Origin of the sequence: Candidatus Mycobacterium wuenschmannii, assembly GCF_030252325.1 — a bacterium.
Classification (GTDB): domain Bacteria; phylum Actinomycetota; class Actinomycetes; order Mycobacteriales; family Mycobacteriaceae; genus Mycobacterium; species Mycobacterium wuenschmannii.
The window spans coordinates 3987610-4448982 of the sequence record NZ_CP126981.1 but is presented as its reverse complement, the minus strand read 5'-3'; the positions used below and the strand labels follow the sequence as shown (position 1 = coordinate 4448982).

The 461373-nt window shown below is 67.3% G+C and carries 439 protein-coding genes, 1 tRNA gene, 4 pseudogenes and 2 riboswitches (1 of these 446 only partly in view); of the genes and pseudogenes, 190 read left to right on the top strand and 254 right to left on the bottom strand.

Features of this window, described 5'->3' with window-relative positions:
• Positions 1–15 precede the first annotated feature (15 nt).
• Complete coding sequence (locus PT015_RS21470) at positions 16–843, top strand: alpha/beta fold hydrolase (RefSeq protein ID WP_285187091.1); 828 nt, start codon at positions 16–18, stop codon at positions 841–843.
• Positions 844–919: 76 nt separating this feature from the next.
• Here the strand turns inward: PT015_RS21470 and PT015_RS21465 are convergent, their stop codons facing one another.
• From PT015_RS21465 to PT015_RS21450, 4 genes are read right to left on the bottom strand one after another with little or no spacing between them, the layout of a single operon-like run.
• A complete protein-coding gene (locus tag PT015_RS21465) occupies positions 920–1642 on the bottom strand; it encodes a DJ-1/PfpI family protein (protein ID WP_285187090.1) in 723 nt (240 codons plus the stop codon).
• Positions 1639–2601, bottom strand: coding sequence for a GlxA family transcriptional regulator (locus tag PT015_RS21460; RefSeq protein WP_285187089.1), 963 nt, complete (start codon positions 2599–2601; stop codon positions 1639–1641). The genes PT015_RS21465 and PT015_RS21460 overlap by 4 nt, the downstream gene beginning before the upstream one ends.
• Before the next feature lie 55 nt (positions 2602–2656).
• Positions 2657–3553 (bottom strand): o-succinylbenzoate synthase, encoded by an 897-nt coding sequence (locus PT015_RS21455; protein ID WP_285191226.1) that lies wholly within the window; start codon positions 3551–3553, stop codon positions 2657–2659.
• A gap of 44 nt (positions 3554–3597) precedes the next feature.
• Positions 3598–5202, bottom strand: coding sequence for an amidohydrolase (locus PT015_RS21450; RefSeq protein WP_285187088.1), 1605 nt, complete (start codon positions 5200–5202; stop codon positions 3598–3600).
• A 77-nt stretch (positions 5203–5279) separates the two neighbouring features.
• Between PT015_RS21450 and fadD8 the strand changes: the two genes are divergently transcribed.
• Positions 5280–6881, top strand: coding sequence for a fatty-acid--CoA ligase FadD8 (gene fadD8 / locus PT015_RS21445; protein ID WP_285187087.1), 1602 nt, complete (start codon positions 5280–5282; stop codon positions 6879–6881).
• 4 nt (positions 6882–6885) lie between these two features.
• On the opposite strand, the gene PT015_RS21440 is transcribed toward fadD8, so the two are convergent.
• Both PT015_RS21440 and PT015_RS21435 read right to left on the bottom strand, forming a co-directional pair.
• Positions 6886–7305, bottom strand: coding sequence for a PPOX class F420-dependent oxidoreductase (locus tag PT015_RS21440; protein ID WP_285187086.1), 420 nt, complete (start codon positions 7303–7305; stop codon positions 6886–6888).
• Between the two features lie 18 nt (positions 7306–7323).
• On the bottom strand, positions 7324–7866 hold the full coding sequence (locus PT015_RS21435; RefSeq protein WP_285187085.1) for a TetR/AcrR family transcriptional regulator: 543 nt from the start codon (positions 7864–7866) through the stop codon (positions 7324–7326).
• 83 nt (positions 7867–7949) lie between these two features.
• Between PT015_RS21435 and PT015_RS21430 the strand changes: the two genes are divergently transcribed.
• The 10 genes from PT015_RS21430 to PT015_RS21385 all read left to right on the top strand — a co-directional run bounded on the left by PT015_RS21430 (position 7950) and on the right by PT015_RS21385 (position 16590).
• Positions 7950–8858: an aldo/keto reductase gene (locus tag PT015_RS21430; protein ID WP_285187084.1), complete on the top strand. Its 909-nt coding sequence runs from the start codon at positions 7950–7952 to the stop codon at positions 8856–8858.
• Between the two features lie 16 nt (positions 8859–8874).
• Positions 8875–9327: a nitroreductase family deazaflavin-dependent oxidoreductase gene (locus PT015_RS21425; RefSeq protein WP_285187083.1), complete on the top strand. Its 453-nt coding sequence runs from the start codon at positions 8875–8877 to the stop codon at positions 9325–9327.
• Between the two features lie 2 nt (positions 9328–9329).
• Positions 9330–10232, top strand: coding sequence for a 1,4-dihydroxy-2-naphthoyl-CoA synthase (locus tag PT015_RS21420; RefSeq protein WP_285187082.1), 903 nt, complete (start codon positions 9330–9332; stop codon positions 10230–10232).
• A 174-nt stretch (positions 10233–10406) separates the two neighbouring features.
• Entirely contained in the window at positions 10407–11288 is an 882-nt protein-coding gene (locus PT015_RS21415; RefSeq protein ID WP_285187081.1) for an SDR family oxidoreductase, read from the top strand.
• The gene (locus PT015_RS21410) at positions 11288–11680 is read left to right on the top strand and encodes a VOC family protein (protein ID WP_285187080.1); all 393 of its coding nucleotides are present in this window, start codon (positions 11288–11290) and stop codon (positions 11678–11680) included. Before PT015_RS21415 ends, PT015_RS21410 begins: the two co-directional genes overlap by 1 nt.
• A 108-nt stretch (positions 11681–11788) precedes the next feature.
• On the top strand, positions 11789–13030 hold the full coding sequence (locus tag PT015_RS21405; protein WP_285187078.1) for an inorganic phosphate transporter: 1242 nt from the start codon (positions 11789–11791) through the stop codon (positions 13028–13030).
• Positions 13027–13320, top strand: coding sequence for a hypothetical protein (locus PT015_RS21400; RefSeq protein WP_285187076.1), 294 nt, complete (start codon positions 13027–13029; stop codon positions 13318–13320). Before PT015_RS21405 ends, PT015_RS21400 begins: the two co-directional genes overlap by 4 nt.
• A 61-nt stretch (positions 13321–13381) precedes the next feature.
• The gene (locus PT015_RS21395) at positions 13382–13684 is read left to right on the top strand and encodes a DUF3349 domain-containing protein (RefSeq protein ID WP_285187075.1); all 303 of its coding nucleotides are present in this window, start codon (positions 13382–13384) and stop codon (positions 13682–13684) included.
• A gap of 59 nt (positions 13685–13743) precedes the next feature.
• Positions 13744–14826 (top strand): o-succinylbenzoate--CoA ligase, encoded by a 1083-nt coding sequence (menE, locus tag PT015_RS21390; RefSeq protein ID WP_390888046.1) that lies wholly within the window; start codon positions 13744–13746, stop codon positions 14824–14826.
• A gap of 36 nt (positions 14827–14862) precedes the next feature.
• Positions 14863–16590, top strand: a complete 1728-nt coding sequence (locus tag PT015_RS21385) for an NAD-binding protein (RefSeq protein ID WP_285187073.1) — start codon at positions 14863–14865, stop codon at positions 16588–16590.
• A gap of 1 nt (position 16591) precedes the next feature.
• Here PT015_RS21385 and PT015_RS21380 read toward each other — a convergent pair whose 3' ends face one another.
• Positions 16592–17365: an S-methyl-5'-thioadenosine phosphorylase gene (locus PT015_RS21380; protein WP_285187071.1), complete on the bottom strand. Its 774-nt coding sequence runs from the start codon at positions 17363–17365 to the stop codon at positions 16592–16594.
• A gap of 38 nt (positions 17366–17403) precedes the next feature.
• Between PT015_RS21380 and PT015_RS21375 the strand changes: the two genes are divergently transcribed.
• On the top strand, positions 17404–18276 hold the full coding sequence (locus PT015_RS21375; protein WP_285187070.1) for a 1,4-dihydroxy-2-naphthoate polyprenyltransferase: 873 nt from the start codon (positions 17404–17406) through the stop codon (positions 18274–18276).
• Here PT015_RS21375 and PT015_RS21370 read toward each other — a convergent pair.
• Entirely contained in the window at positions 18273–18581 is a 309-nt protein-coding gene (locus tag PT015_RS21370; protein WP_285187069.1) for a DUF4229 domain-containing protein, read from the bottom strand. The genes PT015_RS21375 and PT015_RS21370 overlap by 4 nt on opposite strands.
• A 47-nt stretch (positions 18582–18628) precedes the next feature.
• Here PT015_RS21370 and PT015_RS21365 point away from each other — a divergent pair, with 47 nt between their 5' ends.
• Positions 18629–18790 (top strand): hypothetical protein, encoded by a 162-nt coding sequence (locus PT015_RS21365; protein WP_285187068.1) that lies wholly within the window; start codon positions 18629–18631, stop codon positions 18788–18790.
• A gap of 11 nt (positions 18791–18801) precedes the next feature.
• Here PT015_RS21365 and PT015_RS21360 read toward each other — a convergent pair whose 3' ends face one another.
• The 7 genes from PT015_RS21360 to hemL form a co-directional block, all read right to left on the bottom strand.
• Positions 18802–20085 (bottom strand): MinD/ParA family ATP-binding protein, encoded by a 1284-nt coding sequence (locus PT015_RS21360; protein WP_285187067.1) that lies wholly within the window; start codon positions 20083–20085, stop codon positions 18802–18804.
• 100 nt (positions 20086–20185) lie between these two features.
• Complete coding sequence (gene ccsB, locus PT015_RS21355; RefSeq protein ID WP_285187066.1) at positions 20186–21151, bottom strand: c-type cytochrome biogenesis protein CcsB; 966 nt, start codon at positions 21149–21151, stop codon at positions 20186–20188.
• Entirely contained in the window at positions 21148–22731 is a 1584-nt protein-coding gene (resB, locus tag PT015_RS21350) for a cytochrome c biogenesis protein ResB (protein ID WP_285191223.1), read from the bottom strand. The genes ccsB and resB overlap by 4 nt, the downstream gene beginning before the upstream one ends.
• Positions 22732–22739: 8 nt before the next feature.
• On the bottom strand, positions 22740–23501 hold the full coding sequence (locus tag PT015_RS21345) for a cytochrome c biogenesis CcdA family protein (protein ID WP_285187065.1): 762 nt from the start codon (positions 23499–23501) through the stop codon (positions 22740–22742).
• Positions 23498–24082, bottom strand: coding sequence for a TlpA disulfide reductase family protein (locus tag PT015_RS21340; protein ID WP_285187063.1), 585 nt, complete (start codon positions 24080–24082; stop codon positions 23498–23500). The genes PT015_RS21345 and PT015_RS21340 overlap by 4 nt, the downstream gene beginning before the upstream one ends.
• Entirely contained in the window at positions 24079–24687 is a 609-nt protein-coding gene (locus PT015_RS21335) for a histidine phosphatase family protein (RefSeq protein ID WP_285187061.1), read from the bottom strand. Before PT015_RS21335 ends, PT015_RS21340 begins: the two co-directional genes overlap by 4 nt.
• A complete protein-coding gene (hemL, locus tag PT015_RS21330; protein WP_285187059.1) occupies positions 24687–25991 on the bottom strand; it encodes a glutamate-1-semialdehyde 2,1-aminomutase in 1305 nt (434 codons plus the stop codon). The genes PT015_RS21335 and hemL overlap by 1 nt, the downstream gene beginning before the upstream one ends.
• 199 nt (positions 25992–26190) lie before the next feature.
• Between hemL and PT015_RS21325 the strand changes: the two genes are divergently transcribed.
• Positions 26191–26562 carry a hypothetical protein gene (locus tag PT015_RS21325; protein WP_285187057.1) on the top strand — a complete coding sequence of 124 codons (372 nt, stop codon included), beginning with the start codon at positions 26191–26193 and terminating at the stop codon, positions 26560–26562.
• Here the strand turns inward: PT015_RS21325 and PT015_RS21320 are convergent.
• Positions 26559–26990: a hypothetical protein gene (locus PT015_RS21320; RefSeq protein WP_285187056.1), complete on the bottom strand. Its 432-nt coding sequence runs from the start codon at positions 26988–26990 to the stop codon at positions 26559–26561. The genes PT015_RS21325 and PT015_RS21320 overlap by 4 nt on opposite strands.
• A gap of 108 nt (positions 26991–27098) precedes the next feature.
• Here PT015_RS21320 and PT015_RS21315 point away from each other — a divergent pair, with 108 nt between their 5' ends.
• Complete coding sequence (locus PT015_RS21315; protein WP_285187055.1) at positions 27099–27494, top strand: nitroreductase family deazaflavin-dependent oxidoreductase; 396 nt, start codon at positions 27099–27101, stop codon at positions 27492–27494.
• Here PT015_RS21315 and PT015_RS21310 read toward each other — a convergent pair.
• From PT015_RS21310 to PT015_RS21290, 5 genes are read right to left on the bottom strand one after another with little or no spacing between them, the layout of a single operon-like run.
• Positions 27491–28837 carry an amino acid permease gene (locus PT015_RS21310; RefSeq protein WP_285187054.1) on the bottom strand — a complete coding sequence of 449 codons (1347 nt, stop codon included), beginning with the start codon at positions 28835–28837 and terminating at the stop codon, positions 27491–27493. The genes PT015_RS21315 and PT015_RS21310 overlap by 4 nt on opposite strands.
• A 7-nt stretch (positions 28838–28844) precedes the next feature.
• The gene (locus PT015_RS21305; RefSeq protein ID WP_285187052.1) at positions 28845–30671 is read right to left on the bottom strand and encodes an amino acid permease; all 1827 of its coding nucleotides are present in this window, start codon (positions 30669–30671) and stop codon (positions 28845–28847) included.
• A 39-nt stretch (positions 30672–30710) separates the two neighbouring features.
• Positions 30711–31304, bottom strand: a complete 594-nt coding sequence (locus PT015_RS21300) for a TetR/AcrR family transcriptional regulator (protein WP_285187051.1) — start codon at positions 31302–31304, stop codon at positions 30711–30713.
• Positions 31291–32154 carry an oxygenase MpaB family protein gene (locus PT015_RS21295; protein ID WP_285187049.1) on the bottom strand — a complete coding sequence of 288 codons (864 nt, stop codon included), beginning with the start codon at positions 32152–32154 and terminating at the stop codon, positions 31291–31293. The genes PT015_RS21300 and PT015_RS21295 overlap by 14 nt, the downstream gene beginning before the upstream one ends.
• Before the next feature lie 51 nt (positions 32155–32205).
• Complete coding sequence (locus PT015_RS21290; RefSeq protein ID WP_285187048.1) at positions 32206–32352, bottom strand: hypothetical protein; 147 nt, start codon at positions 32350–32352, stop codon at positions 32206–32208.
• Positions 32353–32435: 83 nt separating this feature from the next.
• On the opposite strand from PT015_RS21290, the gene PT015_RS21285 reads away from it, so the two are divergent.
• Positions 32436–32849: a MerR family transcriptional regulator gene (locus tag PT015_RS21285; protein ID WP_285187047.1), complete on the top strand. Its 414-nt coding sequence runs from the start codon at positions 32436–32438 to the stop codon at positions 32847–32849.
• A 4-nt stretch (positions 32850–32853) separates the two neighbouring features.
• On the opposite strand, the gene PT015_RS21280 is transcribed toward PT015_RS21285, so the two are convergent.
• Complete coding sequence (locus PT015_RS21280; protein WP_285187046.1) at positions 32854–33564, bottom strand: DUF5642 family protein; 711 nt, start codon at positions 33562–33564, stop codon at positions 32854–32856.
• An 87-nt stretch (positions 33565–33651) separates the two neighbouring features.
• Between PT015_RS21280 and PT015_RS21275 the strand changes: the two genes are divergently transcribed.
• A complete protein-coding gene (locus tag PT015_RS21275; RefSeq protein ID WP_285187044.1) occupies positions 33652–34539 on the top strand; it encodes an alpha/beta hydrolase in 888 nt (295 codons plus the stop codon).
• Here PT015_RS21275 and PT015_RS21270 read toward each other — a convergent pair.
• From PT015_RS21270 to PT015_RS21215, 12 genes are all read right to left on the bottom strand, one after another.
• Positions 34500–36653 (bottom strand): heavy metal translocating P-type ATPase, encoded by a 2154-nt coding sequence (locus PT015_RS21270; RefSeq protein ID WP_285187042.1) that lies wholly within the window; start codon positions 36651–36653, stop codon positions 34500–34502. The genes PT015_RS21275 and PT015_RS21270 overlap by 40 nt on opposite strands.
• Complete coding sequence (locus tag PT015_RS21265; RefSeq protein ID WP_285191222.1) at positions 36650–36901, bottom strand: hypothetical protein; 252 nt, start codon at positions 36899–36901, stop codon at positions 36650–36652. Before PT015_RS21265 ends, PT015_RS21270 begins: the two co-directional genes overlap by 4 nt.
• Before the next feature lie 44 nt (positions 36902–36945).
• Complete coding sequence (locus PT015_RS21260) at positions 36946–37497, bottom strand: DUF3093 domain-containing protein (RefSeq protein ID WP_285191221.1); 552 nt, start codon at positions 37495–37497, stop codon at positions 36946–36948.
• A gap of 47 nt (positions 37498–37544) precedes the next feature.
• Complete coding sequence (locus PT015_RS21255; RefSeq protein ID WP_285187040.1) at positions 37545–37967, bottom strand: hypothetical protein; 423 nt, start codon at positions 37965–37967, stop codon at positions 37545–37547.
• Positions 37964–38947, bottom strand: a complete 984-nt coding sequence (hemB, locus tag PT015_RS21250; RefSeq protein WP_285187038.1) for a porphobilinogen synthase — start codon at positions 38945–38947, stop codon at positions 37964–37966. The genes PT015_RS21255 and hemB overlap by 4 nt, the downstream gene beginning before the upstream one ends.
• A gap of 94 nt (positions 38948–39041) precedes the next feature.
• Positions 39042–40700 (bottom strand): bifunctional uroporphyrinogen-III C-methyltransferase/uroporphyrinogen-III synthase, encoded by a 1659-nt coding sequence (locus PT015_RS21245; protein WP_285187034.1) that lies wholly within the window; start codon positions 40698–40700, stop codon positions 39042–39044.
• Positions 40701–40739: 39 nt separating this feature from the next.
• Positions 40740–41666: a hydroxymethylbilane synthase gene (gene hemC / locus PT015_RS21240; RefSeq protein ID WP_285191220.1), complete on the bottom strand. Its 927-nt coding sequence runs from the start codon at positions 41664–41666 to the stop codon at positions 40740–40742.
• Between the two features lie 13 nt (positions 41667–41679).
• The gene (locus tag PT015_RS21235) at positions 41680–43029 is read right to left on the bottom strand and encodes a glutamyl-tRNA reductase (RefSeq protein ID WP_285187033.1); all 1350 of its coding nucleotides are present in this window, start codon (positions 43027–43029) and stop codon (positions 41680–41682) included.
• A gap of 97 nt (positions 43030–43126) precedes the next feature.
• On the bottom strand, positions 43127–43387 hold the full coding sequence (locus PT015_RS21230; protein ID WP_285187031.1) for a glutaredoxin family protein: 261 nt from the start codon (positions 43385–43387) through the stop codon (positions 43127–43129).
• A gap of 22 nt (positions 43388–43409) precedes the next feature.
• On the bottom strand, positions 43410–43772 hold the full coding sequence (locus PT015_RS21225) for a hypothetical protein (protein WP_285187030.1): 363 nt from the start codon (positions 43770–43772) through the stop codon (positions 43410–43412).
• A gap of 270 nt (positions 43773–44042) precedes the next feature.
• On the bottom strand, positions 44043–44696 hold the full coding sequence (locus PT015_RS21220; protein ID WP_285187029.1) for a DUF5631 domain-containing protein: 654 nt from the start codon (positions 44694–44696) through the stop codon (positions 44043–44045).
• 1985 nt (positions 44697–46681) lie between these two features.
• Positions 46682–47122 carry a hypothetical protein gene (locus PT015_RS21215; protein ID WP_285187028.1) on the bottom strand — a complete coding sequence of 147 codons (441 nt, stop codon included), beginning with the start codon at positions 47120–47122 and terminating at the stop codon, positions 46682–46684.
• A 295-nt stretch (positions 47123–47417) separates the two neighbouring features.
• Between PT015_RS21215 and PT015_RS21210 the strand changes: the two genes are divergently transcribed.
• The 8 genes from PT015_RS21210 to PT015_RS21175 are packed head-to-tail and all read left to right on the top strand — an operon-like array spanning position 47418 to position 53787.
• A complete protein-coding gene (locus PT015_RS21210; protein WP_285187027.1) occupies positions 47418–48329 on the top strand; it encodes a hypothetical protein in 912 nt (303 codons plus the stop codon).
• Between the two features lie 48 nt (positions 48330–48377).
• Positions 48378–48689, top strand: a complete 312-nt coding sequence (locus PT015_RS21205) for a WXG100 family type VII secretion target (RefSeq protein WP_285187026.1) — start codon at positions 48378–48380, stop codon at positions 48687–48689.
• Entirely contained in the window at positions 48682–48972 is a 291-nt protein-coding gene (locus PT015_RS21200) for a WXG100 family type VII secretion target (protein ID WP_285187025.1), read from the top strand. Before PT015_RS21205 ends, PT015_RS21200 begins: the two co-directional genes overlap by 8 nt.
• 4 nt (positions 48973–48976) lie before the next feature.
• Complete coding sequence (locus PT015_RS21195; RefSeq protein WP_285187024.1) at positions 48977–51124, top strand: ADP-ribosyltransferase domain-containing protein; 2148 nt, start codon at positions 48977–48979, stop codon at positions 51122–51124.
• Positions 51125–51136: 12 nt separating this feature from the next.
• Positions 51137–51352: a hypothetical protein gene (locus tag PT015_RS21190; protein WP_285187022.1), complete on the top strand. Its 216-nt coding sequence runs from the start codon at positions 51137–51139 to the stop codon at positions 51350–51352.
• Between the two features lie 49 nt (positions 51353–51401).
• The gene (locus tag PT015_RS21185) at positions 51402–52325 is read left to right on the top strand and encodes an HAD family hydrolase (RefSeq protein ID WP_390887881.1); all 924 of its coding nucleotides are present in this window, start codon (positions 51402–51404) and stop codon (positions 52323–52325) included.
• Between the two features lie 42 nt (positions 52326–52367).
• Entirely contained in the window at positions 52368–52880 is a 513-nt protein-coding gene (locus tag PT015_RS21180) for an FAS1-like dehydratase domain-containing protein (RefSeq protein WP_285187021.1), read from the top strand.
• A 34-nt stretch (positions 52881–52914) separates the two neighbouring features.
• Positions 52915–53787 carry a cyclopropane mycolic acid synthase family methyltransferase gene (locus PT015_RS21175; RefSeq protein WP_285187020.1) on the top strand — a complete coding sequence of 291 codons (873 nt, stop codon included), beginning with the start codon at positions 52915–52917 and terminating at the stop codon, positions 53785–53787.
• Here PT015_RS21175 and PT015_RS21170 read toward each other — a convergent pair whose 3' ends face one another.
• The 10 genes from PT015_RS21170 to PT015_RS21125 all read right to left on the bottom strand — a co-directional run bounded on the left by PT015_RS21170 (position 53788) and on the right by PT015_RS21125 (position 62718).
• The gene (locus PT015_RS21170; protein ID WP_285187019.1) at positions 53788–54843 is read right to left on the bottom strand and encodes a lysophospholipid acyltransferase family protein; all 1056 of its coding nucleotides are present in this window, start codon (positions 54841–54843) and stop codon (positions 53788–53790) included.
• Between the two features lie 19 nt (positions 54844–54862).
• Positions 54863–55963 carry an SDR family oxidoreductase gene (locus PT015_RS21165; protein WP_285187017.1) on the bottom strand — a complete coding sequence of 367 codons (1101 nt, stop codon included), beginning with the start codon at positions 55961–55963 and terminating at the stop codon, positions 54863–54865.
• A 32-nt stretch (positions 55964–55995) separates the two neighbouring features.
• Complete coding sequence (locus PT015_RS21160; protein WP_003402602.1) at positions 55996–56097, bottom strand: 30S ribosomal protein bS22; 102 nt, start codon at positions 56095–56097, stop codon at positions 55996–55998.
• A 209-nt stretch (positions 56098–56306) separates the two neighbouring features.
• Positions 56307–56558 carry a cell division/environmental response transcriptional regulator gene (locus tag PT015_RS21155; protein WP_285187016.1) on the bottom strand — a complete coding sequence of 84 codons (252 nt, stop codon included), beginning with the start codon at positions 56556–56558 and terminating at the stop codon, positions 56307–56309.
• 139 nt (positions 56559–56697) lie between these two features.
• Complete coding sequence (gene proC / locus PT015_RS21150) at positions 56698–57573, bottom strand: pyrroline-5-carboxylate reductase (RefSeq protein ID WP_285187014.1); 876 nt, start codon at positions 57571–57573, stop codon at positions 56698–56700.
• Between the two features lie 91 nt (positions 57574–57664).
• A complete protein-coding gene (locus tag PT015_RS21145; RefSeq protein WP_285185748.1) occupies positions 57665–58924 on the bottom strand; it encodes an IS30 family transposase in 1260 nt (419 codons plus the stop codon).
• An 88-nt stretch (positions 58925–59012) separates the two neighbouring features.
• Positions 59013–59831 (bottom strand): thioesterase family protein, encoded by an 819-nt coding sequence (locus PT015_RS21140; RefSeq protein WP_285187013.1) that lies wholly within the window; start codon positions 59829–59831, stop codon positions 59013–59015.
• Positions 59832–59852: 21 nt separating this feature from the next.
• The gene (locus tag PT015_RS21135) at positions 59853–60692 is read right to left on the bottom strand and encodes a sugar phosphate isomerase/epimerase family protein (protein ID WP_285187012.1); all 840 of its coding nucleotides are present in this window, start codon (positions 60690–60692) and stop codon (positions 59853–59855) included.
• 17 nt (positions 60693–60709) lie between these two features.
• A complete protein-coding gene (locus PT015_RS21130) occupies positions 60710–61720 on the bottom strand; it encodes a hypothetical protein (protein WP_285187011.1) in 1011 nt (336 codons plus the stop codon).
• Positions 61717–62718: a Ppx/GppA phosphatase family protein gene (locus PT015_RS21125; protein WP_285187010.1), complete on the bottom strand. Its 1002-nt coding sequence runs from the start codon at positions 62716–62718 to the stop codon at positions 61717–61719. The genes PT015_RS21130 and PT015_RS21125 overlap by 4 nt, the downstream gene beginning before the upstream one ends.
• A gap of 56 nt (positions 62719–62774) precedes the next feature.
• Here PT015_RS21125 and PT015_RS21120 point away from each other — a divergent pair, with 56 nt between their 5' ends.
• On the top strand, positions 62775–63560 hold the full coding sequence (locus PT015_RS21120; RefSeq protein ID WP_285187009.1) for a hypothetical protein: 786 nt from the start codon (positions 62775–62777) through the stop codon (positions 63558–63560).
• A 4-nt stretch (positions 63561–63564) separates the two neighbouring features.
• Here PT015_RS21120 and regX read toward each other — a convergent pair whose 3' ends face one another.
• The 3 genes from regX to PT015_RS21105 all read right to left on the bottom strand — a co-directional run bounded on the left by regX (position 63565) and on the right by PT015_RS21105 (position 66394).
• On the bottom strand, positions 63565–64248 hold the full coding sequence (gene regX, locus PT015_RS21115; RefSeq protein WP_285187008.1) for a two-component sensory transduction protein RegX: 684 nt from the start codon (positions 64246–64248) through the stop codon (positions 63565–63567).
• Between the two features lie 25 nt (positions 64249–64273).
• Positions 64274–65512: a sensor histidine kinase gene (locus PT015_RS21110; RefSeq protein WP_285187007.1), complete on the bottom strand. Its 1239-nt coding sequence runs from the start codon at positions 65510–65512 to the stop codon at positions 64274–64276.
• A gap of 129 nt (positions 65513–65641) precedes the next feature.
• A complete protein-coding gene (locus PT015_RS21105) occupies positions 65642–66394 on the bottom strand; it encodes a phosphoglyceromutase (protein WP_285187005.1) in 753 nt (250 codons plus the stop codon).
• Between the two features lie 142 nt (positions 66395–66536).
• On the opposite strand from PT015_RS21105, the gene PT015_RS21100 reads away from it, so the two are divergent.
• Both PT015_RS21100 and PT015_RS21095 read left to right on the top strand, forming a co-directional pair.
• A complete protein-coding gene (locus PT015_RS21100; RefSeq protein WP_285187003.1) occupies positions 66537–67781 on the top strand; it encodes an FAD-dependent oxidoreductase in 1245 nt (414 codons plus the stop codon).
• Positions 67778–68575 carry a TetR/AcrR family transcriptional regulator gene (locus tag PT015_RS21095; protein ID WP_285187001.1) on the top strand — a complete coding sequence of 266 codons (798 nt, stop codon included), beginning with the start codon at positions 67778–67780 and terminating at the stop codon, positions 68573–68575. The genes PT015_RS21100 and PT015_RS21095 overlap by 4 nt, the downstream gene beginning before the upstream one ends.
• On the opposite strand, the gene PT015_RS21090 is transcribed toward PT015_RS21095, so the two are convergent.
• Genes PT015_RS21090 through PT015_RS21080 form a run of 3 tightly spaced genes read right to left on the bottom strand, consistent with a single transcriptional unit; the run spans position 68572 to position 71764 of the window.
• Positions 68572–69117: a type III secretion system chaperone family protein gene (locus PT015_RS21090; protein ID WP_285186999.1), complete on the bottom strand. Its 546-nt coding sequence runs from the start codon at positions 69115–69117 to the stop codon at positions 68572–68574. The two genes, PT015_RS21095 and PT015_RS21090, sit on opposite strands and share 4 nt — an antisense overlap.
• Positions 69114–70430 (bottom strand): D-inositol-3-phosphate glycosyltransferase, encoded by a 1317-nt coding sequence (gene mshA / locus PT015_RS21085; RefSeq protein WP_285186998.1) that lies wholly within the window; start codon positions 70428–70430, stop codon positions 69114–69116. The genes PT015_RS21090 and mshA overlap by 4 nt, the downstream gene beginning before the upstream one ends.
• A 35-nt stretch (positions 70431–70465) precedes the next feature.
• Positions 70466–71764 (bottom strand): ROK family protein, encoded by a 1299-nt coding sequence (locus PT015_RS21080; RefSeq protein WP_285186997.1) that lies wholly within the window; start codon positions 71762–71764, stop codon positions 70466–70468.
• A gap of 196 nt (positions 71765–71960) precedes the next feature.
• On the opposite strand from PT015_RS21080, the gene PT015_RS21075 reads away from it, so the two are divergent.
• Positions 71961–72749: an SDR family oxidoreductase gene (locus PT015_RS21075; protein WP_285186996.1), complete on the top strand. Its 789-nt coding sequence runs from the start codon at positions 71961–71963 to the stop codon at positions 72747–72749.
• On the opposite strand, the gene PT015_RS21070 is transcribed toward PT015_RS21075, so the two are convergent.
• Together PT015_RS21070 and PT015_RS21065 are read right to left on the bottom strand one after the other, a co-directional pair.
• Positions 72724–74043: a L,D-transpeptidase gene (locus PT015_RS21070; RefSeq protein ID WP_285186995.1), complete on the bottom strand. Its 1320-nt coding sequence runs from the start codon at positions 74041–74043 to the stop codon at positions 72724–72726. The genes PT015_RS21075 and PT015_RS21070 overlap by 26 nt on opposite strands.
• A 46-nt stretch (positions 74044–74089) precedes the next feature.
• On the bottom strand, positions 74090–75163 hold the full coding sequence (locus PT015_RS21065; RefSeq protein ID WP_285186993.1) for a UDP-N-acetylmuramate dehydrogenase: 1074 nt from the start codon (positions 75161–75163) through the stop codon (positions 74090–74092).
• Positions 75164–75189: 26 nt separating this feature from the next.
• Between PT015_RS21065 and PT015_RS21060 the strand changes: the two genes are divergently transcribed.
• Positions 75190–75696 carry a DUF2505 domain-containing protein gene (locus PT015_RS21060; protein WP_285186992.1) on the top strand — a complete coding sequence of 169 codons (507 nt, stop codon included), beginning with the start codon at positions 75190–75192 and terminating at the stop codon, positions 75694–75696.
• Here PT015_RS21060 and PT015_RS21055 read toward each other — a convergent pair.
• A complete protein-coding gene (locus PT015_RS21055; RefSeq protein WP_285186991.1) occupies positions 75693–76121 on the bottom strand; it encodes an SRPBCC family protein in 429 nt (142 codons plus the stop codon). The genes PT015_RS21060 and PT015_RS21055 overlap by 4 nt on opposite strands.
• 104 nt (positions 76122–76225) lie before the next feature.
• Between PT015_RS21055 and PT015_RS21050 the strand changes: the two genes are divergently transcribed.
• From PT015_RS21050 to PT015_RS21040, 3 genes are read left to right on the top strand one after another with little or no spacing between them, the layout of a single operon-like run.
• Positions 76226–77041: a carbon-nitrogen hydrolase family protein gene (locus tag PT015_RS21050; RefSeq protein WP_285186990.1), complete on the top strand. Its 816-nt coding sequence runs from the start codon at positions 76226–76228 to the stop codon at positions 77039–77041.
• Entirely contained in the window at positions 77038–77970 is a 933-nt protein-coding gene (locus tag PT015_RS21045) for an LmeA family phospholipid-binding protein (protein WP_285186987.1), read from the top strand. Before PT015_RS21050 ends, PT015_RS21045 begins: the two co-directional genes overlap by 4 nt.
• Positions 77963–79105: an LmeA family phospholipid-binding protein gene (locus PT015_RS21040; protein WP_285186986.1), complete on the top strand. Its 1143-nt coding sequence runs from the start codon at positions 77963–77965 to the stop codon at positions 79103–79105. Before PT015_RS21045 ends, PT015_RS21040 begins: the two co-directional genes overlap by 8 nt.
• Before the next feature lie 53 nt (positions 79106–79158).
• Here PT015_RS21040 and deoC read toward each other — a convergent pair whose 3' ends face one another.
• The 6 genes from deoC to PT015_RS21010 form a co-directional block, all read right to left on the bottom strand.
• The gene (gene deoC / locus PT015_RS21035; protein ID WP_285186984.1) at positions 79159–79824 is read right to left on the bottom strand and encodes a deoxyribose-phosphate aldolase; all 666 of its coding nucleotides are present in this window, start codon (positions 79822–79824) and stop codon (positions 79159–79161) included.
• Positions 79824–80249, bottom strand: a complete 426-nt coding sequence (locus PT015_RS21030) for a DUF2599 domain-containing protein (protein ID WP_285186983.1) — start codon at positions 80247–80249, stop codon at positions 79824–79826. Before PT015_RS21030 ends, deoC begins: the two co-directional genes overlap by 1 nt.
• 4 nt (positions 80250–80253) lie before the next feature.
• On the bottom strand, positions 80254–80478 hold the full coding sequence (locus PT015_RS21025) for a DUF2516 family protein (protein WP_285191218.1): 225 nt from the start codon (positions 80476–80478) through the stop codon (positions 80254–80256).
• A gap of 132 nt (positions 80479–80610) precedes the next feature.
• Positions 80611–81219, bottom strand: a complete 609-nt coding sequence (locus tag PT015_RS21020; RefSeq protein ID WP_285186982.1) for a heparin-binding hemagglutinin — start codon at positions 81217–81219, stop codon at positions 80611–80613.
• A 58-nt stretch (positions 81220–81277) separates the two neighbouring features.
• Positions 81278–81670, bottom strand: coding sequence for a helix-turn-helix domain-containing protein (locus PT015_RS21015; protein ID WP_285186981.1), 393 nt, complete (start codon positions 81668–81670; stop codon positions 81278–81280).
• 86 nt (positions 81671–81756) lie between these two features.
• Positions 81757–83124, bottom strand: a complete 1368-nt coding sequence (locus PT015_RS21010; RefSeq protein WP_390888045.1) for a DUF445 domain-containing protein — start codon at positions 83122–83124, stop codon at positions 81757–81759.
• Positions 83125–83306: 182 nt separating this feature from the next.
• Here PT015_RS21010 and PT015_RS21005 point away from each other — a divergent pair, with 182 nt between their 5' ends.
• The gene (locus PT015_RS21005; RefSeq protein ID WP_285186980.1) at positions 83307–84008 is read left to right on the top strand and encodes a TetR/AcrR family transcriptional regulator; all 702 of its coding nucleotides are present in this window, start codon (positions 83307–83309) and stop codon (positions 84006–84008) included.
• A gap of 17 nt (positions 84009–84025) precedes the next feature.
• Positions 84026–85048 carry a prenyltransferase gene (locus PT015_RS21000; RefSeq protein ID WP_285186979.1) on the top strand — a complete coding sequence of 341 codons (1023 nt, stop codon included), beginning with the start codon at positions 84026–84028 and terminating at the stop codon, positions 85046–85048.
• On the opposite strand, the gene PT015_RS20995 is transcribed toward PT015_RS21000, so the two are convergent.
• From PT015_RS20995 to PT015_RS20970, 6 genes are all read right to left on the bottom strand, one after another.
• Complete coding sequence (locus PT015_RS20995; RefSeq protein WP_285186978.1) at positions 85045–85932, bottom strand: cyclopropane mycolic acid synthase family methyltransferase; 888 nt, start codon at positions 85930–85932, stop codon at positions 85045–85047. The genes PT015_RS21000 and PT015_RS20995 overlap by 4 nt on opposite strands.
• Before the next feature lie 89 nt (positions 85933–86021).
• Complete coding sequence (locus tag PT015_RS20990; protein ID WP_285186977.1) at positions 86022–86954, bottom strand: cyclopropane mycolic acid synthase family methyltransferase; 933 nt, start codon at positions 86952–86954, stop codon at positions 86022–86024.
• Positions 86955–87080: 126 nt separating this feature from the next.
• Complete coding sequence (locus tag PT015_RS20985; RefSeq protein ID WP_285186976.1) at positions 87081–88331, bottom strand: KasA/KasB family beta-ketoacyl-ACP synthase; 1251 nt, start codon at positions 88329–88331, stop codon at positions 87081–87083.
• Between the two features lie 43 nt (positions 88332–88374).
• Positions 88375–89190, bottom strand: coding sequence for a 3-hydroxybutyryl-CoA dehydrogenase (locus tag PT015_RS20980; RefSeq protein ID WP_285191216.1), 816 nt, complete (start codon positions 89188–89190; stop codon positions 88375–88377).
• Between the two features lie 215 nt (positions 89191–89405).
• Positions 89406–90692, bottom strand: coding sequence for an isocitrate lyase (gene aceA / locus PT015_RS20975; RefSeq protein WP_285186975.1), 1287 nt, complete (start codon positions 90690–90692; stop codon positions 89406–89408).
• 270 nt (positions 90693–90962) lie between these two features.
• A complete protein-coding gene (locus PT015_RS20970) occupies positions 90963–91757 on the bottom strand; it encodes an acyl-[acyl-carrier-protein] thioesterase (RefSeq protein WP_285186974.1) in 795 nt (264 codons plus the stop codon).
• Positions 91758–91855: 98 nt separating this feature from the next.
• Between PT015_RS20970 and ramB the strand changes: the two genes are divergently transcribed.
• Complete coding sequence (gene ramB / locus PT015_RS20965) at positions 91856–93268, top strand: acetate metabolism transcriptional regulator RamB (RefSeq protein WP_285186973.1); 1413 nt, start codon at positions 91856–91858, stop codon at positions 93266–93268.
• Positions 93265–93828, top strand: a complete 564-nt coding sequence (locus PT015_RS20960; RefSeq protein ID WP_285186972.1) for a carboxymuconolactone decarboxylase family protein — start codon at positions 93265–93267, stop codon at positions 93826–93828. The genes ramB and PT015_RS20960 overlap by 4 nt, the downstream gene beginning before the upstream one ends.
• On the opposite strand, the gene PT015_RS20955 is transcribed toward PT015_RS20960, so the two are convergent.
• The 6 genes from PT015_RS20955 to exaC all read right to left on the bottom strand — a co-directional run bounded on the left by PT015_RS20955 (position 93819) and on the right by exaC (position 98581).
• Positions 93819–94109, bottom strand: coding sequence for a hypothetical protein (locus PT015_RS20955; protein ID WP_285186971.1), 291 nt, complete (start codon positions 94107–94109; stop codon positions 93819–93821). The genes PT015_RS20960 and PT015_RS20955 overlap by 10 nt on opposite strands.
• A 23-nt stretch (positions 94110–94132) precedes the next feature.
• A complete protein-coding gene (gene lpdA / locus PT015_RS20950; protein ID WP_285186970.1) occupies positions 94133–95527 on the bottom strand; it encodes a dihydrolipoyl dehydrogenase in 1395 nt (464 codons plus the stop codon).
• Between the two features lie 89 nt (positions 95528–95616).
• The gene (locus tag PT015_RS20945; RefSeq protein ID WP_285186968.1) at positions 95617–96207 is read right to left on the bottom strand and encodes a hypothetical protein; all 591 of its coding nucleotides are present in this window, start codon (positions 96205–96207) and stop codon (positions 95617–95619) included.
• A complete protein-coding gene (locus PT015_RS20940; protein WP_285186967.1) occupies positions 96200–96478 on the bottom strand; it encodes a putative holin in 279 nt (92 codons plus the stop codon). Before PT015_RS20940 ends, PT015_RS20945 begins: the two co-directional genes overlap by 8 nt.
• A 29-nt stretch (positions 96479–96507) precedes the next feature.
• On the bottom strand, positions 96508–96999 hold the full coding sequence (locus PT015_RS20935) for a DUF779 domain-containing protein (RefSeq protein WP_285186965.1): 492 nt from the start codon (positions 96997–96999) through the stop codon (positions 96508–96510).
• A gap of 58 nt (positions 97000–97057) precedes the next feature.
• Complete coding sequence (gene exaC / locus PT015_RS20930; protein WP_285186963.1) at positions 97058–98581, bottom strand: acetaldehyde dehydrogenase ExaC; 1524 nt, start codon at positions 98579–98581, stop codon at positions 97058–97060.
• Between the two features lie 59 nt (positions 98582–98640).
• On the opposite strand from exaC, the gene PT015_RS20925 reads away from it, so the two are divergent.
• Both PT015_RS20925 and PT015_RS20920 read left to right on the top strand, forming a co-directional pair.
• Complete coding sequence (locus tag PT015_RS20925) at positions 98641–100674, top strand: prolyl oligopeptidase family serine peptidase (protein WP_285186962.1); 2034 nt, start codon at positions 98641–98643, stop codon at positions 100672–100674.
• Positions 100675–100691: 17 nt separating this feature from the next.
• On the top strand, positions 100692–101336 hold the full coding sequence (locus tag PT015_RS20920) for an LpqN/LpqT family lipoprotein (protein ID WP_285186961.1): 645 nt from the start codon (positions 100692–100694) through the stop codon (positions 101334–101336).
• Positions 101337–101889: 553 nt separating this feature from the next.
• On the opposite strand, the gene PT015_RS20915 is transcribed toward PT015_RS20920, so the two are convergent.
• Positions 101890–102330, bottom strand: coding sequence for a hypothetical protein (locus PT015_RS20915; RefSeq protein WP_285186960.1), 441 nt, complete (start codon positions 102328–102330; stop codon positions 101890–101892).
• A gap of 49 nt (positions 102331–102379) precedes the next feature.
• On the bottom strand, positions 102380–103708 hold the full coding sequence (locus PT015_RS20910) for a molybdopterin-dependent oxidoreductase (protein WP_285186959.1): 1329 nt from the start codon (positions 103706–103708) through the stop codon (positions 102380–102382).
• A gap of 74 nt (positions 103709–103782) precedes the next feature.
• On the opposite strand from PT015_RS20910, the gene PT015_RS20905 reads away from it, so the two are divergent.
• On the top strand, positions 103783–104685 hold the full coding sequence (locus PT015_RS20905) for a crotonase/enoyl-CoA hydratase family protein (RefSeq protein WP_285186958.1): 903 nt from the start codon (positions 103783–103785) through the stop codon (positions 104683–104685).
• A 4-nt stretch (positions 104686–104689) separates the two neighbouring features.
• Here PT015_RS20905 and PT015_RS20900 read toward each other — a convergent pair whose 3' ends face one another.
• The 5 genes from PT015_RS20900 to PT015_RS20880 all read right to left on the bottom strand — a co-directional run bounded on the left by PT015_RS20900 (position 104690) and on the right by PT015_RS20880 (position 110293).
• Entirely contained in the window at positions 104690–105874 is a 1185-nt protein-coding gene (locus PT015_RS20900; RefSeq protein WP_285186957.1) for an MFS transporter, read from the bottom strand.
• Positions 105871–107163, bottom strand: a complete 1293-nt coding sequence (locus PT015_RS20895; RefSeq protein ID WP_390887879.1) for a class I SAM-dependent methyltransferase — start codon at positions 107161–107163, stop codon at positions 105871–105873. The genes PT015_RS20900 and PT015_RS20895 overlap by 4 nt, the downstream gene beginning before the upstream one ends.
• Complete coding sequence (locus tag PT015_RS20890) at positions 107160–107750, bottom strand: fasciclin domain-containing protein (protein ID WP_285186955.1); 591 nt, start codon at positions 107748–107750, stop codon at positions 107160–107162. The genes PT015_RS20895 and PT015_RS20890 overlap by 4 nt, the downstream gene beginning before the upstream one ends.
• A gap of 49 nt (positions 107751–107799) precedes the next feature.
• Positions 107800–109521: a cytochrome c biogenesis protein DipZ gene (locus tag PT015_RS20885; RefSeq protein WP_285186954.1), complete on the bottom strand. Its 1722-nt coding sequence runs from the start codon at positions 109519–109521 to the stop codon at positions 107800–107802.
• Positions 109522–109630: 109 nt separating this feature from the next.
• On the bottom strand, positions 109631–110293 hold the full coding sequence (locus tag PT015_RS20880) for a fasciclin domain-containing protein (RefSeq protein WP_285186953.1): 663 nt from the start codon (positions 110291–110293) through the stop codon (positions 109631–109633).
• Between the two features lie 150 nt (positions 110294–110443).
• Between PT015_RS20880 and PT015_RS20875 the strand changes: the two genes are divergently transcribed.
• The 6 genes from PT015_RS20875 to PT015_RS20845 are packed head-to-tail and all read left to right on the top strand — an operon-like array spanning position 110444 to position 117229.
• Entirely contained in the window at positions 110444–111742 is a 1299-nt protein-coding gene (locus PT015_RS20875) for an NAD(P)/FAD-dependent oxidoreductase (RefSeq protein ID WP_285186951.1), read from the top strand.
• On the top strand, positions 111739–113700 hold the full coding sequence (locus PT015_RS24770; protein WP_390887877.1) for a DUF1365 family protein: 1962 nt from the start codon (positions 111739–111741) through the stop codon (positions 113698–113700). Before PT015_RS20875 ends, PT015_RS24770 begins: the two co-directional genes overlap by 4 nt.
• Positions 113700–114485: a DUF1295 domain-containing protein gene (locus tag PT015_RS20860; protein WP_390888044.1), complete on the top strand. Its 786-nt coding sequence runs from the start codon at positions 113700–113702 to the stop codon at positions 114483–114485. The genes PT015_RS24770 and PT015_RS20860 overlap by 1 nt, the downstream gene beginning before the upstream one ends.
• Before the next feature lie 35 nt (positions 114486–114520).
• Positions 114521–115081, top strand: a complete 561-nt coding sequence (locus PT015_RS20855; RefSeq protein ID WP_285186947.1) for a sigma-70 family RNA polymerase sigma factor — start codon at positions 114521–114523, stop codon at positions 115079–115081.
• Complete coding sequence (locus tag PT015_RS20850) at positions 115078–115773, top strand: anti-sigma factor (protein ID WP_285186946.1); 696 nt, start codon at positions 115078–115080, stop codon at positions 115771–115773. Before PT015_RS20855 ends, PT015_RS20850 begins: the two co-directional genes overlap by 4 nt.
• A 28-nt stretch (positions 115774–115801) precedes the next feature.
• On the top strand, positions 115802–117229 hold the full coding sequence (locus PT015_RS20845; protein ID WP_285186945.1) for an NAD(P)-binding protein: 1428 nt from the start codon (positions 115802–115804) through the stop codon (positions 117227–117229).
• Here the strand turns inward: PT015_RS20845 and PT015_RS20840 are convergent.
• The 4 genes from PT015_RS20840 to PT015_RS20825 are packed head-to-tail and all read right to left on the bottom strand — an operon-like array spanning position 117194 to position 120508.
• Positions 117194–118036 carry a hypothetical protein gene (locus tag PT015_RS20840; protein WP_285186944.1) on the bottom strand — a complete coding sequence of 281 codons (843 nt, stop codon included), beginning with the start codon at positions 118034–118036 and terminating at the stop codon, positions 117194–117196. The two genes, PT015_RS20845 and PT015_RS20840, sit on opposite strands and share 36 nt — an antisense overlap.
• Positions 118036–119565, bottom strand: coding sequence for an aldehyde dehydrogenase family protein (locus PT015_RS20835; protein WP_285186942.1), 1530 nt, complete (start codon positions 119563–119565; stop codon positions 118036–118038). Before PT015_RS20835 ends, PT015_RS20840 begins: the two co-directional genes overlap by 1 nt.
• Before the next feature lie 48 nt (positions 119566–119613).
• A complete protein-coding gene (locus tag PT015_RS20830; RefSeq protein ID WP_285186940.1) occupies positions 119614–120132 on the bottom strand; it encodes a mycothiol transferase in 519 nt (172 codons plus the stop codon).
• Between the two features lie 10 nt (positions 120133–120142).
• Complete coding sequence (locus PT015_RS20825) at positions 120143–120508, bottom strand: VOC family protein (RefSeq protein WP_285186938.1); 366 nt, start codon at positions 120506–120508, stop codon at positions 120143–120145.
• A gap of 46 nt (positions 120509–120554) precedes the next feature.
• On the opposite strand from PT015_RS20825, the gene PT015_RS20820 reads away from it, so the two are divergent.
• On the top strand, positions 120555–122276 hold the full coding sequence (locus tag PT015_RS20820; protein ID WP_285186937.1) for an N-acyl-D-amino-acid deacylase family protein: 1722 nt from the start codon (positions 120555–120557) through the stop codon (positions 122274–122276).
• Between the two features lie 71 nt (positions 122277–122347).
• Here PT015_RS20820 and PT015_RS20815 read toward each other — a convergent pair whose 3' ends face one another.
• Together PT015_RS20815 and PT015_RS20810 are read right to left on the bottom strand one after the other, a co-directional pair.
• On the bottom strand, positions 122348–123211 hold the full coding sequence (locus PT015_RS20815) for an endonuclease domain-containing protein (RefSeq protein WP_285186936.1): 864 nt from the start codon (positions 123209–123211) through the stop codon (positions 122348–122350).
• Positions 123212–123339: 128 nt separating this feature from the next.
• The gene (locus PT015_RS20810; RefSeq protein ID WP_285186935.1) at positions 123340–123684 is read right to left on the bottom strand and encodes a heme-binding protein; all 345 of its coding nucleotides are present in this window, start codon (positions 123682–123684) and stop codon (positions 123340–123342) included.
• An 87-nt stretch (positions 123685–123771) separates the two neighbouring features.
• On the opposite strand from PT015_RS20810, the gene PT015_RS20805 reads away from it, so the two are divergent.
• Positions 123772–124335, top strand: coding sequence for a carboxymuconolactone decarboxylase family protein (locus tag PT015_RS20805; protein WP_285186934.1), 564 nt, complete (start codon positions 123772–123774; stop codon positions 124333–124335).
• On the opposite strand, the gene PT015_RS20800 is transcribed toward PT015_RS20805, so the two are convergent.
• From PT015_RS20800 to PT015_RS20790, 3 genes are all read right to left on the bottom strand, one after another.
• Positions 124324–125148 (bottom strand): SDR family NAD(P)-dependent oxidoreductase, encoded by an 825-nt coding sequence (locus tag PT015_RS20800; protein WP_285186933.1) that lies wholly within the window; start codon positions 125146–125148, stop codon positions 124324–124326. The two genes, PT015_RS20805 and PT015_RS20800, sit on opposite strands and share 12 nt — an antisense overlap.
• Before the next feature lie 128 nt (positions 125149–125276).
• Positions 125277–126902 (bottom strand): chaperonin GroEL, encoded by a 1626-nt coding sequence (gene groL, locus PT015_RS20795; protein ID WP_285186931.1) that lies wholly within the window; start codon positions 126900–126902, stop codon positions 125277–125279.
• A 241-nt stretch (positions 126903–127143) separates the two neighbouring features.
• Positions 127144–127710 carry a TetR/AcrR family transcriptional regulator gene (locus PT015_RS20790; RefSeq protein WP_285186930.1) on the bottom strand — a complete coding sequence of 189 codons (567 nt, stop codon included), beginning with the start codon at positions 127708–127710 and terminating at the stop codon, positions 127144–127146.
• A 104-nt stretch (positions 127711–127814) separates the two neighbouring features.
• On the opposite strand from PT015_RS20790, the gene PT015_RS20785 reads away from it, so the two are divergent.
• Positions 127815–128723, top strand: coding sequence for an SDR family NAD(P)-dependent oxidoreductase (locus PT015_RS20785; protein WP_285186929.1), 909 nt, complete (start codon positions 127815–127817; stop codon positions 128721–128723).
• Here the strand turns inward: PT015_RS20785 and PT015_RS20780 are convergent.
• Entirely contained in the window at positions 128720–129409 is a 690-nt protein-coding gene (locus PT015_RS20780; RefSeq protein ID WP_285186928.1) for a M24 family metallopeptidase, read from the bottom strand. The genes PT015_RS20785 and PT015_RS20780 overlap by 4 nt on opposite strands.
• A gap of 26 nt (positions 129410–129435) precedes the next feature.
• Positions 129436–130706 (bottom strand): annotated as a pseudogene (locus PT015_RS20770) (PPE family protein, SVP subgroup).
• A gap of 269 nt (positions 130707–130975) precedes the next feature.
• Here PT015_RS20770 and PT015_RS20765 point away from each other — a divergent pair.
• The gene (locus tag PT015_RS20765) at positions 130976–132667 is read left to right on the top strand and encodes a DEAD/DEAH box helicase (RefSeq protein ID WP_285186927.1); all 1692 of its coding nucleotides are present in this window, start codon (positions 130976–130978) and stop codon (positions 132665–132667) included.
• On the opposite strand, the gene PT015_RS20760 is transcribed toward PT015_RS20765, so the two are convergent.
• Together PT015_RS20760 and PT015_RS20755 are read right to left on the bottom strand one after the other, a co-directional pair.
• The gene (locus PT015_RS20760; protein WP_285186926.1) at positions 132664–134127 is read right to left on the bottom strand and encodes a PH domain-containing protein; all 1464 of its coding nucleotides are present in this window, start codon (positions 134125–134127) and stop codon (positions 132664–132666) included. The genes PT015_RS20765 and PT015_RS20760 overlap by 4 nt on opposite strands.
• A complete protein-coding gene (locus PT015_RS20755; RefSeq protein ID WP_285186925.1) occupies positions 134124–134606 on the bottom strand; it encodes a PH domain-containing protein in 483 nt (160 codons plus the stop codon). Before PT015_RS20755 ends, PT015_RS20760 begins: the two co-directional genes overlap by 4 nt.
• Positions 134607–134688: 82 nt before the next feature.
• Here PT015_RS20755 and PT015_RS20750 point away from each other — a divergent pair, with 82 nt between their 5' ends.
• The 4 genes from PT015_RS20750 (at position 134689) to PT015_RS20735 (ending at position 139368) form a co-directional block, all read left to right on the top strand.
• On the top strand, positions 134689–135606 hold the full coding sequence (locus PT015_RS20750) for an SDR family NAD(P)-dependent oxidoreductase (protein ID WP_285186924.1): 918 nt from the start codon (positions 134689–134691) through the stop codon (positions 135604–135606).
• A gap of 29 nt (positions 135607–135635) precedes the next feature.
• Positions 135636–136349, top strand: a complete 714-nt coding sequence (locus PT015_RS20745) for a phosphatidylserine decarboxylase (RefSeq protein WP_285186923.1) — start codon at positions 135636–135638, stop codon at positions 136347–136349.
• Between the two features lie 65 nt (positions 136350–136414).
• Positions 136415–137218: a CDP-alcohol phosphatidyltransferase family protein gene (locus tag PT015_RS20740; protein WP_285191213.1), complete on the top strand. Its 804-nt coding sequence runs from the start codon at positions 136415–136417 to the stop codon at positions 137216–137218.
• Positions 137215–139368 (top strand): AAA family ATPase, encoded by a 2154-nt coding sequence (locus PT015_RS20735; RefSeq protein ID WP_285186922.1) that lies wholly within the window; start codon positions 137215–137217, stop codon positions 139366–139368. Before PT015_RS20740 ends, PT015_RS20735 begins: the two co-directional genes overlap by 4 nt.
• Here PT015_RS20735 and PT015_RS20730 read toward each other — a convergent pair.
• The 3 genes from PT015_RS20730 to PT015_RS20720 are packed head-to-tail and all read right to left on the bottom strand — an operon-like array spanning position 139365 to position 141711.
• Positions 139365–140123, bottom strand: coding sequence for a class I SAM-dependent methyltransferase (locus PT015_RS20730; RefSeq protein WP_285186921.1), 759 nt, complete (start codon positions 140121–140123; stop codon positions 139365–139367). The two genes, PT015_RS20735 and PT015_RS20730, sit on opposite strands and share 4 nt — an antisense overlap.
• A complete protein-coding gene (locus PT015_RS20725) occupies positions 140120–141070 on the bottom strand; it encodes a methylenetetrahydrofolate reductase (RefSeq protein WP_285186919.1) in 951 nt (316 codons plus the stop codon). Before PT015_RS20725 ends, PT015_RS20730 begins: the two co-directional genes overlap by 4 nt.
• A 29-nt stretch (positions 141071–141099) precedes the next feature.
• The gene (locus tag PT015_RS20720; protein WP_285186918.1) at positions 141100–141711 is read right to left on the bottom strand and encodes a TetR/AcrR family transcriptional regulator; all 612 of its coding nucleotides are present in this window, start codon (positions 141709–141711) and stop codon (positions 141100–141102) included.
• 21 nt (positions 141712–141732) lie between these two features.
• On the opposite strand from PT015_RS20720, the gene PT015_RS24765 reads away from it, so the two are divergent.
• Positions 141733–142539, top strand: coding sequence for a DUF2867 domain-containing protein (locus tag PT015_RS24765; protein WP_285186916.1), 807 nt, complete (start codon positions 141733–141735; stop codon positions 142537–142539).
• Here PT015_RS24765 and PT015_RS20710 read toward each other — a convergent pair.
• Entirely contained in the window at positions 142536–143336 is an 801-nt protein-coding gene (locus PT015_RS20710) for an enoyl-CoA hydratase/isomerase family protein (RefSeq protein WP_285191211.1), read from the bottom strand. The genes PT015_RS24765 and PT015_RS20710 overlap by 4 nt on opposite strands.
• A 124-nt stretch (positions 143337–143460) precedes the next feature.
• Between PT015_RS20710 and PT015_RS20705 the strand changes: the two genes are divergently transcribed.
• Complete coding sequence (locus PT015_RS20705) at positions 143461–144354, top strand: SAM-dependent methyltransferase (protein WP_285186915.1); 894 nt, start codon at positions 143461–143463, stop codon at positions 144352–144354.
• Here PT015_RS20705 and PT015_RS20700 read toward each other — a convergent pair.
• The 3 genes from PT015_RS20700 to sodC are packed head-to-tail and all read right to left on the bottom strand — an operon-like array spanning position 144339 to position 146828.
• Complete coding sequence (locus PT015_RS20700; RefSeq protein ID WP_285186914.1) at positions 144339–144995, bottom strand: LON peptidase substrate-binding domain-containing protein; 657 nt, start codon at positions 144993–144995, stop codon at positions 144339–144341. The genes PT015_RS20705 and PT015_RS20700 overlap by 16 nt on opposite strands.
• Positions 144995–146104, bottom strand: a complete 1110-nt coding sequence (locus PT015_RS20695; RefSeq protein WP_285191209.1) for a glutamate--cysteine ligase — start codon at positions 146102–146104, stop codon at positions 144995–144997. The genes PT015_RS20700 and PT015_RS20695 overlap by 1 nt, the downstream gene beginning before the upstream one ends.
• A 25-nt stretch (positions 146105–146129) precedes the next feature.
• Entirely contained in the window at positions 146130–146828 is a 699-nt protein-coding gene (sodC, locus tag PT015_RS20690; protein WP_285186913.1) for a superoxide dismutase[Cu-Zn], read from the bottom strand.
• A gap of 79 nt (positions 146829–146907) precedes the next feature.
• Between sodC and PT015_RS20685 the strand changes: the two genes are divergently transcribed.
• Both PT015_RS20685 and PT015_RS20680 read left to right on the top strand, forming a co-directional pair.
• Entirely contained in the window at positions 146908–148395 is a 1488-nt protein-coding gene (locus PT015_RS20685; protein WP_285186912.1) for an HNH endonuclease signature motif containing protein, read from the top strand.
• Between the two features lie 44 nt (positions 148396–148439).
• On the top strand, positions 148440–149339 hold the full coding sequence (locus PT015_RS20680; RefSeq protein WP_285186910.1) for a glycosyltransferase family 2 protein: 900 nt from the start codon (positions 148440–148442) through the stop codon (positions 149337–149339).
• Here the strand turns inward: PT015_RS20680 and PT015_RS20675 are convergent.
• Positions 149329–149793, bottom strand: coding sequence for a LytR C-terminal domain-containing protein (locus tag PT015_RS20675; RefSeq protein ID WP_285186909.1), 465 nt, complete (start codon positions 149791–149793; stop codon positions 149329–149331). The two genes, PT015_RS20680 and PT015_RS20675, sit on opposite strands and share 11 nt — an antisense overlap.
• 64 nt (positions 149794–149857) lie before the next feature.
• Positions 149858–150166 (bottom strand): DUF3263 domain-containing protein, encoded by a 309-nt coding sequence (locus PT015_RS20670; RefSeq protein ID WP_240260708.1) that lies wholly within the window; start codon positions 150164–150166, stop codon positions 149858–149860.
• Positions 150167–150350: 184 nt separating this feature from the next.
• Between PT015_RS20670 and PT015_RS20665 the strand changes: the two genes are divergently transcribed.
• The 5 genes and pseudogenes from PT015_RS20665 to PT015_RS24655 all read left to right on the top strand — a co-directional run.
• Entirely contained in the window at positions 150351–150944 is a 594-nt protein-coding gene (locus PT015_RS20665) for a peptide deformylase (RefSeq protein WP_285186906.1), read from the top strand.
• A complete protein-coding gene (locus PT015_RS20660) occupies positions 150944–151675 on the top strand; it encodes a GNAT family N-acetyltransferase, cg3035/Rv0428c family (protein ID WP_285186905.1) in 732 nt (243 codons plus the stop codon). Before PT015_RS20665 ends, PT015_RS20660 begins: the two co-directional genes overlap by 1 nt.
• Before the next feature lie 25 nt (positions 151676–151700).
• Positions 151701–152507: an exodeoxyribonuclease III gene (locus PT015_RS20655; protein WP_285191207.1), complete on the top strand. Its 807-nt coding sequence runs from the start codon at positions 151701–151703 to the stop codon at positions 152505–152507.
• Between the two features lie 97 nt (positions 152508–152604).
• Positions 152605–153036 (top strand): hypothetical protein, encoded by a 432-nt coding sequence (locus PT015_RS20650; protein ID WP_285186903.1) that lies wholly within the window; start codon positions 152605–152607, stop codon positions 153034–153036.
• 650 nt (positions 153037–153686) lie between these two features.
• Positions 153687–157253: pseudogene (locus tag PT015_RS24655) on the top strand (HAD-IC family P-type ATPase); the annotation flags it as partial.
• Here the strand turns inward: PT015_RS24655 and PT015_RS24760 are convergent.
• Positions 157222–157500 (bottom strand): Rv1535 domain-containing protein, encoded by a 279-nt coding sequence (locus tag PT015_RS24760; RefSeq protein ID WP_285191206.1) that lies wholly within the window; start codon positions 157498–157500, stop codon positions 157222–157224. The pseudogene PT015_RS24655 and the gene PT015_RS24760 overlap by 32 nt on opposite strands.
• Positions 157501–157562: 62 nt before the next feature.
• Here PT015_RS24760 and PT015_RS20635 point away from each other — a divergent pair, with 62 nt between their 5' ends.
• Entirely contained in the window at positions 157563–157841 is a 279-nt protein-coding gene (locus PT015_RS20635; protein WP_285191205.1) for a hypothetical protein, read from the top strand.
• A gap of 9 nt (positions 157842–157850) precedes the next feature.
• Here PT015_RS20635 and PT015_RS20630 read toward each other — a convergent pair whose 3' ends face one another.
• From PT015_RS20630 to PT015_RS20615, 4 genes are all read right to left on the bottom strand, one after another.
• A complete protein-coding gene (locus PT015_RS20630) occupies positions 157851–158183 on the bottom strand; it encodes an STAS domain-containing protein (protein ID WP_285186902.1) in 333 nt (110 codons plus the stop codon).
• Positions 158180–162094, bottom strand: coding sequence for a SpoIIE family protein phosphatase (locus PT015_RS20625; RefSeq protein WP_285186900.1), 3915 nt, complete (start codon positions 162092–162094; stop codon positions 158180–158182). The genes PT015_RS20630 and PT015_RS20625 overlap by 4 nt, the downstream gene beginning before the upstream one ends.
• Positions 162091–162456: an STAS domain-containing protein gene (locus PT015_RS20620; RefSeq protein ID WP_285186898.1), complete on the bottom strand. Its 366-nt coding sequence runs from the start codon at positions 162454–162456 to the stop codon at positions 162091–162093. The genes PT015_RS20625 and PT015_RS20620 overlap by 4 nt, the downstream gene beginning before the upstream one ends.
• Before the next feature lie 126 nt (positions 162457–162582).
• Entirely contained in the window at positions 162583–163254 is a 672-nt protein-coding gene (locus PT015_RS20615) for a PAS and ANTAR domain-containing protein (protein WP_285191204.1), read from the bottom strand.
• A gap of 129 nt (positions 163255–163383) precedes the next feature.
• A riboswitch (TPP riboswitch) is annotated at positions 163384–163494 on the top strand.
• On the opposite strand from PT015_RS20615, the gene thiC reads away from it, so the two are divergent.
• The 3 genes from thiC (at position 163486) to PT015_RS20600 (ending at position 166586) form a co-directional block, all read left to right on the top strand.
• A complete protein-coding gene (gene thiC / locus PT015_RS20610) occupies positions 163486–165126 on the top strand; it encodes a phosphomethylpyrimidine synthase ThiC (RefSeq protein WP_285186896.1) in 1641 nt (546 codons plus the stop codon). It overlaps the preceding riboswitch by 9 nt.
• A 9-nt stretch (positions 165127–165135) precedes the next feature.
• Positions 165136–165966, top strand: coding sequence for a bifunctional hydroxymethylpyrimidine kinase/phosphomethylpyrimidine kinase (thiD, locus tag PT015_RS20605; protein ID WP_285186895.1), 831 nt, complete (start codon positions 165136–165138; stop codon positions 165964–165966).
• Positions 165963–166586: an alpha/beta hydrolase family protein gene (locus tag PT015_RS20600; protein ID WP_285186893.1), complete on the top strand. Its 624-nt coding sequence runs from the start codon at positions 165963–165965 to the stop codon at positions 166584–166586. Before thiD ends, PT015_RS20600 begins: the two co-directional genes overlap by 4 nt.
• Before the next feature lie 2 nt (positions 166587–166588).
• Here PT015_RS20600 and PT015_RS20595 read toward each other — a convergent pair whose 3' ends face one another.
• Entirely contained in the window at positions 166589–167296 is a 708-nt protein-coding gene (locus PT015_RS20595) for a GAF and ANTAR domain-containing protein (RefSeq protein WP_285186891.1), read from the bottom strand.
• 160 nt (positions 167297–167456) lie between these two features.
• Here PT015_RS20595 and PT015_RS20590 point away from each other — a divergent pair, with 160 nt between their 5' ends.
• The 3 genes from PT015_RS20590 to PT015_RS20580 are packed head-to-tail and all read left to right on the top strand — an operon-like array spanning position 167457 to position 169588.
• Entirely contained in the window at positions 167457–167765 is a 309-nt protein-coding gene (locus tag PT015_RS20590) for a MerR family transcriptional regulator (protein ID WP_285186889.1), read from the top strand.
• 48 nt (positions 167766–167813) lie between these two features.
• Entirely contained in the window at positions 167814–169304 is a 1491-nt protein-coding gene (locus tag PT015_RS20585) for a flavin-containing monooxygenase (RefSeq protein WP_285186887.1), read from the top strand.
• Positions 169305–169312: 8 nt separating this feature from the next.
• A complete protein-coding gene (locus tag PT015_RS20580) occupies positions 169313–169588 on the top strand; it encodes a hypothetical protein (RefSeq protein WP_285186885.1) in 276 nt (91 codons plus the stop codon).
• A gap of 83 nt (positions 169589–169671) precedes the next feature.
• Here the strand turns inward: PT015_RS20580 and PT015_RS20575 are convergent, their stop codons facing one another.
• From PT015_RS20575 to PT015_RS20565, 3 genes are all read right to left on the bottom strand, one after another.
• Positions 169672–170142 carry a lipoprotein LpqH gene (locus PT015_RS20575; RefSeq protein ID WP_285186883.1) on the bottom strand — a complete coding sequence of 157 codons (471 nt, stop codon included), beginning with the start codon at positions 170140–170142 and terminating at the stop codon, positions 169672–169674.
• A gap of 96 nt (positions 170143–170238) precedes the next feature.
• On the bottom strand, positions 170239–170493 hold the full coding sequence (locus tag PT015_RS20570; protein WP_285186880.1) for a hypothetical protein: 255 nt from the start codon (positions 170491–170493) through the stop codon (positions 170239–170241).
• Positions 170494–170577: 84 nt separating this feature from the next.
• Complete coding sequence (locus tag PT015_RS20565) at positions 170578–171744, bottom strand: BTAD domain-containing putative transcriptional regulator (RefSeq protein WP_285186879.1); 1167 nt, start codon at positions 171742–171744, stop codon at positions 170578–170580.
• A gap of 71 nt (positions 171745–171815) precedes the next feature.
• Between PT015_RS20565 and PT015_RS24825 the strand changes: the two are divergent.
• Together PT015_RS24825 and PT015_RS20555 are read left to right on the top strand one after the other, a co-directional pair.
• Positions 171816–172805, top strand: a pseudogene (locus PT015_RS24825) (serine/threonine-protein kinase); the annotation flags it as partial.
• A gap of 912 nt (positions 172806–173717) precedes the next feature.
• Positions 173718–174035: a hypothetical protein gene (locus PT015_RS20555; RefSeq protein WP_285186875.1), complete on the top strand. Its 318-nt coding sequence runs from the start codon at positions 173718–173720 to the stop codon at positions 174033–174035.
• Positions 174036–174041: 6 nt separating this feature from the next.
• On the opposite strand, the gene PT015_RS20550 is transcribed toward PT015_RS20555, so the two are convergent.
• From PT015_RS20550 to thiO, 6 genes are all read right to left on the bottom strand, one after another.
• Entirely contained in the window at positions 174042–175526 is a 1485-nt protein-coding gene (locus tag PT015_RS20550; RefSeq protein ID WP_313824733.1) for a M28 family metallopeptidase, read from the bottom strand.
• An 11-nt stretch (positions 175527–175537) separates the two neighbouring features.
• Positions 175538–176452, bottom strand: a complete 915-nt coding sequence (locus PT015_RS20545; protein WP_285186874.1) for a sensor histidine kinase — start codon at positions 176450–176452, stop codon at positions 175538–175540.
• Positions 176453–176579: 127 nt separating this feature from the next.
• Positions 176580–177335: an SGNH/GDSL hydrolase family protein gene (locus PT015_RS20540; protein WP_285186872.1), complete on the bottom strand. Its 756-nt coding sequence runs from the start codon at positions 177333–177335 to the stop codon at positions 176580–176582.
• Entirely contained in the window at positions 177332–178090 is a 759-nt protein-coding gene (gene thiG / locus PT015_RS20535) for a thiazole synthase (protein ID WP_285186870.1), read from the bottom strand. The genes PT015_RS20540 and thiG overlap by 4 nt, the downstream gene beginning before the upstream one ends.
• Entirely contained in the window at positions 178083–178280 is a 198-nt protein-coding gene (gene thiS / locus PT015_RS20530) for a sulfur carrier protein ThiS (protein ID WP_285186869.1), read from the bottom strand. The genes thiG and thiS overlap by 8 nt, the downstream gene beginning before the upstream one ends.
• The gene (thiO, locus tag PT015_RS20525; protein ID WP_285186867.1) at positions 178277–179290 is read right to left on the bottom strand and encodes a glycine oxidase ThiO; all 1014 of its coding nucleotides are present in this window, start codon (positions 179288–179290) and stop codon (positions 178277–178279) included. Before thiO ends, thiS begins: the two co-directional genes overlap by 4 nt.
• Positions 179278–179389: riboswitch (TPP riboswitch) on the bottom strand. Its footprint overlaps the gene before it by 13 nt.
• A 36-nt stretch (positions 179390–179425) precedes the next feature.
• On the opposite strand from thiO, the gene thiE reads away from it, so the two are divergent.
• Positions 179426–180076: a thiamine phosphate synthase gene (gene thiE, locus PT015_RS20520; RefSeq protein WP_390888043.1), complete on the top strand. Its 651-nt coding sequence runs from the start codon at positions 179426–179428 to the stop codon at positions 180074–180076.
• Here thiE and PT015_RS20515 read toward each other — a convergent pair.
• On the bottom strand, positions 180073–180636 hold the full coding sequence (locus tag PT015_RS20515) for an NUDIX hydrolase (protein WP_313824731.1): 564 nt from the start codon (positions 180634–180636) through the stop codon (positions 180073–180075). The two genes, thiE and PT015_RS20515, sit on opposite strands and share 4 nt — an antisense overlap.
• Positions 180637–180801: 165 nt before the next feature.
• Between PT015_RS20515 and glnX the strand changes: the two genes are divergently transcribed.
• The 4 genes from glnX to PT015_RS20495 all read left to right on the top strand — a co-directional run bounded on the left by glnX (position 180802) and on the right by PT015_RS20495 (position 188300).
• Positions 180802–182121 (top strand): protein kinase G-activating protein GlnX, encoded by a 1320-nt coding sequence (gene glnX, locus PT015_RS20510; protein ID WP_285186865.1) that lies wholly within the window; start codon positions 180802–180804, stop codon positions 182119–182121.
• Between the two features lie 11 nt (positions 182122–182132).
• A complete protein-coding gene (locus PT015_RS20505) occupies positions 182133–183140 on the top strand; it encodes a glutamate ABC transporter substrate-binding protein (protein ID WP_285191203.1) in 1008 nt (335 codons plus the stop codon).
• Positions 183140–185398, top strand: a complete 2259-nt coding sequence (locus tag PT015_RS20500) for a serine/threonine-protein kinase PknG (RefSeq protein WP_285186863.1) — start codon at positions 183140–183142, stop codon at positions 185396–185398. The genes PT015_RS20505 and PT015_RS20500 overlap by 1 nt, the downstream gene beginning before the upstream one ends.
• A 379-nt stretch (positions 185399–185777) precedes the next feature.
• A complete protein-coding gene (locus PT015_RS20495; RefSeq protein WP_285186861.1) occupies positions 185778–188300 on the top strand; it encodes a beta strand repeat-containing protein in 2523 nt (840 codons plus the stop codon).
• A gap of 90 nt (positions 188301–188390) precedes the next feature.
• On the opposite strand, the gene PT015_RS20490 is transcribed toward PT015_RS20495, so the two are convergent.
• The 3 genes from PT015_RS20490 to fgd are packed head-to-tail and all read right to left on the bottom strand — an operon-like array spanning position 188391 to position 192627.
• Entirely contained in the window at positions 188391–189533 is a 1143-nt protein-coding gene (locus PT015_RS20490) for an acetate kinase (RefSeq protein WP_285186859.1), read from the bottom strand.
• Positions 189530–191608 (bottom strand): phosphate acetyltransferase, encoded by a 2079-nt coding sequence (pta, locus tag PT015_RS20485; RefSeq protein ID WP_285186858.1) that lies wholly within the window; start codon positions 191606–191608, stop codon positions 189530–189532. The genes PT015_RS20490 and pta overlap by 4 nt, the downstream gene beginning before the upstream one ends.
• Before the next feature lie 8 nt (positions 191609–191616).
• Positions 191617–192627, bottom strand: coding sequence for a glucose-6-phosphate dehydrogenase (coenzyme-F420) (fgd, locus tag PT015_RS20480; RefSeq protein WP_285186856.1), 1011 nt, complete (start codon positions 192625–192627; stop codon positions 191617–191619).
• 46 nt (positions 192628–192673) lie between these two features.
• Here fgd and PT015_RS20475 point away from each other — a divergent pair, with 46 nt between their 5' ends.
• A complete protein-coding gene (locus PT015_RS20475) occupies positions 192674–193414 on the top strand; it encodes an MBL fold metallo-hydrolase (protein ID WP_285186854.1) in 741 nt (246 codons plus the stop codon).
• Here PT015_RS20475 and PT015_RS20470 read toward each other — a convergent pair.
• Genes PT015_RS20470 through PT015_RS20425 form a run of 10 tightly spaced genes read right to left on the bottom strand, consistent with a single transcriptional unit; the run spans position 193411 to position 200832 of the window.
• Positions 193411–194748, bottom strand: coding sequence for an NtaA/DmoA family FMN-dependent monooxygenase (locus PT015_RS20470; RefSeq protein ID WP_285186853.1), 1338 nt, complete (start codon positions 194746–194748; stop codon positions 193411–193413). The two genes, PT015_RS20475 and PT015_RS20470, sit on opposite strands and share 4 nt — an antisense overlap.
• Positions 194745–195866: an LLM class flavin-dependent oxidoreductase gene (locus tag PT015_RS20465; RefSeq protein ID WP_285186852.1), complete on the bottom strand. Its 1122-nt coding sequence runs from the start codon at positions 195864–195866 to the stop codon at positions 194745–194747. Before PT015_RS20465 ends, PT015_RS20470 begins: the two co-directional genes overlap by 4 nt.
• Positions 195863–196987: an LLM class flavin-dependent oxidoreductase gene (locus tag PT015_RS20460; protein ID WP_285186851.1), complete on the bottom strand. Its 1125-nt coding sequence runs from the start codon at positions 196985–196987 to the stop codon at positions 195863–195865. The genes PT015_RS20465 and PT015_RS20460 overlap by 4 nt, the downstream gene beginning before the upstream one ends.
• A complete protein-coding gene (locus tag PT015_RS20455) occupies positions 196984–197487 on the bottom strand; it encodes a GNAT family N-acetyltransferase (protein ID WP_285186850.1) in 504 nt (167 codons plus the stop codon). The genes PT015_RS20460 and PT015_RS20455 overlap by 4 nt, the downstream gene beginning before the upstream one ends.
• A gap of 44 nt (positions 197488–197531) precedes the next feature.
• Positions 197532–198437 (bottom strand): SAM-dependent methyltransferase, encoded by a 906-nt coding sequence (locus PT015_RS20450; protein ID WP_285186849.1) that lies wholly within the window; start codon positions 198435–198437, stop codon positions 197532–197534.
• 2 nt (positions 198438–198439) lie between these two features.
• Positions 198440–198799: a DUF3054 domain-containing protein gene (locus tag PT015_RS20445; protein ID WP_285186847.1), complete on the bottom strand. Its 360-nt coding sequence runs from the start codon at positions 198797–198799 to the stop codon at positions 198440–198442.
• A gap of 29 nt (positions 198800–198828) precedes the next feature.
• Positions 198829–199329: a winged helix-turn-helix transcriptional regulator gene (locus PT015_RS20440; protein ID WP_285186846.1), complete on the bottom strand. Its 501-nt coding sequence runs from the start codon at positions 199327–199329 to the stop codon at positions 198829–198831.
• Between the two features lie 44 nt (positions 199330–199373).
• Positions 199374–199592 carry a PaaI family thioesterase gene (locus PT015_RS20435; protein ID WP_285186844.1) on the bottom strand — a complete coding sequence of 73 codons (219 nt, stop codon included), beginning with the start codon at positions 199590–199592 and terminating at the stop codon, positions 199374–199376.
• Complete coding sequence (locus PT015_RS20430) at positions 199529–199906, bottom strand: PaaI family thioesterase (protein ID WP_285191270.1); 378 nt, start codon at positions 199904–199906, stop codon at positions 199529–199531. The genes PT015_RS20435 and PT015_RS20430 overlap by 64 nt, the downstream gene beginning before the upstream one ends.
• Positions 199903–200832, bottom strand: coding sequence for an NmrA family NAD(P)-binding protein (locus PT015_RS20425; RefSeq protein WP_285186842.1), 930 nt, complete (start codon positions 200830–200832; stop codon positions 199903–199905). Before PT015_RS20425 ends, PT015_RS20430 begins: the two co-directional genes overlap by 4 nt.
• A gap of 319 nt (positions 200833–201151) precedes the next feature.
• Here PT015_RS20425 and PT015_RS20420 point away from each other — a divergent pair, with 319 nt between their 5' ends.
• From PT015_RS20420 to PT015_RS20395, 6 genes are all read left to right on the top strand, one after another.
• Complete coding sequence (locus PT015_RS20420) at positions 201152–202042, top strand: NmrA family NAD(P)-binding protein (protein WP_285186840.1); 891 nt, start codon at positions 201152–201154, stop codon at positions 202040–202042.
• 119 nt (positions 202043–202161) lie between these two features.
• Positions 202162–202728, top strand: a complete 567-nt coding sequence (locus PT015_RS20415) for a winged helix-turn-helix transcriptional regulator (RefSeq protein WP_285186838.1) — start codon at positions 202162–202164, stop codon at positions 202726–202728.
• Between the two features lie 23 nt (positions 202729–202751).
• Positions 202752–203195 carry an MmpS family transport accessory protein gene (locus PT015_RS20410; RefSeq protein WP_285186836.1) on the top strand — a complete coding sequence of 148 codons (444 nt, stop codon included), beginning with the start codon at positions 202752–202754 and terminating at the stop codon, positions 203193–203195.
• A 35-nt stretch (positions 203196–203230) separates the two neighbouring features.
• Positions 203231–206032: an MMPL/RND family transporter gene (locus tag PT015_RS20405; RefSeq protein ID WP_285191202.1), complete on the top strand. Its 2802-nt coding sequence runs from the start codon at positions 203231–203233 to the stop codon at positions 206030–206032.
• Positions 205966–206454, top strand: coding sequence for a hypothetical protein (locus PT015_RS20400; RefSeq protein ID WP_285186834.1), 489 nt, complete (start codon positions 205966–205968; stop codon positions 206452–206454). The genes PT015_RS20405 and PT015_RS20400 overlap by 67 nt, the downstream gene beginning before the upstream one ends.
• The gene (locus PT015_RS20395) at positions 206454–206897 is read left to right on the top strand and encodes a MaoC family dehydratase (protein ID WP_285186832.1); all 444 of its coding nucleotides are present in this window, start codon (positions 206454–206456) and stop codon (positions 206895–206897) included. Before PT015_RS20400 ends, PT015_RS20395 begins: the two co-directional genes overlap by 1 nt.
• 295 nt (positions 206898–207192) lie before the next feature.
• Here the strand turns inward: PT015_RS20395 and PT015_RS20390 are convergent, their stop codons facing one another.
• Entirely contained in the window at positions 207193–207546 is a 354-nt protein-coding gene (locus tag PT015_RS20390) for a hypothetical protein (protein ID WP_285186830.1), read from the bottom strand.
• A 71-nt stretch (positions 207547–207617) separates the two neighbouring features.
• On the opposite strand from PT015_RS20390, the gene PT015_RS20385 reads away from it, so the two are divergent.
• Positions 207618–208802, top strand: a complete 1185-nt coding sequence (locus PT015_RS20385) for an acyl-CoA dehydrogenase family protein (protein WP_285186828.1) — start codon at positions 207618–207620, stop codon at positions 208800–208802.
• Entirely contained in the window at positions 208799–209947 is a 1149-nt protein-coding gene (locus tag PT015_RS20380) for an acyl-CoA dehydrogenase family protein (protein WP_285186827.1), read from the top strand. Before PT015_RS20385 ends, PT015_RS20380 begins: the two co-directional genes overlap by 4 nt.
• A 6-nt stretch (positions 209948–209953) precedes the next feature.
• Here the strand turns inward: PT015_RS20380 and PT015_RS20375 are convergent, their stop codons facing one another.
• Complete coding sequence (locus PT015_RS20375; RefSeq protein WP_285186825.1) at positions 209954–210178, bottom strand: hypothetical protein; 225 nt, start codon at positions 210176–210178, stop codon at positions 209954–209956.
• 59 nt (positions 210179–210237) lie between these two features.
• Positions 210238–211029 (bottom strand): hypothetical protein, encoded by a 792-nt coding sequence (locus PT015_RS20370; protein WP_285186824.1) that lies wholly within the window; start codon positions 211027–211029, stop codon positions 210238–210240.
• A 273-nt stretch (positions 211030–211302) separates the two neighbouring features.
• Here PT015_RS20370 and PT015_RS20365 point away from each other — a divergent pair, with 273 nt between their 5' ends.
• Positions 211303–212160, top strand: a complete 858-nt coding sequence (locus tag PT015_RS20365) for an SDR family oxidoreductase (protein WP_285186822.1) — start codon at positions 211303–211305, stop codon at positions 212158–212160.
• Here PT015_RS20365 and PT015_RS20360 read toward each other — a convergent pair whose 3' ends face one another.
• The 8 genes from PT015_RS20360 to PT015_RS20325 all read right to left on the bottom strand — a co-directional run bounded on the left by PT015_RS20360 (position 212161) and on the right by PT015_RS20325 (position 220362).
• The gene (locus tag PT015_RS20360; protein WP_285186821.1) at positions 212161–212496 is read right to left on the bottom strand and encodes a YnfA family protein; all 336 of its coding nucleotides are present in this window, start codon (positions 212494–212496) and stop codon (positions 212161–212163) included.
• Between the two features lie 3 nt (positions 212497–212499).
• On the bottom strand, positions 212500–213654 hold the full coding sequence (locus tag PT015_RS20355) for a cellulase family glycosylhydrolase (protein WP_285186820.1): 1155 nt from the start codon (positions 213652–213654) through the stop codon (positions 212500–212502).
• A gap of 86 nt (positions 213655–213740) precedes the next feature.
• Complete coding sequence (locus PT015_RS20350) at positions 213741–215396, bottom strand: hypothetical protein (RefSeq protein ID WP_285186819.1); 1656 nt, start codon at positions 215394–215396, stop codon at positions 213741–213743.
• A 117-nt stretch (positions 215397–215513) separates the two neighbouring features.
• Entirely contained in the window at positions 215514–216740 is a 1227-nt protein-coding gene (locus tag PT015_RS20345; RefSeq protein ID WP_285186818.1) for an O-succinylhomoserine sulfhydrylase, read from the bottom strand.
• Positions 216737–217150, bottom strand: coding sequence for a rhodanese-like domain-containing protein (locus tag PT015_RS20340; RefSeq protein WP_285186816.1), 414 nt, complete (start codon positions 217148–217150; stop codon positions 216737–216739). The genes PT015_RS20345 and PT015_RS20340 overlap by 4 nt, the downstream gene beginning before the upstream one ends.
• A 55-nt stretch (positions 217151–217205) precedes the next feature.
• Entirely contained in the window at positions 217206–218411 is a 1206-nt protein-coding gene (gene purT / locus PT015_RS20335) for a formate-dependent phosphoribosylglycinamide formyltransferase (RefSeq protein WP_285186815.1), read from the bottom strand.
• A gap of 23 nt (positions 218412–218434) precedes the next feature.
• Positions 218435–219067 carry a PaaI family thioesterase gene (locus tag PT015_RS20330; protein ID WP_285186814.1) on the bottom strand — a complete coding sequence of 211 codons (633 nt, stop codon included), beginning with the start codon at positions 219065–219067 and terminating at the stop codon, positions 218435–218437.
• Positions 219064–220362, bottom strand: coding sequence for an adenylosuccinate synthase (locus tag PT015_RS20325; protein WP_285186813.1), 1299 nt, complete (start codon positions 220360–220362; stop codon positions 219064–219066). The genes PT015_RS20330 and PT015_RS20325 overlap by 4 nt, the downstream gene beginning before the upstream one ends.
• Before the next feature lie 199 nt (positions 220363–220561).
• On the opposite strand from PT015_RS20325, the gene PT015_RS20320 reads away from it, so the two are divergent.
• From PT015_RS20320 to PT015_RS20310, 3 genes are all read left to right on the top strand, one after another.
• Positions 220562–221134 carry a peptidase M50 gene (locus PT015_RS20320; RefSeq protein WP_390888042.1) on the top strand — a complete coding sequence of 191 codons (573 nt, stop codon included), beginning with the start codon at positions 220562–220564 and terminating at the stop codon, positions 221132–221134.
• Between the two features lie 63 nt (positions 221135–221197).
• Positions 221198–221962, top strand: coding sequence for a site-2 protease family protein (locus PT015_RS20315; protein WP_285191199.1), 765 nt, complete (start codon positions 221198–221200; stop codon positions 221960–221962).
• A gap of 51 nt (positions 221963–222013) precedes the next feature.
• Positions 222014–222898, top strand: a complete 885-nt coding sequence (locus tag PT015_RS20310; protein ID WP_285186812.1) for a cation diffusion facilitator family transporter — start codon at positions 222014–222016, stop codon at positions 222896–222898.
• Here the strand turns inward: PT015_RS20310 and PT015_RS20305 are convergent.
• Entirely contained in the window at positions 222895–223311 is a 417-nt protein-coding gene (locus tag PT015_RS20305; protein WP_285186811.1) for a DUF3151 domain-containing protein, read from the bottom strand. The genes PT015_RS20310 and PT015_RS20305 overlap by 4 nt on opposite strands.
• Positions 223312–223413: 102 nt before the next feature.
• On the opposite strand from PT015_RS20305, the gene PT015_RS20300 reads away from it, so the two are divergent.
• On the top strand, positions 223414–224253 hold the full coding sequence (locus tag PT015_RS20300) for an Rv0361 family membrane protein (protein ID WP_285186810.1): 840 nt from the start codon (positions 223414–223416) through the stop codon (positions 224251–224253).
• A gap of 21 nt (positions 224254–224274) precedes the next feature.
• On the opposite strand, the gene fbaA is transcribed toward PT015_RS20300, so the two are convergent.
• Positions 224275–225306 (bottom strand): class II fructose-bisphosphate aldolase, encoded by a 1032-nt coding sequence (fbaA, locus tag PT015_RS20295; RefSeq protein WP_285186807.1) that lies wholly within the window; start codon positions 225304–225306, stop codon positions 224275–224277.
• A gap of 101 nt (positions 225307–225407) precedes the next feature.
• Here fbaA and PT015_RS20290 point away from each other — a divergent pair, with 101 nt between their 5' ends.
• Both PT015_RS20290 and bla read left to right on the top strand, forming a co-directional pair.
• On the top strand, positions 225408–226085 hold the full coding sequence (locus PT015_RS20290; RefSeq protein ID WP_285186805.1) for a DedA family protein: 678 nt from the start codon (positions 225408–225410) through the stop codon (positions 226083–226085).
• Positions 226086–226089: 4 nt separating this feature from the next.
• A complete protein-coding gene (gene bla, locus PT015_RS20285) occupies positions 226090–226926 on the top strand; it encodes a class A beta-lactamase (RefSeq protein WP_285186804.1) in 837 nt (278 codons plus the stop codon).
• A gap of 43 nt (positions 226927–226969) precedes the next feature.
• Here bla and msrB read toward each other — a convergent pair whose 3' ends face one another.
• The 10 genes from msrB to PT015_RS20235 all read right to left on the bottom strand — a co-directional run bounded on the left by msrB (position 226970) and on the right by PT015_RS20235 (position 237459).
• Positions 226970–227467, bottom strand: a complete 498-nt coding sequence (msrB, locus tag PT015_RS20280) for a peptide-methionine (R)-S-oxide reductase MsrB (protein ID WP_285186802.1) — start codon at positions 227465–227467, stop codon at positions 226970–226972.
• A gap of 103 nt (positions 227468–227570) precedes the next feature.
• Positions 227571–228920, bottom strand: coding sequence for a 3-oxoacid CoA-transferase (locus PT015_RS20275; RefSeq protein ID WP_285186801.1), 1350 nt, complete (start codon positions 228918–228920; stop codon positions 227571–227573).
• Entirely contained in the window at positions 228913–230034 is a 1122-nt protein-coding gene (locus PT015_RS20270) for a glycoside hydrolase family 76 protein (RefSeq protein ID WP_285186799.1), read from the bottom strand. Before PT015_RS20270 ends, PT015_RS20275 begins: the two co-directional genes overlap by 8 nt.
• 16 nt (positions 230035–230050) lie before the next feature.
• The gene (locus PT015_RS20265; protein ID WP_285186798.1) at positions 230051–230698 is read right to left on the bottom strand and encodes a TrmH family RNA methyltransferase; all 648 of its coding nucleotides are present in this window, start codon (positions 230696–230698) and stop codon (positions 230051–230053) included.
• Entirely contained in the window at positions 230695–231567 is an 873-nt protein-coding gene (locus PT015_RS20260) for a hypothetical protein (RefSeq protein WP_285191198.1), read from the bottom strand. The genes PT015_RS20265 and PT015_RS20260 overlap by 4 nt, the downstream gene beginning before the upstream one ends.
• A 23-nt stretch (positions 231568–231590) precedes the next feature.
• Positions 231591–232130: an orotate phosphoribosyltransferase gene (gene pyrE / locus PT015_RS20255; protein ID WP_285186797.1), complete on the bottom strand. Its 540-nt coding sequence runs from the start codon at positions 232128–232130 to the stop codon at positions 231591–231593.
• The gene (locus PT015_RS20250; protein WP_285186795.1) at positions 232117–232896 is read right to left on the bottom strand and encodes an SDR family NAD(P)-dependent oxidoreductase; all 780 of its coding nucleotides are present in this window, start codon (positions 232894–232896) and stop codon (positions 232117–232119) included. Before PT015_RS20250 ends, pyrE begins: the two co-directional genes overlap by 14 nt.
• A gap of 86 nt (positions 232897–232982) precedes the next feature.
• A complete protein-coding gene (gene ttfA, locus PT015_RS20245; protein ID WP_285186794.1) occupies positions 232983–233831 on the bottom strand; it encodes a trehalose monomycolate transport factor TtfA in 849 nt (282 codons plus the stop codon).
• 115 nt (positions 233832–233946) lie between these two features.
• Positions 233947–236493, bottom strand: a complete 2547-nt coding sequence (clpB, locus tag PT015_RS20240) for an ATP-dependent chaperone ClpB (RefSeq protein ID WP_285186792.1) — start codon at positions 236491–236493, stop codon at positions 233947–233949.
• 123 nt (positions 236494–236616) lie between these two features.
• The gene (locus PT015_RS20235) at positions 236617–237459 is read right to left on the bottom strand and encodes a DUF6159 family protein (protein WP_285186790.1); all 843 of its coding nucleotides are present in this window, start codon (positions 237457–237459) and stop codon (positions 236617–236619) included.
• A 112-nt stretch (positions 237460–237571) separates the two neighbouring features.
• On the opposite strand from PT015_RS20235, the gene PT015_RS20230 reads away from it, so the two are divergent.
• The 4 genes from PT015_RS20230 (at position 237572) to PT015_RS20215 (ending at position 240801) form a co-directional block, all read left to right on the top strand.
• Complete coding sequence (locus PT015_RS20230) at positions 237572–237877, top strand: hypothetical protein (protein ID WP_285186788.1); 306 nt, start codon at positions 237572–237574, stop codon at positions 237875–237877.
• Positions 237878–238014: 137 nt separating this feature from the next.
• On the top strand, positions 238015–238689 hold the full coding sequence (locus PT015_RS20225) for a GAP family protein (protein WP_285186787.1): 675 nt from the start codon (positions 238015–238017) through the stop codon (positions 238687–238689).
• A gap of 33 nt (positions 238690–238722) precedes the next feature.
• A complete protein-coding gene (locus tag PT015_RS20220; protein WP_285186786.1) occupies positions 238723–239886 on the top strand; it encodes an FAD-binding oxidoreductase in 1164 nt (387 codons plus the stop codon).
• A 24-nt stretch (positions 239887–239910) separates the two neighbouring features.
• On the top strand, positions 239911–240801 hold the full coding sequence (locus PT015_RS20215) for an aldose 1-epimerase (protein ID WP_285186785.1): 891 nt from the start codon (positions 239911–239913) through the stop codon (positions 240799–240801).
• Between the two features lie 73 nt (positions 240802–240874).
• Here the strand turns inward: PT015_RS20215 and PT015_RS20210 are convergent, their stop codons facing one another.
• The 4 genes from PT015_RS20210 to dnaK are packed head-to-tail and all read right to left on the bottom strand — an operon-like array spanning position 240875 to position 244948.
• Positions 240875–241249, bottom strand: coding sequence for a heat shock protein transcriptional repressor HspR (locus tag PT015_RS20210; protein WP_285186784.1), 375 nt, complete (start codon positions 241247–241249; stop codon positions 240875–240877).
• Complete coding sequence (gene dnaJ / locus PT015_RS20205) at positions 241249–242427, bottom strand: molecular chaperone DnaJ (protein ID WP_285186782.1); 1179 nt, start codon at positions 242425–242427, stop codon at positions 241249–241251. Before dnaJ ends, PT015_RS20210 begins: the two co-directional genes overlap by 1 nt.
• Positions 242428–242468: 41 nt before the next feature.
• Entirely contained in the window at positions 242469–243098 is a 630-nt protein-coding gene (grpE, locus tag PT015_RS20200) for a nucleotide exchange factor GrpE (RefSeq protein ID WP_313824715.1), read from the bottom strand.
• Positions 243095–244948 (bottom strand): molecular chaperone DnaK, encoded by a 1854-nt coding sequence (gene dnaK, locus PT015_RS20195; protein ID WP_285186780.1) that lies wholly within the window; start codon positions 244946–244948, stop codon positions 243095–243097. The genes grpE and dnaK overlap by 4 nt, the downstream gene beginning before the upstream one ends.
• 407 nt (positions 244949–245355) lie before the next feature.
• Between dnaK and PT015_RS20190 the strand changes: the two genes are divergently transcribed.
• From PT015_RS20190 to PT015_RS20150, 9 genes are all read left to right on the top strand, one after another.
• Positions 245356–246831 carry an amino acid permease gene (locus PT015_RS20190; protein WP_285186778.1) on the top strand — a complete coding sequence of 492 codons (1476 nt, stop codon included), beginning with the start codon at positions 245356–245358 and terminating at the stop codon, positions 246829–246831.
• A gap of 29 nt (positions 246832–246860) precedes the next feature.
• Entirely contained in the window at positions 246861–247478 is a 618-nt protein-coding gene (locus PT015_RS20185; RefSeq protein WP_285186777.1) for a TetR/AcrR family transcriptional regulator, read from the top strand.
• Positions 247479–247480: 2 nt separating this feature from the next.
• Positions 247481–248140: an enoyl-CoA hydratase-related protein gene (locus PT015_RS20180; protein ID WP_285186776.1), complete on the top strand. Its 660-nt coding sequence runs from the start codon at positions 247481–247483 to the stop codon at positions 248138–248140.
• Between the two features lie 106 nt (positions 248141–248246).
• Positions 248247–249707: an aldehyde dehydrogenase family protein gene (locus tag PT015_RS20175; protein WP_285186775.1), complete on the top strand. Its 1461-nt coding sequence runs from the start codon at positions 248247–248249 to the stop codon at positions 249705–249707.
• Between the two features lie 25 nt (positions 249708–249732).
• Positions 249733–250188, top strand: a complete 456-nt coding sequence (locus tag PT015_RS20170) for a PPOX class F420-dependent oxidoreductase (protein WP_285186773.1) — start codon at positions 249733–249735, stop codon at positions 250186–250188.
• A 24-nt stretch (positions 250189–250212) separates the two neighbouring features.
• Entirely contained in the window at positions 250213–251895 is a 1683-nt protein-coding gene (locus tag PT015_RS20165; protein ID WP_285186772.1) for a sulfatase-like hydrolase/transferase, read from the top strand.
• 53 nt (positions 251896–251948) lie between these two features.
• Complete coding sequence (locus PT015_RS20160) at positions 251949–252500, top strand: hypothetical protein (protein WP_285186770.1); 552 nt, start codon at positions 251949–251951, stop codon at positions 252498–252500.
• A 123-nt stretch (positions 252501–252623) separates the two neighbouring features.
• Complete coding sequence (locus PT015_RS20155; protein ID WP_285186769.1) at positions 252624–252851, top strand: peptide-methionine (S)-S-oxide reductase; 228 nt, start codon at positions 252624–252626, stop codon at positions 252849–252851.
• A 33-nt stretch (positions 252852–252884) separates the two neighbouring features.
• Positions 252885–254159, top strand: coding sequence for an MFS transporter (locus tag PT015_RS20150; protein ID WP_313825901.1), 1275 nt, complete (start codon positions 252885–252887; stop codon positions 254157–254159).
• On the opposite strand, the gene PT015_RS20145 is transcribed toward PT015_RS20150, so the two are convergent.
• Positions 254107–254763, bottom strand: a complete 657-nt coding sequence (locus PT015_RS20145; protein WP_285186765.1) for a dihydrofolate reductase family protein — start codon at positions 254761–254763, stop codon at positions 254107–254109. The genes PT015_RS20150 and PT015_RS20145 overlap by 53 nt on opposite strands.
• 58 nt (positions 254764–254821) lie before the next feature.
• On the opposite strand from PT015_RS20145, the gene PT015_RS20140 reads away from it, so the two are divergent.
• The 7 genes from PT015_RS20140 (at position 254822) to PT015_RS20110 (ending at position 261668) form a co-directional block, all read left to right on the top strand.
• The gene (locus tag PT015_RS20140) at positions 254822–255751 is read left to right on the top strand and encodes an LLM class F420-dependent oxidoreductase (RefSeq protein ID WP_285186763.1); all 930 of its coding nucleotides are present in this window, start codon (positions 254822–254824) and stop codon (positions 255749–255751) included.
• A gap of 15 nt (positions 255752–255766) precedes the next feature.
• Complete coding sequence (locus PT015_RS20135) at positions 255767–255946, top strand: hypothetical protein (protein WP_285186761.1); 180 nt, start codon at positions 255767–255769, stop codon at positions 255944–255946.
• A complete protein-coding gene (locus tag PT015_RS20130; RefSeq protein ID WP_285186760.1) occupies positions 255931–256248 on the top strand; it encodes a hypothetical protein in 318 nt (105 codons plus the stop codon). Before PT015_RS20135 ends, PT015_RS20130 begins: the two co-directional genes overlap by 16 nt.
• 49 nt (positions 256249–256297) lie before the next feature.
• Positions 256298–256693 (top strand): hypothetical protein, encoded by a 396-nt coding sequence (locus tag PT015_RS20125; RefSeq protein ID WP_285186759.1) that lies wholly within the window; start codon positions 256298–256300, stop codon positions 256691–256693.
• A 2-nt stretch (positions 256694–256695) separates the two neighbouring features.
• Complete coding sequence (locus tag PT015_RS20120; protein WP_285186757.1) at positions 256696–257100, top strand: hypothetical protein; 405 nt, start codon at positions 256696–256698, stop codon at positions 257098–257100.
• A gap of 203 nt (positions 257101–257303) precedes the next feature.
• The gene (locus PT015_RS20115) at positions 257304–260348 is read left to right on the top strand and encodes a heterodisulfide reductase-related iron-sulfur binding cluster (protein ID WP_449248152.1); all 3045 of its coding nucleotides are present in this window, start codon (positions 257304–257306) and stop codon (positions 260346–260348) included.
• 27 nt (positions 260349–260375) lie between these two features.
• A complete protein-coding gene (locus PT015_RS20110; RefSeq protein WP_285191197.1) occupies positions 260376–261668 on the top strand; it encodes a pyridoxal phosphate-dependent aminotransferase in 1293 nt (430 codons plus the stop codon).
• A gap of 9 nt (positions 261669–261677) precedes the next feature.
• Here the strand turns inward: PT015_RS20110 and PT015_RS20105 are convergent, their stop codons facing one another.
• A complete protein-coding gene (locus PT015_RS20105; RefSeq protein ID WP_285186755.1) occupies positions 261678–262100 on the bottom strand; it encodes a DUF732 domain-containing protein in 423 nt (140 codons plus the stop codon).
• 439 nt (positions 262101–262539) lie between these two features.
• On the opposite strand from PT015_RS20105, the gene PT015_RS20100 reads away from it, so the two are divergent.
• Complete coding sequence (locus tag PT015_RS20100) at positions 262540–263775, top strand: PPE family protein (protein WP_285191196.1); 1236 nt, start codon at positions 262540–262542, stop codon at positions 263773–263775.
• 3 nt (positions 263776–263778) lie between these two features.
• Here the strand turns inward: PT015_RS20100 and rfbA are convergent, their stop codons facing one another.
• The 9 genes from rfbA to dcd all read right to left on the bottom strand — a co-directional run bounded on the left by rfbA (position 263779) and on the right by dcd (position 274117).
• Positions 263779–264645 carry a glucose-1-phosphate thymidylyltransferase RfbA gene (rfbA, locus tag PT015_RS20095; RefSeq protein WP_285186754.1) on the bottom strand — a complete coding sequence of 289 codons (867 nt, stop codon included), beginning with the start codon at positions 264643–264645 and terminating at the stop codon, positions 263779–263781.
• 3 nt (positions 264646–264648) lie between these two features.
• On the bottom strand, positions 264649–265017 hold the full coding sequence (locus PT015_RS20090; RefSeq protein WP_285186753.1) for a nuclear transport factor 2 family protein: 369 nt from the start codon (positions 265015–265017) through the stop codon (positions 264649–264651).
• Positions 265018–265060: 43 nt separating this feature from the next.
• On the bottom strand, positions 265061–266386 hold the full coding sequence (locus PT015_RS20085) for a UDP-glucose dehydrogenase family protein (protein WP_285186751.1): 1326 nt from the start codon (positions 266384–266386) through the stop codon (positions 265061–265063).
• A gap of 63 nt (positions 266387–266449) precedes the next feature.
• Complete coding sequence (locus tag PT015_RS24750) at positions 266450–266701, bottom strand: hypothetical protein (RefSeq protein WP_390887871.1); 252 nt, start codon at positions 266699–266701, stop codon at positions 266450–266452.
• Positions 266674–268152, bottom strand: coding sequence for a DUF7159 family protein (locus tag PT015_RS20080; RefSeq protein ID WP_390887870.1), 1479 nt, complete (start codon positions 268150–268152; stop codon positions 266674–266676). The genes PT015_RS24750 and PT015_RS20080 overlap by 28 nt, the downstream gene beginning before the upstream one ends.
• A gap of 89 nt (positions 268153–268241) precedes the next feature.
• A complete protein-coding gene (locus PT015_RS20075) occupies positions 268242–269888 on the bottom strand; it encodes a DUF7159 family protein (RefSeq protein ID WP_449247397.1) in 1647 nt (548 codons plus the stop codon).
• A 219-nt stretch (positions 269889–270107) separates the two neighbouring features.
• Positions 270108–272051 (bottom strand): DUF7159 family protein, encoded by a 1944-nt coding sequence (locus PT015_RS20070; RefSeq protein WP_285186749.1) that lies wholly within the window; start codon positions 272049–272051, stop codon positions 270108–270110.
• 176 nt (positions 272052–272227) lie between these two features.
• The gene (locus tag PT015_RS20065) at positions 272228–273505 is read right to left on the bottom strand and encodes an ammonium transporter (RefSeq protein ID WP_285186747.1); all 1278 of its coding nucleotides are present in this window, start codon (positions 273503–273505) and stop codon (positions 272228–272230) included.
• Between the two features lie 42 nt (positions 273506–273547).
• Entirely contained in the window at positions 273548–274117 is a 570-nt protein-coding gene (dcd, locus tag PT015_RS20060; protein ID WP_285186746.1) for a dCTP deaminase, read from the bottom strand.
• Between the two features lie 56 nt (positions 274118–274173).
• Between dcd and PT015_RS20055 the strand changes: the two genes are divergently transcribed.
• Positions 274174–274247 (top strand) — tRNA-Gly (locus PT015_RS20055).
• On the opposite strand, the gene PT015_RS20050 is transcribed toward PT015_RS20055, so the two are convergent.
• The 5 genes from PT015_RS20050 to PT015_RS20030 all read right to left on the bottom strand — a co-directional run bounded on the left by PT015_RS20050 (position 274236) and on the right by PT015_RS20030 (position 278527).
• Positions 274236–274799, bottom strand: coding sequence for a uracil-DNA glycosylase family protein (locus PT015_RS20050; protein ID WP_390888041.1), 564 nt, complete (start codon positions 274797–274799; stop codon positions 274236–274238). The genes PT015_RS20055 and PT015_RS20050 overlap by 12 nt on opposite strands.
• Before the next feature lie 108 nt (positions 274800–274907).
• Positions 274908–275279, bottom strand: a complete 372-nt coding sequence (locus PT015_RS20045) for a hypothetical protein (RefSeq protein ID WP_285186745.1) — start codon at positions 275277–275279, stop codon at positions 274908–274910.
• 251 nt (positions 275280–275530) lie between these two features.
• Complete coding sequence (locus PT015_RS20040) at positions 275531–276682, bottom strand: hypothetical protein (RefSeq protein WP_285186743.1); 1152 nt, start codon at positions 276680–276682, stop codon at positions 275531–275533.
• Positions 276683–277034: 352 nt separating this feature from the next.
• On the bottom strand, positions 277035–277430 hold the full coding sequence (locus PT015_RS20035) for a hypothetical protein (RefSeq protein WP_285186742.1): 396 nt from the start codon (positions 277428–277430) through the stop codon (positions 277035–277037).
• 41 nt (positions 277431–277471) lie between these two features.
• The gene (locus PT015_RS20030) at positions 277472–278527 is read right to left on the bottom strand and encodes an alpha/beta hydrolase fold domain-containing protein (protein WP_285186741.1); all 1056 of its coding nucleotides are present in this window, start codon (positions 278525–278527) and stop codon (positions 277472–277474) included.
• Between the two features lie 159 nt (positions 278528–278686).
• Between PT015_RS20030 and PT015_RS20025 the strand changes: the two genes are divergently transcribed.
• Both PT015_RS20025 and PT015_RS20020 read left to right on the top strand, forming a co-directional pair.
• Positions 278687–282811: a hypothetical protein gene (locus tag PT015_RS20025; protein ID WP_285186740.1), complete on the top strand. Its 4125-nt coding sequence runs from the start codon at positions 278687–278689 to the stop codon at positions 282809–282811.
• Positions 282808–286428, top strand: a complete 3621-nt coding sequence (locus PT015_RS20020; protein ID WP_285186739.1) for a hypothetical protein — start codon at positions 282808–282810, stop codon at positions 286426–286428. The genes PT015_RS20025 and PT015_RS20020 overlap by 4 nt, the downstream gene beginning before the upstream one ends.
• 5 nt (positions 286429–286433) lie before the next feature.
• Here PT015_RS20020 and PT015_RS20015 read toward each other — a convergent pair whose 3' ends face one another.
• The 3 genes and pseudogenes from PT015_RS20015 to PT015_RS20005 all read right to left on the bottom strand — a co-directional run bounded on the left by PT015_RS20015 (position 286434) and on the right by PT015_RS20005 (position 290590).
• Complete coding sequence (locus PT015_RS20015; protein WP_285186738.1) at positions 286434–287639, bottom strand: peptidoglycan-binding domain-containing protein; 1206 nt, start codon at positions 287637–287639, stop codon at positions 286434–286436.
• A gap of 112 nt (positions 287640–287751) precedes the next feature.
• A pseudogene (locus tag PT015_RS20010) lies at positions 287752–290049 on the bottom strand (GH92 family glycosyl hydrolase); the annotation flags it as partial.
• Between the two features lie 85 nt (positions 290050–290134).
• Positions 290135–290590, bottom strand: coding sequence for an SRPBCC family protein (locus PT015_RS20005; RefSeq protein WP_285186737.1), 456 nt, complete (start codon positions 290588–290590; stop codon positions 290135–290137).
• 64 nt (positions 290591–290654) lie between these two features.
• Here PT015_RS20005 and PT015_RS20000 point away from each other — a divergent pair, with 64 nt between their 5' ends.
• Together PT015_RS20000 and PT015_RS19995 are read left to right on the top strand one after the other, a co-directional pair.
• Positions 290655–291458: a mycofactocin-coupled SDR family oxidoreductase gene (locus tag PT015_RS20000; RefSeq protein WP_285186735.1), complete on the top strand. Its 804-nt coding sequence runs from the start codon at positions 290655–290657 to the stop codon at positions 291456–291458.
• Positions 291459–291523: 65 nt separating this feature from the next.
• Entirely contained in the window at positions 291524–292735 is a 1212-nt protein-coding gene (locus PT015_RS19995) for a cytochrome P450 (RefSeq protein ID WP_285186734.1), read from the top strand.
• Between the two features lie 9 nt (positions 292736–292744).
• On the opposite strand, the gene PT015_RS19990 is transcribed toward PT015_RS19995, so the two are convergent.
• From PT015_RS19990 to PT015_RS19970, 5 genes are all read right to left on the bottom strand, one after another.
• The gene (locus PT015_RS19990; protein WP_285186733.1) at positions 292745–295645 is read right to left on the bottom strand and encodes an MMPL/RND family transporter; all 2901 of its coding nucleotides are present in this window, start codon (positions 295643–295645) and stop codon (positions 292745–292747) included.
• Positions 295642–296076, bottom strand: coding sequence for an MmpS family transport accessory protein (locus PT015_RS19985; protein WP_285186732.1), 435 nt, complete (start codon positions 296074–296076; stop codon positions 295642–295644). The genes PT015_RS19990 and PT015_RS19985 overlap by 4 nt, the downstream gene beginning before the upstream one ends.
• 171 nt (positions 296077–296247) lie before the next feature.
• A complete protein-coding gene (locus tag PT015_RS19980; RefSeq protein ID WP_285186730.1) occupies positions 296248–296859 on the bottom strand; it encodes a TetR family transcriptional regulator in 612 nt (203 codons plus the stop codon).
• Positions 296860–296978: 119 nt separating this feature from the next.
• Complete coding sequence (locus PT015_RS19975) at positions 296979–298193, bottom strand: thiolase family protein (RefSeq protein WP_285186729.1); 1215 nt, start codon at positions 298191–298193, stop codon at positions 296979–296981.
• A gap of 26 nt (positions 298194–298219) precedes the next feature.
• Positions 298220–298618 carry a Zn-ribbon domain-containing OB-fold protein gene (locus tag PT015_RS19970; RefSeq protein WP_285186727.1) on the bottom strand — a complete coding sequence of 133 codons (399 nt, stop codon included), beginning with the start codon at positions 298616–298618 and terminating at the stop codon, positions 298220–298222.
• Positions 298619–298788: 170 nt separating this feature from the next.
• Between PT015_RS19970 and PT015_RS19965 the strand changes: the two genes are divergently transcribed.
• The 4 genes from PT015_RS19965 to PT015_RS19950 all read left to right on the top strand — a co-directional run bounded on the left by PT015_RS19965 (position 298789) and on the right by PT015_RS19950 (position 302889).
• Positions 298789–300450, top strand: coding sequence for a PP2C family protein-serine/threonine phosphatase (locus tag PT015_RS19965; protein ID WP_285186725.1), 1662 nt, complete (start codon positions 298789–298791; stop codon positions 300448–300450).
• The gene (locus PT015_RS19960) at positions 300447–301559 is read left to right on the top strand and encodes a cobalamin B12-binding domain-containing protein (RefSeq protein WP_285186724.1); all 1113 of its coding nucleotides are present in this window, start codon (positions 300447–300449) and stop codon (positions 301557–301559) included. Before PT015_RS19965 ends, PT015_RS19960 begins: the two co-directional genes overlap by 4 nt.
• Positions 301556–301936 carry an STAS domain-containing protein gene (locus PT015_RS19955; protein WP_285186723.1) on the top strand — a complete coding sequence of 127 codons (381 nt, stop codon included), beginning with the start codon at positions 301556–301558 and terminating at the stop codon, positions 301934–301936. Before PT015_RS19960 ends, PT015_RS19955 begins: the two co-directional genes overlap by 4 nt.
• A 155-nt stretch (positions 301937–302091) precedes the next feature.
• On the top strand, positions 302092–302889 hold the full coding sequence (locus tag PT015_RS19950) for a L,D-transpeptidase (protein ID WP_285186721.1): 798 nt from the start codon (positions 302092–302094) through the stop codon (positions 302887–302889).
• A gap of 71 nt (positions 302890–302960) precedes the next feature.
• Here PT015_RS19950 and PT015_RS19945 read toward each other — a convergent pair whose 3' ends face one another.
• From PT015_RS19945 to PT015_RS19935, 3 genes are all read right to left on the bottom strand, one after another.
• Positions 302961–303470 carry a hypothetical protein gene (locus PT015_RS19945; RefSeq protein ID WP_285186719.1) on the bottom strand — a complete coding sequence of 170 codons (510 nt, stop codon included), beginning with the start codon at positions 303468–303470 and terminating at the stop codon, positions 302961–302963.
• Positions 303471–303777: 307 nt separating this feature from the next.
• Entirely contained in the window at positions 303778–304458 is a 681-nt protein-coding gene (locus PT015_RS19940; RefSeq protein WP_285186717.1) for a hypothetical protein, read from the bottom strand.
• 70 nt (positions 304459–304528) lie between these two features.
• On the bottom strand, positions 304529–305158 hold the full coding sequence (locus PT015_RS19935) for a TetR/AcrR family transcriptional regulator (protein ID WP_285186716.1): 630 nt from the start codon (positions 305156–305158) through the stop codon (positions 304529–304531).
• A gap of 77 nt (positions 305159–305235) precedes the next feature.
• Between PT015_RS19935 and PT015_RS19930 the strand changes: the two genes are divergently transcribed.
• Together PT015_RS19930 and PT015_RS19925 are read left to right on the top strand one after the other, a co-directional pair.
• Positions 305236–306444 (top strand): cytochrome P450, encoded by a 1209-nt coding sequence (locus tag PT015_RS19930; RefSeq protein WP_285186715.1) that lies wholly within the window; start codon positions 305236–305238, stop codon positions 306442–306444.
• An 8-nt stretch (positions 306445–306452) separates the two neighbouring features.
• Positions 306453–307409 (top strand): SDR family NAD(P)-dependent oxidoreductase, encoded by a 957-nt coding sequence (locus PT015_RS19925; RefSeq protein ID WP_285191194.1) that lies wholly within the window; start codon positions 306453–306455, stop codon positions 307407–307409.
• Positions 307410–307412: 3 nt separating this feature from the next.
• On the opposite strand, the gene PT015_RS19920 is transcribed toward PT015_RS19925, so the two are convergent.
• The 4 genes from PT015_RS19920 to PT015_RS19905 all read right to left on the bottom strand — a co-directional run bounded on the left by PT015_RS19920 (position 307413) and on the right by PT015_RS19905 (position 312018).
• On the bottom strand, positions 307413–308120 hold the full coding sequence (locus PT015_RS19920) for a cutinase family protein (RefSeq protein WP_285186713.1): 708 nt from the start codon (positions 308118–308120) through the stop codon (positions 307413–307415).
• Between the two features lie 45 nt (positions 308121–308165).
• Positions 308166–308549, bottom strand: coding sequence for a hypothetical protein (locus tag PT015_RS19915; protein ID WP_285186711.1), 384 nt, complete (start codon positions 308547–308549; stop codon positions 308166–308168).
• 66 nt (positions 308550–308615) lie between these two features.
• On the bottom strand, positions 308616–310568 hold the full coding sequence (locus PT015_RS19910) for an Hsp70 family protein (protein ID WP_285186709.1): 1953 nt from the start codon (positions 310566–310568) through the stop codon (positions 308616–308618).
• Between the two features lie 223 nt (positions 310569–310791).
• Positions 310792–312018: a hypothetical protein gene (locus PT015_RS19905; protein ID WP_285186707.1), complete on the bottom strand. Its 1227-nt coding sequence runs from the start codon at positions 312016–312018 to the stop codon at positions 310792–310794.
• 38 nt (positions 312019–312056) lie between these two features.
• On the opposite strand from PT015_RS19905, the gene PT015_RS19900 reads away from it, so the two are divergent.
• A complete protein-coding gene (locus PT015_RS19900; protein ID WP_285186705.1) occupies positions 312057–312668 on the top strand; it encodes a TetR/AcrR family transcriptional regulator in 612 nt (203 codons plus the stop codon).
• A 3-nt stretch (positions 312669–312671) separates the two neighbouring features.
• Here PT015_RS19900 and PT015_RS19895 read toward each other — a convergent pair whose 3' ends face one another.
• Positions 312672–314363: a serine/threonine-protein kinase PknH/PknJ gene (locus tag PT015_RS19895; protein WP_285186703.1), complete on the bottom strand. Its 1692-nt coding sequence runs from the start codon at positions 314361–314363 to the stop codon at positions 312672–312674.
• 47 nt (positions 314364–314410) lie between these two features.
• On the opposite strand from PT015_RS19895, the gene PT015_RS19890 reads away from it, so the two are divergent.
• Complete coding sequence (locus tag PT015_RS19890) at positions 314411–314914, top strand: nuclear transport factor 2 family protein (protein ID WP_285186702.1); 504 nt, start codon at positions 314411–314413, stop codon at positions 314912–314914.
• Between the two features lie 12 nt (positions 314915–314926).
• Here the strand turns inward: PT015_RS19890 and PT015_RS19885 are convergent, their stop codons facing one another.
• The gene (locus tag PT015_RS19885) at positions 314927–315583 is read right to left on the bottom strand and encodes a L,D-transpeptidase family protein (protein ID WP_285186701.1); all 657 of its coding nucleotides are present in this window, start codon (positions 315581–315583) and stop codon (positions 314927–314929) included.
• 152 nt (positions 315584–315735) lie between these two features.
• On the opposite strand from PT015_RS19885, the gene PT015_RS19880 reads away from it, so the two are divergent.
• The 4 genes from PT015_RS19880 to PT015_RS19865 are packed head-to-tail and all read left to right on the top strand — an operon-like array spanning position 315736 to position 320824.
• On the top strand, positions 315736–318174 hold the full coding sequence (locus PT015_RS19880) for an ATP-binding cassette domain-containing protein (RefSeq protein WP_285186700.1): 2439 nt from the start codon (positions 315736–315738) through the stop codon (positions 318172–318174).
• A 44-nt stretch (positions 318175–318218) separates the two neighbouring features.
• Positions 318219–318515 carry a DUF2563 family protein gene (locus PT015_RS19875; RefSeq protein ID WP_285186698.1) on the top strand — a complete coding sequence of 99 codons (297 nt, stop codon included), beginning with the start codon at positions 318219–318221 and terminating at the stop codon, positions 318513–318515.
• A 14-nt stretch (positions 318516–318529) separates the two neighbouring features.
• Entirely contained in the window at positions 318530–320398 is a 1869-nt protein-coding gene (locus PT015_RS19870) for a putative alpha/beta hydrolase (RefSeq protein WP_285186697.1), read from the top strand.
• A complete protein-coding gene (locus PT015_RS19865) occupies positions 320399–320824 on the top strand; it encodes a hypothetical protein (RefSeq protein WP_285186696.1) in 426 nt (141 codons plus the stop codon).
• A gap of 27 nt (positions 320825–320851) precedes the next feature.
• Here the strand turns inward: PT015_RS19865 and PT015_RS19860 are convergent, their stop codons facing one another.
• A complete protein-coding gene (locus PT015_RS19860; protein WP_285186695.1) occupies positions 320852–321301 on the bottom strand; it encodes a hypothetical protein in 450 nt (149 codons plus the stop codon).
• Between the two features lie 87 nt (positions 321302–321388).
• On the bottom strand, positions 321389–322627 hold the full coding sequence (locus PT015_RS19855) for an HNH endonuclease signature motif containing protein (protein ID WP_285186694.1): 1239 nt from the start codon (positions 322625–322627) through the stop codon (positions 321389–321391).
• 54 nt (positions 322628–322681) lie between these two features.
• Between PT015_RS19855 and PT015_RS19850 the strand changes: the two genes are divergently transcribed.
• Positions 322682–323164 carry a hypothetical protein gene (locus PT015_RS19850; protein WP_285186693.1) on the top strand — a complete coding sequence of 161 codons (483 nt, stop codon included), beginning with the start codon at positions 322682–322684 and terminating at the stop codon, positions 323162–323164.
• Here the strand turns inward: PT015_RS19850 and PT015_RS19845 are convergent.
• On the bottom strand, positions 323148–323477 hold the full coding sequence (locus PT015_RS19845) for a hypothetical protein (RefSeq protein ID WP_285186692.1): 330 nt from the start codon (positions 323475–323477) through the stop codon (positions 323148–323150). The genes PT015_RS19850 and PT015_RS19845 overlap by 17 nt on opposite strands.
• A 117-nt stretch (positions 323478–323594) precedes the next feature.
• Between PT015_RS19845 and bluB the strand changes: the two genes are divergently transcribed.
• Complete coding sequence (bluB, locus tag PT015_RS19840; protein WP_285191193.1) at positions 323595–324191, top strand: 5,6-dimethylbenzimidazole synthase; 597 nt, start codon at positions 323595–323597, stop codon at positions 324189–324191.
• A 3-nt stretch (positions 324192–324194) separates the two neighbouring features.
• Here bluB and PT015_RS19835 read toward each other — a convergent pair whose 3' ends face one another.
• Complete coding sequence (locus PT015_RS19835) at positions 324195–325271, bottom strand: FHA domain-containing protein (protein WP_285186690.1); 1077 nt, start codon at positions 325269–325271, stop codon at positions 324195–324197.
• A 328-nt stretch (positions 325272–325599) separates the two neighbouring features.
• Here PT015_RS19835 and PT015_RS19830 point away from each other — a divergent pair, with 328 nt between their 5' ends.
• The 5 genes from PT015_RS19830 (at position 325600) to PT015_RS19810 (ending at position 329895) form a co-directional block, all read left to right on the top strand.
• Positions 325600–325905, top strand: a complete 306-nt coding sequence (locus PT015_RS19830) for a WhiB family transcriptional regulator (RefSeq protein ID WP_285191192.1) — start codon at positions 325600–325602, stop codon at positions 325903–325905.
• 50 nt (positions 325906–325955) lie between these two features.
• Positions 325956–326648, top strand: a complete 693-nt coding sequence (locus PT015_RS19825; RefSeq protein WP_285186689.1) for a hypothetical protein — start codon at positions 325956–325958, stop codon at positions 326646–326648.
• A gap of 81 nt (positions 326649–326729) precedes the next feature.
• Positions 326730–328106 carry a sulfatase family protein gene (locus PT015_RS19820; RefSeq protein WP_285186688.1) on the top strand — a complete coding sequence of 459 codons (1377 nt, stop codon included), beginning with the start codon at positions 326730–326732 and terminating at the stop codon, positions 328104–328106.
• A gap of 34 nt (positions 328107–328140) precedes the next feature.
• Entirely contained in the window at positions 328141–328938 is a 798-nt protein-coding gene (gene stf0 / locus PT015_RS19815; RefSeq protein ID WP_285186687.1) for a trehalose 2-sulfotransferase, read from the top strand.
• Positions 328939–329007: 69 nt separating this feature from the next.
• On the top strand, positions 329008–329895 hold the full coding sequence (locus tag PT015_RS19810; protein WP_285186686.1) for an amidohydrolase family protein: 888 nt from the start codon (positions 329008–329010) through the stop codon (positions 329893–329895).
• Here PT015_RS19810 and eccE read toward each other — a convergent pair.
• The 13 genes from eccE to PT015_RS19745 all read right to left on the bottom strand — a co-directional run bounded on the left by eccE (position 329892) and on the right by PT015_RS19745 (position 346590).
• The gene (gene eccE / locus PT015_RS19805) at positions 329892–330878 is read right to left on the bottom strand and encodes a type VII secretion protein EccE (RefSeq protein ID WP_285186685.1); all 987 of its coding nucleotides are present in this window, start codon (positions 330876–330878) and stop codon (positions 329892–329894) included. The two genes, PT015_RS19810 and eccE, sit on opposite strands and share 4 nt — an antisense overlap.
• A complete protein-coding gene (gene mycP, locus PT015_RS19800; protein WP_285186684.1) occupies positions 330875–332266 on the bottom strand; it encodes a type VII secretion-associated serine protease mycosin in 1392 nt (463 codons plus the stop codon). The genes eccE and mycP overlap by 4 nt, the downstream gene beginning before the upstream one ends.
• Positions 332263–333678 (bottom strand): type VII secretion integral membrane protein EccD, encoded by a 1416-nt coding sequence (eccD, locus tag PT015_RS19795; protein WP_285186683.1) that lies wholly within the window; start codon positions 333676–333678, stop codon positions 332263–332265. The genes mycP and eccD overlap by 4 nt, the downstream gene beginning before the upstream one ends.
• 74 nt (positions 333679–333752) lie before the next feature.
• Positions 333753–334622, bottom strand: a complete 870-nt coding sequence (locus tag PT015_RS19790; RefSeq protein WP_285186682.1) for an ESX secretion-associated protein EspG — start codon at positions 334620–334622, stop codon at positions 333753–333755.
• Positions 334623–334635: 13 nt separating this feature from the next.
• Positions 334636–334926, bottom strand: a complete 291-nt coding sequence (locus PT015_RS19785; RefSeq protein WP_285186681.1) for a WXG100 family type VII secretion target — start codon at positions 334924–334926, stop codon at positions 334636–334638.
• A 31-nt stretch (positions 334927–334957) separates the two neighbouring features.
• Complete coding sequence (gene esxG / locus PT015_RS19780) at positions 334958–335251, bottom strand: type VII secretion system protein EsxG (RefSeq protein WP_285186679.1); 294 nt, start codon at positions 335249–335251, stop codon at positions 334958–334960.
• A 49-nt stretch (positions 335252–335300) separates the two neighbouring features.
• On the bottom strand, positions 335301–336728 hold the full coding sequence (locus PT015_RS19775) for a PPE family protein (RefSeq protein ID WP_285186678.1): 1428 nt from the start codon (positions 336726–336728) through the stop codon (positions 335301–335303).
• 2 nt (positions 336729–336730) lie between these two features.
• On the bottom strand, positions 336731–337033 hold the full coding sequence (locus PT015_RS19770) for a PE family protein (protein WP_285186677.1): 303 nt from the start codon (positions 337031–337033) through the stop codon (positions 336731–336733).
• Positions 337034–337058: 25 nt separating this feature from the next.
• The gene (gene eccCa / locus PT015_RS19765) at positions 337059–341009 is read right to left on the bottom strand and encodes a type VII secretion protein EccCa (protein WP_285186676.1); all 3951 of its coding nucleotides are present in this window, start codon (positions 341007–341009) and stop codon (positions 337059–337061) included.
• A complete protein-coding gene (eccB, locus tag PT015_RS19760) occupies positions 341006–342568 on the bottom strand; it encodes a type VII secretion protein EccB (protein WP_285186674.1) in 1563 nt (520 codons plus the stop codon). The genes eccCa and eccB overlap by 4 nt, the downstream gene beginning before the upstream one ends.
• A complete protein-coding gene (eccA, locus tag PT015_RS19755; protein ID WP_285186673.1) occupies positions 342565–344406 on the bottom strand; it encodes a type VII secretion AAA-ATPase EccA in 1842 nt (613 codons plus the stop codon). The genes eccB and eccA overlap by 4 nt, the downstream gene beginning before the upstream one ends.
• Positions 344407–344676: 270 nt before the next feature.
• A complete protein-coding gene (locus tag PT015_RS19750; RefSeq protein WP_285186672.1) occupies positions 344677–345582 on the bottom strand; it encodes a class I SAM-dependent methyltransferase in 906 nt (301 codons plus the stop codon).
• Positions 345583–345702: 120 nt separating this feature from the next.
• On the bottom strand, positions 345703–346590 hold the full coding sequence (locus tag PT015_RS19745; protein ID WP_285186671.1) for an oxygenase MpaB family protein: 888 nt from the start codon (positions 346588–346590) through the stop codon (positions 345703–345705).
• Between the two features lie 80 nt (positions 346591–346670).
• Between PT015_RS19745 and PT015_RS19740 the strand changes: the two genes are divergently transcribed.
• Positions 346671–347300 (top strand): TetR/AcrR family transcriptional regulator, encoded by a 630-nt coding sequence (locus tag PT015_RS19740; protein WP_285186670.1) that lies wholly within the window; start codon positions 346671–346673, stop codon positions 347298–347300.
• Here the strand turns inward: PT015_RS19740 and PT015_RS19735 are convergent.
• Entirely contained in the window at positions 347297–347869 is a 573-nt protein-coding gene (locus tag PT015_RS19735) for a VOC family protein (protein ID WP_285186669.1), read from the bottom strand. The genes PT015_RS19740 and PT015_RS19735 overlap by 4 nt on opposite strands.
• Positions 347870–348002: 133 nt before the next feature.
• Here PT015_RS19735 and PT015_RS19730 point away from each other — a divergent pair, with 133 nt between their 5' ends.
• From PT015_RS19730 to PT015_RS19720, 3 genes are read left to right on the top strand one after another with little or no spacing between them, the layout of a single operon-like run.
• A complete protein-coding gene (locus PT015_RS19730; RefSeq protein WP_285191191.1) occupies positions 348003–348626 on the top strand; it encodes a TetR/AcrR family transcriptional regulator in 624 nt (207 codons plus the stop codon).
• The gene (locus PT015_RS19725) at positions 348623–349756 is read left to right on the top strand and encodes an alpha/beta hydrolase (protein WP_285186668.1); all 1134 of its coding nucleotides are present in this window, start codon (positions 348623–348625) and stop codon (positions 349754–349756) included. The genes PT015_RS19730 and PT015_RS19725 overlap by 4 nt, the downstream gene beginning before the upstream one ends.
• A 29-nt stretch (positions 349757–349785) precedes the next feature.
• Positions 349786–350691 carry a 2-hydroxyacid dehydrogenase gene (locus PT015_RS19720; protein WP_285191190.1) on the top strand — a complete coding sequence of 302 codons (906 nt, stop codon included), beginning with the start codon at positions 349786–349788 and terminating at the stop codon, positions 350689–350691.
• Here PT015_RS19720 and PT015_RS19715 read toward each other — a convergent pair.
• Entirely contained in the window at positions 350688–351758 is a 1071-nt protein-coding gene (locus tag PT015_RS19715) for an NAD(P)-dependent alcohol dehydrogenase (RefSeq protein ID WP_285186667.1), read from the bottom strand. The two genes, PT015_RS19720 and PT015_RS19715, sit on opposite strands and share 4 nt — an antisense overlap.
• A 127-nt stretch (positions 351759–351885) precedes the next feature.
• Here PT015_RS19715 and PT015_RS19710 point away from each other — a divergent pair, with 127 nt between their 5' ends.
• A complete protein-coding gene (locus tag PT015_RS19710) occupies positions 351886–354084 on the top strand; it encodes an acyl-CoA dehydrogenase (RefSeq protein WP_285186666.1) in 2199 nt (732 codons plus the stop codon).
• Between the two features lie 125 nt (positions 354085–354209).
• Here PT015_RS19710 and PT015_RS19705 read toward each other — a convergent pair whose 3' ends face one another.
• A complete protein-coding gene (locus PT015_RS19705) occupies positions 354210–354554 on the bottom strand; it encodes a hypothetical protein (RefSeq protein WP_285186665.1) in 345 nt (114 codons plus the stop codon).
• Between the two features lie 571 nt (positions 354555–355125).
• On the opposite strand from PT015_RS19705, the gene PT015_RS19700 reads away from it, so the two are divergent.
• Both PT015_RS19700 and PT015_RS19695 read left to right on the top strand, forming a co-directional pair.
• On the top strand, positions 355126–355449 hold the full coding sequence (locus PT015_RS19700; RefSeq protein ID WP_285186663.1) for a hypothetical protein: 324 nt from the start codon (positions 355126–355128) through the stop codon (positions 355447–355449).
• A gap of 36 nt (positions 355450–355485) precedes the next feature.
• Positions 355486–356001, top strand: coding sequence for a DinB family protein (locus PT015_RS19695; RefSeq protein ID WP_285186662.1), 516 nt, complete (start codon positions 355486–355488; stop codon positions 355999–356001).
• Between the two features lie 9 nt (positions 356002–356010).
• On the opposite strand, the gene fadD2 is transcribed toward PT015_RS19695, so the two are convergent.
• Entirely contained in the window at positions 356011–357687 is a 1677-nt protein-coding gene (fadD2, locus tag PT015_RS19690) for a long-chain-fatty-acid--CoA ligase FadD2 (RefSeq protein ID WP_285186661.1), read from the bottom strand.
• A 57-nt stretch (positions 357688–357744) separates the two neighbouring features.
• Between fadD2 and PT015_RS19685 the strand changes: the two genes are divergently transcribed.
• Genes PT015_RS19685 through PT015_RS19665 form a run of 5 tightly spaced genes read left to right on the top strand, consistent with a single transcriptional unit; the run spans position 357745 to position 362040 of the window.
• Positions 357745–358983 (top strand): DNA polymerase domain-containing protein, encoded by a 1239-nt coding sequence (locus tag PT015_RS19685; RefSeq protein ID WP_285191188.1) that lies wholly within the window; start codon positions 357745–357747, stop codon positions 358981–358983.
• A gap of 10 nt (positions 358984–358993) precedes the next feature.
• Positions 358994–359974 (top strand): ABC transporter substrate-binding protein, encoded by a 981-nt coding sequence (locus PT015_RS19680; RefSeq protein WP_285186660.1) that lies wholly within the window; start codon positions 358994–358996, stop codon positions 359972–359974.
• A 2-nt stretch (positions 359975–359976) separates the two neighbouring features.
• Complete coding sequence (locus tag PT015_RS19675) at positions 359977–360588, top strand: 5-oxoprolinase subunit B family protein (RefSeq protein ID WP_285186658.1); 612 nt, start codon at positions 359977–359979, stop codon at positions 360586–360588.
• A 3-nt stretch (positions 360589–360591) separates the two neighbouring features.
• A complete protein-coding gene (locus PT015_RS19670) occupies positions 360592–361485 on the top strand; it encodes a 5-oxoprolinase/urea amidolyase family protein (RefSeq protein WP_285186657.1) in 894 nt (297 codons plus the stop codon).
• Positions 361486–361494: 9 nt separating this feature from the next.
• Entirely contained in the window at positions 361495–362040 is a 546-nt protein-coding gene (locus tag PT015_RS19665; RefSeq protein WP_285186656.1) for a GNAT family N-acetyltransferase, read from the top strand.
• Positions 362041–362077: 37 nt separating this feature from the next.
• Here the strand turns inward: PT015_RS19665 and PT015_RS19660 are convergent, their stop codons facing one another.
• Positions 362078–362593: a DUF302 domain-containing protein gene (locus PT015_RS19660; RefSeq protein ID WP_285186655.1), complete on the bottom strand. Its 516-nt coding sequence runs from the start codon at positions 362591–362593 to the stop codon at positions 362078–362080.
• An 88-nt stretch (positions 362594–362681) separates the two neighbouring features.
• On the opposite strand from PT015_RS19660, the gene PT015_RS19655 reads away from it, so the two are divergent.
• From PT015_RS19655 to PT015_RS19635, 5 genes are all read left to right on the top strand, one after another.
• Complete coding sequence (locus PT015_RS19655) at positions 362682–363194, top strand: winged helix-turn-helix transcriptional regulator (protein ID WP_285186654.1); 513 nt, start codon at positions 362682–362684, stop codon at positions 363192–363194.
• A gap of 96 nt (positions 363195–363290) precedes the next feature.
• Positions 363291–363587, top strand: coding sequence for a hypothetical protein (locus PT015_RS19650; protein ID WP_285186652.1), 297 nt, complete (start codon positions 363291–363293; stop codon positions 363585–363587).
• Between the two features lie 77 nt (positions 363588–363664).
• Positions 363665–364492: a hypothetical protein gene (locus PT015_RS19645; RefSeq protein ID WP_285186651.1), complete on the top strand. Its 828-nt coding sequence runs from the start codon at positions 363665–363667 to the stop codon at positions 364490–364492.
• Between the two features lie 41 nt (positions 364493–364533).
• Positions 364534–366447 carry a fumarate reductase/succinate dehydrogenase flavoprotein subunit gene (locus PT015_RS19640; RefSeq protein ID WP_285186650.1) on the top strand — a complete coding sequence of 638 codons (1914 nt, stop codon included), beginning with the start codon at positions 364534–364536 and terminating at the stop codon, positions 366445–366447.
• On the top strand, positions 366447–367196 hold the full coding sequence (locus PT015_RS19635; protein ID WP_285186649.1) for a succinate dehydrogenase/fumarate reductase iron-sulfur subunit: 750 nt from the start codon (positions 366447–366449) through the stop codon (positions 367194–367196). The genes PT015_RS19640 and PT015_RS19635 overlap by 1 nt, the downstream gene beginning before the upstream one ends.
• A 13-nt stretch (positions 367197–367209) precedes the next feature.
• Here PT015_RS19635 and PT015_RS19630 read toward each other — a convergent pair whose 3' ends face one another.
• Positions 367210–367698 (bottom strand): flavin reductase family protein, encoded by a 489-nt coding sequence (locus PT015_RS19630; RefSeq protein ID WP_285186648.1) that lies wholly within the window; start codon positions 367696–367698, stop codon positions 367210–367212.
• Positions 367699–367737: 39 nt separating this feature from the next.
• A complete protein-coding gene (locus PT015_RS19625; protein WP_390888039.1) occupies positions 367738–368760 on the bottom strand; it encodes an isopenicillin N synthase family dioxygenase in 1023 nt (340 codons plus the stop codon).
• Between the two features lie 181 nt (positions 368761–368941).
• Here PT015_RS19625 and PT015_RS19620 point away from each other — a divergent pair, with 181 nt between their 5' ends.
• On the top strand, positions 368942–370777 hold the full coding sequence (locus PT015_RS19620) for an acyl-CoA dehydrogenase (RefSeq protein WP_285186646.1): 1836 nt from the start codon (positions 368942–368944) through the stop codon (positions 370775–370777).
• 268 nt (positions 370778–371045) lie between these two features.
• Here the strand turns inward: PT015_RS19620 and PT015_RS19615 are convergent, their stop codons facing one another.
• Positions 371046–372392, bottom strand: a complete 1347-nt coding sequence (locus PT015_RS19615; protein WP_285186644.1) for an acetyl-CoA C-acetyltransferase — start codon at positions 372390–372392, stop codon at positions 371046–371048.
• 121 nt (positions 372393–372513) lie between these two features.
• Between PT015_RS19615 and PT015_RS19610 the strand changes: the two genes are divergently transcribed.
• The gene (locus tag PT015_RS19610) at positions 372514–373866 is read left to right on the top strand and encodes a 3-oxoacyl-ACP reductase (RefSeq protein ID WP_285186643.1); all 1353 of its coding nucleotides are present in this window, start codon (positions 372514–372516) and stop codon (positions 373864–373866) included.
• Positions 373867–373897: 31 nt separating this feature from the next.
• Positions 373898–374713, top strand: a complete 816-nt coding sequence (locus PT015_RS19605; RefSeq protein ID WP_285191187.1) for a MaoC/PaaZ C-terminal domain-containing protein — start codon at positions 373898–373900, stop codon at positions 374711–374713.
• Here the strand turns inward: PT015_RS19605 and PT015_RS19600 are convergent.
• The 3 genes from PT015_RS19600 to PT015_RS19590 form a co-directional block, all read right to left on the bottom strand.
• On the bottom strand, positions 374710–375936 hold the full coding sequence (locus tag PT015_RS19600; RefSeq protein WP_285186642.1) for a chloride channel protein: 1227 nt from the start codon (positions 375934–375936) through the stop codon (positions 374710–374712). The genes PT015_RS19605 and PT015_RS19600 overlap by 4 nt on opposite strands.
• A 2-nt stretch (positions 375937–375938) precedes the next feature.
• Positions 375939–376565: a TetR/AcrR family transcriptional regulator gene (locus tag PT015_RS19595; protein WP_285186641.1), complete on the bottom strand. Its 627-nt coding sequence runs from the start codon at positions 376563–376565 to the stop codon at positions 375939–375941.
• A 61-nt stretch (positions 376566–376626) separates the two neighbouring features.
• A complete protein-coding gene (locus tag PT015_RS19590) occupies positions 376627–377781 on the bottom strand; it encodes a glycoside hydrolase family 3 N-terminal domain-containing protein (RefSeq protein WP_285186640.1) in 1155 nt (384 codons plus the stop codon).
• Positions 377782–377833: 52 nt separating this feature from the next.
• On the opposite strand from PT015_RS19590, the gene PT015_RS19585 reads away from it, so the two are divergent.
• Together PT015_RS19585 and PT015_RS19580 are read left to right on the top strand one after the other, a co-directional pair.
• Positions 377834–378007: a DUF2613 domain-containing protein gene (locus PT015_RS19585; protein ID WP_067342410.1), complete on the top strand. Its 174-nt coding sequence runs from the start codon at positions 377834–377836 to the stop codon at positions 378005–378007.
• A 100-nt stretch (positions 378008–378107) separates the two neighbouring features.
• A complete protein-coding gene (locus PT015_RS19580) occupies positions 378108–382265 on the top strand; it encodes an alpha-(1->3)-arabinofuranosyltransferase (protein WP_285186638.1) in 4158 nt (1385 codons plus the stop codon).
• Here PT015_RS19580 and PT015_RS19575 read toward each other — a convergent pair.
• The 3 genes from PT015_RS19575 to PT015_RS19565 form a co-directional block, all read right to left on the bottom strand.
• Complete coding sequence (locus PT015_RS19575) at positions 382231–383400, bottom strand: NAD-dependent formate dehydrogenase (protein WP_285186636.1); 1170 nt, start codon at positions 383398–383400, stop codon at positions 382231–382233. The two genes, PT015_RS19580 and PT015_RS19575, sit on opposite strands and share 35 nt — an antisense overlap.
• Before the next feature lie 138 nt (positions 383401–383538).
• Entirely contained in the window at positions 383539–384447 is a 909-nt protein-coding gene (locus PT015_RS19570) for a LysR family transcriptional regulator (protein ID WP_285186634.1), read from the bottom strand.
• Positions 384448–384453: 6 nt separating this feature from the next.
• A complete protein-coding gene (locus PT015_RS19565) occupies positions 384454–386103 on the bottom strand; it encodes an acetolactate synthase large subunit (protein WP_285186633.1) in 1650 nt (549 codons plus the stop codon).
• Positions 386104–386182: 79 nt separating this feature from the next.
• On the opposite strand from PT015_RS19565, the gene PT015_RS19560 reads away from it, so the two are divergent.
• Positions 386183–387559 carry an NADP-dependent succinic semialdehyde dehydrogenase gene (locus PT015_RS19560; protein WP_285186631.1) on the top strand — a complete coding sequence of 459 codons (1377 nt, stop codon included), beginning with the start codon at positions 386183–386185 and terminating at the stop codon, positions 387557–387559.
• A gap of 17 nt (positions 387560–387576) precedes the next feature.
• On the opposite strand, the gene PT015_RS19555 is transcribed toward PT015_RS19560, so the two are convergent.
• Both PT015_RS19555 and PT015_RS19550 read right to left on the bottom strand, forming a co-directional pair.
• Positions 387577–388512, bottom strand: coding sequence for a R2-like ligand-binding oxidase (locus PT015_RS19555; protein ID WP_285186630.1), 936 nt, complete (start codon positions 388510–388512; stop codon positions 387577–387579).
• Between the two features lie 9 nt (positions 388513–388521).
• The gene (locus PT015_RS19550; protein WP_285186629.1) at positions 388522–389196 is read right to left on the bottom strand and encodes a TetR/AcrR family transcriptional regulator; all 675 of its coding nucleotides are present in this window, start codon (positions 389194–389196) and stop codon (positions 388522–388524) included.
• 139 nt (positions 389197–389335) lie between these two features.
• Between PT015_RS19550 and PT015_RS19545 the strand changes: the two genes are divergently transcribed.
• The 3 genes from PT015_RS19545 to PT015_RS19535 are packed head-to-tail and all read left to right on the top strand — an operon-like array spanning position 389336 to position 393661.
• Complete coding sequence (locus PT015_RS19545; RefSeq protein WP_285186627.1) at positions 389336–391171, top strand: acyl-CoA dehydrogenase; 1836 nt, start codon at positions 389336–389338, stop codon at positions 391169–391171.
• Between the two features lie 46 nt (positions 391172–391217).
• Positions 391218–392198, top strand: a complete 981-nt coding sequence (locus PT015_RS19540; protein WP_285186625.1) for a phosphotriesterase family protein — start codon at positions 391218–391220, stop codon at positions 392196–392198.
• A complete protein-coding gene (locus PT015_RS19535; protein ID WP_285186624.1) occupies positions 392195–393661 on the top strand; it encodes an AMP-binding protein in 1467 nt (488 codons plus the stop codon). Before PT015_RS19540 ends, PT015_RS19535 begins: the two co-directional genes overlap by 4 nt.
• Here PT015_RS19535 and PT015_RS19530 read toward each other — a convergent pair.
• Positions 393627–394730, bottom strand: a complete 1104-nt coding sequence (locus PT015_RS19530; RefSeq protein ID WP_285191186.1) for an acyltransferase family protein — start codon at positions 394728–394730, stop codon at positions 393627–393629. The genes PT015_RS19535 and PT015_RS19530 overlap by 35 nt on opposite strands.
• Before the next feature lie 342 nt (positions 394731–395072).
• Between PT015_RS19530 and PT015_RS19525 the strand changes: the two genes are divergently transcribed.
• A complete protein-coding gene (locus PT015_RS19525) occupies positions 395073–396308 on the top strand; it encodes a DUF3068 domain-containing protein (protein WP_285186623.1) in 1236 nt (411 codons plus the stop codon).
• Between the two features lie 64 nt (positions 396309–396372).
• Positions 396373–398070: a hypothetical protein gene (locus tag PT015_RS19520; RefSeq protein ID WP_285186621.1), complete on the top strand. Its 1698-nt coding sequence runs from the start codon at positions 396373–396375 to the stop codon at positions 398068–398070.
• Here PT015_RS19520 and PT015_RS19515 read toward each other — a convergent pair.
• On the bottom strand, positions 398032–399186 hold the full coding sequence (locus PT015_RS19515; protein ID WP_285186619.1) for a glycosyltransferase family 4 protein: 1155 nt from the start codon (positions 399184–399186) through the stop codon (positions 398032–398034). The genes PT015_RS19520 and PT015_RS19515 overlap by 39 nt on opposite strands.
• Before the next feature lie 132 nt (positions 399187–399318).
• Here PT015_RS19515 and PT015_RS19510 point away from each other — a divergent pair, with 132 nt between their 5' ends.
• Both PT015_RS19510 and PT015_RS19505 read left to right on the top strand, forming a co-directional pair.
• Positions 399319–400086: a class I SAM-dependent methyltransferase gene (locus PT015_RS19510; RefSeq protein WP_285186618.1), complete on the top strand. Its 768-nt coding sequence runs from the start codon at positions 399319–399321 to the stop codon at positions 400084–400086.
• Between the two features lie 45 nt (positions 400087–400131).
• Entirely contained in the window at positions 400132–401613 is a 1482-nt protein-coding gene (locus tag PT015_RS19505; RefSeq protein WP_285186615.1) for an aldehyde dehydrogenase, read from the top strand.
• 70 nt (positions 401614–401683) lie between these two features.
• Here the strand turns inward: PT015_RS19505 and PT015_RS19500 are convergent, their stop codons facing one another.
• From PT015_RS19500 to PT015_RS19480, 5 genes are all read right to left on the bottom strand, one after another.
• Positions 401684–403519 (bottom strand): acyl-CoA dehydrogenase, encoded by a 1836-nt coding sequence (locus tag PT015_RS19500; RefSeq protein WP_285186614.1) that lies wholly within the window; start codon positions 403517–403519, stop codon positions 401684–401686.
• A 65-nt stretch (positions 403520–403584) separates the two neighbouring features.
• Positions 403585–405930 carry a VIT domain-containing protein gene (locus PT015_RS19495; RefSeq protein ID WP_285186612.1) on the bottom strand — a complete coding sequence of 782 codons (2346 nt, stop codon included), beginning with the start codon at positions 405928–405930 and terminating at the stop codon, positions 403585–403587.
• Entirely contained in the window at positions 405927–406523 is a 597-nt protein-coding gene (locus PT015_RS19490) for a MerR family transcriptional regulator (protein ID WP_285186611.1), read from the bottom strand. The genes PT015_RS19495 and PT015_RS19490 overlap by 4 nt, the downstream gene beginning before the upstream one ends.
• Before the next feature lie 66 nt (positions 406524–406589).
• Entirely contained in the window at positions 406590–409343 is a 2754-nt protein-coding gene (locus PT015_RS19485) for a helix-turn-helix transcriptional regulator (protein WP_285186609.1), read from the bottom strand.
• A 102-nt stretch (positions 409344–409445) separates the two neighbouring features.
• Positions 409446–412319, bottom strand: a complete 2874-nt coding sequence (locus PT015_RS19480) for a PE family protein (protein ID WP_285186608.1) — start codon at positions 412317–412319, stop codon at positions 409446–409448.
• 357 nt (positions 412320–412676) lie between these two features.
• Between PT015_RS19480 and PT015_RS19475 the strand changes: the two genes are divergently transcribed.
• Together PT015_RS19475 and PT015_RS19470 are read left to right on the top strand one after the other, a co-directional pair.
• A complete protein-coding gene (locus PT015_RS19475; RefSeq protein WP_285186607.1) occupies positions 412677–412823 on the top strand; it encodes a hypothetical protein in 147 nt (48 codons plus the stop codon).
• A 64-nt stretch (positions 412824–412887) separates the two neighbouring features.
• Positions 412888–413457 (top strand): TetR/AcrR family transcriptional regulator, encoded by a 570-nt coding sequence (locus PT015_RS19470; RefSeq protein WP_285191185.1) that lies wholly within the window; start codon positions 412888–412890, stop codon positions 413455–413457.
• A 55-nt stretch (positions 413458–413512) separates the two neighbouring features.
• On the opposite strand, the gene PT015_RS19465 is transcribed toward PT015_RS19470, so the two are convergent.
• Entirely contained in the window at positions 413513–413809 is a 297-nt protein-coding gene (locus PT015_RS19465) for a hypothetical protein (RefSeq protein WP_285186606.1), read from the bottom strand.
• A 20-nt stretch (positions 413810–413829) separates the two neighbouring features.
• A complete protein-coding gene (locus PT015_RS19460) occupies positions 413830–415347 on the bottom strand; it encodes a class I adenylate-forming enzyme family protein (RefSeq protein ID WP_285186605.1) in 1518 nt (505 codons plus the stop codon).
• Between the two features lie 196 nt (positions 415348–415543).
• Between PT015_RS19460 and PT015_RS19455 the strand changes: the two genes are divergently transcribed.
• Complete coding sequence (locus PT015_RS19455; protein ID WP_285186604.1) at positions 415544–416530, top strand: MIP/aquaporin family protein; 987 nt, start codon at positions 415544–415546, stop codon at positions 416528–416530.
• 1 nt (position 416531) lies between these two features.
• Here the strand turns inward: PT015_RS19455 and PT015_RS19450 are convergent, their stop codons facing one another.
• The gene (locus PT015_RS19450) at positions 416532–417335 is read right to left on the bottom strand and encodes a crotonase/enoyl-CoA hydratase family protein (RefSeq protein WP_285186602.1); all 804 of its coding nucleotides are present in this window, start codon (positions 417333–417335) and stop codon (positions 416532–416534) included.
• Positions 417336–417396: 61 nt separating this feature from the next.
• Here PT015_RS19450 and PT015_RS19445 point away from each other — a divergent pair, with 61 nt between their 5' ends.
• Both PT015_RS19445 and fadD12 read left to right on the top strand, forming a co-directional pair.
• Positions 417397–418203: a 1-acyl-sn-glycerol-3-phosphate acyltransferase gene (locus PT015_RS19445; protein ID WP_285186600.1), complete on the top strand. Its 807-nt coding sequence runs from the start codon at positions 417397–417399 to the stop codon at positions 418201–418203.
• A 2-nt stretch (positions 418204–418205) separates the two neighbouring features.
• Positions 418206–419807 carry an acyl-CoA ligase FadD12 gene (fadD12, locus tag PT015_RS19440; protein ID WP_285186599.1) on the top strand — a complete coding sequence of 534 codons (1602 nt, stop codon included), beginning with the start codon at positions 418206–418208 and terminating at the stop codon, positions 419805–419807.
• A 76-nt stretch (positions 419808–419883) separates the two neighbouring features.
• Here fadD12 and PT015_RS19435 read toward each other — a convergent pair whose 3' ends face one another.
• Positions 419884–421302, bottom strand: coding sequence for a WS/DGAT/MGAT family O-acyltransferase (locus tag PT015_RS19435; RefSeq protein WP_285186598.1), 1419 nt, complete (start codon positions 421300–421302; stop codon positions 419884–419886).
• A gap of 27 nt (positions 421303–421329) precedes the next feature.
• The gene (locus tag PT015_RS19430) at positions 421330–422517 is read right to left on the bottom strand and encodes an alpha/beta hydrolase (RefSeq protein WP_285186597.1); all 1188 of its coding nucleotides are present in this window, start codon (positions 422515–422517) and stop codon (positions 421330–421332) included.
• Between the two features lie 78 nt (positions 422518–422595).
• Between PT015_RS19430 and PT015_RS19425 the strand changes: the two genes are divergently transcribed.
• Genes PT015_RS19425 through PT015_RS19410 form a run of 4 tightly spaced genes read left to right on the top strand, consistent with a single transcriptional unit; the run spans position 422596 to position 426273 of the window.
• A complete protein-coding gene (locus PT015_RS19425) occupies positions 422596–423492 on the top strand; it encodes an alpha/beta hydrolase (RefSeq protein WP_285186596.1) in 897 nt (298 codons plus the stop codon).
• Positions 423492–424604 carry an acyl-CoA dehydrogenase family protein gene (locus tag PT015_RS19420; protein ID WP_285186595.1) on the top strand — a complete coding sequence of 371 codons (1113 nt, stop codon included), beginning with the start codon at positions 423492–423494 and terminating at the stop codon, positions 424602–424604. Before PT015_RS19425 ends, PT015_RS19420 begins: the two co-directional genes overlap by 1 nt.
• A gap of 56 nt (positions 424605–424660) precedes the next feature.
• Positions 424661–425821 (top strand): acyl-CoA dehydrogenase family protein, encoded by a 1161-nt coding sequence (locus PT015_RS19415; RefSeq protein ID WP_285186594.1) that lies wholly within the window; start codon positions 424661–424663, stop codon positions 425819–425821.
• Positions 425822–425823: 2 nt separating this feature from the next.
• Complete coding sequence (locus tag PT015_RS19410; protein ID WP_285186593.1) at positions 425824–426273, top strand: TetR/AcrR family transcriptional regulator; 450 nt, start codon at positions 425824–425826, stop codon at positions 426271–426273.
• On the opposite strand, the gene PT015_RS19405 is transcribed toward PT015_RS19410, so the two are convergent.
• The 3 genes from PT015_RS19405 to PT015_RS19395 are packed head-to-tail and all read right to left on the bottom strand — an operon-like array spanning position 426274 to position 429601.
• Positions 426274–427566: an amidohydrolase family protein gene (locus PT015_RS19405; protein ID WP_285186592.1), complete on the bottom strand. Its 1293-nt coding sequence runs from the start codon at positions 427564–427566 to the stop codon at positions 426274–426276. It lies immediately after the preceding gene.
• Positions 427560–428615 (bottom strand): CoA transferase, encoded by a 1056-nt coding sequence (locus PT015_RS19400; RefSeq protein ID WP_285186591.1) that lies wholly within the window; start codon positions 428613–428615, stop codon positions 427560–427562. The genes PT015_RS19405 and PT015_RS19400 overlap by 7 nt, the downstream gene beginning before the upstream one ends.
• Positions 428615–429601, bottom strand: coding sequence for a MaoC family dehydratase (locus tag PT015_RS19395; RefSeq protein ID WP_285186590.1), 987 nt, complete (start codon positions 429599–429601; stop codon positions 428615–428617). The genes PT015_RS19400 and PT015_RS19395 overlap by 1 nt, the downstream gene beginning before the upstream one ends.
• Positions 429602–429615: 14 nt before the next feature.
• On the opposite strand from PT015_RS19395, the gene PT015_RS19390 reads away from it, so the two are divergent.
• Positions 429616–430758: an acyl-CoA dehydrogenase family protein gene (locus PT015_RS19390; protein WP_390887867.1), complete on the top strand. Its 1143-nt coding sequence runs from the start codon at positions 429616–429618 to the stop codon at positions 430756–430758.
• 70 nt (positions 430759–430828) lie between these two features.
• Here the strand turns inward: PT015_RS19390 and PT015_RS19385 are convergent, their stop codons facing one another.
• The 6 genes from PT015_RS19385 to PT015_RS19360 form a co-directional block, all read right to left on the bottom strand.
• Positions 430829–431767 (bottom strand): enoyl-CoA hydratase/isomerase family protein, encoded by a 939-nt coding sequence (locus PT015_RS19385; protein ID WP_390888038.1) that lies wholly within the window; start codon positions 431765–431767, stop codon positions 430829–430831.
• Between the two features lie 2 nt (positions 431768–431769).
• The gene (fadD4, locus tag PT015_RS19380; RefSeq protein ID WP_285186589.1) at positions 431770–433299 is read right to left on the bottom strand and encodes a fatty-acid--CoA ligase FadD4; all 1530 of its coding nucleotides are present in this window, start codon (positions 433297–433299) and stop codon (positions 431770–431772) included.
• A 60-nt stretch (positions 433300–433359) separates the two neighbouring features.
• Positions 433360–434595, bottom strand: coding sequence for a sodium:proton exchanger (locus PT015_RS19375; protein ID WP_285186588.1), 1236 nt, complete (start codon positions 434593–434595; stop codon positions 433360–433362).
• Between the two features lie 207 nt (positions 434596–434802).
• On the bottom strand, positions 434803–436632 hold the full coding sequence (locus PT015_RS19370) for a phosphoenolpyruvate carboxykinase (GTP) (RefSeq protein WP_285186586.1): 1830 nt from the start codon (positions 436630–436632) through the stop codon (positions 434803–434805).
• Positions 436633–436756: 124 nt separating this feature from the next.
• Entirely contained in the window at positions 436757–438322 is a 1566-nt protein-coding gene (locus PT015_RS19365) for an AAA family ATPase (RefSeq protein WP_285186585.1), read from the bottom strand.
• Positions 438319–439122, bottom strand: a complete 804-nt coding sequence (locus PT015_RS19360) for a hypothetical protein (protein WP_390887866.1) — start codon at positions 439120–439122, stop codon at positions 438319–438321. Before PT015_RS19360 ends, PT015_RS19365 begins: the two co-directional genes overlap by 4 nt.
• A gap of 287 nt (positions 439123–439409) precedes the next feature.
• Here PT015_RS19360 and trmB point away from each other — a divergent pair, with 287 nt between their 5' ends.
• From trmB to PT015_RS19345, 3 genes are read left to right on the top strand one after another with little or no spacing between them, the layout of a single operon-like run.
• Complete coding sequence (gene trmB / locus PT015_RS19355) at positions 439410–440192, top strand: tRNA (guanosine(46)-N7)-methyltransferase TrmB (protein ID WP_285186584.1); 783 nt, start codon at positions 439410–439412, stop codon at positions 440190–440192.
• Between the two features lies 1 nt (position 440193).
• Positions 440194–440862 (top strand): NYN domain-containing protein, encoded by a 669-nt coding sequence (locus PT015_RS19350; protein ID WP_285186583.1) that lies wholly within the window; start codon positions 440194–440196, stop codon positions 440860–440862.
• Between the two features lie 49 nt (positions 440863–440911).
• The gene (locus PT015_RS19345) at positions 440912–443839 is read left to right on the top strand and encodes an MMPL family transporter (protein WP_285186582.1); all 2928 of its coding nucleotides are present in this window, start codon (positions 440912–440914) and stop codon (positions 443837–443839) included.
• Positions 443840–443857: 18 nt separating this feature from the next.
• On the opposite strand, the gene PT015_RS19340 is transcribed toward PT015_RS19345, so the two are convergent.
• Positions 443858–445015: an AI-2E family transporter gene (locus PT015_RS19340; protein WP_285186581.1), complete on the bottom strand. Its 1158-nt coding sequence runs from the start codon at positions 445013–445015 to the stop codon at positions 443858–443860.
• A gap of 79 nt (positions 445016–445094) precedes the next feature.
• Complete coding sequence (locus tag PT015_RS19335; protein ID WP_285186580.1) at positions 445095–445613, bottom strand: hemophore; 519 nt, start codon at positions 445611–445613, stop codon at positions 445095–445097.
• 276 nt (positions 445614–445889) lie between these two features.
• On the opposite strand from PT015_RS19335, the gene PT015_RS19330 reads away from it, so the two are divergent.
• From PT015_RS19330 to PT015_RS19320, 3 genes are read left to right on the top strand one after another with little or no spacing between them, the layout of a single operon-like run.
• Positions 445890–448892, top strand: a complete 3003-nt coding sequence (locus tag PT015_RS19330; protein WP_285186579.1) for an MMPL family transporter — start codon at positions 445890–445892, stop codon at positions 448890–448892.
• Positions 448889–449416 carry a helix-turn-helix domain-containing protein gene (locus PT015_RS19325; RefSeq protein WP_285186578.1) on the top strand — a complete coding sequence of 176 codons (528 nt, stop codon included), beginning with the start codon at positions 448889–448891 and terminating at the stop codon, positions 449414–449416. The genes PT015_RS19330 and PT015_RS19325 overlap by 4 nt, the downstream gene beginning before the upstream one ends.
• The gene (locus tag PT015_RS19320; protein ID WP_285186577.1) at positions 449416–449835 is read left to right on the top strand and encodes a CoA-binding protein; all 420 of its coding nucleotides are present in this window, start codon (positions 449416–449418) and stop codon (positions 449833–449835) included. Before PT015_RS19325 ends, PT015_RS19320 begins: the two co-directional genes overlap by 1 nt.
• Here the strand turns inward: PT015_RS19320 and PT015_RS19315 are convergent, their stop codons facing one another.
• Positions 449836–450525 carry a hypothetical protein gene (locus PT015_RS19315; RefSeq protein ID WP_285186576.1) on the bottom strand — a complete coding sequence of 230 codons (690 nt, stop codon included), beginning with the start codon at positions 450523–450525 and terminating at the stop codon, positions 449836–449838. It lies immediately after the preceding gene.
• Positions 450522–451145 (bottom strand): hypothetical protein, encoded by a 624-nt coding sequence (locus tag PT015_RS19310; RefSeq protein ID WP_285186574.1) that lies wholly within the window; start codon positions 451143–451145, stop codon positions 450522–450524. The genes PT015_RS19315 and PT015_RS19310 overlap by 4 nt, the downstream gene beginning before the upstream one ends.
• Positions 451146–451185: 40 nt before the next feature.
• On the opposite strand from PT015_RS19310, the gene PT015_RS19305 reads away from it, so the two are divergent.
• Both PT015_RS19305 and PT015_RS19300 read left to right on the top strand, forming a co-directional pair.
• The gene (locus PT015_RS19305) at positions 451186–453171 is read left to right on the top strand and encodes a M13 family metallopeptidase (protein WP_285186573.1); all 1986 of its coding nucleotides are present in this window, start codon (positions 451186–451188) and stop codon (positions 453169–453171) included.
• Positions 453172–453174: 3 nt separating this feature from the next.
• The gene (locus tag PT015_RS19300) at positions 453175–453543 is read left to right on the top strand and encodes a bleomycin resistance protein (protein ID WP_285186571.1); all 369 of its coding nucleotides are present in this window, start codon (positions 453175–453177) and stop codon (positions 453541–453543) included.
• On the opposite strand, the gene PT015_RS19295 is transcribed toward PT015_RS19300, so the two are convergent.
• The 3 genes from PT015_RS19295 to PT015_RS19285 all read right to left on the bottom strand — a co-directional run bounded on the left by PT015_RS19295 (position 453544) and on the right by PT015_RS19285 (position 456270).
• Positions 453544–454581 (bottom strand): L,D-transpeptidase, encoded by a 1038-nt coding sequence (locus tag PT015_RS19295; RefSeq protein WP_285186570.1) that lies wholly within the window; start codon positions 454579–454581, stop codon positions 453544–453546.
• A 119-nt stretch (positions 454582–454700) separates the two neighbouring features.
• The gene (locus PT015_RS19290) at positions 454701–455936 is read right to left on the bottom strand and encodes an MFS transporter (protein WP_285191181.1); all 1236 of its coding nucleotides are present in this window, start codon (positions 455934–455936) and stop codon (positions 454701–454703) included.
• Between the two features lie 43 nt (positions 455937–455979).
• On the bottom strand, positions 455980–456270 hold the full coding sequence (locus PT015_RS19285; RefSeq protein ID WP_285186569.1) for a copper-sensing transcriptional repressor RicR: 291 nt from the start codon (positions 456268–456270) through the stop codon (positions 455980–455982).
• 201 nt (positions 456271–456471) lie between these two features.
• On the opposite strand from PT015_RS19285, the gene ilvD reads away from it, so the two are divergent.
• Positions 456472–458178, top strand: coding sequence for a dihydroxy-acid dehydratase (gene ilvD / locus PT015_RS19280; RefSeq protein ID WP_285186567.1), 1707 nt, complete (start codon positions 456472–456474; stop codon positions 458176–458178).
• A gap of 88 nt (positions 458179–458266) precedes the next feature.
• On the opposite strand, the gene PT015_RS19275 is transcribed toward ilvD, so the two are convergent.
• Positions 458267–458920: an O-methyltransferase gene (locus PT015_RS19275; protein ID WP_285186565.1), complete on the bottom strand. Its 654-nt coding sequence runs from the start codon at positions 458918–458920 to the stop codon at positions 458267–458269.
• Positions 458921–459036: 116 nt separating this feature from the next.
• Here PT015_RS19275 and PT015_RS19270 point away from each other — a divergent pair, with 116 nt between their 5' ends.
• Entirely contained in the window at positions 459037–459180 is a 144-nt protein-coding gene (locus PT015_RS19270) for a metallothionein (protein ID WP_390887865.1), read from the top strand.
• Here the strand turns inward: PT015_RS19270 and PT015_RS19265 are convergent.
• From PT015_RS19265 to PT015_RS19255, 3 genes are read right to left on the bottom strand one after another with little or no spacing between them, the layout of a single operon-like run.
• The gene (locus PT015_RS19265) at positions 459177–459677 is read right to left on the bottom strand and encodes a TIGR04338 family metallohydrolase (RefSeq protein ID WP_285186562.1); all 501 of its coding nucleotides are present in this window, start codon (positions 459675–459677) and stop codon (positions 459177–459179) included. The two genes, PT015_RS19270 and PT015_RS19265, sit on opposite strands and share 4 nt — an antisense overlap.
• The gene (locus PT015_RS19260; protein WP_285186561.1) at positions 459674–460423 is read right to left on the bottom strand and encodes a DUF2786 domain-containing protein; all 750 of its coding nucleotides are present in this window, start codon (positions 460421–460423) and stop codon (positions 459674–459676) included. Before PT015_RS19260 ends, PT015_RS19265 begins: the two co-directional genes overlap by 4 nt.
• A 44-nt stretch (positions 460424–460467) precedes the next feature.
• Positions 460468–461307 carry an alpha/beta hydrolase gene (locus PT015_RS19255; protein ID WP_285186559.1) on the bottom strand — a complete coding sequence of 280 codons (840 nt, stop codon included), beginning with the start codon at positions 461305–461307 and terminating at the stop codon, positions 460468–460470.
• Between PT015_RS19255 and PT015_RS19250 the strand changes: the two genes are divergently transcribed.
• Positions 461255–461373, top strand: partial view of a sigma-70 family RNA polymerase sigma factor gene (locus PT015_RS19250; protein ID WP_285186557.1) — the 5' portion only. 949 nt of this gene lie beyond the right edge of the window; only the first 119 of its 1068 coding nucleotides appear in the window; the start codon lies at positions 461255–461257; the stop codon falls past the right edge of the window. The two genes, PT015_RS19255 and PT015_RS19250, sit on opposite strands and share 53 nt — an antisense overlap.

The window sequence follows — 461373 nt, the reverse complement described above, 5'->3', positions numbered from 1 at the left end:
GTTTGAGTGGGAACCATGACTCAACTCGCACTCAAGCAGGCAACCATCGAATACGCCGAATTCGGTCCGCAGGACTCGGCCTACCCACCCGTGGTGTTCGTGCACGGCGTCCTGGTCGACGGCGAGATGTGGCGCGAGGTCGCCGAGAAGCTGGGGCGGCTCGGATACCGCTGCATCGTGCCGACGCTGCCGCTGGGGTCGCACACCATCCCGGTCACCGATGCCGGCGCGCTCTCGCTGCAGGGTGTCGCGGGGATCGTCAACGACGCGATCGAGGCGCTGGGGCTGTCGGACGTGACGCTGGTCGGCTGCGACACCGGCGGTGGCATCTGCCAGCTGGCCGTCGACGCGCGACCGGATCTGGTGGGCCGGCTGGTGCTGACGAACTGCGACGCCTTCGACCAGTGCCCGCCGTTCCCGTTCGGGGTGGTGTTCGGCCTGCTGCGTGGGCCGGTCTCGATCAAGGCGCTGTTCTCGACGATGCGACTGGCGGCGGTGCGCAACTCGATGGTCGGGTTCGGACTGCTGGTCAGTCGGCCGGATTCGCGGGTCACGGCCGGCTGGCTGGCGCCCGGGCTGAACGACAAGCGCATCCGGCGCGATCTGGCCGCGCTGCTGCGGCAGATCGCCGTCACCGACCTCACCGACGTGGCCAACCGGCTGACGCGGTTCGACAAGCCCGTCACGCTGGTGTGGGGGCAGGGCGATGTGGTGTTCAAGCCGAGCCTGGGCCGCCGGCTGGCCGCGGTGTTCAGCAACGCCAAGCTGATCGAGGTGCCGGGTTCGCGGACGTTCGTGTCGATGGACGAGCCCGACGCGGTGATCGACGCGATCGCGAGCTAGCGGCCGGCCTCACCAGCCCCACCCGTCACCGGGAGTTCGGGGGGACCGGTGTGCCCGCCTCCGAGCGAATCTGGGCCTACCGGCGCGTGGCTTTCGTACGTACCGCACCCACCGCCCGGTCCCACAACAGCTGGGTGCCGGCTTTGAGCGCGGTCGGGACGTTGACTTCGCGGGCCATGCCCGCGGTAGCGAGTGCCTTGGTCGTCGCCGACGCCTTGGACATGTGCCCGGAGTCGAACGGCGGCTGAGGGTCGTATTCGATGCTCAGTTGGATGGCCTTCGCACGTTCTTCCCCGGCGATCTGGCCGGCCAGCCACAAGCCCAGGTCGATGCCGGCCGACACCCCGGCGCAGGTGACGATGTTGCCCTCGTGCACCACCCGCTCGTCGCCAACGGCGTTGACGCCCAACGTCTTCAGCAGTGGGAGCACGCCCCAGTGCGAGGTGGCGCGCTTGCCTTCGAGCAGGCCGGCGGTGGCCAGGATGAGCGAACCCGAGCACACCGACGCCGTCCACGTCGCGGTCCGGTGCGCCTGGCGTACCCAGTCCAGCAGCGTCTCGTCGCGGGAGTGTTCGACGGTGCTCATCCCGCCGGGTACCAAAACGATGTCCGGCGAAGGGGTTTCGGCGAGGGTGTGGGTGGCGCCGATCAGGAGCACGCCGGACTCGGCGGCGATCGGACCCGTCTCGTGCCAGACGAATCGGATCTCGGCGCCCGGCACCCGCTGCAACACTTCGTAGGGGCCGATGAAATCCAAGGCGGTGAATCCCGGGTAGACGACGATGGCGATCTGGGTCATGCGAATGCCTTTCGGTATTGGTCGGGCGAGACCCCGACACGGCGAATGAAGTTGCGGCGCATGGTTTCCGCCGTCCCGAAGCCACATCGGGTGGCGATGGTGACGACGGTGTCGTCGGTTTGTTCGAGTTGGCGACGGGCCGCTTCGGTGCGGACCCGTTCGACGTAGGAGCCGGGCGCCTCGCCGACTTCGTCGGTGAACACCCGGGTGAAGTGCCGGGGACTCATCGCGGCGAGCCGGGCCAACTCGGTGATGCTGTGTGCGCCACCGGGTTCGGACTCGACGGCCTCCTGCACCGCGCGGATCGGCTCACGTTTCGCGCGGGCCACCCAGACCGGCTCGGCGAACTGGGTCTGCCCGCCCGGTCGGCGCAGGTGCAGCACCAGCCAGCGCGCGACGGTCTGCGCGACCTCGGTGCCGTGGTCCGCCTCGACCAGCGCCAGCGCGAGGTCGATCCCGGCGGTGACGCCCGCGGCCGTCCACACCTTGTCCGAGCTGCGGATGAAGATGGGATCGGGATCGACGTCCACCGCGGGGAATTCGTCGGCCAGCTTGTCGGCGAAGGCCCAGTGCGTGGTGGCGCGGCAGCCGTCGAGCAGGCCCGCCTGCGCGGCCAAGAATGCGCCGGTGCAGACGCTGACGATGCGACGGGCGTGCGGTGCCGCGGCGACGATCCAGTCGATGAGCCGCTGATCGCGCCGGTCGCCGCGAGCTCCGCTGCCGCCTGGGAGCAGCAGCGTGTCGACCGGCCGGCCCGGGTCCGGCAGCGGTGCCGCGCCGAGGCTGAGCCCGGTCTCCGAGGCCACCGACCGCCCGTCGAGGGACACAACTTCGGGCGCGTAGCCGTCTTTGCCCTGCGCGGCCAGCAGCTGCGACGCCCCCGCGAACACCTCGAACGGGCCGACGACGTCCAGTGTCTGCAGCCCCGGGAAGCCGACGAACAACACCTTCTGCGTCATGCCTCTCAGTGTTGGCGATCAGACCCTATGTCGTCTACGCCATGCACCCCACATATCAGGACACCAGCGGAAAACAGGCCTTGACCCGGTCGATCCACCATTGACGCCGGTCCGGCGACGCCTGCAATGCCGCCAGGCGTGCCGGGTCGGGCGTGATCGGAGCGACCGGCAAATAGCCGTCGTCGGCCCCGACCGGTTCGGCGACATCCTCGACGAACAACCGCCCGGTGCCCAGCCCGCAGGCGTGGTTCAGGTTCGGCAGGGCCGCGGCGGCGGACAGCCCGACGGCGATGCCGACCGCCGAGTCCAGCGCGCTGGAGACCACGACGGGGATGTCGATCTGGGCGGCAATGTCGAGCAGAGCCGAAATCCCGCCCAGCGGAGCCACTTTCAGCACCGCGACGTCGGCGGCGCCGGCGCGGACCACGGCGAGCGGGTCACCGGCCTTACGGATGCTCTCGTCGGCGGCGATCGGCACGTCGACCCGGCGGCGCACCTGCGCGAGTTCGTCGAGGGTGGCGCAGGGCTGCTCGATGTATTCCAGTGGCCCAAGCGCTTTCGCGGCGTCGACCGCCTGCGCGACGGTCCAGGCTCCGTTGGCATCGACCCGCACGGTCGGCACCTGCGCGCGGACGGCGTCCACCCGGGCGACGTCGTCGTCGAGCGTCTGGCCGGGTTCGGCGACCTTCACCTTCGCGGTGCGCGCGCCCGGGAAGCGGGCCAGGATCTCCGGCACCTGCTCGGCGGGGACGGCGGGCACGGTGGCGTTGACGTCGATGCGATCGCGAAGCGGCGGCGGGGGCTTGCGGTAGGCGGAGTCGAGCGCGGCCGCCAGCCAGTGCGCGGCCTCGGCGTCGCCGTATTCCAGAAAAGCGCAGAATTCGCCCCAGCCGGCCGGGCCGTCGATCAGGGCGAGCTCGCGAGTCATGATGCCGCGGAACCGAACTCGCATCGGCAGCGAGACGACGTGCAGGCGGTCGAGGATGTCGTCGAGCGTCACGGCGCGTAGACCCGGCGGCCCGCCAGGAACGTCGCTCGCACCTCCAGGTCGGCGATGGTCTCCGGCGGGACCGCGCGCGGATCTGCGGACAGCACAACGAGATCGGCGTACTTGCCGACCTCGAGCGAGCCGATGATGTCGTCGGCAAAAAGCTGCCAGGCCGCGTCGATGGTCTGCGCCCGGATCGCCTGCTCGACCGTCAGACACTCCTCGGGACCCAGCACCCGCCCGCTGGGCGCCGTACGGGTAACGGCCACGCTGATGTTGCGCAGCGGCTCCTCGGGGGTCACCGGCGGGTCGTTGTGCAGCGAGATCCGCATGCCGGTAGCGACCGCGGAACCCGCTGGCATCCAACGGGATCCACGCTCGTCGCCGAACAACCCGTCGACGATCACGTCGCCCCAGTAGTGGATCTGGTCGACGAAGATGCTGCAGGTGACGCCGAGGGCGTGGGCGCGCTGCAGCTGCTCGGGCCGGATCGCGCCGACGTGCTCGAGGCGCAGTCGATGGTCGTCGCGCGGGTGGCGTTTCAGCGCTTCTTCATAGACGTCGAGGATGGTGTCGACGCCGGCGTCGCCCTGGACGTGACACGCCATCGGCCAGCCCAGCGGGTAGTAGGCGCCGACGATCTCGGTCAGCTGTTCTTTGGTGTAGTTCGCGCATCCACACGAGCCGGGCGTGACGCCGATGGCCCGGGTCGCCGCGGTGTCGAGGTAGGGGAAGGACAGGTCGATGTTGCCGATCCACGGCGAGCCGTCGACCCAGATCTTGATGCCGACCTGTCGCAGCATGTCGTCGCCGTCGCCGGGGGTGGCGTCGGTCGTCATCTTCGGGTTGGACATCTCGTAGGTCCGCAGCCGGACGGTCAGCGCCTGCCGCAGGCCCTCGACGAGCGGCCGCAGCGACGGGTCGAACGCCATCTCCGAGCAGGTGGTCAGCCCGGCCTTGTTCAGTCGGGCGCATTCCGCGAGCAACATCGCCGGGTAGTCACTCGGCGAGATGGCGCCGCTGAGCAGCGGGAACACCGCGCCGGTCTCCTCGGCGCTGCCGTCGAGTTCGCCGTCGGCGTCGCGGCCGTACTTGGCCCCCTTGGGGTCGGGGGTGTCGCGGGTGAGCCCGGCCTTGCCGGCGGCCTGCGAATTGAAGTACGCCTTGTGCCCGGAGTTGTGGATGATCACCAGCGGATGCTCGGGCGCGACCTCGTCCAGCCAGGCCAGCGTCGGCTCCGGCAACCCGTTTTGCAGCAGCGGGTCCCAGCCGTTGAGGTAGGCGCCTTGCGACCCCCTGCGGGCAACCTCGGCACGGATGGCGTCGACCACCTGGCCGGCGTCGCGCATGGTCACCGGCCGAATATCGACCAGCCGATCGGACAGCGCGATGGCCTCCATCAGTGGATGGCCGTGCGCCTCGACGAAACCTGGCATGACGCAGCCGTCGCCGATCTCGATGGTCTGGGTCGATGGGCCGACGAACGCCGCCACGTCAGAGCGGCTGCCCACCGCGACGATCCGGCCGTCGGCAATCGCCAACGCCTCGGCGGTGGGCCGGGCGTCGTCAACGGTCAGGACGGTTCCGTACATGACGACATCTGCGGCAGCCATGCCCACGAATACTAGTGATCGTCAGGCTTTCCGAGGGGGTGGCTGACACGAATTGGAACACGTTCTAGTCTGAGTCGATGAGCGACGACCTGCTGCGCCATCCGACCCACAACGGACACCTCCTCGTAGGGGCACTCAAGAGGCATAAGGATCGGCCGGTGCTGTTCCTGGGCGACACCACGCTGACCGGCGGCCAGCTGGCCGAGCGAGTCAGCCAGTACACCCAGGCGTTCGAGGCGCTGGGCGCCGGCACCGGCGTCACCGTCGGCCTGCTGTCGCTGAATCGGCCCGAGGTGCTGATGATCCTCGGCGCCAGCCAGACCCAGGGCTATCGCCGTACCGCGTTGCACCCGCTCGGTTCGCTGGATGACCACGCCTATGTGCTGTCCGACTGCGGCGCCAGCTCGCTGATCGTCGACCCCAACCCGATGTTCGTCGAGCGCGCGTTGGGGCTGCTGGAAAAGGTCGACTCGCTCAAGCAGATCCTGACCATCGGCCCGGTTCCCGAGGCGCTGGCCGGCGTGGCCGTGGACCTGTCCGCCGAGGCGGCCAAGTACGAGGCCAAGCCGCTGGTGGTTGCCGAGTTGGCGCCCGACCACATCGGCGGCATGGCCTACACCGGCGGCACCACCGGCAAGCCCAAGGGCGTGATGGGAACCACCGGCAACATCGCCGCGATGACCCAGATTCAGCTCTCCGAATGGGAGTGGCCCGAGAGCCCGCGATTCCTGATGTGCACCCCGCTGTCGCATGCGGGCGCGGCGTTCTTCACGCCGACCGTGGTCAAGGGCGGCGAGATGGTGGTGCTGAGCAAGTTCGATCCCGCCGAGGTGCTGAAAACCATTGAAGAGCAGAAGATCACGGCGACGATGCTGGTGCCGTCGATGCTCTACGCACTGATGGACCACCCCGACTCGCACACCCGGGACCTGTCGTCGCTGGAGACGGTGTACTACGGCGCCTCGGCGATGAACCCGGTGCGGCTGGCCGAGGCGATCCGGCGCTTCGGGCCGATCTTCGCCCAGTACTACGGGCAATCCGAGGCACCGATGGCGATCACTTACCTGGCCAAGGGCGACCACGACGAGAAGCGGCTGACGTCGTGCGGGCGTCCGACGCTGTTCGCCCGGGTTGCGCTGCTGGGCGAGGACGGCACGCCCGTGCCACAGGGCGAGCCGGGCGAAATCTGCGTCAGCGGGCCACTTTTGGCAGGCGGCTATTGGCAGCTGCCGGAGGCCACCGCCGACACCTTCAAGGACGGCTGGCTGCACACCGGCGACATGGCCCGCGAGGACGAGGACGGCTTCTACTTCATCGTCGACCGGGTCAAGGACATGATCGTCACCGGCGGCTTCAACGTCTTCCCGCGCGAGGTCGAGGACGTCATCGCCGAACATCCGTCGATCGCGCAGGCGTGCGTGGTCGGGACGCCCGACGACAAATGGGGCGAGGCCGTGACCGCGGTGGTCGTGCTGCGCTCCGACGCTGCGACCGACGACGCCGCGATCGAAGCGATGACCGCCGAGATCCAGGCCGCGGTCAAGGAGCGCAAGGGTTCGGTGCAGTCACCCAAGCGGATCGAAATCGTCGACGCGCTGCCGTTGACCGGGCTGGGCAAGCCGGACAAGAAGGCCGTCCGGGCGCGGTTCTGGGAGGGCGCCGGCCGGGCGGTCGGCTGAGCCGTTACTGCCAGGGACCGATGCCGCCGACCTTGTCGATGCGGATGTGGGTGATCCACCCCGGCGGAGTGTCCTTGGGCGGGAACACCTTTGGGTCGAGCAGGGCCGTCGACAGCTCGGTCAACAGTTCGGGCGCCCCGCCCTCGGTGATGTGAGCGGTGCCCTGGATCGTGAGGTAGGGCCGCAGGGTCTTGCCGATGTCACCGGGCTCGACGATCGTCACCGCGACGCGGGGGTCGCGCCACACGTTGCGCATCTTCTGATGCTCCGAACGATGCGCGGTCCACAGTTCGTCGCAGTCGGGCGTCGAACGCAGCGCCACCCAGACCAGGCTGACCTGTGGGCTGCCGTCCGCGTTGATCGTGACCAGCGTCGCGTCCTTGCCGGCCCCGATGAATTCGCGCGCCGCGTCGTTGAGTTTCATGTTCAGCTCTAAGCGCGTTCAGCGCGTGGCTATTCCGGCCGCCAGCAGATCGAGCATGCGTCCGCGCTGCGCGGGCGAGCTACCGGCCACGAAGATGCCGATCAGGCTGGACACCACGTCGTCGCTATCGACGTCGGCCCGCGCGCTGCCGTCGTCGACGCCGGCCCGCAACAACAGATCGACGGCGCCGCGGATGCTGGCCCGAGTGTCGTTGGCCTGCATGGCACCCGAGGCGAACATCGCCTGCAGTGACTCGGCCATCCCCCGCTTGGCGGCGACGAAGCTCGCGTACCGATCCATCCAGCGGCGTAGCGCCGTCATGGGCGGATGCCGTTCGAGCAGCGCCGCGGCGGTCTCGGCGACCTCGGCGAGTTCGGCCCGGTAGACCGCCTCGACCAACGCTTCGCGGTTGGGGAAATGGCGGTAGAGCGTGCCGATGCCGACCCCGGCCTCGCGGGCGATCGATTCCAGCGAGACGGGATTTCCGTCGGCGGCGGCGAAGGCCGCGGTCGCCACGTCGAGCAGCCTCTCCCGATTGCGGAGCGCGTCGGAACGTGCCAAAGCGGAGGTACCTCCGGTTCTGCTACAGTCGGGCAAACGGAGGAACCTCCGTATTTGACCCAGTGTCTCACGATGGGAGCACCATGACGAGCAAGATCGGCACCCACCCCGTCGCCCGCGTCGGTTACGGCGCCATGCAACTGGCCGAGACGTCGCTCGACGACGCGGTCGCCGTGCTGCGTCGCGCAATTGAGTTGGGCGTCAACCACATTGACACCGCGTCGTTCTACGGGCCGGGCGAGGTGAACCGCCGGATCCGCGCGGCGCTGCAGCCCTACCCCGACGACCTGGTGATCGTCAGCAAGGTGGGCGCGCGCTTCACCGGCGAGAGCCCGATTCCGCTCGGCCCGGCGCAGCGGCCCGCCGACCTGCGCGCCGCAGTCGAAGACGACCTGAGCCAACTGGGCCTCGACCAGATTGCGGTGGTCAACCTGCGGCGCCTCGACCTCGGGCCCGGACTGCGGGCCGAGGGCGATCAGATCGTCGACCTCGACGACCAACTGGCCGAGATGATCGCGCTGCGCGACGAGGGCAAGATCGGCGCGATCGGCGTCAGCAGTGTGCCGCTGGAGGTCTTGCAGCGCGCCCTGCCCGCCGGCATCGCGTGCGTGCAGAACTCCTACAGCCTGCTGGATCGGTCTCAGGAGGCGATGCTCGACGTCTGCACCGCCGAGAACATTGCGTGGGTGCCGTACTTTCCGCTGGGCTCGGCGTTCCCGGGATTCCCGAAGGCCTCCGACAACCCCGTCGTCATCGAGATCGCCGGCGAACTGGGCGCGACGCCGTCGCAGGTCGGCCTGGCGTGGCTGCTGGCCCACGCACCGACGACGCTGCTGATTCCGGGAACCCGGTCGGTCGACCACCTCGAGGAGAACGTCGCCGTCGGCAACATCATGCTGAACGCGGACCAGCAGGCGCGCCTCGACGCCGTCACCGCCGCCGGGACCAGCGCGATGCCGGACGGCATGGAGGGGTTCGCCGACCACGACTGACGAGTACGGTCGGCCTATGGGCAAATCGGTGCGGCCGCCGTGGTGGCTCAAGCCGGCCAACAAGGTATTCGTCCGAATGTCGCGGCTGGGTATGAGTTTCGGCGGCGAGAGCCCGGTGGTGTTGACGGTCGCCGGCCGCAAGTCGGGGCGCGAACGGTCGACACCGGTTACGCCGATGACGGTCGGTGGCCGGGAATACGTGGTCGCCGGTTTCCCCGGCGCCGACTGGGTGGCCAACGTCCGCGCCGCCGGTGAGGTGACGGTGGCCCGCGGCCGCAGCGTGCGACGGGTCAGAATGGTCGAGTTGTCCGCTGACGAAGCCCGCCCGCTGCTGCGGGTGTTCCCCGAAGAGGTGCCCACCGGTGTCGGTTTCATGAAGCGTGCCGGCCTGGTCGTTGACGGGCGGCCGGAAGAATTCGAGGCACTGGCCGGCCGCTGCGCGGTCTTTCGACTGGATGGAATCCAATAACCTTGTCTGACAATCCTTTTCACGCCGACCAGTGGAAGCCGGTCGACGGGTTCGCCGAGCTGACCGACATCACCTACCACCGGCACGTGTCCGACGCGACGGTCCGGGTGGCCTTCGACCGGCCCGAAGTGCGCAACGCATTCCGGCCGCACACCGTCGATGAGCTGTACCGCGTGCTCGATCACGCCCGGATGTCGCCCGACGTCGGCGTGGTGCTGCTGACCGGCAACGGCCCGTCACCCAAGGACGGCGGCTGGGCGTTCTGCTCCGGCGGCGATCAGCGCATCCGCGGGCGCAGCGGCTACCAGTACGCCGAGGGCGAGACGGCCGACACCGTGGACGCCGCGCGCGCCGGCCGGCTGCACATCCTCGAGGTGCAGCGGCTGATCCGGTTCATGCCCAAGGTGGTGATCTGCCTGGTCAACGGCTGGGCCGCGGGCGGCGGACACAGCCTGCACGTGGTCTGCGACCTCACCCTGGCCAGCCGCGAGCACGCCCGCTTCAAGCAGACCGACGCCGACGTCGGCAGCTTCGACGGCGGCTACGGCAGCGCGTACCTGGCCCGCCAGGTCGGCCAGAAGTTCGCCCGCGAGATCTTCTTCCTGGGTCGGCCGTACACCGCCGAGCAGATGCATCAGATGGGCGCGGTCAACGCCGTCGTCGACCACGCCGAGCTGGAGACCGAGGCCATCCAGTGGGCTGCCGAGATCAACGCGAAATCGCCGCAGGCGCAACGGATGCTGAAGTACGCGTTCAACCTGCTCGACGACGGGCTGGTCGGCCAACAGCTGTTCGCCGGCGAGGCGACCCGGTTGGCGTACATGACCGACGAGGCGGTCGAGGGCCGCGACGCGTTCTTGGAGAAGCGGCCGCCGGACTGGACGCCGTTCCCGCGCTACTTCTAGTCACACCGGTAACCAGGCAAACCCACTAACCGAGCTGCCCGGCTTCGAGCGAAATTCCCGACAACCGCACAGAAATTCGCTCAGAGGCGGGCAGATGGGCTATCGCCTTCCTGCGGAGATAGATAGAGGCAGCTGTAAGTGAGCGCCCAGCCCCGCGGCCTAGACTTCCGCCCTGTGAGTTGGAACCCGATCCGAGCCCTGGCCGAGCAGATCACGCTGAACTCGATGCGTCCGCCGCTGGTTCCCCGCCTGCTGCCCAAGCCGGGCAAGATCGACCTGGCCGGCAAGCGCGTCGTGCTGACCGGGGCCTCGTCGGGGATCGGTGAGTGCGCCGCCGAGCAGTTCGCCCGCCGCGGCGCCACCGTGGTCGCGGTCGCCCGTCGGCAGGATCTGCTGGACGAGCTGGTCGGCCGGATCACCGCGGCCGGCGGCAACGCAATCTCGATCCCATGCGACCTGTCCGACCTGGACGCGGTCGACGCGCTGGTGGCCGACGTCGAGAAGCGCCTGGGCGGCGTGGACATCCTGATCAACAACGCCGGGCGCTCGATCCGCCGGCCGCTGGCCGAGTCGCTGGAACGCTGGCACGACGTCGACCGGACCATGCTGCTCAACTACACCTCCCCGCTGCGGCTCATTCGCGGCATCGCACCCGGCATGTTCGAGCGCGGCGACGGACACATCATCAACGTCGCGACCTGGGGTGTTTTCAGCGAACCGTCGCCGCTGTTCGCCGTCTACAACGCCTCGAAGGCCGCGCTGTCGGCGGTGAGCCGGGTGATCGAAACCGAGTGGGCGACAAAGGGTGTGCACTCGACCACGCTGTACTACCCGCTGGTGGCCACCCCCATGATCGCGCCGACCAAGGAGTACCAGGGCCTGCCGGCGCTGACCTCCGAGGAGGCCGCGGGCTGGATGATCGAGGCGGCCCGTACCCGCCCGGTCCGGATCGCGCCGCGGATGGCGATCGCCGCGCAAGCCATCGACACCGTGCTGCCGGGGATCGCCACCACGGCCATCAGGCGGCAGCGGCTCCAGCCCAACCGGGCGCGCTGATGGAGATCCTCGCCAGCCGGATGCTGTTCCGCCCGGCGGACTACCAGCGATCGCTCACCTTCTACCGGGACCAGATCGGCCTGGCGATCTTCCGCGACTACGGCGCCGGCACGGTGTTCTTCGCCGGCCAGTCACTGATCGAGTTGGCCAACCACGGCGCCGAAGAGGGCTCGGCCACGTCCTTCCCGGGCGCGCTGTGGTTGCAGGTGCGCGACGTGGCCGCCACCCAGTCGGAGCTGGAAGGCCGCGGCGTCACAATCGCCCGCGAGGCCCGTCAGGAACCGTGGGGACTGCACGAAATGCACGTGGTCGATCCCGACGGCGTGCTGCTCATTTTCGTCCAGATTCCGCCCGAGCATCCGCTGCGCCGCGACTCGCGGTTAACGTCATGAGCTGGCAGGTTAACCCGAGACGAACATCTGACGACTAACGCGATATACCTTGCGTTTACGCCGTCGTTCTTTCGACAACCGGACCCCGCTACCTACAGAATTAGGCCCGTGAATCTTCAGCTGTTCCTTCTGATCATCGTCGTGATCACCGCGCTCGCATTCGATTTCACGAACGGCTTCCACGACACCGCCAACGCCATGGCGACGTCCATCGCGAGCGGGGCACTCAAGCCGAAGACGGCGGTGACGCTGTCGGCAGTGCTGAACCTCCTGGGAGCGTTCCTGTCGACGGCCGTGGCGGGAACCATCGCGAAGAACCTCGTCGACGCTCACCTGGTGAAGCCCGACCTGATCTTCGCCGGGCTGGTCGGCGGAATCGTCTGGAACCTGCTGACGTGGCTGCTCGGCATCCCGTCGAGTTCGTCGCACGCGCTGGTCGGCGGCATTATCGGCGCGATGATCGCGGCGGTCGGCGGACACGGCGTGATCTGGACCGGCGTGGTGTCGCTGGTGCTGATCCCCGCACTGGTCTCGGTAGTGCTGGCCGGCGTCGTCGGCGCGGTCGGCACCTGGCTGGTGTACTTCTTCAACCGCCGCGTCCCCGAAGAGCGCAGCGAAGCCGCGTTCCGCCGCGGCCAGATCTTCTCGGCCTCACTGGTCTCACTGGCGCACGGCACCAACGACGCGCAGAAGACGATGGGCGTGATCTTCCTGGCGCTGATCTCCTACGGCGCGGTCAGCCGGACCGAGCACCTGCCGCCGTTCTGGGTGATCCTGGCGTGCGCCTGCGCGATGGCCCTGGGCACCTACACCGGCGGCTGGCGGATCATCCGCACGATGGGCAAGGGCATCGTCGAGATCAAGTCGCCGCAGGGCATGGCGGCCGAATCCTCTTCTGCGGTCATCATTTTGCTGTCCGCCCACTTCGGTTACGCGCTGTCGACCACGCAGGTCGTCACCGGCTCGGTGCTCGGCAGTGGGGTCGGCAAGCCCGGCGCCGAGGTCCGCTGGGGCGTCGCCGGCCGGATGGCCGCCGCCTGGCTGATCACCCTGCCGTCCGCCGGCCTGGTCGGCGCGATCACGTACTACGTGGTGCACGGGATCGGCGGCTACCCCGGCGCGATCATCGGCTTCCTGTTGCTGGTCGCTGCCGCCGGCGCGATCTACCTGCAGTCCCGCAAGACCAAGGTCGACCACACGAACGTCAACGCCGAGTGGAAGGGCGACCTGACCGCCGGCCTCGACGAGAACGGCCAGCCGGGTCTCGCCGGCGCTCCGATCGGCAACGGCAAGGTCGCCCACGCACCCGAGGCCCATGCCGCCGACGCCAAGAAAGCAGGCACGCTGTGACCCACTGGTTCAACTACGAAGCCTCACTGAAGATCCTGACGTTCGGCCTGCTGTTGGGCAGTGGACTGCCCGCGCTGTTCGCGCTCGCGGTCCGCATCGGCGCCGCCGGCGCCGGTGTCCAGGGCTCCGACGGAGCCGCCGTGGCCACCAAGAACCCGGCGCTTACCGCCGTCAGCTACGCGCTGTACGGGTTGGTCGCGGTCGCCGTCGCCGTCGGGGTGCTCTACATCGCGCGCGACGCCCTCGGCGCCTGGACCGGCCTCTACGTTCTCGGAGCCAAGCCCGCGTAGCATCGGAATCTCATTCCGTATGTAGGCGTAGCGACAGTCCGGCGGGGGAAGTGCACTGACCGTGAACCGATTCCTGAACTCGGTGGTCGCGTGGCTGCGCGCGGGCTACCCGGAGGGCATCCCACCGACCGACTACGCGCCGGTGCTGGCCCTGCTGTCGCGCCGGCTGAGCAACGACGAGGTCAAGCTGGTGGCGCGTGAACTGATCGCCCGCGGCGACTTCGATCACGTCGACATCGGTGTGCTGATCACCCAGATCACCGACGAGTTGCCGGCGCCCAACGACGTCGAACGGGTCCGCGCGCGGCTGGCCGCCAAGGGCTGGCCGCTGGAAGACGCCCGCGACGGCGAGGACACCGTATAGCCGTCCTGCGGGCGTTCGCCGTGACGCCGGGATCCCCCGCCGGCCCGCTGCTGGCCGCCCTGGACGACGTTCTGCACGGCCGCTCCCCCGCGCTGCTTCCGGTCACCGACGGCACCGACCTCGCGGCCCTGCGGGTCGGCGAACCGATCGACGACGACGTGGCGCTGGTCGCGACGACGTCGGGCACCACCGGGACACCCAAGGGCGCGCTGCTGACCGCCGCCGCGCTGACCGCCAGCGCACGGGCCACCCACGACCGCCTAGGCGGACCGGGTCGCTGGCTGCTGGCGCTGCCGTCGCAGCACATCGCCGGGCTGCAGGTGTTGGTGCGCAGCTTGGTGGGCGGCACGACGCCGGTCGAGCTGGACGTGTCGGCCGGCTTCGACGTCGGCCAATTGCCTTCTGCCGTAGACCAACTCGGCCCCGGCCGGCGCTACACCTCGCTGGTCGCCACGCAGTTGGCCAAGGCCCTGCACGACCCCGCCGCCACCGCGGCGTTGGCCGGCCTGGACGCCGTGCTGCTCGGCGGCGGCCCGGCGCCGCGGCCGGTGCTCGACGCCGCGGCCACCGCGGGCCTCAACGTGGTCCGCACCTACGGGATGAGCGAGACCGCAGGTGGCTGCGTGTACGACGGCGTCCCCCTCGACGGCGTCCGCCTCCGCCTGGACGACGGCCGGATCGTGCTCGGCGGCCCGACGCTGGCCAACGGCTACCGCAATCCGCCCACCCCCGACCCGTTCGCCGAGGCCGGCTGGTTTCGCACCGACGACCTTGGCGCCGTTGACGATTCGGGAGTGCTCAGCGTGCTCGGCCGGGTCGACGACGCGATCAGCACCGGCGGGTTGACGGTGCTGCCGCAACCGGTCGAGGCCGCGCTGCGGACTCACCCGGCGGTGGCCGACTGCGCGGTGTTCGGGCTGCCCGACGACCGGTTGGGCCAGCGCGTGGTGGCGGCGGTCGTGCTGGCCGACGGTTTCGCCGCGCCCGCGCTCGAGGAGTTGCGCGCCCACCTGGTCCAGACGTTGGACCACACGGCGGCGCCGCGCGACCTGCTGTTCGTCGACGCCCTGCCGTTGCGGGGCATCGGCAAGGTCGACCGGGCGGCGCTGATAAGGCTGGCCGAGCCGCCCCGGATGCGATAATGCCCTGGTGAAGCAGCCCGCAGGCACGGCGTGATGATGGAACGCCACATCATTGTCAGCGGTGACGATGCGCTGGCGACGACGATCGCCGACGAGCTGAAGAACGCCGGCGCGACGGTGGTCCGGCTGCTCAGCAAGGACGCCTCCGAGGCCGGGGTGGCCCGCGAGCTCACCTTGGCCGAGGTCTCGCACGCGCTGGCCGTCGTCTGCGCCGGCGACGACGACGCCGTCAACCTCGAAATCGCTCTGCTGGCAAGGAAAGCCAACCCGAACGTCCGCGTCGTGTCGCGAGTCGCCAACGATGTGCTGCGTGAGGCCGTCGCCAACGACAACGGCCCGGGCGCGATCCTCGACGTCGCGGACCTCGCCGCGCCCGCGGTGGTCGAGGCCTGCCTGTCGCAGGACACCCACGACTTCGACGCCGCCGGACTGAGCTTCGTCGTCTCCGGCACGACCGCCTCCCGCGAGGCGACGCTGCGCGAACTCTACGGCGACCTGGCGCCGGTGGCCGTCATCCACGGCGACGACTCCCCCGACCCGGGCGAGATGGAGATCTGCCCCGGTCGCGACCGCCGGGTGCATGCCGGCGACTGGACGATGATGATCGGCACCGCCGACGAATTGGCGGCCCAGGGCATCCGGGTCCCGAAGAAGTCGCGGTCGAGGGCGCGGCGGACATGGTACCGGCGGGCGGGCGACATCGTCCGCGGCGTGGTCAACGACTTCAACCCGACGTTCTATCCCGTCGTCGGCGCGACGTTGACTGTGTTGGTCGCCGCCACCTTCGTGCTCCGGTTCGGCTATCGTCCGCCGCCCAAGATGGGTTGGGTCGACGCGTTCTACTTCACCATCGAGACCATGACGACGACCGGTTACGGGGATTTCAGCTTCGTCAATCAGCCGACCTGGTTGCGTACGTTCTCGACACTGTTGATGTTCAGCGGCGTGACCACCACTGCGCTGCTGGTGTCGTTCGTCGCAGACGTATTGCTCTCGCGCCGTTTCGTTTTCGCCTCGGCGCGGCCACGGGTCGGGCATCTGCGCAACCACATGGTGGTGGTCGGGCTCAGCAACCTGGGCATGCGGGTGATCCAGGAGCTGACCAGCGCCGGCCACGACGTCGCGGTGATCGAGCAGGACGAGGAGAACCGCTACCTGTCCGCGGTCCGCGCCCTCGACGTGCCGGTGATCTTCGGTGACGCGACGCTGCGCCAGACCCTGCAGGCGGCCCGCGTCGACCGCGCCCGCGCGGTGGCGGTGCTGACCCGCGACGACATGATCAACATCGAGACCGGCATCGTGCTGACCGAGATGCTCGGCAAGAAGACCGCGACCCGCGAGCACTGGACCTCCATTCCGCTGGTGCTGCGCGTGTACGACCGGACACTGGGCTTCGCGGTCGCGCAGCGGTTCGGCTTCGAGAACGTCCGCTCCACGGTCGAACTGGCGGTGCCGTATTTCATCGGCGCCGCGATAGGCCTGCAGGTGCTGAGCACCTTCTCGGTGGGCCAGAGCTCGTTCGTGGTCGGCGGCATGCAGGTGGCCGCTGGCAGCGAGCTGGACGGACTGCGGATGTTCGAGCTGTCCACCCAGGCCCGGGTCATCGCGATCGTGACATCCAACGGGCTGCTCAAGTTGCACCCGCGCCGCGACGCCCGCCTGCACGCCGACGACACCGTTTACCTGGTCGGGCCGTACCGCGAGCTGATCGACACGCTGCGACGGGGCCGGGTGCCCGGCCAGCCCGAGGCCAAGACCGGCTGAGCTATCCGTCGAACGGCGACGGCGCCCCGGTGTGCGGCAGGCAGTCCTGACACGTGTGGTCGAGACCGACCCGGCCGATGGCATCGCGGATCAGCTTCTTGAACGGCTCGATGTTTCTGGCGAATTCCTCGACGACATTCTCCATCGTGACGCCGGCGCCCGACTCGATTCCGGCGTCCAGGTCGGTTACCAAAGCAATTGCTGCATAGCAGATTTCGAGTTCACGCGCGAGCACGGCCTCGGGGTAGCCGGTCATGTTGATCAGGGTGAAGCCGGCCGAGGCGAACCACTGGCTCTCGGCGCGGGTGGAAAACCGCGGCCCCTCGATGACGACCATGGTGCCGCCGTCGACGACGTCGGGCAGGCCGTTGGCCGCGGCGCGCAGCGTCGGGCAGTACGGGTCGGCGAAGGCCACGTGCGCGGCGCCGGAGTCGAAGTAGGTGTCGGCGCGGTGCCGGGTGCGGTCGACCAGTTGATCGGGCACCACCACGGCGCCCGGGCCGTGATCGGTGGTCAGGCTGCCGACCGCGCACGGCGCGAAGATCCGTCGGACCCCGAGCGCGCGCAGCGCCCAGAGGTTGGCCCGGTAGGGCACCTTGTGCGCCGGGAAGCGATGGTCGACGCCGTGGCGCGGCAGGAACGCCACCTCGTGGTCGCCGACCGACCCGATCGTCACCGGGCCGCTGGGCGCACCGTACGGGGTGTCCAGGCTGACGCTGCGGGCGTCAGCGTCGAAGAAGTCGTAGAACCCGCTACCACCGATCACTCCCAGCACTCAGACATTGTCGTGCACGGGCATGGAACGATCAGCGGGTGGCCAGCCTTGCCCAGTGGATCGCCGGTGCGCGACCGCGCACGCTCCCCAACGCCATCGCCCCCGTCATCGCCGGAACCGGCGGTGCCGCCTGGCTGCACGGATTCGTCTGGTGGAAGGCGCTGCTGGCTTTGGCGGTCGCGCTGGCGCTGATCGTCGGGGTCAACTTCGCCAACGATTACTCCGATGGCATCCGCGGCACCGACGACAACCGGGCCGGCCCGCTGCGCCTGGTCGGCTCGAAGCTGGCGGCGCCGCGGTCGGTCCTGGCGGTGGCGCTGGCGAGCCTGGCCTTCGGCGCGGTCGCCGGATTGGCGCTCGCGCTGACGAGCGCGCCGTGGCTGATCGCGGTCGGCGCGCTGTGCATCGCCGGGGCCTGGCTGTACACCGGCGGTTCGCGGCCCTACGGCTACGCCGGCTTCGGCGAGGTCGCGGTGTTCTTGTTCTTCGGTCTGATCGCGGTGTTGGGCACCCAGTTCGTCCAGGCGTTGCGGGTCGACTGGGTCGGCGGGGTCGTGGCGGTGGCGATGGGGTCGCTGTCGTCGGCGGTACTGGTGGCCAACAACCTGCGCGACATTCCCACCGATGCGGAGTCCGGCAAGATCACGCTGGCGGTTCGGTTGGGCGACAAGGGAACTCGCGTCTTCTATCAGGTGCTGCTGGGCGTCGCCGCAGCCTCGACGCTGGCTCTGAGCGCGGCCACGCCGTGGGCTTTGGCGGGCCTGCTCGCCACGCCGTTGGCGGTGCGGGCGGCCAAGCCGGTACGGACCGGGCAGCTCGGGCCCGCGCTGATACCGGTGTTGCGTGACACCGGCCTGACGATGCTGGTCTGGTCGATCCTGGTGGCCGCGGCCCTGGCGCGGACGAGCTAGGCGGGCGGCTCCTCGCCTCGCAGCCGGGCTTGCAGCTGCTCGCGGTCGTGGCGGCGGCGCGCGGTGGCCTCTTCGAGGCCGACGGTGGCCCGTCGGCGCAGCGGCGCGAAGAGCCACATGCCCAGCGGCATCGCGATCACCAACGCGAACAGCAACGCGACGATGATCGGGAACTCATGCACCCCGACCGCCCGCCCGATTCCGAAGATGACCGCGGTCAAAGCGGCCACCAACGCCAACCGCGCGACCACGTACAGCACAACGTTGACGACGGCGCGACCGGCCGGGCTCTGTCCGTTTGACACCGTACGAGCGTAGGTCGCCGCGTATATTCAGACCAAGGAGGTGTTGAGTGCTGTACTTGCTCCTGGTTTTCCTTCTCGGATCACTGGTGTACTTCGGCGTGCGCGCGGCCCGCGCGCAGATCAACCGACCGAAGAGTCGTGTCATCGGACCCGACGACGATCCGGATTTCTTGTGGCGATTGAGCCACGGCGACAACAACCCGCGCTGACTCCGCGCTAGCTAGATGAAGTGCTCGTTCGAACGACGCTGATCGTTCGGAAAGCCATCTGCGACAACGGCTGCCAGCTCGATGAGCGCTTCTCGGGTGTCGCGCCGCAGCATGTCGAGATCGATCTCGGCGCCCTCTTCGAGGTGCGGGTCGAACGGCACCAAACGGACTGCGCGGCAACGCCGCGAGAAGTGGTCGACCACTTTCTGCATGTCGACCTTGCCGGAGCGTGGCCGCACCGCGTTGATCACCGCGATCGAATTGCTCACCAGCTCTTCGTGGCCGTGGGCGTCCAGCCAGTCGAGCGTGGCCGAGGCGCTGCGGGCGCCGTCGATGGAGCCCGAGCTGACCACGATCAGCGCGTCGGCCTTTTCCAGCACCGCCGTCATCGCGGAGTGCAAAAGCCCTGTGCCACAGTCGGTCAGCACCAGGCCGTAGAACCGCTCGAGTATGTCCAGCGTCTTCGCGTAGTCCTCGGCGCTGAACGCCTCCGACATCGCCGGATCACTTTCTGAGGCAAGGACTTCCAGCCGGCTGCGGCCCTGCGAGGTGTAGCTGCGGACGTCGCTGTAGCGCTCAATGCCTTCGGCGTCGCGCAGCAGGTGCCGCACGGTGGCCGGGGTCTCCAGCGGCACCTTCTGGTTCAGTGTGCCGCGGTCGGGGTTGGCGTCGACGGCCACCACCCGGTCGCCGCGGATCGAGGCGAACGTGGCGCCCAGCGTCGCGGTGATGGTGGTCTTGCCGACCCCACCCTTGAGCGACAGCATCGCGATCCGGTAGCAGCCGCGCAGCGGCGCATTCACCTGGACGGTGAGGTCGTTGTAGCGGATGGTTCGCGGGCTCTCGCCGACATTGATCAGCTGACCCGACAGCTTGTACAGCCAACGACGCCAACCCTCCGACGGCGCGGGCTTGACCTGACGCAGCAGGGTGCTGGTGGACAGCTCCGGGTAACGCGACGGTGGCAGGTGAGCCTGCTGCGATCCGGCCTCGGCCGGCAAGCCTGGCGGCGGTCCCCCGTAGTTGCCGAAGACCCGGCGCGGCGCCTCGTCGGACTCGACGACGCGGGGCAGCCCCTGGTACGGCGTCTCCGCCCAAGCGCGCGGCTCGACGCGGGTCTCCGGCATCGGCGCGTTCTGGGTCTCGCCGAAGCGGCGCTCGGTGCGGAATCCGGCGAACGCCCGGGTCTGCGGCTCGGCGGCCGGCGGCGGCGGTGGCGCGTGCGGCGGCAGCTCGGTCGTCGGATGGTCTCCGCGACGTCCCGCATTCGCGTCGTGCGTCGGATGGTCAGACACGGTGAAATATCCCCTCGTTGCAACGCTCGAAGGTCTCCGGCAGTCGAGCAATCTTTCAATCGAACATAACGCAGCGGCCTTAGAAGCCGCTGAGCTGCGGTTATCCCACTCCCGCGTAGGAATGCAGGCCGACGGTCACCAGATTGACGAAGAACAGGTTGAACACCATGGCCACGAACCCAACCACGTTGATCCAGGCCGCTTTCCGGTCCCGCCAGCCCGCCGTCGACCGTGCGTGCAGGTATGCGGCGTAGACCACCCATGCGATGAACGCCACAGTTTCCTTCGGGTCCCAACCCCAGTACCTGCCCCAGGCCTCTTCGGCCCAGATGGCGCCGAAGATCACCCCGAAGCCGAAGACCGGGAACCCGAAGATCGTGGTCCGGTAGGCGATGCGGTCCAGCGTCTGCGCGTCGGGCAGGCGCTGCACCAACCGGGCGAGTGTCCCCGGGGTGTCCGGCCCGCTGAGCCGGGAGGTGCGCAGCAGGAACAGGATGCTGGCCACGCCGGCGACCATGAACACACCCGAGCCCAGGCTGACCACCGACACGTGGATCGGCAGCCAGTAGGACTGCAGCGCGGGCATCACCGGGGCGGCGTTGGTGTAGAGCCAGCGCCCGGACACCGTCAGCAGAACCAGCACCGGCAACAGCAGGAAGACCCACAGCGGGCGATATTGCGGGCGGCGCAGCACGATTGCGCCCGCGACCAGGCCGCAGAAGCAGGTCAGGTTGATGAATTCGTACATGTTGCCCCACGGCACCCGCTGGGTGGCCAGGCCGCGCAGCACGATGCAGAGAAACAGCAGCCCGATTCCGGCGTAGACCAGGAACAGCCCGGCCCGACCGACCCGCTCGTCGAGCGGGCGTCGCGGCGCCTCGGTCACCACGCCGGGGGCCGCGCTGTCGGCCCCGACGCCGACCAGTTCGCGCTCGCTCTTTCGGCTGCGGGTGTAGGCGAGTTCGACGGCCAGCAGCAGCAGCGCGACCACCATGATCACCACCGCGGACGTGAACGCCCAGTCGGAGTTGCGCGCCAGCCCGAGGTGGATGTGCGTGGTATTCACGAGGTGCTCCTTCCGGTAGCGATCGGTTCGGCCCGCGAAATGCTCAGGCCGTCTTCGAGACGCTCGACGAGCCGCTCGAATTCGTCGCCCCAACCGGCGTTGTCGGTCCGCGCCAAACCGCCTACCTGGACATTCACCGTACCTGCCGGGTCGGTCCGCAGCCGAATCCACACTCGTCGCCGGCGCACCAGCAGCGAGACGACCAGGCCCGCCATCATCGCCATCGCGGAGACGAGGACCCAGATCTGGCCGGGGTCGTGGGACACCTGGAGGTTGACGAACGGGACGGCGCCGTCGAAGCGCACGACCGTGCCCGCCGCGGGCCCCTCCTCGATGCGGACCTGCTGGCCGACGCGTAGGTTGACCCGCTTGGCACGGGTGATCCGGTGCTGGTCGATCAGCCGCGGGTCGAGGGTGTACAGCGATTGCGGCCGGCCGCTGTCCAGGCCGGTGTCGCCGGTGTAGATGTCGACGGCAACGGCGGGCGCAATCAGCGCCGGGAAGCTCGACGAGAGGAGCTTGCCCTCGAGTTGCTCGGTCGGTGCGAGCAGACCGGTGATCGCGATCTGGTGCTCGCGGCGTTCTTTCGCGTCGGGATAGGTGCCGGCGGGCGGGTCGATGCGCGCGACGCCGGACGAGAGCAGGGTCTGCGGATTGTCGGGCCGCCACTGCACGGTCGAAGTGCGGGTTCGGCCGTCCGGGAATACGACGCTGAACGTCGGTGCGTAGCCGTGGCCCTGCAGGTAGACGCGGTCGCCGGCGACGCGCAGCGGATGGTTGACCTCGAGGCGGTAGGGCCGCCAGCTGCCGGTGTTGAGGTCGCGGCCGGACTGGTAGTCGATGTCGGCGGCGAACGACGTGGCCTGCCCCGACGGTAGGTACTTCGCCTTGAAGTCGTTGACGCGCAAGCAGATTGGATGCAGTGACGTGCCGTCGACGGTGTTGCCGGCGCGGAAGGAGTCGAACGCGGCCGGCGACGCGGAACAGAAACCCGGTCCGCCGTCGGCGATGACGACGACGTTGCCCTCATAACCGAACAGCTTGCCGGCGGCCACCGCGACCAGCAGGCCGAGCAGCGAGAAGTGGAAGACCAGATTGCCGAACTCGCGCAAATAGCCTTTCTCGGCGGAGATTTCGATGTCGTCGCCACGTCGGACCTCGGTGCGCCAACCGCGGAGGCGCTCGGTCATGGTGGCGCCGATCGCGTCGGCGTCGCCGACGACGGTGGCGACGGCGTGCTTGGGGAGCCGGGTGAGGTTGCGGGGGGCGGGCACCGGGGTGGCGCGCATGCTGCGGGCGTGCTCGATCATCCGCGGCGTCAGGCAACCCAGCAGCGAGACGAACAGCAGCGTGTAGATCGCGGTGAACCAGAAGCTGCCGAACACGTTGAACGCCTGCAGTTTGTCGAGAATCGGGCCGATCTTCGGGTGGGCCGCCAGGTAGTCGGTGACCTTGCCCGCGTTGAGGCTGCGCTGCGGCAGCAACGCCCCTGGCATCGCGCCGAGCGCGAGCAGGAACAGCAGCACCAGCGCGGTGCCCATCGACGTCAGCGCCCGCCAGGTGTTGCGGGCGTAGGCCATCAGCCGGCTCAAATCGGCAACCTCACATCCGAGACGAACCCATCGCGCACCCACGACACGAAGTCGTTCCAGCCACCACTGACCAGCGCCACTCCCACCGCGATCAGCAGCACGCCGCCGAAGATCTGCAGCGCGCGGGTGTGCCGGCGCAGCCAGCCGAGGCCGGCGACGGCCGAGGCCGAGCCAAAGGCCAACAGCACGAACGGGATTCCCAGGCCCAGGCAGTAGGCGACCACCAGCACGATGCCGCGGGCCACGCTGGCCCCGTCGGTCGCCGACGCGACGGTGACCACCCCGGCGAGCGTCGGCCCCAGGCAGGGCGTCCAGCCTAGCGCGAACACCGCACCCAACAACGGAGCGCCGGCTATCGTCGACAATTGTCTTGGCGCGAAACGGAACTGGCGCTGCAGCGCCGGGACGTAGCCGACGAACACCAGGCCCATCAGGATGGTGATCACACCGCCGACCCGTTGCAGTACAACCTGATTGGTGATCAGCGAGGTGGTCATACCCAGCACGGCAACGGTACCGAGCAGGAACACCACGGTGAATCCCGCGACGAACAACGCGGCCGACCCGGCCACCCGCCACCGCGCCCTGGCCGCCGCGTGCTCTGCCTCGTCGACGCCGACCACGGCGGCTAAGTAGGAGAGGTAGCCGGGCACCAGTGGCACCACGCACGGCGACGCGAAGGACACCAGGCCGGCCAGCACCGAAACCCCGAGCGCGAGCAGAAGTGGTCCGGCGGTAGCGGTTTCGGTGAAGCTCATTTCTCTGCCGCGATCCGCTGCACGACGGGTTGCAGGTCTTCGGCGAGCAGTTCGCGCAGGAACACCGCGGCGACGCGGTGCTGACGGTCCAACACCACGGTCGACGGAATGACGGAGGTCGGATACTTGCCGCCGAACGCGAGCATCGTGCGCATCGCCGGGTCGTAGATCGACGGGTAGGTCAGCGTGCGGTCTTTCACGAAGTCCTGCGCGGCTTCACGATTGTTGTCGCGCACGTCGATACCGAGAACCTCGACGCCTTCGGCGCGGGTCGCGTCGTACACCTTCTGCAGCGCCGGTGCCTCGGCGCGGCACGGCCCGCACCACTGCCCCCAGACGTTGACGACGACGACCTTGCCCACGAAGTCGTCCACCGTCACGGTGCGGCTCGGGTCCATCAGGTCAGGTCCGGAGATTAGCCCGGGTTTGCCGCGGCGGTCGGGCGGGTTGTAGAAGATGTCGGTTTTGCCTCCGGGAGAGACGAATTCGAAGGTCCCGCCCTGGGCTACGGCGTCATCGCCAGTGGAGCAGCCGGCCAGCAGGCCCACCACCACGAGGACGACGAACGCCAGCCTGGTCAACTGAGTGTCGGCTCCAGATACTCGACGTCGACCAGTCGATCGCCGTCGTAGACCAGCGTCGTCACCGAACCGACCGCACACTCGCGGCGGCGCGGGTCGTGCCACAGGCGCTTGCCGCTGACCGCGAGTCGGCTTGTCCACACCGGAAGTTGATGGCTGACGCAGACGACCTCGTGACCTGCGGCCCGGGCGCGGGCCTTGTCGATCGCGGTCGTCATGCGCTCCGCGATCTGCTTGTAGGGCTCCCCCCACGACGGCTTGAACGGGTTGCGAAGTTGCCACCAGAACCGCGGGTCGCGCCAGGCGCCGTCGCCGGGGCTGACCCGCTTGCCCTCGAAGAAGTTGGCCGACTCGATCAGGTCCGGGTCGGTGTCGATGGTGAGATTGTGCTTGGCGGCGATCGGCGTTGCGGTCTCTTGCGCGCGCTGCAACGGCGAGGCGATCACGGCGACGATGTCGCGGCCGGACAGCGCCTCGGCCGCCGCCTGGGCTTGACGGTTTCCCTTGTCGGACAAGCGGAATCCGGGCAGCCGTCCGTACAGGATGGCGTCGGGGTTGTGCACCTCGCCGTGCCGGATCAGGTGGACGCGGGTCTGTTCGGCCATCAGGGCGTGGTCTCCTTGGCTGCGGCTGCGGCTTTGGCGGCCGCCGGGAGTGCTTCGGCGATCCGCTCGAATGCTGCGTCGTCGAGCGCCGCCGAGACGAACCACGCTTCGAACGCGCTGCAAGGCGGGTAGATGCCGCCGTCGAGCAGCGCGTGGAAGAACGGCGCGAAGCGCCAGGTCTCGCTGTTGCGCGCGGAGGCGAAGTCGGTCACCGGCTTTTCGCCGAAGAAGACGCTGAGCATATTGCCCGCGCGCGGAATCTGGTGTGGCACTCCGGCTTCGGTGAGCGATTGCGACAGCAGGCCTGCGAGCCGGTCGGCGTTGGCATCGAGCCTCGCGTATACGGCGTCGTCGGCCGCGCGCAGCGTGGCCAGGCCCGCGGCGACGGCGACGGGGTTCCCCGACAGCGTGCCCGCCTGGTACACCGGCCCGAGCGGGGCGAGTCGCTGCATCACCTCGGCGCGCCCACCGAACGCCGCGGCCGGGAGGCCGCCGCTCATCACCTTGCCGAAGGTGAACAGGTCGGCGTCGACGGGATCTGCTCCGTACCAACCACTTCGGCTGATCCGGAATCCCGTCATCACCTCGTCGACGATCAACAGTGCACCGTGCTCGTGCGCGACCTCGCGGAGCGCCGCGTTGTAGCCCTTCACGGGCGGAACGACGCCCATGTTGCCCGGGCTGGCCTCGGTGATCACGGCGGCGATCTGGTCGCCGAGCTCGTCGAAGGTGTCGCGCACAGCGTCAATGTCGTTGTACGGCAGCACAATCGTGTCGGCGGCCGTCGCGCCGGTGACGCCCGGCGAGGACGGCAGCCCCAGCGTCGCGACGCCGGATCCGGCATCGGCCAGCAACGCGTCGACGTGGCCGTGGTAGCAGCCGGAGAACTTGACGATCTTGCTGCGGCCGGTGAACCCGCGGGCCAGGCGGACCGCGCTCATGGTGGCCTCGGTTCCGGAGTTGACCAGCCGGATCAGGTCGACGGGCGCGACCCGGTCGATGATCTCGGTAGCCAGTTCGCTTTCCGCGGGCGTGGGCGCGCCGAACGACAGCCCGTTGGCGGCGGCCTTGGTGACGGCGTTCACCACCGAAGGGTGGGCGTGGCCGAGGATCATCGGCCCCCAGGAGCAGACCAGGTCGACGTAGCGATTGCCGTCGGCGTCGGTGAGCCAGTAGCCGTTGGCCTCGGTGATGAAGCGGGGTGTGCCGCCGACGGCCTGGAACGCCCGAACCGGCGAGTTCACCCCGCCCGGAATGACGGCGCTGGCGGCGTCGAACAGCTTCGACGAGACGTCCGTATGCACGCCCTCCAGTGTCCCAGTCGTCGGGAGCCTGTCGACTACAGGGTGTAGTTGTCCGGCCGGCAGTCACACGCGCCACAGCAGCCCCCGCGAGCCAGGGGGGGGACCCACTTTCGGAATCGTGACCACCGGCGATATCAATCCGCTATGAACGCGGGTACACCCCTCACGCGCGTCGGCAACGCTCACTAGCGTCCGAGCGATGCGCATGATTACCAGGAGCGTGGTTGTCGCGGCTGCGGTGGCGGTGGCGGGGCTCATCGGAACCGGCCCGGCGGCGGCCGATGCGCCGAACGGGTCTTACACGCGAACCACCGGCGACGGGAGCAGAAAGCCCTTCGAGGTGATATTCGCGCCGTGCGGGGCGGGTTGCGTCACCTATACCGTTGCGGAGTCGCCCGACAGCACATCGACGTACCACCTCGAAGGCAACCGGTGGGTTTCTGAACTCAAGGAGTTCGGAGAGGATTCGTTCGACCCGAACACGCTGGTAGGGACGTACACGATCAACCCGCCACCCGAAATATCGCTGCCGCGCGAATCGGGCACTTACACCCTGACCAAGAACGGCTAGGCGAACAGGCCGTCGTGCCGGGTCAGGCACGCCAGCCGGCGTTCCTCGGCGACGATCGCGGCGGCCTTGGCGTCGATGGCCAACTGCTCGAGTTCGCGACGGCAGAGGTCGGCGATGATCAGCCCGTTCATCCGGGTGCACCAGGCCGCGACCGATTCGTCTTCGCTCGCCTCGGCGCCGGCCAGCAACAGCGAGTGCAGGCCTTCCAATTCAGCGGCGGCCAGTTCTTTCAGCGGGAGCGGCTCGTGGGTGGTGCCGTCGACGTGCACCCCGGTGGTCACCGTTACCAGCTGGACCAGCAGGGCGTCGGATACCGCGGCGGCCCAGCGCGCCAGGCCCGCGTGTTTCGAGCGCGACAACTGACCGCAGACGCCGAGCAGCGTGGAGGTGGCTTCTTCGGGCAGATCGCCGACGCTGGGATAGGTCACTGTGATCCTCCTCGCACTTGGTGAAGAGGTATTCGGGGCCGACAACGTCTCGGTTGGGTCTCGCTTCCGGGGGTTGGCTGGAGGGCGCCGCCGGAGTTGGATGACGGTATGCAACTACCGCAGCGACTCGCCCGGTTCAACCGGCGGGTGACCAACCCGATCCAGAAGATGTGGGCCGGCTGGGCCCCGTCGTTCGGCATCCTCGAACACGTCGGCCGTAAGTCCGGCAAGGCCTACCGCACCCCGTTGACGGTGTTCAACGCCGACGTCGGCGGCAAGCCCGGCGTGGCGATCCTGCTGACCTACGGCCCAGACCGCGACTGGCTGAAGAACCTCAACGCCGCCGGCGGCGGGCGCATGCGTCGGCACGGCAAGACGTTCGGCGTCGCCAACCCGCAGACCGTCACCAAGGAAGCCGCGGCAACGCACGTCGGCGGCGCGGCGCACCGCGTCTTCGCCCGACTGCCGTTCGAGCACGCCGTGCTGCTGACCAAGACCGGCTAATCCGCCCGGGTCGCAACACGTTTCGTGACGAAGTACAGCCCGATCGTCACGGCCCATGACAGCAGGCTGAGCCAGAACTGCATGCGCGCGCCGGCGTCGAACGCCATCTGCACCAGCACCGCGGCGATCGCGGCCGCCGTCAGAATCGACAGCCCGGGGAACAGCCACATCTTCACCTGTAACTTCTCCGGCGCGGTCTTGCGGCGTAACACGATCTGCGACAACGCAATCAGCAAATAGACCAGCAGCACGATCGCGCCCGACGAGTTGAGCAGGAACTGGAACACCGTGCTGGGGGCGACGGCGGCCATGATCACGCATAGAAATCCGACCAGCGACGACCCGACGATCGCGAGATAGGGCACACCACGCCGACTCACCTCGAGCAACCGGGCCGGCGCCTCGTGCCGGCCGGCGAGTACGAATAGCACTCGCGAGGCGCTGTAGAGACCGGAGTTCAGGCAGGACAGCACCGCGGTGAGTACCACCGCGTTCATCAGGTGGTCGGCGCCAGGGATGCCCATCTGCTTCAGCGCCGCGACGAATGGCGACGCCCCGGATTGCGTGGAGTTCCACGGCAGCACGACGGTCAGCAGAAAGACCGATCCCACAAAGAAAATCGCGATGCGGGCGGCGACGGCGTTGGTCGCCCGGCGGATGGCGCGCTCGGGATCGGGGGTCTCCGCGGCGGCGATGGTCGCGATCTCCGCGCCGACCATCGAGAAGATCACCACGACGATCGCTCCGAACGCGCCGTGCAGTCCGTTGGGAAAGAAACCGCCGTGGGCATGCAGGTTGGTGAAGTCGGCGTGCCGGCGCGGCCACAGCCCGAACGCGTACGCCGAACCGAGCAGCAGGAAGAGCAGAATCGCCGCGACTTTGATTCCGGCGAACCAGAATTCGAATTCGCCGTAAGACGACACCGAGAACAGGTTCGTCGCCGTCATCACCGTCATCAGCAGCAGCGACAGTAGCCACAGTGGCGCGGGAAACCAGTAGGTGATGACCTTCGCGCCGGCGACGGCCTCGAAACCGACCACGATCACCCAGTAGTACCAATAGAGCCAGCCGACCGAGAAGCCCGCCCAGCCGCCCAGTGCTTCGCGCGCGTAGTCGGCGAACGACCCCGTCGACGGGTTGGCGGTGGCCATCTCGCCGAGCATCCGCATCACCAGGATGATCAGCACGCCGCACAGCGCGTAGGTCAGGAACGCCGCCGGGCCGGCCTTGCCGATCACGACGCCCGACCCGACGAAGAATCCGGCGCCGATGATGCCGCCGATCGCGATCATCGTCAGCTGCCGCTGCGACAACCCTTGGCGCAGTTGGGGTGTGGCGCTCATCGCCGGCTCAGGCCGAGCTCAGCGCCGACGAGCCGGGCACCACGTGCAGCACTGGGAGCGGGTATGCCGCTCGCACCCGGTCGACCATGCCGAGTCGCAGCCAGGCCGAGCGCGCCTCGGCGATCACCAGTTGGTCGGGTTGGAAGCGCCGCACCGCGGCATCGAGCGCCCGCAGCGGCCGGTAGTCGCCGAGTTCGCCGTCGGCATCGAGGCCCACTTCCCGCAGTGCCGTCAGGATCGCGTCGAGGCGTCCGTGCGCCGCGGTGACGGTGGCGTCCAAGACGAAGACCGGACCAGTGCGCTCGGCCTGCCCGGTGTCGACGGGGTTCACCGGCACGCAGATGAAATACTCCGCACGCTGCTGGGCGTCGACACGGCGCAGGACGTCGAAAAGTTCGCTCGTAGCGACGTTTTTGTTTGCCAGCACCAGCACCCGCTTCGCCTTGCCGGTCGGTGTCACGCCCGCGCCGCTCCGCGTCGGCCTCCGCCACCAGCGCGGCAGGAAGTACAGCGTCAGCACCACCGCCCAGGACAGCAGACCGAGCACGAGTTCCATCCGAGCGTTCGGGTCGAACGCCATCAGCACCAGCACGGCAACCAGGGCGACCGCCGTGGCGATCGACAGGCCCGGGAACAGCCACATCTTCACCCGCAGCCGGGCGGCGGGGGTGCGGCGGCGCAGCACGATCTGCGACAGGGCGATCAGCAGGTACACCGAAAGCACCAGCGAACCGGACGATTTCAGCAGGAACGTGAAGACCGCTTCCGGTGCGATCCACGCCATCACCACACACAAAAAACCCACGACGGACGACACCAGGATCGCGGCGTGGGGCACACCGCGCCGGCCCACCTTGACCAGCTCGATCGGCGCCTCGCCGCGAGCGGCCAGCACGAACAACATTCGCGACGCGGTGTACAGGCCGGAGTTCAGGCACGACAGCACCGCCGTCAGCACCACCGCGTTCATGATGTGCCCGGCGGCGGGAATCCCCATCTCCCCCAACGCCGCAACGTACGGCGAGAGACCCGGCCGTTCCATGTTCCACGGCACGATCACGGCGAGCAGGAAGATCGAGGCCAGGTAGAAGATGACGATCCGGACGACCACCGACTTCGTCGCTTTCGCCACGGCCCGTTCGGGATTCGCGGTCTCAGCGGCGGCGATGGTGGCCACCTCGGCACCGACCATCGCGGACACCACCACCGAAACGGCACCGAAGACCGTGCCGACGCCATTGGGGAAGAACCCGCCGTGCGCGGTCAGGTTGCTGAAGTCGAGGCTGCGCCGCGGCCACAACCCGAACACAAACAGCGAGCCGAGCGCCAGGAACACGACGATCGCCGCGACTTTGATTCCGGCGAACCAGAATTCGAACTCACCGAACGCGGCGACCGAGAACAGATTGGTCGCCGTCATCGCGACCATCAGGATCCCCGACATCAGCCACAGCGGACCGTTGATCCAGTAGGACAGCACCGCACCGCCGGCGATGGCCTCGAAGCCGACCACCACGACCCAGAAGTACCAGTACAGCCAGCCGACCGAGAAGCCCGCCCAACCGCCGAGTGCCTGACGGGCGTAGTCGGCGAACGACCCCGTCGACGGATTGGCGGTGGCCATCTCGCCGAGCATCCGCATCACCAGGACGACCAGCACGCCGCACATCGCGTAGGTGATGAATGCGCCGGGCCCGGTCTCGCCGATGATGACGCCGGATCCGACGAACAGCCCGGCGCCGATGACACCCCCGAGCGCGATCATGTTCAGCTGCCGTTGCGACAGACCTCGGCGCAGCGGTGCGGCACCGCTCGTCTCGTGGGTCTCCGGCATGCCCGGACGCTAACACCTACGCGCTTGGCCGCGCTCGTTTCACACCGGGACGGCGCGCAGCGCGATGGGCAGGCTGGGCAGGAAATGCGTGGTCGCAAACGCGCGAATGTCGTCGTCGTCGAGCATCGGCTGGCGAGCCGGCAACAGCAAAACCATTGCCGCATAACGCAGGATCGTGTCCGCGAGCTCGTCGACCGCGTCGGATCCGATTTGCTCGGCGAAGCCGTCGGGGAAGATCACCCGCAGCGCGTCCGCCATCCGCTCGACGGCCGCGTCCCAGTGCTGGTTCGCCAATTCCAGCATCAGGCCGGGCTCGTCGGCCAACATGCGGGTGAGCACGCGGTGTTGTCGGAATCGAACGATCGACAATGTGAAGGCTTCGACGTAGTAATTCGATTGCGGCCGTCGGCTTTTCAGTTCATCGGCGATGTTGGCGAACAGGATGGCGTTTTCCCGGTCGATGACGGCGGCGACCAGCTCGTCCCGGTTGGCGAAGCGGCGGTAGATAGTGGTGCGGCTGACGCGGGCGCGCCGGGCCACGTCGTCGAGAGCGACCCGGCGGAAGCCGTGCTGCTGAAACTCGACGACGGCGGCGTCGAGGATCGCGTTGGTGGCCGCATCAGCCCCGGGCATAACCGGCCTGGGCAAAACCGTTGTAACGCAGACTCATTGGCAACCGATCCCACAGCCAGTTCACCGGCCGCGATCGCCACACCGCGGCGAAGCGCTGATAGCGACGTTCCTGACGATCACTCCAGGGCAGGCCGAGCAGTTCGCGGCCGCGCGGCGGCATCCCACCGGTGGTGAGGAACGCCGCGACCGGATTGAACACCGGCGCCACCAGTCGCCACGCCAGTGGCGACACGGCCTTGGGTCGCGGGAAGCCCTTGGTCACATATCCCACACCGTATTTCGCGGTGGGGTGGGCGACCACGATGCGGTCCATCATGTGGTCCCAGTACTTCTCGAACTCCTGGTAGTTCGCGGGCATCGGTCGCTCGCTGACACCGTAGCGGCGATACCAGGTCTTGGACTCCAGGTAGATCTGCTCCTTCTCCGCGTCGGTCAGCCGTTTGACGAAGGTGTCGGCGAAGTAGAGCACCTGCTCGACGAAGGTGGCGTGCGCCCAGTAGTAGGTCTCCGGGTCCAGCGCGTGATACCGCTCGCCCGTTGGCATTTCACCTTTGATCTGGTGGTGGAAGTCACGCACCTGATGGCCCGCGTTGTCATCGTCGGCGCCGTAGACGGTCCGGAAGATCGGCGGCAGCGAGCGCTTGATCCGCGCGGAGGTGTCGTCGAAGAACACCGAATGATCGAGGACGCCCTGGCCGAGTTCGGCCAGCATGTTCTGCAGCACGGCGGGCCGCGGCCCGATGAGGTACATCCGGTTGTCGCCGAAGTAACGCCACACCAGCGACTGCGGGCCCAGCGGCAGCGCATCGTCGGTGGCTGCGGCGACGGTGGCGTCGTGCAGTTCGGTCATGTGGAACAGTGTTACACATTTCGAACTTTGTACCAACCGCCGCCGCGTGCATCAGCCTCCGGCTTTGACCATCGTGTTGCCGCAGCAGGTCAGCGCCTCGGGGCGGGGGCAGTCGGCCTGCGTCGCCCGGGTCACCGTGACCTGGCAGCCGCATCCGGCGTCCGGGCATTCGTAGGTTTCGCCTTGATTGAGGGCCATGTTCGCAATCTCCTTCGGTGCTGTGGAATTGGGATAGCGAAACGCTAGAACCTGGCCCCTGGGGCAAGGTCAATACTGGATATGTGCCGCTGACATCAGGACTTACGATCGGCCAGGCTGCCGCCGCCGCCGGGCTCACCCGTAAGGCTGTGCGCGTCTACGAGGCAAAGGGCCTGCTCCCGCCCGCCGACCGGACCGTCACCGGCTACCGCATCTACGACGAAGATGATGTGGAGTTGCTGACGTTCATCCGGCGAGCCCGGAAACTCGGCCTGCATCTGGAGGACATTCGCCGGATCATCGTCATCCGCAACGGCGGCGCCTCACCGTGTGTCGCCGTCCGCGACATGCTCGACGAGCGAATCATCGAAATCGACAGCGCCGTTGAGGAATTGCTGGGCTTGCGCGAGTCTCTGATCAACAGCCGGCGCGACGCCGACGACTGCTGCGCCGAGGACAGGTCGGCCGCGATCTGCAGCGCCATCGAGGAGAACTGACGCGCTACTTCTGGCGGATCGCCGCCACCGCTTTGACGAGCAGGTCCTCTAGCAGCTGCGGGTCCTTCTCGCCGTCGATGAGGACCGCGGTCTTGTCGCCGAGGAGCGCGAAGTAGCTGAGCCGGTCGATCGTCTTGGAGAAATCGGCGACCGCGAAATCCAGGTGCACCTTGACGGCGGCGGTCGTGACGCCGTCGATAGCCGGGCCGCCCAGACGTTCCGCGGTTCCCCGCGCACCCTCCTGCGACGAGAACGCCACGCGATCGCATCCCGCACCCAGAATTGTGTCCGGAAGAGGCTGCGCGGTTCGCACGGCCATGATCATCAGTTGTTGTGGCCCCTGCGCTTGGAGACCCTGCGATTCCGAGCCCGCTTCGACGCCGGTCGGCTTCAGCATCGTATTGCATTGCGGCGGATCGAAGGTGAACGCGAACTGCTTCTCCAGCCCGGCTGCACTGTCGGCCTGTTCCTTGGTCAGCGTGGTGCGCGGGATCTCGGTCGTGGTGAATCCCGGCGGTAATTGGTTGGCCAGGTTGGCAATTCGGCCGATGTCGTAGCCGCCCGGCGGTTCCGCGGGTTTGGTCGTGGTGGTTTTCGCCGCGCTCGGTGTGCTGGGCGGGCTACTGGGCTTCGGAGTCTTCGAGCTGCACGACGCCAGCGTCGCGACAGCCAGCATTGCCACACCAGTACGCACCGCGACAGTCGCCAGCATCATGTTCCGACCCTAACAATTCAGTTCACACGTTGATTACGGAGAAATACCGAAACGGCTCAGCTGTATCAGCGGCCCGCTCGGCTCGGCATGATGATCATCGTGCCTGACCTGTCACGCCGTGCTGCCCTGCGCCTCGGCGCCGGCGCCATCGCGGGGGCGGCAGGAATCTGGTCGTTCGGCGCCCTGGTCGATCCGGAGCGCGTGCCGGCCGACCCCGGCCCTCTCGAGCCGCCGGCCCCGCTGCCGCCCGCACCGCCGGTCGCCGCTCCCGCACCGTTGCCGACCAAGGTGGCCGGTTCGTTCGTCTCGGCGGCCCGCGGCGGCGTACTGACGAACTACATCATTGCCCGGCCGCCGGGCATCACCGGGCCGCTGCGCCCGGTGATCGCGCTGCACGGCGTGCGGGGCAGCGCCAAACAGGTGATGAGCTTTGGTGTCGAGCAGGCACTCGCGGAGCTGGCGAAGGCCGGCCGGCCGCCGATCGCCGTGGTCGCCGTCGACGGCGGCGACACCTATTGGCACCGCCGCGCCGGCGGCGAGGACGCCGGTTCGATGGTGCTCAACGAATTGATCCCGATGCTGGCGACCATGAGCCTGGACATCACCCGGATCGGCTTCATGGGCTGGTCGATGGGCGGCTACGGCGCCATGCTGCTCGGCTCGCGACTGGGTCCGGCGCGCACCGCGGGGATCTGCGCGGTCAGCCCGGCGCTGTACCAGTCCTACACCGCCAGCACACTCGGTGCCTTCGACAGCTACGACGACTGGACGCGCAACACGGTCTTCGGATTGCCTGCGCTGAACCAGATTCCGCTGCGGGTCGACTGCGGCAACGAGGACCGTTTCGCGCCGGCCGCCCATCAGTTCGTCAGCCAGCTCCGGACGCCGCCCGCGGGTGGGTTTTCACCCGGCGGACACGACGAGGTGTACTGGCGTCAGCAGCTGCCGGCCGAGCTGGCCTGGCTGGCTTCCTGAAATCGCTTGAGCCGCAGGCTGTTCGCCACCACTAGCAGTGATGAGCAGGCCATTGCGGCGCCGGAGATCATCGGGTTCAGCAGTCCCAGGGCCGCGAGTGGGATCGCCGCCGCGTTGTACGCGAACGCCCAGAACAGGTTCATCCGGATGGTCCGCAGCGTGCGCGACGAGAGCCGAAGCGCCGTCGGCACGGCAAGCACGTCGGTCCGCATCAGCGTCAGGTCGCCGGCGTCGATCGCCGCGTCGGCGCCGCTGCCCATCGACATGCCGATGTCGGCGACCGCCAGCGCCACCGAGTCATTGACGCCGTCGCCGACCATGGCAACCGTGCGGCCCTGCGCCTTCAAACGCGTGATGGCGTCGGCCTTTTCGGTCGGTAGCACCCCGGCGATCACATCGTCGGCCGCGATGCCGACCTCGTCGGCGACCTGCCGCGCCACCGCCGCGCTGTCGCCGGTGAGCAGCATCGGGGTGATGCCCATGGCGCGCAATTCCGCGATGGCCGTAGCACTGTCGGGTTTGACCCGGTCGGCCAGCGTGATCACGCCGCGGACCTGACCACCCCACGTCACCTGAACGGCGGTGTGCCGAGTGGTCGGCGGCGCCAGCAGATCGACGCCGGCCAGCGAGCCGATGCGAGACACCGAGACTTCGACGCCATCCACCACGCCGGCGACGCCGACGCCCGGGTCGTTGACGAATTCATTTGGGCCGCTGCCGATCTGAATACCGCGGTCGCGGGCCGCCGCCACGATCGCAGCGGCCAGCGGATGCTCGGACGCCGACTCGATCGCGGCCGCTTTGGCCAGCACGTCGTCGGCGTCTTCGCCGGGGCGGGCCTCGATGCCGTGCACGGCCATCGCGCCGGTGGTCAGCGTTCCGGTCTTGTCGAAGACCACGGTGTCGACGCCCTCGATGGTCTCGAGCAGCTTCGGGTCTTTGATCAGGATGCCCAGCTGCGCGCCGCGGCCGGTGCCGACCAGGATCGCGGTCGGGGTGGCCAAGCCGAGCGCGCACGGGCAGGCGATGATCAGCACCGCGACGGCGGCGGTGAACGCTTCTGAGGAGGCCTGACCGGCCAGCAGCCACCCGGCCATGGTCGCCGCGGCGATCAGCAGGACCGCGGGGACGAAGATCGCCGCGACCCGATCGGCCGTGCGCTGGATGGGTGCCTTGTTGTTCTGGGCGTCGCTGACCAGGGCGCCCATCCGGGCCAACTGTGTGTCACCACCGACCCGGGTCGCGCGGACCAGCAGCCGACCGTAGGTGTTCAGCGAACCACCGACCACGGTGTCACCGGCGGCCGCGTCGACGGGCACCGGCTCACCCGTCATCGCCGAGGTATCCAAAGCCGTTGTACCGTCGGTGATCACACCGTCGACGGCCACCCGCTCCCCCGGACGCACCACGACCACGTCGCCAACCTGCAACTGCGACACCGGAACCCGCACCTCGTCATCGTCGCGCAGCACCGTCGCGTCCTTGGCGCCCAGGCTCAACAACGAACGCAGCGCCGCCCCGGACGCGCGTTTGGCCCGCGCCTCGGCGTAGCGGCCGGCCAACTGGAACACCGTGACCGCGGCGGCGACTTCGAAGTAGACCGGTCCGGAAGCTCCCCGCAGCACCGTGGCCGTGGACCAGAGGTAGGCGGCCAGCGTGCCGAGCGACACCAACGTGTCCATCGTCGAGGTGCGGTGCCGAAGTCCTTGCAGCGCAGCACGATGGAACGGATAACCGCCCCACGCCACCACCGGCGTGGTCAGCGCCAGCGCCAGCCATTGCCACCCGGCGAACTGCCAGCCCATCACCATCGACACCGCGACCACCGGAATCGCCAGCAGCGTCGCGCCGACCAGGCGTGAACGCAGCTCGTCCTGCGGCACGTCGTCGGACTGCGCGAACGGGTCGACGACGACCGACGCCTGGTAGCCCGTCGACTCCACCGCGCGAATCAGGTCGCCGGCCGACACCTCGGACTCGTGCTGGACGTGGGCCCGTTCCAATGCGAAGTTCACCGCGGCGCGCACGCCGTCGAGCCGGTTCAGCGCACCCTCGATGCGGGCGGCGCATGACCCGCAGCTCATGCCGCGCAGGTCGAGATCGGTGGTGGTCATATCGCCGGGGTGCGGCCGGCCCGCCGCAGCCGGGCGATGCCGATGACCGCCAGTACGCCGGCGAGCGCCGCCAGTAGCAGCGTGGCCAGCAGCATCGACGGGTCGTAGACGACCGACATCGTCACCGGCTGATCCTTGAGGACGGGCGCGACGGCAATGGTGGAGCGCACCGCCGACCAACTGGCCGCGCAGCCCACCGCCGCGGCGCAGGCCAGCAGCAGTTCGACAACGGCGCGGAAGCGGACCAATCGGCCCGGCTTCTCCTCGCGACCACGCGCATCGTCACCGGACGTCACCAGCGCGCACTCTCGCCGTGCTCGTCGTCGTCCGGCGACTCGGTGGGGCCGACGCGCTCCTCGACCAGCGGGGTCAGCAGGTTGCGCAGGTGGCGGTGTTTGCGCGCCCACGCCTGCGCGGTTCGACCGCCGGTGAGCCGCAGCCCGATGCCGGTGCGGCCCTTGGGGACGCCGACGAGCTCGCCGAGCGCGCGGGCAGACTGCCAGCGCTCGAGGTCCTTCTGGCCGGCCAGCGGGCTGTCGGGCTCCGGGTACACCTTGACGATCTCCGACACCTTGATCGTCTCGGTGCCCTGGCGCAGGGTGTAGGGCGTCAGCACGACCGAGGTGTGGATGCGTGCTGCTTTCACCTGCAGTGCAATGAAACTCGAGACGATCACCAGAAAGAACGCCGGCACCGAGATCTGCCAGCCGTTGCCGTTGGACTTCTCGATCCACAGCATGATCCCGGCGGAAATCGGCCCAGCCAGCACCCAGTACCAGGTCGCGCCGACCTCGCGAAAGATCGGTGCTGCTTCGGTGTCGGTGCCGGCGGTCACGTTGTCCATCATCCCTGCTGGATCGGCGGTCGGGTTAGCTGGGTCATTGCGGGCGTTCACCTGGTGAAATACTCGTGCGAGTCGCTGCGGTGCAGCAGGTACATTCCCCCGGCGATCAGCACCGATCCGGTGATGCCGGCGGCGCCGCACGCGACGGCCCACAGCGGCGGCCAGGTCACGGTGAACAACCGGATGCCGACGTAGACGACGGTGGCGATCGCGCCGCCCGTCAACGTCGTTCGCGCCCAGCGGTATCCGGCCCGCATCAGGATCAGGAACGTCACGACGATCGCGCAGAGCACCCCGGTGAACAGTCCCGAGGCGACCAGCAATGGGGTGGCGCCGTGCCCGTTGGCGGAGCCCACGATGTCGGCGACGTAGCCGATCACCATCAGCGGTAGCGCGACCACCCAGAGCCAGAAGCCGGTGTCGACGTCGGTCGGCCTGGCCGGCGGTTCGTGTTGGACGGGACCCGTCACGACAACCAGTCGGCCACGTCGGCGGCCCAGTAGGTGAGCACGATGTCGGCGCCGGCGCGCCGGATGCTGGTCAGCGATTCGAGGGCGGCGGCGCGTTCGTCGATCCAGCCGTTGGCGGCGGCCGCGGCGATCATCGCGTACTCCCCCGACACCTGGTAGGCGGCGACGGGCACCGGTGAGATCTCGGCCGCGGCCCGCACGACGTCCAGGTAGCTCATCGCCGGCTTGACCATCACGATGTCGGCCCCCTCGTCGAGGTCGAGTTGGACCTCGCGCAGCGCCTCGCGGGCGTTGCCCGGCTCCTGCTGATAGGTGCGCCGGTCGCCGATCAGACTGGAGCTCACCGCTTCTCGGAACGGGCCATAGAACGCGGACGCAAACTTGGCGGCGTAGGCCAGGATGATGGTGTCGGTGTGACCGGCGACGTCCAGGCCGTCCCGGATGGCCGCCACCTGGCCGTCCATCATGCCGCTCGGCCCGACCACCTGGGCGCCCGAATCTGCTTGCGCGACAGCCAGTTCGACGTACCGAGTGAGCGTGGCGTCGTTGTCGACCCGGCCGCGGTCGTCGAGTACGCCGCAGTGGCCGTGGTCGGTGAATTCGTCGAGGCAGGTGTCGGCCATCAGCACGGTCGAGTCACCGAGGTCCTTGCTGAGGTCGCGCAGCGCGACGTTGAGGATGCCGTCGGGATCGGTGCCGGCCGACCCGGCCGCGTCCTTGTCCTGCTCACGGGGAACACCGAACAACATCAGCCCGCCCACACCGGCTTTGACAGCCTCGACGGCGGCCTTGCGCAGCGAGTCGCGGGTGTGCTGCACGACACCCGGCATAGAGGCGATGGGCGACGGCTCGTCGATGCCGTCGGCGACGAACATCGGCAGCACCAAATGCCTTGGCTCCAGGGAGGTTTGCGCGACCAGCCGGCGTAATGCCGGGGTCGACCGGAGCCGGCGCGGACGCTGCCGCGGATAGTTACCCACTGCGCCTCCTACCCGTGTGCGTTGACTCTGCGCTGAGGGCGGAGGTTACCCGCACTTTTGCGCCATAGACGCAGAGTCAACGCGAAATCGCCCCTTAGCGCCTGCGGCTCTTCTTACGCGGCGGCGGCAGCGCACCCTCGGCGCGCAGCCGGGCGGCGTGCTCGGCCAGCGCTTCGATCAGCGGGCCCACCGCGGCGGTCTCGGGCTGCACGTCGACGCGCAGGCCGAATTCGGCTGCCGTCTCAGCGGTCTTCGGCCCGATGCAGGCGACGATGGTGCGCGCGTGCGGCTTGCCGGCGATGCCGACCAGGTTGCGCACGGTCGAGCTCGAGGTGAAGCACACCGCGTCGAAGCCGCCGGTCTTGATCATCTCGCGGGTGGCCGCTGGCGGCGGGGCGGCGCGCACGGTCCGGTACGCGGTGACGTCCTCGATCTCCCAGCCGCGTTCGCGCAGACCCTCGGCCAGCGTCTCGGTGGCGATGTCGGCACGCGGCAGCAGCACCCGGTTGACCGGATCGAAAATGCTGTCGTAGTCCGGGAATTCGTCCAGCAGGCCCAGCGACGACTGCTCGCCGGAGGGCACCAGCTCGGGGCTGATCCCGAATGCGCGAACCCGGTCCGCGGTCGACTCGCCGACGCAAGCGATCTTCACGCCGGAGAACGCGCGGGCGTCGAGACCGAACTCGCCGAACTTCTCCCACACCGCACGCACCGCGTTGGTGGAGGTGAACACGACCCATTGGTAGCGGCCGTCGACCAATCCCTTGACGGCACGCTCCATTTGGGCGGGGCTGCGCGGCGGCTCGACGGCGATCGTCGGGACCTCGATCGGCAGCGCGCCGTGCGCGGTCAGCCGCTCGCTCATCTCGCCGGCCTGGTCCTTGGTGCGTGGCACCAGCACGGTCCAGCCGTACAGGGCGCGGCTCTCCCACCAGTTCAGCTTGGCCCGGTTGGCCACCGTCTTGCCGATGGTGACGACCACCGGCGACGGCGCGGCGCCGTCAGCGGCCAGCAGCAGGTTCGTGTCGGTCAGCCCGCCCAGCGTCGACTCCACGGAGCGCTGCTGGCAGGTGGTGCCCGACGAGGTGACCACGCAGGGGGTGGTGTCGGCCAGGCCGTACTCGATCAGCGTGCGGGCCGAGTCGGCGACATGCGCCGAGGTGGCCTGCAGGATCAGCGGACCCGGACCGGCGGCCAGGGCGCCCCAGTCGACGTCTCCGCGGACGTCGGCAACGGTGTGCGACGAGCCCAGCGGCAGACCCGCGTAGGTCGGCACCGCGTCGCTGGCGGCCAGGCCCGGCACGATCTCGAAGTGCAGGTGGCTGCGTGCCACGGAGTTGACCTCGGTGATCACCGAGTCGACCGACAGCGGGTCGCCGGCTACCAGGCGCACCACGTCGGCCCCAGTGCGGGCCTCGGCGACCAGCGTCTTGGCCACCTCGGTGGGGTCGCCCAGCGCGGGCCGGATGTCGGGTCCCACCGACACCACGGCGGCGGGTTGTTCTTTCGCGTCCGCGCCCTCTGCTGGGTTTTCCGACGCCGCTGCCGGTTCGGCCGGCGCGGGCCCGGAGACGGGCGGCAGATCCTTACCGATCAACGCCTGCACTGCCTCGGGCACGTCGGGGTCAATGAACACCAGGGGGGCATTGGCCAGCACCGCTGCGGCCCGCGTCGTCAGCAGGGCTGGGTCGCCAGGACCCGAACCCACGAACATGATGCGGCCGGGCCTCGGCTTGCGCCCTCGCGTCGTCATCGTCGCTCCTACCTACCTTGCTCGTTGGCGCGCTTGCTGTTACCGCGCGCTCGACATGACTTCCCGTGCCCCCAAGTCGAACAGCTCGGCGGCCACCGAGAGCCCCAGCTCCCGTGCCCGATCCGGACTGCCGATCCCGGACGCGCGGATCACGTCGGATCCGTCCAGCGCCGCCACACAGCTGCGCAGCGACAGCTCCTCGAAGATGTGGCCCTCCTCGTCGATGGACTCGACCACTTCCGCGATCGCCCCCACCGGCGCGGAACAACCCGCCTCCAGTTCGGCGAGCAGGGCACGCTCGGCGGTGACGGCCGCGCGGGAGTCGGCGTCGTCCAGCTCTGCCAGCAGTTCCGCGAGCCGGGAGTCCCCGCTGCGGCACTCGACGGCGAGAGCTCCTTGAGCCGGCGCCGGCAACATCTGCACCGGCTCCAGCGTCTCGGTGACGGCGTCGAGACGTCCCAGCCGGGTCAGACCCGCCCGGGCAACCACGATCGCGTCCAGATCACCACTGCTTACCCTGTTCAACCTGGTGTCTAGGTTGCCTCGTAGGGGGCGAATTTCCAAACCGAGACCCAGTGCTCTAAGCTGCGCGCCCCGGCGGGGCGACGAGGTGCCCACAATTGCACCGTTCGGCAGCTCTCCCAGCACTAACCCGTCGCGGGCCACTAGAGCGTCGCGCGGGTCTTCGCGGCGCGGGACGGCCGCGATGACGAACCGCTCGTCGTGCGCGGTCGGCAGGTCCTTGTACGAATGCACCGCCATGTCGACCTCGTCGGCGGCGATAGCTTCCCTGAGCGCGGCGGTGAAGACGCCGACGCCGATGTCTTGGATCGGCTCCTGCGACTGGTCGCCGGCAGTGCTGATGATCACCAGTTCGGCCTGGTGGCCGTTGGCTTGCAGGGCGTCGCGGATGGCGCCGGCCTGGGTGGTGGCCAGCAGGCTGCCACGGGTACCGATCCGGATCACGTCGGACAAGCGGCTACTCAGCGGAATCGGTTGGCACAGCGGGCAATTCGCCTGCCGTAGCGACGGCGTCGACGGCGGTCTGGTCGAGTTCGAACAGCTCTCTCAGCGCCTCGGCGTAGCTGTCGCCGCCGGGTGCACTGGCCAGTTGTTTGATGCGGACGGTCGGCGCGTGCAGCAGCTTGTCGACGACGCGGCGCACGGTGCGGGCCACCTCGTCCTTCTGGGCTGCCTCGAGGTTCGGCAGCCGGTTGTCGAGGCGCAGGAGTTCGGCCTCGACGACGTCCGCGGCACGCTGGCGCAGCGCGGTGACGGTCGGGGTGACCTCGGCCATCCGCTGTCCGGCCAGGTAGGTGGCCACTTCGGCGGCGACCATGTGGCGCGCGGCCTCGGCGTCCGCTTGCGCGGCTTTGGCGGACGGCTCGCGCTGGATGCGGTCCATGTCGACCACCCAGACGCCCGGCAGACCGGAAACGGCGGGGTCGACGTCGCGGGGCATGCCGAGATCGCAGATCACCAACGGTGGGTCGGTGTCCTCGTGGCGGCTGGCGGTCAGCGCGTTGTGCACGTCTGCCAGGGAGATGACTGGGCGGACGGCGCCCGTGCAGCTGACCACGACGTGGGCGTCGGCCAACGCTGTTGCGAGGTCGTCCAGGCTCAAAGCTTCAGCGGCCGTGCCGGTTTCGCGGATCTTGCGGGCCAGTCGCTGCGCGCGGGGCAACGAGCGGTTGACGACGTAGATGTTGTCGATGCCGGCGCGGGTCAGGTGGGCGGCCGACAGCGCACCCATGGCTCCGGCGCCGACGACGACGGCCGTCTTGCCCTGCAGGCCGCTGAGCTTGGCGTCGGCCATGCCGAGCGCGACCGAGACGACGGAGGCGCCGGCGGCATCGATGCCGGTTTCGGAGTGAACGCGCTTGCCGACGGCCAGGGCGCGTTGGGCGAGTTCGTGGAGCGTCCTGCCGACGGTGCGGTTGGTCTCGGCGGCGGCGTAGGCGCGACGGACCTGGCCGAGGACTTGCTGCTCTCCGACGACCGCGGAGTCGAGGCCGCTGGCCACCGCGAAGAGGTGTTCGACGGCGGCCTCGCTGTAGCGGACGTAGGCGTACTTGGTGAGGTCGGGGACCGTCATACCGGAGTGGTCGGCGAGCACCTGGCCGATCGCGGAGAGGCCGCCGTGGAAGGCTTCGACGACGGCGTAGACCTCGACGCGGTTGCAGGTCGAGAGCACCATGGCCTCGGTAACCAGCGGCGATTGCATGATCCGGTCGACGAGCTTGATCTGCTCGGCCTCGTCGGTGCTGAGTTGCTCCAGGACAGAGACCGGCGCGCTGCGGTGCGACACACCGAAAAGCAGGACGCTCACGGCTGAATCACCTGGCCCGCTCCCTTGCTAACACCGGTGAATTGACTGGTGTCCACCGTAGACGGTCACCAGTTAGGCCACCAAATTTACGGCGAAGTCACCCGCTGGCCAGATCCTTGCGCAGGCGGGGCTCGTCGAGCTCCCAGTAGCTGTGCTCGCGGCCGTCGAGTAGGACGACCGGGAGCCGGTCGCCGAATTCGACTCGCAGCTTCGGGTCGCCTTCGTTTGCCTTGGCGTCGACGTCGGTGGCGGTCAGGTCGAAGTCGAGTTCTTGCGCGAGTTGTTTGAGTTGGGCGTAGACGCCGTCGCAGATCGAGCAGCCGGCCCGGGTGAGCAGCTCGACTTGACGGCGGGGCATTTTTCCAGTGTGCCAGTTCGGTTTATTTGCAGAGGTTTTGGATCGTTAACGCAGTGTGATTCGCTTCGTTCTGTTCCGGAACGGCTGGGTCGGAGGCCAAGTTGTCGAGGGTGAGATTCTGAAATAACTTGGCAAGCTTTCGTGTCGCTGCAGCTAGATCGGGCGGAGTGGCCGGTTCGTCGGCTAAAGCGCCCAGAAGGCGAGCATTGCCTGCGACATAGATTTGTCTCTCGTTAATAGCGACCGCGAGCTGAGCCGTCGGGTCGTCGCCACCGCTCCGTCCTGAATTCGCAACACTCGCGCGGTGAATCTTCTCGTAGGCGGCGCACACTTCAGCTTTGGCCGCCGCGGCTTGTTCTGCGCTGAAGCTCGGCGCGGAAGGCACCGACGACTTCGACTCGGGCGGCGGCCGTAGCCACGCAGCCACCGCGGCGCCGACGGCTGCGAGAGTTATAAGAAGCATTATCGCCAGCGGCCATCGAGAAGGCCCGCGCAGGGTTGTGGGCGGCAGCGGCGTCTGCGGAAATTGTCCTGCGGAAAATCCTGGGTGCGGTGGCAAATTTGACATGAGCCGGATGTCAACGCCGGTCTCATATGACGGTATTCAGCTCGCACATGTCTCGTTGACGGGGTAACAACTCGCGGACCGCGCAGATCAGCGTTGCGTTAAAGCTGCGGTCGTCATGCAGGCCCGGAACCACGCCAAGTGATAGTTGGCGCCGCCCTTGTCCCCGCGAATCAAGGCTTCGATCGCGGCCAGAAGTTGCCAATTGCCAACGTATTTGGGGTTGACGTCATCGGGATATGCGTCCAGCACTCGCTCGCCCACGTCATGCATCTGCTGCTGCAGCAGTTCGACTTCGGACGGATCGACTCCCGTTCCGGACGATGCGGCCTTGGCCAGAGTGTGCGCAAGACGCGGCAACCCATCGCGCCAGTGCGTCGCGCTACTGAGCTCCCAGCCCAACTCCTCGATTTCCGGCGCAGTCCGCGGGCGCGGAGACGTCGGAATCGATTCGTCAGCTTCGGGCACGTACCGGTCCGGCGTGTGCGTAACCGCCATTTCGACTTCGCCAAGCAGAGACTCGAGATCGCCACGGCGACGGCCCGGTTCCAGGAGTGTCACCGACGACGGGATGTCGATCCCCGGCGGAATCCAGCCGTCCGCGAGATCGGTGACAAGCCTGGTCGTGTCATCGGGACAGTCGCCGACAGCCCATGCGAGTCGCGGCTCCTGTCGAGCCACCGCATCGACGATGCGCTGCAACCGATTTCGCGATGTCGCGTCAGCGGACGCCGCGCCGGCCACCGCTCCACCTGCCCCAGCCGCGACAGCCTTGCCTGCAAGGCCCATCGGAGCGGGCGACTGCGATGGAGTCGGCGCAGACTCCGGACGCGCTACAGCAGCCTGCGGGACGGCCGTGCCCCCACCGGCCGCGGGGTTCGTCGGAGCCGAGGCCGGCGCCGACGTCAGGTTGGACGAGATCGGAGGAGGGGGCGGGCTCGGTGTTCCCGAGGGCGTCGAAGCTGCCGGGGGACGTAGGTCCGAGCCGTAGGAAGGAAGCGCACCTCCGGTGTAGGAGGTCGACGGCGCAGACATGGACGGGGCGGCCGGGGCCTGCATGTATCCGGCATTCGTCGGCGCAGGCGGTGGCGCGGGCGCACTGTACGAAGGCGCGGCGGCTTGCGGCGCTGATGGTTGCGCGGGAATGGGTGAGTGCCAGTCTCCAGAGCCGGCTGTCGGTGATGTCGTCGGGGACATCGACGCGGGCGAGACCTGCGGAGCCATCGGAGCCTGCGGTGCTATCGGACCAGCGCCTTGCCCCATAAGCCCCGAGTCGATGTGGTGACCGAAATCGGTCGACATGAAGCTAGGCGGCGCGATGCCCTGAGCCGCCGCGGCGTTGATTGCGCCAGAAGAAACTCCAGGTGGGGCGATGCCGACGTTGCCGCCGGGATTGAAGACCGGCGAGGGTGGGGTGGCCGACACTGCGGGAAGGGTGTTGTGCACCCCAGTAACTGCGGGATTCTGGGGAACTGGGTTGAATCCAACGTCGTGAGTAATGGACGGTGAGCCCGGCCCTCCTGCAGGTATAACGGGACCCTTCCCATCACCGACACCGGCGGCGTGAACTATCGAAGGGGAGCCTGGCCCGCCCGCCGGACTAACTGTCCCCTTTGCATCACCAACGCCAGCAGCGTGGACTATCGACGGCGACCCCGGCACCTGCGGCTGAGCCACTCCCGGCGACAGCGGCCCCGTGCCGTTGGGACCCGCAGAAGGCAGCGATCCCGATGGCCCCATTCCCGATGCTTTAGTGGCGAATCCAACTGGCGTCGCCGAGGGAGCGGATCCGGGCGCCGATGCATTTATCCCGGTCGGCAGCCCACCGCCGTTCGCTGAGGTTGGTGCTGAGCTTCCCGACAATCCCGGCACGGCTGAGTTGACACCCGACGGTAAGCCAGCGCCGCTCGGTGTCCCCGACGGCGCTCCACCGACGACCGGGTTGACCCCTGCAGGGCCTAAATTGCTCATTGATCCGCCCGAAGCGGGAGCATTCGCGCCCGGAGGCATCCCACCGTTTCCAAGCGCTCCCGATAAGGCGCCAATCGCGGGATTCAGCCCCGCTGGACCTGATCCGCCGCCAGCCGCGCCCAATCCCGCGTCCTGGTTCTCAAGTACCTTTCGCACTGCGGGTTCAAGGCCCGACACATCGCGTGCACGGAAGAGCTGACTCATGTCAACGCCATTAGCTCCGGCGAATTGACGAAACGAATGTCCCGTGGTCTCTTGATCTAAGATACGTTGACCCGCATCACCAATATCGCCACCACAATTCGCAGCGGCGAGGTTCGCTTCTTGCTGGCCTTGGCTGATTAATTCCATAATGTGAGGAAATTTGACAGCTAATGGCTCTTTGGACTGAATAACCTGGTTTATTTGCTGGTTGTACCGATCCGCGATCCCATTGAGGCTTTCTCTAAGATTGTGAACGCTGTTTAGCGCAGCAGAATACGAATCCTTTTTGATTACGTTTTTGTGGGCGACTCCACGCGCTAATTGCTCACCCTCGTCGAAAAGCTGAACTAATGCGTCTGCAGTTTTGCCCTGTTGCACCGCGAGTGGCCCAGTCTTCGCAGCGCTTAGCAGGTCCGCAATATTGTGATGGGCATCCGCAATTTGCCCGCGGTTTTCGATCCACGCATTCAATCCGGCAATCGTCAAATCACTCGGCCATTGGTGACCGACGATAACCATCGACCACTCGCCCTGAGGCCCTCCCGCCGTCTGCATCATCTACAAAAGCCTTCGATGCTTGCTGTCGCCTGATCCGCATCAGTGCGTTCCGGTGCACTTGCGTCGGATGCCAAAAAGTTGAGCGTAATGACCTGAAATAATCTAGCGAGATTTCGGACTGCCGCGGAAAGTTCGCCGGGAGCTGCCGGCGCGTCGTCAAGCACGGTCAGAAGATAAGCACTTCCAGCGACGTAAATCTGCCTATCGTTTACTGCTACCGCAAGCTGCGAAGTTGGATCGTCTCCACCTTTCCGATTAGCGTTCGCGTCGCTGGCTCGGCGCACTTTCTGATAAGCCGCACAGACTTTCGACTTCGCATCGGCGATCTGCTGCTCCGTATACGTCGGCGCCGCTGGAGCCGCCAGCGTTTCGTGCGGAATAGGCCGTAGCCAGGCCGCGACCGCCGCGCCGACCGAGATAAGCGAGACCAGCGACATGACCAATACCGGCCACCGCGCTGGCTTAACGAGCGCCTGCGGCCCAACCGGACCCCACGGGCCCGCGGGAGGCATCGCGGGCGGGTAACCGCCAGGGCCCGGCGCCGAGGGGTGGCCTGCGGGAGGCATTTCGGACATGCAGAGATGGTATCGCCGATGGGCGTTGCCGGTATTCAGCTTTCGACCCGACGCCGCGGCTCGCTGCAATGCCGAAACAACTGAATAGCGCCAGTGCTCATCGGCGATACCATTGCCGAACGCACTGCGGGCACCCGAGCGCAGGCAGGAGGTAGTGATGGGCAACGGTGGCAGCGAACAACTCCACATCTATATCCAGGGACTCATGGAGGCGATGGCGCACAACCAGCCACCGCCACCTATCCCGGCCGACATGCCCGCGGGCGCGGTCTCGGAGATCGACGCGCTGCTAGCCAGCCTGGGAATGGCGGGCAATGCCGGCGATCCTGCCGACATGACAGCCGGCCAGGCCGGCTTCGCCAAACGTGGCGAGAAGACCGGCGACGCGATGTCGCAATTCCCCGCCGCCGATCAAAATTCAAGCCAGCAACTCCAGCAGATGCTTGGCACTTTTACGCAGATGCCTCAGCAATTCATGCAGAGCTTCACCGGGCTGTTCCAAGGCTTGCAGCAGGGCATGAATCAGGCCATGCAGCAAGGCATGCAAGTCGGCCAGCAGCTGATGAGCAGCGTGGGCAAAGCCGGCGCCGGCGCCGCGCTGCCCGCCAGCGCCCTGGGCGATGCGCTCGGCGCCGGCGCTGGCGCGTTGGGTGCCGGTGGAGGCGGCGCAGGCCTAGCAGGCGCAACCACCCCGGCCGGAAACCTTGGCCCACCACCAATTCCGTCCGCCGGTACCGCCCCCGCTTCCGCGCAGCAGGTACCCGTGACATCGCCACCCCCATCCGAAGGCGCCGGCGCGCGCGGACAAATGGGCGGCGGCATGCCGATGATGCCTCCGGGTGCCGCGGGCGGCGCCGCCGGCGGTGGCGACAACAAGACCGACACCAAGCGGGTCGTTCCCCCGTCAGTCAAGAACGGCGCCCCGGTGCAGGGCCGGATCACTACGCCGCAGGCCGCGCCGGAAGTCGTGAAACGCGTTGCCGGCAAACCGATCGCGAGCCGTCGCATCCTCGCACCCGGTGACAAACGCGAGGACGACGAGGACGAGGGCGGCCGCAACCGCTTGTAGTCGCAGGGTGAATTGTGCCGGTCGTACGACGCCTCTAGCTTTACGGCTATGGCTCACGACGAGGCGGTGCGGGTTCCACCCGAGGCCATGCACGTTGTATCGCAAGCACTGTCGAGCGCAGCGAAAGACCTGCACGCCCGACTCGTCGAACTCGATGGGCAAGTCCGCGACCTGCTAGCCGGCTGGCACGGCGGATCGGGTGGCGCGTACGGCCAGGCGTGGGACTCGTGGCATCGCGGAGCGGGCGAAGTCCAGCAAGGCTTGTCGATGCTGGCGAAGTCCGTCGGCGTGACCGGCACTCAATTCGCCGCGCAGGATCAAGCGTCGACGCAAGCTGTGGACGGTGTCTACCGTGGCTGACGCGTTCAGTGTCGATCCGCAAGCACTCATCGATGCCACGCAGCGAATGTCCGACTTTATCCAGCACACCGAGAGCGTGCTCTCTGAAATCGATTCGCTGGTAACTCATTTGCACACCACCTGGTCCGGCCACGCGGCCGAGGCACACGCTGAGGCGCACCGGCGCTGGACGCACGGCGAGGCGACGATGCGGCAGGCATTGACTCTGCTCAAGACCGTCGGCGGCACCGCGCACCACAATTACACCCAGGCCATGGCGACGAATTCGGCCATGTGGTCTTGAGCTGATGGCACCGCTCGCGGTCGATCCAGCGGTATTGGATAGCGCTGGCGCGGCGGTTATTTCGGTCGGTGAAGGACTGGGCTCGACAGTATCGACGTTGACGACCTCTCTCGCCGGCTGTCACGCGATGTCAGGCGACGATCCGGCCGGCTCATCCTTCGGCCACAGCTACGACAGTTCGGCAACCAAGCTGCTCGAGGCGATGGCAACCACACGAAACGGGTTGTGCCGACTCGGCGATGGCGTCCGAATCTCGGCGCACAACTACTCGCTGGCAGAAGCGAATTCGAACATCGCCGGACACAGCCAGGCTCTTCCGGCCCCGCAATCGACCGGACCCATCCAAGCCGGGTCGGCGCCGTCGGCGGTCGGCAGTGGTGTCAGCGCACCGGCAGGCTGGGGTTGGGTGTCTAAATACGTCGGGATGATCTGGCCGAACGGAAACTCGGCCAAGCTCCGCGGTGCCGCTGCGGCATGGATTACAGCCGGCACGAATTTCGAGGTCAGCGAGATCACCGGAGCCGCCGGGCCGATGGGAAGCATTGGTGCGCAACAGATTCCCGAAGGCACCGCGATAGCCGCCGCTTTCACGGCGACGAACCACTGCGCGGCCGGTGTGCTGCAGCAGTGCACCTCTATCGCGACTCAGCTCACGTCGTACGCGTCGAAGATCGACACAGTCCACGCCGCGATCATCGATCTGCTCTCGCGCATCTGCAATCCCTGGACGGGGATCAAAGAGGTGTGGGAATGGCTCACCGATGAGGACGAAGACGAGATCAGGAAAATCGCCAACGACATTCGCGTGATCGTCAATCACTTCACCGAGGAAGTCGATGCGCTGCGCCGACAGATCGCGAAGGCGCTCCACGAAGCGACCACCATCGTGTCGACCATGGTTCGCTACGCCGAGAAGGAGTGGGACAACTTTCTGCACACGACAGACGTCGGCCGAGCTCTGGACCACTTCGGACATGTCTGCGGTGGCGTCCTCTCCGAAGCCGAAAAGCTCATCGAGGGCGCGTGGAATGTGAGCCCCATGCGAGTCATGCTGGATCCAAAGGGCTTCTGGCACGACGCCTCTGGCTCGCTCGAGGAACTCAAGAAGCTTGCTGGCCTCGAGGGCGAGCAGAAATTCGAGGACGCCTGGAAAGAGATCGGCAAAGAGTTTGTCCACTGGGATGACTGGGCGACAGACCCCTTCAAAGCGGCCGGTGAATCGGCTTTCGATGTCGGAACGCTGTTCATCGGTGGCGGCCCTTTAAAGGAACTGCCCATGCTGGGCCGGATGTCGAAAGATGTTGCCGAGGTACCGAAGTCCCTTCCGACGCCGCCACGGGCGCCTGATGCCGCCCCCCACGCCAATGCCCCCGCGCACACCGAAGCGCCAAAGGGTGGACAGCCGGCGCCCGCACTGAAACCCGGAAATGCGTTGCCGCCGTACGGAGCAACGGAATCGAAAACCCCCGCAGCTCCGAAACCCGTTGCGGACGCTGGCACCAAATCCCCAATTGCCGCAGCACATGCGCCCGCAGCGGCGCCAGAGGCCGGCGGCACATCGGCTCTCCATGCGCCTGTCAACGGATCGGGACACCCACCCGGCGGTGGGCCGAGCGGATATCTACCGCCGTCCGCGACGCACGACCACCACGGCCCCGTCGCTCACCAAACGTCGCCTCTCGCGCCTGGGGGATCGCTGACGTCGAGAGAGCTTGCAGCCGTAGGCCATTACACTGGGTTGGGATTCGAGGATCTAAACAGTGCGTTGAGGACCAACACCGTGGATGCATCTCAACTTGCACGCGTAGAGGCCCTGAATCAGGCGTTAGACAAGATTCCGCCGCACAACGGTTCCGTCTTCCGAGGCACAGACTTGCCCTCGAAAGTGCTGGCTCAGTACCAACCAGGCTCGGTTGTATCCGATAGCGCATTCCTTAGTACCACGAAGGACATCAAAGTTGCCCAGTCTCCCGGCTTCGCAGGCAATGTCGAATTCCGGATCATGTCGAAAACGGGACGAGACATCTCGTCGCTATCCATGATTCCAGGAGAAGAGGAAGTCCTGTTCAAGACCGATACAAAGTTCTTCGTGGTAGACCGAAGATCCGATCCCCTCACCGGTCGCACCATAATTGAGATGATCGAGCAGTAAAGGTAACGCGCAATGTCAAAAAAGATCGCAGGGAAGACCTTCTCTACACCGGAAGAAGCAGGGTTCACCCCGCCGACGGAGGAAGAGTTGGCTCAGGCGCGTAAGCAATTCGCCGAGCTCCAGCAGCGGATAGATCAAGTACCTGAGGAAGACCGCTGGACCGAAGTGTCTCCAAAATTCTGGGACGACACCTCGGGTACTGAGTACGAGGGCTGGCGAGACAAGTAGCTCCCCGCCAACTCCAACCCAACGCCGCGCGGGCGGATAGTGTGACACCGTGACCGCTCCCGGCGGCCCGGGCACTGAAGAACCCGGCCCCACCGCAGAACCCGACCCCGCTGAGCAGCAATTCCAGACGCTGGCTGCCAATGCCAGCGCCGAGCGGGCGCTGGAGGACGTCGACGCAGGAGAAAAACCCGAGCAGCCGCCCGTCGACCTCACCGCGGCGGCCTTCTTCGATGTCGACAACACCCTGGTGCAGGGCTCGTCGCTGGTCCACTTCGGCCGCGGTCTGGCTTCTCGCAAGTACTTCACCTACCGCGACGTCCTCGGATTCGTCTACGCGCAGGCCAAGTTTCAGGTCCTCGGCAAGGAGAACAGCAACGACGTCGCGGCTGGGCGCCGCAAAGCGCTCGCATTCATCGAAGGCCGCCCGACCGCCGAGCTGATGCAACTCGGCGAAGAGGTCTACGACGAGATCATCGCCGAGAAGATCTGGGAGGGCACCCGTGATCTCGCCCAGATGCACCTCGACGCCGGCCAACAGGTGTGGCTCGTCACGGCCACCCCGTACGAGCTCGCGATCACCATCGCCCGTCGCCTCGGACTGACCGGCGCGCTGGGCACCGTCGCCGAATCGGAGGACGGGATCTTCACCGGCCGCCTCGTCGGCGACATCCTGCACGGCCCGGGCAAGGCGCACGCCGTTCGCTCGCTGGCCATCCGCGAGGGCCTCAACCTCAAGCGCTGCACCGCCTACTCCGACAGCTATAACGACGTGCCGCTGCTCTCCCTCGTCGGTACCGCGGTGGCCATCAACCCCGACGCCGCACTCAGGGACTACGCCCGCAAACGAGGCTGGGAAATCCGCGACTTCCGGACTGCCCGAAAAGCCGCGCGGATCGGCGTACCGTCGGCTTTGGCTCTGGGCGCGGCGGGCGGCGCACTGGCTGCGGTGGCATCGAGGCGGCAATCCCGCTGATAAGCTGCGCCGCTGAGCACCCATCAGAGTGGAGAGCAGCGCATGTCATTGCCCGCAGGCACCGAAGGCCTGATCGGCACGCACTACCGATACCCCGATTACTTCGAGGTCGGTCGCGAGAAGGTTCGCGAATTCGCTGACTCCATCAGCAACGATCACCCGCTTCACCACTCTGAAGAGGCTGCCGCCGAATACGGCTACGACGCCATCGTGGCGCCGCTCACATTCCTCGCGGTGGCCGGGCGACGCGTTCAGTTGGACGTCTTCACCAAGTTCGACATCCCCATCAATCTGGCCCGGGTGCTGCACCGCGACCAGAAATTCGTCTTTCACCGGCCGATCAAGACCGGCGACCGGCTGTATTTCGACACCTACCTGGACTCTGTCATCGAGTCGCACGGCACGGTGATCGCCGAGATCCGCAGCGAAGTCACAGACGAGGCCGGCGAACCCATCATCACGAGCATCGTCACCATGCTCGGCGAGTCGTCGAACCCCGACGCGAACGCCGAGGCGACGATCGCAGCAATTGCTTCTATCCGAGCCGGGGCCTAGTGTCAGCCGGAACCTTCAGGGGGGAACCCAACCAATGAGCGCTGATCTCGAACCACATTTCGACGACATCCAGTCGCACTACGACCTGTCCGACGACTTCTATCGGCTCTTCCTAGACCCGAGTCAAACCTACAGCTGTGCGTACTTCGAGCGCGACGACATGACGCTCGAAGAGGCGCAGCGGGCAAAGGTCGACCTGTCGCTCGGCAAACTCGGCCTGGAGCCCGGCATGACGCTGCTCGACGTGGGTTGTGGCTGGGGGGCCACGCTGCGCCGCGCAATCGAGAAGTACGACGTCAACGTGATCGGCCTGACGCTGTCGAAGAACCAGGCCGAGCACGTCCAGAAGTCCTTCGACGCGCTCGACACCGAACGCTCCCGAGAGGTGCGGCTGAACGGCTGGGAGCAGTTCCACGAGCCGGTCGACCGCATCGTCTCGATCGGCGCGTTCGAGCACTTCGGCTTCGAGCGTTACGACGACTTCTTCAAGATGGCGTGGGACGCGCTGCCGGCCGGCGGCACCATGATGTTGCACACCATCGTCGTGCCGAGCGACGAGGAATTGGCCGAACGCGGCATCAAGATCACGATGACCCGCGCGCGGTTCGCCCTGTTCATGATGCGGGAGATCTTCCCCGGGGGTCGGCTGCCGACAGTGGCCATCGTCGAGGAGCACGCGAAGAAGCAGGGCTTCGAGCTCAAGCTCGTCCAGCCGCTGCGGCTGCACTACGCGCGCACCCTGGATTTCTGGTCGGAGGCGTTGCGGGGCCGCAAGGACGAGGCCATCGAGATCCAGTCCGAAGAGGTCTACGAGCGTTACATGAAGTACCTGACGGGGTGCGCCGAGTTGTTCCGCGAGGGCGCCTGCGACGTTGCGCAGTTCACCCTGGTCAAGCCCGCGAAGTAATCAGCCGAAGAACATATTGCGGCGGCCCGCCAGCAGCTGATACAGCGTCTGCTGGATGGTCTCGCGCACCTGGTCGGTCAGCTCGAAGGTGACCATCGGGTCTTCGGCGTCGGCGCCGTCGTAGTGCGCGGTGTCGATCGGTTCGCCAAAAGCGATGTGCCACTTCGACGGCAGCGGCACCAGCCCGGCCGGACCGGCCAGCGGGAACAGCGGCGTGATCGGGAAGTACGGCAGCCCGAAGACCCGAGCCAGCATCCGCACGTCGGTCAGCATCGGGTAGATCTCTTCCGATCCGACGATCGAGCACGGGATGATCGGCGCCTTTGCGCGCAGCGCGGCCGCCACGAAACCACCGCGGCCGAACCGCTGCAGTTTGTAGCGATCTTTGAAGCGCTTACCCAGGCCCTTGTAGCCCTCGGGGAACACCGCGGTCAGCTCGCCCGCGGCCAGCAGTCGGTGCGCATCGGCCGTGCACGCCATGGTGTGGCCGGCCTTGCGCGCCGTCGCGCTCACCACCGGAAGGTCAAACACCATGTCAGCGGCCAGAAGTCGGAGATCGCGGTGGGCGGGATGCTCGTCGTGCACGGCGACCGACGCCATCAACCCGTCGAACGGCAGCACGCCGGCATGGTTGGCCACCACGAGGCCAGCGCCCGTGTCGGGCAGGTTTTCGATGCCGCTGACCTCGACCCGGAACCACGACTTGAAGAAGAACCGCAGCAGCGGGCGGACGATCGCGTCGTTGAAGTGCGGGTCGAAACCGAACTCATCGACGCGGTAGTCGCCGGCGAGCCGGTGCCGCAGGAAGTCGGCGACCGCACTGACCTTCTGCACGAGTTCGTTGCCCGACTGTTCGGCCTCGGCACCACGGCGGTGCTGGTCGATTTCGCGGACGACGGCGGCGATCTCGTCGGCCGAGGCGCGGCTGTCGGGTTCAGACAGCAGGGAGGGGTGCTGGCGGGTGGCCTGGGTGCGGCTCCCGGCACGACGCTGAGCCGCCGCACGGCTTGAATTCCCGTGCAGCGGAATAACTTTCGCTTTTGAGTCGCTCGCCATCGAATGAACCTCCCCTCGCCTAGTTGATTGTGGCCCGGCCACCAAAGCGCTGCACTGCGGCTACGGCCCGACCTTCAATGGAGCGTACCCATTCAGGGTCGATAATGGGAGTCAAACCTCGGCCGCGAACGTAATCGTCAAAAGCCTCCGCAGTCGACCACTTGGGGTGGTATTCGAGCTCCTGTTCCATCCGCGTGGTGTCCATCACTCGGCCGTAGCTCAGGTAGTCGAGTTGCTCGCGGTTGATGTCCAGATAGCGGTTCGCCTTGCGCAGCGAATCGAGCGCCGCGAGCCCAAATCCCGGTACCGGCAACGCAACTCGGCCCGCCCGTCGAATCGCTTGGGAGAGCATGATGATGCCGCTGGCGCCGATGTTGAAGGTGCCGGGCTTGCCGGCCATCACCGCCCGCTCCATCGCGCCGAGCGCATCCTGCTCGTGTAACAGTTGCAAGCGCGCGTCGCGGCCGAGCACCGTCGGCACCAGTGGCCCGGCCAGGTAGCGCGAGAGCGTGGTTTCCATCGCCGGACCAATCATGTTGGCCAGCCGCAGAATGGTGACCGAGATGTCCGGTCGGCGCCGGCCGAGCCCACGGGTGTAGCCCTCGATGTCGAGGCTGTCCTTGGGAAATCCTTCGCGGAACGGCCGACGGCTGCTGCTGTCCTCGGTGAACAGCACCGGGTCGTGCTGGCTGGACCCGTAGACCTCCGACGTCGACTTCAGCACGACGCGTCGCACCGACGGCGCCTTCTGGCAGGCGGCGAACAACTGCATCGCCCCGAGCACGTTGATTTCCTTGAGCGCCGCTCCCCCACCGGCGCGCGGCGCGAACGACGCGGCCGCCGCATGCACCACGGTGTCGACGTCGCCGTTTCGGATCACCTTGGCGACAAAGGGATTGCGGATGTCGGCGCGCACGAACTCGGCGCGACCCATCCGGCGCAACATGTCCTTGCTGGGCGCGACGGCGTCGACGGCGATCACCCGGTCGATCGACGGGTTCTGCGCGAGCCGAGCGGTCAGATACCCGCCCAGGAATCGGCATGCGCCAGTGACCAGCACGATCTTGGGAGAGTGCGCGGCATCGGTGCCGGTACCTGATTGACCGCCCGACGAATCCACTTGGCCAGCCTAGCGACGACGGCAGCGAGCGGTTACTTACCGAGTTTTCTGCGCTGCACCCGCGTGCGGCGAAGCAGCTTACGGTGCTTCTTCTTCGACATCCGCTTACGCCGCTTCTTGATTACTGAACCCATAACTCCGCTATCTGTGCTGGATTGCCCGCGGCCCGAGTCCGCCATGACCAGGCATATGCATTAACCCGGTCACTCTACCCGGCTGGGCACGTCGAACACCAAAGCCGGTGCGGCGACCGGACGGCCGCGAGACGTAACCCACTGCGACGCCGCGCGGGCATGCCTTCGCAAGCGTTGACGTGTCGCTGCCGGGACGGGGCGACCGACCCCTAGCCGGCGTCGAAGTAGGAGCTCTCCAGCATGTCGTGCACGGCCTTGGCGTGCACACGGAAGGACCGGCCGACGCGGACCGCAGGCAGTTCGCCGTTGTGCACCAGCCGGTAGACCGTCATCTTGCTGACCCGCATCAGTGCTGCCACTTCCGCAACGGTCAGGAATTGCGTCCGGGGCTGCTGGCCGTCGGCGGAACCCGTGTCTCGTCCCGCCTTACCGCCAGCCGATGGCCCGTTCATAGACGTCATCGCAACCCAATCGTCAGGCTCCTGCAGTCCCAGCGGCTTCCCCTCCGCTGGCACCAATCAGGTGCATACCAACAAGGAGAATAGCGGGACTAGTGTGATTATTGCGACGGGTGGTGGCAATTAAATAAAATTCTATAAATTACTCGGATGTAATTCTTAGCTGCTCAGAGCGTGTTTTCGCGGCTCGCACCGCCTCGTCGACGGCCGCTCGCAAACCGTGCTTTTCCAATTCCCGCAGCGCAGCGGCGGTTGTGCCGCCGGGCGAGGTGACAATGGCCCGCAGCCGGGCCGCAGTGGTGTCCAGCGACAGGTCGCGCCGCGAGTCCGCGCCCGTTCCGCGGTCCTGTTCCATCCGGTCCAGCAAAAGGGCCGCCGAACCTGCCACAGTTTGCGCGACGAGCTCCGTCGACACCGCGCGACTCAGCCCCGCTCCGACTCCGGCGTCCACCAACGCCTCGATCATCAGGAAGATATACGCTGGGCCCGAGCCCGAGACGGCCGTGACGGCGTCCATGTGCTCCTCGGAGACCGTCAGCACCGCCCCCACCGAGTCGAACAGCGCCGCGACCTCCTTGAGCTGTTCAGGGGTCGCAAAACGGCCGGCGGCCATGGCACTGATCCCCGCCCCGACCAACGCCGGCGCATTGGGCATCACCCGGACCACCGGAGTGCCGGCCAGCAGCTTGGATTCCAGGTAGGCCGTCGTGACGCCGGCCGCAACGGTGATGAACACCTGATCGGGGCTGTCGTGCGCGGCCGCCGCGGCGACCTTGCCGATGTCACCGATCACCGAACCGACGTCGGAGGGCTTGACGGCGATGATCACGAACGTCGCGTTCTCGACGGCATCGGGCAGCGACGTCACCAGCACGCCGTAGGTGTCGGCCAGGTAGCGGGCCCGGTCGGGGCTCTTCTCGGCCACCACCAGGTCCTTGACCTGCCGTCCGGCCCGCAGCAAGCCCGACAGCAGGGCCTCGCCCATGCTTCCCCCACCGACGAGCGCGATTCTGGCCATGTCGCTCAGCATGGCAGACGCGTGTGACTTTTGTTGCGAGGGCGGGCACCGCCGCGAAACAGAACCTAGGGCTGCGAATGGCGGGGCGGTTTCAAGGTTTGGTTGCAACAGTGGTTTCTGTCGGGGCTGACAGTAGTGCGTTGAGGCGGTTGGTGGGGTTGTCCCAGCCGAATCGTTTCCGTGGGCGACCGTTGAGTTCGTCGGCGACGAAGCTGAGGTGTTCAGCCGAGTGGATCGACAGGTCGGTTCCCTTTGGAAAGTATTGCCGCAACAGGCCATTGGTGTTTTCGTTACTGCCTCGCTGCCAGGGTGAATGCGGGTCGCAGAAATAGATCTCAATGTCCGCGGCGAGGCTGATCCTGGCGTGCTGGGCCATCTCGTGACCTTGGTCCCAGGTCACGGTGCGACGCAGGGTGGGCGGCAGTTCGGTGATCGCGGCGATCATGGCGTCAGCGACCATTTCAGCGCTGCGGCTGGCGGGCAGATGTAGCAGGCGCACATAGCCCGTGGAGCGTTCGACAAGGGTGCCGATCTGGGAGGCCTGGTTTTTACCGATGATCAGATCACCCTCCCAATGCCCAGGCACGGCCCGGTCGGCGGCCTCAGCGGGGCGCTCAGAGATGTTGACCATGCCCGGAATACGGCCACGACCGTCAGCGGCGCGGACTCTGTTACGGGGTTTGCGCAGCCCACGCCCGGTGCGTAGGCATTGGGTCAGCTCGCGACGCAGCTCACCGCGTCCTTGCACGTACAGCGACCTGTAAATGGTCTCGTGGGACACCTGCATCTCCGGACGGTTGGGATACATCGTGGCTAGCTCGCCGGCGATCTGTTCGGGGCTGTACTTCTTGAGCAACAACGTTTGCACCTTGTCGTGCAACCCCGGGCAGCGGGCCAGCTTGCCAGCCTTGGGGCGACGCGCCCGCTCTTCGCTGCGGCGCTGAGCGATCCGCGCCGAATAACCCGACTGAGCATCCCAGCCACCACGGTAAGCGCCGAACCGATGCAGGGCCCGATAGCGGCCTGTGCGATTGCGCGCAGCACCGTTGATAGCGATCTCACGCATGATCGTCGACGGCGCCCGCCCCAACCGACCAGCGATCGAGCGGATCGACTCGCTCTGCGAGGTACCGATCATGATCTGCTCACGCTCACTTGGTGACAGCCGCGGCCGAATTCGGCCCTGCGGCTCGTGCATTCGTGGATTCACACCACCAAATCTGCGGAACCACTTCCTGCCACACGTCGCCGACACGCCGACCGCAGCGCCGGCATCTTCCGACGACCACCCATCAGCAATCAACACCCAAAACCGACGCTGCACCGACAACACCTGAGGCTGCCCGGCCATCAACACTCCTCACCGCAAAGTGTTGCAACGACCCCCTGAGCCCAAGCGGCGAATCACAGCCCAGGCTTCTGTTTCGCGGAGAAGGCGGTCAGCGGGCCGCGGGCACCATCGCCAGCTGGCGGCTCTGCACGATGATGCGGCCGGTCGAATCGACGACGGTGTGGTCCTCGTCGAACCAGTCCTGACCGATCTGCACGCAGGTGCAGACCACCCGCAGCCACCCGTCGGCCGGCAGACCCCGCAGATACGACGTCAGCTGGACCGTGGGCGCCCAACCGGTGCGGTCGACGGCGAAGCTGACCGGCGCCGAGATGTCGCCGCACATCAGCGCGAACAGCACGTCGGGAGCCACGTCGCGGGGCCGCACCCAGTTCTGGATCACCGGCGGCTTGCCGTCGGTGGACAAGCCCAGCGTCGAGTCGAGCGTCCGGATGTCGCAGCCCTCGGCCAGGTTGACCAACCCGCGCAGCCGGTGACCGGGTTCGACGGCCGCGATCTCGGCGGGCGGTTCGGGATCCATCAGGCCGACGGCGGGGTTCGCCGACAGCAGCGGCGGCGCCATGTGCTCCGGCTCCCCCAGCGTGACGACGGCGTGTACGGCGGCGCGGTCCCCCTGGATGAGCTCGACGTCGACGACGCTGATCCGGCGACCGCGTTTGCGCATCGAGGTGAGCAGCCGCATCGGGCCGGGATCGGGTGCCGACAGGAAGCTGGCCGAAATCGCCACTGGCTCAACGGGTCCGCCGTGGGCGCTGCGAGCGGCGTTGGCGCACAACGCCACCATCACCCCGCCGTGCACCTTGGGTCCGATCGTCCAGATCTTGTTCAGCTCGCCCTCGTAGACACTCTGGACGCCGTCGGTCTCGATTTCGCGAAGCTGCATCGCCTCGGTGAATGGCGCGGTCAAGTCAGTGGGTTTCCTTGTGAATCAACGCAATAGGTTCTTACGCGCGAATTGCAGCGACTCGACCAGGATGGCCTCCCGCTCGTGCACCGAGCGCGCCGACGACGTCGACACCTCCAGCACGACGTGGCCGGCGAAGTCACTCGTCGCCAGCATCTGGCACACCTCGACCGTCGGCTGGGTGCCACGGCCCGGCGCCAGATGCTCGTCCGCGGGCAGGCCGGTGCCGTCGCACAGGTGCAGGTGCACCAGGCCGTCGCCCATCCGCTCGGCCATGTCGATGGCATCGGTGCCCGCGGTCGCGGAGTGCGACAGGTCCAGCGTGTAGTGCGCGTGGTTGCCGTCCAACGGGTCGTAGGACGGCGCGAACGCCGAGATGCCCGGCCCGGGACCGCCACCGCGACGGCGCATCCGCTCCTTGGTCTGGCCCGGGAAGAACCGGTCGGTGCGGAACGGGAACATGTTTTCCACGGCGACCAGCACGTCGCTGGAGGCCTCCAACTCCGCAACCTGCTCGGTGAAGCCCTCGACGTAGCGCCGCTGCCAGCGAAACGGCGGATGCACGACGACGGTCTGCGCGCCGAGTTGCTCGGCGGCCTGCACGCTGCGGTCCAGTTTGGCGATCGGGTTGGCGCCCCACACCCGCTGCGAAATCAGCAGGCACGGCGCGTGCACGGACAGCACCGGCATCCGGTACTTCCGCGACAGTTTGGCCACCGCGTCGATGTCCTGGCTGACGGACTCGCCCCACACCATCAACTCGACGCCGTCGTAGCCGAGGTTGGCTGCGAATTCGAAGGCGGCCTCGGTCTTCATCGGATAGACCGAGGCCGTCGACAGTCCGACCTTGATTGCGGGGCGCACGTGAATTCGGCTGTGGCCTAGCGGGATTGCAACAACGCCAGGGGCCCCAGCGTGACCAGTGCCCCCACTGCCACCGCGATCAGCGTGCTGCCGATGTCCTCGGTCTTGCGCACCACCCGCACACCGATCACCAGGCCGAGGATGACGAGCACAGAGAGCACCAGCGCGACGATGTTGTTCCACAGCCATAGCTGATCGAACGCGATGAACAACCCGGCTCCGAAGGCGACAGCCAGGAATGACTGCAGCACAACCATTCCGGTGAAGCGCATGTTGTCCGACCGCGACCAGGTGTGCTCGTCGTCGGCGTCGTCGTCCGGATAGTCGGCCTCGGCGACGTCGTCAATGTCGGAAAAGCCTGCGCTCGAACGCGATTCGGCATCGCCCTTGTCGGTCGAGGACCGCAGATAGGAGCGCACGTAGGCGGAGTCTTCGATGGCCGGCTCGGCGTCACGGACGTCGGTGTCCATCACGTCGACCGACATACCGGCGTAGTCCTCGAGTGGGTCGGGGTTCATCCCCTCGGCGCCGGACCGGTCGATCGGCTTCTCGTCGCGCGGCTCGGGCCGATCGGACTCGGCGCGGACGTTGTTGCGCACCGGGCGTGGGTAGGCGCTGCGCTGCGGGCGCGCCTCGCGCGCCTTGGCGGTCGACTCCTCGCGGGGCCGCGGCGGCGCGGACGCCGGCCAACGCGGCTCGGGCTCCGACCAGAACGCCTTCTCGGCCGGCTTCTCCTCGACGGGGGCGGGCGGCTCGACGACCTCTTCGCGGACGCGCGTGGCCCCGTTGGCGCGGTGTGCGCGCGGCTCGGGGGCCGGGCGCTCCTCGGGGGCCTGGTGCTCCTCGGCGTCGGGATCGGTGTCGTCGGTGATGATCGGGATTTCGCCGGTCAGCTCGGCGACGGTGACCGCGTCGGAGTTGCCGCGCCGGCGGCGACGGCGGGCGGGAGCGGGAGCGCCGTGGGTGCCGTTCTTGGCAAGCAGCTCGGCGACAGAGATCGGTCGGGTCGTGTCGTTGGGTCCGGTCATTTCTTGCCGCCGTTCCGATTGGCTCGCTGGCTTCCAGCATCCCGCACGGACGTCTCTACGAAGGCAGTTCCGTCAGCTTCGCTGTCGAGTTTGCGCAAAATGAGACCTTCTCTCAGCGCCCACGGACAGATGTCCACCGTTTCAATCGACAGCGCTCGCATACTTGCCTCTGCGACCAGAGCTCCCGCCACGATTTGCGGCGCTCGCTCGGCGCTCACCCCTTCCAGTTCCGCACGATCAGCGGTCGTCATCCTAGAGATGAAAGATATGAGTTGTCTGAGGCCATTCAGCGTTAGCGTGCGCTTAACCCGCGGCCCCGCCGCCGATGGCGCGGCACCAGTCAGACGGGCCAGCGAGCGGAATGTCTTCGACGTCGCGACGGCCAGATCCGGGCTGCCGGCATCGAGCATCTTGGCGGCCGCGTCGGCAAGCTCGGCGTCCAGCCAGTCGCGCAGCATGCCCACGCGGCGGCGCCCGGGTGGGTCGTCGCTCAGCCATTCACGGGTCAGCCGGCCGGCACCCAGCGGCAACGACATCGCCACCTCGGGCTCCTCGTCGACGCCGTTGGAAAGCTCCAGCGAGCCGCCACCGATGTCGAGGTTGATGATCCGGCCCGCGCTCCAGCCGTACCACCGGCGCACGGCCAGAAACGTCAGGCGCGACTCGTCCACGCCGCGCAGCACCTGCAGCTGTACCCCGGTCTCTTTGCGCACCCGGGACAGCAGGTCATCGGAGTTCTTCGCGTCACGGACCGCGGATGTGGCGAACGCCATCAACTCGGCGCAACCGGAACTGTCGGCGATCTTCTCGAACTCCTCGATCGTCTCGATCAGCTTGTCGGCGCCCTTGCGGGTGATCTTGCCGGAGTTGTCGATCGACTCGGCGAGCCGGAGCGTGGCCTTGGTCGAGCTCATCGGCGTCGGGTGCCCGCCGCGGCGTGCGTCCACCACAAGCAGGTTGACCGTGTTGCTGCCGACGTCCAGAACACCTAATCGCACGAGACACAACCTTACGTGTGGGCAGCGAGGCCAAAGATTGGTCTACCGTTAAAACTGTGGCAAGTGCGCAGCCAAACCATCCGGGCGAAGTCGAATTGGACTTTGCCCGTGAGTGGGTCGAGTTCTACGACCCGGACAACCCCGAACATCTGATCGCCGCCGACCTGACGTGGCTGCTGTCGCGGTGGACGTGCGTGTTCGGCACGCCGGCGTGTCAGGGGACGGTCGAAGATCGCCCCGACGACGGGTGCTGCTCGCACGGCGCGTTCCTGTCCGACGACGACGACCGGGCCCGCCTCGACGACGCGGTGTCCAAGCTGACCGACGACGACTGGCAGTTCCGCGAAAAGGGTTTGGGCCGAAAGGGTTATCTCGAACTCGACGAGCACGAGGGCGAGGAGCAGTTCCGCACCCGCAAATACAAGGGCGCCTGCATCTTCCTGAACCGGCCGGACTTCGCCAACGGTCAGGGCTGCGCGTTGCACTCCAAGGCCCTGAAGATCGGCGTGCAACCGCTGACAATGAAGCCGGATGTGTGCTGGCAGTTGCCGATTCGCCGTAGCCAGGAGTGGGTGACGCGGCCCGACGGCACCGAGATCCTCAAGACCACGGTCACCGAGTACGACCGCCGCGGCTGGGGTGCCGGCGGTGCGGACCTGCACTGGTACTGCACCGGCGACCCCGCCGCCCACGTCGGCGCCGACCAGGTCTGGGTGAGCATGGGACCCGAGCTCACCGAACTGCTCGGCGAGAAGGCCTACGCCGAGCTGGCCGCAATGTGCAAGCGGCGCAGCGGTTTAGGCCTCATCGCGGTGCACCCGGCGACCCGAGCCGCCGAGTAGGGCGTCAGCCTTCCAGCTTGTAGCCCAGACCGCGCACCGTCACCAGGTGGATCGGGTTGGCCGGGTCGGACTCGATCTTCGACCGCAGTCGCTTGACATGCACGTCGAGGGTCTTGGTGTCACCGACATAGTCGGCGCCCCACACCCGGTCGATCAACTGGCCACGAGTCAGCACCCGTCCGCTGTTGCGCATCAGGTATTCGAGCAGGTCGAACTCCTTGAGCGGCAACGTGATCGGCTCGCCGTTCACGGACACGACGTGCCGCTCGACGTCCATCCGCACCGGACCGGACTCGAGCACACCGTCGGTGACCTCGGAGTCGTCGTCGCCGCCGCGGCGCAGCACCGCCCGGATCCGCGCGATCAGCTCGCGGGCCGAATACGGCTTGGTGACATAGTCATCCGCGCCCAATTCGAGCCCGACGACCTTGTCGATCTCACTGTCGCGCGCGGTCACCATGATGACCGGCACGCTGGACCGCGACCGCAGCTGCTTGCACACGTCGGTACCCGACATGCCGGGCAGCATCAGGTCGAGCAGCACGATGTCGGCGCCGGCGCGGTCGAACTCGGCCAACGCGGTCTGGCCGTCGGTCACCACGGTGGCCTCGAAGCCTTCCTTGCGGAGCAGGAACGCCAGCGGGTCCGCCAGCGATTCCTCGTCCTCCACGATCAGGACACTTGTCACGGGCGCGACTCCATAATCAGACAGCTCATCGGTGTAGTTCTTCCTCTCGTTGGGGCTCCCTGGTGGGCTTCATGGGGCGCGATTCGCGCTCGGGTGGCAAGTCGGTGGGCTCGGTTTCGCCGGCGTAGGCCGGAATCGACAACGTGAAGGTCGACCCGGTCCCGAGCTGGCTCCACAGCCCGATGCTGCCGTTGTGGTTGGCGGCGACGTGCTTGACGATCGCCAGGCCCAGGCCGGTGCCGCCGGTGGCACGCGAGCGGGCCTTGTCGGCGCGGAAGAACCGCTCGAAGACCCGTTCCTGGTCTTTGCGGTCGATGCCGATGCCGCGGTCGGTGACGGCGATCTCGATGTTGTCGCCGCGACGGCGCCGGCTGATCGACACCAGTGAGCCGCGCGGGGAGTAGGCGATTGCGTTGGAGATCAGGTTGGCCAGTGCGGTGACCAGCAGCGCTTCTTCGCCGTGCATCTGCAGGCCGCTGGCGTCGTCGGTACGCACGACGATGTCCGCGTTGTCGGCGGGGACCTTGTGTCGTGAAATCGCTTCGGCGACAACGTCATCGACGTCGACGGCGCCCATGTCCGGCATCCGCTCGGCGCCCTGCAGCCGGGACAGCTCGATCAGCTCGGTGACCATGCTGCCCAACCGGGTGGCTTCGACGAGCACCTTCTCACCGAAGCGCCGGACCGTCTCGGGGTCGTCGGCCGAAGACAGCAGCGCCTCGGCGAGCACCGACATCGCGCCGACCGGTGTCTTGAGCTCGTGGCTGACATTGGCCACGAAGTCGCGGCGGGTGGCCTCCATGCGGGCGTACTCGGAGTGGTCGTAGACGAAGACCACGGCGAACCGGCGGTCCTCCTCGCTGAGCAGCCGCGCCTGCCCGTGCACCGACAGCCCCGCCCGCCCCGGCACCTGGCGCTTGCCGGGCAGCAGGTCGAACTCGACGTCGGCGCCGTCGGCCAGCGTCTTGCGGGCGGCCTTCCAGGCCTCGTCGTCGAGCTGCCGCTCGCGCACCAGCCCCAGCTCCTTGGCCCGGCCGTTGTGATAGACGACGTCGCGGTGCCGGTCGACGACGGCGGCACCCAGGGGCATCAGCGCGACGATTCGTTCCAGCATCTGAGCGACGGTGATTCCGGCGGCCTCGACGGTCACTCGTTGCCGTCGCTCCAGCGCCCGCGGCGCCCAACGGGCGCCGACGGTGGCTCCAACGGCCAGGGCCGCGAGGAACATCACCCCGGCCAGTGACAGGGCCGAGAACACGGTCACGTGAAAAGCTTACGATTACGGTGAACGCCAACCCAGCAGCACAAGGCCAAAATCGGTCATGTCACACGCCGCGAGACAGGTGTTCGGTGCCCGTTTACCCGGCGTTTGCCGAGTTGCTGTGAAACGCAGTTATTTCGCGCCTTGGCTGGCCACCGCGGCCGCGCCGGCTGCCGCGGCGTCGGGGTCGAGGTAGCTGCCGCCCGCCGTGAGTGGGCGCAAATTGGCGTCCAGGTCGTAGCGCAAAGGAATTCCGGTCGGGATGTTCAACCCGGTGACCTCGTCGTCGGACATCCTGTCGAGGTATTTCACCAGGGCGCGCAGCGAATTGCCGTGCGCGGCGATCAGCACCGTCTTACCCAACCGCAGGTCAGGGATGATGACGTCGGTGAAGTACGGCAGGAACCGGGCCACCACGTCGGCCAGGCATTCGGTCAGCGGGCCACCGTCGATGTCCACGTAGCGCGGGTCGGCGTCCTGGCTGTACTGGCTGCCCTCCTCGATCGGCGGCGGTGGGGTGTTGTAGCTGCGCCGCCACGTCATGAACTGCTCGTCGCCGTAGCGTTCCTTGATCTCGGACTTGTCCAGGCCCTGCAGCGCGCCGTAATGCCGCTCGTTGAGCCGCCAGGTGCGGTGCACCGGGATCCATAGCCGGTCGGCGGCGTCCAGGGCGATGTGCGCGGTGGTGATCGCGCGACGAAGCAGCGATGTGTAGAGCACGTCGGGCAGCAGGTTGTGCTCGGCGAGCAGTTCGCCACCGCGGACCGCTTCGCGGCGGCCCTTGTCGGTCAGGTTGACGTCCACCCATCCGGTGAACTGGTTACTGGCGTTCCATTCGCTCTCACCGTGGCGGAGCAGAACCAGCGTCGCAGCAGCGTCTCCCATGCCGGGAAGTCTCTCACCCCGCACGTCTTGGTCGCTGAGGGTGTCGACGCCCGGTGAGGCGAGTCACACCACTTCCATCGCACTTGATACTGCATTACAGTTAGTCCGTAAGTGAGTATCACAACGAGGTGAGAGGATTCCGATGAGCGAGAAGACCACGTGCATCGTCGTAGGCGGCGGCCCCGCCGGAATGGTCGCGGGCCTGTTGTTGGCACGCGGCGGCGTCGACGTCACGGTGCTGGAGAAGCACGACGATTTCCTCCGCGACTTCCGTGGCGACACCGTGCACCCGTCGACGCTGCGGCTACTGGATGAGCTCGGCCTCTTCGAGCGATTCGACGCGCTGCCGCACTCCAAGCTCACGGGCTTCAACTTCGACCTGCCCGACGGCCGGACAGTCCCCGTCGTCGACTTCACCCGCCTGCCGATGCCGCATCCCTACATCGCGATGGTCCCGCAGTGGGACCTGCTCGACCTACTGGCCGACGCCGGCCGCGACGAGCCGCACTTCACGTTGCGGATGGGCACCGGCGTCACCGGGCTTCTCCATGAGGGCGACCGGATCACCGGGGTGCGCTACGACGGTCCCGACGGTCCGGGAGAGCTGCGCGCTGACCTGACCATCGCCTGCGACGGCCGCTGGTCACTGTGCCGGCGTGAAGCCGGTCTGGTCCCCCGCGACTACCCGGTGAACGCCGACATCTGGTGGTTCCGGCTGCCCCGAGTCGACGGCATCGGCGACACGCTGCTGCCGCGATTCAAGGACGGCCTGTTCCTGGGTGTGATCCCCCGTAAGGACTACCTGCAGGCCGGCTACTTCCTGCGCAAGGGCGCCGACGCGCGGCTACGCGCCCGCGGCGTCGAAGCGCTACGTCAAGAGATCGTCACCGTACTGCCCGAATTGTCCAGCGCGGTAAGCGAACTCACCTCCATGGATGACGTGAAGCTGTTGGACATCAAGATCAACCGGCTACGCCGCTGGTACACCGACGGGCTGCTGTGCATCGGCGATGCCGCGCACGCGATGTCGCCGGCCGGTGGGGTCGGCATCAACCTCGCCGTGCAAGACGCCGTGGGCGCGGCGACCCTGCTGGCCGCACCGCTTCGCGACACCCGGCTCACCACAAAGGATCTGGCGGCGGTGCAGCGGCGGCGCATGCTGGCCGCAGCCGGAATTCAGACCCTGCAGCGAGGCATCCACAGGGTCATGGATCGCGCGATCGACCGGCGCTCGCGCGGGTCGAGCAAGCTGCTGCCGATCCTGGCCCGATTCCCACAACTGTCGGTGATACCGGCTTACGTGATGGGCGTGGGCTTGCGCCCGGAACACGCCCCGGCCTTCGCCCGCCGCTCGCCACAACCGACATCGGCAACAATGGACCGATGACGACGACGGCCAACGACGTTCCGACCGAGGTGGTCGACGCGGCTTTACGGGCCGCCGAGAACCTCGGCCGGGATGTGGCCGACGTGTCGCTGGTCGCGATCGCCCGCGAGGCCGGGATGTCGCGCAGCACGCTGCTGCGACGCCTCGACGGCTCGCGCCAGCCGCTGGACGACGCTGTGCGGGCCGCCGGTGTGGAGCCAGGTGGTCGACCGCCGGTGCGCGAACGCGCGATCGTCGCGGCCGGGGCCGTCATCAGTGACCGCGGACTGGCCGTGGTGACATTGGAAGCTGTTGCTGCACAAGCTGATTGTTCGGTACACAGCCTCTACGCCGCGTTCGGCGGACGGGACGAGTTGCTGCGCTCGGTGTTCGACCGATACGGCCCGATCGTCGATCTAGAGGAAGCGGTTGCCGACCCGAATGACGACCTCGCCACGACCGTGCACCGGATCTACCGGTTGCTCGCGGAGGTGTTCAGTCGCGAACCGCGAGTCGCTCCGGCCATGCTCGCCGAGGTGCTGGCCCGACCGACCGGTCCGATGGTGCAGACGCTCGCGGAGTACATCGTGCCGCGCATGCTGGCCGGTCCGGGCCAGTGGCTGGCCAGTGAAGTTGCGGCCGGGCGAATTCGAGATCTCCCGATTCCCTTGCTGATTCAACAGATGCTGGGGCCGATCGCGGTGCATACGATGGCGCGCCCGGTACTGGACCACGCGCCCGAAGTGGAGCTACCGGACCTCGACGAAGCCTGCACGGTGTTCGCCGACAACTTCCTGCGCGCAGTTGCGACCTAATCGTCGTCCTCGTCGTCTTCGATCAGATGCGCGAAGGCCTCGAGGTTCTTCAGCGATTCACCCCGCGACACCCGCCACTCCCATTCCTTCTGGATCGACGAGCGAAAACCCAACTCCAGCAACGTATTGAAGTCATTGTCGACCGCCTCGAGCACCTGGCCGAGGACCCGGTCGATTTCCGCGGCATCGACCGATGCCAATGCCATTCGGCCGACCAGATAGATGTCGCCGACGTTGTCGATGGTGTACGCGACGCCGTACAACCGGCGGTTGCGCTTCAGCAGGAACTTGTAGACGCCCTCGTGGTTCTCGTCGGGCTTGCGGCAGACGAACGCCTCCACCCGCACCGAATGCTCGCCGATGCTGAGGATGGTGTTGGTCTTGAGCCGACGCTCGCCGGGCAGGGCGACGACGAGACCCGGCAGCCCGCCGTGCGCGCCCTCATGGCGGCTGTACTCCAGATCGCTGGTCTCCAGGGTGTCTTCGATCAGCCGCTGGACGTGGGTGATCGGGGCGCCGCTGTCGCCGTTGCGGGCCGTCATGCCCACGCCTTGCGTCGCGACGGCCGACGGCCGGCCTGGGCGCTCCGGCGGGCCGACGGCAGCGGCCGCACGGCACGTCGGGCGTCGAAATCAGCAATGGCGCGGCGGTAGCTGGCCAGCAGCGAGTCGACGGTGCTGTCCCAGGAGAACGCCTCGGCGTGCTCGACAGCCGCCCGCGCGAAGGCGCCCGGCCCGCGCTGCAGCGTCTCGTCGATGGACTGCGCCCACCGATCGGCGTCATGGCCGGGGACCAGCGTGCCGGTCACCCCGTCGCGCACCGCCACCGGCAGGCCACCGACGTCGGCGGCGACCACCGGGGTGCCGCAGGCCTGGGCCTCCACAGCGACCAGCCCGAAGGATTCCGAGTAGCTCGGGACGGCCACCAGATCGACCGCCCGGAACACATTGGCGAGGTTTTCCCGCGACTGCGGGGGCAAGAAAGTCACCCGGTCGGAGATACCCAATTCGGCCGCGAGCCGAACCAGCCCGTCCGGAACGGCCAGCCCACTGCCCGACGGTCCACCCGCGACCACGATGTGCACCCGCGGCAGTTTGGCCGCCGCGCGCAGCAACACGTCGGGCCCCTTGAGCGGCTGGATGCGACCGACGAACGCGACCACGTCGCGATCAACGGGCAACCCGAGCGAGGCGCGCGCCGCGCGCCGGTCACCGGGCCGGAAGACGTCAAGGTCGACGCCGGGATGCGCGATGTCGATCCGGGCGGGATCGGCGTGATGCAGTGAAACAAGTTGCGCGGCTTCGTCTTTGGTGTTCGCGATCAACCGGTCGGCCTCGTCGACTACCTGCTGCTCGCCCACCACGCGCAGCGCCGGCTCGGGCGTATCACCCTCGGCCAGCGCGGCGTTCTTGACCGCGGCCAGGGTGTGCGCGGTGTGCACCAGCGGCACCGACCACCGGTCGCGGGCCAGCCAGCCGACCTGACCGGACAGCCAGTAATGCGAATGCACGATGTCGTAGTAGCCCGGCTCGTGCGCGGCCTCGGCCCGCAACACCCCGGCCGTGAATGCGCACAGCTGGGTGGGCAGGTCGTATTTGTCGAGGCCCTCGAACGGGCCAGCCACCACGTTGCGCACCAGCACGCCCGGTGCCACCCGCGCGATCGGCGCATCGGTGGACGCCGTCGCGCGGGTGAAGATCTCCACCTCGACGCCGCGGCGGGCCAGGTGCAGCGCGCTCTGCAGCACGTACACGTTCATGCCGCCGGCATCCCCGACGCCGGGCTGAGCCAGCGGCGAGGTGTGCACCGCGAGCACCGCGACGCGACGCGGATTGATCAGATCAGAGGAGCCCACCCAGCCATCTTTGCAGCACCCGGTCCAGGCCCAGGTCAGGCGGGTGTCTCGACGTCAACCTCGTAGACGGGCAGCGGCGGAGCGGCGCGGCGCATGGCGCCCAGCGGGTCGGAGTACAGCCCGGCCAGCGACACGACGCCGGCGCCGGACTCCTGCACCCGGTTCCCGAACGCGGTCACCCGAATGTCGCGCGCGGGCAACACCAGTCGGGCCTTGTAGGCCTCCTCCACCTTGGCCATGCCCTCGGGATATTCGGTGAAGGCCTGACCGCCGACCACCAGGTCGTCCGGGTTGAGCAGATCACGAAGCAGCGCAACGGATTCGCCGAGCACGCGGGCCCGCTCGTCGAGCAATTCCTGGGCCTGCTTGTTGCCGCCGCGAGCCAGCTTCAGCACCTCGGTGACGGTGCCACCCGATGCGCCGGTGTGCGCCGGCAGGATCCGCAGCCGGCGGGCCGCCGCCACCACGGCCTCGTCGCTGACCGTGGACTCGAGCAGACCCGTGCCGCCGAGCAACGCGGACTGCGCGGGCAGGTTGGTGATGGTGCCCGGGCCACTCGCCGGGCTGTGCACCCGGCCGTCGATCATCAGCGCGTAGCCGACGGTCTCGCGGGCATAGACATACAGGCTGGTCGAGGAGTTCGGACCGAAGCGGCGCATGCCGAGCAGCAGTTCGGCGGCGGCCATCGCATCGACGTGCGAGGCGACCGACACCGGCAACTCCAGCGCCTCGGCGATCGCCGGGCCGACCGGAGCGTCGCGCCAGCCCAATCGGGCGTGGTCGACGTGACCGCTGGCGGCGTCGACGGTGCCACCGATCGCGACGCCGACCCAGAGCGCCCGCCGGCGGTGCCAACGGCGCAGGTAGCGACGGGCTCCGTCGGCAAGCGCGGCCAGTGCCGGGCCCTGCGCGGTGCGCGGCGTCGGGGTTTCGACGGCGTCCAGTGTGCGGCCGAACAGGTCGGTGGCCACGATGCTGGTGGTCCGGGCGCCGATGTGGATGCCAAGGGTCAGGAACGGCTCGTGGTTGACCTCGACGGGCACCCGGGGGCGCCCGATCGCCCCGGAAACGGCCAGGTCAGCGCGTTCCCGCAGGATTCCGGCATCCAGCAGGGCGATGACCTGGCGGTTGACCGTCGCGATGGACAGCGAGGTGACCTGGGCGATGACGTCGCGGCCGATCGGCCCGCGCAGCCGCACGGCCCGGAAGACCGAGGACGCGGCGGCGTCGGAGAGTTGCAGCGAGGGGGCGATCACGCGGTGCCGGCCCGGGCCGCGGCGGCGCGCGGCCGCGAGTGGGTTGTGCTGATGCGAAGTGAAAGTTGTTGAACGCATTGGTGTGTCCTTGTCCGAGTTCCGATGGCGGTCTGGGAGCCGCACACCGTCGCGAGCGCGTTAGCGCTACAGCTCAGGCGCGGCTGATTGCGCGGCAACAACACGCGCAGCCCGCGCAACAACACGCGGGTAGACAGCCGAACAGGGTGCTGGAGTACACACCGAGGAATTTAGCACGGTTACTAGAGTCCTTCAGATGGGTTCCACTGATCCGCAATCGACGTCCTCCGCCCCCGAAACCGGCGACCGGCCCGTCGCCGTCGTTACCGGCGCCAGCGCGGGTATCGGCGAGGCGACCGCGAGAACCCTTGCCGCACAAGGCTTTCACGTCGTCGCCGCGGCGCGCCGCGAAGATCGCATCACCGCACTGGCCGCCGAGATCGGCGGGACGGCAATTGTGGCCGACGTCACTAGTGACGCCGCGGTGGACGCGTTGGCGCAGCAACTGGGCCGGGTCGACGTGCTGGTCAACAACGCCGGCGGCGCCAAGGGCCTGGCGCCGGTGGCCGACACCGACCTCGAGCACTGGCGCTGGATGTGGGAGACCAATGTGCTGGGCACGCTACGGGTCACCCGCGCGCTGCTACCCAAGCTGATCGACTCCGGCGACGGCCTGATCATCACCGTGACGTCGATCGCCGCGCTGGAGACCTACGACAACGGCTCGGCCTACGTCGCGGCCAAGCACGCGCAAGGCGCGCTGCACCGCACGCTGCGCGGCGAGCTACTCGGAAAACCGGTGCGGCTCACCGAGATTGCGCCCGGCGCTGTCGAGACGGAGTTCTCGCTGGTGCGCTTCGACGGCGACAGGGACCGCGCAGACGCGGTGTATCAGGGGATCACGCCGTTGACGGCGGGCGACGTCGCCGAGGTGATCGGGTTCGTGGCGTCTCGGCCGTCGCACGTCGACCTCGACCAGATCGTCATCCGGCCCCGTGATCAGGCGCCGGGGTCGCGGTTCAACCGCCGGGCCCCGCAGGACTAGGCGTCGTCGTCGGGGTGCCCGACAGTGACGGCGCGTCGCGCGGCGTAGCCGGGGCGCTGCGCGGGATCGACACCGGCGCCGGCTTGGCGCCGCTCGGCTTGGGCAGCGCCGACATGCCCACCCAGGTGTCCCAGTCGACGGCCCAGTCCCAGATGTCGCCGTCGGCGTAGGACAGTTCGATGCGGCTGCCGGTGACCTCGACCGGGTCGCCGTAGATCGCGCTGGCGAAGTACTGCTCGGCGTCGGCGGTGGACAGGTTGACGCAGCCGTTGGTGACGTTGCTGTTGCCCTGCGCGCCCGCGCTGCTCGGGTTGGCGTGGATGAACTCGCCGTTGTTGGAGATCCGCACCGCCCAGCGTTCGTGGACGTTGCTGTAGCCCGCCGCGGGGTTGGACATGTAGAAGTCCGCGTACTTCTCGCTGACCACGTGGATGCCGTTGCGGGTGACGTTGCGAGCCTTGTCGCCCTCGCCGTAGCTGCACGGGAAGTCCATGATCACGCCCTCGTCGCGGACCACCTGGATGCGGTGCGACGAGACCTCGGCCTTGACCACTTGACGGCGGCCGATCTCGATCTTCAGGCTCATGTCCTGCTTGCCGTAGGCGTCGTCCCCGAAGGCCAGCCCGTAGAGCTTCGCGTCGACGTTGACCTTGGTCCCGGCCGGGTAGTACTCGCGGCTGCGCCAGTGCACCCGCGCGCCGCCGACCTCGTCGGGCAGCCACGCCCAGCTGCCCTCGACGGGCGGCTCGGTGGTGATCGTCAACGCCTTCTCGACGGCGGCCTTGTCGGCGATCGGCCCGTCGAATTGGATGATGATCGGCGCCGCGACGCCGACGGTCTGACCGTCGGCCAGCTGGAACCCGCCGTCGATGACCTTGGTGGGCGCGATGGTGCTGACCTCGCCCTTGACCGCGACGGGCTTGCCGTCGTGGCCGACGGCCGAGCCGCTCCAGGTGTAGGTCGCGTCGTAGCCCAGTGGCTCGGTGACCGTGTAGAGCGTGCGGTCGCGGTTCAGGGAGCCGGCGACGACCTTGCCGTCGGCATTGGTCAGCGCGACGTGCTGGAACCAGCCGTCGCGGACCTCGACGCTGATCGGTGTCGTCGGCAGCACCTTGGTGGCCTTGTCGGCGGGCTTGAACGTCAGCGCGGCCTCGGCGGGCGGCTTGGCCTTCTCGGCCTCCTTGCTCGACCCATTACTGCAGGCCGCCAGCACGCTGGGCGCGAAGACGCCGACCGCCAGGGTCGTCAGGGCCCGGCGCCGAGTGACCGGCGAGACGCCGCGCTCCGTGTTCACGACATCACGATACCGGCGGCGGCGACCTTCCCACCGCGCGCGCGATCTACAGGGAGCAGCCGACCAGCACCGGCTCGGGCACCAGTGTGACGCCAAACACGTCGCGAACCCCGTCGCGCACGCGTCGGGCCAGCGCCAGCACGTCGTCCGAGCCGGCCGTGCCGCGGTTGGTCAGCGCCAGCGCGTGCTTGGTGGACAGCCGGCACGGGGCGTCGTCGCCCGGGTGACCCTTGCCGAAGCCGGCATGCTCGACCAGCCAGCCCGCGGCCAGCTTGACGCCGTCGGGAGCCGGGTAGTTCGGCACCGGACGATCGGACCGGTCGGCCAGCGCCTGGTAAAACTGCTGTGTGACAACGGGATTGGTGAAGAACGATCCGACACTCCAGGTGTCGTGGTCGGCCTCGTCGAGCACCATGCCCTTGCCGGCCCGCAGCCCGAGCACGGCCTCGCGGACCGCGGCCGGGTCCGCCCGCTCACCGGTTTCGGCATCGAGGGCCGTCACGAGTTCGCCGTACCGCAACGGCGCGCTGCGACCGGAGCCGTCCAGCGCGAACTCCACCTCCAGCACGGTCGCCGCGTCGGAATGCTTGAGCACACTGGTCCGATATCCGAAGCCGAGTTCGCTCGCCGGCGCCCAGCGCACCTCCCCGCTGCAGCGATCCAGCAACCGGACGCGGGTGATCGTGTCGGCCACCTCGACCCCGTAGGCGCCGACGTTCTGCACCGGGGTGGCGCCCGCGGAGCCGGGAATCCCGGACAGGCACTCCAGGCCGCCCAGCCCGGCGTCGATCGCCGCGACCACTACGTCGTCCCACACCGCACCGGCCTCGGCGCGCAGCAGGTTGCCATCCACGCGAATAGCATTGTGCGCCAACCGGACAACGGTCAGGTCGACCAGCGCATCGGAGAGCACCACATTCGAGCCGCCGGCCAGAACCAGCAGCGGCGCCGTCCCGTCGGCGTCGAGATGGCGCAGCGTCGCGACCACCTGGTCGGTGCTGGCGCAGGTGACCACGCGGGACGCGACGGGACCGACCCGCAGCGTCGTCAACGGCGCCAGCGGCACGTTCTCGTCGACGCGTGCGCCCGCGAAAACCGTTCCCAGGTCACCGGGTTTCATGACTCTTGACGGTAGCCTGACCTGCTATGCCGCGATCGTTCGACATGTCCACCGACTACGTGGAATCGGTCGAAGCGGTGCTGGGGGCGTTCGGCGACGAGCAGTACTGGCTTGCCCGGCTGGACGATTCGGGTGCCGACGATTCGACGCTGGATTCGATGGAGGTCGGTGACGGCGTCATCGATGTGGTCACTACCCAGGCGCTGCGGGCGGACCGGATGCCGGCCGTCGTCACCCAATTCCACCGCGGCGACCTCTACATCCGCCGCGAGGAGCGCTGGGATTCCGTCGTCGACGGGTCGGCGACGGCGACGGTCACCGGCTCGATCCTCGACTCGCCCGCATCGCTGACCGGGACCGCCGTGCTGGAGCCGCTCGACGACGGCGGCTCGAGGCTGACGTTCCGTGCCACCGTCGAGGTGAAGATCCCGCTGGTCGGCGGCAAGCTGGAGAACTTTATCGGCAGCCAACTGATGGAGCTGCTCATCCGCGAGCAGCGCTTCACCACCGGGTGGATCGGCGACGGGGCCTAGGACCGCTCGGCGGCCTTCACGGCACCACCGAGCAGGTCACCGATCACCTTCTTGAGCACCGGAGCCAACAGCCAACTCACGCCGGGGATCTTCGGCGTCGACCGCAGATGCCACTCGACCTCGGTGCCGGTGCCGGCCTCCCGCAGGGACACGGTGCCGACGTGGTCGCGGACCGGGGCGCCGGAGAGCATCTTGTACGCGTAGCGGGTCGGCCGCTCGTACTCGATGATCTCCTCGACGATGGCCGGTCCGACGGCCTCGATGCGGCGGACGGCGCCGACCCCGTTGGGCGCGGGGACGCCCTCGCGGTCCAGCGTGCTGCGTCGGGCCATCGAGACGTCGGCAATGGCTCGGTGGTTTGTGAGGGAGTCGAACACCTTCTCGATCGGTGCCGTCGTCGTCTGCCTCAGCGTGAACTCGATCATGGGAGGGATTCTGACACGGCCTCGCCGAACGTCGACTTGTCGGGGAACCGGACCCTCTTTTCGCCCAACAACTCGACGCTCGCACAACCTCTAGGCTGGCGGTCATGCGCATCGCGGTGGCCCAGATCCTCAGCGGCACCGACCCGGGCGACAACCTGCAGATCGTGCGGGACTACACCGGGCGGGCCGCCGAGGCGGGCGCGTCGCTGGTGGTATTCCCGGAGGCGACGATGTGCCGGTTCGGGGTCCCGCTGGCGCCGATCGCCGAGCCGGTCGACGGGCCGTGGGCCGACGGCGTGCGCCGCATCGCCGCCGACGCCGGCATCACCGTGGTGGCCGGCATGTTCACCCCGGCCGACGACGGCCGCGTCCACAACACCCTGCTCGCCACCGGTCCGGGCGTCGACGCGCACTACGACAAGATCCACCTCTACGACGCCTTCGGCTTTACCGAGTCGACCACCGTCGCGCCGGGCGACCGCCCGGTCGCGATCACCGTCGACGGCGTCCAGGTCGGCCTGACGACCTGCTATGACCTCCGCTTTCCCGAGCTGTTCACCACGCTGGCCGACCGCGGCGCCGAGCTGATCGTGGTGAGCGCGTCGTGGGCGGCCGGCCCGGGGAAACTCGAGCAGTGGACGTTGCTGGCCCGGGCCCGCGCGCTGGATTCCACCAGCTACGTCGTCGCAGCCGGGCAGGCCGATCCCGGCGAGCCGCTGGCGTCCAGCGCGCCGACCGGCGTCGGCGGCAGCCTGGTCGTCTCGCCGTTCGGCGCGGTGGTGGCCTCGGCCGACGGCGATCCGCAGCTGCTGGTCAGCGACGTCGACCTCGAGCAGGTGAGCAAGGCCCGCGAGACAATCGCCGTGCTGCGCAACTACACAGCGCTAGCTCATGGTGATAAGGCAGAATCGCGCGGATGACGAATCCGCAGGGACCCGAGGACCCGCCGTCGATGTGGTCGCGCCCCGGCGAGCAGAATTCGCCCACCCAGCCGGGACCGCAGGCCGACTACGACTACCAGCCGCCGACCCCGCCGACGTATCCGCCGCCGGTCCAGGACTATCCGACTACCGCGCAGGAGCCGGTCGAGCCTGCTAAACCCAAGCGCCGCTTGCGCTTTCGCGGCGATCCGGTGTCGATCATCCTCATTCTGGTCATCGTGGCCGCGCTCGGCATCGCCGGCCTGGTCGGCGGCGAGATGTACGCCCGCCACCGCGCGAACAGCGTCGTCGCCTCGGCGACCCAGTGCGTGATCCAGGACGGCGCGACCGCGTCGTTCGGGTCGAGTCCGTTCCTGCTGCAACACCTGCAAGGCCATTACAAGGACATCACCATCCACACCGCGGGTAACAACATCCGCAACGCCAAGGGCATGAAGGCCGACATCGAGATCGACGACGTCGACCTGCACGGCAACGCCGACTCCAAGGGCACCATCGGCAAGCTGGACGCGGCCATCACCTGGACGTCCGAAGGCATCCAACAGACCATCCAGAACTCCGTGCCGTTCATCGGTGGACTGGTCGACAGCGTCACGACCGACCCCGGCGCCGGCACCATTCAGCTCACCGGAGCGATGGGCCTCGGCGGCGTCACGGTCAAGCCGCAGGTCGCCGACGGCAAGCTGACGCTGCAGGTCTACAAGGTCAGCGCGCTCGGCGTGATGATCCCGCACGAGACAGCGCAGACGGCGCTGAACACCTTCACCGCGGCACTGCTCAAGCAGTACCCGCTGGGCATCAAGGCGGACAGCGTGTCGGTCACCAACGATGGTGTGGCAGCACACTTCTCGACCCAAAACGCCTCGATCCCCCCCGGCGGGGAAGACCCCTGCTTCGCTCATGTCTAACCCGCAGGGCCCGCCGCCCAACGAGCCACCCGACCGCGGGCGTCCGCCCCGCCCGGCCGGGCCGCCCAACCGCGGCTTCCCGCCGCGCCGCCGGCCCTTGCCGCCCTCGGAGTCGCCGACCCGCCACATCCCCCAGCCGGGCCGTCCCCCACAGCCGTCCGCCCGCGACGTGCCGCGCCCGCAGCAACCCGGGCGCCCGCCCGGCCGTCCCCCACAGCAACCGGCCCCGCCGCCGAACCGGCCGCCGGAGCAGCCCGCGCAACAGGGACCGCCGCCCAACCCGCGGGCCCAGCAGCCAGGCCCTCCGCCGCCGCCGCACGAGAACCTGACCACCCGGATCTCCATCCCGACGCCTCCCCCACCGGCCTTCGAGGCGACCGAGGACAAGACTGGACGCCGGTTCTTCGCCAACAAGACGTCGCTGCTGTTGATCCTGCTCATCGTTGGGCTGGTGGTGCTCGCGGTCCCGATCGGCGGCGAGCTGTACGCCCGCCATGCCGCGAGTACGAAGGTCGCGAACGCCGTGCAGTGCGAGGTGCAGGACAGCGCGGATGTCTCGTTCTCGCCGGCCCCGCCGGTGTTGTGGCAGTACCTCACCAAGACCTACAGCGACATCTCCGTGCAGACCGGCGGCAATCAGGTGCGCAAGGCCAAGGGCATGAAGGTCAGCTTCGACGTCCGCGACATCAAGCTGAACGACACCAGCAATTCGCGTGGCACCATCGGGTCGATCAACGGAACGGTCACCTGGTCGGCCGACGGCATCAAGCAGTCGATCCAGGACGCCGTGCCGGTGCTCGGGGCATTCGTCACCAGCGGCGTCACCACCAACACCAGCGACGGGACGATCCAGCTCAAAGGCCTGCTCAACAGCGCCACCCTCAAGCCGCAGATCGTCAACAACGGGCTGTCGCTGCAGGTGGTCAACGTGTCGGCGTTGGGCGCGAAAATCTCTTCGGAGACCGCCCAGAAGTACATCGACGACCTGATGGCCAAGGCCACCCGCAACTACCCGCTGGGACTACACGCCGACAGCATCAAGGTCACCGACAGCGGGGTGGAGGCGGCGTTCTCCAGCACCAACGCGACGATCCCGGCCGGCAACAACGACGACCCCTGCCTGGCCGATCTCTAGCCCGCCCAGCGACGATGCAGAGCGCGTAGCGCGATGAGGAGGAGCTGGGCAATTCAGCCCAGCTCGTCGAGCACCGCGCGGGTTCCGGACAGCCCAAGCCGGGTCGCGCCAGCGTCGAGCATCGCCAAAGCTGTTTCGGCCGTGCGGATTCCACCGCTGGCTTTGACCCCCAGCCGGCCACCGACAGTGTCGGCCATCAACGCGATGGCGGCCACCGAAGCGCCGCCGGCCGGATGGAAACCCGTTGAAGTCTTGACGAAGTCGGCGCCGGCATCCTCGGCGGCGCGGCACACGGTGACCAATGCGGAATCGTCGGCGAGCGTCAGCAGCGCGGCCGATTCGACGATGACCTTCAGCACGATGCCTGGGATCACGGCCCGCACCGCCGCAATGTCGGCGCGCACCGCTTCGAAGTCACCGGCGATCGCGGCGCCGACGTCGATCACCATGTCGACCTCGACCGCTCCCGCCGCGACGGCCAGCGCCGATTCGCGCGCCTTGAGCTCGGAAAGATGCTTGCCGGAAGGGAATCCGGCCACCGCGACGACCGGAACACCGGCGTGGGTGGCGTGCGCGACCATCGACGGCGAGACGCAGACGGCGTAGGCGCCGAGCGCGGCGGCCTCGGCGGCGACCGCAGCCACGTCAGCCGCGCTGGCCTCCGGCTTGAGCAAGGTGTGGTCGACCAGCGCGGCGACCTGTTCGCGGGTCCACGTCATCAGAACGGCTCACCAGCGCCGCCGGGATTGCAACCTGCGGCCACCATCGCTGCGTCGTCGACGACCGGGCGCCACGGCTCCAGATTCCAGCTGGTCTTGCCGGGTTCGGCCGTCTCGGCGAAATCCCAGTGACATTGGAACTGGGAGCGCATGCCGGGGGTGTCGGCCCGCGGCGCGAGCGCAAGCACCTCGGCCCACGCCTCATCGGCTTCGGGGCTCGGTGAGCCGAGCCGCTTGGAGGCCGCCCGACCCGATGCCGTCGGATAGACCCGAAGGCTGGAAAGCCCACTCACAGTGGACCATTGCGCCCACGCGACGTGGTCGACGAACGGCGGCGCGAACGGCATCGCGCTGGGACCGGGATCGGCGGTCGCCGGTGCGGCGGCGAGAATCGCGCCGAGCACCGCGAGGATCAGAACCCGCATCGCACTATCGCGACTTACCTTGAATCTCAAGAAGTTTCGGACGGACGTCGACCATGTAAACCCCCGCCGCACAGGCACCGATCGTCGCACCCAGCGCATCGAGCATCATGGTCAACGGCACCGCGGCACCCAGGATCAGCAGCCACACGGGCTTGGTCATCTTGTCGGCGGCGGTGTACGCATCCGGCCGCTGCATCGCCGCGTGCACGAAGGCGTAGAGCGCCGACATCGCCACGGCCACCTGAAAGATCAAAACGACATTGCTCACAAGCTCCACGCTGTAAGCGTAAGCGGGCGTCGCCAGAAACGTCGACTCCGAGTCACCCAAGCGGGCGACTCGGAGTCGAGTGGTAGAGCGGAACTACTTCTGGGTGACCTTCTTGGCCGGAGCCTTCTTGGCCGGGGCCTTCTTGGCGGGCGCCTTCTTGGCCGGAGCCTTCTTGGCGACAGCCTTCTGCGCCTTCTTGGCGGCGGCCTCGGTCTTCTTCGGCAGCTCGATGCCGACCAGCTTGGCGGCGCGCTCGCCGACCGCGCGGGTCTGCGACGCCACGGTGCCCAGCGCCTCCTGGGTCAGCTCGACAGCCTGGTCGATGCGACCCTGGGCGTTCGCCGACACCTCGTCCACACCGGACTGGCTGCGCAGGCGCTCCAGAGCGGCCTCGCCACGCTCGACCAGCTCGTTGTAGCGCGAGGTCGCGGCCTCGACGTAGCCCTCGGCGGCGCTACGCAGCTCGTCGGCGGTGAAGCGGTCGCGCAGGTCGCGCAGCTGCTCGGGCAGGTCCTCCTGCAGCTTGGTCAGGCGAGCGCGGCTCTCCTCGACCCGGCTGCGGGTGTCGGTGCGGGTCTCCTCGGCGCGGTCGCGCAGCTCGGCAAGCAGGTCGTTGACGGTGGCCAGGGCCAGGTCAGCGGCACCCAGCGCAGCAAGCAGCGGGGCCTTCAGGTCGTCGATGTTGGGGTTGTTCTCAGCCATGGTGTTTCCTCTCGTCGTTCTCGTTGTGCGTCAGGGGGATTGCGTCTGGTATCCGGGTTTATGCAGGGGGTGTCTCCTCCCGGGCAGCCTCGTTTTGCTGCACGAAGGACGTGTAGATGTCCAGCAGGACCTGCTTCTGCCCTTCGGTGATCGTCGCGTCGGCAACGATGGCGTCGCGAACCTCGCTCGTCGGGCCGGGTTCGAGCATTCCGGCCTGGACGTAAAGCACCTCGGCGGAGACCCGCAATGCTTTGGCGAGTTGATTGAGCACGCCTGCCGAAGGTTTGCGCAATCCACGCTCGATCTGACTGAGGTATGGATTGCTGACGCCGGCCTTCTCTGCCAGCTGTCGCACCGAGACCTGGGCCGCTTCACGCTGCGCTTTGATGAAGCTACCGATGTCCGACGCAGCGGTCGTCACCACAGCAGCAAGGTTTTCTTCCTGCGGCACTGTGACTCCTCGCGTCAGCTGGTCGGTGCGAACGCGGCCCACGGTAGCTAACGAGTGCTAGCTTTTGCAAGCACTGTTAGCAGGGCTCAGAACAGCAGCTGCGCGATGGCGTAGATGACGAGCCCGGCCAGCGAGCCCACCACGGTGCCGTTGATCCGGATGAACTGCAGGTCACGGCCCACATGCAGCTCGATACGACGACTGGCCTCTTCGGCGTCCCAGCGCTCGATGGTCTCGGTAATAATCGCTGTGATCTCGACCCCATACTGGGCGACCAAATGCTCGGCCCCCCGCACGATCCAGTTATCGACCTTGTCGCGCAATTCCGCGTCATCGCGTAGCGATTCGCCGATTCGCACCACCGCGTCGGCAATGCGCGTCCGCAACGCGCTGGAGGGATCGTCGACGCCCTCGATCACCAATCTCTTGAGGGTCTTCCACGCCGTCGCGGCGGCGTTGGTCACCTCCTCGCGCGACATCAGCTGTTCCTTGACGGCCTCCGCCCGGGCGATGGTCGCGTCGTCGTTCTGCAGGTCGTCGGCGAACTCGAATAGAAACCGCGTCGCCGAGCGGCGCAGTTCGTGTTCGGGGTTGCGGCGCACCTTGTCGGTGAAGTCCATCAGCTCGCGGTGGATCCGGTCGCCGACCAGATGGTCGATGAAGCGCGGCGACCAGGTCGGCGAATCCCGCTCGATCACCCGCTGGATCACCTCGCCGGCGTTCAGCGACCACTGGAACGCGCGGTCGGCGAGCAGCTGGATCAGCGCTTCCTGCCGGTTCTCCGCCAGCAGCGTCGACAGCACTCGCCCGACCGGCGGACCCCACTGCGGCTCGGCGATGCGCCGCACGATCATCCGGTCGATAACGAGTTGCACGTCGTCGTCGCGCAGCAGTTCGACCAGCACCCGCAGCACGGTCGCCGACTCGGCCGCGACGCGCTCGGCATGCTCCTGCTCGGACAGCCACTTGCCCAGCCGGCTCGGGATCTGCGCATCGCGGATCTTGGTTCCGACGACCTCTGGCGACAGGAAGTTCTCCCGCACGAACGTGCCGAGACCCTCGCCGAGCTGGTCCTTCTTGCGCTTGATGATCGCGGTGTGCGGGATCGGGATGCCCAGCGGGTGCTTGAACAGCGCGGTCACCGCGAACCAGTCCGCCAGCGCGCCGACCATGCCGGCCTCTCCGGCCGCGCCCAGGTAACCGATCCAGGCGGGCGCGCCACCGCCGGCCTGCGCCCATCGGCAGCCGAGGAAGATCGCGGTGGCGCCGACGAGGAAACTCAGCGCCACGACCTTCATCCGGCGCAGCGCGCGATGCCGCTCCGCGTCGGCTTGCGGGTCGGCACCGGCGAACGATTCGGCGAACGATGCCGACCGGGTCGGATCGCCCGACGGCAGCGGAGCCAGGTCCGCGCGCGCCCGGTGTTTGGGTCCCGACGCGGGTTTCCCGTTCAGTCCGACAGCCACCTCACCATCATCCGCTATTGACGTCGCTGTTCGGTGACGATGTGAGTCGATTTCATCGCGGTAACTGTTACCGACTCTGCACACCCGCGCCGTCGTAACAGGTCCAGACGAGAAATCGCCGGAGATAAGCCTTACTATGTAAAAGATCGAGTGGATAGGACCCGGCAACAGTGGCACAGCAGGTTGCGGCCGGAGCGGTAAAAACCGATGGCCGGAAGCGGCGATGGCACCAACACAAGGTTGAGCGCCGCAACGAATTGATCGACGGGACGATCGAGGCGATCCGTCGGCGCGGCCAGTACGTCAGCATGGACGAGATCGCCGGCGAGATCGGCGTCTCCAAGACCGTGCTCTACCGCTACTTCGTCGACAAGAACGACCTGACGACCGCGGTGATGATGCGGTTCACCCAAACCACGCTGATCCCGAACATGGCACAGGCGCTGTCGTCGAACCTGGACGGCTTCGACCTGACCCGCGAGATCATCCACGTCTACGTCGAGACGGTGGCCTCCGAGCCCGAGCCGTACCGCTTCGTGATGGCCAACAACTCGGCCGGCAAGAACAAGGTCGTCGCCGACTCCGAGCGGATCATCGCCCGGATGCTCGCGGTCATGCTGCGCCGGCGGATGCGCGCCGCGGGTATGGACATCGGCGGCGTCGAACCGTGGGCGTACCACATCGTCGGCGGCGTGCAGCTGGCCACGCACTCGTGGCTACTGGATCCGCGGATGAGCTCCGACGAGCTGATCGACTACCTGACGATGCTGAGCTGGAGCGCACTGTGCGGCATCGTCGAAGTCGCCGGCTCGTTGGACAAGTTCCGCGGCCAGCCGCATCCCTCGCCGATTGTGCCGCCGCTGCAGGAGTAGCGGACTACGTTGCGGAGATGACCAGTAACGCAACGACGCGCTCTCGGTTCAGCTCCTGGGCCTACGCCCTGCGCACCACCAATCCCCCACCGGACGGGCCGGTCGACTTCGTCACCCGCTGGCTGGTGGTCACCCGCGCCGCGGTGCTGCCGATGACGTTGTTCGCCGGGCTGGTCGCGGCCCTGCTCGCGGTGAGTCAGCCCGGATTGGATTGGCGCTGGCTGACTTTGGCGATCGTCGGAATCCTGTTGGCGCACACCGCGAACAACTTGATGAACGACCTGTACGACACCCAGACCGGGCTCGACAGCGACACCTATCCGCGCGCGCTCTACGCCCCGCACCCGGTGCTGTCGGGCTTGGTCAGCCGTCGCACCCTGCTGGTGGCGATCGGCGCGGTGAACCTGGCCGACCTGGCGATCCTGATCGTGCTGACCTGGGCGCGGGGCTGGCCGGTGGTGGCCTTCGCGCTGTCCGGGTTCGTGCTCAGCTTCGCCTACACCGCGCCACCGCTGCGTCTGAAGAAGCGCGGCCTCGGCGAACCCGACGTGTTCGTGGTGTGGGGCCCGCTGATGGTCTGCGGCACCTACTACTCGGCGGTCGGTCACGTCGGCTGGCCGGTGCTGCTGGCGTCGCTGCCCTACGGCCTGCTCTGCACGACAGTGCTGATGGGCAAGCACACCGACAAGATCCCCTACGACGAGCCGCTCGGGATCCGCACGCTGCCGGTGCTGCTCGGCGACCGGCGGGCCCGCACCCTGACGCTCGGCATGATGGTCGGGTTCTACCTGTTGGTGGTCGCGGCCGTGGCGGTCCAGGCGATGCCCTGGCCGGCACTGCTGGTGGCGCTGGCGCTGCCGCGACTGGTCCGGGTCTGGCCGTACTTCCGTCGACCCCCGCCGGACGAGCCGCCGGCCAACTTCCCGGTCTGGCCGCTGTGGTACGCGGCGCTGGCCTGGCTACACGTCCGCCAAGCCGGCGCGCTGCTGGTCGCCGGGTTGGCGATCGGAGCGTTGGTACCGGGGCTTCCGGGTCGTTAGCTCTTCACCAGAGTGAATTGACCGACCTCAGATACGTTGCGCTGGAAGAAATCTGAGCAACCGATCAGGTAGCGCATGTACCGGTCGTAGACCTCCTCGGAGGTCGCCGCGATGGCCTGCTCGCGGGACGCTTCCAGTTTGGTGGTCCAGGTGTCGAGCGTGCGCACGTAGTGCGGCGTCATCTTCTGTAGGCGCTCGACCTTGAAGCCCGCGTTGGCGGAGTAGTCGAACACGTCCTCGTCGCAGGGCACCGCGCCACCGGGGAAGATCTCCGCGGCGATGAAGCGCATGAAGCGCAGGTCGCTCATCGTGATCGGAATGCCCATCTCCGGCCAGCGCTTGAGCGGGTGCCCCATGATCGTCTGCAACACCATCCGGCCGTCGTCGGGCATGATGCGGTAGCACAGATCGAAGAACGCCTTGTAGCGCGACTTCGGGAACGCCTCGAAGGCCTCGATGCTGACGATCCGGTCGACGGGCTCGTCGAACTCTTCCCAGCCGCGCAGCAGCACCCGGCGCGATCGGTCGGAGTCCACCGCGTCGAGAATCTGCTGCCCCAGCGCGTGCTGGTTCTTGCTCAGCGTGAGCCCCACGACGTTCACGTCGTACTTCTCGACGGCTCGCTTCATCATCGCGGCCCAGCCGCAACCCACGTCCAGCAGCGTCATCCCGGGCTTCAGACCGAGCTTGCCGAGCGACAGGTCGAGCTTCGCGTACTGCGCCTCTTCGAGCGACATGTCGTCGCGCTCGTAGTAGGCGCAGCTGTAGGTCCGGGTCGGATCCTGAAACAGGCCGAAGAACTCGTTGGAGGTGTCGTAATGGGCTTGGACGTCTTCATACGCCGGCACCAAATTCGACGAGTCCTCCGACCCGTTGTCCGTCATCTGGGTTTGGCCTTTCACAATGAATCGCGTTCAGGTCGTTGGGTTCTGGGGTTTCGAACGATCTGTATAACGCACTTTTCGCAACTCTGCTACGCGGGGGTTTTTTCGCAGGTGAATTGGCAGACGTCGGTATAGCCGTCGCGGAACAAGTCGGCGCAACCGGTCAAATACTTGTAGAAGCGCTCGTAGATCTCCTCAGAGGTGATCTCAATGGCCTCGTCCTTCTTCGACTCCAGGTTGCTGGCCCAGGTGTCCAGCGTGCGAGCGTAGTGCGGGCGCAGCTTCTGCTTCAGGGTCACCGTGTAGCCGGCCTTCACCGCGGCGTCCTCGACCTGTGCGGCCAATGGCAGACGGCCACCGGGATAGATCTCGTCCATGATGAATTTGATGAAGCGCACCTTCGACATCGTCAACGGCAGCTTGCGCTCTTTGATCTCTGCGTCACTCGGAATGATGATTGTGTGCAACATCATGACGCCGTCGTCCGGCATCAGGTTCAGCGTCTTTTTGAAGTAGTCGTCGTATTTGTTGAAGCCGAAGTGCTCGAATGCACCGATTGAGACCACCCGGTCGACGGGCTCGTCGAAGTCTTCCCACGGCTGCAGACGCACTTCCATGTTGCGGCTGGTGTCGATGTTCGGGAACCGGTTCTGCTCGATGTGCTGCTTCTGGTTCTCCGACAGGGTCAGGCCGATGACGTTGACGTCGTACTTCTCCACCGCCCGCTGGATGGTCGAGCCCCACCCGCAACCGATGTCCAGCAGCGTCATACCGGGCTTGAGCCCCAGCTTGCCCAGCGACAGGTCAACCTTCGCCAATTGCGCCTGCTCGAGGTTGTAGTCGTCCTTCTCGAAGTACGCACAGCTGTAGGTCTGCGACGGGTCCTGCCACAGCTTGAAGAACTCGTTGGAGATGTCGTAGTGGAACTGGACTTCCTTCTTGTCCGATCCGCGGGTCTGCGACGCAGACTTCGACAACCACTTGGACTGGGCAGTGGACGTTGAGCTGGAGGTTTCTGACACCGTGTTTGTCCTGTAATTGGTGGATTTAGTCGCGGGGGGCCATGCCGGTGACTCGACACTGGCTTGAGGTTACGCCCCACACCCCGCGGAGCAACGTTAGCCGCTGACGCAAGTCTAATGTGCGCATCATTTGCTCCCGAAAGCCAGTGCAACGTTGTAACCGCCGAACGCGAAGGAATTGCTCACCGCATACCCGTAGTCGGCCTTCCGGGGCTCCCCCGCAACGACGTCGAGGTCGATCTGCGGATCGAGATCGCGCATATTCAGCGTCGGGGGGACGACGCCGTCGCGCAGGGCCAACACGGTCAGGATCGCTTCGACCGCGCCGACCGCGCCGAACGAATGCCCCAGCGCCGCCTTCGGCGCATAGACCGCCGGCGCGTGGTTGCCCATCACCCGCGCGATCGCCCGCGCTTCGGCGAGGTCACCGTCCGCGGTGCCGTTGGCGTGCGCGTTGATGTGGCCGATGTCGCCGGGCGTGAGTCCGGCGAGTCGTATCGCCCGGTCCATCGCGTGCGCAGCTCGCTCGCCGCTGGGATCGGCGAGCACCGGCTGGTGGCCGTCCGAGGTGATACCGACGCCCATCACCCGGCCGATGATGTTGGCGTTCCGGGCTTTTGCGTGCTCTTCGGTCTCGATGATCATCAGCGCGCCGGCCTCACCGAACACAAAGCCGTCGCGGTTCTGATCGAAGGGCCGGCAGGCGCCGGCCGGGTCGTCGTTGTTGGTCGAGAGCAGACCCTGGTTGGCGAAGGCCGCGACCGGCACCGCCTCGATCTTGGTTTCGACGCCACCGCAGATCGCCATGTCGGCCTCGCCGAGGACGATGCTGCGCCAGGCCAGTGCGATCGCTTCGGCGCCGGACGCGCATGCGGACACCGGCGTGAGAATCCCGGCCTTGGCGTTGCGCTCCAGGCCGACGGCCGCGGCGGACGCGTTGATCATCGCCTTCATCACGCCGACCGGGGAGATGGCCCGCATGCCGCGCCGCCGGAAGTCATCGCTGACGTCGATGAACTCCTGGGTCGAGCCCAGCGCGGTCCCGACCGAGACCATCAGGCGCCGGGTGTCGACCTCCGGCGATCCGGCCCGCTCCCACAGCCGCCGGGCGACCTGGGTGGCGATCTTCTGCAGGAACAGGTAGCGCCGCAGCTCGATCCGGGTCAGGTAAGGGTCGAGATCTTCGCGGAGCTGCCCGCCGATGCGGACCGGCAGGTCGAACCGATCGACGAACTCGGCGTCCAACTGGCGAATGCCGCTCTGCCCGGCCAGCAACTTCGCCCAGGTGTCGTCGGCATCGGTGGCCAGCGCAGTCGTCATCTCGACCGCGGTGACGACCACATCGGGCAAACCATTCCCCGTCGTCAAAGAACTCATCGCGCTCGCTTACCCACCCGCGGTGAAACCCGAACCCGACCAGCTAGTAGGTGTAGAAACCCTGGCCGGACTTCTTGCCCAGCTGACCGGCCTCGACCATGCGCTGCAGCAACGGCGGCGGTGCGTAGTGCGCGTCCTTGAGCTCGTCGTACATCGCGTCGGCGATCAGCTTCATGGTGTCCAGGCCGATCAGGTCGGACAGCCGCAGCGGGCCCATCGGGTGCGACAGCCCGGCGACCACCGCGGTGTCGACGTCCTCGATCGACGCGACACCCGCCTCGACCATCCGGATCGCCGACAGCAGGTAGGGCACCAGCAACGCGTTGACGACGAAGCCGGACCGGTCGCCGCAGTGCACGACCTTCTTGCCGAGCACCTCGCCGGCGAAGCGCCCGACGCGCTCGAGGGCCGCGTCGGAGGTGACCAGCGTGCTGATCAGCTCGACCAGCGGCAGGACGGGCACCGGGTTGAAGAAGTGCAGACCCAGCACGCGGCTCGGATTCTTGGTTGCCGCAGCGATTTTCATGATCGGAATGCTCGAGGTGTTGGATGCGAGCACGGCGTCGGGATCGGTGACGATCTCATCCAGCTCGGCGAACAGCTTGGCCTTGACGGCCTCGTTCTCGACGATCGCCTCGATTGTCAGCTGGCGGTCGGCCAGGTCGGACAGCGTGCTGGTGTAGCGCAGCCGGTTGGTCGTCGCGTCGCGATCCTCTGCCGACAGCTTGCCTTTGCCGACGGCGCGCTCGAGTGACGACTCGATGCGAGCCTTGCCCGCAGCGGCCAGCTCGTCGGTGGGTTCGTAGACGACCACGTCGGCGCCGGCCTTGGCCGACACCTCGGCGATGCCCGCGCCCATCTGCCCGGCGCCGATAACGCCAACGCGCTCAATCGCATTGCTCACTGCAGGTTGTCCTCTCGATATGCGTCAGGCCCCGCCCAGGGTTTCCGGGCGGGGCCTGCGCTGTCAACTTCGCGGGATCAGCCGCTTAGAAGTCCTTTGCGTCGAGCGTGCACTCAGGGCGAAATATCGGTCGAAAAGTCGCCCTGGTTGCACGTTCGGCGCCAATCGGCCTAGTGAAACTGGCCCTCTTCGGTGGAGCCGGCCAGGGCGGTCGTCGACGAGGTCGGGTCCACCGTGGTGGCGATCCGGTCGAAGTAGCCGGCGCCAACCTCGCGCTGGTGCTTGGTGGCGGTGTAGCCGCGCTCCTCGGCGGCGAACTCGCGCTCCTGCAGCTCGACGTAAGCGCTCATCTGGTTGCGGGCGTAGCCGTAGGCCAGATCGAACATCGAGTAGTTCAGGGCGTGGAAGCCGGCCAGCGTGATGAACTGGAACTTGAAGCCCATCGCGCCGAGCTCCTTCTGGAACTTCGCGATCGTCGAGTCGTCCAGGTGCTGCTTCCAGTTGAACGACGGCGAGCAGTTGTAGGCCAGCAGCTGGTCCGGGAACTCGCTCTTGACGCCCTCGGCGAACTTCGCCGCCAGCTCCAGGTCCGGCGTGCCGGTCTCCATCCAGATCAGGTCGGAGTACGGCGCGTAGGCCTTGGCGCGGGCGATGCACGGCTCGATGCCGTTCTTGACCCGGTAGAAGCCCTCGGCGGTGCGCTCACCGGTGACGAACGGCTTGTCGCGGTCATCGACGTCGGAGGTGATCAGCGTGGCGGCCTCGGCGTCGGTACGGGCGATGACGACGGTCGGCACGTCGGCGACATCGGCGGCGAGACGGGCCGAGGTCAGGGTGCGGATGTGCTGCTGGGTCGGGATCAGCACCTTGCCACCCAGGTGGCCACACTTCTTCTCCGAGGCCAGCTGGTCTTCCCAGTGCGAACCGGCGACACCGGCGGCGATCATGGCCTTCTGCAGCTCGTAGACGTTCAGTGCGCCACCGAATCCGGCCTCACCGTCGGCGACGATCGGGGCCAGCCAGTTCTCCACCGAGGTGTCGCCCTCGACGGCGGCGATCTCGTCGGCGCGCAGCAGCGCGTTGTTGATGCGGCGAACGACCTGCGGCACCGAGTTGGCCGGGTACAGGCTCTGGTCGGGGTAGGTGTGTCCGGACAGGTTCGCGTCACCGGCGACCTGCCAACCGGACAGGTAGATGGCCTTCAAGCCGGCGCGGACCTGCTGCACGGCCATGTTTCCGGTCAGTGCACCCAGCGCGTTGACGAACTCCAGGTCGTGCAGCTGGCGCCACAGCACCTCGGCGCCGCGGCGGGCCAGGGTGGCCTCTTCGACGACCGAACCCTGCAGGGCCACGACGTCGGCGGGGGTGTAGGTGCGGGTGATGCCCTTCCAGCGGGGGTTGGTGTCCCAGTCCTTCTGGATCTCTTCGGTGGTCTTCGGCTGGCCAACGCTCGACATAGCGTTCTCCTCAAGGTTGTGATCTGAGGACCCGAGATTCGCAGACTTTCCAGGCTTGCTAAGGACCCCAGCATCGTTGCTGACTTGCTAAGACGAAGATGGCACAGGTCAGCAGCCCAGGTCCACCGATTTTCGTGCCAACTTTGGCTAGGGCTTGAGCGGATTTTGCAAAGGTTGCGAAGATCCCTGACGACTGAACCGGTTCAGCCGTTACCCGCCGGTAACTTAAATCCGCAGGTCAGCACGGCGGTTTGCATAACGCTCGTACGGTTAAAGCGGGACGATCGCGGCGAGCGCTTTCACCTCGTCGCCGACGGCATATGTGAGCGTTCTAACAGTGCGATCCGAGAGGCTGTCACCGAACCGGTCGGTCGACCCGGCGGGGTGGACGTGCGAGATGATCTCCAACTTGTCCCCCAGCGCCACGGGCGCGTCGTGCTCGATGGCGACCCGCAGAGGCGCCTTCAGCAGTTCCGGGAACGAGTAGAGGTAATCCTCGATGACGCTCCAGTAGACCGAATTGTTCATGTGGTCGAAGAGGTCGATGTCGGTGACGCGAACCGGAAACTCGTGGATCTCGGCGGCGTCCTCGCGTGCGCCGGCCGTGAGATAGCCCTTCCACCGCAACCGCTCGACATCGGTAGTCGTGCGCAAGGCGTCGAGGAAGTCGTCGGAGATGCGCGACGGCATCTGGGTCTCGCGGTTGATGTTGATCCAGAACGCCTCGGATTCCATCAACCCGCCCTTGCGCCCATCTATGCGGACCCGCATCTCGCACCAGCGGTTCGAGGTGCCCGAACACCAGCGCCGCATCCGCAACATGTCACCGAACTCGACTGGGCGGATCAGGTCGACGATCGTCCTGCGCACGATCCACAGCGGGTGGGTTTCTTCAAATCCCATCTCCCGCAACTGATCCTGGCCGACGTCCTGGATGTGACGGGCCGCGGCGTCGAACCGGAGCCGGCCCTCCCGGTCGATGTCGCCGACGCGCAGGGGCCATTCCCGGTCGAACACGTCGGGGTGCGGGTCGGGCACCGGCATCATCACTTTGTCCAGGCTCACGGCTTCACGATGCCAAAATTCGTGGCCGCAGCGCTAATCCTCAGTTGCTCTGCGAATGTTGCGAAGTTGCGCCTTCGCAACCCGGGTACGCTGGCCGAATGGCCAAGACCTACGTTGGCTCACGAGTCCGCCAGCTACGCAGCGAGCGGGGATTCAGCCAGGCCGCGCTGGCGCAGATGCTCGACATCTCGCCCAGCTACCTGAACCAGATCGAGCACGACGTCCGGCCGCTGACGGTCGGGGTGCTGGTGCGCATCACCGAGGTGTTCGGCGTCGATGCCACGTTCTTCGCCTCGCAGGACGACACCCGTCTGCTGGCCGAGTTACGTGAAGTCACCCTCGACCACGACCTCGGCGTCGAGGTGGATCAGTTGGAGTTGGCCGATGTCGTCACCGCGCACCCGGCCCTGGCCCGTGCCCTGGTCAACCTGCATCGGCGTTACCGGCTCACCACCACGCAGCTCGCGGCCGCCACCGAGGAGCGGTTCTCCGACGGCAGCGGCAGCGGTTCGATCGCGATGCCGCACGAGGAAGTTCGCGACTACTTCTACGAGCGGCAGAACTACCTGCACGAGCTCGACACAGCCGCCGAAGAGCTGACCGTGCGGATGCGGATGCACCGCGCCGACCTGGCCCGCGACCTGTCCGACCGGCTGACCTCGGTACACGACGTGCGCATCAAGCGAATCGAACTGGGCGACAACGTCCTTCATCGTTTCGACCCGGAAACCCGGACACTCGAGATCGGTGGACACCTGCCGTCGGGCCAGTACGCGTTCAAGCTTGCCGCGGAGTTGGCCTACCTGGAGCACGGCGACCTGATCGACCGACTGGTCGACGAGGGCAGCTTCACCAGCGACGAATCGCGCACGTTGGCCCGCCTCGGACTGGCCAACTACTTCGCCGCCGCAACGGTGTTGCCCTACCGGCAATTTCACGAGGTTGCCGAGAATTTCCGCTACGACGTCGAGCGGCTCTCGGCGTACTACGCGGTCAGCTTCGAGACCATCGCGCACCGGCTGTCCACCCTGCAGCGGCCCTCGATGCGCGGGGTCCCGCTGTCGTTCGTCCGCGTCGACCGTGCCGGCAACATGTCAAAGCGGCAGTCCGCCACGGGTTTTCACTTCTCGTCCGCGGGCGGCACCTGTCCGCTGTGGAATGTCTACGAGACCTTCGCCAACCCGGGCAAGATCCTGGTGCAGATCGCGCAAATGCCGGACGGACGCAGTTACATGTGGGTGGCCCGCACCATCGAACGCCGTGCATCCCGGTATGGTCAGCCCGGTAAGACCTTCGCGATCGGGCTGGGCTGCGAACTCCGGCACGCCCATCGGCTCGTCTACTCGGAAGGACTCGACTTGGCCGGCGATATCGCCACACCCATAGGTGCCGGCTGCCGGGTCTGCGAACGCGACACCTGCCCGCAGCGGGCGTTCCCGGCACTGGGCCGGGCCCTCGATCTCGACGAGCACCGCAGCACGGTGTCGCCCTATCTAGTGAGGCACGCATGACACGCCAAGACGTCGGCCGTATTCCGCCCGGCCGTTTCCGGCAACTCGGCCCGATCAACTGGGTGCTCGCCAAGCTCGCCGCGCGCACCGTGAACGCGCCCGAGATGCACCTGTTCACCACGATCGGTCAGCGCCGATTCCTGTTCTGGGCGTGGGCGATATACGGCGCCCGGCTGCTGCGGGGCCGGCTGCCGCAGATCGACACCGAACTGGTGATTCTGCGCGTCGCACATCTGCGCAAGTCGGAATACGAGCTGCAACACCACCGCTGGATCGGACGTCGCCGCGGCCTCGACGAGGCGAAGCAGGAGCTGATCTTCACCTGGCCCGAATCAGCGCACGACGCGGGCCTGACCGACCGACAACGCGTACTGCTCACCGCGACTGACGAATTCGTCTTGGACCGGACACTCAGCGAAGCGGCCTGGCAGCAGCTGTCGCAGCATCTCGACCGGCGTCAAATCATCGAATTCTGCTTGCTGGCAGGGCAATACGACGCGCTGGCCGCGACGATGTCAGCCCTGGAGATCCCGCTGGACAACCCGGGAAGTCACAAGTAGCTGTCGGCCAGCACCAGTACCGACAACAGCACCGGCAGCGCCGGCAACCCATAGGCGAACGCCGCGAGATTGGTGTTGTCCTGCGCCTGCACCCGTCGCGCCCACACCGTCGCAGCCAGGGCCAGAACCGCCGATAAGGCCAGCACGATCGGACCCCACAGCCCGGCGGTCGTGAAGAAGTCCCCGATCGAGATCGCGATCAGCCACAGCACGTAACCGGCGAGAACTCCGCCCAAGGCAGCCCAAATCGATTCGGCTTGGATCGCTTTGGGTTTGGGCACTGGTGTCACTCTCGCAATCGGCGTCAGAAGTTGATCATGTGCCCGGTCAGGCCGTGGAAGCATTCCTGTAGGGCCTCCGACATGGTCGGGTGCGTGTGGACATTGCGCGCCAACTCGTTCGCGGTCAGGTCCCATTTCTGGGCGAGCGTCAACTCCGGCAGCAGTTCCGCGACGTCGTGGCCGACGAGGTGGCCGCCGAGCAGCTCGAGGTGCTTGGCGTCCGCGACGAGCTTCACGAAGCCGCTGGGGTCGCCCACGCCGTGCGCCTTGCCGTTGGCCGTGAACGGGAACTTCGAGACGACGACGTCGTAGCCCTCGTCGCGGGCCTGCTGCTCGGTGAGCCCGAAGCTCGCCACGTTCGGCTGGCAGAACGTGGCTCGTGGCTGCATGCGGATGTCGCCGAGCGCCATAGTCTCTGCACCGGCGATGGTTTCGGCCGCCACCACAGCCTGCGCCTCGGCGACGTGGGCCAGCGCCAGCAGACCGTTGACGTCGCCGATCGCGTAGACGTGGTCGACGTTGGTGCGCAGGTAGTCGGTGACGCCGATGGCCTTGCGGTCGGTCAGCGCCACGCCGACCTTGTCGAGGCCGAAGCCGTCGACATTGGGCGCAAAGCCGATAGCCTGCAACACCTTTGCGGCCTTGAGTTCCTCAGTCTTGCCGTCCTTGCTGACGGTCACGGTCACCACGGAGCCGTCGTCGTTGATCGACTCGACCTTGGTTCCGGTGAGGATCTTGACGCCGAGCTTCTTGTACTGCTTCTCGATCTCCTTGGAGACGTCGACGTCCTCGTTGGGCAGCGCGCGCGGCAGGAACTCGACGATGGTGACGTCGACGCCGTAATTCTTGAGCACGTAGGCGAATTCGATACCGATGGCCCCGGCGCCGGCGATGATGATCGACTCGGGCAGCTCGCGGGTCAGGATCAGTTCCTCGTAGGTGACGACGTTCTTCGACAGCGAGGTGCCCGGGACCAGTCGGGTGCTGCTTCCGGTCGCGATGATGACGTTGTCGAAGGTGACCGTCTCGGTGCCACCCTCGTTCAGGTCGACCGTCAGGGTGTGGGCGTCGGCGAACTTGCCGTAACCGTGGATCTCGGTGATCTTGTTCTTCTTCATCAAGAAGTGCACGCCGGCCACTCGGCCGTCGGCCACCTTGCGGCTGCGATCGAACGCGGCGCCGTAGTCGAAGGTCACCTCGCCGCTGATGCCGAAGACTTTGGCTTCCTTGTTGAAGATGTGCGCCAACTCGGCGTTGCGCAGCAGTGCCTTGGACGGGATGCAGCCGACGTTGAGGCAGACTCCGCCCCAGTACTTCGGCTCAACGATCGCGGTATTCAGCCCCAGCTGTGCGGCGCGGATGGCCGCCACGTATCCGCCGGGCCCGGCTCCGAGGACGACAACGTCATAGTGGGTCACGGCAACCACCTTAGTGTCTGCCCCCGGACAGAACTCGGGGTCGTGATTTCGGCGCGGTCGCGACCGTCACTTCCGTTTCAAGCCGCCGCTCAGTACGGCAGCACGCCCGCCACGCAGTGCCGTTGGCTGTGCTCGCAGTAGAACTTGCCGTAGACCGGCGCCGCGCCGACCACCGAGGCGAACACCGCCGAGAGCATCGCGATCGCCAGCGCCGAGACCAGCGGCCGCTCGGCCACCATCGCCAGGATCAGCCCGACGACGCTGGTCACCACGACGTAAGCCAGTACGGCGAACACCACCGTGGTCTTGTGCTTGGACGGATCGTGGCTCCACCAATAGAACAGGCCCGCGCCGACCGCGCCGGCCGGAACCCAGACCGCGAGCAGGATCAGGATGAACTTCCACCACTTGAGGTAGAGGTACGGCCCGGTCGACGCGATCGCCGGAATCGCTTCGGAGGGTGGCGCTTCGGCCTCGGTGTAGGCGGTCGGCAGCACACCGCTGGGCGGTTCGTCGGTGGGAGCCTCCGCACGGGAGTTCCACCACCTGCGGCGACGAACCGGCTCCTCGGGCTCGATGAACGCGGGTTCGGCTCTGGGCTGCATACCCGTGTCGAAGGTCGGCTTGTACGGCTCGGTCAGCGGCATCGATTCGGTTTCTACGCGCTCGTGGTCAGCCACGCGTCACCACCTCGACCAGGGCGAGTACGCCGAAGTACCCCGGGGCCACCGCGACGATGAACGCGCCCAGCGCGGTCAGCCACCGGCGCCGGGCCATCAGGATCACCAGCAGCCCGACGGCGCTGGGAAAGCCGACGACGAGCGCAATCGCCAGGTCGGGGCGCATCCGGGTGTGTTCGACGGTCAGCGCGGCGGTGCCGCCGAGCAGGCCCGCCGCGACACCGAGCAGCATCGCGCTGGTCAAGAGCCAGGGCCGCGGCAGCGGGATCACGCTTTCAAAGATACTGCCGCGACGGCCCGCTACGGCTTTACCGGCGCGGCGCGCCCCGCGGGTACCGGGCAGGCGTCGACGGCGGCCGCGACGACCGGCGCGCGGTCGGCGAATCGTTCGCCGCGCTCGTAGTCGGCGCCCGTGATCAGCGCCGCCGCGGCCAGCTCGGCGTTCTCGGCGTCGGTGAAGGCCCGTCCGCGGGACAGGAATCGCTTACCCTCGGGCGCCTCCAGGCTGAACCCGCCACCCCGTCCGGGCACCACGTCGATGACGAGCTGGGTGTGCTTCCAGGCCTGGAACTGCGGTCCGGAGATCCACACCGGCACCCCGTCGGCGCCGACGTCGAGCACGCCGAGCAGCACGTCGCGGTCGCCGACGATGAAGTCACCGTCCGGGTAACACATCGGCGACGACCCGTCGCAGCAGCCGCCGGACTGATGAAACATCAACGGACCGTGCTGTTCTCGCAACTGGTCGAGCAGCGCCGCCGCATCGGCGGTGACGACTACCCGGGGTGTCATGCGCCGCTCCTCCTCATCGCGCTTCGCGCTCTGCATCGTCGCCAGCGGGCGGTCAGCATCAGAAGAACCCTTGCGCCTTCTGGGAATACGACACCAGCAGGTTCTTGGTCTGCTGGTAGTGCCCGAGCATCATCTGGTGGTTTTCCCGGCCGAACCCGGATTGCTTGTATCCGCCGAACGCGGCGTGCGCCGGGTACATGTGATAGCAGTTCACCCACACCCGGCCGGCCTGGATGTCGCGACCGGCGCGGTAGGCGGTGTTGCCGTCGCGGCTCCAGACCCCCGCCCCCAGCCCGTAGAGGGTGTCGTTGGCGATCGCGATGGCGTCGTCGTAGTCCTTGAACGACGCAACCGAGAGCACCGGGCCGAAGATCTCCTCCTGGAAGATCCGCATCTTGTTGTTGCCCGCGAAGATGGTGGGCTGCACGTAGTAGCCGCCGGACAGGTCGCCGCCCAACTCGGCGCGCTCGCCGCCGGTGATCACCGTCGCGCCTTCGTCCTTGCCAATCTCGATGTAGGACAACACCTTTTCCAGCTGGTCGTTGGAGGCCTGCGAGCCGACCATCGTCTCGGTGTCCAGCGGATCGCCTTGGCGCACCGCCTTGGTGCGGATCGCCGCGAGTTCGAGGAACTCGTCGTAGATGTCGGCCTGCACCAGGCTGCGCGACGGGCAGGTGCACACCTCGCCCTGGTTGAGCGCGAACATGGTGAACCCCTCCAGTGCCTTGTCCTGGAAGTCGTCGTGTGCGGCCATTACGTCGTTGAAGAAGATGTTGGGGCTCTTGCCGCCGAGCTCGAGGGTGACTGGGATCAGGTTCTGGCTGGCGTACTGCATGATCAGCCGCCCGGTGGTGGTCTCACCGGTGAAGGAGACCTTGGCGATGCGGTCGCTCGACGCCAGCGGCTTGCCGGTCTCGGCTCCGAAGCCGTTGACGACGTTGACCACCCCGGCGGGCAGCAGGTCGCCGATCAGTGACATCAGGTAGAGCACCGAGGCCGGTGTCTGCTCGGCGGGTTTGAGTACCACGGTGTTGCCCGCCGCCAGCGCCGGCGCCAGCTTCCAGGTGGCCATCAGGATCGGGAAGTTCCACGGGATGATCTGGCCGACCACGCCGAGCGGCTCGTGAAAGTGATAGGCGACCGTGTCGTCGTCGATCTGCGATAGCGAGCCCTCCTGGGCGCGGATCGCGCTGGCGAAATACCGGAAATGATCGACGGCCAACGGGATGTCGGCGGCCAGCGGCTCACGGATCGGTTTGCCGTTGTCCCAACTCTCGGCGAGCGCCAGCGACTCCTTGTTCGCCTCGATCCGATCGGCGATCTTGTTCAGAATCGCCGCCCGCTCGGCGGGTGGGGTCTTGCCCCATTTCGGTGCGGCGGCGTGGGCGGCGTCGAGCGCCTTCTCGACGTCATCGGCGTCCGAGCGCGCCACCTCACAGAACGGCTGGCCGATCACCGGCGTCAGGTTCTCGAAGTACTTGCCTTTCGAGGGCTTGACCCACTCGCCGCCGATGAAGTTGTCGTACCGTGACTCGAAAGACATCAGGGCCCCGGTGGAGCCCGGTCGTGCGAAAGTCGTCATCTTCGCTGCTCCTCGTCGTTCGACGGTGTTACACAGCTCACAGTACCGTCGCGGTAAGAATGGAAGTCATGGCGAGCGCGGCGGACCCCTACTTGTGGCTCGAGGATGTTCTCGGCGAGGAGCAACTCAACTGGGTGCGGTGCCGCAACGATCCGACGGTCGCCCAGTTCGCCGGTGAGGAATTCGAGCGGATGCGCACCGAGGCGCTCGAAGTGCTCGACACCGATGCCCGCATCCCGTACGTGCGGCGTCGCGGCGACTACCTGTACAACTTCTGGCGCGACGCTGCGAACCCGCGGGGCCTGTGGCGACGCACCACCTTGGACAGCTACCGCAGCGATGCCACCGACTGGGACGTGCTGCTGGACGTGGACGCGCTGGCCCAAGCCGACGACGAGAACTGGGTCTGGTCAGGCGGCATCGTCATCGAACCCGAATTCACCCGCGCCCTGGTCAACCTGTCCCGGGGTGGCGCCGACGCCGTCGTGATACGCGAATTCGACCTGGAGACACGCAAATTCGTCGACGGCGGGTTCGAGCTGCCGGAGGCCAAGACGCAAATCGGCTGGGAGGACCCGGACACCGTGCTGGTCGGCACGGACTTCGGGCCCGACTCGCTGACCGACTCCGGCTATCCGCGCGTGGTGAAGCGCTGGCGTCGCGGCACCCCGATCGAGGACGCGGAGCTGGTCTTCGAAGGCGCCTCGACCGATGTCAGCGTCGGCGGATCCCGGGATAGGACACCGGGTTTCGAGCGCACCTTCGTCGCACGCTCGACCGACTTCTGGAACAGCGAACGCTACGAGCTGCGCGGCCCGGAGCTGATCCACATCGACATCCCATCCGACGCGAGCAGCGTCTCCATTCACCGCGAGTGGCTGTTGATCGAACCGCGCACCGACTGGACGTTCGGCACCACCACCTACCCGGCAGGTTCGCTGTTGGCGGCCAACTACGACGAATTCCTCGGCGGCGGCCGTGAATTGGCCGTCGTCTTCGAACCCGACGAGCACACCTGCCTGCACCAGTACGCCTGGACCCGCGACCGGCTGCTACTCGTCACCCTGGCCGACGTGGCCAGCCGGGTCGAGATCGTCACCCCGCTCTCGTGGGAACGGGCGCCGCTGGAGGGCATTCCGCCGGCCACCGAGAGCGTGATCGTCGCCGCCGACGACACCGGCGACGAGTTCTTCGTGGATTCCAGCGGATTCGACAGCCCGTCGCATCTGTTGCGCGGCACCGGCACCGGCCCGCTCGAACAGGTCAAGTCCGCGCCCGGGTTCTTCGACGCCGAAAACCTGTCGATCGCACAGTATTTCGCGACGTCTGAAGACGGAACAGCGATCCCGTACTTCGTCGTCCGGCCCGGCGATGCCACCGGCCCGGGCCCCACCCTGCTCTACGGCTACGGCGGATTCGAGAACTCCAACACCCCCGGCTACAGCCCGGTGATGGGTCGGCTGTGGCTGTCCCGCGGCGGCACCTACGTGCTGGCCAACATCCGCGGCGGCGGCGAGTACGGCCCGCGCTGGCATACCCAGGCGATGCGGGAGGGCCGCCACCTGGTGGCCGAGGACTTCGCCGCGGTCGCAACCGATCTGGTGGAGCGCGGCATCACCACGGTGCCCCAGCTCGGCGCGCAGGGCGGCAGCAACGGCGGCCTGTTGATGGGCATCATGCTGACGAAGCACCCCGAGCTGTTCGGCGCGCTGGTATGCCAGGTTCCGCTGCTCGATATGCGCCGCTTCCATCTGCTGCTGGCAGGTGCGTCGTGGGTGGCCGAATACGGCAACCCAGACGATCCCGACGACTGGAAGTTCATCGCCGAATACTCGCCTTACCAGAACATTTCGGTGGATGCAGACTATCCGCCGGTGCTGATGACCACGTCCACCCGCGACGACCGGGTGCATCCCGGGCATGCCCGCAAGATGACCGCCGCACTGGAGGCCGCGGGCCACCGGGTCTGGTACTACGAGAACATCGAGGGCGGCCACGCCGGGGCGGCCGACAACGCGCAGAGCGCCTTCAAGACCGCGCTGGCCTTTGCGTTTCTGTGGCGGATGCTGGGTACAGAGAGGTCGAACTCATGAAGGTGTGGTGTGGTGCAATGCGCGTGCCGTACATGCTGTGTGCAACGTTGACTGCGGCGGCGTTGTTGGCCGCGCCGGGGTGCTCGAAGGTGGTCACCGGAACGGTGGCGAAGGACACCAAGACGCCCGCGTCGAAACCGAATGGATGCGAGCAGGTTTCGGCCCCGTTGACGGACATCGACACCCGCGCGGCGGGCGAGCCCCAGCTGAAGATTCCCCAGCCAGAGGGCTGGGAGCGCGCGAAGATGCTCGACTCCGACGTCATCCGGTTCACGATGCGCAATAAGGATTTGGTCGCCAACAGCTTCATGCCGACCGCAGTGGTGACCCTCGAAACGGTGCCGGACGGTGCCTCCGACATCAAGGGAATCTTCGAGCAGGAGCGCTCCGCGCTGGTCGATAAGCTCGGCGCCAGCGACCTGCAGACGTCGGAGACGACCCGCTGCGGTCGCGAGGCCGAACTGGTCGACTACGACGCCCCCAACATGGGCAACATTCCACCGCGCCGGATCAAGACGCTGATGGTGGCCGGCGACTTCCACGGCACCACCTACGTCGTCACGGTGACGGTGCAGTCCACCGAACCGGACAACGCCACCTACGTGCGTGACACGGCGACCGTGCTGACCGGCTTCCAATTCCTTCCGCCCGCGGCGGGTTAGCGGATTCAGTCGACCTTTGTCAGTTGCGCACTGATAGTCGGCGATCCGTCACACGTGTGTGTCCAGATGAGGCTCACGGAATCCAACGAGTGCGTGCATGACACGCCGGTCGGCGCCGTGCCGGTTCCCGTCCATGTATTGCCCTGCAAGTGCAGTTCGAACTCCGCCCCTTTCGCCCCTAGCCGGGTGCAGTCCGGGCCGCAGGGCGTAAACGTCAGATTGACAGGAGAACCCGCACGCCCAATCGGCTGGGCGGTGTAATTTCCACTGAGAGGATCCGCCGCCGCCGGAATGGCAAGCGCAATGGCCGTCGCCGCAACGGCAGCACAAGCAGCGAATCCGCGAGCATGCATCAGCATTCGATTTCCTCCTCGCGCCGCCGCGAGCGTCGCGGATAGGCGATTGGACGCAGTATCCCAACGGCGGTTGAGAGTCAAGCGATTTCGCGGTTATTCAAAGAACTCTACTGACGAGCGTTAACGGGAAGCGCAGCGCGGACTTTCACAACCGGTGTCTACCAGCCGCGCAACCGATGCACCGACCGGAAGAGCGTTCACGCGTTGTGCGCCGACATCACGATCATCAGCCGGACGCCGTAGGCAACGGCGCTGAATCCGAACAGGAGCGCGGTCAGCATCAACCAGCGGCCGAGGAAGGGCTCCTGGGTCAGCCCAGTGTCTTCCCCGAACAGCGTCGCGCCCTGACGAATGATGCCGGGGAAGAAGATGAGGAACAACAGGCCCGACCCGAGTGCCGGGACACGCAGGTAGTTGAGCACGGGGACTGCTGGCCGGTGGCGCGGGCTGCGCCGAGTCGCCGAGGATCGCAGCGCTCGGTCGAGCAAGGCGTAGACCGGGAACATCACCAGATCGTGCAGCACGAAGGCGGCGACGAACCAGACGACCATCGAGTGCCACCACGCACCTTCCGGCTTCCACAACGTGGACGATCCGGCGACGACAACGACGTAGCCCAGCAGCGCAAATCCGGCCATCATGAGCAGTAGATGCAACGGGTGGGATCCATAGACCGCACGAAACTTCTCAGTTCGCTTCAAAGTCAATGGATTTCACCCACTTGGTGTTATGCACGCCGTTGATCGCTGGGACGATGATCCGCGCCGGGTAGCCGTGATCGAGGGACAGGTCTGCGCCGTTGACCCGCAGGGCAAGCAGTGCGTCGGGGTGGGTCACCTGGTGGTGTTCCAGAGTCGCATGGTTGAACTTGCCCTTCTTGCCCAACGAGTCGACGGCGGCGGACCGTGGCGACGGCACACCGGCCAGCCTGGCCAGGTCTGCCAACCGGACGCCGCTCCACGCCTGGACCGTGGACCAACCCTGGACGCAGGCGATGGGTAGCCGCGCGCTGTGTTGCGGCATCGCGGCGAGCATCTCCCGCTTCAGCACCACGGCCGCCGGCCCGCCGCGCAGCGTCAGCCGCCAACTGGGCCCGGTCGCAGCGGGATCGAGACCTACACCCTTGGCCGTCTTGTTGATGCGAAAGTCATTGGGGCCCTTACCCGTCGTATCCCCGGTGGGAAGCAGCAGCGGAAGGTGTCGCGCGACGCCGCCGATCGTCTGGCCTACGGTGACCAACGCGGTCAGCAGCACACCGCCGCCGACCAGACCGAGGGCGCCGCGCCGGCTCATGGTCGCCGGTGCCGGATCCTCGGCGACCAGTCCGTGCGGCCCTTGGGGTTCAGGTCGAGTGTCAGCGGTGTTGGTGCGCAACACTTCTCGCATCGATCGAGACCGAAGCCCCTCGACCATGCGCGGTATCTTCAGCGTGATGTGAATAACGAAACCGGCGATGAACACCCACGTGCCGTAATAGTGCGCGGGAAAGAAACTGAAGCCGTAGAGATAGTCGTATTGGATGTAGAGCAGGCCGGTGACCATCTCGAACAGGATGCCGCCGACCAGCATCGCGATCGACAACCGCTCCAACACCTGGGCGATAGATCGAGCCGGCGGCCAGGCGAAGAGCTTCGGGATCACCGACCACAGCTTGGCCAGCACGACCGGAATCAGCACCAGCCCCAGCCCGACGTGCAGGCCCTGAGTCAATCGGTACAGCCAGACCGGGTGCGTCGGCCAGTCGAAGGTCGGTAACTTCAGCCACCCCACATCGGCGGGCACCGAAGTGCCGAATTGCGGGGCGTAGACGATGTAGGACACCAACCCGGTCACGATCACGATCGGCAGCGCAACCAGCAGCACGGAACCGAAAACGGATGTCAGCCACAGGCCACGGAGCGGACTGCGGAAGCGCTGCAGGCGACCGAATCCCGGCGGACGACGGCGCTCGATCGTCCGCCACAACCGCGCGGGAAACCCGTAGTCCTCGCGGGCGGTCGGTTCATCGTCCGTCATCGCTGCTGGATACCCGGGCCGACCAGCGGCAAACGCCCCTTGACCGCTGCGTGGTGAACGAGTTCGCTCTAGCCATGCCGACAAGCGATTTCGAGACGCTGCTGTACTCCACTGCCGGGCCGGTCGCGACCATCACCCTGAACCGTCCCGACCAGCTCAACACCATCGTTCCGCCGATGCCCGACGAGATCGAGGCCGCGGTCGGCCTGGCCGAGCGGGATCCGGCGGTCAAGGTGATCGTCTTGCGCGGCGCGGGCCGGGCATTCTCCGGCGGCTACAACTTCGGCGACGGCTTCCAACAGTGGGGCGAGGCGATGAACACCGACGGCAAGTGGGATCCCGGCAAGGACTTCGCGATGGTCAGCGCCCGCGAAACCGGTCCCACGCAGAAGTTCATGGCGATCTGGCGCGCATCGAAGCCGGTGATCGCGCAGGTGCACGGCTGGTGTGTCGGTGGCGCAAGCGATTACGCGCTGTGCGCCGACATCGTGATCGCCAGCGAGGACGCCGTGATCGGCACGCCGTACAGCCGGATGTGGGGCGCGTACCTCACCGGCATGTGGCTGTATCGACTGAGCCTCGCCAAGGTCAAGTGGCACTCACTGACCGGCCGGCCCCTGTCCGGTGTGCAGGCCGCCGAGGTGGAACTGATCAACGAGGCGGTCCCCTTCGAGCGGCTGGAGGCCCGCGTCGCCGAGATCGCCGCCGAACTGGCTCGAATTCCGTTGTCGCAGTTGCAAGCTCAGAAACTGATCGTCAACCAGGCGTACGAGAACATGGGGCTGTCGTCCACCCAGACGCTGGGCGGTATTCTCGACGGACTGATGCGTAACACCCCGGAAGCGCTCGGCTTCATCCAGACGGCCGCCAACGACGGGGTGCGCGCCGCCGTCGAGCAGCGCGACGGCCCGTTCGGCGATTACAGCCAGGCCCCACCGGAACTGCGACCCGACCCGTCGCACATCATCACGCCCTAGCGCCTTACAGTCGCGCCGGTTCACACTGTGGCCGGCGGTCGACCATTGGCAGGAATGGCAGCGCGGCGAGCGGGAACAGCCCGCACACCGCGAAGACCACCGGGTAGCCGGCCGCGGTGATGAAGGCGCCGAACACCGGCGGCGCGATCGCGACCACCAACCGCTCGACGGTGTTCTGGGTGCCCAGTGCGCGTCCGCTCCAGTATCGTCCCGCTATCTCTGGGACGGTGGTGAACGGCAAACCGTTGTCGCCGGTGATGGCCAGCGCAACAACCATGGCTCCCAATGCGATTGGCGACTTGATCTGATCGGTGACCGCCAGCACGAACAGGACCAGCGCGGTCACCACGCAGATCTTGCGCAGCGGGCGCATCCGCGAACCGATTCGATCGGCCCACCGCCCCGCCGCCGTGCGGGCCAGCGCTCCCAATAGTTGCGAGAACCCCATCAATGCGCCGGCCCACGCGATCGAGAAGCCGTGATCGCGTGTCGCCCACACCAGCATGAAGGTCAGCACCACCGGCTGCGGAAGCATCAGCAACGCCGAGGCCAAGTGAATCCGCCACAGTGCGCCGGTCTCCCGGTACGGGTTGGCCAGCTCCGTGCGGTCCGCCTCGGCCCGCGGCGGGCGCGCCGGATCCCGCACGCCCACAAGGGCTCCCACCGCCGAGACCGCGCACGCCACCGCGGGGAAGATCAGTGCCGCCGAGAAGTCGTGCTTCGCGAGCGCGGGCAGCACCACCGCGCCCACTCCGATCCCCAGGGGCTGCGCGGTCTGCCGGATACCCATCGCCAGCGCTCGCTGGTGCGGGGGAAACCATCCCGTCACCAATCGGCCGCTCGCGGTGATGGTGCTCGCGGCGGCCATCCCGCCGAGGAACAGGAATACCCCCATCAGCACCATGGAGTGCGCGTGCGCCGCGGCCCAGGATGCACCCGCCGTCAGCGCCAAACCCGTTGCCAGCACAAAGCGTTCACCGATGACGTCCAGCAGATAGCCCCAGCCGATCAACGTGACCATTGTGCCGAAGTTCGGCATCGAGGCCAGTAGCCCGGCGGAGGCAAGGCCGATACCGCGCTGCGCGTTCATCGCCGGGATCAAGAACGCTATCGCATTGATGAACACATTGGCCGACAGTGTCGCGATCAGCGAAATCGCCAGCATTGACCAACGTTTGGTGGCTGTCATCGCTGGGCGCCGCCCAGCACAACGCCGGCTTTGCCCAGCAGTATCTGATCGACGCCCATGCGGCCATGCGCAAACGCAAGCCGTCCACCCGCCAGGTACAGACGCCAGACCCGGGCGCCTTCCTCCCCTATGAGCCTTAACACTGCGTCCCAATGCTTTTCGAAATTGTCGATCCACGCGTCGACGGTATGGACGTAGTGCGCACCCATTGCCTCAACCGATATCGTGGACAGGCCGGCGTCCTCGAGGAATCCGATGGTCTCGCCAAGGGGCCGCATGTGCATGTCGGGAGCGATGAACGCCTCGATGAACGGACCGCCACCCGGGTGCCTGCCACGTCGCGACATCTGCTGGATCAGCACCCGACCATCCGGCCGAACACTGTCGTGCAGGATTCCGGCGAACGTCGAATAATGCTGTTGTCCAACGTGTTCGCCCATCTCAATCGATGCGGCGGCATCAAACGGGCCGTCGGTGACAGTGCGATAGTCCTGGACACGGATCTCCACTCGATCGCCGAGCCCGCGCTCTGCAAGTGCGGCGTCGATGTAGTCCTTCTGCTCATCGGACAGAGTGATACCCAAGACCTGCGCGTCGTAATACTCGGCGGCATGCAAGCTCAGCGAGCCCCATCCGCATCCGACATCGAGCAGCCACATGTCAGGCCGCTCGTCGAGGCGGAGCTTCCGGCATATGCGATCCAATTTGTCGCGTTGAGCCTGTGCCAGAGTGGGATTCGTGTGGGAAGGCTCCCAATACCCGCATGAGTAAGCCATCGTCGGATCGAGTATCAGCCGGTAGAACTCGTTCGACAAGTCGTAGTGGTGACTGATAGCCGCCTTGTCGCGAGACGGACTGTGCAGCCGACCACGGAGCCTGGCCTGACTGGCGGGCGGTTTCAACGGCGCGCCGAAAGCTCCGAGGCGCGCCGCGACAGCCGTCAATCGCACAAGCATCGTCGCAGAGGGCCTGACCGGTCGCAGGCGCTGCTCGGCGATCTGCGTCCATACGTGGTCGAGCGCGGTCACCAGGTCGCCGTCGACGTCGAGATCGCCGCATACGTACGCTTGCGCGGCGCCGAGTTCGCCTGGGCACCAGAGGATTCGGCGGAGCGCCGCTGCGCTGTACAACCACACGACCGGTGCGGCAGGGTGCCCAGCAACGCTGCCGTCCCAGGCGATCAACCGGACCGGCAACTCGCCGCCGATCAGTGGCTCGATGGCCGCCGCCAGCACTGGCGCAACGCCGGTGGTCGCGCTCAGTGCTGCGGCGTCGCCGGCTGCTGTCACTGGCCGGGTGGCATCAACACCGTGTCGATCATGTACACCGTCGCGTTGGCGGTCGGCACGCCACCGCACACCAGTCCGGCGTTGTTGACCCTCAGGCCATTACCGTTGCCGGTCACGTTCACCGCGCCACCCTGCACGCTGTTGTGTGAGCCATCGACCTGCGCCGGGCTCAGCTGACCGGGGACCACGTGGTAGGTCAGGATGCTCTTCAGCATGTTGGAGTCGGTCTTCAGCTTGTCGATGGTGGCGGGCGGCAACTTGTTGAAGGCGTCATCGGTCGGCGCGAAGACCGTGTACTGGCCGTTGTTGAGGGTGTCGACCAGGTTCACGTCCGGGTTGAGCTTGCCGGAAACCGCCGAGGTGAGGGTGGTCAGCATGGGGTTGTTCGAGGCTGCCACGGCGACAGGGTCCTGCGACATCCCGGATACCGAGGCCGGGCCGTCGGGGTGGGCGGCGGCATAGCCCGCGCAGCCCGAGCCAATCAGGTCCGGTGCGGCCGCAGCGGGCGCACATGTCGCGAGGGCAACGCCAACCGCAGCGGCTGCTGCGAGACCGGTTGCGGAAATCGTTTTGCTGTTCTTTGTCATGGTCTGTGATTCGGAGCCGGGCGTGTCACGGACGGGGCTGCGGCGCGCATCAGCCGTAGGTGAAGGAAAATACCTGCAGGCCTTTGCTGGCATGCACCTCGACCGATCCAGGCGCCACGTCCTTGTCCGCGACGATCTGGTGCGACGTTGGCGGCCCACTGACCGGTGTCGTTGTCGTCTTACCGGCGCGCGTGACGGTGATGCTGCCGGTCCCGCCGACGACTATGTAGACGTTCTTCGCGTGGTAGTTCAGCTTGATGCTCGACGAATCGTCATTGGCCGTCGCACCCTGGTAATCCAGCGCCCACGGGCCCTGGAGCGCGAAAGAATTATTCGGCAGCGCAGGCGGATACGCGAAGGTCGCCTGGCCCTGGTCGTACACACCGATTCCGGCGTAATTGGAAACCTTGCCCACCCCGAAATAAGTTTCGCGCGTCAGATCGAGCGCCGGGGTGGTGTCGGGAGCATCGACCGGCGCCGGCAGCGCAACTCCCGGATGCGCCGCGGTGAGCAACTCACGGATCGCGTTCTCGGTGCCGTTGTAGTCACCCTCACCAAATTTCACATGGCGCACAACGCCATTGGCGTCGATCACGTATTCGGCCGGCCAGTACCGGTTTCGGTAGTTCGTCCACGTCGAAAAGCCGTTGTCCTGTGCCACCGGGTAGGTGATGCCCAAGTCGGCGGCGCCCTTTTTCACGTTGTCGGTGACCTTCTCGAAGGCGTACTCGGGAGTATGGACGCCGATGACCTCGAAACCCTTGTCGCGGTATGCCTTGTACCAGCCCTCGACGTGCGGGATCGCACGCTGGCAGTTGATGCACGAGTATGCCCAGAAGTCGATCAGCACCACCTTGCCGCGCAGCGCATGCACATCGATCGGTTGGTCGCCGGGGGTGTTGAACCATCCGGTGATGCCCTTGAGATCGGGCGCCGGACCGCAATTCTCCAGCCGCTCGGAGCCGTCGTGGCAATTCGACAAGCCCTTGTTCTGGTCGTTGACTATGCCGCCGAGATTGAGCGCCCGCTGCACCTTTTCCTGCCCGCCGAGCTTGTTCTCCAACGAGCTCGTGTAGTCGGGAATGGCACGCTGCAAAGTTGCGGGCAGGTTGAAGACCAGCGCTACCGCCAGCAGCAGCGTGACAATGCCCGCCACCACCCTGATCTGGCGCTGGCGCCGACGAAAAGCATTGACCCGTTGGGCGACTCGCTGACCCGCCAGGGCGAAGAACAGCAGCGGCACCGCGGTACCCAAGGCAAACGCCACGGTCAGGATGACAACGGGCAGACCGATGTTCGCGGTCGCCCCCGCCACCACGATCGCCGCGAGCACCGGACCCGCGCAGGGCACGTAGAGCACCCCCAACGCCAGGCCAAGACCGAATCCGCTTGCCTTGGTGGCGAATTGCTTCTGCGGAATGCGGGCGAACGGCCGCTCCAACAGTTGCTCAAAGCTCGGGAAGATCAGGCCGAGGCCGATCGCCACCAGTGCCGCCAACGCCACCCACCGAATGACGCCCTGCGGCAGATGCAGCAGCGAGAGCAATGCCGAACCGACCAGCGTGACCAGGCTGAAACTCAACACCAGTCCGCCAATCACCCGATAAGGCCGTCCGACTTCACGTTTCGTCGCGACCGCAACCGCGCCGTCGTCGACGCTCTGCGAGGCGGGCGTGCCCGAGAAGAAGATCACCGGCAGCACTGGGAGGATGCACGGCGAGATGCCGGTGATGAGACCGCCGACCAACCCAATCAACGCGAGGGACAACATAATTACCATTCGCTACCACATGCCGGTTGGATCGCTGGTCAGTCCCCCAAAAAAACGGTGAGGCAGCCCGGCGAACCGGGCTGCCTCACCTCGCGACGACCTCCGACCGCTACTGACTGGGGGGCACCAGCACAGTGTCGATCATGTACACCGTCGCGTTAGCGGTGTGCACCCCTCCGCACACCAATCCCGCGTCGTTCACCTTGAGGTCGTTGCCTTGGCCGACCACGTTCACCTCGGCACCCTGCAGCGTCTTGTGCATACCGTCGACCTTCGCCGGGCTCGCCTGGTCCTGAACCACGTGGTAGGTCAGGATGCTCTTCAGCTTGTCCGCGTTGGTCTTCAGCTCCTCCAGAGTCGCCTGCGGCAGCTTGGCGAACGCGTCGTTGGTCGGCGCGAACACCGTGTACTGGCCGTTGTTGAGCGTGTCGACCAGGTTCACCTGCGGGTTCAACTTGCCCGAGAGCGCCGATGTCAGGGTCGACAGCAGCGGGTTGTTCGAGGCTGCCGTCGCAACCGGGTCTTGCGCCATGCCGGCCACGGACGCCGGGCCGTCCGGGTGGGCCGCGGCGTAGCCGGCGCAGCCGGAACCGATCAGGTCGCTGGCCGGGGCCGCGGAAGGACCCGTCATCGCCGGAGCCGCGGAACTACTCGGCGGCTGCGCGCTGGTCGATTGAGCCGAATCCGACTTGTTGCTGGAACACGCCGAGAAACCCACCATTGCCACCGCTGCAAGCCCCGCCGCGATCGTCTTGCTCTGAACGTCCTTCATGCGCTTTGGCTCCTTTGTCAAAGTTCGCAGCGACGTTCCCGTCGCCGTCTAAAGGTTCGAACATCAGGCATTCGGAGCCACCCGTCGCATGGACGGCTGTGAGACGTCGATCACCCTCATCCGTTGGGTTATTCGCTCCGAATACCAAGCGTGCTCGAGAAAAGGGGACGGTCGGTCGCGGTCATCGGCAGCGGGGTTGCCGGTTTGACCGCCGCCTATGCGTTGTCCGCACGCGACCGCGTCACCCTCTACGAAGCCGATACCCGACTCGGCGGGCATGCACACACCCACATCGTCGACCGCGGTGACGGCTCCTCGGTCGCCATTGACTCGGCGTTCTTGGTGCACAACAACCGCACCTACCCGACGTTGTGCCGGCTGTTCAATGACCTCGGCGTGGCGACCCAGGACTCCGACATGTCGATGTCGGTGCGATCCGACAAGAACAGCCTCGAATACGCTGGGGCACTGGGGATTAGAGGACTGTTCGCTAGTCCGCGATCCGCCGATCCGCGTTACCTGTGGATGCTTGCGGAGATCGTGCGCTTTCATCGCGCCGCTCGTCGTCTGCTGCGGGAAGGTGACGACGGAAACCTGGAGTCGCTGCAGATTTTCCTTCGGCGACAGCGGTTCTCGCGATTCTTCATCGAGCATTTCATCACTCCCCTGGTGGCCGCGGTGTGGTCGTGCGCCAGCGACGACGCCTTGCACTACCCCGCGCGCTATCTGTTCGTCTTCCTCGAGCACCACGGCATGCTCTCGGTCTTTGGGTCGCCGACCTGGCGCACCGTCTCCGGAGGCTCGGCACAGTACGTGGACGCCATCGCGGCGCGGTTGCACGAGGTCCGCCTCGGGAGTCCGGTGCACGCGCTGCTCCGGCGTCCCGACGGCGTCCGGCTGATCGCCGGCGAGGACGCTGCTCGCGATTTCGACGCCGCCGTAGTGGCTGTGCACCCTGACCAAGCGCTACGACTTCTCAACGACTCATCGCCGCACGAACGATCGATACTCGGGGCAATCCAGTACTCCCACAACGATGCTCAGTTGCATACCGACGAGTCGTTGTTGCCTCGCCATCGCGGCGCCCGGGCGTCGTGGAACTACCTCATCGGGTCCGACACCGATCAGGTGCTGGTCACCTACGACGTCAGCAGGCTGATGCGGATCGATGCCGACCGTAGGTTTCTGGTCACACTCGGCGGCCGGGATCGCGTCGATCCCAGGACGGTGCTGGCGGAGATGGCCTACAGCCACCCGCTGTACACCGCGAACTCCGTTGCCGCGCAACGCTTACTGCCCACGCTTGATGATGATCGTGTGGCGTTCGCCGGCGCCCACCACGGCTGGGGATTTCATGAGGACGGCGCCGCGTCCGGGCTGCGCGCTGCTCAGCGCCTGGGCGCCGGCTGGCCCTTGCGCTCCATACCGACGGAGGTGATGGCAAGTTGACCGCGGCCATCTACCGCACCACGGTCACCCATGACCGGCAGACACCGGTGCGTCACTCTTTCGAGTACCGCGGTTACAGCTGGTACATCGACCTCGATGAGCTGCCCACGCTGCCATGGTGGCTACGCCCGTTCGCAAGATTCGACGCCCGCGACCACTTCGCCGGCGGTTCCGGGACCTCGCTGCGAGAGCGTGTGACCGCCTATCTGGCCGACCACGACATCGTGCTACCCGGCGGCCGGATCACCGCGCTGCTGCAGGCGAGGGTGCTCGGCTATGTGTTCAACCCGATCAGCGTCTTCTGGTGCCACGACAGCGACGGAGAGCTACACCGGGTGATCGTCGAGGTGCACAACACCTATGGCGAGCGGCACGCCTATCTGCTGCCGCCGGCCAGCACCCCCGTGGTGGTCGACAAGAGGCTGTACGTGTCCCCGTTCAACCCGGTTTCCGGGCATTACCAGGTGCGGGCACCACGACCCGGCCAACAAGTGGAGGTTGTTGTGTCGCTGCACGGTGACGAGCAGCCGGCCTTCGTCGCGACCCTGCGGGGTTCCCGGCGGCCGGCGACCGTGAGCCACGTGGCGCGGATGCAGATCCTGGCGCCGTTGGCGCCCCTGATGGTCGCGCTGCGCATTCGCATTCAGGGGATCGCGCTGTGGCTGCGTCGCCTGCCGGTCATTGCGCGCACACCGATTGTCGACGAAACCCGCCGTCCGACAATTGATCCGGAGCGCTGGCCGGCCGTGGCGAAGGTTCCCAGCGGGCCGGCTTCCGCGGCGACGGGGGCAATCGCCGACCGGCTGCTGCGCCGTGTTGCGGATCGCCTTCCGCTGCGTCTGTCCTACCCGGACGGGTCTGTGATCGGCGTCGGCGACGCCGCATCGCCGATGCTGAACATTCACCAGCCCGATCGACTGGCCCGTCGAGTCGGACGGCACGGCCTGATCGGCTTCGGCGAGTCCTACATGGCCGGCGAGTGGAGTTCCACCGAGCTCACCGCGGCGCTGACCGTATTGGCCGGCAACATGGACACCCTGGTTCCCCGAGGACTGCAGTGGCTGCGCCCCATCGTTACTGCGTCGCAACCACATTCGGCGCAACGGAGTCGGCGGCAGTCCCGCCAGGCAGTCGCGGCGCATTACGACCTGTCCAACGACTTGTTCGGTGAGTTTCTCGACGAGACCATGTCGTACTCGAGTGCGCAGTTCTCCAGCTTGCCGGCGGCCTGGCCGGATCTCGCCGACGCGCAGCGGCGCAAGATCGACACGCTGCTGGATGCCGCACAGGTGGGCCCCGGGACCGAGCTGCTGGAAATCGGCACCGGGTGGGGCGAGCTCTGCATCCGCGCGGCGGCTCGCGGCGCCAACGTCCGCTCTGTGACGCTCTCGCAGCGCCAGCAATGGCTTGCCCGACAACGAGTTTCCGCGGCCGGGCTGTCCGATCGTATCCAAATCGACCTACGCGACTATCGAGACGTCGGCGGAAACTACGACGCGGTGATCTCGGTCGAGATGATCGAGGCCATCGGATTTCATGCCTGGCCGAATTACTTCCGCACTCTCGAACAGCTGCTGACCCCCAACGGGCGGCTGGCAATCCAGGCCATCACCATGCCGCACAACCGGATGATGGCCAGCCGCAACACGCACACCTGGATTCAGAAGTACATCTTCCCCGGCGGCATGGTCCCGTCCGCCAAGGCGATCGCGGACATCGCCGACACCGAGACCCAGCTGCGCGCGGTCGATATGCTCTCGCTGCGCGAACACTACGCGGAAACGCTGCGGCTGTGGCGGGAGCGATTCATGGAGCGCCGGAAGACGCTGTCGCACATCGGTTTCGACGAGGTGTTCGCGCGCATGTGGGAGCTTTACCTGGCGCACGCGGAGGCGGGCTTCCGGTCGGGCTACCTGAACGTCTACCAGTGGACCTTCATCAGGGGGGCCGCGCCGTGATCGCCAACGCCGCCGTCGTCTCGGGCGCATCGCTCGCCGCGCTGCTGATCCTGCACTGCGTCACATTCAGCATCGGGCACCGTATCGGGCGCTACAACGTCGTCGACGTCGCGTGGGGACTCGGTTTCATCGTCGTCGCCCTCGTCGCGGCGGTTGCGGGCAGCGGCGATCCGCTCCGCCGGATTCTCGTGCTCACGCTGGTGACGATCTGGGCCGCGCGGCTCAGCTGGTTCATCTTTCGCAAGACCGCCGGTAAGGGCGAAGACCCGCGGTACGCCGACATGCTGCGAGATGCCTCGGTCGTCCAGGTGGTGCTCAAGGTCTTCGTCCTCCAGGCCGGCATGACCTGGTTCATCTCGCTGCCACTGCAACTGTCGGCGGTCTCCGGCCCGACACCGCGCCCCCTGCTCATCGTCACCCTGGCCGGTGTGCTGGTGTGGCTGGCGGGTCTGCTCTTCGAGGCCGTCGGCGACCACCAGTTGCACGCCTTCAAAGCCGACCCCGCGCACCGAGGGGTCGTGATGGACCGCGGCCTGTGGGCCTGGACGCGACACCCCAACTACTTCGGCGACGCGTGCGTCTGGTGGGGATTGTGGCTGATCACCGTTACCGGCTGGTGGCCGTTGGCCACGGTGCTCTCCCCAGCGCTGATGACGTACTTTCTGGTCTACGCCACCGGCGCCCGGCTCACCGAGAAGTACATGCGAGGCCGCCCCGGGTTCAGCGAATACCAGCAGCGGACATCCTTTTTCATTCCGCGCCCACCCCGATCGGCACGATCATGACGGCCGCCGTCGCAGAGCGGCTAGGCTACCGGTCGATGACCGGACCGTGGCCCAGCACCGACCTGGACTCATTGCTGCGCCAGGTGGCGCAGCACGACAGCGACGCGTTCGCGGCGCTGTACGACCGCACCCGTTCGCGCGTGTTCGGGCTGATCACCCGGGTGCTGCGCGACTCCGGCTACAGCGAGGAAACCACCCAGGAGGTCTACCTCGAGGTGTGGCGGACCGCGGACGCGTTCGACTCCGCAAAGGGTTCGGCGCTCTCATGGCTGATGACGATGGCACACCGGCGCGCCGTCGACCGGGTGCGCTCCGAGCAGTCCGCCGGCCAGCGAGAATCCCGCTACGGCGCGGCCACGGTGGAACGGCCCGGCGACCTCGTTGCCGACTCGGCGATCGCCGCCGACGAACGCCGTCGGGTGGCGGCCTGCCTGGACTCGCTGACCGACGTGCAGCGGCAGTGCATCGAGATGGCCTACTACGGCGGGTTGACGTACGCCGAGGTCTCACAGCGATTGTCGGCCAATCTTTCGACCATCAAATCGCGCATGCGCGACGCACTGCGCGGACTTCGTGGCTGCCTGGGGGTGTCATGAGCGAGCCGAACACATTCGACCTTCTGGAATTGGCGACGCCGTACGCACTGCACGCCATCTCCGACGGAGAGCGGGAGGCCATCGACCGACAACTCGCGGCGGCACCGACGCCGGTCGCCAACGCTTTCGGTGACGAGGTGCGCTCCGTTCAGGAGGCAATGGCCCTCGTGGCGTCGGCGACCGCCGCCGAGCCGCCCGAGCAACTGCGCGACGCGGTGCTGGCCGCCGTCGCGCACGAGACCTCTCGCCGGTCACGTTGGCGCACCGCGATACTGGCGGCAGCGGCCGCGATCGTGGTGGCTTTGGCGGCCTTCGGCGCGAGTATCGCGCTGCGGCCAACACACACACCCACCATGACCGAGCAGATCATGTCCGCCTCCGACGTACGGACGGTGACCGGTGATGTCGCCGGCGGACGGGCGACCGTGTCGATCTCGAAGCACATGAATGCCGCTGTGCTGGTGATGAATAACGTGCCACCACCACTGCAGGGCACCGTTTATCAAATGTGGCTGGTCGGCGATAAGGGCCCCGTCTCAGCGGGCACGATGAACGCTGCCGCCATCACGCCGACGATGACTCATACCTTCACCGATATACGCAATTCCAGCGTGCTAGCGTTCACCGTCGAACCTGGGGAGGGTTCACCGCAGCCCACCGGGACGATCTTTGCGAAGTTCCCGCTGACGTAACCACATACGCCACCGAGGGGGATTCGGCGTGACAAGCATCGAGACGGACTACCTGGTTGTCGGCGCGGGTGCAATGGGGATGGCCTTCACCGACACACTGGTGGCAGAGACCGACGCGCAGGTGGTGGTCGTCGACCGCGGTCACTCGCCGGGTGGTCACTGGAACAGCGCATACCCTTTCGTCCGCCTGCACCAGCCGTCGGCCTATTACGGCGTCAACTCCCGCGCGCTTGGCAGCGACAGCATCGACCAACTCGGTTGGAACGAGGGGCTTTACGAGTTGGCCACGGTGGGCGAGATCTGCGCCTATTTCGAGAAGGTGATGCACCAGGACCTGCTGCCGAGCGGTCGGGTGTCCTACTTCCCGATGTCGGAGTACCTGGGCGAGGGCCGGTTTCGCTCGCTGGCCGGTGGCGACCACACCGTCACCGTCCGCCGGCGGATCGTCGACGCGACCTACCTGCAGACCACGGTGCCGTCGATGCGTCCGCCGGTGTACCAGGTTGCGGACGGTGTCGACTGCGTGCCACCCAACGGCATGCCGGCCCACGCCCTCGGTCGGGATCGCTTCGTGGTCGTCGGCGCCGGCAAGACCGGTATCGACGCGTGTTTGTGGTTGCTGCGCAACGGTATTCCACCGGAGCGACTGACCTGGATCATGCCGCGTGATTCCTGGCTGATGGATCGCGCCAACATCCAGCCAGGCCCGCAATTCCTGGAACGATTCCAAGCCGGCTTCGCGCATCGACTGGTAGCCATCGAGGCCGCCACCGACGTGGCGGACCTGTTCGACCGCCTGGAGGACTGCGGCAACCTGCTGCGGCTGGATCCGTCGGTGCAGCCGACCATGTATCGCTGCGCGAACGTGACGACGACCGAACTCGAGCAGTTGCGCCGGATCGGCGACGTCGTGCGACTCGGCAGGGTGCAACGCATCGAACCGGGCAGGGTGATTCTGGACGGCGGCGAAGTCAGCGTCGACGGCTCGGCGCTGTTCGTCGACTGCAGCGCCGACGGACTGGAAAAGCGACTGCCGGTAACGGTTTTCGACGGCGATCGGATGACGTTGCAGAGCATCCGGGGTTGCCAGCAGGTGTTCAGCTCCGGGATGATCGCTCACGTCGAGGCCGCCTACGGCGACGACGAGACGCGAAACCGGCTGTGCCGGCCGGTACCGCACCCCAACACCGAGATCGACTGGCTGACCACGACATTGGCCGAGCAGCGGAACCAGGTCGACTGGTTCGAAGACGGCGCGCTGATGGGCTGGCTGTCCGAGGCGCGGCTGGACCTGATGCGGCACATGTACGCCCCGCTGATCGACCTGCCGCAGAAGAAGCGCGACAAGGTCTTCGGTTTGATCGCGACGGGCCTTCGTAAGGCCAACGACAAGCTGGAAACGCTACTGGCCGCGCATCTTTCAACCGCGCCGCAGGCTACCGAGGCCCGCCGCTAACACCCCGAGTAGCACCAGCCCACCACCGACGGCCAGCGTGATGTCCAGCCAGTCATGCAGGCTGCTCTCCGCCTGGCCGACCATGACGTCGGCGATGCCGCGGATGCCGCCGGTGGTGTTGTTCAGGGTGTCGTTGAGCGGGTAGCGCGCCAATTCGATCGCCGCCCATCCCCCGGCGCCGACCAGCAGCGCCGAGATCCCCAGAGCGGCCAGCGCCCGGCCCCGACTGCGTGCTGCGACCCACGTCAGCAACGCAAAGACGGCTGTCACCGCGACGGCGCCGATGGAGGCCCACAGCCCCCACGTGGCCAGTGGCCGCAACTCGCCCGGCCGCAACACCTTTGGCGTCGATACCGTCACCGGCACCCGGACCGTGTCGGGCACCTTGACGTTGTAGGTCGCCAGCAACTTGTCGAACGCGGTGTTCTTGAGCATGCCGGCAAGGTCCACCACCCACTGGTCACCCTCGGATTCGGTGTGGGCGCCGGTGAACATCCAGTCGTGCGCCAGTCGGTTGGCGTCGGCGAACTGCTGCGGGAAGTCCGGGCCGGCCGTATACCCCGCCGCGACGGCATGCGCCTCGGCCGAGTCGACGTGGTGCCCGCTCTGATTGATCAACACCGTTGCCTTGGTGGCGAGTTCCGCGGCGACCGCGCCCTGTAGCGCCTTGTCGCCCGCCGCAGTGCGGGCCATGGCGGTGTACCCGTTGACGTCGACGACATGCGTCTGCGTCCAAACCGTCGGCACCGCGACCGTCAGCGCCGCCGTAGCCAGCAGCCACAGCAGCGCCGTCAGCGCGAATCGCACTACTTGGCGACGCGACGCGGGCGCGACAACGCCATCTTGGTCATCATCTTGTTGACCCGCTTCAGCGCCTTGAACGAATTGTGGTAATAGTTCTGGCCCGCACCGACATTCGTGCGCGGCGTGACAACCGTCTCGACGCGGCAGAACTTGCGCAGCCCGTCGGCGCCACCGAAGCGCGCGCCGATGCCGGAGGTCTTCCAGCCACCCATCGGTGCCGTGGTGCACATCAGGTTGGTGATCACGTCGTTGATGTTGACCGCCCCGCAGTCGAGTTGCAGCGCAACCTCTTTGGCGCGGTCGAAGTCCTTGGAGAACACCGAGGCACTCAGGCCGTACTCGCTGTCGTTGGCCAACCGGATTGCCTCGGACACCGAATCGACCTTCATGATCGGCAGCGTCGGGCCGAAGGTCTCCTCGGTCATACAGGTCATCGAATGGTCGACGTCGACCAGCACGGTGGGCGGGTAGAAGCTGCCCGAGGTGGTGGTGCGCTGCCCGCCGGTCAGCGCCCGCGCTCCGGCCGCCAGTGCCTCGCGGACGTGCCGCTCGGTGACCGCCAACTGCTGCTCGTCGATCAGCGCTCCGAAGTCGTGCCCCTCGCCGGCGCCGACCTGCAGCGCCTTGACGTCGCGGACGACCGCCTCGACGAACTTGTCGTAGACCTGCTCGAGCACGTAGACCCGCTCCACCGAGACGCAGGTCTGGCCGGCGTTGAACATCGCGCCCCAGACCGCGGCGTGTGCGGCGAGGTCGACGTCGGCGTCCTCGAGCACGATCATCGGGTCTTTGCCGCCCAATTCGAGGCTGACCGGGGTGAGCCGGCGAGCGGCGCGCTCCATCACCTTGCTGCCGGTCGCGCACGACCCGGTGAACTGGATGTAGTCGGAATTGTCGATCACGGCCTCGGACACTGCGCGAGCGCCCTGCACCACCGCGAACACGTCGGGCGCGCCGGACTCCAACCAGCCGCGCCGTAGCACCTCGGCGGTCAGCGGCGTCCGCTCGGACGGCTTGAGCAGCACCGCGCAGCCCGCGGCGAGCGCCCCGATGCCGTCCATCAACGCGTTGGCCACCGGGTAGTTCCACGGCGCGATGATGCCGACGACGGGCCGCGGCCGGTAGTGGATGCTGACCTTCTTGATCGCCATGAGAGGCAGTGCGGCGGGCCGCTTTTCGGGTGCGAGCGCCTCGGCCATCGTCCTGATGTAGTACGACAGGATCATGATCAGCATCGGCACTTCCTGGGCCGCGTCGGTCGCCGACTTGCCGGTCTCCTTGATCAGCAGGTCTTCGATCTCGTCGCGGTGCTCGCCGAGCCATACCGCGTAGCGGGCCAGCACCTTCGCGCGCCCGTCGGGTCCGCGCCGCTCCCAGTCACGCTGCGTCGCGCGCAGCCCGGCGGCGATGGCCGGGATGCCGGTCGCGTCGGTCCATTGCACCTGGCCGGCGATGGCGCCGGTCGCGGGGTTGTGGATGGTGCCGGTGCCGGTGAAGTCAGACGCGGTCGCGGGAGGTGTGATCGTGGTCATAGCTGCCATCGTAGACGCCCGCCGCAATGTGTCGACAGGTGTCAAGTTCTAGCTTGGCTCGGGAGCGAGCGGCAGCAGATAGGCCGCTTGGCCGAGGTGCTGGGCGCAGTCGTCGATGATGCTGACGATCCGGGCGCTGGCCGTCACCGGCGGATCCCAGTTGCGGTCGATGACCTTCTCCAGGTCCGCTGCGGTGACTCGGGCGACGAACTGCAGCGTCGCGTCGTGCAGGGCGTGGTAGTAGCCGGCCAGCAGTTCCGCCGACGCCTGCACCTTGGCGACCTCGGCCGGCCCGTGGCCGTAGCCGCTGTCGTTGCGCGGCAGATCCAGGCCGAACCGGTCGACCCATCCGCCGGATTCCCACACCTGCTCGATGCCCGCGATCGGCGCGAGCTGGATGTCCTGCACCCGCGCGCTGTGCCAAATCAGCCAGGCGATGCTGTTGGCGCTCGGCGATGGTCGATAGTTGGCCTGCTCGTCGGTCAGGCCGTCGGTGATCTCGTCCACATGCTCGATCAGCCGGGTGAAGGAGTCGCGCAACAACTCTCGGGCAGCGTCGTCAGCCATGAGCGCGACCCTACGCGTGGCAGACGGCTTCGACATTGTTGCCGTCGGGGTCGCGGACGAAGGCGGCAAAGTAGCCCTCCCCGTATTCCGGCCAGAGCCGCGGGGCGTGCAACGACTCTGCCCCCAGCTCGACCGCTGCGGCGTGAAAAGCGTGTACCGCGTGGACGTCGGCCGCCGCGAAGGCGAAGTGAGTCTCCCGGTTCGGTCCCATCGTCGCGCCTTCGGCGATCCAGAAATCCGCCTTGCCATCCCGCCCGTAACCGATGGCCACGCCGAAATCCTGCAATCGCGAACACCCGAGCACGCTGAGTACGCGGTCGTAGAACCGCTGCGAGCTGGCGAAATCCGAGCAGTTGATTACCAGATGATCAAGCATCAGACGATCCTGGCATCTGGCACCGACACGGTCGTAGATTCGTTGGATGACCTACGACCTGATCATCCGCAACGGCACCATCGTCGACGGCCTCGGCGGTGAGCCGTTCGTCGGCGACGTCGCCGTCAGCGACGGCGTGATCGCGGCGGTCGGCTCGATCGACGACGCCGATGCCGCGCGCGAGATCGACGCATCCGGGTCGCTGGTGACGCCCGGCTTCGTCGACCTGCACACCCACTACGACGGCCAGTCGATCTGGTCGGAGCGGCTGACGCCGTCGTCGGCGCACGGCGTGACGACCGTGGTGATGGGCAACTGCGGCGTCGGCTTCGCGCCGTGCCGGCAGGAGGACCACGACGTGCTGGTCGACGTGATGGCCGGCGTGGAAGACATCCCTGGTGTCGTGATGACCGACGGGCTGCCCTGGAACTGGGAGACGTTCCCGCAGTACATGGACGCCCTCGAGGCGGGCAAGCGCGATATCGATGTAGCGGCGTATCTGCCGCATTCGCCGCTGCGCGTCTACGCGATGGGACGGCGCGGCGCCGAGCGCGAAGAGGCCACCGCGGAGGATCTGGCGCTGATGCGAAAGCTGGCCAAGGAGGCGATCGAGGTGGGGGCGCTGGGCTTCGCCACTTCGCGCTTCACCATTCACAAGACCGAAAGTGGTTCGCCCATACCGAGTTACGACGCGGCACGCGAGGAGATCGATCAGATCGCACGCGGCGTGGTCGACGGCGGCGGCGGACTGCTGCAGTTCGTGCCGGACATCCCCGCGGGCGGCTACCAGCCAGTGCTGCAGACGGTCTTCGACGTGGCCGAGGATGTCGGCCTACCGGTGACGTTCACGTTGGTGGTCGCCAACAGCGGCGAACCGACCTGGCCCGACGCCATCACGATGATCGAGAAGGCCAACGCGGCCGGCGGCGACATCACCGCGCAATTGCTGCCGCGCCCGATCGGGCTGATCATCGGACTTCAGTTGAGCGCCAACCCATTTGTGCTGTATCCCAGCTACCGCGAGATCGCGGATCTGCCGCTGGACGAGCGCGTGGCCGAGATGCGTAAGCCCGAGGTCCGCGCCCGCATCCTGGCCGACAAGCCCGGGCATGGGCACCCCATCCTGTACGTGGCGCAGATGTGGGACTGGATCTTCCCGCTGACGGATAACCCCAACTACGAGCCGGACCCGGCCGACAGCATCGGCGCCAGGGCGCGCGCCAAGGGCGTCGACCCGATGGCGGAGGCCTACGACCGGTTGCTCGACGACGAGGGCCGCGCCATGCTGTTGGTCGCGACCAGCAACTTGGAGAACCAGTCGCTGGACACCGTCGGAGAGTTGCTGCACCGCGACGACGTGGTGCTCGGCCTGGGTGATGGCGGCGCGCACTACGGAATGATCTGCGACGCAAGCTATTCCACGTATTTCCTGACGCACTGGGCGCGTGACCGCAGGACGGGGCGCTTCGAGGTGGCCGAGGCCGTGCGTCGGCTCACCTCGGTGCCGGCGCGCGTCGCCGGGCTGGCCGACCGCGGCCGGATCGCCGTCGGCTACAAGGCCGATCTCAACGTGATCGACCACGCGGCGCTGCGCATTCACAAGCCCGTGATCGTCCACGACCTGCCCGCCGGCGGGCGTCGCCTCGACCAGACCGCGGACGGCTATGTGGCGACGATCGTCTCCGGTGAGGTGATCGCCGAGAACGGCGTGCCGACCGACGCGCGCCCCGGCAAGCTGATCCGCGGCCGCCAGCCTGTGCCCGCCTGACCCGAGTGTCCACTGTGCAGGTAATGCATGGCGGTCCCTCTCGTCAGCGCGCATAAGCCGCACAGTCGGCGCTAAGTGGGACAGCCCGCTGCGCGCAGCTTGCAGCGGACGCGTTCGATGATCACATTAGGCCGGGACAGCATCTCGGCGCTGACTCTGACGACAACCCAACCGAGGTCTTCGAGCATCGCGATCCGATCGATGTCCCACGAACGCTGATATCGGTCGGACCAGTGCTGGATGCCGTCGTACTCGACAGCGACCCGCCACTCGCGCCAGCCCATGTCGACCCGTATGCGCACTACACCGAACTCGTCGGAGAATTCGATTTGCGTCTCCGGCCGCGGTAAGCCGGCATCGACGAGTAACAGACGAACGCGACTCTCCTGCGGAGATTCTGCGCCACCGTCGAGCAGTGTCAACGCGCGTCGCAGGCTTCGAATACCTCGGGCGCCGGGGCTGGCAACAGCAAGCGCGACGACGTCAGCGACCTTGAGATTCGTCGCGTTCGCAAGTGCATCCAGAATGGGGATAGTGCGGTTCGCGGACAACGACCGTCCAATATCGAACGCCGTCCGCTCCGGACATGTGACTCGAATTCCATCACGGGTGACCACTTCCCGGTCGTCCAGATCAAACGTATGAACGAGGATTCCAGCCGGCGCATGGCGGTTTCGACGGCACAACTCGGCGGGCGCGCAGGCGTCCAACCACTTGGTTCCGAGCACGGCCGCAGCGGAAATTCCCGTTAGCGTTGCGTCGCCGCCGGACCACAGCCATGCCGCGCGAGCCCGGGTGAGTGCAGTCAGCGTCGCCTGCTTCGACACGTAGACGTTGCGGTAGACGGGCCGATAATCCCGCTGCAGCGTCCAGGTCGAAAGCTCGCCTCGCCGTACGGCCTGCCGACCGAGTATCGGCCACTCATCCTCGCCCACAGGCGAGATCTTCGATCAGACGGGCCGAAGACGCTCCCGTCTATGCACAGGGCATCGAGTGTGCAGCTTCTGCTAGCTGAAACGGAGAGTTAGCGTCGAGAAGCTGCACACTCGGCGGCGCGAGGTGGCTAGTTGGCCGACAGCGCGTCGAACAGCGCGGCCAACTGGTCCGGCGAGACCGACGAGTTGCACCGGCCCTTGAGGTCCAGCAGCGGCTGCGCGATGCCCTTCAACTCCAGCGCCTCGCCGACGTGACTGAGAAAGTAACCACGCACCGACGACTTCGCCTCGGCGGGTGATTGGTTGACCGCACTGGTCAGCACGTTGTTGACGTCCGGGTGGCCGTCGAGGTAACCGCTTGCCGAGTTCAGCACACCGCTGGCAGTGGCGGCGACGCCGCTGGCCGAGCACGGGTCGGGCGCGGCGACCGCGGACGGCGCCAGGATCAGGCAGGCCGCGCAGCTGGGGATCACTCCAAAGATTGTGCGCCGTAACATTTTTCGCATAGTTCCGTTCCCTTCGTCCCCAACTGTTCGGATATTCAGCCTATCCTCAGTCGCATGAGCCGTGTCCAACCCCTTGCCCCGCCATGGAGCGAGGAAGACGCCGCAGGCATCAACAGCTGGGGTCACCCCGACCGTACCTATGAGCCGCTGCTACTGGTTCGCTGCCTGCAGCGCCACCCGACGCTGGCGGCCCGGCTGCGCAAGATGGGCGAATCCCTCTACCTCGCCGCGCTCCTACCACCGCGCACCCGGACCATCGCGATCCTGCGGACCTGCGCGCTGGTCGGCTGCCGATACGAGTGGGGTGGGCAGGCGGCGTTCTGGGGGCCCATCGCCGGCGTCGGCGACGACGAGTGCGACGCGCTGGTCACCGGAGGACCGGAAGACCCGCGATGGACGCCCGCCGACCGGACCGTGATCGAGGCGGTCGATGAACTGGAGCGCACGGGCTCGTGGACGGACGCGACCTGGACGGCCCTCGGCCGCGACCTCGACGACGAGCAGCGCATCGAATTGCTCACGGCCGTCGGCTGGTATCGCACGATCTGCACGCTGTGCAATGCGCTCGCGCTGCCGGTGGAGGGCTGGATGCGCCCCTGGCCGGCCTCAGCCCGCTGACCGGTCCCGGCGCAGGCCGGGATGCTGACTCTTCAACAACGGCATCAGCAGTCGTCGCGGCATGAACTGGAACAGCCGGGTACTGAGCCGGCTGGGCAGCCCGGCGATCACCGTGCCGCGGTCGCCGACGAGCGCGTCGACACCGATCCGTGCGACATCCCGCGACGGCATCCACAGGAACTTCGGAAAGGCGGCGGCGAACGCCCGCTCGTCCATGCCCGCGCTTTCCAGGAACCCGGTGCGCACCGGGCCCGGGTTCAAGAGCGCCACGGTGACGCCGGTGCCGGCGAGCTCGCCGCGCAGACCCTCGGTGTAGGACTTCACGAACGCCTTGGTCCCGCTGTAGCCGACCTGCCCCGGGAAGGGGTGAAAGCCCGCGGTGGATCCGACGTTGAGGATCGCGCCACGCCCGCGGGGCACCATCTGCTGGACCGCGCGGGTGGTCAGGTCGATGACGGCCTCAACGTTGACCCGCACCTGCGCGATCTCGTCGTCGACGGCGGTCTTCAGCACCGACCCGATAGTGCCGATTCCGGCATTGTTGACCAGGATGTCGACGGTCAGGCCCCGACCGGCCACCTCGTCGAGCAGCCCGGCGCGCGCCGTCGCGTCGGCGACATCGCAGACGACCGTCTCGACGCGAACCCGGCCGGAGAGTTCGTCGGCCAGCGCACGGAGTTTGTCCTCGCGGCGGGCGACCAGCGTGACGCCGTGACCACGGTCGGCCAGTTCGCGGGCGATGTCGCTGCCGATGCCCGACGAGGCACCCGTCACGACGGCGGTGCTGGTGGGCGACGGTGTCGGGAGGGCCATTTCTCGAACGTACCGGCGTTGACTCTGCGCTGAGGGCGGGGCCTCCTCGCACTTCTGCGCCGTGAGCGCAGAATCAAGAGACAAAAAGGCCCGACTCCGCTGGGGAGCCGGGCCTTTTCGTTGACTTGCTAGAAGTCCATGCCACCCATGCCACCGGTCGGGTCGCCGACGGGAGCGGCGGCCTTCTCCGGCTTGTCGGCCACGACGGCCTCGGTGGTCAGGAACAGCGCCGCGATGGACGCCGCGTTCTGCAGCGCCGAACGCGTCACCTTGACCGGGTCGGCGACACCCGCCTTGAGCAGGTCCTCGTACTCACCGGTGGCGGCGTTAAGGCCGACGCCCGGCTTCGAGTTGGTGACCTTCTCGGCGACAACGCCGGGCTCGAGCCCACCGTTGAAGGCGATCTGCTTCAGCGGAGCCGACAGCGCCACGCGCACGATGTTCGCGCCCGTCGCCTCGTCACCGGTCAGCTTCAGGTCGTCCAGCGACGGGGCCGACTGCAGCAGGGCGACGCCACCACCGGCGACGATGCCCTCTTCGACGGCAGCCTTGGCGTTACGCACGGCGTCCTCGATGCGGTGCTTGCGCTCCTTGAGCTCCACCTCGGTGGCAGCTCCGGCCTTGATCACCGCAACACCGCCGGCCAGCTTGGCCAGGCGCTCCTGCAGCTTCTCGCGGTCGTAGTCGGAGTCGCTGTTCTCGATCTCGGCGCGGATCTGCGCAACCCGTCCGGCGATGGCGTCGGAGTCACCGGCACCCTCGACGATGGTCGTCTCGTCCTTGTTGATGACCACCTTGCGAGCCGTGCCCAGCAGCGCGACATCGGCAGTCTCCAACGAGAGGCCGACCTCTTCGCTGACGACCTGGCCGCCGGTCAGGATCGCGATGTCCTGCAGCATGGCCTTGCGGCGGTCACCGAAGCCCGGCGCCTTGACGGCGACCGACTTGAAGGTGCCGCGGATCTTGTTCACGACCAGGGTCGACAGCGCTTCGCCCTCGACGTCCTCGGCGATGATCAGCAACGGCTTGCCGGACTGGATGACCTTCTCCAGCAGCGGCAGCAGGTCCTTGACCGTCGACACCTTCGACGAGACCAGCAGGATGTACGGGTCCTCGAGGACCGCTTCCTGACGCTCGGCGTCGGTGACGAAGTAACCCGAGATGTAGCCCTTGTCGAAGCGCATACCTTCGGTGAGCTCCAGCTGCAGGCCGAAGGTGTTCGACTCCTCGACGGTGATGACACCCTCGTTGCCGACCTTGTCCATAGCCTCGGCGATCAGCTCGCCGATCTGGGTGTCGCCGGCCGAGATGGCGGCGGTGGCCGAGATCTGCTCTTTGGTCTCGACCTCTTTGGCCGACTTCAGCAGGGTCTCGGTGACCTTCTCGACGGCCTTCTCGATGCCGCGCTTGAGGCCCAGCGGGTTGGCGCCGGCCGCGACGTTGCGCAGGCCTTCCTTGACGAGCGCCTGAGCGAGCACGGTCGCCGTGGTGGTGCCGTCACCGGCAACATCGTCAGTCTTCTTGGCGACCTCTTTGACCAGCTCGGCGCCGATCTTCTCGTAGGGGTCCTCCAGCTCGATCTCCTTCGCGATGGACACACCATCGTTGGTGATCGTGGGGGCGCCCCACTTCTTCTCCAGGACGACGTTGCGACCCTTGGGTCCCAGCGTCACCTTTACCGCGTCGGCGAGGCTGTTCAGGCCCCGCTCGAGGCCGCGACGGGCCTCTTCGTCGTACGCAATTGTCTTGGCCATTGCGAAGTGATTCCTCCGATAGGGGATGACACGTCTCTGGTCGGGTGCAGTGCCCGCGACGGACGGCCTGGGTGTCTTCCGCTGATGCGGCCCCGGCCTCACCGTCCCGACCTAGCACTCACCGGTCGGGAGTGCCAGTGTCATTTTTAGCACTCGCCTATATCGAGTGCAAGGTCGCCCTGCGTCGATGCGCGCCACGCAGTGGCGGGAGGAGGAGCAGGGCCAATGATGAAGCCCGGGCCTATCGCGACGGGCGTAAACCGTCGATCACGACGTCGGTCAGCCGCGCGGCGCGTGCCTCGTCGTAGCCCTGCATCGCCTGGCAGCCGACCATGAGCGCCTTGATCTCCGGCACGTCGACATCGGCGCGCACGGTTCCTGCGGCCTGCGCGGCCTTCAGCAGCTCGCCCAGCAGCGCGCGGAACGCATCCTCGGCGTCGGGTGCGCACTCGTTGACGTCGATACCCAGGCCACCGAGAGCCTCGACCAACCCCTGATCGGTGGCGCCGAAATCCAGCACCATCGACCGCAGGAAGGCGAACAGCGCCTCACCCGGACCCGGGTCGTCCAGCAGCCCCCGACCTGCGGTGATGACGTGCTGGATCCGGCTTTCGACGACGGCCGCGAACAGGTCCTCCTTGGTCGGGAAGTGCCGGTAGACGGTCCCCGCCCCGACTCCGGCGCGACGGGCGATCTCGTCAATCGGCACGGACAGGCCTTCGGCCGCGAAGGTCTCGTAGGCAGTTTCCAGCACCCGGGCGCGGTTGCGTGCGGCGTCGGCACGAAGCGGCTTCGCGGGTACAGGCATTGATGACCACCTAGCGGTTGACAAAGCGGGGCGCACGTTCCGTATAGTCGTGACCATCAACCGGGGCGCACGCCCCGTTTACTCTACAGCGCGAGGAGCTTCCCATGGCCAAATGGACCACCGCCGACATTCCCGACCAAACCGGCCGCGTTGCGGTCATCACCGGATCCAACACCGGCCTCGGCTTCGAGACGGCGGCCGCGCTCGCCGCCAAGGGAGCCCATGTGGTGCTCGCGGTGCGCAACCTCGACAAGGGCAAGGACGCCGAGCTGCTGATTCGGCGGCAACACCCCAATGCCGACGTGGCCCTGCAAGAACTCGACCTGACGTCGTTAGAGTCGACCCGCTCCGCAGCGGATCAGCTGCGAGCCGACCACGACCGCATCGACCTGCTGATCAACAACGCAGGCGTGATGTACCCGCCGAAGTCGACCACCAAGGACGGTTTCGAGCTGACGTTCGGCACCAACCACCTGGGCCACTTCGCGCTCACTGGACTGCTGCTGGACAGGCTGCTTCCGGTCGAGGGGTCCCGCGTCGTGACGGTCAGCAGCATGGGCCACCGCATTCGCGCCGACATTCACTTCGACGATCTGCAGTTCGAGCGCGGCTACAACCGGGTCAAGGCCTACGGGCAGGCGAAGCTGGCCAACCTGATGTTCACCTACGAACTCCAGCGACGCCTCGCTCCGCACAAGACGACGATCGCTACGGCAGCGCATCCGGGCGGCTCGAACACCGAGTTGATGCGCCACCTACCCGGTTGGGCCGCGTCCGCATACCCCGTGCTCGCGCCGTTGTTCCAGGACGCCGCCATGGGCGCGCTGCCGCAACTGCGGGCGGCGACCGACCCGACCGTGGTCGGCGGGCAGTACTACGGTCCGGCCGGCTTCGCGCAGACGCGCGGCTATCCCAAGGTCGTGGGCTCCACCAAGAAGTCGCATGACCCGGAGAAGCAGCGCAAGCTCTGGGCGGTGTCGGAAGAACTCACCGGGGTGACGTTCCCGGTCTAACCGATGTCGAGCAACTGCTCGTAGAACCCGCCGATCCGGCGAGCCGGGTCATTCAGGTGGATCTCCAGGATCCAATGACAGACCCGGCCCTGCGGGTCGGTGCGGCGCATCGGCTTGCTCGACCCCGGCGTCACGTACCACTGGGCGTCGTTGCCGACGACCTTCTTGTGCGGGAACTCCCCGAGCAGGTGGCCGGCGATCGGGCTGCCGAACTCGAAGCCCTCGTCGTGGGCGAGTGCCACGACGTGCTCGTACAACTCGGCGCCGCTGACGTGCTCGTGGCTGTCGAAGTAGGCGCGACCGCCGTCCCACACTCGGGGTAGTGCGTCGCGGAGCGCGAGCTTGTGCGGGTCGTCGCCGAGGACGAAGGTGCGGCCGAAGTCGGCCTCCCACTCCTCGAAGATGGGGCCGAGGTCGAGGAAAGCGATGTCACCCTCGGCGATCACCCGGTCCGGGGGATGCTCCTTGAACGGCTGCAGGGTGTTCTCGCCCGCCCGCACGATGCGCCGATGCCAGTGGGCCTTGACGCCGAGGAGTTCGGCGGCCAGGTCGCGGATCTCGTCGGACAGTTCCTTCTCGCCGACACCGGGCCGGATCAGGCCGCGCGCCTCGATCTCCTCGAACAACTGCGCCGCCTTGGCCTGGGCGTCGAGCAGCCGTTCGGCGCGGGCGCTCTCGTCGGTCACCGCATCGATGCTACGGCCAGGGCGGCTCAGCGACCGCCGAGCAGGCGCTGCTTCTGCTCGTTGAACTCCTGGTCGGTCAACGCGCCCTTGTCTTTGAGGTCGGCGAGTTTGCCGAGTACGTCGGTGATTTCGCGCATCTGCGCGGCGGGCGCGACCGGTGGCGCCTCCGTCGCGGTCTCCGCCGTTGTGGCGACCACCGCCGGCCGGGCGGGGGTCGCATTGCGGTCGGACGGTGTCGAGCCGCGGCCCGGCATCGCCATCAGCGGCGCCTGCCCCAGAAGCGGCATGTCGCTGAGCAATCCCGGCGTGTTCGCGGCGGGGCTCGCGATCGGCGCCTGCATCGCGGCGAGCCGAACCTGCGGGGCCGCCGTCGTCCACCCCTGCGGCACCGACAGGCGGCCCAGCGAGCCGGCCTCACCCATCTCCGCGGACACCGCGCTCGCCTTCGACGCACGGACCGGCGGCGGCTTGGGCGCCGCGGGCCTCTGCGGCTCGTCCGCACCGAACAGGTCGCCGGTGATCTTGTCCTCGGTCTTGGTGATGAAGCCCGCGGCGCCCGACAGCCCGATCAGCCCCACGCCGTTGCCGAGCAACCCGGACCCCAGCGATGCCAGGTTGTAGACGTTCGAAAATTCGTCGAAGCCGGTCAACCCGCTGGAGGATTCCAGCGACTGCAGGGCATTGGGCACCTCCGACATCAGCGCCTGCGCATTGCCGGCGGAAGTGCCCGCCGCCTGTCCGGCCGCGGCGGTCTGGCCCGCGACTCCGTTCTGGTCGGTCGTCTGCTGCGGCTCGGCGAACGCCGTCACCTGCGATGCCGTCCTGGCCGCTCCCGCGTAGCCGTACATCGCGGCGACGTCCTGGGCCCACATCTCGGCGTAGGCCACTTCGTTGGCGGCGATCGCCCCTGCGTTCTGACCCAACAGATTTGTTGCCTGCAACGTGAGCAACTGCGCACGATTGGTCGCGACCGTCGCGGGCGGCACGGTCATCGAGTAGGCCGACTCGTACGCGAGGCTGCCGCCTTGGCCTGCGCGCCGGCCTGTGACGCCTGGCCTGCGGTAGCGCGCAGCCACTCCATCTGCGGCGCGGCCGACGCCGCCATCTCCTCCGAGGAGACGCCTTGCCACGCCTCGCTGGTGAGCCCCGACACCACCGACCCGTAGTCGGCGGCCGTCGTGTGCAGCTCGTCGGCAAGGTCGTCCCACGCCGACGCCGCGGCGAGCAGCGGTCCCGGCCCGGGGCCGGCGTACATCCGTCCGGAATTGACTTCCGGAGGCAGCGCCGCGAAGTGCATGCTGTCTCCTCACCGATACCGCGTGCGGGTCAGCAACCCTTGCTACCACCGGATCCGGACGGTCTCGAATGCAAAGCGGCCGGTCGGTGGGGCCGGGCGAGCGGGAACCGCCCGTTGCGGTGCGACTTCAGCGATCAAGATCGCATTTTGTTGCCTTGCGCACACCACCGCCGGACCCGGCGGCCGGGGGCGACGCGCCGCTTTACTGCAGAGATGCACGGCCCGATCTCCTTGCCCTAGACTGCATCTCGATCAGATTGGAGTCTCGGGTGCGGGCAGTTGAAGCGCCCAGCACCCGGGCTTTGCGGGGCTGGCAACGTCGAGCCTTGGTGCGTTATCTGAGCGCCAAACCGCGCGACTATCTGCTGGTCGCCACCCCCGGTGCGGGCAAGACCGCGTTTGCCCTCCGGATCGCCGGGGAGTTGCTGGCCGACCGCACCATCGATGCCATCACCGTCGTCGTCCCCACCGAGCACCTCAAGGTGCAGTGGGCCGCGTCGGCGGCGATCGACGGCATCGCGTTGGATCCGAACTTCAGCAACAGCGCGGCGCACACGTCGTCGGAGTATCACGGCGTCGTCGTCACCTACGCACAGGTGGCCAGCCACCCGACGAGACACCGGGTCCGTACCGAGGGCCGTCGCACGTTGGTCATCTTCGACGAGATCCACCACGGCGGTGAGGCGAAGAGCTGGGGCGACGCGCTCCTGGAAGCCTTCGGCGACGCCACCCGCCGGCTGGCGCTGACGGGTACGCCGTTTCGCAGCGACGACTCCCCGATCCCGTTCGTGCGCTACGAACCCGACGCCGCCGGGGTGCTGCGGTCGAATGCCGACCACACCTACGGCTACACCGACGCGCTCGCCGACGGCGTGGTGCGCCCGGTGGTGTTCATGGCCTACTCCGGCGAGACCCGTTGGCGCGACAGCGCCGGCGCCGAGTACGCCGCCCGACTCGGGGAGCCGCTCAGCGCCGAGCACACCGCGCGGGCCTGGCGTACCGCGCTGGACCCGGCCGGCGAGTGGATGCCGGCGGTCGTCAAGGCGGCCGACACCCGGTTGCGGCAGCTGCGGGCAGGCGGGGTGCCGGACGCCGGGGGCATGGTGATCGCCTCCGACCAGAAGGCCGCACGCGCGTATGCCGTTCTACTGCAACGCATTACCGGCGAAGAAGCCACGGTCGTGTTGTCCGATGACCCCGGGGCGTCCAAGCGGATCGCCGAGTTCTCCCGGTCCGACACGCGCTGGCTGGTTGCGGTGCGGATGGTCTCCGAGGGTGTCGACGTGCCGCGGCTGGCGGTCGGCGTCTACGCCACCAGTGCGTCGACGCCGTTGTTCTTCGCGCAGGCCATCGGCCGGTTCGTCCGGTCGCGGCGGCCCGGTGAGACCGCGAGCGTCTTCCTGCCGTCGGTGCCGGCGCTGCTACTACTGGCCAGCGAGCTCGAAGCCCAGCGCAATCACGTTCTGGGAGAACCACATCGGCCGAACGAGATGGACGAGCTCGCCGAGGCGCAGCAGCGTAAGGACGAGCCGTCCGAGATGGACAACACGTTCGAGTCGCTGGGCGCCGACGCCGAACTGGACCAGGTCATTTTCGACGGCTCGTCGTTCGGCACCGCGACGCCGGCCGGCAGCGACGAGGAGGCCGACTACCTTGGCATCCCCGGCCTACTGGACGCCGGGCAGATGCGAGAGTTGTTGCGGCGCCAGCAAGAAGAGCAGTACGACCGTCGCACCCGCGACGGCGTGGCCACCGCCGAGCCGGTCACCAGACACGGCCAGTTGCGTGACCTCCGCCGCGAACTCAACGCGTTGGTGACGGCTGCCCACTATCGACTTGGCAAGCCGCACGGCTGGATTCACAACGAGCTACGCCGACTCTGCGGCGGGCCGCCGGTCGCGGCGGCGACCAGCGAGCAGCTGGCCGCCCGCATCATCGCGGTGCGCGGGCTGACCGCCTAGCTTCTCGCCCAGATGCTTTCGGCCACCCACGGCGATGCCTCGGCGGCGATCGACCACGCCACGTCGTCCGGGACGTCGATCAGCGGGTAGCGCTTGACGCCCGCGGCCGTCGCAGCCACCAGCGTCGCAACCTTGGCCCGGCGTTGGAACGGCGTCTGACGCACGGTCCAGCTGATGATGCCCGCGGTGGCGAGGCAGTCACGCCGTCGCTCCACGCTGCCCGAGCGCATCACCAGCCAGCCGTCGTGAACCCGGTGGCCCAGCGCGCCGATCCGGTCGACGGCCAGCAACGCGCACCACGCCGTGACGGCGATCCACGCGGGCCAAACCCACACCGGCACAGTGTTTTTCCCGCCTATCATGAGCGCCGCCGCCAGGCCCACCCCGACCAACACCGACAGGCCGAGCCCGCGCGTCCAGCGTCGGAGCGCGGCCCGTCGACCGTGGCCCCGCAGCGGACCTGTCACCACCTCGGGGTCGCCGACCAACTCGGCCAGCACCGCCTCGGCCGTCGCCGCCGGGCACGGCGGCAGCAGGACCGATGCCTCGCCGGCGCCGTGCACTCCGGTCATCACGGCGTCCAATCGCGCGCCGCCGAACATCCGCACCAGCAACGGCTGGCGCAGCGTCCCGCCACGCAACCTGCTCATGTCGTAGGCGCGCTCGCGCAGCCGCAGCAGTCCGTGCCGCAGGTGCAGGACGTCGGACTGACGCAGCAGCACTAGGTTGCCCCAGGTGAGCAGCGACCGCACGACGGCCAGCACCACCGACGCGACCAGGATCGCGCCCGCCACGATCTCGACGGTCCGGGTGGTGCCGAGGCGTTGCACCTCGTCCAGCACCGACGTGACGATGCGCGAATGTTGCAGCGGCCCAACGAATCCGTATTGGTAAACCAGGCCGGCCGCAGCGGCCAGCGTCAGCAGTCCGGACACGCTCAGCGGCGAATAGCGCAGCCAGGCCGGCTGCCAGCGGGCCAGTACGTCGGAGGGCACCGCCGCGGCGGACTCCTCGGCAGGCGCGGTCGTGTCGGCCAGCAGAATGGCTTTCAGCCGCGGCACCTGCCCAACCTCGACGGCGTTCAGTTCGAAAACCCCGGAACCGCTCTCGCCCTTGGCCTGCTGACCGGTGCTGACCCGCACCACCGCCAGCCCCATCACTCGGTGGAGCAGCCGCGCGTCACTGCTCACCGATCGAATCCTGTTCAGCGGCAACGACAAAACCTTGCGCTGCAGTAACCCGGTCCGCAGCTGCAGTTGGCTCGCGTTGATGCGATAGCTGGTGGTCACCCACCGCGCCACGCCGACCACCAGGGTGTAGCCGAGCACGCCGAACGCCCACCACTGGTTGCCGGTGGTGGTGCCAACGACGATGGCGCCGATCAGAAACGGCAACTCGCGTGCCAGCTCGTAGATCGGGTGGACCAGCAGCATCCTGGGACTCAGCCGCTGCCAAGTCATGTCGCGTCCTCGGCGCCGATCGCGGCGATGTCGGTCAACTGCGCGACGAGATGGTCGGCGACGTCGATGTCGAGCGCCACGATGTGCACCGCGCCGGCCGACGAGGCCGTCGTGACGGTGACATTGGCCAGACCGAACAGCCGGTCCACCGGGCCCCGGTAGGTGTCGACGGTCTGCACCCGCGAGATGGGCGCGATGCGCCGCTCCTGAATCAGCCATCCGGTGCGGGTGAACACCGCCTGCGGCCCGAGTTCCCAGCGGTGCACGCGATAGCGCCAGACCGGGACGACGGCCGTCGAGACGATCAGACCCAGCACGGTCACGACGCCGATCAGGATGTGCAGCCACGGCATTCGCCTGTCGAACTCGAGCCAGACGATCTGCCCCGCCGCCAGCAGCAGCCAGGGCAGGACGCCGCCGACCGCCCACCGCAGCGGCGCGCGTCGACTGGGCAGATGTGCGGGATCAACCATGTCCACGCCTACAGACAATGCCATCGCACGGAGACCGATTCGCACCGACACGGCGACACCCCAGCTCCGATGAGTATCGTTTTCTGCGATGAGCTCCGACGGCAAATGGACCACCGGCGACATACCTGACCAGAGCGGCCGCGTTGCGGTCGTCACCGGCGCGAACACCGGCCTCGGCTATCACGCCGCCGCCGCGTTGGCCCAGGCCGGCGCCCACGTCGTGCTGGCCGTGCGCAATCTGGAGAAGGGCAATCTGGCACTGGCGAAGATCAGCGCCGCCCACCCCAGCGCCGACGTCACGTTGCAGGAACTCGACCTCACCTCGCTGGCGTCGGTGCGCGCCGCCGCAACCAAGCTGCGCAAGGCTTACCCGCGCATCGATCTGTTGGTCAACAACGCCGGGGTGATGTGGACACCGAAGGAACTCACCGCCGACGGGTTCGAATTGCAGTTCGGCACAAACCATCTCGGCCACTTCGCGTTGACCGGACTGCTGTTGGACACCCTGCTCCCGGTCCGCGGGTCGCGGGTGGTGACCGTCAGCAGCATGGGCCATCGGTTTCGCGCCGCGATCCACTTCGACGACCTGCAGTGGGAGCACGGCTACGACCGGTTCGCCGCGTACGGCCAGTCCAAGTTGGCCAATCTGCTGTTCACCTACGAGTTGCAGCGCCGGCTGGCCGGCAAGAACACCGTCGCCGTCGCCGCGCACCCCGGGTCGTCCAGCACCGAACTGGGCCGCAATGCGCCGACGTTGATCAAGCCGCTGTTCGCGCTGGCGGGTCCGCTGCTGTTCCAGGGTGCGGCGATGGGCAGCCTGCCGACGCTGCGCGCCGCCACCGACCCCGGCGTCGAGGGCGGCCAGTACTACGGCCCCGACGGCCTGGGCGAGCAGCGCGGCCACCCCAAGGTGGTCTCGTCCAGCGCCCAGTCGCACGACGAGGACCTGCAGCGCAGGCTGTGGTCGGTGTCCGAGGAGTTGACCGGCGTCACGTATCCGGTCTGAGGTCGGCCCCGGCTCCGTAAGATGTCCGCGTGGCACGACGTCCTCGCTCGACCGCCGACAACCCGACGATCAGCCCGCAGCATGTGGTGTCGCTGCTCCGGCAGACCGTTCCACCCGTGCATCCCGCGGGCCTGCCGTTCATTTCCGCTGGCCTCGGCCTGGCGCTGGTCGGCCGCCGCTCGCGCTGGTTGCGCCGCGTGGGCCTGCTGGCCGCCGGCGCCTGTGCGGGCTTCTTCCGGCACCCGCCGCGGGTGCCACCCACCCGGCCGGGCGTGGTCGTCGCGCCGGCCGACGGCCAGGTCTGCCTGATCGAGTCGGCCGCGCCACCGCCCGAGCTGGAGATGGGCGAGGCGGAACTCACCCGGGTCAGCATCTTCCTGTCGGTATTCGATGCCCACGTGCAGCGCGCCCCGGTCGGCGGCGAGGTGATCGCCGTGCAGCACCGGCCCGGCCTGTTCGGCTCGGCCGATCTGCCCGACGCCAGCGAGAGCAACGAGCGCAACAGCGTCTGGATCCGCACCGAAGACGGGGTGGACGTCGTGGCCGTACAGATCGCCGGCCTGGTGGCCCGCCGCATCGTCTGCAACGCCAACGTCGGCGACAAGCTGTCGATCGGTGACACCTACGGGTTGATCCGCTTCGGTTCCCGGCTCGACACCTACCTTCCGGCCGGCGCACGGGTATCGGTCAGCCTCGGGCAGCGCGCGGTTGCCGGCGAGACGGTGCTGGCCGAGTTGCCGTGATCACTCCCAAGCCGGTGAAGCCCCGCAACCGACGGGTTGCGCCGCTGCGCATCCTGCCCAGCTCGATGAGCGTGCTGGCAATCTGCGCCGGGCTGACGTCGATCCGCTTCGCGCTCGAGGGCCAGCCGTACGTGGCGATCGCGCTGATCGCGGCGGCGGCAATCCTCGACGGACTCGACGGGCGCGTGGCCCGTGCCCTGGACGCCGAGTCGCGGATGGGCGAGGAGATCGACTCGCTTGCAGACGCGGTGAACTTCGGAGTGGCCCCCGCGGTCGTGCTCTACGTGACGATGCTGCCCTCGCAACCGGCGGGCTGGGTCGTGGTGATGCTCTACGCCGTATCAATTGTGTTGCGGCTGGCCAGATTCAATGCCCTGCTCGACGATGCCACCCAGCCCGCGTTCACCAAGGAGTTCTTCGTCGGCGTCCCGGCACCGGCGGGTGCGATCTGCGCGCTGGGACCGCTGGCGGCCAAGCTGCAATTCGGTTCGGGATGGTGGACGTCGCCGTGGTTCGTCTGCGCCTGGATCACCGCGTGTTCGATGCTGCTGGTCAGCAGGCTCCCGATGCGCAAGATGCACGCGGTCTCGGTGCCGCCGAATCTGGCCGCGCTGCTGCTGGCCGGGCTCACCATCGTCGCGGCCGCCGCGCTGCTGTTCCCCTACATCCTGATCATGGTGATCATCGCCGCTTATCTCTGCTACATCCCGTTCTCGGTGCGCAGCCACCATTGGCTGGCCGCGCATCCCGAGGCGTGGGGCGAGAAGCCCAAGCAGCGACGAGCCACCCGGCGTGCGATCCGCCGGGCCCAGCCCAACCGCCGGTCGGTGGCGCGGCTCGGGCTGCGCAGGCCGACCGGTCGGTCATGACGTCACCGGCTCGGCTGACCCTGACGGCCCGGCTGAACACCTCGGCCGTCGACTCTCGCCGTGGCGTCGTCCGCCTGCACCCCAATGCCATTGCAGCCCTCGGCATTCGAGAGTGGGACGCGGTATCGATCACCGGCGCCCGAACCACGACGGCGGTGGCCGGGATGGCCGGTCCGACGACACCGGTCGGCACCGTGCTGCTCGATGACGTGACGTTGTCCAACGCGGGCCTCAGCGAGGACACCGCGGTGATCGTCGACGCCGCCACCGTGTACGGCGCGCGATCCGTGACGCTGAGCGGCTCGACACTGACCACCCAGTCGCTGCCGTCGGCAACGCTGCGACAAGCGTTGCTGGGCAAGGTCTTGACGGTCGGCGACGCGGTCTCGTTGCTACCGCGCGACCTGGGGCCGGGCACCTCGACGTCGGCCGCCACCCGGGCATTGGCCTCCGCGGTGGGCATCAGCTGGACCTCGGAGCTGTTGACGGTGACCGGTGTAGACCCTGCCGGCCCGGTGAGCGTGCAGCCGAATTCGCTCGTCACGTGGGGCAACGGGGTAGCCGCCGAACCCGTTGCCGCGCCGGTGGTTTCGGAGTCGCCGAAAATCACCGTGCACGACCTCAAGGGTGTCGACGCACAAGCGGCCAAGCTGACCGAATGGCTCAAGCTCGCACTCGACGAACCGCACCTGCTGCAAACCCTGGGCGCCACCACCAATCTCGGCGTGTTGGTGACGGGACCCGCCGGAGTCGGTAAGACGACGCTGGTGCGCGCCGTCTGCGCTGGGCGCCGACTGGTCGAGCTGGACAGCCCTGAGGTCGGCGCGCTGGCCGCTGACGACCGCTTACAGCGCGTCACCGCGGCGGTGCAGAAAGTGGTCGACGGCGGCGGAGTACTACTGATCGCCGACATCGACGCGTTGCTGCCCGCCACCGCCGAACCGGTGGCGGCGCTGATCCTCGGGGAACTCCGCAAAGCTGTTGCCGCCCCGTCGGTCGCGGTGATCGTCACCTCGTCGGTCCCGGAGAACCTCGATCCGCGGCTGCGCTCCCCCGAGATCTGCGACCGCGAACTCGTGCTGAGCCTGCCCGATGCGCCGACCCGCACCGCGCTGCTGCAAAGCCTGTTGAAGTCGGTGCCCATCGACGATCTCGATTTCGGTGAAATATCCGACCGTACACCGGGTTTCGTCGTCGCGGACCTTGCCGCCCTGGTGCGCGAGGCCGCATTGCGCGCCGCGGCACGGGCCAGCGCCGACGGCAGCGCGCCGAAGCTGACGCAGGACGATCTGGTCGGCGCGCTGAGCGTGATCCGGCCGCTGTCCCGGTCGGCCGCGATGGAGGTCTCGGTCGGCTCGGTGACCCTCGACGACGTCGGCGACATGGTCGAGACCAAGCAGGCCCTGACCGAGGCGGTGCTGTGGCCGTTGCAGCATCCCGACACCTTCGCGCGCCTCGGCGTGCAGCCGCCACGCGGCGTGCTGCTGTACGGGCCGCCGGGCTGTGGCAAGACCTTCATCGTCCGCGCCCTGGCCAGCACCGGGCGGCTGTCGGTGCACGCCGTCAAAGGCTCTGAGCTGATGGATAAATGGGTCGGCTCGTCGGAGAAGGCCGTGCGCGAATTATTCGGCCGAGCACGGGATTCCGCGCCGTCGCTGGTATTTCTCGACGAAATCGACGCGTTGACGCCCCGCCGCGGTCAGAGCTTCGACTCGGGCGTCACCGACCGGGTGGTAGCGGCGCTGCTCACCGAACTCGACGGCATCGAGCCGATGAACGATGTCGTGGTGGTCGGTGCCACCAACCGGCCCGACCTGATCGATCCGGGCCTGCTGCGGCCCGGCCGGCTTGAGAAGCTGGTGTTCGTCGAACCACCCGATGCTCAAGCGCGCGTGGATATTCTGCGTGCGGCGGGCAAGTCCATCCCGCTGCACGACGTGGATCTCGAGGCACTGGCCGCCGACCTGGACGGCTACAGCGCCGCCGACTGCGTGGCGCTGTTGCGCGAAGCCGCGCTCACCGCGATGCGCCGTTCGGTCGACGCGGCCCAGATCACCGCCGCCGACGTGGCCGAGGCCCGTAAGAACGTGCACCCGTCGCTGGACCCCGCACAACTGGCCAACCTGCGGGCGTTCGCCGCGCAGCGTTAAGCCGCCCGTCGCAGCAGGAAAACCTGCGGATCGATCTCGGAGTCCTTGAGCAGCCGCGTGATTCGCCGAGATTGCTGCTCGGCGACCTGCCAGGCCTCCTGGTCACCGTACCGTCGCTCGAGCTCGGCCTCCACGGCGTCCACGCGTTGCCGCCAGGACTCTGGCGGCTCCCAGATGTCGCCGACGCTGCGGCACGTCTCGATACGCAGACCGGCACGCTGCACCGACTCGGCGAACAGGTCGCGGGTCGGGAAGAAACTGTCTTCGGGCTCTCCCGGTGGCGACAGTTCCCGGGCCACCAGGACCAGCAACGCGATCGGGCCCGAGGCGCGAACCACGCGGCGCAACTCACACAGCATCTCGACCTGTTCCTCGGTCGTGCAGAGCACGCCCAAAGCCCATGCCGCATCGAATGTCTCGGCCTCGAAAGGAAGCTTCGCCGCATCGGCCTGGATGGCTTCGAATCCGAACAGCTCCCGCGCGGCGCGGCATCCACCGGCCTGGGGTTCGACGAGAACCGGACGCACGTCGCGTTGTGCCGCCGCGTAGGCGGCGGGTCCACCAACGCCGGCACCGCAGTCCAACAAGGACTCCCCGGCACCGAGCTCGAGATGGTCGAGCAGCCAGTCGAGGACGGCCGGGCTCCCGCTGCCCCGGCAGCCCGCCGGGATGTGGAATTCCCGACCCAGGTCACCGGCGACTTCGGCCGTCCATTCGGCGAGGGTGTCGAATTCGGCAGCGGCCGCGTCGCTCATCCGTTGCGCTCCGCTCGGATTCGCGCCCCTACCTCGGCCTTGATCTCCGCGCCGCGCCGTGTTCCCGATGCCGATGCCAGACCGGACAAATTGACTCCCTCAATCCCGTTGATAGCGAGCAGTTCTCGCGCCTCGGCGACGGCCGCATCGATCCCGGCTTCGATGGGATCGGCAGCATTGACGACCTCATCGACCAACGCCGGCTCCAATTCGAGTCCGGGTAGGCCCTGCAGCACCGCCGCGGACACCACGTCGGTGAACACGGCGACCGCGGCCAGCACCGGCATCCGCAGGCCGGCCTGGCGGGCGTCGTCCATGAACCCGGACAACGCCGATGCCGACGTCACGTGGTTGAGCACCGCCAGGCTCGCGCCGGCGCGCTGCTTCTCGACGAGACGCGCCGCCCTGCCGTGAACGGGCGGGGCGGTAGGTGTTTCGGGAACCGCGGCAACCATGTTCAGCGAGGCAGCGAGGTGCACCAGGCGCGGTCCGTCGAGGTCGAAGGTCTGGGTGACGTCGGGGCGTACGTCATAGCCGCGGCCGTCGCCGGTCACGCAGAACACGGTCGTCGCGCCGGCGAATCTCAGGCCGCGCAACTCCTGTTCCAGGACAACGCGATTGCGGTCGCGACAGGACAAGGTGATCCACGGCGTGACGCCCTCGTCGAGGATCAGTTGGCTCATCAAGGTCGGTGGATAGTCGGGCCGGTTCTGGTGCTCGCCGACAAGCACGGCGTCACAGCTCGGCGCCAGCGTAGCGGCGGTGGCCGCGGCATCCGCGGCATCGAACGGTGTGCAGCTGAAGTCGGTCAGGATAAGCGGTGCGGTCACCGCCGACAGTGACACGGGTGCACCGGTCCACGGCACGACGTCATCGAAAGTACATGGCCCCGAGCGCATTTCGCATTGCCCGTCCGGCTGGACTCCGCCGCACGGACCGAACGTCATGCGCTTGGGGCATTCGAGGTCAATGCGGGTCAACTACCCCGATCCGGCCTCCCGGAAACACCGTCGAAGCTCGTCAGCAGTGCTCGCGCGGCCGCGGCGACGTCGGTTTCCAACCAATCCGGGATGGGCGTGGTGTTGGCGTGGCGCCGCACGACGGCGTACGGCAGGTCGACGATCGCCCGCGCGACGGCGTCGGTGCAGCGCGGATCGGTGCTGCCGTACAACTCGCGCGCGAAGCCGTTCAGCCGATCGATCAGCGGCGCATTCTGGTCCGCGAGCGTCTGCTGGAGATCGTGCTCGTCGTCGAGCAGATCGCCGGGTCGCAGCGCCACCAGCAGTCGGGCGTCATCGGGAACCGCACGCATGAATTCGATTGCGGCGACGGCGGTTGCGACCGCCGATTCGAGAGCGGTAGCGGCCGTCGCGGCGAGCGCACGATCCTGGAACCGTATGAGGGCTCGCAGCCAGGCCGCGGCCAGGATCCCGTCGCGGTTGGTGAACCGGTGGTACAGCGTGCCGGCGGGCGCCCCGCTGGCCTTGGCGATCGCGCCGACGCTGGCGGCCCGCGGCCCGTCGGTCAACACCAGCGTTCGTGCTGCGTCCAGGATCACATCGGTTTGATGCTTCCGCGGAGGTGCCATGATCTAGTACGATCCTTCTATATGGAACGATTACCCTATATCGACGAGCATGCCATATCCGTCGCTGCCGACCTGTCCGAGACATGGCCCGCGGTGCTGCGAACCATCTGCCGCGACCCACGCGATCCCGCAACCGTCCCCGTCGGCTTCGTCGTGGACGAAGCACGCCCGCCCGAACGCCTGGCACTGAAGGGCCGACACCTCTTCGCCCGATACCTCTGGGTGTTCGAGCTGGATGCCGAGGGCCCGCATCGCACCCGCGTCCGCTCCGCAACGTGGGCCCAGTTCCCCGGCCTGCACGGTAAGGCCTACCGAGCGCTGGTCATCGGCACCGGCGCACACCGCATGGTCGTGCGGGCAACGCTGAAGCGCATTGCATCCCGCGCCCGTGCCGGCCGGGCCGACATCGGCGACGACGCCGCCGACTACGTGGACGTCTTCGAGGTCCCGCTGGAGCCGACCGATTCGCGCACGGCGGAGCAGTCGTTCCGTGACGCGCTCGGGCGGAGTCCGGGCGCCCTCGGCGCCGCGGTGCTGTGGATCCACCGCCGTGTACTGGGGTTTCGGCTCGGCCCCGTCACCTCCCCCGAGCACGCGATCGGTTGGGCGATCGTGCGCTCTGACCCCGACGAGATCGTGCTGGCGGCCGACGGTCCCCTGCTGCACGGCGAACTCGACCTACGACGTCGCGGCGGCCGTGCCGTGCTGACTACCCGCCTGCACTATCGGCACCGAGTCGGCGCCCGTGCGGTATGGATCCTGGTCGGGCCGTTGCACAGGTTGATAGCACCGCAGCTGATGAGACGCGCTGCCCGCGTTGGGGTTTAGAGCGGCTTCCAGTCCGTCGACAGCCTGGCGCCGAATCGCGGCTCGCGGCGCTCCAGGAAGGCGTCGACGCCTTCGCGGGCGTCGTCGGTGCCCATCACCCGGTGGTGCAGCTTGGTCTCCAGCGATGCGACCTGCCGCGGGGTGTAGCCGTTGATCGCGGTGTCCCACAGCAGGCGCTTGGACAGCGCCGCGGACATCGGCGCGACGTTGGTCGCGATGTCCCGGGCAATGTCGATCGCGTGGTCGAGGACGTCGTCGGCGGGCAGCGTGCGGTTCGCGATGCCCCATGCGGCGGCCTCGGCACCGGAGAACGTTCGGCCGGTGAGCAGCACCTCCGCGGCCACGCCAAGGTTGGTCAGGTGGGCCAGCGTCCAATGCGCCATGCAATCGGGTAGCACGCCCCGACGCACCTGCACCACACCGTATTTCGCGTCCTCGGCGACGACCCGCATATCGGCCTGCAGCGCGATCGTCAGGCCGATGCCGATGGCGTGGCCATTGACGGCGGCGATCACCGGCTTGCGCAACTCGAACGCGGGCGGGTCGATCGGCGACGCGGTGAAGCCCTTGCCCGGGGCATCGAACGGCGACGCGCCGGCGAAGTCCGCACCCGCGCAGAAGGCCCGGCCCGCGCCGGTGAGCACGATGGCGCGCACTCCATCGTCCTCGTCGCAGTCCCGGTACGCCTGACTCAGCGATGCGCCCATCGCGGCGGTGTAGGCGTTGAGATGCTCGGGCCGATTCAGGGTCAGCACGGCTACCCCTGCGTCGATGTCCACAACCACCTCGGTGCTCATCGCGTCGAAGTACACCACGCGCCCTTCCGCTCAGCGGCGAGATGGGAATTTCACTAGCCTGGTGCTGTCCGACAATGCCGTCGCTCCCTTCAGTACTGCCGCGAAAACGAGATGGGCAATGGCCATGGCACGGACCGACAACGACAGCTGGGACATCACCGAAAGCGTCGGCGCGACGGCACTGGGCGTGGCGATGGCCCGTGCCGCTGAATCCGACTGCGGCTGTCCGCTGTTCATCGACCGGTATGCGCAGTTGTTCGTCGACGCCGCGGTCGCGCGGGGGTGGGATCCCTCGGACGTCGGCAGGCATTTGCCGTTGGTCCAGAACTACGCCGCCGCACGCACCAAGTGGTTCGACGAGTACTTCATCGCCGCCGGCGCCAACGGCATCGACCAGGCGGTGATTCTCGCCGCGGGACTGGACGCCCGCGCCTGGCGGCTGCCCTGGGTGTCGGGCACCGTCGTCTACGAGATCGACCAGCCCCAGGTGCTGGCCTTCAAAGCCGAGACACTCGGGGCGCACAAGGCGCACCCCGCGTGCGGCTATCGGGCGGTGCCGATCGACCTGCGCGCCGATTGGCCGACCGCGTTGCAAGAAGCCGGTTTCGACCCGTCGACGCCCACCGCCTGGTCGGCCGAAGGCCTACTCCCCTATCTACCGCCCGTCGCTCAGGACCTGCTGTTCGAGCGGATTCTCAAACTCAGCGCCCCCGGAAGCCGTATTGCGGCAGAAGCGTTGAGCCCGAACGCATTCGATGCCGATTACCTCGAGCGGGGCCGCCAGGCCCTGGGCGACGGCGGGCAGGACCTCACCGATTTGTTGTTCAAGGATGACCGCGCCGACATCCGGCAGTGGCTGACCGACCGCGACTGGGCCGTCACCGAGGTCGCGGCGTTGGATCTGATGCGCCGTTTCGATCGGATGCCGGCGGAGGCCCTCGCCGATGTGGCGCCGCGCAGTGTCTTCGTCGAAGGCCGACTCCACGCGGTGGCGCCGCTGCGCTACTGCGAGAGCTGAAACTCGATCACCGCGGCCACGGATTCGACCGCCTCGGTCAGCGCCGTCAACCGGGTGTGCGCCGACGGCGCCGACAGCACCGAATAGCGGTCGGCCGGCCCGATTGGGATGCGAGATGCCAACGCGTACAAGCGTTCTCCCGCATCAGAGAAATCCACGCTGGAGCCGAGCACCTCGACACGGTCCGGCAGGGGCAAGTCGCGGGCCTCGGCAATCCGCTCGAACAACCCCATCATCCGATCCTCGAGTTCTTCGATCTGACCCGCACTCACCGACTCCCCCGGCTCGTCGGGCCACTCCTCGACGACGGCCCGCGGGTAAGGGTCGTCGGGCAGCCACTCGCACACCTTGATCCGCTCGGCCGTGGCACATTTCAGCTTGAACAGGCCCGAGCCGCCGATGTCGACGCATTCGGTGATCCTGGCGACGGTCCCGACGTCGCAGCGCATGTCACCGCCGCCGACTTCGCGGCCCTGCGAAATCAGAACCGTCCCGAACCGGGGGTTGTTGTCCTGCAGGCAATCTCGCACCATCTCGGCATACCGCGGCTCGAAGATCTGCAGTGGCAGATCCTCGCCGGGCAGGAATGCCGACTGCAGCGGAAACATGGCCAGACGACCGAATTCGGCTGTGGACTCCATCAGATCTCCAACTCCTCGACCAGCGAATCGACGACCGCGATCAGATCGCCTTCGTGTTCCTCGGAGACGCGCCGCTGGCGTTGGTAGGACGCACCACGCCGCGGGATGTCGGCGACCGCCCGCAACTCGTCGGCGCAATCCAGCGATGCGGCAACGGGTTCCAGTCGGGTGAGCAGATCGTCGAGGTCCTCCGTAACGAGGCGCTCGTTGCTGTCGGCGTCGAGGATGATGATGGCGTCCAACCCGTAGCGGGCCGCGCGCCACTTGTTCTCCTGGTTGTGCCACGGCGGCATCGTCGGCAATGTCTCGCCCGCGTCGAGACGGCGTTCGAGATCCACGACGAGGCAGTGCGTCAGCGCAACCAGCGCACCGAGTTCGCGAATGTTGGACACCCCGTCGCAGACCCGTACCTCGAGCGTGCCGTTGTGCGGCGACGGCCGCACGTCCCAGCGCACCTCGTTGACGTCCTCGATGATCCCGGTTTTCTTCTGGTCGTGCACGAAACCCTCGAACTGGTCCCACTTTTCGAACTGGAACGGCAGGCCGGCGGTAGGAAGCTGCTGGAACATCATCGCGCGGTTACTGGCATAGCCGGTGTCATCACCGACCCACCACGGCGACGACGCGGACAGCGCCAGCAGATGCGGATACCAGTTGAGCAGCGCCGACATCACCGGCATTACCTTGTCCGGTGACGAAACCCCGACGTGCACATGGACTCCCCAGATCAACATCTGGCGGCCCCACCACTGGGTGCGCTTGATCAGCTCGGCATAGCGCGGCGCATCGGTGAGTTGTTGCGTCGACCAACTCGCGAACGGGTGGGTGCCCGCGCCGAACAGCTCCATGCCCTGTTGCCGCACGATCGGATGGACGGCGGCGATGGTGGTCCGAAGATCGTCCATCGCCTGGGCCGTGTTCTCGCAAATACCGGTAACGACCTCGACGGTATTGCGCAGCAATTCCTTGTGTACGCGCGGGTTTTCACCGATTTCGGCGAATACCGCGGTCGCTTCGTTGCTCAGGTCGCGGGTCTGCGCGTCGACGAGAGCGAACTCCCATTCGACGCCAAGTGTCGGGCGGGGTGAGGACGCAAAGTTCACCCTGATAGCGGTACCCCTGTCCGACGAGGAATTAACCGGAGCCGATCACACCGCAGGCGACGCGCTTGCCTGCGTCGCCAGTCGACATGGTCGTCTGGTCGGGCCCGGGCGCGCCGTTGGCCTGGCTGTACCGGTCAGCCGGAATGTTGGCGAAGTTGTCCGAGCCGGCGTGGATGACGATCGCGGTTCCCGCGCCGCTCAGCAGGTCGGCCTTGGTGAAGCCGTCGGTGCTGGTCTGCAGCAATGCGCCACCGTCCTTGCGGACCTGCAGCGAGGTCAGGTCGCCGCCACCGTGCTGCCCGTGGGGCATGAAGTGCCCGCCCGCGGACAGGAAGTCGCCAGGCTCGCCACCGGTCGGGGCCACCGAGTGCGCCTCGCACTTGCCCACCGAGTGGATGTGCACGCCGTGGAAGCCCGGGCTCAGCTGGCCTTCCCCGGTCGTCTCGATGGTGATGGTGACGTAGCCGGGATCGAACTCGAACTTCGCCGTCGCGACCTTGGTGCCGTTGGCGTCGTTGAGCTGCGTGGTCAGGCTGTCCGTGCCGCCCTGCTGCCCGGTTGGCTCCGCGCTCGACGGCGCCGGTGAGCCGGTCCAGATCGAGGGCTGCGTGCCGGGCGTGGTCGCCGGATACTGGGGTGCCTTGCAGCCGCTCATCAGCGCGGCTGTGGCGGCGAGGGGAATCAATGCGGAGGCGGCGGCAGCCGTGCGGCTGCGGGCGGGCTTGAGCATGGGGAGAGCCTATCCCGCTTGTGGTGCGACATCAGCCGACGGCTCGGGCTTGTCGGACCCGCATCGCATAATCGCAAACATGTTCGAACCGCCAGTCGGCACGGTGTCATCTCCTGAGGTGATCGCCCGGTTCGACGAGCTGTTCGAGCGGCGCCATCCCAGCTGCACCGCCGAGTCGTCGGCACTGCTGGACCGCATCGCCACCTCTTGGCGCGACCAGAACCGTGGCGCCGCCGCGGCATTGTCAGCGATCGGTGAACTGTTCGCGTATCGACTGACCCGCTGCTCCGACACCGAGGAGTGGGCGGTCGACACCGAAGCGGCGGTGAGTGCCGAGGTGGCGGCCGCACTGCGAATGAGTCAGGCGCTGGCGGGCAGCCAGCTGCGGTACGCCCGGGCGATGCGCGAGCGCCTGCCCAAGCTCGCCGAGGTCTTCAAGTGCGGTGACATCGACCAGCGGACGTTCGCGACGGTCGTCTATCGCACCGACCTGATCGACGACAGCGGTGTCCTCGCGACAGTCGACGGGCAGCTGGCGCTGAGCGCGGTGCGCTGGCCCTCGATGACGCGGGGGCAGCTTGCCGGACAGATCGACAAGATCGTCGCCAAGGCCGATGCGGACGCGGTGCGCCGGCGCAAGGAACGACGGGACGGTCGCGAGGTCTGGTTCGCCGATCACGGCGACGGCCTGTCACAGATTCACGGCAGCATGCTGACACCCGAGGCGAACGCGTTGGACAAGCGGCTCACCGCGCTGGCCGGCACGGTCTGCGCGCAGGACCCTCGCACTCGCGAGCAGCGGCGTGCCGACGCGCTGGGCGCCCTCGCGACGGGTACCGACCGGCTGAGCTGCCGCTGCGGACGCCCCGATTGTGAGGCCGAAACACGCCCTGCCGCAACGTCTGTGGTGATCCATGTGATCGCCGAAGAGTCGATGGCATCCGAGGTACGCGCCGACGGGCTCGTCGGGCCGGAGCTCATCGCGGAATTGGCCGGCCAGGCCAAACTGGTGCCACTGGTCCACCCCGCCGACGCTCCGCCCGAGCCCGGCTATGTGCCGTCGAAAGCTCTGGCCGATTTCGTGCGGTGCCGCGACCTGACGTGCCGGTGGCCCGGTTGCGACCATCCGGCGTTCAACTGCGACATCGACCACACCGTGCCCTACGGCGACGGCGGCCCGACTCATGCGTCGAACCTCAAGTGCTACTGCCGAACTCATCACCTCGCGAAGACTTTCTGGGGATGGCGCGATCGGCAATTGCCCGACGGCACAGTCATTCTCGAATCGCCCGCCGGCAAGACCTATGTCACGACCCCCGGTAGCGCATGGCTGTTCCCTGGCTTGTGCTCGCCCACCGGCGACCTGCCACCCGCACCGCGCGTCGAGCGATGCGCCGACCGAAACGCGATGATGCCCCGACGCCGTCGCACCCGTGATCAGGACCGCGGGCTGCGAGTTAGTGCCGAGCGACAGCGAAACCACAACGCTCGCATTGCTCGCCGCGCGAAGTCGATGAGTCGTCTCGGGCCGGCCCCGCCCGGTCACGACGATCCGCCACCCTTCTAACGCCGCGTCGTCAGCCGTTCACCTGCGCAACTCATCCTGTTGTCATGACGGGAAACAAGCCGATCGTCCGAGTCTGGAATCCGGACTTCAAGATCATCCACTCCGGCGAGGGAGACATCGGCGAGGTGGTCAGCCAGCTGACCGTCACCGCCGACCATCCGGACGGCTCACCGCGAACCGGCGGACGGATCGCGTCCGTGTCGCTGATCGGCATGGCCGGCGGATCCGGCTTGTCCGAGCGATACCTGTTCGTGGCGACGCCGATGTACGGCGGACTCTGTCACGGCAGCTACGCCGGGTCGATGTTCCAACTGGCGACGCTGTCCATGACCGCCGGCCTATCCCTGCAATACGCGCACCTGATGAACGAGTCGCTGATCACCCGGGCGCGCGACAGCCTGGCGCAGGACTTTCTGCAGACCGACTGCACGCACCTGATGTTCATCGACTCCGACATCGGTTTCGACGCCGGGGACGTCCTGACGTTGCTCGCCGCGGACAAGGACATCGTCTGCGGGTTGTACCCGCGCAAGGAGATCAACTGGGCGCGGGTAGCGGCCGCCGCGCGCGACGGCGTCGCGCCCGACGAGTTGTATCAGCACACCGGGTCGCTGGTGGCCAACACCTTGGCGGGCCCGAAAGTGGATGGCGGGGAAGACTTTCTAGAGGTGGCGAACGCCGGCACCGGCTTCATGCTGATCAAGCGCGCAGTCCTGGAGGGCCTGATCGACAAGGTTCCGGCCTACCGGGCCGGCGATGCGGTGCTGCACCAGTTCTTCGGCACCAGCATCGATCCCGAGAGCGGCGCCGGACTGTCCGAGGACTTTCATTTCTGCAAGCTGGCGCGGGCCAACGGCTATCGCGTATGGGTCGCACCGAATGTGGCGCTGACGCACACCGGCTCGTACCAATTCAGCGGGTTGACGCCGGGGGTCAGCCGGTGACGACGACGATCACGCCGGGCGGCTGATCGGACACGTCCGGCGTCCGCGGCGCGACCGGGGCCTTGAGCAGCTTGCCGACGGCCTCGGCGGTCTCCTTCTCGCCGTCGGCGGTGCCGAAGTACACCGTTGTGGCCGTCACCTTGGGCAACGTCAGGTTGCCGATGTCGGTGACGTTGTAGCCACCCTGCTTGATCTGGTCGGCGGCCTTGCCGGCGATGCCCGCCTGAGTGGAGATGTTGTAGACGCGCACATCGGCCTTGGCCACGGGTTTGGCCGAGGTCTTGGGGGCGGCGGAACTGGTGGACACGCTGGCCACCGCCGAGTCGTCGTCGCTGTTGCTGCCCGATCCCATGGCCTGAAAACCGACCAGCAAAAAGATGACGCCGAGGAACAGCAGCACCATCACCATGGCCCGTAGGGGAAGCCCAGTCGAGTCGGGAACGCGCTCATTCATTGGGGACACTGTATCGAGGAGTGCGGGAAATCCCGCAGCGACGCCCTGTGAGCAGGGAAAATTCTCAGGTGAGCTCGAAACCCAGCCGTCGGGCGGCCCGGGCCTTCTGCCGGCTGGCGCGCAGTCGACGGAGACGTTTCACGAGCATCGGGTCCGCAGCCAGCGCCTCGGGCCGATCGACCAACGCATTCAAGACCCGGTAGTACGCGGTGGCCGACATCCCGAACAAGTCCTTGATGGCTTCTTCCTTCGCGCCGGCGTACTTCCACCACTGGCGCTCGAAGGCCAAAATGTCGTGTTCGCGGCGAGTCAACCCATCGGCGAGTTCAGAGTCGTCTCCCGATCGATTAGCGCGCGCCATAGCGCTGTCCATATCGCTCCTGATCCTCCAAGACCCTGCGACTCGCGAATGCTCGCTGCTCCGGCGATTATTCAACCACGTCGACAACTGTTGACCTGGAAGCCAGACCCGCGAGTCGGCTGACTAGGTGAGGTTGCCCGCCGCATGCAGAGTCCGCAACTCGGCGTCGATGGACCCCCGCCTAAACTTTCCGGTCATGGCCGTCGTTCCGATCCGCATCGTGGGAGATCCCGTCCTGCACACCGCCACCACCCCGGTTGTGGTCTCGGCGGACGGTTCGCTCCCGGCCGACCTGGCCGACCTGATCACGAATCTCTACGACACCATGGACGCCGCCTACGGGGTCGGCTTGGCCGCCAACCAGATCGGCGTGAACCTGCGCGTCTTCGTCTACGACTGCCCGGACGAGCGGGGCCAGGCGGCCCGCCAGCGCGGCGTGGTGATCAACCCGGTGCTGGAAACCTCCGAGGTGCCTGAGACCATGCCCGATCCGGACGACGACGACGAGGGCTGCCTGTCAGTGCCGGGCGAATCGTTTCCCACCGGGCGGGCCAGCTACGCCAAGGTCACCGGGCTCGACGCCGACGGTAAAGCCGTAACCCTGGAGGGCACGGGGCTTTTCGCCCGGATGCTGCAGCACGAGACCGGCCACCTGGACGGCTTCACCTACCTCGATCGCCTGGTCGGCAGGCACGCCCGGTCGGCCAAGCGCGCGGTCAAGTCGCACGGCTGGGGAGTGCCCGGGTTGTCCTGGATGCCGGGCGAGGGACCGGATCCGTTCGGGCACTGATGGTTTCGTGGCCGGAACGCGGCACCCGGGTGTCGGTGCGGTACCGCCGGCCCGCCGGATCGGTGCCGCCACTGAACGACGTCATCGGTCACCTGCTCGAGACCACGCCGCTGGTTCGGGTGCAGACGAAGGAGGGCGACGTCGTCGGCCTCGACTCCGACGACGTCGTCGCGCTCCGCGTGCTCAGCGATAAACCGGTGCGCGCCTCCGAAATTCGCACACTCGAGCACGCCGACGCGCTGGCTTGTCCGGATGTCGAACACGAGTGGATCGACGGCTGGCTGCTGCGCGCCGGGGGTGACGGCTCGCACCGCGCGAATTCCGCTGTGCCGCTGACAATGTCCGCAACCCAGTCGGCGATACCTCAGATCGCCTTATGGTATCGGCGCCGCGACCTCGTTCCGCGACTGTTCGTTCCCGACCGACTCCTGCGGCTGCCCGACGAAGGACAGCACGCCAACCGGGTCATGGTGCGCGACGTGCCCGCCGCCGACTCCGGCGGCGAGGCGGCCCCGGGGCAGGCCTGGATCGCCGACGCTCCCGACGGCACCCGGTGGGTCGGCCTGTCGGCGGACCAGTCACTGACCGACGGCCCGCTTGCGTGGGGCGCGTCGCAGGGCGCCACCAGGGCGTACGTCCGGGTGCGCGAGGACAACCGCGCCGGCGCGGAGCTGGCCCGCTCGCTGGGCTTCGCTCTGCACCATCACGCTCGTTACATCGTGCTCACGTAGGGTCCCAGCCATGCCCGACGGGACGCTGCGCATCGCCACCTGGAACGTGAACTCGATTCGCACCCGGCTGCCCCGAGTCCTGGACTGGCTACAGCGGGGCGAGGTCGACGTGCTCGCGATGCAAGAAACCAAATGCTCCGACGAGCAGTTCCCCACGATGCCGTTCCTCGAACTCGGCTACGAGGTCGCCCACGTCGGCTTCAACCAGTGGAACGGGGTGGCCATCGCGTCGCGGGTCGGCCTCGACGACGTCGCAGTCGGATTCGACGGCCAGCCGACGTGGAGCGGCAAACCGGACGTAGCCGCCGCGGCCGAGGCCCGGGCGTTGGGTGCCACCTGCGCGGGGGTCCGGGTGTGGAGCCTCTACATCCCCAACGGCCGCACCCTGGATGACCCGCACTACACTTACAAGCTGAATTGGCTTGCTGCCCTGCGTAATACCGCTCTGGGATGGCTTCGCGACGACCCGTCGGCGCCGATCGCGCTGACCGGGGACTGGAACATCGCACCGACCGACGACGATGTCTGGGATGTGGATTTCTTCAACGGTGCCACGCATGTATCCGAGCCCGAGCGCGCAGCGTTCGACGCGATGATCGACGCCCAATTCACCGACGTGGTAAGGCCTTTCACACCCGGGCCCGGCGTCTATACCTACTGGGACTACACCCAGCTGCGGTTCCCGAAGAAACAGGGCATGCGCATCGACTTCATCCTCGGCTCCCCCGGATTCGCGAACCGGGTCGCCGACGCGCAGATCGTCCGCGAGGAGCGGAAAGGTAAGGCTCCCAGCGACCATGCACCCGTCTTGGTGGATCTTCACAGCATTTGACGTATGAAAATGAAGGCAATGGGTATTCATCCGCTGTTCATTTGCCTAGCAAGGTCATAGGATTACAGGCTCACGAGCCGAGAGTCAGGGAGTGATCATGGGTGTCGTCGACGGCGCCGTACGCAACGTAAGTCGGACGGTCAGCCGCGCCGCCTCAGCGACCACCGCCGCCGCGGGCGCGGTGGGAGGGGCCGCAGTCAATGGCGTAGTCGGCGCCGTGACCGGAGCGGCGTCCGGCGTCCAGAAGGGCATCGACCGCGGCAGCCACTCAACCCCCGCGGCCGCACTGACATTGGGCGCGATCGGTGTCGCCGGCCTCGTCGAGTGGCCGATCCTGTTGGCCGTCGGTGGTGGCGCGCTGTTGCTTCGACGGCTGAGCAGCGCCCGCAACGACGGCCCCGTCGCATCGGTCACCCCCGTCAAGGCGGCACCCGCGAAATCGACCAGTTCCGCCCGGCCGCGCAAGACACCGGCCAAGCGGACCCCGGCGCGACAACCGCGCAGCGCACAATCGCGCACCCGCCGCTGATCTTGGCACCACTACCCTTCCCGCTGCGCGCGGTTTCCTCGCTGGTCGATTCCCTGGGAGCGGCCGCGTCGACCGGTATCGCGCTCGCCGCGATCCCCGTTCGCGAGGGCGCCCGCGCACTCTCCGCCGGGCTGCCCGCGCCCACCCTGACCCGGCACAGCTGGCGCGGTCGTGACCGCGCGTGGGTGGAGGTGCGCGGTCTCGACGGGCCGGACGGCGCCGAATTGGGACGCTTCGTCGTCGACGCGGTCCGAGCCAGGTCCGGCGTGACCTCGGTGAGCGTGAACCGCCCGCTGTCGCGGATCGTGGTCGGCCTGTCGAGCGACCAGGTTTCGCTTCGCGACCTCTGCCGGGACGTCGACGATGCCGAGAAGCGTTGGCGGGCAAGCGGTGTCGTCGACACCGAGCGCAGTGACACCCGACCCAAGCCGCTACCGGGCGACGGCCTGCTGCTGGCCACCAACGCGCTGGGGGTGGGCGCCACCGCGATCGGCGTCAGCGCCGCCGTCGTCGGCCGCGTCCTGCGGTTGCCACACCTGTTCGACGGCGTCGAGGCGATCGTGGTCGCGGTCGACTATCAACCCCGACTGCGCAAGCTTCTCGAGGACAATCTCGGTCACTCGGCCACCGATGCGGTGCTGTCGGTGGGGATGGTGATCGCCCACGTGCTCGAACTGTCACCCGCATCGCTGACCGTCGACCTCGCGATGGAAATCCTGAAGGCCGCTGAATTCCAAGCCGAAGCGCAGGCCTGGAGCCGACACGAGCCGGCGCTGGCCCGCCACGCCGAGCACCCCGAGGTGTATCCGCCGTCGCGGCCGACGCCCCTGGCCGAGGGACCGGTCGAGCGGCACGCCCGCCGCGCCGCGCTCGTCCAACTGCTCGGCACCGCCGCCATCGGCGCCTTCACCCGCAACCTTGCGATGGCCTCGACCGCGGCCCTGGTCACCACACCGAAAGCCACCCGCACCACCCGAGAGGCGTTCGCCGCCGCGCTGGGCCAGGGGCTGGCGGGACGGCATGCGGTGCTGCCGCTGCAGCCGGAGAAGCTGCGCTGGCTGGACCGGGTCGACGTGCTGGTCATCGACCCACGGGTGTTGTGCACCAACGCCTTACGTGTGGTGCGGGTCCGCGGCGCCGACGAGGACCAACTGTCGCCCGCCTGGAACCGCGCCCAGCTGCTGCTGGAGAACACGGGGCTCACCGCCGGCTGGCACGCGGTCGACGCAAAGGTCGAGGCGCTGATCGGCCCGACGCACGATCCGCTGGCGTCGGCGGTGCTGGCCGAGGCGCGACGGTCCGGCCTGGAGCTGATCTCGGTCGAGGTCGAGGATCTCGGCGAACTGCAGCCTGCGTTCGACGAACTGCGGCCACTGGGCCGGGCATCGATCGACGCCGCGCTCGCCGCGGCCCTGGCCGACCTGCAGAACGAGGGGCACACCGTCGCGGTGCTGTCTTCCGCTGCGGCACAGGCGCTCTCGTCGGCGGACGTCGGCTTGGGTTTGATGCCCAACGTCGACTCCGAACCCCCGCCGTGGACCGCGGACCTGATCCTGAGCGACCTCGACGGAGCCTGGCGACTGCTGCACGCCATCCCGGCCGCCAAGTCGGCGAGTCAGCGCGGTATCGAAATCGCCACCGGAGCAACGGCGTTGGGTGCGCTGCTGATGGTTCCGGGCGTGCGCGGCCGGGGCCCGGGTCCGGTGACCACCGGTGCGGCGGCCGGCCTGCTCTCTGGGTACCTGATGGCCCGGCGGGTGCTGCGCGCGCCGAACCCGCTGCCCGCGCCGATCCAAGAGTGGCATTCGATGTCGGCCGAGCAGGTCCGGAAGATGTTGCCGCCGAACGAGGTCGAGCACGAGGCCGAGGCCAGGCACGGCCTGGCCGGCAGGGCGATCGGGACGGCGTACCGCGGCGCCGAGTTGACCGACCGTCCGCGCCAGGCGGTGTGGCAGTTCCTCCGCGCCGTACGCGCCGAGCTCTCCGACCCGCTGACGCCGGTGCTGGCCCTGGGCTCGGCCGCCAGCGCGGTGCTGGGCTCACCGGTCGACGCGGTGCTGGTCGGGTCGGTGCTGACCGGCAACTCGATGCTGGCGGCCAGCCAGCGGCTGCGCGCCGAGAGTCGACTGAACGAGCTTCTGGCCCAACAGATTCCACCGGCCCGCAGGGTCACCGTCGGTGCCGACGGCGAGCCCGTCTACACCGATGTCAAGGCCGCGCAACTGCGCCCCGGCGACATCATCGAGGTGCGCACCCACGAGGTGGTCCCGGCCGATGCCCGGCTGATCGACGAGGAAGACCTCGAGGTCGACGAGTCCACGCTCACCGGCGAATCGTTGCCGGTGGAGAAGCAGGTCGACCCGACACCGGGCGCCGTACTCGCCGAGCGCCGCTGCATGCTCTACGGCGGCACCACGATCGTCGCGGGCACCGCGGTGGCGCTGGTGACCGCCGTCGGCGCCGACACCCAGGCCCGTCGCGCCGCCGAACTGGTCTCCAGTGAGCTGCCGGAGATCGGCCTCGAGCACCAACTCAGCCACCTCACCAACCGGGCCTTCCCGGTCAGCGTCGGCGGCGGGCTTCTCGTCAGCGGCCTGGGCCTGTTGCGCCGCAAGGGTTTACGTCAAGCGGTGGCCAGTGGTATCGCGATCACCGTGGCGGCCGTGCCCGAGGGCATGCCGTTGGTCGCCACTCTCGCGCAGGCGGCATCGGCTCGGCGACTGACCACCTACGGCGCCGTGGTGCGCGTCCCGCGGTCGGTCGAGGCGCTGGGCCGCATCGACGTCGTCTGCTTCGACAAGACGGGAACGCTGTCGGAGAACCGGCTGCGCGTCTCGCAGGTGCACCCCGCTGACGGCTACGCCGACGACGACGTCCTGCGCTGCGCCGCCAGCGCTGCACCGGACGCCAACGGCGGGCCGCAGGTGCACGCGACCGACCGCGCCATCATCGAGGCCGCGCACGCGGTGCACGAGCCGGCGGCGAACGCCGCGGAAACCACAGCGCATCTGCCGTTCCGCTCCGGCAGGTCGTTCTCGGCGTCGGTATCCGGCGACGAGTTGACCGTCAAGGGCGCGCCCGAGGTGGTGCTGGCCGCCAGCGCCGGCATCGGACCCGAGGTCGAGGCCACCGTCCGCGGCCTCGCCGCCGAGGGCCTCCGAGTGATCGCGGTCGCGCGCCGGCGGCTGAGCGCGCAGCAGGCTCAGTTGGTCGCCGACGACGAGGACGCCATCGCTGACCTGGCCGGCGGCGAACTCTCGCTCGTCGGGTTCCTCGGTCTGTCCGACACCCCGCGGGCCGAGGCGCCCGCCCTGCTGGCCGCGCTGGCCCAGCGTGACATCGGCATCCGACTGATCACCGGCGACCACCCGATCACCGCCGCGGCGATCGCCCGGGAGATGGGCATGTCGGTGACCGCGACCGAGGTGATCAGCGGTGCCGAATGGGACGCGTTGTCGCGCAAGGACCAGGAACGGGTGGTCACCGAGCGGGTGATCTTCGCCCGGATGTCGCCGGAGAACAAGGTCCAGGTCGTGCAGACGTTGGAACGCGCGGGCAAGGTCTGCGCGATGGTCGGCGACGGCGCCAACGACGCGGCGGCGATCCGGGCTGCCACCGTCGGCATCGGCGTGGTGGCGCGCGGCAGCGACTCGTCCAGCGTCGCGGCGGACGTGGTCCTGCTCGACGCCCGCATCGAAGCGTTGCTGAACGCGATCGACGAGGGCCGCGAGCTGTGGCGTCGGGTACAGGCAGCGGTGTCGGTGCTGCTCGGCGGCAACGCCGGTGAGGTGGCGTTCGCCATCATCGGCAGCGCGATCACCGGCGACTCACCCCTGAACACCCGCCAGTTGCTGCTGGTGAACATCTTCACCGACGCATTGCCGGCCGCCGCGCTGGCGGTCAGCAAGCCCAGTGGTCCGGCACGCACCGAAGGCAGGGGGCCAGATCAGGACGCGCTGTGGCAGGCGGTCGCGATCCGTGGGGCGACCACCGCGGCGGCCGCGACGGCGGCGTGGACGATGGCCGGCTTCACCGGACGCCCCCAGCGTGCGTCGACGGTGGCGCTGGTGGCGCTGGTGTCGGCGCAGCTTGGCCAGACGCTGCTGGACTCGCGAACGCCGCTGGTCGTGCTGACCGCGGGCGGGTCGCTGGCCGTGATGGGGACGCTGATCAGCATCCCCGGCGTCAGCCAATTGCTTGGCTGTACTCCGCTCGGCCCGATCGCTTGGGCGCAGGCGCTGGGCTCAGCTGGGGCTGCGACCGCCGCGGTGGCCGTCGCGACCCGTGTGTTCGCAGATAAGAAGCCCGCGGAGCTGGAGGCCGGTCCGTCGACTCCGACCGAGTCGCCACGATCTCCACAGCGCCAAGGCGCCACAGGACCGCGTACAACTGGGTCAACGGGACGGTCAGCAGGCCAGCCACAGCTCCGCCTAGTGGGTCGGCGAGAGAATCGGTCGTCGACATAACTCGACGGTGACCGCATCACCAGTCCCAATGGCAACGCCAACGTTACTGAAAGGCAAATGATGGCCGAAAAGAATTCTCGCCGGGAAACGTCCCAGGCGGACGCGGTCGCCCATATTCGGGAGGGCGAGACGTTCGCGATCAACCTGCCGGTGCTCGGTCAGGTCGAGATCCCGCGGCCCGAGGCGCTGGCCTATTACGGCGGTATCGCCGCGCTGGCCGCCTTCGAGCTCATCGACTGGCCGGTGGCTCTGGTCATCGCGGCCGGCCACCTGCTGGCCAGCAACCACCACAACCGGCTGCTCGAGGAACTCGGCGAGGCCATCGAGGACGCCGAATAGCGCCCGACCTCAGCCTGCGCCGTTGCGCAGCGCCTTGCGCGCGGCCTTGGTGTCGTGGTGGATCGGCATGCACATCAGCTCCGCCACCCGGTACATGAAGCTGTTCGGCGCGAGCACGATGAGGATCTCGTCGTCCGCGAGCAGTCGGTCCAGGGCCGAGAATCCCGCGCTGTCGAGGTATTTGACGCTGCTCAGCTGGAGGACCACCGGCCGGTCGCCGGGCAGATCCCGCACCGATCGATTGAATTCGACGATGTTCGACGCATCGACCTCGCCCTTCACGGTCACCTCGGTGAGGCCGTCGCCGGCGGCCATCTCCAGCTGGAACTCTGCGCGGCTCACGTTGTCACGCCTTCCACCAGGCCCTCGGGCAGGACGGCACGCTCGAACGTGAGCGTGACCCGGGTGCCGGCCGAGGTGCGGATCGTCCGCACGTCGTCGGCGAGCCCGTTGATCATGGTGAGGCCACGGCCGCGCTGCAGGCTGCGCTGGCTGGCCGACGAATCGCCGGACCACTGGCCTGCGTCGCTGACCGTCGCGGTGAGGGTCTGACCGCGCACGAACGCCTCGATGGACACGGTCATATTCGCGTCGCCGCCGCTGCCGTGCTCGATGGCATTGGTCACCGCCTCACCGGTGGCCAGCAGGATGTCGGACTCCCGGGCCGGGTCCACCTCGACGCCGGAAAGCCAGTCTCGCAACCGATGTCGCGCATCGGAGATGTTGTCCAGGGACGCCGGCACCACCGTGGCGAAGCTGCGTGCCGAGCTGTGACACGGCCGCAGCGCCAGCAGCACGACGTCGTCGGTGTAGCCGTCGGGCGGGGCCATCCGCTCGAGCAGTTCGTCACAGAGGTCGCCGACGGGCAGGTCGGCCCGGTATGCCGCCGCGCCTTGAAGCCTGGTGAAGCCGTGGTCGAGTCCCTCGCCGGGCCGTTCGATCAGCCCGTCGGTGTACAGCAGGATCGCACTGCCCGGCGGCAATTCGTGGACCGCGGTGTTCTGCTTCAGCGGGCTCTCCCAGGCCGCGACCGGCGGGCGTCGGCCGTCGGAGAGAAACACCGGTGGCTGATCCGGCGTCACCAGCAACGGATACGGGTGTCCCGCACAGGAATAACGGACCCGCGCGGTACCGTCGCCGGCCTCGGGGTCCAAGCCGTCGTCGATCACCGCGTAGCTGACCGTCGCACAACGCGCGCCCGGCACGGTGGCCGCATAGCGATCCAGCGTGGACAGCACGGCGCCCGGATCCGGGTCGGTCAACGCGCTGGCCGCGACCCCGGCCCGTAGCCGGCTCATCGCGATCGCCGCCGGCAGACCGTGGCCGACGACGTCGCCGACCGAAATCGCAACCTGGCCTTGCCTTTCCAGCGGCATGACCAGATACCAGTCGCCGCCTACCCGCATCGCCTCACCGCCGGGCTGGTAGACCGCGGCGACGACCGCGGCCGTCGAGCCGTGGTCGAGATCGAGCAGGTGGTCCTGGAAGTCGACCGCGATCCGGTGTTCGCGCTGGACGTTGCGAATCCGGTCGACGGTCGACTGGGTGACCCTGGCAACCTGTGCGGCCCAATCTAATTCGGCCGGGCTGAACTCGCGGGGGGTCGACCAGAGCATGCCGAGTGATCCGATGATCTTGCCGTCGATGCCGCGCAGCGGTTGGCTGATACACGACCGAACCGCGTCCACCGTTTCGCTGACGACATGCTGGTAGCGCGAGCTGAGGTTGAGGGTGTCGGTGATGACCATGGGCTGACCGCTTTTGATCACGTCGACCGGGACGATCGGGGTGTCCATCGACGCGACGTGATAGCGATCGCGGATTTCCGGCGGAACCGGGGCGCCGTATTCGAATCGGAGGTTCTTCGCCTCAGCGTCGAGCACACCGAGGCAGACGATCGGCGGCTCGGCGGATCCCAGCGTCGCGCCCTGCAGCGCCGCGACGATCGCCCCGGCCGATTCGGCGGATTGCAGGGCCGCGTCGAGTTGCGCGAAATCCAGGGCGATCTGCGCCTGCGCGTCGCTGGATCGGCGGCTGGCCATTTCGCGCGCGGCGGCCGACAACCGCGCCGCCACCCGGTCGGTCAACTCCTGGGAGCTGAACGGCTTCGGTAGATAGTCGTCGGCGCCGGCGGCGTATCCCTCGCTGACCGCCTCCGCGCCCGCCCTCGCCGAGAGAATCAACACCGGGGTCGCCGCCAACGTGAGGTCGGAGCGGATCGCCTCGATCAGTTCGAAGCCATCCAGCCGCGGCATCATTGCATCGGTCACGATCAGATCCGGGTGCAACTCCCGGGCGGCGTCGAGAGCGTCCAGCCCGTCGGCGACGCACACCGTGCGCCAGCGCGCCGACAGCACCCGCTCGACATGCGCTCGCATGTCGGCGTTGTCGTCGGCGATCAGCACCAGTTCACGCCCGTCGAGCCCGGCCAACGCGTCGACCGAGGGCACCGGCCGCGAGGAGGCCCACTGCTCGGCCTCGACGAGGTAGGGGTTGTCCACCAGCCCGGCAGGCGAATGCTCGACCGGTGCGCCGCCCGCCGATCGAGGCAACCGGATGGTGACGGCAGTGCCCCGACCCAGCTTACTGTCGAATTCCACTGTGCCGTTTTGCAATTCGACGAGACCGTGCACCAGCGACAGCCCGATTCCGGTACCCTCCACGCTGCGGCCGTAGGTGTCGTCGGCCCGAAAGAAGCGCTCCCCCAACCGCTTCAGGTCGTCTTCGGCGATGCCGACGCCGGTGTCGCGAATCATGACGCAGCAGAACGACGCATCGCTGTGCACCGCGACCGTGACGGACCCGGCCAACGTGTACTTGACCGCGTTCGACAGCAGGTTGAGCAGGATCGTCTCCCACATCCCCGGGTCGACGTCGGCGATCGTTGGCCGGCAATCGAGGATCAACTCGAGGCCGGCCCGCTCGCACAACTCGGTGAACGACGACGCGATGTGCGAAGTCAGCACCCCGACATCGATGCACAGCAGGTTGGCGGTGGCCCGGCCGGCGTCGATGCGGGAGAAGTCCAGGAGCGAGTCGACCAGTCGTTGCAGCCGCCCCGCGTTGCGCCGCGCGATGCTGAGCTGGGTTTCGATGGCACTGTCCGGTCCGGCGTCGGACAGCGCATCGTCCAGCGGGCCGAGCAAAAGCGTGAGCGGCGTGCGGAATTCGTGGCTGACGTTGGTCAGGAACGCCGTCTTCGCGTGGTCGAGTTCGGCCAGCGCGTCGGCCCGCTGACGCTGCTGCTCGTAGGACACCGCGGACGCCAGCGCCGACGACAGCTGATCGGCGAGCAGCTGACAGAAGCCGACGTACTGGTCGTCGAGTGAGCACAGCGGGTTCGTCCCGACCAGCAGCGCCCCGGCCGCAGAGCCCTCACCCAGCGGCAGCAGCAGCGCATGATCCGGGCAGTCGTCACCCAGCGCATCGTGGACACCGTCGATCATCGCGGACACGTCGTCGATGACCCGCGCCTCCGACCTCGTGCGCGGCACGGCGGTGGACTTGGTCAACGCCGCCAGCGTCGGCGGCAGCAACGGCCGCACCGACGGCGTGGCCGCACGCAGCGTGACGTCATCGGTTGCGGGGTCGCCGACATAGGCGGCGACGAAGGGCGCATCGGGACGCCCGTCGCAGGCCGCGACCGCGGCCCGCACCGCATCGTCGATCGAGTTGGTGTCCATCACGGCCACGGCGACCGCGTTGAGCAACTGCAGCCGCCGTTCACTGAGCACCCGGTCGGTGGTTTCGAACGACGGGCAGATGATGCCGAACGTGGTGCCGTCCTCGCCGACCAGCGGGCTGTAGGTGAAGGTGAAGTAGCGCTCGCGGCGCCGGCCAGCCGTCAGCAGCGGCAGCATCAAATCGTGCGACCAGGTCGCTTCGCCGGTGTCGATGACGCTTGCCAGCATCGGCTGGACCGGCTCCCACACGTCCCACCAGGCGTACTGGCCGCGCTGTCCCAGCGCGGTCGGATGCCGGTCGCTGAGGATCGGGATGTAGGCGTCGTTGTAGAGCAGAAACAGCTCTTCGGTGTCGAGCCAGAGCACGATCGGAAAGCTCGACGTCAGCACCATCGCGACCACCGACCGCATCTCGGTCGGCCACGACTGCGGCGACCCGAGTGGATGCGCGGTCCAGTCGAACTCCGCGAACCGTCGGCCCATCTCCCCTCCGAGCGCGACGGCGGCGGCAAGGTCAGGTGGCAGAACTTTCGGGTCGCGAGGCCAACCGCGGCGTTCGTCCCCGTTCACGTCTTCGAGTCACGGCCTTCCAGTGCGTCCGGCAGCGTTGGGTAGAGATCCAGCAGGCTGTCCAGGTTCGTCACCTCGATCGGACGCACCACCAAGTCGTTTTCGGCCACCAACCGGACCGCCGTGCCGACCCTCAGGCCTTGCTTGTGGCAGTCAAGTACGGCGTTGAGTCCCGCGCTGCCGAAGTAGGTCACGCCCTGCAGATCCACGATGAGCAATCGCGCGTCCTGGCCGCCAGCCCGCTTCAGCGCGTCGTCCAACTGCGACCGGAGCGCACCCGCGGTGCTGGAATCGACCTCTCCGGACGCAGACAACAGCACCGCATCGGGCCGAACCTCAGAGTCGACCGTCAAGAGTTCCATCGCGCTCACCCGCTTCGACGCACTTGATTCCTCAGTCCGGCGCCACGGGGTCTTGGACCGGACCGCTGGATGCAAGCGCCCCCGTCTTGCCGTCCACCGTTGGGACGAGCCTAACCGGCAGCGGCGCTACGCGGAGGGTTCACCCGGAATACGCTCGTGCACCGTCAGCAACAGATGGTCGAACGTGGCCTGGTGTTCCGCCGACGGTGGTGGCTGCGTGGCGATTTCGACGATGAGCTGTTTGGCCAGCGAGCGCAACTTGGTGTTGGTTTCCTGCGACCGCCAACGCAGCACGCCGAAGGCCTGTTCGGGGCTGACCCGGTAGACGGCCATCAGGATCCCTTTGGCCTGCTCGATGACGGCGCGCGCTTCGAACAGGTCGGGCAGCGCCTCGTCGAGCGCGCTCTGGCGATTCTCGACGAAGGTCGCGGTGAGGTCGATGTAGTACCCGGCGGTGCCCACCACGGCCCCGGTCTTGTCCAGCATCCGGTCGGCCACCACGATCGCGTCGTGCGTGGTGCCGGCCGTGTCGATGAAGCGATGCCGACTGGAAAACGAGCTCTTGGACAGCAGCGCCCGATCGAGGTGATCCTGCACATGACCGCGGTCGTCGGGGTGCTTGTGGGACACCAGCAGTTCGGTGGTCGGTTCGACCGTCCCGGGTTCGTAACCGTGCATGCGTGCCAGCTCGTCGGACCACTCCCAGCGCTCGCCGACGAACCAGAATCGAAACGACCCGACCCCCGGTTTGTCCGCGTCGACCGCCGGCCATCGAGCGGGCCACGCCTCCGGCCCCATTCCGGTCTCGGCCACCTCTCCCACGCGCAATATCTTTCCATCGAAGCCGGACGTTGCCTACGGATTGCACCCGACCTGATCTTCACGCCTGCACACCCCGACCGGCCTGCGCTAGCGTGGGTAGTGCTCCAAAGAAATCACGGGAGCGCACGCCCGGTGCGCTGAGAGGACGGCTCGGGGCCGTCGACCGTACGAACCTGACCGGGTAATGCCGACGTAGGGAGAAACACCATGACCGATCTAGCAGTCGAGCCAACCGTGACCACTGGCGCCATCGCCGGCAGCAGCAAGGTCTACCGCAGCATCGATGACGTGCCGGGCGCCCAGGTGCCGTTCCGGCGGGTGAACCTGTCCAACGGCGAACACCTCGACCTCTACGACACCTCCGGCCCATACACCGACGTCGACGCGGTGATCGACCTGCACGCCGGTCTGCCGCCGAGGCCCGGCGTGGTGCGCGATCGCGGCACCCAGTCGCAGCGGGCCCGGGCCGGTGAGATCACCGCCGAGATGGCCTTCATCGCCGCGCGCGAGCAGATGCCGGCCGAGTTGGTGCGCGACGAGGTCGCGCTGGGACGCGCCGTGATTCCGGCCAACCACAACCACCCCGAGAGCGAGCCGATGATCATCGGCAAGGCCTTCGCGGTGAAAGTCAATGCCAACATCGGTAATTCGGCGGTCACGTCGTCGATCGCCGAAGAGGTCGACAAGCTGGTGTGGGCCGCCCGGTGGGGCGCGGACACCATCATGGACCTGTCCACCGGCAAGGACATCCACGCCACCCGCGAGTGGATCCTGCGCAACTCGCCGGTGCCGGTCGGCACCGTGCCGATCTACCAGGCGCTGGAGAAGGTCAACGGCGACCCGACGCTGCTGAACTGGGAAATGTACCGCGACACCGTGATCGAGCAGTGCGAGCAGGGTGTGGACTACATGACCGTGCACGCGGGCGTGCTGTTGCGCTATGTCCCGCTGACCGCCAAGCGGGTGACCGGCATCGTGTCCCGCGGCGGCTCGATCATGGCCGCGTGGTGCCTGGCGCATCACCAGGAATCGTTCCTCTACACCAACTTCGAAGAGCTGTGCGACATCCTGGCCCGCTACGACGTCACCTTCTCTCTTGGTGACGGTCTGCGTCCCGGGTCGATCGCCGACGCGAACGACGCCGCCCAGTTCGCCGAGCTGCGCACGTTGGGCGAGCTGACAAAGATCGCGAAAGCCCATGGCGTGCAGGTGATGATCGAAGGACCGGGCCACGTCCCGATGCACAAGATCGTCGAGAACGTGCGGCTGGAAGAGGAGCTGTGTGAGGAGGCCCCGTTCTACACGCTGGGGCCGCTGACCACCGACATCGCGCCGGCGTACGACCACATCACCTCGGCGATCGGCGCGGCGATCATCGCGCAGGCCGGCACCGCGATGCTGTGCTACGTCACTCCCAAGGAGCACCTCGGCCTGCCGGATCGCAAGGACGTCAAGGATGGCGTGATCGCCTACAAGATCGCCGCACACGCCGGCGACCTGGCCAAGGGGCACCCGCACGCGCAGCAGCGCGATAATGCGTTGTCGCAGGCGCGCTTCGAGTTCCGCTGGAACGACCAGTTCGCGCTGTCGCTGGATCCAGACACCGCGCGGGAGTATCACGACGAGACGCTGCCCGCAGCGCCGGCCAAGGCCGCGCACTTCTGCTCGATGTGCGGCCCGAAGTTCTGCTCGATGCGGATCACTCAGGACGTGCGCGACTACGCGGCCAAGCACCGTCTCGAAACGGAAGAGGACATCGAGGCGATGCTGGCTACCGGGATGGCCGAGAAGTCGGCCGAGTTCGCCGAGCGCGGTAACCGGGTGTATCTGCCTCTCGCCCAACAGTAGTCGCGAGCGGTGAGCTATCTTCCGCTGGCGCCGTCCGGAACGACGCCGCCGCGGGTGCTCACCATCGCCGGATCCGACTCCGGCGGTGGCGCGGGCATGCAGGCCGACATTCGCACTTGCACCCTGCTGGGCGTGCACACGCTGTGCGCGGTGACGGCGGTGACGGTGCAGAACTCGCTGGGCGTCAGGGACTTTCACCCCGTTGCGCCCGACGTGGTCGCCGCGCAGATCGCGGCGGTGTGCGATGACATCGGGGCACAGGCCGCCAAGACCGGCATGCTGGCGACGGCACCGATCATCGAGGCCATCGCACTCAGCTGGCGCGAATACGGCGCCGGGGTGCCGCTCGTGGTCGACCCGGTGTGCGCCTCGATGCACGGCGACGCGCTGCTGGACGCCGACGCGCTGAATTCCCTCAAGCGCGAATTGTTTCCGCTCGCGACTTTGGTAACGCCGAACCTGCACGAGGTTCGGCTACTGGTCGATATCGACGTCGTCGACCCGGCCACCCAGGCCGACGCCGCCCGCGCGCTGCATGCCCTGGGCCCGCAGTGGGTGCTGGTCAAGGGCGGACACATGCCCCGCTCGGACAGCAGCCCCGATCTACTGTTCGACGGCAAGGACTTTCACGAGTTCGAATCCCCGCGGGTGAGCACCGCCCACGACCACGGCGCCGGCGACACCTTGGCCGCGGCGACAGCTTGCGCGCTGGCACACGGCTATTCGTTGCTCGACGCCGTGACGTTCGCCAAGGGCTGGGTTACCGAGGGCCTGCGGGCGTCGTATCCGCTGGGGCGCGGTCATGGACCGGTGTCGCCGCTGTTTAGGCTGCAGCCGTGAATCTCGACGACATCGCGGGCGTCGCCCATGAACCCGACGGCACACCGGCCGGGGTGGTGGCGCTGACGCACGGCGCCGGCGGCAACCGGGAATCGGCTATGCTGCAACGACTTTGCGACGAGTGGGCCCGGCGCGGCTGGCTCGCGGTCCGCTACGACCTGCGGTACCGGCGCCGCCGCCCCAAGGGCCCGCCGTCGGGATCGTCGGCCGCCGATCGCGCCGGTATCGTCGAGGCCATCACCGTCTGTCGCGGCTTGGCCGACGGCCCGCTGATCGCCGGCGGCCATTCCTACGGCGGCCGGATGACGTCGATGGTGGTGTCCGCCAAGGAGGCGCACGTCGACGTGCTGACGCTGTTCTCCTATCCAGTGCATCCGCCCGGTAAGCCTGAACGCGCCCGCACCGAACACCTGCCCGACATCGCCGTGCCGACAGTGTTCACCCACGGCACCTCGGACCCATTCGGAACGCCGGCCGAGGTGCAAGCGGCGGCGGCACTGGTGTCGGCGCCGACACAGGTCGTCGAAATCGCCGGTGCCCGGCACGATCTGGGGTCGAAGACGCTGGACGTACCCCGCCTAGCGGTGTCGGCGGCCCTGCAGCTACTCGGTCGCGACTGACATCACGCACTCTTGTCGCCGCCGCGACCGCGAACGATCTCGGTCGCGATGTCGATCAACTTGACGTTGGAATCCTGCGACCTCTTGCGGAGCAGGTCGAATGCGGCGGCATCGGAAATGTTGTTGAGCGTCATCAGCATTCCGATGGCCTGGCCGATGGCGCGGTTGCTGTTGAGGCCGCGACGCAGCGTGGCCACATCTTCGCTGTGGGCCGACGCGGTGCTCGCCACCGTGGCGAATGCGCCCAGCACGACGGCTTCCTTCAACGAGTGGCTGCCGAGCGCGCCGGGGACGTCGGAAAACAGGTTGAGCGCGCCGATTCCGTCGCGGCCTACTGGCAACCGAATGCTCAGCGCACCACGCACGGGCGTGTCGGTCAGCACTTGCTCCGTGAGCGGCGCCCACCTGGCGCCCGCCGCCAGATCGGATTCGATTTGCGCAGTAGATGTTTCGATCGCCTCGAGGCACGGGCCCAGACCGAGGTCCAATTGCAGGCGGTCGATCTGACGAGCGACGGCGTCACTGACGGCAGCGCTCCGGCACACGCCGTCGCGCGAAACGACCAGGCTCGCATGGTCGCAACCCGGCACGGTCATCGTCGCCGCCACGCAGATCGCAGCGTACGTCTCTGCGGGAGTCGAGCCTCGTCGCACGATGTTGGCCAACGACGCGTACACACCTGGCGCATCCGGACGCGGTGGAGACGACACTGCAACCTCCTCACCTCAGCGGGAAAGCTCGCGGCCTACCTATGGCCTAGATCACTTATAACCTATGTTGATTTCTATAGATTTTGCTTATCACGACCTAGACTGTTTCGCAACTGTGGTACAAAGGTTTTATATGCGTGCGAGAGCCGAGGATGTATAGATGACCGACCAGCCCCAGCGCTCCGGCGGGCCAACCGCCAACCAGGGGGTTTACGGGATATCAGTGGCCGCGGAACTGTCCGGGATCGCGGTGCAATCACTGCGCCTCTACGAACGGCACGGCCTCTTGCGCCCCTTCCGCAGTGGCGGCGGTACGCGGCGCTACAGCGCGGACGATCTCGCCCGCCTGCGACGCATCAGCGAACTGGTCGACGCGGGCGTGAATCTGGCCGGAATCAGCCGAATCCTCGACTTGGAGGACGACAACGCGGCGCTGCGCACCGCGAATCGCGATGTTCCGCGCAGCTAGAACACACACCTTTACCGGTACCGCGGGTACTGCGTATATTGTCGTGCCATGACTTTGGAGCGCTTCGAAGCCCTCATCGTCGGCGCCGGCTTCGGCGGTATCGGCGCGGCCATCCAGCTCAAGCGCATGGGCATCGACGACTTCGTCATCCTCGACCGCGAAGACGACCTCGGCGGGACCTGGCACGTCAACCACTACCCGGGGCTGGCCGTCGACGTCCCCACCACCACCTACTCGTATTTCTTCGAGCCGAACCCGAACTGGTCACGGCTGTTCACCCCGGGGCCGGAGATCAAGCAGTACGCCGCGGGCGTGGCCGACAAGTACGACGTCCGTCGGCACATGCGCTTCAACACCATCGTGGAGAGTGCCCGCTGGGACGAAGAGACCCGACACTGGCAGGTCGCGCTGTCCGGCGGCGACGTGGTCTCGACGCGCTACCTGATCACCGCGACCGGCTTCCTGTCGCAGCCCAAGACGCCCGACATTCCCGGAATCACGACGTTCGAGGGCAAGGTCATCCACACCACCGAGTGGGAGGACGACTTCGACCCCAGCGGTCACCGGGTCGGGATCATCGGCACCGGGGCAACCGCGGTCCAGCTCATCCCGAAGCTCGCCGACAAGGCCGCCGACCTCACCGTCTATCAGCGCACGCCGATCTGGGTCGCGCCGAAGATCGACCTCAGATTCTCCGCGACCGCCAAGCGCATCTTCGCCCGCTTCCCCTGGACCCAGCGCGCGATCCGATCCATCACCGACACGATCTACGAAATGATGATCACCGTCGGCCTGGTGCGCTACCGGGTCCCGCTGTTCCGGCGCCTGAACATCTCCGCCGCGGATCTGTGCAAGATCAACCAGTTCATCGCGATTCGCGACAAGGAACTGCGCCGCAAACTCACGCCCGACTATGACCTCGGCTGCAAGCGACCGACGTTCTCCAACAGCTACTTCCGCAGCTTCACCAAGCCCCATGTCCACCTGCAGGCCGACGGCATCGAGCGCGTCGAGGCCGACGGGATCGTCAACGCCGACGGATCCAAGACACACATCGACACCCTCGTGCTGGCCACCGGATTCGACCTGTGGGAGGCGAACTTCCCCGCCATCGAGGTGATCGGCCGCGACGGTCGCAACCTCGGAAAGTGGTGGCGCGACACGCATTTCCAGGCCTACCAAGGTGTGTCGATGCCGTACTTCCCGAACTACCTGAGCCTGGCCAGCCCGTTCGCCTTCCTCGGTCTGAACTTCTTCAACACGATGGAATACCAGATGCGCTTGATGGACCGGCTTTTCGCCGAGCTCAAGCGGCAGGGTGCGGACACCTTCGAGGTGACCGAGGAGGCGAACGCCGCCTACCTCGACCGGATGACAGATTTGCTGGGTGATTCGCTGTGGATTCTCGGTAACTGCGCCACCTCACGGTCGTACTACTTCAATCCCAGCGGCGAACCGTCACTGTTGCGTCCGATGGCCACGTCGACGGCGATCGAAGAGGCGTCCAACTTCCCGTTGAGCGACTACGCGATCAGCTAAGGAGAAGCATGTCCCGTAAAAGCAATCGCATCGCCCGCTTTTCGGGCCTGGCACTGGCTGGCGCCGGTCTGGCCCACTTCACCAGCCCAGGGTTGTTCGAGTCGATCACCAGGTCGGCGTTCCCGCGCAACACCCGTCAGCACGTCTACACCAACGGCAGCATCGAAACGGTGCTCGGGCTGAGCTTCGCCAGCAAGCAGACCCGCAGCCTCGGCGCCGTCGGCATCATCGGATACCTCGCCTACCTCGGCGGCAACGCCATCCGGCACTCCCAAAAAGCCTAGCCTCCATCCGCTTTCGCACGGATTGACTTTTTCCCGAGCAGCCGCCGGGTGCGCTTTTTCGCGACACCCGGCGGCCGGCGGGACTAGGGGCAGGTGACGTCGAGTTCGAACGGCTTGTTGACCGGTCCACCCATCGGGTTGGCCATGTCCACGCCGCTGGCGGTGCCGCTGATCTTGTACGAGCTGCCGTCCTTGGTGGCATCGGCCTTGCCGCTGGCACCGCCGACGGCCAGGGTCACGCCGTTGACATTGCCCAGCGCAACGGATTTCACGACCGGCGGGTTGGCGTCGCTCAGCACGGCGCCGATGCCCGTGGGCGTACCAGGGGCGCCTCCGCTGATAGCGATGTTGACAGTGCCGGCGGCGGTGGTGCAGGCGACCTGGCCCTTGACGTTCTGGTCTTTGCCGTCGATGACAACCTTGGTGTTCGACGAACCGGCGGGAGCGACCGCGGCGTTGCCGACACTGACGGCCTTGTCGTTGTGTGAGCATCCCACCATCACGGTGGCGAGGGTGGCCGCCGTACCGGCCATGATCAGGATGTTGCGTTTCATTTAGGGACTCCTTGTTGGTGTTGCTGACGTTGTCGTCATCACTGTGCGAGAGAGGGCTTTATGGATCCTTAATGCCGCGTGAAGTCGTACTCCGACTCAGGGACGCTTGGCGTAGCGAGTGAGAAAACCGGTGGCCGCGATACCCGCAACGACACCGATCGCGCCCCACAGCACGATGGAGAACATCAGCGATCCGAACAGGAAGTCGTAGGCGACCGAGAGGTAGATCGACCACAGCACGCGGTAGAGGCACCAAAAAGCAAGCAGCCCAGTGCTGATCCCGATGATCAGGGCATGGTTGCGATCGGTGCGATCGATCTGTTCCTCGATGTTGGCGGGCAGAAAGTTCATGTTGCGTTGTCCTTTCGTGAGGTCGCGGTGCTGCGTTCGAGCACCCGCGTTCGCTCACTGTGCGGGACAGCGCTTACTGGATCCTTAACGGAGCGCCGGATCGACTCCGGCCTCGAGCGTGAACTCCTCGTCGCCGATGCGGATCGCATCACCGTGGTGTAGCTCGGCGCTGGGGTCAATGCGTGTGCCGCGCACGCGCACTCCGTTGGCCGACCCCAGGTCGGTGATGAGGATGGTCCGTCCGTCGTCGGCGATCACCGCGTGGTGGCGGCTGACCTTGGCACCGGACAACACGAGGTCGTTGTCCGGACTGCGCCCGATGCGGGTCGCCGTGCCGGCCAACGGATATCGACGCCCGTCGGCAGCGACCAGCACTGCCTTCGCACTCCGGCGTGCGCCGATTGCGTTGTCCGACTGCGCGACAATGGTGTCTTCGGCGTGCGACTGGGCGATTTTGCGGGCGTCCAGCGGCTCCTGACGCAGGATCCGCTCGTACAACTCGCGGATCGTCCATCCCGGGTCGATGCCCAGGTCCTCGGCCAGTAAAGATTTCAGCCGCAGGTAGGCATCCAGGGCATCCGATTGGCGGTCCGCCAGATAGTAGGCGGTAATCAGCTGCGCCCACAAGGGTTCTCGATAACCATGCCTGGCGGTCAGGCCCTCCAGCTCCGGAATCACGGTGTGTGGTCGGCCACAAGCGATCTCGGCCTCTGCGCGGGCGATGTGAACGAGTACGCGCTCCTCGTCGAGTGCCGCGGCAAGGGTCTCGGCGAACTGAAAGTCGCTGAGGTCCTCGAGAACCGGACCGCGCCACTGGCCAAGGGCTTCCAGTAGGTGACCGCTGGCCTGCTCGAACTGCGCGGCCGCCGCGGCCTGCACGCCGGCGTTCTTCGCGGCAATGAAGCGCCCGAAGTCGTAGTTGTCGTCGCTGATCGTCAGCTGGTATCCCGGGGGTGTGCTGAGCAGAACGGAACGGTCGATGCCCGCATCACTCATCAGTCGGCGCAGATTCGAAATGTAAGCGTGCAGCGTGGCCCGGGCACCCTCCGGGGGCCGCTGATCCCAGGCCGCACTGATCAACGAGTCGATGCTGACCGGTCGATTCGCGTTGACGATCAGCATCGCCAGCACGGCGCGCTGCTTCGGCGTGCCCAGCGGCACCGATTTCGCACCCACGAGCACTTGCAGCGGACCCAAGACGCCGAATTGGGCAGCCGCAAAGGGGCTGTCGGCGTTCGACCTATCGGCCATCATGCTGTTTCCGCGCTCACCAGGTTCGCCAGCTAAACAAAAGCAGCATAGCTTCCGGATAGGATCTGGCCATGCCGGTATCGGTGGGCGAGGCGTTTGCGGGATTTACGATCCTGCGGGTACTCGGGGCGGGCGGCATGGGCTCGGTGTATCTGGCGGCGCATCCGCGGTTGCCGCGCCAGGACGCGCTGAAAGTGTTATCCGCACAGTGGACCGCGGACCCCGAGTACCGGGAGCGCTTTCTCCGCGAGGCCAACCTGACCGCGAGCCTGTCGCACCCCAACATCCTGGGTGTTCACGATCGTGGTGAATACGACGGACAGTTGTGGATCTCGATGGATTACGTCGGGGGTACCGATGCATCGAAGCTGGTCCGCGAGCAACACCCCGACGGCCTGCCCGTCGAACAGGCGCTGGAGATCGTCACCGCGGTCGCATCGGCGCTGGACTACGCCCACCAGCAGGGGCTGTTGCACCGCGACGTCAAGCCCGCCAACATCCTGCTGGATCCCACGGCGCAACGAATCTTCCTCGCCGACTTCGGCATTGCTCGCCTCATCGACGATCCGTCAGGGTTGACGGCAACGAACATGGCGGTCGGAACCATGTCGTATGCGGCACCAGAGCAGCTGCGCGGTGAGCCGCTCGACGGCCGTACCGATCAATATGCGTTGGCCTGCACAGCTTTTGATCTGTTGACCGGCGGGCCGCCCTACGCCGACTCCAATCCCGCGGTGGTGATCACCAAGCACGTCGCCGCGCCGGTGCCGCTGGCGAGCGAACGGCGACCCGCGTTGGTCGCGTTGGACGCGGTGCTGGCTAAAGCGATGGCCAAGACACCCGCGGACCGCTACGACAGCTGCGGCGAGTTCGCCCGAGAGCTGAACCGCGCGCTCGACCCGTCGTCGAGCCGGGTGCGCACGCCCGCCCCGCCTCCGCCGACGGCGCCTCAGCCGGCGCCCACCCTCGTCACTCCGGTGCGTCGGACTCCGCGGGTGAAACTCATTGCGGCCCTTGCAGTCAGCGCCGTTGTACTGGTGGCCGCGGTGCTGACCGGGGTGCTGTGGCTCGACCGCGACAAACACCACACCGCCGCCCCGCCCGCGCCAGCGACTCACGAATTCTCGGGGACGTATCGCGCCGACTACGGTCCGGGTACCGACCTCGAGGGCAAGCCGGCCCCTGACGCGCCGCCGATGACCGGCACCTGGGACGTGCGATCCAACTGCGGTGTCGGCGGCTGCGTCGCCACCGCGGCCTACACCGGCAACAGCGGAATCGTGCTGGTCTCCAACCTGGTGTTCGACCAGATCGGCGCAACCTGGGTCGCGGTGAGCCTCGCCTCGACCTCGTGCAACGACGCACCCACCGAGGTGTGGGTGGTCTTCACCCTGCAACCACAACCCGACGGCACCCTCACCGGCGACACCACACGCTCGACCGTCAACAGCTGTGGCGCGGCCAAGCGCACCGTAACCTTCACCCGCACAGGCGCTCCCGACCCGACAAAGGTCCCCGATCCGGCATCCCTGCCACCGCGCGCGGCGTCGGTGTCCACCGCGCTACACGGCCGCTATCACGAGACGATCACCTACGCGAACGGCGCTACGGTGCCGGGACAAGCCGATCTCACCGTCCGTACCGTGTGCCTGCGGAATGCAGAGCGATGCATGAGCCTGTTTCATGCGATCGACGGAGTCGTGCCACTGGTCTTCAGCAACAACAAGTGGACCCGCGACGACGAAGGAATGGTGCCCTGCAATCCGGGCGAGACCGCCCACTTCAAGCTCAGCGCCGAATACCCTCTGCCGGACCCGCTGCAGGACCCAATTCCACTGCTCGTCGGCCACGGCCACAACGAGATCGTCGGTAGCTCCTGTGCTGCAGGCGAATTCGAAGACAAATACCAGCGCACTGGCGACTAGCTGCCCGCATTAAGAATGCATTCAGCGCTGCTTTCTAGCGTGATCGCCATGAACATCGCACTCATTTCGCGGCGCACCATCGGCGCCGCACTGCTCTCCGGTGGCGTCGCTCTCGCAGGACTGAGCGCCGCCACCATCGCTCAGGCTTCGCCAGGCGACAACTTCTCACACCCGCACCAGTGGTGCCCGGGCCAACCGCTTCCGGCAGGAGATGTCCACTGGGACAACAACGTCTGCCACACCTGGTACTGGGTGCCGGTCGGCGGAATGGGCAACGCCGGCCAATTCGTCTGGGACGGGCCGACGCCGCCGGCGCACGGGCCGGGTCCGTGCTACGGCGCGCCGATCTGCCTGCCCGGACTCTAGGCCCGACTACTTCTTGGCGAGCTCGTGACGGGTCCGGTCCTCACGAATCGGAACTCCGTTGCGGCCCATGATGTCCTGGGCGTAAAAGCCCGTCGCATAGGCCACTCCGCCGCCGTTGATGCCCAGTTCGTCGCGGTCGATGTGCTCCAGGGAGTCGGTCGACTTGTGGTAGTTGGGGTCGAAGGGTTGTTCCGCGGGACCGCCCCAGAGTTTGGCCTCGTCCGCCGACTTCTTGGTCTCGGCGCCCGAAAAAAGCCCACCGGCCGGGATACCCGCTTGGGTGAAGCCGTCGTAGTCGGATCGGCCGTCGAAACCCGTGTCCTGCGGGGTCTTTCCGGCGGCGTTGAGATACGACGCCAGTTCTCGTTCGATACCCGCGGAGCCCTCGGGCACCACGGGGTTGCCGCGCTCGTCGGCCGGCAGTGACTGGTCACCGTCGTAGGTGAAGTAGCCGGGGTTCGGCGATGCGAGCATGTCGAAATTCAGGTACAGCGCAATGTCCTTGAGCGCGTTGGCATCCAGTGACTGCACGTACTTGTGAGACCCGATCAGCCCGAGTTCCTCGGCGCCCCAGAAACCGAAACGGACGGCGTTGTGGATGCCCGGCGACGGTCCCAGTTGCAGCGCGGTCTCCAGCACCGCGGCCACCCCGGATCCGTTGTCGTTGATCCCGGGTCCCTCCGGAACGCTGTCGAGGTGTGCACCGGCCATCACCACGTCGCTGGTCGACCCGGTCTTGGTCTGCGCGATCACATTGCGGGCAGAGATGGTCTTGGTGTCTGCGGAGACCTGCACCGTGGCGGGTCCCACGATGGTGCGCAACATCGCGCCATCGGACTTCGTGACGCCGACGACGGGAATCTTGATCTCGTTGCTCTCGCCGAGGGTGCCGGCGATGTGCTCCTCGACGACGTTGTCCGCCACCACGATTGCCACCGCACCGCGTTGCGCGGCGGCGTTGGCCTTCTGCGAGAACGGGCAGGTGCCGCGGTCCACCATCACCACGGCACCGTTGGTGGGGTGATTGTCGAAGTCGGCGGGGTTGCAGCCCGGGCTGCCGTCGGCCGGCAGCGCGACCAGTGGGCCGTGCACCCCCTCCGGTGGCGTGCCGAGGCTGTACTCGAGCGCACGCGCCTCGAACTTCTTGTCCGCGACGGACACCGAGCCCGCCTCGGAGTGGAACACGTGCGCATCGAACTGCATCGTCTGGACGTCAAAACCCTTGTCCCGCAACTTACCGACCACGTAGTCGACGCTGGCGTCATACCCGGGCGTGCCGACCGCTCGGGTGTTGTTGTTTGCGTTGGCGATGTCCTGCAGCTTGCTCAGGTGACTCATCATCGCGTCGGTCGTGACCTTGCCGCGTAGCGAGGTAGCGAAGTCCGCACCCGATCTCGGCTTCAGCGTGTTGCCGGAGTTGGAGTCACAGCCGCCGACTGCCAGCAGCAGCGCCACGGCAGCGACCAGCAGGGGTTTTGAGTTGGTAGCCATTGCGCCCCAGGTTAGACGCACGCGACCGCTTCCGCGGGATCGTCACGCCGGAGAAATGCATGGACCGTCGTCCCCGTGGAACTGGTGTGGGTGCGCAGCAGGTCGGCGATCGCGTTGACCACGAACAAGCCGTACGGACCGACGCCCGGCGCCGCGGGTGGGCGCCGTCCCGCCAATGGGTCCCCCCAGTGGCCCATGTCGCGCGCCTCGCAGATCACGAACCCGCTGTCGTACCAGAATCCGAGTTGGCACGGGCCGCCGGCGTGGTCGAGGCTGTTGGTGGCCAATTCCGTGGTGACCAGGAGAAGGTCGGCGACCCGGTCGGGCGCCATGCCGAGCAACCGGCCGTAGCGTTCGGCACACCTTCGGGCGCCGGCCAGGTCCACGGCGTGCTCGACCGTGTGTGTCACCGCGGCCGGACTGGTCGTCAGGGGTTGATTGCAGCGTTCGAGCGCCGTGTCGATCGCGTACTCCGGGCAGTGTCGGCGCGCCCCGCCCAGCCACACCTGCGGGTGCGTCAGACGGACGTGCGCCAAGACGCTCTCGTCCAGGCACGACGCGTCGTAAGGGCACAGACCCGTGATGCTCGACCCCGAGAACGCGATGTTGGCCAGCGCCTCGTGCTGCATGCACGCGAGGTACTCCGATTCCGTGCGGCCCGCCCAGGCCGGTTCGGCGATGATGCGGACGTGCTGGTCCGGGTGGCGTTCGACGAAGGAGTACTGGCCCGCCATGATCCGCCCGGGATTACGACCGAATTCGGTCATGTCGGCCATCGTGACCTCGTCGGCGTCGTCACCGAGCGCGTCCCGCAGCGAGGCCAACCGGTCCCCCGGCACCACGAGCAGGACGGGCTGTTGCTGGGCCAGTCCGTCGGCGATGAATTGCACCAGCGAGTCGACGTATTCGCGCTCTGACTCGTACAAGAGCGCAGAATGGTCGTAGCCTCGACGGTTCACGTGTGTGCTCAGTGTCATGTCGACGGATGAGTTCCTAGGCAAAGCGTTAGCGGCAAGATTGCTTCGTAGAACTACCCAAGCGTCATAAAGCTAATCAGGCAGCGCGAACCTGCTCCCGAATCAGCTCGGCCACAGCCCGCATACCTGCGCCGTTGGGATGAAAAGGTGCTGGACGCCACGGGACAGGCCAGCCGGCCGCCCGCACCCAAGGCGTCGGCGACCAGCCGTGGTGCTCGCGGCTGGCCTGCCCGGCCCGCACCACCTCGCAACCGGTGTCGGCGGCCGCCGCGGCGGTGGCCTCTTCCAAGCGATTCGCGACGAAGCGACCCAGGTCCGCGTGCTCGGCGGACAGCGGCGCGGCGGTGAAACCGGGCGCGGGCAACAGGGTGAGGTAGTCGACGAACAGCACCCGGGCCCGGGGTGCCCGGTGTCGTACCGCGGTGCCGACGGCCCGCAGGGCGTCACCGATGCCGTCGAGCGCTGACTCGCGGGCGCCGCGGTCGAGGAGCTCACGGATCGACGGCAGCTTCCGCGCTAGTGCCGGCAGCGACGCGGCCATCAGCAGCGGCACGTAGCCGACGTCGTTGCCGCCGATCGTGACGGTGACCAGCCCCTCGGCGCCGTTAAGCGCCTCGATCTGGGGCGGGGCGCCGCGCTGCCGCTCGGCGAGCACGTTCGCGGTGGTGGCACCGGAGAAGGTGACGTCAACCAGGTCGAAGCCCAGTTGTTCGGCGACCAGGTGTGCGTAATTGCGGGCCGAGCGGCCCGAACCGAAAGGGGCGCCGGGCGCGGACGGCTTGATGCCGGGCCCGGCTGCCATCGAGCTGCCGAGCGCCACGTAGCGGGTCATACGTCGGGGCTGGATGCCTGCGCCCAGAAACGCTTCGGGATGCGCCCGGCCCGGCGGGCCAGATAACCGGCGGTGACGGCGGCGGCCATCGCCGCGGCCATCGCGGGCGGATCGGCCGCCCGCGTCACCGCGGTAGCCAATAGCACTGCGTCGCAACCCAACTCCATTGCCAGCGCGGCATCGCTAGCGGTGCCGATGCCGGCGTCGAGGACGACGGGCACGCCGGCCTGGGCGACGATCATCTCGATGTTGTGCGGGTTGGCGATGCCCAGGCCGGTGCCGATCGGCGATCCGAGCGGCATCACCGCGACGCAACCGGTGTCCTCCAGGCGCTTGGCCAGCACTGGGTCGTCATTGGTGTACGGCAAGACCACGAACCCATCGTCGACCAATTGCTCTGCGGCCCGAACTAATTCGACGGCATCGGGGAGCAGCGTACGTTCGTCGGCGATCACTTCGAGCTTGACCCATTCGGTGCCGAGCGCCTCGCGGGCGAGTTGCGCGGTGAGCACCGCCTCGGCGGCACTGCGACAGCCCGCGGTGTTGGGCAGCGGCGTGATGCCCAGGCGGCTCAGCAGATCGAGCATGCCGGTGCCGCCTTCGGCATCGACGCGACGCATCGCGACGGTGGTCAGTTCGGTGCCAGATGCGATCAGTGCTTCTTCGAGAACGGCCAGATTGGCGGCGCCCCCGGTGCCCATGATCAGGCGCGAGGTGAAGGTGCGCCCGGCAATGGTCAGCTTAGAATCAACCACCCTGCACCGCCGTCACGACGTCGATGCTGGCGCCGTCGGAAAGCGCTGTGGCCCAACGTGATCGCGGAACCACGGCCTGGTCGACGGCGACCGCGATACCGCGGTCCGGGTAGCCCAGCGACTTCAACAACGCCGCAACGGTCATATTCTCGTCGACCACGATGTCTTCTGCGTTGACCTTGATAATCATGCAACCCCCACCGGAATGAGTTCGGAGACAATCTGTTCGGCCGTCCACGGCGCCAGCAGAAAACCGGAGCGGCCGTGCCCGGCGGCGACCAGCGTCCGCGCATCCAGCCTTCCCACCAGCGGCAGGTTGTCGGGCGTCATCGGCCGCAGACCAGCAATGCACTCGGCGAATTCGTACTCACCGAGTGCCGGCAGCACGGCGCACGCGTCGTCGAGCAGATCCCGCACCCCGGACACCGAGGGCGCCGTGTCGCGGCCGTGCTCGTACTGGGTGGCGCCGACCACCACCCCATCGGCGCGCGGCACGATGTACACCTGGCGTCCGTGCACGCGAGCGCGGATTACCCGCTGCGGCAACGGCATACACCCCTTACGCCAGCGCAGTCGCAGCACCTCGCCTTTCACCGGTCGGATCGGCAGGTCCGGCCACAGCGACGGCGCATCGATGCCGTTGGCGATCACCGTCGCGTCCGCCCGCACGCCGTCCAAGTCGTCCACCGGTCCAGCCCATTCGACGCCGAGCTGTTCGCAGGCCGCGGTCAAGCCGTCGAGCAGCGCGCGGTTATCCACCGCGAGCTCCGTCGGCGCTCGGAACCCGTGCCGAATGCCTTGCGCCAGCATCGGTTCCACATCACGGACCGCCGACTCCCACACCACCGGCTGCCCCTGCCCGGACAGCCAGTCGGCGACGGTACGCAGGTCGGCCACGTCAGCCCGGTCGACCGCGACCACCAACGACTCGCGCGCGGTGATCACGCCGTCGGGCAGGCCGTCGGTGAATCCGCCCTGCTGCCACAGCCGCAACGACTCGAGGCCCAACTGCAGCAGGCGCTCCTCGCCGGGCCAGCCTTCAGAATGCGGGGCGAGCATTCCTGCCGCGACCCACGACGCGCCCGGTTGCCCGGAGCGGTGCACCCGCACCGACCAGCCGGCTTGGGCCGCGCGGCGTGCCACGGACAGCCCGATGACTCCGCCGCCGATGACGGCCAGCGATCCAGGGTCCGGTGGCATCTACGCTCCCTTCGCCGGCATGATCCGGATCAGGTGTGACGGTAAGGGCCGACGCGCCCATTCTCAGACCCCGTACGCGGGACTCCCGTGTCGACTCACCACGGTAGTCGTTAGCGTCGCGGTGTGCATCAACGATTGGACCGGCTCGCCGACGCGCGGCTCTACCTCTGCACCGACGCCCGGCGCGAGCGCGGTGACCTGGCCGAATTCGCCGACGCCGCGCTGGCCGGCGGGGTCGACATCATCCAGTTGCGCGACAAGGGGTCAGCCGGCGAGCAGCAGCTTGGCCCGCTGGAGGCGCGCGCGGAGTTGGCGGCCCTCGAGGTGCTGGCTGATGCCGCCCGCCGGCACGGTGCGCTGCTGGCCGTCAACGACCGCGCCGACATTGCCCGCGCGGCCAACGCGGACGTCCTGCATCTGGGCCAGGACGACCTCCCGCTCCCCGTGGCGCGCGACATCGTCGGCCCCGACACGCTGATCGGCCGCTCGACCCACGACGCCGAGCAGGCCGCCGCTGCGGTGGCCGAGGCCGTCGACTACTTCTGCGTCGGGCCGTGCTGGCCGACCCCCACCAAACCGGGACGGCCCGCGCCGGGGCTGGATCTGGTGCGCGCAACGGCCGAATTAGCTTCTGAGAGGCCGTGGTTCGCCATTGGTGGCATCGATATCGAACGGGTGCCAGACGTCGTGGCGGCGGGGGCCCGGCGCATCGTCGTCGTCCGGGCGATCACCGCCGCCGAGGACCCGAAGGCTGCGGCCGAGCGGCTTTGTTCGGCGTTCGCTTAGGCGGGCAAGCCCACGATGCGAAGCATCAGGCCGCTGTCGCCGATCTCGATCTCGCGCCCCGGCTCGCTCGGTTCGCCCGCACTCCACGGCACCATGCCCAGGGCGGTACGCAGCCGTTGCCAGCTGGCCGCGAAGCCGGGGTGTAGCGGCAGCTGGTGCACCTCGTCTTCGCCGACCCAGCGCATCTCGGCGCTCTCGAAGTTCGCCACGGTCGCCAGCTGATGGGACGTGTCGGCGACGACGGTGGTGTAGGTCCAGTCGGTGCCGCTCGCCCTCGCGGTGATCACCGTCGCCCGCACCGCCACCAAGTCGGCGGGCAGACCGGCTTCCTCATGCGCCTCCCGGACGGCGGCCTCTTCAGGGGTTTCATGGCTGTCGCGGGCGCCGCCCGGCAGTCCCCACGTGCCGCCCTGATGGCTCCACGGCGCGCGGTGCTGCAGCAATACCGAGGGCAAGCCGTCCGACCGCGGGGCACGGAGCAGCAGCCCGGCCGCGCCGAACCTCCCCCAATGCGGGCTGCCGGTGTCGGACACCACCCATCCGTCGCCGTCGCCGCGCACGCGTTCATGTTAAGCAGCCCCGATGAAACACGCGGCTCGGGTCGCAGACCGGTAACGAGTCGGGAAATCTGAGTAAGCAGGTCCCCGCATCTCAGGAAAACACTCTTAGACTTCACTTAATACCGTTCGAGACACGCACGCCCGAAAGATGAGGTCCGAACAGACGTGACCGTTGAGTTGGCGCACCCGTCGACTGAGCCGCTGGGTTCGCGGTCGCCGATCGAGCCGGCACACCCCCGGTGGTGGTTCGTGGCGACGACGCCTGGCCGCATCCTGTCGATCGGCCTGGTGCTGGCCATTCTCGGCGGACTGAGCGCGTTCGCCACCTCGACCACCATCAACCAGCGGCAACACGCGCTGACGACCGTCCTCAGCCACACCGAACCGCTGGCCTTCGCTGCCGGGCGGCTCTACACCACGCTCTCGGTGGCCGACGCCGCCGCGGCGACCGCGTTCATTGCCCAGGCTGAGCCGCGCACCGTCCGGCAACGCTACGAGCAGGCCATCACCGACGCCGCCGTCGCCGTCACCCGTGCCTCCAGCGGTCTGACCGACGAGCCGCTGGTGCAGTTACTCGGTCGGGTCAACGCCGAACTGGCGGTCTACACCGGCCTGATCGAGATCGCGCGAACGAACAACCGCGCAGGCAATCCGGTCGGCTCGTCGTATCTGTCCGAGGCGTCGACGCTGATGCAAGCGACGATCCTGCCGGACGCCGCGCGGCTCTACAGCCAAACCTCGCAACGCGTCGATGCCGAGACCACGGCGTCCACTCAGATCCCGGCGCCGGTGATTTTGGTCGTCCTCGCCACCGCGATCTTCGGCGCGTTTTCGCACCGCTGGCTCGCACGTCGCACCAAGCGACGGATCAACCCCGGTCTTGTCGCCGGTGCGCTGGCAATTCTCGTTATGGTGGTCTGGGTGGGAACCGCGCTCGCGATATCCACCAGCGGCAGTCGTAGCGCCAAAAACACTGCGGCAGAGTCACTGAAGACGATCACCAATCTGTCCATCAGTGCGCAGCAGGCGCGGGCCGACGAGACCCTGTCCCTGATTCGTCGCGGGGACGAAGAAGTGCGCAAACAGTCCTTCTACGACCGCATCGACGCCATGCACAAACAGCTCGACGAGTACCTCGCGCGTCGTGACGCCGTGGACAAGAACGACCTGCAGGGCGCCGACAAGGTCCTGAATCAGTGGCGACGGGCCGACGACCGGATCAATTCCTACATCTCGGTCGGTAACTACCGGGCCGCCACGCAGGTGGCACTGGGCAGTGGCGAGGACGACTCCACACCCGCCTTCGACAAACTCGACCGCGCCCTAGTGAAGGCCATGGAGCAGAGCCGTCACGAATTGCGCGAAGACGTGTTGAATGCGCGACGTGGGCTGGCCGGCGCCACCGTGGGCGGCATCGTGCTCAGCCTCGGCGCGGCGGTTGCGGTCGCGCTCGGACTGTGGCCGCGGCTGATGGAGTACCGATGAGGGCACTGCGGATGTTCTGCGCCGCAGCGAGGGCGGGGCTCGATGCATGGTGCCGACCCGCTGCTCGCGGCCTCGCCGCGCTGGCGATCGCCACGTTGCTGGCCGGCTGCAGCGAGTCCGGCTCCATGGTGGTGGCTCCTGCGCCGACGCTGCCGCCACCCACCCCGGCTGGGATGCAGGAGATGCCGCCGCAGCCACCGCTCGCGCCGGACAAGACCGCCGACAACTGCAACCCGACCGCGAGCCTGCGTCCCTTCGACAATTCCGCCGACGCCGACGCCGCGGTGGCCAACATCCGTGCGCGCGGCCGGTTGATCGTGGGCTTGGATATCGGCAGCAACCTGTTCAGCTTTCGCGATCCGATCAGCGGCGAGATCGTCGGCTTCGATGTCGACATCGCCGGCGAGGTGGCGCGCGACATCTTCGGAAACCCCGCGCAAGTGGAGTACCGGATCCTGTCGTCCGACGAGCGCATCACCGCGCTACAGAAGGGCGAAGTGGACGCTGTCGTGAAGACCATGACAATCACCTGCGAGCGGCGTAAGGAAGTCAACTTCTCCACGGTGTATCTCGATGCCTCGCAACGGATTCTGGCCCCGCGCGACTCGCCGATCACCAAGCCGGCCGACCTGTCGGGGAAGCGGGTCTGCGTGGCCAAGGGCACCACGTCGTTGCACCGGATCCGCGAGATCGCGCCGCCACCAATCGTTGTCGAGGTGGTGAACTGGGCCGACTGCCTGGTGACGTTGCAGCAGCGTCAGGTCGACGCGGTCAGTACCGATGACTCCATCCTCGCCGGGCTGGTGTCGCAGGACCCATACCTGCACATCGTCGGGCCGAACATGGGAACGCAGCCCTACGGCATCGGTGTCCAACTGGACAACACCGGCTTGGTCAAGTTCGTCAACGGAACACTCGAGCGAATCCGCCGTGACGGTACGTGGAACACGTTGTACCGCAAGTGGTTGACGGTCCTCGGCCCTGCGCCGGCTCCGCCGAATCCCAGGTACGAGGACTGATGGCCGAGGAACCGGCTGACACCGAGGGCCAGGACCCGGACGACCTCGGTCCGGGAACTCAACCTGCCGACTTCATGGTCGACTCGTCGTCGCAGAGCCGACCAATCGCTACGCAGGCGATTTTCCGGCCGGACTTCGATGACGACGATGACGAATTTCCGGTGCACATCGGCGACACCATCCCCACGCCGACAAAGCCCGCCAGCAGGGCTCCCGTACGCCGGCTAGGCGGCGGCCTGGTCGAGATTCCGCGAGTGCCGGACATCGATCCGCTCGAAGCATTGATGCCCAATCCGGTTGTGCCGGAGTCGAAGCGGTTCTGCTGGAACTGTGGACGGCCGGTCGGGCGGTCCAGCAAGGATGAGACGGCACAGTCAGAGGGCGAATGCCCGTACTGCGGAAGCCCGTATTCGTTTCTGCCGCAGCTCAATCCGGGCGACGTGGTGGCTGGACAGTACGTCATCGAGGGTTGCATCGCGCACGGCGGGCTCGGCTGGGTGTACCTGGCGCTCGACCGCAACGTCAACGATCGCCCGGTGGTGCTCAAGGGTCTGGTGCATTCCGGTGACGCCGAAGCGCAGGCGATCGCCATGGCCGAACGACGATTCCTGGCCGAGGTCGTTCACCCGTCGATCGTGCAGATCTTCAACTTCGTCGAGCACACCGACCAGCATGGTGAACCCGTCGGGTACATCGTCATGGAATACGTTGGCGGACAATCGCTCAAGCGACGTAAGGGTGACAAGCTACCGGTCGCCGAGGCGATTGCCTATGTGCTGGAAATTCTTCCCGCGCTGGGGTATCTGCATTCGATCGGTCTGGTCTACAACGACCTCAAGCCAGAGAACATCATGCTCACCGAGGAGCAACTGAAGCTGATCGACCTTGGTGCGGTGTCACGGATCAACTCGTTCGGTTATCTCTATGGCACACCGGGTTACCAAGCGCCGGAGATCGTGCGGACCGGTCCGACGGTGGCCAGTGACATCTACACCGTCGGTCGAACGCTCGCGGCGTTGACGTTGAAGCTGCGCGCTCGCGGCGGGCGCTACGTCGACGGTCTCCCCGAAGACGATCCGGTGTTGGCCGAGTACGACTCGTTCGGCCGATTATTGCGCCGCGCAATCGATCCCGACCCCAGCCGACGATTTGGCAGTGCCGAGGAGATGTCGGGTCAGCTTTCGGGTGTGCTGCGTGAAGTCGTTGCACAGGACACCGGCGTGCGCCGGCCCAGTCTGTCGACGATCTTCTCGCGTAGCCGCGCGACATTCGGGGAGGCTCTGCTGGTCGCCCACACCGACGTGTACCTCGACGGCCACGTGCACTCGGAGAAGCTGACGGCCAAGGAGATTGTGACGGCATTGCAGGTGCCGCTGGTCGACCCGGCCGATGTCGCTGCGCCGTTGCTGCAGGCGACGGTGCTGTCGCAGCCGGTTCAAACCCTGGATTCACTACGCGCATTCCGCCATGGCGCAATGGATTCCGACGATATCGACCTGACCGATTCCGTCGAACTGCCGCTGATGGAGGTTCGCGCCCTGCTCGACCTGGGTGACGTCGCCAAAGCGACTCGCAAGCTCGACGACCTCGCCGAGCGAGTGGGCTGGCGCTGGCGATTGGTCTGGTATCGCGCCGTATCCGAATTGCTCACCGGGGACTACGATTCGGCGAGCAAGCACTTCAGTGAGGTCTTAGATACCTTTCCGGGCGAACTGGCTCCGAAGATGGCGTTGGCCGCGACGGCCGAATTGGCCGGTAGCTCAGACGAACACAAGTACTACGACGAAGTCTGGAAGACCGACGACGGAGTGATCTCGGCAGCCTTCGGCTTGGCCCGGGCCCAATCGGTTGAGGGCGATCGCGGTGGCGCGGTCCGCACTCTCGACGAAGTGCCAGCCACGTCAAGGTATTTCACCACTGCACGACTGACGAGCGCGGTAACGCTGCTGTCCGGTAGGTCGGCCACCGATATCACTGAGGACCAGATCCGCGATGCGGCGCGGCGGGTCGAGGCGTTACCGCCGACCGAGCCTCGCGTGCTGCAGATTCGCGCCCTGGTCCTGGGTAGCGCGCTGGACTGGCTGAGCGATCACGAGGCCAGCACCAATCACATCCTCGGATTCCCGTTCACAGAGCACGGCCTGCGCCTCGGTGTCGAAGCATCGCTGCGCGGACTTGCCCGAGCTGCGCCGACCCAGGCGCATCGTTACAAGCTGATCGACATGGCCAATCGCGTGCGACCTACCAGCACATTCTGATTGCGCTGGAAGCGAATTCGGTTGTAGGAGGGACCGTGGTGCGCTCGTCCGAGACGGTCATCCGATCACGTTCCCAGTCACGCCCGATCCGGCAGGCTGATACCCCGACACGGGGTCTGACCTTTGGATCCTCGGCGAAATACCTGGTTAACGCACTAAAGGCCCCTGTTGCGACGCCTGATCAGCGGCATTTTCATTTCACTAAACCTGTGAGCTAGCCGCAATCAAACAAAATGTCCAACTGGACAGAAAAATCCTCCGGAAAACTGAACTTCTCAGATTAATCTCAGTTAAAGTCTCCCTCGCACTCAGGCCACGCCCAGGGAGAACACCAATGCAATACACACTCAAGCCGTATGTAACCGCTGGCATCGCAATCGTGGGAGCCAGTCTGATCGCCATCACCCCGATGACGGCACCGGCGGACGTTCAGCAGCGCGCCGTCAAGCTCGTCGATTATTCCGAGGTCGACTATTCCCAGCTCATTGCCAATACCGAGGCGAACTGGACCGGGCTCGAGTCGATCCTGAGCAGCAGCCACTGGATGACCGACCCGGACATCGCTCAGGGTCTGAGCGTCCTCTTCAACGACCTTTCGACCGGCACGTCCAACCCGGTCACCAACCCAATCTCCCTGCTCGCCGAGGGTTCCCTGCTCTTGCTGAGCAGCGGCGAAGCCTCGAACGCCGCGTCGAACGCGCTCATGGGCGTCACAGCCAACGTCGAGACCGCACTGAACGCCGGCAACTACTCAGCCGCGTTGCTCGATCTGCAGAACGGCCCGGCCACCGTCTTGAATGCATTCCTCAACGGCTACTCGGAAAGCGTTGGCGCCAGCCTGATTTCGCCGGAGTTCGGTCTGCTGACCAACACCGTAGACGGCGCTGCGACCGGCCAGATCAATGCGCTCGTCCAGGTCAGCAACACCATTGCCGACGAGATCGCAAACATGGGCGGCGCGCATCTGACGACACAACTACCGGATCTCGCGTCCGGTCATTTGGATCTGAGCGTCAGTATCAGCCAGATCCTTAGCGACCTCGGGCTGTCCGACAACGCTTTATCGATCAACGGCATTCTCGGCGACCTTGGCATCCCAACCGACGGCAACGTCCTACCAACCATCACCATCGGCGACGCCCTCGGTTACCTGGGGTTGTCCGACAACACCGGCCTCAGCCTCAGCCAGGTACTAGGTGACCTTGGCCTGACCGATGATTCGCACATCAACCTAGGCACCGTCCTCGGGGACTTGGGTCTGACCAGTTCGTCCGGCATTTCCGTCGGCACGATTCTCGGCGACCTCGGCCTCACCGATAGCTCGGGCATCAGCCTGGGCACGATCCTGAACGATCTCGGCCTCAACGACAGCGCCGGCCTCAGCCTGGGCACCATCTTGAACGACCTTGGTATCAGCGACAATTCAGGAATAAGCCTGGGCACTATCCTCGGCGACCTCGGCCTCAACAACTCCGCCAGCCTGAGCCTGGGAACAGTGCTTAATGACCTTGGGCTGTCCGACACCAGCAACATCACGCTGCCGCAAATAAGCTTGAGCACTATTTTGGGGGATCTGGGCCTGTCCGACAGCTCCGGCATCAACCTCGGCACCGTACTCGGCGACCTGGGGTTGTCCGACGGCACCACCATCACGCCACCGTCGTTGACCATTCCGGTGACCACAATCTTGTCGGAACTCGGACTTGCGAACACCTCGGGCAACATCACCCTCGGTGTTCCGTCGCTGACCATTCCGGTCAGCACGATCCTTCAGGACATCGGCATCAACCCGAATGGCAGTGTCTCACTGCCGATCTCGCTCACGGTTCTCGGTCAGCACATCAACCAGAACGTCAGCGTATCCCTGTCCACGATTTTCAACGCCCTCGGGGTGAACACCAACGGCAGCGTCACACTGGGCGTGCCTTCGTTGAACATCCCGGTCAGCACGCTCCTAAGCGATCTAGGGATCAACAACGTCAACGGCAACATCACGATCGCCGTCCCGTCGATCACCTTGGGCAGCATCCTGAACGATCTGGGTCTCAACAACGACTCCGCCGGCATCAACATCGGCCAGATCCTCAGTGCGCTTGGGATCAACGACAACTCGAGCATCACTCCGCCATCGCTCAACATCGGCGACGTGCTGCACACGCTGGGCCTGAGCGACAACTCCAGCCTGGGCCTGAACCAGATCCTCTCCGACCTGGGCCTGTCACCCAGCGACAGCCTGAACGTCGGCAGCATTCTCAGCGCCCTGCACCTGTCCGACGACTCGACCCTGGGCATCAGCCAGATCCTCAGCGCCCTGCACCTGTCCGACGACTCGACCCTGGGCATCAGCCAGATCCTCAGCGCCCTGCACTTGACCGACGACTCGACCCTGGGCATCAGCCAGATCCTCGACGCACTGCATCTGTCGGACGATTCCAGCCTCAGCGTCAGCCAGATCCTTGACGCGCTGGGCCTGTCCGACAGCTCGGGCATCAACCTCGGCCAACTGCTGGACGCCGTCGGTTTGGGTGACAGCTCGGTGATCCCGCTGCCGTCGCTGTCGATCGACGGAATTCTCGGCGCCCTGGGAATCGATGCCAACGAGAACATCTTCACGCTGCTCGGCATCCCGGACATGCTGAGCCTGGACCCGTCGATCGGCATCGAGGGCGGGGTCGTGGCGACTTACGTCGACGATCTGGCGAAGGATCTGCTGGCTGCGCTTGGCAGCATCGCCCCGATCTCACAGGATCTGCCGGCTTTGCTGGGTACCGACCCCGCCGTCGACTTGATCTCAGCACTGGGCGGCTTGTTCGACAGCCTGGACCTGCCGGTCTCGGTCAGCGGCAGCCTGTCGGTCGACCTGACCAGCGTTGTCGCGGAACTGCTGCCCAACCTGTTCTAAATCGTGAGGAGAGGGCCCCGGGCGGATGTGCCAGGATAAGGCGTATTCAATCGGGGCCGCTCGCTTCGCAACCCTGTTCACCCCGTCGATCTAGATCACGCGCAGGCAGTCGCGGGCGATCGCGAGCTCTTCGTTCGTCGGGATCACCAACACGGCGATCGGCGAAGCATCGGTGGAGATCTGCCGAGGTCCCTTGACCCGCTGCGCATTTCGCTCCGCATCGATCTCGATGCCCAGGCCCTGCAGGCCGCCCAGTGCGTCCAGGCGCACCCCGGCGGCGTTCTCGCCGACGCCGGCGGTGAAGCTGATCGCGTCGGTCTGGCCCAGCACCGCGAGATACCCGCCGACGTACTTGCGCAGCCGGTGAATGAAGACGTCGTACGCCAATTCGGCGGCAGCGTCACCTGATTCGATCAGCTCGCCCAATCGGCGGAAGTCACGCTCCCCCGCCAGGCCGAGCAGCCCGGAGCGATGGTTGAGCATCGACTCGATGTCCTCAACACTCATGCCGGCCTCGCGATGCAGGTAGCCCACGATGCCGGCATCGATATCGCCGCTGCGGGTGCCCATCACCAGACCCTCCAGCGGCGTCAGGCCCATCGACGTCTCGACCGGACGCCCGCCGGCGATGGCCGACGCGGATGCACCGTTACCCAGGTGCAGGACAATCTGATTCAGCTCGGTCCACGGTCTCCCCAGGAACGCCGCGGCCTGCTCGCCGACATATCGGTGTGAGGTTCCGTGGAAGCCATACCGACGAATGTGCCACCGCTGGGCCAACTCCCGATCGATTGCATAAGTCGCCGCGGCGGCGGGCAGGTCGTGAAAGAACGCAGTATCGAAGACGGCGACGTGCGGCACGCCGGGCAGCATGGCGCGGGCGACCTCGATGCCCTGCAGGTTGGGTGGATTGTGCAACGGCGCAAGCGTTGACAGCTGCTCGAGTTCGGAAATCACCGAGTCATCGATGACGGTCGGCCGGTAGAAGATCGCACCGCCGTGCACCACCCGATGCCCGACCGCAGCCAAGCCGCACGCCGTCAGGTCGATGCCTCCGGCGGTGAGCGATTCGAACGCGGCCTGTAGCGCTGCACGGTGGTCAGCCACCGGCGACGACGGCTCACCGATCTGCTCGACGGTGCCGTCGGCCAGCGAGTCACCCGAATCGGGTTCGATCAGTTGATATTTCAGCGACGACGAGCCGGCATTGAGCACCAGCACGGTACCGGTCATGCTTGGGCCTGGATCGCGGTGATCGCGATCGTGTTGACGATGTCCTCGACCAGGGCACCCCGGGACAGGTCGTTGACCGGCTTGTTGAGGCCCTGCAGCACCGGGCCGATCGCGATGGCGCCCGCACTGCGCTGCACCGCCTTATAGGCGTTGTTGCCGGCATTCAGGTCGGGGAAGATCAGCACGGTGGCCTGCCCGGCCACTGGCGAGCCCTTCATCTTGGTGGCAGCGACGGAGGGTTCGACGGCGGCGTCGTACTGGATCGGCCCCTCGACCAGCAGCTTCGGGTCGCGGCTGCGCACCAATCCGGTTGCCGCCCTCACCTTGTCAACGTCGGCCCCGGTCCCGGACTCACCGGTCGAGTAGGACAGCATGGCCACCCTTGGCTCGATGCCGAATTGCGCTGCCGTCTGCGCTCCACTGATCGCGATGTCGGCAAGCTGCTCGACGGTTGGGTCCGGGACGATCGCGCAATCGCCGTACGCCAGCACCTGATCCGGCAGGCACATCAGGAAGATGCTAGAGACCGTCGAGATGCCGGGGGCGGTGCGGATGATCTCGAAGGCGGGCCGAACGGTGTGCGCGGTGGTGTGCGCCGCCCCCGACACCATCCCGTCGACCATGTCGTTGTGCACCAACATCGTGCCGAAGTAGGACACGTCATGAATGGTCTCGCGGGCCTGCTCGACGGTCACGCCCTTCTTGGCGCGCAACTGGGCGTACTGTTCAGCGAACCGATCACACAGCTCGCTGGTGCGTGGGTCGAAGACGGTGGCGGCATCCAGATTGACGCCGAGTTCGGCTGCACGAGAACGAATCTGGTTCTCGTCGCCGAGGATCGTCAGGTCGGCGATGCCGCGCTGCAGCACGCGACCGGCGGATTTGAGAATCCGGTCGTCGTCGCCCTCGGGCAGCACGATGCGTTTACGGTCGGACCTGGCGCGCTCGCGCAGTTGGTAGGTGAACATCTGCGGCGTCGTCACCTTGGGGATCGGAATCGCCAACTGCGCCAGTAGGCCCGTGAGGTCGACGTGCGTCTCTATCAATTGCAGCGCGGTGTCGACCTTACGCTGCGACGACGTGGTGACCCGGCCCTTGGCGGAGCCGACCGCGGTGGCCGTGTCGAAAGTGCCGAGCGTCGTGGCGATGATTGGGAGCCGCAGCCGAAGTCCGGCCACCAGCGCACCCGTCGACTGGTGCAACTCGAATCCGCCGTTGAGAATGATGCACGCCAGCGACGGAAACCCCTCGGCGGCATGGGCACTCGCGACCGCGAGCACCACGTCGGAGCGGTCCCCGGGTGTGACCACGGCCGCTGCCTCACTGAGCCGTTCGAGCACATGGTCGGCGGTCATGCCGGCGACCACGACGCCCAGCACTTCGCGGTTCAGCAGCGCGGTGTCACCATTGAGCAGTGTGCCGTTGACCGCGGCCTGCAGGTCGGCGACCGTCGGCGCCACCAGCAGCGGCTCGTCGGGCACGGCATAGGTCTTCGGGGCGAGCCGCCGTAACGCGTCGGTGATGGCCGTCAATTGTGTTGGCTCGCAACGGTTGGCGACGACAGCGGCGGTGTGGGCGTGCTGGGAGGCCAATTCCGCGAGACAGACCTCGACCACATGGACGACCTGCTCGGGGCTGCGATCCCTGGCCTTGACCGCGAGCACGACCGGTGCCCCGAGGTTGACCGCGATGCGCGCGTTGACGGCCAGTTCGGCCGGGCTGGCCCCCTCCCCCAAGTCGCTGTGGTCACTGCCGACGATGACGACCGCATCGCACTCGCCGGCCATCGCGTGATAGCGCTCGACGATCTCTTCGATGGCGACATCGCGGTCGGCGTATAACTGCTGATAGTCCACACCGATGCAGCGCTCGTACGGCACATCCGCGGTGCTGTGGGCGAGCAGCAGGTCGAGGATGTGATCGCGGTCGCGACCACTACGCGTAATCGGGCGAAACACACCGACTTTCGCGACAGTCGCGGCCAGCCGATGCAGAATCCCCAGCGCGATCGCCGACTTACCCGTGCTTCCTTCGGGTGCGGCGATGTAAATGCCGGCCGGCGACGATGCAGGCACGCCGCGGGTCAGCCGAGCCGTCGCAGCCGGGGCTCGAGATCCTTCTGGAACAGCTCCAGGAAGCGGCGCTGGTCCTGGCGCGGGTCGTGGAACACCAGGTGGTTGAGGCCCCAGTCGACGTAGTCTTTGACCTTCTCGACAGCCTCGTCGGGGTCGGAGGCGACGATCCAGCGCTTGGCGACCTGCTCGATGGGCAGCGCGTCGGCGGCCTTCTCCATCTCGATCGGGTCGTCGATGCTGTGCTTCTGCTCGGCGGTCAGCGACAGCGGCGCCCAGAACTTGGTGTTGTGCAGGGCCTTCTCCGAGTCCGGGTCGTAAGAGATCTTGATCTCGATCATCCGGTCGACGTCGTCGGGGTTCTTCCCGGCAGCCTCGGCACCCTCACGCATGGCGGGAATCAGCTTGTCCTTGTACAGCTCTTCACCCTTGCCGGAGGTGCAGATGAACCCGTCGCCGGCGCGGCCGGCGTACTTGGCCACCTGAGGCCCGCCCGCGGCGATGTAGATCGGGATGCCGCCCTCGGGCACGTCGTAGATCGAGGCGCCCTTGGTCTTGTAGTACTCGCCCTCGAAGTCGACACGGTCGCCCAGCCACAGCTCCCGCATCAGCCGGACCGACTCGCGCAATCGCGCGTACCGCTCCTTGAACTCCGGCCACTCCCCCTCGTACCCGGTGGCGATCTCGTTGAGCGCCTCGCCGGTGCCGATGCCGAGGAAGATGCGGTCCGGATACAGGCAACCCATGGTCGCGAAGGCCTGCGCAATGACGGCCGGGTTGTAGCGGAATGTCGGCGTCAACACCGAGGTGCCGAGCTGCAGCTGCTTGGTGCGCTCGCCGACCGCGGTCATCCAGGCCAGCGAGAACGGCGCGTGGCCGCCCTCGTGGCGCCAGGGCTGGAAGTGGTCGCTGACCGTTGCGCTGTCCATCCCATGCGATTCGGCGGCAACCGCCAGCTCGACGAGTTCACGCGGGGCGAACTGCTCCGCCGACGCCTTGTATCCCAGTTTGAGTTCAGCCACGTTGTCGTTTCTACTCCCTCTCAGGAGCACACCTAGACTCCGGGATATGGCACCCGTACTCAAAGCCGTCACCGACCGCGTCCACCTCGCCCAGGGCGGCGCGGTCAACTGGACGCTGGTCACTGATGAACGCGGGGTACTGCTGATCGACGCCGGCTATCCCGGGGACCGGGAGAACGTGCTGGCCTCGCTGCGCACACTCGGCTTCCGGCCCGAAGACGTACGCGCGATTCTGCTGACCCATGCCCACATCGACCACCTGGGGTCGGCGATCTGGTTTGCCAAGACGCACCGCACGCCGGTCTACTGCCACGCCGACGAGGTCGGCCACGCCAAACGGGAGTATCTCGAGCAGGCGTCACCCGTCGATGTCGCGTTGAACCTGTGGCGGCCGCGTTGGGCGCTGTGGACCGCACACCTCGTGCGCGATGGCGGGCTCAGCCGGGAGGGCATCCCGACCACCCAGCCGCTGACCGCCGACGTCGCCGCCGGGCTGCCCGGAAACCCGATGGCCATCCCGACGCCTGGCCACACCGGCGGCCACTGCTCGTATCTGGTCGACGGGGTGCTCGTCAGCGGCGACGCACTGGTAACCGGGCACCCGCTGCTGGCGAAGAGCGGTCCGCAGCTACTGCCCGAGTTGTTCAGCCACGACCAGGACGGCTGCATCCGCAGCCTGGCCGCGCTGGCACTGCTGGACACCGAGATCCTGCTGCCCGGTCACGGCGACGTGTGGCGCGGCCCGATTCGCGAGGCGACGCAGCGGGCGACCGCGCTGGCGCGCTAGCCGTCCTCGAGATGCTCACGCAGGGTGGAGCCGCGGTACTCGGTACGAAATCCTGACCGTTCCTGCAGAACGGGCACCACGCGATCGACGAACTCGTCCAGACCGTGTGGCGTCAGGTGCGGCACGAAGATGAACCCGTCGCACGCATCGGCCTGGATGTAGCGGTCGATTTCCGCGGCGACGTGTTCGGCGGTCCCGACGAACTGCTCTCGGCTGGACACCTCGATGATCAGGTCGCGGATCGAAAGATTCTGCGCCTCAGCACGTTCGCGATAGCGGCGAGCCACCTCGATCGGGTCGCCGTGCCGCACCCTGCCCTGCGTGATACTGGTGTCGCCGGTGGGGTCGTCTTTGGGCAACGGGCCGTCGGGGTCGTAGTCGGACAGGTCGCGACCCCACACCTGCTCGAGCATCGCGATCGCCGTCGGCCCGCTGATCTGCTGCCGCCTGATGTGGCGCGCCTTGTCGTCGGCCTCCGCGGCGGTGTCACCAAGCACGAAGGTGGCGGCGGGAAAAACCTTCAGCTCGTCCGGGTTTCGCCCGAATGACGCCGCACGACTCTTCACGTCGGCGTAGTAGCGCTGACCGTCTTCCAGCGAACCGTGCAGGGTGAACAGCGCATCGGCGTAGTGGGCGCCGAAGTTGCGACCATCGTCGGAATCCCCGGCCTGCAACAGAATTGGATGCCCCTGCGGGCCGCTGGGCAACGTCGCGACACCTCGCACGTCGAAGTGCGGGCCGCGATGCTCGACGATGCCGACCCGGGCAGGATCGGCGAACACCCCCGCCTCGATGTCGGCACGGATCGCATCGGCCGCCCAGCTGTCCCAGAATTCGCGGGCCACGGTCAGGAACTCCTCGGCCCGCTCGTAGCGGTGCGCGTGGTGGAGGAAGCCACCACGACGGAAGTTCTCCCCGGTGAAAGCGTCCGATGAGGTGACGATGTTCCAGCCGGCACGACCGTCTGACAACTGGTCGAGGGTGGCGAATTGCCGTGCCACTTCGAAGGGTTCGTTGAAGGTGGTGTTGATCGTGCCGGTCAAACCGAGGCGGTCGGTGACCGCGGCCAGTGCAGCCAGAATCGTGAAGGTGTCCGGCCGGCCCACCACGTCGAGGTCGTAGATCCGGCCTCGGTGCTCACGCAGTCGCAGCCCTTCGGCGAGGAAGAAGAAGTCGAACAGCCCACGCTCGGCGGTGCGGGCCATGTGCTCGAACGACGCGAAGTCGATCTGGCTGCCGGATTCCGGGTCGGTCCAGACGGTCGTGCTGTTGACGCCCGGAAAATGCGCGGCCAGATGAACGGCCTTGCGTTGCTTACCTTCCCGCACGCTCATCGATCGATGCCCCACCGTTCGGCGAGCAGCTCGTGCGACCGCAGCCGGGCTCGGTGGTCGTGGGTGACCGATGTGACGACGAGTTCGTCGGCCCCGCTCAACCGTTGCAGGGCGGCGAGCCGGTCGGCGACCTCGTCAGGATCGCCGACGAATTGCGTCTCCAGCCGATCCTTGACCACCGGCAGCTGTTCCTCACTGACGGGCCTGGAATCACCGGGCGCCGGGTAGGGCACCGCGCCGACTCCGGTGCGGATCGAGTACACCCACTGCCCATAGCCGGCCGCGAGTTCCCGTGCGGTAGCGCTGTCGTCGGCGACCACGACGTCGGCGGACACCACGACGTAGGGCTCCTTCAGCGTCGCCGACGGAACGAACGTGTCCCGGTAGGCCTCGATCGCTTCCAGCGCCGTGGCCGGAGTGATGTGGTAGCTCGCGACAAACGGCAGACCGTGCGCGCCGGCCAACCGACCGCTCTGCCCACGGGTACTGCCAAAGATCCACGGCGCCAACCCCGATCGCTCCCCGGGCACGGCGTGCACGTCGAAGCCGTCGACCCGGTAGCTGCCGTCGAGGAAGGCGAGGATGTCGCCCAGTTGGTCGGCGAAGTCAGGCGCGACGGCCTCGGGTTGCTGCAGGATCCCCATCGTCGCCATCACGCGTTCGGTGTCGAGCAGACCCTGCAGGTTGAACGGCAGCGGGATGACCACGCCGTCGACCTCACGCCATTCCCGGGGTGGTCGGTCCTTGCTCGACGGGTGCTTGGGCTTGAACCCGGTGTCGCGGCGCTGGCCACGGCCGAGGCCGAGGTCGATGCGGCCGGGGTAGAACGCATCGAGGATGCCAAAGCTCTCGACGACCGCGGGTGCGGTGGTGTGGCTCAGCTGGACGGCCGCCGATCCGACCCGAATGGTGTTGGTAGCGGAGGCAATCTGGCCGATCAGCACCGCGGGCGCCGAGCTTGCGACGCCGACGAAGTGATGCTCGGCGATCCAGAATCGGCGATACCCCCACCGCTCCGCGTGCTGAGCCAGGTCGATCGTATTGCGCAACGCCGTCGCGGCGTCACTGCCCGCGCTGATCGGCGACAGGTCGAGAATGGACAGCGGTGTGGGAGTCACGGGGTCACCTCCGCGTAACGGTTGGGCGCAATGGGCAGGCCGAGTCGTTGCCGGAGCGTCTCGCCTGGAGAGTAGGAAGCACGAAACCGGTTGGCCCGCTGCAATAGTGGGACCACCTCGTCGACGATCACCGGCAGGTCGGTGGCGTTGACCGCCGGCCGCAGTCGCACACCGTCGATGCCGTGCTGCTGCCAGCCCAGCACCAAGTCGACGACCTCGGTGGCATCGCCACCGAAGATCCAGGCGTCCGAGCCGAACTCGGTGTCGCCGCCGAATGTCACGACGATGTCGGCGTAGACCTTCAGGTTGCGCCCGCCCGCCGCTGCGACCTCTTCGAGGATCGCGTCGAGCGATGCGGCGTCGGTGGGCGTGATGAAGACCAAATCGGCGCTCGACGCCGCGAATTCGTAGATGCGCGGGGCGTGCGCCAGCGCTGCTACCACTGGCTGGCCCTGCGGCGAGCGCGGCGTGATCGACGGGCCCTTGACCGAGAAGCGCGTGCCCTGAAAGTCGATGTAGTGCAACTTGTTCCGGTCGATGAATCGCGCGGAGTCGGCGTCGCGAATGATCGCGTCGTCTTCCCAGCTGTCCCACAACCGGCGTACCACCTCGACGGCGTCGGCAGCCTCGTCGAAGAGCTCGTCACCGTCTGCGGACGCGTCGCGCCGCCCGAACAGCGCGGCTTCGTGCGCCGTCGAACTCACCCGCGGCTGCCAGCCAGCGCGCCCGCGCGAGACATGATCCAGCGTCGCAATCGCTTTCGAGACGTGAAACGGCTCGGTGTGCGTAACGGTCGCGACCGGGATCAAACCGATGTGCTCGGTGACCGGAGCGATGCGGGCCGCGGTGAGAACGGCATCGCCGCGACCGGCCAGCCGCCGCGGGCTGATCGGTTCACGCCGGCCCGCCTGAGGTTGCAGGGTGTCGTCGATGGTGAGGAAGTCCAGTAGTCCGCGCTCGGCGGTCGCCGCCAGGCCGGCCCAATACCGGCCGGACAGCACCGATTCCGTCGCGGGGTTCGCCGCCAAGGTGGGCCGCCAGGCGTGCGGGTGCCAACCGTAGCCGTCGAGGGCCACGCCCACGTGCAAGTGGCTGCGCTCTGCGTCGTCGACAGCGGTCACGGCAGATCCTTCACGAACGCGATCGGGAAGACGGGTCCGTGCGACGGCAACGGTTCCGAAAGCCTTGTGTAACCCGCTGATTCGTAGAGTGCCTCGGCTTCCGGCTGGCGATTGCCGGTGGTCAGATAGACCCGTCGATAGCCGCGCCGGGCAATGACAGTCTCCAGTTCGACCAGCAGGGCGCGGGCGTAACCGCCCCGCCGGTGGGCGCGGTCGGTCCAGATCCGCTTGAGCTCGGCGGTCCGCTCGTCGAAACGCTGAAAAGCGCCACCCGTGACGGTCACCCCGTCGACCTCACCGATGAGAAATCCGCCGTCGGGCGGCGCGAACTCCGCGGCGGGCACCGACCGCATCCAGGCGGTCACCTTCGGCAGCGTGGTCTCGTAGCGGTCGGCGTACTCGACGGCCAGCTCGTCCAACAGTGGCCGGGCCCTGGGGTCATCAGCGCTCACCGCGACGAAGCGGAGCTGCTGTGCGACGGGTTGGCTGGGTGACGACATCACTACATTTCTAACGTCTCGCCATTGGCCACATTCCGGCGCGGCTACGCCAGAACCGCCCGGATGTAGCGGCCCGCCACGGGCGTACCGTTAAGATCCTGACGACGCAAACCCGGTAGTCCCGTCGCGGTGAACAGCTTCTCCAGTTCCGTCACGACGGTTCGCCAGCCGAGCGCGGCCATCGACTCGGCGACGTCGTGATACTCGTCCTGGTAGTCAAACCCGGCCAGGTCAGCTCGATATCCGAAGTTTCGCCAGCGCTTGGCCAGCGCGTGTTCGTGACTCATCAACGGCTTCTGCCGCTCCGGCAGGTAATCGGCGGCGACCCGACTGCCGGGGGCGCTCAGCCTGGTGACGGTGTCAAGCAACAGGTCCTGCACCGCCGCCGGGAGGAAGCCGATGAAAAGACCCTCCCCGATCCATACCGTGGGCACAGTGGCGTCGAACCCGACTCGTCGTAACGCCTCCGGCCAGTCCTGCCGAAGATCGATGCCCAATGCGCGCCGGTTGGCGGTCGGGGCGGCGTCCAGGGCACGCAATGTCCGCGTCTTGAATTCGATCACCTCGGGCTGGTCGATCTCGTAGACGGTGGTGCCGCGCGGCCACCACAATCGATATGGTCGCGCGTCCAGCCCCGATCCCAGGATCACCGCCTGCCGGACACCAGCCCGGCAAGCGTCGGTGAGGAAGTTGTCGAAGAAGCGCGTCCGGACCGCCAAAAGGTCTGTCAGCAAAGCCAATCCGTTGTCGTCACCCAGATCGCTGAGGGCCAGCTCGCCGCTGGCCACCTTGCTGAAGAAATCCAGACCCACCGCGGCCACCAACGGCTCGGCGAACGGATCGCTGACCAGTCCCGCCCGGTTCGCCAGCGCCCGCGCCGTCGCGACCAGAGTGGCGGTGGAACCGACGCCGACGGCCGGCCCCCAGGTGTCGCTGTCTGTCCGGGTCATGTTCACCGCGACCCGACTCGGGCGATCGCTCGCCAGCCGAGCAGCAGCACGGCGGTGACCGCGGATGCGACGACGACGAAACTGCCGGCCACGCCGGCAGAGCTGAACTTGCGTAGCAACATTCCGACCAGGACCGTGCTCAACCACACCGTCACCCCGGTCGGATACACGGCCGCCGGGCGACGCCACGCCTGCGACACCAGCCAACCCACCGCCGTCCCGCTCAGAAAAGGCCATGCGGTGGTCGCGATGCCCGCGACGTTGATGCCCTCGTCGTGGCTGCGCCGGCCAATTGCACAAAACACCAGCACACAGGCCACATCGATGCCCAGCCAGGCCGGGCCGCGCCTCGGACGCTCCATGCGGTGAGGCTACCGGTTGGCGACGGGGTTCAGCGCTTCTGCTTCGGCCGCAGCCGGGCCTCGGCCTGCGAGAGGGGCACGTTGTGGCCCTCGGCGCACTGCACATGCGTGGCGAGCGAGGCACCACAGCCGTCGCCGTGCACCAGGTCCAGCCGTCTCGCGTCGCCCTGCAGCAGCATGCCGAACTCGACCAGGCTGACCAGGACGGGGAACAACTGATGACCGCGACTCGTCAGCACATATTCGTAGCGGGTGCGCTGACCCGGCGACTTGTACGGCCGCTTGGCCAGTACCCCGGCGTCCACCAGTTGCTTGAGGCGCGTCGCGGCGATCTGCTCGGTGAAACCGGCCCGTTGCGCGAAGTCCTCGAAACGTGTTGTGCCCCAGAATGCCTCACGGAGTAGTACCAGGGCCGACCGCGTGCCGATGGTATCCAGGGCCCGCTCGATCGGGCAGACTTCCCGGTATCCGGTTCGGTCGCCGTTCGCCAGACGGCCCGTCAGGGTCATCGCGTCAGTGGGTGCGGTCATCGGCCCAGCCTACTCCTGACCATACTTTTATATAGCCAGACCGGTCAGCGGCCGGGGATGATCAGACAGCTGCTCGTCGCGGTCGCCAGCAGCTTGCCCGACTCGGTCGTCAACGAGGCCTCGGCCAGCGCGGTCCGGCGCCCGAGGTGACGCACCGTGCCGGTGCAGCGGACCGGCCCGGTGTCGATCCGTATAGCGCTCAGGAAGCGCACGGACAGATCCTGGCTGGTGTAGCCCGTTCCTGCGGGCAGCAGACTGTGCACGGCACAGCCCGCCGCAGAGTCGAGCAGCTGCTGTACACGCCGCCATGCACGGAACCTATTGGATTGTAATGGAATTCGGCCGGGGTCATGCCGAACACCACCTCACCGGATTCGACGGATTCGAGCCGCATGTTCAACGTGTGCAGCAGCGGCGGCGACGGCAGGGTGCCCGCCTGCATCGCGCGGAGGTAGTCCAGGCCGGTCATGCTCATCGCCGCCTGAGCGCCGAGTGTCGGGTCCTGCCAGGTGAATGTCCTTGTGCGCGCATCGTCGCCACGGTCGAATGACGTGGCGTGGGCAATGGTGTCGGTCATCGTGCTATTTCCAGGTTCTCTCGATTGGCGCGGATGTATTCGCGGAGCGACGTCGGTGCGCGGTCGATGAGGCGGGCCAGTTCGCCGTTGTCGGCGGGCGGGGCGCCCCGTGCCGCGACGGCCGCGCCGACATTCGAAATATGGCCGGCCATCGAGGTATTGACGACTCCATCCGGATCCCGCCGGGCGAGGCGAAGCAGGTCGTCACGCCACGCCGCGGGTGAGATCGGCTCGAATGCGATCGGACGACCGAGTTCCTCGGTCAGAATCTCTGCGACCTCGTGATGATTCAGCATTTCCGCACCGGCCGGATAGCAGACCGGGCCGTCGAAAGCGTCGGGGTCGAGCAGCGCGACGACGGCGAGCTCCCCCGCGTCGCTACCGTCGATCCAGCCCACCTTCCCATCACCGAAACTGTTGCGCAACAGGTTCTCTCGCCTGATCGAGTCGCCATGCAAGGCCACCAGGTTCTGGTGAAAGGTGGCCCCGACCCGCAGGATAAGCACGTCGAGCCCGGCCCAGGTCATCAGCTCTTCGGCCAGCCACTGCGCACGGCCGAGATCGCTGGGGTGCAGCGGGTGAGCCGGCCCCATCGACATCACGACGGTGCGGATTGCGCGTCCCGACTCTCGAACGGCCGCGGCGTAATTGGCGGCCGCCGGAATAACCCCCGCATCCACGGGATAGGTGAAATAGGCCTGGTCGACATCGGCGAGCGCCGGCACCAGGCTGCGGCGGTCGTGCAGGTCCCCGATGGCCACTTCCGCGCCAAGGGAGGCCAGCGCCTCGGTGCGGTCGCTCTCGCTGCGCGCCAGGATCCGCACCGCCCTGCCTTCGCCGAGCAGCCTGCGCGCGACGTGCGCGCCGGTCGAGCCGTGACGCCCCGTCGCCCCGGTCACCAGGACCGGCGCTGCTGAACCGCTCATCGACACTCTCCTCGGGTGTGCGCGACAAGGCCGCCGCTGGATCGACTTTCGACAACCATCACTCCTGACTTTATGAATGTCAAGTCAACTGCGGATGTTTCCGCTGCGCGGCACCCTCTTCCGCGTCATCCAGCCATCCATCATCGTCGGAGTCGAGCCGTCAGCGGTCCGCGAGTGGCCGCGTAAACCCTGCTAGAAAGCGGTTTATTCCCGCATATCCCGAAATTACTCCATGCCCGATGTTGGCTTGACTGAAATAGAGCTAGCTGTGACAGTTGCCTACATACCGATCCGCGCGACAGCGAAATGAGGCCCACCAATGACCACCGAGAACACCGCACTGCTCGTCACCGGCGCGGCCGGCCGGACTGGCGGCTACACGACGCAGCTACTGCTCGAACGTGGTCACCGCGTACGTGCGCTCGTGCACCGCTTCGACGATCGCGCCGCGCAACTACGCGACAGCGGAGCCGAGATCATCGTCGGCGACGTGCGGGACATCGACACGGTGCGCGAAGCGGCCGACGGCGTTCGCGCGGCCTACTTCGTCTACCCGATTGCCCCGGGCCTGCTCGAGGCCACGACAAACTTCGCTCAGGCCGCCGAGGAAGCCGGAGTCAACGCGATCGTCAACATGTCTCAGATCTCGGCACGACGCGGCGCGGCCAGCGATGCGGCCCGCATTCACTGGCTGGGCGAGCGCATTCTGGACTGGTCGCCGATCGACGCAACACACTTGCGCCCAACCTATTTCGCGGAGTGGTACACGATCTTCTGCGCCGCCTCGATCCGGGACGAAAGCGTGTTCCGGCTGCCGTTCGGCGACGGACGCCACGCCCCGATCACCGCGGAGGACCAGGGCCGCGTCATCGCGGCGATCCTGGAGAACCCTGAGGCACACGCGGGGCAGGTCTACCCACTGTTCGGCGCGGTGGAGATGAACCACCACCAGATCGCCGAGGCCATCTCGGAGGCGTTGGGCCGCACCGTTCGCTACGAACCGACCGAGATCCCGGCGTGGATCGACGGCATCAAGGCGCAAGGCTTTCCCGACTTTCTTGCCCAGCACCTGACCAATGTCGCCGTCGACTACCAGAACGGGATCTTCGCCGGCAACAACGATCTCGTCGAGCGTATCGGCGGCAAGACGCCCACGACGGTGCAGGCGTTCATCACCGACCACCTCGCAGAATTCACCGACGAGTCATGACCAGGACCGGACGCGTGCGCCCACATGGCCGGATCCCGGGAGTGCACGGAGGCGTTCACTTGCAAAACGCAAGTCACCCCGCTAGCGTCACTTTCAAAACAAAAGTGACAGGGAGAGCAATGGTCGACACCAAAGCATGGCAAACGGAGTGCCCCGTCGTGAAGACGCTGGAACGCGTCGGTGATCGCTGGAGCATCCTGTTGCTTCGTGAGCTCTTCCGGGGGGCACATCGTTTCGACGAGCTCCAGACCGGCCTTGGGATCGCGCCGAACATCCTGAGTAGCCGTCTGACTCGGCTGACCGATGCGGGTTTCGTCGAAAAGCAGCTCTATCAAGAGCATCCGCCGCGCTACAGCTACGTTCTCGCCGATCGGGGGCGGGATTTCATGCCGGTGCTGTTCGCCATTGTGGAGTTCGGTAACAAGCACTTCTCGCCCGACGGTCCGGCCGTCGTGGTCGTCGACAGCACCACGATGGAAGTCGCGGAACCGGTTGTCGTCGACGCGAAGACGGGCGTCTCGATCACCAGCTCCCGGTTCACGATCGCATCCACCGGCCGCGCGAACCGCCAGACGCAGGCGAAGTATCCGCTGCAAGTCTGCAAGCCGAAGCCCAAGCGCACCGCAGGCGCCAAGGCCGCGAAGAGGCAGTCCACGCCGAAGCCGCCAGCCAAGTCGGCCAAGTAAACAAAAGCCCGAAAGGTAGACCAGTGAGCCAACGTTCGGCCAGCCGCGCGCTCCTGCAGCGCTGGTGGCTGGCCTTGGTCACCGTGGTTGCGCTCGGGTTGGGTGTGACCTGCATGTGGAAGGTGCACCAGTTCTCCGAGCCGAAGCCGGTGATCACCGTCAACGGCCCACAGGCGCCCGAAGAGTTCAACCCCAAGCACCTCACCTATGAGCTGTCGGGGTCGATCGGTAGTGGCGGCATGCTGGTGTACGTCGACATCGACGGGCACCCGCACAAGGTCGATCTCAAGGCCTTGCCGTGGTCGCACACCGAGACGACGGTGCTGAACGTGGTATCGGGCAGCATTTCCGCGCACGTGCACGGCGGTCAGGCCACCTGCCGCATGCTGGTGGATGGCGTTGTGCGCGACCAACAGTCGTCGACGCACACCGACGCCGACGTTCAGTGCCGAGTGAAGTCCGCATGAGCGCGCACCGCGCCGGCCGACCGTTCTTCGCGCGGATGGTCCGCGTCTTGTCGATCCCGATCATCGTCTTCTGGGCGCTGCTCGCCATCTCCACCAACGCCTTCATGCCCCAGGTGGAGCGGGTCGCCGAAGAACTCGCCGGGCCGATGGTGCCCACGTATGCCCCGTCGCAGGTCGCGATGCTGGAGATCGGAAAGAAGTTTCAGGAATCAACGTCGACCAGCTTGACGATGGTGGTGCTGGAGGCCAACCGGGCTCTCAACGAGGCCGACCACAAGTACTACGACGACCTGATCGTGCGCCTACGCCACGACACCAAGCACGTGCAGTACGCCATGGATCTGTGGGGCAAGCCGTTCACCGCGGCCGGTGCGCAGAGCGTCGACGGCAAGTCCACCTACGTCCTGCTACGACTGGCCGGCGACATCGGTCAAATGGAAGCCAACGAATCCGTCGACTCCATCCGGGATCTCGTCGACCACGACCCTCCCCTGCCGGGACTCAAGGTCTACGTCAGCGGCGCCGCTCCATTGGCCTCGGACACTCTGAACATTGCGGACTCGAGCCTGAACAACATCACGATCGTCACGGTCATCCTGATCTTCATCATGCTGTTGCTGGTGTATCGCGGTCGTCTGACCACGCTGGTGGTGCCGATGTACAGCGTGTTGTTCGAAATCCTTGTCGCGAAGGGGATTACGTCGACGTTCGGTCACATCGGGCTGATCCCGCTGTCGTCGTTCGCGGTGAACGTCGTGATCTCGCTGACGCTTGGCGCGGGGACCGACTACGGCATCTTCCTGATGGGCCGCTACCAGGAAGCCCGCCAGGACGGCGAGAGCCCGGAAGACGCCTACTACACCGCCTTCAAGAGTGTCGCGCCGATCATCATCGGCTCGGGCCTGACGATCGCGGGCGCCTGCTTCTGTCTGACCTTCGCCCGACTCAACTATTTCCACACGATGGGCCCGGCCGTCGCGGTCAGCATGCTGTTCACCATCGCCGCTGCGCTCACACTGGCTCCGGCGCTGCTGACGCTGGGCAGCATCTTCGGGCTGTTCGAACCGAAAACGGTCGTCAAAGGAACCCTCTATCGACGCATCGGCACCAGCGTAGTGCGTTGGCCCAAGCCGATTCTCGCGGCCAGCGGTGCGGTCGTGATGCTCGGCGCGGTCTTCGTGCCGACCTACAAGCAGAACTACGACGACCGGCAGTACCAACCGGCGTCGGCGTCGGCCAGAAAAGGCTTTACGGCAGCCGATCGACACTTCCCGCCGAGCAAGTTGTTCTCCGAGATGTTGATGGTGGAGTCCGACCACGACATGCGGAATTCCTCGGACTTCATCTCGCTGGATCGCGTCGCGAGGGCCCTCATCCGCCTACCCGGCGTCGCCATGGTGCAGAGCATCACCCGGCCACTGGGCCGGCCCCTGGAACACGCAACCATCCCGTATTTGTTCACAACGCAGGGAAGCGGAAACGGTCAGCAGGTGCCGTTCAATCGGGAGCAGAACATGAACACCGATCAGCAGGCGGATATCCAAAAGCACTCGATCGAGGTGCTGCGCCGTGAGATCACGTTCTTCCAGAAGGTGTCCGACGAGATCCACAACACCGTGCTTACCGTCGAGGATCTTGAGCACGTGGCCAATGACATCAACGAAGAGGTCTCGAACCTGGATGACTTCTTTCGGCCGATCAAGAGCTACTTCTATTGGGACAAGCACTGTTTCGACATCCCGATCTGCTGGGCACTGCGGTCGGTGTGGGACACCATCGACCAGATCGACCACTTGGCCGAAGACATCAACAAGACCCGGATCTCGCTGGTCGAGGTCGACAAGGCGTTCCCGAAGATCATCGCCGAACTCAAGGCCACGGCCGACGACACCGAGGCGATTCGGGCCAAGCTGGTGAACTCCTACGGATCGGCGGATCTGGGGAACATCCAGACCGAGCAGACCTTCGATGACTCGATCAACGTCGGCAACGACTTCGACAAGGCGCGCAGCGACGACTTCTTCTACATCCCGCACGAGGGTTTCGACAACGAAGACGTGAAAACCGGTATGGAACTGATGATGTCGCCGGACGGCAAAGCCGCCCGGTTCATCGTCACCCATGAGGGCAACGCGATGGGCCCCGAGGGTGTCGAGCACGTCGAGCGGTTTCCCGAGGCGATCACCACGATCCTGAAGGAGACATCGCTGGCCGGGTCCAAGGTCTACATCGGCGGCTCGGCATCGAACAACAAGGACATCGAGCAATACGCGATGTCGGACTTGCTCATCGCCGCCATCGCCGCGTTCGTGTTGATCTTCCTGATCATGATGTACCTGACTCGCAGCCTGATGGCCGCGTTCGTCATCCCGGCGACTGTCGCCTTCTCCTACGCGGGGGCATTCGGATTGTCGATCCTGTTCTGGCAGCATCTGATTGGCCTACCACTGCACTGGCTGATCCTGCCGCTGTCGTTCATCATCCTGGTGGCCGTCGGGTCCGACTACAACCTGCTGCTGATCGCCCGGGTCAAAGACGAACTCGGCGCCGGCCTGCACACCGGGCTGATCCGCGCGCTCGGCAGCACCGGCGGCGTCGTGACATCGGCGGGGATTGTCTTCGCCGTCACCATGCTGGCCATGTTGATCAGTGATCTGCGAACCATCGGCCAACTCGGCTCCACCGTGTGCATCGGCCTGCTGCTCGACACTTTGATCGTCCGATCGTTCGTGGTGCCGTCGATTGTCACCATTCTCGGAAAGTGGTTCTGGTGGCCGACATTGGTGCGCTCGCGCCCACTGACGACCCCATTCCGTATGACAGGAGTACGACAATGAATTGGAATCTGTGGAATTACCTGACCGCGATCACCTTCGTGCTCGCATTGGTCTTCGCCACCTGCGCGTCGGTCTACGTCGCGCGCGTGCTGCGTCAGCCAACGGTACCGCTGGCCAGCGAAGTCAACGCCGTACCGACCATTCTGGGTAAGCTGCGCAAGAAAGTGGCGCTCGAAGATTACGAGAAACCGTTGGCAACACAGGTTGTCGATGCCCGCAGGCCAATCCTGGCCTTCGCCATTCCAGCGGCCTTCTTCACCATCGGAGCGTTTTACATCTTCGGCAGCCTCGAGCATCTGCACGGCGCGCAACCGTCCGAGCGGACTTACCTGGGCTTCATCCCGATGATCACGTCGACGAACCTGACCATGCGAATGTTCCTGAGCGGCCGGCTGAAACGCCGCATCGAGAAGGCGGCATGATGAGCAGCGAACTCTGGCTCGACGACATTCATGTCGGATACCGTTTTCGCACAGACGATTACGAACTCACCGCTGACGACATCGTCGAGTTCGCCACCAAGTGGGACCCACAGCCATTCCACGTGAGTGAGGACACCGCTCGCGAGACCTTCTTCAAGAGCCTCGCCGCCAGCGGTTGGCACACCGCGGCCATCACGATGCGACTGCTCGTGACTTCGGGGATGCCAGTGGCCAACGGGATCATCGGCGCCGGTGGCGAGGTCGCCTGGCCCACCGCGACACGTCCGGGCGACAAACTTCACGTGGAGGCCGAGATCGTCGACGTGCAAGCCAAGCCGAACGCCACCCGTGGTTTCGTCACCATCGCCTACGACACCGTGAACCAGGACGGTGAGATCCGGCAGAGCAGCAAGGCGCGCCTGCTGGTGTTCGCCAAGCAGTGAGGTGTGCGGAGCATGAATCATGGTCAGCCAGACGACAAAAGGATGCTGAAGTGTTGGCGCGAAACGGTATGAGCAGCCGACACGAGCCGTCCACGCGCTTATCGTTGAGCAATGTGACCACCGCAGACCAACCGCGTGAGTCTCATCCCGCGGCGACCGCACCGGCGAGTACCCCGAACGAGAAGCGACAGCGTTCCGGCGACGTCCGGCGCGAGGGCACCTTCTGCAGCTGCGGCATGCAACGGTCGGTGACCGGCGTGTGCGTCAATTGCGACTAGCGCTGCGCCCGAATGCTTTACGGCACCCGGGTCCAGGGCTGACAATTCTGTGACTCGAAGGCCTTGACGCCGGTATTGATGTTCGCGTACATCGGCCCGACGGATGAGTTGGTCTGCAGCACATGGTCTTTGGCGGCATCGGGGGTGCTGTAGGTGAACCAAGAGCACATCGACTCCTGGGTCGGCACGTTGTTGATCCACACGCCGAACGTCGAACCCGAACCGGCCGTGTGATAGAGCCCCGGTGCGACGTCGGGCCCGACCACGAAGACGCCGTTGCCGGGGATCGGATCGACCGGGTCCGCGACGGCCGGCGGCGCCAACGCGATGGCGGTCAGAACGACGGCTGAGATGCGACCGAGTGAGGGCATGCCCGTCACCTCCATGTTCAGTCCCCCGAAGGCAGCCTAGGCCGACTTTCCCGCGGTGGCAGTATGGGCACATGAGTACCGGCACACCACCCGCCTTCAATCCGCAGGATCCGCTCGGTCTGGACGCTTCGCTGTCCGACGACGAGATCGCGGTGCGCGACACCGTCCGGCAGTTCTGCGGCGAACACGTCTTGCCGCACATCGCCGAGTGGTTCGAGATCGGCGACCTTCCGGTCCGTGAGCTGGCCAAACACTTCGGACAGCTCGGTCTGCTCGGTATGCACCTGGAGGGCTACGGCTGCGGCGGCGCATCGGCCGTGCACTACGGGCTGGCATGTACCGAGCTCGAGGCCGCCGACTCCGGAATCCGGTCGATGGTCTCCGTACAGGGTTCGCTGGCGATGTTCGCGATCTGGCGATTCGGCTCCGAGGACCAGAAGCAGCAGTGGCTGCCCGGCATGGCCGCCGGCGAACTGCTCGGCTGCTTCGGCCTGACCGAGCCCGACGCCGGCTCCGATCCCGCCTCGATGACCACCCGCGCCAAGCGCGACGGATCGGACTGGGTACTCAACGGCCGCAAGATGTGGATCACCAACGGGTCGGTCGCCGACGTCGCGGTGGTCTGGGCGGCCACCGACGACGGCGTGCGCGGGTTCGTCGTCCCCACCGACACCGCCGGCTTCTCGGCCAACACCATCCACCACAAGCTCTCGCTGCGCGCGTCGATCACCAGCGAGTTGGTGCTCGACGACGTCCGCCTGCCCGACGACGCGATGCTGCCCGAGGTGCAGGGCCTCACGGGGCCACTGTCGTGTCTGTCCGAGGCGCGATACGGCATCATCTGGGGCTCGATGGGCGCCGCGCGATCGGCATGGCAGGCCGCGCTCGACTACGCGGGCGAGCGCACCCAATTCGGCCAGCCGATCGCCGGATTTCAGCTCACCCAAGCCAAACTCGTCGACATGGCCGTCGAATTGCACAAGGGCCTGCTGCTCGCGCTGCAACTGGGCCGACTGAAAGACACCAGCGGGCTGCGCCCCGAGCAGGTCAGCTTCGGCAAGTTGAACAACACCCGCGAGGCGATCGAGATCTGCCGGACCGCGCGAACCATCCTGGGCGGCAACGGAATATCGTTGGAGTACCCGGTGATCCGGCACATGGTCAACCTCGAGTCGGTGCTGACCTACGAGGGCACTCCGGAAATGCATCAGCTGATCCTGGGTCAGGCGTTCACCGGACTGGGCGCCTTCAAGTGAGCGCGCGGCTGGAGTACACCTCCGAGCATCGCCAGTTCCGCGACATGGTGCACGAGTTTGTGCAGCAGACGGTCGTGCCGGCCCACGAGGAGTGGGAGAAGGCCGGCTGCGTGGACCGGTCGCTGTTCACCGAGGCCGGCAAACTTGGCCTGCTGGCGTTTTCGGTCCCCGAGGAGTTCGGCGGGCCGGGCGTCGAGGATTTCCGCTACAACGCGATCGTCGTCGACGAACTGCAGCGCGCCGGTGCGGCCGCCGAGGCCATCGCGCTGTCGCTGCAGAACGACATCGTGCTGCCCTACCTGACCGAGCTGACGACGGCCGAGCAGAAGCAGCGCTGGCTGCCGGGTGTGGTTACGGGCGAGACGGTGATCGGCATTGCGATGACGGAGCCGGGCGCCGGCAGCGACCTCGCCGGGATGCGCACCACCGCGGTGCGCGACGGCGACCACTACGTGCTCAACGGCGCGAAGACCTTCATCTCCAACGGCCAGACCGGCGACCTGTTCGTCGTCGCCGCCCGCACCAGCCCGGACCGGCACAAGGGGCTGTCGCTGTTCGTCGTCGAACCGGACACACCCGGGTTCAGCCGCGGACGCAACCTGGAGAAGATCGGCCTGCACGCCCAGGACACCAGCGAGCTCAGCTTCACCGACATGCGGGTGCCCGTCGACAATCTGCTCGGGGAGGAGGGCCGGGGCTTCTATCAGCTGATGAACAACCTGCCCCAGGAGCGGCTCTCGCTGGCCGTGGGTGCGGTGGGTGCCGCCGAAGGCGTGCTGGCCGAGACGCTCGATTACGTCAAGCAGCGCAAGGCTTTCGGCTCACCCATCTCGGCGCTGCAGAACACCCAGTTCGTGATCGCCGAGCTGTCGACCGAAATCGACGTCGCACGCACCTATCTCGACGATTGCATCGCCGAGCATCTGGAGGGCGAGTTGACCGCGGCGCGAGCCGCGAAGTTGAAGTGGTGGACCACCGAGCTTCAGGTGCGCACCGCCGACCGGTGCTTACAGCTGCACGGTGGCTACGGGTATATGCGGGAGTATCCGGTGTCGCGGGCTTTCGTCGACGCCCGCATCCAGACTATTTACGGTGGGACCACCGAGATCATGAAGACTATCGTCGCCAAGGACCTCGGGATCTAAAGAGGCTCAGGCGCTTTCGCGGTTGACCATCGACATGCCGCTGACACCGGGCAGCACCGGCGCTTCCAGCGGCGAGGCCAGCCGCTCCGCCGCGCCGACCAGGATCAGCGAGGCTGCGGTGTTCGGGTCGACCTGGTACTGCGACCCGCCGGCGTACTTGACCAGCTTGTCGCGACTCTCGACGTCGGTGGCGAACATGATCCAGACCGGTTCTGAGTTCTTGCTTTCCATGGTGGTTACCTCTGCAATTGGGTGGACGGGGCGTGGGTGAGTAGCTGAAGGCGTAATGGCTAGGCCACCTCGAAGGCATCGGCGAGAACGAGCTGCGCCGGAGTGGACGGGACGAGGCTGGTGATATCGGCGGCGGCGGGCCCCCGGCGGAATTGCTCGTGGAGCAAATCCTTTGTCTCACTGACGATTTTGGTGAGCTGGTTGGGCTTGGCGTGGCTGACGAAGTCGCGTCGGTTCCACCACATCATCTTGGTGCGGTAATGCTCGCTGGGGTACGGCGTCGCCGGGATGGGCGCGACCACAGACCCTGACGAGCGCCAGCTGTTGAGCACCGGCACCGCGGCCGTGCACATCGTGTACTGGAAATCCAGCATGACCATCATGTAGAAGCAGCTGCGCGCCAGCGCGGTGGTGAGTAAAGGGTTGCGGCCGGCGGCGTCCGTGACCCAGCCGGACTTCATCTCCAGCACGCCATAGGGCACGCGTTCGTCGATCATCCGTCGCACATCGTGTTGACCGGGCTGACCCGCCCACTCCTCGACGGCATGCGAGTCGGCCGATGAGCCCAACGCGATGGCGCGGTAGCCACCGACGACGTGGCCGGAGTCGGCGACGACGGCGCCGAACATGATCGTGTCGCTACCGGTACGCAGCGCTTCGAGGTCGAGTGCGGATTCCACGCCGCGCTTGCTGTAGCTGCGCACCGCGCCCGCGGTGTACTCAGCCCACAACTCCGGGTCCGCCGACGGCTCGGAGACCACAAGGGTGCCCTCGATGTCGGGATCGGGCCAGCTATAGCTCTGACCGAGGGAGAATGCTCTGACGGCGGTGCCCACGGATGTCGGTCTCATGGGGCTCCTCTCCCGAGAGTGCAGACCGGTGATTCGTAAATCTGCCATGTTTCATTCGTTTAGTATCGTTTGCACTTCTAGAAATACCAGACGTTATTACCTGAGCGCAATATGTGGACTGTCCGGCTTACTGGACGCACAAAACCTGAGCCCCTGGTATGTAATTTCCGACGAGCGCGCGGTCGCGCCGGTTCCATCAGGGCGCTGAGCAGCGACGATCCGGTGTCCGCGACACAGTTCCGCCACGGACTTGACACCTGTAAAGTCCGTCGAATGGACCGCATCAGAGGTAAGACCATCGTCATCACCGGCGCTGCTCGCGGCATCGGCTACGCCACTGCGCAGGCGCTACTGGCCCGCGGCGCCCGGGTGGTCATCGGCGACCGGGACCTCGACGTGCTCGAGAGCGCCGTCGCCGGCATCAGCAGCCTGGGTCAGGTAAGCGGTCATCCCCTCGACGTCACCGACAAGGAGTCGTTCGCGGCCTTCCTCGACAAGGCCCGCGCCGACGGCGGCGGGCACATCGACGTGCTGATCAACAACGCCGGCGTCATGCCGGTCGGCCCCTTCCTCGAGCAGTCGGCGCAGGCCATCCGCTCGTCGATCGAGGTGAACCTCTACGGTGTGCTGACCGGTTGCCAGCTGGTGCTGCCCGACATGGTGAGGCGCCGCAGCGGGCACATCGTCAACATCGCATCGTTGGCGGGCATGGTCGCCGTTCCCGGCCAGGTCGTCTATGCCGCAACGAAATTCGGTGTGGTCGGGTTGACCACGGCGCTTGCCGACGAATTCGCACCGCAGGGCGTCGCCGTCTCTGCCGTGTTGCCGACGTTCACCAACACCGAACTGATCGCGGGCACCACCCCGTCATCGGCGCAGAAGCCCGTCGAGCCCGCAGACATCGCAGCAGCGATCGTGAAGGTGCTCGACAAGCCGAAATCCCGCGTGTCGGTGCCGGGTTGGGGCAAGTCGTTCGCCGCCGTCGCAACGCTGGTGCCGGACCGCGGCCGTCGTTGGCTCAACAAGAAGATGGGCAACGACACGGTGTTCCTCAACTTCGACACCACCGCCCGCCGCGCCTACGAAGACCGTGCGCAGCACGCGACCGGGGTCGTCGAGCACAAGGAGTGATCAGCGCCCGCGCGGCGCGTACATGATCACGCCGACGCCGGCCAGACAGACCGCCGCGCCGACGAAGTCCCAACGGTCGGGCCGAAAGCCGTCCGCCACCATGCCCCAGGCCAGCGATCCGGCGACGAACACGCCGCCATAGGCGGCCAATACCCGACCGAACTGCGCGTCAGGCTGAAAGGTGGCGACGAATCCATAAGCGCCCAAGGCGATTACCCCCAACCCGGCCCAGATCCAGCCGCGGTGTTCGCGCACGCTCTGCCACACCAGCCACGCGCCCCCGATTTCGAGGACCGCGGCGATCGCGAACAGCAGTATCGACTTCGCGACGGTCATGCGTCAGCCGAAGGTGGCGGCGCTCAGGCTTCTGATGGTCTGGGACTCGGTGTTGTCGAACGCCGCTCCGTCCGGCCGCAGCAGATCGTGGAACCAGACCTTGGGCACTTGGGAGTACGGGTGGTTCCACGAATCCCACGGGAAGTAGGTCTGGGTCTTGCCCGCCACCAGTCCCCAGTTGATCGCTCCGACGTTGTGCCGCTTGGCAACCGGCAAGATCGATTCGACCGTGCTGCCCTGGGTGCGGGCCATGTACTCGGTGCACAGGATGGGTCGACCGTGCGGGGTGAGTTCGCCGATGCGGGATTCGAAGGCCGAGGGTCCCGCGTAGGAGTGGAAGCTGATCACGTCGGAGTTGGCCAGCTGGATGTTCTGAATTGTGGTGCGGCTGCCGGGATCTGCCCATGCGCCGTCCCACACACCGCTGGTGAGCGGTTGTCGCGCGTCCACCGACCGCGCCCAGTTGAATACCTGCGGCAGCAGGTCGGCGACGCGGTCCAGTTTGTCGGCGCGCTCGACACGGGCGTACTGCGGCGCGGGGTTGTCGGGCTCGTTCCATACATCCCAGCCCAAAACCCGGTCGTCGTTGCGGAATTGGGTCATCACACCAATGACGTACTCCTGCAGGGTGCGGGTGTAGCGCTTGTCGTCGATGCGCTCGGCGCCGGGGCCCTGTACCCAGCCGGAGTTGTGCACGCCCGGCGTCGGGGCGTGCTGTGGGCCGAGCTTGGGGAACGGGTCCCAGCACGAGTCGAACAACACGAACAGGGGCTTGATCCGGTGCCGCGCCGTGATGCCGACGAACTGGGCGAGGCGCGTCTGGAAACCGCGGGCGTCCTGTGCCCACAACTGATCGTGCAAAAAGACCCGCACGGTGTTGAGCCCGTGGGCCCGGGCCCAGCCGAGTTCCTGATCGATGCGGCGCGGGTCATACGTGCCCGGCTGGAACATCTCGAGTTGGTTGATCGCGGTGGAGGTGATGAAGTTTGCGCCGACGGGCCAGGCCTGCCCTTGGTACCAGCGGTTCGCCCGATCGGCGGACCATCGACTCGACTCGGCGGACGCCCGCGGCGGGTCAGCCGACGCGCGGGGCGCCTGCGCCAGTGCGGTGCCCGCCGCCAACAGCAGCGGAAGTTTCAAGACAGTGCGGCGGTACACAACGTGACGATAAATCTCGGACGGCGGAGTTCCCGGTATTCACGTAGCGCGTCGTCGAGTTGTTATCACGCTGTCACCAAACGTGATCAGTGCCTCGCGGCGAGCTTCCGCTCCATCGCCAACGCCTGAGCGCCTGCCGTCAGCGATGTCGCCGCCGAGGTGGCGATCATCGCCCATCGGCCGGGCACGACCGCCACCTCCTCGCAGGGATGGTCGGCGGTCGAGAGCGCGGACACCAATTCACGTATGCGGTCGGCACTTTCGCTGGCGTCGGGACTCAGAACGCGGGTGGCCGCGCCAGGACCGACCTCGGGGTGGCGGGCCATGAACTCCCGCAGAAACAGCGCACCCGTGACTTTCGGATTGATGTCCTGCACGGCGGCCACCGCCGTGTCGCCGAAGACCCCGCCGATGGTGCCGACGGCGAAGTCGATGCCGCAGTGCAACAGACCCAGGCGTTGGTGCAGATCGGTCATCGTCGCACGCAGCCTCGAGTAGACGCTCGGATCCAAACCCAGGCCCGACCACTCGGTGAGGCCGACGAAGATGTTGCCCCTCCACGACGTGCCGCGCATGAACTGAAGAGTGAGACCGTCGAGCAACTCGCCTGAGCGAACGTGCGCCGACGGTGTGGTCAGCACGCGTTCACCGCCGACATCCCGCTCGAAGTAGGTCACGTGTGCCTCGAGCACCTGGTCGCCACCCAGCTCCCAGGCGCTGGCGGCGAGGTCGACAAGGCGGGCGGTGTGGTCGAGTTCGATGCCCGGGGTGATCCGTCCGCCGTTGCCGCCGTCGGAGGGCTTCAGGCATGCGCGGCTCAGGCCATACCGCTCGCGCAGTAGGGCACCCGCGCGAAGTAGATCGCGAACGAAATCGCCACGGCTGTCGCGCCGCTCGACGGCGTAACCGGGTAGCACCCGGATCGGCGCGTGCAGCGCGGCGAACGCCTCGCTGGCTCGGTGCTCACACTCCAGAATGACCGGCCCGGGCCGGCCTGCGACCTGATGGTCTAGATCCAGCGCGGCCCGCACCGTCGGGTGCAACATGCGCTTGCGATTCCAGATGCCGAGGCGAAAGTCGTTGGCGTCGACCCGAATCCGCTGTAACCCGGCTGCCCGGGCCAGCCACGTCGCGAATAGCTGGAATTCGGGCTCGAAGTCGTACGGGCACATCACGGTCGACGGATTCGCGCGCACGAACTCGATGACCTGCCGCATCACCGGATCCCGGTCGCCACCGTCGACCGCCCGGCGCAACAGCGCCTGCGACAGGTAATAGTAATCGGCATCCGGAAGCATTAGGCGTTCAACGCCTTTCGGTACCACCGCGCGCTGCCAGGGTTGGGTCCGCCCGATGACCAGGTCGCCGCGACGAGACAGGTAAAGGCCCCGGGCCTCGACATAGGTGGTGAGATCCAGCACTGGGCGCCCCTGCACCATCGCGCTGAGGTCGGTTTCGAAACTGCTCGCATAAGGCGTGGTGGAGTGCACCATGAGCCGCGGTTGATCGGGGCTCGGTGGAGCGAATTCGATATGCTCGGAAACCATTTCGGGCAGTTCGCCGGGTTCGATCGAGAGCAGCTTGCGGGTGGCGATGGCGAAGTCGGTGTCGTCGAATCTCAGTGGCCCGGCATAGCTCTGCCAGTCGATCTCGTCGCCGTCGACAACGACCGCCCATTCGTGGAATTCGCCCGTTAGCGGGTGGGGCGAGATCCGCGAGCGGCTTATGCAGTCAATGCGCACCGACTCACTATCGCGCCGAATCGCCTTGCCGCACCGAATCAACGGGAAAGACTAGCCAACAACACAGTGAACAGACAGGTCCGATTGCGCGGTGACCAGCGAACTCTCAGCAGATTGCTAGCTCAAAGCCCTGTCGATGTCGGCGATCAGATCGTCCGTGCCTTCCAAACCGACCGAGATGCGAACAACCCCGTCGCCCAGACCAATCGCGGCGCGACCTTCCGGACCCATCGCGCGGTGGGTAGTCGTCGCAGGATGTGTGACAAGGGATTTCGAGTCGCCGAGGTTGTTGGAGATGTTGATCAGCTGTAGCTTGTCGAGCACCTCGAACGCACGGCCCTTGGCCGCGCTGTCCGGCACGTCGAGTTCGAACGTCACGACGGTGCCGCCGCCGGACATCTGCCGCTTGGCAAGGTCATACTGCGGATGCGACGTCAGGAATGGGTAGCGCACCCACCGCACCGCGGGGTGACCTTGCAGGAACTCGGCGATCCGTTGCGCAGAGGCGTTCTGGTAATCGACCCTGATCGCCAGTGTCTCAAGCCCTTTGAGCATCACCCAGGCGTTGAAAGCGCTCATCGCGGGCCCGGTGTGCCGCATCAGCTTCTGCACCGGTCCGTCGATGTATTCCTGGTCGCCCAGAATGGCGCCGCCGAGGACACGCCCCTGGCCGTCGATGTGTTTGGTGCCCGAGTAGACCACCACGTCGACACCGAGCGGAAAGCCTTGCTGCAGAAGCGGAGTCGCGAAGACGTTGTCCAGCACCACCTTTGCGCCTGCGGCGTGTGCGAGTTCGGTCACCGCGACGATGTCGACCAGCGACTGCATCGGGTTGGACGGCGTCTCGAAGAACACCGCCTGCGTCGGGACCGAGAGCGCCTCCTCCCACTGCGCCGGGTTGTCGCCGTCGACGAAGACGGTCTCGACGCCCCAGCGGGGCAGGATCTCGCTACACACCACGAAGCACGAGCCAAACAGGCTGCGGGAGGCCACAAGTCGGTCCCCCGCGCCCAGTAACGCGCCCAGCGACGTGAAGACTGCGGCCATGCCACTGGCGGTCGCGAAGCACGCCGGGGCACCCTCGAGCAGACGCAGCCGTTCCTCGAACATGCTGATCGTCGGGTTGCCATAGCGTGAGTAGACGTATCGATCGACCTCGCCGGTGAAGGCCTGCTCGGCCTCGGCCGCGGAACCGTAGACGTAGCCAGACGCCAAATACATGGCCTCCGAGGTTTCCTCGAACTGCGACCGCAGGATCCCACCGCGCACGCCGATGGTGGCCTGGCTGACGCCGTCGGGCAGCGGGTCCGGAATCCGGACCGACGGGACGTCCTCCTTGGTCACGACTGCTTCCAGGGCAGACCGATGGCCCGCCAGCCGCGTCCACCGCGGTGACTGTCGCCGTCGAGCTGGCCTTCGAAGCCGTCGATCACGTTGTAGGACGGGCTGATTCCGGCCTCGGTTGCGGCCTCGGCCGCTCCGATCGACCGGTTGCCGGACCGACACAGAAACACCACCGGACGGTCACCGCCGGACGGGACGTGCTCGAGCAGATCGCCGACGAAGTTGTCGTTGGGCTTGCCGTCGAAGTCATTCCACTCGATGTAGACGACATCGCGGCCCAGGCTGGCCAAGTCGGGGACGCCGACGAACCGCCATTCGGCATCGGTGCGGACGTCGACGAGTACCGCCTCGGGATTCTCGCTGAGCAACTTCCACGCCTGCTCGGGGGTGATATCTCCTGCGTAACTCACCTGCGTGAGTCTGGCACATCGGGCTGGGCGGCCTCCAACAGGGAAGCGGGCATGGCTACCAGAGCCGGCGCAGCGCGGCCGACACATCGCGAGCGCGGCCCCGGGCGGTCGTCACGTCGGCGGCGGTGACGACGGCGGCACCGAGCGGGCGCCGCGCCCCAGACTCATCGCGAGCGAATACCCGGACGTCGCTCTCGGTGGTGCGCAGCGCGTCACCCAGCGCGGCTCCGCCGCGCGGTCGCTGACCCGCCCCGTCGACGCCGGCATAGATCACCTCTGCCGCGCCCGGCGAGATCATGATGGTGTCGGTCGACAAACCCAGGATGGCCCGCGCCTGCAACTCGAATTCCGACAGCCGCTGGGTGCGCACGGTGACCAGCCCGCTCTCGAACGGACGGGCCGTCACATCACAGAAGTAGACCTCGTCGCCGCGGACCATCAGCTCGACGCCGAACAGCCCACGCCCGCCGAGCGCCTTGACGACGCGGGCGGCGATCGACTTCGCGGCGTCCAGCGCGGCGGGGCTCAGATCCTGCGGCTGCCACGATTCCTGCACGTCACCAATGGCCTCGCCGTGGCCGATCGGCTGGCAGAAGTCCAGCGTCGGCCCGGACGGTCCCTCGCCGCGGATCGTCAACAGCGTCACGTGGAAGTCGATTTCGACCAGCGTCTCGGCCAACACCCGGCTGCGCCCGCCGGTGGACACGGCCCGTTGCCAGGCCTGCTCGAGATCGCCCGGCAGCAGGACCACCGACTGGCCTTCGCCGCCGACCGCGGCCACCGGCTGCACGCGCAGCGGATAGCCCGCGTGGTCGGCAATGGCACGCAGCTCGTCGATCGACCCGGCGAACCAGAAAGGCGCGGTCGGCAGGCCGAGCTCATCGGCGGCCAGCCGGCGCATGCCCTCCCGGTCCGCGGTGAGTCGCGCACACCGCGCGCTCGGAACGAATTCGGCGATGCCGCTCGCTGCGACGGCGGTCAGCGCGTCCGGCGGCACGGCGTCGGACGCGGTCACCACGAAATGCGGACGCAGCCGCCGGATCGCGCCGCCCACCTCGTCGGCGTCCGTCAGGTCGAGCAACAGCGACTCGTCGGCAGGGACATTCGCGCCCGGCTCCTGACCGGCAACGATCACGTGAGCACCCAGCCGCCGCAGCGCGGTCGACAGTTCGCGGCAGAACTCTCCCGTGCCCAGCAACATCACCGTCGGGCGGTCGGCGTCGCTCGGCTCCGGTGGCGGTTCGTTGTGCGGCGTGGTCACGGTGCTCAAGGATAGGTGGCCCGCTACGGCTGGCCGGGCAGCAACCGGATCATCAGGCCGTTGGCCTCGGCCAACAGCGTCTCGCCGTCGAGCAGTTCGCCGCGCACGAATGCCTTGCGCCCCTCGGTTGCGGCCACGTGGCCGCGGACTACCAGCGGCGCGTCGATCGGCGTGATCTTGCGGTAGTCGACGTGCAGGAAGCCGGTGCGGCTGATCGGCCGGCCGGCCGCGTGCACGACCATGCCGAAGACGTGGTCGAACAGCAGCGGCAGCACGCCGCCGTGAACCGCGCCGTTGCCGCCGACGTGGAATCGGCTGAAATGGCCGCGCATCTCGACGCCGTCGGGGTCGTAGCGGCTCATCGTCCAGGGCGGCAGCAGCAGGCTGCCCATCCCGGGCAGTTGCGGCGACCGGCCGGCCGGGGCCTGTCCCTCACCGGCCTTGAACGGCGCAAGTTGCTCGGCCAACGCCTCGGCGTGCGCGGCCGCGTCATTCCAGAGGTCGTCGCTGGGATCAGCGGACACCGCGAGATCTTGCACCCGACGCATGGCCGCGACGAAGCGGCCGAAGCCCGGGCCCGGGCTGGCGGCGCCGTATTCCGGGAAGCCGCCGTGATGGTCGTACTCGGGGTCCAGCGCTTCGGGCGACTCCGTCATGGGCGAGCCGTCAGCACGTCGCGACGCACGATGGTCTGGTCGCGACCCGGGCCCACACCGATGCACGAAATGTGTGCTCCACCAAGCTCTTCCAGCCGCAGCACGTAGTCACGCGCCTTCGCGGGCAGGTCGTCGAATTCGCGGGCCTCGGAGATGTCCTCCCACCAGCCGGGCAGTTCCTCGTAGATCGGCTCGGCGCGCAGCAGATCGCTCTGCGTCATCGGCATCTCGGGCGTCTCCTTGCCGTCGATGCGGTAGCCGACGCACACCGGGACCGTCTCCAAGCTGGACAGCACGTCGAGCTTGGTCAGGAAGTAGTCGGTGATCCCGTTGACCCGGGTGGCGTAGCGCGCGATCACGGCGTCGAACCAGCCGCAGCGCCGGCGCCGGCCGGTGGTGACGCCGAACTCGCCGCCGGTCTTGGACAGGTACTCGCCGTTCGCGTCGAACAGCTCGGTCGGGAACGGGCCCGAGCCGACCCGGGTGGTGTAGGCCTTGAGGATTCCCAGCACGGTGGTGATGCGGGTCGGGCCGATGCCGGAGCCGACGGCCGCACCGCCCGCGGTCGGATTCGACGACGTGACATAGGGATACGTGCCGTGGTCGACGTCGAGCAGGGTGCCCTGCGAGCCTTCCAGCAGGACGGTCTCGCCTGCCTCCAGCGCGGTGTTGAGCAGCAGCCGGGTGTCGGCGATGCGGTGCTTGAAGCTCTCGGCCTCCGCCAGCAGGTTGTCGACGACCTGCGTCGCATCGAGGGCCTTGCGGTTGTAGATCTTGACCAGTACCTGGTTCTTGAATTCCAGCGCGGCTTCGATCTTGTTGGTGAGTTCTTCGGAGTCGAGCACGTCGGCGACCCGGATGCCCTGGCGGGCGATCTTGTCCTGGTAGCAGGGACCGATTCCGCGGCCGGTGGTGCCGATCTTCTTGTTGCCCATGTAGCGCTCGGTGACCTTGTCGATGGCCACGTGGTAGGGCATCAGCAGATGCGCGTCGGCGGAGATCAACAGCTTGGAGGTGTCGACACCGCGGTCCTCGAGTCCCTTCAGTTCCTCGAGCAGGACGCCCGGGTCGATCACCACGCCGTTGCCGATGACGTTGGTGACGCCCGGTGTCAGCACACCCGACGGGATCAGGTGCAGGGCGAAGTTCTCGCCGTTGGGCAACACGACGGTGTGCCCGGCGTTGTTGCCGCCTTGGTAGCGAACGACCCATTTGGTGCGGCCGCCGAGAAGGTCGGTGGCCTTGCCCTTGCCCTCGTCGCCCCATTGGGCGCCGATCAGGACGATTGCCGGCATGGCTTACTCCTGTTAAATCCCACGTATTCAGGCCGCTTATTGTGGTCCAGCCGGTGACCCACACTATCTCAGCCGTTTGCGAGGACGCTCCTGAATATCACGCCCGGCGACGATGCAGGCCGAATCGGCCTGAGGAGGAGGCGGGCACATCGACGCAGACGTGCTGGTTTTCGCCTTCGACACTCCACTGCCGCGCGCGCTGCGAGGACTCACGGTAATCGACGGCGACGACGTCGATGCGACGCTCGCGACCGCGCGCCGGGTGGTGGTCGTCGGCGGTGACGCCGACTTGGCGTCGGTGCTGACGCGGCTGCTGCGTGCCGAGCTGCTGAAAGTCGAGGTGGCCTACGTGCCGCGCGGTCGCACCCCGGCGACCCGGGCCTACCGACTGCCGGCGGGTCGATGGGCTGCGCGGCGGGCGGTACGCGGGTCGGCACGCCGGGTGCCACTGATTCGCGACGAGACCGGTTCCGTGATCACCGGATCCGCGCTCTGGCGGCCCGCCGACGGGGAGGCGTTGTTGCGCGGCGAGGCGGTCGTCGATGACGAGGTGTTGTTCGACGGCGATGTCGCGGAGGTGGTCGTCGAGCCGACGGCGGCGTTGCCCGGGTTGCGGGCGCGGGTGTCGGGCACGCGTCGCTGGCTGGTCGGGCGGGCCGCGCAGTTGGGCGGCGTTGGGGTGCTGGTGGTGCGCGACGGCGTGACGGCGGCTCGGCCGGTGCGCCGCTCGACGATGTACCGAAACACGGAGGGCTGGCTAGCCGTCCGGTGACGAGTGCCGCCAGGCGCGAGGAGCCGGCGCATCAACGCCGTCCGGTAGCTTCGTGACGTGAATATGCCTGTGCACCAGTCGGTGCGGCCCAGCCTGATCTTCTGGGCAATTCTCGGCGTCGCCGTCCTCGGCGGCGGGTTGGCGTACTGGGTGGGCGCGGAGGTCGGGCCGCTCTCCTACCTCGCCGTGTTCGTTCTGGTGATCGCGGGCTGGGTGGTATCGCTGTGCCTGCACGAGTTCGGGCATGCCTTCACCGCGTGGCGCTTCGGCGATCAGGACATCGCACTACGCGGTTATCTGGACCTGGATCCGCGGCGTTACATCAGCCCGGTGTGGTCGATCCTCATACCGATTCTGATCACGGCGATCGGCGGGATCGGGCTACCCGGCGCGGCCGTATATGTGCGGACGGCCTATATGACGGCCAAGCAGCGCACGCTGGTCAGCCTCGCCGGGCCGGCGGCGAACCTGGTGTTGGCCGTCGCGCTGCTCGAGGCGGCCACCCTGTTCTTCGACCCGATGCACCCGGTGTTCTGGGCCGGCATCGCTTTCCTGGGCTTCTTGCAGATCACCGCGCTGCTGCTGAACCTGCTTCCGATCCCGGGCCTGGACGGCTACAACGCCCTCGAGCCGCATCTGAGCCCGGAGACACAGCGGGCGCTGGCGCAGTTCAAGCCGTACGGCTTCCTGCTGCTGTTCGTGCTGCTGCTCGCGCCGCCGCTGAACCAGCTGTTCTTCGGACTCGTCGACGACGTCTTCGAGCTGTCCGGGCTGTCGGGCTCCGCGTGGCGGCTCGGCGCCTGGCTCATGCAGTTCTGGCGCCACTGACCCGAAAACCATCCTTGCAATACATGCGCAGATCCGCATATATTGCTGGCTATGGGCGCCGGCCACGATCACGCCAGTCCGGGAACGCCGGCACCCCGGCTCGCGATCGCCACTGCACTGCTCGGCGCATTCTTCGTCGTTGAGCTGACGACCGCGCTGCTGATCGGCTCGATCTCGCTACTGGCCGACGCGGGCCACATCCTCACCGACGTGGCGGCAACCTTCATGGGACTGTGCGCGGTCATCCTCGCCGCGCGCGGCAGCACTTCGCCCGCCCGCACCTACGGCTGGCATCGCGCGGAGGTGTTCACCGCCGTCGCCAACGCCGTGCTGTTGATCGGGGTGGCCACGCTGATCCTGCGTGAGGCGATCGGGCGCATCGGCCAGGCGCCGGAAGTGCCCGGCGCACCGATGATCGCCGTCGCGCTGACCGGGCTGGCCACCAATGCCGTCGTGGCGCTGCTCCTGCGCTCGCATTCCACGGAGAGCCTGGCCGTCAAGGGCGCCTACATGGAGGTCATCGCCGACACCGTAGGCAGCATCGGCGTCCTGATCGCGGGTGTCGTCACGCTCACCACCCACTGGCCCTACGCCGATGTGGTGGTCGCCGTGCTGGTGGCGCTGTGGGTGCTGCCGCGGGCGCTGTCGCTGGCCGCGGGCGCACTGCGCATCCTGTCCGAAGCCTCGCCCAGCCACATCGACGTCGACGAACTGCGGGCGGCGCTGGCGGCGGTCGACGGGGTCACCGAAGTCCACGACCTGCACGTGTGGACCCTGGTGCCGGGAAAGGACATGGTGACCGCCCACCTGGCCAGCCGCGACGGCTCGGGACGGATCCTGCACGACGCCCAGTCCGTGCTGGCCGCGCGTGGACTCGACCACGCCACGATCCAGATCGATCCGGCCGGGGACGACGAATGCGCGCCCGGCTTCTAGCTGAGGCCGAGGCGCTCGCGGGCCGACGGGTCGCAGTCGTCGAGCAGATCCAGACACCGCGCCTGCTCGTCGGTTTCGCCGATGGCGTCGGCCGCGCGGGCCAGCGCCGCAACGCAACGCAGAAAGCCACGGTTGGGTTCGTGCGAGAACGGCACCGGGCCAAAGCCCTTCCAGCCGTTGCGGCGCAATTGATCCAGGCCACGGTGGTAGCCGGTGCGGGCGTAGGCGTAAGCGGTGACGGCCTTGTCGTCGTCGAGCGCGTCTTCGGCCAACGCCGCCCAGGCGACCGACGCCGACGGGTGCGCAGCGGCGACCGCGGTCGGGTTGTCGCCGGCCTCCAACTGGTCCTCGGCCTCCGGGTCACCCGGCAGCCGGATCGGGTCAGGTCCCAGCAGATCGTGCATCGGCGTCATGTCGCTATTGTGCCGTGCGGCGAGCACGCCGCGACGCCGGGACTGGCGTCGGGTCGCTAAGCTCCAAGAGGTATTTCGAGACCGAAGAGGACAGCTGCGCCTATGCCCACTCCATCAGGGTCCGACCCGGACGCCGTCGAGAACGATGCGACCACCGAGCAGGCGCAATCGGAGGCCGACACCACCGTCGAACCGACTTCCGGCGCCGACGAAAAGACCACCGAGAGCCCGCACGCAGCGGACCCGGAGACCGAGGTGATCGGCCCGTCCGGGCCGGAGCAGCAGCCGCCGGTCCCCCAGCTTCAGCCAGGCGAGCGCCGCTATACCGCTCCCGGCTTCGACGCCAAGGAAACCGCGATCATCGACGCGGCCAGCGACCCCGCCACCGAGGTCTTCGCCCAGGGCCGCCCGCCCACTGGCGCCCAGCCCGGCGCGAGAGCCGCTACGCCGCAACTGATTCCGCCGCGGCTGGGCTCTAAATTCCGGCCGTCCGGCCAGCGCAGCTGGGGCTGGGTGCTGGCGCTGATCCTGATCATCCTGGCGCTCGCGGCCGTCGCCGTGCTCGGCACCGTGCTGCTGACCCGCGGCGACCGGCAGTCCAACGCGTCGCGGGAAGACCAGGTGCGCAACACAATTCAGAGTTTCGACGCCGCGGTGCAGACCGGTGACCTGACCAAGCTGCGCACCCTGACCTGCGGCAGCATGCGCGACGACTACGTCAACTACAACCAGCGCGAGTGGAACGACGTGTATCACCGCGTCGCGGCTGCCAAGCAATATCCCGTCGTCGCCGACATCGACCAGGTGGTCGTCGACGGAGACCACGCGGAGGCCAACGTCACCGCGTTCATGGCGTACGCGCCGCAGACCCGCTCGATGCGCAGTTTCGACCTGCAGTATCGCGACGACCAGTGGAAGATCTGCGAGTCCAAGTCCGGCTAAAGCTCTTTGGGCCCGCCGCGGCTAGCTGACGGACTTGCCGTTGCAGTGCAGGTCGTTGCACGCCTCGATGACCCGCTCGGTCATCGACGCCTCGGCCTTCTTGAGGTAGCTGCGCGGGTCGTAGACCTTCTTGTTGCCCACCTCGCCGTCGACCTTGAGCACGCCGTCGTAGTTGGTGAACATGTGCGCGGCCAGCGGCCGGGTGAACGCGTACTGGGTGTCGGTGTCGACGTTCATCTTCACCACGCCATAACGCAGCGCCTCTTCGATCTCCGACTTCAGCGAGCCGGACCCGCCGTGGAAGACGAAGTCGAAGGGCTTTGCGCCATCGCCCAGTCCGAGCTTGGCCGCGGCGACCTTCTGCCCCTGGTCCAGGATGTCGGGGCGCAGCTTGACGTTGCCGGGCTTGTAGACGCCGTGCACGTTGCCGAAGGTCGCGGCCAGCAGGTAGTGCCCGTGCTCGCCGTGGCCCAGCGCCTCGATGGTCTTCTCGAAGTCCTCGGGGGTGGTGTAGAGCTTGTCGTTGATCTCGGCCTCGACGCCGTCTTCCTCGCCGCCCACGACGCCGATCTCGACCTCGAGGACGATCTTGGCGGCGGCGGCCAGCTTCAGCAGCTCCTGCGCAATCTCCAGGTTCTCGTCGATCGGCACCGCGGAGCCGTCCCACATGTGCGACTGGAACAGCGGATTTTGACCCGCTCGCACCCTCTCACTGGAGATGGCCAGCAGCGGGCGCACATAGGTGTCCAGCTTGTCCTTCGGGCAGTGGTCGGTGTGCAACGCCACATTGATCGGGTACTTGTCGGCGACGACGTGGGTGAACTCGGCCAGCGCGACCGCGCCGGTGACCATGTCCTTGACCCCGAGGCCGGAGCCGAATTCCGCGCCGCCCGTGGAGAACTGGATGATCCCGTCGCTGCCCGCGTCGGCAAAACCCTTCAGCGCTGCGTTGACCGTCTCCGACGACGTGCAGTTGATCGCCGGGAAGGCGTACTCGTTCTCCTTGGCACGCTTGAGCATCTCGGCGTAGACGTCTGGCGTCGCGATAGGCATGAGGTCTCCTCCTGAAGTATCGGCCTAGTATCGCAACACCGCGGCGGCGACTGCAGGCCGCCCGGTAAAGGCGGGGTCAAATCGCCGGTATCTTGAACACCGTGAGCACCGCCATAGTGGCCCTGCCCAACATCCTCGACCCGATGTATTGGATCGGTCCGCAGGGGCTGTTTGCATCGGCCGTACTACCGACGATCCTGGCCATCGTCTTCGTCGAAACCGGTCTGCTGTTTCCGCTGCTGCCCGGTGAGTCATTGCTGTTCACCGGTGGTCTGCTGGCCGCGCACGGGACACTGGACATCTGGGTGCTGGCGCCGGCCGTGGCCCTGACCGCGATCGCGGGTGACCAGACCGGCTACTTCATCGGCCGCCGGATCGGGCCCGCGCTGTTCAAGAAGGAAGACTCGCGGTTCTTCAAGCAGCACCACGTGACCGAGTCGCATGCGTTCTTCGAGAAGTACGGACCCGCGGCGATCATCCTGGCCCGCTTCATGCCGTTCGTGCGGACGTTCACCCCGGTCGTTGCCGGGGTCTCCTACATGCGCTACCCGGTCTACCTGGCCTTCGACATCGTCGGCGGCATCCTGTGGGGCGGCGGGGTGACGATCGCGGGCTACTTCCTGGGGAACATCCCGTTCATCCACCAGAACCTGGAAAAGATCGTCCTGGGCATCCTGTTCGTGTCGATGATGCCGGCGTTCATCGCGACCGGCCGGGCCTATCTGAAGCGCAAGCGGGCCGCGAAAGCCGACGACGAGAAGCTGACCGTCGGGGACTAGCTCGGTGAATCGCCGTAGCGCCCTGCGCGCCGGACTGATGGGTGCGGGCGTGCTGGCCGTCGGGTGCACCCATCACGATCCAGCGCCATCACCTCCTGCGCCCGACTTCACTGCTCTCGAGACGCAACTATCGGGAAGGCTGGGGGTGTTCGCCCTGGACACCGGGTCGGGGGCGACCGTGGGCCACCGGGCAGACGAGCGCTTCCTGATGTGCTCGACGGCCAAGACGTTGGCGGTCGCGGCCGTGCTGCGTCAGAACGAGCGCCGACCGGGCCTGGTCGATCAGGTGGTCCGCTACGGACAAGCCGACGTGCTGGAGTGGGCCCCGGTGACCGCCAAGCATGTCGACACCGGCATGACGGTCGGCGCGCTGTGCGACGCGGCGATCACGGTCAGCGACAACACCGCCGCCAATCTGCTGGTGGGCTTGCTCGGCGGACCGCCGGCGGTCACAGAGTTCGCGCGGTCGCTGGGCGACTCCATCACCTCGGTCGATCGCCTGGAACCGGACTTGAACGTGACCTCCCCGGGCGACCGGCGGGACACCTCGACACCGGCGCAGATGGCCCAGAACCTGCGCGGTTTGAGTTTGGGCGATGGCCAGCACGCGGACGCTCGTGACCGGCTCGTCGCCCTCCTGAAGGCGAACACCACGGGAGGTCAGTGCATCAGAGCCGGACTGCCGCAGAACTGGGTTGTCGGGGACAAGACGGGCTCGGGTGCGCAAGGCGAGAGCAACGACATCGCAATCGTCTGGCCGCCGGGCCGCCCGCCGCTGGCGATCGCGGTCTACACCGACCCGACGACCCGCATCTGGTTGCGGAGCAGGCGCACCGCGTGATCGCAGGGGCCGCATCCGTCGCGGCGTCGGCGTTGATTCCGGCTTAGGCCGGCGTGAAGCCCATCGCGACGCCGTTCATGCAGTAGCGCAGCCCGGTGGGCTGAGGGCCGTCGTCGAAGACGTGACCGAGGTGTCCGCCGCAGCGGCTGCAGAGCACCTCGGTGCGCGCCATCCCCATGGTGTTGTCCGTTTTCTCGACTACGGCTTTTTCCAGGGCGCGGTAGAAACTGGGCCAGCCGGTGCCGCTGTCGAATTTCGTCGTCGACGCGAACAGGCTCTGCGCGCAGCCGGCGCAAGTGAACGTCCCGGAGCGATGCTCCTCGTTGAGTGGGCTGCTGTAGGGCCGCTCGGTGTCCGCGTGGCGCAGCACCTCGTATGCGGCGGGCGATAGCATGCGCTGCCACTCCGAGTCGGTGTGGTTGACCTCGTAGGTTTTGGCCGGGGAGCTCGGTGCGCCGGATGCGGTGAAGGCACTCCACGCGCCGGCACCGGCAAGTGCGCCGAACGCGGCGCCGAACAGCAGATTGCGACGGGTCGTCATGAATTCCAGAGTAGCGCCGAACGGCATGAGCTAGATCGACTCTGCGGCCATGGCGGAAAAGCGCGAGTGGGCGTCGCCGTCAGCGCAGAGTCAAACCGTTCGGTCAGACGGCGACCGCGAAATCGCAACCGGTCTTGGCGCGGACGTCGGCGACGGTGACGCCGGGGTGCAGTTCGATCAGCGTGAGGCCGCGCTCGGGGTCGAGGTCGAAGACGCACAGGTCGGTGATGATCATGTCGACCACGGCCTTGCCGGTGACCGGCAGCGAGCACTGCTTGAGGATCTTCGGGCTGCCGTCCTTGGCGGTGTGGTCCATCACGACGATCACCCGCTTGACGCCGGACACCAAATCCATTGCGCCACCGGGCCCTTTGACCATTTTCCCGGGCACCATCCAGTTGGCCAGGTCGCCGTTCTCGGCCACCTCGAGGCCGCCCAGGATGGACAGGTCGATGTGGCCGCCGCGGATCATCGCGAACGAGTCGGCGCTGCTGAAGAAGCTCGACCCGGGCAGGCTGGTGACGGTCTGCTTGCCTGCGTTGACCAGGTCGGGGTCGACGTGGTCTTCGGTCGGGTAGGCGCCGATACCCAGCAGGCCGTTCTCGGATTGCAGCGTGACCTTGATGTCGTCGGGAATGTAGTTGGCCACCAACGTCGGAATGCCGATGCCGAGGTTGACGTAGTAGCCGTCGCGCAGTTCCTTGGCGGCGCGCTGGGCCATCACTTCGCGAATCGGGCTGTCCTTCTTGACCGCGGCGCCGCCGGTGGTGGTGCGGAACTCGATCCGCTTCTCGTAGGCGGGGCCTTGGATGATCCGGTCGACGTAGATGCCCGGGGTGTGGATCTGGTCGGGATCCAACTCGCCGATCTCGACGAGTTCTTCGACCTCGGCCAGGGTCACCGCGCCACAGGTGGCAATCATCGGGTTGAAGTTGCGGGCGGTCTTGCGATAGATCAGGTTGCCGGACTTATCGCCCTTCCACGCCTTGACGATCGCGACGTCGGCCGTAATGCCTTCTTCCAGAACGTATTCCGTGCCGTTGAAGACGCGGGTGTCCTTGCCCTCGGCGAGGTTGGTGCCGAACGCGGTGCGGGTGTAGAAGCCGGGGATGCCGGCACCGCCGGCGCGCAGCTTCTCGGCGAGCGTCCCCTGCGGCGTCAGCACCAGGTCGAGTTCACCGGCCAGCACCTGGCGCTCGAATTCCTTGTTCTCGCCCACGTAGGAGGCGATCACCTTGTCCACTTGACGCGCTTTGAGCAGCAGGCCCATGCCGAAATCGTCCACCCCGGCGTTGTTTCCGACGATGGTGAGATTCTTGATGCCGCTGTCGACCAGCGCCTGGATCAGGTTCTCCGGAATACCACACAGGCCGAAACCGCCTGCGGCGATAGTGATTCCGTCCTTCAGCAGACCATCCCAGGCCGAGACGGCGTCGGCGTGGACCTTACTCATTGCTCATCCCTTCGTAAGCTGCCACAGCGTGGGCGGCCTCCATCAACGTCCAGCCGGACAACTGCACGGACAGGTCACGTTCGGGAACCTCCGAGGCAGTCACCGCGCCACCGACGAACTGCGCCCTCTGCCCGCCCACCGCCGGAAGCTCTGCGGTCTCGTCCCACGACGGGCCGAATAGCGGTAGCCCGTCCACGGTTTGGCGGTTGTCCCAGGCCGCCTGTGCCGACGTCAGCACGATGCGGCGGGCGGTGTCGCGGGCTGTGGCGTCATCGACCGAATCGCCCGGCAACGTGGTGGCGACGAACGCCAGGTAGCGGGCGGTGATGCCAGCGAACAGGCCGCCGTCTCCCCCGCCGGATCCACGCAGTACGCCGTCCGGGGCCATGTGCTCGGCGACAGCGGCGACCAGGCGATGCACGCGCGGCGCGTGCCGGTCGTCCTGGGTCCGGGTGGCCAACTCGGTTTCCAGGCCGAGCACCACGCCCTGGCAGTAGGTGTACTGCGCCCGCACCAGCGAGCCGGCCTTGATGCCGTCGAACACCAGGTGGCTCTCCGGGTCGATCAGGGTCTCGTCGATCCAGTCCGCCATCTGCTGGGCCCGGCGCAACCGGTCGCCGTAGCGGGCCAGGAAGATGCCGGCCGGGCCGTTGGCCGGGGCGTTGAAGAACTGGTCCTGCTTGCGCCACGGGATGCCCCCGCCGTCCTCGGGCACCCAGGAGTTGACGAGTTGTTCGTTCAGCTTGCGCAGGCCGCGCTCTCGGTCCACGCCCGCGATTCGCGCCGCTCGTTCCAGAGCCAGTGCCAGCCAGGCCATGTCGTCGTAGTACTTGTTGACCCAGGATCCGTTGTTACGCAGGCGATGTCCGCGAATCTGCCGGGCGATCTTGACGCGGCGATCGGGCTGCGGGTCGCGCAACTCCGCGTCGACCAGGCAGTCCAACAGATGCGCCTGCCACCAGTAGTGCCAACCGCCGAACCACTTGTCGCGCCGGGCCGGCGGCCACGCCACCACGCCGAGTTGGGTGCCGGGTAACGCCCACAGCTTTTTCAGATGCCGACCAGCGACAGCGGCCTCCGCGCTGACCGCCCGGTTGACCCATACCTGATCCATGACTGCAGATCCTGCCCTACCAGGCCAGGCCAAGGTCGGCGTGTTGGCTGATCCAGGTGTGCATCGCAATGCCGGCGGCGACGCCGACGTTGATGCTGCGTGTCGACCCGAACTGCGCGATCGACACCGTCAGCGCGGCGCCGTCGCGCGCGTCGGCGCTGATGCCGGGGCCTTCCGAACCGAACAGCAGCAGGCAGTCGCGTGGCAGCGCCGTCTGCTCCAGGCGCGCGGCACCCGGCACGATGTCGACGGCGACCACCGTCAGGCCGGCGTCCGCGGCGAAGTCCAGTAACGCGCCGGTGTCGTCGTGGTGCCGCAGCCGCTGGTAGCGGTCGGTGACCATGGCGCCGCGGCGGTTCCACCGGCGGCGGCCGACGATGTGGACGGTGTCGACGGCGAAGGCGTTGGCCGCGCGCACCACGCCGCCGATATTGGCGTCCTGGCCGAAATTCTCGATCGCGACGTGCAGCGGGTGCCGGCGAGTGTCGATGTCGGCGACGATCGCCTCGCGCGTCCAGTAGCGGTACGCGTCGACAACGTTGCGGGTGTCGCCGTCGCGCAACAAATCCGGGTCGTAGCGCGGGTCGTCGGGGAGCGAACCTTCCCACGGTCCGACGCCGGCCGCGGGAACGCTCCACTCCGTCGGGCCCGGCAGGTCGGTCACTTGAGCGTCCACACCGCGGCGTGGGTGCCGACGATCGACACCGTGGCATACAGCAGGGCGTCATTGAGGTCGCCCTGCGTGCACAGCGACGCATTGACCCGCACCGCGTCCAACGAGGCCTCGGGCAGGACCAGCACCGACGACCCGTAGGCCGCGCAGGCCGGGTTCAGGCCGGGCGGCGGCAGCGTCGGCGCGACCACCAGCATCATCGGACCGCCGCGAGCCGCGGAGTCGTCGCGGTACTTGGCGGCGATCGTGCTGGCCTCCAACCCGAGCAGCATGTAGCCGGTGCCGGTGAACGCCGCCGGGTCGCCGAGCGACTGCTGACTGAGCTGCGTGCCGTCGGTCCGCCACGCCGCGGCGCTGGTTGTCCGGACCACCAACCCGGTGTCACTCTCCTTGGTCGGCAGGACCCCGACCGGGAACGCCGCCGCGTAGGCGGCCGCGGTGTCGGGGATGCGGTCGCGGGGCGAATACAGGTAGACCCCGCGAACGGCGGCGCGTTCCTTCATCGGGCCGAGACAGGCCGTTCCGGTGAGGCGATTGCCGCCGGGTGCGAAAAGCGATTGAATGACAACGTTTTTCACGCCGTCACAGCTGCCGATGCCGACGGCCTCCAATGGGTGCGCCAGGGCGCCGTACAGCCCGAATCGGATGTCGCGCGCGTCCGCATGCGGCTTGGCCGGGTCGGCGGGAGCCGCGTCGACGTCGACGAGCACGTAGTCGTCTTGCCAGCGCAGGTTCGAGATCGAGGTGTTCCAACCCAGGACCGCCTGCGATTCGCCGATCCGCGCGGTCCCGGCGCCGTAAACCCGTTGCTGTGCGGACGAATTCGAGCAACCGCACAGCAACAACAACGCCGCGATCATCGCGAGGACAGTGCGCACGGCGACTAACTCAGCCCGAGGTCCGCCAGACCAAGCACGCTGCGGTACGGAAAGCCCTCGGCCTCAATGGCTTCGGCCGCACCGGTGGCGCGGTCGACCACGGTCGCGACGCCCGCGACCTCGGCACCGGCCTCCAGCACCGCGCGCACCGCGGTCAGCGCGGAGCCGCCGGTGGTGCTGGTGTCCTCGACCACCAGCACGCGCTTACCGGCGATGTCGGGCCCTTCGATAAGGCGTTGCATGCCATGGGTTTTCACCGATTTACGCACGACGAAGGTATCGATCGGCCGCCCGGGCGCGTGCATGACGGCGGTCGCCACCGGGTCGGCACCCAGCGTGAGGCCGCCGACGGCGGCGTAGTCCCAGTCGGCGGTGAGCTCGCGGACCAGGCGACCGATCAGCGGGGCGGCCCGGTGGTGCAGGGTGGCTCGGCGCAGGTCGACGTAGTAGTCGGCCTCCTTGCCGGACGACAGGGTGACCCGGCCGTGCACGACGGCCAATTGCCGTACCAGATCGGCTAATTCGGTCTTGTCAGGTCCGGCCACGGCCCCGCCCGAAAACGCTCGTGAAGGCGCGTGACACCGGTCGCGGCACCATCCGGGTGACGCTGGTGATCGCCTTGTACTGCAGCCCGGGAATGATCAACACGGTGCCGCGGGCGACGTCGGCGAAGGTGGTTCGAACCACGTCGTCGACCTCGAGCCACATGAACGACGGCAGCGATGCCATGTCGATGCCCGCGCGGTCGTGGAATTCGGTGTGCACGTAGCCCGGGCACAGCACGTGGATGCTGACGCCGGTGCCGCGCAGCCCGGCGGCCAGGCCTTCGGTGAACGACACCACGTAGGCCTTGGACGCCGAGTAGGTCGAGCCGCGACCCGACAGCAGGCCTGCCACGCTCGCGACGTTGATGACGGTACCGGCGCCCTTGTCGATCATCGCCGGCAACGCGGCGCGAGTCAGCTGGACCACCGCGGTGACATTGACGTCGAGTTGGCGCTGCAGCAGGGCGGGGTCGGCGGTCCAGAATTCGCCGGAGGTGCCGAAGCCGGCGTTGTTGACCAGGGCATCGACGCCGCCGGCGGCCAAGCGGTCGGCCACCTTGTCGCGACCGGCGGAGTCGGCGAGATCGGCGGGCAGCACCTCGACCTTGCGGCCGCCCTCGGAGGACAGCTCCGCGGCCAGCGCTTCGAGGCGGCTGACATCGCGGGACACCAGCACCAGGTCGTAGCCGTCGGCCGCGTAGCGCCGCGCGAATCCCTCGCCGATTCCGGATGTGGGCCCGGTGATCAGGGCGACGGGGCGAGGCACGGCGCCAGTGTACTGAGCGCGAATTCGCTCAGAGGCGGGCACATCGGTACCCGCCGCGGCCGGAGGCCGGTGTGGCGGATGTGAATTCAGCGCTGGTGGTGCGACGCCTGGTGACCATTGCGCCCGGTCGGCGGGCGGCGGCTCGGCTCTTGCCGCGCGGGCGGCGGGGTCGCAGTGGCTCGCGTCGAGGCCCCACCCTCACGGGCGGATGTTTCGGGCTGGCGCTGCGGCGTCTCGGCGCGACCGGCGGGCGCCGGGGCGAGCGGACGGCTCGGCGCCGCCTTGCGGCGACTGGGCGCCTGCGATGCGCCGGAGCCCGACTGCGGCACCGGGGGCAGCACCCGCAGCAGGTCGTTGAACTGGCGGACCGTGCGCAGACCCTCGTCCCACTGGGCGCGGGTGCTGCCGATCGGCATGCTGACCAGCGTCCAGTTCTGCTCGTTCCACATGATCTCGGCGCAGTCGGGCGCGGTGTGCGCGAAGGTGACCATGCGGCGATCGCAAGCGCGCCGGGCGGCGTCGAGGTTGGTGGAGTACACCATCCGCGGCCCGATCGCGCCGAGCAGCCAAATGTCGTTCTCGCGAGGCTCTTTCAGTCCCTTGAGCCGGACGTCGACCACGACGTTGGTGCCGACCTTGCGGTGCAGCGCGATCACGGTCGCGACCTCTTCGAGGTCGAAGATGAAGACGGCCTCGCCGCGGATCTGGCCGAGGACGACGTTGCGGGCCGGGATGTTGCTGCCGACGGTCGACATCACGCCGCGCTTCCACCGCTTGAGGATCTCAGTGGATTCCGGCTCGTAGTCGAATCCGTGCGAACGAGCCCACGACTTACGGCGCCGTCCTCGTCCCCGGCGGCGGTCGATGTCGACGTACAGCAACACCGCCGCACCGACGAAGCACAGCGCGGAGAGCGTAAACCAAAGCGGAACCATCGCCACGTAGCCTAACCGCTGTTAGCCCGGGACCGGGAATGCGAGCAGGTCACAACAGAATTAATGTTTGCTACCGAGTCGGCGTAGCAGCACGCCACACCGACCCGGTAGCCCATCAGCCCAGCACCAACGAGTCGCCGTCGGCGCTGACGTTGACCGGCACCACGTCGCCGTCGTGCACGTCACCCGCCAGCAGCATCTTGGCCAGCTGGTCACCGATGGCTTGCTGCACCAGCCGCCGTAGCGGGCGGGCGCCGTAGACGGGGTCGAACCCGCGCTGGGAGAGCCACTGCTTGGCCGGCAGCGACACCTCGAGCTGGAGGCGTCGCTGCGCCAACCGCTTGGCCAGCTGCTCGAGCTGGATGTCGACGATCCGCACCAGCTCTTCGGGGTTGAGACCGTCGAAGATCAGCACGTCGTCGAGACGGTTGATGAACTCCGGTTTGAACGCCGAGCGCACCGCGGCCATCACCTGCTCCTCGGTACCACCTGACCCGAGGTTGGACGTCAGGATCAGGATCGTGTTGCGGAAGTCGACGGTGCGGCCCTGCCCGTCGGTGAGCCGGCCCTCGTCGAGGACCTGCAGCAGCACGTCGAACACGTCCGGGTGGGCCTTCTCGACCTCGTCGAACAGCACGACGGTGTAGGGCCGGCGGCGGACCGCCTCGGTCAGCTGACCGCCCTGGTCGTAACCCACGTAGCCGGGAGGCGCGCCGACCAGGCGGGCCACCGAGTGCTTCTCGCCGTACTCGCTCATGTCGATGCGGACCATCGCCCGTTCGTCGTCGAACAGGAAGTCGGCCAGCGCCTTGGCCAGCTCGGTCTTGCCGACACCGGTCGGCCCGAGGAACAGGAACGAACCGGTCGGCCGGTCGGGGTCGGCGACCCCGGCCCGGGTCCGGCGGACCGCATCGGAAACGGCAGCCACCGCCTTCCGTTGTCCCACAACGCGCCTGCCCAGCTCGTCTTCCATCCGCAGCAGCTTGGCGGTCTCGCCCTCCAGCAGCCGGCCGGCCGGGATGCCGGTCCACGCCGACACCACGTCGGCGATGTCGTCTGGGCCGACCTCCTCCTTGAGCATCACATTCTCGCGGGCTTCAGCCTGTGGGACCGCGGCGTCGAGCTTCTTCTCGACCTCCGGGATGCGGCCGTACCGCAGCTCCGCGGCCTTGGCCAGGTCGCCGTCGCGCTCGGCGCGGTCGGATTCGCCACGCAGCGTCTCCAGCTGCTCCTTGAGTTCGCGGACCACATCGATGGCGCTCTTCTCGTTCTGCCACTTCGCGGTCAGCTCGGCCAGCTTCTCTTTGTGGTCGGCCAGCTCGGCACGGAGCTTCTCGAGGCGGTCGCGCGATGCGTCGTCCTCCTCCTTGCCCAGCGCGACCTCTTCGATCTCGAGCCGGCGGACCAGGCGCTCGACCTCGTCGATCTCGACGGGCCGGGAGTCGATCTCCATCCGCAGCCGCGACGCGGCCTCGTCGACCAGGTCGATGGCCTTGTCGGGCAGGAAGCGCGCGGTGATGTAGCGGTCGGACAGCGACGCCGCCGACACCAGCGCGGAGTCGGTGATGCGTACACCGTGGTGCACCTCGTAGCGGTCCTTGAGCCCGCGCAGGATGCCGACGGTGTCTTCAACCGACGGCTCGCCGACGAACACCTGCTGGAAGCGGCGCTCCAGCGCGGCGTCCTTCTCGATGTACTTGCGGTACTCGTCGAGCGTGGTGGCGCCGACCAGCCGCAGCTCGCCGCGTGCCAGCATCGGCTTGATCATGTTGCCGGCATCCATCGCCGATTCGCCGGTCGCGCCGGCGCCGACGATCGTGTGCAGCTCGTCGATGAAGGTGATGATCTGACCCGTAGAGTTCTTGATGTCGTCGAGAACGGCCTTGAGCCGCTCCTCGAATTCGCCCCGGTACTTCGCGCCGGCCACCATCGAGCCGAGGTCCAGGCTGATGACGGTTTTGTCGCGCAGGCTCTCCGGCACGTCGCCTTCGATGACGCGCTGCGCCAGGCCCTCGACGATCGCGGTCTTGCCGACACCGGGCTCACCGATCAGCACCGGGTTGTTCTTGGTACGCCGGCTCAGCACCTGGACGACACGACGAATCTCGTTGTCCCGCCCGATAACCGGGTCGAGCTTGCCTTCCCGCGCACGGGCGGTCAGGTCGGTGGAGTACTTCTCCAGCGCCTGGTACGTGCCCTCGGGGTCGGGGCTGGTGACGCGAGCGCTGCCGCGCACGTGGGTGAACGCATCGCGCAGGGCCTGCGGCGAGGCGCCGTGCCCGGTCAGCAGCTTGGCGACCTCGGAGTCACCGGTGGCCAGGCCGACGAGCAGGTGCTCGGTGGAGACGTACTCGTCGTCCATCTCGGTGGCTAGGTTCTGCGCGGTCGTGATGGCCTGGATCGACTCGCGGGACAGCTGCGGTTGCGAGTTGGACCCGGTCGCCTGCGGCAGCCGGTCCAGGATGCGCTGCGCTTCGGCGCGGATTGTGGCGGGCTCGACGCCGACAGCTTCCAGCAGCGGCGCGGCGATCCCGTCGTTCTGCGTGAGCAGCGCAAGCAGCAGGTGGGCCGGCTTGATCTCGGGGTTGCCGGCGGCGGTCGCCGCCTGCAGCGCCGACGTCAGCACCGCCTGCGTCTTGGTTGTCGGGTTGAAAGAGTCCACGACACCTCCGTTCAGAGTGTGAGAGGGCCGACAGCGGCCCGATAAAAATGCTTGTCGCGTTGTTCAACGCCGTCAAGGTTGAGTCTGTTCCGCTCAACTCTAACTATTTTTACCCGACTCCACTCACGCCGGCCGGAACGCCGCCTGCAACTGCGGGCCGTCGAACCCGCCGGGCGTCTGCCCGTTCAGCGCGAACTCATAGACCGCGACGCGGAAGATCTGGCTCAGCGTCGCCGAAACGACCGCGGCGGCGAACATCAACAGGGCCGCGACCGCCAGCACGATCCAGCCCGCCAGCGCCTGCCCACCCATCAGCAGGAACATCACCGCGAACACCGACACCGTCCCGAGAAAGAGACTGAAGCCGACCGTCACCAAGCCGATCGTCGCCGCGCCCGTCGCGCCCTCGCCCCAACGCGCCCTGATGATCGCGGCCGAGTGTCGCAGCGATGTCAGCGGTCCGGTGCCCTCGAGGGCGATCACCGGCACGACAAAGAACGTCGCGATTCCCCATGCGGCACCGGCGATTCCGGCCACGATCTTGCCCAGCAGCGGCACCCGGTTCTCGAACGCCCGCAGCAGCAGGCCGAACGTCGTCGCCACCAGCGTCCAGCCCAGGATCGGGCCGATCCGGCGGGCGGCCGCCGCCAGCCCGTCGCGAACCCTGGTGTCCTCGCCGCGCATCGAGCGGGCCGCACACGCGGCCAGCGCCACGTTGAAGAACAGCGCGACGAAGGTCGACGCGTATGCCGAGGCGATGCCGGCGGCATAGATGACGGGGTCGTTGCGCTCGACCGTCTGATGGTCGAAGACACCGCGGCTGATCAGCGTCGGCGCCCAGATCGACACCATCGCCAGGGCGGCGAAGATCGTCGACAGGATTGGAAAGACCGCCAGCGACGCGTCGCCCCGCAGCACGTCCCAGCTCCGCCGGGTGAGCGCCCAACCGCGCGAGAATCTGCCCATCGAATGCACCTCCGACGTGCCCCCGTGAGCGCCGATCCTAGGCCTCAGCAGCGGCGATCGGAGAGCGATCGGATCATCCTCCAGCCCGCTCATTCGAACGTATGATCGAACAGTGGGAGACCTGGCCTCGATCGGATACAACGGGCAGCCGCTGCGCAATCCGTTCCGGGTGGTGCGCCCGCCGGTCACCGTGCTGATCGACCTGACCGTGCTGTTTCCCCGCGAGCCGCACCGCACCGGGCGCTACCAGGCCAACGGGCTGCAACTGCACAAGGTCGTCGAGGGTCGGCTGACCTGCTGGGGCATCTGCGAGCAGGGCGACTGGTGGGGGTTGGTGACGTATCCGATCGCCTACGGGTCCAAGCGCAAGACCGTGACGCACTGGGTGCCGGCCTGGACTCTCCAGCGAAAGCGCTAGTCGTCGAGCATCGCGCCGAGCTGGCCGGCGATGCGCACCCAGCCCTTGCCCATCATGGTCCGCGCGTGCCGCTGGGACTCGTCGTCACGCGGTGGTTCGCCCCGCACGATCGACCGCTCGATGCGAAGATGCTGCGCGTGACCGCAAGTTGGGTTTCCCTGCTGAGCACGCTGGTTCCGCTGGCGCTCGTGGTGTCGATCTCGCCGTTGTCGGTGATCCCCGCGGTGCTGGTGCTGCAGACGCCACGGCCGCGGCCGACCGGTCTCGCGTTCCTCGCCGGCTGGCTCGTCGGCCTGATCGCGTTGACCGCCGGGTTCATCGCGTCGTCTGACGCCCTGACCGGCCTGCACGACAAGCCGCCGCTCTGGGCCTCGTGGACGCGCGTGGTGCTGGGACTGGCGCTGATCGCGTTCGGCATCTACCGCTGGCTGCACCGCGGGGGCCACTCCGAGTCGCCGAAGTGGATGCGATCGTTCGAGACGCTCACGCCCCCGCGGGCCGCGGTCTTCGGTGCGGTGCTGACGGTGGTCCGAATCGAGGTGCTGACAATGTGCGCGCTGGCCGGGCTGGCCATCGGCAGCGGAAAGCTCGGCCGCACGGGCGAATTGGTGACGGGAGCGATCTACATCGCGGTCGCCGCGTCGACCGTCGCAATCCCCGTCCTCGCCTACGCGGCCGCCGGCAACCGCCTCGACGATCCGATGGCGCGGCTCAAGGAGTGGATGGAGCGCAACAACGCCGCCATGCTCGCCGCGGTTCTCGTCCTGATCGGCGGGATGGTGCTCTACCACGGCGTGACCGCACTCAGCTGAGGTCCCGCCCGGTCAGGCATAAGATCGGCGGCCGTGAGCCTCAACGACCGGGACGCGCTGGCGGTGCTGCACGCCGCGATCGACCCGGACGACCGCAACGGGCTCATCGGCCGGTTCTATACCCGCTGGTTCGCCTTCGACGTCTCCCCGCGCGACCTGTTCCCGCCGGACATGGGCGCCCAGCGGGCAGCCTTCGCGCAGGCGCTGAAATGGCTGTACGGCGAATTGATCGCCCAACGCTCCGAGGAACCGGTCGCGTTTCTCGCCCAACTCGGCCGCGACCATCGCAAGTACGGCGTCGTGGCCGAGCATTACCAAACACTCGGACAGGCGCTGTACGCAACGCTGCGCGAGACGCTCACCGACTCGTGGACCGACGCCGTCGACACCGCCGCCCAGCAGTCGCTGAACCTGTTCGCCGGGGTGATGAGCGGGGCCGCCGACGCCGAGCAGGGCCCGGCCTGGTGGGACGGCACCGTCGTCGAGCAGGTCCGGGTCTCCCGCGACCTGGCCGTGGTCCGGCTGCAGCTGGACAACCCGATGCCGTACCACGCCGGGCAATACGTGAATGTTGCTGTGCCGCAATGCCCGCGGCGCTGGCGGTACCTGACACCGGCCATCCCGCCGGATGATACCGGCGCGGTCGAGTTCCACGTCCGGGCGGTGTCGGGCGGGTTGGTCAGCAACGCGATCGTCAACGAGACACGGGCCGGCGACCGCTGGCGGTTGTCCAGTCCGCACGGCGCCCTGCAGGTCGACCGCGACGGTGAGGACGTGCTGATGGTGGCGGGCAGCACCGGGCTCGCGCCGCTGCGTGCGCTCGTCATGGACCTCGCGCGCTGGGGCGAGAACCCGCGCGTGCACATGTTCTTCGGTGGCCGCTACCCGTGCGAGCTCTACGACCTGCCGACGCTGTGGCAGATCGCGTCGAGCAACCCGTGGCTGTCGGTGACACCGGTATCCGAGTTCGCCGGTGACCCGGCGTGGGCGGCCGACTATCCCGACGTCACGCCGCCGCGCGGTCTGCACGTACGCCAGACCGGAAAGCTGCTGGACGTCGTCACCCGCTACGGCAACTGGGGTGATCGGCAGATCCTGATCAGCGGCGGCCCGGACATGGTCCGCGCGACCAGGGATGCGCTGATCGCCAAGGGTGCGCCACCCGACCGCATTCAGCACGACCCGCTGTCCCGCTAGCCGCCTTCGCATAGTGTCGGTTACGTGCATATCGTCACGCTGAGCGACCCGTCATCCTCGGTCGAGGCCCAATTCGTGCCGGAGGCCGGCATGATCGGCATCTCGCTGACCGACGACGGCGTCGAACTGCTCGGGCAGCGCCGCGGATTGGATGCCTACGTCGCCAACGGGAAGACAATGGGCATCCCAATCCTGTACCCATGGGCAAATCGGCTGGGCGCCAACACCTATGAAGCCGAGGGCACGACGGTCACACTGACCGACGGCGAGTACGGGGTGCGCACCGATCCCAACGGGCTACCGATCCATGGCGTCCTCGCTGCGTTTTCCAACTGGCGGGTGACCCACGAGTCCGAGCACGAACTCGCCGCCGGGGTCGACTTCACCACCGACGACGAATTGCTGGCCAGCTTTCCTTTTCCGCACCGGCTGTCGCTGACCATCACGCTCGTCGACCGGACGCTGCGGCTACGCGTCTCGGTGACACCGACCGGTGAACAGGCCGTTCCATTGTGCTTCGGCTTCCACCCCTACCTGCAACTGCCCGGCGTGCCACGCGATCAGTGGCTGATCGAGACCCCGGCGATGCGCCACCTGACGCTCGACGACAAGGGGCTGCCGACCGGCGATGCGATTGTCCAGCCGGCGATCAGTGAACCGTTGGGCGACAGGACTTTTGATGATGGTTACGACCAGGTTGCCGACGGCTCGGCGTTCGCGGTGTCCGGTGGTGGCCGGCGCATCGAGGTCCACTTCGAAGAGGGTTACCCCGCAGCGCAGATCTTCGCGCCACCCGGCGAGGACGTCGTGTGCTTCGAGCCGATGACCGCGGTCGCCGACGCGCTGCGGTCCGGCGGCTACCGCTCCGCGCAGCCCGGCGACTGGGGCGTCGCGCAGTTCTCGATTCGGGTGTAGGCCTCACCGAAACAGAAGCCAGGGCTGCGAATTCGGGACAATCGCAGCCCTGGCTTCGGTTTCGCGCAAGAACTCAGCGGCGCGGCTTCCAGACCACCACAGCGGTGCTCTTCGGGACGACCGCGATGTCGCGCCGCTGGTTGCGCGACAATACCTCGATCTCGGCGGCCATCTCCTGCAGCCGCGACTGCAGCGCCTCGACCTGATTCGTCAGCTCGATAATCCTTTTGATCCCAGCCAGATTGACGCCCTCGTCCTGGGACAGCCGTTGCACCTCGCGGAGCAGGTCCACGTCATGCTGCGAATAGCGCCGTCCCCCACCGGAACTGCGGCTGGGACTCACCAGACCGAGCCGGTCGTAGGTGCGCAGCGTCTGCGCATGCATACCGGCCAGCTCGGCGGCGACCGAGATCAGAAACGTCCGGGCCGCGTCGTCCTTCTTGGCCATCAGCGGTTACCCGCCCATTCGGCACGAGGATCGAAGCCACTGGACCGCTCGGCGACCGCGTAGGCCTCGAGCGCCTCCTTGGCCGCACCTTCCAGGTTCGGCGGCACAGCGACTTTCACGGTGACCAGCAGGTCGCCCTGACCGCCGGACCGCTTGGGCACACCGCGGCCGCGGACCCGCAGAATCCGGCCGTCCGTCGTACCCTTGGGCACCCGGACACCGACCTTGCCGTCCAGAGTAGGAACGGAAAGCGTTGTTCCTAAAGCCAATTCGCTGAAGCTGACCGGTACGGTGACCGTCAGGTCGTCGCCGTCACGGGCGAAAACCTTGTCGGGCCGCACGTGCACGGTGACATACAGGTCGCCCGACGGGGCTCCCCGCAGGCCGGCCTCGCCCTGCCCGGCAAGGCGGATCCGCTGGCCGTCCTCCACGCCCGGTGGGATGCGGACGTTGATGGTCCGGGTGCGGGTGGTGACCCCGGTTCCCTTGCACTCGTCGCAGGGGTTCTCGATGATCGACCCCGTACCGCGGCAGTCGGTGCACGGCTCGGAAAAGCCGAAAGCGCCTTGGTTGCGATTGATTACGCCCGAGCCGTTGCACGTCGAGCAGACCTTCGGGCTGGTACCCGGCCGGGCGCCGCTGCCGTGGCAGTTGGTGCACGGCGCCGGACTGGTCAGCCGCAGCGGCATGGCCACGCCCTTGGTGGCCTCCAGGAAGTCGAGTTCGGTTTCGGTCTCCAGGTCGTTGCCGCGCCGGGGCCGGCTGGGCCGCGGCTGAGCACCGCGACCGAACAGACCACCGAACAAATCACCGATGTTGTTGCCGCCACTGCGGCCGGCCGCATCGAACAGGTCGTTGAGGTTGAACTCAGCGCCGTCGCCGCCGAAGCCACCGGTGAAATCGCCTCCGCCACCGCCACCGCCGTTGAAGCGGCGACCGAAACCACCGCCGGCGAACAGTCGTCGGGTCTCGTCGTACTCCTTGCGCTTGGCGTCGTCGGACAAGACGCTGTACGCCTCGGACACCGCTTTGAAGCGCTCGGCCCCATCCGGGTTCTTGTCCGGATGGAGGTCCGAGGCCAGCTTGCGGTACGCCGTCTTGATCTCTTTGGCGCTGGCGTCAGAGGAGACGCCCAGCTCCTTGTAGAAGTCCTTTTCGACCCACTCGCGTTGGGCCATGCTGCGTCACCCCCTCACACCTTCCCTGAGTTGTACCGCCGTCACTCCGACGGTTCTGATTTTGCGTGTTGCTCACCCTCGTTCGCGTCGTTATCGGCTGACGGGTCCCCGGCGACGGTGTCGACCACCCCGACGAGCGCGTGCCGCAGCACCTGCTCGCCGAGCGTGTAACCCTGTCGCATCACGTTGCCGATCACCGGCTTGGAGCCCTCGCCGCCATCGCCTTCGTGCTGAACGGCTTCGTGCAGCGCCGGGTCGAAGTCGTCGCCCTCGGCGCCGAAGGCCGTCAGCCCGAGGCCGGTCAGCGCACCGATCAGCTTGTCGGCCACCGACTTCATCGGCCCCGACTCCAGATCGCCGTGACTGCGCGCCCGCTCGAGATCGTCGAGCACGCCCAGCAATTGGCTCACCACAGCGGCTTTCGCACGCTCGCCGGTGGCCTCCTGGTCGCGCAACGCCCGCTTGCGGTAGTTCGCGTAGTCGGCCTGGACCCGTTGCAGATCGGCGGTCAACTCGGCGACCTTCTCGTCGCCGGTCGAGCCGTCACCGGCCGGCGCCGCCCCCGAAGGGGCAGCACCGGAACCGAAGTGACGTACCTCGCCGGTCTCGGGGTCGATCCGCCGCTTGTCGGTGACGGTTACCGGCTCTTCTTCGGGATTGCCCTCGCTCACTGGCCCTCCCGCTCGTCGTCAACCACCTCCGCGTCGACAACGTCATCGGCACCGCCCGCGCCGGGCTCCCCACCGCCGGCAGCTTGCTCGGCTTGGGTGGCCTCGTAGATGGCCTGGCCAAGAGCCTGCGACTCCTGACCCAGCTTCTCCATCGCGGTCTTGATCGCGCCGATGTCGGTGCCCTCCAACGCCGTCTTGGCTTCGGCCACCGCGGCGTCCACCTTGTTCAGCGTGTCCTCGGGAACCTTGGAACCACCTTCGGCACCGCGTTGTTCGGTGACGAACTTCTCCGTCTGGTAGACCAGCGTCTCGGCCTGGTTGCGCACGTCCGCCTCTTCGCGACGCTTGCGGTCTTCGTCCGCGTGCGCCTCGGCGTCCTTGATCATCCGGTCGATCTCCTCCTGGGACAGGCCGGAGCCCTCCTGGATCTTGATCGTGTTCTCCTTGCCGGTGCCCTTGTCCTTGGCCGTGACGTGCACGATGCCGTTGGCGTCGATGTCGAAGGTGACCTCGACCTGCGGCACGCCGCGCGGAGCCGGCGGCAGGCCGGTCAACTCGAACGAGCCGAGCAGCTTGTTGTGCGCCGCGATCTCACGCTCACCCTGGAAGACCTGGATCTGCACCGACGGCTGATTGTCGTCGGCCGTGGTGAAGGTCTCCGAGCGCTTGGTCGGGATCGTGGTGTTGCGCTCGATCAGCTTGGTCATCACGCCACCCTTGGTCTCGATACCGAGACTCAGCGGTGTGACATCAAGCAGCAGAACGTCTTTCACCTCGCCCTTGAGCACGCCGGCCTGCAAAGCGGCACCCGCGGCAACGACCTCGTCGGGGTTGACGCCCTTGTTGGGTTCCTTGCCGCCGGTCAACTCCTTGACCAGATCCGACACCGCCGGCATCCGGGTCGAACCACCCACCAGCACCACGTGATCGATGTCGGAGACCGCGATACCGGCGTCCTTGATCACCGACTGGAACGGCTGCCGCGTGCGGTCGAGCAGGTCCTGGGTGATCTTCTGGAATTCGGCGCGGGTCAGCTGCTCGTCGAGGAACAGCGGGTTCTTGTCCGCGTCGACGGTGATGTAGGGCAAGTTGATCGAGGTGCTCTGCGAACTCGAGAGCTCGATCTTCGCCTTCTCGGCCGCTTCACGCAGCCGCTGCATCGCCATCTTGTCCTTGGTCAGGTCGATGCCGCTGGTGCCCTTGAACTTCTCGACCAACCAGTCGACGACGCGCTGATCCCAGTCGTCGCCACCGAGGTGGTTGTCACCGGAGGTCGCGCGGACCTCGACGACCCCGTCGCCGATCTCCAGCAGGGACACGTCGAACGTGCCACCACCGAGGTCGAAGACCAGGATCGTCTGCTCGTTCTCGCCTTTGTCCAGGCCGTAGGCCAGAGCGGCCGCGGTCGGCTCGTTGACGATCCGGAGCACGTTCAGGCCGGCGATCTGGCCGGCCTCCTTGGTCGCCTGACGCTGAGCGTCGTTGAAGTAGGCGGGCACGGTGATCACGGCGTCCGCGATGTCCTCGCCGAGGTAGCTTTCTGCATCGCGCTTCAGCTTCTGCAGAACACGAGCACTGATCTCCTGTGCCGTGTAGTTCTTTCCGTCGATCTCCACCGACCAGTCGGTGCCGATGTGGCGTTTGACCGAGCGAATGGTGCGATCGACGTTGGTCACCGCCTGGTTTTTGGCGGGCTGGCCGACCAGTACTTCGCCATTGCGCGCGAACGCGACGACGGACGGAGTCGTGCGCGCACCCTCGGAGTTTGCGACGACGACCGGGTCGCCACCCTCGAGTACTGCGACGACGGAGTTGGTGGTCCCGAGGTCGATACCGACCGCACGAGCCATAGTGATTCCTCCCTGATATTCGAGCTACGTATGCACTACGCTGCTGAGTGAACCGCGCTCAAGATTGCCTCGAACGGCAAGTCGCTGTCAAGCCAAGGTTGAGCCTATGTCACTCAGGTTTGTCTTAGGGCTCAACGGGCCGCCTCCAGAGTTTGTTCCCGGCGTCCGGGAGAAATTCTCACCAGCGCGTATCCAGCCTCAGACGGGCATCGTGATTTGCGGTCGCCGGGGCACGGCGCCGATGACGAACTGCTCGCCGCGCCCGGTCCGGGACTCGTGATGCCGGACCCCGAGAGTTTGTTCCCCAACGGTTGAGGCCGCCATCACAGCGTGGGATAGTTTCGCCAATCAGCCCCTAAGCGGTCGTGCCCGGCGCCGCAGTGTTGCCCCACGACGATAGGAAGTCCATGCCTCCGCCGCCCAGCACGCCCGGACCCGCCGCAGATGGAAATGCCGCGTTCGCCCGTGAAGACGCCGGCTACCACCATGACCTGCGGCCGCGCCAGATTCAGATGATCGCCATCGGCGGGGCCATCGGAACCGGCCTGTTTCTCGGGGCCGGCGGCCGGCTGGCCTCGGCCGGGCCGGGCCTGTTCCTGGTCTACGGAATCTGCGGCGGCTTCGTCTTCCTGATCCTGCGCGCGCTCGGCGAACTCGTCCTGCGCCGTCCGTCGGCGGGCTCCTTCGTGTCCTACGCCCGCGAGTTTTTCGGCGAGAAGGCAGCTTTCGTCGCGGGCTGGATGTACTTCCTGAACTGGGCGATGGCGAGCATCGTCGACTCCACCGCGATCGCGAACTACTTCCACTACTGGACGCCACTGCGTGCGATCCCGCAGTGGACCATCGCGCTGCTCGCACTGATCGTCGTCGTCTCGATCAACATGATCTCGGTGAAAGCCTTTGGGGAACTGGAGTTCTGGGCCGCGTTGATCAAGGTGGTCGCGCTGACGACGTTCCTGGTGATCGGCACCATCTTCCTCGTCGGACGCTTCAAGGTCGACGGCCACACCACCGGACCCAGCCTGTGGGCCCACCATGGCGGCTTCTTCCCGACCGGCCTGCTGCCCGTCGTCCTGGTCACTTCGGGGGTGGTATTCGCTTACGCCGCAGTCGAATTGGTGGGAACCGCGGCCGGCGAGACGGCAGAGCCGGAAAAGATCATGCCGCGGGCGATCAACTCGGTCGTCTTCCGGATCGCGGTTTTCTACGTCGGGTCCGTGGCCCTGCTGGCACTGCTGCTGCCGTACACGGACTACAAGCGCAACCAGAGTCCGTTCGTGACGTTCTTCTCGCATGTGGGATTCGGCGGTGCGGGCAGTCTGATGAACGTCGTCGTGCTGACCGCCGCGTTCTCCAGCCTGAACGCCGGGCTGTACTCGACCGGCCGGATCCTGCGGTCGATGGCCGTCAACGGCAGCGCACCGAAGTTCACCGCGCGGATGTCGAAGAACGGCGTCCCCTACGGCGGGATCCTGTTGACCTGCACGATCGGCCTGCTCGGTGTCGTTCTCAACGCGATCAAGCCCAGCGAGGCCTTCGAGATCGTGCTGAATATCGCCGCGCTCGGCGTGCTGGCGGCCTGGGCGACCATCGTGGCGTGCCAGCTACGGCTGTACCGGATGGCGAAGGCGGGCAGCACAACTCGGCCGTCATTCCAGATGCCGCTCGCGCCGTACAGCGGCTACCTGACGCTCGCATTCCTGGCGGGCGTGGTGGTCCTGATGGCGTGCCAGGCCGAATACGGCCGCTGGATCATCGTTGCGCTGGTCCTCGCCGGGCCGGCGCTGACCGTCGGCTGGTTCCTGGTCCGCAACCACGTCCGTGCGGCGGCCGCCGAACTCGGTGCGCCCGCCGCGGACCTCCCGGAGCTGGCCCAGGAGTAATAGAGCGGACGCTCTGTTATTGTTCCGGGGTGCCCCGCCCCCGCCTCCACGAACCTGACCGCGTGCTCGACGCCGTCGAGTCGTTGGTCGCCGCGTCGGGTCCCGGTGCGGTGACCATCCGCGCGGTCGGCTCGGCCGTCGGCGTCTCCAACGGTGCGCTCTACCACACGTTTCAGTCGCGGGCGGGCCTGATGGGACGCGCATGGCTGCGGGCCGCGCGGCGGTTCTTCGACGTGCAGAACGCTCTGGTGGATCGGGCCATGGCGGACGAGGGGCCGCAGGCCGCCGTGGTCGCGGCCGCCGATGCGCCCGTCGTGTTCGCCGAGCGCCGTCCGGAATCCTCGACGGTGCTGTGGGCGGTCTCCCGAGAGGAGTTGATGGACTCGGACCTGCCCGACGACCTGGCCGCGGAACTGCGCGATGCCCACCGGCTGCTGATCGGCCTGATGATCCGGCTGGCGGTCGCGCTGTGGGCCCGCAAAGACGCACCGGCCGTCGACACGATCACCACCTGCATCGTCGACCTACCCACCGCCATCGTGTTGCGCCGCAACCGGTTACACAATCCAACCGCCCGCGAACAACTGCGGGCGGCCGTCCACGCGGTCCTCGACGTGGGACCACCGCCGCTGAAGAAAGGGAGCTGATCATGGGACTCAGCCTGAGCCATGAAGACAAGATCGCCGTTCTGGACCTGGGAGACGACGAAAACCGTTTCTCCCCAGAGTTTCTCGACGCGATCGACGGACTCCTCGACGAGGTGGTCGGCTCTGGCGCACAGGGGTTGGTCACCACCGGCGGCGCCAAGTTCTACTCCAACGGCCTGGATCTGGACTGGCTGACCGCGCACGGCGACCAGACCACGTGGTACGTCGGCCGGGTACAGGGCATGCTGGCTCGGTTCCTCACCCTGCCCATCCCCACCGCGGCCGCCGTCGTCGGCCATGCGTTCGGTGCGGGAGCAATGCTGGCGGTCGCACACGACTTCCGCGTAATGCGCTCGGACCGCGGCTTTTTCTGCTTCCCCGAAGTCGACATCCGCATCCCCTTCACGCCGGGCATGGCCGCGCTGATCCAGGCCAAGCTCACCCCGCAGGCGGCGGTCGCGTCGATGACCACCGGCCGGCGCTTCGGCGGCGAGGACGCCCTCCGCTTCGGCATCGTCGACGCCGTCGCCGGCGAGGGCGCGGTGGCCCAGGCGGCCGTCGACCTGCTGCGCCCGCTCAACGGCAAAGACCAGGGCACCCTGGGCGCCATCAAGCAGACGATGTTCGGCCCCGCGGCACAGGCGCTGACCACCACGTCTTAGCACCCTGGACTTCCCGCGGTGCGGCGCATAACGTACGGCGCAAGGCGGCACTCTATTTTCGTAGATGCCGAACCGCTGGCTCGCAACGACGCGGGAGGGACGACCCATGGCAACCGTGCAGGCAGTGCTCGACGAGGTCCGCGAACAGCCCGGGAGCGGCGACGTCATCCCGGTGTTCAACCCGTCCGCCGAGGAGCAGATCTCCGAATTCACCGACTGCGGGGTCGACGCCGTCGACGCCGCGGTGGCGCGCGCGAAGGCCAGCGCCGAGTCCCGAATCTGGTCGGGCAAGCCCGATTACGAGCGCGCCAGGATCCTCTGGCGGGTCGCCGACCTGATAGACGAAAACGCCGATCTGCTCGCCGATCTCGAAATGCTCAATGGCGGAATGTATCCCGCACAGGCCAGGATGCAGGTGCAGATCGGTGCCGAATGGTTCCGCTACTACGCCGGCTGGTGCACGAAGATCGACGGCATCGCGCGCGACGTCAGTACCGGCGGACTGACCGGTGTCGACTCGCACATGCACGCCTACACCGTGCGCGAACCCTACGACGTGGTCGGCCTGATCTTCCCGTGGAACGGGCCGGTCTTCAACTTCTGCGCCAAGCTGGCGCCCGCGCTGGCGGCGGGGTGCAACTCGGTCGTGAAACCCGCTGAGGAGACCCCACTTTCGGCGCACGTCTTGATGCGTCTGCTGGCCGAGGCGGGCGTTCCCGATGGGGTGGCGAACCTGGTCAACGGTTACGGGCACACGGTTGGCGCGGCGATCACCGCGCATCCCGACGTCGAGAAGGTCGCGTTCACCGGGTCGACGGAGGTCGGCCGGGCGATCGTGCACGCCGCCGCCGACAGCAACCTCAACAAGGTCACGCTCGAACTCGGCGGTAAGTCGCCGGTGCTGATCTTCGACGACGCCAAGCTGAAGAAGGCGATCCCGATGTCGGCCTTCGGCACCTTCGTCCATTCGGGGCAGGCGTGTGTGTGCGGATCACGAATCCTGGTGCAGCGCGGGGTCTATGACCAGGTCGTCGAGGGCATGACGGTGGTGGCCAACGCCATGAAGATGGGCGCCCCCGACGAGGAAGGGGTGATGAGCGGCCCGCTGATCAGCCAGAAACAGCTCACCCGTGTGCTGGGTTACCTCGACCAAGGCCGCGCCGACGGCGCCGAGATCGTCACCGGCGGTCACCGCATCGACCGCAAGGGCTACTTCGTGCACCCGACCGTCGTCACCAACCTCGACCCGGACACCAGCCGGCTGTTCCAAGAGGAGATCTTCGGCCCAGTCGTCACGATCGTCGCATTTGACGACGAGGACGAGGCCGTCGCGCTGGCCAACAACAGCACCTACGGGCTCGCCGCCACCGTGTGGACCAAGGAACTGGGTCGCTCGCACAGACTTGCCAAGCGGCTCAAGGCCGGGACCGTCGGGCTCAATTGCGCCTTCCCGTACGACCATTCGATGCCGTTCGGCGGTTACAAGCAGTCGGGCTGGGGTCACGAGTCCGGCAAAGCCGGCATCGAGGGCTACCTGCAGACCAAAATCGTCTGGGCGCAGATGTAAGGCCGGCTCCGGCTACGTTGGTGGCATGTCTCCCAAGTTTGCAACCGCCGACACGGTCGGCCGTGCCGAGCTGCTCGAGTTCGTCCGCCCCCGGCACCACATGGTGCTGACCACCTTTCGCGCGGACGGATCGCCGCAGACCTCGCCGGTGACCGGCGGCGTCGACGACGAGGGCCGGCTGGTGATATCGAGTTATCCCCAACGCGCCAAGAGCGCCAACATCCGGCGCACCCCGAAGGCCAGCGTGGTCGTGCTCACCGACCAGTTCAACGACGCCTACGTGCAGGTCGACGGTGACGCCGAGTCGATCGAGGGACCCGACGCGGTGGAACCGCTGGTCGACTACTACCGCGCGATCGCCGGGGAGCACCCCGATTGGGACGAGTACCGCGAGGCGATGACCAAGCAGGGCAAGTGTCTGATCCGCGTGACGCCGCGCCGCTGGGGTCCGGTGGCGACGGGCGGCTTTCCCCCTCATTAGCCGACATCGGCTATAGATGGAGCCATGCCTTCGATCAAACGGCGGACAGTTCTGACGGGTGCTGCGGTGGCGACGAGCGCAACGGCGCTCGGCGTGGGTGGATACGAACTGCTGCGCAAGCCGGGCCGCAGCGAGTCCTCGGCTGCCGGTGGCAACAAGCCCAACATCCTGGTGATCGTCGTCGACCAGATGCGGGCGTCGCAGTGGTTCCCGGAGTCGGCGAAGCTCGCCGCTCTGCTCCCCAATATTGCCCGGCTGCAACGTAATAGCCTGTCGTTTGATTCGCACTACACGGCCTCGAACATGTGCACGCCGTCGCGCGGCGTGATGACCACAGGGCTCTACTCGCACCAGACCGGTTGCCTGTTCACCGGGGCCGGGCCCACCGAGTCGTCGCTGTCCCCGCAGTTCCCGACCTGGGGCACGATGCTGCGCGAGCAGGGCTACCGCACCTGGTGGTGGGGCAAGTGGCACCTCGGCCGCGCCGGCGACATGACCCCGGAAGGCCTTGCGGCTCATGGCTTTTTCGGCGGCACCTTCCCCTCGCCCAATGGCGCGCCGCATCAGGGCTTGGACGAGGATCACGACATCGTCGACCAGTTCAACGGATGGTTCGACGACAAGGTCGACGACGGCCCGTGGTGCACAACGGTTTCGCTGGTCAACCCGCACGACATCTGCTGGTGGCCGAAAAACCCACTCCCCGAGAACGTTCCGCATGTCTTTTCGTCGACGCCAGGAAACTTCGAGACACCGGACGACCTGCATCGTCGCAACAAGCCGCGGCTGCAGCTCGACTACCAGGATTTCATGTCGCCGCTGATGACCGGCGCGTTGTCCTACTCTGGTCCTGACCTGCAGTCCGGGTGGGCGCGCTGCCTGGATATGTATCTGTGGCTGCAGCAGCAGGTGGACGCCCAGATCGGCCGGGTGCTGGACAAGCTGGCGTCGCGGCCCGAGATCGACCGCAACACCGTGGTGGTCTTCACCTCCGACCACGGTGAATACGGCGGCTCACATGGCCTGCGCGGCAAGGGCGCAGCGGCCTACGACGAGGCGATCCGGGTGCCGCTGTCGATCCGGGATCCGCACGGTCATCTCACACCCAAGCCCGGCGACACCCGCTCACAATTGACCTCGAGTGTGGACCTGGCGCCACTGCTGCTGACCATCGGTTCCGGCGGAAACGGTTGGCGGTCCGATCCCCGATACGCCTACCTGGCGGGGCGCGCCGACCTCGCCGCGATCGCCGCCAACGCGTCGGCCCCCGGGCGGCCGTGGGTCGCCCACGTCACAGACGACATGTCGGTCGAGGAGATGGAGACGATGCTGAAGTCGCCGCTGATGCGAAAGGTGTTCGGCATCAAGGACATACCGACCAACATCCCGACATCGGCGCCGAACCACATCGTCGCCGTGCGGACCCGCGACGCCAAACTCGCGACGTACTCGTACTGGAAGCCAGGCGGCATGGACATCGACACCTCCCGGCCGATCGAGCGCGAACTCTACGACTATTCGACGCCCGAAGGCCGTCAGGAGGTCGACAACCAGGCCGGGCGCAGCGCCAAGGAAGCCGAGTTGCAGGGGCTGATCGACCACGCGGTGCTGGCCGAGGTGCGGGCGCCGCTGCCGTCGCGGCTGTCCAACGCCCAGGAGCAGGGCCTGGCCGACATGCGGCACCTGGTCTCCGTTCGCGGCGGCTGACCGGCGCGTCACTACGGTCACTTGCGTCGCCCGATGCGTACGCTTGATTCGCGATGTTTCCGCATGGAGTGACTGCCCCGGTGAACGGCCGCCGATTGCTGGCCGGCCTGACGCTCAGCGCTGCTCTGCTCAGCGGTTGCCACTCGAGCACACAAGGCAACCCGGTGCCGTCTCCGAATGCGGGGCCCACCGAACCGTCGTTCCCGAAGCCGAAGCCGTCCCCGTCGCGGCCCGGCCCGTCGAGCGCCACTCCGCCGGCCAGCGCGATTCCTCTGCCGCCTGACCAGAGCGGCCACGTCTTCATCGAGACCAAGTCCGGTCAGACGCGGTGCCAGATCGACAGCGACAGCGTCGGCTGCGAGGCACAGTTCACCAATTCACCGATGCAGGACGGTGAGCGCGCCAACGGCGTCAACATCACCGCCACCGGCGAGGTGCAGTGGGTACTCGGTAACCTCGGCGACATCCCTACGGTGACAATCGATTACAAGACTTACGACGCCGCGGGCTGGACCATCGCGGCCACCGAGAGCGGCACCCGGTTCACCAATGAGCACACCGGCCACGGCATGTTCGTCAGCATCGAGAAGGTCGACACCTTCTAAATGCTGTCCGGCGCCACTCATCGTCGGACAGTCTCAACCTCGAATCTGATGTGACCACCTATCGACGCCACGCGCGATTGCCATGCGGGCTTAGCCGCCGGCGCGGTTGGGTATCCGCGTCCGATGTCGTCCGAGCAGCAAGCGATCGTGGCAGGCGGGTGCTTTTGGAACCTGCAAGATCGGATCCGCGACCAGCACGGGGTGCTCTCGTCTCGCGTCGGCTATACCGGCGGGGCGATCGCCGATCTCGACAAATCTGGCCGGTTCTCCCATGAAGTCGTCACCGAGGTGAACCCGGCCGGCCCGTTCCGGGTCGCCGAGCAAGAGCATCAGGATTACCTGCAGAAGTAGCGCGGCTTGTCGACGTCACGGGAACCGACCGCGATGCGCCGGGCGATCGCGGGCACAGCCGTCGGTAACTTCATGGAGTCCTATGACTTCAGCCTCTACAGCCTGGTCGCGACGACCCTGGCGCACACGTTCTATCCCGGGGCAGGCTCCGGCAACCTGATCGCGACATTCGGCACGTTGGCCGTCGCGTTCGTCATCAGGCCGCTGGGCGGCATCATCTTCGGCCCGCTCGGCGACCGGATCGGACGAAAACCGGTGCTGTTGATGACCATTGGCCTGATGACATTCAGTGCGACGGCGACCGGTCTGCTGCCGGGCTATCGGTCCATCGGAGTGTGGGCGCCCATCCTTTTGGTGGCGGTGCGCCTCTGCCAGGGGTTGTCGACCGGTGGCGAGTACGCGGGCGCGATGACCTACATCGTCGAGACCGCGCCAGACCGAAGACGTGGAAAGCTAGCCGGCTTCCTGCCAATGGGAACGTTGAGTGGCAACGTCACCGCAGTCGCTGTACTCACCGGACTGCAACTCGCGCTACCCCCGGACGACATGGCCCGCTGGGGCTGGCGGCTACCGTTTTTTCTGGCCCTCCCGCTCGGGCTCACCGCCGTGATCTTGCGATTGCGCCTCGGCGAGACACTCGGGAAAGCCTCCGAGCAAATGCCCACTGAGCGAGGGCAATTCGCGCAACTCAGACAAACCATCATCGGCCACTGGCGGCCACTGCTGGTCTGCTTCGGGCTGGAGCAGACGATCTGCAGCACCAACTACATGCTCAGCGGGTACGTGCCGACCTATCTCAAGGCGATCGTGCGGCTCTCCGCCACTGAAGCGATGCTGATGGTTTTGCTGGCGTTGGGAGTTGCGGCAATTCTGGTGGTCTTCGTTGCGGGCCTGTCCGATCGGGTCGGCGTCAAGCCGCTGATAGCCGCGGGTTGCGCGCTGTTGTTGATCGGATCGATACCGGCATTTTTGTTGCTGGGCACCGGATCGGACTTCGCAACGAGGGCTGTCGGCGTGCTGATTATCGGGTCAGCGCTGTTGTGTCTCAACAGCATTGAACCGGCGACGCTACCGGCGCTGTTTCCGCCCGAGGTCCGCTACGGCGGCGTGTCCATCGGCTACAACCTCGCGGTGTCCGCCTACGGCGGCACCACCCCACTGGTCGCACAGTCGCTGATCTCCGCTACCGGCAACACAATGATGCCGGCGTTCGTTCTGATGTTCGCCGGGTTCATCGGCACCACCACGTTGTTCTTCACCCCCGAAGTCGCGGGGAGGCCGTTGCCGGTTTCGGAGGCGAAGCCTTAACCCGGTATCGCACGTGCACGACGCCGGGCGCTTCGAGGACGCGGTCGAGTTCGAGCGCGGGCGTGCCGGCCTCGAAGCCGTCCAGCAGCCGCTCGCCCGACCCCAGGATGATCGGACTCAATTGCAGATCGATCTCGTCGACGAGGCCCGCCGCGAGCGCCTGTCGCGCACACGAGGCGCCTCCCGCGATGGAGATCGGCGCTCCGCCGGCCGCCTCGACGGCCCTGTCATAGGCGGCTTCGACACCGTCGGTGACGAAGTGGAACGTCGTCCCGCCCCGCAGTTCGATCGGCTCGTGCGGGTGGTGGGTCAATACGAAGACCGGGCAGTGATACGGCGGCTCGTCACCCCACCAACCCTGCCAGTCAGAGTCGTTCCACGGCCCGCGGATCGGTCCGAACATGTTGCGGCCCATGATCGTTGCGCCCATGCCATCGAGCATGTCGGAGACCACCCGGCTGTTGACGGGATGATCGGCCGCGGGCCCACGGTGCCAATGGTGCAGGCTCTGACCGCCGACGCCGCCCGGGTGTTCCAGGCACTGGCCCGGGCCCGCGACGTAGCCGTCGGCCGATATCGACATCGAAAGGTTGGTTTTGCTCACGCGTGGACAGACTCCGGCGGCGGCCAAGACTCATCGCCGTGCGCCTAGTCTGGCTCTCGTGGACTTTCGGGTATTCGTTGAACCGCAGCAGGGCGCGACCTACTCCGACCAACTCGCGGTGGCGAAGGTCGCCGAGTCGCTGGGCTTCTCGGCCTTCTTCCGCTCCGACCACTACCTGGCGATGAGCGGTGACGGGCTGCCCGGCCCGACCGACTCCTGGGTGACGCTGGGCGGGATCGCCCGCGAGACGTCGACGATCCGGCTGGGCACCCTGGTCACGTCGGCGACGTTCCGCCATCCCGGACCCCTGGCCATCTCGGTGGCCCAGGTCGACGAAATGAGCGGTGGACGAGTCGAATTCGGCCTCGGCACCGGATGGTTCGAAAAGGAACACCTGGCCTACGCGATCCCGTTCTTACCGCTGCGCGAGCGCTTCGCCCGGCTCACCGAGCAACTCGAGCTGATCACCGGCCTGTGGACCGCGCCGGCCGGCGAGACATTCGACTACGCGGGCGCGCACTACGCAGTCAACGATTCGCCGGCCTTACCCAAGCCGGTGCAGCGTCCGCATCCGCCGATCGTCATCGGCGGATCGGGCGCCAAGCGGACGCCGCGGCTGGCCGCGACCTTCGCCGACGAGTACAACGTGCCGTTCGCGCCGATGGACACCATCACGACGCAGTTCGACCGGGTGCGCGAGGCGGTCGAGGCGGTCGGCCGGTCCGCCGACTCGATGACCTACTCCGCGGCCTTCGTGGTGTGCGCCGGGCGCGACGACGCCGAGGTCGCGCGCCGCGCCGACGCGATCGGGCGCGAGGTCGACGAGCTGCGGTCCAATTCGCCGCTGGCCGGCAGTCCCGCGCAGATCATCGATCAGCTCGGCCCGTACGCCGAGATCGGCCTCCAGCGGGTGTATCTGCAGCTGCTGGATATGTCAGACCTGGAGCACCTGCGGCTTTTCGCCGACGAAGTGGCGCGGCAGCTCTGACGTAGCATCGGGGCCGTGACTGGCCCCTCGGACGACCCGAGCGATCGGACGCCCGACCATGGCGCCGACGGCACGCAGCATCGGCCGGTCTTCGAGCCCACCCCCGACGCCGCCGAACCCGACTTCGCCCCCACCCCTGGTACCGCAATCGCCTGCTGCTGGCGCTGTGGGCGGTGCTGGTGGCGCTACTGCTGACGCTGATCGGCTATGGCATCGTCGAGCTGTCCCGCGGCGGCGGCGAGACCAGCGGCCCGGCCACCACTACGTCGTCGACCACGCCGACCCGCACGTCGACGACGTCATCGACCACCAGCCCGTCGACCACCACCGACACGACACCGCCGGACGAGTCGCCCGAACAGACTCCCGACGAGGCACCCCCGGCCAACGACTCCCCCGCTCCGGGTGCGCCACCGACCCATCATCACCATCACCCGCACATCCCGTCGACAATCACGCTGCCGCACACTGTGATCACGCTGCCGCACGGGTTCTGAGTCACAGCCCCTGCACAGCTGCCAGGTTGCGCGGCTAGGATCGGCGCACGTGACGGGCTACGGATCACCAGACGACCCCAGCGAAGCGCCGACCGGCTTCTACGACCTCAACGGCGGCGACCAGCCACCACCTCAGGGCAGCGGACCGTGGTACCGCAACCCGATCGTCCTGGTCGCGCTGGGACTGTTCGTCGCCATCCTGCTCGGGCTCGCGTTCTACCTGTTCGCCGACCAGACGGGCGGGACCGGCGGCACGACGCAGACGCCGACCTCGCCGACCACCTCCACGTCGCCGCCGGCCACCACGACCACCACCGACTCCGTCGCTCCGACGGAGTCGACGACCGTCGAGCCGACCACGACCGAGCCAACCACCGCGGCTCCCACCAGCACCGACGACGGTCACCACCATCACCACCATCACCACGACGGCGGGACGCCCTAGTAGTGAATGGGGGCCAGTCTCCGTACGGGGACTATGCGAGGGGCGGTGACGACACCGAACGGTTCACCGTCGACAACCCGTCGCCGTGGTACCTGAAGCGGTGGGTCCTGGCCCTGTGGGGGCTGGCGGTGGTGATTCTGATCGCAGTCATCGTGTACGGACTGACCGTGCTGGCCCGCAGCAACGGCGGCGGCTCGCCGGCGCCCACCCCGCACACCTCGACCACGACGTCGCAAACCACACCCACCACGACGACCACCACCCCGTCGACGACTGAGCCGACGACCACCACCGAAGAGACGATCGAGCCCGCACCGTCGCCCACCAGCACGTGGACCACGCAGCACCCGCGGCGTCATCACCGGCACGGCTATTTGCCCCCGATACCGCCGATCCCGCACTTCTGACTCGGCGACGCTTCGCCTGCATATCGCCCATGAGGGCAGCCAAGTTAGGGCAGCCTTCGTCGCGGTGACCCCGCCGGAGATGTCACTATGAGCATGCTTATACGGCTTGAGCAGGCGCAGTAGATAAGTTACCGACGGGTAATATGGCCCTTGTTACCGGTCAGTAACTACAGATCTTGGGGAGACGCTCCGTGCACACGCAGATGCTGATCAGACTCATTGTCGGACTGGGCGGGACGGCGATCATCGCTTTGCTCGCGGTTCGCCGCGTTCTGTGGCTGTTCAAACTCACCATGTCCGGGCAGCCGGTCACCGGCCGCACCGACGACGTCGGCGCGCGCGTCTGGGCGCAGATCTCCGAGGTCTTCGGCCAGCGCAAGCTGCTGAAATGGTCAATCCCCGGCGTCGCGCACTTCCTGACCATGTGGGGCTTCTTCATCCTGGCCACCGTGTACGTCGAGGCCTACGGCGCGCTGTTCAACGACCACTTCCACATCCCGCTCGTCGGGCAGTGGAACGTACTGGGCTTCCTGCAGGACTTCATCGCGCTCGGTGTGCTGTTCGGCATCACGACCTTCGCGATCATCCGCCTGCGCTCCGAACCCAAGGAGTACGGCCGCTCGTCCCGGTTCTACGGCTCGCACACCGGCGGCGCGTGGCTGATCCTGTTCATGATCTTCCTGGTCATCTTCAGCTTCTCGATCTTCCGCGGCGCCTCGGCGGTCACCGGCACTCTGCCCTACGGGTGGGGCGCGTTCTTCTCGCACGGCATGGGCGTGCTGATGCAACCGCTGGGGGTGACCGCCAACGAGTGGATCGAGACCATCGCGCTGCTCGCGCACATCGCCGTGGCGCTGGTGTTCCTGGTGATCGTGCTGCACTCCAAGCACCTACACATTTTCCTGGCGCCGATCAATGTCACCTTCAAGCGACTGCCCAACGGGCTGGGCCCGCTGCTGCCGCTCGAATCGGACGGCAAGCCGATCGACTTCGAGGATCCCGCCGAGGACGCGGTGTTCGGCCGCGGCAAGATCGAGGACTTCACCTGGAAGGGCAACCTCGACTTCGCCACCTGCACCGAGTGTGGGCGCTGCCAGTCGCAGTGTCCGGCGTGGAATACCGGAAAACCGTTGTCCCCCAAGCTCGTCATCATGGATCTGCGCGACCACTGGATGGCCAAAGCGCCCTACATCCTCGGCGAGAAAGAGACGCCGCTGGAAAGCACACCCGAAGGCGGGCTGACCGAAGACCTGACCGGCGAAAAGCACGCCGAAGAACACCACGTCCCCGAGTCGGGCTTCGGCCGCATCGTCGGCTCCGGCCCGGCCCAGGCCACCCGCCCGCTGGTCGGGACAGCCGAGCAGGGCGGCGTGATCGACCCCGACGTGCTGTGGTCCTGCGTGAACTGCGGCGCCTGCGTCGAGCAGTGCCCGGTGGACATCGAGCACATCGATCACATCGTCGACATGCGCCGTTACCAGGTCATGATGGAGTCCGAGTTCCCGTCGGAGCTCTCGGTGCTGTTCAAAAACCTTGAGACCAAAGGCAATCCGTGGGGTCAGAACGCGGGCGACCGAACCAACTGGATCAGTGAGGTCGACTTCGACGTCCCGGTGTACGGCGAGGACGTCGATAGCTTCGATGGCTTCGAGTACCTGTTCTGGGTCGGCTGCGCGGGCGCCTACGACGACAAGGCCAAGAAGACCACCAAAGCCGTTGCCGAACTGCTGGCCACCGCCGGCGTGAAGTATCTGGTGCTGGGCACGGGTGAGACGTGTAACGGCGACTCGGCCCGCCGCTCCGGCAACGAGTTCCTGTTCCAGCAGCTGGCCGCGCAGGCCAAGGAAAGCCTGGACGACTTGTTCGAGGGCGTGGAGACCGTCGACCGCAAGATCGTGGTCACCTGCCCACACTGCTTCAACACGCTGGGCCGCGAGTACAAGCAGCTCGGCGGCAACTATTCCGTGCTGCACCACACCCAGCTGCTGAACAGGCTGGTGCGCGACAAGCAGCTGGTCCCGGTGACCCCTGCCTCCCCCCAGGACGTCACCTACCACGACCCGTGCTTCCTGGGCCGGCACAACAAGGTCTACGAGGCGCCGCGCGAGCTGATCGGCGCGGCGGGCGCGAAACTGGCCGAGATGCCGCGGCACGCCGAGCGCAGCTTCTGCTGTGGCGCCGGCGGTGCCCGGATGTGGATGGAAGAGCACATCGGCAAGCGGATCAACCACGACCGTGTCGACGAGGCGCTGGCCACCGGCGCCACCACCGTCGCGACGGCCTGCCCGTTCTGCCGGGTGATGGTTACCGATGGTGTGAACGACCGTCAGGAGGCCGCCGGCCGCGAGGGGGTGGACGTCCGCGACGTCGCCCAGCTGCTGCTCGAGTCGCTCGACCGCGACGCAATCACGTTGCCGGAGAAGGGCACCGCCGCCAAGGAGGCCGCCGAGCGCGCCGAAAAGGCCGCCAAGGCCGAGCCCAAGGCGTCGACGCCGACCGCGACCGCTCCGGCCGAGGAAAAAGAAGCCGAGCCCGAAGCCGCCGAAGCCGCCGAGGCCGACGACGACAAGTCCGAGGCAAAGGCCGTCACCGGCCTGGGCATCGCCGGCGGCGCCAAGCGTCCCGGGGCCAAGAAGACGGCGGCCCCGAAAGCCGAAGCGGCAGAAGCGACTACCGAGGCAGCCGACACCGCCGCACCGGTCAAGGGTCTCGGTATCGCCGGTGGCGCCAAGCGTCCCGGTGCCAAGAAGACCGCGGCCGCAAAGCCGGAAGCCGAACCGGCAGACGCGTCGTCGAGCACCGAAACCACCGCCGAAGCCAAGACCGAGGCCGCACCGGTCAAGGGACTGGGCATCGCCGGTGGCGCCAAACGCCCCGGTGCCAAGAAGACGGCCGCCGCGAAGCCGGAGGCCGCGGCTCCGTCGGCGCCGGCCGCTGAGCCCGAGTCCGAAACGGCGAAGCCGGAGCCGGCCGCCGAGGCCAAGACCGAGGCCGCGCCGGTCAAGGGACTGGGCATCGCGGCCGGGGCGAAGCGTCCAGGGGCCAAGAAGGCCGCTCCGGCAGCGCCGGCGGCCAAGGAGCCGGCAGCCGCCGAACCGGAGACCAAGGAACCCGAGACCACACCCGAACCCGAGGCGAAGGGAGAGCCGAAATCGGCGCCTGCCGAGAGCAACGGCGACGACGCACCGGCCGCCCCGGTGAAGGGTCTGGGCATCGCCCGTGGCGCCCGTCCGCCAGGTAAGCGCTGATCAGGCCGCCGCGGAATTATTAATTAGATAGACAACCGTGGCACCATTGATGACGTGACCACTCATCAGCTGCCGTGGCAGGGCGCGGGACATCAGCCGCGGCAGCGTACGTTCGCGCAGTCATCGAAGCTGCAGGACGTGCTCTACGAGATCCGCGGGCCGGTGCACGATCATGCCGCGCGCCTCGAAGCCGAGGGCCACCGCATTCTCAAGCTGAACATCGGCAACCCCGCGCCGTTCGGCTTCGACGCCCCCGACGTGATCATGCGCGACATGATCCAGGCGCTGCCGTACGCGCAGGGCTACTCCGATTCCAAGGGCATCCTGCCGGCACGACGGGCGGTGGTCACGCGCTACGAGCTCGTCGAGGATTTCCCGCGATTCGACGTCGACGACGTCTATCTCGGCAACGGCGTCTCGGAACTGATCACGCTGACTTTGCAGGCCCTGCTCGACAACGGTGATCAGATCCTGATCCCCGCCCCCGACTACCCCTTGTGGACGGCGTCGACGTCGCTGGCAGGCGGCACACCCGTGCACTATCTGTGCGACGAGACCCAGGGCTGGCAACCGGACATCGCCGACATCGAGTCCAAGATCACCGAGCGCACCAAGGCGCTGGTGGTGATCAACCCCAACAACCCCACCGGCGCGGTATACAGCCGCGAAGTCCTCACGCAGATCGCCGATCTCGCACGCAAGCACCAACTGCTGCTGCTGGCCGACGAGATCTACGACAAGATCCTCTACGACGACGCGAAGCACGTCAGCCTGGCCTCGGTCGCGCCAGATCTGTTGTGCCTCACGTTCAATGGGCTGTCCAAGGCCTACCGGGTGGCCGGCTACCGGGCCGGCTGGCTCGCCATCACCGGCCCCAAAGAACATGCCAGCAGCTTCATCGAAGGCATCCACCTGCTGGCCAATATGCGGTTGTGCCCGAATGTCCCTGCGCAGCATGCCATTCAGGTCGCGCTCGGCGGCCATCAGAGCATCGACGACCTGGTGCTGCCCGGCGGGCGCCTGCTCGAACAGCGCGATGTCGCCTGGTCGAAGCTCAACGACATCCCCGGTGTCTCCTGCGTCAAGCCCGCCGGAGCGCTGTACGCCTTCCCGCGGCTTGATCCCGAGGTCTACGAGATCGCCGACGACGAGCAACTCGTGCTCGACCTGTTGCTGCAGGAGAAGATCCTCGTCACGCAGGGAACCGGATTCAATTGGCCCGCACCGGATCACCTACGGATCGTCACGCTGCCGTGGTCGCGCGACCTGTCCCGCGCCATCGAGCGATTGGGCAACTTCCTGTCCACCTACCGCCAGTAGCGAACCGGGTCAGGTCGGATCGTCCCGGTGGCCGTCGGGGCAGTAGACGTCGATGGCCGTATCGGCAAAGTCGGTGGCGGTGTCGGGTGACATGCCCGGCGATCCCTGCAGCATCTCAGAGATGATCTGGCCCTTGCTCTCCCCACCCAGGAATCGCTCGCACACATGATGCGCATCACCGACCGCGGCGGCGTCGGATCGGTCCAGTTGGAGGTTCTGCACCTCGAGCCGCCGGATGAACTGGCTCTCCTTGCCCGGGCTGTCGGCGGCCGCCGTCGGCGACATCGCGCCCGGAGACGACGCCGGATGGGCGCCGTCCTGCTTCAGCCGGCCGAACACGAAGACGGCCGTGAAGGCGCCGACCAACAGGAGCATCGCCGCCACGATGGCCAGCACGGGCAGCGGCTTGGGGTCGGGGTTCGGTGTCGTCATCTCGGTCATTCAGCGTATGCGCTGTTCACCTGCTAGCGTCACACCGTTCGCCGAGCGTCTTCAAGCAAATTTCTTGCGTGGTTCGCCCAAGCGACAGAAAGTTTGAACTTTCTATGAATTTGATCGCAACCGCGCGCCGCAGTGAAGGTTAGGCGCACTATGGGTTACATCTCTGCCAATGCTGCCGCCATATTGGCCTGCCACACAGACGTGGCTGCACGAGTTGCCCTGCGGTGCACACGACCTGATTTCGAGGGTGCGCAAGCCCCGTGCACTCCCGCACTCGACACAAATCCAGCACCATAGATCTGTATAGATCCGTTTTCATCGAAAGGAGAGTTGCGATGTTTTCTGTTGCACAGCAGGCGCTGCCGCCCGCAGCAACGGCCAACCGCAACCGATCGTGTATCTCGACGCCTCCCGGGTCGGACATCTGACCATGGATTTCGGCGCGTTACCCCCTGAAATCAATTCGGGGAGAATGTATTCCGGGCCCGGATCGGCACCACTTCGGACCGCCTCGGCCGCGTGGAACCTCCTTGCCGCCGAGCTCGATTCCGCGGCCATTCAGTACCAGAACACCATCAACGTCCTGTCCGACGACGACTGGCGCGGACCCACCTCGGCGACGATGGCAGCCGCCGTCGCGCCGTACATCGCCTGGATGACCGCCGCCGGAGCGCAGGCTGAGCAGGCCGCCGCCCAGGCTTCGGCTGCTGCGACCGCCTTCGAGACGGCATTCGCGTTGATGATCCCTCCGCCGGTGATCGCCGCCAATCGGGCCCAGCTGGCGATGCTGGTGGCGACCAACGTCATCGGCCAGAACACCGCGGCGATCGCGGCGACCGAGGCGCTGTACGGCGAGATGTGGGCCCAGGATGCCGGCGCTATGTACGGCTACGCGGGCAGCTCGGCGACCGCGACCAAGGTCAAGCCATTCACCCAGCCACCGGAGACGTCGAACCCGGCCGCTCAGGCGCTCCAGGGCTCGGCCGTCAGCCAGTCCCAGGCCGCGAGCACGGGGACCGGCGTGCAGTCGCAACTGCAGCAGGTGCTCTCCAACGTGCCGTCGTCGTTGCAACAGCTGACGTCGCCGATACCCGCGGCGGCGACACCGGCGGCGCCGAACGACTTCGGATTCCTCGGCCAGCTCCTCAACTTCCTGGACGGCGCCGACGGCAACTCCATCGGCACCTTCCTGAACTCCAGCTTGACGAACGGTTTCGTCTCGGCCGGATACACCAGCCCGGCGCTCATCGCGCCCGCGGTGTTCAGCGCCCTGGCCGACGTCAACTCGGTGGGCCCGGGCGAGACCGCCCCCGGCGGCGCCGGTGTCACGGCCGCGATCAAGCCACCGCCGGCCCCGATGCCAATGCCGACGAGCCTTCCAGGTGGCGGCGTCTCGGCGAACGCGTACGGCAGCACGCTGGTCGGCAAGTTGTCCGTCCCGCCGACCTGGACAGCGACGGCGCAGGTCGCCAACCACAGCGGTGTCACGTACGCCGGCGGCGGCTGGACCAACGCGGTCGGCCCGCAGGGCGGCGGGACAGGTGCGGTTCCGGCCGGCATGCCCGGTATGCCGGGCGCGTCCGCCAACCGGTCCGGCGCCTTCGGGCACGGCCCGCGCTACGGTAACCGGCTGACCGTCATGGGCCGTCCGCTGTCGGGCGGCTGAGCCTCAGCGGCGTTCCAGCAACTCCAGCAGGTACGCCCCATACCCCGACTTCAGCAGCGACTGCGCGCGCTGAACGAGTTGGTCGTCGTCGATGAAGCCCATCCGCCAGGCCACCTCTTCGGGCACACCGACTTTCAGGCCCTGCCGACGCTCCAGCGTCCGCACGTAGTCGCCGGCGTCGGCCAGCGAGTCGAACGTCCCGGTGTCCAGCCAGGCGGTGCCACGGGCGAGCACCTCGACGGCCAGCCGACCCTGGTTCAGGTAGGTCCGGTTGACGTCGGTGATCTCGTATTCGCCTCGCGCGGAAGGCTTCAGACCCCGGGCGATCTCGATCACGTCGTTGTCGTAGAAGTAGAGACCCGGTACCGCGTAGTTCGATTTCGGTGTGGCCGGCTTCTCTTCGATCGACAGCGCAATGCCGTCATCGCCGAAGTCGACGACACCGTAGGCCGACGGGTTGGCCACCCAGTACGCGAAAATTGCTCCACCGCTGAGGTTTTGGAAGCGCCGCAGGTTGGTGCCCAAGCCGGGGCCGTAGAAGATGTTGTCGCCCAACGCCAATGCCACCGGGTCGGAGCCGATGTGGTCGGCACCGATCACGAACGCCTGCGCCAGACCTTTCGGCTCGTCCTGCACGGCGTAGCTGATACTGATGCCGAATGCGCTGCCGTCGCCGAGCACTCGCGCGAATGCCGGTGCATCCGAAGCGGTCGTGATGACCTGGATGTCACGGATGCCCGCCAGGATCAGCGTGGACAGCGGGTAGTAGATCATCGGCTTGTCGTAGACCGGCAGCAGCTGTTTGCTGACGCCCATCGTGATCGGGTAGAGGCGGGTGCCCGCACCGCCGGCCAGGATGATCCCGCGCATCGTCTACTCCACCAGGTCGGCGTCAGTCAGTTCAGTCGCGGCCAGCGCTGCGGCGAGGCTGGCGTGGCGGAACGCCGAGGTGATGTGGTCGTGCACCACACGAAAGGCCGACGCGGCGCCGGAGCCGGATTCGCCTGGGCCGCTGATCTTTTGTTCCACCACCACCACGCCGTCGTGGACGAACAGCCGGCCGACCTCGATAGTGCGCGGGTTGGCGGTCACCCAGTCCCGCAACGCGGCATGGCCCTGGGCCGCGCCGTGCGCGTCGCCCACTTCGATGTCGTCGCTGGACAGGCTCAGCAACGTGTCGACGTCGGCTGCGTTCAGCGCATCGTGCCAAGCCAGTACGGTGGCGATCTCCGATGTGGTCATGCAGAGAAACGTACCGCGTCGAGCGGCGCGGCGGGTCGAACGGTCAGGCTACGCGCCGCCCCAGGGCGTGGACGCGCCAGCCGGCCTGCTGCCAGCGATGCAGGTCGAGGCAGTTGCGACCGTCGACCACGACGCGGGAGCGCACCCGGTCAGCGAGCGCGCCGGGGTCGAGGTCGACGAACTCCGGCCACTCCGTGAGCACCAGCACCGCATCGGCGCGATCACACGCTTCCTCCACCGACACTGCGTAATTCAGCGTCGGGAAGAGTCGCTGCGCGTTCTCCAGCGCCTTGGGGTCGTAGACGTTGACGGCCGCCCCGTTGAGCTGCAGCTGGCCGGCCACGTTGAGGGCCGGGGAGTCCCGCACGTCATCGGATTCGGGCTTGAACGCCGCGCCGAGCACCGCGATGTTGGCCCCCAACAGTGAACCGCCGCAGGCCTTGGTCGCGAGTTCGACCATGCGGGTGCGGCGGCGCATGTTGATGTTGTCGACTTCCCGCAGGAATGTCAGCGCCTGGTCGGCTCCCAGCTCGCCGGCGCGGGCCATGAACGCCCGGATGTCCTTCGGCAGGCAGCCACCGCCAAAGCCCAAGCCCGCGTTGAGGAATCGACGCCCGATGCGGGGATCGTGCCCGAGGGCGTCCGCCAGCAGCGTCACGTCGGCGCCCGCGGCCTCACACACCTCGGAGATCGCGTTGATGAAGGAGATCTTGGTCGCCAGGAAGGCGTTCGCGGACACCTTGACCAGTTCGGCAGTCTGCAGGTCCGTCACCAGGAACGGGACACCCGCCTCGAGCATCGGCGCGTACATCTCCCGGATCGCCGCCTCGGCCCGCGTCGAACCGTCCTGCACGCCAAGCACAATGCGGTCGGGCTTCAGGGTGTCCTGGATCGCGAACCCCTCGCGGAGGAATTCCGGATTCCACGCCACTTCCACGTCCACGCCGCGGCGCGCGGCCCCGCGGGCGCGCTGTACCAACTCGGCGGCGGTCCCGACGGGAACGGTGGATTTTCCGACGATCACCGCGGGGCCTGTCAAACGCGGTGCGAGCGTGTCGATTACCGCGTGGACATGACTCAGGTCGGCACCGTACTCACCACGCTTCTGCGGTGTGCCGACGCCGAGGAAGTGCACGTCGGCGAAGTCGGCGGCCAGATCGTAGTCGGTCGTGAAGCGAAGACGCCCGGCGGCGATGTTGTCGCGCAACATCTTTCGCAATCCGGGCTCGTAGAACGGGACGTCACCCGCGGCCAGCTTGGCGACCTTACCGGGATCGATGTCGACGCCGACTACCTCGTGCCCCAGCTCGGCCATCCCCGCGGCGTGGGTAGCACCCAGATAACCGGTACCAAATACGGTGCACCTCATACACCCGTGTGTAAGTCGCCGCAATGAGCTAACGGCATCGCTCTCCTGAGCGGGGGTCAAACGTCAGGTGACGGTTTCGTGCTGCGGGTTGAAAGCGCAGGCCAGAGGGCGCCGGTCAGTGGCCCCAGCCGCCGTGACCCCCGCCACCATGGCCGCCGCCACTGCCGCCGCTGCCGTGGCCACCGCCACCGCCTCCGCCGCCGGGCCAGCCGCCGCCACCACCACCGTTACCGGGGTAGCCACCACCGCCGCCACCGTTACCGGGATAGCCGCCGCCACCACCACCGTTACCGGGGTAGCCACCACCGCCGCCACCGTTGCCGGGATAGCCGCCGCCACCGTTGCCGGGATAGCCGCCACCGCCGTTGCCGGGATAGCCCCCACCACCGGGACCCCACGGTCCCTGTCGAGGCCCACCGAAGATCGGCGGGACGCCCGGAACCGGAATGGGAATCGGGACGACCGCGGGTGGCGGCGCCGGGGCCGGGGCCACCGGAGCGGGAACGGCAGGAGGCGCGGCCGGTGCGGGCGCCGGGGCGACCTGCACGGGCGCCGGTGCAGGTGCCGCGGGCGCGGGGGCCTCGGGTGCCGGGGCCGGAGCTTCGGGCGCGGGTGCCGGCGCTTCGGGTGCCGGGGCGGGCGCTTCCGGGGCCGGCGGGGTGCCGCCGGGGCGGCGCGGGCGCCGAGGCGGGCGCGGGTTTGGCGCCGTGGCCGGGGTCGGACCGGGTGTCGGCGGTGTGCCGCAGGTTGATGGCCAGGGCGACCAGCAGCGCGGCGGCACCCACGACGAACAGCGCGGCGACGGCACTGCCGACCAGGAACAACGGCCGACGGCCGCCTTCCGGTTGGGCCTCGGCGACGCCGGTATAGGTGGAGCCGGTGTAGAGGCCGGTCTCGAATTCGCTTTCGTCGGCGAACGCGGTGAAGTCGTCGTCGTCGTCGGCGACCGCGCTGTAGGCCAGAGCCTGCTCGCCGGTCTTGTTATCGGTTGCGACGTCGAAGTAGCCCGGCGCGACGGCGTACGGGTTGATGAAGCCGGTGCCGGGGTCCTGCGCGTAAGCCAGCGCTTCTGTCGACGAGGTGAACAACGGGGCGTTGGCCGACGCCAGCGCCGCCCCGCGCGCCAGCGCGGTCTCAGGTTCCTCGGGTGCGCTGACGATCAGCCCGGTCGCGGCCTCTAGCTGCGGCTTGAGTGTCGTGATGTCAACGCCGTTGGAGCCGACCAGGAAGAGACCGTCGGGCCGGGTGTCCAGGCCCTGGGCGCCGGATGCCAGCGCGGCCAGTTCGGAGAGGGAGTCGCGCCCCGGCGTCAGCGGCTGCCGGTGTACCTCCGCGATGGAGCCGTCGGCGGTGTTGACCACGGCCAGCGTGGCGGTGTCGGGCTCGACGAACAGCAGCCCGGTCTTGGCGTATCCGACGGAGCCGCCAACGACCTGCGCCAGCGCCGCAGCGGCCAGGAACGACGACACCAGCATCACGTTCTCGACCTTGCGAGCCGCCAGCGCGTCGCGCAGTGCCGCCGCCTCGATCGGATCGGTCCAGGTCACGCCGATGGACCGGACGTCGTAACCGCTGTCGACGGCACCCTCCCGGGTACCAAGAATGGCCGAGACAACCTGGTCAGCAGCGTTGATCGTCGGGGCATCCGCAGACGCGTTGACGTCGAAACCGTCTTCGTCGACCGTCACGCCATCGGCGTTCTCGCCCTCGACAAGAACCATGCGGACCGCAGTGGGTGCCATCGACACGCCAAGTACGGTGTCCACTTCTCCTCCAAAACTGCTCGCTTGCCAAACAGGTGTCCAGCGGCGTGAGCAGTGAGCTCGATGTCTGCTAGTACGACGATACCGACTGGTCAGACCACGCGGCTATGGGTTGTTTTCCCTATGCGGTCGCGCGTGTCAGTGGCCGTGGCCGCCGTGGCCGCCATGGCCCCAGCCGCCGCCGCCCTTGCCCCAGCCGCCGCCACCGCCGTGACCGAAGCCCGGGATACCGGGAATGCCCGGGAAGCCGCCCTTCCCTTTGCCGCCGCCAGGACCGCCCCAACCTGGGCCTTTCGGGCCGGGGCCGCGTCCTGGGCCGCCCCAGTCGGGACCGCGCCCACGCCCGGGACCACCCCAGTCGGGTCCGCGCCCTGGGCCGCCCGGACCACCCCAGCCGGGACCGCGGTCGGGGGGTCCTCCCCAGCCCGGCCCCGGCACCAGGCCGGGAATCGGGGCGATCGGAATCGGGATCGGCGCCGGCACGACCGCCGGCGGGGTGGGGCGAAGATCGGCGGCGGCGCCGGGGCGGGTGCAAACGCAGGCGGCGGCGCCGGGGCGGGGATCTGAGCGGGTGCCGGGACGGCCGCCGGGATCGGAGCGGCCTCCGGCACCGGCGCGGGCGCTGGAGGCGCGGCGGGAGCCGGGATGCGGGCCGGTGCAATCACGTTGTGGCTGAGGCTGGGTCGGGTGTTGGCCGACGGCCGGATGCTGAACGCGAGCGAGATCACCAGCCCCATCACGCCGGTGACGAAGACGAGTAGCACGCCCATCGCCACCAGGAACGGCCGGCGGCTCTCGTGTTCCTGCTGCAGCCGACCGAAGTCGGGGTACATCCCGGTGGTGAAGTCTTCGGGTTCGTACGCATCGGGACCCAGCTGGGTGTACACGGCCGCCGAGTCGTCGGCGACGGCGCTGTAGGCCAGCGCGTCCGCACCCGCATCCGGGTCGGGTACGGCGGCCTCGGCAACGGCCAGGTAGCCGGGCGCGTCCACGTGTTGGCTGACCGAGCCGGTGCCCGGGTCCAGCGCATACGCCAACGCCGCGGTCGACGAGGCGAACAGCGGCGCGTGGGCCGACGCGAGCGCGGCGCCGCGGGCCAGTGCCGTCTCGGGATGGTCGGGCACGCTCAAGGGGAGCGAGGCCGCGTCTTCGAGGGCCGGCTTGATCAATGGAATGTCGACTCCCGCGCCCACCACCAGCAGGCCTTCGGGGTTCTGGTCGTGTTCTCCGGCGGCGGAGACCAGATTGACCAGCGCAGCCACCGCCTGGTCGTCGTCGTCGGGCAGCTGCTCGCGCTGCACATCGATGATCGAGCCGTCGGTGGTGTTCACCACGGCCAAAGTGGCGGTGTCGGGCTCGACGTAGAGCAGGGCGTTGCGGGCGTAACCGGTGGCGCTGCCCATCGACTGCGCCAGCGCCGCGGCGGCCAGAAACGACGACACCAGCATCACGTTCTCGACCTTGCGGGCGGCCAGCACGTCGCGCAGCTCGGCGGCGGCATGCTGGTCGGTCCAGGTCACACCCGTCGACAGCAGGTCGTAGCCGGCTTCGTTGGCCCCCTCGCGGGTGCCAAGAATCGCCGCGACCACCTGGTCCGGCCCGCTGAACGTTGCTGGATCTTCGTTGCCGCTGACGGCGAAATTGTCTTCATCGACGGTCGCGCCGTCGGCATTTTGTCCCTCGACCAGCACGATGCGGACCGCAGTGGGCGCCATCGACACACCGAGTACGGTGTCCACCAATCCTCCCGCCACTTCGCTAGTCGTCCGCGGGCCGTCTGAAAAAGCGCGCCGTTCACGGCCGCGAACACAGACGTTATTGCCACTCCGGAACGCGGCAAAACTACCGCGGACCTAGCTGTTTTCTATGAAGAAGTGGCCAGGGACGACTGTCCACTGAAGCCCCCGGGGCCGACTCTTCGTAGCCGATTTTACCTTCTCACGGTTCGGGCCACCGGGCTAGTGGTGTCCACCGCCGCCGTGGCCGCCGCCACCGAAGCCACCGCCGCCGAAGCCTCCGCTGTGCCCGCCACCACCAAATCCGCCGCTACCGAAGCCGCCGCCGCCAAACCCGCCGGAGCCGTGGCCACCGCTCGGACCGCCGCCAGGGTTGCCGCCGCCAAACCCGCCTGGACCCCCGCCGAAGCCGCCGTGGTTACCGCCGGGATTGCCGCCAAAGCCACCCGGTCCCCCGCCGAAACCGCCGGGGTTACCGCCAATGCCGCTGGGGTTGCCGCCGGAGCCGCCCGGGTTCCCGCCCGGAGAGTGCTGCGACGGGCCTTGCGGCACACCGGGCGCCGGTATGCCCGGAAGCCCCGGAATGCCCAACTCCGGCAGACCCGGTAGCCCCGGAATGAGCGGCGGCGACTGCGGGCGCACAGGATCCGGTTGTTGCACCGGAGGCTGGACCGGCGGGACGACGACCGGCGGGACGACCACGGGCGGCTGCGGCACGCTGACCGGTGGCTTCGGGTCCGGAAGCTGCACGGGCGGGGGCGCCGGGGGCACGTGCACGGGCGGCGTCGGCCCGCGCACCGGACCCACGTGGACGGGATTCGGTCGCTGCACGGGGATCGGCACCGGTAGCGGGACGAAAACCGGCGGTGCCGCGACCACGGGGGCAGGTGGCGGTGCGGCCGGTAGCGGCGGAGCCTCGATGATCGGCGCCGGGGCCGGAATCGGCAGTGCGGCCGGCGGCGGCGCGGGAGCAGGGGCCGCCGGCGCCGGTGGCAGGGCCGCCGGGATCGGCACATTCGCGGGCGGGACCGCGACCGCGGGAACGTCGACGCTCGCCGGAGCCGGAGCCGGAGCCGAAGCCGGGGCCGGCGGCGCGGCGGGAACCGGCGACTGAATGATCAGGTTCTGCAGCGGCCTCGGCAGCAGCGCAACGCTGGGCTTAATACCAAGCGCCAGAGCCACTTCCAGCGACAGGGCGGCCGCGACGAAGGCAACCGCAAGGATGCTGCCGACCAGCACGAGTGGGCGTCGCCCGGGCTCGTCGCCGAAGTGTTCGTCGTCGAAATGCTGATCACCCAACGGATCCTGGGCAATGGTGTGCGCGTCGGCATCCTCATCCGGTACCGCGCTGTAGGCCAGATCGTCCTCGCCCGGCGTAGCGCCTAACGGAACATCCGGCGCCGCAAGGTATCCCGGTGCTACGGCATACGGGTCTATCGCGCCCGTACCGGGATCGAGCGCGTAAGCCAGCGCCGCCGTCGACGAGGCGAACAGCGGAGCGTTGGCCGACGCCAGAGCGGCGCCCCACGCGAGCGCGGTGTCGGGTTCCTCGGCGGCGGTGACGGGAAGTGCTGTGGCAGCTTCCAATTGGGGCTTGATCGTCGCGACGTCGACGCCGGATCCGACGATGAACACGCTCTGCGGGCGGGTTTCCAGCGACTCCAAACCGGCCACCATGCCGGCCAATTCGGTGATGCTGTGGCCGCCCGACATCAACTCTTTGTGGACGTCGGTGATGGAACCGTCGGCGGAGTCGACGATCGCCAGCGTCGCGGTGTCGGGTTCGAGGAAAAGCAGCGCGGTGTGCGTGTCGCCGACCGTGCAACCGACCGTCTGTGCCAACGCGGCCGCGGCCATGAAGGACGACACCAGCATGACGTTCTCGACCTTGCGGGTGGCGAGCGCGTCGCGCAGGGCGGCGGCGTCCACCGGATCGGTCCATGTGACGCCGGTCGACGTGAGGGCGTGGCCGGCCTCGATTGCGCCTTCGCGGGTTCCCAGGATCGCCGAGATCACCTGATCGGCGGCGCTCAGTGTCGCCGCATCGTCGTCCGCGGTGAAGGCGAATTGATTGTCTTCCACGGTGACGCCGTCGGCGTCTTCACCTTCTACCAGCAGCATTCGAACCGATGTGGGTGCCATCGACACCCCGAGCACGATATCCACCGCGCCTCCAGAACCTTTCGCAGCGCGCCACGGTTTTGGGCGGAGGCAACACCGCGTCCGGCGCTACTCCTGAATATTCTCCGCGCAAGCTGTGCGGTGGGGCAGCCGAAGTTAAGCAGAGCTTATGAAATTCAGATAGACCTCGACGGCGTCGGACCGCGACCCCGTGTCGCCGCTCAGTGATCGCCGATCGCCGACGGGCGGCGTGAGGCCAGATGGCCGTGCACACCCTCGGCGTACGCAGTCTCGGCATGTTCGCTGAAGTCGATCCCCGCCGTCTCGTCCTCAGGGCTGACGCGGAAGCCGAAGAACCGATCGACGATTTTGGCCAGCAGAAACGACATCCCGAACGCGTAGACCGCGACGACGGCGGCCGCCAGGGCCTGCTTGCCGAACTGAAGAAATCCGCCGCCGTAGACGAGACCCGACGCGCCGCCGGTCATGACATCCGTGGCGAGCATTCCGATGAGCAGCACCCCGACGACACCTCCGACGAAGTGCACGCCGACGACGTCAAGCGAGTCGTCGTAGCCGAACTTGAACTTGAGGGTGATCGCGAACGAGCACACGATGCCCGCAGCCAGTCCAACGGCGACCGCACCCAGGGTGTTGACCGTGCCGCAGGAGGGCGTGATCGCAACGAGGCCCGCGACGACACCGGACGCCGCACCGAACGTCGTCGGCCGCCCGTCGCGGATCTTCTCAACGGCCAGCCAACCAAGCATGCCGACACATCCTGCTACCAGCGTGTTGAGAAAGATCGCCGCGGCTAAGCCGTTGGCGGCCAGCGCCGACCCGGCGTTGAAACCGAACCAGCCGAACCACAGCAGGCCCACACCGAGCAACACGAAGGGCAGGTTGTGCGGGCGCATGGCGTCCTTCATGAAGCCGATACGCGGACCCAGGACCAGGGCGAGCGCCAGCGCTGAGGCGCCGGAGACGATTTCGACGACGAGGCCGCCGGCGTAGTCGAGCACGCCGAGCTTGAACATCCAGCCGTGCGGGTTCCACACCCAGTGCGCAACGACGGAGTAGACGGCGATGGCCCACACGGGGACGAACACCACCCAGGCGGAGAACCGCGCGCGGTCGGCGATCGCGCCGCTGACCAGTGCGGCGGTGATGATCGCGAATGTGAGCTGGAAGGTGGCGAACAGCAGTTCGGGAACAGCGCCGTGCAAGGTGCCGGGGCCGATGCCCGCCATCCCGATGTGGGCGAGATCGCCGATGAGACCGAACCCGCCGCCGTCGCCGGAGAACGCCAGCGAGTAGCCGACAAGCAGCCACGCCACCGTCACGAGCGGGATCGCGATGAAGCTCATCATGATCATGTTCAGGACACCGGCGGTGCGCACCATGCCGCCGTAGAAGATCGCCAGCCCCGGCGTCATCAGCATCACCAGGGCTGTGCTGGCTAGTAGCCAGGCAGTCGCGGCGGGATCGACTTGCTGCATTCGAAGGAGAATAAGGCCGAATCGCCGCTGCCGCGCGTTGGCTCAGTCTTTGACGAAGTTCAGATAGGACCGCGACGGCGTGGGACCGCGCTGGCCCTGATACTTCGACCCGACCGAATCGCTGCCATACGGATGCTCGGCCGGACTGGTCAGCCGCAGGATGCAGAGCTGTCCGATCTTCATGCCGGGCCACAGCGTGATCGGCAGGTTCGCGACGTTGGAGAGCTCCAGGGTGATGTGTCCGCTGAAGCCGGGATCGATGAAGCCGGCGGTCGAGTGCGTCAGCAAACCCAGTCGGCCGAGCGAGGACTTGCCCTCGAGCCGGCCGGCCAAATCCTCAGGGAGCGTGCACGTTTCGAGGGTTGACCCAAGAACGAACTCGCCGGGATGCAGTACGAATGGTTCACCCTCGGCCGGCTCCACCAGCGTGGTCAACTCGTCTTGCTGCTGCTTCGGGTCGATGTGGGTGTAGCGGGTGTTGTTGAACACCCGGAACAAGCTGTCGAGGCGGACGTCGACGCTGGACGGTTGGACCAGGGCGTCCTCGAACGGGTCGATTCCCAACCGGCCGGCGGCGATTTCGGCCCTGAGATCGCGATCGGAAAGCAGCACGCGACGAGCGTAGCCGCTGGGATGCCCCGCGAGTGCTAGCCTTCCCAGGCAACATTGCCGATGTAGTTCAATGGCAGAACATCAGCTTCCCAAGCTGAATACGCGGGTTCGATTCCCGTCATCGGCTCCAGGTGGGCTCGAGGTCGAACGACCACGCGAAGACTCGCGCTAGGCAGCTTTCCCACTCTTCAACCGCTCTCGCGCGCTTTCCGTCCGCAGTGGGGATCCACCGAAATGATCCGGGGTGCGGCGGAAACAAGAGAGCGGGACTCTGGCCCCGACGTGGCGCGGATCCGGCCACGGCTCTCGGCGGCCAGGTCAGCTCTGTCGAATTTGGAAAGATTTGTCGCAATGCATCGTGTGCGTCGTCGCCGAAACCGACTGCCACGCGAGGCTGCACGATCGCAAGCTCTTCCCGTAGATAGGGCGCACAGTTGTCGATCCACTCGCGCGTGGAGGCAACATTCTTCTCGGGATGACAGTGCACGACGTTGGTCGTGTAGATCATCTCTTTTCGAAGGCCGGCTCGCTCGAGAGCTCGGTCTAGGTGCTTTCCGCTGCCACCGTAGAACGGTTGCTGCTTTTTCATGCATGGACCGCAAAGGCTCTGACCCACTACGACGACCGGTGAATCTATGTCGCCGTAGGCCGGCGACGATTGTGTCTTGGCTTCCACGTTCATGTCGTCGCCGCACTTCTTGCACGCCTTGATTCGCTGGGCCAGCATGTCGTGGTCCCGCCGCCGGCGATCACTGCGTGTCGGCGACATCGCATGGCCCCCTTGCTCTGCCTACGACCCGAGTATGCAGTGCCCGGTCGGGTCGCCCGGAACCGGCTGCACGTCGGCTCCCAAAGGAGCGGGAGTACCGGCCGGCATGCAGGTATCGACTCCGTTGATGAGCGCACGCACGCCGACCGGTCCCGGGTTGACCTTGCCCGTCTTCGGATCGATGAATGGCTTGACCAGTTGTGGCCCACGCTGCGCGGCGTCGGCAATCTGGTCCGGAATACCCGCACCCGGGTTCTGCTCGCATTGCTGCCGTTGGTCCGGCGGCTTCTGCTCGCAAAGCGGGTCGTCGGCACCGGCTATCGGAGCGACTGCGACGAGAGCGCTGGCGCCTACGCCGGCGAGGATTGCGATAACGGTGCGCTGCGTGAACATGTGGTCGTCCCTTCGTCTTCACTCGGCAACGAAGGTTAAGCACACGACAGGCAGCGGCGAAGGGTGTTCCATCCCTTTCAAATTCGATTGCTGCTTTCGGTCCTCAGGACCTGAAGACCATGGCCGAAACACTCGCGGCGGTCCGTCGTGGCGCTGCTCCTGCACGCGTCTCGAAAACCGTTGGGCGGGAACGGCGGTAGCGACCGCGGGTGGGCGGCGGGAGGGGTGCTTACCTCCCGCCGCCCAGTGCGCTAAATGGCCAATTCAGCGGTGACAGCATTGATGATGTCGCCCGGATCGATCGCAGCGAGGAGCATTCCCTCGTCGAACCATGACGACACGTCGAACCATGACGATGCGTCCAGCCATGAAGATGCGTCGAACAGTGACGACGCGTCGAAGATCGACGTCACGTCTTCCACCAAACTGAGGTCGGTCGCCGCGGCTGCGGCGTCACCTCCGGACGGGCCCCCGAGAGCCTCCGCGATGCTGTCGGGGAGGATGCGGAAGAAGAAATCGATCGGGCCCGCTTCGGTGAAGATGCCCGGGAACGGCTCATCTTCCAGATCGATTACCGTCCCATCGAAGTTGTCTCCGTTCAAGAAGGCATCCAAGATCCGAACGGGCGCTTGAAACAACGTGTTCAGCGCGCCCGCGGTATCCCCAGCTTCGAGCTGATCGGTGTAGGCATCGGTCTCCAGCGATGCCCGGAACCCCGCGGTGATGGACGGCGCGAGAAGTGCGTAGCTCGCACCTCGGAAGGTCTCGACACTGAACAACTGCTGGGTGACGTTGGTCGACAGCTGCGACAGTTCGCCGATGATGCCCACCCCGCCGGTGCCGTCCGGACGAGTGCTGTCAAGCAGGTCGAACAGCGGCCGGCCGATGCCCCCGAGACCTTGGCGCAGGAAGAAGCCGTTGAGGTCCGTGAACGCCTCCAGCGCGTTGCCTTCGGCGTACAGGGCCGAAACCTCTTGTAGGACAGTGGGAAATTGCGCGATCGCCGACTGCAGAGCAGCGCCCGATTCGGCGAAACTCTCACTGATTCTGGTCGAGTATTCCGTCGTCAGGCCCGTCAAGGTAGCGGGGAGATCGCTGGCGGCGATCTCGGTTTGACGCTCGGCCAAATTCGCCGCCGCCGAGCCGAGCACCTCGATAATGTCGCCGGAATTGACGAGTTGCACATCGCGGTGCTGCGGGCCCGCCGGGTGTTGGATCGCGGGCACCGCTGCGATCACGCTCGCGCCGACCACGGCGATACCGGCCGCAACAGTGCGTGCGCGGACACCGCTGAGCGTCGTGGCGGTCTGACGAGCCCAGCCGAGATCGTTGTGTCGAAGAGTTAGCTGCATCAGGATCTTTCGTTCGATTCGGTTACCGACCTGGCGGCCGGCAGTGCCCAAGTTAACTTAGAGAAACCTGATCTTAATAGGGTTGCCTTACCTTAATTAGATACTCTAAAACAACTCATAGATGCACGGCCGGAGATGTGGCCGTACGGCAATGGCCTCCGAGCCGGTCAGGTATCCGGCTACTATCCCGCAGCATAAGACCAGTTCAAGAGTCTTTTCCCAAACCGATCCGTCGGTGTGGGGCCCATCGGGGGTTCACCAGAGTGGCAGCGGTCAAACGCACATAAAACCTGAGTCGCGGCCAAGTCCCGCATATGTTTTTCTAAGAGAGGCTGCGGTCGGCGAGGGTCGGTGCTCGGAACACCCCGTATCCGGTGCCCCGGCGAGCCGTTCCAAGAATTTGCTAGGAGGTGAACGTCGCCGTGGAGTCGTTCGCCCAGTTGCCGCGCGGTGAGCAGTTGCCGTAGTTCGTCAGGCACTGAATCTGCGGTACGCCGTTGGTCACCTTCATCGAGACCATGGCATGCCGTTGATCGCCGAGGGTGAACTTCGCTTGGAGTTCCGAGTCGCTCTTGGTACGGACGGTGTAGGAGCCCGGCGGCACCCGCCCTGGCCCGAACGTGGCGGACGCCGGCGTCTCGAGGAACCACTCGTCCAACCACATGTCCTTGCCGGTGTTGTTCACGATCGTGAAGGTCGCACCGGGCGCGGCATGCGCGAGTCCGGCCGGCTGCAGCGCGGCACCCATCAGCAGGCCGCACCAAAGCACCGGGGCTGCAGCTATTTTCGCGATTGTCACGTCGCGCCTCCTTGCTGGTCGAAATCAGTAGTGTGCGGAATCTAGCCGAGACTCTTCGCGAAACCGCTGAGATCGCGCATACTCGCGGCAAAGACATCGGGCATCACACCCGGGAACAGCAAGTCACCCCCGTGGCAGGTACCCGCGACCACTCTCCCGACGGCCGGCACGCCCGCGCGAACAAGTCGGCGGTAGTAGTCCAAGCCTTCGTCGCGCATCGGGTCGAGCTCATTCACCGAAATCACATGCGGTGGAAGGCCGCTGAGATCTTCAGCTGTCGCGTAACCGGCAAAGCAGGTGGGGTCGTTCACATGCTCGCCGCTCGGGTCGTAGATCGAGGCGAGCATCTCGGCCTGCTGCAGGCTCACAAAGTAGCCGTCGCACTCCCGCAGCGATGGGAAGTCGTCGGGCACCTCGTGCCACTTGTTCGAGATGTATGGGCACTGCGCATACAACCCGGCAATCTCGTGCAGCCAGCCTTCCCGCTTGGCCTTGTGCCCTACCGTCAGCGTGAGATTGCCCCCGCCGGATTCGCCGGACACGATCAGGTGGCTGACACCCAGTTCCGCGCGATGGGCAGCGACCCACCGCACACCGGCTGCGCAGTCGTTCAGGCCGGCCGGGAAGGCATGCGGGCCAAGCTTTCCGCCGGAGTTCCGGAATTCGACGCCGACGACGACCAGACCGCTGGCCGCCAGGAACTCGCGGACGCGGGAGTACATCGCGTCGGCGGCGCTGGCGATGGCCATGCCGCCGCCGTGTAGATGGACGACCGCCGGCAGCGGGCTCGCGGTCTCAGGTCTGCTGATGTACAACGTGATGTCGTTGCCGTCCTCGCCGGTGATGGTCGTGGTCGTGGTGGTGACGCCGTCCGCGTCGGGAACGCCGGGGGCGAAGGCGTCGAGGACGGCGCCGATCCCGGCCTCGCACATATCGGCGTAGCCGAGGCGCTCGTCGAGGGGCGCGTCGATCGTGATGGGGACGAGAGGCATGTTCCCGCCGATTCCGAACTTCGTCAGCGCCGCGACCATGCGCGGATCGGAACGAGGGTCGGTCTCGAGCGAACGGTCCGGATCAGCAAGACGCCCGTCAGCCATGTCGTGACGCTACAACGGTCCGCACCATATTCATGCCAGATACCAGGGAAATCCCTCTATCCCTCCGGCCCCGATCCGGCATAACGTTGGCCCCGTTCCGACCGGGGCACCGCGCACCGGAACACGCCCGCGTGACTGCTTGCGACAAGGATCGGCGATTTGTCGACCGGAGAGGGCGTAGACGTGCCCGAGTACGGTAAAGCCGTTGTCACTCAACGTGATCCGTTCCATCTTGACGTGTTCATGCGTTCGCCCGCCGACACACTGCTACACATCTGGGGCCGCGACGGCGACGCCGACGCCTTCGACAACGCGATGGACCTGGGTGGGTTGCTCGACTCCGAACCGGTCGCGGTCAAGCGTCATCCCGCGGGAATGGATGTCTTCGCGCTGAGCATGACCGTCGTGGGCGCCCACGAGGGCCCCAAGATCCTGCACTGGTCCTGGGCTCCCGGCACCGGGTTGTGGAGCGGACCCGAGGAACTCCCCGGTTTCGCCGCCACCACCCCGGCGGTCGTCGCCGACGACGACTGGCTGTACGTCTTCGCGCGCAGCGTCGACGGGTCGATCCTGTGGTGGTGGAAACACGGCGATCGGCCCTGGAAGGAACGCGGTGTGCTCGTCAACGGCCCGCGCATTGCCGTCGGAGATCCGGTCGTGATTCGGCGGGCCGGCGGTCAGATCGACATCTACTACGCGGCAAGGCATCCCGACGTCGAATCCGGCGACCTCAACGACAAGCGACTCAAATTCGTCGTCGACACGGTGACCCGGGACGCGAACAATCACCATTCCATCAAAGAGCACGAGCTTGTCACCGGAAATCGGTTGAAGTTCACCAGCACCGCTCTGACCGCTTTTTCGCGTGCCGCGACGCGCCAGGACATCTACGTCCGCTCCGTTGACGGCAAGTTGATCCACTGGGGGTTCGGCGGCCTCGACGTGGTATCCGAGACCGACCAAGGTTGGTACGGACCGGAAGCCATCGTCGACACCACGACTTTCCCCCTCACGCTCGACCCCATAGCCGTCAATCGCATCGGCCAGGCCGACATCTTCGTCCTCGACAAGGGCACCAGTAGATTGCGGCGCTGGAACTGGAACGAGCTCGCCTGGGCGCCCGCCGACGCAGGCCCCGCAACCTTTCGCAGCAACCCGGCCGCGATCTCGCGCAATAAGGACACCATCGAACTGGTCGTCCGCACCGGCGATTATGAAGTCACGGTGTGGAAGTGGGCGGAGGGCACACCAGGCTCCTGGTCCGGGCCGAAGGTGTGGACGGCAAGCCTTTTCAAACAAGACCCACCGAACGATCCCCTGGCCGGCACCGCGGACGACGCCCCGCCCGACTTTCTCATCGTCCGACCCCAAGACCACGTGGTGCTCGGAGTCACCGCGCCAGGGCATTCGGTGCGACTGGACGCGGCGCCGGGTCCGCCGACCCTCCAACTCCCCGGCGGCGATGTCGTGCTGACGTTCCCTCCCCAACACATCGCCGAGCAAGCGTCGAGGCCGGGAGCGACCGCCGGCGGCGGGATCTGGGCCGCGTTGCTGTCGGGACCTAGCCGGTTGCCCATCGACGAGATACGCGACCCCCTGATCACGTCGAGCGAACTGCTGGCCGCTTTCGACGGCCACTCGATCGATGCCGAAGACAACGCGATCGAGTTACCCCGTGGGCTGATCATCGCGCCCGAGACGGCCGCCGACCAAGCCGCCCCCGTCGTGCGGCATCCCACAAACCCGATCGGCAGCGTTGGCACATACGGGATCTGGCGAAGCCGCATCGAATCGACCGGCGACGGCGATCTGCACATCCGCGCCCTGCGCGCCGGTCGCGACGAGAACTTCACGGTAGCCCTGCCCAAGGCGGATCGCATCCTGATCGCGGAACTGTGCGACGGCGTGCCGACCGAGAAGCTGCCCGTCGCCAAGCGCCTCGAATTGAGTTGTCTCGGTGGCACATTGACGGCTTCGGGCAAGTGGCGAACATACGAGTGGGACCACAATGCCGTGCTCGGACGCGACCAGACGGTGCGCACCGCGATCAAGGGCGTGCTCTATCCGTTCGGCCACCGAGCGGTGTGGGTCGAGATGACCGAGCGCAGCACCGACGAAGACGTCGCGGTGCTGCGCAAAATCAGCACGCTCTACATCACCGAGCCGGTCAAGCACCTCGGCGCGGACGCGCCGAACAATCTGCGAAATGCGTTCCCGTTCAGTGAAGTCGAGATCGGGACCCGAGAGTATCGCAACCTCGACAACGCGGTCTGGAAAGAGATTCCGCGCCCGTCCAAAGCGGCGGGCGAACTGCAGAGCGACTGCGAAGATCTGAGACACCGACTGGACCGCCTTCGTGACGAGGTCTTTCTCGGCGGTGCCATCGGTGGAGTGACAACGGAAGCGCTCGCCCAAGGCACCCCGGCCGCCGTCAAGTATCTCCAGATGTATGCACAGCTCCAGCGATTCGAAGCGCTGCTCGCGCTGTTGGACGAGCAGGGCATCGGAACGGTCGGCGTCAAGACGTTTTTCACGCCTTTTACCAAGGGCAGGCCCTTGCAGTTCCCAATCCGATGCAGAGCGAAAAACGGCGACGTCCACTTCCCGCAGGAACTGATCTTCGTCGCCGACCTCGACCTGAACGGTGACTTCCGGCCGCTGTTCCGGTCGTTGTCTGACTCCCGCGTGACCGCGGCCGTCTTCACCGAGTACGAACGCAGCGGCGGTGGCGTGATCGATTTGCCCAGTGTGCCAATCGATTTGTTGCCCCATACCCCGCCGACGTTCGCCGACGCGCCAACCGAACTGCAGACCTCCATCCACGAAGTCCGCCGGCTCAACATCGTCGGCAATCACCACTTGCGGGGCTTTCTGCCGACTCTGGGTGTACCGGGTGACGCAAAGTCGTGGGCGGCCTACGTCGGAATGCCCACCGTCCGCTCGCTGATCGGCCAGGACCCGACGACCAAGGTCCTGTTCACACCGGAGTACCTGCGGGACTCGGATGTCGATGTTCCACTGAAACTGATGGACCAGCTGGTCCTCGACTTCACCGAAATAAAAGACCGCGCTGGCGGACTCGCCGGCCCCAAGCTGGTCGTCGACCGAATCTCGCGGTTGAACGGGCTCGCCAACACCGACCCGAGGAGTCTGATCGCCGAAGGCGCGTCCCTGCTGGGCTTCTCGCTGAAGGACCTCCTCGGCGCGATCGACGTCCCACCCGAACTCAAGACCATCGTGCGTGACGGGGTGCCCAACGAGGTGCGGATGAAGTGGCAGACGGTCCCGCTCCAGGCCGTGCCGATGTTCAAGCCGGGCCCCGACTCGACGGTCACGATCGATGTCGTCAGCTCGGGACTGCACAACGACACTTTCTGCGTGGCAAACAATTTCACGTTGCAGATACCGTCGCCCGGGCCGGACGCGGACGCAACCGAAGCCCTGATCGAAATCGACTTCAAGGCCATCACATTCCGGCAGAACACCGGCGAAGCCCCTAAGGTGTCGGTCGACATCAGCGACATCAGATTCGTGGGCAGACTGCACCTCCTGACATCTCTTCAGGAGGCGATCGGCGGCTTCGACAAGCTGCCTGTCAAGATCGAGGCGGCCAAGGACAAGGTCGTCGCGCGCTATCAACTGCCGCTGCCTGATGTTTCGGCGATGTCGTTCGTGATGAGCAACCTGGTCTTCAGTGCCGCCCTGACGATTCCGTTCACCAAGGACCCGGTCTCCATAGCGGTCGGCTTCGCCTCGCGCGAAAGACCTTTCACGCTGACCGTGCTCATGTTCGGCGGCGGCGGCTACGTGGATCTCGAGTTGGACTACACCGGACTGCGCCGGTTGGAGATCTCGCTGCAGTTCGGCGCCGCGATCGGGATGAACTTCGGCGTCGGCAAGGCCGAGGTGCACGCCTTCGGCGGCATTCGCTATGCCCTGGTTTCGGGGTCCGCGATGCTGACCGGATATATCCACATCGGCGGCAGCCTCGATGTGCTTGGCCTGGTGTCGGTCTCGGTCGAGCTGCGGGTCGAACTCGCCTACAACTTCAAGCACAACTGGCTCGTCGGCCGCGCCACCATCGTCATCGATATCGACATCACCTTGTATTCCGACTCGTTCGAACTCGACAGTGGAGAGTGGGTGATCGCGGGCGGCTCCGGGACCCATGAGCTGTCGAATTCGCGGCCGGCACAATTCATTGCGCGACCAGAGCCCGATCCCGCCGGCCTCAAGGCGTGGGAGTCCTACCGAAGTGCGTTCACGGGGGTGCCGCAGGCATGAGCAGGATCCTGGTCGTCGCCGTTCCGGCGGGCGCCCTCGGCGCGAACGGCATCGCGCGGGTACGTGCGCTGATCGTGCCGCAACTCGACACCGACAATGACAAACCGCTGTCCGAGTTGGGTTTTCGAGACTGGCCGAGCACAGTCGCGAACTCGACGTTCGCGGCACAGTTCGCACCCGACACCACAGGGGCGCAGACATCGTCGAAGCCGCTCACACTGATACCACACGCGTCAACGGATATCTGGAACGGGTTCTTCGCTCGTGCGGAAGTGCGACAACCGCAGTTCACTGAATACGGTGAGTTGTTCGTCGCCCCCACCTCGAAGGAAGCCCAGACGATCGTCGACGGCTATACCGATACGGCGGCCGCGCACACCGCCGACACTCCGGCTGCCGCGGCCGAAGCCGCGAAGGCGGTGCGCACGCAGTACGGCGAATGGATCGAACCGCCGACGATCCTGCCGCCACGGGACGATTACGGCGAAGCCACACTGAGCGACGACGCGCAGAACTGGTCCGCGCCGGACTTCCAACGCACGGTATCCATGCTGCGCGAGCATCCCTCCGTGCTTCTCCATCTGGGTCTCATCCTCGAATTCACCCTGCCTGCCGACGACATCCCTACCGGTTCCGGCCAGCGACTGATCAGCATCGCCTCCAACCTCGACGCCCAGGTGCCCGCCGCGGTCAGCGTCGTCAGTCGATGGACGCGCTACCAGTTGTCCGACAATCGATTCCTGCCCTGGGCCGCACCGGGCAGCGACGTGGCCGGCGGGATCGTGGATTTGGCCGGTGCGGGCAAGATCTCGGCCGAACGACGTGGTGACACGAATCGCTGGGCGCTGGCGACTTTCGACGTCGCCGGAGCCGTGAGCCGCCTGCGTGAAGGCGCGCAGCGCGCGGCAACGGGGGCGGCGCCGAGCACGCTCCCGGTCTTGCACTCGTCGGGCCTCACGCTGCTGCGACGCAACCGCGAAGCCCAGCTGCGCACCCGAGTGGCGAACAGCGTTCGGGCGCGGGCACATCGGAGTGGCGACGCACCGCTGCCCGATGCGGATGACATCCACCGGGTACTCACTGCCGACGATCTGACCCTCGGCTACCGGGTCGATATCAAAGAGCAGACCGGGGCGTGGGCACCGCTGTGCGAACGGATGGCGACGTATCTGCTCGACGGCCATCCGATCGGACCCGAGGCGCGACGGGAGGAGGGCCAGGTCAAGGCGAACGCCGCGGCGGTCGAGAAGGACAACGTGCTGCGGGCCGACGAAGCCGTGGTCCGTTGGTACGGATGGAGTCTCGCCTTCCGTCGCCCGGTCTTCGACGAGCATGGCGAACGGGAACCCGACCAGAGCCCGGTCGCCGTCCCCTTCGATTTCAAGTGGACATTCGCGCAACCGCCCGATACCCGGCAGACCCCGCTGCGATTCGGTCACGGCTACCACATGCGGGTTCGGGTCGCGGACATGGCCGGCAGCGGCCTCGAGGCCGGCGACCTCCACGATGACAACGAGGGCCAGTCCGACCTGGTGCTCTACGGCCGGCACGAACCGGTCCCGCCGCCCGAATTCGCGCCTCCCCCAGACCTATTGGCGCCGGGCGGCTATGGCCAGGGTGGCACGATCGACCGGCTGGTTGTTCGTAGCGACCCGGCGGGCGACATTCCGATGAACGTCGAGCAATTCGCCGCGGCCCATCACGGAATGTACCCAGCCAACGACACGAGAGTCCTGCTGCCCCCGCCGACATCGATGACGATTGCCGAGCAGTACGGCGCCCTCGACGGTGCCGATCTCGCGACGTGGGGTTGGGTGCAGCGGGCGATGACCGCCCCCGCGGCGGATGCTGCCGGCAACTACACCTGGCTCCCCGACCCCGCGGCGCTGAAAGTGCAGGTCTTCGTCAGGAGGCAACTGGACTCACCTGCGCCGGGGCGCACGTTCGACGATCAATGGGCGCCGCGCTGGCCCGACCTGGACGCGAAGAGACTTGTGCTACAGGGCCGTAACCCCAACGCGCCCGTCGCCCAGTGGAAGTCCGGATCGCTTCGGACCTTCTACGCCCGCCTCGACCCGGGACTGCAGGTCGATCTCGAGGTGTCGTCGACCATCCGCACGACCGACCTGGACAAGTTCGAAGTGAAGGACTGGGCGGACGCCGGCGCGGAAACACTGATCGCACAGGGCCGCCACCCGATGGCGACACCCCCGCGGGTGGTCGAACTCGTGCACGCGGTGCGCCGACCCGTCCACCCGCCGAAGTCCACGCCGAGCGCGCATCGCGACGAGGGCGACCACACCGCGGTCGTGATCGATCACGGCACCCTGTTCGGCATTCACCGGCCCAGCACCGGTCAGGTCGACGTGCGGGCGGAGTGGCACGAAGTCGTCGACAGTGCGGCGCCCGGGCCCGTTGTCACCGACGAGGTGGTGTCGATGACAGTCGGGCGAGACGCCACCGTCATCGGCGACCCGACGTTGTCCGCCGACAGCGGGATCACGGTCTCGTCATTCCGCCACGACTTCGGCGACACCCGCCATCGCATGGTGTCCTACACCCTCACCGCGGTCAGCCGCTACCGAGAGTTCTTCACAGAATCCGACGGCACTCCCGCCGACTTTTGTAGCAGCAGAACGCTTCCCGCGATCAGCATTCCGAGTTCGGCCCGACCCGCCCCACCGGTGGTGCTATCGGTCTCGCCGGCGTTCACCACCACCGTCGACGCCGCGTCGCCTCCGATTCAACGGACCCGCAGGGGCAAGACCGTCCGAGTCGAACTGGCCAGGCCGTGGAATACCTCCGGCGAGGGCGAGCAACTCGCCGTCGTCATCGCCGCCAAGACCTCGGACGCGTATCTGAACAAGACGGCTCGCTACTTGTCCCGGCTCTACCGCGACCCGATCTACAAGACCGACGTCGCCACCGGATACCTACCGCGCGAGATGTTTTCCAGCCAGGTCAACCCGGTGACCTGCAAGCTGGACGAACTCAACGAATCGGTGTTGGCGATCCCCTTCCCGGTGTCGTTCAGCGAGGAAACCGGCCGGTGGTTCGCCGATGTCGAGATCCCAATGTTCGACAGCGAGATCCTGGTGCCGGAGCCGGATCGGCCGTACAGCCCGATGGTTCGGCTCGGCGTCGCGCGTTACCAGCCCGAAAGCGTAAAAGATTGCGCGCTATCCCGTGTCGTCATGACCGACTTCGTGTCCCTGATGCCAGACCGCAGGCTATTGGTCGACACCTCTGTGGTCGGCGGGGTTGTCGAGGTGACACTGCAACTCGTGGGCCCGGGGCCCAAAGGCGGGAAGCCCAATAAAGTCGTTGCGGTACTGGAGGTTTGCGATCTGGCGGAGGGTCAGCTCAACCCGGCGAGCGACGTCACTGCGGCGCGCGCCGATCACCCCGGGCTCTGGCATCGCGACGGTGCCCCTGCCATCGGGACGCTGAACACTCCGCTGCCACCCATTCGTTTCCGCTCCAACAGCGGCGCCGCCCGGATCGTGGTCCGTGAGTACGAGGACATCGACAGCCCCGTACCGCCCGCGCCCGTGGGGACGTTCGCGGCCGACCTTCAGCAGCGCACGGTGTTCGTGGATATCGTCCCGTTGACCTGACGCTGCTAGCTGTAGTCCCGGGGTAGGGTCGCTACCCCGTCGGGTGGAACATGTTGTGCACCGGGGTTATTGGCCAGGCGCTCCGCCTCGTCGGCGGCGTCCTGGAACAACCGGGTACTGATCGCGTCAAGCTCGGAGTTGTCGGCGAATACGAGACTCGATGCGGCCCTGAGCCAGAGCGCGGCCTGCCGGTAGATGCCGAGGTCGCCTGCGGCGACGCACGCCGCCATATAGCCGTTGTCGCGGAACCATCCCGAGTCGACGCTGGTGAAGTAGTAGTGCACCGCTTCGGTCAGGGCAGCGGGGTCGAGGAACCGTGCGGCGAAGGGATTACCGGCCTCTTCCTGTTGCCCGACCCATTCGACGTGTGAGGCGACCACCTCTTGAATGAAGTGGACATACACCTCTCTCGTCATGTCGCCCGACGCCGAAAGAGCTACCGCGACATTCGGATCGAGGAACACCGAGCCGTCGTCCTCGGTCACCTGCAGCGCACCGCTGTCGACGTTGCGCATGTGGGTGAGCTCGTGAATCAAGGCCGATCGCAGCGTGACCTTGGCCTTCTTTCCCTGCTTGTTGGTATGAAACCGGCGTCCCATGATGGTGGTGTCACGAAACCCGATGATCCCGCGGGTGATGGCGTCCGGCCCGGTGAACGGCACATAGATGGCCGATCCCGTGAGGTTTGCGACGCTGGCTCTCGAATCCTCGTCCACGCGTAGGTCGGGGATGCCCGCGGTGCGGTTCTGCGAGACCATCGCCAGGCAGATCTCGTCCCGTAGCAGCGATAGCATCGCGAAGCCGACGTCGTGGCGAATCGTGTTGAGCGGCCGGGTGATCAGATAGTTCAACTCGAAGCCGACGAAGGGCTCGACGACCTGATTCAGCACCCAGGGGGCCACTTCACCGAACCAAGGGTCGAGATAAGGCGGGTTGTGATACATCGCGTTGTCCAACGCCGTCGACGTGCCGGGTCCGACGACCGCATCCGCCGGCGACAGGCCCTGGGCGCGCTTGAACGCCTTGACGGCGTTGCCGGTGTTGGTGCCGAAGACTCCGTCGAGTTTGCCCGGGTTGTAACCGAGAACGGTCAGCGCCTCCTGCACCCGCATCACGGCGAGATCGTCGTCGTCTGCCGACAACACCCACTGTCCGGACTGGCAACCGTTCAGAACGTCGTCTCCGATGAAGCGCGTTGATCGCATCGCCATGCGATCAGGCTAAGCAGCAAACACGCATCCGATCCGGGCTCGCAAACGACTCATGCCGGGTTCACATGATTGCCTGACATAGCGCACATCCGGGTCAGCGGTCGGGACCGTCGAACGACGGCGGCGCCGAGGATGGAGCGCTGCCCCAGAAGAGATTCGGGACTGACGACAGCCCGAAGTCGACGGAGCCGCCGGTTCGGATCATCGACTCCGGCAGATACGTCAGATCCGTGGGGTGCCCGTCGATGCCTAGGCCGGCGATGTACTGCTGCCCGGCGGACGCGCCCGGAGCCGAGATGCGGATCAGATTGCCGGTCGGCAAGGTGATCTCGGCCCGGTCGAAGATCGGTGTGTTGACGGTCAACACCGACGTTCCCGGGGTGGCCGGATACAGCCCGAGCGCGGCCCAAACGTACCAACTGGACAGCGCGCCGAGGTCGTCGTTGCCGGGTTCGCCGTCGGGCGTCGGACCGAAGGCGGAACGGCGGATCCGGTCGACGGTCAGTTGGGTCTTCCACGGCTGGCCGATGTAGTTGTACAGCCACGGAACACCGAAGTTCGGTTCGTTGCCGATCCACAGGTTCGGCTTGTGCGGCCCGGCATTGACTTCGGCGGTGAAGAGGTCGAGCCGCAGGCCGGCCGCCAACGGTCCGCCGAGCACGCCGACCAGACCGGCGACGTTGTGCGGCACCATCCAGAGGTACTGCTCGGCGTTGCCCTCCTCGAATCCCTCCTGCCCGAGGTGGTCCTCATCGGGCAGTTGCAAGCCCGGCCCGGGCGCGAACCTGCCGGCGGTGTCGCGCGGCGAGAGGTAGCCGTTCGACGGGTTGAGCAGGTTGCGCCAGAACTGCGCGCGCCGTTGGAATTCCGTTGCGACGGAGCCGAACCCGAGCGCTTCGGCAAACTTTGCGATTGCGAAGTCGTCCACCGACCACTCCAGCGTGACCGAGGCGCCGGGGTAGGGGTTGGCGCTGCCGAACGGGCGGGTCTGCGGCAGGTAACCGTACTCGGCATAGCTCTTCGCTATCGGACGCTCCACGTAGTCGCCCAGTCCCCTACCGCCCTCGGTGGCCGCCTTGAGCATGTAGTACAACGCCGTCTTGGCGTCAAAGTCGTTGCCGCCGAACGTGTACAGGCCGACGATGAGCGGCACCGGGTTGTCTCCGGTCATGATCGCCGTCGACGCATTGGCCAGGCCCCAGCGCGGGAGCGCGCCGCTCTGCGCGGCGTCGTTCACCAGCGACTGCGCCATGTCCCCGGCCTGTCGGGGAAACAACAAGGCCTGCAGGGCGGCCAGGCATCGGTAGGTGTCCCAGTCGGAGAAGTTGGCGTACTGCGTGTGCCCCTTGCCCACCGTGCGAACAGCTCCGTCGAAACCGGGGTAGCTTCCGTCGACGTCGTTGAACACGTTGGGGTGCAATAACGATCGATAGAGCGACGTGTAGAACGTCCGCATGTCGTCGTCATTGCTGCCGGCCACCCGGATCCGCGACAGGGCCGCATTCCACTCGTGCGCTGCGGCTCGGCGGACGACGTCGAAGCCGCTTTCGCCTTCGGCGGCCAGGTTGGCGCGGGCGCCGTCGATGCTGACGTAGGAGATCGCCGTGTGCACTTCGACGACCGAGCCGGCCGGAAACTCGACCCATCCGCCGACCTGGGGCGCGTCGGCCGCACGGGCGCCCGGATGGACCGCATGCCCGTCGAATGTGCCGTGCGCGCCAAACGGTCGACTGACCCTCGTCGCGAAGTACACGGTGTAGGAATTCTTGGCGCCGCAGAATCCACCGGTGGTCGCCGACCCGGTGATCGTGGCGTTGTCCTCGCCGATCTGAATGCTCGACGCCGTGTTGCCTGCCAACGAACCGCCGGAGCGCACGTGAAGAATTGCGGGTCGGCCGTCGGCCGGATAGCGGAATCGACCGACACCGGTTCGCGTCGTCGCGGTCAGTTCCGCGCTCACCCCGGTGTCGGGGAATCGGACCGCGTAGTAACCGGGCGTGCCGACCTCGGTCTCGTCGTGCGCGATGGTTTCCCACGCCGACCACGGTTCGGAGCCGATCGGGGTGGTGGTCGGCAGCACCGGGATGTCACCGAAGGTCGGGCAGCCCGCCGAGGCATGGTTCATGCTGAAGCCGGTCGAGCGGCTGTTGTGGAAGTCGTAGCCGGCGTAGGTATCGGTGGTGTCCGGCGAATACTGCACCATCCCGAACGGCAGTGCGGCGCCGGGAAAGTTGTTGATCTCCCCCATCGTCTCGCTACCGGTCCCGGTGCCGATGAGCGTATTGACGTGTTCGACCGGATTCGTGACCAACGCGAGGCCTTCGGCGCGGGCCATGGTGGGCGGCATCCAGCCACCCACCGCGGCCACTACCGCGATAAGCGCGCCAAACCCTTTCCGGGTCCACCCCATTCGACGCAGCGTATTGGCTGCCCACCCCGCCGTTGCGGTTTCAGCCCGGACGGGTCCGCCAGGGCAGCGTGCGCAAGGGCGTCTCTCAGCTCGATTCGACGACCGCGCGGATCCGCTCCAGCGTCGTCGTCATGTCGCGAATATTGCGACGGCGTCGTAGCTCCCCGAAGACAAATTGCACGAAGCGCGGCATGCCGTAGTTTTTCACCCAGAACGACTCGGTGACATCGGTGCCCGTCGGCGTCGGCGTGAATTGGTAATGCCAATTGTTGACGGGCGTATTGCCGACGAGCACCTGAAAGCCGAACTCGCGACCCGGCTCGCACGCCGTGATCCGGCAGGTTGTCCAGTAGACCGGGCCGATCTCATTGCGCTTCACGTGCCCACGGAAGCGGACCCCGATAGCGGGCCCGGTCGCCCCGTCCAGCCACTCCGCGTCGAATGTCTCCGGCGAGAACCGGCCGGTGTTGCGGACGTCGGACACCAGCGCCCAGATGTCGTCAGCCGGCGCATCCATATGCACGGTCACGGATTCACGCATGGGGCGAGCGTAGGCGAAATGAATCCCGCGGCAAGCGATTACTCGGCTGGTAACTTCGTCCGCTATGGGTGCCTTGGACGGACGCGTTGCCTTGATCACCGGTGGAGCTCGCGGACAGGGTCGCGCGCATGCGCTGGCGCTGGCCGCCGAGGGCGCCGACATCGTCGTCGCCGACGCCCCGAACGCGATGGCCGACCTGACCTACCCGCTCGGCACCGAAGACGACCTCCGCGTCACCGCGAAGCTGGTCGACGAACTCGGTCGCCGATGTGTGCCACTGACCCTCGACGTGCGCGACGGGAACGCGGTCGAGGCCGCGGTGCGACAGACCGTCGCCGACCTGGGCAGCCTCGACATCGTGGTGGCCAACGCCGGCATCGTCAGCACCGGGCCGCTGGACGAGGTCAGCGACGGCGTGTGGGCTCAACTGATCGACACCAACCTGACCGGGGCGTTCCACACCTTGCGTGCGGCCATCCCCGTAATGCGGCAACAGCGTTTCGGGCGGATCGTCGTCACGTCGTCGATGGGTGGACGCATGGGCATCCCCGACCTCGCCGCGTACAACGCCACCAAGTGGGGCGTCATCGGCTTGGCGAAATCTGCCGCCCTCGAGGTCGCGAAGGACGGCGTGACGATCAACGTCGTCTGTCCGACCACGACCCAGACACCGATGGTGCAACCCGCCGGCGGCGAGGACATCCCGGACGACCTGGTGCGCCGGATGATGAAGGCCAACCCGATCCCCCAGCCGTGGCTGCAGCCCGAAGACGTCAGCCGCGGCGTGCTCTACCTGGTCACCGACCCCGGCGTCATCACCGGCAGCGTCCTCGAGATCGGACTGGGCGGCAGCGCGCGCATCCACTGACACAGGCCATTTCGTTGCACCATACCAAAAAGTATGGAAACGTCCCTGCGTGACGGAAGGCCGCCATGCAGACTGCGCTACTCAACCCGGGCAATCTCAGCCCCTTCTGGGACCGCGACATCCCGTCGCGGCTCGACGCCTTCCACACCCTTCGAGACCGCAGCGGCGGCATCGAATTCATTCAGCCCGAAGACGGTAGGGGCTTCTGGTCGGTGACGGCCTACGCCGACGTGCGTACGGTGACACGGGATCCCGAAACCTTCACCAGCACAAAGGGATTCTCGATGGATGACATGCCTCGGGAAATCCTGCAGATGATGGGCTCGATCATCGCGATGGACGATCCCAAGCATCGTCAGTATCGCGGCCTCGTGCAGGTTGCGTTCTCGCCCCGCGAGATTCGCAAGCTGACGGATTACGTGGGTGAACTCTCCGGCATCATCGTCGAGCAGATCCGCGAAGCACGCAGCTTCGACTTCGTCGACACCGTCGGCGCGCACCTGCCGTTTCAAGTGATCTCCGACCTGCTCGACATCCCGACGTCGGACCGGCCCCGGCTGCGAGAGCTGATCGACCTCATCCTCGGCGTCCAGGACACCGATGTGAGCGATGCCGCGACAAGCGTGCAGGCCGTCGTCGAATTCTTCGAGTACACCATCGCGCTCGGCGAGCAGCGGCGACAGCATCCCGGCGACGACATCACCTCGAAGCTGATGCTCGCCGAGATCGACGGCACCCGCCTCACCCCGCAGGAGTTCGGCTCCTTCGTGCTGCTGCTGGCCGCCGCGGGAAACGACACCACCCGCACCGGATTGGCCTGGGCGGTCCACCTGCTCAGCGCACATCCCGACCAGAAGCGGTTGCTGGCCAACGACTTCGAGGGTTTACAGGCCAACGCCATCGAAGAGGTGTTGCGCTGGTGCTCCCCCGTTCTGCACATGCGCCGGACCGCGACCACCGACACCACACTGGGTTCGCACGACATCGCGAAGGGCGACAAGGTGGTGGTCTGGTACGTCGCGGCCAACCACGACCCGAGCGTGTTCGCCGACCCGGATGTTTTCGACATCCACCGCGCCAACGCCCGCGAGCACTACGCGTTCGGCGCCGGTGGACCGCACTTCTGCCTCGGCGCCGGCCTGGCCCGGATGGAGATGCGGGTCGTGCTCGACAAGCTGCTGGCGGCCTTTCCCGATCTGCACGCCACCGCACCGCCCGATCTGTTGCGCTCGACCTTCGTACACGGCGTCAAGAGCCTGCCGTGTGCGATCGAATAGCGCTGTCGGTCAGGCCTTTACGAGTCGCTCGTCTCGCTCGGCGACCGGCGCCGGCCACGGTGCGGGTTTCGGTCGTTGACGCACCACTTGCGGCCACCAGAACCACTTGCCCATCAGCGCAGCGATCGACGGCGTCATCAGTGACCGCACGATCAGGGTGTCGAACAGCAATCCGAGGCCGATGGTGGTGCCGACCTGACCGATCACCGTCAACTGGCTGACCGCCATCGTCATCATCGTGAACGCGAACACCAACCCCGCCGAGGTGACGACGGATCCGGTGCCACCCATCGACCGGATGATGCCGGTGTTCAGGCCGGCGTGGATCTCCTCCTTGAACCGCGACACCAACAGCAGGTTGTAGTCGGCGCCCACCGCCAGCAGGATGATCACCGACATCGCCAACACCATCCAGTGCAGTTCGATACCGATCAGGTGCTGCCAGATCAGCACCGACAACCCGAACGAGGCTCCGAGCGACAGCAGCACGGTTCCGACGATCACCGCCGATGCCACCACACTTCGGGTGATGATCAGCATGATGATGAAAATCAGGCAGAGCGAGGCGATTCCGGCGATCAGCAGGTCGTAGTTGCTGCCGTCGCTCATGTCCTTGAACGTGGCGGCGGTGCCGCCGAGATACATCGTCGACCCCTCTAGCGGCGTGCCCTTGAGCGCTTCCTTGGCCGCCTTCTTGATCGCGTCGATGTGCGAAATGCCTTCCTCGCTCATCGGGTCGCCGTCGTGGCTGATGATGAACCGCACCGCGTGACCGTCGGGTGAGATGAAGTTCTTCATGCCGCGCTTGAATTCCTTGTTGTTGAACGTTTCCGGCGGCAGATAGAACGACTCGTCGTTCTTCGATTCGTCGAACGCCTTGCCCATCGCCGTCGAGTTCTTCTGCGCCTCGGCCTGCTGGTCGGCCGAGCCTTTCTGGCTCTGATACATCGTCTGCATCGTCTTCTTCATGTCGCGCATGTTCGCGAGCATCGACGGCATCAGCGCGGTCAACTGTGGCATCAGCTTGTCCAGGCGATCCATGATCGGCAGCAGGCTCTCGATGTCATCGGTCATCGTGTCGATGCCGTCGAGGGTGTCGAACACTGAGCGCAGTGCCCAGCACGACGGGATGTCGAAACAGTGCTTCTCCCAATAGAAATAGCTGCGGATCGGCCGGAAGTAGTCGTCGAACTCCGAGATGTGGTCGCGCAACTCCTCGATGTCCATCGTCATGGCGTGCATCTTCTGGACCATGGTGTGCATGATGTCGGTCATCTGCTGGGTCAGACTCGACATCTTCTCCATGCTGTCGATGGTTTCCTGCATCTCGTTGGTCTGCTTGAGCATGTCAGCCATCTGGTCTTCTTGATATTTCCGGTTCAGCTGCTGGGTGACGCCCTGCATGCTGATCTGGAACGGGATCGAGGTGTGCTCGATCGGGGTACCCTGCGGTCGCGTAATCGCCTGCACCCGACCGATTCCCGGCACCCGGAAGATGGCCTTGGCGATTTTGTCGATCACCAGGAAGTCGGCGGAGTTTCGCAGATCGTGATCGCTTTCGATCATCAGCAACTCGGGGTTCATCCGCGCCTGGGAGAAATGCCGGTCCGCCGCGGCGTATCCGGAGTTGGCCGGCAGATCGGCCGGCAGGTAATGGCGATCGTTGTAGTTGGTCCGGTAGCCGGGCAGGGTGAGCAGCCCGACGAGCGCGACCGCGATGGTGGCGATTAGGATCGGACCGGGCCAGCGAACCACGACCGCGCCGATCTTGCGCCAGCCGCGAATGCGATTGTCGCGCTTGGGCTCCAGCGTCTGACGGAACCGCGACGCCACCGAGATCACGGCCGGACCGAGGGTCAGCGCGGCGGCCACCACGACCACCATGCCGATCGCCAGCGGGATACCCAGGGTCTGGAAATAGGGCAGGTTGGTGAAGTGCAGGCAGAACGTCGCACCCGCGATGGTCAGCCCCGATCCCAGCACCACATGTGCTGTGCCGGAGAACATCTCGTAGTACGCGTCTTCGCGCGACGCGCCCTTGCCTCGCGCCTCCTGGTAGCGACCGATCAGGAAGATCGCGTAGTCGGTGGCCGCCGCGATCGCCAGCGTCACCAACAGGTTGGTGGCGAATGTCGACAGCAGAATCACTTTGTGATAGCCGAGGAATGCCACCGTGCCGCGGGCCGCGGCGAGCTCGAAGACCACCATCGCCAACGTGAGTAGCACCGTGACCACCGACCGGTAGACCATCAGCAGCATCCCGATGATCACCGCGAACGTGACGGTCTCGATCACCTGCAGGCTGCGATCACCGGCGATGTTCTGATCGGCCGACATCGCGGCCGAGCCGGTGACGAATGCCTTCACCCCGTTGGGCGTCGGGACGCCCTTGACGATCCGCTGGACCGCCTCGACCGATTCGTTGGCCAACGCCTCGCCCTGGTTGCCCGCGAGGTAGACCTGGACGTACGCGGCCTTGGCGTCGTTGCTCTGCGCACCGGCCCCGGTCAGCGGGTCGCTCCACAGATCCTGAACGTGCTCAACGTGTTTGTGGTCGGCTTCGAGCTTCTTGACCACCTCGTCGTAGTACGCATGCGCGTCGGCGCCGAGCGGCTTCTGACCCTCCAGGACGATCATCACCGAGCTGTTCGACTTGTACTCCTTGAACACCTCGCCGACGCGCTTGGTCGCGACCACCGACTGCGCATCCTCGGGGCTCATCGACACCGAACGCATCTTCCCGACTTCTTCCAGCTGCGGGACGATCACGTTGAGCAGTGCGATCAGCGCGATCCAGCCGATGATGATGGGCACGGCGAAGGTGCGGATGAAGTGCGGTATCCGTTCACGCTGGGCGTGCCGCGCAACCGGGATCTGATCCGTGTGGGCCTCGGAAAGTGTTGAACTCATACCGATTTCACCATGCAGAAGGTCAGGGCGTGCACGCCGGTGGTCGATTTTTCGTCTTTGACTTCGTCGTCGACGGTGATGCGGCAGCCGATGTAGTCGCCGTCGCTTTGCGCGACGATGTTCGGAAACACCGATGGCGCAGTGGTTTTGAGGACCAGCGTGAAGGGCAGCGGAGCGTTGTCGACCCGCCGCGGTTCGGCGCTGAGGTCGAGGTAGTTCACGTTGGCGCGGACCGCCGGACCGAAGATCTCGTACTTGACGACCTTCGGCTTGAACGGCTTGGAGTCGTCGAGTTTCGAGGTGGTGATGGCGCCGGTGTTGTGGGCGCCGAAGAAGGACTTCACCCGCGTGACGGCGAAGCCACCGACCGCCACCACCACCACGATGAGCAGTGGCAACCACGCATTACGGACCAGCTTCGATATCTGCACCTAGGGTTTCCTTCCCGGTCAGATCGCGGGCAGCACGAATAAGCCTGCATCGCAGACAGATTCATCGCACCGGAGCACCGGGGGTCGCTTGCCCCCGCGCAACCGCACGAGCATTGCTACATCATGTGCATGTTTTGCACATTGTGCAAGTTTTGCAGTTAGTGCGTCAAATTATTCAGAGAAAATGCTGCTGATCAGGGCGGCAGCACGCTCGACGTACCGCAGCGGCGTGTCGTCGTCGGCATCCCCGGGCTTGTCGTTCGTCCAGCGCTCGATGCCGGAACGGATGGCGGCCAGCGCCAACGCGGCAATCACGACCGGTATCTCCTCGTCGGGCCGCATTCCCTGCCGGCGGGCGACGATGTCGATCAGATGATTCTGAAACCGCTCCAGATCGGCGAGAAAGGCGGCGAGCATCGCGGGCGTCGTCTTCGCCAATTCCAGCATCGTCTCGGCCTGTTCGCGATCCGGCGGCATGTCCCGAAGGTGGTGCGCCGCCAACGTGATCAACTCGTCCAGCACCACCAGGTAGGAGGCCGGTCCGGCCGCGACGAATTCCTCGACCAATTCCGGCGGGATATCCGACGGGCCGTAGGCGATCGCGGATTCCTTGTTCGGAAAATAGTTGAAGAACGTCCGCACCGAGATGCCGGCCTCGGCGCAGATCTCGTCGATCGTCACCTTGTCGAACCCGCGCTCGCGGACCAGACGCACGGCGGCCCCGCGGATGTCCGCGCTGGTCTGGCGGCGGCGACGCTCGCGCAGACCTACCTCAGTGGCCATACCTTTCATGGTGACACGCGATCACCGGCGCGCCTACGACGACGAGCGTCGAGTTGTTGCGAGAGGATCGTGGTTTCGAGCTCAACAAGTCGACGTTCGACGGGAAGGCGGACGCACGGCTAAGCCGCGGCGGACCTCTCGAGGATGTGCACCCCGCATGCCGATCCGAGGCCGATGACGTGCGCGAGTCCGACCTTGGCGTCGGCGATCTGGCGGTCGCCGGCCTCGCCGCGCAGGTGGTGGCAGATCTCCCAGATGTTGGCGATACCCGTCGCCGCGATCGGATGACCCTTGGACTGCAGACCGCCCGACACGTTCACCGGCGTCGAGCCGTCCCGCCACGTCGCGCCGGTGTTGAAAAAGTCTGCCGCGCCGCCCTTTTCGCACAGCATCAGGTTGTCGTAGTGCACCAGCTCGGCGGTGGCGAAGCAGTCGTGCAACTCGACCAGATCCAGATCCCCCGGCCCGATGCCGGCCTGCTCGTAGGCCGTCGCGGCCGCATTGCGGGTCAGCGTGTTGACATTCGGCAGCACCTGGCAGCCGTCTTCGAACGGGTCCGTCGTCAGGACCGACGCCGCGACCTTGACCGCGCGCTTGCGCTGCTGCAACGACAACGATTTCAGCGTCTCGCCGTTGCACACCACCGTAGCCGCCGCTCCATCGCAGTTCGCCGAACACATCGGCCGGGTGTTCGGGTAGGCGATCATCACGTCGTTCATGATTTGCTCCAACGTGAATCGCTTCTGGTACGCCGCGAGCGGATTCAGCGTCGAATGGGCATGGTTCTTCTCGCTGATCTTGGCGAACAACTCGAAGCTGGTGCCGCCATATTTGTGGCCGTACTCGGTGCCGATCTGAGCAAACACCCCGGGCATCGATTCGGTGCCGATTCGGCCATCCACCGGAGCCACCGCGCCGTAGCGGCCCTTGGGCTCCCAGACGTCGGAATCCTTCTTCTTGGTGCCGGCCCCGCCGAGCAGCCCCGCGCCGGACAGTTTCTCCACCCCGACGGCCAGCCCGTACTTCACCTCGCCGGCCTTGACGGCCATGATCGCGGTGCGCAGCGCCGTCGCACCTGTGGCACACGCATTGGCCACGTTGTAGACCGGAATACCGGTCTGACCGATCTGCTTCTGCAATTGCTGACCGATCCCGGCATTGGCCGCCATCAGATTTCCGGCAGCGATCACACCGATATCGGCCATCGTCACGCCGGCGTCCGCGAGCGCGGCGGTGGCCGCCTCGGCCGCAAGGTCGACGGTGTCCTTGTCGGCATGCTTGCCGAATTTCGTCATCCGGATTCCGAGGATCCAGATCTCGTCGCTGGCACTCATCAGGGCTGCTCCTTGTATAGAGGTGGTCAGGTCGCGGGTTCGAAGCCGAAACCGATCGCCTCGGTCCCGGCCGAGTCGGTGCCGATCGGAAATGTCGCCAGCCGCACCTTCATGCCGTCGCGGATGTTCGCGGGATCGGGTTCGACATTGACCACATTGGTGCGCACCTGAGTGCCGTCGCAATCGACCACGGAAGCGACGAACGGGGTGGGAATGCCTGGTGCGGCAAACGTGACAATGGTGAACGCCCGCAGGGTTCCCTCGGTGGGCACCGCGACCGTCGAGAATTCCGACGCGAAACATCCCGCGCAGGCATTACGCCGATCGAAAAAGCGGGCGCCGCAGTGTGTGCATTCCTGCGCGACGAGGTGCGGATCGCCGTCATCGAGCACCAGATAATCGACAATTGGGATCTGACCCGCCATAAAGCCTCCATCGTCTGTACTGTCGACCGTAGCGAGTTCGGTTCAGCCACAGATGCCGAATATCAAGATCAGATTCAGCAAAACCGAGACTTCCGCCGCGACAAGCGATGTGCGTACACTCCCGCTAACGTTCGTTAAGAAGACACGACAATTCTTAGGTCGATTTGGCAATGCAAGAAGCGACCCCGGTACAGGTTGACAGCGGCCACGAGTCGCTCTGGACCTATGTCGCCTGCCCGACCCTTGTCGTCGATCCGACCGGTGTCATCCGCGCGCTCAGCGCCTCGGCCCAGACCCTGCTTCCCGCCGCCACCCTCGGCAGTCACCTCGACGCCACCGTCGACTGGTTGGCGCCCGTGCATCTTCGGCTCGTCGCGGAGTCGCCCGTGCCGGACGACCGGGAGTCGTTCAACGCATCGGGCGCCGTCGGCGGACGCAAGTTCGAAGCGCACCACGCGACGCTGCCCAGCGGCGAGGTGGCGTGGTCGCTCGTCGAGGACACCGGCCATGTGTTGCGCGAAGCCCAGCACGCGCTGACCCGCGAACACGAGCGCGCGGAGTTCCTGCTCGAGGCCTCCTCGGTGCTGATGGCCTCACTGAACATCGACCGCTGCCGCGAGGCGACCGTGCTGCTGGCCGCGCGGGACCTGGCCGACGCTGCCGTCGTGGTCGCGCCCGCCAGTCGGGGCCGCCGGATGCCGGTCTTCTACTGCGACGACGCCGGCACCGTGGAGCAGCGCAGCGTCGATGCCGATCCGGCATCGGTGACCGGTCTCGGCGAGGCGTTGCGGGGTTTCCCGCCGGTGCCCTCGCGCTGGATCGACGCCGCGACACTGCCGGACTGGCTCATTCCGACCGGCTGCCCACGGCCGGTGCGCTCGGTGATGATCACGCCGCTGCCCGGTCACGGCGTGTCGGCGGGTGCCCTGGTGTTGCTGCGTCACGAACAGGAAGGCGAGTTCAGCGAGGGCGAAGAGGTGCTCGCGCGGCTGTTCGCGGCGCGGGCCGGCGCCGCGCTGTCGGCCGCGCGACTGTACGCCGAGCAGGCGGCGATCACCCGCACGCTGATGGCCGATCTGCTGCCGCCGGAGCTCCATCCGGTGCACGGGATCGACTTCGCGGGCGCATACCGGGCGTCCGAGGACTACGAGGTCGTCGGCGGTGACTTCTACGACGTCCACCCCGCGGCGACACCCGACGGTGAGACGCTGGTGGTGCTCGGCGACGTTTGCGGCAAGGGCCTCGAGGCCGCCATGCTCACCGGCAAGATCCGCAACACGCTGCAGGCGTTGACGCCGCTGGCCGCCGATCACCAGGGTGTGCTCGAGCTGTTGAACAACGCGATGCTGTCCACCGAGCACGCCCGGTTCGCGACGCTGGTGCTGGCCTCGGTCGCCAACCGAGACGGCGAGGTCGCCCTGCGGCTGACCAGCGCCGGCCACCTGCCTCCCCTGATCGTGCGCGACGGCGGGCGGGTCGAGGAAGCCGACACCCGCGGCACGCTGATCGGCGCGCTGCCGAGCATTCAGGTGGAGTCTTACGAGACCGTCCTGGCGCCCGGCGAGACCTGCGTGCTCTACACCGACGGCGTGACCGAGGCGCGCGGCGGGCCGCTGGGCGGCTACATGTTCGGCGAGGAGCGCCTCGCCGCCGCGCTGGCCGAGTGCGCCGGAATGCCCGCAGCCGCAGTAGTCGAGCGTGTCATGATGCTGGCCACCCAGTGGATCGGGCAGCAGGTTCACGACGACATCGCCGTCGTAGCCATCACCGCCCCGCGCCGCACCCACCTGAGCGCAGTCGACGGCCATACCCGGGGAAGGTTCACGGCTTGAGCGCTCCCGACGTCGATACCGCCTCCGCTCGCGGTATCGGCACCGACCAGGCGCTGGTGCGCGAGAAGCTCTGGGGAGCCGTCGCTGACTCCGACGAATATGCCGCCGTGACAACGATTTTCGCCGCTGCCGACGCGGGCATGCCGCCCGAGGAGATCTTGCTGGACGTCATCGCGCGCGTGCAGTACAAAATCGGGACCGAATGGGCTGCCAACCGGATCACCGTCGCGCAGGAACACGCGGCAACCGCGATCAACGACCGCGTGATCGCGGCCCTCGCGCAACACCCCGCCAGCCGCTCGACCGCACAGGCCGGTCGCGTGACGGTGGCCTGCGTGGACGGCGAATGGCATGCGCTGCCGGCGCGGCTGCTGTCCGAGACCCTGCGACTGCGGGGTTGGCAGGTCGACTTCCTCGGCGCGCAGGTGCCCACGCCGCACCTGATCGCGCACCTGCACCAGAGCGGACCCGACGCGGTCGCGCTGTCGTGCTCGATTCCCACCGGGCTGCCGACGGCGCACGCGGCGATCACGGCGTGCCAGGCAGCCGGCGTCGCCGTTCTCGCCGGGGGCGCGGCGTTCGGATTCGACGGGCGGTACGCCCGCCAGCTCGGCGCCGACGCGTGGGCACCCGACGCCCGCGCCGCCGCTGACCTGCTGGCCGAGGGGTTTCTCTGCACCCACCTCGCGTCCAACCGGCAGCCGGTCGACGATCTGCCCCACCTGATCGACCAGGAGTACACCACGGTCAGCCAGACCGCGACGCAGCTGGTCAAAGAGACTTTCGCCGCGCTGGAGGACCGCATTCCGGCGATGCGCGACTACACCGAGCAGCAGCGGCAGCGCACGGCCGAGGACATCGCTCACGTGGTGGACTTCCTCATCGCCGGCCTCTACACCGACGACGACGAGCTGTTCAGCGGATTCATCGCCTGGACCGCCGACATCCTCACCGCTCGCGGCGTGCCCGCGGCGACGTTGTTTCCCACCCTGGACCTTGTGGGTAAACAGCTCATCGAATTCCCCCGCAGTCAGCGCCTGCTGGCCGCGGCACATACCGCCCTCGCCGACAAGAAGAGTTCGGCGACCGACCCCCCAACACACACATGACCTATGCACTGACGATCACCACCGCGGCACGGTCGGCCACTCTGCGCGTCGCCGGCGACCTGGACTACGAGACCGCCGACGACATGGTCGAGGTCGCGACGCAACTGCTCGACCAGAACGAGTTGAGCGACCTGCACCTCGACTTCGGCGAGACGACCTTCCTGGACTCCGCGGCGCTGTCCGGCCTGCTCCTGCTGCACCGCCGCACCTCCGAGGCGGACGTCGCGCTCCACCTCGACAACCGGCCGACGTTCCTCGACCGCGTCCTGCAGGTCACCGGGCTGTTCAACCACTTCGAGCTGACCCGAACCGACGCCGAGACCGGCGACCCAGATCTGCTGGGCCAGACCGGTTCTGGCGAATCCGGCGCCCGCTGACCTCCAGCCTCTTCGCCACGCGGACGCGGTTTCCGCAGCTTGTAGCCGAACCGTGACCGACGCTTTACCGAATTGCTAACGCGCCCTTCCGGTTCCAACATTCCGGAACTGCCTACGATCGTTATTGAAACTTCGTCTACTAAAGGAACTGGTGGATGCGCGCGGTCGTTGGGTCTGTTCTCGTGGCGGCTGGTACCGCCGCAGCTGTCGTTGCCGGCCCCGCGGGGGTGACCCTCGCCGCGTCGGATCAGTCCTACCGGTTCCCGGTCGCCTCGATCGGACCCGCAGCGGGTCAGGTTGTCGGAGTGGGCTACCCCGTCGACATCACATTCCGGTCGCCGGTCACTGACCGGCACGCCGCGGAGCGTGCCCTGCACGTGTCATCCTCGACCCCGATGACCGGCAAGCTGCAGTGGCTGAACAACACTGCCGCACAATGGGTTCCGGACCACTTCTGGCCCGCACACAGCACGATTGCCCTGTCGGTCGGCGGCGCGTCGGCGGCGATCGCAACCGGCCCCGCGGTGCTCGGCGTCGCGGACATCTCCGACCACACGTTCACGGTGAGCGTGGACGGCGTGCCGAAGGGCCCGCTGCCGACACCGCATCATCAGCCGCACTTCGGCGAGCCCGGTGTACTGCCCGCGTCGATGGGCCGCCCGCACTTCCCGACGCCCACCGGCGTTTACACCGTGCTCGCGAAAGATCGCACGGTCATTATGGATTCGAGCAGCGTCGGTATCCCGGTCACCGATCCCGAGGGTTACAACACCCCGGTGGACTTCGCCACCCGCTTCAGCAGCCGCGGCCTGTTCGTGCACTCGGCCCCGTGGGCGGTCCAGGCCCTCGGACGTGAGAACGTCAGCCATGGCTGCATCAGCCTGAGCCCCGCCGACGCCGAGTGGTACTTCAACACCGCCAACATCGGCGATCCGATCGTGGTCAAGGAGTAAGGCGCACAACGCCTTAGGTCGATACAAGAAAAAGCCCCCGGCTTGACACGGGGGGGCTTCTTCTTGTCGTCTTATCCGGTGGGGCCGGCCGGTAGCGGCTCGCCGGCCTGTGGGCCGGTCGTCGGCGCAACGCCCACCGGCGCACCCTTGCCACCGGCGACACCGGCCATGTCCGCGATCGGCGCACCGGCAACTCCGCCCAGCGCGATCAGCGGGGCGCCGGCCGGAACAGCAACGGGCAGTGGGGCTCCGGCGGGCACCGGTGCTCCGGCCGGGAACGGCAACCCACCCGGAACCGGCGCACCGGCGGGGATGGGCGCACCGACCGGCAGCGCCGCGACGGGAGCGCCGGCCATGTCCGCGATCGGCGCACCGGCACAACCGGCACCGGCGGCACCGGCGGCACCGGCGCCGGCACCCGCGGCCGCCGGCGCACCGACCTCGCCGGCCGATCCGTACATGCACGCGGCACCACCCGATTTCCACGGAGCGGCCACCGCGGCTGGGCTCAGTGCTATCGCAGCACCGCAGAGCCCAACGCCGGCAACAACTTTGATGCTGAATCGGTCGAAGGCTGTCATCGACGTCAACTCTCTTCCACGCCCGGGCGGAGCCCGCAGATCAATCAGTGCTTACACACAGAGCCGATCTTCTCTCGGCCAAGTCATTTCTAATGGACCCGTGTTCAACACGCACCACGCCACACGCGACCGTTTCCAAATAGAGACGTTTCATCCGGTTTATTGGACTCCGGCCCCTGCCAACAGCGCTGAACTGTGAACGAAGAACGCCTAGTGATGATAGTCAGCGCGCGAAAACCGCACCAAGACTTGATGTTTGAATCGAGACATCACAATTCGGCATCGAAGGGCCTTGCGGGCCCGGGGTTTAGCGAACGTAGACCTCGCCACCCTTGGGGTATCCCCCGCCGTGCGTGGTGATGTGCACGTGGTCGTAGTGGCCGTAGCCCGATCCAGAGGGGCCGCTGGGCGTGTAGTAGGTGCCGCGCCAAATGCAGTCCTGCAGATCGAACTTCTTCGCGTTCTTGAGCGCGAACGACACGATCTCGTTACCCAGGGCGATGCCGGCGGAACTGGACGGGTTGGGGATCATCACGTCGAGGGCCAGACCTTGCGGATGCCAACGAAGCGCGTCCGGACGGACACCGCCGATGTTCTTGATCTCGGGGAAGATGGCGCTGATGGTGCGGGCCACCAGGATCGTCTTGACCTGTAGACCGCGCTCCGACGCGATGTCGGCGACCAGTACCTGCGGGGCGTTCTTGGAGGCGACGTGCCAGCGCGACGCGCGCGTGGCCGACGCCGTCTCGACGGGTGCGTCGGGCCCCTGCACGGCGGAGGCCGACCACGACGACGCCATCGGCATTGCCGCCGTCATCTGCAGGTGGCAGCACGGCCCGGCATCGTCAGCCGGCACGTCGGTCGCGCCGTGGTGGCCCTCGGCATGGGCGCTGCCGCCGAGGGCAAAGATGATGGCGGCCGGGGCTATGACCGCAGCCATCGCAGCCGGCGATTTTCGCCCAGCGCTGGCTAACTTGTGACGACTCACGGCAGCAGCTTACGAGGAAATCGCGAATTAGTCACGATCAGGTAACGGCGCCGCAGGTGAGACGCCGCGCTCACATCGGCCAGCTGCTCGATTCCGCGTCGAAGCGCAGCGTGGCCACCGGGGGCAACGGATGCCTCTCACCTGCGGATATCGAGTCCAGCATGAGCGCAACGTAGCGACGCCACCCGTCGCTGCCGGCGTCCATCGTCTGCAGCACGCTGTACAACATCGCAAGAATGCGTGGCAGGTCGGCGGCGGCCAGATCAGACCGGAGGACGCCGGCCCGCTGGCCGCGTTCGGCCAGTTCGCTGAGCGCCTCGATGACGTCGGTCGACACGTCCGACGTCAGGGATCCGGCCCGGCGGGCGGCCGTCAGCAGGTTGTGTTCGCGGGCGCCCAGCGAGATGGCCGCGTCGATCAGCCGAGCCAAGCCCTCGAGCGGGTCGGTGGCCGCGCGGGCCGCGGCGATCGTCGGCGTGAGGTCTTCCGCGATGCACTGGTCGAGCGCGGCCCGGACTAGCTCGGCCTTGCCCGGAAATCGCCGATACAGCGTGCGCTCGCCGACACCGGCACGACGAGCGACCGCCTCGATCGGCGCCTCCGGCCCGAGTTCGCCGTAGACCTCGCGGGTCGCGCGCAGAATCCGTTCGGCATTGCGCGCGGCGTCAGCGCGCAACGGCCGGTCGGATACCGCGGTCATCACACCAGCCTAACTGACAGTTGACTGCCATTAAATCGAGTTTTACGCTCGGTGCAATTGGCAGCCAACTGACACTTATGGGAACGCCGGTGACCTCAACCACCTCTGAACTACCTGTGATTCCGATGCGACGCGCCGCGGGATGCCCCCTGGCACCACCCGCGGAATTCGAAAGCTGGCGCGACGAACCGGGCCTGCGGCGGGCGACCTGGAACGGCCAGACCGTCTGGAGCGTCAGCCGTTATCAGGACATCCGGGCCGCGTTGGTCGACCCGCGGCTTTCCGCCCAGACGCTTCCAGACCTGGCGACGCCGTCGGACGACGAGAGCGCGCCGGTGGTCTTCGCGCGCATCGACGACCCCGAGCACCATCGACTGCGCCGGATGATGACGAGCCAGTTCACCTTTCGGCGCTGCGAGGCCATGCGGCCGCAGATTCAGGACCTGGTCGACCATTACCTGAACGCCATGATCGAGACCGGACCGCCGGCAGAGATCGTGCGCGACTTCGCGTTGCCGGTGCCGTCTCTGGTGATCGCCTTGCTGCTCGGCGTCCCGACCGAAGACCTCGAACTGTTCCAGCACAACACCGCGGCCGGCCTCGACGTCAACTCGACCGAGGAGCAACGGGTCCGGGGCTTCGGCGAGATGTACGCCTACATTCAGCAGTTGGTGGCGCGCAAGGAGCGTGACCCGGGCGACGACCTGATCAGCCGCCTGCTGACCGACTACGTCGCGACCGGCCAACTCACCCGCGACACCGTTGCGGTCAACGCCGTGATCATGATGCAGGCGGGCCACGAAACCACGGCCAATATGATCTCGTTGGGAACCGTTGCGCTGCTTGAAAATCCGGACGCATTCCAGACACTCGGCGAGGCCGACGACAACGCGGTCATCGGCCGCGTGGTCGAGGAGCTGATGCGATACCTGAGCATCGTGCACGCGCAGGTGGACCGCATCGCCCTCGAGGACCTGACGCTCGGTGGCCAATTGATCCGGGCCGGGGAGCGGGTGCTGATGAACCTGCCCGCGGGCAACTGGGACACCGCATTCGCCGCCGATCCCGAGAAGTTCGACATCCAGCGGAATGTCCGCGGGCACTTGGGTTTCGGATACGGAACACATCAGTGCATCGGGGCCAACCTGGCCAGGGTCGAGATGCAGGTGGCGTTCTCCACGCTGGCGCGCCGGCTGCCCGGGCTGCGACTTGCGGTACCGGCCGACGAACTGAGCTTCAAGGACGCCGACATCTACGGCATGAAAACCTTGCCGGTCACCTGGTGAGCAACGACATGCGGTTCGACGACCAGGTCGCGGTGATCACTGGCGCCGGTGGCGGTTTGGGCCTGCAGTACGCGTTGCTGCTGGCATCGCGCGGTGCCCGGATCGTCGTCAACGACACCGGCGGAGCGGTGACGGGTTCGGGCTCGAACACCGGCGCGGCGTCCGCGGCCGTCGAGGAAGTCCGTCGGCACGGCGGTGAGGCGGTCGCCGACACCCACAGCGTCGCCACTTCCGAAGGCGGGCAGGCGATTATCGACACGGCCCTGGAGGCGTGGGGTCGAGTGGACATCGTGATCAACAACGCCGGCATCGTGCGTGACGGGCCGTTCGAGGAGATCACCGCCGACCGCCTCGATCCACTGGTGGACGTGCACCTCAAGGGCGCGTTCAACGTGAGCCGGCCCGCCTGGAAGCTCATGCGCGAGCGGGGATACGGACGCATCCTGAACACCTGCTCGGCCGCCGGGCTGCTGGGCGCCGAACGGATGAGCAACTACGGCGCGGCCAAGACGGGGCTGGTCGGCCTGACCCGGGTACTCGCCGCCGAAGGCGCCAACCACGACATCAAGGTCAACGCGATCGCCCCGATCGCCTACACCCGGATGCTGGCGCAGTCCGTGGAGAAGGCGGGCCAGCCGGAAGACGCGGCAGCCCAAGCGATCCTCGACGACCTTGTGGCGCAATACCTTCAGAAGCTCGACCCCGCACTGGTCGCGCCGGTGGCCGCGTTTCTGACTCATCGGGACTGCCCGGTGTCCGGAGAGATCTACACAGTCGGCGCCGGCCACGTCTCCCGATTCTTCATCGCCCGGACCAAAGGCTTCTTCGATCCGGCGCTCTCGGTGGAGCAGGTCCGCGACCACATAGCCGAAATCCGCGACGAGACGGGCTATTCGGTGCCCGGTGGGCCGGGTGACGAGATGGCCGAGTTGTTCGCCACGATCATGGCGAGCCAGCCCGACTGACCGCTACAGGTGACTGGCCGCGAAATCGGCGCCCTGCTGGGTCATTCCGTTCGCCGGGTAGGTGGTGTGCGCGAAGCTGGGCAGCCCGCCGGGGTCGCCGTTGCAGATGGTGTCGCCGTCGGCGCACAAGTCATCGGTCTTCGGCGCGTAGAGCGGACCGATCGTGACGACGGGCGCCCCGTAGTTCTGTAGCCATTGCGCCGAGGGCTTGCCGAACAGGACCACCGCTGCAACGTGATTGGCGACCTCAGGCGGCATCGGCTTCGGCAGGAACGAGCGGTACTCCGCGGGAACCGAGTCCGGCACGGACGCCGACGTCGTGAAGCCCGCGACGACCGCGCCCTGGGAGTAGCCACCGAGCACGATCCGGGTCTTGGGACAGTTCGCCGCGGTGGCTTCGATGTGGTTGCTGGCATCGGTGATTCCGTCGACCACGCTGCGGGCGAATTCGATGCGGTCGTTGAAGTTGCTGCTGGCCTCGTAACTGACCGGGTAGACGTCCAGCGACTTCGGGCCGATCGCGGTGCGCAGTTGGTCGACAAACGGCTGACCGATGCCACCGACGCCCGGTGGCTCGCTGGTGCCGCGGGCGAACACCGCCTCGACGTCGGGACAGGGCTGGGCGGAGGCGATCGCCGCTGGGGCGGTCGACACCCCGCCGACGATTGTCAATCCTGCGAAAAGGGCACGGCCGAACTGGCTGAGGGACATGGGCCCATTGTTGCGTAAAGAACGCGGACGTGCCGAAACGACTGCTTAGGCCGTCTCGTCGGAACCGTCGAGGACGCTGACCGCGATGCCGTAGGGCAGGAAACGGACCTTGCGTGTCACGTCGGTGTTGCTCTGGTTCGCCCGCAACGCGTCGAGCTCGGTGGCGTACACCTCTTCGACGCGGGCACCGCCGTCCGCACTCACGGTGTAGATCGCCCACACCCCGTCGCCTGCCTCGCCGGCGGTTTCCGGCCGGGTCCGGGTACGCCGCGCGAGGTCTTCGAAGACCGACGACCACCCCGACCGGTCGCCGGGGAAGGTGAAGAACCGGCCGACGCCCTCGAACGCGTCGCGCAACCCCTCGGTCGCGTCGCGGATCACGTGCTCGAAGTCTTCCGGCTCGAACCCGAAAGGACCCTTATCGTTCATTGCGGCCTCCTGGCAGCTCAACCGAGTACAACCAGTGTGCGCATTTCGGCCCGCGCGCGCCACGTCCTAGTAGCCGTACCCCGGATTCGGGTAGGAGTACTGCGGCCCGTAGGGGCTCTGCTGGTACGGATTCTGCTGGTAGGGGCCCTGCTGATAGGGATTCTGCTGCGGATACTGGTTCTGCGGCTGCTGCGGCTGCTGGCCCTCGGGGACCTGCACCGGGATCGGCACCGGCACGAACGGCAGGTTGAGGTACGTCGTCGTCATCGCCGGCTGCGACGGCGTGCTCGACGACGGCGGTGGCGGCGGAGGCGGGGTGGTGCTCGGGGTCGTGCTCGCCACCTGCGGCGTCGTGGTGGTCGGCTGCGGCACGGTGGTCGTCGCCTGCTGCGTGGGCTTCGGCGGCGGGGGCGGGGTGTAGGTCTCGGTCACCGTCTGGACCGGGGGCGGCGGTGGCGGGGCTTCGGTCGGTGGCGGCGGGGGCGGTGGCGCCTCGCTGCTGGGTGGCGGCGCCAGACTCGGCGACGGGAGCTGCGAGCTCACCGGCGGTGGCGGCGGCGCCGGGGTGCTACTGGGCACGGTCGGGGCGTGATCGCTGCCGGTCAGCGTGAAGGCCACGCCGCCGATCGCGATCATCGACACCAGCGCGGCGAGGCCGAGGAACAGCTGCGGCAGCCGCCGGCCGCGCGTCCGGACCGGCTCGACCGGCGCGTACCTGGGCACCTGCAGCAGCTGCGATGGCGTCGAGCGGTCCTCGTCGGTGTCGTACGGCTCGCCGGTGTAGACCACCGGCTCGTCGTCGGCGTCGTCGGCCTGCGACCAGGCCAGCTCGGTCAGGCGCTCAGACGGGTCGTCGAACAACGCACCGGCGGTGGGGATGTCGAAGGTGCCCGTGGAGGCGCCGAACGTCCCGGTGGATGTGCCGAGCGCGTCGGTGGGGGCGATGCTGCGACCGGTCGTGGCCACGCCGCTGGTGATGGTGGCGAAACCGCCGGTCGACGCGCCGACCAGGGTCGACATCGTCGTCTCTTCGCGCTCGCCGTCGCGCTGCTCGACCGGTTGGCGGGCCGAGAGCTTGACCGCGCCCACGGCCGTCGCGAGTCCGGGTTGCATGGCGGTGATCACGGACGCCTTGGTGTGCGACGAAACACGCTGGGCGACAACGGGAATCTTTGCCGTGCCGCCGGCCATCGCCACGGCCGCAAGATCTTTGCTACGAATCCTGTTGCGGCGCAACATGTCGTCGAACGCGGTGAACAGACCGTCCAGGCGTTCCTCGATCAGGTCGTCGAACTCGGCCCGGCTGATCTCCAGCCGGGCGCGCCGACCGGGCAGGTCGAGTGCGAGCTCGGTGGTGTCCGCGATGGACAGCCGCTCCTTGGCCAGCCGGCATTCCTCACGGAGACCGGCGAATTGTCCGGCGACTGCGGTGCCGGTCGGGTCGAGGCTGCGGCCCGCGTTGTCCAGCGCGTGCGCCATCAGCGCCTCGTCCAGCAGGTCCCCGGAGAAGTCCTGATAGCGCAACGTGTCCGCGATCGGCGTGAAGTCGGAGGCGGCGTCTGCGAGCGTGATGCTGGTGCCACCGCCACCGAAATCCAGCAGCGCGACAACGCCCTTGGCGGGCAGGCGGGAGTCGGAGTTCAACGCGGTCAGCGCGGCAACGGAATCCGGAACCAGGCGCGGCGCGATGCCACCGTGGACGAACTCGGGATGGGTGTTGAGCGCTTCCTGCATCCCCCGCAACGCCTCCGTACCCCAGTGCGCGGGCACGGCCATGGTGATGTTCGACGTGGCCGCCTCGCCGCCGGCCTCGGCGATCAACGCGTCGAGGGCTTCAACCAGCAGCAGCGACGGATCGTGGACCGAACCGTCCGCGGATTTCAGGGTTTTCGACCCACCGATCTGCTCGACGAATCCCGTCATCAGCGTGCCGGTGTCTTCGTCGTCCGGATTATCTTCGGGCACACCGAGTTCCGGCGCGCGGTCCGGGAAAACCGTCAGCACAGCGCGTCGCGACACAGGCGGATTACCGTTGCGGACCGCGACTAAGTTTGTGGTCCCGATCGATAACCCCAACGGGTCATACATAACTCAAATACTTTCGTTGACAGCGTTCGGTGGCCAGCGTCAACGATAACGGCGGGTCGCGCTACGACCATCGGCCACAACATCATCGGTATCCGGTCGATGCGGTTGCGTCACCGAAGTGAGACAGGCGGACGCCTTGACAGAGTGGCCCGGGTCAGACCACGGTCAGGGGCAGCGATTGGCGCGGCTGGAACTGGAAGGTCGCTCCGCCGCTGACTTTGGCGACCGCAACCTCGGGCAGCTCCGTTGTCGCAGTATCGGTCTCGGCGAGATCGACCGTCCAGTCGGTGCTCGAGCCGGTGACCCGAACCTCGACGCGCGGGTCGATCGCGGTTGCGATCGATTGCAGCGGCTGGATCGAATCCGGCGAGCACAACGAGATCCAGGCGGCGTCGTCATGAGCCGGCGAGCGACGGATCGTCAACCCGTCCCCCACCTCGGCGTCGACGTAGCCCGACGGGTTGAACAGCGGATGCAACTCGAGAACCCTTCGCACACCGTCAATTCCGGCCGGCAGATCGAGCGCGCGGTGGATGCGCTCCGCGCCGAGGCCGGCGACGCCGATCAGCTGGCGGGTGCAGATGGAATCGGCCAGTTCGATGTTCGATCCCGCCCGCGCGCGCACCGCGATCGCAAACGACAGATACAGCAGGTGCATCTGCAGGCAGACCTCGTCGGCCATCCGCACCAACGCCGAGTGCGAGTACGCACCGAAGTCGAAGTCCGACACGACCGGCCCCGAGTAGTCGGCACGACCCTCGTCCGAATGGTCAATCGCATCGAGATCCCAATGCGCAGCCCGGGTTTCGGCCACGATGTCCAGCGCCGGGATCCCCTCCACCGGCGGATACGACTCGTCGATGATCACCGTCCAGGCGCAATGCGGATTCCGGTCCGCCGGGGTCCGCGGCGGCCGGTGGATGGGACGGACCTGCGCGCGTGCGTTGGTCGCCACCGCGGTGGCGTCAAAGGTCGGGTCCTCGATGGTGTGACACATTCCGAAGACGTAGTCGTGACCCATCGGCTCGACGTCGAGCAGCGCCCCGCAGTGGTCGAGGTGGAACTCGCCGTGCCATCGGTCGTGAATGGTGTAGCGAAAGTCCATGAATTGGGGTGGCGCACCGATATCGAGCTGCAGGCCCTTGAAAATCGTTGGTACGTCGACACCTTCGTAGTTGAGCGCCCGCTGCATGCGCCGGGTGTAGATCGGGCTGGCGCCGGCCCACTCCTCGATGGCGATCTGCACCATCTCCTCACGGCCGAACTCTTGGATGCACCACGCCATGCCAGAGCGGTCGATCATCTGCCCGATCAACAGCAACTCGGGAAGCAACACGGCAAGCTGTTCGCGGGAGAGCTGGGCGTAACGGGATTGGCTCACCGCCCAAAAATAGAGCTGACTATGTTATAAAGTCAACAATGTCTATTTCCGCAGGCCAGAAAGCCAGGCCGGCCGTGAGCCCCACACGGCGAACCAGCTCCCCGCGAAAGCGCGGCGATGACACCCGCGCGAAGATCATCGACGAGACCGTCCGCTGCATCGTCGAAGAGGGCTTCGCAGCGGCCACCGCGAAGCATGTCGCCGAACGGGCGGGTGTCACCTGGGGGGTGATCCAGTACCACTTCGGCGACCGCAACGGCCTGCTGATGTCGGTGGTCGATGACGGGGTGTCCCGACTGCTGGAGAGCCTCTCGGCGACCGACGTCAGCGCGTTGCCGCTGCGCGAGCGCATCGAGGTGGTCGTCGATACCGCGTGGGGTTGCTACAGCAGCCCGACGTCGATGGCGGCGTTCGAAATCCTGCGAGCCAACCGCGGCGGCTCGTCGAGGCGGCACCTGCTGGAGATGAACGATGCGATCAACCAGCTCGGCCGGCTGATCACCGAGGATCCGGCCAATGATGGTGTTGCCGAAGTCATTTGGGCAACGCTACGTGGGGTTGTGCTGGCGCAGATGATCGTCGGCACACCGATCGACTGGCAGCGTGAGCGGCGGGCACTCATCGAGATGGTCTCGCACTACCTGCGCTGAGGCCTAGCCGGGAATCCTGGCGGCGATGCCGCGCACGATGTCGAGCGCCTGCTCGGCGACGTCGAAGCGGCACGCCGACACGTCGACGGCGACGTTGTTGCGCACCGCCAGCGCGCGCTGGCACTGCATGCCGACACCGTCCTTCAAGGTCTGCGTCATGGTCATCACGCCGTCCATGTCGGCCGGGGTGCCCGCGGCCCACAGCTGCGGCGACGGCGGCGTCGGGAAGGTCACGGTCAGGGTGCGGCCCGAGCAACTCGCCCACTGCGACTGTTGGTCGGCGAGAAGCTTTTTCGCGGCGTCGACGGTCGGGAAGCTGATCACAGCCTGGATGATGGCGTACATGCGTGGGCCCTCGCCCGGATTCCGCAGGGCTTGGGACCGCACGCCGGTCCACCCGGCGTCGGCGTACACCAGGTGCTGGGCCGGGGCCATCACACCGATGCAGTCCTTCTGCAGCAACTTCTCCGAGTCGTCGATGACCGCGTCCGAAAACGACTCCTGGACCAGTTGGGCGGCGCCGACCATGCCGGCGACCTGCTCCGGCGACAACAACAGGCCCGTCAACGCGGCGCTGTTCAGTGGACCGCTTGGCGCCGCCGACGTCGTCGAGCTTGCCGCTGGCGGCGAATCACTTTGGTGGGCGCGGGATTTCGCGTTCAGCACCACCACGGCAACCACCGCGGCGACAACGGTGACGACGGCGGCCGCCACCGCGGCCAACCGCGGCCGGCGCCGCGGCGGAGGGGGCGGGGGCCGGTAGAAACCAAGCGGGGCCGTTGCGGAGTACGACCCAGTCCCCCACGGTGGCGCGTTGTCGGGTTGGGGTGCGGGCTGCCACGGCGCGGTCGTCGAACCCAGGTGCTCGTTGAGCGCGGCAGTGGCCGCGTCGGCGAGTGCGCGCGCCGATGTGAATCGCTGCGCCGGGTCCTTGGCCATCGCGGTGGCAATCACCTGATCCAGTTGTGCCGACAGGCCGGGCGCCACGTCGGTGACCTTCGGCGGCGGGGCATGCAGGTGCGCCGCCACGACCGCGGCGGCCCCGTTGACCGTCGGGTACGGAGCCCGTCCGGTCAACAGCCGAAAAAGCGTGCACGCCAACGAATACAGATCCGCCCGCCCGTCGAACGGCTGACCCGCCAGCACCTCGGGCGCCGCGTAGGCCACCGTAGCCGTCACCGATCCGGTGTCGGTGAGGCCGGCGTCGTCCAAGGCACGCGCAATTCCGAAGTCCCCCAACAACACCCGCTCGTCGGGACCGACCGGGCCGGACAGCAGGAAGTTTGCCGGCTTGATGTCCCGGTGCACAACGCCGCGTTGGTGGGCGTAGTCCAAGGCCTTGGCGACCTCGCCGACGATGTGCACCGCGCGGGCCGGTGTCATGGTGCCGGCGCGCAGCGCGGCATTCGCGTCGGTGCCGTCGACGAACTGCATGGCGATCCAGAGCTGGCCGTCGAATTCGCCGCGCTGGTGGATCGACACGATGTTGGGATGATCCAGTCCCGCCGCCACTTCCGCCTCGCGGATGAACCTGGCCCGGAAATCGTGGTCGCCGGTCAGGTCGGCGTTGAGCACTTTGAGCGCTTCGCCGCGCGGCAGGTCGGCGTTACGCGCCAGGTAGACGGTGCCCATCCCGCCGCCGCCCAACACCCGTTCGATCTGGTATCCGGCGAAGATCGAACCGGGGCTCAGCATGGTGGAGGTGTCCTTCGTTTCGGGATGCCCGGAGAATACCCGCCGGGATGTGCTGCAATGACGAGATGAGCTCCCGTGAACACGACGCCTGGCTCGCCGACGTCGCAGCGATCGAACGGATCAAGTACCGCTATCTGCGCGGACTGGACACCAAGCACTGGGACGATTTCGCCGACACGCTCACCGAGGACGTGGTCGGCGACTACGGGTCGTCGATGGGCGAAGAACACCACTTCACCAACCGCAACGACCTCGTCGAGTACATGCGGTCGTCGCTGGGACCGAACGTGATCACCGAACATCGCGTCACGCATCCCGAGATCGACGTCGACGGCGACGAGGCGACGGGAATCTGGTACCTGCAAGACAAGGTGATCGTGGCCGAATTCGACTTCATGCTGATCGGCGCCGGCTTTTATCACGACCGGTACCGCCGCACCGCCGACGGATGGCGGATCAGCACGGTCGGATACGACCGGACCTACGACGCCACGCTGTCGCTGAAGGCCCTGGACTTCAAGGTGACCCCGGGAATCGCGCTGAATCTCTAGTGCCGCAACGATTTACTGGGTGATCGCGATAACGGCACCGGGCCGTAGCCACTGGATGACCTGCACCAGCTTGGCATCGTCGATCGCCACGCAGCCTTCGGTGGCACCCCCGTCAGTGGTGTGGAAGAAGAACGCCGCGCCCTTGCCGGGCTGACGGTTCGGGTTTACGCCCATCACGACGGCGTGCTTGTACTGCGGGATCTGCAGGTTCTCGCTCGCGCCGGTGCTGAACGGGCACTGCGCCTTATGGCAGACCTGCATGGTGTTGAAGGTGGCGCTGCCGTCGTCGCCGTTCCACCAGTGATTCGAGTCAACCTGAACGTATTTCAGGCCGCCGCCGGGATTGGGCGCGGTGCCGAAGGCGAACGGCAGCGTGTAGACACCCATCGGCGTTGCGGGGTAACCGCTCTTGGCTTCCGGCGCCAGGCCCGCCGACCCGATATGGGTGGGGATGCCGGCCTCGACAGGTTGCCAGCCGGCCGCATTTCGTTGATAGATATCCATTTTCGCGTTCGAACCGCCGGTCCCGACCACCGAGACCACCTGGGTGGCGTTGCCGACCAGCGGGGCAAACCAAGGTGCGCCGACTGCACCCCCCTTCGGAGCTGTCGCCATGGGTACAACCGCTGCGCACACCGCAGCGCACAAGAAACCCAGCAGTCGGCGCACGTTCCTATCGTCTGCGCCGCACGAGCGACAGGTCAAGTCAAGGTTTAGCGTCGATCGGGTCACGCGGCGCAACCGTTCGGGGCGGTCGTCGCTGGTGCACCGATATGTTCGTAGGCGTTGCCCACGCGGTCCCCGGGTATAGAAAGCGATGGATGTCACCCACTGAACGCCGTCCTCAGCGCGCTGACGACGGCAGTACGGCCAAGTTCGCCGCGGCGGACGGCGTCGGCGTGCCGCCGTTGACGGTGTGGGTCGGGTCGGCGATGTACACCTTCCCGGTCGACCGCGACGTGCTCGTCGGTCGCGACCGCGGCTGCGACATCTCGTTCCAGGACCTCAACCCCGACGACCTGTCGCGGATATCGCGTGTCCACGCGATCCTGCGTTTCGACGGTGGGCATTGGGTGGTCGTCGACAAGAGTCAGAACGGGATCTTCGCCGGGGGCTCGCGAGGCCAGGTGATCCCGATTCGCGATCGGCTCAGCATCGCGCTGGGCAGCCCGCGCGGCCCCGAGTTGTCGTTCCGCGTTGCGCCGCCGTCCTCGTCCACTCGCGCCCGCACCGACAGCCCCGCGACACAGGCGTTCCGGCCGCCACCTCCACCGACGCCGCCGCCGACGCGGGCACCATCGCGCCCGTTACCCCGGACGCCGAGCGCGCCGGTACCCGCACGACTCCACGGCTCGGCGACGATCGGCCGCGCCAAGACCAACACCATCGTCGTCGAGGACGCCCTCGCCTCCCGCGTGCACGCGTTGCTGGAATCGACTCCGGCCGGGCTGGAGATTCGCGACAACAACAGCAGCAACGGCATTTTCGTCAACGGCACCCTGGTGACCAGCGCGCGACTGCGCGACGGCGACGTCGTCACGATCGGCAATACCGATCTGCTGGCCACCGGCAAAACCCTTGTCCCCCAGCCGGTGGCCGCCCGTACCAGCGGGCTGACCGCACACGGACTGGCGCTGACCATCGACGGACGCCCGCTGTTACAGGACGTTTCGTTCAGCGCCAAACCCGGGACGCTGACGGCTGTGATCGGCCCGTCCGGCGCCGGAAAGTCCACGCTGGTCAAGCTGATCGGTGGCGCGATGCCGCGCAGTGCAGGACTGGTCGCGTTCGACGGGCACGACGTGCACGCGGAATACGCCTCGATGCGCTCGCGGATCGGGATGGTGCCGCAGGACGATGTGGTGCATCGCCAGCTCACGGTGGAGCAGGCACTGAACTTCGCCGCCGAGCTGCGATTGCCTCCGGACACCACCGCCGAGGATCGGCGACAGGTCGTCCAGCGGGTGCTCGACGAGCTGGAGTTGGCCCCGCACAAGGACACTCGCGTCGACAAGCTGTCCGGCGGGCAGCGCAAGCGCGCGTCGGTCGCGATGGAACTGCTGACCGGTCCGTCGCTGCTGATTCTCGACGAGCCGACGTCAGGGCTCGATCCGGCGCTGGACCGTCAGGTGATGACGATGCTGCGCCGGCTCGCCGACGCGGGTCGGGTGGTCATCGTCGTCACGCACTCGCTGACCTACGTCGGGATGTGCGATCAGATTCTGTTGTTGGCCCCAGGCGGCAAGACGGCCTTCGCCGATCAGCCCGCGTTGGTCGGCCCGGTGCTGGGCAGCACCGACTGGGCCGACATCTTCGCGCGCGTCAGCACCGATCCCGACGGAGCGCACCGCGCCTACCTGGCGCGCCATCCCGCGACCCCGCGCGGACGGCCGTCACCGACCGTGGGCGCGGCGCCGCTGGGAAAGCCGCCGCGGACAAGTTCGTGGCGGCAGGTGGTGACGCTGGTCCGCCGCCAGACCCGGCTGATCACTTCGGACCGTGGCTATTTCGCGTTCCTGGCGATACTGCCGTTCGTCCTCGGCGTGCTGTCGCTGGCGGTGCCCGGCAGCACGGGCCTGGGGGCCGCCGGCGCGACCGAGGAACCGATCGACATCCTGATCCTGCTCAACATCGGCGCGGTGTTTCTCGGTACCGCGCTCACCGTGCGCGATCTCGTCGGCGAGCGGATGATCTTCCAGCGGGAGCGGGCGGTCGGACTGTCGGCGTCGGCCTACCTGACCGCCAAGGTCATCGTCTTCAGCATTGCGGCCCTGATCGGTACCGCGGTCATGGTCGCCATCATGACGATCGGCAAAGGGACCCCATCGCACGGCGGTGCGCTGCTGGGACACGGTGTGGCGTCGGCTGTTTCGGAGTTGTACCTGGGCCTGGCGCTGACCGCGATCACGTCGGCGATGGTGGGGCTGACGCTGTCGTCGCTGGCGCGCTCCACCGAGCAGGTGCTGCCGATGCTGGTGGTGTCGATCATGGTGTCGATGGTGTTGGCGGGCGGTCTGATTCCGGTGACCGGACGCTTGGTGCTCGACCAGCTGTCCTGGTTCGTGCCCGCGCGGTGGGGATTTGCCGCGTCGGCGTCGACCGTCGACCTGAACAGCGTCGAGGTCGGCTTGCCCGCCGACCGGCTTTGGCGCCACGCGCCCGCGGCGTGGCTGCAGGACGTCGGCATGCTGGTGACGCTGGCCCTCGTGCTGGGCGGCCTGGTGCGTTATCGGCTGCGACTCGGCAAGCGTGCGGGCTGAAAAAGTGAATTGACGGTGAGTCGGCCGATAGTAGCGTTATCGCCATGCGCGTCGATACCGCCAAGCTGCATTCCGGAGCAGCGGGTTCTTTTCGCGCAAGTGAGCATGCGGAATCCGCGGCCAATCACCTGTCTGGATCGTCACCTGTCGCTGGAATGTTCGGTGACTTCGGCGAGGCCGACGCCTTCCACGAAGCACTCGCGGCGGCGCACACTCAGCATCTGAATTCGCTGCAGTCTCAGCAGCAGCACCTCAATGACGTTGGCGCGTGGGCACATCGCGCAGGCTCCTCGTTCACCGCGATGGACGAGCACAACACATCGGAGTTGCGGAAACTCTAGTGACGCTCCGCCACATGAGCCGGGGCCTGCTGTCGATTTTCGCCGGGGGCAATCCCTGGAAGGTCAACGAGACGCTGCAAAGCGGTCGGCCGACGCAAATCGGAGACCTGGCGCAGGCATTCCATAGCGCAGGTCGATCAACGAGTGAAGCAGACCAGGCGTTCAACAACGCGCGCGGTCACCTCGAAGCATGGACCCGCGACGGGGGCCAGCACCCGATCACCGACTCGGCGAAGGTGCAGCGCACGGTCACGTCGCTTGGTCTGCAGGCCGACCAATTGCCGAAGATCGCAGTTGATTTGGAGACCATCGCGGCAGCACTGGCGCAGGCTCAGGGCACCGCTACCGGTTACATCAATGCTCTGGACGCGCGACTCCAGACGCTGGACGACTGGATCGGCCAAGCCGAGGAGGACGAGCAGCTTCTCACCCAAGCCACCGATGAGGACGATGTCAGCGATATCGAAGACGACATCGAAGAACTTCAGCAGTACATCACCGACTGCGAACACGAGGCCATCAACGACACCAAGGCAACACTGCAGTCGCTCAACCAGATCCGCGACCAATATGCCGACGGCCTCAAGAAGGCAAAGGCGCACCTGTGGTCGGACGGTCTCGACCCGAATTCGCTCTACGGATTGGATGGCGAAGCCCGCAAAGCCGGCGACGTTCCACCATCCGGGTTGGAGGCTTCCGAACTAGCCGACCTCAACCACGTCATGAACCAGGCCGTGGTCGATCAGATGGCCAAAGTCCGCGCAGCCAAGAAGGCGCTCGACGACGCGATGAGCTTGGCCTACCAAGGAGGCGCCGGTTCGCCGCAGTTTGACCGGCTGCCCGAGCTCAAGAAGAACTACGCCGACGCGCTCAACGATCTCGGCAAGCTGCCCAACTACGGGGACATCGACCCGTCATCGATGCGCTCGAGTGCCGATGGTCACTTCCTCTTCGGCTACAACGCCGACGGGCAGCCGGTCCAGGTCACCGGCCAACTCAAGAACGGCTCAGGGGAAGTCTTCGACCAGGGACGCGGGACCTACTACACCTTCAAGGACGGCAAGCTCGTCGGGATGCGCACGCCCGACCCCGGGAAGGTCGAAGCCACCAGCGAGCCGCTGTTCACCGCAGTCACGCTTGCCGTGGGTGGCCCTGAGATCAAGGCGGGCGGCGAGGCCGCGATCCAAGGATTCAAATCGCTCTTGGAGCGGCGCGCTATTGGTCTGGGCGGCGACCTCACTGCGGAAAACGTCCTGGGGCGGACATTCCAAGCGGCCGAGGCCCGCACCGAGTCTGCGCAGGCGCAGCTCGCCGCCGAGCAGACCGAGCGCCTACCGGCATCGTTGCCGCCCGGAGCGCTGGCTGACCATCCGCCACCCGTCGCGGTTGAACACCCCGCCCCCGGTCCCGGCGGGGAGCCCCCGCCGGTCGAGCATCCGTCCATCGGCGGCGGGGCCGAACCTCCCCCGGTGATGGCCAGTCCCATTCCGGAATTCAGTTTTCACGACCCGCTCGAATACATGAGCCCGGAGCTTCGGGCGCTATCCGAACAACACATGACCGACAGCGGCGAGATGGTCCTCGGTCCGTTCAACCCACCCGGCGGCGGACCGTCATACATCCAGGTCGCCGAGGATCACGGGGCGAGCTACTTCGATATCGGCGACGCGTGGAATGCCGCGACACCGACCGAAAGGCTGGCCGCTAATCAGCACGCACTCGACGTGGCGATTCAACGAGGCGACACAATCACGCTGTCGATTCCAGCTCGTATGATTCCCGAAGACTCTTACACCGCCGCCGAACTCAGATATCTCGAGGCCCATGGTTATCAGCGCAGTGGTTCGAATACATTGATCCCGCCGGCGCGAGGAGGCTCGTAAATGACGAAGTTGCTGGAATCCTTGCTCAGGTATCTCGGCGTGCTCTATCTGAGTCCGAGTTACCGCATGACTGACTCCACAACGACAGGTTCCGCCGATGAAAACGCATCACTCCGGTTGACCGGAGATGCTGTGAGCTGGCGACTGACCAACGATCGCGGTCAAATTCGTCTGGTAATCGCGCCGACCAAATTGGAAAGCGCCGAGAATTGGTTTCGGCTCACTTCGGTGAGACAGTATCTCGACGGAATTGAAGAGCGGGGCACCATGCTCGATGATGAGCTCGCGTCCTGGTTGAACGGGAACGTCGAGCGCATCGAAGCGCTATTCAGCAGCGAATCGGTTGCCGTAGAGTCATGCGGGGCGCTCATCACTCTCGAGGAAGCGAAAGCTACCAAACTCTTTGGCCCCGAGCATAATTCGTAAATTTCTCCTGCAGTCGCACAGCATTCTCTAGCGGGGCATCGGTGTTCGGACCGGAATCGCGCCGGTGACGAACGGGCTCTGCTTGATTTCGTCGAGAGTCGCCAAGCGCAGGCGCCTGCCGCCCGACGGATAGGCGACGAAGATGGTCAGCTCCGCCTGAGATCCATACAGGTCTCGCAGTACCGCGAGTTCCTGATCCCCCGACCAGACGCGTGTGAAGCGGGTACGGCCGCTCGGGTGGTCGACGTAGATGACAGCGAGCAACTGGGCGGGGACCGAGCGACTGCCGCGCTCTGAATACACGGTCCACATAATGTCGCCGGCAACCGATGCCAAGAAGCCCGCGCATAGATTCACGAGCAAGTCGTCGAGGGTCGCATGGGAGGGAAAGTCCCAGATCTCTTGGTGACTTTCTGTGTCGTCGCCGGGATGGACCGATTCCCGGTCGACTCTGACCCGAACGAGTGCGTCAGTCACACCAGTAGGTTTTACAGGGTCGCGACCGACCTGTGAAGTCGGGGACGTAGTCGCCAATTCGCTTGTGCGCCAAACCCGATCGTTGAGTTAGTTGTTGCTGGGTGGTGGTTGTGGTTGGTAGGGGTCATACCACCACCATTGGGCGCGTTCGCCGAGGGGTCCGGGGTTTGGGGGGACGGTGGGTGGGGTGGTGGTGGGTGGTCGTGCGAGGGAGGCGTTGGTCAGGGGGTGGTCGTCGTTGTCGGTGATGGTGAGCTGGTTGGCGGGGCCGGTGATGGTGATGTCGCCGTGGTGGTGTTGGCGGTGGTGATAGGGGCAGACCAGGATCAGGTTGGTCAGGTCGGTGGGGCCGCCGTTTTCCCAGTGGGTGAGGTGGTGGGCGTGGAGGCCGCGGGTGGCGCCGCAGCCGGGGACTGCGCAGCTGGGGTGGCGGTGTTCCAGGGCGCGGCGTAGCCGGCGGTTGATGGTGCGGGTGGTGCGTCCGGCGCCGATGGGGTGGCCGTCGCGGTGGAACCAGACTTCGTAGGTGGCGTCGCAGGTGAGGTAGGTGCGTTCGGCGTCGGTCAGTAGTGGGCCCAGATGTAGTGCGGCGGCGCGGGCTTCGACGTCGACGTGCACGATGACGGTGGTGTGCGCGCTGTGGGGGCGGCGGGTGGCTTCGGTGTCCCAGCCGGTTTCGACCAGGCGCAGGAACGCCTCGATGCTGCCCGGCATCGGCGGCGCGACGGGCCCACCCTGGCCGTGGTCCTGTTTCCATTGGGCGTACAGCGCTTCCCGGTGCGCTGCCAGGGCCGCATCAAAGATGGCGGCGTCGTCGTGCGGGAGGGTGATCCGCCAACTGCTCGAGTGGTCGCTGGTGGTTTTGCGGATCGAGCGTGACGGGGCAGGTCGGGGGTCGGGGTCGGGGCGGGGTTCCAGGCTGACCGCGGTGCGCAGCTGGGCGACGGTGGCAACCCGCGCCAGCTGTAGATAGTGGGCATCAGAGCCGTCGCCGGCGCGGGCGGCGATGACGCCGACCTGATCCAGCGACAGCCGGCCCGCCCGCAGCGCGCCCACACAGCGGGGGAACTCCGGCAGCCGAGACGCCACCGTGGTGATCGTGTGGGCGGTGCCCGTAGAGCAGCCCATCTTCCAGGCCATCAGCGCCGCGACCGAGCGTGCCCCGGTCGCCCCCCACAACTGGTCGCGGTCGATCTCGGCGGCGATCTCCACCAGCCGCCCATCGATGGCGTTACGCTGACCGGCCAACTCCGCCATCTCGTCGAACAACACCTCCAGACGCCCCGGCTCATTCACCAACTCCGGAACCGACGCGACCAACGACATGACCCCATCAAAGCAACCAGGTCCGACAAATTTTCGGTGCGCAATACTGGAGGGATGCCGGTCTTCGTCCGCAAACTTTTCGGTATCGGCAAGTTGCCTGCCGACGTGCGCGCCCAGGTCGAAGCGGAGGGCCTTCTCTACCTCGCCGACTTCGTTCCCGTCACCCGCCGATTCAGCGGCGCCATCCCGGGTCTGCGCTCGTCGCACAGCGTCGCCAGCTACGTCGGCTCGGTCGCCTTCACCTCACAGCGCGCGCTTGCCACGCTGTCGTCGTTGCCGAAGTTGGCCGGCCCCACCGTCGACGTTCGTTGGGATGCAACACAATCCGGTGCAGCCACCGCTGAGATCTCACCAGACGGACTGCAGGTCGAGGCAGACGTCGACGATTTGGATCCGACCTTCACCGGCCATCTCTCGCTGCACTACAAGCTCGACATTCCCGACGAGGTCATGGCCAAGCTGCCCTGCCGTTCGCTGACCTTCGCGATGCCGCCGGAATACGTCCTGCGGGCGGTCGGCGTCACCTACCGCCCGTAGGCCGCACCCAAGCCCCCGACGTCGCAGACAGGTCCGGCCACGGTGGCCGGCGCAGCAGCGCCAGGCTGCCCAGGACGGCGGCGATCAGCCCGGTGATCACCCCGATCAGCGCTATCCGATCCGAATCGACCGCGGCCACCCATTGCGTCGTGCCGCCCTGGATGACGAACACGCCGACGGGCGTCGCCGATCCGCTGCGCACCTTGGATACCGGGATCACCGTCGCGCCATCCGAGGTCCGGTAGGGCTCGCCATACACGCGCGAGCGCGTGCCGTTGGTCGGTAGTTGGTCCAGTGAATCGGGGAGTTTCATACGGCCGTGCCTTCCGTCGGTTCCTCATCAAGTTTCTACGATGACCTGGTGGACGACCACGCATTCAGCACGCCCGAGCGGCAGGCGATCTATCGCGTGATCGCGGAGCGTCGCGACATGCGCCGCTTCGTCCCAGGCAGCAAGGTCGCCGACGACGTTCTCGCCCGCCTGCTGCAGGCGGCTCACGCGGCGCCCAACGTCGGCCTGATGCAGCCGTGGCGATTCATCAGGATCACCGACGACGAACTGCGCCGCCGAATCCACGCGCTGGTCGACGAGGAGCGCGAGCAGACCGCGCACGCGCTCGGCCAGCGCGCACAGGAATTCCTCGCGCTCAAGGTCGAGGGCATTCTCGATTGCGCCGAGCTGCTCGTCGTCGCGTTGTCCGACGGCAGGGACAGCTTCGTCTTCGGCCGGCGCACGATGCCGCAGATGGACCTGGCTTCGGTGTCGTGTGCTATCCAAAATCTCTGGCTGGCAGCACGATCCGAGGGTCTCGGGATGGGATGGGTATCGCTGTTCGATCCGCCGAGACTGGCGGCGCTGCTGTCGATGCCCGACGATGCCGAGCCGGTGGCGATCCTGTGCCTCGGCCCGGTTCCCGACTTTCCCGACCGCCCGTCGCTCGAATTGGACGGCTGGGCGCTGGGCCGCCCGCTATCCGAGTTCGTGTCCGAAAACCATTGGGGCCAAGCGCCACACGGCGGAAAGTGATCGTCAGCTCATCGCGAGTTGGGCGATGAGCGTGTCGAGCGCGGCGGCGACGTCTGGTGGCACCGAGCGCTCGGACTCGGCGTCCAGCACAGCGTCGGCCGCGACGCCGGCCGCATTGGCCGCCTCGTCGATGCTGAGTTCGGCGCGATGCCGCGCACCGTACAACCGCTGACCCAGCGTCGCGGACGGCGACTTCGCGGCGCGCAGCATCAGCTCGTTATAGCGTCGCCGAACTGCGCTGAGCGCCAGCACAACTGACGGCGTGCCGCGAGCGTTGCGCGCGGCATTGGCCGCCACCGTCTCGAGCTTGCGGAGATCGGCCAGGATCGGCGTGGCACGCTGCGTGAAGTCCGGCTCCGTCGGGCCGGGTAGTGCATTCACCGCGGCGCCGATGCTGTGCATCGCCAGTTCGACCGCCTCCGCCATCAGCGGCGCCTGCACCGTCTCGGCGAGCACCTCGGTGACCTCACCACTCTGGACACCCTGCGCGGCGGGAGCGCCGTTTCGAATCCGCGTGATCGTTCCGGCCGGCCAGTTCAGCACTTCTTCCAGCTTGGTCAACGTGCCCCGGCGCGGCCAGCTGCGCCCCTTCTCGAACGCAATCAGGGTGCCGGCGTTGATGACCTTGTCCCTGGCCAGGCTGCGCTGAGTGATGTCGAGTTCACGCCTGCGGGCCGCGACCGCACGTCCGGCCCGCGCCACGTCGGGGTCGGTCTCGGCCAGCTCGTCCCAGTTGTCATCGCAGTCGTCGGACTCGACCGGGGCCACGGCCGCGCGCGATTCGCCGGGCAGCAAGGTCACCGGAATTCCGTCGGCATCGCCGAGATGAACGGTCGTCGGCGCGGTGACCAGTACCGAATTGCGCCGCACGCCGTCGACGAACACGCCGTTGGTGCTCGTGTCGACAACCTGCCAGCCGTCGTGACGCGGTTCCAGCCTGACGTGGGAACGCGAAATCCGGTCGTCGTTGACCCGCACCGTCGCCGACGGGTCCCTGCCGATCACGGCCACGCCGTTCGCCGCGGTCAACGTGTGCGCTTGAGATCCGATCCGAACCACCAGGCCGCCGGCCGACGCCATCGCTCACTCCCTCGTTAGTGCTTCGCTTCTGCTACGACGTCATGCACGACAGGTTGCCTCAGCGCTTCGGTTTCTAGGTGGTATATCCCAGGTTGCGCTACGTTTTTGGACCTTAGCAAGCTCTTAGCGCAATCACCATAGCACCTTAAAGTCCTATTCATGCACGTCATTGGGCGCCACGGTGTTGACCCAGGGGCGATTTCGTTGCGCTACGACATACTGCTTCGCTTTAACTGTTGCACTACGCCGACATCTGTGCCTAAAGTCGTTGCATCAGCGGTGCGAGCGCACCGCAACAGGAGGGGTAACCGCAATGACTGCCACCGTGATGACGCTGACCGAAGCGACGGACCAATTCGTCCCGGTCTGCACCACCGACCCGGAGCGCTGGACCACCAATCCGGACGACGAGGCGAAGGCACTGTGCCGTGCCTGCACGTTGCGCTGGCGGTGCGCCCGCGAGGCGTGGGAGACACCGGGCGCCGAGGGGCTGTGGGCGGGCGTCGTGATCCCGGAGTCGGGGCGCGGCCGAGAATTCTCGCTGCGTCAACTCAAGTCCTTGGCCGCCCATGGCGGCTATCCGGTCCGACCCGGCTACCGCGCGCGGCGGCGCATCGTTCTGCCCAGCGCCTAGGCATCTCGCCGGCCCCGATCCGCCGGACGGGCGGCGGTTACGATGCCGAGGTGCAACCACCGCCGCCCGGCCCGCCACCACCGTGGGGACCGCCGCCCGAGGACTACGGCTACGGCGGTCAGCAACCACCCGCGTACGGACCGCCGCCGCGGTGGGCCGCCCCCGGCCAGCCCGTGCCGGCCCCGACGTCGCAGCAGGCGTTCGGCGGCATCAGCCTCGCGGTCATCGGTTTGTTGGGGCTCCTTGGGGCGATCCTCACGCTGACTCTCTGGATCAACCTGCACAGCGCCGAGAGTCGCGCCGCCGACATGTGCAACCGATTCCGGGGCACGTACGCCAACGCTTGTCGCCAGCAGGTACACAACATGGTTCCTGCCATGCCGACGCCGCTGGTCGTGTGCCTGTTCCTGATCATCGCGGCGAGCCTGGCGGTTGCCGCCGGCGCGGTGATGCTGTTCCTCCGGCGGTCGCTTGGGCAGTTCCTGATCCTCGGCGGCGGCATCGTGATGCTGCTCTTGTCGATCGGTGCCGAGGCCCGCTACGGCGCGACCGGGCGAGTTACCTACGACCTGATTGCAGGTCTGATCATCGCCGTCATCGGCGGGCTGCTCTTCATCCCGGCCTTTCGGGTGCTGCTGGGCCTGCCGCCTCAGCTGACTGCGGTTCCTAGCGGTTATCCCGCCCCGGAGCAGTGGCCGTCGGGACCGCCATACGGCCCACCCGGGCCGCCGCAGCAGTGGTGAGCGGCCGGGCCGGCTAGCCCCACTACCGGCGGCGCATCACCGCAGCCGATAACGTCGACGGGGCCGGGCAAGGTTCAGGAGGTGGCGGCGATCGACAACGTTCTGCTCGTGCACTGGCACGACCTGGGCCGTTACCTCGGCGCTTACGGTCACCACGACGTCTCGAGCCCGCGCCTCGACCAGCTCGCCGCCGAGGGCATCCTGTTCACCCGGGCCCACGCCACCGCTCCGTTGTGTTCACCGTCGCGCGGATCGCTGTTCACCGGCCGCTACCCGCAGAGCAACGGCCTGGTCGGGCTGGCGCATCACGGCTGGGAGTACCGTCCCGGCGTCCGGACGTTGCCGCAGATCCTGTCCGAGTCAGGTTGGTACTCAGTACTTTTCGGAATGCAACACGAGACGTCGCATCCGTCGCGGCTGGGCTTCGACGAGTTCGACGTGTCCAATTCGTACTGCGAATACGTCGTCGAGCGTGCCCAGCAGTGGTTGCGCAATCACGACACCGACCAGCCCTTTCTGTTGACGGCCGGGTTTTTCGAGACCCATCGGCCCTATCCGCGGGACCGCTACGAACCCGCGGACTCCGCCGCCGTCGATACGCCCGACCATCTGCCGAATACCGTTGAGGTGCGCGAGGATCTGGCGGAGTTCTACGGATCCATCACGGTCGCCGACGCCGCGGTCGGCCGGATCCTGGATACCCTCGCCGACACCGGACTCGACGCCAGCACGTGGGTCGTATTTCTCACCGACCACGGCGCGGCGTTCCCGCGGGCCAAGTCGACGTTGTACGAGGCGGGCACCGGGATCGCGATGATCGTCCGTCCGCCTACGCGAATGAACTTGGCGCACAAGGTGTACGACGACCTGTTCAGCGGCGTGGATCTGCTTCCGACGCTGTTGGAGCTGTTGGGTGTCCCGACGCCGTCCGACGTCGAGGGGGTGTCGCACGCGCAGGCATTGCTCGCTCAGGAGCACGCCGAACCGGTGCGCGACCACGTTTACACCGGAAAGACCTACCACGACTCGTTCGATCCCATCCGCGCGATTCGGACGAAAGACTTCAGCTACATCGAAAACTACGCGCGGCGGCCACTATTGGACCTGCCGTGGGACATCGAGGAGAGCCCGTCGGGGCATGCCGTGGCGCCGTTGGTCACGGCCCCGCGGCCGGAGCGCGAACTCTACGACCTGCGCTCAGATCCCACCGAGACCACCAATCTGCTGGACGGCGCCGGCGACGACGACGTCGACAGGGTGGCCGCCGATCTTGCTGTGCGCCTTCATGATTGGCGGCAGCGAACCAACGACGTGATTCCCTCCGACTTCGCCGGCACACGCATCGCGGCGCGGTACACCGAAACGTACCTGTCCATTCACGACAGGGCCCCCACCAGTCGATCGGCCATCGCCTCGGACCGCGGCATCGACGATGCCACCCGTCGGACGGATCCGTAAACACGACCGGTGGGTGGGCGGTTAGGCTCTCTCGGTGCCCGCGCATCCGACGTCCTATCTCGTGCTTGCCTCGCAGCGCTGTGGCAGCACGTTGTTGGCCGAGTCGCTGAGGGCCACCGGGACGGCCGGCGAGCCGCAGGAGTTCTTCCAGTACCTGCCGACCACCGGGATGGCGCCCCAGCCGAGGCAGTGGTTCGCCGACGCCGAGGACGAGACGATCCTGCACCTGCTGGACCCGGTCGATCCCGGCATGCCGGATACCGCGTCGTCGGTGGCCTGGCGGGAACACATCCGCAGCTCCGGGCGGACGCCCAACGGGATCTGGGGCGGCAAGCTGATGTGGAACCAGACGCCGCTGCTGCAACAGCGCGCGTCGTCGCTGCCCGATCGCTCCGGGGACGGGCTGCGCACCGCGATCCGCGACGTGATCGGCAGCGAACCGGTCTACGTGCACGTCCATCGGCCCGACGTGGTGTCGCAGGCGGTGTCGTTCTGGCGTGCCGTCCAGACCCGAATGTGGCGCGGCCGACCGCACGCCGAGCACGAGTCGAAGGCCACGTATCACGCCGGCGCGATTGCCCATGCCGTCTCGATGCTGCGCGAGCAGAACGAGTGCTGGCGCGCATGGTTCGCCGAAGAGGGCATCGAGCCGATCGACGTGCCCTATCCGCTGCTGTGGGGCAGTTTGAGTTCGACTGTCGCCTCAGTGCTGGAGGCGATCGGCCAGGATCCGCGACTCGCACCGCCCCCGGCACCGGAGGCCACCGAGCGCTCCGACGAGTGGGTGGAGCGCTACCGTGACGACGCCCGGCGGCTCGGGCTGCCCGAGTAACCGATCGGTTCAGCCGCCCACCCTGAGCGAGGAAGAAAACCCGCCGGACTGACGACCCGAGGATGGAGCATGGCCGACGACGAGGCCGCCGAGGTACGGGCGCTGTGGTCCGCACTGGGCCTGCCCGGCGTGGTCGACGTGCACACCCACTTCATGCCGAAATCGGTGATGGACAAGGTGTGGCAGTACTTCGACTCCGCGGGACCGCTGGTGGGTCGCGAGTGGCCGATCACCTATCGGACCGCGGAGTCCGACCGAGTACGGACGTTGCGCGACTTCGGCGTCCGCGGCTTCACCGCGCTGGTTTACCCACACAAGCCACAGATGGCGGCCTGGCTCAACCAGTGGGCAGTGCAGTTCGCCCGGGCGACGCCGGATTGCCTTGCGACCGCGACGTTTTACCCCGAGCCCGGCGTCGGCGACTACGTCGGGACAGCGATCGCCGACGGGACGCGGGTTTTCAAGGCGCACATTCAGGTGGGCCGGTACGAACCCAACGACCCCCTGCTCGACCCGGTCTGGGGTGTCATCGAGGACGCCGGTGTCCCGGTCGTGATCCACTGCGGGTCCGGTCCCGCGCCCGGCGAGCACACCGGACCGGAGCCGATTCAGCTTCTGCTGCAACGCTTTCCACGGCTGAAGCTGATCGTCGCACACCTGGGCATGCCGGAATACGTCGAGTTCATGGACATCTGCGAGAACGCGGCCGACGTCCGCCTCGACACCACGATGGCTTTCACCCCGTTCGTCGAGGAGTCGATGCCATTTCCACCGTCGCAGCGAAACCGACTGCGCGACTTAGGCGATCGCATTCTGTTCGGCAGCGACTTCCCCAACATCCCCTACGGCTACGCCGACGCGATGCGCTCGCTCACCGACCTGCCCGGGGTCGACGACGCGTGGCTGCGCGGCGTCTTCCACGACAACGCCGCCGCCCTGTTCGGGCTGACCGGTTAGGCGACCGGTTGCGGCAGTGCGGTGCTGGCCCAGCGCAGGCGCTCGAGCAGCAGCGCCTCGGGCAGCGCGACGTGGCCGTCGAGACGCTCGCTGGTCAGCGGGTCCAGTGCCGTGAGCGCCGCACGCTGAACGCCGGACTTCGAGATCAACCCGGGCAGCGGACCGCCCGCCGCGGGCGCGGCGTCGGTGCGGAATGCGCAGGCGACCGCCAGCGTCTGGTCGGGTCCGGCGCCGGAGATCTCGGCAGCGGTCCAGACCTCAGGGACCGGGTAGGACCAGATCGCCGCGAGCGTGTTGGGCAGCGCGGTGTCGACCTTGACCCCATACGCGGCAACGTGATTCGTGCTGCCCTGGCTGACGCCGGCCCACGACTCGCGGGCGTTGCGCGGGAAGGGTGACGGGACGTCGTCGGGGTTCGCGATTGCCGCGGACCAACCGCTCTCCCGCAGGTGGTCGGCGAGCCGACGAGCCGCCACCTCGGCCGTCTCATGCAGCGGAATCTGCGCCGAGCGGGCCTGCAAGGCCGCGAGATTGTCTGCGGCGGAGAGCGTTACACCGATCCAGGTCTCCCGTTCGCGGGTGCCCAGCTCCGACGTGCTGTCGCGGCTGGTGACGCGAATCGCGTCGGCGCGCAGGCCGTAGCGCTCCGCGTAGCCAGCGATCAGCGCCAGCGGCAGCGTGTCGGCATCGCCCAGCGGTGGGGTTACGCGCAGCAGCGCCGTCGTCCGAACGTCGGTGACCGATTCGTCGGCGCGGCGAACGCCCCGGTTCGGGCGCAGGATGGCCAGCCGGCGGCGCAGGATCGTGGTGATCGGCAGCCCCTTCCAGCGGGTCAGCAGCACTATCACCACGGCGACCGCGACGCCGAGCACCCAGCGCTCGCGCACCGTGTGCCAGGGATAACCAAGGGCCGCCGCCACTATGGCCAACAGCACCAACGTGATTCGCCCGGTGGGCGGCGAGGTGGTTTGGTGTGCGCTCACAGCGACACTTCCTTTCGACGTCGAGCGGCGATCGCGGCAGCGGCCACGACGGCCAGTACGAGTGCGGCCGTTCCGCCGAAGGCGACGATCTTGGGCCAGGGGCTCTTGGGGGCTGCGGGTGGCGGCGCCGCAACGTGTTTCACCGGCGACGCGTCACCGTGCGCGTTGGCGGGCAGCTGCCAGGTAAGCGCGGCCACCGGGTCGACGGCGCCCGCGCCGACGACGTTGGACGGCGCGCGGGCCCCGTTGTGCGCCGACGCGGTGATCCGCTGGATCACCTGGGTCGAGTTCAGCTCCGGGTACTTATTGCGCACCAATGCGGCGACGCCCGAGACGTATCCGGCGGCGTAGCTGGTACCGGCCAGCGGCACCAATTGCTGGTGCTCGTTGGGCAAGCCGTTGGCCAGTCCGCCGTCGTCGCGGTTGCTCACCGAAACGATGTTCTCGCCGGGCGCCGCGATGCCCACCCACGGTCCGGCCATGGTGAACTTCGACGGCTGGTCGCCAGGCGTCAACGATCCGACGGACAGCACGTACGGCTGCCACCATGACGGCACCGAAACCGACGTCACGCCAGCCCAATTGCGCGCATCGTCCGGACGCGCCAGGTCGGTCAGCGGATTCGCGTCGCACGCCGAACCGCTGGCCGCGCCGGCGGCGCCGATGTTGCCCGCGGCGGCCACGATCACCGCGTCCTTGTCGACGGCCGCGTAGCGGATCGCCGCCCCGAGCGCACCCTGGTCGACGTTGCGGTCGGCGGGCAGGCAGGTGATGCCCGAGACGGTGATCACGCGGGCGCCGAGGTCGGCGGCGTGCACGATCGCGCGACCGAGGGCCGTCACGTCGACGACTGCGCGTCCGATGGCGGGATCGCCACCCGCACCGCGCGTCGAGAATTTCGACGATGTCACCCGCAGTGACACCAGGCGGGCACCCGGCGCGATCCCGGTGAAGCCGTCGTCGCCGGGTTGGCCGGCGATCAGTCCGGCGACCGCGGTCCCACGACCGTCGCAGTCGGTGAGACCGTCGGTCGATTCGACATAGTCACCGCCGGCTTGGACACCGGGCAGTCGTGGGCCCGGGCGCACCCCGGTGTCCAGCACCGCGACCAACTGGCCGTCGCCGCGCGAAAACTGCCATGCCGCAGCCGGATCCAGCGTTTGCTGGCTCGGTGGCACCGCCTTGACGTCGGTGCCGGTGATGAGGCCGGTCGCGCTGCACTCGCCGTTCTTCTCCATCGGCGCGACGGGGCCGGGCGCGCCGGGCGGCGGCGCGGCACCGGGATCGACCTGGGGACGGTCGATCGCCGACGCGGGCGGGCAGACCCACAGCGTGGCCAGCACCGCCGCTGCGAGGCAACCGAATCGCCGAGTGCGGGCAGAGCTCATCGATCAAGCACCCACGCGAACAGTCCGACGAGGTAGGCCAGCACCGGGATGAGCGACGCGTCGATTCCGGACGCGACGAAGCCCACCAGTCGGCGCACGGGCAGCGAGTAGGTGTCCGGCGACGCGATCGCCGGGCTCAGCGCCACGGTCACCCAGCCCGCCACCAGCACCGCGAGCACCGCGCCGATCACCAGCGCGGTCAGGTAGTGCGCGCTCGCGGTGTAGAGCATCACCAGCGACAGGCCCACCAGATGCGGCTGAGCCAGCAGCCACGCCTTGATGGACGCCGAGTCCCAGACCCGGGCCCGCAGCGCGGAGGCCGCCGCGGTCGCGGCGATCACGTACCAGCCCCACGGCGACAGGGTTTCGGGCCGCCATGCGATGGCCAGCGATCCGATCACGCTGAGCAGCACCGCACCGGCGATGAATCCGGTCTGGTGCGCGTCACTGATCCGGACGCGGCGCGGCAGGTCCGCCAACACCCGCGACGACGGCGCCGACGGGGTCGGGTCGCCGGGAGCCGGAATCACCGGCAGCGGGAACCGCGCCCACAGCGCGGACAGTTGCGGAGCCTCGACGGTGACCAGCAACGCCACCACGAGCAGCCCGGCACCCAACGTCACCAGCGGCAGCGCCCACAGCGAGCTCGCGCCGGCGGCCAGCAGGACACCGATACCCAGCACCGTGGTAGCGGTGAAAAAGCTAATGCTGCCCCGGTTTTCGCGCTGCGGCAGGATCAGGCTGATCAGTGACCAGGCAGCCACCCCGGCTGCGGCGAGGGTGATCTGTGGCGTCCCGAAGTGTCCCGGGACCGCGAGGGCCAGCGCCGCCGCGAGCGGAACCAGGGCGGCTGCGGACAGCGCCGCACCGGCGCGCGGCGACCGCGCGAACAGACCGGCGAGGACGCTGAGCAGAGCGATCGCACCGACCACGAACGCGCCGACCGGCGCACCGGTGACCACGCGGTGCACGACCCCGAGACCGGTTGCGGCCCAGAGCAATCCGATTAGACCGGCGATGGCGCCCCGCTGGATGTGCGCGGTACCCCACGGCTTGAGACGCGACGTCGAGAAGATGACCGCGGCGTCGGCGATGTCCTCGACGATGCCGGGCGCCGCGGGTCCGACCGGAATCGGCTGTAGCGCCAGCAGGTCACCGTCGACCACGCCGACCGTGCCGAGACTCGCGTCCAGGCTGAACGGCGCTCCGCCGATGGGGGCGAGGCTGAGTCGTGCCGGCGTCGCAGCTTCCGCACCGGTGCCCGCCGCATCGTCGGCGACGGTGGGAACAACCAATCGCTCGACAGCGGGCAGGATTTCGCGCAGCGGCAGGTCCGCGGGCAGGGCGATTTCAGTCAGCCTGCTGTCCGCCAGGATGGCGACCCGCACGATGGGAATGACAGCGCTGGACATCACCGACTCCTCAGGATTTCGCGGAACATTGCTTCTCTTTCTGTTGTGGAACGACGTGTGTTCGCAGTGTTGGGTCAGACAGTTTGGGTGGTGGAGCTGCTGAAGTCTCGGGAGAGCCGGTTGCCTTCGAACCAATGACCGTCCGGCAGTTGGCCGGTGAGCTGTTCGACGGCGACGGCGACGGCAAAGGAGGTGCCGGGGCTGAACGTCGAGACCCATTCGCCGTCGAAGGCCCGCGACGGGCTCACCAGCACCCTGCCCTCCGTGGTGTCGACGATGCTCATGCCGACCTCGGTGCTGGTGTGCCGACCGTCGTGGTGACAGCCCGCGACGATCTCCACGTAGCTGCGCGGTCCGGTGAACACCGATTCGACCACGGCGCGCGCCGACTGGGGAATGCCAAGGTAGTCAAGGACTTCGGCGAGCGGCGTGCCATTGCGTAGCCGCTCGTCTGCCCGCGCGCCGACCTGGGCGGGCAGGTTGAACTCGTCGAATCGTGCCGGCGGGCGCTGCGCCAGGCCGACACCGAGGATCGGCACCAGCGCGCGGGCATCGTGGACATCCATCGACGTAAAGGTGACCAACTGCGCATTGCGCAGCGCCACAACGGTTTTACCGCCGCGGCGGGCGATGATCCCGCGCAGCAGATCGTCGCCCCCGGATGCGGCGGCCGAACCCACGTAGCGCAGGTCCAGCCACCGCTCCGGAAAGCACACAACCCGAATCCATTCGGCCACTGCCGCATTGATGGCGCCATCGGCCGACACCATGCCCATGCGGGCAAGTTCGGCGGTCTGGGCTGCGAGAAACGCACCCCGTTCGGCGGCATCGGTGTAGGGCGTGGTGATCGCCAGCACCCACGGGAACGTGCCCGCTCCCACGGTCTCAGCGATGCACCACGCCTGCTCAACAGTCAGCTCGACGGCGTTGGGCTGGTTGGTCATCGACGTTGTGGGCCTAACCGCCCCACTTGGCGCCCTCGGCCGAGTCGCGAGCCAGCATCGAGGTGGTGTTGTTCTCGTGCGTGCTCGCCATCGCCCGATACGACAGCACCAACTGCTCCAGCGCCTGGTTCCACTGCGCCTGCCACGCCTGGTAGCTCAACCCGGTGTCACCCTGCCACGCCGACTGCAACGCAGCCTGCTCAGCAGAGATGTCGGCACCCAGACTCTGAATCGTGCCGGCATAGCCCGCCATGTCCGCCGAATGCGCCAGCATCGCCGGGTAGTTGTACATAATCTGCGACATCACAAACCCTTTCGATTAATCAGCCAGCGACTCAGAAGCCCGGGTAGCTGCTCGCCGCAGCACTGTCCGCGGCCACATACGTACCCGCCGCATCACCCAAGTTGGCCTGCGCGATATCCAACAGCGAGTTCACCTTCGCCGCCGCCGCCACAAAACGGGCATGCGCCGCCTGAAACGCCGCCGCCGAATCCCCGGCGTGAAACGCCTGCGACGACATCGCCTCCTGCTCGGCCTGACCAATCGTCGACCGCATCAAACCCGCCTTGGCACCAAACGCCGACTGCGACGCCACCAACTGCGGAATGTGAGCATCCAACAAACTCATCCCTGAAACCCTTTCCTCATCCGATTACCGTTGCCTCCCGAACACATGCTCAGCTGTGGTCCCCCTCCCCCTCCGATGACTCCGGCTCCCAGGTTCCCGGCACCATCGGAATGCGCGGACCTTCGCCAAATCCATTGCTGCTCAACGTCGCAAATCCCGACGCCTCGGCCGAGCTGTCCTTGCCCACCGTGCCGGCGAACCCCAGGGAACCCGAGCCGTTGCCGGATGCGACCGCGGCAGCGACCAGTTCACGGTCGTCCTGCGCCCCCCAGTCGGGGTCGACGTCGATGTTCATGTCGGCGAATTCATCTGCGTGATCGTGCATTTCGGACTTGCGCCGACGGCGCGTGCGCGCCTTGGCCCGGCTCGCCGCGCCGACGGCGGCGGCAGCGGCAATCGAGCCGGCCGGCGCCTTGTTCTCGTCGCGGTCGATCAGCGTCGGGCCGGGGTCACCGTCGGGGTCCATGCCACCGACCATGTACGGGAAGGCGGCGGCGGGCGCCGGAGCCGGGGCCGCACCACCGGCCGCACCGGCCGCGGCGGTCGATCCGGAACTCGCCGTGGCACTTCCGCCGCCCGGCGACGTCAACGCCGCGACGGGCATGCCGGTCGGCTGGCCGGTCCGGAAGCCCGGTACTCCGGCGACATCCGGAACCGGCTCCGCACCGCCCGCGGACAGCGCGGCCTTGATGCCGAAGTAGAGGATGACCGTGAGCCACGCGGGCGAACTGAGCACGATCGACCAGAAGGTGTTACCGAACGGGATGAAGAACGCTTCGTAGGCGATGAAGAACAGCAGCGGACCCCACGCTGCCGGATTGCTGAAGATGGCACTGAGTGCCCCGCTCGGATCCTGGATCAGCTGCGTCAACTGGTTGAACAGGTCGGTGAAGAAGTCACCCGTCGGCGGGACGGCCGCGGCCGACTGAGCGCTGTCGGACTTGAGCACCGGTGGTGCCACCTCGGTGCGGGGCGCCGCCGCGAGTGCGGCACCGGACACCGCCTGGTAACTCGCCATCGTGGTCGCCGCCTGGACCCACATGCGGACATAATCGGCCTCGTTGAGCGCGATCGGAATCGTATTGATCCCAAAGAAGTTCGTCGCGATCAGCACGCCGTGAATGAGGTGATTGGTCGCCAGCTCCGGAATCGTCGGCATGGCGGCCAGCGCGGAGGTGTATGCGGCCGCGGCGACCTCGTGCTGGGTTGCCGCGCCGGCGCTGTTCGCGCTGGCCTCGGTGAGCCACGCCAGGTAGGGCAGGTGCGCGCTCACGTATTCCTCGGCGCTCGGGCCCTCCCATGCGCCTGCCTGGACCGCGCCCAGTAGCGAGGTGAGATCGCTTGCCGCCGAGGCATAGTCAGCGCTCAGCGCGGCCCAGGCCTGCGCGGCCGCCAACAGCGACCCCGGGCCAGGACCGCTGCTGAGGAGCACTGAGTGCACCTCAGGCGGCGAAGCCATCCACACCGGCGCGGTCATCGTCAGACGCCGCCGTATGTCCCCGCGGCAGCGGCGTCGCCGGCGGCATAGCTCACGCCGGACTCGCCCACGCCGACACCGGCCCGGCCGAGTTCCTCGACGCCCTCGGCCGCGACGGCGGCATGCTCGGTGCCCTGCGCGCTGAAGCCCGCGGCGGTCTGCAGCGACACCGGGTCAGCCGCCGACGGCACGACAGCGGTGATGGCCGGCGCGGCGCCCGCGTGTGCGGCCGCCAACCGTGCGGTGATCGCTTCGACGGCCGCGCTGGCCGACGCCAATCCTTCTGGAACAACCCGTAGTGTCATGACCCCTCACTCCTTTTGTTGAAACTCACCGGCCGCGGTCGACGGAAACGCTCTCGTCGACAAGCGGATTGACCAATTGCACGTACGTCGGGGTGTCGCTGTCGGTCAGCAGGATCGCCCGACCGGCCGGCAGCCGGTCGAATCGCTGGCCGCGGACCTTGCCGCCGTCCACCGGGTTACCCGACAACATCAGCGTGGTCGCCTGCAGGTCGTTGAACCGGCGCAGCAACGGGCTGGTCATCAACGCATGCGCGGCACCGCTGGCCCGCGCTGTGACGATGACGCGCAGGCCCAGGTCGCCGGCCTGCGCGAGCAGGCCGATCAGCGGCGTCCACGGGCGTTGTCCCACATACGGTCCCGTCATCGCCGGGGTATCCGGAATCTGGTCGACGTCGTCGATGATCAGGTAGTGGGTGTGGCCCTCGAAAGACCATCCGGTCAGCTGCGAAGCATCCAAACCGGCTGGCGGGCGCCGCTTTTCGATCAGGCCCGCGAGTCCGAGCATCGCCGGGGTGACCCGGTCGATGTTGGCGGTGTACTCGTTGTCCGGGAACAGCGGCTCGTCGACCAGATGCAGCCGACGGTCCAGCACCGTGAATGCGACGCGGTCCGGTGTGGAGTTGTCGCGGATGGTGCGAATGATGTGCCGCAGCAAGGTCGTCTTACCGGTCCGGGTGTCGCCCAGCACCATCAGCAGCGGGTTCTGCGCGAAGTCCAGTTGTACTGCGGCCAAATCCTCTTCGCGCTGACCGATGACGATCCGGTCGGCTCCGCCGTAAACCGGCTCGAGCACGGCGGGCTCCAGGTTCTTCGGCAGCAGCCGCACCGGTGGCGCGGCGATCCCCTCATGCCGGGCATTGATCGCGGCCACCTGGTCGAGTTCGGGCGCAGCGATCAGGAAGTGCTCGGCGGCCATGGTCAGACCGCGACCCGGCTGGTCGGCCGGCACACCCTCGGCCGGACGGTGCAGCGCACCGACCACCCGGACGTTACTGTCCCGCGCGTCGTGCAGCTTGAGCTCAAGTCGCATGCCCAGGCCGTCGCGCATCGCCAGCGGCACCTCGAGCCAGCTCGGAGTCGTCACCACGACATGGATGCCGTAGGCCAGGCCGACGTTGACCAGCTCGGTCACCTTGCTCAGCAACGGGTTTCGCGTGTTGAACTGGTCGGTGTTGTCACGGCTGAACGCGTACAGGTTGTCGATGACCAGGAACACCTGGCCCAGCCCGTCGTCGGGGCCCTGCTTGTCGCGGAAGACTTCCCGTTCCTGACGGGACCGCAGCAGCTGCTCCAGCTCGCCGAAGGTGCGACGGATGCGCTCGGGCTCCAGCGACGACGCGACGCTGCCGACGTGTGCCAGGTCCTCCAGGCCGCGCAGCTGCCCGCCGCCGTAGTCGAGGCAGTAGAAGCTCACCTCGCGCGGCGAGTGCAGGCTGGCCGCCGACAGGATGAATGTCTGCAGCGCAGTCGATTTACCGGACTTCGCACCACCGTGGATCAGCAGGTTGCCGGCCGAGGACCGCGCGTCGAACACCAGTGAGTCGCGGCGCATCTGGAACGGCCGGTCGATTTCGCCCAGCGGCCAACGCCATTCGCCGCGCGGCACCGACGCACGCGCCAACGCGGCGCTCAGCGGGATGACCTCGTCGAGCGGCGGCAGCCACAGCTCCGGGGCACGGGGGCCGAAGCGGGCCAGCTGATCGCCGATGGTGGAGATCAGCTTGCGCGACGGCGCGATCGGCTCGTCGTGACCGTTCTTGGCGATCACCGTGGTCTGGTCTGGTTCGACCCTGCCGGCGGTGAACAGCTTCGGCTCCGGAACGGAGTGCACCACAAGCGTTTTCGGTGTCTGCGGCGGGTCGTAGATGCCGTCGACGTAGGTGCTGCGGAACTTGATCGGCGCGGCGCCTGGCGCGGGCACCAGGAAGCCGACGCCCTTGTGCTCCTTGCCCGCCTCGATGTGGTACGCGTCCTCGACGCCGATGATCGACCGCGACACCGCCGGACTGGCCACCTTCAGACCGATGCGGTACGAGGTGTTCTTGTCGATGTCCTTGATCTTGCCGACATCCAGCGTCTGCGACGCGAACAGGATGTGGATCCGGAACGAGCGACCTTTGCGGGCGACGTAGTCGAACAGTTCCGCGTACTCGGGGTGGTCGGCGAGCATCAAGGTGAACTCGTCGGCGACCACGAACAGCGTCGGGATCGGCGGCAGGTCGTGCCCCGCGGCGACGGCATTCTCGTACTCGGTCACCGAGTTGAAGGCGCTGCCCTGCACCTTGCGGCCGGCCTCCCGCAGCAAGGTCTCGCGTCGGGCCACCTCGCCACGCAGGGTGTCGGCGAACCGGTCCGCCAGCGACTTCTTCTCAGCCATGTTGGAGATCACCGCCACGACCTGGGGGAAGTTGCGGAAGATGTCCGCGCCGGCCTCACCCTTGAAGTCGGCGTAGATTACGATCAACCGGTCCGCTGAGTGAGTCGTCAACAGCGACAACAGAATCGACATCAGGGTCTGCGACTTGCCGGCACCGGTCATACCGATCATCAGGCCGTGCGGCCCCATGCCGCCCTCGGCCTCGTCCTTGAGATCGAACATCAGCGGCTCGCCGGTGGCCGTCACGCCGATCGGCACCCGCAACTCCTCGTCGCGATGCCGCGGCGCCCACATGGTGGGCACGTCGAGTCGAGACGCGTCCGAAATGCCCAGCAGCGTGGTGAATGTCGCGCCGCGGGTCGCCGTGGACTGCAGGCCGCTGTGCGTCGGGTTGGAGTCCCAGCGCGACAGCCGGCGCGCGACGTGCACCGCGTCGTCGACGCCGAGCGAGTCGGCATGGTCGATGTAGCCCTGCCAGCCGCCGGTCTGCCAGCGCTCGATCGCGCCGTCGCTGACCCGCAGGATCGGCCGCTCCGGATCCGAGTACTGCTCACGGTGCGGAGGGGTGCTCGAGCGGTAGACGACGGTGACACCGGCCCGCCCCGCCGCCAGCGGCGAAGCAGCCAGGTCGAAGTCCGGGTCGTCGACGATGATCAGCAAGTGCCGCAACGCATCCGACGGCCCACCGGTAAACGCCGGACGGTCGGAAAGCGCCGGGCCGAGCAGCGCGGCCAGTTCGTCCGGCTTGGCCGACAGGTAGCGGGCCGGGCCCACTCCGTCCGCCTCGGCCGGGATGTCCACGTGCGGAAGCCATTTGACCCACGACCAGTCCGACGCCTCGATGTCGGGCGTGGCGACCGCTACGCCGAGCACGGTCGGGTCATGCCAGGTGACGGCCTGCGCAACCCAGGCCCGCAGCGCGCCGCGGACCTCGTCGTCGTCGCCGAGCACGGTGACCCGTGACAGCTTGGTCAGGTCGATTCCGGTCGGGACGTCGCGAACGGTGCGCTGGGTGTCGAGCAGGCTGCGTAATGCGCTGTGCGACACCGGCTCCAGGTCGACCTCGTCGGCGGTGTCGTTGACCCGCAGTGCGGTATCCAGTGCCGCCGAATGGATGCCGGCGCGTACTACCAGGAAGTCGCCGTCCTGCGGATCGCGCTCCCACTGCCGCCGCGATCCGGGGATCGCGGCCAGGTCGGCCGGTTCGGGATGCGACCATTGCGCCGCTGCGCGCTGCGCGGTGGCCTGGGCGCGGATGTTGTCTCGCACCACCGAGAGATAACGCAGGTAGTCGGCGCGCTCGGCATCGACTTCCTCGGTGCGCGACTTGTTGTCGCCCCCACGGAAGAACGCCGTGGCCGCCAGCAGCAGCACGAACGGGAAGAACAATGTCTGCGGCGAGATGAGCCGCATTCCGGTGGCGACCATCGCGACGATCATCCCCACGATCAGCAACACGATCACCACTGGCAGCGCGCGGCGCAGCAGCGACGGCGGAATCACCCGCGGCAGTTCCGGCGGTGCCTCGATGCTGATGCTGCCCTTGCGGGTCACCGGCGAGGGCAGCCGGCGGCGTGCCTCGAAGATCAAGCGGCTCATCGATTTTGCCCTTCGGCTTTGACGCGACCAGGTCGTAAGTCGGCTGCCACCCCGTCGTGGGCCAGCAGCGCATCGGCGCGCGACAGCGCGGGCCCCCGCGCGAACAATGACAGGACGGACCACGGTGCGGGGGTTGCAGGCTGGGTAAGGCCAAGCGCATCAGCGGTTTTCGCGTTTCCGGTGACGCCGGCCTCGTTGTCGATGCCGTAGCGAACGCCGGTGTCGGAGATCCAGAACAGCGAACCGGCCGCCGGCGACGACGGGCTATGGCCGACGGTCTGCGCGAAGTAGCCGGACCCCGGGGCGATCGCCACCCGGCTGGCGGCGCCGTCGACGCCGGCACTGACCAAGTCGGCGGTGTGCACCGAGTCGGGAATCGGCAGCGCCGAACCGGCAAGCAGCGTCAGCGAATTCGTGCTAGCGCCGGCGGCCTTGCTCCAATGCGCGCAGGTGACCGGATCGTGTGTCGCGTCGAGCAGGCTGACGCGTTGCTCCGGATAGCGGCTGGTGTCCAGTTGCCGTGACACGGGCAGCTTGGCCACCTTGTCAGCACTCAAGCGCGGCGGCTGGTCCAGACCGTAGGAGTTGGCGTTGCGCAGGATCGCGGCCAGCACGGGTGAAATCTGCTGCAGTCCGTCCGGCAGAACCGCGTAGTAGTTGGTCGAATTGCCCTCCAAGCCATGTGATTCCACGACACCGCCGATCGGCGCCGGGACCGGGAAACGGGCCGGTGTGCCGGCGTCGGGAATGACGGGGGCGGCCAGCGGCGGCGACTCGGGAATGGCGTTGAACAGGCCCGCCGCGATCGGCCGCGGCGCGTGAATGTCGGTGCCCAGTCCGAGGGCACCGGTCACCGCGTGGTCAGCGGGGTCGATCCGGCTGCGGCGTCCTTCCCACAGCAGCCACGCGCTGCCGGAGTTGCTGGCCAGAATGGCCTTGCCCGCGTCCACCGCGGCGGCGCGCGCGCCGCTGGTCTCCGGGGCACCCGCGATCACCGTGACGCCCGCGGCGGTACCGGTCGCCGCGTCGCACACCGTCCAGTCGGCGTCCTTGCGGGTGTTCTGCACCATCCGTTGCGGCGCACCGGGGATGCCGATCAAGTTACCGAGCGGAAACTTGTCCAGCTCAGTGCTTTTCACCTGTGTCGGGTTGGCCGGCTTGCCGGCGATCAGCCGGGCCGAAGCCAGGTTGAGCACCGGATGCAGTTCATCCCCCACGCGTACGTACAGCGCGGCGGTCGACCGGTCGGCCAGGATCGCGTTGTTGGCCACCGACCCGTTCGGCCGGATCAGCGAGAAGACGAAGCAGCCGACTAGCGCGGTGACCAGCACGACGACGCCCATCAGCACCGCACGGGTCTGGCTGCGCAGCGGGTCGACGAGCATCCGGGTGTCGTGCAGCGCCACACCAGATGCGATGCGGCGCATGACAAATCGCCAACCGGTGACCTGGTGGCGGGTGACGAAGCCACGGCGGTAGACAACCTTGTCCGGGTTGTCGTTCACCGGTGTGCGCGAGGCGAACGACCGCCGGTCGTCGCCGTTTTCAGGGTTGGTCATGCGGGCATCTCCAGCCGCAGGCCTTCCAGCAACGGCGGCACGGTGTTAGCCACGTCGGCGGCGGTGATCGTCACGAGCTCCTCATCGGTGAATTCGCCGGTCTTGGCGTGTTCGGAGTGGTCCAACCGGAATTCCCGTTCCTCTTCCGACTTTTCGACGACGTTACGAACGAATCGACCGTTACCGGCGATGTCGAGGCCCCGGCGTTCCACACCCACCGAGTCGGCCTTCGTCGTGCTGGCCATGTGAGCGAACAAGGCTTCCAGGTCGTCGAGCGCCTGGCGGTCGAATGCGCTGTCGCGCCGGGTCGCCATGAAGTTGGCGATCTCGATCAGCTCGGACGGCTGGTACGACGGGAAGTCGATGGTCCGGGTGAAACGGGACCGCAGACCCTGGTTCGTGTCCAGGAACCGGTCGAGGTCGGCGCGATACCCGGCGATGATGACCACCAACCGGTCGCGGTCGTTCTCCATCCGGGCCAGCAGCGTGTCGATGGCCACCAGGCCGAAGTCGTTCTTGGCGCCGGTGGCGACCAACGCGTACGCCTCGTCCAGGAACAGCACGCCGTCCAGAGCGCTGTCGATGATGGCGTTCGTCTTGGCCTCGGTCTCACCGATGTGCTGACCGATCAGGTCGGCGCGGTGCACCTCTTTGATGTTCTCTTTCTTCAAAAGGCCTAGGCCGCAATAGATTTTGGCGACGACACGCGCGATCGTGGTCTTACCGGTTCCGGGCGGGCCGGTGAAGACCAGGTGGTGGGTGCGCTGCGCGACCTCGAGGCCACGCTCCTTGCGCACCAGCTCCATCGCCACCGCGCTCTTGAGTCGGGCGACCTGATCCTTGACCTTCTCCAGGCCGATGAACTCGTCGAGCTCACGCTCGGCCTCCGACAGCAACTCGGCCTTGCGCTCCTGCGCGCCCGGGTCGACGAAGTCGCCGGGCTGCGGCTCGGTGCCGACGTCCCACGGGTCGGAGCGCGCGTCGATGCGGTCCGACGTGGTCGGCACGATGCCGAAGCTGGTGTCCGTCAGCGCCTCTTCGACCTGCGCGTTCTCCGGGTTGGCCGCGTAGAGGTCCTGCAGCACCTCGCGGGCGGTGTCCTCGTCGCCGTCGGCCCGCAGCGACAGCGCGCGGGCCAGCGCCCCGTCCACCGCCGCGACCGCTACCGGACCCTCCGGCTCCTCGAGGTACGCGAGCGCCGCAGCAAACATCCCGAGCCGCGCGAGCGAGATCCCCAGCGCGATCTTCGCGGCGTGCGCGTAGCGCTCGTCCAGCGTGGCGTCGTTGACCACGGGCGACAGCAGTTTGACCACGTCGGCCCACCGCTCGGCGCGGTAGTGAATCGTCGCAGCCACCCAGCGCGCCTCGTGCGAGCTCGGCTTACGCCGCCCGACAGCCGTCACCAGGTCGTGCGCCTCGGCAAACCGTCCCGCGCCGGCCAACGCCGCGGCGTAGGCGAGATGGAAGTCGTCTGGCTCGGTGGCACGGAACTTCAGGTACAGCCCGGAGTCGTAGCGGAACCCCAACGCGCCCGGCGACAGTTCCACCTGGCGTTGCAACACCCCGGCGGTACCGCTATTGCGTGAAATCGCTTCCAGGACTTGAAGGGAGGTGTCACCGGCGGCAGCCAGGCCGACCCAGGCGTCGGCTTGGTCGTGGGCGATCCGCACCAGGCCGGTGAACCCGGATCGGGCCGCGGCCAGGTCGGCCGGCCGCGTGCGGTCGTAGATGGTCAGCCCCAGCGCCCGCGAACAAGTCGCGAATCGGCTCGCCACATCGTCGTCCACCCGGGCCGTGTTCGGCCGGGTGGCGATCACGCCGGATTCAGCGGTTTCCACGCCTCAGTCTCCCCTTCGGACGTAGTGTTGCCTAAGCTAACTTCGGCGAAGTTAGCATTGCATAAGCTGGGTGTCGAGACGCACGTATTCGCAGGATGCGTGGCCTCGATCACTCGGCTGCCAAAGCCCAAGCGCCGCACGTCAAGCCGCGTGTCCGAGTTCCGGCAGGGCCTTTTGGCCGCGACGAGACTAATCGTCTCCCCGCCGCCTCCCGCACCAGGCTTAATGAAAATGAGTGTCATTAGCAGAGGACTGTACGGCATCGTGTCCTCATCTCTTCACGGCCCTGACCAAAGTGTTGCGGGCGATCATCGGTCCGGCCTCGGTATCGGGCGCGGGCACCGGCCGACCCACCTCGGTCAGGTAATCGCCCAGCGGAGTCGCGACCGCGTTCCAGCCGTGCTCGTCGAACCAGTCCTCGGCGGGGGCGTGCCGCTCGTTGTAGATCAGCTGGAAGAACAGCCGCTCATCCCCCTCGGCCTGCGCGGCGCGCTCCGCCGCGACAGCCGCATCGAACGCCTCGGCCGGCATCGGCGCACCGTCCTCGACCGCGACGTGACTGCCCGAACTCGCCAACGCGTCGATGCCAGTGAACAGCTGTTCCTGGGCGGCCGCCGGTAGATAGATCAACAAGCCCTCGGCGATCCACGCCGACGGCTGTGACGCGTCGAAACCGCTGTCACGCAATGCCTGCGGCCAATCCTCACGCAGGTCGATGGCGATCTCGCGCCGATCAGCGTTGGGGGTGGCGCCCTCCTTGGCGAGCACTTCGCGCTTGAAGTCGAGAACCTGAGGCTGGTCGAGTTCGAAGATCGTCGTCCCGTCCGGCCAGGGCAATCGGTAGGCCCGCGAGTCCAGGCCCGCGGCCAGGATCACCACCTGCCGGACGCCGGCTTCGGCAGCCTGCAGGAAATAGTTGTCGAAGAATTTGGTGCGGGCGCCCTGGAAGTTGACGAAATTCTCGCCGAAGTCCGCGGTCTTCAGTTGATGCTCGGGGTCCTTGCCGTCGAGCACGTCGGCGGCGGAACCACCGACCGCGTGACAGAAAATCCCGGCGAACGCATCGACCGCGAGCGGATCGGGTTTCTGCGCCTCCAACGCTCGGGCGGTGGCCACGAACAACGCGGTCGAACCGACGCTTGTAGTGATGTCCCAGTTGTCGTCTTCAGTACGCACGGCAACCGACCCTACGCGCGCTCACCTGCGCGCCCGCGTCGTCCAATTCGGCCACGACGGCATTGAATACGACATTGCGTCGTAGAGACAAGACCCCGACCCGGTAGGGGGTATCGCGCACTACACCAGCGGGCGTCCGGCTTTGATGCGGCGATCCAGATCCCACAGAAGGAGGTTGAACGGGAACTGCTGGACGAAGCTGGGCATCGCGTTGTTCACCGCCCGCAGCACGGCGACAACCCGATCGAAGCGCCGCTGCGTGCGGGCGTCCCAGGCGAACTGCATCTCGTCGCGGAAGCGCTGCGGCAGAAAGCCGGCGGTGAGCAGCAGACCGAGTTTCTCCGGTTGCCGACGCACCACGTCCGGCAGCCGCAACTTCTGAATCCGGCCCACCGCAATGGGATACAGGTAATTGCGGACGGCGTCGTCGATGTGGACCTTGTCGAGTTGCTCGTTCCAGTAGTGGTCGAACGCCGCCCGGTCCGCGGGCCATCGCTCCGGCGGCACCTGCAGCGTGGAGCCGAGCACCACCGCTTCCTGGTAATGCCGGTCGGCGTCGACGTCGTCCATCTCTCCGATGAACGTGCGGTAGAAATCCACGCCGCCCTTGTACAGGCAGGCCGCCACCCACAGTTGCAGGTCGACGTCGAACGCGTTGTATTGCACGGGGCTGTCCGGCGTGGAATACACCTGTGCGTGCGCACGATTCACCGCGCGCCGAAATGCCGCCTTCTGGTCGTCGCTGCCCGCCATGGCGACCGCGAGATAGGTGAAGGTGGTGCGCGCCCGCTTGATCGGGTGCAGATCGATACGCCCGCTCTCGACCCGGCTCTCCATCACGCCGTAGCCGACGCCCGGCCGGGCCAGCTGCATGATCACGTTGGCCGGGCCGAGCAGCAGCGCCATGCCCATCAACGTGTCGTCGAGTTGCGGCGTGCGCTTCGGCCGGCTGAGCGGGGGCGCGCTGACCGCCCGCTCCACATGCCTGATGGGTTCGCTGACCGTCATCGCTCACCTGCCCGCCAAATCTGAGAACGTGTGTTTCCTGATATTGCAGCGCGGCGTCGACCGATGTCAAGATGGGATTTATGCGTTCGGCCCCGACAAGCGCGCGACCGTATCGCGGCGTCGACGCGGCTGATCGGCTGGCGGGTCGACGAGCCGGCCTCCTGACGGCGGGGTTGGACCTGCTCGGTGGCGAGGAGTCGGCCGACGTAACGGTGCGCGCGGTCTGCCGGCAGGCCGGCCTGGCGGCGCGCTACTTCTACGAAAGCTTCACCGACAAGGACGAATTCGTCGCGGCGGTGTTCGACTGGGTGATCGCCGAGTTGGCCACCACCACCCAGGCGGCGGTGGCCGCGGCGCCGCAGGAGGAGCAACTGCGAGCCGGTATGGCCAACGTCGTCCGCACGGTCGGAGGCGACCCCCGGGTCGGGCGGCTGCTGTTCAGCGCGCAACCGGCCAACGCCGTGCTGGTCCGCAAGCGGGTGGAATCCAGCGCGCTGTTCGCGATGCTGTCCGGCCAGTACGTCGAGAACGCGCTGCGGGTGCCGGAGAACGACCGGATCAAGGCCGCCGCGCACTTTGTGGTCGGCGGGGTGGGGCAGACGATCGGCGCGTGGCTGGCCGGCGACGTCCGGCTCGACCATGAGCAGCTGGTCGACCACCTCGCGTCACTGCTCGAGGGACTCGCCGACCCGAAGCTGTACCGCGACTAACTGACCGGAACGCGGCGGTCAGCCGACGTCCTGGGTACCGTCCGCGCATCGTCGGCGCTGAATTCCTTGACCCAGCAGGCGAACTCGAGGGTGATGCCGTCGGGGTCCTGAAAGTAGAACGAGCGCACGTAGACCCCGGGGTGCACGGTGGCGGCGACCTGCCGGTCGCTCTCGTCGTGATTGAGCACCGGCCCCACCCGCACGCCCTTGTCCTTGAGCCGCTGCCGATACGTGTCGAACTTGTCGGCAGGCACGTGAAATGCCAAGTGATTCATGGTGCTGACGGCGCTGGTGATTTCGCCGATGCCCGGGATCGCCGCGGGCGAGGAGATGCCCGGCACCCGGTCGGGGGCCTCGGCGAACCAGAAGAATGCGACGCAGTCACCGTTGCCCGCGTCGAAGAAGAAGTGCTGACCGATGCCGCCCGGCAGGTCGAGCGACTTGATCAGTGGCATGCCGAGAATGCCCGAGTAGAAGTCCACGGTGCGGGCCATGTCCGCACACACCAGCGCGACGTGGTTGATGCCCCCGAGCTCGAATTCGGCGTTGTGGTTGCGCGGCTTGATCATCCCCGACTCCCATTCCGTGGCGGAGATCAGAAACTGAACCTAACATCAGATTCAGGTCTATTCCAGGAAACCGCCGTTCCCAGGATCGAGGGGATCCACAGGTCACGACGAAGGAGGCCCACCGGTGTCGACCGTGTCTGAGCAGCGTCGTACCCCACTCCCCACCAGCCGCGGCCGTCGCACCCAGGCCGCCATCGACGCCGCCGCGCGAACGGTGATCGCGCGCAAGGGTTTCCTGGCCACCACGATCGCCGACATCGCCGCCGAGGCGGGCCGGTCGACGGCGTCGTTCTACAACTACTACGACTCAAAAGAGGCGATGGTCCGCGAGTGGGCCCTGCGCTTTCGTGACGAGGTCGGTGAACGCGCGAAACCGGTCACCCAGCACGGCCTCTCGACGCGAGAGCGTGCTCATCAGGCCGCCGCGGCGCACTGGCAGACCTACAAGCACCGACTCGCGGAAATGATCAGCGTGTCGCAGTTGGCGATGATCAACGAGGACTTCGCCCACCACTGGGCCGAAATCTGCTCGATCCCAACGTCGTTCATCACCGAGACGGTGCGGCGCGCCCAGGCGGACGGCTATTGTCGCGACGACGATCCCCAGCTGATCGCGGTGGCGATCGTCGCGATGTTGAATCAATTCTGCTACCTGCAACTCACCAGCCCGACCGGCGACACCGACGACGACGCCTGCATCGCCACCCTGGCGAACATCTTCTACCGAGCCATCTACTACAAGGAGGCCGCCGAATGAGTCCCTCCGCCGGCACGCCCGGGGTCGTCCGCGAATTCATCGGCCTGCCGTCACCTACGGGCAGACGCGCCGGGGCGGGCGGACACCCGTGCCAGGGCCTCTACTATCGCGGCGTCGGGCGTAAGCCGAAGGTCGCGGTGATCGCCGCGCACTACCAGATCGATTTCTCCGAGCACTACCTCGCCGACTACCTCGCCACCCGCGGCATCGGATTCCTCGGCTGGAACACCCGGTTTCGCGGGTTTGAGAGCAGCTTCCTACTCGACCACGCGCTGGTCGACATCGGTGTCGGAGTGCGCTGGCTGCGGGACACTCAGGCGGTGGAACGGGTTGTGCTGCTGGGTAATTCCGGTGGTGGGTCACTGATGGCCGCCTACCAGGCGCAGGCCACCGATCCGCACGTGACGGCGGTGCCGGGCATGCGACCCGCCGCAGGCCTGACCGAGCTGCTGCCGGCCGACGGCTACGTGGCCAGTGCGGCGCATCCGGGTCGACCGGACGTGCTGACCGCCTGGATGGACGGCTCCGTCGTCGACGAGAACGACCCCATCGCCACCGATCCGGAGTTGGACCTGTTCGACGAGCGCAACGGTCCGCCGTTCTCTGCGGACTTCCTGACCCGCTACCGCGCCGCACAGGTCGCCCGCAACAACGCGATCACCGACTGGGTCGAGGACGAGCTGAAACGTGTTCGCGCCGCAGGGTTCTCAGACCGCCCCTTCACCGTGCTGCGAACCTGGGCCGATCCGCGGATGGTCGACCCCACGATCGAGCCAACGCACCGCCAGCCGAACATGTGCTACGCCGGATCACCGGAGAAGGCCAACCGCTCGGCGCACGGCATCGCCGCGGCCTGCACGCTGCGCGGCTGGTTGGCGATGTGGAGCCTGCGCACCGCCCAGACCCGCGCCGAACCGCACCTGGCCCGCATCACCTGCCCCGCGCTGGTGATCAACGCCGAGGCCGACACCGGCGTGTTCCCGTCGGATGCCCAACGCATTTACGACGCACTGGCCAGCACCGACAAGACCCAGTGCTCGATCAACACCGATCACTACTTCACCACCCCGGGGGCGCGCAGCGAGCAAGCCGACACCATTGCCAAGTGGATTGCCAAGCGGTGGCGCTGAGGGTTCTCGCGCACTTTGTTCCTAGTCCGATGGTGCTGGATTTCCTTGCACCGGAGACTGATTGGCTCGACGTCCGCTGGTGCACCGACGACGACGCGTTCTACCGCGAATTGCCCGAGGCCGACGTGATCTGGCACGTGCTGCGTCCGCTGTCGGCGGCGGACCTGGCCCGCGCGTCACGCACGCGCCTGGTGCACAAGTTCGGCGCCGGGGTGAACACCGTCGACGTCGAGGCCGCCACCGAACACGGCATCGCGGTGGCCAACATGCCCGGGGCCAATGCGCCCTCGGTGGCCGAGGGCACGCTGCTGCTAATGCTGGCCGCGCTGCGCAGGCTGCCGCTCCTCGACCGCGCGACCCGCGACGGCCGCGGCTGGCCGTCCGATCCGCAACTGGGCGAGACCGTCCGCGACATCGGCGCCTGCACCGTCGGCCTGGTCGGCTACGGCAACATCGCCAAACGAGTCGAGCGCATTGTCGCGGCGATGGGCGCCACCGTCCTACACACCAGCACCCACGACGACGGATCGCCCGCCTGGCGGCCGCTGCCGGATTTGCTCGCCGCCAGCGACATCGTCTCGCTGCACCTGCCGCTGACCGCCGACACCGAGGGCCTGATCGACCGCGACGCGCTGGCCGCGATGAAACCCTCTGCGGTACTGGTCAATACCTCACGCGGCCCGATTGTCGACGAGGACGCCTTGGCCGATGCGCTGCGCGCGGGCCGACTGGGTGCGGCCGGCGTGGACGTCTTCGGCGTCGAGCCGGTGCCGCCGGACAACCCGCTGCTGAGGCTCGACAACGTCGTGCTCACCCCGCACGTCACCTGGTACACGGTCGACACCATGCGGCGCTACCTGGTCGAGGCCGTCGCCAACTGCCGCCGGCTGCGCGACAGCGAGCCGCTGGCCCATGTGGTCAACCAACCGACCTAGTCGAAGACGATGACCGCCCGGCCGACGATGTCGCCGCGACCGAGCGCCTCCAGCTTGGCGTTGACGTCGTCGAGCTGCACCGTCGTAATCCGGTGCTTGATCAGGCCTTGACCCGCGAGATCGAGCACCTCGGTGAGGTCGTCGTAGTTGCCCCAGAAGGAGCCGTGAAAGCTCTTCTCGCCGTTGGTGAACGCCAGCAACGGGAGCACGATCTGCTGCCCCATCAGCCCGACGGACGACATCGCGCCCTCCTTCCCGAGGATCGTCGCCCCGAGCGTCAACGACTCCTCGGCCGCGATGCAGTCGAGCCATCCGTCGACGTCGCGCCGTCCGGTCAGGTCCTCCAACTCGTCCTGTACCTGCTCGGCCGACTTATCACGCGTGTTGACGCCGTGGTGCGCACCGTTATTCCGTGCCAGATCCAGCTTTTCGTCACTGCGCGCGAACGCCACCACCGTCGCCCCACCGGACAGCAGGCGCGCGTACTGGACGCCGTAAGAGCCCAGCCCGCCGATGCCGTTGACGACGATCGTCCGGCCCGCGCCCGTCTTGCCCGCCTGCACCAGCTTCTTCATTCCGCGGTACGGGGTCAGGCCGGCATCGGTCAGGGGCGCCAAGGTTTCGGGCTTCGGATCGACCCCCTCCGGAACCTTGATGACGTGGCGGTACGGCACCGGCATGTACTCCGCGAAGCCGCCGGGCGGCCCGAAGCCTGCCATCTGCCCGTTCGCGCAGATCTGCTCGTTACCCTCCCGGCACTGCCGACACGTGCCGTCGCCCCAGTTCGGGTTGACGACCACCAGGTCGCCCTCCGACAGCCCCGATCCCTTCGGCACGCCCGAGCCAATGCCGGCGATCCAACCCGCGACCTCATGCCCTGGAGTGATGGGCTCGGCGGGCGCGACACCGTTGGTGAAATAACCCTCGATCAGCTGAACGTCGCTGCGGCACATGCCCGTTGCGGCGACCTTGACGAGCACGTCATCCGGGCCGGTGTCGGGGACGTCGACCTCCTCCAACCGCAGCGGTTCGTTCAGGCCGTACATCCTCGCGGCGCGCATCTTCATGGGGAAAGCTAACCAAACTTCGGCCGCGCGCGGCGTCAACCGCTGACCCATGGCATCACCCAACCGACCGGTTGTTAGCTTGGGAGTCGAGCTGTGACAGCCACCGGAATTCCAAGGAAGGCGACCAATGCCGATCGCAATCAATCCTGAACATCAAGCCCTGGCCGATTCGGTCCGCTCCCTGGTGGCGCGGGTTGCGCCGTCGGAGGTGCTGCACGCCGCGTTGGAGACACCGGTCGACAACCCGCCGCCCTACTGGAAGGCCGCGGCCGATCAAGGCCTGCAGGGTGTGCATCTGGCGGAATCGGTCGGTGGACAGGGATTCGGCATCCTCGAACTCGCGGTCACGCTGGCCGAGTTCGGCTACGGCGCGGTCCCCGGGCCATTTGTGCCGTCGGCGATCGCGAGCGCGCTGATCGCGGCGAACGACCCGGATGCCGCGGCGCTGTCGGATCTCGCGTCCGGCTCGGCGATCGCCGCGTACGCGCTGGAATCCGGGTTGACCGCGACGCGCCAGGGCGATGCGCTGGTCATTCGCGGCGAGGCCCGCGCGGTGCCCGCCGCGGCGCAGGCTTCCCTACTGGTGCTGCCGGTGGCGATCGACAGCGGCGAGGAGTGGGTGGTGCTGAGCGCCGACCAGCTCGAGATCGAACCCGTCGCCAGCGTCGACCCGCTGCGGCCGATCGCACACGTCCGCGCCGACGCCGTCGAGGTCTCCGGCGACGTTGCGCTGACCAACATCTCCGTGACGACCGCGCATGCGCTGATCTCGACGCTGCTCTCGGCCGAAGCGGTCGGCGTTGCCCGCTGGGCCACCGACACCGCCACCGAGTACGCCAAGATCCGCGAGCAGTTCGGCCGGCCGATCGGGCAGTTCCAGGCCGTCAAGCACAAGTGCTCGGAGATGATCGCCGACACCGAGCGCGCTACAGCCGCCGTATGGGACGCGGCCCGCGCCGTCGATGAGGCTCGCGAAAACAACTGGGACATCGAAGGTTCCAACGTCGAATTCGCCGCCGCGGTGGCGGCGACACTGGCACCGGCGGCCGCGCAGCGCTGCGCGCAGGACTGCATCCAGGTGCACGGCGGCATCGGCTTCACCTGGGAGCACGACACCAACGTCTATTACCGCCGGGCCCTCGTGATCGCCGCGGGCTTCGGCCGCAAAACCGCCTATCCGCAGCGCGTCGTCGACACCGCCACCAGCACCGGCATGCGCTCCCTCGACATCGATCTGGACCCCGACACCGAAAAGGTGCGCGACGAGATTCGCGCGGAAGTGGCCGGGCTCAAGGAGATTCCGCGGGAGGAGCGCAACGCCGCGATTGCCGAGGGCGGCTGGGTCCTGCCGTATCTGCCGAAGCCGTGGGGGCGTGGAGCCGATCCCGTCGAGCAGATCATCATCGCCCAGGAGTTCAACACCGGACGGGTGCGACGCCCACCGATCGGCATTGCCGGGTGGCTCGTTCCGTCGATCGTGGCGTTCGGCACCGACGAGCAGAAGCAGCGCTTCCTGCCACCGACCTTCCGTGGCGAAATGATCTGGTGCCAGCTGTTTTCCGAGCCTGGCGCCGGATCCGACCTGGCCAGCCTGACCACCAAGGCGACCAAGGTCGACGGCGGCTGGCGCATCACCGGCCAGAAGATCTGGACCACCGCCGCGCAGTTCTCCCAGTGGGGCGCGCTGCTGGCCCGGACCGACCCCAGCGCGCCGAAGCACAACGGCATCACGTATTTCCTGCTGGACATGCGCAGCGAAGGCGTCGAGGTCAAGCCGCTGCGTGAGCTCACCGGCGGCGCGATGTTCAACACGGTGTTCATCGACGACGTTTTTGTGCCCGACGATCTGGTGCTCGGCGAGGTCGACCGCGGCTGGGAAGTCAGCCGTAACACGCTGACCGCAGAACGCGTTTCGATCGGCAGCAGCGAGGCGCCCTTCCTGGCCAGCCTCGATCAGTTCGTCGAGTTCGTCCGCGACGGGCAGTTCGACCAAATCGCGCAGAACCGCGCCGGCCAATTGATCGCCGAGGGGCACGCCGCGAAAATTCTCAATCTGCGCTCGACCCTGTTGACACTGGCCGGCGGCGACGCCATGCCGTCGGCGGCCATCTCCAAGCTGCTGTCGATGCGGACCGGGCAGGGCTACGCCGAATTCGGGGTGGCGTCGTTCGGGGCGGAGGGTGCGATCGGCGACGCCGAGCAGCTGTCGGGCAAGTGGGCCGAATACCTGCTGGCCAGCCGCGCCACCACCATTTACGGTGGCACGTCGGAGGTTCAGCTCAACATCATCGCCGAGCGGCTCTTGGGCCTGCCCCGCGATCCTTAATCCCGACCGTATACAAAGGTTCACGCCGACCTGACGGAGCTCAGATCGGCGTGAACTTTATCGAGGGCGGCCGGCCCCGTTTGTCCAAGAACGAGGCCGGCCTTATTCCCCCTGGTTACTGGGGCTCACCACCAGCGGTGGTGCCCGCCCCAGAAGCCTCGGTGACCCCAGAAGCCGCCGTGGCCCAGGCCCCAACCGCGGTGGCCCCAACCCCAGGGTCCGTGGTGGCCCCAGCCGCCGCGTCCGAAGCCGTGGCCCCAACCGTGGTGGCCCCAACCGTGGCCGCCGCCCCAGCCGTGGCCACCCCACTCGGGCGGGGCAACGTGCATGGGACCGACAACCGCGGGGATCGGCGCGGCCGGTGCGGCGTTCGCCGCCGGAGCGGCACCGAAAAGCATTGCGCCTGCCACCGCGCCTGCGCCGATTGCGCCGGCGGCGGTGCGGCGGGCTGAAGAGAGTGAGAACGTCATTTTGGTGCTCCTTCGTCATCTGGTGACTGACACCGAGAACGTTAAAAGCGATTCCTTAGCAAACACTAAATATGCCTTTTAATTAGCCTGAGAATGTTGTTTCAAGCTTTGACCAGCTAATGTGCTCGATATGTATTCTTACTCCTGATAATCGCTTTTCCTGCGGTACTGGACTCATGAGGTGCTGAGGTCAGGTTCTACTGGTTTCAGTAACCACTGAAATCGCTTAATTAGCTGTTCAGAAGTGATATCTGCGTCTACTGAGGTCAGTAGATGCGTATCTACTCGCATCATCAAATACGTAATCTCACCAATACGTTATTTCACCATTTGATTATCAGGTATGCCCAGAATAGCGAACAATTGATTAGGGCACATGATCGATTCCACTACTCGAATAACTTTCTGTCAGCTATCTCCCTACGCGTGCCACGTTCGAGCCTCCGGCAGCGCCGCCGTGCGACCGCCGAGGTCGTCGCCCGGCGCGCCACAATCGCGGTTCGTCGCTTTGACCGACATACTCGAGTCCTGATCTACTGAAAGCTCACGCCGACCGAAGGTCCACTGCCGCATGGATTCCAGCTCACCCTCGTTTCGAGCCAGGCCGCCCGCGCGCGCTGATGCTTCGGCCAAGACCGAGCGCTTCAAGAGCATCCCGCGCAACCCAGAGCAGAAGAAGGCCGAGGCGCCGGCGCGTGGCCAGCGCACTCGTCGCACGGTCGACCTGTCCCCCGCAACCCACCGGGCGCTCGATATCTGGCAGCGCGACGCCGCCGACCGCCTCGGTTATGCGCGGGTCACCGGTCAGGAAGTGATCTCCGCGCTGATCGAGCTGCTCCTCAAGGACGCGAAACTGTCGGCCGAGGTGACCCGAAGCATTCGCGAACGACGCTGACTCCGCCTGCCAGGCGGCGGTGCTAGCTTCGCGGGCATGACCGATTCATTGCGCACCGACCGGCGCGAACAGGGTGTCACCGGCGAGCGCGGCACGCTGGAAGCGTTCCTCGACGACTACCGAGACATCTTGGTACGCAAGGTTTCCGGGCTCTCCGACAGCGACGCGCGTCGCAACCTCGTCTCGTCGGCGACGACGGTCGGCGGCCTGGTCAAGCACCTGCGCTGGGCCGAGTACGGCTGGTTCGAACAGTTTCTGCAGGGCCGGCACGACGACAACCGTCGCACCCAGCACGAGCGCTCCTGGGAATTCGAGATCCAGCCCGACGAGGATCTGCCCACGCTGATCGCCGGATACCGGGCGCAGTGTGCGGATTCCCGCCGGATCGCCGCGCAGTATTCGCTCGACCACGAGCTGCGGCACGGCCGGCTCGACACGACGGTCTCACTGCGCTGGATCTACCTACACATGATCCAGGAGACCGCCCGGCACACCGGCCAGATCGACATCCTGCGCGAACAGCTGGACGGCAGCACCGGATTCGACGGCTGACCGCGCGAACTAGTCGGCGTCGATCTCCCGCAGCTCACGCTTGAGGATCTTCCCGGTCGGGTTGCGCGGCAACTCGTCGAGGAAGATCACCTCGCGGGGCACCTTGTACTTGGCCAGCTGATCCTTGACGTGCTTCTTGACGGCGTCCTCGTCGAGGCTGGCATTGTCCTTCTTCACCACGAACGCGCGGAGCCGGTGGCCCCACTCCTTGTCCTCTACACCGATCGCGGTCGCCTCGACTACATCAGGCAGCGCGTTGATGCAATCCTCGACCTCGGCGGGGAAGACATTCTCGCCGCCGGACACGATCATCTCGTCGTCGCGGCCGCTGATGTAGAGCAGCCCGTGCTCGTCGAAATACCCGACGTCGCCGGACGACAGCAGCCCGTCGATGATCTGCTTGTTGCCGCCACCGGTGTAGCCCTCGAACGGGAAGCTGGTGCCGACGAAGATCCGGCCGACCTCACCCTGCGGCAACTCCTTGCCGTTCTCGTCGAAGATCTTGATCTTGACGCCGTGCACCGGCGGCCCGGCCGTCGTGGAGTTGAACTCCAGATGCTTGGGCTGCGCGATCGTCGCGAACGAGATCTCGGTGGAGCCGTACATGTTGTAGACGACGGGGCCGAGGTCCTTCAGCGCCCGCTCGGCGACGTCGGCGCCCAGCGCCGAGCCCGAGGCAAACACGATCCGCAGGCTGGACAGGTCGGGTTTGTCGTCCCGCTTCTCCAGCGCGTCGAGCATGCGCGACAACATCACCGGAACCACGACGACCGCGGACACCTTGTGCTTCGCAATGTCGTCGAACACCTGGTCCGGCTTGAACTTGCTGTGCAACACCAGGGTTGAACCCAGGAACATGCCGATGGTGGCGTGCAGGAAACCCAGAGCATGGAACATCGGCGCCGGCAACGAGGTCACCTCGTTCGCCTTGAACGGCACGTGCGACAGGATCCCGCCGATCGGCGCCAGCGTCGGCGGGGTGCTGCGGTTCGCGCCCTTCGGGGTGCCGGTAGTGCCGCTGGTCAGGATGATGATCGACGAGTGCTTACTGGCCTTGGGCGCCGGCGCCTTGCTGTTCGCGGCCACCAGGTCGGCCAGCGTCTCGTCGTTGCTGCCGGAGTCCTCGCCGTCCGGGTTGGTGTCCAGGGCCCGCAGCTTGCCCAGCGGCGGGTCGGCCTCGTTGACGTCGTCGGTGTACTCGTCGTCGTAAATGATCAGCTTGGCGCCCTCGCGCTCGGACACCTCGCGGATCTGCGGACCGGAGAACGAGCTGTTGAGCAGAATGATGCGGGCCCCGACCCTCGCGCAGCCGAATTCCGCGATGGCGAACCAGCGGTGGTTGCGCGCCAAGATCGCAACCCCGTCGCCGCCCTTCACGCCCTTGGCCAACAAGCCGTGCGCGACGGCATTCGCGGCCTCGTCGAGCTCCTTGAAAGAGAGCTCGCCGTCGTCGTCGATGATCGCGGCGCGGTGCGGCGTGCGCCGCGCATTGAACGACGGCAGCATGCCGATCTCGCCCCACTTCGCGATCTCGGTCGCCATCGCGGCGTAGTTCAGCGGGTTCTCCAGCCTGAACGTGCCGGACTCGATGATTTTGCGGAGGTAGTGCAGTTCGGACGCGCCACGATCGGCGTACTGCAGAATCTTGGCGAAGGCCTGCCCGGGCAGTTCGATGAGGTTAGGCATGTCTTCACACTATGTGACGGACGTCGCAGCGGGGTCGGGACGGTTTGCCGAATTACCATCGAACGCATGGCTGCGGTGTCGCTGGACGTGGGCGGACGCCAGGTCGACGTCACCCACCCGGACAAAGTCGTGTTTCCCGAGCGCGACGGGCGCGGCGCCGTCACGAAGCTCGACCTGATCCGCTACTACCTGGCCGTCGCCGACGGCGCCCTGCGCGGCGTGGCCGGGCGGCCGATGATCCTGAAGCGATTCGTCAAGGGCATCGAGCAGGAGGCGGTTTTCCAGAAGCGGGCGCCGGAGAAGCGGCCCGACTGGGTCGACGTCGCCGAACTTCGTTACGCGCGAGGCACATCGGCGAAGGAGGCCGTCATCCACGACGCGGCCGGGTTGGCGTGGACGATCAACCTGGGCTGCGTCGACCTCAACCCGCACCCGGTGCTCGCCGGCGACCTCGACCACCCTGACGAACTGCGTGTCGACCTCGACCCGATGCCCGGGGTCACCTGGCGGCAGATCATCGACGTCGCCGGGGTCGCCCGCGAGGTGCTCGAAGACCACGGGCTGACCGCGTGGCCCAAGACGTCCGGCTCGCGCGGCTTCCACATCTACGCCCGCATCAGCCCGGACTGGTCGTTCAAGCAGGTGCGACTGGCGGCGCAGACGGTCGCGCGCGAGGTCGAGCGGCGGGCACCCGAACTGGCCACCAGCCGCTGGTGGAAAGAGGAACGCGAGGGCGTGTTCGTCGACTTCAACCAGAACGCCAAGGACCGCACCGTCGCGTCGGCCTACTCGGTGCGGGCCACCCCGGACGCCCGCGTCTCGACGCCGCTGCGCTGGGACGAGGTGGCCGGCTGCGACCCCGCCGACTTCACCGTCGCAACGGTGCCACAGCGGTTCGCCGAGATCGGCGATCCCTGGGCGGAGATGGACGATTCCGCGGGTGGTCTCGACCAATTGCTCACGCTCGCAGAGGAACTCGGGCCCGCGGAGAGGGCGCCGAAGGGGGCGCGGCGAGACGGATCGGGCCGCCGGCAGTCGGTGATGCCGCTGATCGAAGTCGCTCGCACCAAGACCAGGGACGAGGCGATGACCGCGCTGGACACGTGGCGGGAGCGCCACCCGGCGGTGGCCGAACGCCTGGAACCGTCCGACGTGCTGGTCGACGGCATGCGCGGGCCGAGTTCGATCTGGTATCGCATCCGGGTGAACCTGCAGCATGTCCCCGAGGACCAACGGCCGCCGCAAGAGGAACTGATCGCGGATTACAGCCCGTGGTCTCACTACCGGCCGCGCTAGGCTCACGGCCATGGGCGAGAACTGGAATCGGCGAGGGTTCCTCCGCGCCGGCGCGGCAGCAGGCATGCTCGCGCTCGCCGGCTGTTCGTCGGAGAAGTCGACGCCCGCGGCGACCAACGGCGGCAGCGGTCCCGTCACCCTGACGCACGTCTTCGGTGAAACGACGATCGCTCAGCCGCCCAAGCGGGTGGTGAGCGCAGGATTCACCGGGCAGGACGATCTCCTGGCGCTCGGCATCGTGCCGATCGCGGTGACCAACTGGTTCGGCGACCAGCCGTTCGGGGTGTGGCCGTGGGCTCAACCCAAGCTCGGCGGTGCCAAACCCGTTCTCCTCAACCTGGACAACGGAATTCAGACCGACAAGATCTCCGGCCTGAAGCCCGATTTGATCGTCGCCACCGACGCCGGTCTGGATCAGGACACCTACCAGAAGCTGACGGCGATCGCGCCGACGTTGGCCCAATCGGACCACGACGCGTTCTTCGAGCCGTGGAAGGATCAGGCCACCGCGATCGGTCAGGCCGTATTTCAATCCGGTCAGATCGCCGCGCTGATCAGCGGCGTCGACAAGGGATTCGCCTCCGTCGCGGAAAAGCACCCGCAGTTCAAGGACAAGCGGGCGCTCCTCCTGCAGGGCAGGTTTCACGACGGCAACGTCGTCGCCACCACCGGGTGGCAGACCGAGTTCCTCACCCAGATGGGCCTCGGCACCCCGACCAGTCTCGCGGCGCTGGCCGTCGATCAGCAACGGGCTTTCATTCCGCGCGACAAGCTCAAGTCGATCCTCGGCGACGCCGAACTGCTGATCTGGGCCACCGAGAGCGACGCGGACAAGGCGGCGCTGTTGGCCAATCCCGATGTGGCAGAGCATCGTTCGCGCAGCGTGTTCACCACCAAGGAGCAGGCCGGTGCGATCGCCTACGCCTCCCCGTTGAGCTACCCGCTGGTGGCCGAGCAGTTGCCCGGGCTGATCGACGACTTCCTGCATTAGTCGTGAGCGTTCTCGACTACGGGGATCGCGCGCTGCTGCTGCAATTCGACAGCACCGCAGAGGTTTTGGCGTGGTCCGCCGCCCTGCGTGCTGCCACGATGCCCGGCGTGCGCGACATCGTCCCGGCCGCCCGCACGGTACTGGTCACGCTCGACGGGCCCGGACGACAGGGGGCCATCCGCCGCCGCATCGAGACACTTGGGGTCACCGTCGCCGCCGACGCGGCGGCACCCGCCGAACCGTTGGTGATCGACGTCGTCTACGACGGCTCCGACCTCGACGAGGTGGCCCGGCTGACCGGCCTGACCGCCGCCGACGTGGTCGAGGCGCACACGGCCGGCCCGTGGAGTGTCGGATTCTGTGGATTCGCACCGGGTTTCGCCTACCTGGTCGGCGGCGACGATCGTCTGGCCGTGCCGCGCCGCGATGAACCCCGCCCCGCCGTACCCGCCGGGTCGGTCGGGCTGGCCGGCGAGTTCACCGGCGTCTATCCGCGGCGCTCCCCCGGCGGCTGGCAACTGATCGGCCGTACCGACGCGGTGCTCTGGGACCTCGACCGTTCCGAACCCGCGCTGCTGACCCCGGGCACCCGCGTGCAATTCCGGGCGGTGTGACCGGTGGCCGTCCTCGAGATACTGCAGACCGGTCCGTTGGCCCTGGTGCAGGACCTCGGACGGCCCGGCTACGCGCACCTCGGCGTCACGCCGTCCGGAGCGGCCGACCGCGGCGCCCACACCCTGTCCAACCGCCTGCTGGCCAACCCCGACGACTGCGCCACCATCGAGGTGACCCTGGGCGGATTGGTAGCCCGGGTCCGCGGCGGCGACGTCGACATCGCGGTGACCGGCGCCGACACCGACGCCCGCGTCGACTCAACACCATTCGGCGCCAACAGCATTCGACATGTACAGAACGGTCAGGTGATCACGCTCGGCACTCCGCAGGCCGGGCTGCGCAGCTATCTTGCGGTCCGCGGCGGTATCGACGCGCGGCCGATCCTCGGTTCACGAAGCCACGACGTGCTCTCGCACATCGGCCCCGCACAGCTGCGACCCGGCGACGAATTGCCGATCGGCGCGCACACCCAGCAGTACCCCGAACTCGACCAGGCGCCGGTCGCGCGGATCACCGAGCGCCTCGTCGAACTCACCGTGGTGCCGGGCCCGCGCGACGGCTGGATCGCCGATGCCGACGCCCTGGTGCGCACCGACTGGACAGTGTCGGAGCGCAGCGACCGGGTGGGGACTCGATTGGCCGGGCGGCCGCTCGCACACCGCGAACCCGGCCGCCAACTGCCCAGCGAGGGCGCCGTGTGCGGGGCGATTCAGTTGCCGCCCAACGGATTACCGGTGATCCTCGGGCCCGACCACCCCGTCACCGGCGGCTACCCGGTGGTCGGGGTGATCGTCGACCACGACCTCGACAAGGTCGCCCAACTGCGGCCCGGCCAACCGATGAGGTTGCGATGGTCGCGCCCCAGAGCCCTAGCGGCGGAACAGCAGAACTGGTAGACCAGCAGTGTGCCCACCCAGGTTCACACCGCCCGCCTGGTTCACACCGCCGACCTCGAAAGCGACGCGCGGCAGCGCGCGCACGAGATGGTCTGCGACGCGTTCGGCGGTGACTTCACCGAGGCCGACTGGGATCACGCGCTCGGCGGCATGCACGCCCTGGTCTGGCATCACGGCGCGATCATCGCGCACGGCGCCGTCATCCAGCGGCGGCTGGTCCACCGCGGGGCGGCGCTGCGCTGCGGCTACGTCGAAGCCGTTGCGGTGCGCGAAGATTGGCGCGGCCAGGGACTCGCAATCGCAATCCTCGACGCGTGCGAGCAGGTCATCCGCGGCGGGTATCAGCTGGGTGCGTTGAGTTCGTCGGACCGTGGCCGTCGGCTGTACGCACTACGCGGCTGGTTGCCCTGGCGCGGCCCGACCTCGGTGCTGGCGCCGACCGGACCGGCGCGTACACCCGACGACGACGGGTCGGTGTTCGTGTTCCCGCTCTCGACGAACCTCGACCCCACCGCCGGGCTGACGTGCGACTGGCGCGACGGCGACGTCTGGTAAGCGCAATCCGGAGCAGCGCCGCGGCAGCCGGCCTGGCTCACGCGAACGCCGCCGCCGCGTCGACGCCGATGACCTCGAGCAGATTCACCACCTTGCGGTCGAGATCCACCCCGACGCTCGCGACCTCGTCGATGCCCAGGCTGCCGAACGCCGGGCCGGGCTGATCCATCGTGAAGACCGCGTTGCCGGCGTCGTCGCCGTAGACCAGCATGCGCAGCGGCGCGTACAGCATGGCCTTCGGATCGTGGCCGTACATGGTCTCCGCGATGACGTGGTTGCCGATCAGGTACTCGACCGCCGGGGTGCGATGACCGGCTATCGGGAAATACCCGCGCAGATCGATCTTGGCGTACCGGATCAGGTCGTGGGGCGCGTTCTCCGCCGCCGCGGCGCGCACATCGTCCCAGTTGCCGCCATCCGCGGCGATGCGCCCCAGCGCCGACTGGTCGATGGGTGGCGCCGCCCGCTCGAGTGCGGCGATGAACTCATCGAACGGAATTCCAGTGTCGATGTCGATGCGGGTCATGCCGTGCTGCTCGCGATGGAAGCCCATCCGTTGCACCCTTCTATGGTTCATTGACCGAACTTTCGAACTTCACCCTATGGTTCGGTGAATGAACCTGCAAGCGTAGGATCGGCGGGTGGCCCTACCCCGTGAGTACGTCGCCGAGAGTTGCCCGATCGCGCGGACCCTCGAGATCGTCGGCGAACGCTGGACACTTCTCGTCATTCGCGACGCCTTCTATGGTGTGCGCCGGTTCAGCGATTTCCGCGCCCATCTCGACATTCCGAAAGCCGTTCTTGCCGAACGACTCTCGCTACTGGTCGACGAAGGCGTGCTGACAAAGGCGGACCGGGGCGAATACGCGCTGACCCCGAAGGGCCGACGGCTGTGGCCGACGATCTGGTCGCTGGCCAGCTGGGGCAACGAGAACTACGTTGACCAGCCGCAGCGGCGCAGCTACCGCCACGCGATCTGCGGCGGGGCGATCCGCCCGGACCGCGTGTGCGCGTCGTGTGGCGAACTACCCAACGTCGCCGACCTCGTACTACACCCGCCCCGGCGGCCTCGAGAGCGCGCGGTTCGCACCGATCCCGTCAGCGTGGGCCTACGCGCTCCGCACCGACTGCTCGAGCCATTCGACGCGGGATGACCCACCACATGTGATCCGCCTCACGCTGCGGCCGCGCGCTCGATAGTATGGAAGGCGCACTGTGATCCATGACACCTTCGCCTCCAGGGAGATCCGTTGTCCACCACTACCGAACTGGCCGAACTGCATGACCTCATCGGCGGCTTGCGGCGGTGCGTGAGCTCGCTGCGGGCGCGCTACGGCGACAGCCCCGCGATGCGCCGCATTGTCATCGACGCCGACCGCATCATCGGCGATGTGGAATTACTTGACACCGATGTTTCCGAATTCGACTTGGCGAGCGTGAAACTGCCGCAATCCAGCGAAAAGATCGCCATTCCGGATACCGATTACGACCGCGACTTTTGGCGCGACGTCGACCATGAGGGAGTCGGCGGCACCAGCCGGTCCTGATTTCACGCCCCGCCGCGAATCATCGGGGTGTGCGTGGGTACTCTTCGACGAACAGCCCGTTCGAAGAGGAACATTTGATGAGCGCACCTACGGCGAACCACCGTGCGTCCGGCGTCTTTTCACCCACGCGCGCACACATCGATCAGCGAACGCTTCGCACCGACCGGTGGTGGTTGTCGCCACTGCGAATTGACTTGGGATTCGCCGCATTCCTCATTTATGCGACGGCCCGTGGTTTGCAGAAGGCCTATTTCTACGTTCCGCAGTACCACTACCTGACGCCGTTCTACTCGCCGTGCATGGCGAAGGCGTGCGGCGAGGCCAGCGAGTTCTGGCCGCAGATCCTGCCGGACTGGTGGTTCGTCCCGTACGCGGCACTGACCCTGCCGTTCCTCTTGCTCTTCCGGCTCACCTGCTACTACTACCGCGGCGCCTACTACCGCACGGTGTGGCAGTCGCCGTCCGCTTGCGCGGTCGCCGAGCCCCGCGTGCACTACAGCGGTGAGACGAAGTTCCCGCTGATCATTCAGAACACCCACCGGTACTTCTTCTACATCGCCGGCCTGATCTCGATCATCAACACCTACGACGCGATCGCCGCTTTCCACTCCGACCACGGACCCGGCGGGTTCGGTTTCGGCCTGGGCAACATCATCCTGCTCGGCAACGTGATCATGCTGTGGACCTACACGCTGTCCTGCCACTCCTGCCGGCACGTCACCGGCGGACGGCTGAAGCACTTCTCCAAACATCCTGTGCGGTACTGGATCTGGACTCAGGTCAGCAGGCTGAACACCCGCCACAAGATGTACGCGTGGATCACGCTGGGCACCCTGATGCTGACCGACGCCTACGTCGCGCTGGTCGCCAGCGGCACCATCACCGACCTGAGGTTTGTTGGCTGAGAAGCCCTTTCACGGATTTCTAGAGAGTTGAGCGAGGTTCCATGACTGAGGTCGAACGGCACTCCTACGACGTGGTTGTCATCGGTGCCGGTGGCGCGGGTCTGCGCGCGGTCATCGAGGCGCGGGAACGCGGCCTGAAGGTGGCCGTGGTGTCCAAGTCGCTGTTCGGTAAGGCTCACACGGTGATGGCCGAGGGTGGCTGCGCGGCGGCGATGGGCAACACCAACCCCAAGGACAACTGGAAGACCCACTTCGGCGACACCATGCGCGGTGGCAAGTTCCTGAACAACTGGCGGATGGCCGAGCTGCACGCCAAGGAAGCCCCCGACCGGGTGTGGGAGCTGGAGACATACGGCGCGCTGTTCGACCGGCTCAAGGACGGCAAGATCAGCCAGCGCAACTTCGGTGGGCACACCTACCCGCGGCTGGCGCACGTCGGTGACCGCACCGGCCTGGAGCTGATCCGCACCATGCAGCAGAAGATCGTCTCGCTGCAGCAGGAAGACCACGCCGAGCTCGGCGACTACGAAGCCCGGATCCGGGTGTTCGCCGAGACCACGATCACCGAGCTGATTAAGGACGGCGACGCAATCTCCGGCGCCTTCGGCTACGTGCGCGAGACCGGCAAGTTCATCCTCTTCGAGGCGCCGGCGGTCGTGCTGGCCACCGGCGGCATCGGCAAGTCGTTCAAGGTGACCTCGAACTCGTGGGAGTACACCGGCGACGGTCACGCGCTCGCGCTGCGCGCCGGCGCCACCCTGATCAACATGGAATTCATCCAGTTCCACCCGACCGGCATGGTCTGGCCGCCCAGCGTCAAGGGCATCCTGGTCACCGAGGGTGTGCGCGGCGACGGCGGGGTGCTCAAGAACTCCGACGGCAAGCGCTTCATGTTCGACTACATCCCCGGCGTGTTCAAAGGCCAGTACGCGGAGTCCGAGGACGAGGCGGATCAGTGGCTCAAGGACAACGACTCGGCGCGTCGCACCCCCGACCTGCTACCCCGCGACGAGGTCGCCCGCGCGATCAACTCCGAGGTCAAGGCCGGCCGCGGCACCCCGCACGGCGGCGTCTACCTCGACATCGCCTCGCGGCTGACGCCCGAGCAGATCAAGAAGCGGCTGCCGTCGATGTACCACCAGTTCAAGGAACTGGCGGGGGTCGACATCACCGCCGAGCCGATGGAAGTCGGGCCCACCTGCCACTACGTGATGGGCGGGGTCGAGGTCGACGCCGACAGCGGTGCCGCCACGGTTCCGGGGCTGTTCGCCGCGGGCGAATGCTCCGGCGGAATGCACGGCTCGAACCGGCTGGGCGGTAACTCGCTGAGCGACCTGCTGGTCTTCGGCCGTCGCGCCGGCCTGGGTGCCGCGGACTACGTGCGGGCGCTGAGCGACCGGCCGAAGGTCGCCGAGGACGCGGTCGAGACGGCCGCCAAGCGGGCGCTGGCCCCGTTCGACAGCCCGAAGGACGGCAAGGCGGAGAATCCCTACACGCTGCAACTCGAGCTCCAGCAGTCGATGAACGAGCTGGTCGGCATCATCCGCAAGTCCGAAGAGATCTCCGAGGCTCTCGGTCGCCTCGACCAGCTCCGCGAACGGTTCAAGCACCTCCACGTCGACGGCGGCCGCGAGTACAACCCCGGCTGGAACCTGGCGCTGGACCTGCGCAACCTGCTGCTGGTCAGCGAGTGCGTCGCGAAGGCCGCGCTGGAGCGCACCGAAAGCCGCGGCGGCCACACCCGCGACGACCACCCGGGCATGGACCCGACCTGGCGCAAGGTGCTGCTGGTCTGCAGCGCCTCGGGTGACGACCCGATCGTTCCGGACGTCACGGTCACGCACAAAGACCAGATCCCGATGCGGTCCGATCTGCTCGAAGCGTTCGAGATCGCCGAGTTGGAGAAGTACTTCACCGACGAAGAGCTGGCCGACCACCCAGGACGGAGAGGCTGATGACTAGCTACGACGCAACCCTGCGGGTTTGGCGCGGCGACGACGAGGGCGGCGCCCTGGAGGACTTCACCGTCGAGGTCAACGAGGGCGAGGTGGTGCTCGACATCATCCACCGCCTGCAGCAGACCCAGACGCCGGATCTGGCGGTGCGGTGGAACTGTAAGGCCGGCAAGTGTGGCTCGTGCTCGGCCGAGGTCAACGGCAAGCCGCGGCTGATGTGCATGACGCGGATGTCGACGTTCGCCGAGGACGAGGTCGTGACCGTGACGCCGATCCGGACGTTCCCGGTGATCCGCGACCTGGTGACCGACGTGTCCTTCAACTACGAAAAGGCGCGCGAAATCCCGTCTTTCGCGCCGCCGAAGGACCTGCAGCCCGGCGAGTACCGGATGCAGCAGGAGGATGTCGAGCGGTCGCAGGAATTCCGCAAGTGCATCGAATGCTTCCTGTGCAACAACGTCTGCCACGTCATCCGCGACCACGAAGAGAACAAGGAAAACTTCGCGGGCCCACGTTTCCTGATGCGGATCGCCGAGTTGGAGATGCACCCTCTCGACACCCAGGACCGTCGCGACCAGGCGCAGGAAGAGCACGGCCTCGGCTACTGCAACATCACCAAGTGCTGCACCGAGGTCTGCCCCGAAGGCATCCACATCACCGACAACGCGCTGATCCCGATGAAGGAACGCGTCGCCGACCGTAAGTACGACCCGGTCGTGTGGCTGGGGAACAAGCTCTTCCGCCGCTGACCAGCGGCTGGCTTTATACGCCGAGGCGGCGAAACACGCTGCGGTGGAACACGATCGGCGCGATCTCCGGGTCGACCCGCACGTCGTTCACGCGCAACACCACGATGGTGTGATCGCCGGCCGGCACCAGTTGCTCGATGGCCGTCTCCATCCAGAGGCTGGTGCCGTGGATGAACACGGCACCGCTGCTGTAGGACTCCGTCTTGAGGTCGGCGAAGCGATCCCCGGTCTTGGCGGCCAACGCGCGGGCGGCGCCGTCATGCGACTCACCGAGCACGCTGATCCCCAGTGCGCGAACGTCTTTGAGCTTCGGCCACGTCGTCGAGGTGTTCTGCACGCAGAACGACACCAGCGGCGGCTCCAGGGAAACCGGGACGAACGTGCTCGCCGCGAGCCCTTCCCGGACGCCGTCGACCTCGGCGGCGATCGCGATGATGCCGGATGGGAAATGACCGAAGGCCTCGCGCAGGGAGGTGGGCGTCAGCTTGTCTGGTGTGTTCACCGGGCTTCACTCGCGTCGACGGGATTTACCGCCCCGACCCTACCCGTCGGGCGTTACAACTCTCCCGCTACCCGTCACGTAGCCGTGTGCCGCCGCGACGTCCGGATGAGCCCGTAGCCTGCTCTTCCACGCGTTACGGCCGTAGACCGAATGGATCGGGTCAGACGGGTCGGCGCGCGGAACCGCCCGCCGTGCCAACTCGGCCGGCAGCGACAGCACCGGGATCCGCGCGTCGAGTCGTGGATTGAAGAAGTACGGCACCGAGATCCGATCCGCCGTGTGTCGCAGGTTCACCCGGTGCTCGGTCGCACGCAGGTAGCCGCCGCTGGCCAACTCCAGCAGCTCGCCGATGTTGACGACGAACACACCCTCGCGGCCCGGCGCGTCGATCCAGCTGCCGTCACGCCCCCGCACCTGCAGGCCTTGGCTACCCGGCTCGGTCAGCAGCAGCGTGAGCACGCCGGAGTCGCGATGCGCGCCGACGCCCTGCGCGGTCGACGCAGTCGCCGGGTAGCGCACGACTTTGATCAACGTCGCCGGCGCGGTGTCGAACGCGGCGGCGAAGACATCCGCCGGGCTGCCCAGCGCCACCGCCCAGTGCCGCAACAGGTCGCGCGACACCGCCGCCAGCGCGGCATCCCACTCGGCGATGACACCCGGCAACTCGGGCAGGCCGGCGGGCCACTGATTGGGCCCCTGCAGCCACAGGTAGTCGGGTCTGCCCGGGCCGCCCACCGGGTCACGCTCCGGGCCGATGTCGATTTGTTCGCGCCAATCCACTGCGCCGCGGGTCAATTCACCGCCGAGCCGGGTGTAGCCGCGGAAGTGCGGGCTGCGGATCATGGCGATGGCGTCTTTGTCGGCCTGTGGCAGCGCGAACAGTCTCCGCGCCGCCGCCAGCACCCGGCGGGTCAGCGCCTCGGGCACCTGGTGGCCGGTCAAATAGAAGAATCCGACCTCGTGTGCCACCTCCCGCAGCCGGGTCCTCAGTTGGTCGTCGGGGTGGCGCAGGTCCACTTCCGGTAGCGCGGTGACGCTTGACACAGTTGCCACGTCGTCCATCATCGTCGCAGGTGAGCGGCTATGCCACCGTCCGGGTCAGCGAGAGGCCAACTGGTTGGTTGAAATTTAGCTCACAGTCGCTTGCGCGGGGTTACCGATCGGTATAACTTAGCCGTGTTACTGGTGGGTAACTTAGCCCAAGTACCCAACCTGAAGTGGCGTTCTCATCGAGGAGGAACCAGTGAGCCACTATAAGAGCAACGTCCGCGATCAGGCGTTCAACCTGTTCGAGGTTCTTGGCGTTGACAAGGTGTTCGGCGAAGGCGACTACAGCGACCTGGACGCCGACACCGCCCGCGAAATGCTGACGGAGATGAGCCGACTGGCCGAAGGGCCTGTCGCCGACTCCTTCGTCGAGGGGGACCGCAACCCGCCGGTCTTCGACCCCGAGACGCACACCGTGACGCTGCCCGACAGCTTCAAGGCATCGGTGGCCGCCGTCATCGAAGGTGGTTGGGACAAGGTCGGCCTGGACGAGGAGCTCGGCGGCATGCCGATGCCCAAGGCCATGCTGTGGGCGCTGCACGAGCACCTGCTCGGCGCCAACCCCGCCGTCTGGATGTACGCCGGCGGTGCGGGATTCGCGCAGATCTTCTACAACCTGGCCACCGAAGAGCAGAAGAAGTGGGCCGTCATCGCCGCCGAGCGCGGCTGGGGCTCCACCATGGTGCTCACCGAGCCGGACGCCGGTTCGGACGTCGGCGCCGGCCGCACCAAGGCCATCCAGCAGGACGACGGCTCGTGGCACATCGACGGGGTGAAGCGCTTCATCACCTCGGGTGACTCCGACGACATGTTCGAGAACATCTTCCACCTGGTGCTGGCCCGCCCCGAGGGCGCCGGCCCCGGCACCAAGGGCCTGTCGCTGTTCTTCGTGCCGAAGTTCCACTTCGACTTCGAGACCGGCGAGCTGGGCGAGCGCAACGGCGTCTTCGTCACCAACGTCGAGCACAAGATGGGCCTCAAGGTCTCCGCGACCTGTGAGCTCACCTTCGGCCAGCACGACGTACCGGCCAAGGGCTGGCTCGTCGGCGAGGTGCACAACGGTATTGCGCAGATGTTCGAGGTCATCGAGAACGCGCGCATGCTGGTCGGCACCAAGGCCATCGCGACGCTGTCGACCGGTTACCTGAACGCGCTGGCGTACGCCAAGGAGCGCGTGCAGGGTGCCGACCTCACCCAGATGACCGACAAGACCGCTCCGCGGGTGACCATCACCCACCACCCGGACGTGCGTCGCAGCCTGATGACCCAGAAGGCCTACGCCGAGGGTCTGCGTGCGCTGTACCTCTACACCGCGACCTACCAGGACGCGGCCGTGGCCAAGGCGCTGCACGGCGTGGACGCCGACCTGGCGGTCAAGGTCAACGACCTGATGCTCCCGATCGTCAAGGGCGTCGGCTCCGAGCAGGCATACGCCAAGCTCACCGAGAGCCTGCAGACCTTCGGTGGGTCCGGCTTCCTGCAGGACTACCCGATCGAGCAGTACATCCGTGACGCCAAGATCGACTCGCTCTACGAGGGCACCACGGCCATCCAGGCGCAGGACTTCTTCTTCCGGAAGATCGTCCGCGACAAGGGTGTTGCGCTGGCCCACGTGTCCGGGCAGATCGAGGAGTTCATCAAGAACGAGTCCGGCAACGGCCGCCTGAAGGCCGAGCGGGCGCTGCTGTCCACCGCGCTGGCCGACGTCCAGGCGATGGCCGCGACGCTGACCGGCTACCTGATGGCCGCTCAGGATGACATCTCGAGCATCTACAAGGTCGGCCTGGGTTCCGTGCGCTTCCTGATGAGCGTCGGCGACCTGGTGCTCGGCTGGCTGCTGCAGCGTCAGGCCGCGGTAGCCCTGGAAGCGCTGGACGCCGGTTGCAGCGACTCCGACCGTTCGTACTACGAGGGCAAGATCGCCGTGGCGTCGTTCTTTGCGAAGAACTTCCTGCCGCTGCTGACCAGCACCCGCACCGTGCTGGACACACTCGACAACGAGGTCATGGAGCTCGACGAGGCCGCGTTCTGAGTCTGAGTTAAACGGCGAAACCCCCCGCTCTCCGATTGGAGACGGGGGGTTTTGCTTTACCGGATTCGATACACGAAAGGGGCCGCCGCGGGATCCCCTCATTCCGTGGCGGCCCCGGTATCGGCCTGACTCCTGCGCGCAGGCAATGCACCGATCGGGGGACGCCCCGCGCTGCCATCGGGTCGGGGGTCGGACGACAACACGGAGCTATCCGAGTCGATGGCTACCCTTGAGTTAACGGTGTTAAACGCGGCCGGAGCCGCGCCTATCAGGCCTCGAGAATGGCGGCGACGCCTTGCCCGCCGGCCGCGCAGATCGAGATCAACCCACGTACCGGCTTACCGCCGTTGGCGGCCTTCGCCTCGTGCAGTTGCTTGGCCAGCTGCGCCAGAATCCGGCCGCCGGTGGCCGCGAACGGGTGCCCGGCCGCCAGCGACGAGCCGTTCACGTTCAGCTTGGACCGGTCGATGGACCCGAGGGCGGCATCGAGGCCGAGGCGCTCCTTGCAGTACTCCTCGGACTCCCACGCCGCCAGCGTCGCCAGCACGACGGACGCGAAGGCCTCGTGGATCTCGTAGAAGTCGAAGTCCTGCAGGGTGAGCCCGTTGCGGGCGAGCAGCCGCGGCACCGCATACGTCGGGGCCATCAGCAGGCCGTCGGCGCCGTTGACGTAGTCCACCGCCGCGGTCTCGGCGTCGACGAGGTAGGCCAGCGGCTGGTGCCCGTGCTCGGTGGCCCACTCGTCCGTGGACAGCAACGCCACCGAGGCGCCGTCGGTCAATGGCGTCGAATTGCCCGCGGTCATGGTCGCGTCGCCGGCCTTCACCCCGAACACCGGCTTGAGCTTGGCCAGCTTCTCCGCCGACGAGTCCGGTCGCAGGTTGTCGTCGCGGTACAGGCCCAGGAACGGGGTGATCAGGTCGTCGAAGAAGCCCCGGTCGTACGCCGCCGCCATTTTCTGGTGGCTCGCCGCAGCCAGCGCGTCCTGGTCCACCCGCTTGACGCCCATCTGCTTTGCGGTGACGGCGGCATGCTCACCCATCGACATGCCGGTGCGCGGCTCGCTGTTCACCGGAATCTCCACGCCGAGGCTGGCGGGCAGCTTGCCGACGAGCTTCAACCGGTCGACGTTCGACTTGGCGCGCCGCAACCCGAGCAGGGTGTGCCGCAGGTTGTTGCCCAGGGCGATCGGGGCGTCGGAGGTGGTATCGACGCCTCCTGCCGCCGCCACTTCATACCGCCCGGAGGCGATGCCGTCGGCGGCCGCGATCGCCGCCTGCAGACCGGTCCCACAGGCCTGCTGCAGATCGAACGCCGGCGTATAGGACGACAGCGCGGAGCCGAGGACTGACTCACGTACCAGGTTGAAGTCGCGGCTGTGCTTGAGCACGGCGCCGCCGATGACCGCGCCGAGGCGCTCGCCGGACAGGTTGAACCGGTCGACCAGACCGCCGAGGGCCGCGGTGAACATGTCCTGGTTGGACGCCTGGGCGTAGGCCCGGTCCGACCGCGCGAACGGGATCCGGTTGCCACCCAGGACCGCGACCCGTCGCTTGGCGGCAGTCGCCTGGGAACTTGCCGAGGTGCTGTCGGCTGAGGTGCTTTGAGAGGGCACGCTTATCTCCGTCAATTGATGGTTATCCGGTGTTGGGAGCCATACTACCCACTGTTCTTACTCTGGAGTAAGTTAGCTCTCGACTACCGTACAGATACCCGACAGCATGGAAGGCAACCCAGTGGCACCCGATCTATTCTCCCAAGTCGTCAACTCCGGGCCCGGTGCGTTTCTCGCCAAGCAACTTGGCGTCCCGCAGCCCGAGAAGCTGCGGCGGTATCGGGCAGGTGAGCAGCCGCTGGCCGGGTCGTTGCTGATCGGCGGCGAGGGCCGCGTCGTCGAGCCACTGCGTGCCGCACTGGAAGCCGACTACGACGTGGTGGGCGCCAACCTCGGCGGCCGGTGGGCGGATTCGTTCGGTGGGCTGGTGTTCGACGCCACCGGGATCACCAACCCGACCCAGTTGACCGCCCTGCACGAGTTCTTCACGCCGCTGCTGCGCAACCTGGGCCACTCGGGCCGCGTCGTCGTCATCGGCACCACCCCCGAGGACGCCGAGAGCGCCGACGAGTGGATCGCGCAGCGTTCGCTGGAGGGCTTCACCCGGTCGCTCGGTAAGGAATTGCAGCGCGGTGCGACCGTGTCGCTGGTCTACCTGTCCCCCGACGCGAAGCCCGCCGCGACCGGCATCGAGTCCACCCTGCGATTCCTGCTATCGGCCAAGTCGGCCTACGTGGACGGGCAGGTGTTCCGCGTCGGGCCGGCCGACTCGACGCCGGTCAAGGACTGGGACCGCCCGCTCGACGGCAAGGTCGGCATCGTGACCGGTGCAGCGCGCGGCATCGGCGCGACCATCGCCGAGGTGTTCGCGCGTGACGGAGCCCGGGTGGTGGCGATCGACGTCGAGTCCGCCACCGACGCGCTGACCGAGACCGCGAGCCGGATCGGCGGCACGGCGCTGGCGCTCGACGTCACCGCCCCCGACGCGGTCGAGAAGATCACCGAGCATCTGCGCGACCACTACAACGGCCACGCGGACATCCTGGTCAACAACGCCGGCATCACCCGCGACAAGCTGCTGGCGAACATGGACGACTCGCGTTGGAACTCGGTGCTCGCCGTCAACCTGCTTGCGCCGCACCGCCTTACCGAAGGCCTGGTCGACAACGGCAGCATCGGGGAAGGCGGCCGCGTGATCGGGCTGTCGTCGATGGCGGGCATCGCGGGCAACCGCGGGCAGACCAACTACGCCACCACCAAAGCCGGCATGATCGGGCTCACCGAGGCGCTGGCCCCGAAGCTGGCCGAGCACGGCGTGACGATCAACGCGATCGCCCCCGGCTTCATCGAGACCAAGATGACCGAGGCGATCCCGCTGGCCACCCGCGAGGTGGGCCGTCGGCTGAACTCGCTGTATCAGGGCGGCCAGCCGGTCGACGTGGCCGAGGCCATCGCCTACTTCGCCAGCCCCGCCTCGAACGCCGTGACCGGCAACACGATTCGCGTGTGCGGCCAAGCCATGTTGGGGGCCTGACGTGGCTGAGCAGCCAAGCGGCTTGAGGAACATGCTGCGGGCGGCGGCGGGTGCGCTGCCGTTCGTGCCCCGCGGCAGTCAGTTGCCCGGCCGGACGGTCAGCGTCGACGAACTCCCGATCGACCGCGCCAACGTCGCCGAGTACGCGGAGGTCACCGGCCTTCGTTACGCCGACGCGGTGCCACTGACCTACCCGTTCGCGCTGGCCTTTCCCGCCGTGATGTCGCTGGTGTCCGGGTTCGACTTCCCGTTCGCCGCAATGGGTTCCGTGCACATCGAGAACGAGATCACCCAGTACCGGCCGATCCGCACGACGGACACGGTGAACATCGCGGTGCACGCGGAGAACCTGCGCGAACACCGCAAAGGCCTGCTGGTCGACATACTCACCGATATCAGCGTGGGTAACGAGGTGGCCTGGCATCAGGTCACCACCTTCCTGCACCAGCAGCGCACCAGCCTGTCCGGCGAGCCCAAGCAGCCGCCGCAGAAGCAGCCGAAGTTGCCGCCGCCCAACGCGATTCTGCGCATCAGCCCCGGGCAGATCCGGCGGTACGCCGCGGTCGGTGGCGACCACAATCCGATCCACACCAGCTCGGTCGGCGCGAAGCTGTTCGGCTTTCCCACCGCGATTGCGCACGGAATGTTCAGCGCGGCAGCGGTACTGGCCAACCTGGAGGCCGCCCTGCCCGACGCGGTGACGTACTCGGTGCGGTTCGGCAAGCCGGTGTTACTGCCGGCCAGCGCCGGCCTCTACGTCGACCACGGCCCCGACGGCTGGGACCTCAGCCTGCGCAACCTCGCCAAGGGCTACCCACACTTGACCGGGACGCTGCGGGCGCTCTAGCCGTTGCGCAACAACATCTTCCGTAGTCCGTAGGTGCTGAGCGCGGCCACCAGGAAGACGAGCAGCAGCCATAACGGGGGTCTGGCCAGTTCCCAGACGAAGATCGCCGCCCACAGCGGCGCGTTCTGGGTGATGGCCAGCACCCCGGCCGAACCGGCCAGCGCGACCGCCGGCACGCCGTAGTGCGTCCCGGCGATCGCGTTGATCGTCAGCACGAACAGTGTCCCGGCAGCCGCACCGGTCGCCAGCGCCGGGGTGAACAGCCCGCCCCGCGCGCCGACCCGCAGAAACGCAGCTGTCACAACGAGTTTGAGTACCAGCACGATCGCCGCGGTGTTCAGGGTCATGCCGCCGGCCAGGATGACGTTGAGGATCGATCGGCCGTTGCCGGGTAGCTCGGGCCACCAGTGGGAGCACACCCCCACCAGCAGTCCGGCGGCGGCGATACCGGGGATCAGCAGCCACGACTTGGGCACGTCGCGCTGCCCGGCCCAGCCCATGAGCCGGTTGAACAGCAACCCGACCAACAGCGACAGCGGCGCCAGTGCCAGCGCGTAGCCGATCAGCCGGTAGGACACATCGGGATCGGGCCAGTGCAGGTTCGGCTGATCGTGAGTGATGAACGACGACACCGACACAGCCAGGCTCGAGGTGATCAGCGCGGCGCCTATCGCGCGAGGACGCCACGTCTTCAACATGATTCGCAGGGTGAACACCGCGCCCCCGAGCGGCACCGCATAGACCGCCCCCAGTCCCGCGCCCGCCGCGCATGCCAGCAGTATTTCGCGGTCACGTTCGGAGAGTCGTTTGACCCAGCCGATGACCAGGTTGCTCAGCGCCACGGCGAATTGACGAGGGGCGACCTCCCGACCCAGCGACGCACCGGAGCCGACGACCAGCACCTGCAGAGCGGCATCGAAAGTAAAGGGCAGCAACCGAATCCGATCGCGATGCGCCACCGCCGCCGCCAGCGGGGCCACCTCGGTCCGGGACCGCAGGATCCACCAGCCCAACCCGGCGAGCGCGCCGCCGATCGTCGGGCCGACAGCCTGGCGGACGGGGCTGCTCGCCGTGACGCCCTCCAGCAGCGATCCGAACGTGTAGTGGTAGGTGAGGTGCTCGATCGAGCGCAATAGGAACGTCGTCGCTAAACCGGCGCAGCCGGCCAACAGCCCGACAATCACCACCGCACAGTAGAAGTCAGCGTTGCGGCTGCGCGTCACGACTAGTCGGATTCGGCGACGGGCTCGGCGTCCTTGTCGCTCGGCTTGCCCTTGAGGCCGCGCCAGAACAGGTTGATCATCACCTCGGCCGCGCCGTCGACGTCGGTGTCACCGGTGCTGAGTCGCGTCGCGATCGCCTCACCCGCGCCCACCAACGCGGCGGCGACCATTTCGAAGTCGGTGTCCGGCTCCGGGTTTCGCGTCCCGGCCTGCAGCACCCGGACCACCAGCGTGATGATGCGTTCGCGGCCCTCGCGCACGGTGTGCGCAAAGGCCTGGGAGTTGGTCGCCTGCGCGTACATCACGATCCACGACGCGCGGTTGGCGTCGATGTAGCGCATGAACGCCACGATTGTGTTGTGCAACAGGTCTCGCGGGCTCTGGTCGAGGTCGATGTCCTCGCGCACGCCGTCGATGAACCGCGCCAGCTCGCGGTCCAGGCACGCGCCGAACAGCTCTTCTTTGGAGCCGTAGTAGAGATAGAGCATCGGCTTGGAGATCTCGGCCTTGGCGGCGATGACGTCCATCGAGGTGTCGTGATAGCCGTTGATGGAGAACATTTCGACCGCGGCGTCGAGCATCTGCTGCTCCCGGACAGCACGCGGCAACCGCTTGGTACCACCGGCCATGCTGTCCCCTTCTCGCCAACGCGCCCGTTCAGAGTAAGCAATCCGGGGTCGCGCCGCCGAATTACGGCCCGCAGTCGGCCTTGTGGCCTTTGAACTTCTCGATGCGCCGGACGGAGTCGTCGACGTCGGACATCTTCAATTCCTTGGCGTCCAAGGCCTTCTGCAGTCGGTCCAGAACCGCGGGCACCTCGTCGGTGGTGATCCACAGCGCCACGTCGGTACCGGACTGCAAGGTGCGCAGGACCGCTTCGGGCACGGTGTAGTGGTCCTTGATGGCGGCCATGCTGGAAAGGTCGTCGCTGAAGATCGGGCCGTCGAAGTGCGGGCCGTTGTATCCGGAGCCGGTCCGCAGCATCTGTACGGCTTTTTGGCTGACGCTGGCGGGTTCGTCGCCGGTGAGGCCGGGCACCTGCAGATGGCCGACCATCGCGCCCTGCTTGCCCGGCTCCGCCAGTAGCACTCGGTAGGGCACCAGGTCTTTGTCCTGCAACTGCGCCAGCGGCGGCGTGACGATCACCGACCCGGTGTGCGAATCGCCCGACCCGTGGCCATGGCCCGGAAAGTGCTTGAACACCGGCAGGATCTCGGCGTCGCGCAGCCCGCGGGCGTACTGGCGGGCGTACTCGACGACCTTCGCGGGGTCGGCGCCGAACGACCGGTCGCCGATCACGGTGTCGTCGGCAACGTCGTCCTCGACCACGTCCGTGTCGGGGGCGAAATCAATGGTGATACCGAGGCCGCGCATCCGGTGGCCGCGGTCGAGCGCCATCCCGTAGACCTGCTCGGGGGTGTAGTGCTTGGCCAGCTCGCGAGCCGAAGGCGCCGGCCCCAACTGCTTGGACAGCCGCGACACCCGACCGCCCTCCTCGTCGACACTGACCGCGACCGGCAGCGCCGTGCTCACGCTCAGGTCCCGGGACAGGTTGGGGCCCAGGATCCTGGGGTCGGTCCAGCTGCCGAAGAAGATGCCACCGACGTGGTATTTCGTCACCACGGCCGTGGCGTCGTCGCCGTCGCGGACGCCGACCATGAGCAGCTGGGCCAGCTTCTCCCGCGGCGGCAGCAGCGTCGGGTCGCCGCAGGCCGATCTCACCGGCGGTTGGGCCTGGACCGTCGGCGAGGACGTCGACGGCGCGGGCTTGGGGGCCGGGTGGCCGCACCCCGTCATCAGCACCGTGGCGGCGGCAATCACGGCGAGGCTGCGCGGCAAAGTCATCAGGCCATGCTGTCATGGGCTCAGGCCCGCCATGCTGCTAGGTTGGGCAGCTATGAATCGCTTCGTCGCGCCCGCCGCCGCCAGTGTTGTGGTCGGCCTGCTGCTGGGCGCGGCCGCGATCTTCGGGATCACGTTGATGGTCCAGCAGGACACCAAGCCGCCGCTCCCCGGAGGCGACCCGCAGTCGTCGGTGCTCAACCGGGTCGAGTACGGCAACCGCAGTTAACTGCCGCCCACTGTGCAGGTTGTGAGCGTGAAAAGCCCGAAACCCTGTGCATAACCTGCACAGTCGGCGCGATCTGAGACTCGGAATCCAGGTTGAGCCGTTGTCGCGACGGTGGCTGTGGCTGGTCACCTCGGTCGCTCTGGCACTGAGCTTCGGCTCGTCGCCCGGCCGGATCTCCCCGGACACCAAACTCGACCTGACCGCCAACCCACTGCGCTTTCTGGCCCGTGCAACCAATCTGTGGAACAGCGAGCTGCCCTTCGGGCAGGCGCAGAATCAGGCCTACGGCTACCTCTTCCCGCACGGCAGCTTCTTTCTGGCCGGCCATCTGCTCGGGCTGCCGGGCTGGGTCACGCAGCGGCTGTGGTGGGCGCTGCTGCTGACCGTTGGCTTCTGGGGCTTGCTCCGGGTCGCCGAGGCGCTCGGCATCGGCAGCCCGACGTCGCGCGTCATTGCGGCCACGGGTTTCGCGCTGTCGCCGCGGGTGCTGACCACGTTGGGGTCGATCTCGTCGGAGACCCTGCCGATCATGTTGGCGCCCTGGGTGTTGCTCCCGACGATCCTGGCGCTGCGGGACGGGCGTTCGGTGCGCCGGCTAGCGGGCCAGGCCGGGGTGGCGGTCGCACTGATGGGCGCGGTCAACGCGATCGCGACACTGGCCGGCTGCCTGCCCGCGGTGATCTGGTGGGCTTGCCACCGGCCCGACCGCCGCTGGTGGCGCTACACCGCGTGGCTGGTTCCGGCGATGGCGCTGGCCATGACGTGGTGGCTGGTGGCCCTGATCCTGATGGCCCGGATCAGCCCACCGTTCCTGGATTTCATCGAATCGTCCGGGGTGACCACGCAATGGTCGTCGGTGGTCGAGGTGCTGCGCGGCACCGACAGCTGGACCCCGTTCGTGGCGCCCAACGCCACCGCGGGAGCGCCGCTGGTCACCGGGTCGGTCGCGATCCTGGCCACCTGCCTGGTGGCAGCGGCCGGGCTGGCCGGCCTGGCAATGTCGGGGCTGCCCGCCCGTGGCCGGTTGGTGACGATGTTGCTGGTCGGCATGGTGTTGCTGGGCGTTGGCTACAGCGGCGGTATGGGTTCGCCTGTGGCGCAACAGGTTCAGGCCTTCCTGGACGCCGGCGGCGCACCGATTCGCAACGTGCACAAGCTGGAGTCACTGATCCGCATCCCGGTGGTATTGGGGTTGGCCCAGCTGCTGGGCCGGGTCCCGCTACCGGGAAGCGCGCCGAAAGCGTTGTGGCTGAATGTGTTTGCGCATCCCGAGCGCGACAGGCGGGTCGCGGTCGGGATCGTCGTGCTGACCGCGTTGACGGCCGGTACGTCGCTGGCGTGGACGGGCCGGATCGCCCCGCCCGGGACTTTCACCGCAATCCCGCCGTACTGGCACGAGACTGCCGACTGGCTCGACCAGCACAACACCGGCACCCCGTCGCCGGGCCGCGTGCTGGTCGTGCCCGGTGCGCCGTTCGCCACTCAACTGTGGGGCACCAGCCACGACGAGCCACTGCAGGTGCTCGGCCGCAGCCCCTGGGGGGTGCGCGATTCCATCCCGTTGACCCCGCCGCAGACCATCCGCGCGCTGGATTCGGTGCAGCGCCTTTTCGCCGCCGGGACGCCGTCCGCCGGCTTGGCCGATACGCTTGCCACGCAAGGTATTTCGTATCTCGTCGTGCGTAACGACCTGGACCCGGATGCGTCCCGGTCGGCCCGTCCGATCCTGGTGCACCGGGCCGTCGAGGGGTCGCCGCGGCTGCGCAAGGTGGCACAGTTCGGTGATCCGGTCGGGTCGGAGCCCGTGGCGGGTTTCGTCTCCGACAGCGGCCTGCGCCCGCGATACCCCGCCGTAGAGGTCTACCGCGTCGACGGATCCGCCGGTGGACCGTATCTTGCCGACGTCGACGCGATGCCGCGCGTGGCCGGCGGACCGGAATCGCTGCTACGCCTCGACGAACGCCGCCGGCTATCCGGGCAGCCACCGCTGGGCCCGGCGATGTTGACCGCCGACGCGGTGGCCGCGGACCTGCCGATTCCCGTTGCGACCGTGACGGATACGCCGCTGGCGCGGGAGACCGACTACGGCCGGGTCGACGAGCACTCGTCGGCGATCCGCGCCGAGGGCGACGCCCGGCACACGTTCAACCGGGTGCCGGACTATCCGAGCCCCGGCGCCGACACCGTCCGCGGCGCGTGGACCGGTGGCCGGCTGACGGCGTCGAGTTCGTCGTCCGACTCGACGGCGCTGCCGGACGTCGCGACCGCCGCATCTCCCGCCGCGGCGATCGACGCCGACTCGGCGACGGCGTGGGTGTCCAACGCCTTGCAGTCGGCCGTCGGCCAGTGGCTACAGGTCGACTTCGACCACCCGGTGACCAACAGCGTCATCACCATCGCGCCCAGCGCGACCACGGTGGGCGCCCAAGTCCGCCGCGTCGAGATCGAGACCATCACCGGCACAACGACACTGCGGTTCGACGAGGCAGGCAAACCGGTCACCGCCGCGCTGCCCTACGGCGAGACCCCGTGGGTGCGCATCACTGCGATCGGTACCGACGACGGGTCGCCCGGGGTCCAGTTCGCGATCACCGACCTGTCCATCACCCAGTACGACGCCAAGGGTTACGCCCATCCGATCAACATCCGGCACACCGCGCTCGTCCCGCCGCCTCCACCCAATACTGCTGTCGCGCAATGGGATCTGGGCGCCGAGCCGCTAGGCCGGCCGGGCTGTGCGATGGGCCTGAACCACATGCAGTGCGCGCCGTCGATGGCGCTGGCCGCCGAGTCACCCGCCAGCTTCAGCCGCACCCTGAGCGTGCCTGCGCCGATCTCGGTGACGCCGACGATCTGGGTGCGCGCCCGCTCGGGACCCAAGCTCGCGGACCTCGTCGCCGAGCCGGATACCACCCAGGCGCATGGTGACGCCGACTCGGTCGACGTGCTCGGCGCGGCCTACGCCGCCACCGACGGCGACCCGGCCACCGCCTGGACAGCGCCGCAGCGCGTCACCCAGCACAAGACGCCTCCGACACTCAGGCTGAACCTGCCGCGAGCCACCGAGGTCACCGGACTGCGTCTCACCCCCAGCTCGTCGTCGGTGCCCGCGCACCCCACCCTGGTAGCCGTCGACCTCGGCGCCGGGCCCCAGGTCCGGGCAGTGGGAACGTCGGGGCCGCAGCTGCTTTCGCTGCAGCCGCGAGTCACCGACACCGTCACGATCAGCCTGCTGGACTGGAAAGACGTGATCGACCGGACCGCGCTGGGCTTCGACCAACTGAAGCCCCCCGGCCTGGCCGAGGTCGCCGCCCTGGGCACGGACGGGGCGCCGATCGCCGCCGCCGACGCGTCCCGCAACCGCGATCGTGCGATAGCCGTCGACTGCGACCACGGCCCGATCATCGCGATCGCCGGCCGGTTCGTGCACACCGAGGTGCACACGGACGTCGGCGCTCTGCTGGACGGCACCCCGGTCAGCGCCCGGCCGTGCGACAGCGAACCGATCCAGCTGCCCGCCGGTCAGCAGGAGTTGGTGATCAGCCCGGGATCGCAGTTCGTCGTCGACGGCGCGGAGCTGACCGGACCGGACACCGCGCCCTCGACCTCCGCGACGCCGGTGCGCACCGGGGCGTGGGGGCCCGCCCACCGCGAAGTGATTGCGCCAGAGTCGAAGACGGCGCGTGTGCTGGTCGTCCCGGAAAGCGTCAACCCGGGCTGGGTTGCCCGCACCGGAACCGGCGACCGGCTGAAACCGTTGACGGTCAACGGATGGCAGCAGGGCTGGATCGTGCCGGCCGGCGCGTCGGGCACCATCACGCTGACCTTTGCTCCCAACGCGCTCTACCGGGCGGGCCTGGCGAGCGGATTGGCGCTGCTGCCGCTGCTTGCGCTGCTGGCGTGGTGGCCCGCGCGCCGCCGAGTCGACGACGCGGCGGCCTCGCCGTGGACGCCCGGGCCCTGGGCAGCCGCCCCGGTGCTGGGTGCCGGCTTCCTGATCGCCGGGTGGGCCGGCGTGGTGATCGTCTGTGCCGCACTGGGTTTGCGGTGGACGCTGCGCGACCGGCCGCAACGGCTCGCCCAAGCCACCAGGTGGGCGAGCGCCGGCGGACTGATTCTGGCCGGTGCGGTGTTGTCGCGGCATCCGTGGCGATCGGTCGACGGATACGCCGGGCACTCCCCCTGGGTGCAGCTGCTGGCACTGATTTCCCTTGCCGCGGTGGCTACTTCGACGGTTTCTGCTTCTGGTAAGACGTAGCTCCCGTGCCGGCCAGCTTGCCGCCTTCCACGATCAGGTACTCGGGCCTGATCTGCGTGCCCGCGAAGAACGACTCCAGGATCTCGCGGGTGCCCGCGGCGTAGCGGGCCTGCGCGGACAACGTGGTTCCGGACACGTGCGGGGTCATCGCGTTGTTGGGCATGGTCCGCCACGGGTGATCCGCCGGGGGCGGTTGCGGGAACCACACGTCGCCCGCGTAACCCGCCAACCGGCCGCTGCGCAGTGCGGCCGCGATGTCCTCCGGAACAGTCTCCTCCGCACGCGCGGTGTTGACGATGTAGGAGCCGCGGCGCATCGAGTTGATCAGCTTCTCGTCGAACATGGCACGGGTGTCCGCGTACAGCGGTGAGTGCACCGACACCACGTCGACCGAGCGCACCAGCGACTCGACGTCCGGGTGGTAGGTCACGTTGAGTTCCTTCTCCACGTCGGGCGAGAGCCGGTGAGTGTCGGTGTAGTGCAGGTTGACGTCGAACGGGGCGAGTCGGCGCAGCACCGCGCGACCGATCCGACCGGCCGCGATCACGCCGACGTCCATGCCCTCCAGGTCGTAGGCCCGCTCGACGCAGTCCGCGATGTTCCAGCCGCCGTCGGCGGCCCAGCGGTGCGACGGCACGAAGTTGCGCACCAGGGTCAGGATCTGCATGACGGCGTGTTCGGCGACGCTGATGCTGTTGCTGTAGGTCACCTCGGCGACGGTGATGCCGTGCTGCTGCGCGGCGTCGAGGTCGACGTGGTCGGAGCCGATGCCCGCGGTCAGGGCCAACTTCAGCTTGGGCGCCTTGTCGATACGCTCCTTGGTCAGGTATGCAGGCCAAAAAGGCTGGGAGATAACGATATCGGCGTCGGTCAGCTCCCGCTCGAACTCCGAATCCGGACCGTCCTTGTCCGACGTGACAACGAGTTCGTGGCCGTTCTCCTCGAAGAACTTGCGCAACCCCAGTTCGCCGGAGACGCAGCCCAGCAGTGCACCGGGAGTGAAGTCGATCTTCGACGGCGTCGGCACGGTGTCGCCGCCGGGGTAGTTGTGGATCTCGGGGATGCTGTCACGGGCGTACTTCGGCGGGTAACCGTCGACCGGGTCCGGGTATAGCACCATCACACACTTGGCCATGACATCCTCCTCGAGTCGCCCACCCGAATGCCTTGTCGATCAACGCTTTTGGATGGCTGCTTTTCTCATCGACTCCAGTCTCGTCCCCGGGCTCTGCGGCTGTCCAAGACGCATTTCCGACCGGTCGATAGGCGGGGCCTATCGCTGGTCGAGCAGTGTGGCCAGATCCGCCCCGTGCGCGGTGTCGACCAAGGCACGCGCGACCGGGGAACCGGGCTCGGCGGTAAGTGTGACCAGCGCCAACGTTGCGGCGACGGACGGTTCGCGCAGCCGCACAACCGACACCCCCGCCGGCATGCCGAGGGTGTGCACCCAGGTGTGCGGAACGATGCTGGCCCAGCGCCCGGTGGCGACGTGGGCCAGCAACGTGCCGACCGAGTCGGCCTCGAGTTGCGGCGTGACGGCCAGACCCTGGCCGGCCAGCGCATCGTCGATCAGCCGGCGGCCCCGCATCCCCACGGTCAGCAGGCACAGCGGCAATTGCAGCGCGTCGGCCCAGCCGATCGAGTCTGCCTTGGCGGTGAGCAGTTCGTTGCCGGCGATCAGAACCTGGTGCTCGCGATACAGCGGGGTGACAGTCAGGTCGGCCATGTCCTGGCGCTCGAAATAGATTATGCCGGCGTCCAATTCGAACCGGCAGATCTGTTCGACGATCTCGGCGGACTGCAGGCTGGTGTTCAACGCCACCCGCACCAGCGGGTGTGCGGCGCAGAACGGATCGGTCAGCAACGCGACGGTGGTCGCGGCCGCCGGGACGACGCCCAACCGGAGTTCGCCGACCAGCCCGGTCTGCAGCGCGGTGACTTCCTGTTTCAGCGCGTCGCAGTCGGCCAGCACCCGCCGGGCCCAGTGCACCAACCGCTCGCCCTCCGGCGTCAGGCCCTCGAACTTCTGCCCGCGCCGCACGAGCGGCACTTTCAGCTCGTGCTCCAGCTTGCGGATCGCTTCTGAGAGCGCCGGCTGGGAGACGTGGCACGCGGCGGCGGCGTGAGCGAAATGCCGCTCCCGGGCGAGTGCGACGAAATACTCCAGCTGCCGGATCAGCACGAGGCGCTACAGCGTCTCGTCGAGCTCGCCGAGTCGGTCGGTCAGCCGGAGATTGTCGGAGTAGTCGACCGGGCAGCAGATCAGCGACACCCCGTCGTCGGCCAGCGCGGTCCGCAGCGTCGGTAGCAGCTCGTCGGCCTCGGAGATCCGATAGCCTTTGGCGCCAAAGCTTTCCGCGTACTTCACGATGTCAGGGTTACCGAACTTCACGTAGTGATGCTCGCCGAGTTCGAGATCCATCTTCCACTCGATCAGGCCGTAGCCACCGTCCTCCCAGATCAGCACCACAAGCGGGATCTTCTCGCGGACTGCGGTTTCGATCTCCTGGGAGTTCATCAGAAATGCGCCATCACCGACCACCGCCAGCACCTTGGCATCCGGGCGGGCCAGCTTCACCCCCATCGCTCCGGGCAACGCGAAGCTCATGGTGGACAAGCCATTCGAGATCAGACAGGTATTGGCCTCGTACGTCGGATACAGCCGAGCCATCCACATCTTGGTGGCCCCGGTGTCGACCAGCACGACGTCGCTGCGGTCCAACGCGGCACGGGTGTCTGCGACCACCCGCGCGGGCGCCAGCGGGAAGCGCGAATCCTGTTGTCCACCGGTGAATTCCTCGTTGAGCAGGCCGGCGCCGGGAATCTCCGGATCGGCGGTGAAGACGTGATCGTCAAGCGCCTCGGCAAGCGCATCGAGCGATGCGCTGATGTCGCCGATGATTCCGACGTCGACCGAGTAGTGCGCATCGACCTCGGCCGGGAACCGGTGGATGTGGATTATCTTCTTATCGGCCTTGGGGTTGATCCGGACCGGATCGAACTCCTGCAATTCGTAGCCAACCGCGATCACGACGTCGGCGTTGTCGAAGCCGAAGTTCACATAGTCGTGCCGCATGAAGCCCAGCGCGCCGATGCCGTTCGGATGATCGTCGGGCATGACGCCCTTGCCGTGGAAGGTGTTGGCCACCGGGATGTCGAACTTCTCGGAAAACCTGACCAGGGCGTCGGTGGCGTTGGCGCGAGCGGCGCCGTGCCCGGCCAGCACCACCGGCCGCTTGGCCTGCCGCAAGATGTCGACGGCGCGCGCCACCTGCCGGAAGGCCGGGGCCTCGGCGTGAACGACGTTGCGCGGCAACGGTCCCAGCTCATAGTCGTCGTCGTCGGCGTCGATGTGCTCGGGCACCGCGAGGTACACCGCGGCCGGCCGCTCGGTCTCGGCGAGCTTGAAAGCCTTACGCACCATCTCCGGTATCGCCTGCGCGGTCGGGATGTCGGCGGCCCACCGAGTGATCGGCGCGAACATCGACACCAGGTCGACGTACTGGTGCGACTCCTTGTATTCCCGCGTCTGACCGACCTGCGCGGAGATCGCGACCAGTGGCGTGCTGTTCGTAGTGGCGTCGGCGACACCGAGCTGCATGTTGATCGCGCCCGGGCCCAGCGTGGCGGAGACCACCGCGGCCCGCCCGGTGACCCTGCCGTACATCTCGGCCATGAACGACGCCGCCTGCTCATGGCGGGTCAGGACGTACCGGATCTTCGACGACGCCGCCAGCGCCTGCACGAAGCGAATGTTCTCCTCGCCCGGTAGGCCGAAGACATATTCGACGCCCTCGTTCTCCAGGCACTTGACTATCAGCTCGGCGGCTTTGCTCATCGGCCCTCCCTTGTTCGGAACGATAGTGGCAGGCTAGGTGTTGAAGCTTTCAGAAACCCTCCCAACGAAGGAGCGCAGCGTGGGCATCGCCACCATCAACCCGGCCAACGGCGAGACTGTCAAAACTTTCACCCCAGCCACCGATGCCGACGTCGAGGCGGCGATCACCCGCGCTCACGAAGCGTTCCTCGACTACCGACACAACACCACGTTTGCCCAGCGTGCAGAGTGGGCAAACGCCACCGCGGATCTGCTCGAGAAAGAAGCCGACGAGGTCGGCGCGATGATGACCCTGGAAATGGGCAAGACGCTCAAGTCGGCGAAAGCGGAAGCGCTCAAGTGCGCCAAGGGCTTTCGCTACTACGCGGAGAACGCCGAGAAGCTGCTGGCCGACGAGCCGGCCGAGGCGTCCAAGGTCGGCGCGAAGCGGGCCTACACCCGGTGGCAGCCGCTCGGAGTCGTGCTGGCGATCATGCCGTGGAACTTCCCACTGTGGCAGGCCGTCCGGTTCGCCGCACCCGCACTGATGGCCGGCAACGTCGGCCTGCTCAAGCACGCGTCCAACGTCCCGCAGTCGGCGCTGTATCTGTCCGACGTGATCGCCCGCGGCGGCTTTCCCGAAAACACCTTCCAGACCCTGCTGGTGTCGTCCAGCGCGGTCGAGGCCATCCTGCGCGACCCTCGAGTCAAAGCGGCCACGCTCACCGGCAGCGAGCCGGCCGGCCAGTCCGTCGCCGCCATCTGTGGTGACGAGATCAAGCCGACCGTGATGGAACTCGGGGGTAGCGACCCGTTCATCGTCATGCCGTCGGTCGACCTCGACGAGGCCGTCAAGACCGCGGTCACCGCGCGGGTGCAGAACAACGGCCAGTCCTGTATCGCCGCAAAGCGTTTCATTGTGCACACCGACATCTACGACGTCTTCGTCGACAAGTTCGTCGAGCGGATGCAGGCCCTCAAGGTCGGCGACCCCACCGACCCGGACACCGACGTGGGCCCGCTGGCCACCGAATCGGGTCGCGACGAGATCGCCAAGCAGGTCGACGACGCCGTTGCGGCGGGCGCGAAGCTGCGCCTCGGCGGTAAGACGCCGGATCAGCCGGGCTGGTTCTACCCGCCGACCGTGGTCACCGAGATCACCAAGGACATGGCGCTCTACACCGAAGAGGTGTTCGGCCCGGTCGCCTCGATGTACCGCGCGTCGGACATCGACGAGGCCATCGAGATCGCCAACGCCACCACCTTCGGCCTCGGCTCCAACGCGTGGACCAACGACGAGGCCGAGCAGGAGCGCTTCATCGACGACATCGAGGCCGGCCAGGTCTTCATCAACGGGATGACGGTGTCGCACCCCGAACTCGGATTTGGCGGCGTCAAGCGTTCCGGCTACGGGCGTGAGCTGGCCGACTTGGGCATCCGCGCGTTCTGCAACGCGAAGACGGTCTGGGTCGGCTAGCGGTTTCTCCGCGAGCGTCAGACGGCCGCCAGCGCGCGGGCGTCCTCGTCGGCGAAGGTGTCCTCCAACTGCACCGGCGAATAGTCCAGGTCGATCTCGCCCAGCGGGCGGCCACGGGCGCTGGAGATCGTGCCGAAGCGGCGCATGCCCTTGTCGGCGGCGTACTGCATCATCTCGTCCTGGACGAGATCGAAGGGCGGCACGTCGAACAGCGCGAAACCCTGCTGGGTGGCGTCGAGGGCGAGCGGCATCAGTTCGTTCATCCGGCCCTCGAAGACGTCCCAGTTGGCGTCGTCGGCGGCGACGTGCCGACGGCAGGTGAACGTGCCCCACGCCATGTGACGGCGCTCGTCGTCTCCGATGCGACGCACCAATTCCTGCATGCCGGGCAGGATTCCGCGCACGGCGCAGATCTTGTGCCAGGCGTAGTAGCCAGTGAGCGCGAGCATGCCCTCGACGACGTGGTTGTAGGTCACCGACGCGCGAATCTGGGCCGCGGGTGACGCGTCCGACGACAGCGCGTTGAGGCAGTCCGGCAGTTCGTCGTAGAACATCGTCCGGTACGCGGGCAACGGTTCGAGGTAGCCCTGCAGATCCTCGGTCATCCCGACGGCGTCGAGCCACATCCGAAAGACCTGGGTGTGCTTGGCCTCTTCGAACGCGAACTGGGTCAGGTACATCTCGTCGCCGAGCCGACCCTCTTCCCGCATCGCGGACATGAACGGCTGGATGTCCTCGGTGACGGCTTCCTCCCCGGCAATGAACTGCGCGCACAGCCGGGTGGCGAAGTCGCGTTCGTCGTCGTTCAGCGCCTCCCAGTCGGCGCGGTCCCGGGAGAAGTCGATATCTGCGGGATTCCAGAATTTCGCGTTGCCACCGGCAAAGAGCTTGAGCGGCAGGCTGTCCCAGTTGAGACCGCCGGCGGCGAGCGAGTTTGAACCAATCCGTGTCATCAGACCTCCTCAGATCTCATGTGGCTGAACACTTTTGCTGCCTAAGGGGACGAATGCCGCCGAGAGCACCGCGACCAGGCGGCGCACCGCCAGGGCTGGTTGATCGGGGCTGGGGTCGTCGAGACCCAGAATCGGATCGAGGCCGCGCATGTAGGGCGCGAGGGCAAGGTGCGGAAAGATCAAGAGCAGCAACGACATCAGCGCCTCGGTATCCGCATCCTCGCGGAAATCGCCTCGGCGCTGGGCGTCGCGTACCAACGGCCGCAGAACTTCCAGGTAGTGGCGGTGGATGACGCTGCGCACGCTGATCCGGGCGTCGGTGTCGACTTCGAGAGTTGCCGCCGCATGGATCGCGCGTTCGTGCGGGTGATCGGCGAAGTAGGCGATCCACACGTCGAGCCAGTCGGTGAGGAAATCGAAAAACGGCCGGGTGGGGTCGAGTTGGCCGATCCGGGCTTCCATGTAGACACGCACCCGCTGACTCACCACATCGGCGATGAACGAGTACAGGTCCCGCTTGTCGGCAAAGTATTGAAACAGGCTGCCTTTGGCGACACCGGCCCGCCGCGCGATCACATTCAGGCTGCCGCCCGAGAATCCGTGGGCGCCGAACTCCGCCTCCGCGGCGTCGATGACCGCGGCACGTCGCACAGGGTCGACGCGGGCCCAGGTGACCGTCGGCATAGCTTTCCTCCGCTGCGGAATGACCACTGGTCACTTTACTGTGAGCCACGTCACTGCACAAGGGGCCGAGGCGAAAGGCTGCTCGAAATGAACATGCGGCAGGGCAATTCCCGACATACTGCTGCGCAAGGAGGGGTTCATGGGGCACTACAAGGCCAACCTGCGTGACATCGAGTTCAACCTGTTCGAGGCGTTAGCACTCGGCGACGTGTTGAACTCCGGATCGGTCGGCGAGCTCGACGCCGCCACCAGCCGGGAGATCCTGGCCGAGGTGGCCCGGTTCGCGGAGGGGCCGGTCGCGGAGTCGTTTGTGGCCGCCGACCGAGAGCCGCCGGTGTTCCTTCCGAACGAGCACACCATCACGGTGCCGGACCCGATTCGCAAGACGGTGCAAGCGATCTGGGACGCCGAATGGTGGCGGCTCGGCGTTGCGCCCGAGATCGGCGGCACCGCCGTGGCCCGCAGCGTGGCATGGGCGGCGCTGGAGATGATCATCTGCGCCAACCCCGCGCTGTTCTTCTTCTACGCCGGCCCGCCGATGGCCGACATCCTCTACGAACTGGGCAACGAGCAGCAGCGCGCGCTGGCCAATGCGGCAATCGAACGGCGCTGGGGCGCAACGATGGTGCTCACCGAACCGGACGCCGGCTCGGACGTCGGGGCCGGTCGGACCAAGGCGATCGAGCAACCCGACGGCTCGTGGCACCTCGAGGGCGTCAAGCGTTTCATCTCCGGCGGCGACCTCGGCGACACCGTCGACAACATCCTGCACCTGGTGCTCGCCCGTCCGCAGGGCGCCGGCCCGGGCACCAAGGGGTTGAGCCTGTTCGTGGTGCCGAAGTTCCTGTTCGACTGGGACAGCTTCGAAACCACCGAGCGCAACGGCGTTTTCGCGACCGGCCTCGAGCACAAGATGGGCTACAAGGCCTCTCCGACGTGCGAGCTGACCTTCGGCGCGCACGGCGTCCCGGCCAAGGGCTGGCTGGTCGGCGACATCCACGACGGCATCGCGCAGATGTTCAAGGTCATCGAGAACGCGCGGATGCTGGTCGGCATCAAGTCGTCGGGCACGCTGTCGACCGGGTACCTCAACGCGCTCGACTACGCCAAGACCCGCCTGCAGGGTGCCGACATGACGCAGATGCTCGACAAGAACGCGCCGCGGGTCCCGATCACGCGCCACCCGGACGTGCGGCGCTCACTGATCATGCAGAAGGCCTACGCCGAGGGACTGCGGGCGATCTACCTCTACACCGCGGCACATCAGGATGCGGCTGTGGCGCAAGCGGTTTCGGGCGCCGACGCCGACGTGGCGAGCCGGGTCAACGACCTGCTGCTGCCGATCATCAAGGGTGTCGGATCCGAGCGTGCCTACCAGTACCTGACCGAGTCGCTGCAAACCCTGGGCGGTTCCGGCTTCCTGCAGGACTACCCGATCGAGCAGTACATCCGCGACGCGAAGATCGACTCGCTCTACGAGGGCACCACCGCGATCCAGGCGCAGGACTTCTTCTTCCGCAAAATCGCGCGCGACAAGGGCGTGGCCCTGACCCACGTCGCCGGCCAGATCGAGTCGTTCATCAACAGCGACGCGGCCGACCAGCGACTCAAGGTGGAACGCGCCTACCTGGGCACCGCGCTGGAAGACGTGCAGGCGATGACGGCGACGCTGACCGGCTACCTGCTGGGTTCCGCCGAAGCACCCGGCGATCTCTACAAGATCGGCCTCGGCTCGGTGCGCTACCTGCTCGCCGTCGGCGATCTGCTGATCGGCTGGCAGCTGCTACGGCATGCCGAAATCGCTTTGCGTGCTTTGGATTCCGGCACCGATGCCAAGGACAAGGGCTTCTACGAGGGCAAGATCGCCGCGGCGCAATTCTTCGCGGCCAACGTGCTGCCGGAGATCACCGCCACCCGTGGAATCCTGGCCCGCACCTCGACGGCCCTGATGGACCTCGACGAAGAGGCCTTCTGACCCGAACCGACCACGGCGGCGGAAGGGTCGTCCTAGAGTCGGCTACGTGTCGATAGTGAATACCGCTTCCGGAGAAGTCAACACCACCGATATCGGCGTCACGCTCATGCACGAGCACGTGTTCATCATGACCACCGAGATCGCGATGAACTACCCCGAGGCGTGGGGCGACGAAGACAAACGCGTGGCCGACGCCATCGCCCGGCTCAACGAGCTCAAGTCACGCGGGGTCGACACCATCGTCGACCTCACCGTGATCGGGTTGGGCCGCTACATTCCGCGCATCGCTCGCGTCGCCGCGGAGACCGACCTCAACATCGTCGTCGCCACCGGTCTGTACACCTACAACGACGTCCCGTTCCGGTTCCACTACGTGGGCCCCGGCGCCGAACTCGGCGGCGAGGAGGTCATGACGGACATGTTCGTCCGGGACATCGAGGAGGGCATCGCCGACACCGGTATCAAGGCCGGAATCCTCAAGTGCGCCACCGATAAACCCGGCATCACCCCGGGCGTCGAGCGGGTGCTGCGCGCGGTCGCCCAGGCGCACAAGCGCACCGGGGTGCCGATTTCCACGCACACCCACGCCGGGCTGCGGCGCGGTCTCGAGCAGCAGAAGATCTTCGAAGAAGAGGGCGTCGACCTGACCCGGGTGATCATCGGGCATTCGGGCGACAGCACCGACATCGGCTACCTCGAGGAGCTCATCGCCGGTGGCTCGTACCTCGGCATGGACCGGTTCGGCATCGACACGATCCTGCCGTTCGAGGATCGGGTGAGGACGGTCGCGACGATGTGTGAGCGCGGGCACGCCGACAAGATGGTGCTCTCCCACGACGCCAACTGTTACTTCGATGCGCTGCCCGAGGAACTGCTGCCGATCGCCGCACCGAACTGGCATTACCTGCATATCCACAACGACGTCATCCCGGCGCTCAAGGAGCGCGGTGTCACCGACGAGCAGCTGCACACCATGCTCGTCGAGAACCCGCGCAAGATCTTCGACCGACAGGGCGCTTACTCGTGACCGCGCCGGTCCCCCCGATCGGCGCTCAGATTTCCGCGCTGGCCGCGCTCGCCCCCGACGAGCCCGCGGTCACGTGCGACGGGCGCACCATCACCCGGGCCGAGCTCGACCGCTCGACCAACCGGCTGGCCCGCGCCTACGCCGAGTTGGGGGTCGGTGTCGGCGACTACGTAACCATGGTGCTGCCCAACGGAATCGAGTGGATCCAGGCGGCGGTGGCGTGTTGGAAGCTGGGCGCGGTACCGCAACCGCTGTCCGCGCGGTTGCCCGACGCGGAACTCGCCGGGCTGCTGGAGCTGCGGCCGCCGGCATTGCTGGTGGGGCGCGCCCACCACGAAATACCAAGTCTTCTACCAGGATTTGAGCCAGACCCAGCCCTGTCGGACGGCGGGCTGCCGGAAGCAGTCTCGCCGGTATGGAAGTCGATGGGTTCCGGCGGCAGTACCGGACGACCCAAGCTCATCGAGGCCGGCAACGACAGTCGGATACCGCCCGCGATCGGCTATCCGCTGGGCGCGCAGGAGGGTGACATCACCTTCGTGCCGGTCCCGTTGTCCCACAACACCGGCTTCACCATGGCGGCCGCAGCGTTGATCATGCGTCACCATTTGGTCCTGATGAGCCGGTTCGAGCCGCGCGAATACCTGCGGCTGATCGCCGATCACGGAGTCACCTTCGTGGTCACGGTGCCCACGATCATGCAGCGCGCACTGCCGGTCTACCAAGCCGACCCCGACGCCTACGACCTGTCGTCGATCCGACGGATGTGGCACCTCGCGGCGCCCTGTCCGCCGACCGTCAAAGAGGCCTGGATTCATCTGCTGGGTCCGGAGAAAGTGTGGGAACTTTACGGCGGCACCGAATTACAGGCGCTGACCTTCATCTCCGGAGACCAGTGGCTCGCCCACCGCGGGTCGGTCGGGATCGTGGTAGCCGGCGAAATGAAGGTGCTCGACGACGACGGCAACCCATGCGCGCCGGGTGTCGAGGGCGAGATCTACATGCGGCGCAGCCCGGGTGCTCCGCCCACCTACCGTTACATCGGGTCGACGGCGAAATCCCGCGACGGCTGGGACTCCCTCGGTGACCTGGGCTATTTCGACGAGGATGGATTTCTGTACCTGTCCGATCGCCGAGTCGACATGTTCACCGTCGGCGGTCGCAACGTCTACCCGGCCGAAATCGAGAATGCGCTGTCCGCCCATCCGGATGTGTTGTCCTGCTTGGTCGTTGGGGTCCCGCACGAGGACCTCGGGCAGGTCCCGTACGCCTTGGTGCAATCCGCGACCGCGCTGGACGAGAAGGCTCTGCAGGAGTTCCTGCAGGACCGGATCGCGGGCTACAAGGTGCCGTCCACCATCGAGTTCGTCGACAGCCCACTGCGCGACGACGCGGGCAAGGCCCGTCGTTCGAAAGTCCGCCAGGACATCATGGAGCGATTGCATCTTCTTGACGCGGGCTGACGGCGGCCCGAGGCTTCTCGCGGGATTCCCAGCGCTGCAACGCTTCCCGGCACGGTGACTCGACCAGCGCGTAGCTCACCGCGGAGATCGCGATGGTGAATACCAGCGTCAGGATGAGCACCTTCGGCATGTGTCCGTGGAAGGCGAACTGACCGATCACCGGGAACACCATCGTCAACGCGGCGAGATGCCAGACGAAGATGCCGTAAGACCAGCGCCCTAGCGTCACCATCGGCGCGCCGCCCAGTAGTCGATGGCTGTCGTCGGGCCGGTCGAGCACCAACGGCGCCACCAACCCGGCGGCCACCAGCGCACCCATGGCGGTCTTCACGGTGAATTGCGCGTTGCTGCTCGGCACCAGTCCCGCGGGTCCGGCCAGCGGTGAGGCCGCGATCAGGTAGGCCACCAGCACGACGACGGCCATCAGCCAGCGATGCCGCGCCAGCCGGTGCGGCCAGCCGATCGGGTGGTAGATCCACTCGGCGAGCAACATGCCCGCGGCGAACCAGGAGAAGAAGGCCGGCGGCCAGGTCAGCGGGTTGAGTCCGGGCGGGGTGTGAAACGGGATCCAGCCCCAAAACCAGCTCGCCACAGCCACAGTCGCGATCGCAGGCACCCGGGCACGCACCGGTAGACGAGCGGCCAGCAGCGCCAGGATCGGCAACGCCAGATAGAAGCTCACCTCCACCGACAGGCTCCACATCTGGGTCAGGCCGGCCGTCAGCGTCAGCGGCACGTAGACCTGGGTGAGTGACAGGTTCGCCAGCCACACCGTCAGGTTCGGGTGATTGCCGTCGGGCAACAGGGCCAGAATCACCACGACCGCAACCAGATACGCGGGCATGATGCGGACCACCCTGGACCGCAGATAGTGGCCGGTGGCCGGACGCGGCGCCAGGTCGCGCGCCGCCGCGGCATGACTGCGCCAGAGCAGAAAGCCCGACAGCGCGAAGAACACCGCGACGGCCAGGTCGAAGCGGCCGAACAGGCGACCGTCGAACCCGCTGTTGTGCCCGGTGTCGAACGCTACGTGCGTGACGACGACGCCGATCGCGGCGCAGGCCCGCATCCCTTCGACGGCGGGCAGAAACTTCTCCGTGCCGCCAACCTGCCCGCTGTCAGATCCGATACGCCGCTCCTCAGCATCACTGCGTTCTGCATCGTCGTCGGCATATTCGATGCGCCGCTCCTCAGCATCACTGCGTTCTGCATCGTCGCCGGCGGTCATGGCGACAGTCTGCCCGGTGAATGGGTATGCCCTGTTCGCCCACCCTGGGGACATAAACGGCGACCTTAAATAATGCTGTTAGGGTCGAACGAGTTTTGCTTCGCTGCAGCGCACCAAGTGGGCGTCACCCCAGGTCGTCGGGGGTCCAGAGTCCGGACGAGACCAGAAGGAGGTCACGGCAACGTGAACCGAGCAGTCATGTTGCGGATGGCCGCGTGCGGGATCATGGGACTCGGAGCCGCGCTGTTGATCGCCGCACTGCTGCTGTGGACCTACACCGGCAGCCGAATCACCAAGATCCCGCTCGATCTCGACGCGACGTTGATCGGCGAGGGCAACGGGACGGTCGTCGACCCCGGTTCGCTCTACAGCCCCAAGCTCGTCGTCGACAAGAACGTTCCGGTGGTCGGCCAGCAGCAGATCGACGTCGAGTCGCCGGCCAACGCCGACGTCGTCACCTTCCAGGTGGGTAGCTCGGTGCGGCGCAGCGACAAGCAGAAGGACTCCGGCCTGCTGCTCGCCCTGGTCGACACCGTCACGCTCAACCGCAAGACGGCCTCGGCGGTCTCCGACGACACCCACCCCGGTGGCGCCGTGCAGAAGCCGCGCGGATTCAAGGACGAGAGCCCGGCCACCAACATCGCGCTGCCGCACGAGGGGTTGTCGTACCGGTTCCCCTTCCACACCGAGAAGCGGTCCTACCCGTACTTCGACCCGATCGCGCAGAAGGCGTTCGAGGCCAACTACAACGGCGAAGAAGACGTCAACGGGCTGACGGCCTACAAGTTCACCCAGGACGTGGGCTACGACGCCGACGGCAAACTCGCCGAGCCGATCCGGTACCCGTCGCTTTACGCCGACGACGCGGACAGCAAAGTCACCAACCTCGCGTCGATGTGGGGGCTGCCCGGTGACCCCGACGAGAAGATCACCATGACCCGCTACTACGCCGCGCAGCGGACGTTCTGGGTCGATCCGGAATCCGGCACGATCGTCAAAGAGCAGGAGCGGGCCAATCACTACTACGCCCGCGACGCCCTCAAGCCCGAGGTGACGCTGGCCGACTACAAGATCACCTCCACCGAGGAGACGGTCGAGTCGCAGGTCAACACCGCTCGCAACGAGCGGGACCGGCTGGCGCTGTGGTCTCGGGTGCTGCCGATCACCTTCACCGCGGCCGGCGTGATCGCGCTGATCGGCGGGCTGCTGCTCGGCTCGTTCAGCCTGCGGGCCGAGACGGCGCTGAGTGAGTCCGACGCCGACGGTGACGAGCGCGGTTTCTTCGGTCGCGGCGAGCCGCCGCCGGCGCGGGTGCCCGGCGCCGAGGCCGAGACGGAGAAGATCTCCATCCTGCCCAAGGACCCCAAGCGAGAGGGACCGTCGAGCTCCCCGACGTCGGGGCCGCCGGACCTTCCCTAGCCGCACGGCGACGATGCAGCCGGAACGGCTGAGGAGAAGCCGGGCAATCAAATCGAGCCAGCGCATGCGGTGGTTTCGTCCCGGGTACGCCCTTGCGTTGGCGCTCCTGGTCGTGGCTCCGCTACTGAGCCCCGGCTATCTCCTGCTTCGCGACGCGGTGTCGACGCCGCGGTCGTATCTCACCGATAGCGCGCTGGGGCTGGTCTCGGCTCCACGTGCCACGCCGCAGGACTTCGCGATCGCCCTGGCATCACATGTGGTCGACGGCGGCATCGTGGTGAAACTGCTTCTGGTGCTGGGGTTGTGGCTGGCGGGTTGGGGTGCCGCCCGGTTGGTCGCCACGGCGCTCCCCGAGGCCGGCGCCGGTGGCCAATTCGTCGCGACCACGCTGGCAATCTGGAACCCCTACGTGGGCGAACGGCTGTTGCAGGGGCACTGGAGCCTGTTGCTCGGCTACGGCTGCCTGCCGTGGGTCGCCACCACCGTGCTGCGACTGAGATCTGCTGAAAATATCTCGTGGCCAAGCGTTTTCGGGCTCGCATTCTGGTTGGCGCTGGCCGGGCTGACCCCGACCGGGCTGATCCTGGCGGCCGTGGTGGGAGTGGTCTGCGCGCCGCGGTGGCGTTGTGCGGCAGTGGTCGCCGGCGAGGCCGTCGTCGCGGCCCTGCCCTGGCTGACGGCATCGGTCCTCGGACTGTCGTCGGCGGATCGGATGTGGTCACACACTCCCGGGATCGCCGCGTTCGCCGCACGGGCCGAGCCCGGCCTCGGGACGCTGGGCAGCCTCGCCAGCATGGGCGGCATTTGGAACGGTGACGCCGTACCCGCTTCGCGCACAACATTTTTCGCGCTACTGTCAGCCGGCGTGCTGATCGCGGTGGTGGCCATCGGCGCCGTCGCACTTCGGCATTCCCGCCCCGCCCGACCGCTGGTACTCCTCGCCGCCGCGTCGGTGGTGATACCCGCCGTGTTGGCCACCGGACCGGGCCTGGCCTTCCTGCGCACCGCCGTCGACGTCGCGCCAGGCCTCGGCGTGCTGCGCGACGCGCAGAAGTGGGTGGCGCTGGCGCTGCCCGGCTACGCGCTGTGCGGGGCCGCGGCGGCGCTGGCACTGCAACGGTGGTTGCGGCCGGTGTCGGCCGCGCTGCTGTGCTGCCTCGCGTTGGCGCTCTCGCTGCCCGACTTGGCTTGGGGCGTAGGGGGAAAGGTTGCCGCGGTGCGCTACCCGGGCGATTGGACGGCCGTCGCGGCGACGATCAACGGCGCGCCCGCGGAGGTCGCCGTCCTGCCCGCCGACACCATGCGGCGGTTCGCCTGGTCCGGTCCGGCCCCCGTGCTGGATCCGCTGCCGCGCTGGTTGCGCGCCGAGGTGCTGGCGACCGGTGACCTGACGATCTCCGGGGCGACGGTGCTGGGTGAGGGCGATCGGGCGCGCGACGTGCAGCGGATGCTGCTGGCGGGTGCCGACCCGGCTCAGCTTCGGTCTGCCGGCGTCGGATGGCTGGTGGTCGAGATGGGCACGCCCGGCGACATGAGCACGGCCACAGAGACATTGGCGCACCTGCCCGTCGCCTATCGCGGCCGGGACCTGGTGCTCTACCGAGTCGGGGGCGACAGTCCGGGTGCGTCAACGGCCCGGCGGACGACGGTCATCGTCGCGCATCTGGCGTGGCTCGCGATGTTGATCGGCGGCGCGGTCGGCTTCGCGGTCGCGCGACGGCGGTTAGACCACGCCGGTGACGCGGTCGCCGGCGACGACTGACTCGAGCACCGCGCGCATGCCGTCCGCGCTTTGTTTCCAGGAGAATTCGGCGCTGCGGGCCTGAGCCTTTGAGCCGAGTTGGTCGCGCAGCACCGGGTCGGTCAGCAACTGCTCCAACCGATCGACCAGGCCTGCCTGGTCGTCGACCAGCACACCGGTGACGCCGTCGATGATCGAGTCGACCAAGCCACCCGACGATCGATAGCCGATGGTGGGCACCGCATGCTGGGCCGCCTCGATGACCGCGAGCCCCCAGCCTTCCTTCCGCGACGGCAGCACGTGCACCCAAGCCTGTTGGAGCACAGAGTGTTTCGCGTCATCGTCGATATGGCCGTGAAAGGTCACCGCGTCGCTGATGCCGAGCCGCCGCGCGTGGTCGACCAGGCGGTGTTCCCACCAGCCGCCGCCGACGACATCCAGGTGCACCAAGGGCATCGAGGTCCGCAGCCGCACGACGGCGTTCAGGGCGTCCTCGATCTGCTTGTGCGGCACCAGCCGCGACAGGACCACAATCCGCGGCGCGTCTGCGCGCGGGCCACTCAGCGACGTGACAGGCGCCTCGTCGAGTCCGTTGCGCACCACGGCAATTCGGTCGTTGCTGACGCCGAGACCGACCAGGTCGCGCGCCGACGGTAGCGACACCGTCACGTACTGGTTGTGGCGGTTCAGCTTTGGCGACAGCCACGATTCGACGAACCAGCCGACCCGACCGAGGAACCAGCCGGCCACCGGCCACTGTTCGCGGTGGCAGTGGTGGACCAGCACCGCGACCCGCGATCCGTAGACCAGCCGGGCCAAGAACGGCAGCCCGTTCTGGGTGTCGACGATGACGTCGGGTCGCACGCCACGCAACGGCCCGAGCCCCAGCCGCGCGCCCGCCATCGCGAGCATCGCCCAGATGTAGACCGAGTAGCGGCCGCCCGCGCGATCGATGCGGACGCCGTCGACCACTTCGCGGCGCGCGGCGCCGGGGTACCGGGCCGTGCGCAAGGTGACCTCGACGCCGGAGGCCGCCAGTTGAGCGCCGATGCGCTGCAGGTAGGTCTCGCTGCCGCCGCCCTGCGGGTGGTCGGTATCGCGCCAGCACAACAGCAGCACTGAGCGCAGACCGGACATTCGGTCAGCCTAGCCGGGCGACGATGCAGAGCGCGAAGCGCGATGAGGAGAAGCCCGGCAATCAGATCGAGCCGGGCGACGATGCAGAGCGCGAAGCGCGATGAGGAGGAACCCGGGCTTTAGGGTTGGCCGGTGGCCGTGACCGAGGTGTTCGCGCGGCGGGCGACGCTGCGCCGCTCGGTGAGGCTGCTGTCGAGCTTCCGCTTCGAGCAGGCCGAGCCGCCGCGGTTCTACGGCCCGCTGGCCGCAGACACGGTGTCGATGGTCGGCGACCTCTGGCAGGGCATCCACGGCGAAAGGCCGGTCGGCCGCAGCGTGCTGGACGTCGGCGGCGGACCCGGGTACTACGCGGGCGCGTTCACCGACACCGGCCTGCACTACATCGGCGTCGAACCCGACGCGAACGAAATGCATGCTGCGGGGCCGACTTTGGCGCGGGACACGGGGACGTTCGTACGCGCGTCGGGCATGGCGCTGCCGTTCGCCGACAACAGCGTGGACATCTGCCTCTCGTCGAACGTGGCCGAGCACGTGCCGCGGCCGTGGCAACTCGGCGGCGAGATGCTGCGCGTCACCAGACCCGGCGGGCTGGTGGTGCTGTCCTACACCGTGTGGCTGGGTCCGTTCGGTGGCCACGAGATGGGCCTGACGCACTACCTCGGCGGCGCGCGGGCCGCGGCACGCTACGCGCGTAAGCACGGCCATCCGGCAAAAAACAACTACGGGTCGTCGTTGTTCGCGGTGTCGGCCGCCCAAGGGCTGGACTGGGCGGTCAGCACGGGCGCGCTGATCGGCGCGTTTCCCCGCTACCACCCGAAATGGGCCTGGTGGCTGACGGCCGTGCCGGTGGTGCGCGAGTTCCTGGTGAGCAATCTCGTGCTGGTGCTCCAACCCCAATAGTGAAACGTGTTCTCGTTTTGCGCCGACTTGGGTAGGGTGGCCGCCATGACTAGCGTCACAACGAAGCAAGCGACAACGGAGTACGACAAGCTTTTCATCGGCGGAAAGTGGACCGAGCCGTCCACGTCCGAAGTCATCGAGGTGCACTGCCCGGCGACCGGCGAGTACGTCGGCAAGGTGCCGATGGCGGCAGCGGCCGACGTCGACGCCGCGATCGCCGCGGCCCGCGACGCATTCGACAACGGGCCGTGGCCCTCGACGCCGCCGAAGGAGCGCGCGGCCGTCATCGCCGCCGCCGCCAAGCTGATGGAGGAGCGCAAAGACCTCTTCGTCAAACTGCTCGGCGACGAGACCGGACAGCCGCCGATGTCGATCGAGACGATGCAGTGGATGAGCGGCGTCGGGTGCCTGAACTTCTTCGCCGGCCCCGCCGTCGATCAGGTCAAATGGCAGGAAGTCCGCAACGGCGGCTACGGCCAGACCATTGTCCACCGCGAGCCGCTCGGCGTGGTCGGCGCGATCGTCGCATGGAATGTGCCGCTGTTCCTGGCGATCAACAAGCTGGGCCCGGCGCTGCTGGCCGGCTGCACCGTGGTGCTCAAGCCTGCCGCCGAAACACCTTTGAGTGCAAACGCTTTGGCGGAGGTGTTCGCGGAGGCCGGCCTGCCCGAGGGCGTGCTGTCGATCGTTCCCGGTGGCGTCGAGACCGGTCAGGCGCTGACCTCCAACCCCGACATCGACATCTTCTCGTTCACCGGCAGCTCGGCCGTCGGCAAGGAGATCGGCAAGCGCGCCGCCGAGATGCTCAAGCCGTGCACGCTGGAACTGGGCGGCAAGTCGGCCGCCATCCTGCTCGAGGACGTCGACCTGGCCGCCTCGATCCCGATGCTGGTGTTCTCCGGCGTGATGAACACCGGGCAGGCCTGCGTGGCACAGACCCGCATCCTTGCGCCGCGCTCGCGCTACGACGAAATCGTCGATGCCGTCGGCAATTTCGCGGCCTCGCTGCCAGTCGGACCGCCGTCGGACGCCGGAGCGCAGATCGGTTCGCTGATCTCGGCGAAGCAGCGGGAACGCGTGGAGAGCTACATCGCCAAGGGTGTCGAAGAGGGCGCGCGGCTGGTGACCGGCGGTGGCCGTCCCGAGGGGTTGGACAACGGCTTCTACGTGCAGCCGACCGTGTTCGCCGACGTCGACAACAAGATGACGATCGCGCAGGAGGAGATCTTCGGCCCGGTGCTGAGCATCATTCCTTACGAGACCGAAGAGGACGCGATCAAGATCGCCAACGACTCGGCGTACGGCTTGGCCGGCAGCGTGTGGACCACCGATGTGCCGCGCGGCATCAAGATCTCCGAGCAGATCCGCACCGGCACCTATGCGATCAACTGGTACGCGTTCGACCCGTGCTGTCCGTTCGGCGGTTACAAGAACTCCGGGATCGGCCGTGAGAACGGCCCGGAGGGCGTGGAGCACTTCACGCAGCAGAAGAGCGTGCTGATGCCGATGGGCTACACCACCGACTAGAGCTACGCCGCCAGACTGCGGCCTGCTGCGCTCTCAGTGTCGAGACTGCGGCAGGCCGCAGTCTCGACGTTTAGAACGCCTCTTCACGCAGCTGCATGATCGCGAGGTCGACATTCGCAGCGATGCCACGCTCGGCGGTCAGTCGCGGCAGCATGTTGTTGACGAAAAACTTTGCGGTCGTGACCTTTCCGGCGTAAAAGCTGCGGTCCACCGGGCTGGGGTCGCCATCGAGTGCGGTCAGCGAAATCTCTGCCTGCCGCAGCAGTAGCCAACCGATCAGCACGTCGCCGACGGCCATCAGGAACGGCACCGACTCCAGCCCGACGCGATAGAGCTCGTCGGCGCTCTCCTGGGACGCCATCAGATAACCCGTCATGGTGGCCACCCAGCCCTGCACGTCGTGGACCGCGGTGGCCAGTCGCGTACGGGCGTCGGCGAGTTCGGGACGGCCCTGGTCGCTGTCGATGAACGCCTCGATCTGCTTGACCAGATGTGTCAGCGACGCGCCTTGGTCGCGAACGATCTTGCGGAAGAAGAAGTCCTGCGCCTGGATCGCGGTGGTGCCCTCGTACAGCGAGTCGATCTTGGCGTCACGGATGTACTGCTCGATCGGATAGTCCTGGAGGAACCCGGAGCCGCCGAAGGTCTGCAGCGACTCGGTCAGCGTCTGGTAGGCCCGCTCGGAGCCGACCCCCTTGACGATCGGTAACAGCAAGTCGTTGACCCGTTCGGCAAGATCCGGGTCGGCGCCCGAAACCGTCTGCGCGACAGCGGAATCCTGGTGAGCGGCGGTGAACAGGTAGAGCGCGCGCAACCCCTCGGCGTAGGCCTTCTGCGTGAGTAGGGCCCGGCGAACGTCGGGGTGATGGATGATGGTGACCCGCGGCGCGGTCTTGTCGGTCATCTGGGTGAGGTCGGCGCCCTGTATCCGGGTCTTGGCGTAATCCAGAGCATTGAGGTAGCCCGTCGACAATGTGGCAATCGCCTTGGTGCCCACCATCATCCGGGCGTACTCGATGACCTTGAACATCTGCGCGATGCCGCGATGACTGTCGCCGACCAGCCAGCCGATCGCCGGGGACCCGTGCTGCCCGAAGGTCAGTTCGCAGGTGGCCGAGACCTTCAGGCCCATCTTGTGTTCGACGTTGGTGACGAAGACGCCGTTGCGCTCCCCCGGCTCTCCGGTCTTCGGGTCGAGCAGATATTTCGGCACCAGGAACAGGCTCAGCCCCTTGGTACCCGGCCCCGCACCCTCCGGGCGGGCCAACACCAGATGCATGATGTTTTCGAAAACGTCGTCGCTGTCGCCGCTGGTGATGAACCGCTTGACGCCGTCGATGTGCCAGGTCCCGTCGCCCTGGTCAACGGCCTTGGTCCGGCCGGCGCCGACGTCGGATCCGGCGTCGGGCTCGGTGAGCACCATCGTCGCGCCCCAGTTGCGGTCGATCGCCAGAGTGGCCCAATGTTGTTGCTGCTCATTGCCGATACCGTGCAAAATGTTGGCCATGATCGGGCCCGCCATGTACATGAACACGGCGGGGTTGGCGCCGAGCACCAACTCGTTGATGGCCCACTGCACCATCGACGGTGCGGGCACACCACCGACTTCTTCGCCGAGGCCGACGCGGAACCATTCGCCTTCGCCCCACGCGCGCATCGACTTCTTGAACGGTTCGGGGAGGGTGACGACGTGGGTGTCGGGGTCGAATGTCGGCGGGTGCCGGTCGCTGTCGGCGAACGACTCGGCCACCGGCCCCTCGGCCAGTCGGGCGGCCTCGGCGAGCATCTGCCGCACCGAGTCGCCGTCGAGGTCGCCGAAAGCTTCGTCGGCGAGCACCTCGTCCAACTTCAGCGATTCGAACAGATTGAACTCGAGATCGCGCACGTTGCTGATGTAGTGGCCCATGGCTGACGCCTTTCAATCGCCTGGGCCGAGCCTAACGCGAATCCCGGCCCCCGCGCCGTGAAAACTCAGCCGCGCTTCCAAAACTGACGCGGCCGGTCCGGCACTTCGATGGCGGAGGCGAAGGCCTCGAGATCGCGTAATACGATGTCCCACAGCCTATTTCCGTTATTTCTTGCCCGTTTGATCCGGTTGCGCACCGCCGACAAGCCGGCATAGGCGGCTCTCGGCACCCCCACTGACCTCAGGTGACGCAGCTGCGCTTCGATCCGCAACGCCAGTTCGGCGAGCCACACCTGCCGCTCGTCGTCGGACAGGTCACCGGCCGCGCGCATGCGATCCACTTCGTAACGGATCTCGACGCGCGCGACCGCGAGCTGAATGTCGTTGCCGGCGACGGGCACGGAGCCGGTGATGTCGAAGTCGGCAGGCGGACCTTGTATTTCGGCTGACGCGCGGAAATAACCACCCATCGGTGGCGGTGCCGCAGCGCAGGCGTCCACCTTCATCGGGGCGGGTGCCGCCGTCATCGGCCGGGTGAACATGTCCCAGCCGGCCGGCGCCTCGACGGGCTGCAGCACCCGATGGCGTTGCGCGCCGTCGGCGACGACCCGGCTGTCGACGGCGACGTACGCGGTGAACCGGCACAGCACGCCGAACCGTAGCGACGTACCGACGATCGACCGCTCCAACTCCGTCGAGCTTGCGCTGTCGGCGGCGCAGACGTAGCGGTCTTCGAGGTCGCGCACGTGCGCCCGCGCCCATTGCGCGGTGACGGCCGCGGCCGCCGCCGGGCGACCGGCCGTTGTCGCCGACCAGCGGCCCTCGTGGTCGGCGACCGTGAGAGATCCTTCGGCCGCGCCGCGGTAGCGGCCGGAGATGACGAGCGGAACACCGGAGAACAGGTCGGGCAGTCGCGCGGGGGTGACCGAGTCGTCGATGATCGCCAAACCGCCCGGGCGCAAGCGCAGCCCCTGCGCGAGCGGGGCGTTGATGCGCCGGTGGATGGCGTCCATCGCTTCGTCGAGCCGGCCCTCGCTTTCCACGAGTTCGCAACGGCCGCCGCCGAATTCGGCGAGTCGCCGCAGGAAGCCGGCGTTGACGGCCTGATCGATGCCGACCGTGTGCACGCGGACTCCGCGCAGGCCGGTGCCGAGTGCCCTCAGGACCTGGTCCTCGTTACCCACCTGGCCGTCGGTGACCAGCACCAAAACCGCGTCGCGCTCCTTTGAGTCACCCAGCAGCGCGAGCCCCTCCTGCAGCGGTGGCAGCAGCTCCGTTCCGCCGCGGGCATCTACGCGGGCCAGGTGCTCGACCGCGCGGTAGCGGTTGCGGTCGTTGGCGGCGGCCAGGCCGCGGGGCAGGCCGTCCGGCCGGTCGATCGCATTGTCGAAGGTCAACACGGCGAAGCGATCCGCGGCGGTGAGGGTGTCGACGATGCGTGCCGCGGCGCGTCGTGCGGCGACCATTTTCCAGCCACCCATGCTGCCGGATCGATCCAGCACCAGGACCACGTCACGCGGACGAGCGGGCGCGTGATCGGCGGGTGGCAGCACGGTCAGCTGGAACGTGCCCTCATCGCCGTCGGCATCGGGAACCAGGATGAGCGAGTCCGCCGAATCGGTTGTCCCGTAGCGTAACCGGAGCACGAAGTCGCGATTCGCCCGCTCTCCCGGCTGCACCCGCACTCGGCCGTCGCCGGCAGAAACCGCCGGCAGGCTGGAGCGAAGGTCGCTCAGGTCGAGCCCGGCCGGGTCGACACCAACGTCGATCGAGAGCCGCACCGGATTGGGAAAACCCGGCAGCAGCACGGGCGGGGTGATGCGCGACGCGTCGGGAACGGCATCGGTGTCGTCGGCGTACCCGTCACCAACTGCGTTGCCGCCCAAGGGTTCACCAGGGATGTAACGCGGCGCGACCACCAGCGGGAATCGGAAGGTCGCCTCGCCGTCGTCGTAGGACAGCGGGTAGACCAGCGTGAGTGCGATACTGACGCGTTCGCCCGGGACGACGTTGCCGACCCGCATGGTGAAGACGTCGGGGCGTTCCTCCTCGGCGATCGAGGCACGTTGGCCGGCCGCGATCGCGTCGTCGTAGGCCTGCCGTGCCGCCTCGCGTTCCTGCAGTTCGGCCTCGACGACGCGCCCGTCGGCCGTCATCCGCATGGCGGTGACCGCGCCCCGATCCGGCAGCGGGAACACGTAAGTGGCTTCCAGCGGTACGTCGAAGGTGTTGACGAAATCCTGGGTCAGCTCGACGCGGCTGGTCAGCCCGGTGATGTCGGCCCGCAGATCGATGCGGTCGAGCGGCAGGTTGCCGCGCTCGGTGCGCAGGGCCCCCAGGCCGGCCTCGTCGTTCGGCGGAAGGGCGTCGGCCATTTCGGCCTCGGTCATCGTGGTCACGGGGACGGTCATGATGGACTCCATTCTTCGCGTTCCAGCAGGCCGCGTTCGGCCAGCACGTCAAGGAGCGGCCGCGCGGCCGCGTGAATCGCCGCGAGGTCGTCGTCGCCAGGACGACCGGGCAGTATCAGTTCGGCGCCGCCCGGCAGGCGGACCACGGTGCGAACCGTGACAGTGTCAGCGGCGGCATCGATCGCGGCCGGCGCCGCGGCGGGCCGGTCGGCCCAGAATCGCGCCCGGGCCGCCGGTTTCGGCACGGCGGCCTCGGCGGTGGTGACGTCGGCGGGAATGTCGGCAACGCGACGCAGTGCCTTGCTGGTGGCCCCGGCCAACTCGGCCTGAATGTCGGCAAGTGAACGGCCCTGTGCCTGAAGGCGTTTGACGGCGACGATCTGCAGCAGGTGGCGCGAGCTGTAGAGCGCGGTACGCCCCCGCATCGCGGTCGGCCGGTCGACCAGCCCGATGGTCGAGTACCACCGCACGGTCCGACGGTCTGGCACGTCGCGCACTCGCCCGTTCGGCGAGCCGGGGTACGCGGGGCCGGCCAGTGCGGCGGCCGCGCGCCCCACCAGCTCGTCCAGCGTCCAGGGACCTTCGGATGACATGACTTGATAGTGACACTGTCATATAACACTGTCAACAAATTCTGCGGGCAGCGAAGCTACCTGGTCTTATCGCTCCAAAGCGGCCGACAGCCCGGCCCGGGATCGGACACCGAGCTTGCGATACGCGGCGCTGAGATACATCTCGACGGTCTTCTCGGAGATGAACAACTCGGCGGCGATCTGCTTGTTGGAGCGGCCCTCCGCCGCCAGTCGCGCGGTGCGCTGTTCGGCGGCGGTCAGACCCTGTCCATCGCCGCGGGGACTGTCCAGCCGGCCGATTTCGGCCCGAGCGCGCGCCACCCAGAGTGGTGCGCCGAGGCGCTCGAAGGTCTCGAGGGCTTCGTGCAGCGCCGCCGCCGCGTCCTGCCTGCGGCGTCGCCGGCGCTGCAGCTGACCCAAAAGCAGCTGGGTGCGCGCCTTTTCGAACGGCATGGGCAGCCGCTCGTGGTGGACCATAGCCTGCTCGACCGCGCGCTGGGCTTCGTCGAGATCGCCCCGAGCCGCGAAGAGCTGGCCGCGGCCGCGGGAGCCCACGGCCAGCATCCAGGGCCGATCGTGCTGAATTCCGTTGTGCTCCAATGCCTTGATCAAAGGCTCGGCCTCGTCGGTTCGACCGACCGAAGTCAACGCCTCGATCGCGTCGGGGAGATGGCGGCCACCCTCGATCTCGGTGGTGAGGCCGTCGAAGGAGTCGAGGTCCGGTTGCAACGTCGTCAGCGCAGCGGCGTACTCGCCCCGCGAAACCTCCAGAAACGCCAAGGTGCTGCGCGGGTCCTTGGCCATCAGCGGCGCGCCGATCGCGTATGACGCGTCCACCGCGGCCTGAGCCACCGAGCGCGCTTCGGCCTCGCGACCCGCGTACGCGGCCACCGCGCACTGCAAGGTCGACGCCGTGATGAGTGCGAACTTTCCGTCCATCTGCTCGGCGCGTTCCAGGGCCTCCTGCGCGGCCCGGGTGGCCTCGGGATAGCGCCCCGACCACAATTCGATCTGCGCCACATGTGCTGCGGCCCAGATGATGTCGACCTCGGTGCCCTCGTCGAGCATCTGCTTGAGTACGGCCAGCATCTCGTCGCGGGCGCGGTCCAGTTCGCCCGTGCAGCCGTGAATCATCGCCTCGACGGCGCTGGCACGAAAGAACGTCGTCGCCCCACTGCGCGGATCTTCGAGTTCCACGGCGGTGCGCAACGCCTCGTGCTCGACTCCTCGGCCGGCGATGAAACTGCCCGCGACCCATACGGATCGCGCCTGGCTTCGCAGGGCCGGCTCACCCATCCGGTCGGCGATCACGACGGCGTCGTCCATGATCCGCAGCGCCTCTTTGACCCGGTCGGTCATCACCAGCGCCAGCGCCAGGCGCAGTCGGCACAACAAGCCGAGGGCCGGGTTGTCGCCCACCTCGTCGACGGCTTCACTCATCACCTCGACCGCGCCGGCCATGTCGTCGTCATAGGCCATGACGCCACCCAGCCACATCAGCGCCATGCAGCGCAGTGCACCCGGCGGTGCCTCGGCGAGCGCCGCCCGCAGGCGTTCGCGCGCCGCGACGAAGGAACCCGCGCGAAAGTGTAATTCCCCGGCGCGGATCCGTCGCCAGACGTCGTCCCCGCCCAATGTCATTGCCAGTTCCAGCAATTCGGCCGCGACCGCCGGGGCGCCCTGCGCGATCGTCGTCTCGGCGGCCGCGTCCAGCGCGGCAAGCATGGTCGCATCGCCGGTTGCGGCGGCCAAAGCGAGATGGCGGGCCCTGACCTCGGGTCGCTCGACAATGCCGGCGAGCTTGCGGTGCATCGCCCGACGTCTCGACGGTGCGGCGTCGGTGTAGATGCCGGTGGCGAACAACGGATGGGCGAATCGCACGCGGTCGCCGTCGAGTACCACGGCGTGCAGGTGCTCGATCGACTCGAGGGCGGCGACGACATCGGCTGTCGACGTGTCGGTGGCCTGCGCGACCACCTCGACTGTCGGTGCGGCGCTGCACGCGGCGGCGAGCAGGACCGCAGCTGCCGCCTCGTCGACGTGACCGATGCGACGCCGCACCAACGCGACAAGGGTGTCGGGCAGGTCGACGCTGGTGGCCGCCAGGTCGTCCGCCGCGCCGCGGGCCAGTTCGATCGCGAAAAGCGGGTTGCCGCCCGATATCTCGTGTATCCGCGTGACCAGGGGTCGCGGCAGCGTATGGCCCAGCCGGTCAGCGACCAACGCGTGCAATGCTTTTCGGCCCAGCGGTCGCATGTGCACCTGAGCCTGGGCCTCGGGGCGGTGGAACCGCAGCCACGCCCGGTCGTCATGCGCGCCCGGGTCGCCGGTCCGGAAGCTCAGCAGCATCCCTACCGGTCCGGCGAGTCGGCGGGTGACGAAGCCGATCACCGCGCGACTCGACGCATCCAACCACTGGGCGTCATCGACCACGACCAACACCGGGCCCTGCGCGGCCAGACGCTCGATCACCGACATCAGTGCGATGGCGGTGGTGCGCTCGTCGGTGGCCGGCCCGCCGCTCTCCACCTCGCCGACGCACGCGCGCTGCAAAGCCAGCCGCTGCAGTTCCGGTAGGTCCGCGACCGCCTCGTCGTCGACGTCCCGGAGCAGATCTGCGACCGCGGCATAGGCATACGTCACTTCGGTGGGCGCGCCCTGCGCCTGGAGCACGCGAAAGTCCAACGCCCGCGCCTCGGCCACGGCGTCGAGGATCAGCGTCGTCTTGCCGATTCCGGCCTCACCGTCGACCACCAGCGACGCGGGCCCGACCTGGGCGTGGGTGAGCAGATCGGCAACAGCACGAGCCTCCTGGGCACGCTCGACCGTCCCTTCACCCACATCAAGCATTTTGCAGTCGGCAACGCCGAACCGCACAGCGATACGGCAGAACGGCCTGGGCTATCGGATGCGGCCCGTGGTCGCGTCCTCAACCCGGCGGGCCTACGGCAGGTTCGCCCCGTTTCCTCCGTTCGACCCGTCGAGGTCGCCAACGCCGTCGCCGCCCTTGATGCCGTCGCCGCCGATCGCATTGGTGCCGTTGCCGCCGTGGCCCCCATCGCCGCCGTTTCCGGTGCCGGTGAGGCTGCCGGCGCCGCCGTCAGCACCGGCCCCGCCCTTTGCGGCGCTGTCGGCACCCGTTGCGTACGCGTCGCCTCCTTCGCCGCCGGACCCACCGAGCGCACCGTTGGTGCCGCCGTTGCCGCCATCGGCACCCGCGCCGCCGGTCGCGGTGGCACCGGAGGCCGCACTCCCGTAGCCGCCAACGACGTTCCCCTGACCGCCGTGGCCGCCGTCACCGTTGCCAACGCCGGTGCCGCTGTCGCCGCCCGAACCCCCGGCGCCGGTGCTGTCCGCGACGCTCGGGCCGCCCCCGTCGCCGGGAGATACTTGGATGGCGCCCTGTCCGCCGGAGCCGCCCAGGCCGCCGTCATAACCATCGCCGCCGGTGCCGCCGGTACCGCTGCTGTCGGTGATCGTGCCGGCATAAAAGCTGTCTACGCTTCCAAATCCGCCGAATCCGCCGGTACCGCCGTCATGGCCGTCGCCAGCGACGCCGCCGGTGGCACTGCTGTCGGTAATGGTGCCGCCAAAGTACGTCTCGATCCGGCCCGTTCCGCCGATGCCGCCGGTCCCGCCGTCATAGCCGTCGCCGCCGGTGCCGCCGGTGGCCGTGCCGCCGGTGATGGTGCCGCCGAGGGCCTCGATGGCACCGAACCCGCCATGGCCGCCAATACCTCCGTCACCGTCACCGCCGGCCGCGCCGAGGGCCATCCCCGAAGCGGTGACGCTGGCACCGTTGTTGCCGAGACCCAAAAGCCAGCCGCCTCCGCCGCCGCCGCCCGTGCCACCGTTTATGCCATCGCCGCCGGCTGCACCGGTGGCGACACCACTGGCCGAGTCACCAATGTCGTTCTCGTCGAAGCCGCTCATGATGATCGCCATACCGCCAGCACCGCCGGCGCTGCCGGCTCCCGTCCCGGTGCCGCCAGCACCGCCGGTGGCGATGCCGGAAGCCGAACTGCCGATACCGTTGGTGTTGATCAGGGCTCCTCCGCCAGCACCGCCGGTCCCGCCGTCGGCGCCACCTGCACCACCGAGTCCGCCGGTCGCGGTCGCGTCGGTGCCGGTAGCACCATCAGAAGCAAGGACGGTGGCGGAACCACCGGTGCCGCCGACCCCGCCAGCTGCGATGGTGTCTCCGTCGCCGCCGGCCCCGCCGGCCCCACCGACCGCGGTGCTGTTCAGCACGCTGCTCCCGGCACCGGCTTGGATGAGGGCACCGCCGCCACCCCCGCCGCCACCACCACCGAAGCCGGGCCCGCTCGCGTTGGCTGCCGCGCCCGCGCCGCCGGCACCGCCGAGGCCGCCGGTCGCACCGGTTCCAATCGTGGCGCCTGCCCCGCCGGCGCCACCGTCGCCGCCGGTACCGAACGCGCCGCCGTCGGTCCCCACACCACCCATGCCGCCGGCGCCGCCGAAGCCTCCCGACTGTGCCTGGTCACTCGGGCCGAGGAGGACGTTCGTATACACACCGATGCCGCTACCGTTGCCGCCCGCGCCACCCTCACCGCCGCTGCCGCCGGCGCCACCCTCACCGCCGCTGCCGCCGGCGCCACCTCCGAGGGAGCCACCCGCCACGGCGCCACCGCCGTCACCACCCGCGCCGCCCGCACCGCCGGTGCCGGCAACGAGGAGCCCGCCGCCGCTGCCGCCAGCGCCACCTTCGCCACCGGTCCCACCCACGCCGCCGAGGCCGGCTACGCCGAGCGAGCCACCCGTCCCGGCGCTGCCGCCGGCACCGCCGTCCCCGCCGACGCCGCCGAGGCCCGTGCCCAGGGGCAGGGCACTAGCGGGCACGATGACGCCGGCGCCTCCGGTGCCACCGGTCCCACCCGCGCCGCCGAAGCCACCGTCGCCGTACAGGGCCGCGCTACTGCCGCCGTCGCCGCCATTGCCGCCCAGGCCGCCGACCGCGCCGGTCCCGGTCGTGTCATCGCCCGCGAAGCCTGCGGCACCGGTAAAGCCGGTCCCGCCCTGGCCGCCGTCGCCACCGATGCCGAAGAACGAGCCGGTCGCATCCCCGCCGGCACCGCCGTTTCCGGCGACGGAGCCCTCCAGACCTTCGCCGCCCATGCCCCCGGTTCCGGCAACGCCGAACGCGGTGTCACCGCCCGTGCCGCCGGCCATGCCGTAGGCCCCGAGCCCGCCGTCGCCTCCGTTGCCCATGTACGCCACGCCACCCAGGCCGCCAAGGCCGTCGGCATCGGTACCGCCGTCGCCGCCGTCACCGAACCACAATCCACCCGCGCCACCGGCCGCCTGCGCGAGCGTTCCTCCGTCCAGGCCGTCTGCGCCGTTGCCGATCAAGATGCCCTGACCACCGAGCTCCGAATACAGCATGTTGACGTAATCGTCGTATTGCACCGTGAACTGACCCAGGAAGGTGGTGCCGGTGATCCACTCCTGATCGAAGGTGTGCATCGGCTCGTAGACATACATGTCGTACAGCGCCGCAAAATCGGTCGGCGCCGCGGCCGCGCTGACCGGGTCGACGGCCGCCGCACCCAGCGCGCCATCGAGACCCGAGGTCAGGTCCGCGGTGGAAGCTGCACTCAGCGCGGCATCGAGGCTGGCCAGCCAGCTGTCCATACTCGCACCCAGTGCCGGGTCCGCTGCCGACAACGACGCAATGATCGGATCCAGAATGCTGTCGAGGATGCCGAAGTCGTCGGCGCGGGCCGTCGGCGCTGAGGCCACCGGGCCTAGGCCAAAGGCCAGCAACGCGCCGGCCCCGCCGCCAAGACCAACGGCCATCCGGCGCCGCCGTGCGGCGCGATCCGACCGACGGTTGCGTGTCTTGCTGCGCCTATGTGCCATCGCCGTCCCTTCGAACATGAATTTGCAAGGTTTTACTTGGGTAATTCACAGGTTCTTCGATGGCGAATTTATTGCCGACCGCATGAGCGGCGCTACAGGGATTTCCCTTGCGTCGCGGGCCGGGGCTTGGCCGCCGGCGACTATGCACAAAGCCATAATTTGAGGTTCGTATGACCGCCGTTTCATGGTTCAAAATTTGGTCGAATGGGTAACTGTGCTGCAACGAAAGGCCGGACGAGTTGCTTGCTAGACGCGAGCCTTATATGGTCTCTTACATAGTCCTCAGGAGTGACCATGCTGATCGTCGAACTCAACGTCGCCGGCTACCGCTTGAGCGGAGAATGGGCCGGTCTGCGGCGTAACACGCTGCGGCCCGCCCGGTTCAACCCGCGGACCATCCAGTGGCGGTTGCCGCAGCTTCGCCACACCCCCGCCGCGTAACGGCTGGGCTCTCGTGTCGGTTGCAACTCATGCGCGTCGCAAGCGCGGCGACACCCGGACGAAAATGCTGATCAGCGCGGCCGAGGTGATGCGCGAACGCGGTGCCGCCGGCGTGACCATCGACGAGGTGCTGCACCGCAGCGGAGCCCCACGAGGCTCGGTCTACTACCACTTTCCCGACGGTCGCAATCAGATCCTCGCCGAGGCATTGCAGTACGCGGGCGATGCGATCACCGCGGACATCGACGACGCCGCCGGCCGCGGGGCCAAGGTGCTACTGAAGCAGTTTGTCGACTTCTGGGCACGCGTGCTCGCCGACAGCGACTTCCACGCAGGCTGCCCGGTGGTGGCCGCGGCGATCGGCTCCGGTGACGACGAAGTCCGGTTGTCCAAGGAGGCCGCGCGGATTTTCGCGCATTGGCGGACGGCGCTCACGTGGGCGTTCGTCGCCGACGGATTCCAGGAACCCGACGCCGACGCGCTGGCGATCATGTCGATCGCGACGCTGGAAGGCGCCGTCGTGCTGTGTCGGTCGACCCGCAGCAGCGAGCCGCTGCACACGGTCTACGAACAGCTCGAATTCCTGGTCAAGGCAAAGGAATTCGTTCGCCGTAACGGCGTGCCGACGTCCTGATTCTCCGCCTCCTCCGCTGAGCGCTCCGCGCTCTGCATTGTCGGCGGAGGCTGAGCTAGTCGCTGGCCGGGAGCGGCTTGGCTTCCTTCAGGCTCAGCGCGGTCTCACCGACCGTGAGCGTGCCGGCACCCGCCTTGGTCACCAGCACCTCGGCGCCGGCCTCGTCCACGTACCGCTTGCCCATGATTGCGCCGTCGGAGAATGCGGGATCCAGCTCGCCCGACCGGTCGGCGCCCAACTCCACCATCGGGGCTCCACCGCAGCGCAGGTCGTCGAGGCTGTCCGCGCTACGGACGACGATCACCTGGGCGTCGCAGACCTGGCTGGCCAGACGGGTTCCGTTCTTGATCATGATTTCGATCCTCGGTTCGGTTACTGCTCGGCCGGAGCGGCGCGAAGCTCTTCGACGATGTCGCGGCGAAGCACTTTGCCCGTCGCGTTGGTGGGCAGCTCGTCGCGAAAGACTACCCGGTCAGGGGTCCGTGACCCCCGCAAACTCTTGCGGACATGCTCGCGCAATTCCTCGGGATCGGGGTCGGCGCCGAGGGCCGGAACGACCACCGCGACGATCGCCTGACCCCACTGCGGATCCTCGACGCCGACCACCGCGACATCGTGCACATGCGGGTGTTCCACGAGCACGTCCTCCAGTTCGGCGGGCGCGATGTTCTCGCCGCCGCGGATGATGGTGTCGTCGCTGCGGCCACCGATGAACAGGTAGCCGCCCTCGTCCAGGGTCGCGATGTCCTTGGTCGGGAACCACCCCTCGGCATCGAGCACCGAACCGATCCCGGTATAGCGGCCCGACACCTGCTCACCGCGGACGAATAGCTCGCCCGTCTCCCCCGCGGGAAGCACCACGCCGTCCTCGCCGCGGATCTGCACCTCGATGCTGGGCACCGGCTGCCCCACCGAGCCCAACCGCCTCAACACGGCCGGATCGTCGGCGGCCTGCGCCTCGCGGTGATCGTCGGGGGTCAGCACCGCGATCGTCGAACTCGTCTCGGTGAGGCCGTAGGCGTTGACGAAGCCGACGTGGGGCAGCAACTCCAGGGCCTTGCGCACCAGCGGCAGCGGCACTTTCGAGCCGCCGTAGGCCAGATTGCGCAGTGACGGCAACCGCTGCCCGCCGCCGTCGAGGACCGTGACGATCCGGTCCAGCATGGTTGGCACCACGGTCGCGCCGGTGACGTGCTCGGCGTCGATCAAGCGCAGCCATTCCTCCGGATCGAAGACCGGCAGATAGACCATCTTGCGGCCGGCGTACAGGTTCGACAGCGCCGCGCTGACCCCGGCGATGTGGTACGGCGGTACGCAAATCAGTGCGCCGTCTGTCTCCTCTGCGGACCCGAACTCGACGGTGCCGGTGACGTAGCTGGTGAGGTTGTTATGCGTCAGCTCAACGGCTTTCGGCTGCGACGTAGTGCCCGATGTGAACAGCACGATGCCGACCGAGTCCGGGTCGGCGAACTCGACGGCCGGCTCGGCGTCGCGGGCCTGAGCCAGAAAGTCGTCGGACAGGATGACCCGCTTTGCCACGCCGTCGAGGCCCGCCGGTCCACCCAATTCGTCCAGGTAGCGGCTGTCCGCGACCACCACCGGGTCGGGCAGCCGCGCGATCAGCGCCTTGATGCCGTCGGCCGAGAGCCGGTAGTTGACGGGCGTGAACGGCAGCCCGGCTCGCGCCGACGCGAACATCAGCAACGGCAGCATCGCCCCGCCGATCCCGACGTACACGACGTGCGAGGCCCCCGAGGCCGCGATGACACCGGCGCCGCCGTCGGCGAGATCGCTGAGTTGCTGGGTCGTCAGCCGGACATCGCCAGAGACGACGGCCGTCCGCTCGGGATCGCTCGAGCTGGCCATCTCGAGAAGTAGCGAAATACTCACGCTCGCACTTTCTGTGGTGCCCACACGTTACAAAGCTCGTCCAAAATGTCATGCCAGTTTAGATGACGTCACACCGGCCCCCACGCCGTGGCCGACGTCACCGCTGCTGCGGCGTTTACCGGCCGACCGAGGGGTTATAAAGCTCCGAGGCCGCCAGTAGTTGACCAAGCAACCACGAGCGAGTTGGGACATCGCGTTGACGACCTTGCATACAGCGAAAGCTGTCACACCCTCCACCCTCACCAAACTTCGCGCCGGCATCGCGGGCGCCATGCTCGCCGAGTTCTTCGGCACCTTCGTCCTGTTGTTGCTCGGGCTGGGCACCTGCGCCGTCAACGTCGTCGGCCTGCCCGAGTCCGGCCGCCAGACCTTGCCGTTCGGTCCGGACAACTGGCTGATCACGGTGTTCGGCTGGGCGTTCGCGGTGATGCTGGCGGCCTACGTGTCCGGCGGTATCAGCGGCGCCCATTTCAACCCGGCAGTCACACTTGCCTTCGCCGTTGCGCGAAAGTTCGCTTGGCGCAACGTGATCCCCTACTGGGCGGCACAGCTCGCCGGCGCGTTCTGTGCGTCGGCGGCGGTGTACGCGGTGTACCGAGCCGCCATCCTGGCCCACGACGCTCACACGCCGCGATCGCAGGCCGCCGACACCTTCGGGATCTTCGCGACCTCGCCGGCGCCGTACTTCCACGGCGGATATCTCGGGCCCGTCGTCGACCAGCTGGTCGGCACCGCGATCCTGGTGGTGCTGATCGCGGCGCTGATCGACAATCGCAACCAGGCGCCGTCGGGCAACCTGGCACCCCTACTCATCGGATTCGTCGTCGCCGTCATCGGTTGCGCGTACGGCACCAATGCCGGCTACGCACTCAACCCGGCGCGCGACCTCGGTCCGCGGATCTTCACCTGGCTCGAAGGTTGGGGGAAGCTCGCGCTACCCGGGAATTACGGGCAGACCACCAACTACTGGTGGATTCCGGTGTTCGTGCCCCTGCTGGGTGCCGTGGTCGGCATCCTGGTCTACGACTTCTTCATCGGCCATGTGCTCGACGCCCGCGCCACGATGCTGCTCACGCCGGAGCCGGGTCTCGCTCCGCTACCCACCACCGACGCCGCAGCGGGCGTGGCCGGCCCGGTGACCATGGAGGACAGCGCCGACGGCGAAGAGGATCAGGCCGCCTGACTCAGGTGCCGGTCCACTTGGCGGGACGCTTTTCGGCGAACGCGATCGCGCCTTCCTTGGCGTCGTTCGAGCCGAACACCGGCATCAGGATCTTGTTCTGCTTGCCGAACCGCTCGTCCGGGCTCCAGCCGCGGGACTCGACGATGATCTGCTTGGTCGCCGCGACCGCCAGCGGGCCGTTGACGGTGATCCGCTCGGCCAGGTCGATCGCCGCCTCGAGTGCATGACCCGGTTCGGCGAGCACGTTGACCATGCCCAGCGCGTGCGCGCGCTCGGCGGTGAACGGCTCCCCGGTCAGCGCCAACTCCATCGCGATCGCCGGCGGGATGCGCTCGGGCAGGCGCAGCAGGCCACCGCCGCCGGCCACCAGACCGCGCTTGACCTCCGGGATGCCGAACGACGAGTCCTTCGACGCCACAATCAGGTCGGTGGCCAGCGCCAACTCGGTGCCACCGGCCAGCGCGTAGCCCTCGACGGCCGCGATCAGCGGCTTGACCGGCCCGCGTTCGGTGAAGCCCATGCCGCGGCCCTCGACGATGGGAACCTCGCCGCGGGCGAACGCCTTGAGGTCCATGCCCGCGCAGAACGATCCGCCCGCGCCGGTCACGATTCCCACCGACAGGCCGGGGTCGCCGTCGAGCCGATCCACGGCGTCGGCCAGTCCGTGGGCTACCGCGGAGTTGACCGCGTTCTTCGCCTTGGGCCGGTTGATGGTGATGATCAGGATCCGGTCCCGCTGCTCGACGAGAACCTCGGGTTCGGTGGCTTCTTCGGTGCTCACGACGCTGTGACACTCCTTGTTCATTGTGTAACGGGGTTGCAGAGATGGTAGCGAGCCGTCTTCGACCGGCTAGCATCACTGCCAAATGGCTGCTCCCGATATCGACCCGACCGAGCTCTCCAAGTGGGATCCCGGGCTGACCGAGCGCGTGATGGGCTGGCTGCGCCCCCTGATCAAGGGATATCACCGCGCCGAAGTCCGCGGCCTCGAATCCTTCCCGCCGGGCGGCGCCCTGGTGGTGGCCAACCATTCCGGCGGGCTGTTCGCGATGGACGTGCCGGTGTTCGCGACGGGCTTCTACGAGCACTTCGGTTTCGACCGGCCCGTCTACACGCTGAGCCACGACCTCATCTTCACCGGCCCGACCGGCGAGTTCTTTCGCCGCACCGGCTTCATCCGGGCCAACCACGAAAACGCCGACGAGGCACTGCGATCCGGCGGCGTGGTGGTGGTGTTCCCCGGTGGGGACTACGACGTGTACCGGCCGACGTTGTCGGAGAACGTGATTGACTTCGACGGACGCACCGGTTACGTGCGGGCTGCGTTGAACGCGGGTGTGCCGATCGTGCCGGCGGTGTCGATCGGCGGCCAGGAAAGTCAGCTGTATCTAACCCGCGGGACCGGACTGGCCAAGCTATTGCGACTCGACAAGATGCTGCGCGCAAAGATCCTGCCGATCTCGATCGGCTTCCCGTTCGGGCTCTCGGCGGTGTTGCCGGTCAACGTGCCGTTGCCGACCAAGATCGTGATGCAGGTGCTTGAACCCATCGACGTGACAGGCGAATTCGGCGAGGACCCCGACATTGACACGGTCGACTCGCATGTCCGGCGCGTGATGCAGAAGGCATTGGACGGCTTGGCCAAACAGCGTCGCCTGCCGGTAATCGGGTAGCGATGGCGTTCGGTCTGCTGGGCAGCATGGTCCGCGCGGGGATCATTGCCCCGATGCGACCGGACAAGTACCTCCGGATCATCGGCGCGGTCCGTCGCGAAGGTCTTACCGTGACAAGCGGATTCGGAATGTCGGCGCAGCGCTGTCCGAACCGGGCGGCGTTGATCGACGAACTGGGGACGCTGACCTTCCGCGAACTCGACCGGCGCGCCGACGCGTTGACCGCCGCGCTGCAAAGCCTGCCGGGCGGCACCCCAGCGGTGCTGGCGATCATGTGCCGCAACCATCGCGGCTTCGTCGAGGCGTTGATCGCCGCCAACCGCCTCGGCGCCGACGTGCTGCTGCTCAACACGTCGTTTGCCGGCCCAGCGCTGGCCGATGTGGTCAACCGCGAAAGCGCGGACGCGGTGATCTACGACGAGGAGTTCACCGAGTCGGTGGACCGCGCGCTGGCCGACAAGCCCGACACGGCTCGCGTCGTCGCGTGGACCGATCACCCGGAGCAGCACGACGTCACCGTCGAGAAGCTCATCGCCGAGCATCTCGGCGAGCGCCCGGTCAAGACGGGGCGCACGGGCAAGATGATCCTGCTGACCTCGGGCACGACCGGTAATCCCAAGGGCGCCAAGCACTCCGGCGGCGGCGCGACGGAGCTTCAGGCGATCCTCGACCGGGTGCCATGGCACACCGAGGAGACGACGGTGGTCGTCGCTCCGATGTTTCATGCCTGGGGCTTCTCGCAGCTGATCTTCGCCGCCTCGCTCGGCTGCACGGTGGCGACCCGGCGCAAGTTCGACCCGGAGGCCACCCTTGAGTTGATCGACCGCCACCAGGCCACCGGACTGTGTGTGGTGCCGGTGATGTTCGACCGGATCATGGATCTGCCGCCTGTAGTGCGCGGCCGCTACAGCGGGCGGTCACTGAAGTTCGCCACCGCGTCCGGATCGCGGATGCGGCCCGACGTCGTCACGAGATTCATGGACGAGTTCGGCGACATCCTCTACAACAACTACAACGCAACCGAGGCGGGCATGATCGCCTCGGCGACCCCGGCCGATCTGCGGGCCGCACCCGACACCGCGGGAAAACCCATCCTGGGCACCGAGATTCGCATCCTCGACTCCGACCATCGGCCGGTGCCGGTCGGCGAGGTCGGCCAGATCTTCGTCCGCAACTCCAACCGCTTCGAGGGTTACACCTCCGGTGAGAACAAGAACTTCCACGACGGCTTCATGGCGTCCGGCGATGTCGGCCGCCTCGACGAGGCCGGGCGGCTGTTCGTGGTGGGGCGCGACGACGAGATGATCGTGTCGGGCGGCGAGAACGTCTACCCGATCGAGGTGGAGAAGACGTTGGGGCTGCACGCCGCCGTCACGGACGCCACCGTGCTGGGTGTCGACGACGCGGAGTACGGGCAGCGATTAGCGGCGTTCGTGGTGCTGGCGCCCGGCGCATCGGTCACCGTCGACGACCTCAAGCAGCACGTCCGGGATAATTTGGCGAATTACAAAGTGCCGCGCGAGATTATCGTGCTCGACGAATTGCCGCGCAGCAGCACCGGCAAGATCTCACGGCGCGACCTCCAGGATCATCTGGGCGGTTAGGCCCTTCGCCGAACGTGCAGTCAGTGCGAAAATTCGGCTGAAAAATCGCACCGGTTACACGCTCGGCGCGGCGGACTCAGGCCTGGGCCAGCGCGCCCTCGACCACCGTCAGCTGCTCGGAAAGCCCTGCGGCGCGGCGGATATCGGCCAACTCGTCGATGATCGCCGCGGTGAGCTCGTGCGGGTCGTCGAGAGTGGCGTCCTCGGCGAGCACCGAAACGTTCAGCTGGTCAACGTAACTCCACACGGTGATGTTCAATCCGCTGCCGGCGGTCAACGGCCCCACCGAATAGATCTCGGTGACCTTCGCGCCCCCGACGCGTCCGTGTTCACGCGGCCCGGGCACGTTGGAGACGTTGAGGTTGAGCACCTTGTTCTGCCCGTCGCGGCTAGACAGCCAGCGGAACAGCGACTCTGCGGGTGCGGGCGGGAAGTAGGCGGCCCAGCGGCTGACCAATTCCGGGCCGAGCAACTGCTGACTCTCCTTGGCGTCATTGGCGTAATCGTGTGAGCGGCGCACCCGTTCCAGCGGATCGTCGACATCGGTGGGCAGACCGACCATCATGCCGGTGAAGTAGTTCCCCGATATGCGGTCCGGCGAGCGGTCGAAGCTGACCGGCACCGACGCCAGCAACGGGTCATCGGATGCGCCGTCGTATTTCAGTCGCATCGTGCGTAACGCCCCCGCCGACAAGGCCAGCACCATGTCATTGATCGTGACACCGAGCGACTTGGCGGTCTCCTTGATGTCACCCAAAGCCAAAGTGGCTGTGGCGAACCGACGTTCGGGAGTGAGCATGTGGTTCATGAACGACGGCGGCGGGGTGAACGGCATCGTCAGTTCGGGACCGAGCTTGCGGGAACTGCGCCGCACCCGGTTGATGCCCTTGGCGGTGTAGCCGATCGTTCCAGGGATCCGCCCGATATGCCGCATGTGGTCGGCGAACGCCGAGCGCACCAGTTCGCCGGTCGACGGCGCAGGGTCGGGGGCATAGCGCACCTCGCCGTCCTGCGGTCCGGGCGCCAGATCCATCCCGCGCGCCAGCAAGTTCGCCGCGGCGACCCCGTCGGCCAGCGCGTGATGCACCTTGCCGATCACGGCGATCCGGTTGTCGGGCAGTCCTTCGACGAAGTACATCTCCCACAGGGGGTGGTCGCGGTCGAGCGGCGTGCTGGCAATCTCGCCGATCGCCTCGTCCAACTCACGCCTGCCACCCGGCGCCTTCAGTTGCCACGGCCGCACGTGATAGGTGAGGTCGACGTCGCAATTCTCCCGCCACATCGGGTGGTGCAGCTTGAGCGGAATGTCAACCAGCTGATAGCAAAACGGCTCCAGCTTGTACAACCGGCTGTGGATCACCCGGCGGAAGGCCTCGATGTCGAAGTCGCGGCGATGGTCGTCGAGTTCAATGACCGCGATCTTGAGCGTGTGCATGTGCACATTCGGCGTTTCGCTGTAGAGCAGTACCGCGTCCCAGCCGCTCAGCCGCTTCATGGGTCGGACCTTACAACTGCGCGGCGGCTAAACGACCTCTTTGGCCGCGATGATCCGGTTGCGATAGACCGCATCGAGGAACAGCCCCACCGCCGTCGACACGGAGCCGGTGCGCGCCCCGTCGGTCATGTCGAAGCCATGGCCGGCGCCGGGCAGTTCGACGTAGCTGACGATCGACCGGGAAATCGACCGGAGCCGCTCGACGAAGCTGCGGGCCTGCGCCACCGGGATCACGGAGTCGCTGCTGCCGTGAATCACCAAGAACGGCGGGGCATCTGGATGAATTCGTGCGATCGGCGATGCGTCGCGGAAGACGTCGGGATGACGATCGATACGACGCTTGACCACGACCCGCTCGAGGAAGTCGACGAACCGGGCCCGCTCGGGGGTCGAGCGGTCTTCCCAGTCGTAGCGGCCGTAGATGCCGACCACAGCGTCGACCGAAGTGTCCGAGTCCGGCGGCAGGTCGGTCTGCATGGCGGGGTCGTTGGCGGTCAGCCCGGCAAGGGCGGCCAAGTGTCCGCCGGCCGAACAGCCCGTCACCGCAATGAAATTGCGGTCGCCGCCGAACTTGTCGACGTTCGCTCGCGCCCATGCGATCGCGGTCTTGATGTCGGTGATGTGCGACGGCCAACGGTTGTGCGGCGAGACCCGGTACTCCACCGACAAGCAGATCCAGCCCATCTCGGCCAACTGCGACATCAGCGCGTAGCCCTGCAACTGCCGTCCGCCGTGCACCCAGGCCCCACCGGGAACGAAGATCATCACCGGCGCCGGGCGCACCGGCAGGTCCTTGCGCCGCCAGACGTCGAGCAGCTGCGACGGCAGCTTGCCGTAGCGCACCGACGTGCGGTGCAGGTGGCGACGGTGGCGCAACGCGCGCCAGACCGGCGGAGCCTTGTCGGGTGCCGGCCACTCGATGTCGAGGTCCTGGTTCGAGACGACGCCGCGCAATGCCGCGTCGAGAATCGCGTTGGTCTGAGCCCGCTCGGCCCGGCGGTCAGCGGCCGTGACCGGGGTTTGTCCGGACTGTTTCGACGCGGCCATGAATTCCGGAATTTGCCGATAACCCCACACACCCATCGCCGTCAGGCCACCGAGCGGTTCGAGGTGCCTGCCGACCACCGGCAGCGACGCCATCGCGTCGCTCCAGGCCAGCATGTAGTCGCCAGGCTTGGCGCGAAGCAACCACTTCGCCCGAGAAGTCACAGTCATCGGGCGAGCGTACCCCCGAGTAACACCACCAAACCGGAAACGCGCGTGTGCGCTAAATGCAGTCGGCATACTGGACCGATGCCGAGCACAGATTTCCACCCTGAACTCCGCAAAGTCGCTCGATTCGCGCCCCGCGCGCTGGTCGGTCCCCGGACGTTGAAGTTGATCCGAAAGGTCTCGCCGGCGATCCAGCGCGGCGGCAGCAGCCGCGACGTCGAGGCGCTGATCCTGCCGTCCGGAGTCGGGGTGCGGCTGTACCGCCCAGCCGACGCCGGCGCGCCCGGCCCGGGGCTGCTGTGGATTCACGGTGGCGGCTATGTCATCGGCACCGCACAGCAGGACGACGAACTGTGCCGACGGTTCGTCCGGGAACTGGGCGTCACCGTCGTGTCGGTGGACTACCGGCTGGCCCCCGAGCATCCTTACCCCGCTCCGCTGGAGGACTGCTATTCCGCGCTAACGTGGCTGGCCGCGCTGCCCGCGGTGGACCCGGCCCGGGTCGCGATCGGCGGCGCCAGCGCCGGCGGCGGGCTTGCGGCGGCTCTTGCGCTGCTGGCACGCGACCGCGGTGAGGTCACGCCGGCATTGCAACTGCTGGCGTACCCGATGCTCGACGACCGCAGCGGATCGACGGCGGAGAACCCGAACTACCGGCTGTGGGGACCGAAGAGCAACCGCTTCGGGTGGGCGGCCTACCTCGGCAACGCCGACCCGAAGGTGGCGGTACCGGCCCGCCACGAGGACCTCAGCGGCCTTCCCCCGGCGTGGATCGGCGTCGGCACGCACGACCTGTTCCACGACGAGGACGTCGCCTACGCCGCCCGGCTGACGGCCGCCGGGGTCCCGTGTCAGATCGAGACGATTCCGGGCGTATTCCACGGCTTCGACCTGGTGGTGCCGAAAGCGGCTGTGTCCCGGGCCTTTTTCGCCAGCCAGTGCGCGAGTCTGCGGGCGGCGCTGGCCGCGACGAGCTGATGCCCTTCGCGGTGAGCGACGAGCAGCGGGCCCTGCGCAGCGCGGTCGCCGACCTGATGACCCGGCATTCCGGGGAGGCACAGGTGCGCACGCTGATGGCCACCGACACCGGCTTCGATGCGGCGGTCTGGCGCGAACTGGCCACCATGGGACTGACCGGTCTGCTGATCGACGAGGCACATGGCGGCGCCGGCGCGGGCCCGGTCGAGATGGGCATCGCGATGGAGGAGATGGGCCGGGCGCTGCTGGTCAGCCCGTTCCTGTCGACGGCGGTGCTGGTGCCCAGCCTGCTCGCCGCTGTCGGTGACAAGTCCGAAAGTGCTCCGGCGCTAACACGAATCGCCACCGGCGACCTGATCGCCACCGTCGCGTTCGCCGAGGACGGCTCGGCCCGGATACCGGCGGCGATCGCCACGTCCGCCGGTCTGATCGGCGATACCTGGCACCTCACCGGCTACAAGCATTTCGTGCTCGACGGGCTGTCGGCGGCGGTGATCTACGTGCTGGCCGCCACCGATGCGGGTCCTACCGTGTTCGCGGTCGACGCCGGAGCCGACGGCCTGGCCGTGACACCGCTCGAAACCGTGGACGCGACGCGCAAGCAGTGTCGGCTGCAATTCGTCGACACCCCGGCGCGGCTGATCGGTCGACCGGGTGCCGGGATCGAGGCGTTCGGCACCGCGCTGGATGTGGCGGCGCTGGCGCTGGTCGGCGAGCAGGCGGGCGGCGCGCGCCGCGCGGTCGAGATGGCCACCGAGTACGCCAAGACCCGCTACCAGTTCGGTCGCGCGATCGGCAGCTTTCAGGCCGTCAAGCACATGTGCGCCGACATGCTGCTGGAGGCGGAGTCCACGGTCTCGGCGGCCCGGTTCGCGGCGGAGTCCTATGCCTCCGGAGCCGCGTCTCGTGTCGCGGATCTGGCTCTGGCGCAGGCGTATTGCTCGGATGCCTTCGTATTCGTCGCGGCCACGAGCATTCAGGTGCACGGCGGCATCGGGTTCACCTGGGAGCACCCGGCCCACCTGTACCTGCGCCGGGCCCGCAGCGACGCCCAACTGCTGGGCAGCGCGTCGTGGCATCGGGAGCGCTACCTGCAGCAGATCGGAGCCTGACTTCATGACCTCCGCCGACGACGATGCAGAGCGAAGCGATGAGGAGGAGCGGCGCAATGACTGACGACGAGCTACGCACCGAAGTCCGAAAGTGGTTGGCGGACAACTGGAATCCCGATATCGATCGCGGTAGCTGGGCCCACATCGTGGTCGAGGCCGGCTGGGCGACGCCGAGCTGGGAGCCGGACTTCTACGGCCGGGGCCTCACCGACAGCCAATCCCGGCTGGTGGCGGCGGAATTCGCCGCCGTCGGTGCGCACGGCTGCGGGCATGATCGCGGCAACCTGTTCGCCTGCACGCTGCATGAACTCGGCACCGACGAGCAGAAGCAGCGGCTTATCCCGCCGTCGATCCGTGGCGAGAGCAAGTGGTGCCTGCTGTACAGCGAACCCGGCGCCGGCTCGGACCTCGCCGGACTGCGCACCCGGGCCGAGCGTGACGGCGACGAGTGGGTGATCAACGGGCAGAAGGTGTGGACGTCATTCGCCAAGACCGCGGACTACGGAATGTTGGTGGCCCGCACCGACTGGACGGTGCCGAAGCATCAGGGCATCAGCTTCTTCATGCTGCCGATGAAGCAACCCGGGGTCGAGGTGCGACCGATCCATCAGATCACCGGCGAGTCGGAGTTCAACGAGGTCTTCATCGAAGACGCCCGGGTTCCCGCGGGAAATCTGGTCGGCGAGTTGAACGCCGGATGGTCGGTGCTGAACACCGCGCTCGCCTACGAGCGACGGTTCATGGCCGACATCGCGCGGACCGCGAAGGACGCGAAGCGCCCGCGCGGCGAAAAGGGCCATCTGCTAGTCGAATTGGCGCGTGACGCCGGCCGACTCGACGACCCGTACATCCGACAGCAGATCGCCCGGGTCGACGCGCTGGCGACCGTGAACCGGTGGAACACCCAGCGGTCGAAGGCCGCGACCGACCGGGTCGAGTCGGCGACGCTGATGGCGCTGGGCAAGATCGCGATGTCGCGGATCCTGCACGAGACGGCGCGCGTCGAGACCGAGATCGTCGGCGCCGAAGCGATGTTGGCCGGTCCGGACAATCCGGTCGGTGACGCGGTGACGTTCCGAACCCTGAACGCCTACTTCACCTCGATCGGTGGCGGCACCGACCAGATTCAGCGCAACATCGTCGGCGAGCGGGTGCTCGGACTACCGAAAGAGCCTGAGCCGTACAAGAACACGGCCTTCCGCGAGCTGCCGCACTGATCATGGCCGCCTACGAGAATCCGTTCCGAAAGATTGTGGATCCGGTGGCACGCAAGCTGCACCTGCCTTTCGGCACGAGAGATTTCATCGACAAAATCGTCCGCGGCGGTGTCGACCAGGCCGGCCGGCGGACTCTGCACATGCTTATCACCACCTGGGATACCACCGGCGGCGGCCCATTCGCGGCCAGTGCGATCGCCACCGCGGGACTGGCCAAGACCGTTGACATCGCGCAGGGCCTGTTCATCGGCCCGGTCTTCAACCCACTGCTGAAGGCGTTGGGTGCCGACCAGATCACGTTTCGTGCCTCGCTGTGCGCATCGGCCGTGGTTGGTCTGGGCATCATGCGGTACGGGGTAAAGGTCGAGCCAATTCATTCGATGGACGTCGACACCGTCGTGAATGCCGTCGCACCCACTTTGCAGCGCTACCTAATCGGTGAGATCTCCTGATCAGTCGGCGATCTCGCCGCCGACGATGGTTGCGGCGACCATGCCGGAATCCAGTTCGGCCAGCGCGTTCTCGGGCGTCACGCTGAGTACGCAGAGGTCCGCGGGCTCGCCGGGCGCGATCCGGCGGGCGCGGGTGGGGGCTTCGGGGTGGCCGAAGAACATCGTCAAAGCCGTTGCCGCCGAGACACATTCGGTGGCGTTGAGCACGGCTCCGCTGGGCGCGGCGCGGCGCACGGCCGCGCGCATCGCTGCCCAGGGGTCACCGTCGCCGAACGGCATGTCGGTGGAGAGTGCGACCGGGATGCCCGCGGCGATGAGCGACGCGACGCGCCAGAGCTGGGCGTGTTCGTCGAGGGGCACCTCGTCGAGATACTGATCACCGCGCTCGGCAACGAAATTCGGCTGGGTCACCACGGTGACGCCGAGATCGGCCAGATCGGACAGGCTGTCGGGTGGCACGACGGCGGCGTGCTCGATGCGGTCGCCGGGGTGCCGGCCCGCATCGCGCAGCGCGGCGATCGTGACCAGTAGCTGGGCGGCGGTGACGCAGTGGATCGCGACGGGGTGGTCATCGCGATGCTTGTCGGCGATCCAGGCCGTGAGCTGGTCGAGGTCGAGGTCGTCGTCGTGCAGGATCCGCTTGCCGGGCGCCAGACAGTGCACGCGCTGACGTAGTTCGCCGCGACGGTGCAGCTCCGTCAGCTGCACGACGTCGGCGATCGCGAGATCCGGTGTGGCGTCGGTGATTCCGGTGACGCCGTAGCGGGCCAGCCGTCCACTGAGGTCGGCCAGGCTTGCTTCGTTACGCCCCAGCGCCTCGGCCCAGGAGTCCGTGCTGCGCAGTCGGCCGTCGGGATGGTCGGGCAGGCCGACGCGGTGCAGGCCGGCCGAGTTGAGCATCCACAGCACACCGCTGCGATGTTGCACGCGTAGCGGTGTCGACGGCGCGATGGCGTCCAGGGCATCGCGGTCGAGGGCGCCGGCGACCGAGTCGTGATAGGCCACCGCGCGGATCCAGCCGTCCTCGCCGGGCTCGGCCTCCGCGAGCGCGGCAGCCAGCCCGGCCCGGTCGTGCACATGTGGCGGGCCGACCCGGATCGAGGTCGCCGCCGCGGCCGCCGAATACAGGTGCACGTGGTGGTCGTGCAGGCCGGGCAGCACGGTTCCGCCGGCGGCGTCGAGGACGTCCTCGCCGGGTTGGGGGGTCAGGCTTTCGGCGATCTCGTCGATCCGCTCGCCGACGCGAATGTCGACCGACGCGCCATCCAGCGTTACCGCGCGCTGTATCAGCATCTTTCGGCCACCAAGCGGTCGACGGCAGCGTTGTCCGCACCCAGCGGCGATGCGGGTGTCGTGGCAGGCCGCGCGGCCTTCGGAATTTCGGTGCGCGGGAAGGCCGCGTACCGGGCCGCCACCTGGGCCATCGCCACATCGATCACCTCGCCGCCGCCGCGGTGCAGCGACTCCCCGATCGCCCACGCGGCTTCGAGCCCGCTGAGCGGGTCGGCGATCGCGTCGCCGAAGAACACCGGCCCGCCGAGGCCGCCGCCGACCAATCCGCCGGCGACCGCGGCGTCGTCTCCGAATGCGGCGCGGTCGGGTTGGTCGCGATAGCCGTTGATGCGCACCCAGATTCGGCCGGGGCGGCCGGCCACACTGTCGGCGTCGAGTTTGCGTCGCTGCAGGGCAGCCGGACGAGACCCTTCGATGACGATGTCGGCGACGCCGAGCAGCGCCCGCAGTCGTTCGGAGTCGAAGTCGACTGCGTAGGAGAGCTTTCGGGCGTTCATCCAGTCGAAGAACGCCGGATCGCCGCGGCGGGTGCCGTCCGGGCGCCGCGGGCTCTCGACCTTGACGACGGTCGCGCCGGCGCGGGCGAGGAGCTGTCCGCACAACGGCCCCGCCCACAACGACGACAGGTCCGCCACCAGCAGCCGGTCGAGAGGTCGCGGGCTCACGCCGGCGCCGCACGTTCGGATGGCCGGCGCACCGGCGGTGGCCTCACCCAAAACCGCGGTGGCGATATCGAGCAACTGGGCACGCTTGGCGACTTCTGCAGCCGAATGTGTTGCGGCCCAAGCCGCTAGCGCATCCCACGGTTCGGTGACGGCATCGACCTCGATCAGCGCGGGCAGAGCGGCGACGTCATCGTCGCGCGGCAGTGCGATCGCGCACCACTCGTCGGCTGTCGGCAGTAACCGGGTGGCGCCACCGGCTGAAACCAACCCCGGCTGAGGCAGATTGAGGATCGCCGCACGGCCGGCCAATACCGTGTCCGCGTCGACGGCCACCCCGAGCAGTCCGCCGATCTCGGCGGCCACGCGGCGGGCTTCGTCCAGCATCAGAACTGCAGCGCGGTGAAACGCCAGTCCAGGACCTGGCGCGGCTCGTCGGGGTTGTCGCCGAATGCGTATACCAGCGAACGTAATCCGAGGACGCCGCCGTCGTCGACTTGCTCGGCGGACTCGATGTGCAGTTCGCTGTAGAGAGTGTCACCCTCGTACACCGGTGCGGTGTGGTCGCACGACGTCCAGCCCAGCACGGTCGCCAGGTTCGGCATTAGCTTGCTGGCCTGAGCCAGCGCCAACCCGATGGTGTGGCCGCCGTAGACCAGCCGGCGTCCGCCCAGTCGTGAATCATGATGCACACCAGCCAGATTCAAGGTCAGGCGGGCCAACTCGGGCGCGGAGGTGACGACGTCGGCGCTGCTGTGTAACACCTGCCCGGCCACGGCCGGGTCGAAGTGTGGGCCGGTGACCCGCTGCCGGAATGCGCCGCCGTTCCACTGCGCCGCGGCCGACGGTGGTGGCGCGAGATCGGCACCGATCTTCGACAGGTCGTCGGCGTGGTTTGAGCCGTCGGGATCGGCGTCGGCGCTCAGCGGTAGCATCGCGCACCGGTAGAAGTCGAGGATCAGCCGGTCGGCCTGGTCGATGGTGGTGATCCGCAGTGCCATCAGCCCGTTCGGCGCACGGTCCGGCTTCGCCGAGTTCTTTTTCAACCCCACGATCTCGGTGCGGGTGAACAGGGTGTCGCCGATCGCGGGGAACCGGAAAAACGTCAGCCCGCGGTAGAACAGGTTGGCCTTGACGTGCTGGGTGGCCAGCGTCGACTGGCCGATCGCGACGTCGCAGACCAGACCCGGGTGCGCCAGCGTCCCGGGCACGCCCGTCACCGCGGCGGACAGCTCGGCGTCCAGGGGCAGGCGCAGGCGGTCACCGAGGATGCTCTGGTGCACCGCGGCCAGCCCCGGCGTCAGCGTCATCGACGGCGCCCCGGTGAAGACCTGGCCGGTGTGCACCTGATCGAAATACGGGCCGGTCACCATGCCAGCATGGCCATGTGAACGACGACGAGACAATGCTGGTCGCGACGGTGCGCGAGTTCGTCGATAAACAGGTCCGGCCCACGGTGCGCGAAGTCGAGCATGCAGGAGAGTATCCCGAAGCGTGGATCGAGCAGATGAAGCGCATCGGCATCTACGGCCTGGCCGTGCCCGAGGAGTACGGCGGCACCCCGGTCTCGATGTGGTGCTACGCGCTGGTGACGCAGGAGTTGGCCCGCGGCTGGATGAGCCTGGCCGGCGCGATGGGCGGCCATACGGTGGTGGCCAAGCTGCTGACGTTGTTCGGCACCGACGAGCAGAAGCAGCGTTACCTGCCGCCGATGGCGACCGGCGAGATGCGGGCGACGATGGCCCTGACCGAGCCGGGCGGCGGTAGCGACCTGCAGGCCATGTCGACGACGGCGCTTTCTGACGGCGAGGATCTCGTCGTCAACGGCGCCAAGACCTGGATCTCGAACGCCCGCCGGTCCGGGCTGATCGCGCTGCTCTGTAAGACCGATCCGGCCGCGCAGCCGCGGCACGCCGGCATCTCGGTGCTGCTGGTCGAGCACGGGCCGGGGCTGACGGTGTCGCGCGACCTGCCCAAGTTGGGCTACAAGGGCGTGGAGAGTTGCGAGCTCTCGTTCGACGGCTATCGGGCGCCGCACTCGGCGATCCTGGGCGGCGATGCGGGCAAGGGCTTCTCGCAGATGATGAAAGGCCTTGAGACGGGCCGCATTCAGGTGGCCTCGCGGGCGCTGGGAGTGGCGACGGCCGCTCTCGATGATGCGCTGGCCTATGCGCAGCAGCGCGAGAGCTTCGGGCAGCCGATCTGGAAGCATCAGTCGGTCGGCAACTATCTGGCCGACATGGCAACCAAGCTGACCGCCGCCCGCCAGTTGACCCGCTACGCCGCCGAGAAATACGACCTAGGTGAGCGCTGCGACATGGAGGCCGGGATGGCCAAGCTGTTCGCCTCCGAGGTGGCGATGGAAATCGCTTTGAATGCGGTCCGGATCCACGGCGGCTACGGCTATTCCACCGAATACGACGTCGAGCGCTACTTCCGCGATGCCCCGCTGATGATCGTCGGCGAGGGCACCAACGAGATCCAGCGCAACGTGATTGCGGCGCAGCTGGTTTCCCGCGGCGGGCTCTAGACGGTCGCGAAATAGAAGCCTGGGTCGTAATTTCGGCCGGATCGCAGCCGTGGCTTCAGTTTCGCGGGCTCTAGCGGACCGCGTCGACGAGGCCCCAGGCCAGCGCTGCCGCAGCGTTGAGCTTCTGGCCGCTCAGCACCAGATATGCTGTGCGCCAACGGCCTATCCGTCGCGTAACGCTGACCGTCCCCCCGGCGCCGGGGATCAGACCTAGGCTTAGTTCGGGTAGCCCGAACACGGAATCAGGGGCCGCCTCGACGCGGCCACAGAATGCTGCCATCTCCAGGCCGCTGCCGATCACCTGACCGTGCACCTCAGCGCGGCACGCGGCGCCGAGTCGGGCGGTCACGGCGTCGAGCGCCAGCGCGGGGCTGTAGCGGGTGCGGGCCAGATGCGCGCCGGCCGGGTCGGTGAACGTGCCGAACTCGTCGAGGTCTCCCCCGCTGCAGAACGACGGCCCGTTACCGGTCAGCACGACCTCGTCGACCGACGAATCCAGTTGTGCCACAGCCAAAGCCTCGAGCAGTGCGGCCCGGGCGTCGGTGGAGAACGCGTTGTGACGGCTCGGCCGGTTGAACGCGATGTGCAGGGTATCGCCGTCGCGGCGTGCCTGCACCGGGTCGGGGATATCCGGCATCGCCACCGGGCCGCGGTCGGCCAGCCAGGCGGCGAACTCCGGGCCGGCCTGCAGCGTCGAGTAGGCCAGCGACTCAGTCACCACGCCGGGCAGGGCCGAGCCGTCCGGGTCCACGGCGCGAAGCACGTCGTCACATATCGCGGCCGCAATCGACCAGCGCTGCACGCGCTCGATCAGATCGGCGACAGCCACGTCGAGCGAACCGACCGTCACGACCCGGCGGTCATCCGACGTGTCCTCGGTGAGCGTGAAAGTGGCTCGCTCGAGCCAGAATTCGGACGCGTCGGCAAGCGGGCCGACAGCGACGATCGGAACGCCCAGGAGGGCTGCGTCAACTTCGCAGTCGGACTCCGAGACGTCGACGACGCGCAGCGTCACACCGAATACTTCTTGATCAGTTCGTGTTTGAACATCTTGCCGGTGTCGGTCCGCGGCAGCTGCGCCTCGAACGAGATCGACTTCGGGCATTTGTAGTGCGCGAGCCGCTCACGCAGCCACGCGGTCAACTCGGCGCCGAACTCCTCGGTCGCGTCGGCTGGGTCGACGGTCTGCACCGCCGCCTTGACGCTCTGGCCCATCTCCTCGTCCGGAATGCCAAACACCGCTGCGTCCAACACCTTCGGGTGGGTGACGAGCAGATTCTCGGCTTCCTGGGGGTAGATGTTCACGCCGCCCGAGATGATCATGTGGTGACGACGGTCGGTCAAGTACAGGTAGCCGTCCTCGTCGACGTAGCCCACGTCGCCGACCGTGGTCCAGCCGTGGGTGTCGCGGGATGCCGCCGTCTTCTCCGAGTCGTTGAGGTACTCGAAGGTGAAGCCGCCCTCGAAGTAGATCTCGCCGGCCTCGCCGGGTGGCAACTCGTTGCCGTTCTCGTCGAGGATGTGCAGCTGACACATCATCGGCTTGCCCACCGAGCCGGGGTGGGCCAGCCACTCGTCGGCACTGATCAACGTCGACCCGATGGCTTCGGAGGAGGCGTAGTACTCGTCGACGATCGGGCCCCACCAGTCGATCATCTGCTTCTTGATCTCCACCGGGCAGGGCGCGGCCGCGTGCATCACCCGCTCCAGGCTGGACAGGTCGTACGAATTACGCTTCGCCTCAGGCAGTTTCAGCATTCGGGTGAACATCACCGGCACGAACTGGCCGTGCGTGACCTTGTGCCGCTGGATGGCGTCCAGGCAACCTTCCGGGTCGAACTTCTCCAGCACCACCGTCGTGATGCCGCCGGCCTGCACCGTCATCGACCACACCGACGGCGCCGTGTGGTACAGCGGCGCCGGGCTCAGGTACACCGTCTCGGGGTGCATCCAGAATCCGACCAGCGCTGACATCATGCCCGGGGCTTCGGCGGGGCTCACGTGCGGCAGCGCCCGTTTGATGCCTTTCGGCCGGCCGGTGGTGCCCGACGAGTACTGCAGCAGATCGCCTTCGATTTCGTCGTCAATCGGCGTATCCGGTTGATTGGCAACGCATTCGGGGTAGCGCTGCCAGCCGTCGAGGTCGTCGTCGGAGATCAACAGCAGCTTCGGCAGGCCGTGCGGCAGATGCTCGGCGAGGTTCTCACAGGTCTTGCGCAGCGCGGCCGATCCGACGATCGCCTTGGCGGCGCTGTTGTCGATGATGTACGCCGCCTCGGGCGCGGTGAGGTGCGTGTTGATCGGCACGTAGTACAGGCCGGCGCGCCGGGCCGCCCACATGACTGCGTGGATGTGCTCGTTGTTCTCCATCAGGATCGCAACGGCATCGCCCTCGACGAGCCCCGCCTGCCGGAAGTGATGCGCGAGCCGATTGGCGCGGGCCTCCAGTTCGTCGAAGGAGATGACCGTGCCGGACGGGTGAAGAATGATGGCGGGTTTGTTGGCACCACCCTGACCGGAGGTGTGCTCGCGAATCTGCATGGGCAGACTGTACCGCCGCAAAACTTGACAGCTGTCAAGAGGGCGGCTGAGCCCGCTCGGCTACGACAAATGCGCGGGTTCGGGCTGCGGGTGCGGAAGGCCACCGTGCCGTATTGCGCGGCCGGCGAACGGCGCGGACAGGACGACCGGCAACTCGCGGCGATAGCGGATCAGGGCCGCGAGCGCGATCACCGCGTAGACCCCGCTGAGCGCCAGGCGCCCCCCGGTCGAGGTCAACGGGAACTGCACGACGAACAACCCGAGCAGCGCCCACGCGGTCCAGCGCTGGAAGCGCAGGCCGAGCAGCAGCGTCACCCCCATCAGCGTCTGCGCCGCGGTCAGCACGATCTCCTCGACCTGACGACCGTCCACCTGCATGGCGGCACCTCCGCCGCCGAGCATGAACGCCACCGGCAACGACCCGATCAGCAGCGTCCATTGATTGACCTTCGCCGAGATCAGCGTCGCGATGGCGATATCACCCTTGCCGCGGGACGCGAAGATCGTTGCGATGATGAACTCCGGCGCCTCCGACGCCAACGGAGCCAGCCACTGGACCAGTAGGAACCGGTCGATGCCCAACTGCGTTCCCGCGCCGATCAGGTTGTCGGCGAACGGCTTTGCGCAGACCAGGATCACCGACGCAGCGAAAATGAAAAGCGTAGCGACCGCGATGCGGCGCACCCGGTCCGGTAACGCACCCAAAGCCGCTGCGGTGCCGATCAATTCGGGTTCCTCGACGTCGCCGCGGCTCAGCTTGTACAGGTAGTAACCGAACCAGCCCAGCAGTGCCACCCCGAAGCCGATGTGGATGCGACCGCTGGCGGGAATCACGAAAGCGGCCACACCGGCGATCATCAGGAAGCCGATCTCCACCCGGTTACCGGGTTCGAGCTCGAGACCGTCCAGCTTGCGGCCGGACGCCCGCCGGGCGACTAGGACACTGACCAGGACGACGACCGGCCAGCCCAGGCCCATCAGCAGCCGGTTCGAGCCGGTCATGTTCGCCGCCGCGTACTGCGTGTACTCGGGCAGGTGGCCGGCGGTATAGGCGTAGTAGAGGTCGACCGCGTATTCGGGAAGCACCGCGATGACGGCCAGCACGGCAACGGCCAGGCTGCCCGACACGTCAACTTGAGCAGCCTCGGCCGCCCAGGCCAGCACGAAGCTGGCGCCCACGACGGCGGCGCCGTAGGCGATCAGGCCGACAACCGGATCGAGCTGGATGCCGAGTGCGCGCAGGACCAGCGCGGGCAGGATCACGACGCCGACAACGGCCAGCGGACGGAACAACATATGCGGCCGAGTCCCCGACTGCGTTACAGCGCACGCGGTTGGTGTCACGCCGCCAAACTACCCGCCCGCAACCCATCCAGCAACATAGCCTGGCTACCGAATGAATCCGGCGTACAGATCAAATTCGCTGCTCAGCAGGGTCGCATTCGAGATTTCGGTGAGCCGATACTCCAATTGTGGCAACCCTGCCGTGGCAAGGATATCGCCTTAGTCGGACTCGGCCAGACGCTGCTTGAGTGCCTCGAACTCGTCGCGGACACCGGTCGGCAGCTTGTCGCCGACGAACTCGAACCACTCCTCGATCAGGGGCAGTTCCTGGCGCCACTCGTCGGCGTTGACCGCCAGCGCGCGCTCGACGTCAGCCGCGTCGACGTCCAGCTTGCTCAGGTCGAGGTCGTCCGCGGTGGGCACCACGCCGATCGGGGTCTCCTGACCGCCGGCCTGGTGCTCGATGCGGTCGACGATCCACTTCAGCACGCGGCTGTTCTCGCCGAAGCCCGGCCAGAGGAACTTGCCGCCCTCGCCGCGACGGAACCAGTTGACGAAGAACACCTTCGGCAGCTTGGACTCATCGGAGTTCTTGCCCAGGTCGATCCAGTGCTGGAAGTAGTCGCCGACGTTGTAGCCGAGGAACGGCAGCATCGCCATCGGGTCGCGGCGCACGTCACCGACCTTGCCCTCGGCGGCGGCGGTCTGCTCGCTGCCCATGGTCGCACCCATGAACACGCCGTGCTGCCAATCGCGGGCTTCGGTCACCAGCGGCACCGTGGTCTTGCGGCGGGCGCCGAACAGGATGCCCGAGATCGGCACGCCCTGCGGGTCGTCCCACTCCGGCGCGAGGATCGGGCACTGCGACATCGGGGTGCAGTAACGCGAGTTCGGGTGCGCGGCCTTGGTCTCCGTCTCGCGGAGGTTCCAGTCGTTGCCCTTCCAGTCGATCAGGTGGTCGGGCTCGCCCTCCAGGCCTTCCCACCACACATCGCCGTCGTCGGTCAGTGCGACGTTGGTGAAGACGGTGTTGCCGGCCTCGATGGTCTTCATGGCGTTCGGGTTGGAGTCCCAGTTGGTGCCCGGCGCGACGCCGAAGAAACCGAACTCGGGGTTGACCGCGTAGAGGCGGCCGTCCTTGCCGAAGCGCATCCAGGCGATGTCGTCACCGAGGGTCTCGGCGCGCCAGCCCGGGATGGTGGGCTGCAGCATCGCCAGGTTGGTCTTGCCACAGGCCGACGGGAACGCCGCGGCGAAGTAGTAGGCCTTGTTCTCCGGCGAGATCAACTTGAGGATCAGCATGTGCTCGGCGAGCCAGCCCTCGTCGTGAGCCATCGCGGAGGCGATGCGCAGCGAGTAGCACTTCTTGCCCAGCAGCGCATTTCCGCCGTAACCGGATCCGAAGCTCCAGATTTCGCGGGTCTCGGGGAAGTGCGTGATGTATTTCGTGTCATTGCACGGCCACGGGACATCCTTCTGCCCGGGCTCGAGGGGGGCGCCGATCGAGTGCAGCGCCTTCACGAAGAAGCCGTCGTCGCCGAGCTTGTCCAGCGCGGCCTTACCCATCCGGGTCATCACCTTCATCGAGGCGACGACGTACTCGGAGTCGGTGATCTCCACACCGAGCTTGGGGTCGTCGGCCCCGAGGGGGCCCATGCAGAACGGCACGACCCACATGGTGCGACCGCGCATGCAGCCGCGGTACAGGTCGGTCATGGTGGACCGCATCTCGGCCGGCGGCTTCCAGTTGTTGGTGGGACCGGCGTCGACCTCACGCTCGGAACAGATGAAGGTCCGCGACTCGACGCGCGCGACGTCGGACGGGTCCGACAGCGCCAGGTACGAGTTCTTGTGCTTCTTCTCGTTGAGCTTGGTGAAGGTGCCCGCCTCGACGAGCTGGTCGGCCAGCCGCTGCCACTCTTCGTCGGACCCGTCCGCGAAGACCACTCGGTCCGGTTGAGTCAGCTCCGCGACCTCCTCAACCCAGGACAGCAAGCCCTGATGATTCGTCGGGGCAGTATCCAGACCAGGAACGGTCGCTGAAGTCATCAAAATCTCCTGCAGTCGCGGTGTGCGTAGTGCGCGGCTAGTTTGCGGCGGCCTTCACACAGGTTATCGCGAGCTGAATACCCAGAAAAAGCCGGGAGCGTATCGCATAACTCACAGGAACGATTCAGAACACGTTATCTGCGGTATTGGTCGGCGAACTCTTCTCGACGTCCTCGTCGTCTTCGGCGTCGCCCACCGGGGCCTCGGACTCCGCGCTCGCGTCGTCGGACGGTGTTTCGTCCTCGATTTCCGGCGGCTCCGGCTCGCCGAGCTCGGCGCGCACCGCCGCGAGCGCGGCCTGCAGGGTGGGCATCTCCTGGCCGCGCAGCGCCGCGGCGCGCGCCCCCACCACGGAGTGCTCGCGCAGTTCGGTGTCGATGACGCTGACCTGTTCGGCCACCCGGGTGCTCTCGCCCTCGTCCTGCTCGCTCAGCGCTGCGGTGAGCGACGACTCGGCGGCCAGCACCCGCGTCGCCACCTGCTGCTCCGCGGCGGACTGCACCAACGCGGTGGCCTCGCCGGTCCAGCGGTCCAGCAGCGCCCGGTCGCGCAGCAGCCCCCGCATGCCCACCACCCAAACGGTGAGCGCGAGCCCGATCGCCGCGCACGCGACCGCCCCGGCGATCGTCAACCCCGGCGTCAGGTCGGCCAGCAGCCGGCTCAGCGTGAGGGCCACCCCCAATCCGAAGCCGGCACCGACCAGCATCATCAGCCTCGTCTCCAGCGTGCGGGACTTCAGCTGCGGCGAGGGCAGGTCGACCGTGGGCAGTGCCGCGGCGGGCGGCTGGTCAACGGTCAGCTCCAGAGTCTTCGACATCTCGGCCAGATGTGTCGTGATGCCCTCGTCCACCTCGGCGATGACATCGGTGAGGCGGCCGGTCGCCCGCGGCTCGAACTCGGCCAGCTGGCCGCGGCTCAGCCCGGCGGCGTCCTCCTGTAGCTCCGAACGCACCGACGCGCAGCGGTTGCGGGCGAAGTAGGACAGCTGCACCTTGGCCTGCTGGGTCTGACTGCGCAGCGCGATCGTCCGTTCGGACTTCTCCAGACGGCGCTGCCGCAGAATCTCGCTGCGCTGCTCGCGCAATGTCTCGACCCGCGCCCGCCGACCCGCACCGTCGGCGTCGCGGTCGTAGCGGTCGGCGATCGTCTCCAGCCGAGACTTCCACGCCCGCAACCTGTTTCGCTTGGGCAGGTCGGAGTTTGCCATGTGTTCGGACACCGCTTCGGCGAGGTCGTCGATGCGGGCCTTGCCCTCCTCCGGCGCGGCGGCCGTGCCGACCCACTGCACGTCGGCGTAGCGCGGGGCGTGGGCGGCAAGCACCTCGCGGTTGCCGGCCAGCACCTCTTTCCAGTTCTGGTGCACGTCGATCTTGGACACCACACCGATCACCGCATCGGTCTCCCCGGTCGCGGCGTCGAGTAGCAGGCAGTCCGATTCGGTGAGTGCGGCGGCGGCCGAGACGACGAACACCACCACGCTGGGCGCCGCACCGGCTTCGAGGTCGACCGACTCGACGAACTTCAGCTTGGGCAGCGTGTCGTTGAGCGCGGCGACGACGCCGGTCACCCCGGCCAGCCACGGCCCAGTCACCAGGATGGCGTCGACCCGCTCGATGGCGGGTTTGCTCAACTCCGGGGCGATCGCGGCGACCATCGCGTCGACCTCGGCCACCGCCTTCTTGCCGCTCACACCGATCCCCCGGCCCGTGACCACAGCCGCAGTGAGCCGCGGGCGATGTCCACGCCGTACGGCCGACGCTGCCAGTGCACGGCGCGGCGCAGGTGGTGCGTCGCCGTGTCGCCGCGATCGACATCGATGCCGGCCGCCGTGGCGGCGGCGATGGCGTCTTCCATCCGGGCGATCACCGTGTCGTCATGAGAGAGGAATGCACCGATGCGCCGATCGGTGATGGCCATCGTCTCCAACTCGGCGACCGCATCCAGGACGCGCTGGTAGCGCGGCTGCGCGCCAAGCGCACACAGTTTGTCGACCACCCCGTCGATCCCGCTCAGGGCCCGCAGCAGGGCGTCGACGTCGGCGCGGGACGCCCCGCGGCGGATCGCGGCGCGGGCCTGGCGGGTGCCGACGATGTCGAGCGCAGGGACCACCTCGCCGTCGGCACCCTGCAGTGCCGACCACGTGGAATCGTCCAACTCGGCAACCGCGAGCAGCGCGGCCAGCGGCTCGACGGCGACGCCGGCACGGGCGGCGAGTTGTGCGCAGCGTCCCCGCGCCGCCGTGGACGGCGTATTCGGGTGGCGACCCGCCGCGGAGGTTTTGATCAGGTCGGCCTTGTTCAGAACTACGAGCGTCGGCCGCTGCGCGGACTCGATGGCGGCGTGGTCCTCGGGCTTGACCGCGTCGGCCAGCACCCGAACGGTCAGGTCGGCAGTCGTCGGGGAATCTGTGACGGTGACGCCGGCCCGCGCCAGCGCGCGTGCGACGGTGCTGCGGCCGACGCCGCGGCGGCCCGTGACGGCCGCGCACAACGGAGTGACGAGTCGCCCGGCGATCGCGGCGCAGCGCGGGTCGGAGACCGCGGCCGCAAACCGCTCCAGCTCTTCGACGAAAATCGGATGCCCCTATCCGCTCATGTCGCTGTAGCAGGTGCTGCTAACCCCTCATTGTGGCCGAACACCTGCCGATTACCGCGCAGCACCACCGGTTTGTCCGTCGAATGGTGGCATCTGCGCTGCCGTGAGGCGAGTCACTCGATACCAGGAAAAGGCAACTGTTGGGTATCAATCTGGCCCGCGGGCGGCGACATGATGGGTTCATGGGTCACCATGAACGGATGCGCGCGCAGCCCTGGGTGGACGCGGCCACACCGCCGACGCCTTCTACCGCCCTGCCTGCGGAGCGTGGTGTCAGCGGATACCGCCGGACCACCAGTTTCCGCACGCGGCGTTCACAGCTGTCGACGGCGCAGCAGCGGACCTGGGAGCGGCGCTGGCCCGAGATCGGCATCATCGCCGTCGCGGATCACGAGACACCACCCGAGCCGCTGGACACCCAGGCCTGGTTCGGCCGCGATGCGCCCCTGGCACTTGAAATAGGCTGTGGCACAGGAACTTCCACCCTGGCTATGGCGCAGAACGAGCCGGACGTCGACGTCATCGCCGTCGAGGTCTACCGCCGCGGCCTGGCGCAGCTGCTGTCCGGGATCGACCGGGAGGGCGTCACCAACATCCGGCTGATCCGCGGCGACGCGGTCGACGTGCTGGAGTACCTGCTCGCGCCGGGCTCGCTGAGCGGGGTGCGGGTGTTCTTCCCCGACCCGTGGCCCAAGGCCCGCCACCACAAGCGTCGACTGCTGCAGCCCGAGAACGTCGCACTGATCGCCGACCGCCTGCGGACCGGCGGGGTGCTGCACGCGGCGACCGACCATGCCGGCTACGCCGAGCAGATCGCCGAGGTGGGCGACGCCGAGCCCCTGCTGACCAGGCTGGACGACGGCGCCGGCGCGCCCGTCTCGACCGTGCGCCCCACCACGAAGTACGAGGGCAAGGCCGAGGTCGCAGGCAGCATCGTCACCGAATTTCTGTGGGAGCGCCGCTGACATGAGCCTCACCGAAACCGTCGACCCGCAGGTCGAATCCGGCCCGGCCCCGCGCCGGGTACTTCTGGTCTGGGATGCGCCCAACCTGGACATGGGCCTCGGATCGATCCTGGGCCGCCGGCCCACCGCGCTGGAGCGCCCCCGCTTCGACGCGCTCGGGCGCTGGCTGCTGGGCCGCACCGCCGAGGTGTCCGCCCAGCACGACGACGTGTCGTCCGAGCCCGAGGCCACGGTGTTCACCAACATCGCCGCAGGTAGCGCCGACGTGGTTCGGCCGTGGGTCGACGCGCTGCGCAACGTCGGATTCGCGGTGTTCGCCAAGCCGAAGCTGGACGAAGACAGCGACGTCGATAGCGACATGCTGGATCACATCGCGGAGCGCTACCAGGAAGGATTGGCCGCGCTGATGGTGGCGTCGGCCGACGGACAGGCGTTCCGAACTCCGCTTGAAGAAATCTCGCGCAGCGGGGTACCCGTCCAGGTGCTTGGATTTCGCGAACATGCGAGTTGGGCGCTAGCGTCGGATAACTTGGAATTTGTCGACCTGGAGGACATAACAGGTGTTTTCCGGGAGCCGCTGCCGCGGATCGGCCTCGATTCGCTGCCTGACAAGGGGGCGTGGCTGCAACCGTTCCGGCCACTGTCCTCGTTGCTGACCTCGCGTGTCTGACAACTCAACATCAATGCGCGGGTCGTAGCAGATCCAGTAAGGAGCTCACGTGTTCGCCTGGTGGGGTCGAACTGTATATCGCTACCGGTTCATCGTAATCGGCGTGATGGTGGCGCTGAGCCTGCTCGGCGGCGTCTTCGGGATCAGCCTCGGCAAGCACGTCACGCAGAGTGGTTTCTACGACGATGGCAGCCAATCCGTCAAGGCATCGATACTCGGTGACGACACCTATGGCCGCGACCGAACCAGCCACGTCGTGGCCATCTTCACCGCGCCGAAGTCGGTCAACGACCCGGACTGGCAGAAGAAGACCGTCGGCGAACTCGACGCCTTCAAGAAGGACCACCCCGACACGGTCGTCGGCTGGGCCGGCTGGCTGGCCGCGCCGACCAGCACCGACCCCATCATCAAGGGGATGGCCAGCGAGGACGGCAAGCACACCTTCGTCAGCATTCCGCTCAAGGGCGACAACGACGACTCGATTCTGACCAACTACAACGACATCGCGCCGGATCTGCAGAAGCTCAACGACGGCAAGATCCAGCTCGCGGGTCTGGAGCCCATCGCCAGCGCGTTGACCGGGACCATCGCCACCGACCAGAAGCGCATGGAGGTACTGGCCCTGCCGCTGGTGGCCGTCGTGCTCTTCCTGGTGTTCGGTGGGGTGATCGCCGCCGCGCTACCGGCGATCGTGGGTGGCCTGAGCATCGCCGGCTCGCTCGGCATCCTGCGGCTGATGGCCGAGTTCGGCCCGGTGCACTTCTTCGCCCAGCCGGTCGTCTCGATGATGGGTTTCGGTATCGCCATCGACTACGGGCTGTTCATCGTCAGCCGGTTCCGCGAGGAGATCGCCGAGGGTTACGACACCGAAGCCGCCGTGCGCCGCACGGTGATGACGGCCGGCCGCACGGTGGCGTTCTCGGCGACGTTGATCGCGGTCTCGGCGGCCAGCCTCTTCCTGCTGCCGCAGGGGTTCGTGAAGTCGCTGACCTACGCCGTGATCATCTCGGTGTCGCTCGCCGCCATCCTGTCCATCACCCTGCTGCCCGCGATCCTGTCGGTCCTCGGCAAGCACGTCGACGCGCTCGGTGTGCGAACCCTGTTCCGCATCCCGTTCCTGGCCAACTGGAAGCCGTCGCGCGCGTACCTGAACTGGCTGGCCGACCGGCTGCAGAAGACCAAGACCCGCGAAGAGGTCGAGGCCGGGTTCTGGGGCAAGCTCGTCAATGTCGTCATGAAGCGGCCGCTGGTGTTCGCGATCCCCATCATCATCGGGATGATCGCGCTGATCCTGCCGCTGCACAACCTCTCGTTCGGCGGCGGGATCAGCGAGACGTATCTTCCGCCGGACAACTCAGTTCGGTTGGCGCAGGAGAACTTTGACAAGAACTTCCCGGGCTATCGCACCAACCAGCTGACGCTGGTGATCAAGAGCGACAATGGCAGCAAGGTCACCGACCAACAGGTCGCCGAGGTTCGCAACAGCGCCGCGTCGATCAGCGGGTTCACCGACACCACCTGGCAGGAGCGGGCGTGCCCGACGATCGAGGGCAACCCCTGCGTCTCGACACCGAATGGCAGCCACCCCAAGGACGACTCGGTCCGGGTGATCCAGAACGGTCTGGCACACGCGAGCGACGCCGCCAAGAAGCTCGCCGAGTTGCGGTCGATGTCGCCGCCGCGCGGGCTGACCGTGTTCGTCGGCGGCGTCCCGGCGCTCGAGCAGGACAGTATTCACAGCCTGTCCGACAAGGCACCGCTGATGGCGGTGGTGCTGCTGTCCACGACGATGCTGCTGATGTTCCTCGCGTTCGGGTCGGTGGTGCTGCCGATCAAGGCCGCGGTGATGAGCGCACTGACGCTGGGTTCCACGTTGGGCATCCTGACCTGGATCTTCGTCGACGGGCACTTCGCCAACTTGCTGAATTTCACCCCGGCGCCGTTGATGATCGTGATCATCGCGTTGGTGGTCGCGGTCGGTTTCGGCCTGGCCACCGACTACGAGGTGTTCCTGGTCTCGCGCATGGTCGAGGCCCGGGCTCGCGGCATGTCGACCGCCGAATCGATCCGAATCGGCACGGCAACCACCGGACGGCTGATTACCGCTGCCGCACTGGTCCTCGCGGTGGTCGCCGGTTCGTTCGCGTTCTCCGACCTGATGATGATGCAGTGCCTGGCGTTCGGCTTGATGGCGGCGCTGTTGCTGGACGCCACCGTCGTCCGGATGTTCCTGGTGCCGTCAGTGATGAAGCTGCTCGGCGACGACTGCTGGTGGGCGCCGCACTGGATGAAACGGTTGCAGAATCGCTTGGGGCTCGGGGAGATTCACCTACCCGACGAGCGTAAGGCGCCGTCCGCCCGCGCCCGCGCCGGCCAAGCGGCGGCAGCCGCTCGACCACCGGTCGCGCCGATCCCGCGTCCACCGCACGACCCCACCCACCCGAGCCCCGAGGGTGCGTCACGACCGGCCCGGCCGGCGACGCCGCCCGCGTCGCGACCCGAGCCACGTCCCGAGATCAAGCGGCCGGCGCCGGACGTGCCGTCGGCGGCCGGCACCTCGCGGATGCCCGGCCCGGGCCGCCCAGAGTCCAAAGAGGCTGCCACCACCCGGTTTTCGGCCCAGTCGGCGCCGGGTGCCCCCGCCCAGGGGCGCCCGCCCGCGCAGCCGCCGCGCGGCGACGACCGTGAGATCGAGTCGTGGCTGAGCGATCTGCGCGGTGGCAAGACGGACCCGCGGACTCCTCAGCCGTCGGCCGACGAGACCCGCGCGCTCCCGACCCCGCCGCGAGACAAGCCGGCGGGCCCGCCGGCCAACGAGTCCGAGGACGCGACCACCGCGATCCCGACCCCGCCGCGGGAGGAAAAGGACTCCGAGACCGCCACCGACAAGATGAACGCTCGCGGCGACAAGCCGCGGCCACGCCGGGGCGGCGGGCTCAGCGCGCAGGACCTGCTGCGCCGCGAGGGCCGCATCTAGTCGCGAATGTGCTTGGCGCTACTCGCTTGTGGCGGGTTCGCGCTCGGTGGAGTGCGGCTCGTCCTTGTCGGCCCGCATCAGGGCGTCGTCGGCCTCCTCGGCCGCGGCCTCCGGATCGTTCGCCAGCAGCACCTTGAACGCGTTGTTGAGGAATGCGACCGTCGGCACCGACAGCAGCGCGCCGACGATTCCGGCCAACACACCACCGGCGGAAATCGCGATCACCACCGCCAGCGGATGAATCGACACCGCGCGGCCCATCACCAACGGCTGCAGGATGTGGGCCTCGAGTTGATTCACCGCGACCAGTAGGCCGAGCGTGATCAACGCGTAGACGAAGCCCTTGGCCAGCAGCGCGACGATGACCGCGAGGAAGCCACTGAGCACGGCACCGACCAGCGGGACGAAGGCACCCAGGAACACCAGCGAGGCCAGCGGCAGTGCCAGCGGCACGCTCATGATCGCCAAGCCGGTGCCGATGCCGACCGCGTCCACCAACGCCACCAGGAAGGTGGCCCGCACGTAACCGGTCAGCGACTGGAACCCGGCGCCACCGGCGGCGCGCACCCGGTCGCGGACGTGGGCGGGGATCAGTTTGGTGACGTAGCTCCAGATGTTGCGGCCGCCGTAGAGAAAGAAGATCAGCGTGAACAGCACCAGCAACGCCGCGGTGATGATCTCGGTGATGGCCGTCGCGGTGGATAGGGCGCCGCTCGTCAGCCTCTCCTGATTGTGCTGCAGCGCCTGCACGGCCGAGTTGCCCGCGTGGTCGATCTGCTGACGACTCAGGTGCAGCGGGCCCTCGATCAACCACTTCTTCGCCGAGTCGATGCTGCGGGTGACCTCGTTGACCAAATCCGGGACGCCGACGATGAATTGGCTGACGACGAAGGTCAGGATGCCGCCCAGGATCGCGAATCCGCTCAGCATCACCAGGGCTACGGCGCCGCCGCGGGGCGAGCCATGCCGGTCCAGCCAGTCGACGATCGGAACCAGCAGGGCGCTGAGCATCAACGCGAGCAGTAGCGGGACAACGATCACTTCCAGCCGTTTGACCGCCATCAGCAGGGCGACCACTGCGGCGAAGATGACCAGCAGGCGCCACGCCCAGGCGGCGGTCTTGCGGACGATCGGTTCGACCGAATCGGCGTAATCAACAGCGGCCTTGGTTGGCATACCGGTCAGACTAAATGTGGACACCGGCGTCGCGCAGCGATCCGGACACGACCTGCGAAGTTACGCTGATCGCCGCGTACTAGCGGACCAGCTGGCCGCGAACGCCCGGCACGGTGTTGCTCACCGGCGGCACGGCCGGCGACGTAGGGGCGGCCTGCGGCGGGACACCGGTCGCCGGCGGGCCACTCAGCGCGAACTGCGGGAAGCCGAGCACCTGCGGAAAGCTGATCTGCGGCGTCTGGCATCTGTTCGCCATTCCCGCGAGCGGTTGTGCGATTGTCGAAAGATCGCCGGCAGCCTTGGGATTCGCGCCTAGGTACACCCGCAGCGTTTCGGCCGCCGCCGGGCCGGCCGGTTGCAGCAGCGCGGTAGTCATCGCCTGGTTGGTCTCCGGGTGTCCGTCGAGGTAGTCCCCGGCGGACCGGGCCACGTTGCTGATCGTGCGCGCCATCTCGCTGGCCGAGCACGGGTCCGGCGCGCCGACCGCCGACGGCGCGGACAGCATCACCACGGCCGCGGCCCCACCCATTCCGGTCGCGGTCAGGGCGGCCAGCAGTCGACGGCGCAGCGTCGCGGAACTCCCGGTCAGGGACGTCATTCAAGGCTCCTCGGGGTGTGCGAGGAAATACGTGTCCCCGCAGTCAATTGCCGGCCCGAAGCCGGCATCTTCGGCAATCCTGCCATCGGATCCGGTGCGGCAGCGAACTCAGCGCACGGGGTTCTCGTCACACCTGTGTGAAACCTGTGTGGAAATCGGCATCGTTGCCGAGTTGTTGCAGCTCAGCGACTCGTAAGCCACCTCGGTGAACAGCTGGCTGCGGTAGGCTCGCGGGCACCCAGAACGAATGCGGGGGAGACCGAAATCCAGCACTTCATGATGCGCTTGAGCGGCGGCCTGCGCAGATTTCGCTGGCTGGTTTTCTCCGGCTGGCTACTCGCGCTCGTCCCCGCCATCTTCCTAGTGCTGACCTCGTCGGGTCATCTCACCGGTGGTGGCTTCGAGGTGCCCAACTCCCAGTCGCTACGGGTGCACGACGCGCTCGAGGCGCACTATCCCGATCAGGGGTCGTCACCGTTGGCCCTGGTCGCCGCTCCACGGGCGGACGCCAGCTACGAGGACATGAACGCCGCGGCGGCCTTCCTGCAGCAGGTCGCCAAGCAGCAGCCCGACGTGGTGGTGGTGCCCAATCCCGCTCAGCCGTCGCCGCAACCCGACCGGCCTTACGTGGTCTCGCTGCGACTCGACGGGGCCACCAACAACAGCGCCAGCGACGCCGCCAAGAAGCTGCGGGTCAAGGTCGGTGTGCAGGGCGAGCGCTCCGGCCAGATGCGCGACGGCCGGGTCCGGCTGTACGTGATCGGTCAGGGCGCGCTCAGCACCGCCGCCGCGGCCAACACCAAACACGACATCGCCAAGGCCGAGCAGTGGAATCTTCCGATCATCCTGATCGTGTTGCTGGCGGTGTTCGGCTCGATCGCCGCCGCCGCGATCCCGCTGGCGCTGGGCATCATCACGGTGATCATCACGATGGGCCTGGTGTACCTGCTCTCGGCGTACACGGTGATGTCGGTCTTCGTGACGTCGACGGTGTCGATGTTCGGCATCGCGCTGGCGGTCGACTATTCGCTGTTCATCCTCATGCGGTACCGCGAGGAGTTGCGCGCGGGCCGTCAGCCGCAGGAGGCGATCGACGCGGCGATGGCGACGTCCGGCCTGGCCGTCGCGCTGTCCGGGATGACCGTGGTGGCCTCGCTAACCGGCATCTACCTGATCGACACCCCCGCCTTGACGTCGATGGCGACCGGCGCGATCCTCGCGGTGGCGGTGGCCATGCTGACCTCGACGACCATGACGCCGGCCGTGCTGACGACGTTCGGGCGCTCGGCGGCCAAGCGGTCGGCGGCATTGCACTGGTCGCGGCGCGCGGAGTCGACGCAGTCGCGGTTCTGGACGCATTGGATCGGCGGTGTGATGCATCGGCCGTGGGGGTCGGCGGCCGCCGCGTCGGTCGTGCTGCTCGCCATGGCGGTGCCCGCGCTGTCCATGGTGTTGGGCAATAGCCTTCTGCGCCAATTCAATTCGTCACATGAGATCCGCGCCGGGGTGTCGGCGGCGTCGGAGGCGCTCGGTCCCGGCGCGCTCGGCCCGATACAGGTGCTGGTGACCTTCCCGGACGGCGATGCGTCATCGGCCACCCACACGCAGACGATCGCCGCGATCCGCGACAAGATCGGTCACTCCCCCAACATCCTGTCGGTGGCGCCGCCGGTGTTCGCCGACAACAACAGCAGCGCGATGCTGTCGGCGATGCTGTCGGTGGACCCCGAAGACCTCGGCGCCCGCCAGACCATCTCCTGGATGCGCGGCCATCTGCCGGCCGCGGCCACCGGGTCGGCGGAGATCAGCGTCGGCGGCCCCACCGCGCTGATCAAGGACTTCGACGACCAGGTGTCCAAGACCCAGTGGTTGGTGCTGGTCTTCGTCGCGTTGATCGCGTTCGTGATGCTGCTGCTGTCGATCCAGTCGATCTTCCTGGCCCTCAAGGGCGTGGTGATGACGATGCTGTCGGTGGCCGCGGCCTACGGCAGCCTGGTCATGGTGTTCCAGTGGGGCTGGCTGGAAAAGCTCGGCTTCCTGCCGATCACCTCGATCGACAGCACGGTTCCGCCGCTGGTGCTGGCCATGACGTTCGGCCTGTCGATGGACTACGAGATCTTCCTGCTGACCCGGATCCGGGAGCGCTTCCTGCAGACCGGCAACACGCACGACGCGGTGGCCTACGGCGTGAGCACCAGTGCCCGCACGATCACCAGCGCGGCGCTGATCATGATCGCGGTGTTCATCGGCTTCGCGTTCGCCGGCATGCCGCTGGTGGCCGAGATCGGGGTGGCCTGCGCGGTGGCGATCGCGGTCGACGCGACCGTGGTGCGGTTGGTCATGGTGCCTGCGCTGATGGCGGTGTTCGCCGAGTGGAACTGGTGGCTGCCAGCCTGGCTGGAACGCATCCTGCCGTCGGTGGACTTCGAAAAGCCTTTGCCTGCAGTTGATCTCGGTGACGTGCTGATGATCCCGGACAACATCTCGGCGCCCGCGGTGCCCAGCGCCGACTTGAAGATCGTGCTCAAGTCCGCGGCGCGCCTGAAGAACCTGGTGCCCGACGCGATCACCGTCGCCGACCCGCTGGCCTTCATCGGCTGCGGACGCAGCAGCGAGGCGGTGAAGGTCAAGACGAAGGTCAAAGGCGGCAACTACGTCGCCAGCGCGGCGTCGCGCCAGTTGGCGGTGATCGATCCGCCGGCCGGCGTCAACGGTGGCACCGGGCAGTCCGCGGCACGCAAGTTCGTCGGCAACCTGTCGCACCGCGGCGGGACCCGCGCCGCCCCGCGGGCGATCCGGCCCGTCCACCCGGTCACGTTGTGGCGCGGCCGCCTCGCCGTCGCCCTGGACGCGCTGCAGGCCGACGCCGACGCCGACCAGCCGCGGTTCGAGCGGCGCAGCCCGGTGGAGACCACCCACGTCCAGCTGCCCACGGGCGACCGCCTGCAGATTCCGACCGGCGCCGAGACGCTGCGGCTCAAGGGTTATCTGATCCTGAGCCGCAACACCAGCCGCGACTACGCCGAATTCGCCGAACTGGTCGACACCATGGACGCCGAGAACGCCGCAGTCGTGTTGGCCGGGATGGACAGGTATTACTCTGGGCAGTCACCCCGGCGGCAATGGATCGCCAGCCAGTTGGTCCGCCGCCTCGCGGACCCGCACCCGGCGGATCTCGACGACGACGGTTGGCCCGAGTCCGATGCGAAGGCAGACTGGGAAGGTGTCAGGCAACGCTGCCTTGCGGTAGCGGTGGCGATGTTGGAGGAGGCGAGGTGACGTTGGCAGCGGATCGACGCCATGGACAGGCGCCGCACCGAGGCCCGGCACGCCCTCCCAACGGTGACCGGCCCGTCGAATTCTGGCCGACCTCTGCGATTCGCCACGCGCTGGAGGGTGGCGACATCGCCACTTGGAAGCTGATCGCCGTCGCGATCAAGCGCGACCCGTACGGCCGCACCGCCCGCCAGGTCGAAGAGGTGCTGGAGAGCTCGCACCCCTACGGCATCTCCAAGGCCCTCGCCGAGGTGCTGGACCGTGCCCGCGACCATCTCGAAGCCAACGAGCGCACCGAGGTGGCTCGCCACGTCCGCGTCCTGATCGAGCGGTCCGGCCTGAAGCTGCCCGAGTTCGCGTCGCGCATCGGTGTGCCGGCCGACGCACTCCGCGAGTATCTCCAGGCCATCACCAGCCCGTCGGCGTCGTTGATGATCCGGATGCGCCGACTCTCCGACCGGTTCGCCAAGGCCCGCTCGCCCGAGCCCGCTCCGCAGCCGACGCAGCGGCCGCCGCGCGGCCACTGATGGTCGACAACCCCGACGATCAGACGCTGCGGCGGATTCTGGCCGAGACGCGGACGGTCGCCGTTGTCGGCGCCTCCGACAAGCCCGCGCGGCCGAGCAACGAGATCTACACCTATCTGCTGAAAACCGGCCTGTTCCAAGTCTTTCCGGTGAACCCGACGATCACCGACATCGCCGGCGCCCGGGTGTATCCGACACTGGCCGATCTTCCGGTGGTGCCGGACATGGTCGACGTGTTCCGCCGTGTGGACGACCTACCGTCTGTGCTCGATGACGTGCTGGCTTTGCAGCCGTTGCCGAAAACCCTGTGGCTGCAAGAGGGTTTGTGGCATGACGAGGTCGGTGCGCGGGCCTCGGAAGCCGGGCTGCAGGTCGTCATGGACCGCTGCCTGATGGTCGAGCACGCCCGACTGCGTTGATCAGCGGGGGTTGAGCGGCGCGACGCCGACCACCAGCCAGCGGTCGCTCTGCTTGGTGAGCGTGACCCGCAGCGCCAGGATCGCGTTGTCGGGCGGCTGGCCCGGCTCGTTCTGCGTGGCCCGCATGATCACCGCGACTGCGGCCGCGGACGGGCCGATCGCCTCGAGGCCCGCCTCCATGGTCGCCGCGGTGGCGGTGACGTTGCGCTTCGTCAAATCCGTTGTGGCCTTGCCGAACTGCTCCTTGAACGCGGTGCCCTGCTCGGGCACCATCATGGCCACCGCCTTATCGATGGCGGCCATCGGCTCGGAAGGCGAGAACGTCGCCGTCGTCTGGGCCATGTCGACGGCGACGCGGACCACCTCGGCGGAGTCGGACTTGAGGGTGTGGTCCGGCGTCGCCCAGTGCCGGTAGCCGGTCAGTACGGCGGCGACAATCGCCGCGGTGGTGAGCCCGACGACCGCCAGCCGCAGGGCGGGAGCGTCGTCGTCGGTGCCGACCGTCACCGAATCACGGCGCAGCAGATAGACGTTCACCGCGACGCCCTGGACGATCAGCAGGATCAGCACCGAGCACAGCGACACCCACCACACCGGCCACTCGAGCACATACCCGATGGCCAGCAGCGCCGCGATCGCGGCGACCGGGGCCAGGACGTCGAAAGCCGTTACGCGCCAGGCGTTTCTCATCGGATCGACTCCAGCCGCGAGATCATCAGCTTGCCGTCGATGTCGGAGACCCCCAGCCGCAGGTTCCAGTGCACGGTGGTCGGCTTGCCACCGGAGTTCTCGCTGACCGACGTGGCGACCACCATGACGGTGTCGGTGCGGCGCGCGATCGACGCGGGCAGCCCGGCGGGCGGCTTGGGGTCGCCCGGTTGCGCGTCCAGGTCGTGGTGGACCGCCTCGAACGCGACGGCCTCGACCTCGCCGCGGCTCTGCGACTGCAGTCGCTGTACGACCTGTTCGTACGGCTGGATGGACGAGTCGAAATCGGCGTTGAGTTCGCCGACGGTGCCGTCGTGCAGCTTCTGCAGGTTTTCTTTGATGTTCTGGGTGTTCATGTTGATCAGCAGGCCGGTCCAGTCGGCGGCGGCCTGCATTGCCCGGGTCTGGTAGGTGCGCTCGCCGACGTCGTTGTGGTGGTCGGCCCAGATGACATAGCCCAAGGCGACAGCGGCCACGCACAGCGCGCCGAGCACCGCCGAGGCGATGCCGTAGGGCGAGAACGTCCGGCCCGGCGCCTCGTCGGCAGTCGTCACTGCCGCGGTCTCGTCGGGCGTTGGTTCGGGCTGCTCCTCGTCGGGCATGGCCGTGAGGCTACCTGCAGGCTCCGGTAAGAATGATTGGGTGACGGTAGAAGCTATCCGCTCGGGCCTCGACCTGAGCCATGTCGACGACGCGGCCCGCCCCCAGGACGACCTCTTCGGCCATGTGAACGGTCGCTGGCTGGCCGACTACGCCATCCCCGCCGATCGGGCCACCGACGGCGCCTTCCGGCTGCTGGCAGATCGGGCCGAGGAGCAGGTGCGCGACATCATCACCGAGGCGGCGGCGGTCAACGGCGCCGAGGGCACCGACCCGCAGCGCATCGGCGACCTCTTCGCCAGCTTCATGGACACCGACGCCATCTTGAGCCTCGGCGTGCGCCCGCTGCTCGACGAGCTCGCCGGCATCGACGCCGCACTCACCCCGACCGAGCTGGCCGCCGAACTCGGCGAGCTGCAGCGCACCGGCATCGGCGGCGGCACCGGGCTCTACGTCGACACCGACTCGAAGGACTCGACCCGCTATCTGCTGCACCTTTCGCAGTCCGGTCTGGGGCTGCCCGATGAGTCGTACTATCGCGACCCGCAGCACGCCGCGGTCCTCGCCGAGTACCCGAAGCACATCGCGCGGATGTTCGCGCTGGTCTACGGCGAGCACGACGGCGACTGGCCCGCGACCGCGGCGCAGATCGTCGCGCTGGAGACCAAGATCGCCGCCGCGCACTGGGACGTCGTCAAGCGCCGCGACGCCGACCTGACCTACAACCTGCGCACCTTCGATCAACTGCGTTCCGAGGCAACGGGTTTCGACTGGGCGGTGTGGCTGCACGCGCTGGGCGTGACGGGCGAGCAGGCCGCCGAGGTCGTCGTCCGCCAGCCCGACGCGTTAGTGGCCTTCGCGTCGCTGTGGGACGGCGAAGACCTCGAGGACTGGCGCCGCTGGCTGCGCTGGCGCGTGATCAGCGGGCGGGCGTCGATGCTGACCGACGACCTGGTCGAGGAGAACTTCGCGTTCTACGGCCGCACCCTGTCGGGCACCGAGCAGTTACGCGACCGGTGGAAGCGCGGCGTCGCCCTGGTCGAGGGCCTGATGGGCGACGCGGTCGGCCGACTCTACGTCGAGCAGCATTTCCCGCCGGACGCCAAAGCCCGGATGGACGAGTTGGTGGCCAACCTGCGCGAGGCGTACCGCGTCAGCATCACCGACCTGGAGTGGATGACACCGGAGACCCGGCAACGGGCGTTGGAGAAGCTGGACAAGTTCACTCCGAAGATCGGTTATCCCGCGAAGTGGCGCGATTATTCGTCGCTGGTGATCGCGCGCGACGACCTATACGGCAACTACCAGCGCGGCTACGCGCTGGAGTACGACCGCGACCTGGCCAAGCTGGGCGGCGCGGTGGACCGCGACGAGTGGTTCATGACGCCGCAGACCGTCAACGCCTACTACAACCCGGGCATGAACGAGATCGTCTTTCCCGCAGCCATTTTGCAGCCGCCGTTCTTCGACGCCGATGCTGACGACGCGGCGAACTACGGTGGCATCGGCGCGGTGATCGGCCACGAGATCGGCCACGGCTTCGACGACCAGGGCGCCAAATACGACGGCGACGGCAACCTGGTGGACTGGTGGACCGACGACGACCGGGCCGAATTCGGCTTGCGGACAAAGGCTTTGATCGACCAGTACGAAGCCTTCACCCCGCGCGGTCTGGACGCCGCACACCACGTCAACGGCGCCTTTACGGTCGGCGAGAACATCGGCGACCTCGGCGGTCTGTCGATCGCGCTACTGGCCTACCAACTCTCGCTGAAGGGCGCGGAAGCGCCGGTGATCGACGGGCTGACCGGCGTGCAGCGGGTGTTCTACGGCTGGGCCCAGGTGTGGCGCACCAAGTCCCGTGATGCCGAAGCGATTCGGCGCCTCGCCATCGACCCGCACTCGCCGCCGGAGTTCCGCTGCAACGGCGTGATCCGCAACCTCGACCTGTTCCACGAGGCCTTCGAAGTCACCGAGAACGACGACTTGTTCTTGGATCCTGGTCAGCGCGTGCGCATCTGGAACTAGCGAATGTCTGCAGTGCGGTTCGACCGCGTCGCGCCCGTCATCCCGGTGCGTGACCTCCGCGCGGCCCTCGACCGCTATCGGCGATTGGGGTTCGACGTCCGCGAATACGACGGTCCCGATCGCTACGGCTACGCCGACCGCGGGTCGGTGTCCCTGCACCTGACCGAGTGGGCCGAACACGATCCGCTGACAACAGCCGCGTCCGTCTACATCTACGTCGACGACGCCGACCGGCTACACGCCGAGTGGCGGTTGCTCGGACTCGACGGCCGGCTCACCGAGCCCACGGACACGCCATATGGGTTGCGGGAGTTCGCCTTCGTAGACACCGAAGGCACCCTGCACCGCGTCGGTTCGCCGTCGAACGGCTGACTACAGCTGCCAGTCGTTCGAGCCGTCGTTCTTGCTGTAGGTCCCAACGGAGTTCTTCACGACGATCGGGTCGCCGGCGCCGAAGTTGGTGAAGAACCACTTCGCGTTGGTCGGATTGATGTTGATGCAGCCGTGGCTGACGTCGCGCTTGCCCTGATCGGCCACCGACCAGGGCGCGCTGTGCACGAAGTCGCCGCTGTTGTCGAACTGCACGGCGTCCTGGACGTCGACTTTGTAGCCGTAGGTCGAGTTGACCGGCACCCCGTAGGTGGACGAATCCATCACGACCTTGGCCTTCTTGTCGAGCACGTAGTAGGTGCCGTTCGGCGTCTGATGGCCGCCGGCCGCCATGCCCATCGACATCGGGAACGTCTGCTCCACGACGCCGTTGCGGGTGATCACCAACTGATGCGTGGCGTCATCGGCGGTGGCCTGCAGCGCGTCGCCCACCACGAAGTTGTTCTGGGTGCCGGCCGCGTCGACGTGCACCGCGGTGTGGGCGGGCCAGAACGCGAGCGGACGCCAGCGCACCTGGCTGGGGGTCAGCCAGTAGAACTTGCCGGATACCGGCGGCGTGGACGACACGTGGATCGCCTGCTCGGCCATGTGCTGGTCGGCGATCGGACGCGCGAAGTTGATGATGATCGGCTCGGCGACACCAACCGTGGAACCGTTGACCGGGTTGAAGGTCGGCGGGACGAACGGGGGAGCGCCGGTGAATGGCTCCGGGTTCTGCCCGACAACGGGTCCGGACGCCGCGGCGGGGATCGCCGCCGGGGTTCCTGCGGCCGGGTCGACGGGTGCCTGCCCCGCAGGTGGAACCTCACCGGCCGGCGGCAGGCCGGCGACGGGCTCAGCGGGTCCCGGTCCGGGTCCTGGTACGGGGTCGCCGGCAGGCCCGGGGCCGGGTGCGTCCACGCCGGGTCCGGGCTGCGGGTCCGGGTCGGCGATCGCGACACCGCTTCCCATGATCAGTGCGGCGGTCACTCCCGCGGCGCTCAGCGCAGCGGCCAGAGGACCGGTGGTCCATCGCGACATTCGTTTCCCTCCAAGTCACGGTCTGCCGCCAGTATGCCGTAGCGCCGGGCGGGCAAAAGAATCCTGCGATTGCCACGACGTCAATAAATCGGCCACCGATAGGCCGCTGAGCTGCGGTTTCAGCGGTCGGTGTGAGGCGCGTCGAACAGCTGCCGCTCGGCCGTCATTCCGGCCGCACCGATGCCGATCAGCGCCGCCGAGGCGGCGAACATCGCCAGCACGCCGTGCTCGTAGAACAGGCCGCCGGCGAACGATCCCGCCATGATGCCGATCTGAAAGGCCGCCATGTACAGCCCCGACGCGCCGTCGGGATCGTCGGCGCCGGCGCGCATCGCGGCAGACTGCAGCATCGGCGACACCGCGTTCGCGAATCCGCCCCACAGCGCGATCGCGACCACCCCTACCAGGGCGGTCGCCACCGCGGGCAGCCGGTGGAAGGTCAGCATCGTCAGCACCAGCTGCGTCACGTACAGGCCGACCATGCAGCTGATCGCCGCCGCCCGCGGGTGGTGATCCAGCGGCCGCGCCACCAGCGGCATCGCCAACAGGCCCGCGATGCCGTAGACGGACAACAGAAAAGCGATGTCCGGGCCGCGGATGCCCACGACGTCGCGAATGATCACCGCGATGAAGGTGAACGAGATGTAGTGGCCGGTGACGGCGACCATGGTGAGCAAGCTCACGATGATCAGCCGGCGATTGCGGTGGTGCCCGGCGGCCCGGCCTACCCGGGCGCGCTGCTCGACGCTCAGCAACAGCGGCGGCAGGACGAGCGCGGCAGCGACGGTGACGATGGCAGCGCAGCCGGCCACCGCGCCCACCGCCACCCGCCAGCCCCACAGCAGGCTCATCGCCGCGGTGGCCGGGCTCCCCACCACCACCGCGAGGCTGATGCCGACATAGATCGACGTCGTCGCGCGTCCGGAGTGACTGGCCGGAACCAACCGGGTGGCGATCGGCGCGATCACCGACAGGATCAGACCGTGGGTGACCGCCGACAGCGCCCGGCCCCCGGCCAGCACCGCGAAGTTGGGCGCCAGCGCCGAGATCAGCTGCGACGCGGTCAGGCAGGACAGCGAGAGCAGTAGCGCCCGGCGGCGCGGCCAGTGCGCGGTCCAGCGGACCAGCGGGACCGTCGTGACCGCGGCGACCAGGGCGTACCAGGCCAGCAGCGTGCCGACCATCGGAACGCTGACGCGCAGGTCCCGGGCGATGGCGGGCAGCGCGCCGACCGGCAGCAACTCGGCGGTGACGTAGGTGAAGGCCGCGGCGGCCAGGACCGCCAGTTGGACGGCGATCCGGAGAGTCCAGGGCCCACTGGTCGCGGTTCGCCCCTCGGCGGCACGGGGTGGCACCACGGCCACTACTCAACCACGCGTGGGACCGATCCGGTGACGATCAGGAGCGGACGAGTCGCGCGATGGCCGCGGAGGCTTCGGCGAGTTTCTGCTCGGCTTCGTTGCCGCCCTGGGCGACGGCGTGGGTGACGCAGTGGCCCAGGTGCTCGTCGAGCAGATTGAGCGCCACCGACTGCAGCGCGCTGTTGGCGGCACTGATCTGGGTGAGGACGTCGATGCAGTACTTGTCGTCTTCGATCATCTTCGCGATGCCGCGGACCTGGCCCTCGATACGCCGTAATCGCTTGGCGTAGTTGTCTTTCTGCGACGTGTATCCGTGTGCGGGTGCCATCTGCCCCTCCAACATCCTGGTCGTGATGATCGTGCTCGGGGCCATGCGACGGCGCCGGTGATGTCACCATTGTCAACGATCGGCCCCCGTTCGCGCCACGCCACCCTGGTGAGGCGGCCTTTCCGTGGCGACGTCGGGATACCCCTTGGGGGTATTTTAAATGATTTTGGCGGGCCGATGACGGCGCGCAATACTTACCCCATGCCGGACAGCCACAGCTCTATCGACATCAAGCCCCGCAGCCGCGAGGTCACCGACGGCCTGGAGAAGGCCGCGTCGCGCGGAATGCTGCGGGCGGTTGGGATGGACGACGGCGACTTCGCCAAGCCGCAGATCGGGGTGGCCTCGTCGTGGAACGAGATCACGCCGTGCAATCTGTCGCTGGACCGGCTGGCCAAGGCCGTCAAGGAGGGTGTGTTCGCCGCCGGTGGCTACCCGCTGGAGTTCGGCACCATCTCGGTGTCCGACGGCATCTCGATGGGTCACGAGGGCATGCACTTCTCGCTGGTGTCGCGCGAGGTGATCGCCGACAGCGTCGAGGTCGTCATGCAGGCCGAACGCCTCGACGGCTCGGTGCTGCTGGCCGGCTGCGACAAGTCGCTGCCCGGAATGCTGATGGCTGCCGCCCGCCTCGACCTGTCGTCGGTCTTCCTCTACGCCGGATCGATCCTGCCCGGCCGAGCCAAGCTGTCCGACGGCACCGAGCGCGATGTGACGATCATCGACGCCTTCGAGGCCGTCGGCGCTTGCTCCCGCGGGCTGATGTCGCGGGAAGACGTCGACGCCATCGAGCGGGCCATCTGCCCCGGCGAAGGAGCCTGTGGCGGCATGTTCACCGCCAACACGATGGCCAGCGCGGCCGAGGCCCTGGGCATGTCGCTGCCGGGCAGCGCGGCTCCCCCGGCCACCGACCGCCGACGCGACGGGTACGCCCGGCGCAGCGGCGAAGCCGTGATCGGCCTGCTGCGCCGCGGCATCACCGCCCGCGACATCCTTACCAAGGAAGCCTTCGAGAACGCCATCGCTGTCGTCATGGCCTTCGGTGGCTCGACCAACGCCGTGCTGCATCTGCTGGCCATCGCGCACGAGGCCGGCGTCGAACTGTCGCTGGCCGACTTCAGCAGCATCGGCGCCAAGGTGCCGCACCTGGCCGACGTCAAGCCGTTCGGCAAGCACGTGATGTTCGACGTCGATCACATCGGCGGCGTGCCGGTCGTGATGAAGGCGCTGTTGGATGCCGGCCTGCTGCACGGGGATTGCCTCACGGTGACCGGGCAGACGATGGCCGAGAACCTCGCGCACATCGCCCCGCCCGACCCGGACGGCAAGGTCTTGCGTGCGCTGGACAACCCGATTCACCCGACCGGTGGCATCACGATCCTGCACGGCTCGCTGGCCCCGGAGGGCGCGGTGGTCAAGTCAGCGGGCTTCGACTCCGACGTGTTCGAAGGCACCGCAAGGGTTTTCGAGCGTGAGCGGGCCGCCCTCGATGCACTGGAGGACGGCACCATCACCCACGGCGACGCGGTGGTGATCCGCTACGAGGGCCCGAAGGGTGGCCCGGGCATGCGCGAAATGCTGGCCATCACCGGCGCGATCAAGGGCGCGGGTCTGGGCAAGGACGTGCTACTGCTGACCGACGGCCGGTTCTCCGGTGGCACCACCGGCCTGTGCGTCGGGCACGTCGCGCCCGAGGCGGTCGACGGCGGGCCGATTGCGTTCCTGCGCGACGGCGACCGGATCCGGCTCGACGTCGCCAAGGGCACATTGGACGTACTGGTCGACGAGGCCGAGTTTGCTTCGCGCCGTACGGGATTCACGCCGTTGCCGCCGCGCTACACCTCCGGGGTGCTGGCCAAGTACGTCAAGCTGGTCGGATCGGCCGCCAACGGCGCGATCTGCGGCTGACTCTTCCTGCCGCGAGCGTGCGCGTCTGTACGCGACGCGCCGGGCAGTGCCGGCATTCTGTGCACGCTCGCGGCAGAAGAGTGCGCTTCTACTTCACCCGCGCGAACGCCAGGCCGTCCCAGTGCTTGGCGCCGACCACCTGCAGCACCGCGGTATCGAGCTGCGGGTGCTCGCCCATCAACTCGAGCACCTTCCGGGTGCCGACCAATACCGGGTCGTCGCCGGTCGACAGCACCTGGCCGTCGCGAATCACGTTGTCCACCACGATCAATGAGCCCGGCCGGGTGAGCTTGACCGCCCAGTCCAGATAGCCAGGGTTGTTCTCCTTGTCGGCGTCGATGAACACCAGGTCGAACGGGCCCTTGACGTTCGGCAGCGTGTCCAGGGCCGCGCCGACATGCACCTCGACCCGGTCACCGAAACCGGCCCGTTCGATGTTCGCGCGCGCGACTTCGGCGTGTTTGGGTTCGTACTCCAGCGTGGTGACGTGGCCGTCGTCGCCGGCGCCGCGGGCCAGGCAGATCGTGCTGTAGCCACCAAGGGTGCCGATTTCCAGGATGCGGCGTGCGCCGGTGACGGCGGCCAGCAGGCTGAGGAACTTGCCCTGCTGCGGCGACACGGCGATCTGCGGCAGACCGGCGGCGTCACTGTCCTGCAGCGCGGCGACCAGCACCGGATCGTCGTCCAGCAGGGTGGTGTCGAGGAAATCGTCAACGTCAGCGGGAGTTGGCTTGAGGCTCATGCCCCAACGCTAGCCGCGGGCGTCGGGCGCCCGCCACCGCTTTTCGGACCGCTTGCCCGGTACCCCCCGGGGGTATAAGCTGGCAACTGTTCGACCCACTCCGAAAGGTGAAATCGATGTCAGTTGAAGCAGGCACCCTGTTGAGTTGTGGCCACGACGGCTGCGGCTGCCGCGTGCGCGTCGAGGTCCCGTGCCACTGTTCCGGCGACCAGGCATACATCTGCAAGTGCGGTGACGAAATGGTCGAGGTAGCGAGCTAGCGCACGCCCTCTTTGGCGTAGACCACCCGTAGTACGTGCCCGGCCTCGGGCCCCATGACCAGTTCGGCCAGGGTGCACAGCGTCGTGACGTACTGCGAACCATGCGCGGGTTGCTCGTCGCAGAGGTGATGCGCGATCTCGTGGAGGACAACGAGTTCGCGCATTGCCCAGTCGGCGTCGTTGCGGTCGGGCACCGCGATAATGCCTGTGCCATCGCGGTTTTCGTAGTGTGCGGCGGTGGCCGACCGCCGGGCCCGCACCCGCAGTGCCGCCGCGTTGCCCCACTTCTCGCGCACCGCGGGCAGCGCCAGCACGTCGTCGACGTAGCGCTGCACCGCGTCCAGCGATCCGAACTTCCCCTCGGGCGGCAGTGTCAACTGTGTCCCGAAGAATTCCACTGTGCCCGAACCGTGTTCGGCGGTGCGGTCGAACAGCGTGCGGACGAATTCCTCGGCGGCGTAGACCTTGGCACGTTGCGAATCCCGCTCGGCAGTCACCGTTCCAGCGCGGTCCGCGCTCCGGACAGTTCCGCGCCGTTGCCCAATCGGGCTCGCTTACCTGCCCGGTCCCCGGCCCGCCGCGCCGCCGACGAATAACCCGCCGTCGCCCGGCTGGCCTGCCACGTGCCGCGGGCCTTGGAAGCGGCCTTGTAATGGTCGCGGAGTTCCAACTCTTTGTCCCGCAGTGCAATTGCGGTGCCTGGCGGGCGACGCTTGTCCTTCTTGGCCTCGCGCTGGGTCTGCTCACGGGCCTCGCCCAGCCGCTGCCCCACCCGGGCACCGAAGGCCAGCTGGAAATTCAACCGCGCGGTGATCGTCGGCGTCGGCTTGTGGTCGCCCGACGAGATGTAGGAGTCCGAGGCACGGACCATCTGTACGACGAGGCTGGCGTACAGCGCGTGGGTGGCGTCGATGTCCTCGCCGAACCCGTAGGCGTAGACGAACGTCGAGTTGGAGGCGATGTCGCAGCGGACGTCGTTGGCGGCGGCGATCACCACGAACAGCTGGACGTAGGTCCGCAACCCCCGGGTGCCGGCCGTGCCGATCGTGATGGTCCGCTGCACCGGCGCCTGGGCGGGCGTGCGCTTGTCGGCGTGCGACCGGGCCACGGCCAGATCGATCGAGGTCGCCGTAGCCAGGCGCTGCGCCGCCGACATGAAGGCCTCGGCCTCGTGCGCGTTGTCGGTGCCCTCGGCCTGACGGAGCAGGGCGGCGATGCGCGCCAGCATCTTGTCGTCAGTCATTCAGACCAACCTAGGCGAACTCGCCGACGGGCCGCCGCCGCCATTCACAGCCGCGCGTCGAGCCAGGACACCACGTCGTCGAGCACCTGTTGCTGCTCTGGTTCGTTGAACACCTCGTGATAGAGGCCCGGGTAGATCTTCAGCTCGACGTCGGAACTGCCGACCGACTCGACGAGCCGTCGGCTGCCCTCGGCGGGGATCAGCTTGTCGTCGGAGCCGTGCACCACGAGCAGCGGCGCGGTCAGCGACGGCGCGCGTTGCTGCATCGTCTCGCCGACCACCAGCAGTGCGCGGGCCACGCCGCCGGGGATCTTGCCGTGATAGACCAGCGGGTCGTTGTTGTACGCGTCGACCACGGCCTGGTCTCGCGAGACCGCGTTGGCGTCGAGCGCCTGCAGCGGCAGGCCGGGTGCGATCGAGCCCATCGTCTTGGCGACCCAACCCAGCAGCGGCGAAACCGCGAGCTGCGCCGCGACGGCCGGTCCGGACAGCACCATCAGGTCGTAGTCGTCAGGGTGCTCGACGCCGTACGCGAAGACGATGCCGCCGCCCATGCTGTGGCCGAGCACGATGCGCGTGAGGCCCGGGTGTTCCTTGGCGGCGATGCCGACCAGGGTGTCGAAGTCGCCGGTGTACTCGGAGATGTCCTTGACCAGCACCCGCTTGCCACCCGAGCGGCCGTGGCCGCGGTGGTCGAGGGCGTAGGTGATCAGGCCCTCGCGGCCGAACCGCGCGACGACGTGGTCGTAGCGCCGCGCGTGCTCGCCCAGACCGTGCGCAAGGATCACCACGCCGCGCGGCGTGCTGTCGGGGGTCCAGACGTCGTAGACGATGCGCACGTCGTCGACACCGTCGAAAGAGTGCTCGGCACGCGTGATTGTCATCAGGGGAAGCGTAGACCGAACGTCAGACGCAGTCCGTAAGCTCACTCCCGTGAGCGTGCTCGCCCG

What these genes read in the sequence shown, in the direction of transcription:
- PT015_RS20065 (WP_285186747.1), bottom strand. Translation starts at nt 273,505, where the DNA reads ATGCAGCAAGTCGATCCCGCCGCGACTGCCTGGCTACTAGCCAGCACA.
- PT015_RS20855 (WP_285186947.1), top strand. Translation starts at nt 114,521, where the DNA reads ATGACCGGACCGTGGCCCAGCACCGACCTGGACTCATTGCTGCGCCAG.
- eccCa (WP_285186676.1), bottom strand. Translation starts at nt 341,009, where the DNA reads ATGAGCCGCTTGATCTTCGAGGCACGCCGCCGGCTGCCCTCGCCGGTG.
- ilvD (WP_285186567.1), top strand. Translation starts at nt 456,472, where the DNA reads ATGCCGGACAGCCACAGCTCTATCGACATCAAGCCCCGCAGCCGCGAG.
- PT015_RS20735 (WP_285186922.1), top strand. Translation starts at nt 137,215, where the DNA reads ATGACGTCACCGGCTCGGCTGACCCTGACGGCCCGGCTGAACACCTCG.
- PT015_RS21030 (WP_285186983.1), bottom strand. Translation starts at nt 80,249, where the DNA reads ATGCGGGTTCTGATCCTCGCGGTGCTCGGCGCGATTCTCGCCGCCGCA.
- PT015_RS21210 (WP_285187027.1), top strand. Translation starts at nt 47,418, where the DNA reads ATGGGCAACGGTGGCAGCGAACAACTCCACATCTATATCCAGGGACTC.
- PT015_RS21425 (WP_285187083.1), top strand. Translation starts at nt 8,875, where the DNA reads ATGGGCAAATCGGTGCGGCCGCCGTGGTGGCTCAAGCCGGCCAACAAG.
- PT015_RS19505 (WP_285186615.1), top strand. Translation starts at nt 400,132, where the DNA reads ATGACTAGCGTCACAACGAAGCAAGCGACAACGGAGTACGACAAGCTT.
- PT015_RS20105 (WP_285186755.1), bottom strand. Translation starts at nt 262,100, where the DNA reads ATGACGACACCGAACCCCGACCCCAAGCCGCTGCCCGTGCTGGCCATC.
- groL (WP_285186931.1), bottom strand. Translation starts at nt 126,902, where the DNA reads ATGGCCAAGACAATTGCGTACGACGAAGAGGCCCGTCGCGGCCTCGAG.
- PT015_RS21020 (WP_285186982.1), bottom strand. Translation starts at nt 81,219, where the DNA reads ATGGCTGAGAACAACCCCAACATCGACGACCTGAAGGCCCCGCTGCTT.
- PT015_RS19260 (WP_285186561.1), bottom strand. Translation starts at nt 460,423, where the DNA reads ATGACTGACGACAAGATGCTGGCGCGCATCGCCGCCCTGCTCCGTCAG.
- PT015_RS19545 (WP_285186627.1), top strand. Translation starts at nt 389,336, where the DNA reads ATGGGGCACTACAAGGCCAACCTGCGTGACATCGAGTTCAACCTGTTC.
- PT015_RS19640 (WP_285186650.1), top strand. Translation starts at nt 364,534, where the DNA reads ATGACTGAGGTCGAACGGCACTCCTACGACGTGGTTGTCATCGGTGCC.
- PT015_RS20420 (WP_285186840.1), top strand. Translation starts at nt 201,152, where the DNA reads ATGACCACCGAGAACACCGCACTGCTCGTCACCGGCGCGGCCGGCCGG.
- PT015_RS20155 (WP_285186769.1), top strand. Translation starts at nt 252,624, where the DNA reads ATGTCGTCCGAGCAGCAAGCGATCGTGGCAGGCGGGTGCTTTTGGAAC.
- PT015_RS19465 (WP_285186606.1), bottom strand. Translation starts at nt 413,809, where the DNA reads ATGATCAAGAACGGAACCCGTCTGGCCAGCCAGGTCTGCGACGCCCAG.
- PT015_RS20115 (WP_449248152.1), top strand. Translation starts at nt 257,304, where the DNA reads ATGCTGATCAGACTCATTGTCGGACTGGGCGGGACGGCGATCATCGCT.
- thiC (WP_285186896.1), top strand. Translation starts at nt 163,486, where the DNA reads ATGACCGATCTAGCAGTCGAGCCAACCGTGACCACTGGCGCCATCGCC.
- fbaA (WP_285186807.1), bottom strand. Translation starts at nt 225,306, where the DNA reads ATGCCTATCGCGACGCCAGACGTCTACGCCGAGATGCTCAAGCGTGCC.
- PT015_RS21385 (WP_285187073.1), top strand. Translation starts at nt 14,863, where the DNA reads ATGGAACGCCACATCATTGTCAGCGGTGACGATGCGCTGGCGACGACG.
- PT015_RS20750 (WP_285186924.1), top strand. Translation starts at nt 134,689, where the DNA reads ATGAGCTCCGACGGCAAATGGACCACCGGCGACATACCTGACCAGAGC.
- PT015_RS19970 (WP_285186727.1), bottom strand. Translation starts at nt 298,618, where the DNA reads ATGGCGGGTCAGATCCCAATTGTCGATTATCTGGTGCTCGATGACGGC.
- PT015_RS21100 (WP_285187003.1), top strand. Translation starts at nt 66,537, where the DNA reads ATGAGCGAGAAGACCACGTGCATCGTCGTAGGCGGCGGCCCCGCCGGA.
- PT015_RS20790 (WP_285186930.1), bottom strand. Translation starts at nt 127,710, where the DNA reads ATGCCTGTACCCGCGAAGCCGCTTCGTGCCGACGCCGCACGCAACCGC.
- PT015_RS20670 (WP_240260708.1), bottom strand. Translation starts at nt 150,166, where the DNA reads ATGGACAGCGCTATGGCGCGCGCTAATCGATCGGGAGACGACTCTGAA.
- PT015_RS20360 (WP_285186821.1), bottom strand. Translation starts at nt 212,496, where the DNA reads ATGACCGTCGCGAAGTCGATACTGCTGTTCGCGATCGCCGCGGTCCTC.
- PT015_RS20100 (WP_285191196.1), top strand. Translation starts at nt 262,540, where the DNA reads ATGGATTTCGGCGCGTTACCCCCTGAAATCAATTCGGGGAGAATGTAT.
- PT015_RS21105 (WP_285187005.1), bottom strand. Translation starts at nt 66,394, where the DNA reads ATGGGAGACGCTGCTGCGACGCTGGTTCTGCTCCGCCACGGTGAGAGC.
- PT015_RS20365 (WP_285186822.1), top strand. Translation starts at nt 211,303, where the DNA reads ATGGACCGCATCAGAGGTAAGACCATCGTCATCACCGGCGCTGCTCGC.
- PT015_RS21470 (WP_285187091.1), top strand. Translation starts at nt 16, where the DNA reads ATGACTCAACTCGCACTCAAGCAGGCAACCATCGAATACGCCGAATTC.
- PT015_RS20505 (WP_285191203.1), top strand. Translation starts at nt 182,133, where the DNA reads ATGTTCTGCGCCGCAGCGAGGGCGGGGCTCGATGCATGGTGCCGACCC.
- PT015_RS21335 (WP_285187061.1), bottom strand. Translation starts at nt 24,687, where the DNA reads ATGGCCGAACAGACCCGCGTCCACCTGATCCGGCACGGCGAGGTGCAC.
- PT015_RS21295 (WP_285187049.1), bottom strand. Translation starts at nt 32,154, where the DNA reads ATGACCGAACTGCACGACGCCACCGTCGCCGCAGCCACCGACGATGCG.
- PT015_RS20685 (WP_285186912.1), top strand. Translation starts at nt 146,908, where the DNA reads ATGTTCGAACCGCCAGTCGGCACGGTGTCATCTCCTGAGGTGATCGCC.
- PT015_RS20635 (WP_285191205.1), top strand. Translation starts at nt 157,563, where the DNA reads ATGGCCGAAAAGAATTCTCGCCGGGAAACGTCCCAGGCGGACGCGGTC.
- PT015_RS20395 (WP_285186832.1), top strand. Translation starts at nt 206,454, where the DNA reads ATGAGCAGCGAACTCTGGCTCGACGACATTCATGTCGGATACCGTTTT.
- PT015_RS21075 (WP_285186996.1), top strand. Translation starts at nt 71,961, where the DNA reads ATGGGTTCCACTGATCCGCAATCGACGTCCTCCGCCCCCGAAACCGGC.
- PT015_RS19850 (WP_285186693.1), top strand. Translation starts at nt 322,682, where the DNA reads ATGCCGGTCTTCGTCCGCAAACTTTTCGGTATCGGCAAGTTGCCTGCC.
- PT015_RS20015 (WP_285186738.1), bottom strand. Translation starts at nt 287,639, where the DNA reads ATGGCGATGCGATCAACGCGCTTCATCGGAGACGACGTTCTGAACGGT.
- PT015_RS19515 (WP_285186619.1), bottom strand. Translation starts at nt 399,186, where the DNA reads ATGTCCGGTCTGCGCTCAGTGCTGCTGTTGTGCTGGCGCGATACCGAC.
- PT015_RS20430 (WP_285191270.1), bottom strand. Translation starts at nt 199,906, where the DNA reads ATGACCGACACCATTGCCCACGCCACGTCATTCGACCGTGGCGACGAT.
- PT015_RS19705 (WP_285186665.1), bottom strand. Translation starts at nt 354,554, where the DNA reads ATGACGTTCTCACTCTCTTCAGCCCGCCGCACCGCCGCCGGCGCAATC.
- PT015_RS19870 (WP_285186697.1), top strand. Translation starts at nt 318,530, where the DNA reads ATGAGCCGGGGCCTGCTGTCGATTTTCGCCGGGGGCAATCCCTGGAAG.
- PT015_RS20800 (WP_285186933.1), bottom strand. Translation starts at nt 125,148, where the DNA reads ATGGCCCTCCCGACACCGTCGCCCACCAGCACCGCCGTCGTGACGGGT.
- eccB (WP_285186674.1), bottom strand. Translation starts at nt 342,568, where the DNA reads ATGACCAACCCTGAAAACGGCGACGACCGGCGGTCGTTCGCCTCGCGC.
- PT015_RS20615 (WP_285191204.1), bottom strand. Translation starts at nt 163,254, where the DNA reads ATGGGGCCGGAGGCGTGGCCCGCTCGATGGCCGGCGGTCGACGCGGAC.
- PT015_RS20885 (WP_285186954.1), bottom strand. Translation starts at nt 109,521, where the DNA reads ATGTTGTCCCTCGCGTTGATTGGGTTGGTCGGCGGTCTCATCACCGGC.
- dnaJ (WP_285186782.1), bottom strand. Translation starts at nt 242,427, where the DNA reads ATGGCCCAACGCGAGTGGGTCGAAAAGGACTTCTACAAGGAGCTGGGC.
- PT015_RS19955 (WP_285186723.1), top strand. Translation starts at nt 301,556, where the DNA reads ATGACCTATGCACTGACGATCACCACCGCGGCACGGTCGGCCACTCTG.
- PT015_RS20445 (WP_285186847.1), bottom strand. Translation starts at nt 198,799, where the DNA reads ATGGAGCGTCCGAGGCGCGGCCCGGCCTGGCTGGGCATCGATGTGGCC.
- PT015_RS19695 (WP_285186662.1), top strand. Translation starts at nt 355,486, where the DNA reads ATGACCGATTCATTGCGCACCGACCGGCGCGAACAGGGTGTCACCGGC.
- PT015_RS20830 (WP_285186940.1), bottom strand. Translation starts at nt 120,132, where the DNA reads ATGGCTGACGACGCTGCCCGAGAGTTGTTGCGCGACTCCTTCACCCGG.
- PT015_RS20425 (WP_285186842.1), bottom strand. Translation starts at nt 200,832, where the DNA reads ATGAGCGGTTCAGCAGCGCCGGTCCTGGTGACCGGGGCGACGGGGCGT.
- PT015_RS20850 (WP_285186946.1), top strand. Translation starts at nt 115,078, where the DNA reads ATGAGCGAGCCGAACACATTCGACCTTCTGGAATTGGCGACGCCGTAC.
- PT015_RS19770 (WP_285186677.1), bottom strand. Translation starts at nt 337,033, where the DNA reads ATGACACTACGGGTTGTTCCAGAAGGATTGGCGTCGGCCAGCGCGGCC.
- PT015_RS21460 (WP_285187089.1), bottom strand. Translation starts at nt 2,601, where the DNA reads ATGACGCAGAAGGTGTTGTTCGTCGGCTTCCCGGGGCTGCAGACACTG.
- PT015_RS21080 (WP_285186997.1), bottom strand. Translation starts at nt 71,764, where the DNA reads ATGCGTTCAACAACTTTCACTTCGCATCAGCACAACCCACTCGCGGCC.
- PT015_RS19395 (WP_285186590.1), bottom strand. Translation starts at nt 429,601, where the DNA reads ATGGTGACCGGCCCGTATTTCGATCAGGTGCACACCGGCCAGGTCTTC.
- PT015_RS21300 (WP_285187051.1), bottom strand. Translation starts at nt 31,304, where the DNA reads ATGCCCGGGGCTGATGCGGCCACCAACGCGATCCTCGACGCCGCCGTC.
- PT015_RS20620 (WP_285186898.1), bottom strand. Translation starts at nt 162,456, where the DNA reads ATGGAACTCTTGACGGTCGACTCTGAGGTTCGGCCCGATGCGGTGCTG.
- PT015_RS21050 (WP_285186990.1), top strand. Translation starts at nt 76,226, where the DNA reads ATGCGCATCGCGGTGGCCCAGATCCTCAGCGGCACCGACCCGGGCGAC.
- PT015_RS20165 (WP_285186772.1), top strand. Translation starts at nt 250,213, where the DNA reads ATGCCTTCGATCAAACGGCGGACAGTTCTGACGGGTGCTGCGGTGGCG.
- PT015_RS19425 (WP_285186596.1), top strand. Translation starts at nt 422,596, where the DNA reads ATGCCGAGCACAGATTTCCACCCTGAACTCCGCAAAGTCGCTCGATTC.
- PT015_RS19520 (WP_285186621.1), top strand. Translation starts at nt 396,373, where the DNA reads ATGCGGTGGTTTCGTCCCGGGTACGCCCTTGCGTTGGCGCTCCTGGTC.
- PT015_RS21095 (WP_285187001.1), top strand. Translation starts at nt 67,778, where the DNA reads ATGACGACGACGGCCAACGACGTTCCGACCGAGGTGGTCGACGCGGCT.
- PT015_RS19855 (WP_285186694.1), bottom strand. Translation starts at nt 322,627, where the DNA reads ATGTCGTTGGTCGCGTCGGTTCCGGAGTTGGTGAATGAGCCGGGGCGT.
- PT015_RS20580 (WP_285186885.1), top strand. Translation starts at nt 169,313, where the DNA reads ATGTCCCGTAAAAGCAATCGCATCGCCCGCTTTTCGGGCCTGGCACTG.
- PT015_RS19980 (WP_285186730.1), bottom strand. Translation starts at nt 296,859, where the DNA reads ATGGCCACTGAGGTAGGTCTGCGCGAGCGTCGCCGCCGCCAGACCAGC.
- PT015_RS19295 (WP_285186570.1), bottom strand. Translation starts at nt 454,581, where the DNA reads ATGTCGCGATGGACCACCGGTCCTCTGGCCGCTGCGCTGAGCGCCGCG.
- PT015_RS19490 (WP_285186611.1), bottom strand. Translation starts at nt 406,523, where the DNA reads ATGTCATCCGAAGGTCCCTGGACGCTGGACGAGCTGGTGGGGCGCGCG.
- PT015_RS20440 (WP_285186846.1), bottom strand. Translation starts at nt 199,329, where the DNA reads ATGACCGCACCCACTGACGCGATGACCCTGACGGGCCGTCTGGCGAAC.
- PT015_RS20880 (WP_285186953.1), bottom strand. Translation starts at nt 110,293, where the DNA reads ATGAAGGACGTTCAGAGCAAGACGATCGCGGCGGGGCTTGCAGCGGTG.
- PT015_RS19480 (WP_285186608.1), bottom strand. Translation starts at nt 412,319, where the DNA reads ATGGCCGTTGGTCTTGGCGGCGGGGCCGGCGCGTTGCTGGCCTTTGGC.
- PT015_RS19875 (WP_285186698.1), top strand. Translation starts at nt 318,219, where the DNA reads ATGCGCGTCGATACCGCCAAGCTGCATTCCGGAGCAGCGGGTTCTTTT.
- PT015_RS20910 (WP_285186959.1), bottom strand. Translation starts at nt 103,708, where the DNA reads ATGACGGACGATGAACCGACCGCCCGCGAGGACTACGGGTTTCCCGCG.
- PT015_RS21045 (WP_285186987.1), top strand. Translation starts at nt 77,038, where the DNA reads ATGACGAATCCGCAGGGACCCGAGGACCCGCCGTCGATGTGGTCGCGC.
- PT015_RS19375 (WP_285186588.1), bottom strand. Translation starts at nt 434,595, where the DNA reads ATGTTGTTCCGTCCGCTGGCCGTTGTCGGCGTCGTGATCCTGCCCGCG.
- PT015_RS20455 (WP_285186850.1), bottom strand. Translation starts at nt 197,487, where the DNA reads ATGTCGTCACCCAGCCAACCCGTCGCACAGCAGCTCCGCTTCGTCGCG.
- PT015_RS21290 (WP_285187048.1), bottom strand. Translation starts at nt 32,352, where the DNA reads ATGGCCCTCAATCAAGGCGAAACCTACGAATGCCCGGACGCCGGATGC.
- PT015_RS19660 (WP_285186655.1), bottom strand. Translation starts at nt 362,593, where the DNA reads ATGGGCTTCCATCGCGAGCAGCACGGCATGACCCGCATCGACATCGAC.
- PT015_RS21465 (WP_285187090.1), bottom strand. Translation starts at nt 1,642, where the DNA reads ATGACCCAGATCGCCATCGTCGTCTACCCGGGATTCACCGCCTTGGAT.
- PT015_RS21205 (WP_285187026.1), top strand. Translation starts at nt 48,378, where the DNA reads ATGGCTCACGACGAGGCGGTGCGGGTTCCACCCGAGGCCATGCACGTT.
- PT015_RS19595 (WP_285186641.1), bottom strand. Translation starts at nt 376,565, where the DNA reads ATGGCCGGTGGTACCAAGCGGTTGCCGCGTGCTGTCCGGGAGCAGCAG.
- PT015_RS20170 (WP_285186773.1), top strand. Translation starts at nt 249,733, where the DNA reads ATGTCTCCCAAGTTTGCAACCGCCGACACGGTCGGCCGTGCCGAGCTG.
- PT015_RS20540 (WP_285186872.1), bottom strand. Translation starts at nt 177,335, where the DNA reads ATGACCCGCTACGTGGCGCTCGGCAGCTCGATGGCAGCCGGGCCCGGC.
- PT015_RS20935 (WP_285186965.1), bottom strand. Translation starts at nt 96,999, where the DNA reads ATGACACCCCGGGTAGTCGTCACCGCCGATGCGGCGGCGCTGCTCGAC.
- PT015_RS20470 (WP_285186853.1), bottom strand. Translation starts at nt 194,748, where the DNA reads ATGAGCGTGCGGGAAGGTAAGCAACGCAAGGCCGTTCATCTGGCCGCG.
- PT015_RS21310 (WP_285187054.1), bottom strand. Translation starts at nt 28,837, where the DNA reads ATGAGCGCCACACCCCAACTGCGCCAAGGGTTGTCGCAGCGGCAGCTG.
- PT015_RS19720 (WP_285191190.1), top strand. Translation starts at nt 349,786, where the DNA reads ATGGTGCTGGATTTCCTTGCACCGGAGACTGATTGGCTCGACGTCCGC.
- PT015_RS24765 (WP_285186916.1), top strand. Translation starts at nt 141,733, where the DNA reads ATGGAACGATTACCCTATATCGACGAGCATGCCATATCCGTCGCTGCC.
- PT015_RS20190 (WP_285186778.1), top strand. Translation starts at nt 245,356, where the DNA reads ATGCCTCCGCCGCCCAGCACGCCCGGACCCGCCGCAGATGGAAATGCC.
- PT015_RS21090 (WP_285186999.1), bottom strand. Translation starts at nt 69,117, where the DNA reads ATGACGGCCCGCAACGGCGACAGCGGCGCCCCGATCACCCACGTCCAG.
- fadD12 (WP_285186599.1), top strand. Translation starts at nt 418,206, where the DNA reads ATGGCGTTCGGTCTGCTGGGCAGCATGGTCCGCGCGGGGATCATTGCC.
- PT015_RS19565 (WP_285186633.1), bottom strand. Translation starts at nt 386,103, where the DNA reads ATGAGCAAAGCCGCCGAGCTGATAGTCAAGTGCCTGGAGAACGAGGGC.
- exaC (WP_285186963.1), bottom strand. Translation starts at nt 98,581, where the DNA reads ATGACGACTTTCGCACGACCGGGCTCCACCGGGGCCCTGATGTCTTTC.
- PT015_RS21180 (WP_285187021.1), top strand. Translation starts at nt 52,368, where the DNA reads ATGTCATTGCCCGCAGGCACCGAAGGCCTGATCGGCACGCACTACCGA.
- PT015_RS20650 (WP_285186903.1), top strand. Translation starts at nt 152,605, where the DNA reads ATGGGTGTCGTCGACGGCGCCGTACGCAACGTAAGTCGGACGGTCAGC.
- PT015_RS19470 (WP_285191185.1), top strand. Translation starts at nt 412,888, where the DNA reads ATGCTGATCAGCGCGGCCGAGGTGATGCGCGAACGCGGTGCCGCCGGC.
- PT015_RS21040 (WP_285186986.1), top strand. Translation starts at nt 77,963, where the DNA reads ATGTCTAACCCGCAGGGCCCGCCGCCCAACGAGCCACCCGACCGCGGG.
- PT015_RS20825 (WP_285186938.1), bottom strand. Translation starts at nt 120,508, where the DNA reads ATGCTTGATCATCTGGTAATCAACTGCTCGGATTTCGCCAGCTCGCAG.
- PT015_RS19830 (WP_285191192.1), top strand. Translation starts at nt 325,600, where the DNA reads ATGACGCTGACCGAAGCGACGGACCAATTCGTCCCGGTCTGCACCACC.
- PT015_RS19890 (WP_285186702.1), top strand. Translation starts at nt 314,411, where the DNA reads ATGTGCTGCAATGACGAGATGAGCTCCCGTGAACACGACGCCTGGCTC.
- eccD (WP_285186683.1), bottom strand. Translation starts at nt 333,678, where the DNA reads ATGTCCAGCGCTGTCATTCCCATCGTGCGGGTCGCCATCCTGGCGGAC.
- esxG (WP_285186679.1), bottom strand. Translation starts at nt 335,251, where the DNA reads ATGAGTTTGTTGGATGCTCACATTCCGCAGTTGGTGGCGTCGCAGTCG.
- PT015_RS20575 (WP_285186883.1), bottom strand. Translation starts at nt 170,142, where the DNA reads ATGAAACGCAACATCCTGATCATGGCCGGTACGGCGGCCACCCTCGCC.
- PT015_RS19405 (WP_285186592.1), bottom strand. Translation starts at nt 427,566, where the DNA reads ATGCTGATACAGCGCGCGGTAACGCTGGATGGCGCGTCGGTCGACATT.
- PT015_RS19310 (WP_285186574.1), bottom strand. Translation starts at nt 451,145, where the DNA reads ATGCCCGACGAGGAGCAGCCCGAACCAACGCCCGACGAGACCGCGGCA.
- PT015_RS21215 (WP_285187028.1), bottom strand. Translation starts at nt 47,122, where the DNA reads ATGTCGCTGGTCTCGCTTATCTCGGTCGGCGCGGCGGTCGCGGCCTGG.
- PT015_RS19475 (WP_285186607.1), top strand. Translation starts at nt 412,677, where the DNA reads ATGCTGATCGTCGAACTCAACGTCGCCGGCTACCGCTTGAGCGGAGAA.
- PT015_RS19710 (WP_285186666.1), top strand. Translation starts at nt 351,886, where the DNA reads ATGCCGATCGCAATCAATCCTGAACATCAAGCCCTGGCCGATTCGGTC.
- PT015_RS20000 (WP_285186735.1), top strand. Translation starts at nt 290,655, where the DNA reads ATGGGTGCCTTGGACGGACGCGTTGCCTTGATCACCGGTGGAGCTCGC.
- PT015_RS19435 (WP_285186598.1), bottom strand. Translation starts at nt 421,302, where the DNA reads ATGAAGCGGCTGAGCGGCTGGGACGCGGTACTGCTCTACAGCGAAACG.
- msrB (WP_285186802.1), bottom strand. Translation starts at nt 227,467, where the DNA reads ATGACGACCCGTCGCAATCTGCTGTTCGGCGCCGCGTTCGGCGCACTT.
- PT015_RS19715 (WP_285186667.1), bottom strand. Translation starts at nt 351,758, where the DNA reads ATGAAGATGCGCGCCGCGAGGATGTACGGCCTGAACGAACCGCTGCGG.
- PT015_RS19350 (WP_285186583.1), top strand. Translation starts at nt 440,194, where the DNA reads ATGAGCCTCACCGAAACCGTCGACCCGCAGGTCGAATCCGGCCCGGCC.
- PT015_RS20720 (WP_285186918.1), bottom strand. Translation starts at nt 141,711, where the DNA reads ATGGCACCTCCGCGGAAGCATCAAACCGATGTGATCCTGGACGCAGCA.
- PT015_RS19590 (WP_285186640.1), bottom strand. Translation starts at nt 377,781, where the DNA reads ATGACTTTGCCGCGCAGCCTCGCCGTGATTGCCGCCGCCACGGTGCTG.
- PT015_RS19810 (WP_285186686.1), top strand. Translation starts at nt 329,008, where the DNA reads ATGGCCGACGACGAGGCCGCCGAGGTACGGGCGCTGTGGTCCGCACTG.
- PT015_RS19680 (WP_285186660.1), top strand. Translation starts at nt 358,994, where the DNA reads ATGGGCGAGAACTGGAATCGGCGAGGGTTCCTCCGCGCCGGCGCGGCA.
- PT015_RS20785 (WP_285186929.1), top strand. Translation starts at nt 127,815, where the DNA reads ATGGCCAAATGGACCACCGCCGACATTCCCGACCAAACCGGCCGCGTT.
- PT015_RS19445 (WP_285186600.1), top strand. Translation starts at nt 417,397, where the DNA reads ATGGCTGCTCCCGATATCGACCCGACCGAGCTCTCCAAGTGGGATCCC.
- PT015_RS19790 (WP_285186682.1), bottom strand. Translation starts at nt 334,622, where the DNA reads ATGACCAACCAGCCCAACGCCGTCGAGCTGACTGTTGAGCAGGCGTGG.
- PT015_RS20980 (WP_285191216.1), bottom strand. Translation starts at nt 89,190, where the DNA reads ATGGGCGCGGGCATCGCCGAGGTGTCGGCCAAGGCCGGCGCCGACGTG.
- PT015_RS20805 (WP_285186934.1), top strand. Translation starts at nt 123,772, where the DNA reads ATGAGCCGTGTCCAACCCCTTGCCCCGCCATGGAGCGAGGAAGACGCC.
- PT015_RS20995 (WP_285186978.1), bottom strand. Translation starts at nt 85,932, where the DNA reads ATGACGGACAACGGGTCGGAGGACTCGTCGAATTTGGTGCCGGCGTAT.
- PT015_RS19950 (WP_285186721.1), top strand. Translation starts at nt 302,092, where the DNA reads ATGCGCGCGGTCGTTGGGTCTGTTCTCGTGGCGGCTGGTACCGCCGCA.
- PT015_RS19275 (WP_285186565.1), bottom strand. Translation starts at nt 458,920, where the DNA reads ATGAGCCTCAAGCCAACTCCCGCTGACGTTGACGATTTCCTCGACACC.
- PT015_RS19330 (WP_285186579.1), top strand. Translation starts at nt 445,890, where the DNA reads ATGATGCGCTTGAGCGGCGGCCTGCGCAGATTTCGCTGGCTGGTTTTC.
- PT015_RS20475 (WP_285186854.1), top strand. Translation starts at nt 192,674, where the DNA reads ATGGCACCCGTACTCAAAGCCGTCACCGACCGCGTCCACCTCGCCCAG.
- fadD2 (WP_285186661.1), bottom strand. Translation starts at nt 357,687, where the DNA reads ATGCCTAACCTCATCGAACTGCCCGGGCAGGCCTTCGCCAAGATTCTG.
- PT015_RS20700 (WP_285186914.1), bottom strand. Translation starts at nt 144,995, where the DNA reads ATGGAGTCCACAGCCGAATTCGGTCGTCTGGCCATGTTTCCGCTGCAG.
- PT015_RS20490 (WP_285186859.1), bottom strand. Translation starts at nt 189,533, where the DNA reads ATGACCGGTACCGTGCTGGTGCTCAATGCCGGCTCGTCGTCGCTGAAA.
- PT015_RS19920 (WP_285186713.1), bottom strand. Translation starts at nt 308,120, where the DNA reads ATGTCCCTCAGCCAGTTCGGCCGTGCCCTTTTCGCAGGATTGACAATC.
- PT015_RS19775 (WP_285186678.1), bottom strand. Translation starts at nt 336,728, where the DNA reads ATGACCGCGCCGGTGTGGATGGCTTCGCCGCCTGAGGTGCACTCAGTG.
- PT015_RS20960 (WP_285186972.1), top strand. Translation starts at nt 93,265, where the DNA reads ATGACACGCCAAGACGTCGGCCGTATTCCGCCCGGCCGTTTCCGGCAA.
- PT015_RS21450 (WP_285187088.1), bottom strand. Translation starts at nt 5,202, where the DNA reads ATGGCTGCCGCAGATGTCGTCATGTACGGAACCGTCCTGACCGTTGAC.
- PT015_RS19945 (WP_285186719.1), bottom strand. Translation starts at nt 303,470, where the DNA reads ATGACAGCCTTCGACCGATTCAGCATCAAAGTTGTTGCCGGCGTTGGG.
- PT015_RS19735 (WP_285186669.1), bottom strand. Translation starts at nt 347,869, where the DNA reads ATGATCAAGCCGCGCAACCACAACGCCGAATTCGAGCTCGGGGGCATC.
- PT015_RS20450 (WP_285186849.1), bottom strand. Translation starts at nt 198,437, where the DNA reads ATGACCCGGACAGACAGCGACACCTGGGGGCCGGCCGTCGGCGTCGGT.
- PT015_RS20325 (WP_285186813.1), bottom strand. Translation starts at nt 220,362, where the DNA reads ATGCCGGCAATCGTCCTGATCGGCGCCCAATGGGGCGACGAGGGCAAG.
- PT015_RS20565 (WP_285186879.1), bottom strand. Translation starts at nt 171,744, where the DNA reads ATGGCCGATAGGTCGAACGCCGACAGCCCCTTTGCGGCTGCCCAATTC.
- PT015_RS19500 (WP_285186614.1), bottom strand. Translation starts at nt 403,519, where the DNA reads ATGGGCCACTACATCAGCAACGTGCGCGATCTCGAGTTCAATCTGTTC.
- PT015_RS19285 (WP_285186569.1), bottom strand. Translation starts at nt 456,270, where the DNA reads ATGGCACCCGCACACGGATACACGTCGCAGAAAGACAACTACGCCAAG.
- PT015_RS19880 (WP_285186700.1), top strand. Translation starts at nt 315,736, where the DNA reads ATGTCACCCACTGAACGCCGTCCTCAGCGCGCTGACGACGGCAGTACG.
- PT015_RS20390 (WP_285186830.1), bottom strand. Translation starts at nt 207,546, where the DNA reads ATGCCCTCACTCGGTCGCATCTCAGCCGTCGTTCTGACCGCCATCGCG.
- PT015_RS20330 (WP_285186814.1), bottom strand. Translation starts at nt 219,067, where the DNA reads ATGACGGAGTCGCCCGAAGCGCTGGACCCCGAGTACGACCATCACGGC.
- PT015_RS19585 (WP_067342410.1), top strand. Translation starts at nt 377,834, where the DNA reads ATGAATCGCTTCGTCGCGCCCGCCGCCGCCAGTGTTGTGGTCGGCCTG.
- bluB (WP_285191193.1), top strand. Translation starts at nt 323,595, where the DNA reads ATGCGCCGCTTCGTCCCAGGCAGCAAGGTCGCCGACGACGTTCTCGCC.
- PT015_RS21245 (WP_285187034.1), bottom strand. Translation starts at nt 40,700, where the DNA reads ATGACGACGCGAGGGCGCAAGCCGAGGCCCGGCCGCATCATGTTCGTG.
- ttfA (WP_285186794.1), bottom strand. Translation starts at nt 233,831, where the DNA reads ATGGTTCCGCTTTGGTTTACGCTCTCCGCGCTGTGCTTCGTCGGTGCG.
- deoC (WP_285186984.1), bottom strand. Translation starts at nt 79,824, where the DNA reads ATGACGTGGACCCGCGAACAGGTCGCCGCGCTGGTCGACCACACCTTG.
- PT015_RS20900 (WP_285186957.1), bottom strand. Translation starts at nt 105,874, where the DNA reads ATGACAGCCACCAAACGTTGGTCAATGCTGGCGATTTCGCTGATCGCG.
- PT015_RS19410 (WP_285186593.1), top strand. Translation starts at nt 425,824, where the DNA reads ATGGCCGCCTACGAGAATCCGTTCCGAAAGATTGTGGATCCGGTGGCA.
- PT015_RS20150 (WP_313825901.1), top strand. Translation starts at nt 252,885, where the DNA reads ATGCGCCGGGCGATCGCGGGCACAGCCGTCGGTAACTTCATGGAGTCC.
- PT015_RS19370 (WP_285186586.1), bottom strand. Translation starts at nt 436,632, where the DNA reads ATGACTTCAGCGACCGTTCCTGGTCTGGATACTGCCCCGACGAATCAT.
- PT015_RS20660 (WP_285186905.1), top strand. Translation starts at nt 150,944, where the DNA reads ATGGTTTCGTGGCCGGAACGCGGCACCCGGGTGTCGGTGCGGTACCGC.
- PT015_RS20710 (WP_285191211.1), bottom strand. Translation starts at nt 143,336, where the DNA reads ATGAGCACCGAGGTGGTTGTGGACATCGACGCAGGGGTAGCCGTGCTG.
- PT015_RS21305 (WP_285187052.1), bottom strand. Translation starts at nt 30,671, where the DNA reads ATGCCGGAGACCCACGAGACGAGCGGTGCCGCACCGCTGCGCCGAGGT.
- PT015_RS19925 (WP_285191194.1), top strand. Translation starts at nt 306,453, where the DNA reads ATGCGGTTCGACGACCAGGTCGCGGTGATCACTGGCGCCGGTGGCGGT.
- PT015_RS19340 (WP_285186581.1), bottom strand. Translation starts at nt 445,015, where the DNA reads ATGCCAACCAAGGCCGCTGTTGATTACGCCGATTCGGTCGAACCGATC.
- PT015_RS19915 (WP_285186711.1), bottom strand. Translation starts at nt 308,549, where the DNA reads ATGAACGATAAGGGTCCTTTCGGGTTCGAGCCGGAAGACTTCGAGCAC.
- PT015_RS19550 (WP_285186629.1), bottom strand. Translation starts at nt 389,196, where the DNA reads ATGCCGACGGTCACCTGGGCCCGCGTCGACCCTGTGCGACGTGCCGCG.
- PT015_RS20050 (WP_390888041.1), bottom strand. Translation starts at nt 274,799, where the DNA reads ATGAACGTGGAAGCCAAGACACAATCGTCGCCGGCCTACGGCGACATA.
- fadD8 (WP_285187087.1), top strand. Translation starts at nt 5,280, where the DNA reads ATGAGCGACGACCTGCTGCGCCATCCGACCCACAACGGACACCTCCTC.
- PT015_RS21025 (WP_285191218.1), bottom strand. Translation starts at nt 80,478, where the DNA reads ATGTCGGCGCTCTACGCCTTCGTGCACGCGGCGATGCAGCGGCCGGAT.
- PT015_RS20020 (WP_285186739.1), top strand. Translation starts at nt 282,808, where the DNA reads ATGAGCAGGATCCTGGTCGTCGCCGTTCCGGCGGGCGCCCTCGGCGCG.
- PT015_RS20500 (WP_285186863.1), top strand. Translation starts at nt 183,140, where the DNA reads ATGGCCGAGGAACCGGCTGACACCGAGGGCCAGGACCCGGACGACCTC.
- PT015_RS21175 (WP_285187020.1), top strand. Translation starts at nt 52,915, where the DNA reads ATGAGCGCTGATCTCGAACCACATTTCGACGACATCCAGTCGCACTAC.
- thiS (WP_285186869.1), bottom strand. Translation starts at nt 178,280, where the DNA reads ATGATTATCAAGGTCAACGCAGAAGACATCGTGGTCGACGAGAATATG.
- PT015_RS20210 (WP_285186784.1), bottom strand. Translation starts at nt 241,249, where the DNA reads ATGGCCAAGAAGGACGACGCGGCCCGGACGTTTCTGATCTCGGTCGCC.
- PT015_RS20275 (WP_285186801.1), bottom strand. Translation starts at nt 228,920, where the DNA reads ATGAGTAAGGTCCACGCCGACGCCGTCTCGGCCTGGGATGGTCTGCTG.
- PT015_RS20915 (WP_285186960.1), bottom strand. Translation starts at nt 102,330, where the DNA reads ATGGCCGGATTTGCGCTGCTGGGCTACGTCGTTGTCGTCGCCGGATCG.
- PT015_RS21000 (WP_285186979.1), top strand. Translation starts at nt 84,026, where the DNA reads ATGACCAGTAACGCAACGACGCGCTCTCGGTTCAGCTCCTGGGCCTAC.
- PT015_RS21065 (WP_285186993.1), bottom strand. Translation starts at nt 75,163, where the DNA reads ATGAAACCCGGTGACCTGGGAACGGTTTTCGCGGGCGCACGCGTCGAC.
- PT015_RS20375 (WP_285186825.1), bottom strand. Translation starts at nt 210,178, where the DNA reads ATGGAAAGCAAGAACTCAGAACCGGTCTGGATCATGTTCGCCACCGAC.
- thiO (WP_285186867.1), bottom strand. Translation starts at nt 179,290, where the DNA reads ATGCCACCGGACCCTGGATCGCTGGCCGTCATCGGCGGCGGAGTCATC.
- PT015_RS19270 (WP_390887865.1), top strand. Translation starts at nt 459,037, where the DNA reads ATGTCAGTTGAAGCAGGCACCCTGTTGAGTTGTGGCCACGACGGCTGC.
- PT015_RS20760 (WP_285186926.1), bottom strand. Translation starts at nt 134,127, where the DNA reads ATGACTTGGCAGCGGCTGAGTCCCAGGATGCTGCTGGTCCACCCGATC.
- proC (WP_285187014.1), bottom strand. Translation starts at nt 57,573, where the DNA reads ATGGCCAGAATCGCGCTCGTCGGTGGGGGAAGCATGGGCGAGGCCCTG.
- PT015_RS20180 (WP_285186776.1), top strand. Translation starts at nt 247,481, where the DNA reads ATGGGACTCAGCCTGAGCCATGAAGACAAGATCGCCGTTCTGGACCTG.
- ramB (WP_285186973.1), top strand. Translation starts at nt 91,856, where the DNA reads ATGGCCAAGACCTACGTTGGCTCACGAGTCCGCCAGCTACGCAGCGAG.
- PT015_RS20160 (WP_285186770.1), top strand. Translation starts at nt 251,949, where the DNA reads ATGTTTCCGCATGGAGTGACTGCCCCGGTGAACGGCCGCCGATTGCTG.
- PT015_RS21430 (WP_285187084.1), top strand. Translation starts at nt 7,950, where the DNA reads ATGACGAGCAAGATCGGCACCCACCCCGTCGCCCGCGTCGGTTACGGC.
- PT015_RS20260 (WP_285191198.1), bottom strand. Translation starts at nt 231,567, where the DNA reads ATGATCGCGGCGTTGTTGTTGCTGTGCGGTTGCTCGAATTCGTCCGCA.
- PT015_RS20985 (WP_285186976.1), bottom strand. Translation starts at nt 88,331, where the DNA reads ATGAGTTCTTTGACGACGGGGAATGGTTTGCCCGATGTGGTCGTCACC.
- PT015_RS20820 (WP_285186937.1), top strand. Translation starts at nt 120,555, where the DNA reads ATGACCTACGACCTGATCATCCGCAACGGCACCATCGTCGACGGCCTC.
- PT015_RS20555 (WP_285186875.1), top strand. Translation starts at nt 173,718, where the DNA reads ATGAACATCGCACTCATTTCGCGGCGCACCATCGGCGCCGCACTGCTC.
- PT015_RS19990 (WP_285186733.1), bottom strand. Translation starts at nt 295,645, where the DNA reads ATGAGTTCAACACTTTCCGAGGCCCACACGGATCAGATCCCGGTTGCG.
- PT015_RS20725 (WP_285186919.1), bottom strand. Translation starts at nt 141,070, where the DNA reads ATGACGTTCGGTCCGTGCGGCGGAGTCCAGCCGGACGGGCAATGCGAA.
- PT015_RS21280 (WP_285187046.1), bottom strand. Translation starts at nt 33,564, where the DNA reads ATGATGCTGGCGACTGTCGCGGTGCGTACTGGTGTGGCAATGCTGGCT.
- PT015_RS21155 (WP_285187016.1), bottom strand. Translation starts at nt 56,558, where the DNA reads ATGACGTCTATGAACGGGCCATCGGCTGGCGGTAAGGCGGGACGAGAC.
- PT015_RS19315 (WP_285186576.1), bottom strand. Translation starts at nt 450,525, where the DNA reads ATGAGAAACGCCTGGCGCGTAACGGCTTTCGACGTCCTGGCCCCGGTC.
- resB (WP_285191223.1), bottom strand. Translation starts at nt 22,731, where the DNA reads ATGGCCTACGCCCGCAACACCTGGCGGGCGCTGACGTCGATGGGCACC.
- fadD4 (WP_285186589.1), bottom strand. Translation starts at nt 433,299, where the DNA reads ATGCAGATTCGCGAGCACACCTCCGGTCAGGGTGGTGCCAACAAACCC.
- PT015_RS19900 (WP_285186705.1), top strand. Translation starts at nt 312,057, where the DNA reads ATGTCTATTTCCGCAGGCCAGAAAGCCAGGCCGGCCGTGAGCCCCACA.
- PT015_RS19725 (WP_285186668.1), top strand. Translation starts at nt 348,623, where the DNA reads ATGAGTCCCTCCGCCGGCACGCCCGGGGTCGTCCGCGAATTCATCGGC.
- PT015_RS19865 (WP_285186696.1), top strand. Translation starts at nt 320,399, where the DNA reads ATGACGAAGTTGCTGGAATCCTTGCTCAGGTATCTCGGCGTGCTCTAT.
- PT015_RS20305 (WP_285186811.1), bottom strand. Translation starts at nt 223,311, where the DNA reads ATGACGCCGATGCACGATCTGCTGGGACCTGACCCGATCCGGCTGCCG.
- PT015_RS19975 (WP_285186729.1), bottom strand. Translation starts at nt 298,193, where the DNA reads ATGAGTGCCAGCGACGAGATCTGGATCCTCGGAATCCGGATGACGAAA.
- PT015_RS19745 (WP_285186671.1), bottom strand. Translation starts at nt 346,590, where the DNA reads ATGACGGTCAGCGAACCCATCAGGCATGTGGAGCGGGCGGTCAGCGCG.
- PT015_RS20315 (WP_285191199.1), top strand. Translation starts at nt 221,198, where the DNA reads ATGCCTGTGCACCAGTCGGTGCGGCCCAGCCTGATCTTCTGGGCAATT.
- PT015_RS24760 (WP_285191206.1), bottom strand. Translation starts at nt 157,500, where the DNA reads ATGTCGACGACCGATTCTCTCGCCGACCCACTAGGCGGAGCTGTGGCT.
- PT015_RS19895 (WP_285186703.1), bottom strand. Translation starts at nt 314,363, where the DNA reads ATGCTGAGCCCCGGTTCGATCTTCGCCGGATACCAGATCGAACGGGTG.
- PT015_RS20090 (WP_285186753.1), bottom strand. Translation starts at nt 265,017, where the DNA reads ATGACCACATCGGAGATCGCCACCGTACTGGCTTGGCACGATGCGCTG.
- PT015_RS19845 (WP_285186692.1), bottom strand. Translation starts at nt 323,477, where the DNA reads ATGAAACTCCCCGATTCACTGGACCAACTACCGACCAACGGCACGCGC.
- rfbA (WP_285186754.1), bottom strand. Translation starts at nt 264,645, where the DNA reads ATGCGCGGGATCATCCTGGCCGGCGGTGCGGGCACCCGCCTCTACCCG.
- PT015_RS20920 (WP_285186961.1), top strand. Translation starts at nt 100,692, where the DNA reads ATGCGCGTGCCGTACATGCTGTGTGCAACGTTGACTGCGGCGGCGTTG.
- PT015_RS21325 (WP_285187057.1), top strand. Translation starts at nt 26,191, where the DNA reads ATGCGCATGATTACCAGGAGCGTGGTTGTCGCGGCTGCGGTGGCGGTG.
- PT015_RS20310 (WP_285186812.1), top strand. Translation starts at nt 222,014, where the DNA reads ATGGGCGCCGGCCACGATCACGCCAGTCCGGGAACGCCGGCACCCCGG.
- PT015_RS20925 (WP_285186962.1), top strand. Translation starts at nt 98,641, where the DNA reads ATGGAAGTCATGGCGAGCGCGGCGGACCCCTACTTGTGGCTCGAGGAT.
- PT015_RS20680 (WP_285186910.1), top strand. Translation starts at nt 148,440, where the DNA reads ATGACGGGAAACAAGCCGATCGTCCGAGTCTGGAATCCGGACTTCAAG.
- PT015_RS20570 (WP_285186880.1), bottom strand. Translation starts at nt 170,493, where the DNA reads ATGAACTTTCTGCCCGCCAACATCGAGGAACAGATCGATCGCACCGAT.
- PT015_RS19320 (WP_285186577.1), top strand. Translation starts at nt 449,416, where the DNA reads ATGGTCGACAACCCCGACGATCAGACGCTGCGGCGGATTCTGGCCGAG.
- PT015_RS20085 (WP_285186751.1), bottom strand. Translation starts at nt 266,386, where the DNA reads ATGAGGTGCACCGTATTTGGTACCGGTTATCTGGGTGCTACCCACGCC.
- PT015_RS21055 (WP_285186991.1), bottom strand. Translation starts at nt 76,121, where the DNA reads ATGATCGAGTTCACGCTGAGGCAGACGACGACGGCACCGATCGAGAAG.
- PT015_RS21190 (WP_285187022.1), top strand. Translation starts at nt 51,137, where the DNA reads ATGTCAAAAAAGATCGCAGGGAAGACCTTCTCTACACCGGAAGAAGCA.
- PT015_RS20300 (WP_285186810.1), top strand. Translation starts at nt 223,414, where the DNA reads ATGCCCACTCCATCAGGGTCCGACCCGGACGCCGTCGAGAACGATGCG.
- PT015_RS20550 (WP_313824733.1), bottom strand. Translation starts at nt 175,526, where the DNA reads ATGGCTACCAACTCAAAACCCCTGCTGGTCGCTGCCGTGGCGCTGCTG.
- PT015_RS21170 (WP_285187019.1), bottom strand. Translation starts at nt 54,843, where the DNA reads ATGGCGAGCGACTCAAAAGCGAAAGTTATTCCGCTGCACGGGAATTCA.
- PT015_RS19335 (WP_285186580.1), bottom strand. Translation starts at nt 445,613, where the DNA reads ATGACGTCCCTGACCGGGAGTTCCGCGACGCTGCGCCGTCGACTGCTG.
- PT015_RS21440 (WP_285187086.1), bottom strand. Translation starts at nt 7,305, where the DNA reads ATGAAACTCAACGACGCGGCGCGCGAATTCATCGGGGCCGGCAAGGAC.
- PT015_RS20705 (WP_285186915.1), top strand. Translation starts at nt 143,461, where the DNA reads ATGGCACGGACCGACAACGACAGCTGGGACATCACCGAAAGCGTCGGC.
- PT015_RS19300 (WP_285186571.1), top strand. Translation starts at nt 453,175, where the DNA reads ATGTCTGCAGTGCGGTTCGACCGCGTCGCGCCCGTCATCCCGGTGCGT.
- PT015_RS20415 (WP_285186838.1), top strand. Translation starts at nt 202,162, where the DNA reads ATGGTCGACACCAAAGCATGGCAAACGGAGTGCCCCGTCGTGAAGACG.
- PT015_RS20370 (WP_285186824.1), bottom strand. Translation starts at nt 211,029, where the DNA reads ATGAGACCGACATCCGTGGGCACCGCCGTCAGAGCATTCTCCCTCGGT.
- PT015_RS19555 (WP_285186630.1), bottom strand. Translation starts at nt 388,512, where the DNA reads ATGACACGGATTGGTTCAAACTCGCTCGCCGCCGGCGGTCTCAACTGG.
- PT015_RS20030 (WP_285186741.1), bottom strand. Translation starts at nt 278,527, where the DNA reads ATGGCTGACGGGCGTCTTGCTGATCCGGACCGTTCGCTCGAGACCGAC.
- PT015_RS21230 (WP_285187031.1), bottom strand. Translation starts at nt 43,387, where the DNA reads ATGCCCCGCCGTCAAGTCGAGCTGCTCACCCGGGCCGGCTGCTCGATC.
- PT015_RS20270 (WP_285186799.1), bottom strand. Translation starts at nt 230,034, where the DNA reads ATGGATCAGGTATGGGTCAACCGGGCGGTCAGCGCGGAGGCCGCTGTC.
- PT015_RS19400 (WP_285186591.1), bottom strand. Translation starts at nt 428,615, where the DNA reads ATGCTGGACGAAGCCCGCCGCGTGGCCGCCGAGATCGGCGGACTGCTC.
- PT015_RS19450 (WP_285186602.1), bottom strand. Translation starts at nt 417,335, where the DNA reads ATGAACAAGGAGTGTCACAGCGTCGTGAGCACCGAAGAAGCCACCGAA.
- PT015_RS21195 (WP_285187024.1), top strand. Translation starts at nt 48,977, where the DNA reads ATGGCACCGCTCGCGGTCGATCCAGCGGTATTGGATAGCGCTGGCGCG.
- PT015_RS20005 (WP_285186737.1), bottom strand. Translation starts at nt 290,590, where the DNA reads ATGCGTGAATCCGTGACCGTGCATATGGATGCGCCGGCTGACGACATC.
- PT015_RS21160 (WP_003402602.1), bottom strand. Translation starts at nt 56,097, where the DNA reads ATGGGTTCAGTAATCAAGAAGCGGCGTAAGCGGATGTCGAAGAAGAAG.
- PT015_RS20235 (WP_285186790.1), bottom strand. Translation starts at nt 237,459, where the DNA reads ATGGGCAGATTCTCGCGCGGTTGGGCGCTCACCCGGCGGAGCTGGGAC.
- PT015_RS19415 (WP_285186594.1), top strand. Translation starts at nt 424,661, where the DNA reads ATGACTGACGACGAGCTACGCACCGAAGTCCGAAAGTGGTTGGCGGAC.
- PT015_RS21410 (WP_285187080.1), top strand. Translation starts at nt 11,288, where the DNA reads ATGGAGATCCTCGCCAGCCGGATGCTGTTCCGCCCGGCGGACTACCAG.
- PT015_RS19835 (WP_285186690.1), bottom strand. Translation starts at nt 325,271, where the DNA reads ATGGCGTCGGCCGGCGGCCTGGTGGTTCGGATCGGATCTCAAGCGCAC.
- PT015_RS21345 (WP_285187065.1), bottom strand. Translation starts at nt 23,501, where the DNA reads ATGAGCTTCACCGAAACCGCTACCGCCGGACCACTTCTGCTCGCGCTC.
- PT015_RS20585 (WP_285186887.1), top strand. Translation starts at nt 167,814, where the DNA reads ATGACTTTGGAGCGCTTCGAAGCCCTCATCGTCGGCGCCGGCTTCGGC.
- PT015_RS20740 (WP_285191213.1), top strand. Translation starts at nt 136,415, where the DNA reads ATGAGCGTGCTGGCAATCTGCGCCGGGCTGACGTCGATCCGCTTCGCG.
- PT015_RS19625 (WP_390888039.1), bottom strand. Translation starts at nt 368,760, where the DNA reads ATGGACGACGTGGCAACTGTGTCAAGCGTCACCGCGCTACCGGAAGTG.
- aceA (WP_285186975.1), bottom strand. Translation starts at nt 90,692, where the DNA reads ATGTCGAGCGTTGGCCAGCCGAAGACCACCGAAGAGATCCAGAAGGAC.
- PT015_RS21455 (WP_285191226.1), bottom strand. Translation starts at nt 3,553, where the DNA reads ATGCGAGTTCGGTTCCGCGGCATCATGACTCGCGAGCTCGCCCTGATC.
- PT015_RS19930 (WP_285186715.1), top strand. Translation starts at nt 305,236, where the DNA reads ATGGGAACGCCGGTGACCTCAACCACCTCTGAACTACCTGTGATTCCG.
- PT015_RS19965 (WP_285186725.1), top strand. Translation starts at nt 298,789, where the DNA reads ATGCAAGAAGCGACCCCGGTACAGGTTGACAGCGGCCACGAGTCGCTC.
- PT015_RS21315 (WP_285187055.1), top strand. Translation starts at nt 27,099, where the DNA reads ATGCAACTACCGCAGCGACTCGCCCGGTTCAACCGGCGGGTGACCAAC.
- PT015_RS20665 (WP_285186906.1), top strand. Translation starts at nt 150,351, where the DNA reads ATGGCCGTCGTTCCGATCCGCATCGTGGGAGATCCCGTCCTGCACACC.
- PT015_RS21130 (WP_285187011.1), bottom strand. Translation starts at nt 61,720, where the DNA reads ATGACCGGACCCAACGACACGACCCGACCGATCTCTGTCGCCGAGCTG.
- PT015_RS20905 (WP_285186958.1), top strand. Translation starts at nt 103,783, where the DNA reads ATGCCGACAAGCGATTTCGAGACGCTGCTGTACTCCACTGCCGGGCCG.
- PT015_RS20045 (WP_285186745.1), bottom strand. Translation starts at nt 275,279, where the DNA reads ATGTTCACGCAGCGCACCGTTATCGCAATCCTCGCCGGCGTAGGCGCC.
- trmB (WP_285186584.1), top strand. Translation starts at nt 439,410, where the DNA reads ATGGGTCACCATGAACGGATGCGCGCGCAGCCCTGGGTGGACGCGGCC.
- PT015_RS19430 (WP_285186597.1), bottom strand. Translation starts at nt 422,517, where the DNA reads ATGACTGTGACTTCTCGGGCGAAGTGGTTGCTTCGCGCCAAGCCTGGC.
- PT015_RS20730 (WP_285186921.1), bottom strand. Translation starts at nt 140,123, where the DNA reads ATGAGCGACGCGGCCGCTGCCGAATTCGACACCCTCGCCGAATGGACG.
- PT015_RS19740 (WP_285186670.1), top strand. Translation starts at nt 346,671, where the DNA reads ATGCGTTCGGCCCCGACAAGCGCGCGACCGTATCGCGGCGTCGACGCG.
- PT015_RS20385 (WP_285186828.1), top strand. Translation starts at nt 207,618, where the DNA reads ATGAGTACCGGCACACCACCCGCCTTCAATCCGCAGGATCCGCTCGGT.
- PT015_RS19935 (WP_285186716.1), bottom strand. Translation starts at nt 305,158, where the DNA reads ATGACCGCGGTATCCGACCGGCCGTTGCGCGCTGACGCCGCGCGCAAT.
- PT015_RS21060 (WP_285186992.1), top strand. Translation starts at nt 75,190, where the DNA reads ATGCCGCGATCGTTCGACATGTCCACCGACTACGTGGAATCGGTCGAA.
- PT015_RS19575 (WP_285186636.1), bottom strand. Translation starts at nt 383,400, where the DNA reads ATGGCCAAGTGTGTGATGGTGCTATACCCGGACCCGGTCGACGGTTAC.
- dnaK (WP_285186780.1), bottom strand. Translation starts at nt 244,948, where the DNA reads ATGGCTCGTGCGGTCGGTATCGACCTCGGGACCACCAACTCCGTCGTC.
- PT015_RS19995 (WP_285186734.1), top strand. Translation starts at nt 291,524, where the DNA reads ATGCAGACTGCGCTACTCAACCCGGGCAATCTCAGCCCCTTCTGGGAC.
- PT015_RS20890 (WP_285186955.1), bottom strand. Translation starts at nt 107,750, where the DNA reads ATGACAAAGAACAGCAAAACGATTTCCGCAACCGGTCTCGCAGCAGCC.
- mycP (WP_285186684.1), bottom strand. Translation starts at nt 332,266, where the DNA reads ATGAGCTCTGCCCGCACTCGGCGATTCGGTTGCCTCGCAGCGGCGGTG.
- PT015_RS21270 (WP_285187042.1), bottom strand. Translation starts at nt 36,653, where the DNA reads ATGACCACCACCGATCTCGACCTGCGCGGCATGAGCTGCGGGTCATGC.
- sodC (WP_285186913.1), bottom strand. Translation starts at nt 146,828, where the DNA reads ATGCTCAAGCCCGCCCGCAGCCGCACGGCTGCCGCCGCCTCCGCATTG.
- PT015_RS19605 (WP_285191187.1), top strand. Translation starts at nt 373,898, where the DNA reads ATGCTGCGGGCGGCGGCGGGTGCGCTGCCGTTCGTGCCCCGCGGCAGT.
- PT015_RS19495 (WP_285186612.1), bottom strand. Translation starts at nt 405,930, where the DNA reads ATGACCGTCCCCGTGACCACGATGACCGAGGCCGAAATGGCCGACGCC.
- PT015_RS19255 (WP_285186559.1), bottom strand. Translation starts at nt 461,307, where the DNA reads ATGACAATCACGCGTGCCGAGCACTCTTTCGACGGTGTCGACGACGTG.
- PT015_RS20835 (WP_285186942.1), bottom strand. Translation starts at nt 119,565, where the DNA reads ATGACCACGATCACACCTCCCGCGACCGCGTCTGACTTCACCGGCACC.
- PT015_RS19645 (WP_285186651.1), top strand. Translation starts at nt 363,665, where the DNA reads ATGAGCGCACCTACGGCGAACCACCGTGCGTCCGGCGTCTTTTCACCC.
- PT015_RS21275 (WP_285187044.1), top strand. Translation starts at nt 33,652, where the DNA reads ATGATGATCATCGTGCCTGACCTGTCACGCCGTGCTGCCCTGCGCCTC.
- PT015_RS21145 (WP_285185748.1), bottom strand. Translation starts at nt 58,924, where the DNA reads ATGGCCGGGCAGCCTCAGGTGTTGTCGGTGCAGCGTCGGTTTTGGGTG.
- PT015_RS20405 (WP_285191202.1), top strand. Translation starts at nt 203,231, where the DNA reads ATGGTCCGCGTCTTGTCGATCCCGATCATCGTCTTCTGGGCGCTGCTC.
- PT015_RS19530 (WP_285191186.1), bottom strand. Translation starts at nt 394,730, where the DNA reads ATGCGGGCCTGCGCCGCGATCGGCGTCGTCGTCACGCACGTAGCGTTC.
- PT015_RS19700 (WP_285186663.1), top strand. Translation starts at nt 355,126, where the DNA reads ATGGATTCCAGCTCACCCTCGTTTCGAGCCAGGCCGCCCGCGCGCGCT.
- PT015_RS19420 (WP_285186595.1), top strand. Translation starts at nt 423,492, where the DNA reads ATGCCCTTCGCGGTGAGCGACGAGCAGCGGGCCCTGCGCAGCGCGGTC.
- PT015_RS19635 (WP_285186649.1), top strand. Translation starts at nt 366,447, where the DNA reads ATGACTAGCTACGACGCAACCCTGCGGGTTTGGCGCGGCGACGACGAG.
- PT015_RS21260 (WP_285191221.1), bottom strand. Translation starts at nt 37,497, where the DNA reads ATGGACAACGTGACCGCCGGCACCGACACCGAAGCAGCACCGATCTTT.
- PT015_RS20175 (WP_285186775.1), top strand. Translation starts at nt 248,247, where the DNA reads ATGGCAACCGTGCAGGCAGTGCTCGACGAGGTCCGCGAACAGCCCGGG.
- PT015_RS20590 (WP_285186889.1), top strand. Translation starts at nt 167,457, where the DNA reads ATGACCGACCAGCCCCAGCGCTCCGGCGGGCCAACCGCCAACCAGGGG.
- PT015_RS20675 (WP_285186909.1), bottom strand. Translation starts at nt 149,793, where the DNA reads ATGAATGAGCGCGTTCCCGACTCGACTGGGCTTCCCCTACGGGCCATG.
- PT015_RS19785 (WP_285186681.1), bottom strand. Translation starts at nt 334,926, where the DNA reads ATGTCGCAGATTATGTACAACTACCCGGCGATGCTGGCGCATTCGGCG.